We start from the raw sequence: 461373 nt of genomic DNA on the forward strand, positions 1-461373 counted from the left end.
GCCAGGCCAATCGCCTCAAATAGCTGCGCCCCCCGGTAGGAGGTGATGGTGGAGATCCCCATCTTGGACAGGATCTTCAGCAGGCCCTTGTTGACACCCTTGCGATAGTTGTTCTTCGCATCAATGGGGTCCATCATCAGTTCGCCGGTGCGAATCAGGTCGTTAAGCACCTGGTAGGCCAAGTACGGATAGACCGCCGTAGCGCCAAAGCCAAACAACACAGCAAACTGGTGCGGGTCTCGGGCCCAACCGGTTTCAACCAGGATGTTGGAGTCACACCGGAGGCCTTTCTTGACCAGGTGATGGTGAACGGCGCCCGTTGCCATCATGGCATTGACCGGCAGCTCCCCCTCTTTCAGATCCTTGTCGGTCAGGATCAGGATCACCTTGCCGCTGCGGACTGCCTGCTCAGCCTCGTCGCACACGTTACGCACAGCTTGTTCAAGCCCCATTTCCGGGCTGTAGCTCATGTTGATCCGAGCAACTTCGAATCCGGGCCGATCATTGTTGGCGATCTTCAGGTACTTGGCCGGCGAGAGCACCGGTGTTGTCAGGATGATGCGGTTAGCGTGCTCCGGCGTTTCCTCGAACACGTTACGCTCCGCGCCAATACACGTCTCCAGGGACATCACGATGGACTCCCGAAGCGGATCGATGGCCGGGTTGGTCACCTGGGCAAATTTCTGACGGAAGTAGTCAGCCACGTGCCTGACACGGCTCGAGAGCACGGCCATGGGCGTATCGTCCCCCATCGACCCTACTGCTTCCTGGCCGTTCTCAGCCAGAGGGCGCAGAACCTGGTCACGCTCCTCGTAGGAGACCATGAACATTTTCTGGTGTATATGGAGCTCGTCGGACTGCATCAGCTTGAAGTCAGGTGTGTCCTGATTCAGCGTGGTTTCAACCCGCAGGGAGTTCTCCCGCAGCCAGCGCTTGTAGGGCTGGGCCGACTTCAGGCGATTATCCACGTCTTTCGTATGCAGGACTTCGCCGGACTCGGTATCAATAGCAAGCATTTGCCCCGGACCGACACGTCCCTTGGCCACCACGTCTTCGGGCTTATAGTCGTAAGTACCGATCTCGGACGCCAGGGTAATGAAGTCGTCTTTGGTGATTACCCAACGAGCCGGGCGAAGTCCGTTCCGATCCAGCATACAGACGGCGTAGCGACCGTCGGAGAGAACCAGGCCGGCTGGACCATCCCACGGTTCCATATGCATGGAGTTGTACTCATAGAATGCCCGCAACTCGGAATCCATGGTATCCACATTCTGCCAGGCAGGCGGGATCATCATTCTCACGGCACGGAACAGGTCGACACCACCGGCCAGCAGTACTTCCAGCATATTGTCCATGCTGGAGGAATCTGAGCCCGTCAGGTTAACCAGCGGCTGCAGCGTCTGTAGGTCTGGCAGTTCCGGTGCGCTGAATTTGGCGGCACGGGCAATCGCCCAGTTACGGTTGCCGTCAACGGTATTGATCTCGCCATTGTGGGCGAGATAGCGGAACGGCTGCGCCAGCGGCCAACGCGGCATGGTGTTTGTGGAAAAGCGCTGGTGGAAGACACAGATAGCGGTCTGCAGGTCCGGATCGCCCAGATCCTTGTAGAAGTTCGCCAGGTCCGCCGGCATCATCAGGCCCTTGTAGGCCAATGTTCGGTGAGACAGGCTACAGATATAGAATTCGGAGTCATCGGCCATGTCCCGCTCAGCGTGGCGGCGCCCAACAAACAGCGAGATGGCGAATTCCTGCTCGGTTTTACCGGCGGGAACCACAAACACCTGCTCAATCCAGGGCAAACAGTCAAGCGCCATCGGCCCAAGGCAGCTGTCGTCCGTTGGCACCTTCCGCCAACCCATGATTTCCAGGCCCTGCTCTGCGAGGCGCTTTTCCACGGCAGCACGGCCGGCAGCGGCCTTGTTCTCGTCCGGGTTAAGGAATACCTGGCCCACAGCGAACAGCTCTTCAGGCTCCTTGCCAAATTCCGCTTTGGCGGCCTTGCGCAAAAAGGCATCCGGGCTCTGGATCAGGAGGCCACAACCATCGCCGGTCTTTCCGTCTGCAGCGATACCACCACGGTGGGTCATGCAGGTCAGTGACTCGATGGCAGTTTGCAACAACTTGTGGCTGGCCTCGCCCTTCATATGGGCGATCAGACCGAAGCCGCAGTTGTCCCTGAATTCGTCGGGATGATACAAACCTGTCATCATAAGCGTTCTCTCGCGTAGAAATGCTTTTCAATCAAAGGGTTATTTGCATACAGACAATAAACTCACCCTTCGACACTGAAAATGGGGGCTGGCTATTTTACACGCGTAGAAATACGTACTCAAACCAAAGCGTTTTTATTTTAGGGGGCAAGCACGTTCAATACGAATGCTGCGCCAGACAGCGCACACCATAAAACAGAGAGTCAGGTTATTGTTTTTATAGAATAAAACACGAAAAAAGGCAGGCACAGAAAATCAGAAATCGCGTGATTGCCTGATCCAGGGAGACTGGTCCCGCAGGGCCTGGGGAAGACGCTCAACTGCTTTTCGGGCCTCATCACGCGAGGAAAACTCGCCGTAGAAGCCAACAAACCAGTCCTGCCCCTGCCTTTGGGTCTGGGTGTAGAGTATACCGGAAATGGATTCGTACTGATCCATCAGATTCAGCACCGTTTGTTCCTGATTCCCGGCAATTAACTGAACTGTCCAGCCTTCACGCGCCCTTACGCTCTCAAGATCCACAAATGCAGATGGACGGGAGGGAGAGAAACCGGGCTCTGGCTCTGGCTCTGGCTCTGGCTCTGGCTCTGGCTCTGGCTCTGGCTCTGGCTCTGGCTCTGGCTCTGGCTCTGGCTCTGGCTCTGGCTCTGGCTCTGGCTCTGGCTCTGGCTCTGGCTCTGGCTCTGGCTCTGGCTCTGGCTCTGGCTCTGGCTCTGGCTCTGGCTCTGGAACAGCCTGATCAGATTCTTCCACGCTGGGCAACTTGGTCTCGACGACCGGTTCCGACAACTCTACATCGGTCTCAATCGGTTCAATATCCGGGCTGTCAGGGCCGATGGTGATGCTTTTGCGTACGGTTTCCGGCTCAGGTTCTGACTGCTCCCTTGCAACAGAGTCGTCATACTGCTGCGATACAAGCCACCAGGAACCAGCGAGTATGACCAAGGCCAGCGCGGGCCAACGCAGATTAATCGGCATCGAAAACGTCCGCTTGGCGCCACCTCCGGTCGATGCCATATCCAACCATACGGCTGGTGTTACACGCTTGAGACGGGAAAAACTCCCCTGACTCAAACTGTGTAATTGTGACAATTTCCCTGGCGACAGCAACTCCTTGGGCTTACCACCAGCTCGGTGAATTCGGGGCTCGAGATAAGCGGCGACTTCTTCTTTTGTCAGTGGGCGAAGATGAACCTGATGCACGCCGGCACCGTCCCCTGACAACCCAAGCATCTCAATCAACCGCCCGCTGCCACTGAACACAGGAACCGCCGCCGCAGATCGATCTGCGGCTTCAAAAGCAGAAAACAACAATCTCAGTAGCTCGGTGGGTGCACGATCCGCATCATCGATCAGCAGGACCATCCGCTGCCCCTTCCGAGCCCTGATTTCAGACCATCGGAAAAAGCCGTAAATGGCGTCACGCGCACCTTCGCCAGGATTCAACCCTTTGTGCGCAATACCGAGCAGCGCCCGTGACAGCGCCTGAGTACTCGTCAGCGCCGCAGCTGGTACCCGATGAAAATCCAGACGGGAAGACTCACTTCTCACCAGTTCCGCAAGCAACCGACTTTTGCCCGCCCCCACATCACCAGTGAGAAGCAAAGCGAGGTCACCAAAACCACAGAGGTGACGAAGCGTTTCCAGGGCGTGGTGGCGAGAGGCATCCGGAAAGAAGGGTGTTTCCATATCCAACGGATCGGCCCTTAACCCATAACGCTCCTGGAGTCGCGGAAACAAACCACCACCGTCATGACTATTGAGTCCTTCGTTGTTCACCGTCATTCCCTGCTTTATCCCAGATCAATACCTGTTCAGACTTCTCTACAAAAGCCCCGAAGCGTGGCATCCAGTTCTCGCCTATCCACCGCATCCGTCACCACAGCATCCCCGAGCCTGCGAAGGAGGACCAAGCGCAACGAACCATCCACATTCTTCTTGTCGACTGCCATCAATCGCAGAAAATCATCGGGAGACATCCCCGTGGGTGCAAGCGCCGGAAGCTTGGCTCTCTCGATAATGCGCACAACCCTGGCACGATCCTCTTCGGTTATCATGCCCTGGCGCAAGGAAAGATCCGCAGCCATCATCATGCCAGTACCAACAGCCTCGCCGTGCAGCCAGTTGCCGTATCCAGCGAAGGTCTCAATGGCATGACCAAACGTGTGCCCAAGGTTGAGTATTGCCCGTAAACCACCTTCTCTTTCATCTTTTGCTACAACGTCCGCCTTGCAGGCGCATGAGCGATAGATAGCTTCCACCAGGGCTGTTGTTTCCAGATCAATGAGCGACGTAATTTCTTTCTCAAGCCAGGCCAGAAAATCGGTGTCCCGAATCAGGCCATACTTGATAACTTCCGCAAGGCCAGCAGACACCTCCCTTGGAGAAAGGCTCCTCAGACTGTCGGTATCGATCAGTACAACTTCCGGTTGGTGGAAGGCACCGATCATATTCTTGCCCAACGGGTGATTGATACCGGTCTTTCCTCCGACCGAGGAGTCCACCTGCGACAACAATGTCGTCGGGATCTGGATAAAAGAGACACCACGCTGGTAGGAAGCGGCGGCAAACCCGGTCATATCCCCAACCACGCCACCCCCCAAAGCAACCAGCGTGGTTTTGCGGGAGTGACGCTTCCCCAGCAAACCGTCGAAGATACGGTTTAGCGTCTGCCAATCCTTGTATTTTTCACCGTCTGGAAGCACAACCGTATCTACCTGCTTTCCAGGGAAACAGGCTCGGGCTGACTCAAGATACAAGGGCGCAACCGTTTCGTTGGTGACGATCATGACTTGTGAACCAGAGACAAAGGGACTCAGATCATAGCTACCCAGCAGCCCCTGACCGATAACGATTGGGTAACTTCGATCGCCCAGCTCAACCGTCAACTCCCGCAGTGAGTCACGCATGATTTCTGCCTTCCTTACGTATTTGCCTTTTGTGGCGAGGTGTCCTCGGATTAATCCGGTTCACCAATTGCCGTACGACCAGCCTGGGGCTCTTGCGGTCAGTAAACATGACGACATCGGCCAAGAGCGAATAGATAGGGTCCCGCACGGCAAACAGATTTCTAAGGACCGCCTCGGGGTCGTCATTCTGCAACAGGGGACGATTGCGATCCCGCCTCGTTCTTTCAACTTGCTGCTCAATCGAGGTTTTCAGGTACACCACGACGGAATCGCGTTTAAGATGCGCGTGATTCTCTTCTTTCATCACCGCGCCACCGCCCGTCGCCAGCACTGTCTGTGGATATTCCGACAGTTCAGCCAACATGGCCGTTTCACGATGCCGAAAGCCGTCTTCCCCTTCTACGTCGAAGATCCAGGGAATATTGGCGCCGCACCGCTCTTCAATAATTCGATCGGAATCGAGAAAGCGATAGCCCAGCTCTTTGGCCAGCATGCGACCAATTGTGCTTTTTCCCGCACCCATTGGGCCGACCAGGACAACTCGTTTTGGCAAGGACATAACTTCCGCTCATCTACATTCCGGCGCGTGAGAATATCACAGGGTAACGTTTTCCATAAGTTTCAGGAAATGAACCAACAAAAAAACCGCCGTGCGGAACACGGCGGTTTTTTTTTCGGAGGCAACCCGATTACTGAATCAGGTCGCTCTTGATGATCTTCGGTGTGATGAAGATCAACAGTTCGCTACGCTCATCAACATGCTCAGTGCGCTTGAAGAGGCGGCCGAGGTAGGGAATATCACCCAGGAACGGAGTCTTGGTAGTCGTCGTCGTAACCTCTGACTGGAAAATACCGCCCAGAACGACGGTTTCGCCATTTCCAACCAACACCTGAGTGGTTACCTCATTAGTGTTGATGGCAGGAATACCGGCGGTCACTTCACCACGGGAGTCCTGATTAACCACCAGATCCATGATGATTTTGTCATCCGGGGTGATCTGAGGGGTTACTTCAAGAGCCAACGCCGCTTCCTTGAAAGATACTGACGTCGCACCGCTGGAAGAAGCCTCTTGATAAGGGATCTCCTCACCGGACTTAATCTTGGCGGTCTGGCGATCGGCAGTAACAACGCGGGGCTGGGAAACAACTTCCGCCTGTCCGTCACTCTCCAGTGCAGAGAGTTCCAGGTCCACAAGAAAATCATCACTGCCCAAGCCGATGGCAAATGAGGAAGCACCTTGGCCGGTGACACCCAAATCTACCGCCAGAGCGTCCGGGAAGGTGATCGTGTTGTTGGTACCACCAGCGGCTTGACGCGCCTCCTCAACCGCGTTCTGCGAACCACCCACTGAGAAAACGTTATCACCACTGACATCGTAGGCGGCACCACCCCAACGAACACCGAGATTTTCGGCAACGTTGGTTTGCGCTCTTACAATTCGAGCCTCAATGGAAACCTGACGAACAGGAACATCCCAGGTCGAAACCAGGCGGCGAATTTCATCAAGCTTTTCCGAAGTTTCACGAACACTGATCGTGTTGGTACGCGCATCTGAAGAGACGAATCCCCGAGAGGAGATAAGTTCTTCATCCGCCCTAATCAGTTCAACGACATCGGCAGCCTTGGCGTAATTCACCTGAATGATATCCAGGCGAACCGGTGCGAGCTCAGCGATCTGCTTGGACGTCTCCAGCTCAAGCTTTTCACGGGCGGCGATTTCATCGGCCGGAGCAACCAGCAGTACGTTACCAATCTGACGCTTGTCCAATCCCTTGGTCTTAAGGATCAGGTCCAGAGCCTGGTCCCAGGGCACATTCTGCAAACGCAGCGTGATGCTGCCACTGACCGTATCGCTGGCAACAAGGTTCAGACCAGTAAAGTCGGCAATCAACTGCAATACCGAACGAACTTCGATGTCCTGGAAGTTGAGAGAGAGCTTGTCGCCGGTGTACGGGAACTTCTCCTCTCGACGAGACTCAGCTTCCTCTTCTGTCAGCCTTTCCACGCTGACGGTAAACTGCGAACCGGACTGGTAGGCAATGTAGTCGTAGTTGCCTTCCGGACGAATTTCCACAACCGCATTACCATCTTCCGTGTAGGTATCAACCCGGGTTACCGGTGTCGCGAAATCGGTAACATCAAGGCGGCGACGAAGATTGTCCGGCACACTGGTACCGTCCATCGTCAAGCGAATCTTGCCCCCGAGCTCGGACAGATCCACGGATGCATTGGCACTACCCAGATCTACAATCACGCGTCCTTCGCCATTCTGCCCACGCCTAAAATCGACTCCCGCCAGGTCGTTGCCTGCCGATGAGACCGACTGTCCTCCCGATGCAGTAGTCATCGGTGTAGAGGAAGAAGTCGAGCCTGACGCTGCGACACCACTACCCTGACTGCCGATTGTGACGACCAGGCTGTTCTGGGTACGCACCGTCTCATAGGGAGCCAGCTCTGCCAGGTTGAAGATCAGGCGAGTGCGATCCTTGGTTTCGACAACCGTCATGCTCTGGGCGTTACCTCCCCCGAGCGAGATGTTGCGACTGTCGAGACCGCTGGTCGTGTCCCGGAGGTCCACTGCGATTCTGGCAGGTCGCTCGATCGTGTACCCGGTCGGTTCTGGTGGCTGGCCGTCAAACGCCAGCGTCACCTCGACCCGATCCCCGGACAGCGACGAAAACGACACGTCTTCCAGCGTGACCGCATTGGCCAGGCCGGATAACAACCCAAAAGCAATCACGCCGACGTATACATTGAGTTTTCTGAACATCGCTAGCCTCGACCCCAAACTTTTTTGTTCATGCATGTTTCTTTCAATAATCATAATGCCGCTCCCTTAGCCCTCATTCTCATCCAGCGACAGCGAGCGTGGACGCTCGACCCACCCGCCCCGGCCATTGGGAACGATTTCAATCAGTTCAACCCGGGTTTCATTGACGCCAATAATCCGGCCGTAATTCTGCCCTACATAGTTTCCGGTGCGCACCCTATGAATGCCGCCCATACCATCCTTGATCAGGGCAAAAAGGCTCCCGGATGCGTCACTTAAAGTGCCTACCATAGAGAGTTCCTTCAAATCGAAATTTTCGAGAACCTCTCTCGGCCGATCCAGATCCGGCTCGATATCGCTTTCCGGTTCCTGATCAACCATTGTGAGCTGGATATCAATCGGCGGTTCGAAGGGCGCTCTGCGATCCGCTGCAGAATAGCTGAAAGCCTCATACGCCTTGAACTCTGGTAAGGGTTCGACATGCCCCCGAGGCTTAGCTCGAGTGTCCGCCATAAACTTGTCAAGATCGGAAAAACCACTTCCCTGGGAGCACGCAGTCAGGAAAGATACCAGACAAATACTCATCCAGGCTTTTATTGCATGCTGTCTCGCCATGCTCATTCTCCAGCCCGGTAGCGGTAGGTACGTGCAAGAACCTGCATATTCAGCTGCTCTCCATCACCGCCTGTTGGTGTTATCGTTAGGTCGTGCAACGTCACGATGCGAGGCAGACTTGCCACACTGCTCACAAACGTCGCCAATTCATGATAGGAGCCTGTAACCCGAATATTGATCGGTAGCTCTGCATAAAAGTCGCGCCGCTGCTCGCCTTGCAACTTAACCTCTTGAAGCTCAAGACCGCTGCCCAACGCTGTGTTGGTGATATCTTCAAGAAGTCCTGGCACCTCGGTTTCACTCGGCAACTGACGCACCAGTGCCCCGAAGGTCTCTTCCATTTCTTCCATTTGCGCCTTGAACACTTCCAGATTTGCTACTTGGTATGCCTTGTCTTCATAGCGTTTCCGTAACTCCTGCTCCGTCTTTTCGACTCGCTCCAGTTGAGCGTATTGGTCCTTGATGAAGAACCAATAACCACCGCCGAGAATCAGGCCAAAGATGATGATCGCCACGATGGCCTTGACTGGCGCAGGCCAGATGCCGGCATTATTGACATCCAAGTCGTTAATATCGAATTCATTGAGGTTTTTCAGTGAGTCCGCGAGGCTCATTACTTATCCCCCCCTTCGGGCTCTGGTGTTTGCTGCTTTACCGAAAGATTGAACTGACTGTACCCGGCACGTTGGTTATCGGCAGCAGACACATTTGACAGATTGGGATCAGTGAACCAGTCAGATTCCTCAAAACGCCTCATCAGCGCTGAAATCCGACTGTTGGATTCCGACATCCCAACAATCTCAACCCGCTCACTCTTTTTGGTAAGGCTAGTGTAGAAAAGCCCGTCCGGCAGCGTACGAACCAACTCATCAAAGACCCGCACGATAATCGGACGCTTACCCTGGAGATCCTGAATAACCTGCATCCGCGAAAGAAGCTCATCACGCTTGCGTTTAAGGTTTTCAATCTCCTTGATCTGCTTATCCAGCTGTTTGGTCGCGGTCTCGATGTAGGCGTTCCTGGATTCCTGGTAGGCAATACGGTTGTCCATATCGGTTTTCCAGAGAAAGGTCAGACCAGCAGCAATAAAGGCCGCCCCCAGAATCATCACCACAAACTGTTTTTGCTTCTCCGCCCGGAGTTCTTCGCGCCAGGGTCTGAGGTTAATCTTTGCCATCAGTCAAAGCTCCTCATTGCCAGCCCACAGGCAATCATGAGTGAAGGCGCATCATTGCTCAGCGAAGACGCATTCACCCTTGATCCCACTGCCATGTCCGCGAACGGATTTGCAACCAGCGTGGGTGTGCCCGTTTTTTCCTCGACCATTTCTGTCAGCCCCTGGATAGATGCCGTGCCGCCAGCCAGAACTACGTAGTCAACCGCATTGTACTGGCTTGCGCCGAAGAAGAACTGCAGCGCCCTCGCAACCTGCTGAACTACCGCTTCCCGGAAAGGCGTCAGCACTTCGGAGTCGTAGTCATCGGGGAGGCCACCCTGCTTCTTGGCAAGGCCGGCCTCTTCAAGGGACAGACCATAACGACGCTGAATTTCCTCGGTGAGTTGTTTCCCCCCGAAAATCTGCTCGCGAGTGTAAACCGTCTTGCCTTCAGCCAACACGCTCAGTGTGGTCATGGTTGCGCCGATATCGACGATCGCCACAACGAGTTCTTCACCCTGGGAATCAAGCTGAGGCTCGATGAGGGCGTATGCCCGCTCGAGTGCGTATGCTTCGACGTCCACAATCTTGGTGGTCAAGGAAGCAATCTCCAGAGCGTCTTCCCGAATATCGACGTTTTCTTTGCGACACGCAGCCAGAAGTACATCGACCTGATCCGGGTTAGCCTCAGAGGGCCCCTGAACCTCGAAGTCGATTGCCACTTCATCCAACGGATAGGGAATATACTGATCGGCCTCGAGCGTGATCTGGTCTTCCATCTCAAACTCGTTAAGACCACCGTCCATCTGGATCAGCTTGGTAATAACGGCGGAACCGGAGACGGCCACAGCCACCTGCTTGACGCTCGTACGTGATTTGGACGCGACACGTTTGAGCACTTCGCCCACCGCCTCGACATCCGTGATGTTTTTCTCTACCACAGCATTGGCCGGTAGCGGCTCCACTGCGTAGCTCTCGACCTTGTAACGGTCGCCCTGCTTCGATAGTTCCAGTAACTTGACCGAGCTGGAACTGATATCCACGCCCAGCACCGAACTGGATTTTTTTCCTAACAATCCGAACACGCGCTCACCCTATACCTGGTTACATGCACCGGGTTATGAAAACTCCCGACGGAGTTCTTTCATATGTGTTTTTTATTTAAGAGAATTTCTTTAGTTTTCCGTCTACAATGCTCGTTCTTCTTTAATTGAGGAGCATTGCACCCGGGAAGCGGCTAGCCCTTCCTAAAGCAATTTCTCAAATGATAGACCTATATCCAACAGTTGTCAGAAAAAAATGTCTCATTTGTTGCGTACATCTCGCCTGTTTGCATGGCTCTTTCTCACTGGACTCAGTCTCGCCACAATCGTGGCGTCAGGATTTTACCTATATCTCCGCCCCGGATTGCCTCCTGTTGAGCAACTCCTGGACATCAAGTTGCAGACCCCATTGAGGGTCTACAGCGCAGACGACAAATTAATAGCAGAATTCGGTGAAAAGAGAAGGGCACCGGTCACAATAGAACAGATCCCTACAATTCAGTTACATGCCTTTATGGCAGCGGAGGACGCCCGTTTTTACGAACACTTCGGGGTCGACTTTAAAGGCCTGATGCGGGCTGCCATCGAACTGGTCTCCACCGGCGAGATCCAGTCCGGCGGCAGTACCATCACAATGCAGGTTGCAAAAAATTACTTTTTGTCACGCGATCGGACGTTTATTCGCAAGTTCAACGAGATACTTCTGGCTCTTCAGATCGAGCGTGAACTGGACAAAAACCGCATCATGGAGCTCTATCTCAACAAAATTTACCTGGGCAATCGAGCTTACGGCATTGCCGCCGCCGCCCAGGTTTATTACGACAAACCCGTGACCGAGCTTTCTCTGGCAGAAATGGCCATGCTTGCCGGGCTACCAAAAGCTCCCTCAGCCTATAATCCCCTGGCAAACCCCGAACGGGCACAGATCCGTCGTGACTGGATACTCGGTCGCATGCGCGACCTTCAATACATCACCAATGATGCCTATGAACTGGCGACCAACGCTCCGCTGACTGCAAGTTTTAACGCACCGTCCACTGAAGTTGATGCGGACCACGTTGCGGAAATGGCCCGGGCTGAGCTGGTCCGGCGGTTTGGCGATGCCGCCTACACCGACGGCTACGAAGTCAGACTGACTGTCGAGAGCGAGAAACAGCAGGAGGCGACCAGGGCACTCAGGGCCGGACTGGAAGCGTATGACCGGCGTCATGGCTTTCGCGGCCCCATTGGACAGGTGGATGAAGATCAGCTGAAACCGGACAACCTCGGCAACCTGATGGCGAATTACCCCCGCGTAGCCGAACTCGTGCCTGCAGTTGTAACCCGGGTAAGAGACAAAGACAGCGAAGTTGATCTTTACGCCCGCCAGCTTGGCGAGTCCGTAATGGCATTCTCCACAATGACCTGGGCCAAACGATACAAAACCGAAAACCTGACCGGGCCCGAACCAGAAAAGCCATCTGACGTGGTCACTGTGGGTGACATCGTTTATGTAAAGCCCATGGTGGTGATGACCCCAGAGCAGCCAAATGAATCTGACACCCAGGAGCAAAGCGATGAACAGCAAGCCCTGGATATCGCCGAAGTCAGGCGCGTTGCCCTCTCCCAGGTACCCGAGGTGCAGGGCGCACTAATCTCCCTTGACGCAAAAACCGGCGCCATTGAAGCACTCGCCGGCGGATACAGCTTCAGCCAGAACAAATACAATCGCGCCACCCAGGCGAGAAGGCAGCCAGGCTCAACCTTCAAGCCATTCCTGTACCTGAGCGCGCTTGAAAGCGGCATGACACCCGCAACCATCTACAACGATGCACCTATAGTGTTTGACGACTCCGAACTGGAGACCACATGGCGCCCCCAAAACTCATCAGGACAGTTTTACGGCCCTACTCGCCTGAGAGAAGCCCTGTACCGGTCCCGCAACCTGGTGTCAGTACGCTTGCTTCGGGACCTGGGCATCCAGAACACCATAGACTACCTTGAGCAGCTTCAGATCCCCACGGAAGACATGCAAAAAGACCTGTCACTCTCATTGGGCAGCGGACTTCTGACACCAATGGACCTGGCCCGAGGGTTCGCAGTAATCGCCAACGGCGGCTACGATGTCGAGCCCTACCTCATCAGCCAGATTTCGGACATCAACAACGAAACAATCTTCGAAGCACCGGACGTCAAACTCTGCGATGAAAACTGCACAGAGAAACAGGAGAACAACTCCGACGACGAGAAAGAAGTTCGCATTGCCAGGCGTCTGGCCGATGAACGCTCGGTATACATCCTGCATTCCATGATGCGGGATGTAATCAGACGAGGCACCGGCCGACGCGCTCAGGCCCTGGGACGGGATGACATCAGCGGCAAAACCGGCACCACCAATGAACAGAGAGACACCTGGTTCGGCGGCTTCAACCATGACGTAGCCACCACAGTATGGGTTGGCTTTGATCAACCACAACCTCTTGGCCGCCGAGAGTTCGGCGCCAGCACTGCCCTGCCCGTCTGGCTTGATTACATGAAAGTGGCACTAAATGGCGAGCCATCGTCATTGATGGCGAGACCCAATGGCATCGTTAACATCCGCATCGACCCTGAAACAGGCCGGCGTGCAAGACCGGGACAAGAAGGCGCCATGTTCGAAATATTCCGCGAGGAAGATGCCCCGCCACCACTTGACCCACAAGATGATTCATCGGGTGGCAGTAACAATGGCAGCAGCGATGACCTGTCGAGACAGATCTTCTGACACCAGCAAGCTGGACGGGGAATTCCACCGACAAAAAAACCGGCGATTCAACAATCGCCGGTTTTTTTTGTTTCCGAAACTCGATTGGGCTATATCAGATGATATCGTCCATCGATTTCAGTGGATAATGGGCCGGGTAGCCGTTACGAGCAACGCCTGAGTCAACCGCCGCGCGTGCGACTGCCGCCGGAACAACTTCCAGCAGGCGCACGTCCATCGGCTTGGGAATGATGTACTCCCGCCCAAACTCGAAACTTGCAACGTCATAGGCTTCACAGATTTCCTGCGGAACCGGCTCTTTCGCCAACTCGCGAATCGCATGAACCGCCGCCACTTTCATTTCTTCGTTGATCGCGGTCGCCCTCACGTCCAGAGCACCACGGAAAATGAACGGGAAGCCAAGCACGTTGTTCACCTGGTTCGGGTAGTCCGAGCGGCCCGTAGCCATGATCAGGTCATCACGAGTAGCCAATGCCACTTCAGGACTGATCTCAGGATCCGGATTGGAACAGGCGAACACAATCGGATTCGGCGCCATGAGTTTTAGCTGCTCAGCACTCAACAGATCCGGGCCGGACAGACCAAGAAATACATCGGCACCGTCCATAGCGTCATCAAGCGTACGCTTGTCGGTCTCGTTGGCAAACATTGCCTTGTACTGGTTCAGGTCATCGCGACCGGAATGAATCACACCCTTGCGGTCCAGCATGTAGATGTTTTCGGACCGAACGCCACAGCTGATCAGCAGCTTCATGCAAGCGATAGCCGCTGCGCCAGCTCCGAGGCAAACCACTTTGGCTTCATCGATTTTCTTACCCTGCAACTCCAGGGCATTGATCATGCCCGCAGCTGTTACGATCGCGGTGCCATGCTGGTCATCATGGAAGATGGGTACACTGCACTTTTCGATCAGCGCGCGTTCGATTTCAAAGCACTCAGGGGCCTTAATGTCCTCAAGATTGATACCGCCGAAGGTATCAGCAATACGCTCGACCGTTTCAATGAATGCCTGGGGGCTTTCGGAATTGACTTCGATATCGAACACATCAATTCCAGCAAAGCGCTTGAACAGTACGCCTTTGCCTTCCATAACCGGCTTGCTCGCCAGCGGACCGAGGTTACCCAGACCGAGGATTGCAGTGCCGTCTGAAATCACGGCTACCAGGTTACCCTTGGCGGTATATTTGTATGCGTTCTCGGGGTCCTTAGCGATCTCGCGGACCGGCTCGGCAACCCCGGGGCTGTACGCCAGCGAAAGGTCGCGGGAGGTCTTGGTGGGCTTGGTGATTTCCACACTCAGCTTACCAGGCCGCGGCTTGGCGTGGTATTCAAGGGCTGCTTCTTTCAGATCTTGAGACATTGCCACTGTTCCGTTTGTCACGTTTAAGAGGTAATAAGCCACCGGGCCTTGCCCAGCGGAGCGCGACATTATGGCGCGAAGGACTGCATCAGACAAGGCCAGTTTGACCACTCGCTAATCAGTCAATACGGCTTTTTGCGTATACATTCGCATCAGACGCGCCCTTCAGGACGAGCCTGCAGATACAAAAAAAGCGCCTCGCAAGGCGCTTTTTTCGTTATCAACATTCGAATCAGGCTTTCTTGCCACCGATGCGACCACCGAAACGCTTCTGGAAACGGTCGATACGGCCACCGGTATCCATCACTTTCTGCTTGCCTGTGTAGAACGGGTGACACTGGGAGCACACATCCAGAGTCAGGTCCTGAGTGAACGTGGAACGTGTCTTGAGAACATTACCGCAGGAACAGGTAGCGGTAATCTCGGCATACTTGGGGTGAATACCTTCTTTCATGGCGAACCTCTATCGGTCATGCCGCTACCAGATCACGGGACTGCCTGGTTTTCATAGCAATCCGGGTGTCGGGCACCGCATGTTTGAATCAATTGAGAAGACGGGGCACAATCATGCCCTGCCGGAAACAGACCGCGAATCTTACTTGCAAATGCGGTATCAGGCAAGCCCCGGACCGTCATATCATCCCGCCCGACACGGGACACGCCGGTTTTCAGCTCCTTAAAAGGATAGGCAGATACCGTGACACCTTCATCGCCATGGAGCCACATGTGCCCCGAACTGCGCGTATAGCATTGAACCGCCCTATCCGGCGGCTGTTCGATTATCTGGTGCCGGATCACATTGCACTGCAACCAGGCCAGCGTGTAACGGTCCCCTTCGGACGTCAATCGGCTACCGGGCTGGTGGTCGAAACAGACGCAAAACCACCGGAGGGCATCACCCTTAAACCCGTCCGGTCCGCTGCCGAGGCGTGGCCAGCACTGCCCCCGGAAACCTTTCGCCTTCTTAGCTGGGCATCTGATTACTATCAGCACCCACTAGGAGAGTGCCTTTTTACCGCACTACCACCAGCGCTCCGTCGCGGCAGACCTGCCGTGGAGAATGCCGATCCCTACTGGCAAGCCTGCGGCGATCCTGCGCTGCTGCCCGGCAACGCAACACGACAGAGAGAACTGCTGGCGTGGCTAAACCGCCAACCCGGCGGCGCAGGCAGCAAGCAGATTGTGCGGGCCGGTTTCACGCAGTCGCAAATCCGAAGCCTTCAGGAAAAAGAACTGATCCGCGAGATCACGCCACCCACCCCAGATGGCGTAACAGAGGAAACCCGGAATCGTATCCCCGTGCTGTCTCCAGCCCAACAAGAAGCCGCCAACCAACTTCCATCGCCAGACAACGGTTTCGCGACAGCGCTCCTGTTTGGCATTACAGGCAGCGGGAAGACCGAGCTCTACCTTCATTACCTGAAGACTCACCTGGACGACCGACACCAGGCGCTCGTCCTGGTACCAGAGATCAACCTGACGCCGCAGACCGTAGCCCGCTTCCAATACTATTTCGGGTCACGCATCGCGGTATGGCACTCGGCGCTAAAAGACAGCGAACGACTCTCAACCTGGCTAAGGATCCGCAATGGAGAGCCGGTCATCCTGATAGGCACGCGCTCGGCTGTATTACTCCCCTTTACCGACCTGAAAACCATCATCGTGGACGAAGAACACGACAGCTCCTATAAACAGGGGGAAGGGTTCCGCTATTCCGGCAGGGACACCGCGGTCTATCGCGCGCACCTTAATAATTGCCCAGTTATTCTTGGCTCGGCGACGCCCTCCATGGAGTCATACCAAAATGCCTTGTCTGGCAAGTACCGCCTGGTTCGACTCGAAGAGAGAGCGGGTAACGCCAAGCCTCCAACGATCAAACTTCTGGATATCCGCAGTCGTCCTCTGGAAGGCGGTCTTTCCCGTCCAGCCCTGCAAGCCATCGAGAAATGCCTCAGCAATGGGCAACAGGCGTTGGTATTCGTGAATCGGAGAGGATTCGCTCCGGTCATGATGTGTTTCGACTGCGGCCATATGGTGGAGTGCCCTCACTGCGACACACGCCTGACTTACCACCGCCGCGACCGGGCCATGCGCTGCCATCACTGCGATTTTCAGACCGCCGCGACGGACCATTGCCCAAAGTGTGATAGTGAGGCATTCAAACCCGTCGGCCAGGGCACGGAACGCACCGAGGACATTCTAACCTCACAGTTTCCGGATACTCCTGTCGTGCGGGTCGACCGGGACAGCACCCAGCGCAAGGGCAGCATCCAGGGCATCCTCAAAAAAGTGAACAGCGGGCGCCCCTGCATTCTGGTTGGCACGCAAATGCTGGCCAAGGGCCACGACTTCCCGAACGTTACGCTGGTGGTTGTCGTCAATGCCGATGGCGGACTTTTCAGCGTGGACTTCCGGGCTCCGGAACAACTGATCCAGACATTACTGCAAGTGAGCGGCCGGGCCGGCCGTGGGGAGAAACCCGGCGAAGTATTGGTTCAGACCTGTCATAGCGACCACCCCCTGCTGCATTCCCTGGCTGAGGGACACTACCTTCCAGTCGCCGACCAACTGCTCGCAGAACGCGAAACGGGACAGCTTCCCCCCTTTCGAGCGATGGCGATCTTCAGGGCGGAGGCTGAGACGATGGAAAAAAGCCTGCAGTTACTGGACACCATAAAACAACAAGCCCGCTACCAGCAGATAGAGATCTGGGGCCCCCTGCCCGCGCTGATTGCTCGCCGCGCTGATCGCCTTAGAGCTCAACTGGTTCTGCTTTGCAGTAATCGAAAGTACCTCAACCACACGCTCGGCGTTCTGTGTGAAACGCTGGACCAGAGCCGGCTTCCAGCCGGACTAAAATGGGCCATTGACGTAGACCCGCAGGAAACCGGTTAACTTACTCACCTCCCCTTACTGAAGCCACGCATCAAATTACAAAGTTTTTCAAAAATGAATACCGATCAACATTGCATAGACGCATCCTGTGCTATGATTTTCAGCAAATTGACAATGAAATCTATAAATCTACGTAAGCTTGCGTGTCTCATGCAGGGAATGCGCAGCGATTTGGCTTTGCTGTAACGAAAAACTGGAGATCAGAATAATGTCAGGGAAAATCCTTGCGCGTGCGTCAGCTATATCGCTTTCAATACTCCTCGCCGCATGCGGCGGCGACGATAGCTCATCTTCGCTAGCCGGTACTGGCAGCGAAGGGGATGGAGGAAGTGGGGACGGCTCATCGGGAGGCGGTGAACAAACCGTTTCACTGGAACTCGGTACCGGCAGCGGCTCCGGCTTCCAATCAGGACAAATGAATGCATCCGCAACCAACCTGTCTTCCGGTGGGTCAACTAGACTCGAATTTAACGTGGTAAATGCTTCCGCTGGAAACTCAATATACAACTCAGTTGAGACCTCAGTAACCATCTCGTCTTTGTGTCAAAATGCTGTTTTCGATACACCGATCACTACGACTTCGGGCTCATTCAGCACCACGTATGAAGCCGGATGTGCTGGCACGGATACCATAACTGCCAGACTTCCCAACGGTTCAACTGCAACTGCTAACGTTAACGTTGCGGCTCCAGAGATCGGAGAGCTTGAATTTTTAACGGTAACCCCCGACTCGATCGCACTCAGCGGTAGCTCGACCAGCGGCAGGCCGAGTGTTTCAGATGTTACATTCCAGCTAAACGATAAGAATGGCAACCCAATTACCACTGGGGAAGGTATTGCATTCACTCTGTCTACGACTGTCGGTGGAATCTCGCTATCCCAAGCATCAACTGAGACCGACGAGAATGGCGTAGCGTCAACAAGGGTAAATGCCGGGACAGTGGCTACTGTTGTCAGCGTAACCGCGACATACACTCCCGACACAGGCCCTGTCATTCAAACAACTTCTGCGCCTATTTCAATAAGCGCTACGATCCCTGACCAAGATAGTTTTTCACTGTCGGTTGAAGAAAACTTTTTGCCAAACGCCAGAAATTATGACGGCGTATCCGTGCCAATTACGATACGGGCAGCGGATCGAAATAATAATCGCATTAGCGATGCTGTGGTGAACTTTGTTACGAACTCCGGCTCGGTACAAAGTGAGTGCATCCTCCAAGATGGCGCATGCTCAATCGAATGGATCAGCCAGAATCCCCGAGCTGATGACGGTGTGGCCCTAATTCTCGCACGCACAGTCGGTGAAGAAAGCTTTAGAGATCTGAACAGCGATGGCAAATATGTTCAGTCTGAAGATGACTTCAACGTTGCCCAGAACGACCTTGGGGAGGCTTTCTTGGACCGGAACCGAAACGGGAATTTCGACTCAGGTGAGGAGTACTTTGATTACAACAGCAACGGTCAATATGACCCCGCGAACGGCATATACAACGGCACTGCATGCACGGATACGAGTGGAGTAGAGTGCACCACCTCGCTACTGGAGATAACCCGGACTGGTAAACTGTTTCTGGCAAGCGACAATATCCAAATCACTTTTACAACAACCGTACAACCGGGACAAGTCTGCGCAGAAATTGCCGGTGTCTTTACGAATGATAGCGGAGCCACCATCGAGGGCCCTCCACCAGGCGGAACAGATATTGCCTTCTCAACTACTAATGGCTCAGTTGTTGCCCCGAGCAGCTTCAGCTCACCCACATCTTACCGCGAAACGCCTGTAGAGCGGTGCGTAACAGTTGAGGGAGACGGTACGTCTTCAACTGGCACATTCACAGTAGAAGTCACTCCGCCCGCTCCATACAATAGCGATCCATTTGTCGCTCAGGCGGCGATTTCAGACTGATCCTTCCACAACGGAGGCCCCGCGCAGACAACGCGGGGCCTCAAATTTGAGCCACACCCCTCTTTCAGTGATAATATCTGCCTTCCGAATAATTGGGTTCCCGGCCCTTAGCTTCCATTCTCTTATAACCTGAGTCATCCGACAGCATGAAAGAGACCGTATCCGAACTGCTCCAGTCTGCGCTGGCGACCCTGCAATCTGAAGGCACCTTGCCAGCAGATCAGACCTTTACACCACAGGTAGGCAACACCAAGGACAAATCCCACGGTGACTACGCCTGCAACATTGCTCTGGTCGCATCGAAGGCGGCGGGTTGCCCGCCACGAAAGCTGGCAGAGGCATTGGTGGAACGGTTGCCGGACACCAGCGCTGTCGAGAAAGTTGAGATTGCAGGCCCCGGTTTTATCAACTTTTTCATGAGCACAGCCAGTGCCTTTGAGGTGGTTAACACCATTCTCGACAACGCCGGGCAGTACGGTCGTAACAACAATGGCAAGGGCGAGAAGGTCCAGGTGGAGTTTGTCTCCGCCAACCCGACTGGCCCCCTGCACGTGGGCCATGGCCGTGGTGCGGCGATTGGCGACTGCCTGAGTCGTTTGCTGGAAGCCAATGGTTACGAAGTCACCCGCGAGTTTTACTACAACGATGCAGGCGCACAGATCAGCAATCTGGCACTTTCAGTGCAGTCACGGGTGAAAGGGCTGACACCGGAGGACGAAAACTGGCCGGCCGATGGCTACCGCGGTGACTACATCACCGATGTGGCCAATGCCTATCTCGCCGGCGAAACCGTTACCGCGGACGACCGGGAAGTCACCGGTAAAGCCGACCCGGACGATCAACAAGCCATCCAGGAGTTTGCGGTTGCCTATCTGCGTCGTGAGCAGGACCTGGACCTGAAAGCTTTTGGCGTGGAGTTCGACGTGTATTTCCTCGAGTCATCGCTGTACGAAGATGGCAAGGTAGAGGAAACCGTCGAGCGCCTGCAGGAAAACGGCTATACCTACGAACATGACGGCGCCATGTGGCTGAAAACCACCGAATTCGGCGACGACAAAGACCGCGTGATGCGCAAGAAGGATGGCGGCTATACCTATTTCCTGCCGGACGTGGCCTACCACCTGAACAAGTGGCAACGGGGTTTCACCACGGTTATCAATGAGCAGGGTGCCGACCACCACTCCACCGTCACACGGGTTCGTGCCGGCCTGCAAGCGCTGAACGCTGACATCCCCCAGGGTTGGCCGGATTACGTGCTTCACCAGATGGTGATGGTGACCCGGTCCGGGCAGGAAGTGAAGATTTCCAAGCGCGCAGGCAGTTACGTGACGGTCCGCGACCTGATTGACGAAGTAGGCCGCGACGCCACCCGCTTTTTCCTTGCAGCTCGCAGAGTCGACTCCCAGTTGACTTTCGATATCGATCTGGCCCGCTCCCAGACCAATGAAAACCCGGTCTATTACATTCAGTATGCCCATGCACGTATTTGCAGTGTGCTCAGAAAACTGAAAGAGGAAGGGGTTGAGCGCGGCCTGAACGAGTGCGTGGGAGATCTGTCCTTACTGACGCTCGACGAGGAAAAGGATCTCGCTAACCAGTTGGCCAAGTACCCCGAGCTTATAGAAAGTTCAGCCAAATTGCGGGAACCACATCACCTGACGCACTATCTCAGGGATCTTGCCGGGCAGTTCCACACCTACTACAACGCCCACAAAGTTCTGATCGAGGATACTGCTGTCCGGGACGCTCGCGTTTCCCTGTATCTTGCCGTGCGGCAGGTGATTGCCAATGGTCTCGATCTGCTTGGCGTGAGCGCTCCCGACGAAATGTAGCAAGTCAGGCTTCATGATCTGAATATTCAGGCACGCAACAGGAACTAACCCGGCCATGTCCCGAGACTATGCCCGCAAATCAAGAACGGCCAGCAAACCGGCAACGTCAACAAAATCCGCGAGGCCTGCGCGTAAACAAAAGCAGCCCCCAAAACGCCCTGCTGCAGCCAAGTCACAGCGAGGTGGCTTGTCATTGAAGTGGATTCTGTCACTGGCAGCCGTGGGTGGTTTTATCGGCTTTATTGCCTATCTCAACTCACTTCCTACATCCGAGCCTCGCCAGGGTGAAAAAGCAACAACAGCCGAACCGCCTGCGGTAAAGGAGAAGCCTTCGGAAACCGCCGCAAAAGAAAAACCCGGCTTTCGCTTTTACGACATGCTTCCTGACTCGGAGGTGGTTCCTCCCGAGGTCGAGGAATATACCCCTGGGCCAGGACAGCAAACGTTTGATTACCTGGTGCAAACGGGCTCATTCCGACAACAGCAAGATGCAGAGAGGCAGCGGGCCGAAATCGCGTTCCAGGGCCTCCGTGCACAGGTCAAACGCATCGACCTCGACAGCGGAAGCATCTGGTACCGCGTCAATGTAGGCCCCTTCACCTCTCGCAGCCAGATGAATGCGGCTATCGACAAGCTGGTCAATCTCAACATTCAGCCTCTGGTCAGGAAGATTCCCAAGGAGGGCTGAGCTGCCCTCCTGACTCTCTTTCCTCCCGCCCTTGAAAACCGCCCCCTCGCCTCCATAACTGCTGAATACCGTTTTCTATCAGGCAAATGGAGCCAGAATGACTACCATACTCTCTGTCAGGCGTGACGATGAAGTTGCCATGGGTGGCGACGGCCAGGTCTCCCTCGGCAATACCGTAATGAAGGGCAATGCCCGCAAGGTTCGCCGGCTCTATAACGACAAGGTGCTGGCCGGTTTTGCAGGTGGTACCGCCGACGCATTCACCCTGTTCGAGCGTTTTGAAGCCCAACTCGAGAAACACCAGGGCAACCTTACCCGCGCCGCTGTCGAACTGGCCAAAGACTGGCGAACGGACCGAGCTCTCCGCCGGCTGGAGGCCTTGCTGGCCGTTGCCGACAAAACCGCGTCACTGATCATTACCGGCAACGGCGATGTTATCGAACCAGAACAGGGATTGATCGCGATCGGCTCCGGCGGTCCGTTTGCACAGGCGTCCGCAAGAGCCCTGTTGGAAAACACCGACCTGAAAGCCAACGAGATTGTGGAAAAGGGCCTGGATATCGCGGCCGACATCTGCATCTACACCAACCACAATCGCACCCTCGAAGTACTCTCAGCCAACGATTGATCCGGAGCTAGCATGTCTGCAATGACCCCCCGTGAGATTGTCCACGAGCTCAACAAACACATCGTGGGCCAGGAAGAGGCCAAGCGTTCCGTAGCCATCGCCCTGCGCAACCGCTGGCGCAGGATGCAGCTGGACAGTGGTCTGCGCGAAGAGATCACACCAAAAAACATCCTTATGATCGGCCCCACCGGTGTGGGTAAAACTGAAATCGCACGCCGTCTTGCCAAACTGGCCGACGCCCCCTTTCTGAAAGTGGAAGCGACCAAGTTTACCGAAGTGGGCTACGTGGGCCGGGACGTCGAGTCCATTATCCGTGACCTGGCGGACATGGCCATCAAGATGCTGCGCGAGAAGGAAATGAAACGCCACGAGCATCGCGCCATGGACGCCGCCGAGGAACGCATTCTGGATGCCCTGATCCCGCCACCCCGGGACTTCAAGGAAGACAGCCAGAAAACCGAAGACTCTTCCACCCGCCAGCTGTTCCGCAAGAAACTGCGCGAGGGCGAGCTGGACGACAAGGAAATCGAAATCGACCTGCGTAACAGCGGCGCCGGCGTTGAAATCATGGCACCTCCAGGCATGGAGGAGATGACCAGCCAGCTACAGAACATGTTCTCGAGCATGTCCTCTGATAAGCGCAAGACCCGCAAGATGAAGGTCGCTGACGCCATGAAGCACGTTCGCGACGAGGAAGCCGCCAAACTGGTCAATGAAGAGGAAATCAAGCAGAAAGCCATCCAGACCGTCGAGCAGAATGGCATCGTCTTCATCGACGAAATCGACAAGGTGGCCAAGCGCTCCGAGAACACTTCATCGGACGTCTCACGGGAAGGTGTGCAACGGGACCTGCTGCCCCTGATCGAAGGCAGCACCGTCAGCACCAAGTACGGCTCCGTACGAACGGATCACATCCTGTTTATCGCGTCCGGCGCGTTTCACCTGTCGAAGCCGTCTGACCTGATCCCGGAATTACAGGGCCGCCTGCCGATCCGTGTTGAGCTGCAGGCACTGACTCCGGATGACTTCAAACGCATCCTCACGGAGCCAGATGCCTCTCTGGTACAGCAGTACGAGGCCCTGATGGGCACCGAGGGTGTCAAACTGACCTTCACAGAGGACGCCATCGCCCGTATTGCGGAAGTCGCCTACAAGGTCAACGAAACCACGGAAAATATCGGTGCAAGACGCCTACATACGGTGCTGGAACGACTGCTGGAGAGTCTGTCTTACGAGGCAGGTGATCAGGTTACCGACAGCTTCGAGGTTACCGCGGCGTTTGTGGACGAAAAACTGGGTGAGTTGGCAGAAGACGAAGATCTGAGCCGCTATATCCTGTGACCCGCAAGGGCAGAAAGGCCCGAATGTATCCTTTGGGGCGCGCGTTCTTCGCGCCCCCTACAACGCCTTACTGAACAGCTCCGACACATTATCAAAGCCCGTCGCCAACTTTCCTTTCTGAGCCCGTTTCTTGCGGCCTTTTGCCACATAAAGGGGCAGCATCTCACCGTACAGGCTGGTACTGATGGTGCGCTGCTCGTCTTCCAGTCGATCCCGACGCAGACGAATACCATACTTCGCAAGTTTAGGCTCCAGCTCGTCCGCACGGTTCAGCAGATCACGCCGCGTCATCTGGTAGGCATGCTCACACACCATCCGGCGGGACTGGAAACTGAACACATTGGAGAAGAACAGCTTGGCATCATCGCGGGTCGGCTCGAACAGCAGAATATCCTTGTCCGGGTAATCCCGGGTGTACTGCGCAATGCCTGATTGCATTCGGGAGTACACCATGGTGCGGAACATCTGGGACAGCAGGTTTGGCATACCCGACCGGGTCAGATCACCCGGCCCCATGGTACCGGCCCGCACAGCTGAGCTCGCATCAATGGGAACCTGTGGATTGACCGCGAAAACCAGATCCGCACCGTCCTCAAACGCCACGGAGGCATGCAACCCCTTTCTCAGAGTACCGTCCACGTAGTAACGCCCGTCGATAGTGACCGGAACATAGATGCCCGGAGACGAGGTACTCGCCTGAATCGCTTTTGATATGGGCACGTGATCAAAACCGGGGGCACCAAAGCAGACCGCCTCAGTGCTTTCCACATCCGCCGCAACAATATAAAGACTGCGCTTAAGCTGTCGGAAATCGTTGGTGCGACCAAGCATGGTAAAGGCCCGCTGCAGATATTCGTGCAGGCCTTCGTTATCGAAAAGGCCCGCAGGCGCAGCCTGCGCAAGAATCGTCAGCGCTTCCAGCAGGCTCTGGTCATAAGGGTTATTTACGAACCGTCGCACAGCCGTCGTCACCAGGCCCGGAACCGCCAGCAAGCGACTGCCCAGCTCCCGGAACGCCGGGCGATAGAACACTTCCGGATGGAAGGGGTGCACTTCCGCTTCATTGCGCACAAAAATCCGACACAACTGGGCGGTGGTCATCTGGTTGGCCAAATTGGCCGCAACAAAGGAGCCCGCGTTCACGCCGACGTAAACATCAATATTATTGAAATCAAGGCCATCCAGCGCCTCATCGAGCGCGCGCAATGCCCCGATTTCGTAGATACCTCCCAACGGGCCACCGCCGCCGAGGGCCAGGCCGATGCGAGGTTCGGGCTTAATCGCTGTTGTGGTTGCCGTCATTCAATATCCCCATGCGGGTGCGGTTGGCTATTGCTTTCAACACTAGCAGCCAGTTTTAGAGTACACACCCTATATAGGACCAATTGGCTATACGCCTTCACGAAAGGGCCTTTTCGGCATGGGCAATGGCACTGGACTTGCCCGGGCGCAGATAGCGGCCAAATCCGGCATTACGCAGGGCCAGATCCACACAGCTCTTGATAACGTGCGGCGAATCCAGCAACAGCACATCTTCCAGCAGCTGTGCCGACCATTCGCGGCTAACACTGCGAATGACCGACTTGACCTTCGGCAGGCTGGCCGCGTTCATGGAGAGCGAATCGTAACCCATCGCCATCAACAGCAGCGCGCCGCCAGGGTCACCCGCCAGCTCGCCGCAGATACCGACAGGCTTGCCGACCGCATGGGCGTCCTGTGCTACGCGCACCAGCGCCTGCAACACGGCGGGATGATAGGAATGGTACAGCTGCGCGACCCTGGGATTGTTGCGATCCACCGCCAGCAGGTACTGGGTCAGGTCGTTTGAGCCAACAGAGAGGAAATCCACGCGATCCGCCAACTCGCGAATCTGATACACCGCCGCCGGAATCTCCACCATTACCCCGACCTTGGGCATATGGATGTTGTAACCTTCCTCCCTGACCTCATGATAAACCCGGTAAATCAGGTGGAGGGATTCTTCCACTTCTGAGATATTGCTGATCATCGGCAGCATGATCTGCAGATTGTTCAGGCCCTCACTCGCCTTGAGCATCGCCCTTACCTGAACCAGGAATATCTCTGGATGATCCAGGGTTACCCGGATACCGCGCCAGCCCAGAAACGGGTTCTCTTCCTGGATCGGGAAGTACGTCAGCGCCTTATCGCCGCCGATGTCCAGCGTACGCATGGTGACAGGGTTCGGGGCAAAGGCTTCCAGTTGCTCGCGGTAGTATTCACGCTGCTCCTGTTCTGACGGGAACCGGTCCTTGATCATGAACGGCACTTCGGTGCGGTACAGACCGATACCTTCAGCACCGTGGCTCAGAGAGCGCACCACATCGGTCATCAAACCGGTATTCACCAGCAGCGACACGCGGTGGTTGTCGGTGGTTTCGCAAGGCAGGTCCCGCAGGGCTTCCAGCCCTTTGACCAACTCATCTTCCTCGTCACAGATTTCCTGGTAGAAGTTCCTCAGGTCCGTGGAGGGTGACGCAAAAATCTGCCCTTCAAAGCCATCAACAATCAGGTCCTTGCCATCCAGTTGGTTGACCGGAATATCTACCAGACCCATGACCGTGGGCACCCCCATGGCACGTGCCAGGATGGCAACGTGGGAGTTGCTGGACCCCTTGACCGACACCAAACCGACCAGTTGCCCTTTGGGCACTTCCCCGAGCATGGCCGGCGTCAGTTCTTCACTGACCAGGACCGTGTTCTCAGGATAGACCGTGTCCTTCTGCTCACCTTCCTGCAAGTGGGACAACAAACGGCGGCCGAGATCCCGGATGTCGACAGCCCGCTCCTGCAGGTAGTGGTCGTCCATCATTTCAAAGTGACGAACGTACTGCTGAACCACCTGTTTCAGCGCGCCCTGGGCCCAGAAACCTTCCTTGATCCGGTTGCCCACCTCACCTGGCATTGCGTCATCGCCCAGCATACGCAAATAGACATCGAACAGAGCCTGCTCTTCCGGGCGAAGCTGGGAAGCGAGCCGGGCCGCCACCCGCTCAATATCTTCCCGAACCGCAGTTACCGCGCCATCAAACAGCGACAGTTCCAATTCAATATCATCGGTGGGCTTCTCAGGCACTACGTCCAGGTCGGCGGCAGGGTACACCACCACACCCTTGCCAATGGCAACGCCCGGCGCACCAGGCACACCACTGAAACTGACATCGGTCGCTTCTTCACCGGTCAGGGAAAGACCGCTGATGGCGCCCGTTGCCTCGCTGTGGGCAATAACACCGGCCAATTGAGCCGAAACGGTAACCAGGAAGGCTTCTTCACCCTCGTCAAAGCAGCGCGAACTTTCCCGTTGCTGAACAACAAGAACGCCAAGAACCCGGCGATGGTGAATGATGGGAACACCCAGGAACGAGCGGAAACGCTCTTCGCCGGTCTCTGGAAAGTAACGATAGCGGGGGTGGGATGGAGCATCTTCAAGGTTGATAGGCTCCTCCCGGGAGCCAACCAGACCAATCAGGCCCTCGGAATAACCCAGGCTGACCTGCCCTACTGCTTGCTGGTACAAGCCTTCCGTGGCCATTAATATGTAGCGATTTGTGGCTGGATCAAGCAGATAAACCGAGCAAACCTCGGTATCCATGGCTTTCTGCACCCGCGAAACAATGACATCCAGCGCCTCCTGCAAATCGCGGGCACTGTTTACCTCTTGTACAAGACTTCGCAGTATGCTCAGCATGGCGGGTTCAATCCGTCATTTCTGTGTGTCCTTCGCGCGTCGGGAAGGCTCGCTCTGGCGCCACTGTTCCATGTTGTAAAACAGCCGCGGCGCGAGCTCTCGCAGCGCACGTCGATAGACCTCGCGTTTAAACGATACGACCTGCCCAAGCGGGTACCAGTAGCTAACCCACTGCCAGCCGTCGAATTCCGGCGAGTCCGTGCCGTCCACGCGTACCTGCGCATCCGGCGAAAGCATCCTCAGCAGGAACCATTTCTGTTTTTGTCCCACGCAGACCGGGTGCGAATTGTGGCGCACCATCCTGCGAGGGAGGCGGTATCTCAGCCAGCCACGGGTACAGCTGATGATTTCCACATCGCCTGTACCGAGACCAATTTCCTCCGCCAGTTCCCTGTAAAGGGCCTCTTCCGGTGATTCGTCGTGCTTGATACCACCTTGAGGGAACTGCCAGGAGTCCTGCCCTATTCGCCTTGCCCAGAGGACTTCCCCCCTGTGATTGGCCAGAATGATTCCGACGTTGGGTCTGAAACCGTCCGAATCGATCACGGCACAGTCCTCTTAAAAGTCGGTTGGCCGGATTAAAAATTCACCGGCCGGATTTATCCAAGTTGCTCTCATTCTTACAGAATCCCAAGGCTTCGGCAAACGAAGCCGACGGCGGCGCGTCATGCTAGACTGTTGCGCCTGTGACAGTCGTCGTTTTTCCCGGAGGTATCCAAGTTGACGCTCGCGATTTTTGATCTCGATAACACCCTGCTCGCCGGAGACAGTGACCACGCCTGGGGGGAATTCCTGGTGGAAGAGTCGATTGTGGATGCGGAGGAATACCGGCAGGCAAACGACCGCTTCTATGAGGAGTATCTGAATGGAGAGCTGGACATCATGCGCTACCTGAGCTTTGCCCTTCAGCCTCTTGCACGGTATGACACGGAACAGCTTCTGGCCTGGCGCGAACAGTTTATGGCAAAAAAAATCCAGCCTATGATGCTCGAAAAAGCCAAGGCATTGCTGGATAGCCATCGGGCCGATGGCCATACCTTGATGATCATCACTGCAACCAACCGGTTCGTTACCGAGCCAGTGGCTAAGCTGCTGGACATTGATCACCTGATTGCCACTGAGCCAGAAATGGTCAATGGGCGCTATACGGGAGAAGTTGCAGGTATTCCCAGCTTTCAGGACGGCAAAGTAGCCCGCCTGAATGACTGGTTGGAATCAACTGGAGAAAGTCTCGAGGGCGCCTGGTTCTATAGCGACTCCCACAACGATGCGCCTCTACTACGCAAAGTCGAAAATCCGGTAGCGGTAGACCCGGATCCGACGCTTGAAAACATTGCGAAAGAAAATGGCTGGAAGATTATGAGCCTTCGAGGTTAACTGCCATCGTCTGGGCCAGTCAGCGGGGGCGCTACTCCGGGAGCGTCAAAAACATGGATGTTTTTGTCGAGCGTACAGGGACGTATTTACAGCGTATCCCGGAGCAGCGCCCCCGCTGACTGACCTCCCCCAAGCTCAAAGAAACCCAGTCAACGACCGAACAAAACAGCTTTTAATATAATCCGTCTCCGGAATCCCCGGTACTACCGGATGATCCGGCGCTTGATGGCCTTGCTCCAATAATTGAACAAACCGGTCAATCTTGCGGCCGCTGCTGCGGATAATATCCGTCAGCTTCTCTTGGGACAGATGCATAGAGCAGGAAGCCGACACCAGTAGTCCATCCCGATCAAGCAGCCGAAGTCCCAACTGGTTCAGGCGCGCATAAGCCTCTTCCCCAGCCTTCTGGTCACGCCGCCGGGGGATCAGTGCCGGTGGGTCGAGGACAACGATGTCGAACTTTTCCTTCTCATCGCACAGCGCTTTCAGGGCGTCGAAGGCATCACCCTCTATCGTCTCGATGTTATCAAGGCCATTGATCTTCGCATTGTGATGAACAGAGTCGATGGCACCAGAGGAACTGTCCACACAGGTCACCTGCGTAGCCCCGGCACAGGCAGCCTGGATACCCCAGCCACCTACGTAACTGAACACATCCAGCACACGCTTGCCCGGCGCATAGGCCTGCAGCCGCTGCCGGTTCATGCGGTGATCATAGAACCATCCCGTTTTCTGCCCCCCTTCCATGGGCACCTCGAATCGCACGCCATTCTCCTCAACCGGCAGGAGATCAATCTCCGGGCCATGGGCCTGCTCAACGTAAGTATCCAGCCCTTCTACCTTCCTCATCTTGCCGTCGTTCTTGAGGATAATCGCCCGCGGATGCGCCAACCGCTGCACCGCACGAACAACCGACTCCTTCATCTGCTCCATGCCGGCCGTGGAAATCTGAACCACCACCACATCATCAAACCGGTCAATCACCAGCCCGGAAAGCCCGTCACTGTCGCCAAACACCCAGCGATAAAACGGCTTGTCAAACAACCGCTCCCGCAGAGCCAGCGCCGTCTCCACCCGCTCGGTAAGCCTTTGCGGCGTCATGCCATGAGCGGCATTCCGGCTGATCAAACGGCCGCAGATCAGCGCATGCGGATTCACAAACACCGTTCCCATGGGTTTATCGTTGGCCGCGCGCAGTTCAGCCTGGGCTCCGGTTTCAAACTCGGTCAGCGGGGAGCGATGAGTATCCACTTCATTGCTGTAGACCCAAAGATGACCAGCCCGGAGCCTGCGTTCTGCGCCTTTTCGGAGGTATAAAACCGGAAAATTCATAAATAAACGCCTGAAGAAATAATATAAGGAAGGCTTTTCGAGACGAGTCCAGCACACAGGTTCGGAGATTAAGCTGGGCAGGCTTTCCAAAACTGTGCGGAGCCATGGATGGCGGAGCCCAAGCCGCACAAGGACGTCTTGAGGCGTGTTTTGGAAGGCCCTCCCGGCTTGGTCCTAACTCCGAAGCAATCCGCGGGGTCACTCCTCGGCAGCCACATGCTCCGCATAGGCCACAGAATCCATCAGGCCATCCAGCTCACCGGCATCCGCCAACCGCACCCGGAACAACCAGCCATCGCCATAAGGATCCTCATTCACCTTCTCAGGCTCATCCTCAAGGCTCTCATTGACCTCAATCACCTCACCGGTCACCGGACTGAACACATCCGACGCCGACTTCACCGACTCGGCAACGCCCGCCTCTTCAGCACCAGTTACCGTCGAACCCACATCCGGAACACCAATAAAAACGATATCCCCCAGTTGATCCTGGGCAAAATCCGTGATTCCGACGGTTGCGGTGCCGTCGTCGGCCACACGCACCCACTGGTGCGTTTCAATGTATTTCAGATCTGCGGGTGTTTCGCTCATGGTCACATGTCCCCGATGAATAATTTCGCGCATTTTAACCGAAGAACGACGCCCCCGCGAACATCTCAACCAAAGTTGCGACGGATTCCAGCTTCAATCCAGCCCCCAGGTCGTTTCCCGCGCCATCGTCATGAACGACTGAAGATAGGCCACATCCACATCCCGCTCACGGAGGCCCAGGAAAATCTGCTTATCAATACCCTCCCGCCCCAGCCGTACCGGGCTGATCGGCATCTGATGGGCGTACTCTTCCACCAGCCAACGGGGCAGTGCCGATACCCCCCGCCCTGCCGCGACCATTTGCAGCATGATGTCCGTGGTTTCAATGGTCTTATGCCGGGCCGGGCTGCTGTGGGCCGGCACCAGAAACCGGGTATAGATGTCCAGCCGCTCGGCATCCACCGGATAGGTAATCAGAGTCTCACTTTCAAGATCAGATGGCTCCGCCCAAGGCCTGGAGGCCAGCGGGTGATCGCTCGGCACTACGAGAATCTGCTCGTAATCAAAGACCGGCTCGTAAACAAGCCCCTTGCGGTGCAATGGGTCCGGCGTCACCAACACATCGATGTCGTAGCCGAACAAAGCACCGATACCGCCAAATTGGAAGCGCTGCTTCACATCCACATCCACGCCGGGCCATTGCTCAAGATACGGCCCAACCACCTTGAGCAGCCACTGGTAACAAGGATGACATTCCATACCGATTCGCAGGCTGCCCCGCTGCCCTCTGGCAATCTGACCCACCAATTCCTCGGCATGCTCGAACTGCGGCAACAAACGATTCGCGAGTGACAGCAAATACAACCCGGATTGAGTTGGCCGCAGTTTACGGCCTTCACGCACCCACACGGGCGTTCCCAACTGCTGCTCGAGCTTCTTCATGGCATGACTGAGGGCAGACTGAGTGAGGCACAGCGCGTCCGCCGCTGCGGTCAGGGAGCCGCTCCGATCCACTTCACGGACGATCTCCAGATGATTGCGCTCTATCATTGGCCGACCTTAGTTGAAAAAAATTCATGGATTAATGAGATTTTACCATTATTTTTCATGTCAGATCAGCACTAGTCTTGAAGGCCTGAATGACGACAGGAGATTCATCATGGTAACCACCCATAACCTGGGCTTTCCCAGAATTGGCCAACGTCGCGAACTCAAATTTGCCCTTGAGGGCTATTGGAAAGGCGAGTTAAGCGAAGACAACCTACAGCAAACCGCGGCAGGGCTTCGCGCCAGCAACTGGCGGCACCAACGCCCGCTCACGCTGGCGCCGGTCGGCGACTTCTCGCTCTACGACCAGGTACTGGACATGAGCGCCACACTCGGCAACCTGCCCAAGCGTTCAGGCAAGGCCGATGACCACGAACTGGACCGCTACTTCCGCATTGCCCGTGGCCGGTCCCCGGCTGATAACGATTGCTGTGGCATCCATGCCGGTGAAATGACCAAGTGGTTCGACACCAACTACCACTATATTGTCCCGGAATTCGACGCGGACACACGGTTCAGCCTGAATTCCACGCGTTTACTGAAACAACTGGCCGAAGCCAGGGCCGTAGGCGTCAATGCCAAGCCAGTTATCATCGGCCCTGTCACCTACCTCTGGCTTGGCAAATCCAAGGACGATACAGACCGGCTCAGCCTGCTGGATGACTTACTGCCGGTCTATGCGGAGCTGTTACAGCTTCTTGCCGACAATGGCGCAGAGTGGGTGCAGATTGACGAGCCAATCCTGGTCACAGAATTGGAAGGCGACTGGCGGCACGCCCTGAACCTGGCTTACCACAACCTCAAGGCAAGCCCGGTAAAACTGTTGCTGACCACCTATTTCGGCCAACTGCGGGAAAACCTGCAACTGGCCTGTGAACTACCGGTTGCCGGCCTGCACCTGGATGCGACAAAAGCCCGCGACGAAGTGTCCCGCGTGACTGACTGGCTGCCGGGGCACAAGGTTCTCTCACTGGGCGTGATCGACGGTCGCAATATCTGGAAAACCGACCTGGAAGCCACCCTCGACTGGCTGGAACCGGTTTATCAGAAGCTGCGTGAACGACTCTGGATTGCGCCATCCTGCTCACTTCTCCATGTGCCGGTAGACCTGGACAACGAAACCACCATGGACCCGGAGATACGCTCCTGGCTGGCCTTTGCGCGGCAAAAGCTGGAAGAACTGCAGCTGTTGGCCACGGCACTTACCGATGGCCAGGATGCGGTGGCCCGGGAACTGAAGAGCAATGCAGACGCCATACTCAGCCGCAGGAACTCAACCCGCGTGACGGACCCACAGGTTCGCGAGGCGGTCGCGGCGATCACGCCTGAGCTGGGTCAACGCAAGAGCAGCTACCAGCAGCGCTCCGCGATCCAGGCCAGCCACCTGAAGCTGCCGCGCTACCCCACAACCACCATCGGCTCGTTCCCCCAGACCAAGGATATCCGCCAAACACGGCTCAAATTTCGTAGGGGTGAGCTGGCACCCGAGGAATACCAGGAGCGAATCCGCGCGGAAATCCGCCACTGCGTTGAGGAACAGGAACAGTTGGGGCTGGACGTGCTGGTCCATGGCGAGGCGGAACGCAACGACATGGTGGAGTACTTCGGCGAGCAACTGGAGGGCTACGTGTTCAGCCGCTTCGGCTGGGTACAGTCCTACGGTTCCCGCTGCGTGAAACCGCCCATCCTGTTCGGCGATATCTCCCGGCCCAAAGCCATGACCGTGGAATGGATCCGCTACGCCCAGTCGCTGACAGACAAGCCCCTGAAAGGGATGCTCACCGGCCCGGTCACCATCCTGAACTGGTCCTTCGTGCGCGACGACCAGCCCCGGAAAGACACCTGCCTGCAACTGGCACTGGCCATCCGTGAGGAAGTGCTGGACCTGGAACAGGCCGGCGTGAACATCATCCAAATTGACGAAGCCGCCCTTCGCGAAGGCCTGCCCCTGCGCCAGAGCGACTGGCAGACCTATCTGGACTGGGCCATCGAAGCCTTCCGGATTACGTCCAACGACGTGAAGGACGACACTCAGATACACACCCATATGTGTTATTCGGAATTCAACGACATCATCGAAGCCATCGCCCGCATGGACGCCGATGTCATCACCATTGAAACCTCCCGGTCTGACATGGAGCTGCTGGATGCTTTCAAGGGCTTCCAATATCCCAATGATATTGGACCGGGTGTCTACGATATTCACTCGCCCAACGTGCCTGGGACTGAACAGATCGTGTCGCTGATGAACAAGGCCGCGGAAAGAATCCCCGCCGAGCGGCTCTGGATCAACCCGGACTGCGGGTTGAAAACCCGGTCGTGGGAGGAGGTGATTCCGGCGTTGAGGGGAATGGTGGCTGCGGCCCGGGAGTTGCGGGAGGCTTAGGTGTACTGAGGCAGAGGCCCATGCCTCTGCCTTACATCACCGATTCCTTCAGTTCTCCATGGTTACTTGAGGAAGCCATCTTTGCCCTATAGGCCTCCATGGAAATCTTTCCAATCTGAGGTGTCAGCTTGCAGGTGCGTTTATCCCAAGGGTACTCCGCCTGGCGCTTCAGCCATTCGGCCCCTTCACCCTGCTTCCAGGTTTCCAGATCCAGGTCACGCCAGAACCGGGGATTCCGACCGGTGTGCTGGTCATGCTCCGCCGTTACCGGATCTAGGTGGCGGAAGGGCTCCAGCCTCGGCACATCCGGCAGCGGCTGGGATACATCCATATACCTCTGCAGCATATCCCACAGAGCCATGACTTCTTCTTTTGTTGGCTCAATCCGGCTAAAGGACGTCTGGCTGAACTGCTTGCCGGTGTAGCGGTGAACAAACATCAGGCGATAGAAGATGCCGCCATGCTGGACCACGCGCTCCACGTAGGCATCGAACTCCTCGAAGGGCGCGGTCAGTTTCTTACCTCCCGGTAGAGCGAAGCTAACCTCACCCGCCTCACGGTTGAAGGCGCTTTCGCCTGCATCCAGGCCACGATCCAGGAGCTTGCCCAGTAATTTGTCGAATGGTCTCAGTAGCAGGGCGAAACCGCCCACAACCCATGGCATGGTTTTAATAAGGGCATAGAAGGAGGCGGGTATCCAAACAAGAACTGCAAAGAACATTACCAAGAAAAAAACTACAACGTTTGCATCTACCACGAGTACATAAAAACCGTAATAGACCAGCCATCCACCTCCGACTAAAACTACCCCTCCCCAGACATAAGGTATGAGGAGAAGTAAAGCCGAAATCCCAACAAATGCCTTGCCATTGAGAAAGCGAATTCGTTGGTGATCCCACCACCAGTCTCCGAAAGCAAAGGCCTTCGATTCACTCTGATCTTGGTACTGAACTTCACCAGCATCCTCGTACACGCGATTGTAGGGTTCGATGTTGGCGTAGTCACCAATGGGTTGAAGATCCTCACCAAGTCGCTCCCGACCGCTCACAGACTCCGGCAGATTCGGAATCTGGTCAGCTCGAAAACCGACTTCTTGTCTTCTGTTTATTAGGTCACTCTCACTCACACTGCGACCTCTTTAACGATCCAATATGGCACTGGCTCATTTTCGAATGGATTGAACACTTGGCGCTGCTTATCGGGCAGCACGCCGTGACGATTAGCATCAAATGACTCATAAGCATCAAGCACTGGCATCGGAAGCCTAAACGCGCCAACTTCACTCTCGACTCGGGCTTGTAAGACCACTCTCAAATTGACGGTACGCCTTTCACTGTGGCCAAACGCATGGCTTTCGCCACCGGCCAGGTTCCGTTCTATCAGAAAGTGCACGGCGTGGTCTTCCGGTACGGGCACCCAGGTCGTCACCTTTTTCAAAGGCGTGTTTCGAGTCAAGTAATATTCATCGACTTGTCCGGCGGGGGTATCCATTACGCTGCGGGTATACTCCAGTTCCTGAATCCCCAGCCTCAGGTCCGGCTTACTGCTTTTCTCTTTATCTTCCTTTGGCTGGCCAAGTTTGAAACGGCTGATCAGGGGAGAACGCACCGTCACCCTGTAGTCGTCGGGAGATGGGTTATGGTTCGCAAACATCGCCTGCTCCACATCACTCAAGTCACCATAGCGCTTGGCAGATACCCTTACCGGGGAGATCTGGCTCAACAACTGTGGAAAATAGACTGAATCGTCCTCAGGAAGCCCCTCATGATCTGGCCCAAGCCCCAGAGGTCCCTGCTTCAGCACGCGCTCTATCATGCTGTCGGTAGCAATAGCTGCGAACACGCTGCCACCCAGAACAACTCCCAGTCCAAACAATGCCCAGCCCCAACCAGGTACTGCTAGCAACCCGCTTAAAAGCGGCGACGCCAAAAAGACGCTACCTCCAGCCACAGCTAGACCATGCCCGAAGGCAGCATCCAGATCGCCCCGACTAACACTTCTGCGATAGTCCCATGCACTCATGCCCACCATTGCGACACCAGCTGAAAAGTTAACCAATGCCATAAAACGTACGATAGTGCTCGCACCAACCTGCAAAAGCCGTTTTTGGATAATGGGGCCAATCAATGGAACAGACTTCATCTCGAAAAGCGGTCGCAATATTACCGCAGAGACCAGCTTATCATTGGCTACAGCGCTAACGACATAAAGCTTCATTGTTGCTGCGGTCAGGTCTAGGCCAGCTCCCACTAATTTAGTGACTGAATACCCCGCTTCTCCTGATTTTCTTTGCCTCAAAGACCACATCTCCGAAACAAGATTATATGCAGCCAACCCCACCAACACCCTCGACAACCCGGGCCCATCAGCAAACGCCTTGGCCTTTTTCGCCCAATCAATTTTCAAGGCACTGAATTTCCGGGCTTCAGGATGATCGACGGGTAGAACAAACACCCAGGTATGAGCCGCTGCCTTAACAAGAGCTTCTCCACCTTCATCAACCAATCGACTCGGGCTGGTGGACGCCACCCGTTTACCCCCTGCGTCTGTCCTGTCTGCAAACAGGTAATCATTGCGCCTTGTCAGAGCTTCGCTCTGGCGGTCTGCATCGGTTAAGCCAAAAGAAATTCCTTTTCCGTGAACGCCCACAATGCTGTAACGCGTGAGATCAACCTCACCTCGGCGCATTACCTGCAACTCCCCGCCCAGATTGGGGTCGGCGATATCGGCCACTGCTTTGACAGAAGTGAACACGCGGTCCAGTTTGATGGCCGCCAGGTCGTCGCTCTGACGTAAGTTTTCCACCGCTTTTAGAACGGCCGCACTCCAGCCTCCCAATGCTGTTTTAACCATTCCCGCAGCGGTGCCTGGAGCACTGCTGGGAAGGGCCTGCGAGCCATTGCCGCTGTCAGAACCTGAGCCATCTTCCTCCTGCGCCATTTGCTGGGCCAACGCGCTTATGGACGACAGGCCCGCGCCGTTCAAACGCTCCTCCGTCAGCGTGTCCTGGTCACCCGCGAGTTCCTTTAATTGCGCCAGCACAGGAGGAAAGTCGCTGCTTGCGTTTCCACCGTCAGCCAAAGTGTCAATGAGAGGGTTCTTTCCCAGCCCCTGCTTGAGCAGTCTTGACAGGATGCCCGGTGACTCCAGGCCATGGGCATTCAATACGCCCGGGAGTTGTTGGGTCAGATTTAACAGATCAGCCTGGAGCGCAAACGCTTCGCAGGGCCCCAACCCGTTGTGGTTGAGGTAATCATCACAGGCGATTTCGAAGTCACCGCTGTTGACCAGTGATTCCAGGGTTTGCAGGTGGATCGCGATTTCTTCAAGCACCTTTTTGCGCTCGGAATGATCCAGAGTCTTATGAAGCTTCTCTTGGTCCACCGCAGCTCGCAGGGTTTCGACTTGATCGCTGGAGTCTGAAACCTGCGGATCGAACAATGCCTGACGTATCAGTGTGGCGGAGTGAATCAGCGGTCGATCTTTAAGGGACAGGTCAATCGCATCAAGGTAATGCAAGGCCAGGTGCAGTTGTGTCAGGGCATGGCGCAGGCGGAACAGCGGGTCGGGGATGGCCACGCATACGATCGCGCTGTGCTCCCTGGCACCCACCAATGCGTCCCCTGATGCCTCGGCCTGCAAACTTAGATCCGGCAGTTCCCTACCAGGCTGCTCGTCATCGACGGGAATCCGCTTCCATCGCTCGACGACTCGGGAAATCAACTCACCACTGCCCGGCTCCCGGAACTCGGGCGTAAATCCGGCAGGGTCCCTGAGCATCAGTTCAATGCCCAGATCCCTGGGCCGCAACTTGGATACCGATGTGATGGTTGAAGCCGGAAAACCGCTGTCGAAGTTCAGACTATCATCCGTCGAAGCGGCCCAGGCAGGCGCGATGGACAGGGCCCTCTTTTCCAGAACGGCTGGCGCGCTTTCCAGCTTTTCAATATAGGACCATGGCCACTGGATTTCACTATAGGCAATGCGGCAGTCCGTCAGTTCAAATCGATTCTGCAGCAATACTGGCACCAGAAAATCGGTCACTGGTTTGCCCGCCGCCAAACGGGCGGAGGCCTTATCCTGGCGCGCAGTCACGAGATCGACTTCGCTGAGAGTGCCTTCCGGACCAATCTCGAATTCGCGCCAAAGTGTCTGGCCCCGGAATACATAGAGGTAACCCGGGCGCATAAGGGACACCGCGCGGCCACCGAAGATCGTTACGCCACCGGACTCAATGGGGCGTTTGCTGTGAATTTCAGCAACGGGGCAAACACTCATCAAGGTATTGCCCAACTCACCTTCCGGCTTTTCTTCCATGGATTGCCAGTCGTCCAGAACGGGAACCATGAAGGAACCGCCATCTTGAGTGGGGATGGCAAGCGCCATCCCCGCAGGCTCGCCCCTGTCATTTTCCGCCCTCAGGCGGACCGTTTTATCGAGAGGCTCACGTTTGAGGTTCAGGGGTTGATTCATACCGCGCCCTCCTTACCGGGTGCCAATGCGCTTTTCACTGTTTCATCGTCAGTTCCCCGACCACGAACGTCGACCAGCCGGCCAGATTCGTCGACAACAGGGGTTTCCTCTAAGACACCATCGGATTGCGTCGGAGAGGCGCTGAAAGGTGTAGACCCGTTGCTGCCCCCGGACTTAGTCTTGGCTCCAGCAACACTACCTGGCTTTGCATTGATTCGTGTGCCCGTTTCGGCTAACGAATCCTGCGTCACATTGGCACCTGCCACTGGCTCGATGAGGTCGGGCTTTTCAGGCATTTGTGCCCCAACGCCACTTCCACTCCCAGGCCCGCCCCCGGAATTCATCTTCACCATAGGCCCGGACACAGTCACACCACTGGGGTCCACCTTCACAAAGCTGCCACCGGCCTTGAGGGTCACTTCCGCACCCGCTTCGATCACGATTTTCATACCGGCCTTGTGGTGGATTTCGCTGCCGGCTTCGATGAGCTGGTTCTTGCCCTGTTTGCTGTGGTGGCTGCCGTTGACGGTGAGGCTGGCGTCGCCGCCGATGGATTCGCGCTTCTCACCATCCACGGTGGCGTGGTCATTGCCCTTGATGTGGGCCTTGCGGTGGTTGTCCACGGTCAGGTGGCTGTCATTTTTGATGACTTCGGTGCGGTTGTTTTCCGTCAGCAGGTCCAGGTCTTTCTGGGCGTGGACATAGATCTGTTGCTTGTCCGCTTCATCCTCGAATCGAAGTTCGTTGCTGCCCTCGCCCTTGTGGGTCTGGGTTTTGAGGGTGGTGCGGGTTTTGTGCTCCGGCAGCGCGTACGGCGGCGTGTTGGTGGCGTGGTAGGTTCTTCCGGTAATGATCGGCTGGTCCGGGTCGCCGTCCAGGAAGCTGACGATGACTTCGTTGCCGATTCGCGGCAGCGCCATGAAACCATACTGGCCACCGGCCCAGCCCTGGCTGACTCTGAGCCAGGCGCTGCTGTGTTCGTCGTTCTTTGAGTATCGGCCCCACGGGAATCGGACTTTGACGCGCCCGTGTTCGTCGCAGTGGATCTCTTCGCCTTTGGGGCCGGTGACAAGGGCAATCTGGGGGCCGTCCATCAACGGGCGATGCTCGACCTGGGGCCGCCAGGTGCGGTCCGCGGGGATGGCGTTGAAGGCGTTGTGGTAGGTGGTGGCGCCGTTGTTGCCATCCTCTTCCAGGGCCTGGGGTTGTTCTCCGGTATGGGTGATGCTGGTGAACAGCCATTCCCGGTTCAGGCGTGGGTTGTCGTGGTCGGTGAGTTCGACTTTGGCACCTACGGTGAAGTCGGGGCGGTTGCTCTGGCCATCGGCGATGGCGGCGTCGTTCCTGAGGGCATCGAGACGGCTTTCGGTAAAGGGCTGGCCGCTGGCATCCTGCTTGAAACGGCCGGGGTAGTCGTAGTGCTGGTAGTCTTCCCGCTGGCCGTCGAGTTTGTCGGCCTGGTGTTCGTGCATCAGGGCGTAGGCGGGGTTCTTGAAGGTGTAGTCCTTCATGGCCACGGAGGCGGCTTTCACCCGTTCCCGGTAGCGGAACTGGAAGACGGTACTCTGGCGGGTGCTGCCGCCGGCCTTGGCGTTGTATGCCACCGGCTCGAGCCTGGGGGCGTCGCCGTGGTGGTCGGCGATGATGAGGGCGGGTTGGTCGTTGCCCTCCACATCGCCGTGATAATAACGATAGTGCCAGCCTTCTTCGGCGGCCAGCCGTTCGACAAAGGCCAGGTCGCTTTCCCGGTGCTGGACGCAGTATTCCCGTTCTTCGGGGGTGCGTTTCAAATCAAACACGGTATCGATAAGGCCCCGCTCTTCCAGCAGGGTGCGCACGATGGCGTCGGTGGCCTGGGTCTGGAAGATGCGGCTGTTGTGCATCAGGTCGAGGCGCCACAGGGGTGGCTGGACGATGACGTCGTAACGGGTGCGGCGGTGGCCGGAATCACCCCGGACAAATTCGTTGATCACGCCGGTAAAGCGCCGCAGCGGAACGCCATCCTGCCACATCACCAGTTCCACGGGCTGTTCCAGCACGTCTTCGGGGGCAATATCGGGCGAGGTACTGGCCAGTTCCAGCTTGCAATAGCAGAGCCTGGAAAGGTACTCGGTCAGCTCGAAACGGGCGACCACGAACAGGTCTTTGGGGAGTTGGCCAAGGGTGGCCGTGAACTGCAGTCCGGTTGCCTGGGGCATGTCTTCGATCCCTGAAGAAGTGAATGTCTCTTGCTCGTCCTGAGCGAAGCCTGAATTATATACGCAATAAGGTGGCCATTAACAGGCCGCCTACCGATCAGCAACCCGCTAATATCCGGTGCTGTTGCTATCCAGCTCGAACACAAAATCCGTCGCCCGGCTGACTTCGGTAGAAAACTCACCCGACGGCAACAATTCGAACCACCGATAGCCCGGCGCCTTATCCTCCACCGAAAACTCCACGGAGCCGGCTGTAAACTGTATGCAGGTCGACGGCGTCGCCAGCAGGCGCGCACTCTTGCGGGTTTGATCCAGTTCCTGATGAATATGGCCCCAGAGGACGATTTTTACCTGCGGGAAACGATCGATCACCTGCCAGAACGCGTCACGATTGCGAAGCCCGATCGGTGACATCCAGCGGGTATCGATTTCAACCGGATGGTGGTGAAGAGCGACCAGTGCTGGCAGGTCGGAATTCTCACTCAGGGTCTTCTCCAGGAACGCCAGCTCAGGCTCCGAAAGCTCACCGAACACCTTCCCGGGAACCGAGGTATCCAGCAGCACAAACTGCCACCCACCCTGGATAATATGGCGCTGATTGGCTCCTCGCTCGGCGGCGATACGGGATAGCAGTGGCGAATCGTCATGATTGCCGGCCATCCAGGCCGTGTCACACTGAAAGACCTCCAACTTGTCGCCAAACAGGCGGTAGGCTTCTTCGCTTGCATCCTGGGCAATATCACCCGTGGCGAGGATAAGGTCCGGCTGGCCATGGTCCCGGAAAACCTGAGCAATCACGGCATCCAGGCTGTCCCTCGTATTGACACCCAGCAGCCCACCCGCCGGATCGGCCATCAGGTGCGGGTCAGTCAGTTGTAGCACCCGGAGGGCACGCTGGTTGTCGTTCTCTGTCATGGCACTCGTGGTTCTTGCGTTTGCGCAACACACACCGGTGAAGCAGACCTACTGGCAGGTTATTGAGTTTTTCCGCCTGCATCCAGAATATTCATCACATTCTGCTCAGGCTTTCCCAGGCAATTGCCGGTTTTGACAACTCTCGCACAGTCTACGAGCACTCTATGCCATTGGATGCAGAGCAGACATACAACCTTAGTCCACGCCCTCTCCGGCGGACCAGGCGGCATGTTCCATCGGCAAGTGCCCGAAACGCAGGCAGTAATCCAGCCAGTCGGCCAGGAAACTGTTGACCTGAACTTTTTCGTCAGGGTGGTGCATGAAACGGTTCGGGTAGTCGTTCACCGGCGCAATCTGTCGATCGCGGTAACAACTGATAACCTCGGCCATGGTTGCATCGTGATAGACCCGAACCGTCAACTGGGGATTATTCAGCCAGCGCCCGGAGTTGTGCACCTGTTCAAGCAGCAGGGTTTCCGTAAACTTTGTGGTTTGCAGCACTTCGATGCGAACACGGCCCAGGTACTGGTCCTCACGATGAAGCTCGAATTCACAAATGGGGCGGCCCTTGGCTTCAAGCCTCCGCAGGCGGTGAAGCCGCATGTAATTGCCATCACACAGCGCGCCGAAACGTCTTAGATCCGGTACATAACGCCGGGGTTTCATTACCCACTCTGTCATATCAGCTCCAACCTTCCCGCAAACGCGGGCGATTCAACTGCAACCACTGCAGCGCGATGATCGCGGCAGCGTTATTGATACGTCCATCATAAATCATTGCGATGGCTTCGTCGGCGCTGAATACATGAGCACGGATATCTTCGTGTTCATGCTCCATGCCAAACAAACCGCCGGCGGATTTGGTGCTGATGCGACCGCAGTATAGGTGGATCAGCTCTGTGCTCCCGCCGGGAGACACAAGATAGTCGCAGATTTTGTCCAGCGGTTTAAACGTCAGGCCGGCTTCTTCCTGGCCTTCTCGCTGGGCAACATCTTCGGGCGACTCACCCTCCTCGTTCATGCCAGCCACGAGTTCCAGTAACCAGGGAGACTGCTTCCGACCTAAAGCGCCGAGGCGGAATTGTTCGAGAAGAACAACTTCGTCACGATCGGGATCGTAAGGTAATACGCAGGTGGCGTCGCCGCGGATGAAGAGTTCGCGGGTGAATGTTGGCATTTGCCCGCCGTCAAAGCGCGGGTGCGTCAGCCAGAGCTTGTCCATGCGGAAGAAGCCATGGAACACGGTTTCGCGTTTTTCGATTTTTACGTCACGGTCTTTAAACTGGAACGGTTCGGTCATTACTGGTTTCAGATCCGTTTGTGAGAACGATTCTGAACGATAGCCGGATTTACGGGGCTACTGCAAGCTCGGGCCCCAGCCTTAAATCACGGGGAGGCAGCAATTGGGAACCCCTTTTCCAAAACACGCTCAAGCCCGTCCCTGGGGCGCTTGAGCTCCGCCATCCATGGCTCCGCACAGTTTTGGAAAAGGGGTTCCCAATAACTGCTTCGAGCATTTGTGCAATCCTCAAAAAGCGACCAACGAGGCGATGACTGCCAATACCAGATTGAGCCAGGGTGGTGGCCCCGTTCAGAAACGTGCGGAGCCAGGGATGGCGGAGCCCGAGACGCACAGGGACGTCTCGAGTCGTTTTCTGAACGGGGCCACCACCCTGGCTCACACTCCGAACCAAGCAGTCTTACAAAAGGTCAAACCTTGTCATAAAGCTTGGACCCAGCCTCCACAAACTCCCGGGATTTCTCCTTCATGCCGGCATCCACCGCAGACACCTCGTCTAGGCCATTCTCCTTGGCATACTCCCGAACTTCCTGGGAAATCTGCATGGAACAGAACTTCGGGCCGCACATGGAGCAGAAATGGGCCACCTTGGCGGAGTCCTTCGGCAGGGTTTCATCGTGGAAGGCACGAGCGGTGTCCGGGTCGAGGCCGAGGTTGAACTGATCTTCCCAGCGGAACTCGAAGCGGGCTTTGGACAGCGCGTTGTCGCGGATCTGGGCACCGGGGTGGCCTTTTGCCAGATCAGCGGCATGAGCTGCGATTTTGTAGGTAATGATGCCGGTCTTTACATCGTCCTTGTTGGGCAGGCCCAGATGCTCCTTCGGGGTAACGTAGCAAAGCATGGCGCAGCCGTACCAGCCGATCATTGCCGCGCCGATACCGGACGTAATGTGGTCGTAGCCAGGGGCAATGTCCGTGGTCAGTGGCCCGAGTGTGTAAAACGGTGCCTCATCACAGCATTCCAGCTGCTTGTCCATGTTTTCCTTGATCAGCTGCATGGGCACATGGCCCGGCCCTTCGATCATTACCTGAACATCGTGCTTCCAGGCAATCTTGGTGAGCTCACCCAGGGTTTCGAGCTCGCCGAACTGGGCTTCGTCGTTGGCATCGGCAATGGAGCCGGGACGCAGGCCGTCGCCGAGACTGAAGGCCACGTCGTAGGCTTTCATAATTTCGCAGATGTCTTCGAAGTGCTCGTACAGGAAGCTTTCCTTGTGGTGGGCCAAACACCACTTGGCCATGATGGAGCCGCCACGGGACACAATGCCGGTGGTACGCTTGGCCGTCATAGGCACATGATGCAGGCGCACGCCAGCGTGGATGGTGAAGTAGTCGACGCCCTGCTCTGCTTGTTCAATCAGCGTGTCACGGAAAATCTCCCAGGTCAGGTCTTCGGCAGCGCCGCCGACTTTTTCCAATGCCTGATAGATGGGCACGGTGCCGATGGGAACCGGCGAGTTGCGGATAATCCATTCACGGGTTTCATGGATATTCTTGCCGGTAGACAGATCCATGATGGTGTCGGAACCCCAGCGAGTGCCCCAGGTGAGCTTCTCGACCTCTTCCTCGATGGAAGAACTGACCGCCGAGTTGCCGATGTTGCCGTTGATTTTTACCAGGAAGTTGCGACCGATGATCATCGGTTCGGTTTCCGGGTGATTGATATTGTTGGGAATAATCGCCCGGCCGCGGGCAACTTCGTCCCTGACAAATTCCGGCGTAATTTCTTGCGGCAGGGACGCGCCGAAGGACTGGCCCGGGTGCTGATCCTTCAGTAGACCCTGCTCTCGCGCTTCCTGCAGCTTCATGTTCTCGCGGATGGCCACAAATTCCATCTCAGGAGTGATGATCCCCTGGCGGGCATAATGCATCTGGCTGACGTTCTTGCCGGGCTTGGCCCTCAGCGGCTTGCGCTCATCCATAAAACGGAGTGGGTCCAGCAGAGGGTCTTTCATCCGGCGACGCGTGAATTCAGAGGTGTAATCGGATAGCTGCTCTACATCTCCGCGCTCCTCAATCCAGGCGGAACGGATGGGCTTGAGTCCCTTACGCAGATCAATAGTGGCTTCAGGGTCGCTGTACGGACCGGAGGTGTCATAAACGGCGACGGGCGCATTTTTCTCGCCACCCATGTCGGTCGGCGTGTCGCCCACAGTAATTTCCCTCATGGGCACCCGAATATCAGGTCGGCTACCCTGTACGTAGATTTTTCGGGACTGGGGCAGCGGCTTGATGGCTGCAGAATCGACTTTTGCTGAATCGCTAAGATAGGAAGGTATTGTTGTCATAGTGCGTCCCCGGGTTGATTAGGTATACGGGTCGCGCATGACGGGCAGTGATCACAGAACGGTTCTGTGTCGTTGCAGCATATTGTCTCAAATCCCTACGCCGGTATTATCCGGATCAGGTTGCGGGTTCTGCATGGCAATCTCAGCCGGCGGTCAGATGTTCTGACGCCAGCACCCCGTCAAGACGCGAAATCAATGTAATTGACACTTACAATCAGTGCCGACTGCAAGTGTAGAGCTCAGGCCGATTATTGTCCATAATGGCGAGCCTGAAACGCTCAATGGTTATCTGAACATATGTGGCCAGGTATTCCAACACGCCGGGTGATTCACTAACAGGAGACATCATGAAGAAACGACTGCTTTCCGGGCTGATTGGACTGCTCGCAGCCCAGCCTGCACTATCCATGGATCTGGTTGAGACGTACGAGAAAGCACTCTCCTATGATTCCGGCATTGCATCGGCTCAGGCTCAGTTCCAGGCGCAGCAAGCTGCCGTTGACGTCAGTAAAAGCTCCCTGCTGCCGCAAATCACGGCAACAGGGTCAGTAAACCACACAGATTTTGAGCCCCATAACGCATTCAGCGGCTCAGGGAACGATGAGTTGGCGCGACAGTTTTTTTCGGGTGACAGCTACAAGGCTTATCGTTACGGCGTTGAGTTGAGCCAACCTATATTCCAGGCCAGCGACTGGTTTACATACGAAGCCAGCCAATTCCAAACAAAGGCTGCTGAAGCCCAATACAACCTGTCCCAACAACAACTGATTCTCGATGCAGCAACCGCCTATTTCAATGTTTTGCGGGCTCAGGATACAGTTACCACCGCGAGAGCAACTGAAGCTGCCATTCAGCGCCAATATGATCAGGCCCAGGAACGCTTTGAAGTGGGCCTTATCGCCATAACCGAAGTATACGAAGCGCGGGCCAGCTATGACGATGCCAGAAGCCAACGCATCGCTGCTGAAAATCAACTGAACATTGCAAAAGAACAACTGGCGCGACTAACCGGCGATTACCCTACCGCTCTGGAAAACCTTCGGCAGAACTTCCCTCTTAGGCGCCCTGAACCGGCAAACCCAGCATCCTGGGAGTCAAGAGCCCTCAAAAACAACTGGTCTCTTCAAACGACCCTTTTCCAGCTTAACGCAAGTCAGTCCGACCTGAAAGCGGCCAAGTCAGGCCATTTGCCAACGCTTGAGCTTACCGCCTCCTATCGTGAAACTCGTCTCGACAACGCCTTATCAACAACGCAAGAAGGCACTGAGGGCGTCATTGGCCTGTCCCTCAATATTCCTCTATATACAGGAGGAGGAACGAAGGCTAGCGTGCGTCAACAGCGCTCGCTGGTGACGGCTGCCGAACATGACCTGAATACAGCGCGCCGCGATGTACGTGTAAACACGCGCAGCCTGTTCCTGACCATTGACAACAACATTGAGGCCGCCAATGCACTTGAACAGACCATCATTTCCCGCCGCAGTGCATTGGATGCCACCCGTGCCGGTTACGAAGTGGGTACACGGAACATCGTGGAAGTGCTGGATGCGGAACGGAACTATTACGTGGCACTGCGTGACTTCGCCAATGCCCGTTACGACTACGTGATTAACACCCTGAACCTGAAACAGGCAGCTGGCACCCTAAGCCCTCAGGATCTGGTTGACCTGAACAATTGGCTGAGCGCATCAGCGCCGGGGATTGAAGCCATGGCTAACGAACAGGAAACCATCGACAACCCCTCTCAGTAAACTGATGCAAACCAGGCCGGGGCACCATGCCCCGGCCAATAACAAAACGCCGGCATCACACCTTAGACCCGCTTAACAATCCCATCGACCACTTTTTCGAGCGCACCACGGTTGGCATTCACAACCGCCAGCGCGTTGTGCCCCGCCTTTTGAGCAGAAGATTTATCCGAAAAGAGATGAACGACGCACTGGGCAAGAGACTCCGCCGAATCCGTAATAAACAGCCCCTGCCCTGAATCAAGGCGGTCGTAAATGGTTTCGAAATTGAATATGTGCGGCCCGGAAACAACAGGTATTCCCCAAGCGGCTGGCTCCAGCGGGTTGTGGCCGCCGCGCTCAATCAGCGAACCGCCCACAAAGGCCACATCGGAGGCGCCGTACAGCATTAACAATTCACCCATAGTGTCACCAAGATACACCTCGCTCCCCACCTTTCCGCCCCCGTCACTTCCTGACTGGGACCGACGGACAAGAGAGAGCCCCATGGCGTCAATGAGCCTGGCCACATCATCAAAACGCTCTGGATGCCGCGGCACAATCATCAGCAATGCGTTCGGGAAATGCTCGAGGATTTGTTGGTGAGCTTCCAATATCTGGCGATCCTCACCGTCGTGGGTACTGGCTGCGATCCAAACCGGACGGTCAGCGCCCAGCGCCGCCCTCAGCCCCGAAGATTCGGCGCGCACTTCGTCCGAGACCTCAACATCAAACTTGATACTGCCGGTCACCGACACCGACTCCGGCGTGGCCCCAATACGCAGGAACCGGCCAGCGTCTTCCTCTGCTTGCGCGGCTATCCAGCTAATACTGCGGAGCAGCGGGCGAACCAGTGACGCCACCCGCTCATATCCCCGCGCGGAACGGCTGGAAAGGCGCGCATTAATGAGAAAAATGGGCACCTCGCGTTGGCGGCTAAGAGCAATCATATTGGGCCAAAGCTCAGTTTCCATAATCACAAGCGCCCGGGGCCTTACGCGGCCAACAAAACGGCGCACCGCACCGGGTGTGTCATAAGGTGAGAAAGCATAGTGGACCCGGTCACCGAACAAAGCCCTGGCTCGGGCCGAGCCGGTCGGTGTCATCGCGGTCATCAATATGGGGATATCAGGATTACGCCTCAGCAAGGCTTTCACCAGGGGGGCTGCGGCAATGGTTTCACCCACCGATACGGCATGAACCCATATGACCGGCTCATCGAAGGCCTCCACGTACCCCAGGCGCTCCTGCCAGCGCACGAACGCTTCAGGATTGGTACGCCCGATCCACCACAACCGCAGCAACACAAACGGCAGCGCGATGCGGAAAAAAAGGGAGTAGAAAAAATGAAGCATGGTAACTCCGGCCGGGTCGATGCGGCGGTCATTCTACATAAAGCGGTGGCCGGCGTCTGCGACCTGGAATTCATGATTTTCCGCAACTTGCGGATATTGCGGCTTTAGCCGGAGATAATGGCCCTGCTAAACTCCGGTTCTTGCCGTTAAAAATCATCAGGGACTGACACGAGTGAAGACCGCTAAACAGAGAACTCGCGACACCCGCTATACCAGCTACCTTCATCCGCGCTGGTGGCCAACCTGGATCGGGGTCGCCGCCATGTGGCTGGGTGCCCAATTGCCACTGAAGTTACAATGGTGGCTGGGCAAACGGGTTGGTGACATAGCCTATCGCTTTGCCGGCCGTCGCAAGCAAATCACCGATGTGAATATTCGCCTGTGCTTTCCAGAGTTATCCGAAACGGAAAAGCAGGCACTGGTGAAGGCGTCTTTCCGCGCCAACGGCATCGGTGTCATGGAGATTGGGCTGGCCTGGTTCCGCAGTCCCACCAGCTTCATGCCCATTACAGAAGTCCACGGCCTTGAACATGTCGACGCTGCCCTTGCCAGAGGCAAGGGCATCCTGTTGCTGGGCGGTCACTACAGCACCCTTGATTTGGGGGGCGCCCTGGTCACCGAATACATTGAGGCCGACGTGATGCAGCGCGACCATAACAACCCATTGATGAACGCGGTGATGACCCGCGCAAGGGAGCGTCGTTATGGGGTGGCACTGGACAGCCGGAACCTGCGCGGCCTGCTCAAACAGCTCAAAAACAACCGTATCGTCTGGTACGCCACGGATCAGGACTACGGCCGCAAAGGCATCGTTTTTGCCCCATTTTTCGGAGTACCTGCGGGGTCCATCACCGCCACCTCGCGCATAGCCGACCGTAGCGGCTGTGCCGTGGTGCCCTTCAGCCATTTCCGACGGGAACACGCTCCAGGGTACGATATCTACTTCCATCCTCCACTGGAGAACTTTCCTTCCGGAGATGACATGGCGGACGCCACATTGGTGAACAAGACCATCGAAAACGAAATCCGAAAACACCCGGACCAGTACCTCTGGATGCATCGCCGCTTCAAGACCCGTCCTTCCAGGGAAGATCCGAACCTGTACAGCAAGGACGCAAACTGAATGCGCTCCCACACCGGCTCCCCCGCCCCGGTTGTCTGGCTACTGACCGATAATAAGCCTGGCCATCACAACCAGCTGAAAGGGTTGGGCAACCGCCTTCGGGTGCTGGCTGGCGCCAGCGTGAGTGAAATCGATGCGACCGAAGCGCCCCCGCCCTTGTGGCGGGCGCTGCTTGGCGTTGCGCCGGCCATGGATAAAGCCCTGGGAAGACCAAACCTGATTATCGCAGCCGGCAGCGGTACCCACCGCCTGTTGCTATCCCTGCGGCGGCTCCGAAAGGTAAAAACCGTGGTTTTAATGAAACCGGGCTTCCCTCTCAACTGGGTCGATGCGGCCATCATTCCAGAACACGATAAGGTCCCCCCAGCCAGACATGTCCTTGCCACCGAAGGTGTCATAAATGCAATCACGCCCCTGGCCAGAATTACCGACAAACCCGAAGGCCTTGTTCTCGTAGGCGGCCCCTCCCCCCATTTCGACTGGGATGACGACGTTATTCTCGGACAGTTATCCCAGCTAATGGGTCGCTACCCGGAATGGCGCTGGACGATCAGCGGCTCTCGCCGTACGCCCGAAAACCTGTTGATGCGACTGAACGACCTGGCAGGCCCGAAGGTCACGGTCGTGGATCCCAGGCGAACGCACGCCAGCTGGCTTCCCCATCAACTCGCCGCCTCCCGCGCGGTGTGGGTCACACCAGACAGCGCCTCCATGGCCTGCGAAGCTGCCACCTCCGGCGTGCCTACGGGTCTGTTTGAGCTCGCGCCCAAGAATAACAGCCGGGTCGCCCGGGGCATGGCCAGCCTGGTAGAGAAAGGGTACGTCGCGCACTGGAGTGACCATGCCTCGGTTATGGCTGGAAAATTGCGCGGATCGCAGGAGCTTTGGGAGGCTGATAGGGCCGCAAGGTGGCTGATTGAACACTTTTTAAGGGGAGGCAAACGTTGAGGATTCTGCAGGCGTTACCCGCGCTATACAGTGGCGGGGTGGAACGAGGCACCGTGGAGTTCGCCGCCGACCTGGTGAAACGTGGGCACGAGTCCTATGTGGTTTCGAAAGGCGGGCCCATGGCGGAGCAGCTTCGTGGGCAAGGCTCGGAACACATTTTCATGCCAATACACCGGAAGAACCCGGCGTCGTTCGGGCAAATCCTCCCCATGCGCAAGCTGCTGCTGGAGCTGAAACCGGACATCGTGCACGTGCGCTCCCGTATGCCCGCCTGGATCATCTTCCTGGCTCTGAAGACCATTCCAGCCAACCAGCGCCCGGCCGTTGTCTCAACCTTTCACGGCATGTATTCCGTGACCCCCTACAGCGCCATCATGACCCGGGCTGATCACATCATCGCCGTGTCCGGTTGTGTTCGGGATTATGTGCTGAACAAATACCCGGTGCCGGAAGAAAAACTGACCGTCATCCAACGGGGCGTGGACGTGAGTGCTTTTCGACAACGGGAGCTCAGCCCACAATGGCTGGACCGCTGGTTCCGACAGTACCCACAATTGGCCCAGAAAAAGATCATCATGATGCCCGGGCGCATTTCCCGCTGGAAAGGCCAACTGGACTTTCTGGCCATGATGGCGCAGCTGGTGCAAAAACGACCGGACTGCCACGGCATCATTGTCGGCGGCGCTGAACCTGGCAAGGAGCAGTTTCTGGAGGAGCTGGAAAAGGAACGTGCCCGCCTGAACCTGACCGACAAGGTTAGTTTCCTCGGCCAGCGCAACGATATGACCACCCTCTACCTTCTGGCGGACGTGGTCTGCCACATGTCCACGAAACCAGAACCTTTCGGCCGCACCGTTACCGAAGCCCTGGCCTCCGGCACACCGGTGGCCGCCTTTGACCGAGGTGGCGCAGCCGAAACACTGCGCGCCTGTTTCTCCGACGGACTGGTACCGCCAGACAATATAGAAGCGTTTGCCCAGACCGCGCTCGCCCTCCTCGACAATCCCCGACCTGAGATAGAGATACCGTGGCGATTCCAACTGGAAGCACAGACCGAAACCACGCTGAAGGTCTATGAGAACCTTCTTGCGCGGAGGCCTGCGCACCAATGAATGCGCAAGGCCCGCTGACAATCGCGCTGATTATCGCCACGCCCGGCACGGGCTGGGGCGGTATGGAAACGCACACAGCCGACCTCGCGAACGCCCTCTCGACAAGAGGCCACACCGTTCACGTTCTGGCACACAGCCACTACAGCGAACGCTTCGCCTCGCCGGTTTGTTTCCATCCACTGCCCGTTCAGCTCGGCCGACGCAACCCATGGCTGCACTACCGCCTGCGGCGACTGCTTCGCTCCATCCACCCGGACATCGTTCATGCCCAGGGTAACAAGGCCGCAAACCTGATCAGTTCAGCCCGTCATCTGAACAGTGCAACAGTGGGCACGCTTCATGGCACCAAGCGCTCCCATAAGGGGTTTGAGCGGCTGGATGGCGTGATTGGTGTCAGCCGTGATATTACCGACACCATTGCCCACGCCAATGCTCGGCTGATCCACAATGGCTTACCGCCTGTGGACACCTCCGGCGAAGAAAAGACGGAGGCCCCGACCTTCGAAATTCCTGCAGATCGCCCTCTCCTGTTAGCCGCAGGCCGTCTGGAACCAGTCAAACAGTTCGACCGGCTGATTCGCGCCTGGGCCAGGGCCGACTGCGGTGGCAGTCTGGTTATCCTGGGTGATGGTAGCCAGCGTGCTCAACTAGGTACCCTGATTCAGGAGCTGGACGTCTCAGACCACGTACTGCTTCCAGGCCATGAGCTCCATATGAAGCCCTGGCTCCAGGCCGCCACCGCCTGCATCATCAGCTCCAGCCGCGAAGGTTTTCCTTATATCATGGTGGAAGCGCTGATGGCGGGTTGCCCGGTACTGTCAACGCCAGTCAGCGGAGTGGGGGAATTTCTGCCAGAACAGAGTATTGCCGCGTCTGACCGCGTTGAGGATATCGCCACACTGGTTCGCACCAATCTCCGCAGCCCGATGGTTATGAGAGATTCCCAAAACGGCAGTTTCCTGTGGGCCCGGGAGCAACTCAGCCTTGAGGCGATGGTATCGAAGACTGAGGCTTTTTATCGGGACCTGTTGGCCAGTATGTCGACAGCGCGCTGATCACCGTATCCGCCAGGAGTCGATGCCCTGTTTCGGTAAGGTGGGTTCCGTCTGCCATCAGTGACCGGGCTTTCTGCTGCCATAATGGGTGGTAGGCATCGGCAAAAAATGCATTTGGCTCTCGTATGGCTAACTCTCGCAGGCCCTCATTGTAGCGCTCAATGCGCGGGTTCCGGGGCTCGTCGAGGTTCGGCGGCGTGGACACCAACGCGAACAGGGTGTCGGGGGCCGAGCGCAACACACGCTCAATATTGCCCAGATACTCATCCAGCGGCACCTGCTCCACCGCGCCCCAACGATCCTGCAGGTGGAGACGCCGGGCCCATTTCTTCAGCTTTTTGACGAGCTTTCGGGCAAGCTTCCTGCGGGGGCTGTCCGGGTAATAAAGCACATAGGGCGCACCACGAAAGGTGAGCCAGGAATCAACAAGCCCGTACTGAATAAACGCCAATTGATAGTTCCTGGGCGGGAAGGCCTCAGCATACTGAAGCAGCTCACGGGTTGTGCTCATGGTATGACCACAATTGGTGAGCGAAAGACCCAATTGCTTCGCAACGATCTGCGGCCAGACCGGTTCATGATAGTCTTTCAGGCCCTCGGTATTACAATCACCGTAGGCAATACAACCGTTCATAACGTGGCTTCCCGAGGCTTCCGTTGCACAAGGCAATAAAACGAGATTCGGATACGATCCATGATTGACCTGTCAGGCATTGAGCCATTCGCCTCTGGCTACAACCGACACTGCTACCGGCATCCGGATGATCCGGCATTGTGTCTCAAAGTACTGCGGCCTGAAAACATCGAAGTTCGGTTCCAGCGCCAGGCCTGGCCAAAGAAAATGCTCGGCAGAGCGAGGATTGATGACAACCGCCAGGAACTCCGGGCGCATCAACAGCAAGCCATCCGGGCACTGATCAACGATGGCCACGACGAACTGGTCTGGGCACACCTGCCGCAATTTCATGGCGCGGTGGACACCTCGTTCGGCCCGGCAAACATGAGTGAACTCCTCTTCGATGACCACGGCCTACCGGGCGAAACGCTCGAACACTACCTGAAACACCGAGGGTTTGATCAACCGATTCGGGACGCCGCAGGCCGCTTCTGCAACTGGTTACTCGAAACCGGAATCCTCACCCGGAACCTGCTGCCCCACAACCTGGTGATCGCCGACAAGGGCGGACAACCGGAGCTGTTCCTGGTTGACGGGCTCGGCGCCCCCGCCATCCCCGACAAACTGGCCACTCTCCCCGCTTGGCGAGAGCGATACATTGGCCGTCGTATCCGGCGCTTTTACCTGAGGATTGGCTGGGAAACCGGTAATCGCAGCGAGAGTTGGGAGGACTCTCAAAAGCTTTAGGGCAAATGACGAGTCTCAAAGGCCAACGAGCCTTGCCGCACAAGCCGGATGGTGGTAGCTTCCGTTCATTCTTTTTTCAGTTGATTGTCCTCCGATTTATGGCTATGTCCAAAGCATCGTTTTTGATCACTATCCTTGGGCTTGCCGGCAAGCTGCCACTACGTGCGGCCCAGTTGGCCGGCCGCTTTCTGGGCACTATCGCATGGACGTTCAGAACGAATTCTCGGCGTGTCACCGAGATCAATCTCGGCATTGCCTTTCCAGATCTTACGAACGATCAGCATCAGAACATGGCTCGCTCCAGTCTACGTCATACCGGACAGACCATGATGGAAATTCCACTGATGTGGGAATGGCCGGTCGAACGCTGCCTTGGCCTGATTCGGGAAATCGAAGGCGAGGAACTACTGGAAAATGCGAAGAAGGACGGCCGTGGCTTACTGCTGCTGGCCCCACATCTGGGCAACTGGGAACTCACAGGACTTTACTTTTCGTCACGCTACCGTATGGCGGCGCTGTACAGTCCGCCACATATCAAGGAATTTGAGGACTATATGATCCGGGTTCGCGGCCGGCTCGGCTCTGAACTGGTGCGTGGCGACCGTCGTGGCCTGGCACGGCTTATTGCCCTTCTACGTGAAGGCGAGGTAACCGGCATTCTTCCAGACCAGAGCCCACGAGGAAAAGGAAACGCCTACGCGCCCTTTTTTGGCATGGACGTACGTACCATGACACTGGTTTCCAAGCTGCTGCAAAAGTCCGGCGCCAAGCCTTTGATGACCTATTCCGAACGCCTGAAAGACGGACGTGGATTTCGATTGGTTATTCGCGAGTGTGAAGAAGGCATTGCCGACACAGACCCCCTCATTGCCACTACAGCCCTGAACCGCTCAATAGAGAATGTGGTCAGAGAAATCCCGGAACAGTATCAATGGGAATACAAACGCTTTCGCCATCGTGTTCCTGGGGAAATCAATCCCTATAAACCCGATCGTGTATGCTGAATCGATGGTAAAGGCCTGAAACGTGTCGACTACGGATAGCATGAATATAAGTTCGCGCACCAGCCTTCTTGTTGCACTACTGTTGATGATCGGCCTGGGAGGCGCGCTCGTCTCGTCAAGCGTGCTCTCGGCAGCAACACTGATGCTCTCAGTTATCGGCATCATACTTATAGCACGCCAATCACTCCAGAAAACCGGCTGGGAACCCCCAAGGGAGCTGCGTTTAATCCACTTCGCTTTCTGGTTTTACGTCTCCGTCAGCGCATACTCCTGGGCTGTTGAAGGCTTCGACTATGAAGGCGGAAAAACGCTCGGCACACACGCCCGCTTTATATTGTTCTGGCCGCTCGTTATGGCTCTGAGCCATGCTCGCCTGCGTGCGATCACCGGATTCGCTGCCATCGGATTGATTTCCCTGTCCGTTATCGGTGCATTGATTTATGCGCTGCAGCCAGGTGCAGCAACGCCCACCGGCACTTTGAGTTCACGGTTCGGGGGCGGCATCAACCCAATCAGTTTCGGTAACATTGCACTTCTGGGAGGTATGCTCACCCTGGTAGGCGGGTTGTTTTTCCTGCGCAACGGAAACCGATTCCTGGCGATGGCCTTTATCGCGGGAAGCGTCGCGGCCGTGCTCACGTCCCTACTATCTGAAACCCGCAGCAACCTCCTGGCTCTACCATTTTTGCTTCTCATTGTTATTCCACTGCTTGGCCGAAAGCTCCGGCTGGCTGCTGTCTTGCTTATTCCCATCCTGGTCCTCAGTGCCGTTTTCTCAACGGATCGTACGCTGCAATCAATCGACGCCGCTCTGAATGACCATAGTCTCGATTCGGGAATCGAACTGCGCCTGGAGCTTTGGAATCATGCCTGGGAAATGTTTGTCGAAAATCCCTGGACGGGCGCAGGCCTTGGCGGGTTTAGCCATACCATCAGATCTGCCGTTGACAACGGTAGCGCATCGCCAGCGCTTCTGGATTGCTGCGTTGGTCATGCTCACAACGACCTGATCAACAATGCCGCGACGAGTGGCATTCCCGGCGTCCTAAGCTGGGCATTTCTGATCTTTATTCCTTTGGCGATCTTCAGCCAGCACGTTCGTAGCAAGCATTTCCCCACAGCTCACATTGCTGCGGCCGGTACCATGGTCACGGTGGGCTACTTTTTCTTTGGACTAACGGAAGCCACTTTCAATCGAAGCCTGTTTCTGACCTTCTATCTATTGATCATTTCCGTACTGGCGACCACTCTATTCCATGAATTAAAGGCGTCATACGTTCGCAAGCGCGGATGTCGGGTGTCGACAACCGTAATCACCATGAATGAAGAGGACCACATTGCGGACTGCCTGGTGTCGGCCCGGCAGGTCTCCGACGAAATAATTGTGCTGGACAGTGGCAGTTCTGATCGCACTGTAGAAATTGCACGGCAATACGCCGACATTGTTGAAACCACAGACTGGCCTGGGTTCGGAGTACAAAAACAAAGGGCTCTTGAGAGAGCAACAGGTGACTGGGTGTTATCTCTGGATGCCGACGAGCGGATTACCGAGGAACTGGCCCGCGAAATAAATCATCGTTTGGCCGCCCCGGATGCCGACGCTTATAAGCTCCCCTGGGCCGTTACGATCTATGGCAAAAGACTGGACTTCGGTCGCAGCGGACGCGCCCCTCTACGCCTTTTTCGACGTGAAGGCGTATCCTTTTCGGATGCTTTAGTCCATGAGCGAATTCTTATCCCCGAAGGCCGCAGCATAAAAACACTGCGAGGGCGACTCACCCATTACACCCATCGTGACTTTGGGCACTCCCTGGAAAAGAGCGCAAAATACGCGTGGCTGGGATCCAGGGAAAAGCACCGTCGGGGCAAAAGAACTCGCACCATGCTCTACCCTACCCTAAGGGCGGTCATGACGTTCATACAGGTCTACTTTATCCGTTTTGGTTTTCTCGATGGCTCTGTGGGGTATCTAACGGCGGTCACCTATGCACAGGTGACATTTAATAAATACGCCGGCCTCTGGACATTGAGCCGTAACAAACACCCTGTCGAATAGCTATTTCACATAGTAATAAAGGCAGTACTGATCGAACTTGGCGTCGCCGTCAGCGCAGTTGAGAACCGAGCCGTTGGGTACATTCATAATCAAAGGTGAGACCTTGTCATCCAGACTTGAAAGCATTGTGGCTAGTCAACGCTTCAGCCAACTGATGGTGGCCACTATCATCGGCTTCGTTCTGTTCAAACGATTCTACCGGGATATCGGTGACGTCTTCTTTATGATCACCTTTATTGGCACCTTGTTATCCATTTTCTATAATTTCAAGAAGATAAAAAAAGACCCGATATACATTGCGTTTTTCATCTCCATTGCCATTCCCCTGTTGAGCTGGATCAACAGCATCGTAGCCATCCCTGATCTGGCTATGCCAAAACCGTCCCCGTTCTTCTTCTATAGCTTTTTCATCTTTTGGTTTATCGCCTATTGGACGAGAGGAAATACCAACATAATCGCTGGAATCCTGATCGCTTATTGCTTGAGTGCGCTGGGAATCTTTATCAGCAACTCGAGCGATTTTTTCGGGGAAATATACGCCGGAATCTCCGGTTCCCGTATTGATTTTAATGTAGTTAATGCTCAGCACACCTCGTTATTTTCAGGATTTGGCTTAATTGCATCCATTTTTTTGCTCCTTGCCAGAACGACAACGTCAAAGCACCTGAAACTACTGAAGTCATCGCTTGCCATCGCTTTCTTCCTGTTTTTCCTACTGATTACCGTGATCACCCAGTCGCGTCAGGTTTGGCTCTCCTTGCTCTTGTGTTTTCTCGCAGCCCCTTTAACCCTGAAACTTTTGCCACAGTCACGTATCTCAACTAAAGCTGTGGTGCTTTCTTATATCGCATTGTTTTTCGTACTGATGGCGCTGTCAACGTCGCAAATCGTCTCCAAAAGGATCGGTGCTGAAACTGACAACATAAAAAATGCGGCAACGTTGGACATAGAATCTATTCCTAACAGTGGCAGTGTCGGAATACGGATTAACCTGTGGATAGAAGCCTGGCAGTGGTTCAAAATGCGGCCTCTACTCGGCAGCGGCGAGAATGCCAGAGAGTTGGTTATCTCCGAATCAGATAATTTTTCAGACGCCATGAAATCCAGTTTCAGCCACCTTCACAACTCCCACATCGAAAGCTTGGTCAGCTTTGGAATAGTCGGAACTGTGTTCATTTATTTTCTGATCTTTTTCCCCGTGATCACGGTTTCAAAGAGCCCCAAAGGCGTCACTGGCAATACGTGGCGTATATTCGCAACAACGACGGCCATATTCTGGATAACCGTGAACTGTTTTGAGTCATTTTTCTTTTCCTGGAATGGCATATATGTCTTTTCGGTGTTCTACGGCATTATTTATAGCTTCCAATTCAAAAAAAATGACCGTCTCCTTACAGGCCCTCCGTAAAATTCGGATCAATCTACGATCCCCTGCTTAAACACCTTTGACATTTTCTTGATGTTTCTACAAAGCTTTTCTGACAGTCCTTCAACTACCATACCGACCTAAACCTGAACTGTGCTCGCATTACAGCGAGCGCTTCCTGTGAAACAGCACTGGAATCAGACATGGTCAACTCCCAGGTATCCCCGGGTATCCGCCAGCAGGTGCTTGGCTTTGCAGCCGCAGGCGGCATCGCAACCGCCATTCATTGGGCGTCGATGGCTGGCCTTGTACTACTTGGACTCTCGCCTTTATACGCAACCGCTATTGGAAGCCTGTGCGGCGCTGTTGCCAATTATTTGTTTCAACGTCAGTTAGCCTTTCCGAATGCAGATACCCATGCAAAGACCGTCGGACGCTATGCGTTGTCCTGTCTGCTTGCCTGGATAACGAATTTCATTCTGTTTTCTTTCTTCCATCAGGGCCTGTCCCTGCCAGTCACCGCTGCCCAGATCGTCACAACGACATTCGGGGCGCTATTGAACTTTGTTGTTTACCAGAGGTTGGTCTTCCATGAGCAGACATAGTGTTCTCCCTACCCGTATTAGCAGTAAACAAGTTCTTTCCATCGTCGTACCCGTCTTCAACGAACGAGCAATGCTGCCCGTTTTTCTGGAACGGGTGCTGCCTATTCTTGATTCCCTCACGGTAGCGACCCAACTGGTTTTCGTTGATGACGGCAGCGAAGACGGGAGCGCCAACTACATCTCCAGTTTTCTGGCGCGTCGCAGTGGTATTCGATTGGTAAAACTGACCCGTAACTTTGGCAAAGAAGCGGCTCTCACTGCCGGCCTGGAACATGCGACCGGTGATGCTGTCGTGGTGATTGATGCGGATCTTCAGGACCCACCAGAACTTATTCCAACCATGGTCGAAGCGTGGCAGTCCGGTTCCGATGTTGTATTGATGCAGAGGCGGTCCAGGCACGGGGAATCTCTGCCCAAGCGCCTGAGCGCTCATCTGTTTTACCGGCTGCTCAATCGAACAAGCAGGACAAATATCCCCGTCGATACCGGAGATTTTCGACTGATGAGCCGCAGGGCAGTCGATGCGCTGATGTCTCTGGGCGAACGCAATCGCTATATGAAGGGGCTTTTTGCGTGGATAGGCATGCCCACCACGGTACTTCCTTATGACCGGGCGCCACGAGCTGCGGGAGTTTCCAAGTGGGACTATCCCGGGTTGATCGGGCTCGCGCTGGAAGGACTGACCTCGTTTTCAACATCACCACTGCGCTGGGCCACTGGCGTGGGCCTGCTTGCAGCATCAATGGGTGCCCTTTTCGGGCTCTGGATCGTCGTCAAGGCTACGTTACTGGGTGACGTCACCAACGGCTATCCATCGCTGGTGGCCATCATTACGTTTCTGGGAGGGATTCAGCTTCTTAGTATTGGCATCGTAGGCGAGTATGTCGGCAAAACCTATGTCGAGACAAAGCAACGCCCGATTTACCTCACAGAAGATGTCATGGAGAGCGTCCAGGCAGGAGCTCGACCCAACACCCTGAATCCGGAGCCATATCGCCATGCTAGCTCGAATTAGCCCCTGGTTGCTTGTCCTGTCCGCCATTTTAGCAAGTCGCTTCATCGGTATGGCCCTGTTTCCATTCGCCGACACGACAGAACCACGGTACGCTGAAATCGCCCGGCTGATGGTAGAAACCGGTGACTGGATCACCCCCTGGTTTGAACCGGGCGTACCGTTCTGGGGCAAACCGCCACTGTCGTTCTGGGCGCAGGCCGCGTCAATCCAGTTGTTCGGGCTCTCCGAATTCGTCATCAGGCTACCCTCCTGGATCGCAACCGTCGGTATCGTCTATCTAACCTGGCACTTCGCTTTACTGCTCTGGGGGAAAACAGTCGCTCGTTGGTCCGCTCTGGTCTTCTCTTCCATGGCCCTGACTTACATCAGTGCCGGAGCGGTGATGACCGACGCCTTTCTGGCGCTTGGCACCACGCTTGCCCTCGTCAGCCTTGGTCTCACCCTGAATGGGAAGTCCACTGCCTGGGGATTCCTTTTCTTCGTAGGCGTGGCCATTGGACTGCTGGCTAAAGGCCCGCTCACCTTGGTTTTGATTGGCGTTCCGATTGGCACCTGGCTGGTTATGACCCGAACAGCGCCCGCAAAGCTTGGCCGGCTCCCCTGGCTCTGGGGGTGTACCTTCACAGCTCTGGTTGTTCTGCCGTGGTATGTGCTTGCCGAGTGGAAAACCCCTGGATTTATCGACTACTTTATTGTTGGCGAACATGTTCGCCGGTTTCTTGACCCGGGATGGGCGGGGGACCTTTACGGTACTGCCCATCTGCAACCCAAAGGTATGATCTGGGTTTTCTGGATCTGGGCCAGTTTTCCCTGGGGTCTTATCGCCATCAGCTGTCTGGCGGTGTCCTGGTTTCGAGGGAAGGGCAAGGATTCGATGCGCGCACTGCGCGACCCAAGACTGCTTTTCGTTTTTCTGGCGACCATGGGCCCGCTGTTATTCTTTACCCCTGCTGGCAACACACTCTGGACCTACGCACTCCCCTCCTTGCCGTTTACTGCCATACTGATCGCTTACTGGCTCACCAGGCTGGATTTGGCCCGCTTCAGTAAGTTTTATTATCCATTGGCAGGAGCCGTTCCAGTGTTGATGACCGTATTTGTCTTGCTGGGAACGCAAGGCGTCTATACGCTGAAAACCGAAAAGCAGCTGGTTCTGGAGTACGAAAAGCTGGCCGATCACGACAGCAGTCCACTCTTGTACCTCAATGATCTGCCGTTCTCTGCAAGGTATTATTCCAGAGGAGCTGCACAAGAAATAACATCGGAGGAACTGTCAGCAACGAAAGCCAATCCTCACTATGCGACCTATTTCGTTGCCATTCCGAAGCAAATCTCCCAGGAATCAGTGGTCACATGGCTTCGAGAGGCCAACACAGAATTACTGAACCGGCGATATCGATTAGTGTCGTTTAATCCAAATATCCATCGTCAGGAATTGTCAAAGAATGACCAATAGATCCTTTAGTTCAATCGACAGCCGACGACTTGGCATCCTGATTGTGGAAGACCAGAAAGACCTGGCGGAAAACCTGTTCGAGTTTCTCGGCGACGACCGCTACACCCTGGACTATGCCGCCGACGGGTTGACCGCACTGCACCTGCTGGCAACTCAGACATACGATGTCATTGTTCTGGACCTGATGCTTCCCGGGGTAGACGGTTTCGAGATCTGTCGCCGTATCCGGCAAGATCTACAATGCCAGAAACCGGTCATCCTTATGACCGCGTTGAGCTCACTCGCAGATAAAGAGAAGGGGTTTAACTGTGGTGCTGACGATTACCTGGTGAAACCATTTGAACTCAAAGAGCTACAGCTCAGAATTGACGCTCTTCACCGGCGCTACACCCCGGTTTTCAAGGGACTTCAGGCCGGAGAGCTTCAGTTTGATCCCGGCACGCTCAGCGTACATTATCGGGGAAAATCGACAGAACTTACCGGTACGCCCGCCAGGCTCTTTGAACTACTGATTCGCGCCTATCCCAGCTTTCTCAGTCATGATGTCCTTTCGGAATCAATCTGGGGTGATGAAAATACAGAAACCGGAGGGAACACGCTGCGTACCCATATCTATGCATTACGCAAGACCCTGGAGAAGGCGTTTGGCGATAGCCTGATAAAAACCGTTCATGGGCGCGGCTATCGTTTAATACTGCCTGACCCAAAGGCCATGCCACAATGAAGCAGCATTCACTGTCCCGCCGCCTGTCCGCCACACTGTTTGGCATTGTTGTCATAACGACAACAGTTTCGATGGTCGCCGTCGAGCTCTTTGTAAACGATGTGGAAGACACTATTCGGGGCCTGGAACTGAAACTTGATGCCGAGTACTTCAAAGAGCAAATTACGGAGTCGAGCTTTCAGAGCTGGAAAACCGGTCGCATTGAAGCGTACTTTCTACCAAGTGGCGCACCAGAATCACTTTTGCCCCAGCACCTTCATGACCGTCCCGTCGGATACTCAGACGAAATCGAGTTTGATGACTGGACGAAAATACTGAACGTTGAAACAACCATCAAACCTCCTGGACGGCTCTACGTGTCGGAGGACATCACGATTATGGAGAACAGGGAAGCGGTGATTCAGATCGTGCTGCTCGTTCTGGCTGCAGGGCTGATGTTTTTGGGGCTTTTCGTTTCAGGTATTGCCTCATCTTATCTGCTAAAGCCGCTACGGGCACTGACTCACGACGTGCAGTCAACAGAGCCCGGGGTTTCGATGCAAAGACTCTCACGCGACTACAGGGATCGCGAATTCGACCAGATCGCCGATGCCTTTAATCGCTTCCTTTCGGCAATGGAGACCGTGGTTGAGCGGGAAAAGTCCTTTGTAAAGCTTGCCAGCCACGAATTTCGAACCCCCCTGGCGGTCATTATGGGCGCTTTAGATGTACTGGAGCAGCGCAAAACGCTCTCGGAAGCCGATCAGAAAACCCTGGGACGAATTCGCAGATCTACCCGCACCATGCGGGAAGACACAGAAATGCTATTGAGAATTGCCCGCGGGGAACAGGATAGGGACAACCCTACCAACATTGATATCGTAGCAACGACCCGTGAACTGCTTGTCGACCTCAAGGATCTGAACCCTGCATTTAACGGCCGCACAGTACTCCACCCCCAGAAAGATCGCGTTGTCCTACGTTCAGACCCCGCCCTGGTACGGATGATTATCCGCAATCTGGTTCAGAATGCTCTCGGACACACCAACGGCAGCGTCGACATTTTTATAACGGATCACAGGATTCGCATTCAGGACTTTGGCAAAGGTCTTTCAACCTCGGCAATGGAGGCAATATCAACCGTTGTGGCGCCGGAGACCAGAAAACTCCATCAAAGCAGCTTTGGCCTATTGATTGTGCAACTGGCCTGCGAACGCATTCACTGGGGCCTCCAGGTTGAAAAAACAGACTCCGAAGGCACCGTCATTGTCATTGATACGCAGGATCTGCCCCACTGAGTACCTGCAACGCCGTCGCTATGGTTTATTCACGTCAGGGGTATCATACTTTTGCTCACGATAAAGCCATAGTGGCAGTTGGGCAAATGCCAAAGCCCGTTGAAATTCAGCCTGCGACGGCTCGGCATCGGAGTATTCCGTTTTGCCCGACCCGGGGTCGTAGATGCCCTTCAAGGGCGATTGATCCGGCCTGAGAACCAACACCTGATGATCGCCTCCCATCCACGCATAGTTGTCATTGAACTGCATCATAGCGCGCCCGGCTTTTTCCGGGTGCCTGGTGATGTCCCTCCCTACCATCGGATGGTCCGCTTCCATGCCCATCAATGACAGCAATGTCGGCGCCAAATCGATCTGACTGACCATGGTTCTGATACGCTGCGGCGCAATCTTGCCACCGAGAATTAATCCGGGGATGTGGAAGTTTTTGATAGGAACCAGCTCGTCACCCCATACACGAGCATCATGATCTGCCACAATCAAGAAGACGGTATTCTCCCAGTAGTCCTGCTGGCGTGCCGTCGCAATAAATTCGCCCAGGGCATGATCAGCGTACTTTACCGCATTATTGACGGTGTTCTTCTCGCTGTCATAAAGCGAGATCCGCCCATCTGGAAATTCGAAGGGGGTGTGATTGGAAGAGGAGAATACCAATCTGAAAAACGGCTGCCCGGCGGCGTTCAGTTTTCGCAGTTCTTGATCCGCTTTCCGAAACAGATCCTCGTCGCTTACTCCCCAGCTACCTGTGAACGTTGGGCTATCGTAGTCGAGCTGATCGACAATATGCTGAAAGCCATTGCCTGAGAAAAAGCTCCGCATATTGTCGAAATGCGCTTCACCTCCGTAAATAAAACCGGTGTCATAGCCTTTGCGTTCCAAAAGGCCGGCCAGCGTAAAGAAGTTCGACTGCGACAGTGACAGCTTCACCACACTGCGCGATGCGGAGGGTAGAAACCCGGAGATGACGGCCTCAATTCCGCGAACAGAGCGCGTTCCTGTGGCATAAAGGCTCTCAAACCACCACCCGTCATTTTTCAATGCTTCCAATCTGGGCGTAACCGGCCTGCCCCCGAGGGATTCCACAAATGTTGCGCCCAGGCTTTCTTCCAGGACAATCACCAGATTGATGGGCGACGTCCTTTGATAGCTGGGAGTTTGATGATGCAATGTAGGGTAGTTGTCAGACGAAAACTCGTAACCTTCCAGCCAAGGCGCACTTCTAACCTCATCCAACATCACCTCGTCTGTTATTGACCCGTAGGCCTGATTGCTCTCGGTTTCATGCTTTAAGTTGTAGATGGCAAATGCAACAGACCACGTAGAGTTGATGATCAATGAGTTGACCAGCGGATCTGACGTTAGAGCAAACATGGCCGGATTCGCTGGGCGATGGCCGGTTGTCGAACGCACACACATAAATACCGTTACGACCACCAGCGGCCAGATCAACAGTGCTTTTCTATGGCTTGAAGGCCGGGGTGCGCCCAACCACGAGCGTAATGTTCTCCAAAAAACGGCCACACCAGCAACGGTAAGCCCGAGGCTGAGGAATACCGTGGACTTGTAGCCGGTCCACAGCATGGAAAACACTTCCCGGGGATACTTTAAATACTCGATAAAAAGCCGGTTAGGCCGAACATCGTACTGGTTGATAAAGGCAGGAGTGACTAGCTCCATAAAAATGATCAGCGCGATGACCAGAATTGCCCAGGAGAACGTCAGCTTTTTCCACAGAGCCCAGTTAAATCGGTTCCCTAAAATGGGAAGAACCAACAGCATCGGCGCCACAGCCATCCCCGCGAGAATCAAATCAACTCTCAGCCCATGTAAGAATATACTTGGGAACACGCCTGACTCGGACACTCGGTCGAACTGCCATAGAACAAGCAAACAGCGCGATAGACTACCGACAAGCAGAACAGAACAAAAAACAACCAACAAAGGAAAATAAGCACCCGCCCTCGTAACAAAGTGGCATTTGGGCTTGGCACTACCAGAACGTTCTACGGGCATTGGAATGCAATCCTCGTACTTAAAAGGCTGAATTTTTAAGCGGGAGGTTATTGCATTCGGGGTGGAAGCAGTGTCAGGAAAATGTCAAAGAAATATCAAAAAGTAGAGCGACCTGAGACCCGAAGGTTAAGTCAGGATCGACCGCGAAAAAAGTATTTCTGCCAGGTATAAAGTCGCCCCCAAAAACCAAGATGCTTCGATTTCAAAAAAACAAGTCCGGGAGCGCGCCCCCAACTATGCTGAAACCAGTGGATTAAATAGCTGTTGTCTGGAGCGACGAAGTTCATTGGTTCCTGTTGATAGCCATAGAAGTATTCAACGGGATAGAGCTTGCAACGCTCAAGCTCTTGCAGTCCCTTGTCGACCAGTAAGCTGGTCAGTATTTGGGGGCCAATGTACAACGGCGATTCCCATATCGCACTTTCATAAAAATCAATCAGTGCTGCCAGAATTCTGGAATTCTTTTCGGCATATATCGACGCCGTTCCAAGAAAATCCTGATTCTCATAACCAACGGAAAACTGAAGGCCGGAAAAAAGCGGAAACGGATCTTTTCGGATGGTCACGTCGGTATCAAGGTATAGGCCACCATCACGCTGAAGGACCTTCAACCTTAGGTAGTCGGATACGAATGCGTACAGCTTTTTCTGGTAGCACACCTTTGCGAAGGCACAGGAGTCAACCCATTCGTTTATCGCCTGGTCAGACTCTGTCCAAAGCCTGTAGTGGTAGCCCTGCTTTGACCAGTCATCAATACAGGCATGGGCCAATGGTGGCATTCGACTCCCCAACCAAATGGCATGTATTGTTTCATTCATCACCCGAAAGCCCTATTCGAATCCCCATATTACCTTCTATTTCAACCAAAATTTTCTATTGTAAACATACCGTTGAATCCGCTCACCCAGAGTAAACAACTCCCTGAGGATTGTGACAACAATAGCTCTACGCTGCGTTTTTTCCGTGTAACCGATCATCGATTCAAACTGATGATCGTGATAGACAAAGCCCGGCTCAACGCCACAACACAACACCTTATTTGACCAGTATCGGTCCATATAGATATCAACCGACAGAAAAACCGGCCTCAGCGATTCGATAAACTTTTCTGCGGCGCCTGGGGTCAGGTAATACCCCATGGTGCTCATAGGCCCTTTGGTATAGCGAAGCAATCGAAGTCCTTTCAATTGAGCGTACTCAAATGCCTTGTGATTTCGTGTTTTGTTTTCAAACAGCCTGACGCACCCCGCCTCTTGAGGTAATTCAGGAATATTCTTCAAAAAGATCTTGAACAATCCCTCGTCAAATATGACATCGTCTTCCAGAATTACCAGATTCTGATTTTCCTGAAGACACTTTTGCCAAATTCTGTAATGGCTGGCAAAACAGCCAAGCTGTCCCTGACTTAAAGGAGCTCCTTTCACCCTCAGTCTTTTTTTCTCGTCGTAGAACGGCTCAATGGGGTTTGGATCGCGCTGGCCATCTACCCCCCAAAAGAATTCAAAGGGAATTCCGGCACTGTCCAGAAGGGACTTAATGCGGGCTTGCCGGGCTTTTGCCCGTTCCAACGTGAGCACGATGACTTTGGCTGGGCAGATCCCATCCGGCATAGATTCTATCCCTTTGAAGTACAGGTATCAGTACTCGGCCGACTTCCTCAGCTCACGCTTGAGGCGCCGGCGCACTTTGATTTTTCGAAGGATATTCAACGGCTTTCCCCTGAGCTCTCCCTTCTCACCGGTAAGGAACTCATCGACCGCATCGATCACGCGAGCACTGGACTTGCCGTCACGAAAACCATGCAGTTCATCGCACAGGGCCCTTGCCGCAGACATCAGTTCAGGGGGCCGACCCAATGCTGTTTCCAGCGCTTGCTCAACCCGATCAGGCGAGTTGACGTCAATCAGATATGGACCCGGCATTTTTGTGTTGAGCGTCACCACCGGACGGTCCAGAAACATAAACTCGAACATGATGGAGGATGTGTCGCATAACATCACGTCCGCCTCTGGCAGTATCGGCAGCAAGTCTTCATGGCTCTCGACAAAACGCAGGTTTGGCCCTGCAAGCGCCCGGTACTGATCGGTAATTGCCGGATCCATTTTGGGGTGCAATGTGACGATAAACTGCCAGCGATCATTTTGAGACAGATTTGCGATAGTGCTCAACAACTGGGGAGCTGCAGTCACGGAACGACTGAACGTGGATGCAAAAAATACGACGGGCCGCTCGCCCTCATTCCGTAGACGTTCACCGGTATGCCGGTTATCGAACAGGGGGTCCAACTTGGGCCAGCCGGTTTTGGCAACCGAAAAATACTTATACTGCTGTGCCAACTCGCCAAATTTTTTGGTGTCTTTGCTCGCGTGAGTACAGTAGAGGTCAAAAAAGCCACGAATCCGGTAGTGATCACTTTCGTCCTCGCTGCTATGCCCCCTTTTGTTTCGAGCGAGGCCGTGAAATACCTCAACTTTGATTCCGGGAAAGAAATACGGCACCCAGTCACCAGGGGCAAAAGTCGCACAGGCATCGTATTCCATCACGCCCTTCACAGTTGTCAGGCGGTGCTCATCCGGTAACAGCGGCGCCGCAGAGCAGCCTGCTACAAACCAGGCGGCGTCATCGCCCCGTTTGCGTATTTCTTCCTGTAAAGGCCGCAGAATGGAATACGAGTACGGCTGATTAACAAACAAAAGATAACGACGCATTCAGAACCTGCCCGTCAAAGCGTTATAAAGCTCGCCGGTCTGCTGTACAGTTTGCGAGGTATGAAAATCAGCAGCTATCCGCTCTCGGGCTGCAAGCCCCAACTGGCGCAACAAGCTGCCATCTCGATACAGGCGCTCAAGGGCACTCGCGAGGGCCTGAGAGTGATCAGGAGCCACCACCAACCCGCTGGCTCCATCCTCAACAAGTTCAGGCATGCCACCAACACTTGTCACCACCGGCGCAACTCCATAGGCCATCGCTTCAATCACAGCCCGAGGCAGCCCCTCTCGCTCCGTGGAGGGCAATACAAAGACATTGCTGGCTGCCGCAATGGCCGGCGCATCCCTGCGAAAACCAGTAAAGTGAATTCGAGCAGAACGATTAGTGGACTCCGCCTGAGCTCGCAGATCCTTGTTCTCAGCCATATCGCCCACCAGAATCAGGTGCGCTTCAATGTCATCAGGCAACTTGCAGAATGCGTCAATAAGAACGTCGTAGCCCTTGCGAGGGGAGTTACGACCAGTACAACAAACCACAAAGGCGCCCTCGGGTATACCAAACTCCCCCAGATCAGCTGGCTCAGCCTGGTACCACCCGAGGTCATGGCCCTTGTAGATCCGCTGGAGCTTCGAATCTGGAATACGCATCCACAAAAACTTCAGGCTCGACAGGTAATCTTTAATTGCATCGGCGACGCACACAATTTTACTGACCCGGGGATGCAGAAACGTTATCCAGGATTCGGGGTTCAAAAAACTGATGTTCCCGATCACACCTCGATAGGCCACGATCCTTATGTCCGTGCCTTTCGAGGCAGTCAGGCCACAGGCCAGGGCCCGAGGATTGTACGCGTGTATGACCTCGTAATCTTTCTTCTTCAACTGCTCGCGGATAGCCGCGATGCCTACCTTGTCGAAGCGATCTTCCAGCGCCATCGGTTGAGCGACCATGCCCTCATCCACAAGGCGCTGATAATTTTGCCCTTTCGGATTACACATTACATCCACATCATACCCGGCTTTTTTAAGGCCAATGAATAGCTCGGTTTCCGGGCGATCACATGCGTCAGTCAGACAAAGGACAGCTGGTAGCGGCCCGTTTTTTTGCGTATTACTCAAGCCTCTTGACTCCCGTTATAGCCATTCATTAAAAAATACCAGACGCGCTCCTGAGTTTTCGCGCCAGCCAGTTTCCGAAGAGACCGGGCGAAGCGCTCAAGGTTGGCAGATTTCCAACCCGCAGACGCCGGTGACTGGACAATCCGCCCCTTATCAAAATCAATCAAAAAGAACTCATCCCCTCGCACCAGAACGTTAAAACAATTCAGGTCTGCGTGTTTTACTCCAGCATCGTGGAACCGGCGCAAATTCACGCCGAGATTCCTCCATCCGTTATCATCCAGCGATCCTATCAGGTCAGCTAGTGGCGCGGTGTTGTCAATTCGCTCAATAATAATCGATGCTTGATAATGTAACGGCGACATTCTTCGATACCATGCTGCCACCGGTTTGGGTACAGGCAGCTCCAACTCTGTCAACCAGTTGAGCAGGCGAAACTCGGCAAAGGATCGGACATGCTGTTCCCCCAGAAACACATAAGATGACCTAGAGAGCCTTGTCATCAATCCGCCACGCAGGTATTTCCGCAGCACAACCTGATGGCCGTCGGCATCGACAAACCATGCGCCACCACGTCCTCCGCTACTGACTGGACGTGCCAGTTTTCCCCAGTATTCAGGACTGAACCAAGCCTCTGACACCTGGCCGAGATAATCCGGATGGAGAAGGCAGGCTGAGTGGTTGTCCCGGACGCAAATTTCAGACTCAGCCATGCTCACCCTAATACAAACCAATAACCAAAGAGACGAACCGCTGGTCGCCCTGAGACGATAACCAGCGAGTAGGTTAGAATACGCAGCAGTTTATCAATGAATCACGCCAAAGCTCTACATACATGTTTTCTGAACCTGAAACGGACCGTAACTTGATTAACTCCATCTGTATATTGCGCCTGTCCGCCATTGGCGACGTCACCCATGTCATTCCCGTGGTATTGAGCCTTCAGGAACAGGTGCCCGGCATTAAAATCACCTGGGTAATCGGCAAGATTGAAGCAAAGCTGATTGGCGACCTGCCGGGTGTCGAGTTTGTCGTTTTCGACAAGAAAGCCGGTCGAAAAGGTTATGCGGACTTGCATAACACCCTGAAAAACCGAAAATTTGACGCCTTGCTGCATATGCAGGTGGCCTTCAGGGCCAATCTGGCGGCGGCGATGATTCCGGCAAAGGTGAAAGTAGGGTACGACCGTGCCCGTAGCAAGGACCTTCACAGCCTGTTTATAAACCGGAAAATCGCTCCGGCAGCGCAACAGCACGTGCGGGACTGCCTGGCAAGCTTCCTGGAGCCACTTGGCCTGGAACCCGCCGCACCAAAATGGGTCATTCCATTGGCCTCCGAAGATCATGAGTTCGCCAGGCAGCACCTCGCAACGGACCGCAGGAACCTCGTGATCAGCCCCTGTGCCAGCCACACCCTTCGCAACTGGCCTGCCGAGCGCTATGCCCAACTGGCTGATCACGCCATCCGCACTCACGGCATGAAGGTGATTCTGGTGGGCAGTCCCGCCCCCTTTGAAGCGGAGTTTTGCACAGACATCGAAAACGCTATGGCGGAACAAGCGCACAACATCTGTGGCAAGGATACACTGAAACAGCTCACCGCTCTGTTGGAACGCGCCGATCTGGTCGTCGCACCGGATACCGGGCCGGCCCACATTGCCAGTTCAATGGGCACCGATGTGCTGGGTATTTTCGCGGCCAGCAATCCCAATCGTTCCGGCCCTTACAACTCGCTGCAATGGTGCGTGAATCGATATCCGGAAGCGTTGAAGCGGTTTACCGGAAAAACCGTTGAGCAGGCTCGCTGGGGCGCCAAGGCGGAATTCGAGGGGGCGATGGAACTGGTGACGGTGGAGGACGTGACGGAGATGCTGGATCAGTGGGTTGCCCAGCACTGATGCCGAGCCACTGTCTACGGCTCTCTCGGGCCTTCTCTTTAACCCTCTCCCGCGATGGGAGAGGGTATGACAATCCAGGCGAATGAAAGCACCGCTTTACTTGCGGGCGGTGTAATCCTGATAGGACTTTTCTTCCACAAATCGTGAACCCAGGGCCAGGTTAACGTCCTTCTTGATGGCGGCGCGCTTGTCGTTGGTAACATAGACGGCGCGAGCCAACTCAATAAACTTTACGCCGAAATCCTGAGCAGCTTCCTGATCACGAATGTCGTCTTCGATTTCCCAGAGCGCCTCGTTCACTTCTTTAAGCTGCTTGCGCAGATCTGCGATGGCTGCCTGATCCTGAACGGCCTCGTTCCAGGTGGCGCTCAGTTCGTCCAGCTCGAGCCGAACATTTTTGACCTTTTCCGCGTCTGCAATGCGTTCAGACTTGATCTCCAGAATGGTGATCTTGTCCAGCACTTCGCCGAAGGAGACCGGCACTTTGATAACGTCCGCCATTTGCTCTTCCTGCAGGTGTTGTTAGTGGACCACGGCGTTAGCCGTTAACCGCTGTCAGCCAGTGTGAATGCGCAGGACTCTTGCCCTTCACAGCATCGAAATACATACCCTGCAACTTCTCGGTCAGCGGGCCGCGCTTGCCAGCGCCGATCAAACGGCCATCCAGCTCACGGATCGGCAGCACTTCTGCAGCGGTGCCAGTAAAGAAGGCTTCGTCCGCAATATAGACCTCATCCCGGGTGATACGACGCTCTTTCACCGGAATGTTCAGCTCTTTCGCGAAATCCAGGATGGTCTGGCGGGTGATGCCTTCCAGGCAGGACGTCAGTTCCGGTGTATGGAGCACGCCATCACGCATAATGAAGATATTCTCGCCGGAACCTTCAGCCACGTAGCCTTCGTTGTCCAGCAACAGGGCTTCTTCGCAGCCACTGGCAATGGCTTCATTCAGGGCCAGCATGGAGTTGATGTAATTACCGTTGGCCTTGGCCTTACACATGGTGATGTTGACGTGATGCCGCGTGTAGGAGGAGGTCCGGACCTTGATGCCCAACTCCTTCGCTTCCGGTGACATGTAGGATGGCCAACTCCAGGCGGCGACCATGACATGAACCTTGAGGTTGTCTGCGCGCAGCCCCATACCTTCAGAGCCGAGAAACACCATTGGGCGCAGGTAGGCTTCGTCCAGATTGTTTTCACGCACTGCGGCGATTTGGGCCGCATTCAACTCGTCCTTGCTGAACGGCATGGTCATGTTGAGGATATGGGCGGAGCGGAAAAGACGATTGGTGTGATCTTCCAGGCGAAAAATCGCAGCACCCTTTTCAGTGCTGTAGGCGCGAACACCCTCGAAGCAACCCAGGCCGTAGTGTAGGGTGTGGGTCAGCACGTGAGTTTTGGCTTCCCGCCAGGGAACCATTTCACCATCCAGCCAGATCAGGCCATCGCGATCAGCCATCGACATTGTTTCTGCTCCTAAAGCACTCTATTCGGGAAACCGGCATTCTAGCAGGAAAACTCGGGGTTACGAAGGGGCGCAATCACTCCTCCATCACTCCTCCATCACTTCTCAATCACCCCAACATAACCCGATTCCACATACTTTGGATGTAATCACGCTCTTCGGGAAACGCATCACCCGCCACCTGGCTGTTCAGGTTCTGCAGTGCCCGCCGGTGTATGGTGGAGCGCAGGGTGATAAACGTTTCCCTGAGTTTTTCAGTGTCTTCCACCGGCAAAACCTCCACCCGGCCCAGCTCCTCCATCTGGCGAATATTATCGGACCACTGCGTCAATTCCGGATGCTCGGAACAACAGGCCAGCATCAGGTACTGCACCATGAACTCGATATCGATAATGCCGCCATAGTCGTGTTTGATATGGAAAACCTCTGGCACCTTACCTTCGATCTGCGGGGTGCCCAGGGCGGTGCGCATTTTCTCGCGCATGCTGACCACTTCTTCTTTTAGCTTGCCCTGGTCCCTTTGCTGGCACAGGATGTCGGCGCGCAGCTTTTCAAACGCTTCCAACGTTTCCCGGCAGCCTGCCACACCACGAGCACGGGCCAGCGCTTGGTGCTCCCAGGTCCAGGCGTCCTTACGCTGGTACTTCTCAAAAGCAGACAGGGTACTGACCAGCAACCCCGAACTCCCCGATGGTCGCAGGCGCATATCCACTTCGTAGAGTTGGCCAGACGGCGTCTGGGTGTTGAGAATGTGTACGATGCGCTGCCCGAGCCGAGTGTAGAAAACGGCGTTATCGATGGGCTTGTCACCATCCGTTGACTGTTCCGGATCGGCATTGTGGATAAAGACCAGGTCGAGGTCCGAGGTATAGCCAAGTTCGATACCGCCCAGCTTGCCGTAGCCAACGACGGCGAAATCGGTGTCACAGGCAGAACCATCCTTGCGCCGGGGGTAACCATGGCGACTGACCAGATTCGCGAACGCCACGTCGACTACATGGTCCAGCACCACTTCGGCAATCCACGTCAGGTAGTCACTGACCTTCATTAACGGCAGGGTTTCCCGTATTTCCGAGGCGGCCACCCGCAATATGTGAGCCTTTTTGAAGTGTCGCAGAGTTTCCATCTGCTCCTCGAGATCTTCGTAGGGAATCCGCAGCATTTGCTGGCGCAGGTCATCCTGGAGCTCGGTTTTTGCGGGCGGACTGTACAGGCTCTCTGCGTTCAGCAGCTCGTCGAGCAGCAAGGGCGTTTCCGCCAGTTGGCTTGCGATCCAGGGACTCTCACTGCATAGGCGGACCAGTTGGGTCCTGGCTCCCGGATTCTCCAGCAGCAACACCATGTAGGCGGTTCTGCGCAGGATCGCCTCTACCAGTTGGAGAACCCGCGCCAGCGTCTGGGACGGCCCCTCCACGTGAGTAAGCGCTTCCAACAGTACCGGCATGAATTTGTTCAACCGCTGCCGACCTTGAGTCTGCAACGTTTGCAGGGTGCGGGTCCCACGCAGGTCGCTGAGGGCGGAATAGCTGCCTTCGGCGTCCTCAAAACCATGCTCATCGAGCCAGACGGTCGCCGCCTCCTCGTCCATTTCACCCAGCCAAAGTTCCTGCCAGCCGTCATCAAGCGACGCCACCTCGTGCTCTTCATCTTCGATGGCGATGATATCCGCAAAATGCGTGGCCACCCGTCCGCGATGCTTCTCCAGTTCCGCAATGCAGGCCGCCCAATCATCAAACCCCATGATCAGCGCTACACGAGCTCGGGACAGATCGTCTTCCGGCAGCAGTTGGGTTTGCTTGTCTTCCATGCCCTGAAGGGCATGTTCAAGATTGCGAAGGAACACATAGGCCTCCTTCAGCTCCTTCACCACTGCTGACGGCAGCAGCTCCAGCTCTTCCAGCTCTTTCAGGATCACCAGAAGTTCCCGTTGCTGTAATTCCCGCTCCCGGCCGCCCCGGATTAACTGGAAAGCCTGCACCACGAATTCAATCTCACGGATACCTCCGTTGCCGAGCTTGATATTATTTTCCAGCCCCTTACGGCGCACTTCCCGGCTGATCATGGACTTCATGGCACGCAGGGACTCAAACGCACTGAAGTCGATGTATTTGCGATAGACGAAAGGTTTCAAGCTATCCATCAGGACTTGTCCCGCTTGCTGATCACCAGCCACAACCCGCGCCTTTACCATCGCATAGCGCTCCCAGTCCCGCCCCTGGTCCTGGTAATAGGTTTCCAGCGCAGCAAAACTCAACGCCAGCGCCCCACTCTGGCCATAGGGGCGCAGGCGCATATCCACGCGGAACACAAAGCCGTCTGCGGTGATCTGGTCCAGCGCCTGGATCAGCCTCTGGCCCAGGCGGATAAAAAACTGCTGGTTATCAATGGATCGGCGCCCGCCACGGGTTTCGCCCTTCCCCGGGAACGCGAAGATGAGATCAATATCAGAAGAGACGTTAAGCTCGTGCCCCCCCAACTTCCCCATACCCAGAACAATCAAGGGTTGCGGGCCTTCCTTTCCCGTCGCCGGATTTACTCCCCACGGCGTTCCTGATTGCTCGCAGGTGTCTTCGTACAACCAGTCCAGGGCACCCTGGATACAGGTGTCGGCGAAATCACTTGTGGCCGCCATGGTTTCGGCAAGGTCTGCCCAGCGCATCAGGTCCCGCCAGATAATCCGGAACTGTATTTCCGTCCGGAATTGCCGCAACGACGCGTGGAGACTGCCTTCATCAACCACGTCTGACAGGAATTCCTGCCAGCGCTGGCGCAGGTAATCCGCGGTTGTGCGCTCAGTCAGCGGGCGCGAGTGACATAGTGCCGCTACCTGTTCCAGATGGCGCTCAAGGGTGCGCCTGACAAAAGGGCTGCGAGCGACGGCCTGGGCCACATCCTCATCGGATACGCCACCCTGAGTGCCCAGAAAACTGGGCATGCCCTCGGAAAATACCGAAGACCAGGCACCGCCAACCTCATCTGCCAGACTCTTCGGTAAGGAGCGCCACGGCTCGGACATAATGCAAACCCCTGTGTCTCTGTTATATTTCCCGTACTGTATAACGAACTCTCCCCCGACAGAACCGTTGTAAGGACACCGATGCAGAGGAATCGCCGGCCGCTGAACCCGGAACATCAGCTTTCCCACCTGCCTATGTCCGGGATTATCCGGTCACGCATCAAGCGGCTTTTCACCATTCTTGGCGGGCTGCTGGTCACCCAGGTGGTGATCATATGGGCGGCAGAGGACCTCACGCTGTTCGAGTCTGCGTGGATGACCATGACAACGCTGGTTACCGTGGGCTACGGTGATTTTGCGCCGCAGACCATCATCGGACGACTCAGCACCGTTTTGCTGATGTTCATTGCCGCCATCACGCTGTTAACGCTTATCGTCAGTGATTATATTGAATACCGGTTCTACCGCCGGGAACGTATCTTAACCGGACGCTGGATATACGCCATGAAAGACCACATCGTTATCGTCAACACACCGCAGACGGGCGGAGAACAGTATTTTTCTCGCTTTGCCTCCCAAATGCGGGCCGTGCCCGGTTATGAAACCGTTCCCATCATCATATTGACCAGTCAGTTTCCCAACGGGCTTCCGCCCGAACTGGCGGACAATGGCCTGGTTCACTTTCATGGCTCCGGTAGCGACCCGGAAGCTCTCAAGGCAGTGCACGCTGGTGCGGCCCGACATATTATCGTGCTGGCCGCCGACGAATCCGACCCGACCTCCGACAGCCTGACTTTTGATATCGCCCACAGGCTGAGTGAGTCCAACCTTGGCCAGAAAGTCACGGTGGAGTGCGTACGGGATGAAAATCGGGATCGCTTTACTTCTGCGGGTGTCCGTACCGTTATCCGACCGGTTCGAACCTATCCGGAGATCATGGTGCGCTCGGTCATCGCACCGGGGTCAGAGAAAGTCCTTGAGGACTTGTTCAATTATCAACACGACCACCCCCACCGCTACGAAATTGAACTGGACGACCTGAATTGGGCGGATATCGTCAGCGCGCTGATTCGGCATGGCATCGGCACCGCACTCGCCTATATTGACGACAACAACGAAGTCGTTTGCCACCCGCCCACCGATAAGGAAATTGAAGGCAAGGGCCTGATCGTTCTTGTGAAGTCCAGTGAGACCCCGGACGTGGAAGTGGTGAAAGAAGCCCTGTCCCATTATCGCGACTTCATTAACAAATGGCACAACCTTCAAAAACAGGCCACTCAAGAGGACAGCAACGTCTCCAAAGCGGCCGATCAGCCGTAAACTATGCCGCTGCTATGGCCAGTTGCAACTGGCCAAGTTCCTTGCTGCTTGCCATATCGCCAATAGCGTTTCCCTCAGCCAGCGAACGGAACACACGCTGGTAAAGCTCCCCGACGCCGCGCTCGCCGGCCATCCGAGCTATCGCTCGAAAATCGTCTCCATTCACGGGAGCGGACTGCCCCGTAAGCCATGACACGCTGAGGAGAAAGAGGAATTCATTCACGGACAACTCAGCATTTTGCTCTGCTTTCGAAACCGGGTGATAGAGCCCCGCAAGGTAGTACCCCTGCTCCGCCTTGCTGACAAGGTTCAGAAACACCGGCACTTCATCCGCCAGACGTCGCGCCCACGCCAGTAACAACGAGGCATCTCCGGCCTTAAGCTCAAATTCAACTTCACTGAGCGGGCGGGACTGCCCATCTGCCACGATTTCCCCGGAATCAATGGCTACTTCAACCAGGCTCTCCCCTTGCTCGATCATAACCACACGACGCTGAAAGTTGGTCTCAAAGACAGGCTGCAGTCTGGCAAGGTTCACGCTCTGCCCCACAGGGGTGTCCGCGATGAGTCCCATATTGAGCGTGGTACCGATCAGCGGCCACTCCCACTCCTGGCGACGATGAGCACCATCAACGAACTCACCGCGGGTTTTCAGGGTCTGGATGTGCCTGTCACCCAACTTCCGGATTCGCAGGGCAATCTTCTGGCGGTTGAGATCCCCATCGGGCGTGTCGTAGTAGGTGTTCCCCAATTGCAGGGTCCCGGACTCATAAGTGTTTGGCTGCCCCAATAGCCAGTCAACGACTCGATCCAGATCAGGCTGCGCCACGCTGAGTTTGATTTCCAGTTCCTGAGCCATCCGCCCTCCTGCCGTGTGAATTCTGATTTCAGCATAATCGAGTAGGAGGGGGAGTCACCTCCCCCGTCCTCTCACACCACCGTACATACGGTTCCGTATACGGCGGTTCATGGCTGACTCTGAAGCCGGGCCATCGTATCCAGCAAGCTTACCAGAGACAGGCGGTCGAATACCCTTTTTAGGTAAGGCGGCGTTCATGTGCGAAGCGCCGCTATTCCACCAGGGTCCACGCCCATTCGTTGCACTCTGCCAGGCTCTCGGTTCAGTCAGACCCAGCCGCATCAAGTTGCGAGCCCGCGTGCGGGTCCGCTTCCATTGCTGCCACAGAATCAGACGGAGTCGCCGCCTTATCCAACCATCCAGAGCTTCTACCGAGCGCTTTGTGTCGGTCAGGCGGTAATAATTCGCCCAACCTCGCAGCACCGGGTTCAGCTTCCGAATAGTCGTTGTCAACGACTGCCCCCGTGACCGTCTAAGCAGAGGGCGCAGCTTGGCCAGATAAGCCCTCAGGCTCTTGGGGGCGATCCTCAATCGTACCTGCCTTTTGTGCCAGCTCACGCTGTAACCCAGGAAGCTCCGACGCCAAGGGCGATCCACGGCGCTCTTCGCCGTGTTTATCGTCAGGCGCAGGTGCGTTTCCAGATAGTGGGTGATGCTGGCCATGACCCGGTCACCGGCCCGTTGGCTGCGGACGTAAATGTTGCAGTCGTCCGCATAGCGGCAGAACCGGTGTCCCCGCCGCTCCAGCTCCCGATCCAGTTCGGTCAGGAGCACGTTAGAGAGCAAGGGCGACAGGGGGCCGCCTTGCGGCGTGCCTTCCCGTCTCGGGCTGACCAGTCCTCCTTCGAGCATGCCGGCTTGCAGGTAACGCCGGATCAGGGTGAGTATCCGCCGGTCGGCTATGCGACAAGCCAGCAGGCTCATCAGCACATCGTGGTTGACCCGGTCAAAGAACTGGGCCAGATCCAGATCGACCACCCAGCGGTGGCCGTCGTTGATGTGTTGCTGCATCGCCTTGACCGCCTGGTGGGCACTTCGACCGGGGCGGAACCCATAGCTGTGATCCGAGAAGGTCGGTTCCAGCGTCGGGCTCAGCACCTGGTGAAGGGCTTGTTGGATCAGGCGGTCCTGCACCGTTGGGATACCCAGTGTCCGCTCCCCGCCTTGCGGCTTGGGGATACTGACCCGGCGGACCGGTTGAGGATGGTAGTCTCCGGCCAACAGCCGCTCGCGCAGCGTTGGCCAATGCTGTTGCAGGTGGCCCTTCAGGGCCATCACCGGCATCTGATCGACACCGGCGGCACCCTTATTGGATACCACCCGCTGATACGCACGCATCAGGTTCGGGCGCTCAAGCACCTGTTCCATCAGCGTGTTCGGCTCCGCGTTCGTCCACGAGTGAGCCCCCGCGTCTGCCTCGACACGGACTTCAGTCTCTGCCGGATACCGTCCAGCGCCTTCCTGAATGCCCTGCCCCATCCGGGTCGCTTCTGTCTTCATAAGCACACTACGAGAACTCATCGCCTACTAACGGCCAACCATGTTCGGCCCTTCCGTACGCGGTGACGCACCTACTATGGCCTCGGCTGAGTTCTGGCTCCCCATCCCCACCTCTCGCGAAGTGAGTAGCACAGCGGCAGAGAACCAGACTTCCCAGGGTAAGACGCGTGACCTTCACACTTATGCCCGCCGCATTTACGTCCACACCTTCCGTGCAAGTACAGGGCTTTGACGATAGTTGACGCCTTACCCGGTGTGACCGCCTCATATGCGATTTCTGTTCGTCAGGCCAGTGCTTTGCCTGCGGCTTCCTTCAGATTCCATCTCACGATGGACACCCTTGCCGTCCGGCTAGTGGTTCCCCTTGCCGGGTCCACAGGGGACTTGCACCCCCAAGTCATCCGGCCAGCACCACCTGTACCGGAACAGCGCCCGTCAAGGCGCTACGCGCCATGCCTGGCGCACCATAAAAAAACCGGCAGCCCGAAGGCTGCCGGTTTTCGACTACTTGATAGATTAGCTGGTTAGCTGATCAGAAGTAGTAAACACCACCAACGGCCAGCGCAGCACCAGAAAGGACCACCGACCGTTGCAATGCCTCGCAATAGGGCGACACCTCAACCCCGCCCCGGCACACCTCCAACCTCCAGAAGAAACGTGACCGGCCCATCGTTTACCAAGGCCACCTTCATGTCCGCGCCGAACCGCCCCTGGCCAACCCGATCTGCGCCCATCTCCGACCCACACGAGGCCACGAACTCATGAAACAGGGCTTCGGCAGATTCCGGGCCCGCTGCTACCGAAAATCCCGGACGGGATCCGGACCGGGTATCAGCAGCAAGCGTAAACTGGGGAACAACGAGGAGGGAGCCGCCCGTATCGAGCAGGCTACGATTCATCCGTCCCTGGTCGTCGGGAAATACCCGGTAGACGAGTAGTTTTCGACACAGTTCCCGCACCGCGCAGGAGTCATCTGATTTCTCAACTCCGAGCAACAACAACAGCCCCGAACCAATCTCGGAGATGACCTCATTGTCGACGGTGACGCTGGCGTGAGTAACCCGTTGTATCAGCCCTTTCATGAAGCTCCCTGCGCAAGGACTCAAAATTCGGAACGAAGTTTATCCACGCACCAGGCTCGCCGCAACCTTCTTCATGTGACTTTACGTATCCCTACCTTCAAGCTTCGCGGCGACCTCATCGACGCCACGCATCAGGGCATCAATAATGGCGGGCTCGGACGCCGAGTGCCCTGCGTCCCGTATGATCCTCAAGTCAGCTTCCGGCCAGGCCTGGCTCAGAGCCAGAGCATTGTCCAGCGGACACACCATATCGTAACGGCCATGGACAATGATGCCTGGAATATCCTTGAGTAACGCCGCGTCACGTACGATCTGATTATCGTCCAGAAACGCATTATTCATGAAGTAATGGCATTCAATTCGAGCCAGGGCAATAGCCACGTGGGGATGCCCGAAATGCTCAACCACACGTGGGTTCGGATGCAGGGTTGCACAGCGCCCCTCCCAGATGGACCACGCCTTGGCGGCCTGTATCTGCTCCAGTTCGTTGCTGCTCGTCAGGCGACGGTAGTAGGCCGTGACGAGATCGCCACGCTCATCCTCAGGAATGGGTGCCAGGAAATCGCGCCAGTAGTCGGGAAATACGCGGCTCGCGCCCTCCTGGTAGAACCAGTGGATATCCCTGGGCCGGCAAAGAAAAATTCCCCTCAGCACCAGGCCAAGCACCCTGTCCGGGTGCGACTGGGCATACACCAGGCTCAGTGTAGACCCCCAACTACCGCCAAACAGTATCCATCGATCCACCCCAAGAAAGGTCCGCACCGTTTCCATATCGTCCACCAGCTTTTGCGTGGTGTTTCCTGCAAATTCGGCCAGGGGGCTCGAACGGCCAGCGCCCCGCTGATCCATCAGAATAATCCGGTAGCGCTCGGCATCAAAAAAACGGCGATGATAGTCCTCACACCCGCCGCCGGGCCCGCCATGGACAACCAGAACGGGAATACCATCCGGATTGCCGCTTTCTTCAACATACAGCTCATGGGGCGGATCAACCGCAATGCGATGCTGGGCGTTGGGCTTGATATCGGGGAACAGGGTGAGCATGGGGCGCTCCGGAAAAAGGATTTAACCGGAGTTTAGCTGAAGACAACGAAAAAGGGGCGGGCCATCCATGATGGCCCGCCCCTTGATATCACGCACTGAAGATTACTTCTTATGGGCGCGCTTACGCTCATTCTCGGTCAGAAGCTTCTTGCGCAGGCGGATCGACTTGGGCGTCACTTCCACCAATTCATCTTCATCGATGAACTCCAGAGCCTGCTCAAGGGTATGCTTGATCGGCGGCACCAGGCCGATGACCTCGTCCTTGCCGGACGCACGCATATTGTCCAGCTTCTTCCCCTTGGTGGGGTTAATCACCAGATCGTTGTCACGACTGTGAATACCACACAACTGACCTTCGTACACTTCCTGGCCGGGATCCAGGAACAACTTGCCCCGGCTCTGCAGTGTTTCCAGCGAATAAGTCAGCGCGGCACCAGTTGCCATTGACACCAGCACACCGTTCTGACGACTGGTCACATCACCGCTCTTAATAGGGCCGTAATGGCTGAAGGTTGAAGTCAAAATACCCGAACCGGAGGTCATGGTCAGGAAGGCGTTACGGAAACCGATCAGCCCGCGCGCCGGAATCGTATACTCAAGACGCATACGGCCCTTTCCGTCCGGCACCATGTTGGTCATTTCACCCTTGCGGAGCCCCATCTGATCCATAAGCGCACCCTGGTGCTGCTCTTCGATGTCGATGATGACGTTTTCGTACGGCTCCTGTTTAACACCATCGATCTCACGGATAACCACTTCCGGACGACCCACGGCGAGCTCAAAGTTCTCGCGGCGCATGTTTTCGATCAACACTGAGAGGTGCAGCTCGCCACGGCCGGATACCTTGAACTTATCTGCCGACTCACCTTCTTCAACTCGCAGAGCAACGTTGTGCAGCAGCTCTTTTTCCAAACGCTCTTTGATGTTGCGGCTGGTGACAAACTTACCTTCCTTGCCACAAAACGGTGAGTCGTTGACCTGGAACGTCATGGAAACCGTCGGCTCATCCACCGTCAACGGCGGCAAGGCTTCAACATTGGCCTGGTCACACAAGGTGTCAGAGATGTACAGCTCATCCATGCCGCTGACGCAAATAATGTCGCCCGCCTGCGCTTCGTCGACTTCAACACGCTGCAGCCCGGAATGGCCCATGATCTTGAGAATACGGCCCTGGCGCTTTTTGCCGTTGGCACCAATGGCCGTAACCGGAGAGTTGGTTTTAATCTTGCCGCGCATAATGCGGCCGATGCCAATAACGCCCAGGAAGCTGTTGTAGTCCAACTGAGAAATCTGCATCTGGAACGGACCGTCCCGGTCGACGTTGGGCGCAGGTACGTGATCAACGATGGCCTGGAAAACCGCGTCCATGTTGTCGTCCAGCTTTTCGTGATCCATTCCGGCAATGCCGTTCAGGGCACTGGCGTAGACAATCGGAAAGTCCAGCTGCTCATCGCTGGCGCCGAGGTTGTCGAACAAGTCGAACACCTGATCCACTACCCAGTCCGGGCGAGCTCCAGGGCGGTCAATCTTGTTCACGACGACAATCGGGTGCAGGCCCGCATCAAACGCTTTCTGGGTGACAAACCGGGTTTGTGGCATCGGGCCATCAATAGAGTCAACCACGAGCAACACGCAATCGACCATACTCATGACACGCTCGACTTCACCCCCGAAATCGGCGTGACCCGGGGTGTCCACGATATTGATGTCGTAGTCGTGCCACTTCAGCGCCGTGTTCTTGGCCAGAATGGTAATACCACGTTCTTTTTCCTGGTCATTGGAGTCCATGACACGCTCGTTTTCGAGCTCTTTGCGATCCAGAGTGCCGGACTGGCGAAGAAGCTGGTCAACCAGTGTGGTCTTGCCATGGTCAACGTGGGCGATGATGGCGATATTACGAAGTTTATCAATCACAACTATAATCCTGCAGCATGCACTGAATGACCTGAGAGGTCTTCAGTAGGCGCAAAGCCCCTTACATGCCGTCTCAAATCCGTAAAATGAATTTCATTTGTCGGGCCGGGAAGCCCGAATACCCCCTGAAGAAACTCAGCGTCTGTGCTGAATACCTGAGGCAAAAATGAAGTGGCGCGCAGTATATAGCAAACTCACTTGCGTTTATATGAAGAAAAACGCCTATCGAAGCAACAACCCATCTGCATCATTTTGGTGCATTATTTCAGCTATCGCACCGTTTTAACGCACCACGAAAGAGCGATAGGGCCACCCAATCAGCACATATCGCTCCAAAACAGCCCGAACGCCTTGGTATTGCGCACTTGTGGCGCATGCATCAAAAACTGGCAAGGCTATTGCTAAACCTTAAGCAGCCGAATTTGCAGGTAACTCGCAACAGCTTTTGTTAAGCTGCCCTACCTGAAAGAAAGATCGGGAGTCAGCACTGCTGAACGATCCGGCAACAATGTACACAGAAATCGCCCGCACGGCGGGATAACAGACGGAGCATGCACAATGTCCAAGACGATTGATCTGATCAAGGAACACGAAGTCAAATGGATCGACCTGAGATTCACTGACAGCCGTGGCAAAGAACAACACGTAACGCTGCCGGCCACCGAGGTGGACGAGGACTTTTTCAGCGACGGCAAGATGTTCGACGGCTCTTCAATCTCCGGCTGGAAAGGCATCAATGAATCCGACATGATTCTGATGCCGGACGACAGCACCTCCGTGCTGGACCCGTTCACCGAAGAAACCACACTGAACATTACCTGTGACATCGTAGAGCCTTCCACCATGCAGGGCTATGAGCGTGACCCACGCTCCGTTGCCCGCCGTGCGGAAGAGTACCTCAAGTCCACGGGCATCGCTGACGGTGCCCTGTTTGGTCCGGAACCTGAGTTCTTTGTTTTCGATTCTGTTAAATGGAATGTGGATATGCAGGGCGCTTCCTACCACATCCACTCTGAAGAAGCCGCCTGGGTATCCGGCGAAGACTTCGATCGCAACAACATCGGTCACCGCCCGGGTGTTAAAGGTGGTTACTTCCCGGTTCCGCCAGTGGATAGCCTGCACGACCTGCGTGGCGCCATGTGTGCCGCTATGGAATCCATGGGCCTGGAAATTGAGGTTCATCACCACGAAGTCGGCACCGCTGGCCAGTGTGAAATCGGCGTTGGCGCCAACACCCTGACCCGCAAGGCTGACGAAGTGCAGATTCTCAAGTACTGCGTACACAACGTGGCCCACGCCTACGGTAAAACCGCCACCTTCATGCCCAAGCCTGTGGTTGGTGATAACGGCTCCGGCATGCACGTACACATGTCCCTGAGCAAAGACGGCAAGAACCTGTTCGCAGGTGACAGCTATGCCGGCCTGAGCGAAGCAGCGCTTTACTATATCGGTGGTGTCGTCAAGCACGCCAAGGCCATCAACGCCTTTACCAACCCTGCAACCAATAGCTACAAGCGTCTGGTTCCGGGCTACGAAGCACCGGTTATGCTGGCCTACTCCGCCCGTAACCGTTCGGCCTCCATCCGTATTCCATACGTGAACAGCCCGAAAGCACGTCGTATCGAAGTGCGTTTCCCTGACCCGGCGGCCAACCCGTACCTGGCGTTCGCTGCATTGATGATGGCCGGCCTGGATGGTATCCAGAACAAGATCCACCCGGGCGATGCCATGGACAAGGATCTGTACGACCTGCCGAAGGAAGAAGCGCTGAACATTCCGAAGGTTGCTGAAACCCTGTCCGAAGCTCTGGATTGCCTGGCTGAAGATCATGAATTCCTGACCCGCGGCGGCGTGTTCACCGAGGACATGATTGCCGGCTACATCGATCTGAAGCGCGGTGAAGTTGAGAAACTGAACATGACCACGCATCCGGTCGAGTTCCAGCTCTACTACTCCTGCTGATCCGTTCGTAAGGATCAGCAACCCAGAGAAGCCCCGCCTTGCGCGGGGCTTTTTTGTGTACGGCCGCACATTTCGACCAGCCTTAACGGAATGTAACCAAGCTGCCGGGTAATGGCGTTGAAATACTCATGACTGGCGCTGATAATCGGGTAAAACAATCAGACAGGTTGTCTCTATGAACGCACGGCTTGCACTACTCTCTGGCATTGTCGCTCTTGCGGCGCTTCCGGTTTCCGCCGAGGTCTATCGTCAGGTGGATGCTCAGGGCAACGTTACCTATACCGACGAGCCCTCGGAAGGCACCCCTGCTGAGGAGATCAAGGTAAAACCGGTCACCACGGTCACTCTGCCAAAACTCGAAGCGGTTCGGGAGCCAGAGCGGTTGCGGGAAAAAGTGCAACAGGAAGGCTCCGTCTACGACAGCGTCCGCTTCCTCGCGCCGGGTGATGACCAGGCCTTCCACAGTGGCAGCGGCGACGTGGAATTCCGCGTGACCAGTTCACCTGGCCTTCGGGGCAGCCACAAGTACGAAGTGACACTCGACGGCCAACCGGTTGGCCAGAGCGCTTCCGGGACAGTGATGGTGCGCAATGTGTTTCGCGGCACCCACGATGCAGGCGTCAATATCGTCGACAGCAACGGTGTTACCGTCAAGAGCGGCGAAACCATTACCTTCACCATCCACCGGCCCAGCGTCAACAACTGATGCACCCTTCCGGGGCCCCGACCGCTTCGAGCCGGGGCGCCATACAAACGCAGACCTGTAGCGGTTAGCGAACCACCACGCCATTCTTTATTGCACCATTTTAGTGCGACCGCACCATAAAAAAGCCATACTCTGACCATTCCCAGGGCGGATATCCGCGGGCAGGCTTTACGCAATGATATTTCTGCACTACACCACGCCGTGTTCACAGGCCTGTAACCCGCATGCCCGCTAAATGCGCACTGTCATAGCCACGAACAGCCAATGTGGTTCGTTTTTTGCAAAACTGCCTTAGCAACCCGCAAGGCCCATCAAAAGGGACAAACGAATGGCGATACCGACCGGATACAAAAGCATACTGGACAGCCTGACCACAGCCGTACTGGTGCTGAGTGACGGGTTGCGGGTCCAGTACCTGAATCCGGCGGCCGAAAGTCTGTTTGAAACCAGCGTAACCAGAAGTAAGGGAGCCCCGATCAACGACATCCTGATCGACTCTGAAGATGCCCTACAAACACTGTATGCGGCAGCCGAGAATGGCCAGTCGTACACCAGACGCGAAGCGGAGTTCATACTGACAAGCGGATTGCGGCTAACGGTTGATTATTCCGTGTCCCCCATAAGCCTTGAGCCAACGGAACTGTTGATCGAAATCCAGCCCAGGGACCGCTTGCTACGGATCAGCCGGGAAGAAGACATCATCTCCCAGCAGGAAACCACCCGGATACTGGTCCGGGGCATGGCCCATGAAATCAAAAACCCTCTTGGAGGTATTCGCGGGGCCGCCCAGTTGCTGGACCGCGAACTGCACAACGAAGACCAGAAAGAATACACCCAGGTGATCATTGCAGAAGCGGACCGCCTGCGAACCCTGGTGGACCGCATGCTCGGCCCGAACAAAGCCCCAAAAATGGCGTCCACCAATATTCATGAGGTTCTGGAGCGCGTCAAAACCCTTTTGGAAGCTGAGAGCCGCGGCCGCTTGAACTTCCGGAGAGATTACGATCCCAGCCTCCCCGAGTTCCAGGGCGACAAGGAACAGCTGATTCAGGCTTTCCTTAACATCGCCCGCAACGCCATGGAAGCCGCGTTCGAGAACCAGGCGGAGATGACCGGCGACGAACAGCCGACGATCACCTTCCGCACACGCGCATTGCGACAGTTCACCATCGGCCACAAACGCCATCGCCTGGTGTGCCGCGTGGATGTGATTGATAACGGCCCGGGCATACCACCGGATCTGTTGCAAAACGTTTTCTACCCGATGATCAGTGGGCGAGCCAGCGGCACAGGCCTCGGCCTCTCCATCACCCAAAGCATCATCGGGCAACATCACGGGCTTGTTGAATGCGAGAGCGAGCCCGGAAAAACCGACTTCATCATCTTCCTGCCTCTGGAGGAAAACCAATGAGCCAACCGGCAAACGTCTGGATAATTGACGACGATCGCAGTATACGTTGGGTGCTGGAGCGCGCCCTGAACCAGGCCGGTATGCAGCCCCGGGTGTTTGAAAGTGGCGAAAGCATCATGATGAGGCTGGAGCACGAACAGCCCGATGCCATCATCAGCGACATCCGTATGCCCGGCGTCGACGGCATCACCTTGCTCTCACAGATTGTTGACTCACACCCGGATCTGCCGGTGATCATCATGACCGCCCATTCCGACCTGGAAAGCGCGGTGACCAGCTACCAGACGGGCGCCTTCGAGTACCTTCCAAAACCGTTTGACGTGGATGATGCCGTCGCACTGGTGAAGCGGGCCGTTGCTCACAGCCACGAACGCCGGGCCACCTCGGAGCCGCAAGCCGAAAGCGCACAGAGAAATGCCGAAATCATTGGTGAAGCGCCTGCGATGCAGGAGGTGTTCAGGGCCATCGGCCGATTGTCCCACTCCAACATCACCGTACTGATCAATGGCGAAAGTGGTACCGGTAAGGAACTGGTTGCCCAGGCCCTTCACAACCACAGCCCCCGGGCCAGCCACCCTTTTATCGCACTCAACATGGCCGCGATTCCAAAGGACCTGATTGAGTCCGAGCTGTTTGGCCATGAGAAAGGCGCCTTCACCGGAGCGGCTGCCGCCAGGCAGGGTCGCTTCGAGCAATCCAACGGAGGCACCCTGTTCCTCGACGAGATCGGTGATATGCCCGCCGACACCCAGACACGGTTATTGCGGGTGCTTGCGGATGGGGAGTTCTATCGGGTGGGCGGCACCACGCCTATCAAAGTGGACGTCCGCATCATCGCGGCTACACACCAGGACCTGGAAAAGCTCGTCCAGGCGGGCACCTTTCGGGAAGATTTGTTCCATCGCCTGAATGTTATCCGGGTGCACTTGCCAAAACTCGCGGAGCGCCGCGAGGACATCCCGCGGTTAATGGAACATTTCCTCAAGCGGGCTGCCCGGGAACTGGCAGTGGAAACCAAAATACTGCGCCCGGAAGCCGAAGAATACCTCACCACCCTGCCCTGGCCCGGCAACGTCCGCCAGCTTGAGAACACCTGTCGCTGGCTGACGGTGATGGCCAGTGGCCGCGAGGTTCACATCGATGACCTGCCGCCCGAGCTGATGCAGCAGGCCGAAGCGCCGGCCACCGGCCAGACTTGGCAGGAAGGCCTGCGCAACTGGTCGGAACAGGAGCTCAAACGCGGCCACAAAGGCATTCTGGATACCGCCGTGCCGGAGTTTGAGCGCATCATGATCGAGACCGCGTTGAAGCACACCGGCGGGCGCCGGCGTGATGCCTCCATCCTGCTGGGCTGGGGACGGAATACCTTGACCCGCAAGATTAATGAACTCGGGATGGATCACCCGGAGGGGGAGGAGGACTGAGCCCCCTTCCCGCTATTTCTCCTGCCAGTAGATAACGCGGTCGTGGCCACGGTAGACGCCGAAGGTGGCCAGGGCTGAGGGCGCTTCGGCAGTACCATCCTCGTCTGAATCCTCCCGGAGCCATTCGTCAACTGTCCATGTCAGTCGATCTGTACCTTGGGAGCCGGTCGCCTGAAGCCGTAGTGGTCCGGCCTCACCCGCGGTAAACGTGCCCGAATCCGAAACGAGTGTGTGGTGATTGGCAGCGCTCGAAATGGTGGCTGTCGTCCAGCTGGTGCAGTTATCGACCGTATTGGTTACGTACCGCGAGCCATTCCAGTATTCCAGCCTGAAAGGCATCCGTAGCTCTTGCACATTTTCAGGACCATACACGTTGTCCATGGACAACCGGCCAAAACGGATGTCGAAAGTCGCTGCCGGTGAAAATTTATACGGCGCATCGTCGGCACTGACGCCATCAGCGTCGGTGATATCAGTCACACCATAGGTCAGAAGATGATTCGATGGGCCGGGAAGGTCGGGTGGGGAAGGTGGCGGCGTAAGGGGGGCAACCCTCGCTTCAGGGACCTTCAGGTAACGAACGGTATCACCAGCGGCATAGTTGAACTGCAGAAGACCGGACTCGGGCTCGGCCACCAACAGCTCCCCTGCGGATACGTTGGTACTGACGTCAATGCTCTCATTCTCACGGTTCACTGCCGAGCTGTCTTCGACGGGAAAAGTTCGAATCACGTCCTCCTTGACCAGCTTCTGGAATCCGGGCTCGGTGTAGTTCCTGGTCCGAGCTCCATCCATCGACAGGGCTTCAATTGTCAGTGTTGGCGCCAATAACCATGAAATGTCCTGCCCGGTGTAATTGAAAGGCGTTGGTGCACCGCAATGAGCGCCCAGTGCACCTTCGTCAATGGTGACGTTAAAACGATCGGGGTAAAAACGCCCCGTAGGTGCACTGGTGCCCTTAGGCACCGTTTTACCAAGATACCCACCGGTTACCGGCGTCGCTGTAAAACGGAACACGCCAACCTCTGACATCTTTACGCTGACCGTTTCAGTCGCATCCAATGACCGGGAATGGGAATAACTGATGGGTGACACAACTCCATTGACACCATCAGACGGCGCAACCAGTTCCGAGGCAATGGGGACCGTCAACATCCGGAAGTTAGGAGTAACAGGGTTTGCATCACATAGATCGGTGTCAGTGTCGCTCTGCCAGCCAACAGCGGTGATCGACAGATCAAAAGGCTCATCGGCCCTGACGAATACGTCACAAGAAGAATCGCCCGCCGCACACGCTCCTGCGCTACTGACACAAAACCCCGCCGGGGTGCTGACAAAGGCATCTGAGCCTGGCATCGACAAGCCTTCGTCGTTATTCGCAGGTGATCCGTCATATCTGGCACCGAGGTCCAGACGCCCCGCATCCGGGTAGCTGACTTCAATCTCGGCGATACCGTCATCACCAAATGAGAGGTTCAGAGGTGTAGGCGCACTCTCGTCCCCACTGATATCCGTGTTGTTCACCGACAAGGGGCGATCAACAGGACGGCCTCCCGGGCCGGGATCCACATACGTTGACCAGAAATGGACTTCCCGCTCAGCGTTTTCAAACGCTGGAACACACGCTTGGCTTGCATCGTCCTGCCGTACGGCTTGAACCTGCACCGGGCCCGAAGGCTTGTGGGATGTCAGATCGGGAATATCAAAAGCCAGCCCTGACTCAAAAAACTCCAGCTTGCAGTTTTCAGAAGACAGAGGACTGCTGCCGCGCCGACACAGCGTTACGGATTGAGGACGAGTTGATGGCTGCGAGCCCACCACATTGAGGACGACCTCACCGGCGACTGTATTCTGCAATACGAACTCGCCCGTCCCGCCAACAATCGTCACGGGATTGCCTCCCTGCCAGCCTTCAGTAGGCTCAAGCGTTGCCTCAACCGGGTCGGTAAAGAGTTCGTTGTCGTTACACCCTGCAGTGGCACAGGCACGGATGGTGACCGTTTCTGGCTGGCAGGTCAGCGCCACGCCATCATGAAGGATTTCAAAATGATCAACCTGGGCGCCCACCGGGTTCAGCTTGAGGGCGCACAACTGGAAGCCGTCCAGTTCATGGATATTGTTAGAACCGCCGGTGGAGCCCGTCAACGACAACAGGAAATTTTCTGGCACAGCGGGCTGCCCAGGTTCGTTCAGCGCATTAAAACTTTCCACAAGGATCTGGTAATTGTCACCAGTACCGGACACATCACGCTCCACCGATACCAGGGCCTCGCCGGAAACACGTGAATCTACGGTGACCCGGTAACGATGGGCAGACGGATTGTTTCCCGGCTGGTCAATACCCGGAGATACACTGCCGGTTCCCCGCAAATACCGGTACCCACCCTGCTCTGCTCCCCTGACGGCGACTGCATCCCGTCTGAATCCCGCCCCTCCAACACGGCCTTCGTTGGAGTTAGAAAAATTACCAAACTCATCAAGACCTATACCAAGCCACCCGCCGGCAAATCCCGGATCTCCATTACTCCTCTGGGCGTACCCCAGGGACCCGCCATAACTTCCAGGCTGAGGCGTCACCCTCGCATCAGAAAGTACGACTGCCAGACCATCCGCGCCATTTCCCCCATAGGCGTAGTAATCGAATTCAATGATCACCAGATTTTCCGCACCCGGAATCTCGCGCTGAATAGTTGCAGCCGTGGCCTGGTTAGAACGGGCTTCTGTCATACGAAGACGACCGTTCACAATACTTGGCGTGAAATTTCCTCTCGACACGGATGTCACCCAATCGTCTGCAGACAGGCTGCCATCAAGATAATCATCAGTGAAGCAGGTGAGCGCATCGTCGTCGCTCACATCCATAGTGATCGTGTCGCCACCATGCTCCTGCCACCCACCACAAAAGAAGCCTAAAAAACAGTTCCGGTACTCAACCGTTAACAGGACCGCGTACTGTCCTTCCGTATCGAACGTATCTGTCCGGATAAGCGGCGACCTTGAGCAGCTGGATGATCCAGATACAGACTGAGCCACCTGCTGTCCATCGACCAACCATGTTTCACGCCAGTCCTGAGTCGAGAGAGTCGGCACTGGAGGGCAACCTGCCACATCAGCAGAAAACGAAACGCTATCGTCGACGCCTATCGACACTGGGCCCACTGACTCACCGTTGGCCGACAAATCCACGGGCCCCGCTGCTCCTGAATCACACAGCCCTTCCAACAGGTCCGTATTGACGTCAGAGTCAGAAAACTCTACGTCTCTGTTTCCAGTGGAAATCGCCCCTCCGGCGGCTACAGCACCGTCGATGTAGACGTTGTTCCCAATCGACGCCGAGCCAGCTGCGTATATCAGACCATTAATCACAACCCGGTTGTTTGCACTATTCCCGCCACCTGCAATGCTGAGGCTTCCGCGCACAACAATAAGCAGTTGGTCCGGAGAGCCGGATTCGTTCAACCGAGTGCCGCGATCAATTGTCAGGTTGCCGTTGACGAATATGACCTTTTGCGCCCCGGGCTGAAGCACAAGCTCATAGCTAGGTCCTGGCTGAGAGGAGACATATTCCTCACCTCCCAATTGGGGAACTCCTGAGGGAGGCCAGGTTCCGTTGGCCCAGTTCACACCGGTAAGGTCAAGGGTGTTTCCCGATGCCTGCAGGTTGTCATTGACACCATCCGGTTGACTGAACACATCGCTACATTGTGCCGCATACGCCAATGGAGCAATCATCGAACACAGAACAATAACCACGATCCGTGGTAACTCGCGCAGAACAGACATCATCGCACACGCACCTCTACCACCCTGGTTGATTCATCCGGCCCAGCACCGCATTGCCCGGTACTGGTTATGGTAAACACCGTGTTGCCACCGGAACCGCCAATATTGGCTGCTACCGACTCGCAGGTCATGCGGGAACGACAGCTTTGCAGTCCGCCGGCATCATTAAAAACCAGTGGGCTGTTCAGCCCGGCACAGTCGGAGGCCTCGAGCACGTCACGAACCGCGACCTGCGCACCGCTTTCAGCCGCAAAGAATGCCCGCTGTGACTGAATCTGCAGGCTGACTGACTCACCGCTGATCTGCTGCATCTGAGACATGCCCAAAACCAGCAGCGACAGCACGGTGATAACAAAGAGGGCAACGGGCAGGCCTGCACCAGCCTGATGCTGTCGAGATCTGTCAGGGAACATTGCGGATCTGTACCTCCTGACTGATGGCGGTGGACTCTCCGGTTCCAGTATCTTCCAGCACCAGACGGAAGGACACTACCGCACCACGCTGCAAGGTAGGGGGCGTAACCTCAAACAACAGTGATGCCGCCTCAAGGTTTGCTGCCAGGACCTCGCGCCCCGGATACGCGATTGGCAAGCCGGACGCCACCGGCTCGTTGATACCGTAGTTTCTGTATCGGTATAGCCAGCGGCCAGACTGGCAGAGTGCTACCGGGTCACCAACAACATAAAATCGCTTCTCAGGCGATTTAGCGGAAAAACGATGGGGCGAGTCCAGAGTGACCGTCACCGGTGAAGCACCGGCAGGCATAGTCGCCAACGGCGACACCGGGCCGGGATTGGTCACATCGTAGAGATTACTGCCGTATCCATAGACCACAACCCGGCCCCTTGCGGAACCTCCATCCGGAAGCGGCACCGCTTCAAACGAATCAGGACTCGGCCCGCCGGGCAAATTCTCGTAGTTCGACGCAGCAATGATCGGCATCCATTCAATACAGGAACCGCTCGAATTGGTCCGAACCGAAGTCGGCAGGGCTTCCCTCAGCCCCCGGCTGATATGCTCGCTGACAACCACGCCAGTAAGCGCCCGCTGCTGACGAGATCCCACATCAATGGCACCACGGGTGGAGAGTGCTACAAACTGCACCGAAATCGTAGCAACAATAGCGAGCAGAACGATCACGATGACCAGCTCCACAAGGGTAAACCCTGCCACACGCCTCATCAGAAATTTGCCCTGTAGGCCGAAAATGAAAACGATTGCCCTCCCGGAGCAAGAACCGTTAGATCGACCCTTTTGGCCTCAGAACCGGGGAGTCCCACATCAGCACCAGCACAAACCACCGAAACTGAAACAGAAAAGCCCGCATAGCCATCAAGAACTTCACCATCGTTATCGCGTGCGTTTTTCGGCGGGCTATCCGTCAAGTCGTTGTAGTCATCGACGTCATCGTAGGTACCGCGTTCTTCACCAGGTTCTGCTCCTATATTGCAGCCGCCTGAATATTTCGGCATACCTCCCTGAGGCACTGAGTCGTCGTACTTCCGGGTAATGATTTCATCCATGTACAGCTGTGCAAGCTCTACGGCCCGGGTCTGGTTCAAGGGATCAGCGCTACGCCCACTGATAAGGGCGAACGCGCCCACCACTCCGGCAATGGCCACACTGATAATGACAATGGTCATCACCAGCTCCACCAGGGTGGCACCGCGCTGGTCAGACATCACAGCTGACAACTCCCGCGATAGACTGCACCGAGGGAGCTCAGGCAGGATTCAAAGGTGCTGTCGCCAGTAAAGGTAAACTCGATATTGGTCCCGGTCCCTGGTGAACCGTCTGCTCCGAATGTCACCGTCAGTGGCAAGCCACTAGCAACAGACAAAGACGTTTCCGCCCGTGACAGCTCAAACGTCCTCGCCCCGACGGTAAACCGGAAGTGCTCTGCACTCTGTGAAATGGTCAGACTGTTAGAAGAGTTGCCCGCCAGCGCTGCCTGTTGGGCAAGCAGCGTGGCAGAGGCAAGTTGCTGGGTGGCCAACAAAGGAGAGAAGGCGGAGCGGCTGGCAAACAGACCAACACCCAGAGCGGAGAGCACCCCGATCAGGATGATGACCATGACCAACTCGACAAGGGTGAACCCCGATGACATCGGGGCGATCCTTTCTCTCATGCCCCTCTCCCGGATAGCCACGTAGCCCCAAACACAAAACCTCAGGCGGACCCAGGCTTCGCTAGTCCGCCCTACAGTTTAGGCAGTTTTAGCAGTCGCTAGCATCCACCGTAATTACTGGCGCGTCACCCGCAGCTGTTGGAGCGACATAGGACACCTGACAGTTAGCGGCAGCAGTTGCACCGGTCGCCTGAACCAAAAGAGTTCCGGCAGTGCTAGTATCGACCGTGAAGTCATCCGTACTAATCTGAGACGCTGACTGGATACCCGCAGCGGTTGCAGCGGGATAACCGAAAACCATCGCAATGTCGCTACCTTCCAGTTCAGCCGTTTCACCAGTAGCAGCGGATGCATTACAATCTGCGTCCGCCAAACACTTCGAGTGAGCAATAGCTGAGGCAGATTTCACTGCACCGAGTGCGCCCTGTATGGTTGAAGCTCTGGCTTCTCCGCCTAAATCCGCAAACCTCGGCAACGCAAACGCCGCCAAAATCCCGAGAATCACAATCACCATCACCAGTTCAATAAGGGTGAAACCTTTCTCTTTTCTTGCTGCCATCTGGTTCATCATATTCATGGTCTTCTCCTGCTTTTGCTGCTTTAAAATGGATTAATTGATAACCCGAATTACTTCGCCGCTGTCGGCGTCGTATTGAATGTTGTCCGTGCCACCATTGAGGTTGTACTCGTAGGTACAAACGGACCCGCTTGCGGTTACTGTGTAATCCGTTGTGTCGCCGGAGGTTGCCACGGTCGGCGCGTTTGACTGCATCAGGGCCAGCCAGAGGTTTTGGCACTCTGTGGCACTCATGGCCGTCGGGTCAGTGTTGCCACCTACGCCCGTTGGCCAACCGTCAGCACTCACGTCGACGTTTTCCTCGCCAAAGCCGGGCAGATTAGTTTGTGCGCCAGCGGCGCCACGGGCGGTCCACTGGGCACGAACCAGTGCAACAGCAGCGGCGTAGGCGCCCGAAGTGCCCTGGATGCTTGCCCGGTGGGCCTCGTCCGACAGTTCGGCGAACCTTGGCAACGCAAAGGCTGCAAGAATGGCGAGTATGGAGATCACCACCACCAGCTCAATCAGGGTAAACCCCTTTGTCTGGTGCGCTTTTAGTGTCATTGCCCTCATAGCGTGGCCTCCCTGAGGCTTGTTATCAATGTTCGGCACGATCATTCTGCGTCTCCACCGACTGCAACCTCAGCCCGGACTGGAGATCCTGTCCATCGAGGCGTCCGTTGCCGTTCCTGTCCGTGAACTCGACCGCCACAACCCAGGCCATGGGTGTGTCGCCGCTTCCCTGCCTGTCTCCAAGGGTTATCGGCTGGCGTGGTTGAAATATAACCTGTCCCTGCGCGCCTGCCGTGTCTTTTTTGTAGCCTTTATCGCCGGTTTGTAACGGCTTGAAACACCACCTGCCGGGCTCCGGCAGCCCGTCATGACAAATCCCATCATACCGGGCCGGTTCTGATCCAAACCATTCGAAAGGGTTTCCGCCCGACCAGGCCCTGAAGTCGGCCCCTTCCTGCAGGCGAATCTCTGCCCCTTTTACGACCAGCACACTTCTGATCTGGTTGATCATCAGCCGTGTACCTTGTTGTTCCGCCCTGCCGGCTTCCCGCTCTACAACTCCCAGTAATACCCACCAGAGGGTAAAAAGGATGCACAGGGCCACCAGAAACCTCAGGCGATGTGAATTGGTCAGCACCGACATCGCCGAATACTTCTGGCCGGTCATTCACCCACGCCCCATGGCGGCCGCTCCCAGGTCCCATATGGGCAGGAACACGCCCAGTGCAAGAATGAGAACCAGGATACCCATGGCCACGATCAGTATCGGTTCGATGGATTCCGCCAGCCGCTTGAGGCCGTAGTCCACGTCTTCATCGTAAAAGTCCGCCACGTTCACGAGCATGTCGTCCACCGAACCGGTTTCCTCACCCACCGCAATCATCTGCAAGATCAGCGGCGTGAACATATCGCTCTGCCGGGCTGTCCGCAGCAGGCTTTCACCGCGTTCGATACCGATCCGCATCTCCTTGATGTGCTTGGATATCCAGGCGTTATCCGTGGCGTCTGCAACCACGGTCAACGCATGGGTCACGGGCATACCCGCAGACAGCATACTGGCGAAGTTACGGGCAAACCGGCTTAGGGTAATCAACTCCAGCAGCGGTCCGATAATAGGCATTTTCAGTTTGTAGCGGTCCCAGGTCAGGCGTCCCTGGTCGGTGTTTTTCCACTGCCTCACCAAAAGCGCCGTTGCAGCCATACCGAACAACACGATGTACCAGTAGCCCAACAGGAAGTTTGAGGTACCAACAAGTACCTGGGTCAGGAATGGCAGGTCGGCGCCCAGTTTGTTGAAGACCGCCGAAAACTTCGGGATCACCAGAAAGTTCACCACCATCAGCGCCGCAAACAGGGCAATCACCACGAAGGTGGGATAACGCATGGCTTGTTTGAGACGCCGCTTGGTGTCCCGCTCCAGCTCGAGGATCTCAGACAGCCGTTTGAAGGCATCGTCCAGTTGCCCGGTGTTCTCTCCCACGTGGATCATGGCGATAAACAGATCCGGAAACACCTTGGGATGCGCCTGCATGGCGGTAGCCATCGTGGAGCCAGCCTCAAGGCGATCCGTTACGTCGTCCAGCACTTCGCTGAGCGCGGGCGAGCGCGTCGTGTCCGCCAGGCCACGCATGGTTCGTATCAACGGGATGCCCGCCTTGGTCAACGCATGCATCTGACGGCAGAACACGATCAGTTCGTCCAGGGTGATTTTCTTGCGGAACAGCGGCAAGTTGTTCAGCCGGTCGCCGATGGATTCGCCTTGTGCCTGCTCATGGATCGCCAGGGGTGTGATGCCCCGCCGCATGAGTTCGGACGCTGCCGCCTCGGGGCTCGGCGCAGCCAGCGCACCCTGTTGCACGGTTCCTCTGCTGTCCTTACCCCGGTACGTAAACTGCATCAGACACCTCCCTCATTGGGAGCAGGGTTGTCGGCGCCGCTATCACCAGAGGATTGAGAGAGCACCGGCACCTCATCCAGGGACACGTCGCCCTCAGAGGTCGCCGCCACCCGGGCCACTTCTTCCAGAGTGGTCACGCCCTGCAGTGCAAAATCCATGGCACAAAGACCAAGCGGCCGGTAAAGGTGGCTCCTGCGCGCTTCCCGGGTGAAACCGGCGATGTCCTGGCGGCGCAGTGCGTCCAGCATCGCCTCGTTCATTTCCAGCATTTCGTACACACCCAGACGCCCCCGGTAACCACTGTTGCTGCACTGGTAGCAACCGCGACCATGTACAAACCCGGCCTCCAGGTCGAGCGGATCAAGATCGAACTGGTTCAGCCAGACTTTTTCCTGACTGGTGGGCTCGTAGGCCTCGCGACAGTTCTCACAAACCTTGCGCACCAGCCGCTGGGCAACAACGCCAAGCAGGGAACTGGCCACTAGGAAAGGCTCCACGCCCATATCAATCAGTCGCATGGCGCTGCTGATGGAGTCGTTGGTGTGCAGCGTCGAGAGCACCAGATGGCCGGTCATCGCCGCACGCAGGCCAATCTCGGCGGTTTCATGGTCCCGCATCTCGCCCACCAGGATCACGTCCGGGTCCTGGCGCAGCGCGGCGCGTAGTACACTGGCGAATTCCAGGCCGATTTTCGGGTTTACCTGCACCTGGGTAATGCGCGGCAGCCGGTACTCCACCGGGTCTTCTGCGGTGATGATTTTGACTTCCGGACGGTTGAGTTCGGTTAGCGCGCCATAAAGGGTTGTGGTCTTACCGCTACCGGTCGGGCCGGTGACCAGGATCATGCCATGGGGCTTCTTGATCATACGGCGGAAGTTTTCGAGCAGCGTTTCCGGCATGCCGGTGACGTCCAGGTTCAGCATGCCCTGGCTCTGGTCCAGCAAACGCATGACCACCGACTCGCCGTACTGAACCGGCATGGTGGAAACCCGCACATCGATGCTGCGGCCCTTTACGCGGATATTGAAGCGGCCATCCTGGGGAATCCGCTTCTCGGAAATGTTCAGGCCAGCCATCAGTTTAAGGCGTAGCACCAGAGCGGAGTTAACCCGCTTTTCCTTCATCACCTGTTCCTGCAGCACGCCATCCACCCGTTGGCGAATACGTACCACAGTCTCATCAGGTTCAATGTGAATATCGGAGCTGCGGGCCTGCACGGCATCTTCAAACAGCGTCTGCAGAAGCTTTACCACAGGTGCTTCCGCGCTTTCAGACTCGGCGCTGAGGTCCGCCAGGTCAAAGGCGTCGTCGCCCAGTTCGTCTTCCAGTTCTTCCGCCAGCGAGGCAATTTCGTCAGTACGGCGATACACCAGATCGAGGGTATTCAGCAGTTCGCTTTCCCGCACAACGGCCTGCTTGATCGGCTGCTTCAGCACCCGCACCAGTTCGTCGTAGGCGAAGATGTCGAGCGGGTCGGCCATACCTACCAGCAATTCGCCGCTCTGTTCCGCCAAAACGATGCTGCGGAAACGGCGGGCCATGGCTTCCGGCAGCTTCTTGACCAGCTCGTTGTTGAACTGGAAGTGACGCAACTGAACGAATGGCACATCCAGTTGGCGCGACAGGATGTTGAGGAGGTTGTCCTCTTCCACATAGCCCAGATCGATCAGGGTACGGCCCAGCTTGCGTCCGGTATTCTTCTGCTCACGCAAGGCGGTCATCAACTGTTGCTCAGTGATGACGTCGTTCTGGACCAGCAGGTCGCCTATGCGGATTTTTTTCTTTGCTTCAGCCATGGATCATCCTGCCCGCAATGCCTGCAGGCGTTGCTGTACGTAGTCGGCCAACGACCGGGGCAGCCCCGGAAGTTCGGCTGCCTGCTGGTAGGCCCTGGCCGCTCCGGCCAGCTCGCCCTGTGTCTCGAGGGAAATTGCCAGCCCCACCCACCATGGAGCCTGGCTGTCATCCCAGGCAATCAGTGCCGCCCAGTGCCGGGCGGCTTCTGCACTGTCACCTTGTTGTTGCAGCAACGTTGCCAGCGTAACGCGGTATTCGGCATGTCCTTCCACAGGCGGAATGCTCGACGTCAGTGTGTTGAGGGCCGCACCCAGATCATTGTTGGCGTGCAGGGCCCTTGCTCTCAGCAAACGCAAAGCCGGGTTTTGTGCGGTAACCTCCGCGGGCAGCCAGCCAAGAGCCTGATCCTGTTTGCCATCAACCAGCAATGCCCTGACAACCACATAGCGGCTGCGGGGGGCGTCCTGCTCCCGGGTCAGGGCCGCAAGACGGCGCTCTGCGTCGGTAATACGGCCCTGCGCCACCAATTTTTCCAGCTCCCTCGCAGTGCTGCGATCGGTCGCAGCCGGCGTTTCCGGCACCTGTTTCACGTCAGCAATGGCAGTCTTTTCGGGTTCCGTTTCCTTAGCTTCTGTTTCTGCCTCTTTCTCTGGCTCCGTCGATGACGGTTCAACCTTTTCCCTTTTCGCCACCGAGGCAGGGGGCGACTGGGCTGGCTCCTGCTCCGTGGTGTCGGGTTCCATGGGTTCCGGTGACAGCGGTTCCGGTGCCGGGTTTTGTGACGCGGGTGTCTGCGGGGTGGATGCCTGTATTTGAACCGGTTCCGGCTCAGCCATTGCGGGCGACGACACGGCCTTCACCGCTTCTGCTGGTTCTTCGGGCTCCGCTCTCGAAACGTCAGCGGCAACATCGCTTACCTTGGCTTGACTTGGTTCATCTGCCGAGGGCGCAGTATCGGTAGAGGGAACTGACGCGAGTTCTGCTGGGACAGAAGATGAGTCGATCGAGAGCAGCCAGTAGCCGCCAAGGCCAGCGACCACGATCGCCAGAACCACCAACACGCTCACCAACGCACGCTTGCGATTGCCAGCCTGCGCCTGACCACCCGCATAGACTCCGGGCGCCACAGGCCGATCCTGGCGTTGCTCGGCGGCCCGCAGAGCATCATTGAGCAAACTCATAGCCACCTCACCAGAAGGTTGGGCACGCGGGCGCTGTCAGTGTCCCTGACTGCTTGCATCACGTGCCAGCGGCTGACCTGTTGGTCGCCCCGGCCCCACGCTGACAACAGGGACTTATGGGCGATAATATTGACCAACCGCGGGATACCGCCGGATGAGCGGGAAATCAAACGCAGTGCGGAGGGTGCAAACAGGTCACCGCCGTTGTACCCGGCCTGGGACAGGCGGTGCCTGAGGTACTGTGCTACCGACACCTTATCCAATGGTGCCAGGCGATACTGAAAGGTAATCCGCTGCCGTAGCTGCCTCATGCTGTCTCGTTGGAGTATCTGGTCCAGTTCCGGTTGTCCGAACAGCACCACTTGCAATAGCCGGGTACTTTCGGTTTCCAGATTGGTCAACAGACGCAGCGCCTCGATGGTTTCCTCGGGCATGGCCTGGGCTTCATCAATCACCAGCACCACCTGGCGTTGCTCCATGGCCAGCGCAATCAGGCGCTCGTTCAGAGCTTTCAGTATCTGGTGGGTGTTGGCGCAACTCGCAACGTCCACACCCAGCTCCTCCGCCACAGCCTCATAGAGGGTCTCCGGTGTCAGGTGCGGGTTGGGAATGTAGGCCGTATGGGCGTCCTGCTCCAGCTCATTGAGCAACAACCGGCACAGCAGGGTTTTGCCGGTACCAACCTCGCCGGTGATTTTTATAAAGCCTTCCCGTTCACGCAAGGCCACCAACAGCAGTTCCAGCGCATCGCTGTGGCTACGTGCCCGGAGGAAATACCGGGTGTTGGGCGTCAATGCAAACGGTGCTTCCTGCAGTCCGAAATGAGCTTCGTACATGCTAGCGCCTGGCTTTCTCCGGTTGGGGTTTCACAGATTCGGAAGACTCCAGCAGTTCCCGCAGAACCCGCATCCGGTCGCGACTGGCCGATACATCCGCATTCATCTGCTGGCTGCCGGCAACCACGGGGCGCAACAGGATGACCAGCTCGCTCTTGCGAGACTGGAACCGTCGCTGTTTAAACAATTCTCCCAACAAGGGAATTTCACTGAAGAAGGGCACTGCCGAGTTGTTGTCCTCGCTGGTGTTCTGGATCAACCCGCCGATCACTACAATCTGGCCACTTTCGGCACGGATCACACTGTCGGTCTCGCGAACCGTGCTGAGCGCCAAAGGCAGTGTGACGTCCCGGTCGCCCACCGTGATCACCTTCTCCTGATCATTCACCTCGCTCACGGAGGGGTGCACATGCAGGGTAATGGCGCCGTCTTCTGAAATCTGTGGGGTAACGTCGAGCGAAATCCCGGAGAAAAACGGGGTCAGTTCCACTGAGGTGGAGGTCCGGTCAGTGGCTGTCACTGCCGAGTTGTTGTCGTCGAAGTCGATGTCCGTTACGAAAAACTCGTCGGTGCCAACCTTGATCACCGCTTTTTGATTATTGATGGTCGAAATTCGGGGGCTGGAGAGAATCTGCACATTGCCCTGCTCGCCCAAAAGTTCAATAAGCGCCGTGAAGGTTCCTTCCCGGAAGGTCGCCGAAAACAAGCCCCCAATATCGGAGGTCCGTATCGCCTGCCCCGCCAGCGATTGGGCAGTGAACTCGGCCGGCAAGCCATCGCTCGCTGTTACCGAGGAGGCACTCTGAATATCAGACCAGTTAACCCCTTGCTGATAGCCTTCATTCAGACCAATCTCCAGAATCTTGGCTTCCAGCACCACCTGCCGCTGCATAATCAACTGAGTTCGGCGAAGGTACTCTTCCACCTGCGCCAGGGACTTTCCATCGGAGCGCACCATCACCAGCCCCGCGCCGGGATTGATGATCACCTGATTGCCATTCTCCGATCCTACGATCATTTGCAGCGCGCGCTGAATATCGGTCCAGAAATCGGACTCGGTCTCGGTGGAGATGCGAGTGCCAACGAGATTCGCTGTTGAAGTGTTGTCGGAATTGTCCTGCGACGCGCCCGCACCGGTTGAATTGTCACGTGAACTGCTGACCTGCCCTGAACTGACACGGGTTTCGGAGCCGCCACTGCGCTTGAAGTGCAGGTAGTCGATCGGGAACATCCGAGTCTGGACGCTTTCAGCCTTTACCTGAAACAGTCGCCCGTTGCGCTGCATATCCAGGCCATAGAGGTCACTGGCGATATCCATAACTTCGGGAACAGTCACGTCCCGGAGCCTCAGGTCAACAACCGCGTCAACACCGGGGTGAACCACCACGTTATACCGGCTACCCTCCACCAGCGCTTCGAAGAACGGGCCGGCGGCAAGGCCACGGGCATCGACATCGAACCGTTCTTCGTCATTCGTGTCAGCAGACAGCGACGGCATCAGGGCCGCACTGACTTCTTCCGGAACACCTGCCCGTGCGGCCTGTTCCCGCTCGGCACGCTGCCACGCGGATTTGGCTTCGGCCTCCGCCAGCGCGTCATCAATCGACTGGGCAGCGTCCGTCGAGGTGGCCTGGCTGGTGCGCATCAGCGGGTTATTGCTGCAGGCGGCCAGTGACGTTGCCAGCAGCACGGTCAAAAACGTTCGATTCAGTGTCATAGCAGCTCGTTTGTCTGTCATTGCGAACTCCGCACTTGCGGAAGGGGTTCCAGGCGTAGAACGCGCACTCTTCCCTGATCAACCAGCTCAACCCGGTCGGGGTAAATCCGCCGAATGCGAACCCCCTCAAACGCCTGCCCTTCCCTGCGGGCCTCTCCATCGATAACCGCCAACCTGCGATTATTGCCAATAAATATCGACGCCAGTGAAAACTCCCTCGCCGGTTCTGACTGTGGTGCACTGCCTGAAAAGCCGCTCGGCCGGGTTGGATCCTCAAGGGCAAAGGCATACCCTGCAGCCAACATCAATACGATCAGCAACACCCTCATTTCAGACTCCCAACCATGCACGGTCCAGGCTCAGTGTCCTGACCCGAACCCGGATCTCGTTGTGCGGATACTCGCTGACATCATAGTCAAGCAGCACCCAACCGAGGCGGGCGTCCATGGCTTCAAGGGTATCGAGGTAAGACAGCACGTCCATATAGCCTCCACGAATGGCAATTTCCGCATCGTGTGCGAACAGCAGCGGCTCACGGGTTTCATTGTCGTCATTGCTGTTAGTGTCTTCTGGCGTGCCAGGACCGTCCTCAAATACGGGCACAGGCGGCATCAATTCAACACCCAGTAGCTCAAGTTCTTCCTGGGCCGCCAGGATGTCCCGCAATAATCCCACCATGGCCCTCGGCGCGATCAGCCGTCCGGTGGTTTCGGCCAGCTCCTCATCGAGTTGGTCAAGACGCTGCTGGCGCGCCGCGAGCCTGTCCCGAATTTGTTGGGACGGGTCGGAGGACAAGCGTGCGGTTAACACCTGTTGTTGCTCAAGCAACGACGCCTGAGTGTTGGCCAAAGAATCCAGGCGGGACTGGAGCTGGTCGTTGCGGCCCATCACAGGCGCTACACACAATTCCCAGCCAACAAAAAGAATCAGGACCACGGCGGTTACAGTAATCATTGCCCGCTCGCGAACAGGACGATCATCGAACCAGGCTGTGCCTCTATCAAACTGCTGACGAAAAGCCTGATTCATTCAGCACCCTCCCAGTTCCTGTCCGTGGCAACCTGAAACTCTATCCAGCGCCCGTCTTCCTCTCGGTCAAGCCGAAAGCTGCCGAAGGTCTTGCCCACGAAGGCGGGCTCCCCGCTAAGCTTTTCGAGGTATATCGGCACAAGCCGCCCAGACTGCGACCTGCCAGCCAAAGCAACATTCCCCTGATGACCGTCCAGACGGATGTGCGTCAGCCAGAGTCCTTGCGGCACCTGTCGAGCTAATGCCGACAGCTGCGTTGAAAATCCCGCTGCTTCGCTGGCCACCAGGTCCTCCACACGACTCAGCAATCGCTGCCTTCGTGCCAACGTCGCGGTTACACGCTCAAGGGCGGCTTCAACCTCAGGGTCGGGTTGGCGGGCTTCCGCCTCAGTGGTCAATTGTTCCACCGCACGCTGTAGCTGATCATTCTGTGCCTGCCGAGAATCGACCTGCGCCTGCAAGTGCGACGCCTGATATCGGACACCCCCTGCGGAAACCACAATCACAACCAGCGCCAGGGCCAGAATGGACAACGCCATCCGGGCCTGCAGTTTTTCCTTTCGGGGACGCAGTTCATCGGTATAGAGGTTGACCTGCTGGATCATTTTGCCCCCTTACCGGTCGGTACCAGACTTGCGCCCCAGGCAACCAGGCAGCGGCTGTCCAAGGGTTGATCAAGACCGTAAGGCGACCAATCCAGCGTTTCAACGGTGGCGGCCACATAGGAGGCAAGCATGGAGGGCAATGGCATGAGGTTGTCACGCGCCACCAGGCGAATGACGGCAGGGGGAACTTGCCCCAACTGGCTTTCGTAATAATCGAGGGACCGTTGCATCTCAAGGGCCAAAGACTGCACAGCATTTTCCTGCCGCGCTGCATCCCGGAGGTCATCCGAAGTCACGTCCAGCCGTCGCGACAGGTACAGTGTTTCGCCTTTACAGACGATCATCTGCCCGAACCGCTCGCGCATGTGCACCACGGCCGCCCCCCGATGATCGGGATCAATGCGGGGCACCAGGTTACGTAGAGCCAACTCGGCGATATCAATGGAAATCAACGTCAGATCGCATGCCTCGACCAGTGCAACCAGCTCACTAACGAGAGACTTTCTGGCAGCGACCACGTTAACCAGGTCCCCGCGGCCACGGGAAGCATCTTCCGGAAACGGAAATACATCGCAGACTGCATCGGACGGATTGAAATCGAGAATGTCCTTGAGTTTCCACTTCAGGGCATCACCAAGCTCCGAGTCTTCAACGCCCTCAGGGCGCTCCAACTGGAACACTTGGTATTGATCCATCGGTAAAACCAGAGTGGTATCGACACCGGCCCAGGCGCGCTCGCCGACTAATGCACGGAGCACAGACTCCCGCTTTGCCGGCAAGCAATCGGCAAAAGCCGCGCTACCTCCGGATTCCGCCCACGCGATGCCGTCAGGACGAATTTCCAGATAGATCTGCTGCCGTTTATCAGAACGATTCAGAAAGCTTTTAATAAAGCTCAGGGCCACTCGAAAGCCTCGATGCCTAAAAAATGGACGATTCTTATAGTGACTTTAATAGTAGTTGAAAAAGTAAACGTAATTCCATGTTTTATTGTTCTATTTCACTGCTTTTTGCAACTCGTTAACAGAAAAGCCCCCGCTTGGCGGGGGCTTTTTGTAACTAACCCTAGAAGGGTATGTCGTCGTCGAAGTCATCAACCGGTTCCGGCATGCTGCCTTGTGACGGCTGACTGTAGCCCCCGCCTCCGGATTGCTGCCCAGACGGGCCCGCGGCTGCTGGCGCGGCATTGCCCGCTTGCTGCGGACGGCCAGCGGGAGCACCTTGGCTCATGCCGCCGCCTTCGCCACCACGACTGTCGAGCATCTGCATCTGGCCGTTGATGTCCACCACTACCTCGGTGGTGTAGCGATCCTGACCATCCTGCCCCTGCCACTTGCGCGTCTGTAACTTACCCTCGATGTAGACCTTTGAGCCCTTACGCAGGTACTGACCAGCCACCTCGGCAATCTTGCCGAACATCACAATCCGGTGCCACTCGGTTTTCGGCACCAACTGGCCTGTTTGCCTGTCCTTGTAACTTTCATCGGTTGCAAGGTTGAGGTTCACCACCGCATTGCCATTCGGGGTATAGCGGGTTTCCGGGTCCTGCCCCAGATTCCCAATCAGAATAACCTTGTTTACGCCTCGTGCCATGATCTGCTCCTGACTCTGTTTTCAGGGATGGCCTGCCTTCCCTGCAGACCTCCGAATTTCAAGATTGGCTGCCCTGCCGGACAAATGAAAAGCCCGCAAGCGACAGTTCATCAAATGTTTGACGATCCACCTTCAGGTAGGCAGTTTCCGCCTCCTCCAGAATGACAACATCCTGCACCCCGGGGATGCTTCTCAGCGTGTCATCAATCTCATCAAACTGACTGTAAACCACAGGCTGCAACTGTACCACGAAACTGGTGGTATGGCCCGGGGTCGACATCGTCAACGCCACCGCGAGCCATATCAGCAGCGCACCTACCATAAACCAAAGCACGCCCTGAAGACCCAACTGCTCGAGCAGAATACCACCAACCGCCCCACCCAGAAATGCCCCAAAAAATTGCGACGTGGAATAGACCCCCATAGCAGTGCCTTTTGCCGCTGCCGGCGATTCTTTGCTGACCAGAGACGGCAAACTGGCCTCCAGCAGGTTAAACGCCATAAAGAAGAAGAACAGCACCCCCCAGGCCATCGCAAGCCCACCACCAAGCGCGCCAACACAAGCGGTTGATAGGGCAAGCAGCGCGATGGCACCACAAAAAACAGGTTTCATCCGGCGCTTTTTCTCCCCAACGATAATAAACGGCACCATGGCAAAGAAAGAGGCCACCATAACCGTCAGGTAGAACCACCAATGTGACGAAGCGGGAAGCCCCAGCCGATTCTGAAGCAGGGTTGGAAACACCAGGAACATCGCGGTCAACACCAGGTGTAATGCAAAAATTCCGAAATCCAGCCTCAGCAGTCGGCCATCAGACAGGACGGTTTGCAACATTGCCCTGGCCGGATGGGTATCCGCACTGGACTTGTGCTCATGGGGTGTTGGCACCACGCGATTGACGATCATTATTGCCACCAACGCGAGTACGGCAGTGGCATAAAAAATGCCGGACAAACCAGAGACAGACCCCAGCAAGGGCCCCAGAACCAGCGATACAGAAAATGACAGGCCGATGGAGATGCCGACCGTTGCCATAGCCTTGGTCCGCTCCTCCTCCCGCGTCAGATCACTCAATAACGCCATCAAAACACTGGCGATGGCGCCCGCGCCCTGAAGAATCCGACCAGCGATTACAACGTATATGGAGTCTGTGGAGGCTGCCAGCAAACTGCCTGCGGCGAAAAGTACCAGCCCGATGTAGATCATCCGTTTACGGCCAACGCGATCAGACAGCATGCCAAACGGAATCTGCAGCAGCGCCTGGCTCAGACCATAGGCACCGATGGCCAGACCAATCAGCGCCGGTGTTGCGCCGTCAAGATCACTGCCAAGGAGCACGAACACTGGCATCACCATAAAGAGCCCAAGCATCCGCATGGCATACACGGATGCCAGTGCTGCAACAGAGCGTCTTTCCAGTGAATTCATGAGATGCCTGACCTGTTACGGTGTCCGGAAACGAGGGTTCAGAAGGGGCACATGCCCTTCAGGAAATCGCCGCGCATTGTAACAGAAGCCACGCAGGCAGGGCATCGTGCATTTACCTGCTTAAAAGTCCCGGGCACTTGGCCGGCCGGGGGGCAAACACGGTATAATTTTCGTTTTTTCCGACAGCGAGGTGTTATGGACCATATCCAGATCAAAGGGGCACGAACCCACAATCTGAAGAACATTGACCTGGATATGCCGAGGGACAAGCTGATCGTTATCACCGGGCTGTCCGGCTCTGGCAAATCTTCTTTGGCGTTTGACACGCTTTACGCCGAGGGACAGCGTCGGTACGTGGAATCACTGTCCACCTACGCAAGGCAGTTTCTGTCGATGATGGAAAAGCCAGACGTGGATCATATTGAAGGCCTGTCGCCGGCCATTTCGATCGAGCAGAAGAGCACCTCCCACAACCCCCGTTCTACCGTCGGCACCATCACCGAAATCTACGACTACCTTCGCCTGCTGTTTGCCCGCGCTGGAGAGCCCCGCTGCCCGGATCACGATCTGCCACTAGAGGCCCAGACTGTAAGCCAGATGGTGGATCAGGTGTTGGCCATGCCCGATGACAGCAAGCTGATGATCCTCGCTCCGGTCATCCGTGACCGCAAGGGTGAGCACCTGCAGGTCATCGACACGATGCGCAGCCAGGGCTTTATCCGCCTGCGGGTGGACGGTCGTGTTTACGATATCGATGACGTTCCAACACTGGACAAGAAACGGAAGCACCAGATTGACGTGGTGGTCGACCGCTTCAAGGTCAAACCGGGGCTTGAGCAACGGCTTGCCGAGAGTTTTGAAACCGCTCTGGGCCTGGCTGATGGCATCGCGCTCGTTGCCCCCATGGATAATGAGGGAGACGAACATACGTTTTCTGCCCGCTACGCGTGTACCCAGTGCGGATACGCCATCAGCGAGCTGGAACCGAGACTGTTTTCCTTCAACAACCCTGCCGGCGCCTGCCCGACTTGCGATGGCCTGGGCGTCAAGCAATTCTTCGATGCCGAAAAGATCGTCCAGCACCCAGAGGCCACCCTTGCCGAGGGCGCCATCAAGGGCTGGGACCGCAGGGCCGTGTACTATTTCCAGATGCTGACCAGTGTGGCCGAACATTACGACATCAACATGGACACTCCCTGGGAGGACCTGCCGGAGGATTTTCGTCAGGCGCTGCTCTACGGCACGGGAACCGAAGACGTCCCATTCCGCTATGTAAACTCGCGCGGCCACATCATGGAGAAGGCCCATCCTTTTGAGGGCATCCTGCCAAACCTCGAGCGCCGCTACCGGGAAACCGAATCACAGAGCATGCGAGAGGAACTGGCCCGCAACCTCAGCACGCAGCCCTGCAAAGAGTGCGGCGGCTCACGACTGCGACGCAGCGCCCGGCATGTGTTTGTTGAGAAGAACAACATCTCGGACGTCACCCACATGCCTGTCGGCGACGCCCATGACTATTTCGGACAACTTGCCCTTCCTGGCCGCAAGGGCGAAATTGCCGAAAAAATCCTCAAGGAAGTTCGTCAGCGACTGCAATTCCTCGTTAACGTTGGCCTGGAATACCTGACCCTGGAACGCAGCGCCGATACACTCTCCGGCGGCGAAGCCCAGCGCATACGGCTGGCGAGCCAGATCGGTGCCGGCCTTGTGGGCGTCATGTACATTCTCGATGAACCATCCATTGGCCTGCACCAACGGGATAACGATCGCCTACTGGCCACACTGTTCCATCTGCGGGATCTGGGCAATACCGTTATCGTTGTCGAGCACGACGAAGACGCCATCCGGGCTGCGGATCACGTGATCGATATCGGGCCGGGTGCAGGCGTGCACGGTGGCCACATCATTGCCCAAGGCACGCCCGAAGACATCATCGCCTCCAAGGACTCCCTCACCGGGCAGTACTTGTGCGGCGAAAAAGAGATCGCGATCCCTGAACAACGCCATAGCCGGAAGGGTAAACCACTGGTACTGGCAGGCGCGACCGGAAACAACCTGCAAGGTGTCACATTAACCTTACCGCTGGGTGTTATGACGTGTGTCACCGGCGTTTCGGGCTCCGGCAAGTCCACGCTGATCAACAGCACCCTGTATCCGGTGTGTGCTGCAAAGCTCAACAAAGCCACTAGCCTGAGCCACGCGCCCTATGAATCCCTGAAAGGGCTGGACCAGCTCGACAAAGTCATCGACATCGACCAGAGCCCCATAGGCCGGACACCCCGCTCCAACCCGGCGACCTACACCGGACTGTTCACTCCGATACGTGAACTGTTTGCAGGCACCCAGGAAGCCCGTTCCCGCGGATACAAACCGGGCCGTTTCAGCTTCAACGTTAAGGGCGGTCGTTGTGAGGCCTGTCAGGGCGACGGCGTGATCAAGGTAGAAATGCACTTCCTGCCGGACGTGTATGTCCCCTGCGATGTCTGCAAAGGCAAGCGCTACAACCGCGAAACTCTGGAGGTCCGATACAAGGGCAAGAGCATTCACGAAGTGCTGGAGATGACCGTAGAAGAAGCCCGCGAATTTTTCGACCCGGTTCCGTTCCTCGCTCGCAAGCTGCAAACGCTGATGGACGTCGGGCTATCGTATATCCGCCTCGGGCAAAGTGCAGTCACCCTTTCCGGAGGCGAGGCCCAGCGCGTCAAACTGGCCAAGGAACTGTCCAAGCGCGATACCGGCAAGACACTCTACATTCTTGATGAGCCCACTACCGGCCTGCACTTCTACGACATCCAGCAACTACTGACCGTACTGCAGCGACTTCGGGATCATGGCAACACCATCGTAGTGATCGAGCACAACCTGGATGTGATCAAGACGGCGGACTGGATCATTGACCTTGGGCCCGAAGGCGGCTCCGGTGGCGGTCAGATCATTGCGGAAGGGACGCCAGAGCATGTTGCCGCAGAGACGGGGTCACATACCGGGCGGTACCTGAAGGGCGTCTTGGCCCAGAATCGGACATAAACACTACAAGTGATGAGACATAAAAAAACCGGAGGGATTAACCTCCGGTTTTTTTATGGGCTTGGCGAAAAACTTAATCTTCGCTTTCGTCCACTTCTTCTGCTTCGATGTCCAGCGGACGACCAACCAGCTCTACAAATGCCATGGGGGCATTGTCGCCGGCACGGAAGCCACACTTCAGGATACGAAGGTAACCACCCGGACGCTCGTTGTAACGGGGACCAAGCTCATTGAACAGCTTGGCAACCGCCGCATCGTCACGCAGGCGAGAAAACGCCAGACGACGATTCGCGACCGAATCATTCTTTGACAGCGTGATCAAAGGCTCCGCTACCCGGCGAAGTTCTTTCGCTTTCGGGAGCGTAGTTTTGATCAGCTCGTGTTCAACCAGTGACGCAGTCATGTTACGGAACATGGCCTTGCGATGCGCACTGGTCCTGCTGAACTTACGACCACTCTTACGATGACGCATTGCTCTGATTCCTTACCTTAAACTAATCGGCGATTAACCGCCCAGGACCCGATCGTCGCCACGAAGGCTAGCCGGCGGCCAGTTATCAAGACGCATACCCAGTGACAGACCGCGGGACGCGAGCACGTCCTTGATCTCAGTAAGCGACTTTTTACCAAGGTTAGGCGTCTTCAGCAGCTCAACTTCAGTGCGCTGAATCAGATCGCCGATGTAGTAAATATTCTCAGCTTTCAAGCAGTTAGCTGAACGCACTGTCAATTCCAGATCATCAACCGGACGCAGAAGAATCGGATCAATTTCTTCCTCTTCCTCAACACGCTCGGGTTCTTTCTCGTGATCGAAATCAACAAACACGGCCAGTTGTTGCTGGAGGATGGTCGCGGCCCGGCGAATCGCTTCTTCCGGGTCGATCGTACCATTGGTTTCCAAATCAATAACCAGCTTGTCCAGGTCGGTGCGCTGTTCTACCCGTGCACTTTCCACGGCGTAGGCAACACGGCGGACCGGACTGAAAGTTGCGTCCAGTTGCAGGCGTCCAATGGCGCGAGTTTCGTCCTCGTCCAGACCCCGCTGATCAGCAGGCTCATAGCCGCGACCACGGGCAACCTTCAGACGCATGTTCACTTCACCATTGGCACTCAGGTGACAGATCACATGTTCCGGGTTGGTGATCTCGACATCGTGATCCAGCTTGATATCACCGGCAGTGACAACGCCCGGGCCTTTCTTGCTGAGGGTTACCTCGGCATCGTCCCGGCCGCCCATTTTCACGGCCACGCCTTTAAGATTCAGAAGAATCTCAATGACGTCTTCCTGAACACCTTCGATCGCGCTGTACTCGTGCAACACGCCGTCGATCTGTGCCTCGGTAATGGCACAGCCCGGCATTGAGGACAAGAGTATCCGACGCAGTGCGCTACCAAGAGTATGACCGAAGCCCCTTTCCAGAGGCTCCAGGGTCACTTTGGCGCGCATGGCGCTTGATTCTTTCACGTCAATGGTACGAGGTGTCAATAACTCATGTACTGAACGCTGCATAGACGCCCCTAATTGCTCTCGTTGCTAACTGGGCTTTACTTGGAGTAAAGCTCGACGATGAGGTTCTCGTTGATGTCGGCCGGCAATTCAGTGCGCTCGGGCACTGACCTGTAAACGCCGGACATCTTGCTGGCGTCGACCTCTACCCAGCTCACCGGTGCGCGGCTGGAAGACAGATCCAGCGCGCCTTTAACGCGAAGCTGGTTTTTTGCCTTCTCACGCACGCTCACAACATCACCCGGACGGACCTGATAAGACGGGATGTTCACCAGCTTATCGTTGACCAGGATCGCTTTGTGAGAAACGAGCTGACGGGACTCAGCACGGGTAGAACCAAAACCCATGCGATAGACAACGTTATCAAGACGGCCTTCCAGCAGCTGCAACAGGTTCTCACCGGTTGCACCCTTGATGCGGGCGGCCTCTTTGTAATAGTTGCGGAATTGCTTCTCCAGCACGCCGTAGATACGACGGACTTTCTGTTTTTCACGAAGCTGTACGCCATATTCGGACAGACGACCGCGACGCGCGCCGTGCATACCCGGCGGAGTCTCGATGTTGCACTTTGAATCGAGCGCGCGAACACCGCTCTTCAGAAAAAGATCTGTCCCTTCACGACGAGACAGCTTGCACTTCGGGCCTATGTAACGAGCCATAATTCACTGTCTCCTGTGTTAGACGCGGCGCTTTTTGGGCGGACGACAACCGTTATGGGGAATCGGCGTCACATCAGTGATGTTAGTGATCTTGTAGCCGCACGCGTTCAGCGCACGAACCGCAGATTCACGTCCGGGCCCCGGACCTTTAACCTCTACGTCCAGGTTTTTAAGGCCGTATTCAGCAGCCGCATTACCGGCTCTTTCAGCTGCTACCTGCGCAGCAAAAGGTGTACTCTTGCGTGACCCACGGAAACCGGACCCACCAGAAGTGGCCCAGGACAATACGTTGCCCTGACGGTCAGAAATGGTCACGATAGTGTTGTTGAAGGACGCGTGAATGTGCGCGACGCCATCAACAACCGTCTTTTTCACCTTTTTACGGGTACGTGTACCTGGCTTTGCCATGTTTGCCTACCTGTTACTTACGAATAGGTTTGCGAGGACCTTTACGGGTGCGGGCGTTGGTCTTTGTGCGCTGGCCACGGACAGGGAGTCCATGACGGTGGCGCAGACCACGGTGGCAACCGAGATCCTTCAAACGCTTAATGTTCATCTGAACTTCACGACGCAGATCGCCTTCAACGGCCAGCTTGCCTACTTCTGTACGAAGTGATTCAAGCTGCTCGTCGGACAGGTCCTTGACCTTGACGTCCGGCTTAACACCGGTTGCATCGCAAAGCTTCTGGGCTGCTGTCTTACCGACTCCAAAAATGTAAGTCAGAGAGATAACAGCATGTTTGTGATCGGGTATATTGACACCGGCTATACGTGCCATCCAAATTACTCCGCGTTCAAAGCTTTGCTGTGTGAATTTTCCGCCACTATAAAAGGGCGCGAAATAATAGCGCCTGACCCCACCTGAGGTCAAGCGCCATTAATCGTACCCTTTACAATGTCAGTGCTGAATCCGTAAGGATTAACCCTGACGCTGCTTGTGGCGAGGCTCCGAGCAAATGACTCGTACTGAGCCATTGCGACGAATTACTTTGCAGTTACGGCAAATTTTCTTTACCGAAGCGCGTACTTTCATTGTCGACTCCAGTTTTCAAGGGGAACGAAATTATCCGTTCCGACCATAGCCCTTGAGATTGGACTTCTTCATCAACGAATCATATTGATGAGACATCAGGTGCGACTGAACCTGAGCCATGAAATCCATCACCACGACTACAACAATCAGCAGAGACGTGCCGCCCAGATAGAACGGTACATTCCCGGCAACCATCAGAAACTGAGGGAACAGGGACACTGCTGCAATGTACATTGCACCGAACAGAGTCAGGCGGGTCAGCACACCATCAATATACTTGGCAGTCTGATCGCCCGGACGAATGCCCGGAATAAACGCGCCTGAGCGCTTGAGGTTATCCGCAACTTCTTTCGGGTTATACATCAACGCTGTATAGAAGAAGCAGAAGAAAACGACTGCTGCTGCGAACAGAATGATGTATAGCGGCTGGCTAGGTGCCAATGCCTGGGAAATATCACTCAGCCATTCCATGCCCTCGCCCTGACCGAACCACTGCCCCAGCGACGCCGGGAACAGCAGAATGGAGGAAGCGAAGATCGGCGGAATAACGCCTGCCATATTCACTTTTAAAGGCAAATGGCTGGACTGCTGAGCAAATACCCGCCGGCCTTGCTGGCGCTTCGCGTAATTGATGGTCAGTCGACGCTGACCACGCTCCATAAACACCACGAAGCCAATTACAGCAACCGCCAGGATACCAATACCCAGAACCACCAACAGACTCATCTCGCCGTTACGCGCTTGCTCCAGGGTCTGCCCTATGGCACCTGGAAGGCCAGCAACAATACCGGCAAAAATCAGCAGGGAAATCCCGTTGCCGACGCCGCGCTCGGTGATCTGCTCACCCAACCACATCATGAACACGGCACCACTGACAAAGGATACCACAGCCACAAAGTGGAAGCTGAAGCTGTCGTTGAAGGTCACACCCTGGGATGCCAGCCCGACAGAAATACCAAAGCCCTGAACCAGGGCCAGGATAACCGTACCATACCGCGTGTACTGGCTTATCTTGCGACGGCCAGCTTCACCCTCCTTCTTCAGTTGCTCCAGCGTCGGACTGACCGCTGTCATCAACTGCATAATAATAGAGGCTGAAATATACGGCATGATACCAAGTGCGAAGATACTCATCCGCTCAAGCGCACCACCGGAAAACATGTTGAACATGCTCAGGATTGTGCCCTGGTTCTGTTCAAACAGTGCCGCCAGACGGTCGGGGTTAATACCCGGCACCGGGATGTGGGCACCGATCCGGTACACCAGCAATGCCAGGAAGACGAACCAGAGCCGCGATCGCAGCTCTGCCAGTCCTTTACCCGCGCCCGCAGGCAATGATGCGTTCTTGGCCATTTAGTCCTCGACTCGCCTTAGTCTTCGACTTTACCGCCCGCGGCAGTGATCGCCTCGCGTGCGCCTTTGGTCACCTTCAGACCCTTGACAGTCACTGCGCGGCTCAGTTCGCCGGACAGAATAACCTTCGCTTCACGAATTTCTTCGCGAACGATGTCAGCCTTCTTCAGGGCCTCGAGATCAGCTACGTCACCGTCGACTTTCGCCAGTTCGTTCAGACGAATTTCAGCCACATAGCGCTGCTGGCGCGAGGTGAAACCGAATTTCGGCAGACGACGGGCCAACGGCTGCTGGCCGCCCTCGAAACCAGGCGCGACACTGCCGCCGGAACGGGCCTTAAGACCCTTGTGACCACGACCACCGGTCTTGCCGAGGCCGCTACCGATACCGCGACCCACGCGCTTGGCGGCAGGACGTGAACCAGGCTCCGGACTAAGTTCGTTCAGACGCATCTTAGTTCTCCTCTACCTGCACCAGGTAGTTAACCCGGTTGATCATCCCGCGGATGGAAGGGGTATCTTCCACTTCCACGGTGTGACCGATTTTACGGAGACCCAGGCCCTTGACGCACAGCTTGTGCTTGGGCTGACAGCCGATTGGGCTGCGGGTCAGTGTTACTTTGATCGTTTTTGCGTTCGCCATGACTTCAACCCAGAATCTCTTCCACGGATTTACCGCGCTTGGCTGCAATATCTTCAGGCGCTTGAGTTGCCTGGAGACCCTTGATGGTGGAACGTACCACGTTCACCGGGTTGGTGGACCCGTAACACTTGGACAGTACGTTCTGCACACCCGCTACTTCCAGTACGGCACGCATAGCGCCGCCGGCGATGATACCGGTACCTTCTGATGCAGGCTGCATGTAAACCTTGGAACCACCATGCTGCGCTTTAACCGCGTACTGCAGGGTATTTCCGTCAAGCGGGATGTCGACCATGTTCTTGCGTGCAGCTTCCATCGCTTTCTGGATCGCAACCGGCACTTCACGCGCCTTGCCACGACCGAAACCAACGCGTCCTTTACCATCACCCACTACAGTCAGTGCAGTGAAGGCAAAAATACGACCGCCCTTAACAACCTTGGCGACGCGATTGACCTGAACCAGCTTCTCCTGGAGCTCAGGCGCCTTCTGTTCGTTAACGCTCATCTTCTCCACCTCTTAGAATTGCAAGCCAGCTTCACGGGCTGCGTCGGCCAGAGCCTGGACGCGACCATGATAACGGTAACCGGAGCGGTCAAAAGCGACCTGCTCTACACCTGCTGCCTTGGCACGCTCAGCAATCAACTGACCGACCTTTTTGGCAGCGTCCACGTTACCGGTTGCACCCTGGCGCAGGTCCTTATCCAACGTGGAGGCAGCCGCCAGCACCTTGCTGCCGTCTGCAGTGGTAACCTGGGCGTACATGTGCCGGGGTGTACGATGTACACACAGGCGGTTGGTGCCCAGCTTACGGATCTTCATGCGCACTTTGCGTGCGCGACGCAATCTTTCGTTATTCGCGCTCATAGTCCCGCCTTATTTCTTCTTGGCTTCTTTGCGTCTGACCTGCTCATCCGCATAACGCACACCCTTGCCTTTGTAAGGCTCTGGCGGACGGAATGCGCGGACTTCTGCAGCGACCTGGCCAACCTGTTGCTTGTCGATTCCGCGAATCACAACTTCCGTATTGGACGGAGTTTCAGCGGTAATCCCCTCGGGCAGCTCATACTCAACCGGGTGTGAAAAACCCAGCGTCAGATTGAGCTTCTTACCTTGCGCCTGGGCACGGTAGCCTACGCCCGTCAGCGCGAGCTTGCGCTCAAAGCCTGTAGACACACCGGTCACCATATTGTTGACCAATGCGCGGGTAGTACCAGCAAGAGCGCGGGACTGTTTGGCTCCATCACGGGGTGCGAAGCGCAGAACGTTTTCTTCCTGCGTGACCTCTACCACATGGTGGATGGTGAATTGAAGCGATCCTTTGGACCCCTTCACATTAATTTCCTGTCCGTTCAGCTTAACCTCAACACCGGAAGGCAGCACGACAGGATTATTGGCAACCCTGGACATGTGTATCTCCTAAAATACGGTGCAGATGACTTCGCCACCCACGCCGGCAGCACGTGCAGCGCGGTCTGTCATTACGCCCTTGGACGTAGAGACAATCGCGACTCCCAGACCACCGGATACCTTCGGCAGCTCCCCAGCGCCCTTGTACTGGCGCAGACTCGGACGGCTGACCCGCTTGATTTCCTCAATAACCGGCTTGCCACCGAAGTATTTGAGGTTAATGGTCAGCTCGGGTTTCGCGTCAGCTGAGACGGAAAAATCGGCTACGTAACCTTCGTCCTTAAGGACCTGGGCTACGGAGATCTTCATCTTTGAAGACGGCATGGCCACATCGGCCTTCTGTGCCATCTGTGCATTACGGATACGGGTAAACATATCCGCAAGCGTATCTTGCATACTCATTGGTATGAGACTCCTGATCTTTTTAGTTGTGCAGCGGCGCGCCGCACCGCTTACCAACGGGCACCTGACCTGCGGTCAGTGTACCTGCCTTACCAGCTTGCTTTGGTCAGGCCCGGGACGTCGCCGCGCATGCCAGCTTCACGCAACTTAATACGTGACAGCTTGAACTTGCGCAGAACGCCGTGGGGACGACCTGTAACCTGGCAACGATTACGAAGACGCGAGGGAGACGCATCACGAGGAAGCTGTTGCAGCTTCATCTGTGCATCCCAACGGTCATCATCGCTGGTATTCGGGTTCTTGATAATCGCCTTGAGTTCGGCGCGCTTCGCTGCGTACTTCGCAACGGTTTTTTCGCGCTTGAACTCGCGGTTCTTCATGGAAACCTTAGCCATTACACTCGTTCCTTATTTCTTGAACGGAAAGCCGAAGGCTTTCAACAGTTCGCGACCTTCATCGTCGGTACCGGCAGTGGTGGTAATGGTGATATCAAGTCCACGGATCTTGTCGACTCTGTCGTACTCGATCTCGGGGAAAATGATCTGCTCACGCACACCCATGCTGTAGTTACCGCGACCATCGAAGGACTTGGGATTCAGACCGCGGAAGTCACGAATGCGGGGTACCGCAATGTGAACCAGACGATCAAAGAAATCCCACATACGCTCACCGCGCAGGGTAACTTTACAACCGATCGGCCAACCTTCACGGATTTTAAAGCCCGCTACGGATTTACGTGCCAAAGTGACAACGGCTTTTTGACCTGCCAGGCGCTCAAGATCCGCCACGGCATTTTCAATCAGCTTCTTGTCACCGACCGCTTCGCCGACACCCATATTCAGGGTGATCTTTTCGATACGCGGCACCTGCATGATGTTCTTGTAGCTGAACTCTTTCTGCAGGGCGGGTACCACTTCCTTACTGTACTGCTCTTTCATGTTAAGCATCGTAACCACCACCGCTTACTGGTTATCGACGACTTCTTTCGTGGACTTAAAGATCCGCACTTTAGCGCCGTCTTCCTTGATCTGGAAGCCTACGCGATCGGCTTTGCCGGTCTGCGGATTAAAAATAGCCACGTTGGAAGCCTGGATAGGTGCTTCTTTTTCGACGATGCCACCTGGGGTGCCGAGCATCGGGTTTGGCTTGGTGTGCTTCTTGATCATATTGATCCCAGAAACAACAACCCGGCCATCGTCCTGAACCTTCAGGACTTTACCACGTTTGCCTTGGTCTTTCCCCGTAGTGACGATTACTTCGTCATCTCGTTTGATCTTTTTCATAACCGGCCTCTGGTCCTTAAAGTACTTCGGGTGCCAGTGAAATAATTTTCATGAACTTCTCATTTCGCAGTTCACGGGTAACCGGTCCGAAGATACGGGTACCAATGGGTGCGTCCTGATTGTTCAGAAGTACTGCCGCGTTTCCGTCGAAACGAATAAGCGACCCGTCGGGACGACGCACACCTTTACGGGTACGTACAACGACAGCTTTCAGGACCTGGCCTTTTTTCACTTTACCGCGGGGGATGGCTTCCTTAACGGTTACCTTGATGATATCCCCAACGCTGGCATAACGCCGATGTGAACCGCCCAGGACCTTGATGCACATCACCTGACGTGCACCACTGTTGTCCGCGACTTCAAGCATTGTTTGAGTCTGAATCATGGTTATTCTCCAGCAGAAACCACTTTGCCGTTACGACAAGACTCACCGTCCGGGCGAGTTACACCTTCGATGCGCGTTCGGTGACTTCCACCAGAGCCCAGCTTTTGGTCTTGGAGACCGGGCGGGTTTCCTGGATTGTAACGGTGTCACCGATGTTGCACTGATTGCTCTCGTCGTGAGCATGAATTTTGGATGAACGCTTCATGTACTTACCGTACAGAGGATGCTTAACCTGGCGCTCAACCAGAACCACAATGGATTTCTCCATTTTGTTGCTCACGACCTTGCCGCTCAGGGTTCTGGCAGTTTGGGTAGCTTCAGTCATGTTACTGTCCTGCCTTTTCATTCATAACTGTTTTCACGCGAGCAATGTCACGCTTCACCTTCGGAAGAAGATGAGACTGATTCAGCTGACCTGTCGCCTTACGCATGCGCAGGTTGAACTGCTCCTTCAGGAGGTCGATCAGCTCTTTGTTCAGCTCCTCGACTGACTTGTCACGCAGCTCTGTTGCTTTCATCACATCACCGTCCTCGTTACAAAGGTGGTCTGTACGGGCAGCTTGGCCGCAGCAAGAGTGAACGCGTCACGAGCGATTTCCTCGGAAACACCTTCCATCTCATACAGCATCCGGCCTGGCTGAATTTCAGCCACCCAGTACTCGACAGAACCCTTACCTTTACCCATTCGTACTTCGAGCGGCTTGCTGGAGATCGGCTTGTCCGGGAAAATCCGGATCCAGATCTTACCGCCCCGCTTGATGCGGCGAGTCATGGTACGACGCGCTGCCTCAATCTGGCGCGCAGTTATACGTCCACGGCTTGTCGCCTTCAATCCGTATTCACCGAAGCTCACCTTGTTAGCACGGTGCGCAAGACCGGTGTTACGGCCTTTCATTACCTTGCGAAATTTGGTGCGTTTTGGTTGCAGCATTTGAGTGCCCCTTTACTTAGAACCTTTCTTCCCAGAGGCTTTCTTGTCAGCACGGACCTGCTCCATACCACCAAGAATCTCACCTTTGAAGATCCATACCTTGACGCCGATAATGCCGTAAGTGGTTTTCGCTTCGTAGGTCGAGTAATCAATGTCTGCACGCAGTGTGTGCAGCGGTACACGACCTTCGCGATACCACTCGGAACGGGCAATTTCAGCACCCCCGAGACGACCGCCTACCTGAATCTTGATGCCTTTCGCACCCTGGCGCATGGCGTTCTGTACCGCACGCTTCATAGCGCGACGGAACATCACACGACGCTCCAGCTGACCGGCAACGTTCTGCGCGACCAGGCGGGCATCCAGGTCCGGCTTGCGGACTTCTTCGATGTTGATGTGCACGGGCACACCCATCATGTCGCTGACTTCGCGACGCAGACGGTCAACATCTTCACCCTTCTTACCGATAACAATACCGGGACGGGCTGTATGGATCGTGATACGGGCGTTCTGAGCAGGGCGCTCGATCACAATCTTGCTGACAGACGCCTTTACCAGACGCTTGTCCAGGAATTCGCGAACCTGAATATCATTCAACAGGTTGTTCGCGTATTCCGCCTTTTCGGCGTACCACACTGAGTTGTGCTCTTTGATCACACCCAGACGCATGCCGGTTGGATTTACTTTATGACCCATCTGAGCATCTCCTACTTGTCGGCGACCTTGACGGTGATATGACAGGTGCGCTTGAAAATCCGGTCAGCGCGCCCCTTGGCTCGAGCTTTGATTCGCTTGAGCGTCGGACCCTCATCCACCATAACGGTGGAAACCCGCAAATCATCTACGTCCAGACCTTCGTTGTGCTCAGCGTTAGCGATGGCAGACTCAAGGGCTTTCTTGAGAATGACCGCCGCCTTCTTCGGGCTGAAAGTCAGAATGTTCAGGGCGTCCTCAACAGCCTTGCCGCGTACTTGGTCAGCGACAAGACGCGCTTTCTGAGCTGAGAGGCGAGCGCCCTTGTACTTGGCTGCTACTTCCATTTCTATTACCTCACAATCAGCGTTTAGCTTTCTTGTCGGCCGCATGACCACGATAAGTACGCGTCGCCGCGAACTCACCCAGCTTATGCCCGACCATATCTTCGGTGACATAAACCGGCACGTGCTGCTTGCCGTTGTGGACTGCAATGGTCAGGCCTACCATCTCCGGAAACACTGTCGACCGGCGGGACCAGGTTTTGATCGGCCGCTTGTCGTTAGCTTCCAGAGCTGCCTCGACCTTCTTCAACAGATGCAGGTCTATAAAAGGACCTTTCTTCAAAGAACGTGGCACAGCATTTACCTCTATGTAGTCGTTTACTTGGCTGAACGACGACGTACTATCATCTTATCAGTACGTTTGTTCTTACGAGTCTTATGCCCTTTGGTCGGAACACCCCACGGAGTAACCGGGTGACGCCCGCCAGAGGTACGCCCTTCACCACCACCATGTGGGTGGTCAACTGGGTTCATAGCAACACCACGTACTGTTGGACGTTTACCGCGCCAACGTGATGCACCCGCTTTACCAAGCTGCTTGAGGCTGTGTTCGCTGTTGGACACTTCGCCCAACGTTGCGCGACAGTCAACAAGCACCTTACGCATTTCACCTGAGCGCAGGCGGATGGTGGCATAAGCCCCTTCCCGAGCAACCAGCTGTACGGATGCGCCCGCAGAGCGAGCCAGCTGAGCACCTTTGCCAGGCTTGATTTCGACGCAGTGAATCACAGAACCGACCGGAATATTCCGGAGCGGAAGTGTGCTTCCTACTTTAATCGGCGCGTCGATGCCGGAGCGCACAGGGTCACCAATCTGCATACCTTTGGGAGCGATAATGTAGCGACGCTCGCCATCGGCGTACTTGATCAGCGCAATGTGCGCAGAGCGGTTAGGATCGTATTCCAGGCGCTCGATAGTCGCCGGGATACCATCTTTGGTCCGCTTAAAGTCAATGACACGGTAGTGTTTTTTATGTCCACCACCAATGTGACGGGTAGTGATGCGACCAAAATGGTTGCGACCACCCGATTTACTAAGAGTTTCTACCAACGGCTCGTAAGGGCGCCCCTTGTGAAGATCAGGGTTAAAGAGCTTAACAACGTGACGGCGGCCGGCAGATGTTGGCTTGGTTTTGACGATCGGCATTTTACGACCCCTTTACCTTATTCCACATCCAGAAAATCAATGTCCTGACCGTCCGCAAGCTTAACGTAAGCCTTACGAATGTCAGCACGCTTGCCGAAGCCGCGAACGGTACGCTTGAGCTTACCCTTACGGTTCAGAACCTGAACACCTTCGACGGTGACGTTGAACAGCTGCTCAACGGCTTTCTTGATCTCGGGCTTGGTTGCGTCAGGGGCTACACGGAATACCACCTGACCACTTTCCGCGACCAGAGAGGCTTTCTCTGATACGTGAGGCCCAAGAAGAACCTTGTAAATACGTTCCTGATTCATCCCAGCATCTCCTCGATTTTCTTCAGAGCGGGAACAGTCACAACCACTTTGTCGAAGGCGACAAGGCTAACCGGGTCAAGGCCGGCGACATCACGCACATCAACGTGCGGGATATTGCGCGAGGCCAGGTGCAGATTCTGCTCGACGTTGTCGGACAGAATCAGCGCGTTACTGACACCGATATCGCTCAGCTTGGCAGTGAAGGCCTTGGTCTTGGGCGTTTCGACATTCATGTCGTCGACCACAACCAGGCGCTCCTGACGGACCAGCTCGGAAAAAATGGAGCGCATCGCTGCGCGGTACATTTTGCGGTTTACCTTCTGCTCAAAACTCTGAGGCTTGGCAGCGAAGGTAACACCACCGGACCGCCACAGCGGACTGCGGATGGTACCGGCACGGGCACGACCCGTACCCTTCTGACGCCAGGGCTTCTTACCACCACCAGCGACTTCCGAACGTGTTTTCTGAGCACGGGTACCCTGGCGCGCACCGGACATATACGCGGTGACAACCTGGTGAACCAGTGACTCATTAAAATCTTTGGCGAATGCAGCGTCGGAAACCGAGATTCCCTTGCCGCTACCTGTAATAGTCAATTCCATCGCACCGCTCCTCAGGCTTTAACTGCAGGCTTGATGACAACATTTCCGCCGGTCGCGCCCGGAACGGCACCACGAATCAGCAGAAGGTTGCGCTCGGCGTCGACACGGACGACTTGCAGGTTCTGCACGGTCACCTGCGCATTGCCCATCTGGCCCGCCATCTTTTTGCCCTTGAATACCTTGCCCGGAGTCTGGTTCTGACCAATAGAACCCGGAGCACGATGAGAAAGGGAGTTACCGTGTGTGGCGTCCTGCATGGAGAAGTTCCAGCGCTTTACGCCGCCCTGGAAACCTTTACCCTTGGACTGACCAACAGCATCAACGACCTGGCCATCTTCAAAGATGGAAGCGGTAATCTCTCCGCCTGCAGCCAGCTCTTCGCCTTCGCCATCAGCGAGACGGAATTCCCACAGACCACGACCAGCCTCTACTCCGGCTTTGGCGTAATGGCCCGCTTCGCTTTTAGTCACACGAGAGGAACGACGCTTACCAACGGTTACCTGAACCGCGCGATAGCCATCGCTTTCAAGAGTTTTCAGCTGGGTAATGCGGTTGGGCTCAACCTCAATTACCGTTACGGACACTGCTTGCCCGTCTTCCGTAAAAATACGGGTCATACCGGCCTTGCGACCGACAATTCCAATTGCCATGTTTCACCTCTTAAGTGTACGGGGCTCTCACCCTCTATGGCCTTATGACAGTTACACAGACTAACGCTTGGCGTTAGCCGAGGCTGATCTGAACGTCTACACCTGCTGCCAGATCCAGCTTCATCAAAGCATCTACTGTCTTTTCCGTCGGCTCGACGATATCCAGCAAACGCTTGTGTGTACGAATCTCGTACTGATCGCGCGCGTCTTTGTTGACGTGCGGTGAAATCAGAACGGTGTACTTTTCCTTCCGCGTCGGCAGAGGGATTGGTCCACGCACTTGAGCGCCGGTCCGCTTCGCGGTATCGACAATCTCCTGCGTTGACTGGTCGATCAGGCGATAATCAAACGCCTTCAACCGGATTCGAATTTTTTGGCTTTGCATGATGCACCAAACTCCACTCGTAGCAGCTACTAGTTAGCCGACCTTCAAAAAAAGGAGCCGCATTGTATGCATAATACCCAGCAGTGTCAACTGCGATGAGCAGCGACTCTACCAGGTCAGATTGTGCGGCTGAAACAGAAAAAGGGGCTGACTTTCAGCCCCTTTTTCCTTAGATCATTCGAATAATTTATTCGATGATCTTTGAGACTACGCCGGCACCAACGGTACGGCCACCTTCACGAATCGCGAAGCGCAGGCCATCTTCCATGGCGATCGGAGCAATCAGGGTAACACTCATCTTCACGTTGTCACCCGGCATAACCATTTCCACACCTTCCGGCAGCTCACAGGAACCTGTGACGTCGGTGGTACGGAAGTAAAACTGCGGACGGTAACCCTTAAAGAACGGGGTATGACGACCACCTTCTTCTTTGCTCAGCACGTACACTTCGCACTCGAACTTGGTGTGCGGCTTGATGGAGCCCGGCACACACAGAACCTGACCACGCTCAACGTCGTCACGCTTGGTACCACGCAGCAGAACCCCAACGTTCTCACCAGCACGACCTTCGTCCAGCAGCTTGCGGAACATCTCAACACCGGTACAAACGGTCTTCACGGTATCTTTGATACCGACGATTTCCACTTCGTCACCAACCTTGATGATGCCGCGCTCTACACGACCGGTTACAACCGTACCGCGACCAGAGATGGAGAACACGTCCTCGATCGGCATCAGGAACGGCTGATCAATCGCACGCTCCGGATCCGGGATGTACTCGTCCAGGGCTTCTACCAGCTTCTTGACAGCGGTAGTACCCATTTCGTTGTCATCCTTACCTTCCAGCGCCATCAGCGCGGAACCGGTAACGATCGGCGTGTCGTCGCCCGGGAAGTCGTACTGGCTCAGCAGTTCGCGAACTTCCATCTCGACCAGCTCCAGCAGCTCCTCGTCATCGACCATGTCCGCCTTGTTCAGGAACACAACGATGAAAGGAACGCCAACCTGGCGGGACAGCAGGATGTGCTCGCGAGTCTGCGGCATGGGGCCGTCAGCTGCGGAACAAACCAGGATCGCGCCGTCCATCTGCGCCGCACCCGTGATCATGTTCTTCACGTAGTCAGCGTGACCCGGGCAGTCAACGTGCGCATAGTGACGCGCCGGCGAATCGTACTCAACGTGAGACGTCGCGATGGTGATACCACGCGCCTTCTCTTCCGGTGCGTTATCGATCTGGTCGAATGCGCTTGCACTACCAGTACCCCACACTTCGTGACACACACGAGTCAGCGCGGCTGTCAGCGTGGTCTTGCCATGGTCTACGTGACCAATGGTGCCCACGTTTACGTGCGGCTTATTACGCTCAAATTTTGCTTTAGACACGGTTACACCTCTTCCTGTTTCTTAAGTCCTGGGGATCAACCCTTTTTAATGATCGCTTCGGCAATGTTCGAGGGAGCTTCCATATAGCGGGAGAACTCCATCGCATAAGACGCCCGACCCTGCGTTGCAGAACGCAGATCGGTGGCGTAACCGAACATCTCCGACAACGGAACCTCGGCACGGATTGTCTTGCCCGACGGGCCGTCTTCCATACCCTGAACCAGACCACGACGGCGGTTCAGATCACCAACGACGTCACCCATATACTCTTCAGGGGTAACGCACTCGACCTTCATGAGCGGCTCAAGAAGGGCCGGACTAGCCTCCAACGCGCCTTTCTTCATCGCCATGGATCCGGCGACCTTGAACGCCATCTCGTTGGAGTCAACGTCATGGTAGGAACCATCGTACAGCGTGGCCTTGATCCGCAGCAGAGGATAACCGGCCAGACAGCCGTTCTTCATCTGCTCTTCAATGCCCTGCTGAACAGCGGGAATGTATTCCTTGGGAACCACACCACCAACGATTTCGTTTACGAAGATGAAGTTCTCGCCATCCTCCTCGTCGAGAGGCAGCGGCTCAAGCTTGAGCTTGACATGACCATACTGACCACGACCGCCAGACTGACGCACGAACTTACCTTCCACATCCACGTTCTTACGGATGCATTCACGATAAGCCACCTGCGGCTTACCAATGTTCGCTTCAACCTTGAACTCGCGACGCATTCGGTCAACGATGATGTCCAGGTGAAGCTCACCCATACCGGAGATGATGGTCTGGCCAGATTCTTCATCAGTACGAACCTGGAAAGACGGATCTTCCTGAGCAAGCTTGCCCAGAGCAACACCCATTTTCTCCTGGTCAGCCTTGGACTTCGGCTCAACGGCTACAGAAATAACCGGCTCAGGGAACTCCATGCGTTCCAGGATAATTTTATGATTCTCATCACAAAGGGTATCACCGGTGGTGACACTCTTCAGGCCGATTGCCGCAGCAATATCACCCGCGAGAACTTCCTTGATCTCCTGACGCTCTTTGGAGTGCATCTGAACCATACGGCCGACGCGTTCCTTCTTGCTCTTTACGGAGTTGTAGACTGCATTACCCGATTCGAGCTTACCGGAGTAAACCCGGAAGAAGGTTAGCGTGCCAACAAACGGATCGGTGGCGATTTTGAACGCGAGAGCCGAGAAAGGCGCGTCGTCGTCAGCCTGACGGGTTTCTTCAGTACCGTCTTCATCGACCTCACCACGGATGGCTTTGACTTCGTCCGGAGCCGGCAGGAATTCGATCACCGAATCCAGCACCGCCTGAACACCCTTGTTCTTAAAGGCAGAACCACATGTCGCGACAACAATCTCGTTGGCGAGCGTACGGATACGCAGACCTTTCTTGATGTCTTCAATGCTGAGCTCGCCCTCTTCAAGGTAGCGCTCCATCAGCTCTTCATTAGCTTCAGCAGCCGCTTCCATCATTTCTTCGCGGTACTTCGCTACTTCGTCAGCCATTTCGGCAGGAACGTCGCGCTGGTCATAGGTAGCACCGGCATCATCTTCGTTCCAGTAAATCGCCTTGTTACGAATCAGGTCAACCAGACCAGCGAACTCGTCTTCGGCACCGATCGGCAACTGAATGGGAACGGCAGTCGCACCCAGACGGTTCTTAATCTGATTCACAACGCGCAGGAAGTTGGCACCGGCACGGTCCATCTTGTTGACGAACACCATGCGGGGCACTTCGTACTTGTTGGCCTGACGCCAAACAGTCTCGGACTGCGGCTCAACACCAGAGGAGCCACAGAACACCACAACTGCACCGTCGAGCACACGCAGGGAACGCTCTACCTCGATGGTAAAGTCAACGTGCCCCGGGGTGTCGATGATGTTGATGCGGTGCTCAGGATACTGCTTATCCATGCCCTGCCAGAAACAGGTGGTTGCAGCAGACGTGATGGTAATACCACGCTCCTGCTCCTGCTCCATCCAGTCCATGGTCGCCGCGCCATCATGAACCTCACCGATTTTGTGGGAAATGCCTGTGTAGAACAGAACCCGCTCGGTGGTTGTGGTCTTGCCCGCATCAACATGCGCACAAATACCAATGTTTCTGTATCTCTTGATCGGAGTCTTGCGTGCCACTGTATGAACCTCGGCTGATTAGAAACGGAAGTGAGAGAACGCCTTGTTGGCTTCTGCCATGCGATGAACGTCTTCGCGCTTCTTAACAGCGGAGCCCTTGCTATCAGCGGCATCCAGGATTTCACCTGCCAGACGCTGCGCCATGGACTTTTCACCACGCTTCCGTGAAAATTCTACGAGCCAGCGCATGGCCAGCGCGTTCTGACGGGAAGGCCGTACTTCGACAGGCACCTGGTAGGTAGCACCACCCACACGACGGGATTTAACTTCAACCATCGGCTGGATGTTTTCCAGGGCCTTCTCGAACATGTCGATCGGCTCTTCCTTGGACTTGTCGGCAACGATATCGAGCGCGCCATAAACAATGCGCTCAGCAACAGCTTTTTTGCCGCTTTCCATCACATGGTTGATGAACTTGGCCAGCCGTGCACTGCCGAATTTGGGATCCGGGATAATTTCCCGTTTTGCTGCAACTCTTCTTCTAGGCATCGATAAGCCCTTATCTATTAAAAGGTCTTCAGGAACCCCTGAGATAGCATCAGCTACTCAGCCTTACTCTTACCGTTCTACGTAGCAACGATAAAAGACACCCGTGTGGGACATCAGGACTTGGGTCGTTTTGCACCGTACTTGGAGCGGCCCTGCTTACGGTTCTGCACACCCTGGGTGTCCAGTGTTCCGCGAACAGTGTGATAGCGCACACCCGGAAGGTCTTTTACTCGACCGCCACGGATCAGCACAACACTGTGCTCCTGAAGGTTGTGACCTTCACCACCAATGTATGAGGAAACCTCGTAGCCGTTGGTCAGGCGAACACGGCACACTTTACGCAGTGCTGAGTTCGGCTTCTTCGGCGTTGTGGTGTACACACGAGTACAAACACCACGGCGCTGCGGGCAAGCCTGCAGAGCAGGAACGTCGCTCTTGGCCGCTTTGCGTTTACGAGGCTTACGCACCAACTGATTAATCGTTGCCATGTAAGCAAACTCCAAAAAACCGTATCAATGAAACTTACCCCCGACAGGCGGGGGTAAAATTTGAGGGTCGCAAGTTTAAGCCTGCGACCCTGAACAGTCAAGACGACTGATCTCTTTTTGACCACCCGCCAGGTAAGTAACTACCGGCGGGTGGCGTTACCGGTCAACTCAGCTTTCGCGGTTGAGTTCGGCACTCAGAGCTTCTTCGACATCCGCTGCCGTTACGCCCTGCTCTTCCAGATCACGCTTGCGACGACGCTCTGCGTGGTATGCCAGACCGGTACCAGCCGGAATCAGGCGACCAACGACAACGTTCTCTTTCAGCCCGCGGAGGTAATCCCGCTTGCCGGTGACGGCGCCTTCGGTCAGAACCCGCGTGGTTTCCTGGAACGATGCCGCTGAAATGAACGACTCCGTCGCCAGAGATGCCTTGGTAATACCCAGCAACAAGCGCTCACAACGTGCGGTTTCCTTGTCTGCCGCTTCCGCTTTTTCGTTCTCTTCCATGAACTGGGTAATTTCTACCTGATCGCCAGCCAGCAGGCTGGTATCACCGGCATCAGTGATCTCCACCTTACGCAGCATCTGTCGAACGATAACCTCAATATGCTTATCGTTGATGACAACACCCTGCAGACGGTAAACGTCCTGGATTTCGTTGGTGATGTACTTGGCCAACGCAACCACACCCAGAAGACGAAGGATGTCGTGCGGATTGGACGGGCCATCAGAGATAACCTCACCCTTCTCGACCGTTTCACCCTCGAACACGTTCATCTGGCGATGCTTGGGAATCAGAACCTCATACGGATCCGCATCCTTCGGCGTAATCACCAGGCGTTTCTTGCCCTTGGTTTCCTTGCCGAAGGACACCACACCACTGACTTCAGCCAGGATGGACGATTCTTTCGGACGACGGGCCTCGAACAGGTCGGCAACACGCGGCAGACCACCGGTGATATCCCGGGTCTTCGAGCTTTCCTGCGGAATACGGGCAACCACGTCACCCAACTCGATCTTGGCGCCATTGGCCATGGTCACCAGCGCGTTGGCCGGCAGGAAGAAGATCGCGGTACCACCACCTGGCAACTCAACATCGTTACCCTTGTCGTCGATCAGCTGAATGGCAGGACGAATGTCCTTACCAGCCGCCGGACGCTCTTTCGGGTCGATAACCTCCATCGTGGAAAGACCCGTCAGCTCATCAGTCTGGGTACGGACGGTAATGCCCTGATCCATGTTGACGAACTTGGCGGTACCTTCCGCTTCAGCGATGATTGGGTGCGTGTGCGGATCCCACTTGGCAACCGCAACCCCTGCTTCCACGGCGTCGCCGTGCTTGACAGACAGCACCGCACCATAGGGCAGCTTGTACCACTCGCGCTCACGACCCTGCTCATCGGCAATGGCCAGCGCTGAGGAACGGGACACAACAACCAGACTGCCGTCGCTCTTCTCGATCGATTTCAGGTTGTGCAGACGAACGGTGCCGCCGTGCTTGACCTGGATATTGTCAACCGCTGATGCCCGGCTTGCCGCACCACCGATGTGGAAGGTACGCATGGTCAGCTGGGTACCCGGCTCACCGATGGACTGTGCAGCGATAACACCGACAGCCTCGCCCACATTGACCTCATGGCCACGGGCAAGATCACGGCCATAACACTTGGAGCAGATACCGTGGCGAGTCTCACAGGTGATCGCAGAGCGAACCCAGACTTCGTCCACACCGGCACGCTCAAGGGATTCAACCGCTTTCTCGTCCAGCAGGACGCCGGCCTCGACAACGGCATTGTCCTTGTCCGTTGGCGTAAAGGCTGCACGGGCCGTAACACGACCAAGCACACGATCACCCAGCGGTACAACAACGTCGCCACCCTCGATGTGCGGCGTCATCAACAGACCTTCTTCGGTACCACAGTCGGTTTCGGTAACGACCAGATCCTGGGAAACGTCTACCAGACGGCGAGTCAGGTAACCTGAGTTCGCGGTCTTCAGTGCCGTATCCGCCAGACCCTTACGGGCACCGTGGGTGGATATGAAGTACTGGAGTACGTTCAGACCCTCACGGAAGTTCGCAGTGATCGGCGTCTCGATGATGGAGCCGTCCGGCTTCGCCATCAGGCCCCGCATACCAGCCAGCTGGCGAATCTGAGCCGCGGAACCCCGGGCGCCCGAATCAGCCATCATGTAAACCGAGTTGAACGACTCCTGCATCAAGTCTTCGCCGTCCTCACCTTTAACTGGCTTGCCGTCTGGCCCGATAACCTGCTCCTTCGAGAGCCGATCCATCATCGCCTTCGACACTTTGTCGTTGGCACGGGACCAGATATCGATAACCTTGTTGTACTTCTCACCCTGGGTCAGCAGACCGGATGCGTACTGGGTCTCGATGTCCTTGACTTCCTCGGAGGCAGCATCCACCAACTCGTATTTCTCGGGAGGAATCTCGAAGTCGTTGAAGCCGATCGAGATACCGGAAACCGTCGCATAGTGGTAGCCCATGTACATGAGCTGGTCAGCAAAGATAACGGTATCCTTGAGGCCGGCATCACGGTAACAGGTGTTGATCAGATTCGAGATCGACTTCTTGACCATCGGCTTGTTGACCAGCTCATAGGACAGGCCGTCAGGAACGATATCGAACAACAGCGCACGACCGACCGTGGTGTCAACGATCTTGTACTCTTCGGTACGCTCGCCGTCTTCCTGGATCGTGACTTCCTTGACCCGGACCTTGACGATCGCCTGAAGGTCAACCTTGCCAGCACCATAGGCACGGTGCGCTTCTTTAACATCGGCAAACACCATGCCTTCACCGACGGCACTCTTGCGCTCGCGGGTCATGTAGTAAAGACCCAGCACCACGTCCTGGGACGGCACGATGATCGGCTCGCCGTTGGCCGGCGACAGCACGTTGTTGGTGGACATCATCAACGCACGGGCTTCGAGCTGAGCTTCCAGGGTCAGCGGTACGTGTACCGCCATCTGGTCACCGTCGAAGTCGGCGTTGTAGGCCGCACACACCAGCGGATGCAGCTGAATGGCCTTGCCTTCGATCAGTACCGGCTCGAACGCCTGGATACCCAGACGGTGAAGAGTCGGTGCCCGGTTCAGCATGATCGGATGCTCACGGATGACCTCGTCCAGGATATCCCAGACCACGCCTTCCTCACGCTCGACCATCTTCTTGGCGGCCTTGATGGTGGTCGCCAAGCCACGGTGCTCAAGCTTTGAGAAGATGAACGGCTTGAACAGCTCCAACGCCATCTTCTTGGGCAGACCACACTGATGCAAACGCAGGTACGGACCAACCACGATCACGGAACGACCGGAGTAGTCCACACGCTTACCGAGCAGGTTCTGACGGAAGCGACCTTGCTTACCCTTGATCATGTCGGCCAGGGACTTCAGCGGACGCTTGTTGGTACCAGTGATGGCGCGACCACGACGGCCGTTATCCAACAGCGCATCAACCGCTTCCTGTAGCATCCGCTTCTCGTTGCGCACAATAATGTCCGGAGCATTCAGCTCCAACAGGCGCTTGAGGCGGTTGTTACGGTTGATCACCCGGCGATACAGGTCGTTCAGGTCAGAGGTGGCAAAACGGCCACCATCCAGCGGCACCAGCGGACGAAGATCCGGCGGCAGAACCGGCAGAACGGTCATGACCATGTCGCCCGGCTTATTGCCGGAATACAGGAAAGCCTCAAGAATCTTCAGGCGCTTGCTGAACTTCTTGATCTTGGTCTCGGAGTTGGTCTGGGGAATCTCTTCCCGCAAGGCCTCAACCTCGGCCTGCAGATCAATACCTTCCAGCAGCTCCTGGACGGCTTCGGCACCCATGCGGGCATCGAATTCGTCACCGAACTCTTCAAGGGCTTCGTAATACTGCTCGTCGTTCAGCAATTGACCGCGCTCAAGCGTCGTCATGCCCGGCTCGATCACGATGAACGACTCAAAATACAGGACCCGCTCGATATCGCGCAGGGTCATGTCCAGCATCAGGCCGATGCGGGACGGCAGTGATTTCAGGAACCAGATGTGGGCGACCGGGCTGGCGAGCTCGATGTGACCCATGCGCTCACGACGCACACTGGCCAGTGCCACTTCAACACCGCACTTCTCGCAGATGACACCACGGTGCTTGAGCCGCTTGTACTTGCCGCACAGGCACTCGTAATCCTTGATCGGGCCGAAGATCTTGGCACAGAAAAGACCGTCACGCTCAGGCTTGAACGTACGGTAGTTGATGGTCTCAGGCTTTTTGACCTCACCAAAAGACCATGAACGGATCATGTCAGGCGACGCCAGGCCAATACGGATGGCGTCAAATTCCTGCTTCTGGTTCTGGTTTTTGAGAAGATTCAGCAAATCTTTCATCAGTAACAGCTCCGGATGGCGTTATTCTCGGGCGGGTACCGACCGGTACCCGCTCACGCTGCCAAAAACAATTCGGCTCAGTCGGATTCCAGCTCGATGTCGATACCCAGCGAGCGGATTTCCTTGACCAGAACATTGAAGGACTCGGGCATGCCCGGCTCCATACGATGATCGCCATCGACAATGTTCTTGTACATCTTGGTCCGACCATTCACATCATCAGACTTCACGGTAAGCATTTCCTGCAGCGTATACGCCGCACCGTAGGCCTCGAGTGCCCACACTTCCATCTCACCGAAGCGCTGACCACCGAACTGCGCCTTACCACCCAGCGGCTGCTGGGTAACCAGGCTGTACGAACCGGTGGAACGAGCGTGCATCTTGTCGTCGATCAAGTGGTTCAGCTTGAGGATGTACATGTAGCCAACCGTTACCGGGCGGTCAAATTCATCACCCGTACGGCCGTCATACAACACAGTCTGGCCAGTCGTACTCAGACCTGCCAGCTCAAGCATACGCTTGACCTCTGCTTCCTTGGCACCGTCGAAGACCGGCGTTGCCATGGGGACACCTGCGCGCAGATTGTTAGCCAGGGCCAGGATCTCTTTGTCACTCAGCGAATCCAGGTCCACCTTGGTGACCTCGTCCGAGTGGTTATAGATCTCGTCCAGCAAATTGCGGAGCTCAGCGATCTTACGCTGCTCATCCAGCATCTGGCTGATGCGCTCACCCAGCCCTTTGGCTGCTGCACCCAGGTGCGTTTCAAGAACCTGACCGACGTTCATCCGCGACGGAACACCCAAGGGGTTGAGAACCACGTCAACTGTGTTGCCATGTTCATCATAAGGCATGTCCTCAATCGGCATGACCGATGAAATAACACCCTTGTTACCATGACGTCCGGCCATCTTGTCGCCCGGCTGAATCCGACGCTTGATCGCGAGGTACACCTTGACGATCTTGAGAACACCCGGGGCAAGGTCATCACCCTGCTGAAGCTTGCCTTTCTTATCGTCAAAGCGCGCTTCGTGCTCTTTTTTGCGATCTTCAAGACCCTGCTCGGATTTTTCAAGCAGCTCATTCAGCGCCTCATCTTTCATCCGTAGCTTGAACCAGTCGTCGCGCGGCAACTCTGCCAGGTACGATTCGTCCAATTTGGCGCCTTTCTTGAGACCAGGACCACTGATGACTTCCTGCCCCTTGAGGGCATTGGTCAAACGCTCGAAGGTGGCACCTTCTACAATGCGATACTCGTCCTTCAGGTCCTTGCGATACTCGTCCAACTGCTCTTTTTCGATGGACTGGGCACGCGTGTCCTTTTCGATGCCGTCACGGGTAAAGACCTGAACGTCGATAACCGTGCCACGGGTGCCAGTGGGCACACGTGAGGACGTGTCCTTCACGTCCGAAGCCTTCTCGCCGAAGATGGCCCTCAGCAGCTTCTCCTCCGGGGTCAACTGGGTTTCACCTTTCGGTGTTACCTTGCCAACCAGGATATCGCCAGGACCTACTTCCGCACCGATATACACGATGCCGGACTCATCCAACTTGGACAGCGCACTTTCACCAACGTTCGGAATATCCGCGGTGATTTCCTCGCTACCCAGCTTGGTATCCCGAGCCACACAGGTCAGTTCCTGAATGTGGATGGTAGTCAGGCGGTCTTCCTGAACCACTTTCTCGGAAATGAGGATCGAGTCCTCAAAGTTGTAACCGTTCCAGGGCATGAACGCGATACGCATGTTCTGCCCCAGAGCCAGCTCACCCAGATCCACGGACGGGCCGTCAGCCAGCACGTCACCACGGGCAATTTCATCGCCCTGGTTAACAATGGAGCGCTGGTTGATACAGGTGTTCTGGTTCGAACGGGTGTACTTGGTGAGGTTGTAGATATCCACACCAGCATCACCGGCTTCAGTCTCATCGTCGTTGACACGTACCACGATACGGGCCGCATCGACGCTCTCGATCACACCACCGCGACGAGCGGTTACGCAAACGCCAGAGTCCTGGGCCACGGTACGCTCAACACCAGTACCTACCAAGGGCACCTGCGAACGCAACGTCGGAACCGCCTGGCGCTGCATGTTGGAGCCCATCAGTGCACGGTTGGCGTCGTCGTGTTCCAGGAACGGAATCAGCGAGGCTGCTACCGACACTACCTGGCGCGGTGAAACGTCCATGAAGTTGACGTTTTCCGGCGGCGTTACCGTGAACTCGTTCTGATGACGAACCGTTACCAGCTCATCAGACAGACGCTTGTTCTCGTCCATTGCCGCACTGGCCTGGGCGATGATGTAGTTGCTCTCTTCAATGGCCGACAGATAAACCACTTCATCGGTCACCTCGCCGTCAACCACCTTCCGGTACGGACTCTCAAGGAAACCGTAAGAGTTGGAGCGGGCGTAGGTTGCCAGCGAGTTGATCAGACCGATGTTCGGGCCTTCCGGCGTCTCGATCGGACACACACGACCATAGTGAGTCGGATGTACGTCACGAACCTCAAAGCCGGCACGCTCACGGGTGAGACCACCTGGACCGAGAGCGGAGATACGACGCTTGTGAGTCACTTCCGACAGCGGGTTGTTCTGGTCCATGAACTGGGACAGCTGGCTGGAGCCAAAGAATTCCTTCACCGCAGCCGCTACCGGCTTGGCGTTGATCAGATCCTGAGGCATCAGGCCTTCGCTTTCCGCCAGACTCAAACGCTCGCGCACAGCACGCTCAACACGCACCAGGCCAACGCGGAACTGGTTCTCCGCCATCTCACCGACACAACGAACTCGACGGTTGCCCAGGTTATCAATGTCGTCGACATTGCCCTGACCGTTACGAATATCGATCAGCGTCTTGAGGACGTCGATGATGTCGTCATGGGTCAACGTGCCTTCGCCGGTGCTTTCTTCGCGACGCAGGCGACGGTTCAGCTTCATGCGGCCAACGGAGGACAGGTCATACCGCTCTTCAGAGAAGAACAGGTTGTTGAACAGGTTCTCGGCCGACTCTTTGGTGGGCGGCTCACCCGGGCGCATCATGCGATAGATCTCAACCAGCGCCTCGAGGGGCGTGCGGGTTGGGTCGATGCGCAGCGTATCCGACATGAACGGACCACAATCCAAGTCGTTGGTGTACAGAGTTTCAATTTCTGTAACGCCAGCGTCGAGAATCTTGGTGACAACTTCTTCGGTCAGCTCGGTATTACACTCAACCAGAACCTCTCCGGACTTGGTGTCCACCATGTCTTTCGAGAGTACACGGCCGTAAAGGTATTCCGTCGGCACTTCCAGCTCGGTCAAGCCCGCTTTTTCAAGCTGCTTGATATGACGAGCGGTGATCCGGCGACCCTCTTCAACGATGACGGAGCCCTTCTTGTCCTTGATGTCGAACGTGGCAATGTCCCCGCGCAGGCGACTTGGAACCAGCTCGAGCTTGCACACCTCAGGACCGATACTGAACTTACTGGTATCAAAGAACATCTCCAGCATCTGCTCTGAGTTATAACCCAGGGCACGCAGGAGAATAGACGCGGGCAGCTTGCGGCGACGGTCGATACGGACAAAGACCGAGTCCTTGGCGTCGAACTCGAAGTCCAGCCAGGAACCACGGTAAGGAATCACCCGCGCCGAATACAACAGCTTACCTGACGAGTGGGTCTTACCCTTGTCATGATCGAAGAACACACCGGGTGAACGGTGGAGCTGGGAAACGATAACACGCTCGGTACCGTTGATAACGAAGGTACCGTTCTCGGTCATCAGGGGCATTTCGCCCATGTAGACTTCCTGCTCTTTAATATCCTTGATCGCCTTGTTGGACGATTCCTTATCATAAATGATAAGTCTTACTTTCACCCGCAGCGGTGCTGCGTAGGTGACGCCCCTAAGCTGGCATTCCTTGACGTCAAATACCGGCTCGCCGATGCGGTAACTCACGTATTCGAGTGCGGCGTTGCCAGAATAACTGACAATCGGGAATACGGATTTGAATGCTGCGTGGAGACCGGTTTCCCGACGATTTTCGGGCGCGGCTTCACTTTGGAGGAAGTCCCGGAACGAATCCAGCTGTATAGACAGCAAATAGGGAACATCCATCACGGACGGCAATTTACTAAAATCTTTGCGAATCCGCTTTTTCTCAGTATAGGAGTAAGTCATCTGCATTCCCCAGCTTTAGACCTGATACCTGGTATCAAGAAGCAACCATTTTCATGCTTCGGGGCCGAATTGCTCGGCTTACTGCGCCGTCTTGAACAAGACTCTCGCTGTAGGTTATAGATTCTGACAGCACCACTGAATCGGCGTTCAGAGTCTATAGCATATACAACAGAAAAAGGCCGGTGGCACATGGCCACCAGCCTGTCCATGCTTAACGCACGGTTTCGATCAAAAGCCAACTCTTACTTGAGCTCAACAGAAGCGCCTGCTTCCTCAAGCTTCTTCTTGGCTTCTTCAGCGTCGTCTTTGCTCGCTGCTTCCTTGATAACGGAAGGAGCGCTGTCGACCATTTCTTTCGCTTCTTTCAGACCCAGGCCAGTCAGTTCACGAACGGCCTTGATGACGTTAACTTTCTTCTCACCAGGACCGGTAAGAACAACGTCAAATTCAGTCTGCTCTTCAGCAGCAGCGGCTTCGCCACCGGCGGCAGCCGGAGCAGCAGCTACAGCAGCAGCGGCGGATACGCCGAATTTTTCTTCCATTGCTTCAACCAGCGCAACAACGTCCATTACGCTCATTTCGGCAATTGCGTTCAAAATGTCTTCGTTAGACAGAGCCATGACTTTCTCCCAAAAATATAAAAATGGTGTTCAACAGAATCAAGCAGCTTCTTGCTTCTGGTCTCGAACTGCCGCAACAGCACGGGTCACTTTCGTTGGAACTTCGTTCAGTGTCCGCGCAAGCTTGGTGATCGGTGCCTGTGTTACAGCGGCCAGCATCGTCAACGCCTCGTGGCGTGTCGGTAGCTTGGCAAGGCGATCAATCTGGTCTGCGCCCATCAGCTCACCGCCGACAGCCAGGCCCTTGATCTCGAATGCCTCTTTCTCTTTGGCAAAATCCTTCAGCAGGCGCGCAGCCGCACCCGGATCTTCCATAGAGAACGCCAGAATTGTCGGGCCGACCAGCGCCGCATCAATACACTCGAACTCAGTACCGCGGATTGCGATCTTCGCCAGGTTGTTACGAACAACCTTTAGATGAACGCTCTCAGCACGGGCCTTCGCTCGCAGCGCCGTCATATCACCTGAGGTGATACCACGGTAGTCAGCCAGAACAACAGACAGAGCACCACCGGCAGTCTCGTTGACTTCAGCGACGATCGCTTTCTTGTCTTCGAGTCTAATTGCCACTGGATTTCTCCTCGATTTCGCCGGGCATATTCCCGGCAAACCCACATATACCCCTCGCGGGGCTCCCAACGGTGTTTGGGTTCAGAGAGAACGTCTTCACACCGTCTGCGCAGGCGTTGCTTTAACCCTTCCAGCATCTCTTCTATAAAAAGAGCGCTTCAGGGGCCTGCGGTCTTTGACAGCCTTGGCTTCCGCCCAGACTACAAAGTAACTACCGAACAAAACCTCAGATGCTCAGAGCGCTCTGATCGATAGTCAGGCCAGGACCCATCGTCGACGACAGGGTTACCTTCTTGAGGTAAACACCTTTCGAAGAAGACGGCTTGGCCTTTTTCAGGTCCGCGATCAGAGCTTCAAGGTTTTCCTTGATGTTCTGCGCAGAGAATTCCACATTACCCATCGGCGCATGGATGATACCGTTCTTATCAGTACGGTAACGCACCTGACCTGCCTTGGCGTTCTTTACAGCAGTCTCAACATCCGGGGTAACAGTGCCGACTTTCGGGTTCGGCATCAGGCCGCGGGGACCAAGGATCTGGCCCAGCTGACCAACAACACGCATGGCGTCCGGAGTGGCGATAACCACATCGAAATCCATGTTGCCTTTTTTGACTTCTTCCGCCAGGTCATCCATACCAACAATATCAGCACCGGCAGCGGTGGCTTTCTCGGCGTTGGCGCCCTGGGTGAATACCGCCACACGAACGGTCTTGCCAGTACCGTGAGGCAGAACAGTGCTGCTGCGCACAACCTGGTCTGATTTACGCGCATCGACGCCCAAATTGACGGCAACGTCCACGGACTCCTTGAACTTGACGTTACCGCCCAGCTCAACCAGCAACGCTACCGCTTCGTCAACGGAATATGCGCGGGTGGAATCGACTTTTTCACGAATCAGCTTCTGACGCTTGCTAAGCTTTGCCATGTTACAGGCCCTCCACGTTCAGGCCCATGCTACGGGCAGTTCCGGCAATGGTACGAACCGCAGCATCCATGTCGGCTGCAGTCAGGTCCGGCTCTTTGGTCTTGGCAATTTCTTCCAACTGGTCACGAGTTACCGTGCCAACTTTGTCGGTATTGGGACGACCAGAGCCGCTCTTGATGCCGGCTGCCTTCTTCAGCAGCACCGGTGCGGGCGGAGTCTTGGTGATAAAGGTAAAGCTGCGATCACTGTAAACGGTGATAACAGTAGGAATCGGCAGGCCCGGTTCCATATCCTGGGTCTGTGCGTTGAACGCCTTACAGAACTCCATGATATTTACGCCACGCTGACCCAGCGCGGGACCAACGGGAGGACTCGGGTTGGCCTTGCCGGCAGCAACCTGAAGCTTGATGTACGCTTCAATCTTCTTAGCCATGATATTTCTCCTGTGGGTTCGAACGCCTCTCGGCTCCCCTGTATTTACAACTGCCAGTAGCAGACACAAAAAGCCCGCGTCGCCATAGCGCGCGAGCTCTCAGCATGTAAGGCTGCCGCTCAGTCTTTTTCGACTTGCCCAAACTCCAGCTCTACCGGAGTTGAACGACCGAAAATCAACACAGCAACCTTGACTCGACTCTTGTCGTAGTCAACTTCTTCAACCACGCCATTGAAGTCCGCAAACGGCCCTTCAGTGACGCGAACAATTTCGCCTGGCTCGAACAGAGTCTTCGGCTTGGGCTTGTCAGCACCGCTCTCAACACGGCGAAGAATGGCCTCTGCCTCACGCTCTGTAATTGGGGCCGGCTTATCCTTGGTACCACCAATGAAACCAAGAACCCTGGGCGTATTCTTGACCAGATGCCAGGTGCCGTCATCCATTTCCATCTGCACCAGAACGTAGCCGGGATAGAACTTGCGCTCACTCTTGCGCTTCTTCCCGTCACGCATCTCAACGACTTCTTCAGTCGGCACAAGGATTTCGCCGAACTTCTCTTCCAAGTCATTGAGAGCAACACGCTCCCTGAGAGTGCGCATTACGTGCTTTTCAAAGCCAGAATACGCATGAACGACGTACCAGCGCTTAGCCATTGCCCACTCCTGTTACCCGATAACTCCGGAGACCAGCCAACTGATCAACGAATCCATACCCCACAGCATCAACGCCACAACCAATACAAACACAACGACGATGGCTGTGGTCTGGATCAGCTCCGGCCTGGTGGGCCATACGACCTTCCGGATTTCAACCCTGGCTTCCTTGAGCAGAGTCGCAAAACGCCGACCACGCTCGGTTTGGAGCGCCACAAAAGCAGCGACCAGAGCAAGAGCTACGAGAGCCAGCACCCGATACAGCAGTGACTCGGCATTAAAATACTGATTGCCAACGACGCCCGCTGCAATCAGAACAAATACGACCAGCCACTTTACTGCATCGAAGCTACTGGTCGAACGATCGGCTTTTGACTCCATAGGAATCAGCTTATGTATCCGGATGTTAAAAAATGGCAGGCCAGGAGGGAATCGAACCCCCAACCTGCGGTTTTGGAGACCGCTGCTCTGCCAATTGAGCTACTGGCCTGCACCGAAACAACTCAGCGCACTTACTTCAAGTTCTTACTCAAAAAGAGCAATTACTCGATGATCTTTGAGACTACGCCGGCACCAACGGTACGACCACCTTCACGAATCGCGAAGCGCAGGCCATCTTCCATGGCGATCGGAGCAATCAGGGTAACACTCATCTTCACGTTGTCACCCGGCATAACCATTTCCACACCTTCCGGCAGCTCACAGGAACCTGTGACGTCGGTGGTACGGAAGTAAAACTGCGGACGGTAACCCTTAAAGAACGGGGTATGACGACCACCTTCTTCTTTGCTCAGCACGTACACTTCGCACTCGAACTTGGTGTGCGGCTTGATGGAGCCCGGCACACACAGAACCTGACCACGCTCAACGTCGTCACGCTTGGTACCACGCAGCAGAACACCAACGTTCTCACCAGCACGACCTTCGTCCAGCAGCTTGCGGAACATCTCAACACCGGTACAAACGGTCTTCACGGTATCTTTGATACCGACGATTTCCACTTCGTCACCAACCTTGATGATGCCACGCTCTACACGACCGGTTACAACCGTACCGCGACCAGAGATGGAGAACACGTCCTCGATCGGCATCAGGAACGGCTGATCAATCGCACGCTCCGGATCCGGGATGTACTCGTCCAGGGCTTCTACCAGCTTCTTAACAGCGGTAGTACCCATTTCGTTATCATCCTTACCTTCCAGCGCCATCAGCGCGGAACCGGTAACGATCGGCGTGTCGTCGCCCGGGAAGTCGTACTGGCTCAGCAGTTCGCGAACTTCCATCTCGACCAGCTCCAGCAGCTCCTCGTCATCAACCATGTCCGCCTTGTTCAGGAACACAACGATGAAAGGAACGCCAACCTGGCGGGACAGCAGGATGTGCTCGCGAGTCTGCGGCATGGGGCCGTCAGCTGCGGAACAAACAAGGATCGCGCCGTCCATCTGCGCCGCACCCGTGATCATGTTCTTCACGTAGTCAGCGTGGCCCGGGCAGTCAACGTGCGCATAGTGACGCGCCGGCGAATCGTACTCAACGTGAGAGGTCGCGATGGTGATACCACGCGCCTTCTCTTCCGGTGCGTTATCGATCTGGTCGAATGCGCTTGCACTACCAGTACCCCACACTTCGTGACACACACGAGTCAGCGCGGCTGTCAGCGTGGTCTTGCCATGGTCTACGTGACCAATGGTGCCCACGTTTACGTGCGGCTTATTACGCTCAAATTTTGCTTTAGACATTCGACCTATCTCCCTAATCAACTGGACCGTAACGTTGACCGGACAAATAATGGAGCTCATGACCGGAATTGAACCGGTGACCTCATCCTTACCAAGGATGTGCTCTACCGACTGAGCTACATGAGCGCTTTCAACACTACAAATTGGAGCGGGCAGCGGGAATCGAACCCGCGTCATCAGCTTGGAAGGCTGAGGTAATAGCCACTATACGATGCCCGCGAGCAATAAGTGGTGGAGGGGGCAGGATTCGAACCTGCGAAGCTTTCGCGTCAGATTTACAGTCTGATCCCTTTGGCCACTCGGGAACCCCTCCGAGTCAGGTATGCCAACGGCAAACCTGCCTAAACTTAAAGTGGAGCTGGCGGACGGAATCGAACCCCCGACCTGCTGATTACAAGTCAGCTGCTCTACCAACTGAGCTACGCCAGCTCACATTCGCCTCTTCAGCGAGGGCGGTATACTACGGATTTTCAGAACGCGTTGCAACACCTTCACAACGCCTGATTTCGACCATGTCGAAATTCTCTCTGTAATCCGTTTCCGCCGCCCCAACCGCACCGGAATCCGGCACCAGTTGGTCTTCAAAAACGAGCGCGTAGCTTAGCTGATTTCGGGGGAAGTTGGCCAGTATTGCATTGAGATTCTGGCGTTTTTTTTCAGCCAGGACATTTTCGGCGGCCTGTCGGGACTCGAACAGCCCAAGAGAAATGGCATTTTTATTCTCGCCCCGGGTTACCAGGTAGGAGTCGATCCCCCTCTGCTGGAGATCGCGAAACAGATCCAGCGCCCGATCTTCCGGTTGAGGAGGTATGATCACCCAATGCAGTGGTGCCAGTTCCCGCTCCTCCTCAGCAACGTCGTAGTCGGTTCCAGGCCGCCCCAGGGAACGATAAGCCTGCCGCGCACTCTGCTCCGAGTCGAACCACCCCAACCGAACGCAGAAATTCAGGGGAACCGCTTCCCTCTCTGGCGAAGCCTCAACATCAACGGCTGACTGAGTGGCTTCGCCCTCGGCCAGCGTCACATCCTCCTGGGCGGCTTCGGGTTCAACCTCTGGCGACAGCGGTTTCAGATCAGCCACCCGCGGCAATGCCTGGCGTTCGGTTACAACGGCAACGGGCTTTGGTCCGAGCTTGTCCCCGTATAACCAAAGCGCCCCATTGATCAGAATCAGGGCAACAGCAAACCACCTCATTCGCGTTCACTCTCCCCATCAACAGCCGCAAGCCCCTTGAGCACCAATGAAGGCTCGTGGTGGGCCGAAAGCCCGGCATCAAGCAGGCCTTCGGCGTCGCCTCCCGTCACCAGGACGCGACCAAGACCAAGACGACGGCAATCCGCCTCAATCCGTGCAGCCATTGATGCCCAGAGCCAGACCAGTCCATGCTGGACGCATTCGGTTGTCGACGCTCCAGGCTCCGCAGCCTGCACATCACTGACATCAAAACCAATTCTCGCAGCGTCCTGCCTCAAGGACCTGAGCATCATCTGCTTACCCGGGAGAATATAGCCGCCCAGGTGCGCCCCCGAGTCGGCAACATAATCAATCGTAATAGCACTGCCGGCATCAACAACGGCAAAACCACCCTCATCGGCCTGCCATGCAGCGTACATGGCGTGCCAGCGATCGGCCCCCATCCTGTCGGTTTCGGTGTAGGCATTCACCAAACCACCTCGATGGGGTTCAGCCCAATGAAACACAATCGGAGCACGACAGAACGCTTCCAACTGCATCTGCAAATGTTGGCGCCTTTCTTCCGAGATCACAGTGGATACTGCAACTCGCCTGATATGGGCGGACTGACAACGGATGTCGCAGAATGGGTCGTCGGCGTCCAGAATGGCGGAACCGGTGCCAGCCAAATGACCATCGCCGACCAGCAGCCACTTCAGCCGGGTATTCCCGGCATCCACCAATAGCTTCATGGGCGGGCTCGCAGGCTTATCTCGCCGGCACGAACCCTGACCAGCTCTTTGCCGTCGTCGATCAGGTAATTACCGGTATCATCGATTCCACGCCCGTTCCCGGCGAGTCCACCCTGGCTGGCAACCAGAGACTTACCGGAAAAAATATCTCGACCCTGCCAACGTGAACGGAACCCGGTAAACCCCAGACTGGCGAACTCGTCCACGGAGTCAAGGACGGAATTAACGAGTGACGCCGCAAGCTCGCTACGATTCCAGCGACGTTCAGGCACGGCTATGTCAAGACTGCTCCAGGATTGATCCACCTCCGCAGACTCTTTCATATGCACGTTCAGACCAATACCTGCAACAACCTGCACCACCCCCTCTTCAAGTTCGCCCTGAAGCTCAACCAGAATACCAGCCAGCTTGCTACCGCCGAGAAAAATATCGTTGGGCCACTTCAGCCCCACATCTGCAACACCATGCTGCTCCAGGGCTTCGGCGACCGCCACACCCAGAACCAGGCTTAAACCATCCAGCATGGCGAAGCTGCCTCGAAACGTCAGCCCCAGGCTCAGGTACAGGTTCTGTCCCCGTGGGCTTTGCCAGGGCCGGCCGCGCCTGCCACGGCCGGCGGTCTGACAGTCGGAGATGCACACGGGAATGCGACCGGAATCGGATCCCGCACGGCGTCGTACAATTTCAGCATTGGTCGAATCTACCTCATCCATTACGATCAGTTCGACCCTGGTGCGACAATCCGGCGCCAGACTCTGCGTTATCCGTTCCGCATCAAGCAAGTCCATGTCGCTCAACAGGCGATAGCCCTTGCCACGAATGGTTTCTATACGGACACCCTCCTCCGCTGCACGACGAACCTGCTTCCAAATTGCCGTGCGACTGATGCCAAGACTGCTGGCAAGGGACTCACCGGAATGAAACTGGCCGTCTGCCAGGAGGCCAAGAAGTGCTTTGGATTTCATCAAGGAACGCCCGCGTATTTGAATGGGATCAGGGCGGGATTAAACAACACGTCGAACCAAAAGACAAAGGACGACGCCGCGGCACGTCCAAAATTTGCCGCCTGAGACCTCAGGGTATGGGCGTTGCAGTCAGATTGGCCTCAATATTGAAGTTCTGCATTTTCACGCCATAGACTGCTGTTTGTGGACCACCGGAGGGATGGACCAGATCAATGTTGTTGATGGAGAGCTCCTTGAACTGGCTCCTCGCCCGAACGGCGAACCCCAGCGGGCGATTATCCAGGTCAGCCGCAGTGGGCGATGATACATAGCGGTACCCCGCCCCTGCGGCCGGGTCCATTATTTTTTCGTCGCCCCTTGCGCCGACCACTCCCAAAGCATCTGCGCCATCTGTCTTCTTGACCACCTTGGTCTGGTAGACATCGACAGACAGGTCCGTGCGTATCCCAAAGGTATTGTCGTCTACACCGTCACCGTCGAAGTCACCGCCATCGCTGGTATGAATATCGTCAAGTACGAGCCTGGAGCCTGTGTTGTTGATCGGCTTGCCACTGGAATCCACCTGACGATTGGTTTCCCAGGTAAATGCATTCTTGCGCGCCTCACTGACTTCCCTTGCGAGTATCTGTTTGAGCTGGATCGTGATTCCCTCATCACCACGAGCCTCCCATATTCCGCCCGATGCAGCACAGGCCGACTCAGAGTCCCCCGAACCGCCGGCGCAGACATTGCCAGCCCCACCCGGGACAATGATCATGCTACTTCCGGTTTCGTATTTCTGAACCACAAATCGGCCAAAGCTTGATCCCACCGCCTTATCGCCAACCCGCAGGTTGCCAACATCCATAAGGCTCCAGGCCTCCCCCTTGATGAGGGCCAGCCCGTCTTCGGTCACATCCAGGGTCATATCCCGAACATGGGCATCGTAGCTGAGATCGCTGATCCACAAACCCTTTTGAGAAATCTCCCCCGAACCTTCATCGTAAGGCGCGGCGATGATAGCAGCCCGGCCATTCCGTATACGGATATCCGAGTTGATGGTTAGACCCTCACCACTGGCACCGCCCGCTCCAAGCGTCACCTGGCCATCCATATCGAATTCGTAAGCCGGGTAGAAGCCAAGCGCCAGAAGCAGCTCCGTACCACCCTGAAGCGGGGCATCCTCGCTGCCTACTCGTAAGCCATTAATCCTGTAGCCGGCCGACACATCCTCAAAGCCAATCCGGAGCCCGTCATAAAAACGCGTTCCATTAAGCTCACCATCCCGCGTAACGTTAACTGTGACATCCCCCTGCCCCCAGGACTGCAGTCCGCTGAAGATAACGCGGTTGCCATCCTCGGTATAGCTCAGGTCGGCCAACTGCAAACTCCACTCAGTGGACAACCTGAGCCCTTGAGAGCCGGCATCTGGGTGCCCCCCACCTTGCAGGTAAACCGCGTTGGTGTAGCTGCGCCCGTTGTAGACGTGGTCCTGCAGCATGAAGCTGACATTCACTTCGCCAATACTTTGCCCGCTGGCGCCCATTTCAATGCGACCAATGTTAAATTCCCCGCTCAGCGACCCCAGCGTGAACCCCAGGGCGTCGCGTCCGTATCGGTCCGCTGTCACGTCCACCCGGAGATCATTCAGCCGGTATTGTCCTGTAATCTCGCGGAACGCAAGCGCGTGGTCGTCGTCATGATAGATAAAGGATGCACTGTTAATCGTGGTTTCGTTATCCAACCGAAAACCCTCCCCTTCGCGCCCACCGGCTGTAATGCCGGTTTTCGACGAGAGGTCGAAGGAACCGCTGAGCCCGCCGTAACTGGACAGGGCCTGGCCACTTGCGACGTCGTAGGTGTTGCCATGATTGGCAGGGTTATTACTGTATCGGATTGCTCCCACATCGTAGGAACCGGATACGCGGGGGGCGTTCAGCTCCAGAGTACTGCCAACTACATCCAGGGTGACACCCAGGGCCTCTACACTGAGGGTGATATCATCCAGGAAGACTTCATTACCGTTGGTTCGATAGCCCAGGCGGCCGCCGGTCATGGTGTAGGCAGTGTCGAATGTGTAACCCGATGAGCCAAACGCACCTCCCGGGCTGATGCGCAGGTTTCCCTGCAGGCTGTGATCAAAGAAAATGCCACCCATGCCAATCCCCGGGGCGCCAGCCAACCGTATATCGCCGAACTCAATCCGCCGATCCTCAACCAGGTAGTCCAGATTCAACGACGCCTCATCGGTGATATCGACCCTTATGACATGAGCAGCCGACTCACCTGGCTGGCTTGCTGAACCAACCCGGAAATCCTCAAGGTAGATACCGCGATCATCATCGAAATACGTTAAACGGTCCGCGGTCATACCCAGCTCCATTTCCAGGGTAATACCGCTTTGGCCACTTATATCCGCCATATCTTCGTCGCCCAGAAGCTGCATATCCGCCATCGCGGGTGCCGACAACGCCAACACTACGCCCCTCACAGACTGTGTGACCACGATGTGCTTTCTGATCCCGGCCATACCCGCTCCCTATGGATTTCCCGTAGGGAAAACCAATAGGTTTCCCTCCATGATGACGTCACCCTGCATTTCCACCGCAAAGATGTCTGTTTGCTGGAATCCCGGGTCTGTTGGTCTGGGTGTGTTGCTCCCGGCGATTTTGAACCGCACATCGTTGTAGCGAACGGTATCCGGCAGACCAATCTCTACAACGTCACCGTTGAACGCCTCGCCGTCACCGGCAAATCCGGAATCAATCGAACGAACACGGAGGGTCAGTCCTTCGAAGGCAAAGTTCCCCCTGATCTCATCCAGCACCATCCAGCCGCCATCCTCTTTCAATCGGTAGGCCAGCCTGGCACCGCACTTCTTACCGGCATCATCACAACGGCCGAAATAGCCGTTCTCAATAGGCCCGCCCATTTCATTAATGCTGATATCCCCTGATAAATATATGCCGCCCTGACCGGATACCTCAGAGAGTGCCTCATCGTTCAGACGATCGAGTTCACCCACCGCATGTTTTGAGCTGGACAATGCGAGGGCCAATAACAGGGCATGCGCGTACCGTCTATTCATGGCGCCAGATCCTTGGTTCGGATATCAAGGTGCTGAATCAGCATGCCCTCGACCCGTGCCGACCCGAAATCCCGGTCACCCACGGAAAAATTTCCGATGTGCAGGTTACTGCGATAATCGGGATTGGTGTAATAGTCCTCATAGAAATCCCAGGTTTGCGCGTCACTGCTACCTCGCAGCCCATCAGCGCCAATTGATCCCGGAGCTGGCGGCTCGATGGCCGCGACTTCCACCACAAAATTGCCAGTGCCATCAACGTCGAAAAATACCGGCTGCAACTGGTTGCCAATCGCCAGCTCCAGCGCAAAGTTGGTCATGGTGATTCTTGAACCGCAGGATTGGCCATCCTGAGAACAGGCATTGATCGACAATTCCGGTGTTTGGAAATTGAGCTTGAACTGCCCCACCATCTGTCGACGATCGTCATCGCCCCAAAGGCGAAGATAGCTACCATCAATAACTGCGCTTTTCGCATGAATGTTGATATTGGCCGAACGGTCTTCTCCCACAGCCACATTCATCTGCAGCCCGATATCAGGGCGCTCACCTACAAAATCCGCCGTCGCCGGCCGACTGGAGCAAACGCCACTACCCGCAATAGCACCCGAGCTCATACAGTCGTACCCTTGGGCAGCGTCCACCAAAGCTGGCGCCGCGAACTCGAGAACGGCCTTGTCCCGGATGCCGATACTATTGCCGTCGACCACGTCAATCCGATAGGGATTCACCAGCCGACCAATATTTACCGGGCTTAGGTTCTGCCCGTAGTTGCTGCCGGTTCCGGAGATGTACAAGTGATTCACCACGATCTCGACATCGCGGCCGTCCGTACTCTTAAGGCCGCCAATCTTGAAAATCCGGGCCTGGTTACCATTGGCATCGGGCGTGTCCGTGCCATGGGAAAACGTGAAGTCTTCCAACACGACTCCAATGCCAGCGCCATCGATCTCCGACAGTTCCTGCTCTGACAGGTCCTGAAGTTCCGCGTTTGCTGTGCACGTTCCGAGTAACAGTCCCAGGACAGCGCAAACTCGCGTGGGGCAGAACGACCAGACAGTGGGGGTTAGAAGGCGCCTTCTGGATAACATCAAAACAACCCCCTGCCCCGATCGATGTATTCCGTTCGGTAACGGTCGGTGCCGTAAAGGGCCTCGTTAAGATTGACCTCGGTTGCACCGTTCGGAATATTGAAGAAGGCCCCGGAAGTCGCCCGAATGAAATCCTCCGGCGTCGGGTTGGTGTTCTTGACGTCTTCCAGCCAGTCAAGGTCTTTGGTCTGGAATGAAATAAACGCTCCGTCGGCCGGTCCTGTAATCCTCCGCTGATTACCAACTTCTTCCACCGTGCCGATTGGAAAGCTGTTGTAAATATCGAGGTCAAAACAGGAATCGATACCCAGGACCAGGCAGTCCTGGGCGTAGACATAAATATCTCCGCTGCCACAACTGAAGAAAGAGCAATCAGGCACGTCAATACGGGAACTGGAGCCCCAACCAATAAGGTTCTTTACGGACCAGCGAGTGAACCCGCCCGCATCCTCGAGCACGAAGCGTTCTCCATTAGGGATGCCAATATGTTCCGCCCGAATGGGATCAAGCTCACCGATATCAGGATGCCCTTCTTCGCCGTACACCAGTTGCGCCTTGGTCTGGAGCGGACTGCCACCTTCAAGCAACGGGGTAAGCAGAACGATGACCTGATCGAAGAAGTTGCCGCCGGAGCTCGCCTGACTCAAACCTTCACCGCGATCAATGATGTCTACATTGACGTTGCCGGTGAGAGTTTCAATCTTGCCAGAGAGGATGCCCATGGACTCTCCGAAGCCCAGCCGAAAACCAACGATCTCCTGAGCGCCCTCGTCGAACGCAAATTCCAGATAGGGGCTCTCGATGTTAAACGGGACGATTTCGCCTTCTCCATAGGCCGAGCCATCCGGCTTGAGCTGGCGGGGCGCCTTGGAGTTGCGCTCGAAGTACGCTTGGTTATTGATATATCCGAGCGCAAAGTCCTCTATATAGACATCGGACGTTTCGGCTTTTTCACCATCCCGCTCGTAGCGCCCCAACTCGAGTACGTCAACATTGGTCTGGATATCAATGTCCATTCCCAGGTTAACGCGTGTATAAGAGGTATTGTCGGTCTCGTCGGGGTGATATTGGCGATCAACCGAAATGAATGCTTGACCAGTTACTTCCGACATATCGCTATCGGAGATTGGCTGCAGGTCCGCAAACGCAGGAGGGGTCACTGACAGCACCGCTAACAAATGCCAAACGACACGATTCATAGACAGATCTCACCATTAACCGCATTCTGAAAAGCGGTTTATTGTTATTTTCGATGAGTGTCTCTGAACACTAATGCTGCTTTCGCTGGCAATTTTTATTTTGGCCAGTTCTTGTACAGATCCTAACCTCGTTTACAGTTTGTCACTGTGAGCAAGGTCATAGATTTGAAAAATGAGTCGACGCTGAAGGTACTTTTTTACAGGCAATAAAAAACCCCCGTCGGCGAAGCCGCGGGGGTTTTTGGTATTAGGAGCCTGACGATGACCTACATTGCTCAGGCCTGTCGGCCTTCGGCCCTTCGGGCCCGCCGTCGCTGCGCTCTGGCGTCCTGCACCTGCCGTTGGCAGGTTTGTCACATGGGGCCGTTGTAGTGCACAGCAGGGCCTCGATCCAAACATAAAAAAGGTTCATCGCACTTTACCGGGAAACGCTGCTTTTATCTTAAGGAAGAAGTAGTCGTTGTCCCGGTAGCCATAGGCCATCCGTTTGATGACCTTAATCTTGTTGTTCATCCCTTCCAGGACGCTGGTATTCATCCGGTAGACAGCACTGGCGATAATACCTTCGACATAGCCTTTGAGGCGTCTGGCAAATTGCTGAACTGGTGCCAGCCCACTGCTCATTGCCAGATTCAACCAGTCCTGCCAGCGTTGCTTGGCTTCGTCCTCTGAAGGGGCGTACCAGAGCTCTTTGAGCTGGTCTTTCAGCACATACACTGTCATCAGAGGCTGGTTAGCCTGCAGCAACTCTTCGAGCTTCAGAGCTTGATCATCTTTGAGGTTGGTCCGATTTCTGAGCAATAGCCAGCGACTTCGCTTCACTACCTTTCGAGCGGGCTTGTCGTGTCGAAGCTGATTGGCCTGGTCGACCCGAACCCGATCAATCACTTCCCGTCCGAACTTGGCGACAACATGGAACAGGTCGTAAACCACGCGAGCGTTAGGGCAATGATGCTGAACTTCCAGATCCATGGCGGTATTCATGTCCATCGCCACAGCTTCGATCCGCGTGCACGCCTCAGCTCCTAACCATTCAAAGAAGGGACGCACAGCGGCTCGGCTACGCCCCTCTCCAACCCAGAGCACTTGCTGCGTGTCTGCATCAATCGCCACGGTGGCGTACCGGTGCCCCTTGAACAAGGCGAACTCATCCATGATCAATCGGCGAATTCGATGCCTGTCAGGCTCAGTCACTTCCCGCTTGAGACGTTGATGGTCGACGGCTTTGACCGTATGCCAGTGCAACCCCAACAGGGTTGCTACATGCTGAACTGGCATCAGGCGCACCAAGGACTCAATCCAATTGATCATGCCCGCTGTCAGGCGCTGTCGCCCTGGTAACCAGCGAATCTGTTCAAGTCTGGGACCACAGGATACACAGCGAACTCGACGGACAGGCACATCCAGCCAAACTCGATAATGAAACAGGTCGCGCTCTCGAACTCGTCGGGTACTAGTGTCGTGGATGGCAAGCGTGTGCTGGTTACAACCACTGCAGCAGGGTAGATGATCAGCGGCAGGTTGCAGTCGGATGAGCACGGAGTGGGCGTCAATCTGGACGTAGGATTCCATCGTGAATCCTTCCCAGAACAGATCAAGAAGATTAGCATTCATAGAGGCGGCGGTGGATTGGCTAATTTTGTTGTTTTGGCGAACTCAAAACTAACCGGTTTTACCGCCGTCTCCTACTTTTTCACGCTAACCCGCGATGAACCATAAAAAAGCCCCGGCAGCATACGCTGTCGGGGCTGTTTTATATTAGGAGCCTGACGATGACCTACTCTCACATGGGCAGAAGCCACACTACCATCGGCGCTGGTCTGTTTCACGGCTGAGTTCGGGATGGGATCAGGTGGTTCCAGACCGCTATGGTCGTCAGGCAAAACGGTTGATCACTGGGTGGACGAGGTAGAACGATGTGATGTTGATTTCGATTGAGCACAATGGCTCTTGCGTTATCCGCAATTGTCTTGGGTGTTATATAGTCAAGCCTCACGAGCAATTAGTATCGGTTAGCTCAACGCCTCGCAGCGCTTACACACCCGACCTATCAACGTCCTGGTCTTGAACGGCTCTTCAGGGACCTCGAGGGTCCAGGGAGATCTCATCTTGGAAGGGGCTTCCCGCTTAGATGCTTTCAGCGGTTATCCTATCCGAACATAGCTACCGGGCAATGCGTCTGGCGACACAACCCGAACACCAGCGGTTCGTCCACTCCGGTCCTCTCGTACTAGGAGCAGCTTTCCTCAAATCTCCAACGTCCACGGCAGATAGGGACCGAACTGTCTCACGACGTTCTAAACCCAGCTCGCGTACCACTTTAAATGGCGAACAGCCATACCCTTGGGACCGGCTTCAGCCCCAGGATGTGATGAGCCGACATCGAGGTGCCAAACACCGCCGTCGATGTGAACTCTTGGGCGGTATCAGCCTGTTATCCCCGGAGTACCTTTTATCCGTTGAGCGATGGCCCTTCCATACAGAACCACCGGATCACTATGACCTACTTTCGTACCTGCTCGACGTGTCTGTCTCGCAGTTAAGCGGGCTTGTGCCATTACACTAACCGCATGATGTCCGACCATGCTTAGCCCACCTTTGTGCTCCTCCGTTACGCTTTGGGAGGAGACCGCCCCAGTCAAACTACCCACCACACAGTGTCCTTAACCCCGATAAGGGGTCGAAGTTAGAACCTCAAACAGGTCAGGCTGGTATTTCAAGGTTGGCTCCACCAGAACTGGCGTCCTGGTTTCAAAGCCTCCCAGCTATCCTACACAAACATGCTCAAAGTTCACTGTGAAGCTATAGTAAAGGTTCACGGGGTCTTTCCGTCTAGCCGCGGATACACCGCATCTTCACGGCGATTTCAATTTCACTGAGTCTCGGGTAGAGACAGCGCCCCCATCGTTACGCCATTCGTGCAGGTCGGAACTTACCCGACAAGGAATTTCGCTACCTTAGGACCGTTATAGTTACGGCCGCCGTTTACCGGGGCTTCGATCAAGAGCTTCGCGCAAGCGCTAACCCCATCAATTAACCTTCCGGCACCGGGCAGGCGTCACACCGTATACGTCCACTTTCGTGTTTGCACAGTGCTGTGTTTTTAATAAACAGTCGCAGGGGCCTGGTATCTTCGACCGGCTTCTGCTCAACCCGCGAAGGGCGTCACATACCACCGGCGTGCCTTCTCCCGAAGTTACGGCACCATTTTGCCTAGTTCCTTTACCCGAGTTCTCTCAAGCGCCTTGGTATTCTCTACCTGACCACCTGTGTCGGTTTGGGGTACGGTCTCGAATAGCCTGAAGCTTAGAAGATTTTCCTGGAAGCAGGGCATCAATGACTTCCCGCCCTAAAAGGGCAGTCGTCGTCGCGTCTCGGCATTGTGGGACCGGATTTGCCTAATCCCACTGCCTACATGCTTAAACCGGGACAACCGTCGCCCGGCTCACCTAGCCTTCTCCGTCTCTCCATCGCAGCTATCCAAGGTACGGAAATATTAATCCGTTTCCCATCGACTACACCTTTCGGTCTCGCCTTAGGGGCCGACTCACCCTGCGCCGATTAGCGTTGCGCAGGAACCCTTGGTCTTCCGGCGTGGGGGTTTTTCACCCCCATTGTCGTTACTCATGTCAGCATTCGCACTTCTGATACCTCCAGCATGCCTCTCGACACACCTTCGCAGGCTTACAGAACGCTCCCCTACCCCGTGCACTTGCGTGCACAGCCGCAGCTTCGGTAACCAGTTTGAGCCCCGTTACATCTTCCGCGCAGGCCGACTCGACTAGTGAGCTATTACGCTTTCTTTAAAGGATGGCTGCTTCTAAGCCAACCTCCTAGCTGTCTGAGCCTTCCCACATCGTTTCCCACTTAACTGGTATTTGGGGACCTTAGCTGGCGGTCTGGGTTGTTTCCCTCTTCACGATGGACGTTAGCACCCACCGTGTGTCTCCCGGATAGTACTCACAGGTATTCGGAGTTTGCATCGGGTTGGTAAGTCGGGATGACCCCCTAGCCGAAACAGTGCTCTACCCCCTGTGGTATTCGTCCGAGGCGCTACCTAAATAGCTTTCGGGGAGAACCAGCTATCTCCGGGCTTGATTAGCCTTTCACTCCGATCCACAAGTCATCCCCTGGCTTTTCAACGACAGTGGGTTCGGTCCTCCAGTTGATGTTACTCAACCTTCAACCTGCTCATGGATAGATCGCCCGGTTTCGGGTCTATGCCCAGCGACTAAATCGCCCTATTCAGACTCGGTTTCCCTACGGCTCCCCTAAACGGTTAACCTCGCCACTGAACATAAGTCGCTGACCCATTATACAAAAGGTACGCCGTCACGGAACAAGTCCGCTCCGACTGCTTGTACGCATACGGTTTCAGGATCTATTTCACTCCCCTCACAGGGGTTCTTTTCGCCTTTCCCTCACGGTACTGGTTCACTATCGGTCAGTCAGGAGTATTTAGCCTTGGAGGATGGTCCCCCCATGTTCAGACAGGATGTCTCGTGTCCCGTCCTACTCGATTTCACTGGACTCAGGTTTCGGATACGGGGCTATCACCCACTATGGCGGCTCTTTCCAGGGCCTTCTCCTACCAGTTGTCCAGCTTAAGGGCTGGTCCCCGTTCGCTCGCCGCTACTGAGGGAATCTCGGTTGATTTCTTTTCCTTCGGGTACTTAGATGTTTCAGTTCCCCGAGTTCGCCCCGTACAGCTATGTATTCACCGTACGGTACCGGTCCGAAGACCGGTGGGTTTCCCCATTCAGAGATGCCCGGATCACAGCTTGTTTGCCAGCTCCCCGAGCCTTATCGCAGGCTTCCACGTCTTTCATCGCCTCTGACTGCCAAGGCATCCACCGTATGCGCTTAGTTGCTTGACTATATAACCCCAAGACAACTGATCCGTTTCTCACACCCAACCAGAACATCGCACCCACCGAAGTGAACACAACCTTCTCATTCAGAGATGAGATTCAGAGACAGTCACTCGAAGTCATATACAACCACTTCAACGACAACACCGGATAACGCTTGAAATCGCTATCACATTGAACACTTTCTCTCGGAGATAATGAGAAAAAGTATTCGTGTTCTATCTCGTCCAATTTGTTAAAGAGCAAATCTGACCCAGTGATCAGAAAGAAGAACTTCCGCTTAACAACTCTTGTCATTAAACCGAAACGCTTGTTTCTGCACACTGACCGAAGCCAGGCATTCATCGATCTGTCCAGGTATTGGTGGAGCTGAGCGGGATCGAACCGCTGACCTCCTGCGTGCAAGGCAGGCGCTCTCCCAACTGAGCTACAGCCCCTAAAAGCTATTTACAAGAATTGTGTAGATCTAGGCGTGTTCGGGCGCCGCATAGCCTGCTATGCAAGTCCGGACACAACGACGAGCTACGCAATTCTGGTGGGTCTGGGTGGACTTGAACCACCGACCTCACCCTTATCAGGGGTGCGCTCTAACCACCTGAGCTACAGACCCGGTTTTGCTTGTCCTGAAACAAGCCAAGTCGGGCCTGCATAGACCCTTTGCTCTCTTCTTAAGCTAACCAAGTAATTCGTGTGGACTCTGACCGAAGCATTCGGCTTCGTTTAAGGAGGTGATCCAGCCGCAGGTTCCCCTACGGCTACCTTGTTACGACTTCACCCCAGTCATGAACCACACCGTGGTGATCGTCCTCCCGAAGGTTAGACTAACCACTTCTGGTGCAATCCACTCCCATGGTGTGACGGGCGGTGTGTACAAGGCCCGGGAACGTATTCACCGCGACATTCTGATTCGCGATTACTAGCGATTCCGACTTCACGGAGTCGAGTTGCAGACTCCGATCCGGACTACGATGCGTTTTGTGAGATTAGCTCCCCCTCGCGGGTTTGCAGCCCTCTGTACGCACCATTGTAGCACGTGTGTAGCCCTGGCCGTAAGGGCCATGATGACCTGACGTCATCCCCACCTTCCTCCGGTTTGTCACCGGCAGTCTCCCTAGAGTTCTCAGCCGAACTGCTAGCAACTAGGGATAGGGGTTGCGCTCGTTACGGGACTTAACCCAACATCTCACGACACGAGCTGACGACGGCCATGCAGCACCTGTGTCAGAGTTCCCGAAGGCACCAATCCATCTCTGGAAAGTTCTCTGCATGTCAAGGCCAGGTAAGGTTCTTCGCGTTGCGTCGAATTAAACCACATGCTCCACCGCTTGTGCGGGCCCCCGTCAATTCATTTGAGTTTTAACCTTGCGGCCGTACTCCCCAGGCGGTCAACTTAGTGCGTTAGCTGCGCCACTAAGACTTCAAGAGTCCCAACGGCTAGTTGACATCGTTTACAGCGTGGACTACCAGGGTATCTAATCCTGTTTGCTCCCCACGCTTTCGCACCTCAGTGTCAGTATTGGTCCAGAGTGCCGCCTTCGCCACTGGTGTTCCTTCCTATATCTACGCATTTCACCGCTACACAGGAAATTCCACACTCCTCTACCATACTCTAGCCTGACAGTTCGAAATGCCGTTCCCAGGTTGAGCCCGGGGCTTTCACATCTCGCTTATCAAACCACCTACGCGCGCTTTACGCCCAGTAATTCCGATTAACGCTTGCACCCTCCGTATTACCGCGGCTGCTGGCACGGAGTTAGCCGGTGCTTCTTCTGTGAGTAACGTCAAGCCTCACGAGTATTAGTCGTAAGGTTTTCCTCCTCACTGAAAGTGCTTTACAACCCGAAAGCCTTCTTCACACACGCGGCATGGCTGGATCAGGGTTGCCCCCATTGTCCAATATTCCCCACTGCTGCCTCCCGTAGGAGTTCGGGCCGTGTCTCAGTCCCGATGTGGCTGATCATCCTCTCAGACCAGCTACGGATCGTCGCCTTGGTAGGCTCTTACCCCACCAACTAGCTAATCCGACATAGGCACATCCAATAGCGCAAGGTCCGAAGATCCCCTGCTTTCCCCCAAAGGGCGTATGCGGTATTAATCCGGGTTTCCCCGGGCTATCCCCCACTACTGGGCAGTTTCCTATGCATTACTCACCCGTCCGCCGCTCGTCAGCGGGGAGCAAGCTCCCCCTGTTACCGCTCGACTTGCATGTGTTAAGCCTGCCGCCAGCGTTCAATCTGAGCCATGATCAAACTCTTCAGTTTAAATCATACAAGAATCCGAAGATTCTCTATTCTTGCTCAAGACAAAACTCAATTTCGACGAGTCACTGTCCTGATATTTCGTATCCGAAATACCTCGGCCAGCGCCCACACGAATTACTTGGTTAACTTTTTAAAGAGCGTTCGGGGCTTGCCCGATCAAGGTGGCGTATTCTACATCGAATCGCTGCCTTGTCAACCGCTTTCTGAAGAATTTTGAAACTCGAAATCTTCAATTAATTCAAACGGTTGTCTTTCAATTTCCGGCCCGCCTCAGTGGCGTGCCCCTCGAAAGAGATGCGTATTCTACAGAGCTCACTCCGACTGTCAACGCGGTTTTCAATATTTTCTCAAAAACCTTACTTTTCGATCAATCCGTGATCACTACGCGAGCAATTTTCTTCTTACCCGCCTGCACAACGCAGTCGTCGCCCAGATTAAAGAAGCGATCACCCTCGTGCTTTTCACCATCAATAAAGACAGCGCCACGCCCAAGTACGTCTCTGGCAGCGGCCCCATTCTTCACCAACCCTGCGAGGCGAAGCACTGTAGCAACGGGCAACTGCTCCTGCCCGGAGAGGGAAACCTCGATAGTCGGCACGTTCTCGGGTATTTCACCCAGGCCCACCCGGTTACCCGCGGACTTGTGCGCTGTCGCCGCCGCTTCAGCGTTATGGAAGCGAGTGATAATTTCTTCTGCCAGCAGCTTTTTGTAGTCCTGCGGATTTGCACCCCCGGACACTGCAGCACGAAACTCATCCACTTCCGCCAACGGCCGGAAGCTCAGCAATTCAAAATAACGCCACAGGAGGTCATCCGGCATGGACAACAGCTTGGTGTACATTTCACCGGGCGAATCATTAACGCCGACATAGTTGCCCAACGACTTTGACATCTTCTGGACACCATCCAGCCCTTCCAGCAACGGCATGGTCAATACAGCCTGCGGCTTCTGACCATAGTGCTTCTGGAGAATCCGCCCCATCAAGAGGTTGAACTTCTGATCTGTCCCGCCCAGCTCCACATCAGCCTCAAGGGCGACCGAGTCATACCCCTGAACCAGTGGATACAGGAACTCATGAATGGCGATGGGCTGCTCGGCACGGTAGCGCTTGGTGAAATCATCGCGCTCGAGCATACGGGCAACCGTATACTGCCCCGCCAGACGAATCATGTCAGCCGCAGAAAGCTTGCTCATCCAGTCGGAGTTAAACACCACACGTGTCTTTTCCTTATCCAGGATCTTGAACACCTGCTCTTTATAGGTAATGGCGTTGGCAGCAACCTGCGCTTCCGTCAGAGGCGGGCGAGTTGCACTCTTGCCGGTGGGATCACCGATCATTCCGGTGAAATCCCCTATAAGGAAGATCACTTCATGCCCCAGGTCCTGGAACTGTCGCAGCTTGTTGATCAGAACCGTATGGCCCAAGTGAAGATCTGGGGCCGTAGGATCGAATCCGGCCTTTATCCTGAGAGGGCGCCCCTCCCGGAGCTTCTCAATCAACCCTTCCTCGGGGATCAACTCATCCATGCCGCGTTTGATAACGGCCAGCGCCTCTTCAATAGATGCCATGTACCACACACCCTCAATTCTGATCATTTGGGCCGGACGACAGTTACAGAGATCTACAAAAGAAATCTGTGCGTTACCAGCACCCCTGTTAAAGTGTACCTGCTCAGTTTTTGAACAAAGTCGCGTATTTAAGGCCGGGTATTATAACAATCCCGGCCTCAGAAATCCGGCCAGTATGCCAGTAACGGTAATGTTTGATGCTGTCCTGAGCGCATTTTATACGGTAATCTGTTGGACTATACTTGAACAACAGCTTTAATTAGGTAGTACAACCTACCGGAATACCGATTAAAACGGATGCGACACGTGCTGAAAATGTTTCCGAAAACCCATATCACCATTGCCGCTGCGACCAGTGTTGTCGTTGCAGCCGCTATTCTGATGAGCCCCAGCGCCGATGTAGAAGCCAATAGAATGGCTTACTCGCTGGATCTCGACGAAGGCACCGTCAAGTCGTCAGGCAAGCCGACTCCCCGCATGAACGAACAGCCCGCTGCCGACAAGATGCCAGAAGAAGACGCAACAGTAGCACCTGAACTGGCATCCATCAGCGACGAGCCTCAGCTACCCGAAGCACTGGACACCGCTGCGGCCATGGCTGAGGTCAGCGAGCCAGAGCTGCAATGGCAGGAATACAAGATCAAGTCCGGCGACACACTTTCATCCCTGTTCGGCAAGGCCGGCTTCAACGACGGCATCATGCTGTCTGTGATCCACGGCTCTGGCGAAGCCGATAAGCTTCAGCGGCTCTATGCTGGCGAAACCATCGCGTTTGCAACCAATGACGCCGGCGAACTCGCTGCCATAGACCTCCAGCGCAACCTGCTGGAAACCCTTCACGTTGAAAAAACCGAAGAAGGTTTTACCGGCGAAACCGTGGTCCGCGAGCCTGACGTTAAACCGGCATTTGCGTCAGGCGTTATTGACGGCTCCCTCTATGTGGCGGCGCGCGAAGCCGGCATGAGCGACAGACTGGCCATGGAAATGGCGGGCATCTTCGGGTGGAACATCGACTTCGTATACGACGTTCGCAAGGGTGACCGGTTCGAAGTGGTGTATGAGGAACTGTATCTGGACGGCGAGAAATTCGACACTGGCAACATTCTGTCTGCTCGCTTTATCAATCGGGGCAAAGAGGTTATTGCCCTGCAGTACACTGACAGCAACGGTGATACTGACTATTACAGCCCGGACGGCAGCAGCATGCGCAAGGCGTTCCTGCGCACACCCATCAACGCCCGCGTCTCTTCTTCCTTCAACCTTCAGCGTCGTCACCCGGTACTGGACGTCGTTCGCCCGCATGAGGGCACTGACTACGCCGCGCCTCCAGGCACTCCCATTAAGGCGGCTGGACATGGCAGGGTACAGTTTGCCGGATGGAAAGGCGGCTATGGCCGCACGGTCATTCTCAAGCACGGCGACAACATTACCACTCTCTATGCCCACATGAGCCGTCTCGGCAAAGGCATCAAGACCGGCACCAAGGTCAAGCAGGGCGACACCGTTGGCCATGTTGGCTCTTCCGGCATGGTGACCGGGCCCCACCTGCATTATGAATTCCGGGTCAACGGCTCTCCGAGAAACTCGCGAACGGTCAAGCTCCCTGATGCGAAACCGGTACCCAAGTCAGAAATGGCTCGCTTCAAGGGATTTGCGGAACAGCAAGTTGCCAAGTTCGAACTGTTCCGCCAAAACTACCAGCATCTAGCCCTGGCCGCTGACGAGTGAACTGAATGAAAGCCTGGATTGGATTGATGTCAGGCACCAGCATGGACGGCATTGACGCCATACTGGTGTCGTTCAACGGTCAAACAATCCAGGTGCATGCCACCCACACCACCGCCTACCCGGACGACATACGCAGACGGCTGGTCAATCTCGGCCAGAACCGGGGAACGCCGGATGATGTCGGCGAGCTTGATCACGCCGTCGGCTCACTGTTCGCCCTCGCGGCGGAAACTGTGATCGGGAAGTCCGGTTTCCCGGCCTCATCCATCAACGCCATCGGCAGTCACGGCCAGACCCTACGTCACCACCCTGATAGTTCAGCACCTTTTTCCCTGCAGATTGGCGATCCCACTGTTATCACTGAACGAACCGGCATCACGACCGTGGCAGACTTCAGGCGGCGCGACCTGGCAGCAGGCGGTCAAGGAGCGCCACTGGTGCCGGCATTCCACAAAGCCTTCTTTAGCGCTGAAGGCGAGAGCCGGTGCATCCTTAATCTTGGCGGCATCGCCAATATCACCCACCTTCCAGCGGGCGCCAATGAGCCGATCACCGGTTTTGATACAGGCCCTGCGAACGCGCTGATGGATGCCTGGTGCATGGATCAGACTGGCCGGGCGTTTGACGAGGATGGCGCATGGGCCGAGGAAGGGGAGATCAATCAGGCACTGCTAAGCGACCTGCTTTCGGATGCCTACTTTTCGCGACAGCCACCCAAGAGCACGGGTACCGAAAAGTTCAATATTGAGTGGATCAGGACTCAATTACGTCGTCACCCGGACCTTTCCGGCGCCGACGTACAACGCACCCTGCTCGAATTAACTGCAGTATCCGTCGCGCAGCAGTTGCCGCAATCGCCGGGAATGACAATATTTGCGTGTGGGGGCGGTGCTAAAAACAGGATTCTGATGCGGGCTCTGCAGCGAACCTGTAGCCCGGCCCGCCTCGCGTCAACAGATGACCTGGGCCTGGACCCGCAATGGGTAGAACCGGCGGCCTTTGCCTGGCTCGCAAGCCAGACACTCGCCGGCAAGCCCGGCAATGTTCCGGAAGTTACAGGCGCAGAGGGGAAAAGAATACTTGGGGCGGTGTACTACGCCTGAACACGCACGTCAGATCGAGAAGGAGCTACCACAGCCACAGGTGGAGCTGGCATTGGGGTTCTGAACGACAAATTGCGACCCCTGCAACCCTTCCTGATAATCCACGGTTGCCCCGACCAGATACTGGTAACTCATAGGATCCACAAGCAACATCACGCCATCCCTTTCGATGACCGTGTCTTCCTCATCCTGCGCTTCATCGAATGAGAAACCATACTGGAAACCGGAACAGCCGCCACCGGTCACAAACACGCGAAGCTTGAGGTCGGAGTTGCCCTCCTCATCCACCAGCTCCCGTACTTTGGATACCGCGCTGTCACTGAAAAACAGCGGTGTGATTGCCTGTTGCTGAACTACACTCAAGTCCGCCTCCGGTTACAGAAAAATCTGACCTGATTATCATATTCCTGACTAAAACAATCAACTATTCCTTGCCAGGTACCTCTACCGACTCTTCCTCCGCCTGCTTCTCTTCAGGAATGACTCTGCCGGCAGCATCAGATTGCTTGTCCCTGCTCAACAAACCCGCGGGCTCGTTCTGGTGAACCAGGCTCCCGTTAACGGACGCGCCCATAGCCATCTCGATCAGATTGTAATAGACATTGCCATGGATGGAGGCTTTTTCGGCCAGTTCAAGGTGCGTTGACGCGTACACATCGCCGTGAACCGTGCCGTTTACGATCACATGAGGGGCGACAATGTCACCCTCCACGGAACCCACCTCAGACACCCTTAACACCGCGTCGCCGCCTTCTTCGGCAACGACCCGGCCGCGGATAGTGCCATCCACATGCAGTCCGCCGGAGAAATGCACATCCCCCTTAACCGTCGTGCGGGACGAAACCAGGGTATCGAAGTGCCCAGCGGGGCGCCTAGGTTTCTGTTTCTTTTTGCCAAGCATTTTAGTTCTCCGTCAATTCATCCCAATCAAAAGTTCGTTCGGCCTGGGACGATTTACTGCCTTCTGCACGGGCGACCACCTGCAGCTCAACCGGCTCGAAACCGTCCGGCACTCGTAAAAGCCCCTCTATATCCTGAAAATACCGGAAGCGGAACTTGACGCCCAGATCGTCGATATCGTCCGACAGGTCCCTCAGCGCGATCACTTCTTTCTCTTCATTTCGCATACCAATGACGTTCACCGCGACCACGCCCGATATATAACTCTTGTTGTCACCGATCTGCGTGAGCACCAGCTTAAAACCATAGGTGTCGTCCTGGCGCCCCTGCTGCATCGTGAACCGATCCACCTGCAGCCCTTTGCTGGTTTCCGAAGGTGCCATGATGTTTTTATAGAAAGTCAGATCCGCTTTCAGTGACGCGATCCGGGTTTCCAGATCAACAATGCTCCTTCTCGCCTGATTCAGGGCTTGTGCATCTATGGTTCGCCCCCGCTCCAGGTTGACCAGTTGCTGGCTGGCCTCGCGGTTTTGCTCTCGAAGGTCTTCAACCTGCTCTTCCAGCAGGTCGCGGGACTCTTCGGCAGTTGAAAAACGGAATCCACCCTGCGCCATACCGGTCACATACCCCAGCACCGCAGCGAGGATGGAAAACGTCAGCAATATCAAGCTTCGGCGCAGCCGGTACCCCGGGCGATGCCGGATGACAACGTATTCTTCAGCGGGTTTTCTGTGTTCGCTCACCGGTCAGACCTATGGTAGCAGCGCGGGCGCTTCCAGCCCGAGGGTTTCCTTGAGGTCAAACATGATGTTCATGTTCTGGACCGCCTGCCCTGCCGCACCTTTTACCAGGTTATCAATGACCGATGAAACGATCACAAGATTGCTCTGCTCCTGCCGGTGAAGAGCCATACGGCAGTTGTTGGCACCACGGACACTGCGGGTTTCCGGATGACTGCCAAATGGCATCACGTCCACAAAAGGCTCATCCCGGAAGCGGTCTTCGAACAGCGACTGGAGACGGTCAAAATCAGCAGGGTTCCGAAGCTCTGCGTATAGCGTTGCCTCGATCCCCCGGACCATCGGAATCAGGTGTGGCACGAAGGTAACACCGACATCACCACCCGCCGCCTGGGACAGGCCCTGACGAATTTCCGGGAGATGGCGATGGCCAGATGCGCCATAGGCCTTGAAGCTCTCGCCCACCTCACCGTGCAGCATACCGATCTTGCCCTGACGTCCGGCACCGCTGGCGCCCGACTTGGCGTCCGCGATCAGTCGTGACGGATCGACCAGCCCGCTCTCCAGCAATGGCAGAAAGCCCAACTGGACAGCTGTGGGATAACAGCCCGGGTTAGCCACCAGTTGTGCTGTACGGATCTTGTTCCGCACCACTTCCGGCAGGCCATAAACCGCTTTCTCCGCCCATTCGGGACTTTCATGAGGCATGCCGTACCACTCGGCCCAGACATCCAGATCCCGGAGGCGGAAGTCCGCTGATAGATCCACAACACGGGTTCCGGCAGCCATCAGTTCCGGCATCATCCGCATGGCCACACCGTGGGGCGTGGCGAAAAAGACCAGATCACAGGCTGCCAGCGTTTTTACGTCCGGCTCGGAAAAGGCAAGGTCGTAGTGGCCGCGAAGGTTCGGATACATATCTGCGACCGGCATGCCGGCCTCGGAACGCGAGGTAATGCAACTCACCGTCACGTCCGGATGAACCGCAAGAATCCTCAGAAGCTCAACACCGGTATAACCGGTTCCACCTACAATGCCTACTTTTATCACCTGTTTCTCCAGCTGAAATCGGGTTCATAACACACCCATAGTCTAACATGATAAACCAATGACTTATTGCAGCCCGAGCGGCGCTGGTTACAATATCGTCAAGAAACCACTCGTCCCTGGAAAACCGGCGTTCATGCGTAAACTGAGAAACAAGATCACTGGAAACTTGATCCCGGTTTTCCGGCGCCGGCTGTCCGGTGTCGACGCATTGCCACAACTGGCGGTTCTCGGATTGCTATCCGGCCTGTTTACCGGTGGCGTGATTCTGGTTTTTCGCCTGGCCATCGAATGGCCACTCGAGTACTTCCTGCCTGGCGACGGCTCCGAGTCGTTTGAAGAGCTGGACATTCTTACCCGCGCCATCCTGCCGTTGGCCGGCGCCATTGCGCTGGGCCTGCTGATGCACAACCTGGCAACCCACGACCGCAAGGTTGGCATCGTGCACGTCATGGAACGCCTGAACTACCATCAGGGCTATATTTCCGTTCGCAGCGCCCTCGTCCAGTTCGCCACCGGTGTCAGCACCGTTGTTACCGGCCAATCCGCCGGCCGGGAAGGCCCCGCCGTACATCTTGGGGCGGCCATCTCCAGCTTGATGGGGCAATGGATGCGGCTACCCAACAACAGCATCCGGACATTGGTTGCCTGCGGCTGCGCGGCCGCTATTTCCGCGTCGTTCAACACCCCGATTTCCGGCGTTATTTTTGCCATGGAAGTGGTGATGATGGAATACACCATCGCCGGTTTCACCCCCATCATCCTGGCATCCGTGACCGCGGCGGTGGTTACCCAGGCCGCGTACGGCTCGGAGCCAGCGTTCAGTGTGCCGCCGCTGACCATGAACTCCCTGCTGGAAATCCCTTGGATCATCGCCATTGCAATCATTATCGGGGTCGCGGCGGCGGCCTTTATACAACTGATCGACACCACCGGCCGCCACCACCATCGCCCGGTATTACTGCGACTCACCATCGCCGGACTTCTCATGGTGCCCTTTGCCATCGTTGTACCGGAAGTGATGGGGATCGGGTACGACACGGTGCAGTTCACGATCGACAACCAACTGCCCTTCTGGCTATTGCTGGGCGCCGGCATCGCCAAGTTGTTGATCACTTCGGTCACCCTCGGCCTTGGCATGCCCAGCGGCGTGATTGGCCCCACCCTGTTCATGGGAGCCACACTGGGAGGAGCCATGGGATTGATTGGCGCCCAGATACTGCCGGATATGGCATCGTCCGTGGGCTTTTACGCCATGCTGGGCATGGGCGCCATGATGGGGGCCGTGCTGCAGGCGCCACTGGCAGCGCTCATGGCGCTGATGGAACTTACCAGGAATCCCCACATTATTCTGCCAGGCATGCTGATCATTACGACCTCGAGCCTGGTAACCAGCGAAGCCTTTGGCAAGAAATCTTTGTTCCTGACCATACTCAAGAGCCAGGGCCTGAGTTACCAGAACTCGCCGGTTATCCAGGCTTTACGGCGCGTGTCCGTTGGCGCCATCATGGACAGGAACATCCTGCGCACCGAACGCTTCCTGTCGCGTGAAGAAGCCAGAAAAATCCTCAAATCCGAACCAAAATGGCTGGTGGTGGAAGGCAGTAGCGGCCCCACTGGCCTGCTGCCGGCGGTGGATCTTGCTCGCTACATGGAAGACACCAAAGCGCCGGCAACGGACAGCGAAGAAGACACAACACCAGAGCAGATTGACCTGATGGACATTCCCGCCAATCGCCGGGACATCGCACCGGTGCAGTACCAGGCGACCCTGGAAGAAGCACTGAACGAATTTGACCAGACCAGCGTAGAAGCCCTCTACGTGCAGCGTCATGTTGCCCCGATGATCCAGCGCGTCTATGGCGTTGTGCTGAAATCGGATATCGAGAGCTACTACCAATACCGACGGAGTTGATGAATGTTGTGGGTCAAAGCCCTGCATATTGTGTCCATGGTGTGCTGGTTCGCCGGCCTTTTCTACCTGCCAAGACTGTTCGTCTATCACGCCGCCTGTGAGGACGAACCTGGCCGCCAGCGCTTCAAGATCATGGAGCGCAAGCTCTATCGGGGAATCACCACACCGTCTATGGTAGCAACGGTTGTTTTTGGTCTCTGGCTCATCGGTTACAATATCGAAGGTTATATGAGCCAGGGCTGGATTCACGCCAAACTGTTGTTGGTGGTCCTGCTGATCGGCTACCACTTCTACTGCGGACATCTGGTGAAGGTGTTCCGCGATGACCAGAACACCCGTAGCCACGTGTTCTACCGCTGGTTTAACGAGATGCCCGTTCTGGCACTGGTCGCCATCGTCATTCTCGCTGTCGTCAAACCCTTCTGAGGAGCCCGACTATCAACCTTAACAGCCGTCCTCACGTTCTGATTATTTCTGGCCTGGATCCCTCCGGCGGCGCCGGCATCCAGGCTGATATCCAGGCAGTGACCGCCCTGGGCTGTCACCCGCTGCCTGTGTTGTCCTGCCTGACCGTGCAAGACACCCGGAACGTCTACAACGCCACCGCAACGGACCCGGACATCGTCCGCCAACAACTGGAATGCCTGGCCGGGGACACCCCCATTCATGCCATCAAAACCGGAGCCCTCGGCAACGCCGATGTGGTGGATGTACTGGTGGATTTTCTCGCCAACCACCCGGACATCCCTCTGATTACCGATCCGGTGATCAAGGCCGCCGGTGGCGGCGACCTCGCCGACGAAGCGCTGATTGCACGCATGAAGGAACGCCTGTTCCGACACGCAGAGATGATTACGCCCAACAGCATTGAATTGGCCCTGCTGGGCGAGAACGAAGATCCGGCGCAAGCGGCCCGCAAGCTGCTAAACGCTGGTTGCCAGTCCGTACTGGCCACGGGGGGGCATGGCGAAGGCGAGGACATCATCAACACTCTCTACCACCAGTCTGAAGAACCGTCCCATTTTTACGTTGAGCGGGTTGGTGGTGAGTATCACGGCACCGGGTGCACCCTGGCGGCCTCGATCGCCGCTGGCAGGGCATCAGGCCTCTCAGCCGGGGCAGCGATTGACCAGGCGCAGGACTATGTCCTCCGTGCGATCCGGCACGCACTGCGAGTCGGCAAAGGGCAACCGGTACCCGACCGGGGCATTCCATGGCAGAGCTAACGCCTTCCGGCACTTTCAGTGCCCAGGCCATCGCCAAGGGCCTGAAGCCAGGCCTCTACGCCATTACCGACAGCCAACTGTTACCGGAAGACCGACTGCTGGTCGCGGTTGAGGCGGCCCTTCGAGGCGGGGCCGTGTTGGTACAGTACCGTGAAAAAAAGGCGCCGGAGCCAGAACGGCTGAAACAGGCGCAGGACCTGGCGGCCCTTTGCCACAATGCCCGCGTGCCGCTGATCATCAACGATGATCCTGAACTGGCCCGTCGCTGCGGAGCCGCCGGTGTGCACTTGGGTCAGTCCGATGGCTCCCTGGCCCTGGCCAGACGGCAGCTTGGTGACCATGCCATCGTCGGTGCAACCTGCCATGCCGACCTGGCACTGGCGTCCCGGGCGGATGCGGACGGCGCCGACTACCTGGCCTTCGGCCGCTTCTTTAACTCAACCACCAAGCCTGACGCCCCCGTTGCCGAGCCTTCAGTTCTGACCAAGTCACGGCAGTTTGGCAAACCCGTAACCGCCATTGGGGGCATTACTATAGATAACGGCGAAGGCCTGATCCGCGCCGGCGCCGACCTGCTGGCCGTGGTCGGCGGCCTGTTCGATGGTGACGTTGCCACCATTGAAGAGCGCGCACGCCGATTTAGCCAGCTGTTTGCGCAACATCACCCACTTTTTTCATCGTCCGTATCTCAGGAGTCCTGAACCATGACCCAGTCCGAAACCCTATTCGAACAGGCTCAGAAATACATCCCTGGAGGCGTCAACTCTCCAGTCCGGGCCTTCCGGGGAGTCGGCGGTACCCCGCTGTTTTTCAAACACGCCGACGGCGCCTACCTGTACGACGAAGACGATCGCCGCTACATCGATTACATCGGTTCCTGGGGGCCCATGATCCTTGGCCACGGCAACCAGATCATCAAGGATGCGCTCCATGCCCAGGTCGATCAGGGCATCGGTTACGGAGCACCGACAGCGATCGAAACCGAAATGGCCAAGAAGGTCTGCGAACTGGTCCCTTCCATTGACCTGGTGCGCATGGTTAATTCCGGCACCGAGGCCACCATGAGCACGGTTCGACTCGCCCGCGGCTATACCGGCCGAGACAAGATCGTGAAGTTCGAAGGCTGCTATCACGGCCACGTGGATTCACTGCTGGTGAAAGCCGGCTCCGGCGCGCTGACCCTGGGCGTCCCCAACTCACCGGGCATTCCCGCCAGCCTCGCGGAACATACGTTGACCCTGGCGTTCAACGATATTGAAAGTGTTCGGGAAACCTTCGCAAAAATGGGCGATGAAATCGCAGCCATCATCGTTGAGCCAGTGGCGGGCAACATGAACTGCATACCGCCTGTCCCCGGTTTCCTTGAAGCGTTGCGGGAGGTATGCGACGAGCACGGCACGGTATTGATTTTCGATGAGGTCATGACCGGCTTCCGTGTCTCCCTCGGTGGCGCTCAGGAACTCTACAGTGTCACACCGGACCTGACCGCCCTGGGCAAAGTGATTGGCGGCGGCCTGCCTGTTGGCGCGTTTGGCGGCAAGCGGGAGATCATGGAACACATTTCGCCACTGGGACCGGTCTACCAGGCCGGAACTCTGAGTGGCAACCCGCTGGCCATGTGTGCCGGGCTGGCTACATTGAACGCCATTTCAGAGCCGGGCTTCCATGACCGGTTGACGGAAAAGACCAATGCCGTGCGCGATGGGTTAAAGGAGGCTGCGGACAGCACCGGCGTCCCATTGGCAGTGCAAAGTGCTGGCGCCATGTTCGGCTTCTTCTTTACCGACGCCCCCAGGATCACACGCTTCGACCAGGTCATGGCCTGCGACGTAGAGCGGTTCAAAAAATTCTTCCAGGGGATGCTCAAGGAAGGTGTTTACCTGGCGCCTTCAGCCTTTGAGGCCGGCTTTACCAGCGCAGCCCTGACCGATGACGACATCCGACAGACAACGGAAGCGGCACGCCGTGTCATGAAAACGCTCTGAACGCGACCGATTGATCCCTGACCCCGAAAGCCTGTCAGCAACAGGGACATGTCTTTCGGGGCCCCAGGGGTGACCCGCATCACACTTCTGACCGCCCAAACCGCCCCGGCCCCTCCTGCCGTTGACTTCACTCACCCTATGATCAAATTATGGTCAGATCTCGGACAAGAGATGCACTGACTGCGACCATCTAACAATCACAAGACAGAAGTCAGCGCATGGACGCCACGCAGTACTGCCTTGGACTGCCCCAAAATGCAGTAGTCGGCACAACCTGTTAGGTCGAGCCGCAGTTTGACAATAAATACAACAGCAAACTGTAGGTGCAACAATGAAACAATGGATCAAGGTATTCGCCATGCTGGTGGCACTGGCATGGTCGGCGCCATCAATGGCCTGGTGGTGGAATTCCACGCCATCCAACTACACCGACACCCGCTATCCGGTGGTGTTGGTTCACGGTATGTTCGGATTCGATTCAATTGCGGGGGTAGACTACTGGTATGGCATTGCCGAAGACCTGCGCAAGTACGGTGCCGATGTCTACACCACCCAGGTACCCGCTCTGGACAGCACCATCGCCAGGGGTGAGGCACTGCTACCACAGATCGCCTCAATCGCAGCGGTTCATGGCAAGGTAAACCTGATTGGCCACAGCCATGGCGGGCCCACCGCTCGATACGTCGCACGGGTAAGGCCGGATCTGGTGGCCTCGGTAACCTCCGTGGGCTCCCCCCACAAAGGCTCACCGGTTGCAGACCTGATCCACGGATCTCCGGCGGACGGTCTTGCGGCATCACTGGGTAACGCACTGGGCAGCCTGATCGACCTGCTCTCCGGTGGCGGCTACAATCAGGACCTCCAGTCCAGCCTCTACTCACTCACCACCGAAGGCAGCGCCGAGTTCAACAACTTCGCCCCCGCCGGCGTTCCGGCCAGTGCCTGTGGTGAAGGTGCCTATTCCAGCAACGGCGTGCGCTTTTATTCATGGGGTGGCACTGGCGTACTGACCAACGTGCTGGACCCATCCGACGTACTTTTGGGCACCACCAGCCTGGCGTTTACGTTCAGCCCCAACGATGGATTGGTAGGCCGCTGCAGCAGCCATTTTGGCAAAGTGATTCGTGATAACTATTTCATGAACCACCTGGATGAGGTGAATCAGGCTCTTGGACTGCATAGCCTGTTCGAGACTGATCCAAAAACCGTCTTTCAGCAGCAGGCCAACCGACTCCGGAACGCCGGCCTCTGATTCAGGCCAATTCCCGGCCGGGAACACTCCCGCCCGGGAAATCAGAAGCCCATTTCAACGCCGACCATCACCTCGCGACGACTGTAATCATAACGTTCGATGGAGCTGCGATTGTTCATCATGCTCCACTCCGCAAGCATCAGCCATTGGCTCGTAACACGGTACTCTGCCAGCAAAATACCTCGCAGACGGTTATCTGTACGACGCTCGGAAGCCACACCAGAGCCTGATAGCAGCCGATGTTTATCCATGTATCGGGAATGGCGGATGTCCCCTCTGCCTCCCACGGAAAACCGGTCCGAGATTCTATAACGCGCCTCGGCCGACACCAGATTTCGTAGTGGCGACACACTGAAAAACTCCTGCTGGGTTTCCAGGTCCTGCCGGTCGTTGACCTCAAGCTGATACCGGCCACTGACAACCCAGCGCCCAATGCCTTTTTCAGCGCTTGCCCCGATCCGTAACATTTCCCCGTCATAGGCGCTAAAGCCGCTCCCGCCCTTAGTGGTGGTAACCGACCCGCTCAGGGCGCAATCAAACCCGGTTCCCCCGACACCGACAACGCAATAGCCGGGTTGATAAGCTGTTTCCAGCTGGACCTGCCGTTCCAGAGCATCGCCACCAAACCAGGAGTTCGCCAGGCTAAGAGTGGAAGTTAACTCCCCCGCGCCCACACCCTGCAACCAGGATATGCCAGTACTGAGGTAACTGTTGTCAAATTCAGAATTCTGGAAGTACTCACGGGTATAGGCGACGCCATGCAGGCTGAAATCACTGGCCCCCAGGTTAACGCTTCCCGCTGCAAGCAGATCCGCGAAGCCGCCGGCCTGGTTGCTTGAAGCGTCATCCGGGGTTCCAGCGATGTTGTCGTCATAACCACCGGCAGCGGCAAGGTAGCCACTGCCATTCAAACCTTCGACCTGAACGGACTGTTCCGATTCATCAAGTTGACGACGAGCCAAGACTCGGACTTTCTCCGGCGAATCCGGCCCCGCGGCCAGCTCAAACCATTTCTGTGCAGCCCGTTGTTGACCCGATGCCAACTTGACCAACCCCAGGTTATACCGGGCCAGAGCCGCATGGGGTGTGTCCAGCAGTTCCTGGAAAACGGCTTCAGCCAGCTCATGCCGTCCGAGCCGGAAATACACAACGCCCATATTATAAAGGAGAGGGGGAGTATTCATGCCAACGGCCCTGGCCTGCTCGAAAAGCGCCAGGGCCTTCGTCAACTCACCCTCGCTGAATGCGTCCACGCCGGCTTCGAAATCAGAACGTCCGGCTGGCTCTGTCTTTGCCATCAAACCACTGGTAGCAACTACCAGTAGCGTGAAGAACGTGATCAATATTGAACGTCGCAAACGTCACTCCGGGAATACGGTTTTGTGTACGATGCCCACACCTGAAAAACGTCAGGCGAGGTTTCGGCAAAGTCCGGAGTATAACAAGGGACGAAGGGATCCGTCGTTGCGGGGGAGCATTACAATCTGTTGAGACCCGAGTCAGGGAAAATCGGGGCGTTCAGGGCGATTTGGCGGCTCCGGCCGTTCGGGTTTCTCGGGGCGCCCACGCTGCCTGTTCTGTTCGCGGACTTCCCGGGCACGCTCGGCCGCAGACCGGGCTGCCCCGCGCGCTTTTTCACGTGCCTCACGGGCACGGCTAGCACCTGGCGCCTCCTCAAGCCCATCGTTGGGCTTAGCCGTCTCGTTCTTGCGACGCTCAAGGGCTACCGGCTCGCTGAGCTCTATCTCGCGGACAACCGATTCGGTCAGCTCTTCGTTATCGAGAACCATTCGCATGGTTACATCAAGGTCGTCGGATGCCATGACAGTTACGGGATTTGCCAGCAACAACCCCAGGCAACTGCCAATAGCAACTCTCTGCCAGAAGCTCGGCTTCATGACGAAGGCTCCTGAGCAGCTTTACCCTCAGCACGGTCAAGACTGGTGCGGAACGTCTTCGTTCGCCGACCGTCGTCAAGATGGGCAACCAGATCACCCTCGCCTGAAAACAGAATATTGAGCGGCAGGTTCACTACATTTTCGCCTTTATCCAAATCCACTTTCCAACTGAGTTTCTGATGCCCGGGGTAACTGGCAACCTCCACGTGCGGAGGCAATTCCACCGTAAGGGTAACGCCATCCAAAGCTTCCCTGGAGCTGAAAGCAAGCCGAACATTACGCGCCACAGGCTCCGCGACCAGACTCTTCTCACCGCCCGTTTGCGGGACACTGGAAGCCACGTCGGTCTCAGGCTCTCGGTCCGAATTCCAACCAAAACCCAATGCGATGCCAACAACCAAAGCCGCCGCGATGGCGCCACCGGCTGCAGACGTACTCCAGCGACGGGACAAAGCCTCCGTTCGTGATTGTCCACCCTGCCCTGTGGCGGCTGCCAACATCCGCTCCTCAAAACCATTCGAGGGCGCCGGCACCGACTGGCTGGCCCGCAAAGAGTCCAGGATTACTTTTTCATTATGTGCGGCGATGGAACAGCTTTTACACACGGCAATGTGCTGCTCAACACGGCTGGCCTGCGCCGCGGATAGTTCGCTCCTGAGCCAGGAACGCAGATTGTTTTTGCACTCAATACACAACATTTCCATCACCTCATTGCTCCACACGCCCGGCCTGCTGGAAAAGTTCCGGCCTTTCAAGCAATTTTTTCTTCAGCGATGCCCGGCAACGGTGAACCCTGGATTTCACGGTACCCACGGGTATTTCCAGTACGCAAGCGATTTCTTCCTGACTCCAGCCATCCACATCGTGCAACAACATGAGTGTGCGCAGCTCCGGTGAGAGCTCCTGAATGACAGAGTCCATGACGGGTTTCAGGCGTTCAGCGCTGATCTGTTCGGACAGTTCCGGCACATCCGAGGCGTAGGAGTCAAGGAAGCTGGCCTGTTGATCCGGTTCGACCACGTCACTCACGGGCCTATCCGCACGGCGGCCCTTGCGGCGCACCTGGTCAATAAAGTGACGGTACAGGACCCGATTAAGCCACGGACGAAGCTGCTCAATGCCCTCTAACTCTTCAAGGCGGGGATAAAGTTTGACCACCACATCCTGCACCAGGTCCTCAGCATCATGCTGCTGGCCCGACAACCGGAAAGCAAAACGGTACATCGCCTCCAGGTTGGGCTGGACCAGCTGCTCAAAGCGTGCGGGCTTTGCAGCCCTCCTGAAAGGTATTAACGCCAAAATACTAACCCTTGGACATCCATTTAAATCGGCTTTTAACGGAGCGAGCTGAGCTCACCTGCTGATGCGAAACGTCAATATGTACACTCTGTAATACGCCAACCCGGAACTTTTGGCGGAACCCGAGCGTTGTACCCCCACGCATCGGGTTCCGCAAGAGGGTAACGGAAGCCGGCTATCATACCAACAAAGTTGGGCAACGAGCTCACCGAAAAAGTACCGGAGATAACTTATGAACCATGCATTGATCAAAGGTTTTGGCATTACCGCACTGGCTGCAGCCATTGCTGCCTGTGGAGGAAGCGGTAGCGACAGCAGTGACGGTGAGGCAACCGGCACTGCCTCGTTTGGCGTAACAGATGCCCCAACCGCGCAGTTCTCAGAAGTCATTATTACTTTCACAGGACTTTCCGTGAAACCGGCCGATGGTGAAGCCTTGGTGTTTACCTTTGATGAGCCCAAGACACTGGACCTTCTGACCCTCCAGGGCGGTAACCAGGCGCCGCTACTGGAAGATGAGGAGCTCCCCGCAGGTGACTACGAGTGGATCCGATTGGCCCTGGATGTCGACAACTCCTATGTCTCAGAAGAGGGTGGCGGTCGCAAAACACTGTTCATCCCCTCCGGAGCTCAGACCGGCCTGAAGCTCGTCAGCGGATTTGGTATCGCCCAAGGTGGCGACCACAACTTTACCGTGGACTTCGACGTTCGTAAGTCAATCGTAGACCCTCAGGGTGGGCAGGCTGATTACTACCTCAAACCGGCGCTGCGTCTGATTGACAATCTGGAAGTGGGCTCCATCAGCGGCCAGGTGGATTACGCTCTCATCAACTCCACCCGCCTGAACGACGAGACGCTCGCAGACTGCGCCTATGAAGGTTCTGCGTACATATACGAAGGCGCGGATGTAACACCAACCGACCTAAACGTGAACGAAGAAGGTGGACCGCTAATGGTCGTGCCGGTGACGGCTAACGAGAATGACGGCCTGTACAGTTACACCGCTGCGTTCCTGACCGCGGGGAACTACACCGTCAGTTACTCCTGCCAGTTGGATGACAACGAGATGTCCGATGCGCTGGAGTTCGACGGCACACAGAACGTAACCGTGGAAGCCAGTACGGAGGCGCAAGCGGAAACCATCCCACTAGCCCCGTAAGCAACGCTGATTGGCAACCCAAAGCCCCACCGGACTTCCGCTGGGGCTTTTCTCGCTTACAGGCTTGCCGCCCGGGCTTCCGCCTGATCCGCCCCAGCCACATTCCCCCTGGCACGCCGGATATCCGCCAGCAGCAGCCATCCCGAGCGCTGCAATGACGAATTGCTGCCGGCCAAAGACAACCCTTTCAACGTGAACTGCTCCGCCGAACCCAGTTGATCCAGTGCCACGTAGGCTTGTGAGAGCTTGAAGTACACCTGCGCCGAGCGTGGGGCGATTCGCTGTGCCCGCTCCAGTTGCGCCACGGCGGCCTGGGTCTCGCCGGACGCCATCAGGCTGTCCGCCCGCTGGATAAGGCTTCGTGCTGCCGGCGACAGTGCGTCACCCTCATCCTGGTAGCTGGGGGCCGTGCGCTCTGGCTGCCGCACAGGTTGATCAGGCTGCTCGCTTTTACGCTCAACCCGCGGTTCGTCACGAGGCTCACCGGTTTGTGGCGGCTGGGGCGCCTCGTCAGGGGATGACCGATCACCGGCTGGCACATAAATGGAGCCACCGCCCGGGCCAGAGGCGCAACCGGCCACCGTCAGCGACAGAGCCAATAAACCAGCGCATGTAAACGTGTTCGATTTCATTGGAAAAGTCCTTCAAACCAGCCCCGTATCCGCCGCTCGATATTACCTCCGCAGGAAACCTTCACATCAGGCTCACTGCCGGTGATGAACGGTACGAGGCGTGCATTGTCACAATGTTCTTCTGTCAGGGCGACTTCGTCGGGATTGACCCAGAGGTACTCTACCCCATCCGGCACCACCGGCGAGAAGCCGTGCTGCGGTACCTGGCTCATAAACCGGGACCACACCGGTAAGGCGCCGGTGGCGCCTGTCAGAGACGTTGGGCCGTTGTCGTCCCTGCCAACCCAGGTCACCGCCAGCAGGTCGCCGCTGAAACCGGCGAACCAGGAATCGCGGCCATCATCGGTGGTTCCGGTCTTACCTGCAAGCGTGAGCTCTCGTGGCACGGTCCGGTACGCGGAACGCCCGGTACCTTCCTGCATGGTTTCCTGCATAACATACTGGACAAGATGTACCGCGGCGGGATCCGCTACCTGGTCCACTTTCAGGCTATAGCGAGACAGGGCCTCGCCTTCGGCATCGGTGACCTGCCGAATGGTTCTCAGGGGCGTATTGAAACCGGACGTAGCCAGCCCCTGATAGATCTGGGCGACCGTTACCGGCGTCATGGAGACTGAGCCCAACAACATTGATGGGTAGTCCGAAATACCCCCGGGAACGCCAAATCCCTGCAAGGTAGACTTCACAGCGCCGATACCCACATCCAGCCCTACACGCACAGTAGGTAGGTTATACGAGTGGGAGAGCGCCTTGTGCAGGGGCACCTCGCCGCGCTGTTCCTTATCGTAGTTTTCAGGCTCCCAGCGGCGTCCGTCGTCGAACACCAGGGAGAAGCCCTTGTCCTCGACAGGTGTGATCAGGGTATACCGATCCGGGTTCTGCAACGCCGTCAGGTATACGAACGGCTTGACCAGGGAACCGATAGGACGGCTCGCATCCACGGCGCGATTGAAACCGGCGTATTTCGGGTCACGCCCACCAACCAGGGCCAACACCTCTCCACTGTCCCGCGAGGTCACCACCATGGCGGACTCCAGCGTGGTATCGGAGCTCCCCTCCATTCGCCCGAGCATATCCTTGACGGCAAATTCCGCCGCATACTGGATCGCGGGGTTCAGGGTGGTGAAGATGCGAAGCCCCTCACTCTGCAGGTCTTCCTGCTTGTAATCCCGGGCCAGGTGACGACGAACCAGATCGATGTAGGCCGGGTACCGGTTTTCAGAGTATGAAGCCTGGTTCGTAACACCCAGCGGCTGGGCACGGGCCCTGGCGGCATCCTCTTCGCTGATAAGATCGGTTTCAGCCATCACATCAATGACCAGGTTGCGACGGGACAGGGCACGGTCCGGATGGCGTCGGGGATTATAGTAGCTCGGCCCCTTCACCAGGCCGACCAACAAGGCAATCTGATGGGCTTGAAGATCACGAATCGACTCGCCGAAGTAGAACTGGCTGGCCAGCCCGAACCCATGAATGGCCCGTGTGCCGGCCTGCCCCACGTAAACCTCGTTGACGTAGGTTTCCAGTATGTCGTTTTTCTCGTAATGGAGCTCCAGCAGCAGCGACATCAGGGCTTCGTTGCCCTTGCGCAACAAGGTTTGATCCCGGGTCAGGAAGAAGTTTTTCACCAACTGCTGGGTCAGCGTGCTGCCCCCCTGCACGATCTGCCCGGCACGGATATTGGCCAGCATTGCCCGGCCAATCGATAGCGGGGCGATCCCGACATGGTCATGGAAATTGCGGTCCTCAACGGCCAATAGCGTATCGGTGAAAAGTTCAGGTACATCCGCCAGCTGCACCAACACCCGGTCTTCCTTGTGGGCGGGATAGATACCGCCGATCTGGGCCGGTTCCAGGCGCACAATCGGCGAAGGGTCGCCCGACAGTACCCGGAAATCCTGCACCTGGTCGCTGTATATGTTGAGCGACAGGCGTCTACGAGGTTCCAGCCCGTCGGTAAACAGAAAACCCCGAGTGCTGATAATAAAGTGGCCGCCATTGCGACGATAGGTACCTGCCCGGCTGCCATCCCCGGCACGGTAGCCGGACAGCTCAAGCTCCCGCTGCAGAGCCCCCGAACTGACGCTCGCGCCGTCATACAGCTCCAGTGGTCTCGCGTAGACTCGAGAGGGCACTTCAAATCGACGGCCTTCAAAGCGGGAGGTGACCACTGCATCCAGGTAAACCATCCAACCGGCGAGCAGCACCACGCCGATAAAAAAGACGCGCAGAAACAGGCGCCAGAACCAGGGCCGGCGGGCAGACTTTCCCTTGCGGGTGTTTTTCTTGGGCGATTTCCGGGGGGAAGCAGATTTTTTCATGGCGGGATTATAACGAATCCGGGCGTCGGTACGGCAGGTCATCCGTGTGTTATTTCTGTAATCTGCCCGTTTTGCTCGTTATGATGGGGGCGATAAAAATCAACGAGTTCAAGGAACCCAAGGAGAGAGCCGTGAGCGACGCACCTTCCGACAACCTGATTCTGGCACTGCAGAATCCGGCGCTGTATGACCACCCGGTGAAAGACTTTCAGGTTATCGAAACGCACATCTCATGGGTCATCCTGACCGGCGACTATGCCTACAAAATCAAGAAGCCGATGGACTTCGGCTTTCTCGACTTCTCGACCCTGGCGCGGCGCAAGCATTTTTGCGAAGAGGAATTGCGGCTGAATCGGCGTCTCGCCAACAATCTATACCTCGACGTAGTGCCCATCACCGGCTCGACCGAGGCTCCGGCGCTCGGTGGCCAGGAGGACGCGTTCGAGTATGCCATTCGCATGCGCCAGTTCGACCAGAACGAACTGTTTGACGTGCGACAGGAAAACAGCAAACTCACGCCTGAGCTGCTCACCAGCCTCGCGCGGCAGGCCGCGGACTTCCACGACAGCCAACGACCGGTTGAATCCGGCAAACCACTGGGAACGCCGGAAGCAGTCTTCGCTGCGATGCAGGAAAACTTCGACCAGATCCGCCCGATGATTGACGATGACGTGCTCCTGCTTCAGCTCGACAACCTGGAGCAATGGACCCGCAGCACCTTTGAGCGCCAATCGGCCCTGATTTCCGAGCGCTACGAGGGCGGATTTGTACGGGAGTGCCATGGCGACCTGCACCTGGCAAATATCACGATCTATGACGGCGACGTGACAGTATTCGATTGCATCGAGTTCAGTGAGCCCTTCCGCTGGATAGACGTGATCAATGACCTGGCGTTCCTGCTGATGGACCTGGAGTCCCGCCGTGAGCCCGAGCTGGCGAACCTGGTATTGAATACCTACCTGGAGTACCGGGGTGACTTCGAGGCCCTGTCGCTGCTACCCCTCTACAAGGCCTACCGCGCCATGGTCCGCGCCAAGATTGCCCTATTCACTCTCGGCAACCCATCGCTGACCGACTCCGAGCGGGAAGGCCTGATGCAGCGCTACCGTGATTACGCCCAACTGGCGGAAGACTACAGCGCCATACCCAACCCTTATCTACTGGCCACCACCGGGCTCTCCGCCAGTGGCAAATCCTGCGTCAGTGGCTCCATGGCGGCGGAATTGGGGCTGATCCGGCTGCGCTCGGACGTGGAGCGCAAGCGACTCTTTGGCCTGGGCCCGCTGGACCAGAGCAAATCCCCGACCGGTGAGAAGCTGTACACCGAAGAAGCCAACCAGCGCACCTATGAGCGCCTGGCCGAACTGGCCGGCGCCTTGCTGACCAGCGGCCTGCCGGTCATCGTAGACTCTGCCTGCCTGAAACAGTCCGAGCGGGAGATGATGGCGGACGTGGCGGAGAGCCGGGGCATGCCGTTCGCTCTCCTGCACTGCGAAGCGCCCCTGGAAAGCCGTAAGGAATGGGCTCGCAACCGCTCAGGTGATGCCTCCGAAGCCACCGAGGAATTCCTGGAAGAACAGGAAGCCTGGCTTGAGCCTCTTACCACCGAGGAAAAAACCCACACCATTCACCTGTATACCGACCAGGAACATGTGGGGGAGGCGGTCGCAGACCGAATCCGCCAACATTTTGGCCTTCCCGGGATGTAAAGCGCCTGAAGTAACCAACTCAGGCGTCCAGAATAACCGGCACGGCCTCACCTAGCGAGATATCGCCATCCGGCCCTTGCGGGCCGGAAAGCTCCGCCCTATATGCCAGCAGCTCAACGCCGGCCGCCTTTGCCTCACGAAGCAGCACACCGTAGGCGCTGTCGATATGGTCGGCGGGCCGCACGCTGTCGATGCCGGTGTGATTGACCACAAAAAACAGCACCGCACGCTCGCCTGCCCTAGCCTGCGCCATCAGTTCCCGCAGGTGTTTCTGGCCACGGGAGGTTACGGCATCGGGGAAAAAGCCCTGCCCGTCCTCACATAGGGTCACATTTTTTACCTCAACCCAGGCATCCGGATGATGCTCGTGACCTGACAGGTGTAGATCGATCCGACTTTTCTCTGTGCCGTAACGCACTTCTGCCCTGCAGGTCTGGTAGGCGGCAAGCTCCGGAACGCCCCCATTTTCAATGGCTTCACGGGCCTGCGCGTTCGGTCGCGCCGTGTTGATGCAGGCCACCTCGCCCGGAGTAGTTTCAACCAGCTCCCAGGTATACTTCAGCTTGCGCTTGGGATTGTCACTGGTACTCAGCCATACCCGGGCATCCTGGGGCTGACACCCCAGCATGGAGCCCGTGTTGGGACAATGAGCAATGACCTCACTGCCATCCGGCAACCGGACATCAGCCAGGAACCGCTTGTAGCGCCGTATTAGCCGGCCTTCGATCAATGGTGCGGGCAACTTCATTTTGGTCTCCGTGCAAAAGTAGGCATCACAAGGCTGGCACCCCTGTGACTAATCTGCTATTTTCCGCAAATTCCCGTTTCAGGACGAATGCTTTTTCCAGGGTACAACCGGCCAGTATTCGCTGGTCGCCGGAAATATAGCGTTCTTGCGAAGTACAAACATGAGGCCGGGTTCAATGGCAAATACTGCAGAACAACCACGCGAACGTTTTACCAACTTCACCCCTTATGAAATGAAGAAGGGTGAAGACTACATGAGTGCGGAAATGCTGGAGCACTTCAAGAATCTGTTGCTGCAATGGAAGCAGGAACTGATGGAAGAAGTGGACCGCACGATGCACCATATGCAGGAAGACGCGGCAAATTACGCGGATCCCAGTGACCGTGCAACCCAGGAAGAGGAATTCAGCCTGGAGTTGAGAACACGTGATCGCGAACGCAAACTGATCAAGAAGATTGACCAGACCATCGACCGCATCGACAAGGACGACTACGGCTTCTGCGACCAGTGCGGCGTTGAGATCGGTATCCGTCGCCTCGAGGCACGGCCAACCGCGACATTGTGCATCGACTGCAAGACCCTCGCTGAAATTCGCGAGCGCCAGACTGGCATCTGATCCCAGGCCTTTGAGTATGCCGGCTCCCGAACCCGGGGCCGGTATTCGCCAGCCATGACTGATTCCCATTATCGCGGCCGATTTGCGCCGTCTCCAACCGGGCCTCTGCATTTTGGCTCCCTGGTCACCGCGGTTGCCAGCTACCTGGAGGCTCGTAGTCACAATGGCGCCTGGCTGGTGCGGATCGAAGACCTTGACCCTCTACGGGAATCCCCCGAAGCCACCCAGCGTATATTGGAGAGCCTGGACGCCCACGGCCTGCACTCTGACGAACCAGTGCGCTTTCAGTCAGAGCGCCACGCCCACTACCGCACATTGATCGACCAGTTACTCCATCAAGGGCTGGCCTATCGCTGTGCCTGTTCACGAAAGCAACTGCGGGAAAATGATGGGCGCCATCCGGAGCACTGTCGTGAAGGGAAGGCCGAACCGGGAGAACGTCCGTTCGCTGTCCGCTTTGCCCTTCACGAAGAGCGCAGCGAGTGGCACGACCAATTACTGGGCCCGCAACTGCAGAAGATACACGCCGAACTGGACGATCCGGTTATCCTGCGAAAGGAAGGCTTCTACGCCTACCAACTGGCGGTGGTTGCCGACGACATCGACCAGGAAATCAGCCACGTCGTCAGGGGCTCCGACCTGTTGGACATGACCGCACAGCAACAGCAGATCTATCGTTCACTGAGCACTCCACCACCTCACTGGATGCACATTCCGGTTATTCTCAACGCCGATGGTCAGAAGCTTAGCAAGCAAAACCACGCACCAGCCCTGGATGACCGGAAAGCGAAAGACAACCTGAAACAGGCCCTCGCCGCATTAGGACAGGATCAACGTTTGTTGGCAGGGGCATCAGACATCGGTACCCTGCTTGCCCGGGCCGCAGCCAACTGGGCGCCGGAGCGGATTCACCTGACAGCCCGGTGAACGACGTGTTATAAACCTTTTCACAAGCGACAGTGCGGATATCATGCCTGATGTATATCTACCGTCTGGTCTTCCTTCTGGTTCTGGCCATCTACATATTCTCTCCCAACATTCTTGACTGGTGGACGTCACCTGGGAATGCCTGGTACAGCCCCTACGTAATCTGGGCCGGCCTGATTGCCATCGGCTTCTGGCTGGAATGGCGACGGGATCCCAATGAGTTTTAGCGCACCCAGCCTATTACTGGCCAGCCTGTTATACCTGGTCCTGCTCTTCGGTATTGCGTGGGTGACCGAAAAAGGCGCGCTGCCCCGCAGCTGGATCAGACACCCCCTTGTCTACACGCTTAGTCTTGGCGTCTACGCCGGCATCTGGGCCGTATACGCCGCGGTAGGCATGGCCGCTGAATCTGGGTTTGGCTTCCTGGCCTACTACCTGGGCATCAGCGGTGCCTTTCTGCTGGCGCCGGTTCTGCTCAACCCGGTGATGCGGATTGGCCGCGCCTATCAGCTCACTTCTCTTGCCGACCTGTTCGCCTACCGGTATCGAAGCCAGTGGGCGGGCACGCTGGTGACCATCTGTTCCGGCACCGCCATACTGGCCCTGCTGAGCATGCAGATCCAGGCGGTATCCACGTCTGCCAGCCTGTTAGCGCCGGACACGTCGCCCCAACTCATCAGTGTGCTTTTCAGCATTATCGTGGTTTTGTTTGCCATGCTGTTCGGCACCCGTCGCAGTCAGGGTTCCGAGAATCACCAGGGCCTGGTTTTAGCCATTGCCTTTGACTCCCTGGTGAAACTCTTTTCCCTGCTGACCCTTGGTGGAGTCATCCTGTTTGGCGTATTCGATGGCATGTCGGGGCTGGAAACCTGGTTGGCGGACCAGAGCACCCCGGTGAGCACTATGACCATGAGCATTGACGACGGCAGTTGGCGTGCCTTGATGCTGATGTCTTTCGCCGGCGCCCTGGTGCTTCCCCACATGTACCACATGACGTTCAGTGAGAATCCGTCGCCCAAGGCCCTTGCAAAGGCGAGCTGGGGATTGCCCCTTTACCTGCTGCTGCTCGGCCTGCCGATCCCTCTGATTCTCTGGGGGGGCCAGGCGCTGGCCGCCACCACGGGACCGAACTTCTACGCCATCGGCACCGCCCAGGCCCTCGGCAGTCCAGCGCTGACATTGATGATGTACATTGCCGGCCTGTCCGCCGCCAGCGGCCTGATGATCGTCAGCACCCTGGCACTGGCGGGCATGGTACTGAACCACGCGGTGCTTCCATTACGGACCCCCAAGGACCACGGTGACATCTACCACTGGCTGAAGTGGGTCAAGCGCCTGCTCATCGCCGCCATCATCTTCACCGCGCTGCTGTTCCATGAAACCCTGGGTAAGAACCTGGACCTGTCGATCCTTGGTGCCATTTCACTATCAGGCATGCTTCAGTTGCTTCCCGGTGCCCTCGGTGTGATCTATTGGCCCGAAGGCAATCGCCGTGGCCTGATCGCCGGACTGATCTCCGGCCTGGTCATTTGGGTGGTTACCCTGGTGTTGCCGTTCTCCCATACCGCCAACCTGCTGGATTTCATCGGGGCTCCCCTAGTGCCGGACTACAGCAACTGGCACATCTTCACCTTCGTTAGCCTGACGGTGAATGTCACCATATTCACCCTGATTTCAGTACTGAGCACCAGTTCCGCCGAAGAAACCGGAGCTGCCCAGGCTTGCTCCCTGGGCGCACTTTCCCGCCCCCAGCGCAGGGAGTTGCTGGCAACCTCATCCGCGGACTTCACCCGCCAGCTCGCGGTTCCGTTGGGGCTGGGAGTTGCAAGACGGGAAGTCGAAAAAGCCCTTACCCAGCTCAAACTACCCAACGTTGAATATCGGCCTTATCAACTTCGGCGCTTGCGCGACCGCGTGGAAGTAAACCTTTCAGGATTGCTGGGCCCCGCCGTCGCCCGTGATCTGGTCAAACGGCACCTGGGCTACAAACCCATGGCCAGCGGCGGCACCGCACAGGATATACGCTATGTCGAACGAGCCCTGGGGGATTACCAGAACCGCCTGACCGGGCTGGCTGGGGAACTCGACAACCTGCGGCGCCATTACCGTCAAACCCTTCAGAACCTCCCCATTCCCGCCTGCTCTGTGGGTGACGACGGCGAGATACTCATGTGGAACAACGCCATGGAAGCCCTCACCGGCATCACGGCTGACGACGTGGTCGGTGCCCGACTGATGGCCCTGCCCGAGCACTGGCATCTGCTGCTGGACGACTTCAACAGCGGTGAGGACCTGCACCGGTACAAACACCGCCTGGACCTGAAAGGCCGCCCCCACTGGCTCAATCTGCACAAGGCAGCCTTGAGTGGCCCCGATCACACCGAAGGTGGCAGCATCATCCTGGTGGAAGACCAGACGGAAACCCGCCTGCTGGAAGACGAACTGATGCACAGCGAGCGGCTGGCCTCCGTAGGCCGACTGGCCGCCGGTGTCGCCCACGAAATCGGTAACCCGGTCACTGGCATCTCCTCCCTGGCCCAGAACCTGAAGCTGGAAACCGACGACCCGGACATTCTGTCCACGGCGGATCAGATACAGCAGCAAACCCGGAGGATTTCCACCATCCTGCAGTCGCTGATGAACTTTGCCCGTACCGGAAACCATGCTCACGCCAACCGCTACGAGCCGGTGGATATACAGCGCTGCGTAAACGAATCCATCAACCTGCTCTCCCTCAGTGACAAGGGCATGGGCATTCATTACCGTAATGAATGCCCGGATGAGCTGACCATCCTGGGGGATGAACAACGGCTGGTGCAGGTGTTTATCAACCTGCTGGCGAACGCCCGGGACGCCTCGCCCATTGGTGGAGAAGTGCGTATCAGTGGAAACCGCGACGGCTACTCCGCTATTATCGAGGTCACCGACGAAGGGTCCGGCATACCGAAAGATCAGTTGGACCATATCTTCGAGCCTTTTTACACCACCAAGGCCCCCAATAAGGGAACAGGCCTGGGCCTGTCACTGGTGTACAGCATCATCGAAGAACACTACGGCAACATTCAAGTGGACAGCCCAGCTGGCGATAACTCCAGCCGGGGAACCTGTGTGCGCATGAGGTTGCCGGCCTACGAGCCGGACACCGGAATCACCACCAGCCAGAACGAAGGGTCGTAAACGCGTTATGCCTCGCATTCTGATTGTAGAAGACGAAGAGATTATCCGTTCAGCGGTTCGCAAGCTGCTCCAGCACGCCGGTTATGAGGTTGCCGACGCCGGCTCCGTGGAAGAAGCCGAAGACAACCACGACCCCAGCGATTTCGACCTGATCATCTCCGATCTTCGGCTGCCCGGCGCAGCCGGGACGGAGCTGATACGGCGCGCACCGGACACCCCGGTATTGATCATGACCAGCTACGCCAGTCTCCGCTCTGCCGTGGATTCAATGAAGATGGGTGCCGTGGAGTACATTGCCAAACCCTTCGACCACGATGAAATGCTGGAAGCCGTAGAGGGCATTCTCGCCAGAAAACCCCAGACTTCACCCTCTGCTCAGCCATCATCGGAGCAGGCAGATGCGGGTGCACCGGACAGCGACCCGGCCAGCATTATGTTCGGTCACTGCGATGCCATGCAGAAGGTGTTCACCCTGATACGCAAGGTGGCACCGACGGAAACCACGGTGCTGATCCAGGGCGAATCCGGGACTGGCAAAGAACTGGCTGCTCGTGCGCTTCACCTGATGAGCCCCCGGGCCGCCAGACCGCTTATTTCCGTAAACTGCGCCGCCATCCCGGAAAGTCTGATCGAGTCAGAGCTGTTCGGTCATGAAAAGGGGTCATTTACCGGGGCGGTATCGGCCCGGACCGGCCTGATCGAAGCGGCCGACGGCGGCAGCCTGTTCCTGGACGAAATCGGCGAATTGCCCGCCGAGGCCCAGGCCCGTCTGCTACGAGTGTTGCAGGAAGGCGAGATTCGCAAGGTGGGCTCCACCCAGAGCCGCCAGGTGGATGTGCGAATGATTGCTGCCACTCACCGTAACCTGAAGGCTATGACACGGACGGGTGGGTTCCGCGAAGACCTGTTTTACCGACTGAACGTCATGCAGGTTCGCATACCGCCGCTGCGGGAGAGACAGTCGGATATTCTTGGCCTGGCCCAGCGATTCCTGCAACGCCAGGGCGAGAAAATGAACAAACCCGGCCTGAACCTGACACCAGAGGCCATGCGCGCGCTGGAACGACACCGCTGGCCCGGCAACGTCAGGGAGCTGGAAAATGCCATCGAGCGCGCCACCATCCTCTGCGACAACGACCTGATCACCCCGTCACTGCTGGATCTGGACGGTGAAGGTGGCGATGTCAGCATTCCCGAAACCCTGGTGGACGGCAACAACGAGCAGGCGCCCTCCCGGGAAGCCGAGGCCACCAGTGATCTCTCCCTTGAGGATTATTTCCAACACTTTGTGCTGGAAAACCAGGATCGCATGAGTGAAACCGAGCTGGCCCAAAAGCTGGGGATCAGCCGTAAATCTCTGTGGGAGAGGCGGCAACGCCTGGGCATCCCACGAAAGAAAAGTTCGGGGAACTGATACTTTTCCGGTACCCCTCAACAAGCATTGTTACCGGGAAAGTGTGAACCTGAGCTCAGTTGTTACCCAGTGTTCCTGACGGTAACACCCCAGATCTAAAAAACGCGACCTCAGTAACACTTAAGTCTTACGATCCACCTTCTCAAATAGACCGATAATACTAACCTACTGTTAATAAACAGTTTTCAAAAACTGGCACACGGACTGCAGTCTATAGGGCGCACAACAACAAAAACAACAGTGACAACGCAGCGCCAACAACAAGAACAAAAAGCTGTAGAAGACGTTCGGTAACAAAAACAAAAACAGAACGTGAGCGAACTGAGTGTTTTGGGTACTTTGCTTTTTAGTGGTCCCACGGCACGTGCGAGTTGTAGATGTAGAGAAGAATCGTCTTCCAGGCGGCACTGCATTTACCCAATGACTTGCCCGATGTCTCTGACTGCTCTGTGTATTCAAAGCTTTCCGTTTGCACTCCTGGAATCCCTGAACTTGGGGATTGACAGTGGGGTAGAAAAACGAAGAAAAATCCCGGTAAAAACAAAAACAATGCAGATCGTCAACGCTTTCAGGGCGGGTTCGTGTAAACGAATCCGCCTTTTGATTATCTGGCCCAACCATTTTTCAAACCGACCATTTACGCCCTTCCTTTGGTTGTTTTCACCAGCTTGTGTCGCCAAACGTGTGCAAATCCCGTCCAAACCGTTAAACTCTCGCTTTTGCTCAGCGCAATAACGGAATTCAATGCTTAAACGACTATTGTCATACGTGTCAGGAAACGGGAAGAAAAAAGCCCGAACCTATCAACGTCAGGATATACCCCGGGACCAGCATAACGTCTCCCGCTCATTCATCAGCGAGCCCGCCAAGAAAGTGCTCAGCCGGCTGAACAATGCCGGTTACGAAGCGTATCTGGTGGGCGGTGGTGTTCGCGACATACTGCTTGGCGGCAAACCCAAGGATTTTGATATCGCCACCAACGCCACGCCGGAAGAGGTGCATGACCTGTTCCGCAACTCCAGGCTGATTGGCCGGCGCTTCCGCATTGTTCACGTCCTGTTCGGCCGGGAAGTCATTGAGGTCACCACCTTTCGCGGAAATGCGGCAGAAGCGCAGGAAGATGACGACGACGATGACCGCAGAACCAGCGAGCATGGCCTGCTGCTGCGGGATAACGTCTACGGCAATCTGGAAGAAGACGCCTTGCGCAGGGACTTCACCGTGAATGCCCTCTATTACTGCATCCGCGACTTCACCGTGGTGGATTTCGCAAACGGCATTGAAGACCTGGAAAACCGTCAGATGCGCCTGATTGGTGACCCGGAAACCCGCTACCGGGAAGACCCGGTACGTATGCTCCGCGCCGTACGCTTCGCCGCCAAGCTGGGCTTCGATATCGAACCCGACACCGAAGCCCCGATCCGGGAACTGGCACCACTGCTCACGCACATTCCGCCAGCTCGCCTGTTCGAAGAAGTGCTTAAGCTGTTCTCCGCAGGTTTCGGTGAAGCCACTTACGACCTGCTCAGCGAATACAACCTGCTGGCGCCTTTGTTCCCGGAGACGGTGCAGGCCATCAACAACGGCGAGCCGGATGAACTGATCCGCAAGGCCCTGCGAAATACCGATGCCCGCATCGCTCAGGGCAAGTCAGTAACGCCCTACTTCCTGTTTGCGGCCATGCTCTGGCCAGCCCTGCAGGCGGAATGGCGGAAACGCCAGGATAATGGGGAGCCGGTACAACCGGCATTGCACATGGCCATCGCCAAGGTGATCGGCCGACAGGTTCAGGCCACCTCGATCCCCAAGCGCTTCTCCGGCCCGATGAAGGAGATCTGGGAACTGCAGATGCGCCTGCCACGTCGCCAGGGTAAGCGCGCATTCGCCACCATGTCCCACCCCCGCTTCCGGGCCGCCTATGACTTCCTGCTGGTAAGGGAAGCCTCGGGCGAAATCGAACCCGGACTGGGCCAGTGGTGGACGGAATTCCAGGAAACGGACGAGCGCGGCCAGGAACGTATGTTGACACAACTGGGCAGTGACGGCCCCAAGAAACGCCGCCGCAAGAAGCCCGCAAAAAAGGCCTGACCAATGACGGCCACGGATGTTTTTATCGGGCTCGGCAGCAATCAGGCTGACCCTTCCGCGCAACTGGCCGGTGCCGTGGCCCGGCTGGCTGCGCTGTCGGAAACTGAACTGGTGGCCCAGTCCCCTTTTTATCGCAGTAAGCCGGTGGGCCCGCAGGACCAGCCCGATTTCGTAAACGGCGCAGCCTGGTTACGCACGGAACTTTCCGCCCTGGAACTGCTCGACCAGCTACAGGCCATTGAACAGGCTCATGGCCGCGAACGCATACAGCACTGGGGGCCGAGAACCCTGGATCTGGACCTGCTCCTCTATGGCAATGAAACCATCGCCAGCGAACGCCTGACCGTACCCCACGCCGAACTCGCCAACCGCGACTTTGTCTTGCAGCCGTTACTGGACCTGGAGCCCGGACTGGCACTGCCAGACGGCCGCACCATCGCGCAACTGCGACAACAATGCCCTGACAACAACCTGCAAAAACTCAATCCGGTGGAACGGGCACCTTTCCCGCCCGGCTGAGACCAACGGCTTGGCGTGCGGCTATTGCCACAAACACACCCCCGGATTACCCTAAAGGCCTGGATGCCGGCATACACCCGGCCCGGTCTGGCCCATCCACCCACAAGGCAAGGATTCTATGGCTGTTACCATCAATACTCTGCGCGATTACAAGCAGAAGGGCGAAGCTTTCTCCGTTCTGACATCCTACGATGCCACCTTTGCTCAAATCGTCAGTGAGGCCGGCGTTGATGTTATCCTGATTGGCGACTCTCTTGGCATGGTGCTTCAGGGGCACGACAGCACACTCCCCGTGACCATGGATCAGATGGTGTACCACGTGTCGTCCGTAGCCAAAGGCAACCGGGGCTCGCTGATCATGGCCGACATGCCGTTCATGACCTACGGTACCACCGAGGCCGCCCTGGAGAACGCCGCCGAGCTGATGCGCGCCGGTGCTCACATGGTCAAGCTGGAAGGCACCGACTGGATGAAAGACACCATCCACGCCCTGAGCGAACGCGGCGTGCCGGTATGCGCCCATCTGGGCCTGACCCCGCAATTCGTCAACAAGTTTGGCGGCTACAAGGTCCAGGGTCGGGACGAAAAGCACGCCGAACTGATGATTGAACACGCCTGTGAACTGGTGGCCGCCGGGGCCGATGTCATCCTGCTGGAATGCGTACCTGCGCCGCTGGCGGCCAGGATCACCCAGGCCGTACAAGCGCCGGTGATCGGCATTGGTGCTGGCGCAGACACCGACGGCCAGGTACTGGTTGTCCACGATATGCTGGGCATGGTCACCGGCCGAAAAGCGCGCTTCGTAAAGGATTTCCTGGCGGAGTCCGGTTCTGTCAAAGGCGCCATCGAAGCCTATGTGGCCGCTGTTCGCGACCGCTCATTCCCCGCCGAGGAGCATACGTTCAAGGCATGAGAACCGTACATACGCTTAAAGAACTCCGTGCCATGCTGCGCAGCTATCGCCAGCAAGGGAAACGTATTGGACTGGTTCCCACCATGGGCAACCTGCATGACGGGCATATTTCATTGGTCAGAAAAGCCCGTGAAGCAGCCGACATTGTCGTGACCAGTATTTTCGTGAACCCGATGCAGTTCGGCGCCACGGAAGACCTGGACACCTATCCCCGCACACTGATTGAAGATCAGGAACGGCTTGAGGCTGCAGGCAGCACCCTGGTGTTCGCCCCTTCCAATGAAGAGATCTATCCCGAGGGACTGGCCCGGCACACCCGCATTGTTGTTCCGGAAGTCAGTGAGGGCCATTGCGGCGCCAGTCGTCCCGGACATTTCGAGGGCGTAGCCACGGTGGTTACCATGCTGTTCAACATGGTGCAGCCGGATATCGCGGTATTTGGCGAGAAGGATTACCAACAGTTGGCCGTGATTCGCAAACTGACTCAGGACCTGATGATACCGGTGGAAGTCATCGGCGGCCCGACCATTCGCGAAGAGGACGGCCTGGCGAAGAGCTCTCGCAATGGATTTCTCACGGAGGATGAACGCGCCTCTGCGCCGGCCGTCTATCAGACGCTGAAAAATACCGCAGAACAAATTCATAAAGGTCGGACCGATTTTACAATGCTGTCCCAGGAGGCCAATGATGCCCTCAGTAAAGCGGGGCTACGGCCAGATTACTTCAACATCGCCAACAGCCAGACCCTGAAACCGGCCAGCGCCGACGACACCGAACTGACTCTACTGGTGGCAGCGTTTCTGGGCACCACACGGCTGATCGACAATCTGTCGATTACCCGCTGATCCGACACCCACTGACAGAAAGGATTCCACAATGTCCCAGGGCTCTGTACCACTCACCAGCCGGCCCGAGTGGCAGGCGCTGAAGACACATCAGGCGGAACTGGAAAGCACCCATATGAGGGAGCTTTTCAGCGGCGACCCGGACCGGGCCAGCCGTTTTTTCATTCGCGGCGGCGGCCTGTCGCTGGATTACTCCCGCAACCGCATGACCGATGACACCCTGGCAAAGCTGATGGCATTGGCCAGGGTATGTGGTGTACCGGAGCGAATCGAAGCCATGTTTCGTGGCGACCACATCAATGTCACTGAAAAGCGCCCGGCACTGCACATCGCCCTGCGGGACACCAGCGGCGCTTCCATCCACGTTGACGGCACCGACATCGCACCGGAAGTGGAACGCACGCTGAATCGCATGGCGCAGTTCGTAGACGACGTGCTTAGCAAGCGCTGGCAGGGACATACCGGCAAGGCCTTTACGGATGTGGTCAGTATTGGCATTGGCGGCTCCTTCCTCGGCCCCAAACTGGTATCAGAAGCCCTTCGCCCCTACTGGCACGGCCAGCTGAAGAGCCACTACGTCGCCAACATCGACGGCACCCAGATGGCCGAGGTACTGCGCCGGGTCAACCCGGAAACCACCCTGTTCCTGATCCAGTCCAAATCCTTCCGTACCCAGGAAACTCTGGAGAACAGCAAGGTGGCCCGGGACTGGTTCCTGGACAACGGCGGTAGCGAAGACCAGATCGCGAAGCACTTCGTTGCGGTTACCGCCAATACGCCGGAAGCCGTTAACTTCGGCATCTCCGAAGACAACATCTTCCCGATGTGGGACTGGGTGGGCGGACGCTACTCACTGTGGTCTGCCATCGGCCTGCCCGTGGCACTGACCATCGGCATGGAGAATTTCCGTGCCCTGCTCTCCGGCGCCAATGCCATGGACCAACATTTCCATACTGCGCCACTGGAGCAGAACCTGCCTGTGGTCATAGCCATGCTGGGGGTCTGGTACAACAACTTCTGGGGCGCGGAAACCTACACCATCCTGCCCTACGACCATTACCTCCGCAGCCTGCCCGCGCACCTGCAACAACTGGACATGGAAAGTAACGGCAAGAGCGTGACCCAGGGCGGTGAGCCGCTAACTTACCAAAGCGGCCCGGTGATCTGGGGCGGCGTGGGAGCCAACGGCCAACACGCCTTCCACCAACTACTGCATCAAGGCACACGCCTGATTCCGGCGGACTTCATTATTCCTCTGGAGACCCACAACCCGGTCGCCAGTCACCACGTTACGCTGTTTGCCAACTGCCTGAGCCAGTCACGAGCTCTGATGTCCGGCAAGACCCTGGACGAAGCCAAAGCGGAACTGAAAGCCGAAGGCATGAGCTCTGGAGAGATCGACAAACTGGCGCCTCACAAGGTGATTCCCGGCAACAAACCCAGCAATACCCTGCTGATGGAGAAATCGACGCCGGAAACCGTCGGCGCGCTGATCGCTCTCTATGAACACCGTACCTTTGTGCAGGGCATTATCTGGGATGTGGATTCGTTCGATCAGTGGGGCGTGGAACTGGGGAAACAGATGGGCAAGGGCATACTGGACCGCCTGACCGGCGATACTGCCGAAGGCGACGAGGCCATCGACAGCTCAACGGCCAGCCTGATCCAGATATACCGCTCACATCACGGGGCGTAAAGTCCCTTTATCGGGCAGCGGCCTGCGAGATGCGCCGGCCCCGCCAGGTAAAGTCCACCGGCCACAATTTCTGGTCACGGTCATAGGCCTGCCACAGCGCCTGGTAACGCTCGCCGCAGACCGGATGAACGGCGGTCGGCGCAATTTCCGCCAGTGGCAACAGCACGAAGGCGTTTTTCAGGATCTCGCCCCGGGGCAGCTCGACACCATCGACCCGGCCCACCTCGTGATCGTAGGTGAGAATATCCAGGTCCAGTGTTCGGGGACTGAACTTTGGCACATCCCGCCGTCGACCATTGTCCGCCTCAAGTTGCTTGAAGCGGGCCGACAGCTCGGCCACGCTCAGGTCGGTATCGACGCCCACCACCAGATTGTAGAAGGGCGAGCCATCAAAACCGACCGACTCGCTCTCGTAGACAGATGAGATAAGCGGTTCGTCAAACCAGCCAGCCAGTGCATCCAGCGCCGCAGTGATATAGCGCTCGCGGTCAATGTTACTACCGATACTGATATACACCCGCGCCATCAGAGGCTCCCCCGTTCAATCCTTACACCCACGGCTGCTGCAGCCGGAACGGCGCCTGGCTTACGAAGGGTCAACTTGACCCAGCGCACGTTGAATTCACTCTGTAGCAAACCGGCAATGCCTTCCGCAGCGGTTTCCAGCAATTGGGGGCGAGCCTCGACAAGGTAGTCTGAGACCCGCTCACTGACCAAAGCGTAGTTCAGAGCATCACTGACATCATCCGACGCCGCCGGTGCCCTGTTATCCCAGGCCATCTCCAGGTCTACCAACAGTCGCTGACTGACTTCCCGCTCCCAGTCGTACACGCCGATGATTGCCTCAACGGCCAGACCTTCGATCAGTACACTATCTGTCAACGGAGGCACTCCCGGGCTTACACTCTTTGCTGATTGAATAACGCGCAGGCAGCGGATACTGTGTAAAATCTGACCTGCTTCGTCGCGGGGCCGGCATTTTCTCACAAATGACCAGTACGCGTCTTTGCGTCTTTTTCACTTTGCCAATGATCGCCACCGATGAGCTATCTGAGTGACCCGGTACTGACCGTTCTACTGTGCGCCCTGGCCTACCTGGCGGGCTCGATGCTGTTTGCACTGCCGGTCTGTCGCGCCTGGCATCTTCCAGACCCACGCGCCCAGGGCTCCGGGAACCCCGGCGCCACCAATGTCTACCGTACCGGCGGATGGCCGCCAGCGGCACTGACGTTATTCCTGGATGCCGCCAAGGGCTGGCTTCCGGTGTGGTTTGCCCACCAGGCAGACCTGACCATCCTTTCCCAGGCCATTGTGGCGCTGTGCGCGGTGACCGGGCACATGATTCCGTTGTTCTATCGATTCAAGGGTGGAAAAGGCGTGGCGACGGCACTGGGCGCCGGGCTTGCGCTGGCTCCAGCGACCACGCTTCTACTCGCCGCCATCTGGGCCCTGGTGATGTGGCGCTGGAAAATTTCGGCGCTGGCTTCGATTGTGGCCATTGTCAGCGGCCCCATCATCAGTGCCCTGATCGAACCCGACACCCTGCCACTGTTCGGCCTGCTGGCCATCCTGATTGTGGTACGTCACCGCAACAATCTAATCCGTATGGCCCAGGGCCGGGAACCGGGCTTCTAGTCCACCAGCCCATTCGTCCGTGGTTCGCCAACCGGTGGCAGTGTATTCATCGGCCAGCGCGGCACTGCCACAATTCGATCGCCATCCTGCTGGCCTGAGTTCATACGCTGACAACCCGCGTAAGCAATCATGGCGCCATTATCCGTACAGAACTCAGGGCGTGCGTAGAACACGGCGGCACGAAGTTTCTCAGTCATTTTCTCAAGCCCGGCACGCAACCGCTTATTGGCGCTAACGCCGCCGGCAATCACCAAGCGCTTGCAACCGGTCTGCTCCAGGGCACGGCGACATTTGATGGTCAGTGTATCCACCACCGCTGCCTCGAAGGCCAGGGCAATATCGGCTCGGGTCTCGTCATCCAGCCCCCCAGCACGTTCTGCCGCAGTTACCGTATTGAGGGTAAACGTCTTCAAGCCACTAAAACTGAAATCCAGCCCCGGCCGGTCTGTCATCGGGCGCGGGAACCGATACCGGCCAGACGTGCCCTTTTCAGCCAGCGCCGCCACCCTGGGCCCGCCGGGATAATCCAGCCCCAGCATCTTGGCGGTTTTATCGAAGGCCTCGCCGGCGGCATCGTCCACAGACTCACCCAGCATTTCATACTCGCCAATGCCCTTAACCAGCACTAACTGGGTATGGCCGCCGGAAACCAGCAGGGCAACAAAAGGAAACGCCGGGGGATTGTCTTCCAGCATTGGCGCCAACAGATGACCCTCCATGTGATGGACACCCAGCACCGGCACACCCAGAGCAAATCCCAGGGCATGGGCCACAGAACCACCTACCATCAGCGCTCCCACCAGACCGGGACCGGCGGTGTAGGCAATGCCTTCGATATCAGCGCGAACCCTGCCGGCATCGGCAAGCACCTGATCACACAGCGGCAGCAGTTTGCGGACATGGTCGCGGGAGGCCAGCTCCGGCACCACACCGCCGTAATCCGCGTGCATATCAATCTGGCTGAACAACGCATGCGCCAGCAGCCCGCGTTCGCTGTCATAGAGGGCAACGCCGGTTTCATCACAGGAGGTTTCAATACCGAGAATCAGCATAAATAAGGGCCACAACTCCGGACTGGTGAACATCAGCGGAGCATTTTAGCAGAAACCCGAAACCCTCCGTCAGTTTCATCGAACAAACATTGACCTCGGCCATGGGCAGGCGCTATCATTGCCGGCCTTAAATACGCACTGGTCGAGTTTTAGCCAATCTGACCAGGTATCGAGTCGATCTGACAGACCGGTCGATCAGACAAAACAGAAACCGAATCAATCAGGTAGGTGATTTTCGAATGCCAGCTGTTAAAGTGAAAGAGAATGAACCGTTTGACGTAGCCCTTCGTCGCTTCAAGCGCTCCTGCGAGAAAGCAGGCGTTCTGTCGGAAGTACGTCGCCGTGAGCACTACGAGAAGCCGACAGCCGTGCGCAAGCGCAAGGCAGCCGCAGCCGTCAAGCGTCATCTCAAGAAGCTTCAGCGGGAACAGCGCAAGTTCGAGCGTCTGTACTAAGCTTTACCGGACGCCGCTTGACTGCAAGCCTATAATCGCCTGTATAGCCGCAGGTTGCACAGAGCGATACCAAAATGCCGCCGAGGCCTGGCTTCGGCGGCATTTTTGGCTGTACTTCCAGGCCCGGCACTTTCCGCGCGACCGGAGACATCATGAGTGGACTGATCCCGCAACGCTTTGTTGAAGACCTGCTCGACCGGATAGACCTGGCGGAGCTGATCGGATCACGTATCACCCTGAAAAAGGCCGGCGGCAACTACAAGGCCCGCTGCCCCTTCCATGATGAGAAAACGCCGTCTTTCAACGTTCGGCCGGACAAGGGCTTTTACCACTGTTTTGGCTGTGGCGCCCACGGCGATGCCATCAGCTTTGTCCGCGAGTTCGATGGCCTGGGCTTTACCGACGCGGTAGAGGAACTGGCCCGCCGAGCCGGCATGGAAGTGCCCTACGACCAGAGCGCGCGCCAGGAAATGCAGCAGGCGCGAACACTGACGGACGCCCTGGATTACGCCAGCCGCTTCTATCAGTCCGCCCTGAAGGGCCAACAAGGTGAATTCGCCCGGGACTACCTCAAACAGAGAGGCCTGGACGACAGCATTATTGAACAGTACCAGCTGGGCTACGCCCCTGGCACCGGCACCGCCCTGTTCGATAGCGCCAGCAAGGACCTGCAGGGGCCATTGGTTGAAACCGGCACGGTCTCCGACAAGTATGGCCGGCCACGGGATCTGTTCCGCAACCGGGTGATGTTTCCGATCCGCAACAGTCGCGGTCGGACCATTGCGTTCGGCGGGCGCACACTGGGTGATGACAAGGCCAAGTACATCAACTCTCCGGAGTCTGATGTGTTCCATAAAAGCCGCGAAATCTACGGCCTTTATGAAGCCAAACAGTCGATCCGCCAACTCGACAGGCTGCTGGTGGTGGAAGGCTACATGGATGTCATTGCGCTCGCGCAGAACGGCATCCACTTTGCCGTGGCCACGCTGGGCACAGCCACGAACCAGGACAGCCTGTCGGCACTGCTGAAGCAGGTACGGCATCTGGTGTTCTGTTTTGACGGCGACCAGGCCGGTTACCGGGCGGCCGACAAGGCCCTGGAGAATGCTCTGGAATTGCTGACCGACGGCCTTCATCTGCAGTTCCTGATGATGCCGGACGGTGAAGACCCGGACACACTGGTGCGCAAGGAGGGCCCCGACGCGTTCCAGGAACGCATCAACGGCGCCACGCCCCTGTCTCGCTACCTGTTCAACCGGCAAAGCGAAGGGCTGGACCTGACGCTGCCGGAAGACCGGGGTGAGCTGAAGGCACGGGTAGAACCGCTGCTGAAGAAAATGCCCAGGAGCACCCTCAGGGATGCCATGTGGCATGAAATGCTGCGGCTGTGCGGCAACAACCGGGGCGACTGGCAGAACCGCCGCCAGCCAAACGGCAAGGGCGGATACGGCGAACGCCGGGTGCAGGAACAACGGATTGACGTAAAACTCAGCAAGGATACCCAGCTTTGTCTGGCCCTGCTTGAAGCGCCGGACATGGCCAGCGAAATTGCTGAACTTTGCCGCAGCAGCCGCCAATACCGGCAGGCAGGCCAGTTCGCCGGCTGGATCCTGGAGCACGCCATCAAAGACCGGCGCTCCCTGGTCCGCGAACTGGCAACGGATAACCGCGCCAGAGAACAGTTTTACAGCCTGTTCGATGGCATTGAACACATCCCCGCACGGGAACAGACCCTGGCTGGCGCCAGGGAAATGCTTAACCCGAACCGGGAAGTGGCGCGCAAGCAGCGGTTGGCGTCTCTGCTATCGGAAAAGCGTAGCCTGGCAGACCTTAGCGCTGAAGAGCGGCAGGAGCTGAAGGCACTGACCGGACAGAATGACGACTGACCAGCGCCAGGAAACAGAGCCGGCGGGCCAAAAAACGCAATAACTGCCGCCGGAAACGGCACTGCACTTGAAACTTGCAGTATTGATCACCATCTAACCATCCGGTGGCAGAGCAACCGCGCGACAGCTATAATGGCTGTTTCACTTTTTTCCTTTTACCAGCGAGTTCACAGGGTGTCTATGTCAGGCAATTCGCAGAAATCACGTCTTAAAGACCTCATTGCACGAGGCAAGGAACAAGGTTACCTGACTTACGCCGAGGTAAACGACCACCTCCCGGAAGACATTGCTGACCCGGACCAGGTCGAAGACATCATTCGCATGATCAACGACATGGGCATCCAGGTGTCTGAAGTGGCACCGGACGCAGACACGCTGCTGATGACCGACGGCGACTCCACCGCTGACGAAGCAGCGGCCGCTGAAGCCGCTGCGGCACTCGCAGCCGTGGAATCCGACGCTGGCCGCACCACGGACCCGGTCCGCATGTACATGCGCGAAATGGGCACCGTGGAGCTGCTGACCCGCGAAGGCGAAATTGTCATTGCCAAGCGCATCGAGGAAGGTATCCGCGATGTCATGGCCGCCGTGGCCCACTTTCCCGGCATCACCGGTACCGTTATCCAGGCCTACGACCGCATCATCGAGAACGAAGGCCGCCTCAGCGACATCGTCTCCGGCTTCCTCGACCCCGACGGCGCCGAGCCGTTCATGGAGGAAGACACTACCCCGGACACGTCCAGCACCTCGGACGATTCATCCGACGACGATAATGACGATGACGACAGCGAAGAAGAAACCGAAAGCGGTCCGGATCCGGAAGAAACCCGTCTACGTTTTGAGCTGCTGAAAGAAAAGCTCGATGCCGCCGACGCAAGCCTGGCCAAACACGGCCGCGGCCACAAGAAAACCCAGGAAGCCCTGAACGAACTGGGCCAGGTATTTGCCCCGTTCAAGCTGGGCAACAAGGCGTTTGACGAACTGGTGAACGTCGTTCGCTCCACCAACGATCTGGTGCGGGAGAACGAGCGGGCGATCATGAAAATCTGCGTACGCGAGTGCAAGATGCCGCGTAAGGATTTCATCAAGTCGTTCCCCGGTAACGAAACCAGCCTGGACTGGGCCGAGAAGATGTCCAAGGGCAAAAAGCCCTATGCACCGCTGATTGCTGAGCGCATCGACGAAATTGTCCGCCTGCAGAAGCGCATTGCCAATATCCAGACCGAAGTGGACCTGGACGTTTCCGACATCAAGGAAATCAACCGCCGCGTTTCCATCGGCGAAGCCAAGGCCCGCCGTGCCAAGAAGGAAATGGTGGAAGCCAACCTGCGTCTGGTTATCTCCATTGCCAAGAAGTACACCAACCGCGGCCTGCAGTTCCTCGATCTGATTCAGGAAGGCAACATCGGCCTGATGAAGGCGGTCGACAAATTCGAGTATCGCCGTGGCTACAAGTTCTCCACCTACGCCACCTGGTGGATTCGTCAGGCCATCACCCGCTCCATCGCGGACCAGGCACGCACCATCCGCATTCCGGTGCACATGATCGAAACCATCAACAAGCTCAACCGCATCTCCCGTCAGATGCTGCAGGAGATGGGCCGCGAGCCCACGCCGGAAGAGCTGGGCGAGCGCATGGAAATGCCCGAGGACAAGATCCGCAAGGTACTGAAGATCGCCAAGGAACCGATCTCCATGGAAACCCCGATCGGTGATGACGAAGACAGCCACCTGGGCGACTTCATTGAAGATATCCAGGCCCTGTCACCTGTTGACTCCGCTACCGCTGAAGGCCTGCGCGAAGCTACCCGCTCCGTGCTCTCCGGCCTGACCGCGCGCGAGTCCAAGGTGCTGCGCATGCGCTTCGGTATCGAAATGAACACCGACCACACCCTGGAAGAAGTGGGCAAGCAGTTTGACGTAACCCGCGAGCGAATCCGCCAGATCGAAGCCAAGGCCCTGCGCAAACTGCGCCATCCTTCCCGCTCCGATCACCTGCGCGGCTTCATTGACGATCAGGGCAACGGATAACACCACAACAGTAGCGGGCGCCATCCCTCACCGGTATAATGGCGCCCGCTTTGTTGCTCCCGCCCGGAAGCGACACCCCAAAAAGCAAACCTTTAAGCAGCATCCGCTGAAAAAGGGCCTATAGCTCAGTTGGTTAGAGCAGAGGACTCATAATCCTTTGGTCCCTGGTTCGAGTCCAGGTGGGCCCACCATTCCCCCAGTTTTACCTTCAGATAAGCCTCTGCCCATTACTCACCTTGTGATCCGTGCTTACCAGGGTTATCGCCCCCTCATCATTCTTGATCCCAGTCACCAGGCACTCGGACATAAATTTGCCAATCTGTTTTGGCGGGAAGTTTGTCACGGCGAGCACCTGTTTACCCAATAACGTCTCAGGATCGTACAGGTCGGTAATCTGCGCACTGGATTTTCGGATGCCCACTTCCGGGCCGAAATCGACTTTCAACTTGTACGCCGGCCTGCGGGCTTCCGGAAATTCGTTTACCTCGATGATGGTGCCGATGCGCAGCTCTACGTTCTCAAAGTCTTCCCAACTGATCATGCCTGGTGAGTCCTCTGTCTGTTAAAGAAAGTGGCTATTGTCTGTGGTCCGCGAGCAAGGTGCCGACGGTGAACGCGATGTCCTCGTGTTCGGTGTCTCGCCACGGTTCCGCGAGGGATTCGGCTTCCCACTGCTGCATACTGCCTAACGCCAGAACCCTCTCAACGTAGGCAGCGGCGCCTTCGCTCAGGTCCAGCCCGTAGGTGCGTACCCGATAGACGACAGGGGCAAAGAAGGCATCCACAGCGCTAAAGCGGTCACCGGCGAGGAACGGGCCACCGAACTGCTGCAGGCCATGGGACCACAGGCTGTCGATGCGGTCGACATCCTTTTGCAGGCCCTCACTGACCGTGTTCATGCGGATACGCAGGCCCACGTTCATGCTGCAGATATCCCGTAGCGACTGGAACCCGGAATGCATTTCAGCAGCAGCACAGCGAGCCCAGGCGCGGGCCTTTACGTTTTTGGGCCAGACGCCCTCGTGACGCTCGGCCAGATACTCAATGATGGCCAGCGAGTCCCATACGGTTGTGCTTTCATCCGTGAGGCAGGGTACCTTGCCGCTGGGGCTCAGGCGCCTGTAAGCCTGCCAGGTGGGCTCATCACCAAACACAATGAGCTGCTCATTAAACTCAATGCCCAGCTCCTTCATCAGGACCCAAGGGCGTAACGACCATGACGAGTAGTTCTTGTTCGCAATATGAAGGGTGTACATCCCTGTCTCCATCCAGGTGGGGTGGTTTATCCGGAAATCAGTTTTGCCGAATACCGTGGCTTCGTATACAACTACACTAAGACCATTAAAAATAACACAAGGAACGCACCATGCCTTTCTCTTCCGACCACATTGATGAACTCAACCTGCTGGCGATGTTCGATCTGTCTTCCGCGCAGGAGGGCATCAAGGTTCACCAGCATTCAGCTGCACCGGAGATGGTGACCGCGGCTGAACGCCTACACCAGAAGGGGCTGATCACTCAGAAGGATGGCGGTTACCTGACAAGTCTGGGCAGTGAAATGGCGGAGCATGCGCAGAAGGTGCTATCGGTGCTGACCAGTTGACACTGGCATCGTGACTCCGGGAATGTCAGCTTTTCTTACACTATCAAACCGAGTCGGAAACTGCGCTTTGCCTATGTATCGGTAACAACGATGATTTTGGACTGTGGCACCTTTAATGCTGTGATTCTCCCGTAGTAAGGAATATCACCGGGAGTAGCAAAAATGAACACGAGAACTAAGTTTTGGCCACTGGTGGCTGGAACGCTGACATCCGCATTACTGATGTCAGGTTATGCTGTCGCGGCACCCATCAAATGTGATGATGCCTATAACTATATGCAGATGGACGATTCGCAGGCCACAGCATGCCTGGCGTCCGGCAAGAACAACCCGAGCTTTACCGGCAACCCTGCCAATGACATTTTTCTTAACAACGCCGCAGGAACGGGTTATCAGTTTGTGGAGAAATCTGAAAACGCAGGGAACCCCACAGCACTTTACAATCTGGAGTACGGACAGACCGACAGCACCGGCACCTGGGAATTCGATAGCAGCCTTTGGGACTCATACAGCACTATTGCAATCGGCTTCAAATTTGGTGGCGGAAACAAGGCTGACAACTGGTTCGTTTATGAACTTAACTCCCTCGTCTCCTCTGGAGACTGGGCGTACTTCGGCAAGGGTAATGGCCTGTCTCACGTGAGCCTTTACGGCAAGGGCTCTGTTACCGTGCCCGAACCTGGCTCACTGGCGCTGCTGGGCATTGGCATCATCGGCCTGACACTGGTTGGTCGAAAACGCCGCGCGAACTGAAACGTCGAGTTTCAATACACATTAGCGCAGTATTCAAAGGCTCCCGGAAGGGAGCCTTTTTTATGCCCGCAGAAAACCTGAAACAGTTCACAACTCTTCGTTACAGAAATAAACACCTTCCGGCCTGATAAGGCTCTGTATTTCCTTCATTTTTAAACCATCTTTAACTAGAGGGTGGTCGTTTCGACACCAAAAGCTGTCAAAGAAGCCAACGTCCCGATAAGACAAGAGCACTACACTGCTTTTCGAACAAATGTACCAACAATAATTGCCAGCCCTGTTACCCGACTCCGGGGGCACGGCAAAGGTCCATAACAAAGACAAACAAATGGAGTGTGTTTCATGGTTTCAACCTCCCGCTTTTCCCTGCGTGCGATGACATTCGCCGTTGCAGCCGCCTCGGCCGGTTTTTCATTGAATGCCTCTGCCAGTATGGGCAATATCGGTACAACCTATGGCGTGATGCCCGTGGACGTGGCTACCGCACAGTCCCTGTCGATGTTCAACGAGCAGGTGTCAGCCACCTATTACAATCCGTCCTATCTGACCAGTGACGAGCGTGGCGAGCTGACCGGCGGCATCCTTCACGCGGAGCAGGAATTGCGCTCCAGCCGTTCCGATGCAGACGGCGATATCATTTCGGATTCGCCGAGCCAGCACGTCCTGATCGGCATGAAAACCAACCTGGCGTCCCTGACCCGCTTCGATCACCCGATTTACCTGGGCTTCATCGCAGGCGTTGAGAAGTATGGTAAGGAAATGCTGGCATTCTCCTCGGAAACCTCCGAAACCGGGCAATACCTGCAATATGGCAAGGAACCCCTGTTCCTGAACATTGGTGGTGCCACCCCCCTCTGGCGGGGCATCTCAGGCGGTTTTTCGGTGCGTGTCACTCTGGAAGCAGCCGCTCAACTGGATGCCGTTTCAACACTTGGCGGTGAAACCAGCCGCGAGCGACTGGCGGTTAACGCCGAGCCCTCGCTGAAGTCCATCCTTGGCACCACCATCAAGTGGGGCGATACTTTCTGTCCGGACAGTGACTGTTTCCTCGACGGCTGGGAAAGCGCGATCACCTATCGCACCAAGTCATCCGCTTCGACGTCTGTAGACTCCAACATTATCGTTACACAGACCATCCCCGACCCGGGCCTGAGCCTTGCGGTGGCTACTATCGATTCCTTCCAACCGGAAACCTTTGCCATCGGCACCCAGTACAAGGGTGACGGCTGGCGCATCGGCGGCAGCATTGAGCAGCAGAACTGGTCTGAACTGGAAGACGAGTTCGCCGGCGACACAATCAAGGATCAGGAGAATGTCAGCGCAGCCAATCGCATCCGTTTTGATGACATCCTGGTGCCTCGCATCGGCGCTGAATACCAGCTCAGCCGTCACTTTGCCGTCCGGGGCGGGCTGGCGTATGAGGAGTCTCCCCTCAAAACCACCCGCAACCCGGAGCTGAACTATCTGGACACCGACAAGATCGTGGCCGGGCTAGGCATCAGTGCAACCTATGAACGCACCCGTGTGCTGGCCTACCCGGTACGGCTGGATATCGGTTACCAATATCAGCAGCTGCAGGACCGGGATTTCACCATCGTCGACTATGACGGTAACGAACAGCAGGCAACCGCCGACGGTGACGTTCACGTTATCAGCGGCTCCATCACCCTGAAGTTCTGAGGAGAGGTTTGCCATGAAACACAACAATACATTGGCACTGATTCCCGCGATGTTCCTGGCAGCATGCGGCGGGGGTGATGAACAGACCATCGACGAGCCGACAACTCCGGGAGAGGTGGTTTACTCCTACCCGGCGGATGGCCAGAGCAACGTTAGCCCCAAGGCCGACATGGTGCTGCGCTTCTCCCATGCGCTGTCTGACAACGATGTTGCCAGCAAAATCCGCATCACCGATGGTAGCACCGACCTGAGCTTCACGGCCGAAAGCGTGGATGGTGGGCGCAGTCTGACATTGTCGCCACAGGGCGAACTCAGCCCGGGCGCCGACTACACCATTGAGTTTACCGAGGCATTGCAGGCGGAAGGCGGCCGTACGATTCCGACCCCCAATGCTTTTGGCCCGGAGGGCGTGCAGTTTTCAACACGGGGTGCATTCAGCGGCATCGCCGGGCTGGACAACCTGAGCCCCGAGTTCACAGTTGCGGAAATGATTCCCTCCGGGGGCAATGTATTCCAGCCCATGAACTTCTCAACGTTCCGACTGCAAATGACCCAGACCGTACACCCGGACTGGAAGGCACTCGGTGGTGTCATTGAAATCACTGACAGCAACGCGAACGTGGTGCCGGCCACCGTTCTTGTGAAAGGCCGGGACATCACCATCGACCCCTGCCTTGCAGACTCGAAAGAGCGCTGTGGCCGCGAGGAGGACATACTCACCTCGGGCAAGACCTACACCGTGTCAGTCCGCAACCTGCCGAGTCTCCATGGCGGCACGCTGGACGACTTCAGCGAAACTATCACCCCACGCGACACCGGCCCAACCGTTGTTCTGTCCCAGCAAGTGGTGGATTCCGGTCTGAACGCCGGCGAGAGTGCTGAGAACACCCGCAAGTCTCGGCTAAACGGGCAAATCATCAACGGAATTACTCTGAACTCCGTACTGCAGGGCAATGCCGGGCCGTCCCAGCAAACCGGCGATCTGTTTGCAGAGCTCGCTTACGCACCGGCATTTACGGCGGATGAGCCCCTGCCACTGCGAGTTCCGAAAGGCAGCGTGCTGACCAGCAGCAGCCTGGATGTCCGTGTCAACGGTGAGGTACCGGTTATAGATCCGGCAACCGGAAACATCCAGAAAACCGGTGACATCAAGGTGACCATGTTGTCGGACGCCACCGGTTACCTGATGCCAAACCCCTACACGGATAACATGAACGCGCCGCGCCACGTCAAACTGTTCATGGATGTTGCCATGAACACGGAAGAGGCGCAGCCCAATGCTTCGTTATCCCAGGACCTGCTTGGGGTGGAGCTGACCGGCATCGCGATCGTGGAAGACGGCGTTCTGACCATCGACGCCATCGGCATGGTGGAACCCAACCTGCTGGGCCAGGAATTCACCGATGCCACCATTGCGTTTCGCATCGAAGCCGCGACGGATTCCGAGTCCGCACTGGATGCCGCCGAACAACGGGACGAAGAACTGGCGGACAACACCGGCCCACAGTTAGTGAGCTGGATGCCAGGACCGGACGATGCCTTCCCGGGTGATCGTGATCAGATGCAGCGCCCTGGCGACCCGATCGTACTGAATTTTGACGAACCGCTGGACGCCGATACCATCGCCGATGGCATTGTGCTGGACGCGGCAGGCACACCGCTGACGGTTGGCGACAACACACTGGACGCCAAACTCGACGGAACCGCCCTGGTACTGAACCCGGTCGGAGGCCTGGAGCATGGTGTTGATTACACCGTGCAGATTGGCAACGCGTTGACCGACCTTGCAGGCAATGGTGTCACACCGCAGAACCTCAGCTTCGCCCTCCCTGACATTGGCGGCGGTTCAGTCCCACAGAGGTCACCTCTGGCGCTGACAACCTATCCCGGTTACCCATGCGTCACCACCGGGGTCAACCTAAGCCAAGATAGCCATGGGCAGTGTGTGGATAACGCACCTAATGGTCCTCGCGGGGACGAGTTGCCGGTAACTACCATGCCTACGGACCGCCCCATCGTGGTCGTGTTCTCCCAGTCCATGGATCTGGACTCCATCCGCAGCGGCGAGACGTTTGTGGTTGAGAGAGTGGACGAGAGCGGCGCTGCAATTGAAGCGGTATCCGGCCGGCTGGAGAAGAACAATCAACGGATTCGGTTTTACCCGGACGAGCCCTGGGAAATCGATAGCCTGTATCGTTATCGCATGAAATCCACTTCCGGAGGCCAATGCCAGACCGGAACCGAGGATTTCATCTGCGGTGCCAACGGCCTTGCCCTGCAAACCGATCTCCTGGTAAACCCTGAAGATGTTGGCGGGCCAAATATGGACATTTACTTCCGAGGTGGTGAAGCGCTAGATACAGTATTCACTCCCTTACGGAACCTGCCGATTCGGGATACAAACTCGAACTATGTGGTTGACTGCGACGCGCTGGGTTCCCAGGACTGCCTGGAGCCATTCGATCATGAAGTGGATCCAAACGATGCCAGCGAGTTCCTGCCGTCCGCCAATGCCGCAAAACTGAAATCAGCAGGCAACGCAACAATACTGCTAATGTCCACTCCGGCAAGAGTCGGGTGCCCGACCAACGGTGATGAATGCCCAGAGAATAAATTCATCTATCAGACCTATGGACTGAATACAGAGGTTATCGGCCCCTACATCGATCCGGACTCAGGAGAGCAGACCGGTGTAAGGGTACTCTTATACCCAACCATGCTCGCGACAACCTCTACCTCGGTTTACCTGCGGATTATCGGCTTAATCACGCTGGAAGAACCGACAGGCCCACAGATCCTTCGGATGCGATACAACACGGAAACTTCCGAGGACAATCCACAAGGCTTGGTGGAAGGCGTTATTGTCGAGAATGATGATGGCCAGACCGAGTTCAGAACCGAAGCCCGCCTTCAGCTCGACGCCCCGCTGCTGGAACCCCCCATTGGCGGACCACACGACCTGTACAGCAAACCGTTCACTCTTGAACTGAAAGGCGACATCAATTTCTTTGATGATGGCAGGATGCAAATAGAGCAAAGAAACACCAATCGTGTGCCGCTGACAGTCAACATAGAAAGCTTGGGGAACATTCCTCTGGAAATTCCAGCTGGCGGCGTTTACCTGAACTTCCTGTCCAACCCCATCAAGGAAATTCCAGCAGAGTACTAACTTCAGGCTCCGCTACTTATGGCCAGCCCTCGGGCTGGCCTTTTTTGTGGCCGGAAAGGCCATAAACCGGTTTTCCACTCTCCTGCGTTTCCTGCTAATCTGGTTGCCTGTTGAAACCAACTCCGAAGTCCGGGGCCAAGCGGGGACGGTGTTCCGAAACCGTGCGGAGCCATGGATGGCGGAGCCCGAGCGTTACAGGGACGTATTCAAAGCGTGTTTCGGAATACCGTCCCTGCTTGGCCATGCTCAGAACAATAACAACCAGTTTGGAGAGACCCCATGGAAAACGGCACCCACTACCGTACCTGCCATCTGTGTGAAGCCATGTGCGGCGTGGCCATCGAGGTCAGGGATGGCCACGTCGCCTCCATCAAGGGCGACGAGGACGATCCGCTGAGCCATGGCCACATCTGCCCCAAGGCCGTCGCCCTCCAGGACCTCCACGAAGACCCGGAGCGCCTGCGCAAACCGGTACGGCGCACCACCGACGGCTGGCAGGAAATGGAGTGGGACGAAGCCTTTGACCTGGTGGCCAGCCGACTGCACCGGGTACGCAAAGAGCACGGCCGCAACAGTATTGGCGCTTACCTCGGCAACCCCAACGTACACAATCACGGCTCGCTGGTGGCTACCATGCCATTCCTCCGGGCCCTGGGTACCCAGAACCGGTTCTCCGCCACCTCCAACGACCAATTGCCCCACATGCTGGCCAGCCTGGAAATGTTCGGGCACCAGATTCTCTTCCCGATACCGGACATCGACCGCACCGACCTGTTCATCTGCATTGGCGCCAATCCGATGGCCTCCAACGGCAGCCTGATGACCGTGCCGGACTTCCGTGGGCGACTCAAGGCACTCAAGGGCCGTGGCGGCAGGATGGTGGTCGTGGACCCACGCCGCACAGAGACCGGCAAACTGGCCGACGAGTTCCACTTCATTCGCCCTGGCACCGATGCCCTGCTGTTAATGGCCATGGTGCACACCCTGTTTGAAGAAGACCTGGTGAACCTCGGCCATGCAGAACAATGGACGAAAGACGTAGACTTGGTCCGGCTGGCCGCAATGGGCTTCACCCCCGAAGCCGTCAGCGAACAGACGGGCATGCCGGCTGCTGATATCCGCAACCTCGCGCGGCAACTGGCCACAACACCGAGGGCTGCGCTGTACACTCGCATGGGCACCAGTACCCAGGCCTTTGGCGGCGTTGCGACCTGGCTTGCCTACGTGCTCAATATCCTGACCGGGAAGCTGGACAGCACTGGCGGCATGATGTTCACGCAACCCGCGATTGATCTGATCGCACTCGGTGGCATGTCCGGCCAGAAGGGCCATTTCGGCAAGCGGTTCAGCCGGGTGAAAAAACTGCCTGAGTTTGCCGGCGAATACCCTTCAAGCACCATTGCCGATGAGATTCTCACGCCGGGCGAGGGCCAGATACGGGCATTCGTGACGGTGGCGGGCAACCCGGTGCTTTCAAGCCCCAACGGTGGACGGCTCGACGAGGCCTTCGGCGGCCTCGATTTCATGGTGTCGGTGGATTACTACCTCAATGAAACCACCCGTCATGCGGACGTCATACTGCCTCCCACCGCCGGGCTTGAACGCAGCCACTACGACCTGATCTTCAACATGTTTGCCGTTCGCAACACCGCCAAATACAGCCCTGCCCTGTTCGATGCGGGCAAAGACGCCCGCCACGACTGGCAGATACTGCTGGAACTGGCCCACCGTCTGGAGAAGAAGCGAAAAGGTGGCCGCCTGCCCCTGCGTTCCGAGATGGGTTGGCGTGCGTTCAAACAGATCGGGCCGGACCCGATCCTTGATCTTATGTTGCGGGCCGGGCCCTACGGAACCGACATCGGTCCTGCACGCGGCCTGGTCCAGCCCGCCATCGACCTGGTGATGGATATACTTCCGGAGCGCCATCCCCTGCGGGGTCTGGCAAAAATGAGCCCACTGAACCGCCACTGGCAGGACCTGCCCAAGGGGCTGTCCATCAGCGCCCTTAAGGAACTACCCAACGGTGTGGATCTCGGGCCACTTCGCCCATGCATGCCCGGCAGGTTGTTTACCCGCGACGGCAAGGTAAACCTCGCCCCACGCCGCTACTTACAGGATCTGGGGCGGCTCCATACCTTACTCACGGCACCGGCCTCCGACGGTCTGCTACTGATCGGGCGCCGGCACGTTCGCAGCAATAATTCCTGGATGCACAACAGCCAGCGGTTGGTGAAAGGCAAAGACCGCTGTACCCTGATGATCCATCCGAAAGATGCTGCTCGCTGTGGCCTTCAGGCTGGTGATTCCGCCGAGATTGGCTCCACCTCCGGGCAGATCGTATTGCCGGTGGAGATCACCGAGGATGTGATGGCGGGCGTGGTTTCAGTACCCCATGGCTGGGGCCACCATCGGAAGGGTACCGGGCAGAGTGTGGCGGTTGCCCACGCTGGCGCCAGCATAAACGACGTGTTGAGCGATCAGGAGATTGATCCGCTTGTTGGCACGTCCGTACTTAATGGGCAGACCGTGTCTGTAAAAGTCTGGCGTGCGGACCGCCAGCGTAAACAGGCCTGACATTCTCAAGGGAGACTTCTATGCCGCCGTGGCTTCAATGGACACTGATTATTGCCGGCCTGCTGGCCATCGCGCTGCTTGTCGCGTTTATCGGCCGCCAGTCCCGTGCCCTGCAGGACAGCAGGAGGCGGCAGGAGAAAGCAGAGTCTTTCCAGAAGGAACGCCGCGACAGCATGATTGAAAGTATCCGGGTATTGGCCATGGCGGTGGAAGAGAATCAGGTTGAATACTCCGAAGCCTGTCTGCGAATCAAGGGCCTATTGGACCACGTGGCACCGGAGTTGCTGGACCAGTCTCCTTTCCGGGTGTTCCAGGAAGTGCATGAGCAGATCCAGCACATGCCGACCCATCGCGCCCGCCAGGAAACAGATGCCCGCTTCGTGGAAAAGATGGACCGCGAGCGCCTGGCAGTCGAAAAGGAGCACGCCGACGCCATTCGCCGCGCCGCAACGGCCATTCGACACCATCCGTTCCAGGCCTGACCCTTACCAATATGAGTCTGACGCTCCAGTATTTTGTAACAGTTTGTAATCGAATTTCATCACTGAAGGTTTGATTAGCTTTACAAATCAATCTCTTCAGATGTCACGAAATTATGACGCCCGGCTCATTCACCAAACACCAACGTAGCCAGCTTTTATTTCACTCCATATTGGCTAAGTTTAAAAAAGCACGTTGCCACTACCGACCCTGCAACTGCTCACGTTGTTTTCTCCTGAACACGTTTGGTTTGATCTGCAACAAGCGGGTGAGCTTGCCGGCCTTCGGGCCGGCTTTTTTGCGGGGCTAAACTAGAGAGGTTTGGCGGTAGAGAGGACCTACTGATTCATCATCCCCGCCATCGCCATAATGCTGTCCTTGTTTCCTACCAGTTCATCAAACTGCGCTTCCACCTTTTCCCTGTTCAGACCGAGCGATTCGTAGAACGCGTCCGACACCTCTTCCCCCGCACCCAACGCAACACCGCGCTTGGTCAGCAGTTGCCGACTCAGCCAGAGCAGTTTGCTGTATACCGCGTGAGGGCCGTCGTAACCAGGATTCTTCTGGTTTCGGATTGCCAGACAGACCTCGTCGGGCATACCCCAGTTCTGCATCAGTTCCGCCGCAATCTGCTCCCGGGTCACGCCCAGCAGATAATGCTCAATCATTGAGGAGTCGAGATGGGGGTTGGCTTCCAGCGACCGGCACACCAACTTGAAATGGGGAGGAAACACCTGTGCCAGCACCAGGTAGCCAAAGTTGTGCAACAACCCCCCCAGGTACGCAAGACCAAAGATAGGACGTTCGCCACGAGGCATCATGCTGGCCAGGATACCGGCCGACTGAGCCTGCCATATCGCCTGTTGCCAGTAATCCACATAGCCTTCCGGATGATCCTGGGGCTGCTTCAGGGCACGCCCCAGAGACAGGCCCATGGCTAGGTTCATCACCAGGTCGAAGCCCAGAATCCGAGAGACCGCGTCGTGCACAGAACGCACCTGCCCCGCCGCCGCATAAAAGGACGAGGACGCCCAACTGACCACCTGAGCCGCCAGGCTGGGGTCACTTTCCACGACATCCACCAGATCCCCCATCACAGCATTGGGGTTCACCCGCAGGTGAATAATGCGCTGGGCGGTCTCGGGTAGAGGAGGCAACTCAAGAGTGTCTTCCAGGCGCTGCTGAATGCGCAGCGAGGTAAACCGTCGAATGGCGGAATGCAGCTGGTCCCGGTCTTTTTCCGGGCTGTTGAGATTCACGGCAATGGTATCCCGCGCCACCGAAAACGAATGGCGGTCGGCCGCGACGGTGATTCCCCGGAACTCGTCGCCGGGCATGACCATACAAAGATTCTGCTCGCCCAGGACCAATGCCACGGACGCCAACTCATCCACCCGCGCGTCCACAATCGTGGGCCAGCCGGTCAGAGACGGTAAGGCGGGCAGCTCGGTCAGGCCAGAGCGCTCACGAACCCGGACCTGCTCCCGTCGCTTCATCACCCGCAGATCTCGCCCCAATTGTTTGTTCAGGGCACTGATATCGAGCAGGTCACCCTCGCGGCAAATGGCCTGGAGATTCCCCTCCTCATCCGTGAGCAACACCATTCGCAACAGTTCGTCGTCCCGGGCCTGGCTCACATCCCTAAGGGAAACGCCGGCAGCAGACTCACCCAACGCCTGCCTGACTACGACAGGTAGCTCCATAAGTTTCTCCCAAAATGTAGACGGTGCCCCGTTGGACACATTGGTTTCACTCAGTATAGGGCACAAACAGCGACCCAACTTTGACATCAGGTGGGTTTTCACACGATTTTTTCTACCGGCGCGGCGCAGTTACACGTCGCCGTAACGAATTCGTTCCCCCAACCAACGGCGAATCAAACCGTTCACCAACGCCGGCTGCTGCATCAGCGGCGGCGCCATTTCACGGATTGGCTCGATCCAGCCCTTGTCCCGTTCAAAGTCTGCCAGCCGGAACTGCATCATACCGGTCTGGCGGGTGCCTAACACTTCTCCTGGCCCGCGTATTTCCAGGTCTTTCTCGGCAATCACAAAACCGTCCTGACTGTCGCGCAGGGCCTGCAAACGCGCCTTGCCATTCAGCGATAATGGTGGATGGTACATCAACACGCAAAAACTGGCCTCTTCGCCCCGGCCAACCCTGCCCCGCAACTGGTGCAACTGCGCCAGGCCCAGGCGCTCCGGATTCTCGATGATAATCAGCGAGGCATTGGGCACATCCACCCCCACTTCAATTACGGTGGTCGCGACCAGAAGGTCGAGCTCGCCGTTCTTGAACTGTTCCATGACCGCTGCTTTTTCGGCCGCCTTGAGGCGACCATGAACAAGCCCCACCTTCAGATCTGGCAGACGTTCCGCCAGCTCCTGCGCAGTCACTTCCGCCGCCTGGCACTGCAGCGCTTCTGACTCCTCAATCAGCGTGCACACCCAGTATGCCTGCCGGCCTTCCTTGCAGGCCTTTCGTACCCTATCGGTCACATCGTCACGCCGGCTGTCGGGAATGGCGATGGTTTCGATAGGCTTGCGGCCGGGGGGCAGCTCATCAATCACCGACGTATCCAGGTCCGCATAGGCGCTCATGGCCAGCGTACGCGGAATCGGGGTCGCTGTCATAATCAACTGGTGTGGCGCCATGGTGCCGCCGACGCCCTTCTCCCGCAGGGCCAGCCGCTGATGCACGCCAAAACGGTGTTGTTCGTCCACAATCACCAGTGCCAGGCGACTGAACGCAACATCTTCCTGGAACAGGGCATGGGTACCTATCACCACGGTGGCTTCGCCACTGCCAACGGCCTCCAGAGTTTCCTTTCGTGCCTTGCCCTTAATCTTTCCCGACAGCCACGCCAACTGGATGCCAAGCGGCTCCAGCCAGCCGCGGAAATTCTGGTAGTGCTGTTCCGCCAGTATTTCCGTGGGCGCCATCAGCGCCACCTGGGCGCCAGCACCAATGGTCTGCAGTGCTGCCAGCGCCGCCACCACGGTTTTACCAGACCCCACGTCTCCCTGCACCAACCGCAACATGGGTACCGGCTGGCTGAGATCCTGGCGGATCTCGGTCATAACCTGTCGCTGTGCCCCGGTAAGGCTGAACGGAAGCAGATCAAGAAAACGTTCCGGCAGATCACCGGTTGGCAGTAACGGCAGCGCTTCCCGGGCCTGAACCTGTTGCCGTACCTGCAAAAGGCTTAGCTGGTGGGCCAGCAGCTCTTCCATAACCAGTCGCTGTTGGGCCGGGTGCCGCCCCTCCATCAACAGATGAACCGGCGCATTGGCCGGCGGCGAATGCACCAGCTCGACCGCTTCGGTGATACCCGGCAACTGGTAACTGGCGAGCAGTTCTTCCGGCAACCAGTCACGGATCGGGTAACGTTTGAGGTAGCCCAGCGCCTGCTGGCACAGAGCGCGCACTCGCGGCTGCTGAATGCCTTCTGTCAGGGGATAAACGGGCGTTAGCGTGGCCTCACCCTGCGCGGGCATCGGCGGCGGATTGACCTGGTATTCAGGGTGGTAGAATTCGTAACCGGCCCGCCCCGGCCGAACTTCGCCGAAACAACGCACCCTCGCGCCTTCCGTGAGTTGGTTCTTCTGGGCGGCATTGAAATGGAAGAAACGCATGACCACGAAGCCACTGTGATCCTTCAGGGTCACCTGCAGGCTTCGGCGCCGGCCCATCACCAGATCGGTTTTCATCACCTCGCCTTCCACCACCCCGACGTCGCCAATGCGCAGGTTGCCCATGGAGACAATGCGTGTGCGATCCTCGTATCGATGGGGAAGATGGAACAGCAAATCCTGCAGCGAACGGATGCCCAGCTTCGACAGCTTGTCGGCCAGGGCATTACCGACGCCCTTCAGGGTGGTAACGGCAATGTCGTCCAGTGACATCATGGCCTGGCTCAGGCGGTTGCGGCCGCAGCCGGGGTTTCAATCTTCGCTTTCTCAATTACCCGACACTGGCTGGCCGCCAGCGACAGCACATCAATCGCCTTTGGTCGTGGGAAAGTGACCCGCCAGGCCAACGCCACCGTGCGATAGGGTACTGGCGCCGCAAAAGGCCTGACCGCAAGTATGCTCTCGTCATACTGCATCGCCGTTGCAGCGGACAAAGGCAAAACGGTGATACCCAAACCAGAGGCGACCATGTGACGTATGGTCTCCAGAGAGCTGCCTTCAGTCACCAGTGACGGCGCCGCAGCACTCGGATTACGGGTGACCGCATCCACCAACGGCGGGCAGGATTCCAGCACCTGGTCACGGAAACAGTGGCCGGGGCCAAGCAGCAGCAACTGTTCCTTCGCCAACTCCTCGGCGGTCAGGCTGTCACGCTTGGTCAGTGGATGACCTCCCGGCAGCAGCACCACGAAAGGCTCGTCGTAGAGCGGCAGGGTAACGACCTCCGGCTCTTCAAACGGCAGTGCGATGATGATGGCGTCCAGTTCTGACTGGCGCAGTTTCTGCCGCAGTGTGGCGGTGTAGTTTTCCTCAATGTAGAGCGGCATGTCAGGCGCCGCGCGGCGCAGCTCCGGCAGCAGGTGTGGGAACAGGTAGGGGCCGATGGTGTAGATGGCACCCACCTTAAGGGGGGCATTGAGCTGGTTCTTGCCATCCTGAGCCATGTCACGGATAACACCCACCTGATCCAGGACCCGTTGGGCCTGGTCGATGATACGCTTGCCCGTTTCGGTGACCCGGATACTGTTTTTGCTACGCTCAAACAAGGGTATACCGAGTTCGTCCTCCAGTTTCTTGACGGCCACACTCAAGGTCGGCTGACTGACATGACAGCGCTCGGCGGCACGGCCAAAATGCCTTTCCCGGGCAAGGGTAACAACGTATCTTAACTCGGTCAGAGTCATGGCGGGCTCCGGTCAGAATTCGTCCAGGTCAGGGATCGTACAAACGTTCCGTTAATTTATTAGCCAAAGCATAAGGATTGATATTGTCTATGGCAATCACTGAGCACCAACAAACGCCAAGAATACTGGTTGCGGGCTGTGGCAAGCTCGGTGGCGCCATTGCCTCTCAGCTTACCGGAACGGCGCAGGTATACGGCCTACGGCGCAGTCCGGACAAGGTCCCGGAGGGCATCCAGGCGCTGGGGGCGGACCTCATGGTGCCGGAGCAGGTGCGTTCAGTACTGCCGGACAACCTCGACATTGTGGTTTATTGCCTCACGCCAGCAAGCTACGACAACGAGGGCTATCACAATGCCTACGTAAAGGGCCTGCGGAACCTGATCGACGCACTGGACGGGCGCCAGCTCACGCGGCTGGTGTTTATCGGTAGCAGCAGTGTCTACGCTCAGGACGACGATTCCTGGGTGGATGAGACCAGCCCAACCGACCCCACCCGATACAGTGGCCAGGCGATACTCGCGGGTGAGAGGGTCGCCCTGGAGAGCGGTAGTCCGGCAACCGTAATCCGTTTCAGTGGCATCTACGGCCCGTCGCGGGCGCGCTTCCTCGATGCCGTGATGAACGGCAACATGAACCCGACCTCTCCCGGCCCCTACAGCAATCGTATCCACGAAGCGGATGCGGCCGCGGCCACCTGCCATATCGTGGAGCGGGCACTCGCCGGCCAACCACTTGAAGACTGCTACCTTGCCAGTGATTGCGAGCCTGTGCGACTGGATGAGGTGGTGGCGTGGGTGCGTGAACAACTACCCTGTGCCAAGCCTGGCCCCGACGCCCGCCAGGGTGGTCGCGCAGGGAGCAAACGCTGCAACAACCAGCGGCTGCTGGACTCTGGTTTCCATTTCCGCTATCCGGACTTCCGGGTGGGCTACCAGGAGATGATTGCCGAAAAAACCCGGTAGGCCTGGCGAGCCCCCTACCATCGAGTAGGAGGGGGAGTTATCTCCCCCGTCCTCTCACACCACCGGGCATACGGTTCCGTACCACGGCGGTTCATGGTCGGCTCTGAAGCCGAGTCATCGTATCCAGCAAGCTTACCAGAGACAGACGGTCGAATACCCTCTTAGGCAGGGCCGCGTTCATATGAGACGCACCGCTGTTCCACCAGGGTCCACGACCATTGGTCGCGCTCCTCCAAGCCCTTATCTCAGTCAAGCCTAGCCGTACCAGGTTGCGGGCCCGCGTGCGGGTCCGCTTCCACTGCTGCCACAGGATCAGGCGAAGCCGCCGTCTTATCCAGCCATCCAGGGCTTCGACCGAACGCTTCGAGGCGGTCAGGCGATAGTAATTTGCCCAGCCTCTCAGCACCGGGTTCAGGTTCCGGATGGTGGTCGTCAACGACTGTCCCCGTGACCGTTTCAGCAGGGGGCGAAGCTTGGCCATGAAGGCCTTCAGGCTTTTGGGCGCGACTCTCAACCGGACCTGACGTTTATGCCAGCTCACGCTGTAACCCAGAAAGCTCCGACGCCAGGGGCGGTCCACGGCGCTTTTCACCGTATTCACCTTCAGGCGCAAGCGCGTTTCCAGGAAGTGGGTAATACTGGCCATCACCCGTTCGCCGGATCTTTTGCTGCTGACGTAAATGTTGCAGTCGTCCGCATAGCGGCAGAACCGGTGTCCCCGCCGCTCCAGCTCCCGATCCAGTTCGGTCAGGAGCACGTTAGAGAGCAAGGGCGACAGGGGGCCGCCTTGCGGCGTGCCTTCCCGTCTCGGGCTGACCAGTCCTCCTTCGAGCATGCCGGCTTGCAGGTAACGCCGGATCAGGGTGAGTATCCGCCGGTCGGCTATGCGACAAGCCAGCAGGCTCATCAGCACATCGTGGTTGACCCGGTCAAAGAACTGGGCCAGATCCAGATCGACCACCCAGCGGTGGCCGTCGTTGATGTGTTGCTGCATCGCCTTGACCGCCTGGTGGGCACTTCGACCGGGGCGGAACCCATAGCTGTGATCCGAGAAGGTCGGTTCCAGCGTCGGGCTCAGCACCTGGTGAAGGGCTTGTTGGATCAGGCGGTCCTGCACCGTTGGGATACCCAGTGTCCGCTCCCCGCCTTGCGGCTTGGGGATACTGACCCGGCGGACCGGTTGAGGATGGTAGTCTCCGGCCAACAGCCGCTCGCGCAGCGTTGGCCAATGCTGTTGCAGGTGGCCCTTCAGGGCCATCACCGGCATCTGATCGACACCGGCGGCACCCTTATTGGATACCACCCGCTGATACGCACGCATCAGGTTCGGGCGCTCAAGCACCTGTTCCATCAGCGTGTTCGGCTCCGCGTTCGTCCACGAGTGAGCCCCCGCGTCTGCCTCGACACGGACTTCAGTCTCTGCCGGATACCGTCCAGCGCCTTCCTGAATGCCCTGCCCCATCCGGGTCGCTTCTGTCTTCATAAGCACACTACGAGAACTCATCGCCTACTAACGGCCAACCATGTTCGGCCCTTCCGTACGCGGTGACGCACCTACTATGGCCTCGGCTGAGTTCTGGCTCCCCATCCCCACCTCTCGCGAAGTGAGTAGCACAGCGGCAGAGAACCAGACTTCCCAGGGTAAGACGCGTGACCTTCACACTTATGCCCGCCGCATTTACGTCCACACCTTCCGTGCAAGTACAGGGCTTTGACGATAGTTGACGCCTTACCCGGTGTGACCGCCTCATATGCGATTTCTGTTCGTCAGGCCAGTGCTTTGCCTGCGGCTTCCTTCAGATTCCATCTCACGATGGACACCCTTGCCGTCCGGCTAGTGGTTCCCCTTGCCGGGTCCACAGGGGACTTGCACCCCCAAGTCATCCGGCCAGCACCACCTGTACCGGAACAGCGCCCGTCAAGGCGCTACGCGCCATGCCTGGCGCACAACGAAAAAGGCGGCCCATGGGCCGCCTTCGGTGTTTGCTTGAACGAGTATCAGCTCAGCACCATCACCGCTTCCATCTCAACCGGGACACCCTTGGGCAACGCCGCGACACCCACGGCGGCACGCGCCGGGTACGGCTCCTGAAAATAGGTGGCCATGATTTCGTTCACCGTCGCAAAGTTGCTCAGATCCGTCATGTAGATGTTGAGCTTAACGATGTCCTTGAGCTCGCCGCCACTGGCCTCGCAGACGGCTTTAAGGTTTTCGAACACCTGGCGGGTCTTGGCGGCGAAATCACCCGCGACCACTTCCATGGTTTCCGGCACCAGCGGAATCTGCCCCGACAGGTACACGGTGTCCCCGGCTTTCACTGCCTGGGAGTATGTGCCGATGGCCTGTGGCGCGTTATCAGTCTGTATTACGGATTTGTTGGTCATGACCTTGGGGTCCTCTTTATCAAAACGCCAATCCTCACCTCTGGGTGGCAGGCGTGTCAACAGGCCAAACGTCGCGGCTCTGGCCCATTGCACCACGGTTGCGTCAGTGCCTTACCCGGTTGATATGGGTGACAGCGCGAATATTCCTGATCCGCCGCATCACCCTGGCAAGATGCCGGCGACCGTTCACATGCACCACAAGGCTGACAATGCCCAGCTTGGCGTTCTGCTCTTCCACGTTGATGCGCTCGATATTGCCATCCGCCATGGCAACCGCGTTGGCAAGCTCTGCAATGACCCCACGCTGGCGTTCAAGCTCCACTCGAAGTTCAACGGAGAACTCGTTGGCAATGTCCTTGGCCCACTTCAAATGAGTGAGGCGCGCCCTGCCTTCATCGTCCTCTGGCAACCGTGAGCAGGTATCCGAGTGGATCACCATGCCATTGCCAGAGTCCATGGCACCGACCACCGGGTCACCTGGAATCGGCTTGCAACAGCTGGCAAACCGAACCAGCAAGCCTTCGGTGCCACGAATGGTAACCGGGCTGTTATCGGCCTTGTCCATGATTGTCGCGGATGCCACGTCCGATGCCTCATCGTCTGTACTGCCGCTGACCAACTGGCGCGCCACGAGATAAGCCATGCGATTGCCCAGACCAATATCGCTGACCAGATCCTCGAAACTGTCCACCTGGTTGTGGCGGACCACCGCCTGGATCTGATGCTCGTTGATCTCGGACAGGCTGGTACCAAACCCTTTGAGGGATTTCTTCAACAGGGTTTTGCCCAGGTCCAGGGATTCGGCACGCTTCTGGTTCTTGAGCACATGACGAATACTGCTGCGAGCCTTACCGGTTACCACGAAACTGAGCCAGGCGGGATTAGGCCGTGCTCCGGGTGCGGTAATGATTTCAACGGTCTGGCCACTTTGCAGCGGCTGGCTCAGGGATCCGAGGTTGCGGTTGATACGGCAGGCCACGCAGGCATTACCGATGTCCGTATGGATGGCGTAAGCAAAGTCGACGGGGGTCGCTCCGCTGGGCAATTCCATGATTTTGCCCTTGGGCGTGAACACGTAGATCTCGTCCGGGAACAGGTCGACTTTCACGTGTTCGATGAATTCCAGGGAATCGTCCGCGCGCTCACGCATCTCCATCAGGCCCTTCACCCAACGGTCCACCCGTGTCTGGTTGACGCTGGTCACACTGGAGGGCTCGTTCTTGTACATCCAGTGGGCCGCAATACCGTTGTTGGCGATGTGCTCCATTTCCTCGGTGCGGATCTGGATTTCAATATTCACATGCATGCCGAACAGAGTGGTGTGCAGGGACTGATAGCCATTGGCCTTGGGCATGGCAATGTAGTCCTTGAAACGGCCCGGCAGCGGCTTGTAGAGGCTGTGTACGGCGCCGAGGATGCGATAGCAGTCGTCCTCGGTGTCGGTGATGATGCGGAACGCGTACACATCCATGATTTCGTGGAAGGATTTCTGCTTGAACTTCATCTTGTTGTAGATGCTGTTCAAATGCTTTTCCCGGCCCAGGATGCGGCCGGGCAGGCTTCGCTCTTCCAGTTTCTCCTGCAATTTGCCACGGATATCGTCAATGATTTCCCGGTGGCTGCCCCGAAGCTTTGCGACCGCCTTGGAAATGTACTTTGACCGCATCGGGTACAGTGAAGAGAACCCCAGATCTTCCAGTTCGGTGCAAATGGAGTGCATACCCAGGCGATTGGCAATCGGGGCGTAGATATCCAGGGTTTCGTTGGCGATGCGCTGGCGCTTCTCATAAGGCATCGGGCCCAGGGTGCGCATGTTGTGCAGGCGGTCCGCCAGTTTGACCAGGATCACGCGGATATCCCGTGCCATGGCAAGCGTCATTTTCTGGAAGTTTTCGGCCTGGGCCTCGGCGCGGGAACGGAACTCAATCTGAGTGAGCTTGCTGACGCCGTCTACGAGTTCAGCCACATCCTCGCCAAACTGCTCCGACAGCGCATCCTTGGGGATGCCGGTATCTTCGATGACATCGTGGAGCATGGCCGCCATCAGGCTCTGGTGATCCAGTTTCAGGCCAGCAAGGATTCGAGCAACCGCCAGGGGATGGGTAATATAGCGATCGCCGCTTTTGCGCATCTGCCCTTCGTGGGCCTGTTCGGCATAATAGTAGGCTCTTCGCACCTGATTGATGCGATTGGTGTCAAGATACGTGCTGAGTTCATTGGCCAGCACATCAACCGTTGCCTCTGCCGACACCGCGCCTCCGTGGGGATCATAAATGCCAGGGATAAAAAAACCCGAATGCAAGCATTCGGGTCCTTCCGACGTTCTTCCAGTCATGCCTATAGATACACTATAAAACCGCAAGAACAGATTTCAATGCTTTGGACGGGTAACCAGAAAATATTCCCGTCTTCGGCCACATTCAACCTTATTCGTCGTCATCCTCAGTGAGGAGATCGCGGGAGATCTTGCCTTCCGCGATTTCACGCAGGGCGATAACGGTAGGCTTGTCGTTCTCTTCGGCGACCAGCGGCTCGAAACCTTTGGTTGCGATCTGGCGGGCACGCTTGGTGGCCAGCATAACCAGCTGGAAGCGGTTATCAACGTGTTCAAGGCAATCTTCAACGGTAACTCGTGCCATAACTTCCCCGACAATAGCAAAATGACTGATTTCAGCAGACCGCGTAGTTTACTGCGGCCGGTTCAATTTGTATACAGGCAATGTGCGCCGATCAATGGCGCTCGGACAGTCTGACCAATAGCCCGGAATGCCTGACCTGCTGGGCCTGCATGCGCAGACGATGGCAACGAACAATCGCCAGCAGGTCGTCCAGCGCAGTGTCGAAATCATCGTTAACCACCAGATAATCGAATTCCACCGCGTGGCTGCATTCATCCGCCGCCTCATTGAGGCGACGCGCCACCACCTCCGGTGCGTCTGTGCCCCGGCCAGTCAGGCGGTCTTTCAAGGCCTCCGGAGACGGTGGCACGATGAAGATGCTGACACAGTCTGGCATCAGGTGGCGGACCTGCTCCGCACCCTGCCAATCAATTTCCAGGATTACATCCTGACCCGTGGCCAGTGTTTGCTTCACCCAGACCTGGGAGGTGCCGTAGTAGTTCCCGAAGACATCCGCATGCTCCAGGAAGTCGCCCCGGCTGATCATCGCCTCGAAGGCCTCCCGGGTGACAAAGTGGTAGTTGACGCCATCCTGCTCCCCCTTCCGCATAGGCCGGGTTGTATGGGACACGGAAACACCCAGCTTTTCGTCCTGCTTCAGCATTTGAGCCACCAGGCTGGTCTTACCGGCTCCCGAGGGGGCGGAAATCACATACAGCGTGCCTTGTTCTGATTCCTGGCTCATGGGACTAACAACTCCGGGCATTGACGGGCTTTCAGTTGGCGCGGAACAACCCCGGCGCCACCACAATAACGAGGGCGGAATTATACGGCGTTTGCGCCGCCCCCGCATCCAAGTGAGGTTACTCCAGGTTCTGGACCTGCTCCCGCATTTGCTCTATCAACACTTTCAGGTCAACCGCTGCCCTTGTCACCCGGGCATCGATGCTTTTGCTGCTGAGCGTATTGGCCTCGCGGTTGAGCTCCTGCATCAGGAAATCCAAACGGCGACCGATGGCATCGTCGGACTGCAGAGTGTCCGACACCTCGGTGATATGGGCTTCCAAGCGATCCAGCTCTTCGGCGACATCGCTTTTCTGGGCCAGCATCACCATTTCCTGGGCCACGCGATCCGGGTCAAGCTCCACCTTCGCCTGCTCAAAGCGGTTTTTCAGATGCTCTTCCTGGGCACGAATCAGTTCCGGCATTCGCTCCCGAACCTCAGTCACCCGCTCACCCATGGTGGTGAGCCTGTCTTCAAACAGCGGCCGCAGGCGTTCACCTTCCCGCTCCCTGACCGTCACCAATTCACTCACAGTACGCTCGAATAGTTCGCCAGCCGCTTTCCTGGCGGGGCCAAAATCCTGTTCAGTGGAGGCCAGCACTCCCGGCCAACGGAGTATATCCAGTGCGCTAATGTGGGCCGGGTTGTCCAGCATCCTGTTGATGTGGTTGGCCGCCTCATTGACAGCGTTTGCCACATCTTCGTCGATCTCGAAGCCCTGGGTTGCCGATTCATTGGCCTGAAGACGAATGGCCACGTCTACCTTGCCGCGCCGCAATTGCTTGCGCAGTTGCTCACGGAAACTGTTCTCCAGCTCCCGGAGCGCTTCGGGCAAGCGAAAGGACGGCTCCAGGTACCGGTGGTTAACCGTGCGAATTTCACAGGTGAGCGTTCCCCAGTCTTCCTGGGTATCCTGGCGGGCGAAGGCCGTCATACTTCTGATCATGGTGACTCCACGTTTGCGAAGAAGCAGGTTTCAAGTTTAGCAGGCTGGCCGCCCCAACATCGAACAGACGCCGCAGACTGCGTGTTATACTCCGCAATCTTTCGACTTTGCAATCGACCGGGGATTCTCCCCGGACACTCACCACTGATACCAGGAACGATTATGAGACCGAGCGGAAGAACGCCGGAACAATCACGAGACATTCGCATCACCCGTCAATACACCCGCCACGCCGAGGGTTCCGTGCTGGTGGAATTTGGCGACACCAAGGTGATCTGCACCGCCTCTGTTGAAAACAAGGTCCCCCCTTTCCTGCGGGGCGAAGGCAAAGGCTGGATTACGGCCGAGTATGGCATGCTACCCCGTTCCACCGGCAGCCGCATGGGGCGGGAAGCTGCCCGCGGCAAGCAGGGCGGCCGCACCGTGGAAATCCAGCGCCTGATCGGCCGTTCCCTGCGCGCAGCGGTTGACCTGAGCGCCTTGGGCGAGCATTCCATCACCATCGACTGCGATGTCATCCAGGCCGACGGTGGCACCCGCACCGCTGCGATTACCGGTGGCTGCGTGGCGCTTGTGGATGCGCTGAACCATCTGGTGAAAGAAGGCCGGCTGAAAAAATCGCCGCTGAAGCAGATGATTGCAGCGTTTTCTGTGGGCGTTTACAAAGGCACACCGGTATTGGACCTGGATTACCCGGAGGATTCCGAGGCCGAAACCGACATGAACGTGATCATGACGGATCAGGGTGGTTTCATTGAAATTCAGGGGACGGCCGAGGGCGCGCCGTTTGAACAGGAAGAGCTGGACGGCATGTTGAAGCTGGCCAAGCTGGGTATTGGACAGCTGTTTGAGGCACAGAAAGCGGCTTTGGCTCAGTAGCCGTTAACTCCGAGGTTCGGCGGGCTTGGGAAGATGGGCCTTCCCGGACCGTCTCCGGCCAGGGACGGCCGGAGTCGAGCGCACAGGGATGTGCTTGTAGCGTGTCCGGGAAGGCCCATCTTCCCGAGACCGCTTACTCCAATCCTAGAAACCGATTCCGATGTCGTAATCCATGATCACCGGCGCGTGATCGGAGAAACGGGTACTGTCGTCAATCCAGCCATCCTGAATGGTCTTGCGGATACCCGGCGTCAGTAGCTGATAGTCCACCCGGATACCTGCGCTCTTGCGGGACCCTTCAGCCTGCTCTGGCCACCAGGTATACTGGTTGCTCTGCTTGTTGATATCGCGGAATGCATCAACACAGCCCATTTCATCAAACAAACGGTCCAGCCATGCCCGCTCATGGGGCAGGAAGCCGGAAAAATCCAGTTTGTGGTACAGCGGGCTGGCGTCAGTTACGTGATGGGCGGTTTGCAGGTTGGCGCAGAAAATAAACTGACGGCGCTTGCGCAGGGTTTTCTGCATATGGAGGCCAAAGGCTTCCATGAAGTCGTCCTTGTGATCCAGAACCGTCAGGTCGTCCTCGCCAATCAATTCTTCTTCGCGGCCAAGTGCGCAGGGAGAGAGAACGCAGGCGACAGATACCTTGTCAAAATCCGCCTGAATGAAACGGCCTTCGCGATCTGCCTGCTCATTGGCGAAACCGTACATAATGGCCTTCGGGAAATGGCGGGTATAGATACCAACGCCCCCATCCTCGTTACGCTCGCCATCAATAAAGTAGGCCTCATAGCCGTCCGGGATCAGGTTGAAATCCTCGACCTCGTAAGCCCGCATGCGGTGGTCCTGAACGCAAACCACGTCAGCGTCCTGCCTGGCCAGCCATTCAAAGAAGCCTTTTTCAACAGCCTGGGCCAGACCGTTGACGCTGATTGTTACTACCCGCATACGTGTTCCCTGATTCGGTTTGTGTGTATGATACCGGTTTTACGCGTTAATTAAAGATCCAAACCCGCCAGAAGCCTTGTCATGCACGACTATCAGCAACAGTTCATTGAGTTCGCCATCCGCCGCAACGTGCTCCGTTTCGGAGAGTTTACGCTTAAATCCGGCCGCACCAGCCCCTATTTCTTCAATGCGGGGCTGTTCAATACCGGGGAGGATCTGCTTGAGTTAAGCAAGGCCTATGCCGCAGCACTCCAGCGTAGTGGGCTGGATTATGACATTATTTTCGGGCCTGCCTATAAGGGCATACCGTTGGCGACGGTCACCGCCATGGCCCTGGCCGCCGAGGGTAACAACAAACCATTCGCCTTCAACCGAAAAGAAAAGAAGGATCACGGCGAGGGTGGCAATATCGTGGGCGCCCCCCTGGAAGGCAAGGTTCTGATTGTTGATGACGTTATTACCGCTGGCACGGCTATCCGGGAATCCATGGAGCTGATCCGCACCTCAGGGGCGGAGCCCGCAGGCGTACTCATTGCCCTGGATCGCCAGGAGCGAGGCGCTGGCGAACTCTCCGCCATCCAGGAAGTCAAAGAGGAGTTCGGCATTCCTGTGGTCAGTATTATCAAGCTTGAGCAGGTGCTTGCCTACCTGCAAAGCAGGCCCGGCTTTTCAGAACATGCTGACAAAGTCGCCGCATATCGGGACGAGTACGGAGTCTGAATCCGGGCATGGTTTATCGTTCAGCTTTTGGTATGCTTCCTGACATACATTGTTTCAAGCGGAGCGCCAGTCTCTCACCATGAATCGTCTGACCAGGTTTTCAATCGCTGTATCTGCTGCGGCTGCGCTGATGTCTGCCTCTATCGTAGAGGCAAGGATGTATCGTTATACCGATGAAAACGGTCAGATTGTCATCAGCAGTACCATCCCCCAGGAAGCATCCAGACGGGGCTACGACATTCTCAGCAAGAACGGTCGGGTAATTGAAACGATCGATCCGGAACCCACCGAAGAGGAAATTGCCGCCAGGGAAGCCGAGGAAAAACGCCAGGCCGAAGCGGAACGACAGCGGGAGCTCGATCGCAAGCTTCTGGAGCGCTACAGCCACCCAGACGAAGCCGTGCGCGCCATGCACCGCAAGATACGTGAGCTGCAGGGGCTGAATCAGCTCAAGCGAGGCAACATTTCGGTGATCGTCAGCCAACTGGACAGCGAACAGAGCCGGGCTGCAGACCTGGAGCGATCCGGTCGCGACATCCCCGAAGCGACACTGGAAAAAATACGGCGACTGGAAGCCCAGATTCGTGACATCGAACGGGAAATCAACTCGCAGAACGCCAATATAAAAGCCCTGCGGGAACGTTTCGAAGCCGATATCGAACGGCTGGAAGAGATTACAGGCGAGGAAAGAACGCTTCCGCTGGACCCGGACGACCTGGAAGAATAATAAACCACACGACTCGAACAATCAGGCACAAAAAAGGTCACCTCACGGTGACCTCAGATTGCTGACAAACCCTCGCCATTTTGGCGGGGGTTTGCTGTAATTGGGGTATCGACTTTTCAGAGGCTGCCCCATGCTCAAAGAGCCGTCCCCGCAACAACACGAACTCGAGATGGTCAGTCTCGAATCGTTGGTCCCCGACAACCACCTTCTTCGCAACATTGATCAGTACATCGATTTCGAATTTATCCGTGACCGGGTTCGACACCTGTACTGCTCCAATAACGGTCGTCCGGCACTGGATCCGGTGGTGCTGTTCAAGATGCTGTTTCTCGGCTATCTGTTCGGCATTCGCAGTGAGCGGCAGCTGGTGCGGGAGATACAGGTCAACGTGGCCTATCGCTGGTTCTTACGCTTCAACCTGACAGACAAGATTCCGGATGCTTCCACCCTGAGCCAGAACCGCCGGCGGCGGTTCCAGGACAGCCGCATCTATCAGGAGATTTTCGATGAGATCGTGCTCCAGGCGATGGGCTATGACCTGGTGGGTGGCGAAGTGCTTTACACTGATAGCACGCACCTCAAGGCCAATGCCAACAAGAACAAGTACGACCTGAAACAGGCAGAGGAGAAGGTGGCGGCCTACCTGGACAGCCTAGAAGATGCCATTGAGGGCGATCGCAAAGCTCAGGGTAAAAAGCCTTTGAAATCGAAGCTGTCCGAGCAGCCACCGAAGACCAAAGACACCAAGATCAGCCGTACCGATCCGGACAGTGGCTATATGGTTCGGGAAGGTAAGCCCAAGGGGTTCTTCTACCTGGACCACCGAACCGTTGATGGTCGCAACGCCATCATCACGGACAGTTACGCCACGCCAGCCAACCTGCATGACAGCCGCCCTTATCTGGACAGACTGGATCGCCAATGTGAGCGCTTTGGCTTCGATGTCTGGGGCGTGGGGTTGGATGCGGGCTACTACACCGCCGGCATCTGTAAGGGGCTGGAAGACCGGGGCCTTTACGGGGTGATGGGCTACCGGCGGCCGAACAAGCCCAAGGGCTACCTTCCAAAACGGGCCTTCACTTACGACCCCGAGACCAACAGCTATCGCTGTCCGCAAGGCCAGCAACTGATCTACGCCACCACCAATCGCCTTGGCTACCGGGAGTACAAATCCAACCCCACGAACTGCAAAGACTGCCCGCTGCTGAGTCAATGCACGCGCAGCGCCAACCACGTCAAAGTACTGACCCGGCATGTCTGGCAGGACAGCAAGGACCGAACGGACAGCTACCGGTTAACCCCGTGGGGCAAGGCACTCTACAAACGACGACAGGAAACCGTGGAGCGGTCGTTCGCCGATGCCAAGCAGTTGCATGGTCACCGTTACGCTCGCTTGCGAGGGCTCTCGAAGGTGCGTGAGCAATGCCTGTTGGCCGCTGCTGCCCAGAATATGAAGAAGATCGCGCAGATCCTGGCGCGTCTTTTATGGCTCAAATCCTTTGGGATGCCGGACTTGCAGGGCCAAATTCGGAAATGGGCCCGGAAAATGGCTTGTCTGGCGTATTGGCAATCCGATCGGGAATATTGGGCTCAATCCATCGCCAATTGAATTTAAAACACCCAAATGCAACGAACCCCGGAAAACCGGGGTTCGTCAGCAATCTGAGGTCACCTCACGGTGACCTTCACCTCACGGTGACCTTTTTTTATGCTTCAAAGAACTCCGGTTGCCGTTCAGGCAGTAGCGGGGCTCTTCTTGGCAGTGCTGGTGCTTTTGCGAGCTGTGGTTTTGCGTGCAGCCGGCTTCTTGGCCTGCGCAGTAGCCTTGGTTGACTGGGCGACGCTGGTCACTTCGTCCGCTGCGTCGGCAACGGTATCTGCACCTTCAGCCGCTTCTTTTTCCAGCTTGGCAACCAGGTCAGCCGCAAAGCTGCCGAAACGGGTGTTCAGGCTGCGCAGTTGCTCGAACAGGTTTTCACTGTAGCCATAGTAACGAGTGCGCAGGGTCTTTACGCTGTACTCGCGGGCTTCGGTTTCCAGCTTTTCAGCGTACTCGAACGGCTTGGAAGCCAGCTTCTTCTGCTGCTCTTCAGCTGCGTTGATGCCCTTCTCTACGATGTCCTGAAGCTGTTCCTGATAGGTCTTGAGTTTACCCATGATGAATCTCCTAAGATTGTGGATGCGTGGTTTGAAAATCTGCATCGTTATCGCCGGCAAACCGATGCCGACTTCTGATCACATGTCGAAGGTTACGGTCAAAAATTAGAATGTTCATACTAAAACCACCCCCTATTCGCCATCTGTCAACGGGGGAACAGGATCGTCTCGGAATTTACGGATAGTTCACTTGATGATTTTTTAAAGATTCGGCATGCTCTGCGCCTTGAAATGAGAAAGCCCGTCTCCCCGTTTTATTCAGGCCTCGCTTCTGACGTATCCCATTACAGTAACAACAGCACCAATAACACGCTGACAAACGGATTGCGAGAAACACCATGCCAGGTATAAGACTCAGCCAGAACGCTGCGGGCCATCGGCAGCTTTGGAAAATGGTCGTTGCCGGAATGGCGCTGGCCATCATGGCCGGATGCCAGGAAGACTCCGGGGCATCAAGGGCCGCTTCAAGCCAAGCCAACGAAGCATCTGAACAAAGGCTGGGAGATGCCGTTTCGTCCATTCGGGACACCCTCGGGCAGCCTGAACCGGTACAGGAAGAGACATCCAACACTGGAGTTCCGGCCGACGAGGAGTCGATCACCCCTCCCACACTACGCTGGGACGCTCCGCTCACCCGGGAAGACGGCTCACGCCTCTATGCCAGCGACATCAGCGGCTATCGCATTTATTATCGCCTGCGGCACAGAGACAGTTTCGAGGTCATATCACTTTCCGGTGACGAAGACACTCGCTACCAGCTTGAGGATTTTCCGCCGGGTGCCTATGAGTTCAGCGTTACCGCCCTCGACGACAGCGGGCTGGAAAGCAAGCGCTCCGACGCAGTTACCGTCGACCTGATCTGAGTAGCATCCGAGAAATTTACCACCTGAAGATGACCCAACTGGGCACCAGCATGTCGGTCTCGCTCTCACGAATCCAGCCACCACCATCTGCTGGCACGAGGTAGTATTCGGGACCGACTTCCGGCACTACTTTGATTTCCACCAATTGACCATTCACCCGGTATTCGTAGAACACCTCGTTCTCACCCGGGCGAATCACGATCTGCGCCCCGTCAGCGGATGGCTGATAATCAGACACCACCAGGGGCTCCCTGGGTGTCTGTACAACATCGACATCCTCCTGGGCCATTGAAGGCCCGCAGAGCACACCCAACACAAGACCCGAGCAAGCGATACGTTTCATTTTCATGGTACTCTTCGGTTCTGTTTAGAGACGTGCATAATCACGCTGACACACGGGAAATGCACCCCGTTTATGTCAGAGTTGCACAAGCCTATCAACGCTTCAATCAGAATCCGGATCCGTTTTGATATGACACAGCAGCAGACTCCGCCGGTAGTTCTTGTAGATGGCTCTTCCTACCTCTTCCGCGCCTATCATGCCCTGCCGCCACTGATGACCAGCAAGAGCCACCCCACGGGCGCCATAAAGGGCGTTATCAGCATGATCCGGAAGCTGGAACAGGATTTTCCAGGCTCAAAAATGGTGGTGGTGTTCGACGCCAAGGGTAAGACCTTTCGCAACGACCTGTACGAAGACTACAAGGCCACCCGCCCGCCTATGCCGGATGACCTGGCTATGCAGATCCAGCCAATCCACGACATGGTTCGGGCCATGGGTCTGCCCTTGTTGATCGTCAGTGGCGTGGAAGCCGACGATGTCATCGGCACCCTGGCCCATGAAGCCACCAGCAAGGGCATTGATGTGGTGGTGTCGACCGGCGACAAGGACATGGCGCAGCTGGTGAGCGATCACGTCACCCTGATTAACACCATGACGGATACCCGCATGGACCGCGATGGCGTGGTCGAGAAATTCGGCATTGGCCCGGAGCAGATCGTGGACTACCTGGCGCTGGTGGGCGACAAGGTGGACAACATTCCCGGAGTCAACAAGTGCGGCCCGAAAACCGCCGTTAAATGGCTACAGGCGTGGGACAACCTGGATGACATCATTGAGCATGCGGACGAGGTCAAAGGCAAAATTGGCGAATACCTTCGGGAAGCCACCGAAACCCTGCCGCTCAGTCGCCAACTGGCCACCATCAAAACCGACGTGGATCTTGAGTTCGGGCTGGAAGACCTCAAGCTGAGGACCCAGGACGACGGTCAGTTGCTGGAACTGTTCCGGGAATATGAGCTTCGATCCTGGATTGCCGAGCTCGAAAACAGCGACTCAGCCGATGAAAAAAGCGCGGACGATGCCGTCGACAACAGCGCCAATCCGGCCAGCAAAGAGAAAACATACACAATAGTGACCGATCAGGCAGAGCTGGATACCTGGATTGATCGCCTCAACAAGGCACCGCTGTTCGCCTTTGATACCGAGACCACCAGCCTGCGTTATATGGACGCCGATGTCGTTGGTGTGTCCTTTGCCATTGAGCCCGGCGAGGCTGCCTACGTGCCATTTGGCCACGATTATATGGGCGCCCCGGAACAACTGGACCGGGAAACAGTGCTGGACCAGTTGAAACCTTTGCTGGAAGACCCGAAGAAAGCCAAGCTCGGCCAGAACCTCAAATACGACAAGAACGTGCTGGCCAACCACGGCATCCACCTGGAAGGCATTGCGGAAGACACCATGCTGGAGTCCTACGTACTCAATTCCGTAGGGTCTCGTCACGACATGGACTCGCTGGCCAGGCAATACCTGGGCGAGCAGACCATCACTTTCGAATCCATCGCCGGCAAAGGCGCCAAGCAACTGACCTTCAACCAGATTGATCTGGAGCAGGCTGGCCCCTACGCGGCAGAAGACGCCGATATCACCCTTCGACTGCACCAGGCGCTGCGACCGCAACTGGAGAAAACCGGCCGGCTGCGGGACGTCTATGAAAACATCGACCTGCCACTGGTGCCCGTACTGTCCCGTATGGAGCAACGAGGTGCGATGATCAGCGCCAGCACGCTGCGCAAGCACAGCCAGGAATTGGCAGAGCGTATGGCGGAGCTTGAGAAGGAAGCCCACGAGGAAGCCGGCGAAAGCTTCAATCTGGGCTCTCCCAAGCAACTACAGGCCATTTTCTACGACAAGATGGGGCTGCCGGTGGTAAAGAAAACCCCGAAAGGCGCGCCCTCCACGGCGGAACCGGTGCTGCAGGAACTGGCCCACGAGCATACCCTGCCCCGTTTGATCCTTGAGCACCGCAGCCTGAGCAAGCTGAAGTCCACCTACACCGACACCTTGCCGGAATTGATTCACCATCGCACTGGCCGGATTCACACCTCCTATCACCAGGCGGTAACGGCCACCGGCCGACTGTCGTCCTCGGAGCCGAACCTGCAGAACATTCCCATCCGCAGCGAACAGGGCCGGCGCATTCGCCAGGCTTTCGTGGCCCCGGAGGGCTACAAGCTGATGGCGGCGGACTACTCCCAGATTGAGCTGCGCATCATGGCGCACCTGTCGGGCGACAAGGGACTGCTCAAGGCGTTCGAAAAGGGCGAGGACATTCACCGGGCGACGGCTGCCGAAGTCTTTGGCGTGGCCGTCGACGACGTCTCCGGCGACCAGCGCCGCAGCGCCAAGGCCATCAACTTCGGACTCATTTATGGCATGTCCGCCTTTGGCCTTGGCCGCCAGTTGGATGTGGGCCGCAACCAAGCACAGGAGTATATTGACCGCTATTTCGAGCGCTATCCCGGCGTGCTGAAATACATGGACAGTATTCGCAAACAGGCCCACGACGACGGATACGTGGAAACGCTCTACGGCCGTCGCCTGTACCTGCCGGAAATCAACGCCCGCAACAAGCAGCTGCAACAGGCCGCCGAGCGTACGGCCATCAATGCCCCCATGCAGGGGACTGCCGCGGACATTATCAAGCGGGCCATGGTCAGCGTTGAGGACTGGCTACAGGAACATCACCAGGACGATGCCCGAATGATCCTGCAGGTTCACGACGAACTGATTCTGGAAGTGCGTGAATCCGCCGTGGACAAGATTCGCGAAGGCCTTGAGAAGCGGATGTCTGCTGCGGCATCGCTGGATGTACCCTTACTGGTGGAGGCCGGCGTCGGTAATAACTGGGACGAAGCCCACTGAACCCTCTCGCCCAGGTTCCGTTTTGGGGCGAACAAGGTGGTTTCGCCCCAAAACACACCATTCTTTTTGCAGTCTCACCAGTATGCTCCCAGCAACGACGGCGCTGGGCTCGACAGCCGAAAACGGCACGAAATTCGCAAGCCTTGTGAGGGTCGGCTCCGCATTCGCATGAGTGAATACCGGGGCCATGTTGTGACACTTTTCTACCCGAGGCACTCACCATGACTTTTCTGGCTTCCGAGCGCAGTTGGCTTATGAACCCTGGCTTACTGAAACTGGTTCACCAGTGTCGCCGCTTAATTCAGTCTGAGTTCGGGGTAAAGCTGCACCTCACGGAAGAGCACCTGGAACGGCATCTAGCGGACTATGCCAGCAAAACCCGCTCAGCCCACCTCATCCACACCTGGGAAATACTCAGACCCCAGATCCCTCACCTGGACCTGCACGACGAGACCGACAATGCGAAGCGAATGTATCGCGGACAGGAAATTGCCGAGGAAACGTCTAGGGGCGACAGTAGTGCTTCCGAAACGGAAGCAGAAAGGACGAGAAAGAAGAAGGTTATCTATCGTGGGCAGGTTATTGGTTGAGGGGCGCCGTACGCCCCTCAAGGTATCACTTAAAACTGCTTGCTGACCTGTACCCCCGCACTCCAGGCATCAAGCTCATAGGTACCACGGTAGCGAGCCGCCCCGGGCGTAGGCTCGTCGTTGACGTCATAGTTCTGTTCGTTCACCTCTTCGTCGTCGAACAGCAACACCCCGGCGGCCACGTCTACCGTCCAGCCTGAACGGGCGTCGGCGTACTGTGCGCCCAGCGTGACCCAATCGCGATCCCCTGACGGGATTCGAGCCGTACGGAAATCGTCGTTCACCGGCGACTCATCCCAGGCATAGCCAGCCTTGAATGCCCACTCCGGGGTCGCCTGCCAGATGGCGCCGACATTGGCCTGCCAGGTGTCTTTCCAGTTTTCCGAAACGTGCGTCACCAGGCGCTCATCACCAAGACCGGGCCCTGCCTGAGAAGAAATTGGGCCATTGTCCTCACGGCTGACCACATCCAATGCCTCAAACCGGCTCCACTTGGCCCAGGTCGCACCTGCCAGCAGTGTTACGGTATCGGTCAATTGGTGACGGGCACCGAAGGTAATGCTCTCGGGAATATCCAGCGGGACAGTCACCCGTTCAGTGACCGTGGACTGGCTGAACGTCAGGCCACCACCGCTAAGGCTACCCTGCGGATAGTTACGAACTTCCGCGTCGCCATCCAGCTCCAGTTCTGTTCCGGTCTGGGCGGAGATACCAAACTGTGTTCGCTCCGACATTTCCCAAAGCAAGCCAAAGGCAAAGGTGAGCGCCACGTCACTGCCTTCGATATCCGCGTAACCGTCTTCCAGGGTCCCCGGGGGCAACCCGAAGCGGGCTTCCGTACCACTGTAGTCCTGGAATTTGGTCAGCCGGCCTTCGGCGTAGATCACATTGACGCCAGCACCCATGGAGAATCCATTACCGTCGTTAACGGCAATGGACGGGCTGAATGCAATGGCGGTCAACTCGGTCTTGTCCGCGAAAAAGCGCCCCTTGAAGTCATCCTCGTAATCCGCCGCAAGGCCATAGGGAGCGTGCAGACCGAAGCCCACGTCCAACCAGTCGTTGATTTCGTGGGTCATGTAAAAATTGGGAAGGACGGCCGGGTCGGCGATATCACCACCGTTTCCACCGGCGACGGGACGGCCGTCATCGCGAACGGCACTGCCGGTGCCTTCCTTGAGCTCGGCATCAATATCCAGAACGGCGGCACCAAACGACATATTGGTGCCGGAAAGCTGGCTCATGCCGGCCGGATTGAAGAAAACCGTGGTGGCATTTTCCGGATTGGCTGCGGTGCCGGCGTTAGCAACGCCCATGGCACTGGCACTTTGCTCATTGAGTGAAAAACCGCCGGCCAGCGCTGCGGCGGGTGCCACCAACGCCGATACCGTCGCGATTCGGATAACAGAGCCGGGCAATACTTTGTTTTTGCGCATAAATCCCCCTGGATGATCGTCGGGGCGGAGTATACGCATCACGGGCCAATGGCCTCAAATGCCATCACTACTGATTCAGAATCCTAACCGTTTACTACTTTAGTCTAATCCTCGATCAATCGTCCTGGATCGACAACTTGTCGACACTGGAAGCCAGCTTGTCAGCGCCCTGGGAATCGGCACCCAGCTTGATCATCAGGCGCAGGTCGTTGGCTGAATCCGCGTGCGCGAGGGCATCCTCATAAGTGATGGAGCCTTCGGCATAGAGCTCATAAAGCGCCTGATCAAAGGTGCGCATGCCGCTCTCGTTGGACTTGGACATCAGTTCCTTAAGTCGGTGCACTTCGCCTTTTCGAATCAGGTCCGCGACCAACGGTGTGTTGATCAACACTTCAATGACGGCTTTGCGGCCCTGCCCGTCCGGCGTCGGGATCAACTGTTGAGCGACGATGGCCTTGAGGTTCAGGGACAGGTCCATCCAGATCTGGTTGTGCTGTTCCGGCGGGAAGAACTGGATAATCCGGTCCAGCGCCTGGTTGGCGTTGTTGGCGTGCAGGGTAGCGAGGCACAGGTGGCCGGTTTCAGCAAACTGCACAGAGTATTCCATGGTCTGGCGGGTACGCACCTCACCGATGAGGATCACGTCCGGTGCCTGGCGCAGGGTGTTCTTCAGAGCCACTTCAAAGCTATCGGTATCGATGCCCACCTCTCGCTGAGTCACGATACAGCCCTGGTGCTGGTGCACGAATTCGATGGGGTCTTCGATGGAGATAATGTGGCCCCGGCTGTTGCGGTTACGATGCCCGAGCATAGCCGCCAGCGAGGTGGACTTACCGGTACCGGTGGCACCCACGAACATGATCAGGCCACGCTTGGTCATGGCCAGATCCTTGATGATTTCCGGCAGTGCCAGGTCATCAATCTGCGGGATTTTCACCTCGATCCGCCGCAGGACCATGCCGCAGAGGTTGCGCTGGAAGAAGGCGCTGACACGGAAGCGACCGATGCCTCGGGCACTGATGGCGAAGTTACACTCGTGGCTTTCTTCGAATTCGACCCGCTGCTTGTCGTTCATGGCGCCATAGACGAACTCCCTCGTCTGCTCCGGCGTCAATGCATTCTTGGTGACAGGCAGGACCTTGCCGTTGACCTTCATGGAGGGTGGCACACCGGCAGTAATGAAAAGGTCGGAGCCGCCTTTGTCCACCATCAAACGGAGCAGTTTTTCGAATTCCATGATCTTTTTACCTGTGTTTCTGGCTTTCGGTGATTTGGGTGTCGGCCAGCGCCTGTTCCAGGGCACGCCGTGAACACGTCCATGTGCGCTCGACAAAAACATCCATGTTTTTGACGTCCCTGGAACAGGCACTGCCCGACACCCTCCGAACTTTTGCCGAACCTTCTACAAAGTTTAGAAATTATCCGGCATTTTTGCTTTCATTCTCGCGGCTTCGCGGGAAATCAGGCCTTTCTTCAAGAGTTTTTCCAAGCACTGATCCAGAGTTGTCATGCCCAGGGAACCGCCGGTCTGGATCGCCGAGTACATCTGCGCGATCTTGTCTTCACGAATCAGGTTTCGGATCGCCGAGGTGCCAATCATGATTTCGTGTGCCGCAATCCGGCCGCCGCCCATTTTCTTCATCAGGGTCTGGGAGATAACCGCCTGCAATGATTCCGACAACATGGACCGAACCATGGACTTCTCTTCCGCCGGGAACACGTCCACCACGCGGTCGATGGTTTTGGCCGCCGAGGTGGTGTGCAGGGTGCCGAACACCAGGTGACCGGTTTCCGCCGCCGTCAGGGCCAGGCGGATGGTTTCCAGGTCCCGCAGCTCGCCGACCAGGATAATGTCCGGGTCTTCCCGCAGTGCGGAGCGCAGGGCTTCGTTGAAGCCCAGGGTGTCACGATGCACTTCCCGCTGGTTCAGCAGGCACTTCTTGGATTCGTGTACGAATTCGATGGGGTCCTCGATGGTGAGGATGTGCTCATAGCGGCTGTCGTTGATGTAGTCGATCATCGCCGCCAGGGTGGTGGACTTACCGGAGCCTGTTGGGCCCGTAACCAGCACCAGACCTCGTGGCACAGAGGCGATGTCCTTGAACACCTGCCCCATACCGAGGTCTTCCATCGTCAGTACCTTTGACGGGATGGTCCGGAAGACAGCACCGGAGCCACGGTTCTGGTTAAACGCGTTAACACGGAAGCGGGCGACACCAGGCACCTCGAAGGAGAAGTCGGTCTCCAGGAACTCTTCGTAGTCCTTGCGCTGCTTGTCGTTCATGATGTCGTAGATCAGCCCATGGACTTCTTTATGCTCCATTGGCGGAAGGTTGATGCGGCGGACATCGCCATCAACACGGATCATCGGGGGAAGGCCGGCAGACAGGTGCAAGTCTGATGCGCCCTGTTTGGCCGAAAAGGCAAGCAGTTCAGTAATATCCATAGGGGTCCTCGGAAGGCTTTTTTCTTTTATCCCGGTATGCGCCGGCTCCGGTCATTGGCACTGAACGGCTTCACTTGGCATTTCAGTAACCTGCGGGTAACGTGTCAGCGTATCAGAGACTGACCGGAATCGGCGGATTCGCACTATGAGCAGCATAGCAGACAACATCGGGAGCGTAACCCGACGCATACAAAAAGCAACATTGAAGGCCGGCCGCAGCGCGGGTTCCGTGCATCTGCTGGCGGTCAGTAAGACGCGCCCGGCCGACGAGCTTCGCACGGCTTACAGCGCCGGCCAACGGGCATTTGGTGAAAACTACGTTCAGGAAGCTCTGGACAAAATGGAGGAGCTGAAGGAACTGGACGCCATCGAATGGCACTTTATAGGCCCCATTCAATCCAACAAGACCCGCCAGATTGCCGGGGCATTTGCCTGGGCACACAGCGTTGACCGACTCAAGATTGCTCAGCGCCTGAACGATCAGCGCCCTTCCACTCTCCCGCCGTTGAATATCTGCCTTCAGGTGAACATCAACAATGAGGAGAGCAAGTCCGGTTGTACCCTGAAGGATCTCACCAACATGGCAGACGCCATCGAAGAGATGCCAAATCTCTCGCTCAGGGGGCTGATGGCGATTCCGGACCCGGATCAGCCCGAGGCGGAGTTACGCTCAAGTTTTCGCAAGTTGGCCAATGCGCTGAAGCACATGCGCCAGGAGGCTCCCGGCTGCGGTCCGCTGGACACCCTCTCCATGGGCATGTCCGGCGACCTTGAGATGGCCATTGAGGAGGGCGCAACCTGGGTAAGAGTCGGTACCGCCCTGTTCGGGCCTCGGTAACCGGAAGCTGACAGGCCCAGATCCTGTTATCATCAGCGGCAGACTGACAATTGACCACTACTGATCCAAACGTGGAGTGAACCTTGAGCACATCACCAACGATTTCGTTTATCGGTGCCGGCAACATGGCCAGCGCCATCATCGGTGGCATGCTGGACAGCGGCTTCAAGGCCGCCAACATCTGGGTCAGCGCCCCCGATGACAACCATCTTCAATCCATCCGCAAACAATTTGGTGTCAGCGTCACCACCGACAATCGTTACTGCGCCGAGCAGGCGGACATGGTGGTTCTGGCGGTGAAGCCACAGGTTATGGCAAGTGTTTGCTCAGACATCGCCCCGGTGGTGCAGAACACCCGCCCGCTAATGGTGTCGATCGCGGCCGGGCTGGAAGCTTCCACCCTGGACGAGTGGCTCGGTGGCGGACTGCCGCTGGTGCGCGTGATGCCCAACACGCCATCGCTGGTTGGTAAAGGGGCTGCCGGGCTCTATGCCAATGATCAGGTCAAGGAAAAGCAGAAGACCATGGTGGAGTCGGTCTTTAACAGCATTGGCTCGGCGCTCTGGGTGGAGGACGAATCCCTCCTGCATGCAGTGACTGCACTTTCTGGCAGCGGCCCCGCCTATTTCTTCCTGATGCTGGAAGCACTGGAAGAGGCGGCCACCGATGCCGGCATTGCCGGCGAGACCGCACGCGCACTGGCAATCCAGACCATGGCCGGCGCCGCCGAAATGGCAGGACGCAGTGAACACGACCCCGGCCAGCTCAAACGCAATGTCATGTCTCCCGGTGGCACCACAGAACAGGCCATCCAGACCTTTGAAGAAGGTGGCATGAGAGATCTGGTCAAGAAGGCCTACTCAGCCGCTTACAAGCGCTCCGGGGAAATGGCCAAAGAACTCGCCAATAAACAGTAACCAATAACGGGAGACACGGCTTCATGCTGGCTGACATTCTGATCACCATTCTGCTCATTGCCTCGACGTTCTACCTGACGATCGTGCTGCTGCGCTTTTTGCTGCAACTGGCCAGGGCGGATTTCTACAATCCGATCTCGCAGTTTGTTGTGAAAGCCACCAACCCGCTGCTGCGTCCGCTTCGCCGCTTTATTCCCGGTTGGGGCGGTATCGACGGCGCAGCCCTGGTGCTGGCGGTCATCATCCAGGCGATCACCTTTTTCCTCATTCTTGTGGCCCTGAACAGCAGCATACCGGCGATCAACCCGCTCACCCTGCTCAGCTGGGCTATCCTTAACGTTCTTGATCTGATCGTTAAGATCTACTTCTGGTCCGTCATTGCAGTCGTGGTCGTCAGCTGGATTGCGCCACAAAGCGGCCACCCTGCTATCCAACTGGTTGCGCAGATCACCGAACCCGTGATGCGCCCCGTACGCAATGTGATGCCATCCATGGGCGGCCTGGATCTGTCCCCGATTATCGTGTTCCTGATCCTCAATGTGGTTTCGGTGGTGATCGACCACATGAAGGTAGCCGCCGGCATGGGCTCCATCGTCGGAATGTAGACCACCTCTCAAAAACACATTCCGTTACATATCAGGACAATAAACTACTCTCACCTGCAGCTGGTTCATCTATCTGAATCAGCTGCACTTTTTTCCTTCTACACGTCGCCCTGCTATACAGACCCGTGATCGCCGCCGCAGATTTGCCGCGCCAATGCGGTAACATTAGCTATATTTTTGGCACAACTTTAACCAACCAAGATCCAACGCAGTCGCCCGGAAGTCGCGCAGAAGGATGGTCCGATGAACAAGCAAGGAACCCTGTCGCAGCAGGTAGAGGCCTACCACGGCTGGAAAAAAGAACTGATCAGGCAGATCGGTCGCTACCGTCTGTGGCTGCAGGACAACAACCTGTTTTCAGACGATGTCAGCAACCGCATTCGTCACGGCCTTGAGCTGCTGATCGAAGACGAACTCACCATTGCTTTCGTGGGTGAGTATTCCCGCGGCAAGACGGAACTGATCAACGCCCTCTTCTTTTCAGAATACGGCCAGCGCATGCTGCCATCCCAGGCGGGCCGCACCACCATGTGCCCGACCGAGCTGTTCTTTGACCGCACGTCAAACAGCAACTACCTGTTGCTGCTCCCGATCGAAACCAGGACCGGCGAGCTCTCCCTGCAGCAACTGCGCAAGCAGCCCGAACGCTGGGTCAAACACGACCTGGACGAGCGCGACCCGGAAATCATGCGGGAAGTTCTGGCGGAAGTGGCTCGCGTAAAGAGCGTCACTCCGCAGGAAGCCCGCAAACTGGGCTTCGACGAGGACATGCTGGAGCATGACCGCAACAAGCCGGGTAATGTCGTGGTGCCGGCCTGGCGCAACGCCCAGATCAGCATTCGCCATCCGTTGTTCGAACGCGGCCTGCGCATACTGGACACCCCGGGGCTCAACGCTCTCGGCTCAGAGCCAGAACTGACCATCAGTATGTTGCCTCGCGCCCACGCCATTATCTTCCTGTTGAGCGCGGATACCGGCGTCACTGCCAGCGACATGACGATCTGGAAGGATCACATCGACACCGAGCACGCCGACCACCGCGCTGGCCGATTCGCAGTGCTCAACAAGATCGACGTGCTCTGGGATGATCTCCAGGGCGAGAAGCATACCCAGGAAGCCATTGACCGGGTGCGTAGCTACACCGCCGACCACCTCGGCATGCGCCAGAACGACGTGATACCGCTGTCCGCCAAGCAAGGCCTGCTGGCCCGGGTCAAAGGCAACGAAGAACTGCTTGAACGTTCGAACCTCGCCCAACTGGAACAGTTGATCATCCAGCGCATCCTGATGCACAAGGAACAGCTGATTACACAGAGCCTGATCAACGACCTGTTGGGCATGCTGCAGAACAGTCAGGCCGCCATGCAAAACCGGCTGGACGCACTGGAAGAAGAGCTGCAGGCCTGTTCTGGCGTCACCATGGACACTGACGCACTGCGGCGCCTGGCCGACCGCGCCCAGCGGGACTATGACTTCTACTACAAGAAGCTGATTACGCTCCGGTCCAGCCGCCGGCTGATGGATTCCCAGGGCGAGATGCTCAAGGGGCTGGTTAGCGAGGATCGGTTTGAGTCCCATGCCGAGAAAGTCCGCCAGAAGATGTCGAAGAGCTGGACCACTGCCGGCATGAACCACAGCATGGATCATTTCTTCGAGCTGCTGGAAAATGATCTGAGCAACCTTCTCAGCGAAGGGCGGCTGGCCGAAAAAATGGTGGGCGCCATCTACCGCCGCTACAACGAAGACACCCGGGCCCGTCACCTGGAGCCAATTCCATTACGGGCAGGTCGTCACGTTATTGCCATCCGCGAACTGCGCAAGAAGGCAAAACGCTTCCGCATCAGCCCCAAAAATCTGTTGACGGAGCAGTCGCTGCTGGTCAGGCGCTTCTTCAACGTGATGGTGGGCGAAGCCCGAACACTGCATCTGCGCGTGCGGGCCGATGTCGAACGCTGGCCATCGGAAGCACTACTACCAATCATGCAGTACTCCATGGAACAGAAGCAGTTGCTGGAGCACCAGATCCGCCGCCTCCGGGACATGGTTCGCAGCGACCGCGACAGCCGGGCCGAACGCGAACGACTGCAGAACACCATCAGCGATCTGACACGCCAGCTTGAACTGGCTGACGCCATGCAGCGGCAAATCCGTAAACCAGCACCCACTCTGATCCAACAGAAGGTGGTCAACATTTCCGGCGCGGTCTGACCGGCGCCGGAAATGGCGGTTGCAGCCATGCAGGCCGGCCTTTAAACTGCTTGGCTGGCAATCGCCTGGCCATATCAGTTAGGCCTGCACTTACATGCAGGTTTCCGCCCGGCCATTGCCTGAAACGTCTTCCAGATAATACGGACTGAATCAGGAACCTGTCGCGCCAATGCCCGATCCCTTGCCAACGGATTCTGTCGGGATAGTCACCCCACAGACACTGCACTTCGATACACCGATCACTCTCGCCTGCGGTCAGACGCTGGAGAGTTACGATCTGGTGATTGAGACTTACGGCAAGCTGAATGCGGATGCCACCAACGCGGTATTGATCTGTCACGCCCTCAGCGGCCACCACCATGCCGCCGGTTATCACAGCAAGGAAGACCGCAAGCCGGGATGGTGGGACAGCTGCATTGGCCCCGGCAAGCCCATCGATACCAACCGGTTTTTCGTTGTCAGCCTGAACAATCTGGGTGGCTGCCATGGCAGCACCGGACCCGGCAGCGTCAATCCGAAGACCGGCCAGCCCTACGGCCCTGATTTCCCGGTGATCACGGTACGCGACTGGGTCCACAGCCAGGCGCTGCTGGCCGACCGGCTCGGCATTGAATGTTGGGCCGCCGTGGTGGGAGGTTCCCTTGGTGGTATGCAGGCACTTCAGTGGAGCCTGGACTACCCGGATCGTTTGCGTCACGCCGTGACCATTGCCTCTACCCCACGCCTGAGCGCCCAGAACATTGCCTTCAATGAGGTGGCGCGACAGGCGATTACGTCCGACCGTGAGTTCCATGACGGCCGCTACTATGAGCACGACACGTTACCGCGCCGGGGCCTGATGCTGGCACGCATGGTGGGCCACATTACCTACCTGTCCGATGCTTCCATGGGCGAAAAATTTGGCCGTGAACTGCGGGACCAGGCCTACAAGTTCGGCTATGACGCAGAGTTCCAGGTGGAGAGTTACCTGCGTTACCAGGGTGAGCGCTTCTCGGAGTCATTCGACGCCAATACCTACCTGCTGATGACCAAGGCTCTGGATTACTTTGACCCGGCCTACGAGCACGACAATGACCTGGCAAAGGCGCTGCTCCGTGCGCGCTGCGAATTCCTTGTCGTGTCGTTCAGCACCGACTGGCGGTTTACCCCGGCACGGTCCGAGGAATTGGTGAATGCCATGATCGCGGCCCGCTGCAAGGTCAGCTATGCCGAAATCGACGCACCCTGGGGGCATGACGCCTTCCTGATTCCCACACCACGTTACACCGCCATCTTCCATTCCTACATGGACCGGGTCGCACGGGAGGTAGGTGCATGAGAACAGACCTGAAAATCATCGAGCAATGGATCAGCGCCGGCAGCCATGTACTGGATCTGGGCTGCGGCGACGGCACCCTGCTGGACTACCTGCAGCGGGAAAAAAGTGCAACAGGGTTTGGCCTGGAAATCAATCCGGACCATATCACCACCTGCATGGGTCGCGGGGTGTCCGTCATTGAGCAGAACCTGGACACCCAGGGCCTGGGGAACTTCGAAGATCACTCCTTCGACACCGTGCTGATGACACAAGCCTTGCAGGCGGTCCGGCGCCCGGACATGGTCCTCGATGAGATGCTTCGCGTGGGCCGCGAGGGCATCGTGACCTTCCCCAACTTCGCTTACTGGCGATTGCGCTGGTACCTGATGCGCCGGGGTCGTATGCCTGAATCCGAAACGCTACCGTATAAATGGTACAACACCCCTAACATTCACCTGTGCACCTTCAAGGATTTTGAAGCCCTTTGCTTCCGCAAGGACGTCCGGATACTGAACCGCACGGTGGTGGATGGCGAGCACCAGGATCGCTGGCTCAGCCGTCTTTGGCCCAATATGTTGGGGCAGATCGCCATTTACCGGATAACCCGGGAGGAATCATGACCACACATAGTCACAATCGCTGGCAGGCGTTGTTGTCACTCGCATGCCTGGTTCTGCTGTTTACCAGCCAGAGCCATGCCGACTCAAAGGATTTTGGTGAATTCGAAGTACACTGGAGCGTTTTCCCAAGCACCTTCCTGGCCCCTGAAATTGCCCGCGAGAACAACCTTAATCGCAGCCGCGGCATCGGTATCGTCAACATATCCATCATGAGGGAAACCGAGGATGGCGGCCTGGAGCCGGTATCAGGCCAGGTGGAAGGCAAGGTCATGAACGATATCCAGCAGGCCCGGTTCCTGGCGTTTCGACGCATCCAGGAAGGCAACGCTGTCTATTTCATCGCCGAATACCAATACAGCAACGCCGAGTTGATGACCTTCCAGATCACCACCCGCCCCACGGGCGCCAGACAGGATCTGCCCATCCGTTTCACCCACACACTGTTTAACGACTGATGACTAACGCCACCAACAGACTGGTCATTGCCAGCAACAACAAGGGCAAGATCGCCGAACTCACAGACCTGCTCGGCCCACTCGGGCTGACGCCCGTAGCCCAGGGTGAATTGGGGGTTGGCGAGGCGGAGGAGCCAGCGGTCACCTTCGTGGAGAACGCCATCCTCAAGGCACGCCATGCCGCCCGGATCACCGGGTTGCCGGCCCTTGCGGATGACTCTGGCCTGGCGGTTGATGCCCTCGGCGGGGCACCCGGCGTCCGTTCGGCCCGTTACGCCGGTGACACAGCCAGCGACGCAGACAACGTCCGGGCACTGCTCGACGCGCTGAAAGACGTTCCCGAGGGCCAACGCACGGCCCAGTTCCACTGCGTACTGGTCTACCTGCGCCATGCCGATGACCCCACACCGGTGATCTGTCATGGCCGCTGGCCAGGAAGCATCCTGCCAGAGCCCCGGGGTGAGGGTGGTTTCGGGTACGATCCGGTGTTCCTGGTACCGGAAACCGGCACCAGTGCCGCTGAACTGCACCGCGCCGAAAAAGGCCGTATCAGCCACCGTGGGCGGGCACTGGCGCTGCTTCTGGATCAGTTGGGGAAAGAGCCGGGGTGACCATGACCCCGACGCACGACACAGCGGTGAGCACCCTGCCCCCGCTAAGCCTGTATATTCACGTACCCTGGTGCGTGAAAAAGTGCCCTTACTGCGACTTCAACTCCCACGCACTGACCGGCGACATTCCCGAGAACGACTATCTTGATGCAATCATGGAGGACCTTGCCGGTGACCTCGCATTAATTCAGGGGCGCCCGATCGAAACCGTCTTCATCGGCGGCGGCACACCTTCGTTAATGTCGCCGGACTTCTACAACATACTGTTCGACCGGCTGCGCACTCACCTGTCGTTTACTGACGATGCCGAGATTACACTGGAGGCCAACCCGGGCACAGTGGAACAGACTCGCTTTAACGGCTTCCGTGGCGCCGGCATAAACCGGCTTTCACTGGGCATCCAGAGTTTCAACCCCATGCGATTGAAGGCACTGGGGCGCATCCACGATGACAAGGCAGCCCACAGGGCTATCGAGGCAGCCCGCAATGCCGGCTTTGACAACTTCAACCTGGACCTGATGCATGGCTTGCCGGGCCAGACACCGGCAGACGCCCTGGATGACCTGCGGGCGGCCATGTCGTGGCAACCCCCGCACCTGTCCTGGTACCAGCTGACCCTGGAGCCCAACACCGAGTTCTACAGCCGCCCACCCCAACTGCCCGACGACGACCACCTCTGGGAAATCCATTGCCAGGGTGCCGACTACCTGCATCAGCAGGGGTTCACAGACTATGAGGTGTCGGCCTGGAGCCGACCCGACATGGAGTCCCGTCACAACCTGAATTACTGGATGTTCGGGGATTACCTGGCGCTGGGCGCCGGCGCCCACGGCAAGGTTACCTTTCAAAATGGCGAGATCCGGCGTTTCTGGAAAACCCGTCAACCCGAAGCCTACATGAACCGCATCGGCAGCCGTACCGCGGGGAGCCAAATGGTCGAACTGGAAGAAAGGCCACTGGAGTTTCTGATGAATGCCTTGAGGCTGACGTCCGGTGTGCCGGAAAACCTGTTCACAGAGCGTACAGGTTTACCGTTGAGCAGAGTTGCGGTAAAACTTGAGGCGCTAAGAAAAGAAAACATGCTGGAACCGGGACGGATACAGACCACGGAACTCGGACAGCGTTACCTGAACAGTCTGCTGGAGCGCTTCCTCTGATGTCACTGCCGCGCCTTATGACCCTGTTGCCCAAACGGCTCAACCTGAGCCTGGCGGCCACCGCCGTCCTGTTGCTGGTCCTGGTTGTGGTCAATCAGCCCCTGCAGACCGGTTCGGCTCCCCAGGGCATCGTCAGCCTTCAGATGGCCGCCACGGCGGACCAGTCCATGGCCATACTGCGCAGCTGGCGACAGGACGGCATGCTATGGGCACAGATATCCCTTTGGCTGGACTTCCTGTTTGTACCCGCTTACCTGGCCACGCTGATTTTCCTGACCAATCACCTGATGCGGGACCGGCCGGGCGTTCGGGAACGTAACGTGGCACGCTGGGTGAAGGCCCTGTTTGTGACCGCGGGGGCCGGCGATCTAACGGAAAACATATTGCTACTCAATAACATGGACCCGCCCACGGATATGGTCAGCCTGTCCGCCACGCTCTGCGCATTGGTGAAATTCACCGGCCTGATGCTGGGCTGCGCCGGATTGGTGATCATTCGTGCCGCCCGGCGCCATCCGCTGGCCCACGAGTAGCAACTTCCGTCAGCGTACCGACAGCCTAGTTGGTGCGGTAAAACACCAGATCCCAGACGCCGTGCCCCAACGTCTCGCCCCGTTTCTCAAACTTGGTGATCGGGCGGTCTTCCCGGCGCGGTGAATATTCGCCGATATCCTGTGAGTTCGCAAAACCCTCGGACTCTCCCATGATCTCCATCATGTGTTCCGCGTAGTTTTCCCAATCGGTGGCCAGATGCAGGATCCCGCCCACGCGCAGTTTATGGCGCAGGCGCTGGACGAATTCGTGCTGGATCAGCCGGCGTTTGTGGTGACGTTTCTTGTGCCACGGGTCCGGGAAAAACACCATCACCCGGTCCAGCGCTGCATCGGGCAGGCACCGGTCGATCACATCGTTGGCATCAATGGCGTAGACACGAACATTCTCCAGCCCCCGGTCTTCAATCTCTTTCAGCAGTGCACCAACCCCGGGCAGGTGCACTTCCACGCCGATGAAGTCCTGCTCCGGTGCCGCTTCCGCCATGTCTGCCAGGGACTTGCCCATACCAAACCCGATCTCCAGGTTAAGCATGTTGTCCCGTCCAAAGATCTGGCGTGGGTCAATCATGCCCTGTTCACGGGTCAGGCCGTATTTGGGCCAACTGCGGTCGTAGGCCTTTTTCTGGCCTTCGGTCATCCGCCCCTGGCGCAGCACGAAACTGCGTACGCCACGGCGGGTCGTCACGGGTGAATCGCCGGAAACATCGTTGTGATCAGTCATCTGACGTCCTCAACCGCCCTGTGCGGTTTTCCTTCAATGGGTTATGGCGACAGTTTACCAGAGGCCGCCCAGCGGACTATACCGAAACCTGCGCATTCCGGGTCTGCTGCCGGTCCAGCTTGCGGTAACCCAACGCCTCAACCAGATGGCCATTGCCAATGTGGTCGAGGCCGTCCAGGTCCGCCAGGGTCCGTGCCACCCGCAGGATGCGATGCAATGCCCTGGCAGAGAGCCCCAGCCGCTCCATGGCGGCGGATAACATGGCCTCGCCTGCTGCATCCACGCGGCAGTGCGTCTGCAGCTCACCGCCACTTAACGCGGCGTTTCCGGATCCTCGCTGCATTTGCCGCTCGCGGGCCTGATACACCCGATCCCGCACAACCGTGCTGGACTCACCCCCACCGTCACGCTTCATCAGCACTTCCCCGCTCTGAACCGGCACTTCCACATGCAAATCGAACCGGTCCAGCAGTGGCCCTGATATCTTTGCCCGATAACGGAGCACCTGCGGGGGCGTACACTGGCACTCAATCGTCGGATGCCCCAGATAGCCACACGGGCACGGGTTCATGGCCGCCACGACCTGGAAGCAGGCCGGAAAAGTCACCTGCCTTGCTGCGCGACTGATGGCAATCTCGCCGGACTCCATGGGTTCCCGCAGCACTTCCAGCACCCGGCGCTCGAACTCTGGCAGTTCGTCGAGAAACAACACGCCGCGGTGCGCCAGGGAGATTTCTCCGGGGCGCGGACTGCTACCGCCACCCACCATGGCAACCGACGAGGCAGTATGATGGGGCGCGCGGTAAGGCGGCCGGCACCACTCTCCGTCCCGTACGGGAAGACCGGCCACAGAGTGGATGCTTGCTACCTCAAGCGCAGATTCGGTGGTTAACGGTGGCAAAATACCCGGCAGACGGCTGGCGAGCATGCTTTTACCAGTGCCCGGTGGACCAAACATCAGCAGGTTATGCCCGCCGGCGGCGGCGATTTCCAACGCCCGCCGCGGCACGCTCTGACCATGCACGTCCGCAAGGTCCGGACCGGCGTTCACGCCCGTTTCCGGCACCGCTGGCGGTACCGGGGAAATCCTTGCCCGATCACACAGGTGTTCGCAGACCGTCAGTAAATGGCCGGCTGGCAACACATCGTCCTGGCTGGCCAGTGCGGCTTCCGCGGCATTGGCCTGGGGGATCAGCAACCGACGCCCCTCGTTGCGAGCTGCCAGTATCGCCGGGAGCACACCTTTCAACGGTCTCAGCGCACCATCCAGGGAAAGCTCTCCCACGCATTCATACTGTGCGAGGCTTTCCGCCGGAATCTGTCCGGAAGCGGCAAGAATGCCCAGGGCAATGGGGAGATCGAAGCGGCCGCCCTCCTTGGGCAGGTCCGCAGGAGCCAGATTGATGGTGATTCGGCGGGCGGGGAATTCAAAGCCGGCGTTCATCAGCGCACTGCGAACACGCTCCCGGCTTTCGCGAACACCCGTTTCGGGGAGCCCGACGATGGACAGCGCCGGCAGGCCGCCTGACAGGTGGACTTCAACGGTAACGGAGGGTGCTGAAACGCCAATGCTGGCGCGGGTATGGACAACGGCAAACATGACAACCTTCCATGGTTATAGGTGATAGCGGCCTAGCCGCCTGACGGGCGTCCTGCCGGTCAGTTATTCGGGAACTGCTTTTCCAGGTCAGCCACGCGCTTTTCCAGCGCTTCGACCTTTTCGCGGGTTTTCATCAGTACAGCTTGCTGGGCATCGAATTCTTCTCGGGTGACCAACTCAAGGCGCGACAGAACCGTCATCACCGTGGCGCGGGCCTGAGCTTCAAAGTCCTCACGGGCGGCACGGGCCATATCGGGAACGAACTGGCCGAACTGTCCCTGAAGCTGGGAAAAGAAATCCTGTGGACCTTTCACGAATCACCTCTCAAAATCACCGGTCAAAATCGCTGCGCTGGACTATACCTCGTCCTCGGCGGGCTTTTCGTCGTGCCTGAACGACGGTTCGGAGTGTAACACTAATGCCTCCCCTGCCATACTGTGGCCGTCGACAGTATAATGTGGCTCAGGCACCCCTAATGCTTGCACCGAGTTCGTGCATCATTATGGTTCGCCCAAGACAGACAAGCCCCGAAATGGTGCGACCTGACGATCCATTCTGGATCAACAGACAGCCAACTGTCTGATAGTTATATTATTTTTTGCGTTGGCACACCCGATGCTAAAAGCCTTGTACGCAATCCGCACAATTGGTGTGCGAGGTGGCAGCATCCCGACCTCAACAACGGGCCGAAGAGTTCCAGATGTTGAGACGGCTTTACCAAGGAGAAAGCAATGAAACTTGTGACAGCGATCATCAAGCCTTTCAAGTTGGATGATGTCCGTGAGGCACTATCCGAGATTGGCGTACAAGGCGTAACGGTCACTGAAGTCAAAGGCTTCGGTCGCCAGAAGGGTCATACCGAACTCTACCGAGGCGCAGAATACGTGGTGGACTTCCTGCCCAAGGTCAAGGTTGAAGTTGCTATCGGCGACAACCTGCTGGATCAGGTCATCGAATCCATCACCAAGGCAGCCAACACCGGAAAGATCGGTGACGGCAAAATTTTCGTGACCGAACTGGAACAGGCGATCCGAATCCGAACCGGGGAAACCGGCGAAGAAGCGGTCTGATCGAAGACTGATCAACCAGACAGCCAACGCAAAAAATTTATAACTTGAAAAGCCTCGTGCGGAGGGCTTCACATGGAAAGCAATCTTAATCATATTTTTGAACTCCAGTATGCACTGGATACCTTCTACTTCCTTGTCTGCGGTGCTCTGGTCATGTGGATGGCCGCGGGCTTCTCAATGCTTGAAGCAGGCCTGGTGCGTGCCAAGAATACCACCGAGATCCTGACCAAGAACGTTTCCCTGTTTGCTGTAGCCTGTACCATGTACCTGATCTGCGGTTACGACATCATGTACGGTGGCGGGCTCTTCCTCAGCGGCGTTACCACGGTCGCTCAAATGGACGACGCGGCGATCGCCGGAGTCCTTGCCGCTTCCAACGAAGCCGGTTTTGGTGAGATGGGGGAATACGCCGGGGCTTCTGATTTCTTCTTCCAGGTTGTCTTCGTTGCAACCGCCATGTCCATCGTTTCCGGTGCCGTGGCCGAGCGCATGAAGCTCTGGGCCTTCCTGGCTTTCGCCGTTGTCATGTGTGGTTTCATCTACCCGATGCAGGGCTCCTGGACCTGGAACGGCGATGCCGTATTCGGTATCTATGAACTGAGCTACAGCGACTACGCTGGTTCCGGCATCGTACACATGGCGGGTGCCGCTGCGGCTCTGGCCGGTGTCCTGCTGCTGGGCGCCCGTAAAGGCAAGTACGGCGCGGATGGCCAGATCAAGGCCTTCCCGGGTGCCAACCTGCCGCTGGCGACTCTGGGTACCTTCATCCTGTGGATGGGCTGGTTTGGCTTCAACGGCGGTTCTACCCTCAAACTGGGTGGCATCGGCGTTGCCAATGAAGTGGCCAACGTGTTCCTGAACACCAACGCGGCCGCTGCCGGCGGCCTGATCGGCGCTCTGATAGTAGCCCGCATCATGTTCGGCAAGGCTGACCTGACCATGGCCCTGAACGGTGCATTGGCTGGCCTGGTTGCGATTACCGCTGAACCTGCCGATCCCTCGCCTCTGCTGGCAACCATTATCGGTGCCATCGGCGGCATCATCGTGGTGTTCTCAATCGTAACACTCGACAAGATGCGTATTGATGACCCGGTCGGTGCCATCTCCGTACACGGCGTGGTTGGTATCTGGGGTATCTTCGCGGTACTGCTGTCCGACGCGGACGCGACCTTCATGGGGCAGCTCGTGGGCATGCTCACCATCTTCATCTGGGTCTTCGTCACCAGCCTGATTGTATGGGGCATCCTCAAGGCGGTCATGGGTATTCGGGTGACCGAAGAGGAAGAGTACGAAGGTGTGGATCTGTCCGAGTGTGGTATGGAAGCCTATCCGGAGTTTGTCAGTTCCAAGTAAACCGGCCTGAAGGCCCGAAAGCAAGGGCGCCCATTGGGCGCCCTTGCTATTTCTCCTGAAAACCGTAGAATTTTGTGGCCTCAAACCGCATTGCAAAACAGCGAATCCTCGACCCGGCGCAAGTACCGTAGCAGTTCCATTTCAGCCTCCTAACTGCTTTCAAAAGGCCCCTTTAGCGCCCCTTCGCGAGTCTGGAAGTACCATGCGCCATTGATCAATTCAAATCTTTCGAATCGGAACCAGTTGCGCTCTGCTTCCCTTGTCGAACCGTCATCAGTGACCTCCTTCTCCATGCGCTTCGCAATCGGGCAACCGTTGCCCGATACCGGCAAGTGTAGTCAGAGGTATCGCGTTGTCTAATTTTCGACCTATTCTCCAACGGTAACCAATACCAACGCCACCACCGGCCAGCAGCCCTCACTTACGGTTTTAACAAACATGGGAGTCTGAAGAGGTGAATTACCAGCCTTCTTTTGGTACACCGTGTTTTTCGATGTAGTCGCTGTGTTCTTCAAGGTAGTTACGGGTGCCGACTTCGTAATTTGAAGCGTCCCCCTCCACCTCGTTAGCTTGCATTCGGCCTACTTCAATTTCATTGCCAATCTGGTTATTAATCCAAAGAACCATCTGCCCCCCGGGCGCCAAACCGATAGTCAGCATATCCCGTGGCCTGCTGAAGGTTCCCAGGCTGGTAGTATAAGTTGCGTGCTCGCGCATTTTTTCTTCCAGTCCCTCTGGCAGTGAAAACACGCGTTCGTAAAACTTTTGTTCAGCAAACGAGAACCAGCGTATACCGATATAGTCCGGGAAAGGCTGCGCTGTTCCTCCTTTGCCCCTAGGGCCACTGGGCCCTTTCCAGCAACACGCAACACTTCCCACCGGCATACGCCAGTGTCTTATGCCGGAGGCTTCAAGTTCCAGGTGCTCAACCCAGACTTCATAGTGCTTGGGTGCCCCTACACCCACATATGCCTTAAAAAGGCTATCAGGCCCAGAGGCACACCCCGATAGCATCAAACCAATGAGGAGGGCAAGCATGAATGTTATACGGCGCATATTACGTCTCCGGCTGATTGTTATAGACGATACGTTTCCGTTCAGGCGCAGGCCGGAATGGCGAGAGGAACCTGGCGTTCGAAAATGGGAGTTCGGAGCTCACGATGGTGTCCCCAATCAAAAACTCAAGCAGGTTGTAATGATCCGAATGATGCACATACCGCTGTTTTACCAGCTCCTTTTGCAGCGGCGGCAGTTCAGGCAGGTTCTTGCCCAGCGAGATATGCTCCCATAGTATCCGGTACGCTAGGTCGAGTTCTTTCGGAACTTCTGCGGCATTCTTGGCAGTACGAATGTCCTTCAATGGAACGCCTGCTCTTTTCGCCAAGTGATACATGCAGTGAAGATAAACCCGCGATAGCTCGCCGCGCACCTGCCGGTGCAGTTTCAGGTCGAGGCCCACTTCGCCATCCGGAACGGGGTGCTCGCGCACTGTTTTATGAATCCCGAGGCTGGCTGGCTCGCCCGTTGTCAGGGGTAGGCTGCGAGTCCCGATCCAGCCCTCGGCTTCGGTCACCCCTTTGAGGGTTGCGAGGTTGTCCCACTGCGGTGTCTGCTCCGGCCAGGCCGTAGCGCTGCCGCCAATGGTCAGTTTAGGCGAAAGCATCAGTTCCTCGGTCTGGCTATCATGGTAGCCGCCACCAATATCGGAGTGCGCGCCGGGCACCATGATTTCTCGGAAGTTGCGGGGAAGTGAACCATCCGGATTGCAGAGGCTGTTAAGCGCAAAATTTTCTCGACACTCGTCAACGGCCGTGAACTGTACAGCGGTGGAGACGGTGGCCGGGTCCAGGTACAGGTTCACCGGCGTGTTACGAGCATTGCTTGGAGAGAGATCGCCACCCGTGATATTTACGATGCCGGCGACGGTATCAAACAACCCCACAAAACGAATGGTAACTCGTTCCGGCCATTGAATACCCATGGCGGCCAAAGACTGTCCCAATTCGCCATCAGAGCCCTTGGCAATTTCATTCGCGGCATGGCGGGCGGCTGCGCCTCCCCTGCTAAAACCAAACAGATCAACTGTTAGCTTTGCGATAGGCCTTTCGTTAACCAGTATGGCTATGCGCTCTGCGACCTCAGTGAAACCATTTTTTACTTGCTCGGTGACACCCGTTTCACCAAGACCGGTTGTCATACCTTCCAGAGAATCCGGAGCTCCGGTTTTCGATCCTGCTCCCGGCGCATACACCGAAAAACTCTGGTTGATCATTGTTTCCGCCTCATTTTCGACCTCGGGATATAGATCCCGCAACTTGGCGACATTGCTGATCTCATTGGCGTAACTACCCCCCAGCAACAAAGCCAGCCGCCGTTCACACTCGGCATCGTCAATCTCGCCATTGCTGTGCGGCACGAGGCATGTCTCTTCCACCTGCTGCCGGTAAATCTCAATATTACCGGCATTGTTCAACGTGCCATCGGTGAAAATGCCCACTTCAAGATGAACCGGCTTTCTCTGTTCTTCTTTCTTTGCCTGACCGTTCTCGGGTGTTTGGGCTAGCGAGGCAGCGGGCACAAGGGGCGCAACCAACGCTGCTGTACCCAGCGGCAGGGTGGAGCGTCGGTCGGCTTCCTGTTTCGCCAGGTAACGCTCGTCGGCGCGGCGGTTGGTCATGGTGCAGTCAAAACCGCAGACGTTCATATGGCCGACACCGCCCGCCCCTACGTGGCTGATGATTTCAGGGGTGACTTCCCACTTGTTGAGAGACTCAATCTGGTTGCGAAGGCCCGGCCCGCCACCATCTCTCTTTAGGCGCCAGAACCCGCCGTTGGGGTGATCACTGTCCGTTTCCCAGACAACTATAGGCGATAAGGGCTTGCCTCCAATCAGAAACAGATGACCGTCCCTGAGCTCACGCTCCAGTGCTTTGACGCTCATTTCCTTTCCACTACGGTTTCGGGGCACGTCGGAGACAGGATGGTCAATCAGTTCGGCTGCATATGAGGCAGCGAAGAAAGGGCTTTCAATATAGGGCAGGTCCCGGAGTTCAAGCTCCAGGCGGGATTTTACTTTCATTGGCAGCGTTCCTTTGCGGCCGGTGTATTAGGCCCGCAAAGGTACTGACTAAAGCAGGCGCTCTCCTTGAGGGGCGGGCATGACCGCCACAAAGCCAAACTCTAATCAAAAACCGGGCGGCGAACAACGGCGCCCGTACCACCTTCAGAAATTCCTTGCCCCTGATGGCCTCCTAGCCCTCGCTCGACATCACCTCATCTTCCAATACATCCACCATGAACTGCGGCATCGCCAATGCCCCACGGTGGATGTCGGCGTTGTAATAGCGGGTCACAAACGGCCGCTGATCCGCGTCTTCCTCACGGAAGTACACCACCGGCTTTTCCTTACCCGCCATAGTGCAGCTCCACCAGCCGGTGGGATACACCGGTTGCGGGAACGGCAGGGTGCGGACGTGGTCGAAACCGGCCTTTTTCATGTCGTCGTGAATGGTTTTGATGATGGTGTTGGTGTGCAGCAGCGGTGACTCGCTTTGCTGGACGAGGATGCCACCGTCGCGCAGGGCGATCATGCAGTCGCGGTAGAAGTCGAGGGCGAACAGGCCTTCGGCGGGGCCGACCGGGTCGGTGCTGTCGATGATAATGACGTCGAGACTTCCGGGCACCGCATCGCGTATCCACTGGATGCCATCACCAAAGAAGAAGTTGGCGCGGGGGTCGGTGTTGGACTCGCAGAGTTCGGGGAAATACTGTTCCGAGAGACGAGTGACACGTTCGTCGATTTCCACCTGCCAGGCCTCTTCCACACCGGGGTGCTTGAGGACTTCTTTCAGGGTTCCACAATCACCACCACCAACGATGACCACTTTCTTCGGGTCTTTATGGGTGAACAGGGCCGGATGAGTCATCATCTCATGATAGAGGAAGTTGTCTCTGGTGGTCAGCATCACGCAGCCATCGAGCACCATCAGGTTACCGAAGGTTTCGGTTTCCCAGATTTCCAGTTTCTGGAACTCGGTTTGTTCTTCGTGCAGCTTTTTCTTTACCTGCAGGGAAAAGGCGGTTCCCTGGTCCTGGAATACTTCGGTAAACCAGCCATCGTTCAGTGCAGTCATGTCGTGTCTCCGGATGTGCGCGTTGAGCCTGTTCGTATTGAGGGTATTGTAGGTGCGTAACCACCACACCTAAAGGACTATCATTACCCTTGGGCCGTGTTTTTCGGGTGTTGTTCTTTTAGCGGGGCGGTGGAATCCATACAATGAGCGCCATAAGCCGGCCCGTTGCCGGCTGCGGATTCAGCACAGGAAAGCCCCATGAGCGAACCAACCCTCAGCGCCGCCCACAAGGTGTACAACATCGCCCACTGGAGCGATGGCTATATTGATGTGAATACCCGTGGCGAGGTACTGATAAGACCCGACCGGGGGCACAGCGGCGAGGACATCAACCTGCCTGACCTTGCCCGCTCCCTGGTCAGTGAGGGGGTTCAGCTTCCGGTGTTAATCCGATTTACCGATATTCTCCATGATCGGGTCAACAAACTGTGTGGCGCGTTTAACAAGGTCGCTCGCGAACACGGCTACCAGGGAGGCTACACCGCCGTCTACCCGATCAAGGTCAACCAGCAGCGCCGGGTGGTTGAGGAACTGCTCTGCGCCGAACCGGCCGCCAGCGACAACCAGATTGGCCTCGAAGCCGGCAGTAAGCCGGAGTTAATGGCGGTTCTGGCACTGTCGCGCCAGCAGGAGTCGGTGATTGTCTGCAATGGCTACAAGGACCGCGAATATATCCGGCTGGCGCTGATCGGGCAGAAACTGGGGCACCGGGTGTTCATTGTGGTGGAAAAACAGTCCGAGTTGCCGCTCATCCTCGAGGAAGCGCGCCGTCTGGGAGTGACTCCGCTGATTGGTGTGCGCGCACGGCTGGCCACCATCGGCAAAGGCAACTGGCAGAACACCGGCGGTGAGAAGTCGAAATTCGGCCTGTCCGCCAGCCAGGTGCTGGATGTGGTTGAGACCCTGCGCCGTGCCGGGGCCCTGGAATCCCTTCAGTTGCTGCATTTTCACCTGGGGTCGCAGATTGCCAACATCCGTGACATCCAGACCGGACTGCGGGAGTGTGCCCGTTTCTACAGTGAATTGCGCCACATGGGGGCACCGGTAGGCACGGTCGATATTGGCGGTGGGCTCGGCGTGGACTACGAGGGCACCCGCTCACGCAGCAGTTGTTCGATGAATTACAGCGTACACGAATACGCTTACAACGTGATTCATATCCTGCAATCGGAGTGCGATCGGGCGGGTATCCCCCATCCCAACCTGATCAGTGAATCCGGCCGTGCGCTGACGGCTCACCACTCGGTACTTGTGACCAATGTGATTGACCGGGAGATACCCGACAAGCGTCCGCCTGAACAACCGGTCAGTGATGCCCCGGCACCGCTGCAGGATTTGTGGCGCGACCTGGAGAGCCTGCGGGATGAGGCATCGCGCCGTTCCCTGGCTGAGATCTACCACGACGTGCTCCACGCCATGGCGGATGTCCACACCCAGTTTGCCCACGGCCTGTTGTCACTGGCGGACCGCGCACGGGCGGAAACGCTCTACACCACCTGCTGCCGGGCTCTGAGAAAACAGCTGAACTCCGCGAATCGCGCGCACCGGGAGATCATTGACGAGCTCAATGAAAAACTGGCGGAGAAGCTCTTCGTGAACTTTTCGCTGTTCCAGTCACTGCCGGACGTGTGGGGTATTGATCAGATCTTCCCGATCATGCCTGTGAACGGACTGAATCGCCCCCTCACCCGTCGTGCGGTCATCCAGGATATTACCTGTGACTCCGACGGGCGAATTGACCGGTACGTGGACGGCCAGGGCATCGAAACCACCTTCCCGCTGCCTGAAGAGGCGCCGGAAGAACCCATGCTGATGGGCTTTTTCATGACCGGTGCCTACCAGGAAATCCTCGGTGACATGCACAACCTGTTCGGCGACACCCACTCGGTGGATGTACGACGCAACCCCGGCGGCGGCCATACCGTCAGTGAGCCGATCCATGGCGACACCGTGGCCAAGGTGCTGCAGTATGTGAACTTCGAACCCACTGCCCTGCTTCGGGCCTATCAGCAGAAATTTGCCGCCAGCGGATTGCCGGAAGACATACAGACGAGCCTGCTGGAAGAACTGGAGAATGGCCTGGGCGGCTATACCTACCTGGAAGAGTAACCCGGATCAGGCCCTGCTTGCGCGCCAGGCTGAGGGTGACAGCCCCTCCCACTTGCGGAAGGCACGGCCGAAATTGGACGGGTCGCTATACCCCAGGCGATAGGCAATGTCATCGATCCCGAGGTCGGTGCGCCGAAGCAGCTCCAGTGAACGCCGGTGGCGGATGTCATCAAGGATGCCCTGAAATTTCAGGCCTTCGGCACTGAGCTGACGGCGCAGCGTCCTGGGTGACACACCCAGTTGCGCTGCCACGGAATCAATACCCGGAAGCCGGCCATCCCGTACCGATTCCAGCAACCGCCCCACGCGCTCGGGAATCGATGTGGTCGCCTCCAGCGATCGCATTTCCTCCTCGCATTGCGCTTCTGCTACCCGACGCGCCACAGGATTGGACAGGGAAATTGGCAGTTCCAGAAATTCCTTGCGAAAACGGAGCTGATTGGCGCCGGCGTCAAACCGGATACGATTGCCGAACAGCGACTCATAGGCCGGGGCATACTCCGGTGGCGGATAATTCAGTCGACAACTTCCACCATCAAGCAGGCGGCGTCCGAACAGGAGCAGGTTCACATCCATAAGCGAGGCCAGCACCACTTCTGCGTTGAACCAATGCAGATCATCCAGGGCGTGCACGATATCGAGTTGCAGCACAGCGTCGCTGCCCTCGGTAAAGAAACTCAGATTCATATACACGAACCGGATACGGAAATACTTGATCAACACCGTAAGAGCCTGGCCAATGTTGTCACAGCTGATGGCGGCCTGTGACAGGGAACCGTGGGTAGTGAACTTCAGGCGCTTGCCATATTCCAGCCCCAGGGCCGGGTCGTGACTCAATGCCAATGCCGAGCGACAAAGACGACTGAACTGCTCCACGGTGATGAAGTTGTCGGGGTGCCCCAACATGGCCGGACGAATATCGGCCGAGCGCAGCAACTCGGGACGCGCAGCACCCTTCTCTTCCGCCAACTGGCAAAGGATATCGGCGTAGTGGGCGCGAATAACGGGCAGATTGCCGGTCTTTCCGGGAGCATTCATGTTGGCCAAGCGTTCCTGAATAAATACCTGCAAAAGATTAGCCGTGATGATAGCGGTCGGCAATCTCCCTGCAGACGACACCGAGCGGCGGAGAAGCCAGCCAGTACAAGTGGGAAAAAATACCGCCCAACAGATCCGCCTGCCCATCGCCCCCGTAAATATCGTGACTGACAAACCCGGGGCGAGTGCATAGAATGATGAACACAACAATGCCAAATCATGCGACTGTCAAGGAGCGTCCGGTGTCCACACTGGATCAGAAGCCAGCACGAGCCGAGGGCCGCAAGGACCCCTGGAGCCAATTGCTGGAGAAAGTGGGAAAGAACCAGGATCGGCAGGCCTACCACGCTTTGTTCGAGCACTTTGGTCCTCAGATCAAGTATTACGCCATGGCCAATGGCATGGCGAGTCACGCCGAGGAGCTGGTACAGGAGGTTTTCGTATCGATCTGGCGGCGCTCCTGCTTGTACGACTGGAGGAAGGCAGCCGCGTCGACCTGGATTTTCACCATCGCCCGTAACCAACGCATTGACATGCTGCGCAAGATGAAACGCACGAGTGCGGAGATGCCGGTTGAAACGGAAGATCTGTGGCAGATTCCCGGCGAAAACGAAGACGAGCCGGTTACGTCGCTGCACCGCCTGATGTCTGAACGTCGCGTGCGAGAGTCCCTCAGCCACCTGCCGGAAGAACAGATTACAGTAATCGCCAAGGTCTACATGGAAAGCAAGTCACACCAGATGGTGGCGGACGAGCTCAACATACCGCTAGGTACCGTAAAAAGCCGGGTACGCCTGGCACTGAACAAACTGAAAGTGATTTTGCAGGACCAGAACGTATGACACGGCACCATCCAGACACACTTACCCTGATGGAATTCAGTGCAGGCAACCTCAGTGAGCCCCACGCACTGTGCATTCGTCTCCATCTGGACCAGTGCCCCCATTGTCGCAGCCGTGTGGATACGCTCGACAGCCTGGGTGCCGTCATGATGGAAAGTCAGCCCCAGGTCGGTGTTTCATCGGACATGTTTGACGCTATCCTGTCACGCATAGACAGCGAGCCTGACATGACGGAGACCTACATCAGTACACAAGCCAAGCGCATGAGCCCTCTTCAAAAGTTGTTGGGCGACGATCTCAACTCGCTGCCCTGGAAACGTCAGCTCGGCGATGTCAGTGTGCTGGATATCAGCGAACGGTTTCCCGGCCAGAGCGAGCAGGTGGTGCTTCAGAAACTGGCCGCCGGTGGGAAGGCACCCGCGCATACCCACAGAGGGAGTGAAACCACGATAGTTCTTCAGGGTGCATTCTCAGACCAGAAAGGTGTGTTCAACCAGTGGGACTTCGTGGTACTCAATCAGGAAGACGAGCACAAACCTGTGGCGGTTGGCTGCGAAGACTGCATCACCCTGTCGGTGCTCAGCGCACCGGTTAAATTAACCGGCACGTTCACTCGCTTATTGAACCCCTTTATACGCTGAGGCGGATGGACCGGAAACTGTACCGGCCTGGCCGAAGCCTTGGCCGAAAATGACCGGCCTTTGTCAGTTTGTGACCTTCCGGACGACACGTTGATAAACGATACTGATTACGTTGATTAGTGTCTCTGAACTAGTCCGGCCCACCCCCCGTCGGGTTGGGCACTTGCTTACAGGCCACGCTCTTGCGTGGCCTTTTTTATGCCTGCTCACTTCACCCCATGAATACGATATCCGACGACTGATTAGAGACAGCCGGCAGGGCTGGGTTACAATCGTGACTTTTCTCCGGAGATGCAGCATGACGGGTGACGACTTCCATTTCCGCTTCGGCGGTATCGAACGACTCTATGGCCGCCGGGCACTGGAGCACTTCCGTCACGCTCACATTGCCATCGTTGGATTGGGTGGCGTGGGCTCCTGGGCGGCTGAAGCCCTTGCCCGCTCCGGCGTCGGCACCTTGACGTTGATCGACATGGACGATATCTGCGTGTCCAATACCAATCGCCAGCTCCACGCGCTTAGCGGGCAATACGGGCGCACCAAGACGGACGCCATGGCAGACCGTTTGCGGTCGATCAACCCGGAGGGTGACATTCGGGTCCATTTCGGGTTCCTGAACACGAAAAACGTCGATGAACTGATTACCCCGGAGATGTCAGGGGTGGTCGATGCCATCGACAGCGTCAAAGCCAAGGCCGGGCTGATTGCACACTGTCAGCGTCGCAAGATTCCATTGGTGTGTGCTGGCGGCGCCGGCGGTCAGATGGACCCGACCCAGATCCGCGTCAGTGACCTGAGCAAAACCACACAGGATCCATTGTTGGCCAAGGTGCGTAATACACTCCGTCGGGAGTACGGGTTCTCACGCAATCCCAAACGGCGTTTCGGAATTGAAGCCGTGTACTCCCTGGAACAGCTCACGTATCCTGCAGGGGACGGTGAGGTTTGCCTACAGAAGCCTGCCACCGAAGGCCCGGTCCGTCTGGATTGCGCCTCCGGGTTTGGTGCTGCCAGCCCCGTCACCGCCAGTTTTGGTTTCTTCGCGGCGGCGCGGTTGCTGGCTCGCCTGGCACGCAAGGCCAATTCCGACAAGACGGCAGACTTTCCTGCAGGACTACAGAATTAAACCCATACTTCAACGGAACTGACCCCATTATGACCGTCAGCACTGTCTTTCTCCTTGCCTGTATCGGTGTGCTCTCCCTGTTTTGCCAGTGGCTCGCCTGGCGGGTTCGCATGCCGGCCATCCTGTTCCTGCTGGCCGGCGGCATTGCCGCAGGGCCGCTGCTGGGATTTCTGGACCCCGAAGTCGTGTTTGGAGACCTGCTGTTCCCGGTCATCTCCCTGGCCGTTGCCATTATCCTGTTTGAAGGCAGCCTGACGCTCCGCTACGACGAAATACGTGGCCATGGCAAGATGGTTCGCAATCTGATTCCCGTCGGCTCCATTGTCACCTGCATCATTGGTACCCTGGCCGCCCGCTGGATCCTTGATGTGTCATGGGAGGTGGCCCTCCTGTTTGGCGCCATATCCATCGTCACCGGCCCTACCGTCATCGCCCCTCTGCTCCGATCTGTGCGACCGGACGCAAAACTGGCCAACATTCTGCGCTGGGAGGGCATCATCATCGACCCAGTGGGCGCCCTGCTGGCGGTGCTGGTCTTCGAGGGCATTGTGTCCTGGGGCCAGGGCAACGTGTTCAGCCACTCGCTGTATATTTTTGGCAAGACCCTTGCAGTGGGTTTCCTGATTGGCGCTGTCGCGGGCTGGCTGAACGGCATTGCGTTGCGCAAGCACCTGCTGCCGCAATACCTGCACAACGCCGGCACCCTGACGTTCATGCTCGGGGTCTATGCCCTGTCGAATGAAATGGCCCACGAGTCCGGCCTGCTGACGGTCACTGTGATGGGCATCTGGATGGCCAACATGAAGCAGGTCCCCATCGACAGCATCCTGGAGTTCAAGGAATCCCTGAGCGTGCTGCTGATTTCCGCTCTCTTCATTATCCTGGCAGCACGGGTGGAGTTCGAAGCCATCGCTCAACTGGGCTGGGGGCTGGTGGCCGTGTTGGCGTTGCTGATGCTGGTTGCACGCCCGGCAAGCATCTTCCTGTCGGCCATTGGCACCAGTCTCAACTGGCGCGACAAACTGTTCCTGAGCTGGATCGCCCCCCGAGGCATTGTAGCCGCTGCCGTATCCGCCCTGTTTGCGTTTCAGTTGCAGAAACTGGGCTACGAAAGCGCCGGAGCCCTGGTGCCACTGATATTCATGCTGATCATCGCCACCGTCACCCTGCAGAGTCTTACCGCGAGGCCTCTGGCGAGGCTTCTGAAGGTCGCCGAGCCGGCGGAATACGGCTTCCTGATTCTCGGTGCCAACCCGGTGGCCCGAAAAATCGGCCTGGCACTGAAAAAGCTGGAGGTCCCCGTTACCCTGGCGGACACCAACTGGGAGAACGTCAAACAGGCGCGCATGGAAAACCTCCAGGTGTATTTCGGCAACCCCGTGTCGGAGCATGCGTCGACCCACCTGGATCTCACCGGCATTGGCAACCTGCTGGTTATTTCCCCTTACAAGCACATGAATTCCCTGGCCACCTACCACTTCCTGGACTGGTTCGGAAAAGACTCAGTGCTAACCCTGGCCGAAGGGGATCAGGACCAGAAGGCCCGGCACCAGACCGCCGAGAAAATACAGCTTACGAGAGGACTCTTCGACGGAGTGAGCTACGCCAAGCTGGCCAGTTTGGCCAGCCAAGGGTATACGGTGAAGACCACCCAGCTCAGTGACGAATTTACGTTCGAGGATTTCCTGGACAAGTACGACCGTCAGGCCATGGTGCTGTTCGTGGTGAACACGCGCGAACACATCACGCCGGTCAAGAGCATGGAGGCCATCAAGCCCGAGAAAGACTGGACATTGGTAAGCCTGGTGCCACCCCAGGCGAGGAAGGAACGCAAGGAGCGGGATACCGGGGAGTCGCCGGAACAGCCACCGGAACCCGCTCCAACCTGAGCGTATCAGCGGGCCCCGCAGTCCAGGACCAGTTTACCCCGAACGTGCCCACCCTCCAGCAAGCGGTGGGCATCAGCGACCTGATCCAGCGGGAAGGCCTTGTCGATATGGACACGCACCTCGCCGTCCTCGATCAGTTCGGCGATCTCATCGAGATGAAACACATCGGGGCGGACGGTCATGCCATGGGCTCTCAACCCAAGGGACTCAGCCGCGGTTATGATCTCATCTGCCGTCACGGTGGGAATCGTGACCAGTACGCCGTGCTCACTCAGGGTGTGCAGGGAACGCTTGCCCGCTTCGCCGCCGACCAGATCCAGCACCACGTCCAGACCATAGCACTCGTCTACAACGTCGGTGGTGTGGTAATCAATCACCTCATGGACGCCAAAAGCCGCCAGGAAATCGCGATTACTGGATGAAGCAGTGGCGATCACATGGGCGCCCCGTTCAAGCGCAAACTGCACGGCGAAATGCCCGACTCCGCCAGCACCGGCGTGAATCAGCACTTTCTGACCAGCCTCCAGTTCCGCCACTTCGAACAATGCCTGCCAGGCGGTCAACGCGGCCAGCGGCAAAGCGCCGGCAGTCATCAGGTCCAGTTCCTCGGGCACAATGGCCAACTCGTCGGCGCGAGCCACTGCGTATTGGGAATAACCTCCTCCGCCAGCCGGGAAGCCCACCATGCCCATCACCCGATCGCCTGGCGCCAACGTCGTCACGTCAGCACCAACCGCAATCACTTCGCCCGAAACATCGTAGCCGGGCGTCCATGGCAGGTGGTCTTCAATCTGACGGGCGGCAAATCCCAGGCCTTTCCGCGTCTTCCAGTCGATGGGGTTCAACCCCGCGCCCGCCACCCTGAGCAAAACTTCCTCGGCGCCCGGCTCGGGGATGGTGGAACTTTCGATCCGCAGTACGTCAGTATCGCCAAAGTGGTCATAGACCACGTGACGCATGGCATGACCAGAATTCGGATCAACGGTGTTTTCCATGGGGCTCTCCAGACAGCTTCAGGGACAGGATCATTTGTTCAGACTAGCAGAATCCTCAAGGTGTGGTATCAAAGCCGCGACCACCGGGCACCATCGCTCCACCGAGGATGTCGGCGTATTCCGCAGGCATCCGCGAGGGCCTCTGGCTCTTCATGTTGACACAGGCATGGGTGGATACCGCGCGCACCAGGGTCTTGCCATCGGATTCACGCACCAGTTGGAATTGCCGCGCCGAGCGAAAGCGCCCATCGAACCCAGTCAGCCAGGTGCCCAGCACCAGCCGGTCGCCGGCATTGGCGGACGCCAGGTAATCGATTTCAGTACGGGTAATGGCCATGGCTTTGCCGGTTTTTTCATGCAGCTCCCAGGTCATGCCGAGGCTGTCGATGTGCTGCCAGCTGATATCTTCAAGCCAGCGCACGTACACCACGTTATTGGCGTGCCCGAGCCTGTCAGTGTCCGCGTCCCGGACGTCGATGGTCATGGTGAATGGTTCGGGAAGATCCCAGTTCACCGGATCAAACTCACTCATTGTCGCTGTCTCCCAACCCCGGAATAGCCGACAAGGCTAGCCGGCCGATGCGGTCGTTGTGAAGTGAACCAAAGTAGAGGTGACCGTCATGGGGGTTGACCGACGTGATCTCCCGCAGATGGGTACCCTTGGTGTCGTGAAGACTGGTAATCACGCTGCCGTCCGCGTCCATGGCCACTACCAGCCCGTATTCCTGGGGCTTCGGCTTGAAGTAATCTGGCAGTTTGGCCAGCAGGTCTTTCAGCCATGGCTGCCGATGCAGGGCATCCACCTGGGCATTCCGGAGCGTGGGAAACGCAACCCAGTAGCGGCCCTCGTGGTCGACCGCCAGGTTGTCGGGGAACCCGGGCAGGTTGTCGGCAAACACTTCCGCCTGTCCGGGATAGCGGCCACCGATCCAGTACTTGAGGATTCGATACTTCCAGGTTTCATTCACCAACAGGTACTCGCCGTCCGGCGACACCGCCACACCATTGGCAAAATGCAGGTTGCTGAGCAACACCTCGGTTTTACCGGTGGCCGGATCATAACGAAGCAGGCGACCGTGAGGGCGCATCTCAAGCAAATCCAGCTGATACTCAGGCTGACGGAATCGCGAACTGGCATCCGTAAAGTAGATGCGGCCGTCCGGGGCAATATCCACATCGTCGGTGAAACGGAATGGCAAGCCTTCTGCCTCTCGGGTCAGTACGGTGACGGTCTTGTCCGGCGCTATGGAGAGAAGCCCCTTCCAGGCATCCGCCACGATGAGATTGCCGTGGCGATCAAACACCATCCCCAACGGCCGGCCTCCGGTTTCCAGCCACTTCTCCGTCTGGCCATCCGGTTTGACCCGGACGATCCAGCCATCCTGCGTGCCAGTGTAGAGAATACCGTCGTCATCCACCGTGGTGTCTTCAGGGCCGTACACCTCTCCCCTGGCCAGCAGGTCTGCCAGTCTCAGGCGTTCGTTGGGCGCCAGCTTACCGGTCAATGGCTGCGGCGAAGGGGCGTTCCAGGCCTGGCTGTTAATGGGAGATGGCGACAACAGGAAGCCCCCCAGCACCAAAAAACCAATCAGCAATGCGCCCAGAAGCCACTTCATAGAGGATGCCTGTTCCTGTCAGATACGATTCCGTAACCTTATCAGACACCCGCCAGCGGCTAAACTGGCAGGTACCCGCCGCTACCAGGCGCTAATCCGTGAGGAAACGACGACACAGTGCCGCAAAGCTGTCGGGTTTCTCTGCGTGCAACCAGTGCCCTGTGCCGTTGATGATTCGCAAATCCGCTGCGGGAAAGCGCTGACGGATGTCGTCGCGGTGTTTCTCCTGGATATAGGCCGAATCGGCCCCCTTGATAAACAATACCGGACCTTCAAACGGCCCGCTCCCCTCCGGTGCCTGCGCAAGGCGGGGATAACATTGCTCTATCACCGGCAGGTTCAGCCGCCAGCGGTACGGTCCGGGATGCTGGCCTTGTTCTTCATCCCCCACCCGCACCAGGTTCTTCAGCAGGAACTGCCTGACACCAAGCTCCTCTACATGGTCTGCCAGCACCCTGTCGGCATCCTGTCGCGTGCGGATAGAGCCCAGATCCACTGAGGTCAGCCCCTCCAGCACCACATCATGACGGGGTTTATAGGTCACCGGTGAGATATCCGCCACGATAATTCGCTCAACCCGGCCCGGAGCTTTCAATGCCACCTGCATCGCGGTCTTTCCGCCCATGGAGTGACCCAGAATAGACGCCTTTTCCAGCCCCTGAGCGTCCATGTACGCCAACACGTCGTCGGCCATAGCCGGGTAATCCATGGTGTCGGTATGGGGGGAAGCGCCGTGATTGCGCTGATCCAGAGCATGAATCTGCCACTGGTCCTGCAGGCGACGGGTGATACCTCCCAGATTTTCCAGCGAGCCAAACAGGCCATGGAGAAGGATCAATGGCGGGCCTTCGCCGGTAATGCGGTAATTGAGTTCAACACTCATGGTCATGACCTCCTAGAGTCGCCGGACAGGTTCGTGTGAGAACGGGCTGCTATCGTTAAACCGACTACATTACCATCGAATGTTATTGGAACAAGGGCAAGCCGCAGGCTTACCCGACAACCGGCCAGATATTTCAGGCAAAAAAAAGCCGGGGTCTCCCCCGGCTCAGGTCATAAACGTTTGCTGAAACTGATTAGCAGTAGTACATGCTGTTCAGGTACTCAGCCAAAGCGGCAATGTTGGAGCGCTCCAGCTCGTTATGGGGCACAAAAATTTCCAGTTCCATGAAAACACCTCCAATCCAGATGTGCGAGTGAGAATCCTCGATGACTTAATGCTATCGTTGTTAGGACAATAAACCGTTGACAGGCTGTCCCACAGGTTTGACATTTTGTATCAGTACCGATGAATTCCTGTTAACCCTCAATCATAGGTGACCGTGAACTCACCCCAGGCAAAAGCCACCACATCGCCACTGGTTGCAGCCTCGAGCACGCTGGCCCTGGTTCATTACCTGGACCGCCAGGGCGTGCTGGACATCCCCACCGTTGAGCGGATCGCCGGGTTCAACAAAAACGAGCTGGCAGACCCGGACCTGCGCATTCCGGCCGAGCGCCATTACCGCCTGTGGGAACACGCTGAAAAGGTCACCGGAGACCCTGCCGTTGGCCTCCATGCCGGCCAGGTGGTCGATCCTGACCGAATGGGCCTGGTCGGGCACGTGTTTTTCAATTGCGACACTCTCGGCGAGGCCGTTACCCAGTATGTTCGCCTGCACCGGTTGATTAACGAATCGGTGATCCTGAGTTTTGAACAAACCGGCGAGCAGGCCATCCTGACCTGGCAGGCGGACACCCCCGGGCACTACTGTCGCCAGGATATGGACCGGACGCTGGCGGCGGCTCTATGCCGCACCCGGCATTTCATCCACCCTTCCATCGTTGCCGAGTGGGCCGAGATCGCCCACCGGAAACCAGGCTATGCCGATGAATACCAGCGATTACTGGGTGGCCCGGTGTTTTTTGGCTGTAGTGCAACTCGCCTGGCCTTCAGTAGCCACCACCTGAGCCATCCGATTCCCCATCGCAACCCCTACGTTTATTCCGCCGTGCTGAAGCAGGTCAACGCAGTGCTGGCCCGGCTGCAAAGCAGGCGCACCTTCGGCCGCAAGATCCGGCGGCTGATTTCACGCCAGATGTCCACCGATCGCATCGACGCCGACACACTGGCGAAACAGTGCCATATGAGCCGGCAAACCCTGTATCGACGGTTAAAGAAAGAAGGGCTTGGATTTCACGAGCTGGTGGAGGAAGTCCGCAAGGACAAAGCCTTGCGCTACGTGGCGTCGGACCACTACGCATTGGGCGAAATCGCTTTCCTGCTGGGTTTTTCCGAGCTCAGCGCCTTCAGCCGCGCGTTCAAGCGCTGGACCGGGATGGCACCGGCCCAGTACCGCGCCCGCCACCTGAACATCGACAATGGAGACGCGCCGGAATGAGTATCGCTGACGTGCCCTGGCTGCCCCTCGCACTGGCCCTGATCTACCTGGCCGCGGCTGCCTGCATCTATCGGATACTGATGACCTACCGCGTGGCACAGGGAGCCATCGCCTGGATTCTGGCACTGATCGGCCTGCCCTATGTCGCCGTTCCCATGTTCCTGTTGTTCGGACGCAACCGGTTCGGCGGCTATATCAGGGCCAGACGCACCGGCGACGCCGCGCTGACGGAACTGCTCAACCATTTCGAACAGCAGACGGCAGCGGTCAGCAAACGCGACGACGAACATGTTCCGGACGAACTCCAGGTCCTCTGCAAGCTGGGCCGGCAGCCGTTTACCACCGGGAATCGATGCGACCTCCTCAAGAATGGAGAAGCCACCTTTGAGGCGCTGTTCGATGCCATGGAAAACGCCCGACACTACATTCTCCTGGAGTTCTACATTGTTCGCTCCGACAAGGTCGGCCAACGCATCAAGTCGATCCTGAAACGCAAGCTGGCCCAGGGCGTTCAGGTCTGGTTCCTCTATGACGACATTGGCAGTGTCTGGCTACCGCGGAAGTACCTCCGGGAACTGGCCGCCGCCGGTGCAAAGGTTGCCTCGTTCGGAGACGGCAATTTTCGTCGCATGCGCCTGCAGGTCAACTTCCGCAATCATCGGAAACTGCTGGTCTGTGATGGTGAGGTCGGATTTGTCGGAGGCATCAACCTCGGCGACGAGTATCTGGGCACTGCCATGGACGAGGAGCCCTGGCGTGACAGCCACTGCCGCATCACCGGCCCGGCGGTGACCGGGCTGCAACTGGCCTGGCTCGAGGACTGGAACTGGGCCAGTGAGGACTTCCCGACGCTCAACTGGACGCCTTCCCAACCGACGCCTGGCGATCAGGAAGTCCTGATTCTGCCCACCGGCCCGGCGGATACCTACGAAACCTGCACGCTGTTTTTCCTCAATTGCATCAACAATGCCCGTACGCGGATCTGGATCGCCTCACCGTATTTCGTGCCCGACGTTCAGATCATGAACGCCCTGCAACTGGCGGCCCTGCGGGGTGTGGACGTGCGAATCATTATCCCCGAGAAATCTGACAGCCGGCTGATCCGACTGGCTGCGTACTCATACCTGGTACAGGCATGCCGCGCCGGCATCGGCATCTATCGCTATCAGCCGGGCTTCATGCATCAGAAAGTCGTATTGGTGGATGACCGCTACGCGGCCATCGGCACCGCCAACCTGGACAACCGCTCGATGCGACTGAACTTCGAGATAACCGCCATCAGTACCGCCGTTGAGTTTGTGAGCGGCATTGAACATCTGCTGGAACAGGATCTCACCACCAGTCGACTGATGACGGAACGGGATTACCGGGACCGTTCTGTGGCCTTCCGGTTGACGTGCCGCACCATACGGTTGCTTGGCCCCCTGCTCTGAAACCGCCCACCAGGGCCTGGCCCGTTTTGGTGTGCCCATTTTCCATACGCAAAGAATGTGAGAGTATTCCAGAACCATTGAGCCAGCATGCTGTAACGAAGCAGGACCATGACCACATTCAAGCCCCGCGAAACCCTGACCGAACAGGTCGCCCGTCACATCGAAAACCTCATCGCATTCGGCCAGCTTCGCTCCGGCGAACGCATCTATGAAAGCGCCATGGCAAAGCAAATGGACGTGAGCCATGGGTCGATCCGCGAAGGCTTGCTTCTGCTTGAAAAACGCCACCTGGTACAGAACGTGCCCCGCAAGGGCGCATTCGTTACGCCGCTGGACGACTATTTTGTACGCAGCCTGTACGAAGTGCTGCAACTGTACCTGACCCATACCGGGCGCAAGCTGGTGCGGCAGTGGCAGGCAACCGACATCGACAAGCTCGAATCCCTCTACCAGCGCATGAAAGGCTGCCACGACAATAACGACCTGCTGGCGTTTCTGGAGCTAGGCATAGAGTACACTCAGGCGTCGCTGGCCTATGCCGACAACTATTTCATCATTTCCGCCATTGAGGATCTGTGGCCATCGGCGAAACGTTGCGCCTTTGTGGCGTTCCAGCGCGGTGGCAACCGGGTGCTGGAAGACAATCTGGCCCATGTGCGGGAGTCGATAGGTGCCATCAAGGAACGGGACGAGGAACGTCTTGCAGCTATTCTGGCCGGGTACGCAGAACAACAGTGTCAGCAGGTGCTTGACGCTATCCACAGCGCATCGGCTACGGCTTGAGCAACGGGCAGCTCATTCGAACAGGCGGGTAAACGAAAAGCCGACGTTGAGATAGGCACTCCAGTCATCCCGGTTGTTGTAGGCCGTGGCAATCTGTACCGGCCCCAGAAAGGTTTCAATGCCGGCAAACAGACTCCCAGAGCGCAACAGGTTGTTCCAGCGAGCTTCCCCCAGCGAGGACCAGGCGTTACCAGTCTCGAACCCGGCTCCGGCAAACCAGGGCACAAACGGCCCGCCAAATTCCTGGCGGACGAAGACGCCCGCCAGGGCCGCATCCTCTCCCGCCACTTCGCCCTGACTGTATGCCGATAGCCGGTGAAAGCCGCCCAACAATACTGAATTCTCGATGCCGGCAACGCCCTTGGTGACCGCATTGGCATACAACAAGCCGGTGATACTGGCCCGTCTCCAGCTTGCGGTGCCCAGGGCCATGACGGTGACCGAATCAAAATGACGGTCGGACCCAAGGCCCGGGCGCTCGAACCGGCCACGGATGCCGGCGAACCCGCCGGATTCCGGCAGGAAGGTATCGTCGAGGGAATCGTGAACGAGCTGGAGCCGGAGACTGCCACTCTGGATCGAACCAGAGGGCCCCATAGGCTCGCCAATCTGCTCGTCGACAGTGGCGTAGCCCCGCACATATTCAAGACGCACCTCTCCGTTTACACCCAGTTCGGTACCCAGGGCCAGATCCACCTGGCGATTGGTGATATCCACTTCGGTTATGCGCTCGCCTTCGCCATCGAACGCACTCAGGCTTTCACGGGAATAGGCACCGCCCAGCGTGAGGAATCTTTCGAAACCATAGTCCAGTGGCTGGAACCATTCGGTTCGAACCCGGGGCTGGGTGCCCAACTGAAGCCCGGTCGTCCACTCACCGCCCAGGGCATTCAGCCCCGTCATCCGCAACGACGTGGCGACATTAAACCGAGTATCGTTCTCGAAATTGTCTTCGTAGTTCAGGCCAAAGGACAGGTAGTTCGGCCCCCAGCTTTTCTCGCGAACCCGGATAACCAGGTCCGTGCCGGGGCCGTCGGTCGGCACCAGCGAATAGGAAACGGTTTCATAGTAACCGAGGCCGTAGATACGCTTGAGATCCTCCTCCAACGCCTGCACGTCCAGAGGCTCCCCCGTCTGCTGCCGTATACGCTCGCGAAGGAAATCTCCCGCCAGGCGTGAACGGTCATCAATGCGAATGTCGCTGATAACACCCGGGCTGAACGAGTGTGCCTTTAACCGGTTGCGAAATCGGTCCCACTCATCGTCACTGACACTCAGGTGACGAAGCTCACCGGCGTGACCACGCGCACTGCTGGCGCCCAGTTCGAACAGCGCCGGGGCCTCGTAGAAATCCGCCGAGGACAGCCCCTTCAGATCCGGCCGAACCAGGATGTCCTGATCATCCAGCAACTTGAGCTGTCGCTCGGTATTTTGCCGCGTCATCATGGTGGTCAACTGGCCAACCACAGAAAACGCCTCGCGTATATCCTCCCGCTCCAAAAGGGGATCAGTGATATCTACGGCAATGACAATATCGGCTCCAAGCTCATGAGCCACACTGATCGGCAGGTTGTTGGCCACGCCTCCGTCCACCAGCAAACGCCCATCGAGCGTGACGGGTGCATAGACGCCGGGAATGCTCATGCTGGCGCGGATGGCTTCCGACAGGTTGCCACTGCCGATGACAATTTCCTCACCGGTTTCCAGATCCGTGGCGATTGCCCTGAATGGAATGGCCAGTTCATCAAAATCCTCAACGAGGGCGGCATCGCGGGTGAGCTCATTGAGAATAAAACCCAGGTTCTGGCCGGCTATGATACCGCCACCCAAATGCAGGCCGTCCAGGCGCACACCGATACCGGGGGATACGGGATAGCGCCAGCCCTGGCGCTTGCGCCTGACGGGCTTGTAGGCACGTCCCGGGTCGTCACGGAAACTGGATACCCAGTCCATCTCAATAAAGCGCTCTTCAATCTCCTGGACTTCCATACCGGAGGCATAGAGTGCCCCAACGGCAGAGCCGGCACTGGTACCCACCACAATATCCACTGGCACCTTCAGCTCTTCCAGCACTCGCAGCACACCCACATGGGCCATGCCCTTGGCTCCACCGCCGCTTAGCACCAGGCCCACTTTCGGCCGCCCAACATCAGCTATGAGGGGCATGGCTGCGAGCATCGCGAGCAGGAGGCCAATCAATCGAGCTGGTAACATCATCCCGTCCAACTGTCAGGCATCGTCTGCGGGATCCTCGTCCGCCAGCGACAGGTGGGAGACATCTGGCACAACCGGTGGTGGAACCTCACGCTTCACACCCAGGTCGCTGCCCGGAGGCGCCAGCGACCAGTCGTCCAGGTGCTGGAACATGGGAGCGGGAGCCTCCCGGTGCTCCTCCAGCGTGACGCCAACGGGGTCAAGTGTCAGTCCGGACCCGGAAAGAATGCTGTCGACCTTGTCGCCCGCCACCGGCAAGCGGTCGCCCGGCTCAACGGCAACGGCGCTTCCTGATCTGGTATCATTGCGCGCCGGCTCCGCCGGAGGCGCTGAAGGTACTGGTTTTGGCTCTGACGGTGATTGAGCGGCGGGTGCCGTACGCGCGGCAGAGGTGACAGCGCCCTCCATGGGCTGCACATAAGCCACCATGCCGTGCTTTTGCAGCACCGAGCGGTACTTTTCCGCCTGGACTTCCTCCAGCTTGTTGCGGATAACAACTGGCTGACCGCTGAACATACGCTCAATCTGGTCCACCGTTGCCTTGAACAGGGTTCTGGCATTACTGCGAGCGGTTGCCGGGTCGGTCCCCGGTGTGCATTCACCTTTAAAGACGAGTTGGAACATCATCCTGCCTCTATGCGCTTCTGTTTTTATCCATAGTAGTTGATCCTGGCAGGCTCCGGAAATCCACACCCAGCCGACGGATCTTCTGAACATTGCAAACAATTGAAAAATGCGCGCAAAAAATGCGCAAACTCGTTCGCACTCTGCGATAATCAACAGTAACTAAACGTTACATATGTTTACACTGATCGACGAACCGATTCCAAAGGAGTGGCTCTCATGGCCATCAAACGCATCACCGGCGCTCTCAGCCTGTTACTGGCACTGGCCTCGCAACCGGTCATGGCAGGCAACCTGGACGTGTTGCTAAGTGGAATCTTCCCCGATAAACAAGCTACTTACATTGGCTATGAAAGCATTGAGCGTGAAGACATTCCCGCCACATCGGCCGTCGAGCGTAAATACCTGATCGTCGATTTCAGATTCGAGTCCGAGCCCCCTCAGGAACAGCTTCAGGCCAACGTACACCGGGTCTGCATGGCTCTGCTGAAAGATCGCGAGCTGATTCGTTCGCTGTCCGACTCGGGCTACGACATGGTCGCCGTCGCCTTTGACCGCAAGTCGCAGTTCGACTGCCTCTGACACGTTCCAGTCACTGATCCCGTCCCAGAAGGCGCGGAAAGGATTCGAGAGCACTGTTCACGGAATCCAGATTAAACGCCTCCACGTCCGCCAGCAGTTTCTCTCCATATCGTGTAACCGAGGGCGAACGGAACCGCTTACCCCATACCAGCACCCGGTTGGCAAAATCCTTCATCTGTTCCGGATCGCCGCTTTCCCGCACCGTCTCCCACTCGTCGCCAAAATCTCGTGCAAGCTGTTCCTGCAGCCATCCGCGTTCCTGCATACTGAGTGTCTGGGCCAGCAGACGCTCCGATTCCTCGGGTGTGCCATCGTCTTCGGCCTGGGCGCCCGTTGCCTCAACCCGAGGAAGCTTGACCGTAAAGGTGGAGCCCGACCCGGGCTCACTTTCAACCTGTAGTTCACCACCCATCATCCGCACCAGCTTGCGGCTGATGGCCAGGCCCAGCCCCGTACCCCCATAACGCCGCGTGTTCTGCCCTTCCTGCTGTTCAAAGGCGTCAAAGATCTGCTCCTGCTGGTCAGGAGGAATACCGATGCCGGTATCAGACACTGTCACAACCAAACGGTAAAAGCAGCGACGATCAGCCTCACTGTCCGCCTCCTCGACCGGCTTCTCCGATGACTTTCGCGGTGTGGCCGTGGCACGGACTGTCACACCACCTTCATGGGTAAACTTGATGGCATTGCCAACAAGATTGAAAAGCACCTGCCTCAGTCGCGTTTCATCCAGCATCATTGCCGCCGGCATCTTGGAATCAACGCTGACTTCCAACGAGATACCCTGCTCGGTGGCGCGCAGGTCGAATATGTGGCGTACGTCACTGAGCAGCCGTCGCACCGATACCGCCGAATACTCCAGCCGCATTTTTCCTGCTTCGATGCGGGACAGATCCAGGATGTCGTTGATCAGCATCAACAGGCTGCGGCTGCCCGCGCGAATGGCATCCAGGTAATTGCGTTGCTGGGGATCCTTGACGGTATTACTGAGCAAGTCGCTGTAGCCAATCACCGCGTTCATCGGCGTGCGGATCTCATGGGACATATTGGCGAGGAATTCGCTTTTCGTCAGGCTGGCCGCCTCAGCTTCCCGCGCCAGGCGCTCCGCCTCCAGTTTGGCCGCCCGAAGCTCGTCTTCGCTGCGGCGTAGTGCGTTTTCAGATCGGATTCGCTCGTCTACCTCCCGCGACAGTTTACGGTTCCAGTACAGGAAGATCAGTACCACCACGAGGGCGATAAGCACAATACGACGCACCACGGTGTAGTCCGTTTCCTGTTCGATATCCAGGTGGATCCAGCGATTGTAGATCGACTCGGTCTCGGTGGCATCCAGACTGCCCAGCGCTTTATTGAGGATGCGCTGTAATTCAGGCCGCTCCTTACTGACGGCGAACCTTAGCTCATACTGGTAAGGCGTGATGCTTGTTATCCGAAGGTTGGACAACCCCAGGCGGGCAACGGTATAGCTGACTGCCGGAATATGAGTCACCATGACGTCGAGGTCGCCGTTGGACAGGGCCAGCAGCCCTTCCTCGATGGACGTCATCGGATACAGATCGAGATTGGGGTGGTTGATCAATAGGTAGTCATGCCCCGCCTGGCGGTTAACCACACCCACCTTTTCGTCTCTCAGCTCCCTCAATTCGCCGATAAAGCGACCGTCGTCACGGATGGCAAGGGCAATGGGAACGGTCAAATAGGCACGGCTGAACAGGAAAGATTCCTCGACCCTTGGGGTTCGGGACATTGCGGGCAGTATATCCACCTCCCCCGAACGCAAAGCGTTTTCCTCATCGGCGCTGTTGTCCATCACCTGACGGCTGAAGCGAATGTTCAGTTGTTCTTCCAGGCGTTTGACCAGATCCGGCACGAGCCCGGCAGACTGACCATTCTGGGTATACTCGAACGGCGGCCAATCCGGCCGGAAGGCCACTCGAAGATTCGGGTTTTGATTGAGAAATGCCCTCTCGTCAACCGACAGGGAAATGGCGGAGGGATCCAGTTCCGGCAACTCGGTCTGCAACCACGACTGGCGGATCGACCGGTGCTCACCGTGGTCAATCGCCAGAACTGCCTGGTTGAGCACCCGATACAACTGGTCGCGCTCCTGGTCATTCTCCTGGTGACTCTCCGCTGCCATTTCCAGCACCACGTCGACCGATTGCTGGTTCAGCAGCGTGGCCACCCCAACCCCATTGACCATGGCAGACTGCAGATAGTCCGACACCACCGGAACCGGGCCCAGAAACGCATCCGCCTGTCCTGACAACACCCTGCCAACGGCTTCGCTGATACTGGAAACCGGCACGGGTGAAAAGCTATCGACAGGGTCAAGCAATGCGAACTGGTTGGGATCGTTGGTGATCAGGGCAATGTTCGCGTCCTCAAGGTCCGAGAGCGTGCGAATGCCTGCATCATCGGCACCAACGAATATGCCATAGGTCAAACTCATCAGCGGCGAGGAAAGCACTACATTGGAAGGAGGGGAACGATGGGCCAGATGGGTACTCAACCGGGCATCCAGGGTCCCATCCTGCAACCATTCACCGAGTTGTTCTTCCGGAGCCGACACCGGCTCAATAGGCACACCAAGCTTCTCTGACAGCCGATTGAGGTAATCAATGAAGATGCCCGCCAGCTCCCCCTCGCCGGTATCAAACACCAGCGGCACCTGACCACTTCGCACCCCGACCCGGAACGATTCTCTCTCCGCCAGCCAGCGCAGATCCTCGCTACCCAGCACCGGCGCCGGAGAGGGTTGCGGCGGCTCAGCAGCGGGCACGCCGGGCACCAGAATAGCGGTCAGCAACAGCACAAAATGAAAAACGGACCTCACTGGATATCCTCACCGGTTCGGCTACAGTTCAGGGAACCATACCCGTAAATTCTTCCGATTGCATTCAGCGGGTTACCCGATCTACTCTGATCGTGCCCACAGCGTTTTAAAGCACCGGCTACCTTGGGGAGAACCATAACCATGGATACCAGCAAACACGATTTCAGCACGCTTTTTGAACAACTCGGTATGCCATCCGACAGCGTCAGCATTGAGAGTTTTATCGCCCAGCACTCGCCACTGCCCCCGGAAATTGCGTTGCAGGATGCCCCTTTCTGGTCGGAAAGCCAGTCACATTTCCTCGAAGAGGGCCTCGAGGACGACTCTGACTGGGCGGAAATTATCGATGAGCTCGATGCCCTGATGCGGCACTGAGTCAGACATCACGTCCTGCAATAAGCACCTGGTCGCGGCCGGAGTCCTTGGCGAGGTACAGAGCCTTGTCGGCCCGGTCGAACACATCGTCCTCGTCATCGTCCCCATCAAATTCCGCCAGCCCTGCCGAAAACGTCACCGACACCGGTTCTCCCCGGAAATGGAACGGCAGCTCCGCGATATGCCCGCGCATGCTATCCAATACCGACCGGGCGTTGTCCACATTGGTTTCCGGCAACAGGATCACGAACTCTTCCCCGCCAAAACGGGCGATGAAGTCGGTTGCCCTCAGCCGCTCACGGAGGGCACGGGCAACCAGTTGCAACACGCGATCACCCGCCTTGTGGCCATAGGAATCGTTCACACGCTTGAAAAAATCAATATCAAGCACACAGACCGACAGTGAATGACGATAACGCTGCCAGCGCTGATACTCGAACGACAGTCGCTCCTGCCAGGCTTCCCGGTTGGGTAATTGGGTCAGGACATCGGTAAGGGCTTTTTCGCGTTCCTCCCGGAGTTTTTCCCGGACCTGTTCCGACTGGGCCTCCATCGTCACCAGTTTTTCCTGCATGAGCTCCAGTTGCAGCGACAGGTTGCGCTCGCGCTCGGACTCCTGCTCCCGAAACCGCTCGACGGCCCCACTGATCGTCTCGAGGTGCTGGCTCACTGAGTCTTTCAGCCCGTCGAAGTCAACGCTGCTTTCCACTTGCTGGCCGAACGACCATAGCTCCTGGCGGATATCGCGATCCAATTCCTGCGAGGCATCCAGTCGCCCGGCCTGGGCATTCGCCTGCTCAGTAAAACACTGGCGCAACGCGTCCAGCCGTTCATCGAGACGCCGAAGGAAGGCCTCAAACTCCCTTTGCCCCCGGGTAACCGCGGCGATTACCAGTTCCGCCACGCTGCTCAGCCCCTCCCGCAGCTCATCCCAGTTATCGCTGCTCAACAGCGATTCCTGTAGCCGTCGGGCTCTTGCCTCCGACGCAGCCTCCAGTGTCACCTGATCCAGCATATGCCCCAGCAGTTCACCAACCCGCCGTGCAATCTTCAGGCGTTCGCTGTCTTCTGTGCCAGGCATCGCCAGTTCAACGGCAGGCGAAGCCAGCGTGTTCTCGGCGGCTTCCGCCAACATCGGCTGGTCGGACGGCTCCTGGCTTCCCCGGCCACCAAACAGCCGGCCAAACCGACTTCGTTTGCGATCCTGCCCGTCACCGCTGCCCAGCCCAGTTTCCAACACCAATGCCAGATCGACCAACCATCCGGTCGCATCGAGCTGAAGGGTTTCCGGTTTCCGGAGTCGCTTCTCCAGGTCTCGAATACGGTCCTTGCCGGATTTGAACATAGGATGGGAGCGCAGTTCCGACAGCAACTGCTCGAATGTGGTTCTCAGCCGGTCCGTGGATTCAGACTTGCGGTCGTCCAGGGCCGCCACCTGACGGTCAATTCTCTCCTGCAAATCCCGCCAGCTGTCTGCGTTGAGAGGGGGCTTTCGTAACTCGTCACGAACCCGTTCCAGCAAACGGTCCAGCTCCGCAGTCTGTCCTTCGGACGCCAGACTGGTACGCACCAGCATACGCTGAAGCAGGTTTCTTTCAGCTTCCCAATGCGATTCACGCTGTTCTGAAGATTCAAGTGCCTGGAGGTACTTATCCTTCCAGGATGGGTCCGATGACATTTAGCGCTCCTGGCCCTTTTACTGGACGCCTGTTCCGTGACTGATGCCTCAACGATGCTCCGTTTCCTGCCTGTTACCGCGACGGCGAGCCCTGGGATGGCTCTGATCGTAGACCTTTGCCAGATGCTGGAAATCCAGATGAGTATAGACCTGGGTCGTCACGATGTCCGCATGGCCCAGCAACTCCTGCACCGCTCGCAGGTCACCACTGGACTCCAGCATATGGCTGGCGAAGGAATGCCGAAGCAGGTGGGGATGCAGTCTTTGGTCCGCCCCTTTCGACATTCCCCACCGGCTGAGGCGGGACTGGATACTGCGAGTACTGAGCCGATCACCTCGCCGGCTCACATACAGGGCATTCTCTCCGTCTGGCGCCATCGCTCCGCGCACGTCAAGCCACCGAGCCAGCGCCTCCAACGCCCTTCGACCAACCGGCAGGAGGCGTTCCTTGCGCCCCTTACCCAGCACCCGGACCTCCCCACCTCGGACGTCTACGGATTGGAGATCCAGCCCCGCCAGTTCCGACAACCGCAGCCCTGAGGAATACATCAGCTCGAACATGCTCAGGTCGCGAATTTCCAGCGGATCATCGGGCGTTGCGTCCAAGAGGTGATTGAGCTGGTCCACATCCGCCACCTTCGGTAGACGCCTACCGGACTTCGGAGCCCGGATGTCCAACGCCGGATTGTCGACAGCCAGGTGTTCCCGTAACAGGTATTCGTAGAACCGGCGGATGGCAGACAGGTGACGAGCGATACTCCGACCGCCCAAACCTTCACGGCTGAGCTGGGCAACGTATCGTCGCAAGTCGTGGCTGGTGACCGACCGCCAGGCCGGTGACGGTAGATGCTCAACCCACGCAGCAAAGCGGTTCAGGTCATCGCGATAACTGCCGCAGGTGCGTGGTGAGTGTCGCTTCTCCGACGCCAGATAACGCAGGAACGCGGCCACAGGCTCTGCCAGTGTGGCAGCCGGGCCGGTTTCCTCGTCAGCCAGCGACATGGTCAGCGGGACTCCGCGACCACATCGGTGACAGGCAACGTGGCGGCATGCCTTTGCAGGATAGGCGGCAACAGACGGCTCAGGGTGTCGCTGATGTAGGTCAGGAAGAGTGATCCCATACTCTGGTCGAAGTACCCGGGTTCGCAACTACCCACGGCAAACACCCCGACCAATTCGTTGTTACGCAGTGGCACTAACGCCACGGAGGCAATGGGTTCCTCCCGGTCCGGGAACAGGAAACTGCGCTCGCTCTCACGGAACTGGCCACAAACGGCGCGATCCCCTTCCAGCAAGCCACCCAGGCGCGCTTTCGCCTCATCCGGCGACACCACGTGTAGGGCGCCTTGCGCCGCTGCCGGCAACTCGCTGTCGGTGAAGAGAATCACCGAGGCCGCGTCCAGACCGAAATCACCACGGATACTGTCATCAATCGCGGCGGCCATATCATTCAGGTTGCGGGCCTCGATCACCTGCATCAGCAGGCGCTTGCTCTTTTCGAACAGACGGTCGTTGTGGCGTGCAATGGACACCAGCTCTACCAACTCGCGACGCAAGGTGTCGCGCTGTTCGCGAAACAGGTGCACCTGGCGCTCTACCAGCGAGATCGCCCGGCCGCTGTCGTGGGGCAGGGTCAGGCTGCGCAGGAGCTCGTCCTGATCAATAAAGAAATCGGGGTTATTCCGCAGATAATCTGCGACGGCTTCCCGGGTGAGCCCTTCGGCCTTCTTGTGGGCCGTTTGTTCTGTCATGCTGCTCTCCTGATGGTCAGGGCCTTGATGTGGCCGGCTGGCGATGGCGATTGTTCTGTCGGTTGGTACCTGATTTTGCATCGCTGTGCCGCGTGCTCTTACGTCGTTTCGGGGGCTGGTCTGCCGGCAGGCGAAGCTGACCCTCGAAAACGCTGGCCGTCGGGCCTTCCATCATAACAGGGGCCCCCTCACCCTGCCATTCGATGACCAGGCGCCCGCCTTTCAGCTCGACGTCCACCCGGCTGTCCAGCAGCCCTCGCAGGCAGCCGGCGACCACCGCCGCACAGGCGCCACTGCCGCAGGCCATGGTTTCGCCGGAACCACGCTCGAACACCCTCAGGCGAACGCGGGTCCGGTCAATAATCTGCAGGAACCCGATGTTGGCCCGCGCCGGGAACCGCGGATGGCTCTCAAGCCTGGGGCCAAACTCGCCTACCGGGGCGGTATCCACGTCATCCACCAATAGCACCCCATGGGGATTGCCCATGGAGACGGCACTGAGTTCCACGGTATCACCGCCGAGTTCCACCGTGTACACGTCCTTGCGGCGGTCGGCAGCGAACGGGATGGCCGGAGGATTGAGTTCAGGAACCCCCATATCGACGGTGACCATGCCTGCACGTCCGACTCTCAATTCGATAACGCCCTTGGCGGTCTGAACCCGGATCACCTTCTTGTTGGTCAGGCGCTGGTCGCGGACAAAACGGGCAAAACAGCGGGCCCCGTTGCCGCACTGCTCGACTTCCGAGCCATCGCTGTTGAATATCCGGTAGCGGAAGTCCACATCGGGAAGCCCCGGGGGTTCAACCACCAGCAGCTGATCAAAGCCAATGCCGAAATTCCGGTCGGCCAGTTCGCGGATCATCTCCGGGCGCAGGCGAAAGGGCTGGCTGATGGCGTCCACCACCATGAAGTCGTTCCCAAGACCGTGCATCTTGGTGAAGTTAAGCATTGGGCCCTGATTGCGCCGGGACTGACTCATCTCCGCCTCTCCACTCATTCCGGCAAACAGCTTTCTGGGCCAAGCTGTTCTTCCAGGGTTTCCCGCCGACGCACAATGTGCACCTGTTCACCATCAACCATCAGTTCCGGTGGACGGTTACGGGTGTTGTAGTTGGAGCTCATCACAAAACCATAGGCCCCGGCGGACCGAACCGCCAGCAAATCGCCCGCCTGGAGTCTCAGCTTGCGATCCTTGCCGAGGAAATCACCGGTCTCACACACCGGCCCAACCAGGTCCCACGCTTTCTCGTCACCGTCGTTGCGGGGCGTTACCGGGACAATGGATTGCCACGCGCTGTAGAGCGCGGGACGAATCAGGTCGTTCATTGCCGCATCTATGATGGCGAAGTTGCGATGTTCAGTGCACTTGAGGAATTCCACCCGCGTCAGCAAGATGCCGGCGTTGGCGGCAATGGACCGCCCCGGCTCCATGATCAGCTCCAGCGACCGATCGCCCAGGCGTTCCGCCAGCGCGGTCACATAATCCGACGGTTGCGGCGGCTGCTCCTGATCGTAGGTGACCCCCAGGCCACCGCCCATGTCCAGATGCCGGATATTAATATTCTTTTGCGCCAGGGCATCGATCAGTTCCAACACACGGTCCAGCGCATCGAGGAAAGGTGACACCGACGTGAGCTGCGAGCCGATGTGACAATCCACACCTTGTATGTCCAGGTTTGGCATGGCAGCGGCACGCTCATAGACGGCCGGAGCTTCCGCAATGTCGATGCCGAACTTGTTCTCTTTCAGCCCCGTGGAAATATAGGGGTGGGTACCGGCGTCCACGTCCGGATTCACACGCAGGGAAACCGGCGCCCTGACACCGAGCTCACCCGCCACTTCGTTCAGGCGATCCAGTTCGGTGTCGGACTCCACATTGAAACAGCGAACACCGGCCTCGAGGGCGCGGCGCATTTCCCAGCGCTGTTTGCCGACCCCGGAAAAGACGGTTTTCGCAGGATCCCCGCCAGCACGGATCACCCGCTCCAGTTCTCCGGCAGACACAATATCAAAACCGGCGCCGAGCCTTGCCAACACGTTCAGCACGGCGATATTACTGTTGGCCTTGACGGCGTAGCACACCAGGTGTGGCCGACCGGCAAGCGCATCATCATAGGCGCGGTAATGGCGCTCGAGGGTGGCGCGGGAATAGACATAGGCTGGCGTACCAAAACGCCGGGCAATGTCCTCAACCGCCACGTTCTCAGCGAACAATTCACCGCTGCGGTAATTGAAGTGATCCATGGATTTCCTGAGCCTGTTATCGGGGCAGCCTGCCGAACCTAGTGGTCTTCAGCCGGTTCGCTGCTGTCGTGTTCGCTGGATTTCTGACTGGGTGCGGCCTGCTCGGTTGCGGCATCGTCACTGGCAGGTGCCTGACGATACAACGGCCCCTTCTGGCCACACCCAACCAGAAACACGACCATCACCAGCAGGAACGTAAGTGTCTGTCCTGGCTTCATGGGTAGCTGCCCCCGTTGTCTGTATGCACGCAGTATACCTGAGTGAGGCCGCGCCCGGCGAGATGCTACCACCCACGATTCCGGATACTACAGATGCCGGTTCAGCAAATCTTCCAACTCGGTACGGTAGTAGAGATACTGGATGGTCTGGATATGCTGCTGGTATATCTGTGGATCCAGGTCATGGGGTAGGTGAACATCCGTCAGGTAGACCGGGTAGCGCTCGTCACTTTGGCGGAGCGAACGAATATAGTGGGCCACCGCGGGTATCAGCTGGTCTCCATACTCCTGGACGGTAAATTCCTGGTCGCCACAGAAAATATCGAAACGCACCTGAGAGTCACCCTCCTGAATACCGATGGCCTGTACATCCAGCCCGGGCAGGCGCACGTTGCTGTCGGCGTCCGGCCGCCTCTCCGCACGCCACTGACTGTCGCGAAGCACCATCTCATAGCACTGGACACCTGCAACATCGGTCACGGCGTCCAGTTGTCGCAACTGCCGGCGTTCAATCAGGTTCTCCAGGAATCGCAGCAAGGGCACCAGCAGGAAGCGACGATTGGTGTAACCCTGCTGCCAGCAGAACACCGATCCCAGTTCATCCACGACCCACACCTTCGCGGTCTCTCCTGTGACCCGGTAGAACACCTGAATGTTATCCGGCTCGCTGGCATGGCACACGGCGCGTAATGGCAGGTCATCCAGCAAGGCGTATTGGTCAAACACCACTGGCACGTAGGATTCCTGCGGTTTGGACAGATACGCCATCAGTGCTTCGTTGCTGTCCAGGGCCACGAATCCGGGCTCAGCGCCACTGAATTGAAGCAGGAAGTATCGCCGATCCATCTCGATGACGTAACGCAGGGGATGAGGGCCAACACCGCCGGCGAAGAAATAACGCATCACGTCCATGAACAGCTCGCGTACGCGCCGGGCTATGGCGGCTCCGTGGCCTGTGCTGTGGCTATGAACCATGATATCCGGCAACCGGTCCGGAGCGTTGGCGACTGATGCCAGCACGTTTTTGAGGCACTGCACCAGCGTGTCTCCGGCAGCGTAGTGCTGCAAACTCACCTCGTGCCAGCTATTGAAGGTGACCTGGTCAATGGTATTCACCAGGTTTTCCCGTCCACCGCTGAAGCCCAGTGAATCGTGACGGGCGCTAAGCTTGTGCAAGCCCCGCTCGGTCAGATAGGCCTGAGGGTCGACCCCGACATTGACAAACAGCAGGTTGCGCAGCGGGTGCACACCCCGGGAAAGCGCCTCCCGGCCAGCCGGCTCCACCGGGAATGGCAGGAACGCACCAAGTGCATCCAGCATTTCCCGCAGTTCTGCCACCGAGGCAATGCTGCTGCCGGCTCGCACATTCAACCGTGTGGCCCGGGTCAGCAAGCCGTTGTAATAGCCCCACACCAACAGTTCACTGAGATTGCCCGAACGGCGTATGACCGGTTGCCAGAGCGCATCTGACGGGTCCTCAAGATCACGGTATAGCAACCAGCCGTCGTGACCAGCCGAACCACCCTGTTCCGACTGGTGATGGAACGCAAGATTCTCTTCTGCCAGGGAGGGGGCTAGCCCGGGGTTGATCTGCTCTACCTTCCCGGCCTTACGCTGAAACGCCGCATACAACTTACGCCCCAGCAGGTTCATGTCATTGCTGGTGATGGCCGCACGGGTGCCATGATCCCGAGCCAGCCGAGACAACAGCCGGTAGCTGTGGGTCAACTCGGCCACCACGGCCCGCCGAAGGGTGACCACGTCCTCTGCGCGCCAGCGGATCCGGTTGTCCAGGTTTTTCAACTCAGCAGCCGACCAGCCCCAGGAGTCCACCAGGGCCTGCAACAGCCTGGCTCTCCAGCCTGAGAGGGTCTGTGCCGAACGGGTAAGCGGCAGGCCTGCCTTGAGATAAAGGCTCTGACGCACCAGGACCAGGCGTTGGGGGGCATCTTCTTCAAGCAGCCACTGCTCAAGGCGTTCGTAAAGCAGTACGTAGGGATCGAGCCGGTCAGGGTTGGTTTCACCGGAATACACCGCCGCCTTGAAGACCCGGGACAGCAGTGGTTTCTCATCGCTCTCTTGGCCCTCATTACTACGGGCATAACACTCGATCAGCAGCAGCTTGAGGATCGACTTCCAGGGCATGTCGATGCCTTTGTACAACTGCCAGACTCCAGCCCCCAGAAACTCTTCCTGCGGTATCGAGAACACGGGGCCGAAATCAATGTACTCATCACCCCGGATAAAACGGCAGTCAATCAGCTGCCGGGCGCACTCGTCATAGCGTCGCTCATCCTCCACGGGGACCAGCCACCACAATGGATAACGGCCGCCAAGATGAATGCTCGTGCGGTAGAATTCGTCCAGCAGCAAATAATGCTGTGAACTGCCGCAGTTTTCCCCGGTCACTTCCGCTCGCTGCCTTCCGGCACGCCAGTCAGCGGCGGAAAACACAAACACATGAAGCTCAACCCCCAGGCTTTCGGCCCAGATGGACAGACTTTGAGCCTTACGTTCCAGGCAACGCACGCCCCGCTCCGAGAGATCCGGGCGATGACACAGCCAGATATCCAGATCACTGGCCACCGAATGGCCCAGGGTCCCGGGGCTGCCCATCAGGAAGAGGGCTTCCAGGTCTGGTTTTCTGCGCCCCTCGTCCTTGAGTGAAAAGGTTCTTGCCAGGCGCCGGGCAGCGTTCAGCGTGGACTCAGGGGGCCGATAGTGGCTCAGTCCGTAAGGGCAGTCGCTGTCGAGATAGCCGGGCAAAGCCGGGTGATTAAGATGGAACACCAGTGGCAACACTTCCAGAACAGCCTGTTGCCGATAGGTCAGGGCCGAATGGGCACGATCCCAGCGCTCCCGGTTGACAGCCATGAACCGGTCCCGCAGCCGGCGCAGCGTTTTTCGGTCTATACCCTCATCAAAGTCCAGGGCAATAGGAGCGGTTTGGATGGTCAAGGCGACTCCGCGGGAGAGGTTCTTTCCGATACCATTATCAGTATGATGACCGAATCGTGGCAAAATCGGCAAAAAAATAAAAGCGGGAGAACATTAGCACGCTCCTGCCACAACTTGGCTGAGGCTTTTCCGTCGTGAAAGAATTCTTTATCCGTCGAGACCGTTCCGACACCCCCCAGGGTGCCGAACGTCGAACCCTGATCCGCATCAACGACGACGGCGTCATCCTGTTCGCTGATCATCACGCCGAGGCAGTGCTGGGCTACGACGCCAGCGAACTGGAGGGTCGCAAGGTTCAGTGCATCCTGGCCGCACGCCAGGACGATCCCTTTGCACCGGCCCATCGCCACCGAATTGAAAATGGCGAGTCGATACTGATCACCTTCCGCCACAAGGAAGGCTTTTTCTTCACAGCGGGTCTCAGCCTGCGCATGGACATTCGCGATTCCGACCAGGCCGCCAGCGCATTTATAAGCCAGCGGGATCATTCCCCCATCGACCACCGCCTGATTCGGCTGACTGAAACTTCCGCCGGCGTTGGTATCTGGGAGCTGGACCTCCACAGCAATGAGTTGATCTGGACGGACGGCATGTATCATTTGCTGGAATTAAGACCCGGCAGCGAAATCACGCCCGAACAGGCACTTTTCTACTGCCAGTCCAGCCAGGGCAGGATACGCGCCCTGTTCCGTCGCTGCATCCGCACCGGGCAGCCCTTCTCCCTGACGCTGGATCTGATAACCGCGCGACAGAACGTTCGCCAAGTGACGTTGACTGGCCGGGCCCTGAAAGCCGGCGAACGGATACAGCGACTGGGAGGAACGCTGGTTGACCACACGCCTGAGCGCAATCATACCCTCGCCCGCCAGCAGGCGGAGCAAATGCTGGGCGCCACGATCAACGCCACCAACGACCTGGTGGTCGCCGTTGATCGCCAGCTAAACCTGTTGCATTTCAACCGTGCCTTCAGTCGCCAGTTCGAGATTACCTTCGGCCTCCGGCCGGAATCCGGAAGCAACCTGAGCGCCGCATTGCAGGGCTTCCCCAACGAACGACGGCTTATCGAGCGACTCTGGCACCGCGCCTTCGAACGCGACAGTTTCGTGGTGGAAATGCCCATGGCGCAGCAACACCGGGAGCTGCCCCTGTACGAGATCCACTATCAACGCCTGACCAATGACCAGGGCGACGTGATTGGCGCCGTTCATGTGGCCCGGGACATCAGCGACCGCCTGCAGAACTCCTCCAGCAGCGAATACCGCGTCCAGCATGATCCGGTCACCGGCCTGATGAACCGCAAAGCCTTCCTGGGCCGCCTGCAACGAACACTGGAGCAGAAGCCACGGCGGGAGAGCAGTGACAGCCTGCTCTATCTCGACCTGGATGGGTTTGACCACTTCAACGACATCGCCGGCAGCGGCACCTGCGACCGTTACCTGCGTGAGCTGGCCGGCAATCTCGGGGTCAAGATCCGACAGCGGGATGCGCTGGCACGACTGGCCGGCGACACCTTCGCCCTGCTGATCGAAAACTGCCCCGAAGCGCGCGCCCGCAAGATTGCCGACAGCATTCTCGAGCTGATCGGCGGCTTCGTGTTCCACTGGCAGGACAAGCAGTTACAGACAACGGCCAGTGGCGGCCTGCTGTTTCTGGACGACGACGCGCCCACCGATTCCGAACAACTGCTGACCCAGGCGGCTGACCTGTGCCACACCGCAAAAACGTCCGGTCGCAACCGGATTCATGCCGCCCGGGCCATGTCCCTGTCGCTGGACGAGGGCACGGCCAACGAGGTGCTGGCACAAATCCAGCAGGCACTCGACAGTGGCCACCTGAAGCTTGAATACCAATCGCTGCGCCCCGTGGCCAGCGTTACCTGGGGCGACCACATCGAAATACTGACCCGGATTCCCGGTGAGACGCCTGACAGCCCTCCCCTGACCCCGGACGCTTTCCTGCCCGTTGCCGAACGATTTGACCTGGCCAAGCGCCTGGATCGCCAGGTGATCCGTCAGACCCTGGCCTGGCTCGAACAGCACCGTCTGCTGGAGCCGCGCCTCAAGTACTGCGGTTTCAACCTGTCCCTGGCCAGCGTACTGGATGACTCGTTTGCGGACTTTATGGAAGCCGCACTGAAAGGATCACCCTTTGCCCCGGAATGCTTCTGCCTGGAGATAAGGGAAGCCCACGCCACCCAGTATCCGGACGATGTCGCGGTGCTGTGCGACAGCCTGCACCGCATTGGCTGCCGGGTAGCGCTGGATGGTGCGGGAGCGTCGGTGGAAAGTTACGGCCTGGCGGCGAAACTGCCGGTGGACATCATCAAGCTGGACCACAAGATCATGCAGCACCTGAACGACGATCCGGTGCAGCAGGTAATGGTAGAGGCGCTTCATAAAATAGCGGAAGCCTCGGGCAAGGTGACGGTCGCCACCTTCATTGAGAACGACGACACCCTCCGAAAGGTACGAACCCTTGGCATTCACTACGGCCAGGGCTTCCGCCTCTACCGGCCACGCCCACTGGAGGAGCTGAAACCGGTGGAGGTTACCCTGACCACGGGGAAGATTGGCGGCTAGCTAGAGTGCCTGGCGCGCGCGTGCGACTGCAGCGCGCACCTGCTTCGGCGCAGTGCCGCCAAGGTGATCACGCGCCTGCACGGAGCCTTCCAGCGTCAGCACATCGAACACGTCTTCGCCGATGACGTCGGAGAAGCGGGTGAGTTCTTCCGTGGTCATCTCGGAGAGGTCACGCCCTTCGGCAACGCCAAACGCAACCGCTTTGCCCACAATTTCATGGGCATCGCGGAAAGCCACGCCCTTCTTGACCAGATAGTCCGCCAGATCAGTTGCGGTGGAGAATCCCCGCTTGGCCGCCACGCGCATGTTGTCGGCCCGCGCTTCGATGGCCGGGATCATATCCGCGTAAGCCTTGAGGCAGCCTTTCACGGTGTCCACGGTATCGAACAACGGCTCCTTGTCCTCCTGATTGTCCTTGTTATAGGCCAGCGGCTGGCTCTTCATCAGGGTCAGCAAACTGATCAGGTGGCCGTTCACCCGGCCGGTCTTGCCACGTACCAGTTCGGGCACGTCCGGATTTTTCTTCTGGGGCATGATCGACGACCCGGTGCAGAAACGGTCCGGCAGGTCGATGAAATCAAACTGGGCAGAGGTCCACAACACCAGTTCTTCGCTGAAGCGCGACAGGTGGGTCATCAACAGGGCGGCAAAGCTGCAGAATTCGATGGCAAAATCCCGGTCACTCACGGAATCCAGGGAATTCTCACTGGCCCGATCAAAGCCCAGCAGTTTTGCAGTGATACCGCGATCAATCGGATAGGTTGTACCCGCCAGCGCCGCAGCACCCAAGGGCATCACATTCACACGCTTGCGGCAGTCCTGCAGGCGCTCGGCATCCCGCACCAGCATTTCGTACCAGGCCAACAGGTGATGACCGAAGGTAACCGGCTGAGCGGTCTGCAGGTGGGTGAATCCCGGCATGATAGTCTCGGCCTCGCGCTCGGCCAGATCCAGCAGGCCGGCTTGCAGGCGCCGAAGCTCTTCGGCGATGACATCGATTTCGTCGCGCAGGTAGAGGCGAATATCCGTGGCCACCTGATCGTTGCGGCTGCGACCGGTGTGCAACTTCTTGCCCGTGATGCCAATCCGATCCGTCAGTCGCGCTTCAATGTTCATGTGCACGTCTTCCAGACTGACCGACCACTCAAAGGTGCCGGCCTCAATGTCCGCCTTGACGGCTTTCAGGCCGTCAATAATAGTGTCACGCTCTTCCACAGTCAGCACACCCACTTCCGCCAGCATGGTGGCATGGGCAATGGACCCGGTAATATCGTGATGGTATAGGCGCTGATCAAAGCCCACGGAAGCGGTGAAACGCTCCACAAAGGCATCGGTGGGTTCGGTGAAACGACCGCCCCAGGGTTTCTCGGCGCTCTTGTTCTGATCCGTCATGGTCTATCTTTCCTGCTGACAGCCCGGCATCATTCTGCGGGAATGGGTAAATGGAATATCGCAGGATTATAGCATTCCGCGGCGCCCAGTTGCCCTCCCCCAAATCAGGAACAGGAATCAGGAACAGGTTCAATGGCCGCAAGACACAACAGGGAACGCCCAGCCCAGGCACTCGCGGAAAGCGACGCCGATTTCTATGTGCCGGACCTGTGCCGGGTCAGGGCCGTTTTCCTGCTGGTGGTCACCAGTGAACTGCTGGTGCTGGTGCTGTCCATCGTTCAGGCCGAAAGCCACTGGATTGACTGGAACTACTTCGGCCTGCTGTCCCTGTTCGTGCAATGGACGGTGCTGACCAGCGCCGCCCTGATCTGCCCCATGCGGCGCTGGCTCTCACGGCTGACAGTTACCCGTGCCACCACAGTGATTGTTACCATCGTGATGCTGGATGTGCTGGCCTTCAGCCTCTTCGCAGACAGCGTGCTACACCCGCAACCCGGCCTCGAAGCCTGGCAGGGCGTGGCCAAGAAACTGCTGCTGGCGCTGTTGATCACACTGATGGTGCTGCGATACTTCTACCTGCAGTTCCAGTGGCAACAACAGCGGGAGTCAGAAATGCAGGCCCGGCTGACCGCCCTGCAGGCACGAATCCATCCACACTTCCTGTTCAACAGCATGAACACCATTGCCAGCCTGATTGTCGTTAACCCGGAACGGGCCGAAGACGCCGTGCTGGATCTGTCCGAACTGTTCCGCGCCAGCCTGCGCACCGGTGACCGCCTGATTCCTCTGAGCGCCGAACTGGACCTGTGCAAACGCTACCTGGCCATTGAAAAGCTGCGTCTGGAAGACCGGCTGACACTGGAATGGCATATCGAAGATGGACTGGAACAACAGGCCATCCCTCCCCTGACCCTCCAGCCACTGGTCGAAAACGCCATTTATCATGGCATTCAGCCTCGTCCGAACGGAGGTACCGTAAAGGTTGAGGCCTACCGCAAGGGCCCCTCGGTCTACCTGATGGTGCAGAACCCGCGCCCGGATTCTGACCAGGGTAGCCACGAAGGCAACCGAATGGCGCTGGCCAACATTCAGTCCCGCCTGCACGCCCTGTTCGGTGAGCCCGCCGTGCTGAAACACAGCCACCAGAATGATATCTATACTGTCACTCTCCGGCTGCCATGGCAGACAGCGAGTGGCAACGGAAAACCGGCAACAGGGAGCAAGTAGGCAAGCATGGGCGACAACAATCACCGCAGCGTACTGATTGCCGACGACGAACCTCTGGCCAGGGAGCGCATACGCCGACTGGTGGAGGCGTTGCCTGGCTACAATGTCTGTGACGAGGCTGGCGACGGCGACGAAGCACTGGAGAAAACCGCGCGCCTGGCGCCGGACATCCTGCTGCTCGATATCCGCATGCCGGGTACCGATGGCATGGAAGCCGCCCGACGGATGGCTTCGTTGGAGGCCCCTCCGGCCATCATCTTCTGCACCGCTTATGATCATTACGCCATCCAGGCGTTCGATGTACACGCGGTGGCCTACCTGCTCAAACCGGTACGTCGTGAAGCGCTGACCGACGCCCTCAATCGGGCTGGCCGAGTCAACCGGGTGCAATTGCAGGCGCTGACTGAAAAGCAATCGGGTACGGACGAACAGCTGGCCATCCGCACCCACCGCGGGACTGAACTGATCGACATCCAGGGCATTCTGTACTGCGAAGCCGATCAGAAATACGTCACCATCCATCACCTGCGCGGCGAAACCGTCACCGATTACACCCTGAAAGAACTGGAAAGCACCTACTCGCAATACCTGCTGCGGATTCACCGACACACCCTGGTAGGCGTGCGCTATATCCGAGCGCTGCTGAAACAACGGGATGGCCAGAACCTGATTGATCTGACAGACCAGCACGGGCAACTGCCCGTAAGCCGGAGACACGCCGCCTCTTTACGGCAATGGCTAAAGGAGCATCGCCCCGGGTAGCCTGGGCGCTCAACATTCGGCTCCACAATTTGCCTCACAAAGAGTACCCTTGGCGTACCATTTTTCAGATCCGGCAACGTACACCATGTCAAAACGAACCCTTCGCATTGCAACCCGCAGCAGCGCACTGGCGTTGTGGCAGGCGGAATTTATCAAGTCTGAACTGGAGCGGCTCCACGACAACGTGACCGTGGAACTGGTCAAGATCAAAACCCAGGGCGACAAGATCCTGGATGTGCCGCTGGCCAAGATTGGCGGCAAGGGTCTGTTCGTCAAGGAACTGGAAGAGGCCATGCTGGCAGGCAGTGCCGACCTGGCGGTGCACTCCATGAAAGATGTGCCGATGGAGTTTCCGGAAGGGCTGGGGCTGGTGGCCATCTGTGAGCGGGAAGACCCCACCGATGCGTTCGTCAGCAATGACTACGATAACGTGGACGCCCTGCCCCACGGCGCCGTAGTCGGCACTGCCAGCCTGCGCCGGGAAGCCCAGTTGCGTGCCTACCGGCCCGACCTGGAAATCCGCACCTTGCGTGGCAACGTCAATACCCGCCTGGCAAAGCTGGATGCCGGCGATTACCAGGCCATCGTCCTGGCCAGCTCCGGGCTCAAACGCCTCGGTTTCCATGACCGTATCCGCTACTGCCTGCCAGACAGTATATCCCTGCCTGCCGTGGGCCAGGGTGCGCTTGGCATCGAATGCCGCCTCGATGATGCCGAACTGATCGCCATGCTGGAGCCCCTGGATCATCGCGACAGCTCGGACCGAGTGAAAGCGGAACGGGCCCTGAACCGGCGATTGCAGGGCGGCTGCCAGGTACCCATCGCGGCCTACGCGTTGCTGGAAGACGATGACATGCTCTGGCTTCGGGGACTCGTGGGCGCCGTCGACGGCACCCAGGTATTCCGCGTTGAAGGCCGCGCGCCCCGCAGCGAAGGCGAGCGCCTTGGACGCGAACTGGCGGAAGACCTACTCGCACTGGGTGCAGACAAGGTACTGGCTGACATCTATGGCCACACCCCAACCTGATTCGCTACCCCTTGAGGGCCGGCGGATACTCATCTGCCGGCCACAACCGGAAGCCGACCGGCTGGCCTCGCGCTTTTGCGATGCCGGCGCCGATGCGCGGGTCATGCCGCTTATCGCCCGCGAGCCGCTCCCGGAAGACCCCGCAACCCGCACGCTGATCCTCAACTTGGACGAGTTCGCCCACGTCATTGCCGTCAGCCCCTATGCCGCCGCCTTGCTGCTCGACTGGCTGGACGAGTGGTGGCCCCAGACACCCACCGACATCCACTGGTACGGCGTCGGGGCAGGAACCGCCACGGTGCTGAGCAACTATGGCCTGGAAACGCGGCAACCGGAAACCGGCCACACCAGCGAAGATTTGCTACAGTTGCCGGAGCTGGCCACACTGGAGCACGAAAAGGTTCTGGTGGTGCGCGGACAGGAAGGCCGGGAACTGATCCCGCAAACCCTGGAACGCAGAGGCGCGCGAGTCACCGTGCTGCCCCTTTATCGTCGCTTCTGTCCCGACTATGATAAAGCGACGCTGAACGCGATGCTGAACGACTTTTCCCCCGAGGCCATCGTCACACTGTCGGGAGAAACATTGAACAATCTCATCGCACTCAGTGACAATACCGGCCATAATCTTGAAAACACTTTACTGGTTGTCCCCGTTGAGCGGATTGCCGAACAAGCACGTCTGGCCGGCCTCCGGCGAACGTGTATACCAGGAAGCCTTGCCGATAGCTCGATTGTGGCTGCAGTTGCAGAACAACTTGCCAGCCTGGACGGAGGCTCCGGAAACACCAAGTAAGGATGCCCGTGACAGAATCAAACGCACAACTGCCTGCCCCGATCGAAAAGCATCAGCAAACACGGCAAAAACTGTGGCCCCTCTGGATCATTACACTACTGGCGCTCGCCCTGGCCGTTGCCCTGTCTCTTTGGAGCTGGCAGCAATGGAACAACTACCAGGCACTGCAACAGTCCATCACCGATCTGGAGAGTGACACCGAGCAACTGGACCGGATGTACGGCCAGACCGGCAGTGAGCAGAGCCGTCGCCTGCAGGCGCTGGAAGACAAGCTGTCTGAACAGCGTGAACTGATCGCGACCCAGCAACGGCAGATCGACCACAACGCCCGTGAACTGCTGGAGGCCGGAAACCGCACTCGTACTGACTGGCTGCTGGCCGAGGCGGAATATCTGCTGAGGGTGGCCAACCAGAGGCTCATGATCGAAAAGGACATTCGCGGGGCCTTGGCGGCACTGGAATCCGGTGATGAAGTTCTGGCGGAATCAGACGATATCGGCGTTTACCCGGTTCGCCAGCAACTGGCCAAGGAAATCCTGGCGCTCAAGGGCATTGTCGATGTCGACCGCACCGGGCTCTACCTGAAACTGGAAGCGGCTATCGACAGCATCCACCAACTGACAGACAGTGCACTGATTCATGATCGCGCCCCAGGATTTGTCAGTAGCGGCGAGAACCCGGAAGCCGATGCTTCCGGGCAGGGCCTGGTTGCCGAGGGATGGCACAAGGTCAAGCAAACCCTGTCTCAGGTGGTTGTGGTCCGCAGGCTCGATGAGCCGGTCAAACCCCTGCTGTCTCCGGAGCAAAGCGCCTATGCACGGCTCAATCTGCAGTTGATGCTGGAAGAAGCCGAGCTGGCCGTACTTCGCGGTCATCAACAGCTCTACTCACGCTCCCTGACCAAAGCCAGCAATGCCATCAATAATTGGTACGACAGCAGCAACACCCGCATCATCGCGCTCTCGCAGACCCTGGAGGAACTCTCACAAAAGAACGTTGATCCGGAACTGCCAGACATCAGCCGCTCACTGGAACTGCTCAAGGCACGACTGGCCGGTCGACTGGACAACGGAGAGGCCGAAAAGAATGGCAGCAACGGTGAACAGGGAGACGCATCATGATCCGCATTTTGCTGATCATCCTGGTCGCCTTACTGCTGGGCACCGGGCTTGCGCTGGGGTTGCAGTACGACCTTGGCTACATCCGCATCAGCCTGGGCAACTATCTGATTGAAACCAATTTCTGGATTGGTCTGGCGTTGCTGGTACTGCTGGTGGCAGCGTCCGTGCTAACCATCAATCTGTTCCGTCGACTGCGCCATGGCACCGGCATGGTCGCCGGCTGGCTGGCCCGCAGCAATGAACGCCGAGCCCGGCGCAGAACCACTCAGGGGCTGCTGGCCCTGGCGGAGGGTAACTGGCCACGTGCCCGCAAGCTGCTCACTTCTTCAGCAGAGCACGCGGACACGCCACTGATCAACTACCTGGCAGCGGCCCAGGCCTCGTTTGAATCCGGCGATCACGAGGCCGTTGACGAACTGTTGCGCAAGGCCTTTGAAAGCACCCCGGGCTCCGACATGGCCGTGGGCATTACTCAGGCCCAACTGCAACTGGCGGGCAACCGACTGGAGCAGGCCCTGGCAACCCTGGTGCGGCTGCGCAAGCAGGCGCCCCACCATCCGTTTGTACTCAAGTTGCTGAAAAACACCTATGTGCGCCTGGAAGACTGGCGTGAGCTGTCCCGCCTGTTGCCGGAAATCCGCAAGCGCAACCTGATGGAGAGTGAAGAACAAGGCGACCTGGAACGCCTGGTTTGGCAAAACCTTCTGCAGCGTGCCGCAGAGGAGTGCCGCCGCCACTCGGGTGAGCCTTCAGCGTCCCTTGAGCCTCTCACCAAACTTTGGGATGAGCTGCCAGGGTTTCTCCGCCGTGACGAACACACCATTCGGGAGTATGCCCGGCTGCTTGCCGATCTGGGCGACGAAGCCCAGGCTGAAACCCTGCTGAGGAAAGTCCTGCGCAATCACTGGGGTGATGAACTGGTCAATCTGTATGGCCGCGTAAAAGGCCTGAAGCCGGATGAGCAGTTGCTGGTAGCGGAGCAGTGGCTGAAGGATCGTCCCAACAATGCAGAGCTGCTGTTGGCACTCGGCCGTCTGAGCCTGCGCAACGAGCTCTGGGGCAAGGCGCGGGAGTATTTCGAAACCAGCCTTCGGCTACGCCGCAGCCGTGAAACCATGGCCGAGCTGAGCCGCCTGAATGCTCACATGGGCGAGGGTGAGAACAGTGTGAAGCTGTTGATGCAGGGATTGGTTAACGATAGTGGGTTGCCGGATTTGCCGATGCCCAAGGCCTGAGGGGCTGGCCCCGGGTCTCAACCTCTCGGGGCGTATTCCAGTACATCGGAGAGAAATGCTTCCTGCGGCAACCCCACCTCAAGTAACGCATCCATCAAGGTATAGACCATCGTCGGCGAGCCGCTGGCGTGAACTTCCACGTTGCTCCAGTCCATGCCCGACGCCAGCACGGTTCGCACCAACTGGTCGTGGTGGCCACTCCACTCGTTGTCTTCGTCATCCCCTACCACGGGCAGGAAGGTAAAGGGCGGCCATTCTTCCTGCCACTGCTGGGCCAGGGATCGCAGGTACATATCCTCGTGGCGGCGAACGCCCCAGTAGAACTTCACAGGCTTGTCGTAAGACGTGTTCTGCAGGTAGTCCACCAGGCTCTTCATTTGGGCAAACCCCGTTCCGGCGGCGACCAGCAACAGCGGTTTGTCCGGCGCGGACGCCAGGCACGCGCGGCCGTGGGGTAATTCAACGGTCACCTCTCCGCCAGAGGTCAATGCATCAATCACTTTCTGTGCAGACACCCACTCCGGTGTCGCCTGAATGTGCAGCTCAATCAATTCTTCAGACGGACTGCTGGCGATGGAAAAATAACAGGGGTCTGTATCCGGCAGATTCACGGACAGGTACTGGCCGGCGTGAAACGACAGTTCCCGGCGACGGGGCAGTTGCAGTTCCACACGGTAAACATCGTGGCTGATGGAACGAACGTCCACCACCTTTGCCTGGAACTTGCGAGGCTGGTTGTCTCCGGCTGCCATAACGGCGTCTATCTCCAGTTCAAGGTCACTGAGCGCCAGGGTGCGACACATCATCAGTCGCCCGGTGACCGGAATTGTGTGTTGATTGCGGGTATTCAGGGCCTCGCCACTGACCAGGCGAGCCTCACAGAGCTCGCACACGCCATTGCGACAGGCGGCGGGAACCGCGATCCCCGCCCTGCCGGCTGCCGCAAGCAGCGTCTCGTCGGCGGCTGCGGTAAAGGACAATACCGCCGGCACGAGTTGAATACGACATTCACGGCTGGCCATATCAATCGGGGCGATCGGATGAAACTTCAATCCCCAGGCTGTCCCAGATGTCGTCCACACGCCTTTTGACGTCGTCGGACATGGTGATGGGCGTGCCCCACTCCCGATCGGTTTCGCCCGGCCACTTGCTGGTGGCATCCATCCCCATTTTCGAGCCCAGCCCGGACACCGGCGAAGCGAAGTCCAGGTAGTCGATGGGAGTGCTCTCAACCAGCGTGGTATCCCTGGATGGGTCCATGCGGGTGGTCATGGCCCAGATCACGTCTTTCCAGTCCCGTGCGTTTACGTCGTCGTCGGTAACGATCACAAACTTGGTGTACATGAACTGCCGCAGGAATGACCATACTCCCATCATCACCCGTTTGGCATGGCCGGGGTACTGTTTCTTCATGGTCACCACTGCAAGACGGTAGGAGCACCCCTCGGGAGGCAGGTAAAAATCCACAATCTCGGGGAACTGCTTCTGCAGGATGGGAATGAAGACTTCGTTCAGTGCCACACCCAGAATGGCGGGCTCATCGGGTGGGCGGCCAGTGTAGGTACTGTGGTAAATCGGGTCCTTGCGGTGCGTCACCCGCTCCACGGTGAACACCGGGAATTCATCCACTTCGTTGTAATAACCGGTATGGTCCCCGAACGGGCCTTCCGGCGCTACGTCGTCCGGATAGATGAACCCTTCCAGCACAATCTCGGCACTGGCCGGCACCTGCAGATCGCTGAGACCACACTGCACCAATTCGGTTCTTCCGCCGCGGAGCAGGCCAGCAAAGGCGTATTCCGATAACGAATCCGGCACCGGCGTCACCGCACCCAGGATGGTCGCCGGGTCCGCCCCAAGGGCAACGGCCACAGGGTAGGGTTTACCCGGGTTGGCTTTCTGGAACTCCTGAAAATCCAGCGCACCTCCACGATGGCTCAGCCAGCGCATGATCAGCCGGTTACGGCCAATGACCTGTTGCCGGTAAATACCAAGATTCTGGCGTTCTTTATGGGGCCCACGGGTTATCACCAACGGCCAGGTCACCAAAGGCCCTGCGTCCCCGGGCCAGCAGTGCTGAACCGGTATCTGGTACAGATCCACCTGGTCCTTTTCGATCACCACGTCCTGGCAGGGCGCCGAGCGAAGCACTTTGGGGCTCATACGCATCACTTGCCTGAACAGCGGCAGTTTCTCGATGGCGTCTTTGAAGCCCTTGGGAGGATCGGGCTCTTTCAGGAAGGCGAGCAGCTTGCCGATGTCCCGCAGCGCGGTCACGCTGTCTTGCCCCATGCCCATGGCCACGCGTTTCGGCGTACCAAACAGGTTGGCCAGCACGGGCATGTCGTAGCCTTTGGGGTTCTCGAACAACAACGCGGGGCCACCTGCCCGCAGCGTGCGGTCGCAGATCTCGGTCATTTCCAGGTGGGGATCGACTTCCACTGAAATACGCTTCAGCTCTCCCAACTTTTCAAGCTGGCCTATGAAGTCTCTCAGGTCGTTGTATTTCATCGGCTACTCCGGTTGATTCCGGCATTGTACGCGAATTCTGGTTATTTGGTTCGGCTCTGGCCTAGGTTTCAGCTTTGGTGCAGGAACAGGAGATGGGGAGACGTGCGCGCGAGAAGTCTGGTCGGTAACGCCGGGGATCGTCTCCCCCGGACCGTGCATTGCCAAGGATGGCAATGCCGAGCCCCCATGGATGGGTTCACGGCGTGTCCGGGGAGACGATCCCCGGCGTTACCAGCCCCCAAGCTCAGTGCGCAAAGAGGGCCCGAACCGAAACCAAAACTTAACGACGCTTCATCGACTGGAAGAATTCGTCGTTGGTCTTGGTTTCACGCAGCTTGTCCAGCAGGAACTCAATGGCACCAGTATCGTCGTCCATGGAGTGCAGCAGCTTGCGCAGAATCCAGATGCGCTGGATATCCGCCTCGCTCATCAGCAGGTCCTCACGGCGGGTGCCAGAGCTGCGAATATTGATGGCGGGATAGGTGCGCTTCTCGGCAATCTTGCGATCCAGATGGATCTCCATGTTACCGGTTCCCTTGAACTCCTCATAGATGACTTCATCCATCTTGGAGCCAGTGTTGACCAGCGCGGTGGCAAGAATGGTCAGGCTGCCGCCCTCTTCCACGTTACGGGCCGCACCAAAGAAACGCTTGGGCTTCTCAAGGGCGTGGGCGTCCACACCACCGGTCAGTACCTTGCCGGAGGACGGAATCACCGTGTTGTAGGCACGGGCCAGACGGGTGATGGAATCCAGCAGAATCACCACGTCTTTCTTGTGCTCGACCAAACGCTTGGCCTTTTCGATGACCATCTCGGCCACCTGCACATGACGGGCCGGGGGCTCATCGAAGGTGGAGGCGATCACTTCACCACGCACGGTGCGCTGCATCTCGGTTACTTCTTCCGGACGCTCGTCAATCAGCAGCACCATCACATGGCACTCTGGATTGTTACGGGTGATGGACTGGGCGATGCTTTGCATCAGCAGCGTCTTACCGGCTTTGGGCGGAGACACGATCAGGCCGCGCTGGCCCTTGCCGATGGGCGCAACCAGATCCAGAACCCGTGAGGACAGATCCTCGGTGCTGCCATTACCGGCTTCAAGCATCAGGCGCTCGTCCGGGAACAGCGGTGTCAGGTTCTCGAACAGGATCTTGTTTCGGGCGTTGTCCGGCTTGTCGAAGTTAATCTCGTTAACTTTCAGCAGGGCAAAGTAACGCTCGCCGTCTTTCGGCGGGCGTATCTTGCCGGCAACGGTGTCACCGGTCCGCAGGTTAAAACGGCGAATCTGGCTTGGCGACACGTAGATGTCGTCAGGACCGGCAAGGTATGAGGCGTCGGCGGAACGGAGGAAGCCGAAACCGTCCTGCAGAATTTCCAGTACGCCGTCACCATAAATGTCTTCGCCGCTTTTAGCATGCTTCTTCAGGATCGTGAAGATGACATCCTGCTTGCGCGAGCGAGCCAGGTTATCGAGGCCCATCTCTTGCGCAATATCGAGCAATTCGGGCATGGAGTTCTGCTTGAGTTCAGTAAGGTTCATAGGTTGTTAGATAGTCAGGAATGGAAGTAAACGAATATTGAAATGAAAGGGGTGCCCCTAAACGGATTGATCGGATATACGTTGAACTTGGTGCTGGCCAGATGGAGCAACCGGTGTAGATGGAGTCCGGAAAGGTACTGAAGCCAGAGACAGGAAGAACAACCGTTCGCCGGGCAAGAGCGATCATCAGCCACCTTGCGTACCAATGTCAAGTAATGTCGCGCATTTTTGAACCAATTTCTCCTTAAGGGGTCGCCCACAGCCTCCGCAAATGCCCCGTATCCCTCTGATGAATGTCTCCCCTTCCATTCATCATTCCCAATAGAGATACTGTTAGACAGACCTATAAAAACTTTGGAGAGCATCCATGAGTATCGACGCCACCGTCGAACTGAAACCCCTGAGTATCGCCCTGCTGACGGTGTCCGACAGCCGGGGTGAAGCGGAAGACTCATCAGGAAAGTTCCTGGAGAACAGCATCATTGAAGCGGGCCACCGACTGGTTGCCCGACGCATCCTGCCGGACGATGTCTATCTCATACGGGCGCTGATGTCCGGCTGGATCGCCGACCCGGAGATCAACGTGGTGATCATCACCGGCGGCACCGGCTTCCATGAGCGCGATAGTACGCCAGAAGCGGTCTCCCCATTGCTGGACAAGGCCATCGACGGCTTCGGTGAGGAGTTCCGCCGGCTTTCCGCCAGCGAGATTGGCTCTTCCACGATTCAGTCCCGAGCCTTTGGCGGATTGGCCAATCACACGGTGATTTTCTGCCTGCCCGGTTCAACAAGTGCCTGCCGCACCGGCTGGAACGGCATTCTCGTCAGTCAGTTGGACAGTCGCCACGGCCCCTGCAACTTCTCAGACCTGGCCCTCGGCAAACCGGACAAGCCTCTCAGCCGGATCGACCAGGTTATTGGCGAGCGCTCGGAGCGATAATCCATGGCAAGCTCTGACCTGACTCCCGTTGAAGAAGCCATTGACCATCTGGTTGCCCGGGCGCGCCCGATCACGCGCTCGCAAACCGTGGCACTGACAAACAGTCTGGACCGGGTTCTGGCCCGGGACTACACAGTTCCGGCGGATGTACCACCAGCGGATAACAGCGCCGTCGACGGTTACGCCGTGCGTGCCGGGGATCTTGCTGGCGGGGAACCACTACCGGTGTCCGGGCGCACAGCTGCTGGTGAAGAACGCCTGACCCTCAAGCCTGGAACGGCCGTGCGTCTTTTCACCGGTTCGGAAATCCCCTCAGGCGCGGACGCGGTCATCATGCAGGAACGGGTCAGCGTTTGCGGCGACGGTATCACCGTCAATGGGCCTGTCAGCGAAGGCCAGAATATCCGTCGCCGTGGCCAGGATCTGGCTCAGGGCGAGCTGGCATTGGCGGCGGGCACCAGGATCCGCCCCCAGGAAATGGGCCTGCTGGGCTCCATTGGTACGGCAGACGTTGCCGTGTACGCAAAACTGAAAGTCGCCGTTCTCACAACCGGTGACGAGTTGGTGGATCCCGGACAACCACTGGGGCCTGGACAGATCTATAACAGCAATCGCTACACCCTGCTGGGATTGCTGGCGAAAGCAGGCTGCGAGGTGGTGCTCTGTGAGGCCCTGAAGGACGCTCGGGACGCGACCCGCAAGACTCTTGAGCGGGCCGCAGCCGAGGCCGACCTGATCATCACCAGCGGCGGCGTGTCGGTGGGCGAGGAAGACCATGTTCGGGCGGTGCTGGAGGAATCAGGCAACCTGTCCCTGTGGCGGCTTGCCAGCAAACCTGGCAAACCAATGGCCTTCGGTACGATTGGCGACACGCCGGTGCTGGGCCTGCCCGGCAACCCGGTGGCCGTGCTGGTCAGCTTTATGGTGATGGGCATGCCGTTTATTCGCGCCTGCCAGAGCCGAACGGGGGTTACTGGTGGCGGAGAACAGATCCCGGCCGGATTTTCGACGGAGAAGCCCTCAATTCGTCGACAATACGTCCGTGCCCGCAAGAGCATTGGCGATGACGGCCTTATGATCACGGCCTATCCCAACCAGAGCTCCGGCGTCCTGAGCTCTGCCTGCTGGGCTGAGGGATTGGCTGTGGTACCTGAGAACACGACCATTAACCTCGGTGACCCTGTTACCTATTACTCGTTTGCGGAGCTGCTGGAATGACCATGGCTACGGATAATTCTATTACGGTGAAGTTCTTTGCCCGCCTGAGGGAGGAACTGGATACAAGCACGCTGACGGTTGAGGCCCAACCCGGGCTGACTGCCGGTCAACTGCTGCACAGCCTTGCTTCTAAAGGGGGGAACTGGGCCCAGCTGGACGGCGCGCAACCGGTGATGATTGCGGTCAATCAGGTAATGACCAAGCCTGACAGGGCGCTACAGCCCGGTGATGAAGTGGCCTTTTTTCCGCCAGTGACAGGAGGTTGATGTGATCCGCGTCCAGCAACAGGATTTTGACCCGGCTGAAGAGTACCGTGCCCTTCGAAACAGCGGTTCCGGCACCGGGGCCATCGCGACGTTTACCGGACTCGTTCGGGACAGTGGTGACCTGAGCGGTGTGACGGGGCTGTTTCTGGAGCACTATCCGGGGATGACGGAGCAGGTTATCGAGGGACTGGTTCATGAAGCCTCACAACGCTGGGATGTGCGGGACGCGCGGATTATTCATCGGGTGGGATCGCTGGCATTGTCTGATCAGATTGTGTTTGTGGGGGTGTGCAGTGCCCATCGTGGTGATGCATTTGCGGCCTGTGAGTTCATCATGGATGCACTAAAGACGTCGGCGCCGTTCTGGAAGAAGGAGATCACGGGCGACACGGAGCACTGGGTTGAGCAGAAGGCTGCTGATCTGGACCGGACTCAGAGTTGGGATTAACTCCGAGACTTTGTGGCCAGACGGCGAGCAATTCCGAACACCCCTTCCGAAAAACGCTTTGAATACGTCCGTGTACGCTTGGGCTCCGCCATCCTTGGCTCCGCACATTTTCGGAAGGGGTGTTCGGAACTACTCGCCTGACTGGTTGTTTGCCTGGCAATAAAAAACCGCCCGTGAGCGTTTGCTCAGGGGCGGCTTTTGGCCAACTCGCAGCAATCAGAGGTTGCTGTCGAGGAACGCAGCCAGCTGTGACTTGGACAGTGCGCCTACTTTGGTGGCGTCCACGTTGCCGTTCTTGAACAGCATCAGGGTGGGGATGCCGCGGATGTTGAATTTGGGCGGGGTCTGCTCGTTTTCGTCGATGTTCAGTTTGCAGACTTTCAGCTTGCCTTCGTACTCTTCAGCCATCTCTTCCAGGACTGGCGCGATCATCTTGCATGGGCCGCACCATTCTGCCCAGTAGTCGACCAGTACCGGTACGTCTGACTGCAGTACATCCTGCTCAAAAGAGGCATCTGTAACGTTTACAATATTTCCGCTCATTTCAGTTTCCCGATTCGTGCACCCACCAGCGGCTCTGGCCGCCTGAATGATGCTGTTGACTGTTCTGACAGTTGCCGCAAAAGGCTTGGGGCAACCGATTTCCTAAATTATTGTAAGCCTTACTTTACGCGATTGGTCAGGCGTATGTGAAGCGCTTCGTTCCACCCCGGCACTTCGGATTACCCTCATCCTGAGCAATACCGCCCCATTGCGTTACACCGCATATCGCTTATAGTAATCCCCAGGCATGGTGGTTAACGTCCGCCTTCGCCCTGACAACAATGGTTACATGAACGCTGCCGTGTTTCCGGCATGCATTCTTTCAAGCTCCCTTCCCTCTATCTAGGGCCTGGCAGAAGGAATTCAATACACGTGACGGCCAACTCTTCCGCCACCCCGCCAGAACTGCTCGCTGCAATCGATATGGGCTCCAACAGCTTCCACATGGTGGTCGCCCGCCTGGTTCATGGTGAAATCCGCACCCTGGAGAAGATGGGGGAAAAGGTACAGCTCGGTGCCGGGCTGGACAGTCATAACCGCCTGACCGAAGACGCCCAGGAACGTGCCCTGGCCTGCCTTAGCCGTTTTGCCCAGAGGCTCCAGGGAATGCCACCAGCGGCGGTCCAGGTGGTGGGCACCAACGCATTGCGGGTGGCGCGCAACGCCCATGAATTCATGACCAGGGCGGAAGAGGTGCTGGGATACCCAGTGGAAATCATCGCCGGCCGGGAGGAGGCCCGTCTGATTTACCTGGGCGTGTCACACACCCTGTCGGATGACAGTGGCCGGCGACTGGTGATTGACATCGGGGGCGGTAGTACCGAGTTTATCATCGGGGAACGCTTCGAACCCCAGGAGCTCGAAAGTCTGCACATGGGCTGCGTGTCGTTCCGCAACCGATACTTTCCTGACGGCAAGATCACCCGCAAGCAAATGGACAAGGCCGTTACCCACGCCGAACAGGAACTGCTCAATATCCGTCAGCACTTCCGCAGCAAGGGCTGGCAAAGTGCGGTGGGGTCATCCGGCTCGATCAAGGCAATTGCCAGCGTGTTGACCAGCCTCAGGATCACTGACGGCACCATCACCCTGGACGCGATGATGGAACTCAGGACCCGACTGGTCGATATGGGCAAGGCTGAGAAACTCGGTGACCTGGGCGTCCGCGCCGATCGCCAAAGCATCTTCCCGGCGGGGTTTGCGATTTTGATGGGCGCATTCCAGTCGCTGCAGATAACGGAAATGACGTTCGCCGACGGCGCGCTGAGGGAAGGCCTGCTGTACGACATTGCCGGCCGGATTCAGCACGAGGATGTAAGGGTACGAACGATTCAGGCCCTGCAGGAACGCTATCACGTCGACCAGGAACACGGCAGCGCCGTGGAGCATACCGCCATCGCGGCCTGGAGGCAGGTGGCGAGCACCTGGGAGCTGAACACAGCAACTGATGAAGAAGTGCTGCGCTGGGCCTGCCGGCTGCATGAAATCGGCCTGACCATTTCACACAGCCAGTATCACAAGCACGGCGCCTACCTGTTGCGGTATTCCGACCTTCCCGGCTTCAGTCAACAGTTTCAGCGCGATCTGGCAACGCTGGTTCGCGGGCACCGGCGCAAGTTCTCTTCCGCCATTTTCGAAGGACTGAACCCCGAAGACGTTCCCCGCCTACGTTACCTGTGCGTACTGGTTCGACTGGCAGTGCTATTGCAGCATCCGCGGAATCATGAGCAGCCCCCCGAATTCCGCCTGCATCCATCCAACAATGGCCTGGCCCTGGAATTCACTGCAGGATGGCTGGATGAACGCCCGCTGACCCTGGCCGATCTTGAAAACGAACGGGATTACCTGGCCAAACAGAATTTCACCCTGGAGGTGAAATTCTAGGGCGTTAGTTCTGCCTCGAGGCTCTCGACCGTTTCGCTGATTTCAAGCCATTCGGCTTCTACCTCTGCCAGACGACTCTTTGCGGTGGCTTGTTGCCCTAACAGATCCTTTAGCTTCTGTTTGCCCTGATCGGCATAGAGCTCCGGCTCTGAAAGGCTCTGCTCCAGTGTCACCAGCGTGGACTGGAGCTGATCCATTTCTTTCTCCAGTGCCCCCTGTTGCTTGCGGTAGGGGCTAAGTTTCTGACGAATGGCCGCCTCTGCCCTCTTTCGGGCCTTACGATCTTCGGCGTTCTCACCAACACCACTATCCGCAGCCAATGCGTTACTGCCTGCGGCCTGGGCCTCACCACTTTCACGGCGTGGAGCTTCGGTTTCATCCTTGCGACGGTCCGCCAGCCAGCGCTCATAGTCTTCCAGGTCGCCTTCGTATTCCGTAACCCGCCCCTCATTCACCAGCCAGAAGTCATCAACCGTGTTACGCAGCAGGTGACGATCATGGGAAACCACCACAATCGCCCCCTCAAAGTTTTGCAGCGCCATGGTCAGGGCCTGACGCATTTCCAGGTCCAGATGGTTGGTGGGCTCGTCCAGCAGCAACAGGTTGGGCTTTTGCCAGGCAATCACCGCCAGCGCCACACGGGCCTTTTCACCACCGGAGAATGAGCGAATAGCACACAAGGCCTCGTCGCCGTGGAAGTCAAAGCCGCCCAAAAAATTACGGACACTTTGCTCGGAGGCTTTCGGGGCCAGCCGCTGCAGGTGCAGGAACGGGCTTGCGTCCAGGTCCAGCGACTCCAACTGATGCTGGGCAAAATAACCGATCGCCACATGTTCTCCCGTGGTCCGCTCACCCCGCAACAGGGTGCTTTGCCCCCGCAGGGCATCCATCAACGTGGACTTGCCCGCACCATTGGGGCCCAAGAGACCAATACGACTGCCCGGCAGCAGTGACAAGTTGATACCTTCGAGTACAACGGCGTCGCCATAACCCGCCGCGCCGTTACGAATCGACATCAGCGGATTGGATACTTTATCGGCTACCGGAAACTCGAAACTGAACGGGGAATCCACATGGGCCGGAGCAATCTTTTCCATGCGCTCCAGCGCTTTGACCCGGCTCTGGGCCTGGCGGGCTTTGGTGGCTTTTGCTTTAAAACGATCGATGAAACGCTGGATCTCGGCAATTCTTGCCTGCTGGCGCTCATACCCGGCCTGCTGCTGGGCAATGCGCTCACTGCGCTGGGTCTCAAATGATGAGTAATTACCCGTATACAGGTCCAGCCGCCGCTGGTCGAAATGCACCAGGTGAGTCGCCACACGGTCCATGAAGTCCCGGTCGTGGGAAATGAACAGCAGGGTGCCCTCGTACCGCCGCAGCCAGTTCTCAAGCCAAAGACAGGCGTCCAGGTCCAGGTGGTTGGTGGGCTCGTCCAACAACAACAGGTCGGACGGGCGCATCAACGCCTGGGCCAGGTTGAGGCGTATCCGCCAGCCGCCGGAAAACGAAGACACTGGCCGATCAGCGTCGGCATCCGAAAACCCCAAACCTCTCAGCAACGCTTCCGCGCGGCGAGGCGCAGACCAGGCTTCATGGATGTCGAGCTCGCCATGAATACGGGCAATGCGGTGATCGTCATCCCGCTCTTCGGCGTCAGCCAACTCTGACTCCATGCGTCGCAGATCATAGTCGCCATCCAGCACAAAATCCCGAGCCGTGCGGGACGAGGCGGCCACTTCCTGAGCCATGTGAGCGATTCGGCACCCTCCGGGCAAAGACGCACTGCCCTGCTCCGGCGCCAGCTGCCCCAGCAATAACTGGAACAAACTGGACTTGCCAGCGCCATTGGCACCCACTATCGCTACCCGTTGGCCGGGCTGGATGGTCAGGTTGACGGCTTCTAGCAACCAGACGCCACCTCGTTGTAAACTGAGATCGGTTATCGTAAGCATAACGTAATGGTATCAAGGAACGTTTGATAAGGAACCGGCCTGGCCCCTATGGCGTGTAGCGGTAGCAAGATACCTGAGGATGCAGATCCGGAAAACCCATTGTGGCGGTTTGCCTGCCGTTTCTGGGAGTCCTCTGCAGCACGGGATGCGTGCCTCGGCCTGCAGGACCGAGGCTGGAGCGTTACCCGGATTCTCTGCGCAGCGTGGCTGACCACCTCAGGCAACGTGCTTCCGGGCACTGAGAGCGCGCAGGTAACCGCATGGCGGCGCCAAGTCACGGAGCCGCTTCGATCAGCGAAGAAAACCATTACGAAGAATGACCCCGGCACTGCTATTGTAAGAGAGTGCATCGCCCGTAGCGAACTTGAAGCGGAACGGGTCGAGTTGGCCTTGGCCTATCAGGCTCTGGTTTCAAACAAACATACAGGCAGCGGTGAGGCAACAATGGCCAATCTGGCCCTCAGCAACTTGCTCGCCGCAGCACCAGAGAAGACAATGGATAACGAGACCGGCAGCTTGCTGGACATTTTGACCAGAGAACTGTCGACCCTCGTTGAAGGAGATAACAAGCCATGTTGATGAAATGGCTAATCCGGCTGGCGTTTCCCGCTCTCGGCGTCCTGGTGGCACTGATGTTTTTCGGCCTGAATGACCCCGCCGAAACCACCAGCAAACCCGCAAAGGCCGAAACCAATGCCGAAATTCCCGCGTTTGAGGGCCTGGTTCCCTCACCGGTTCCAACTGAAGGGCCCGACATCGTCTTCAAGTGGAAGGATAGCGACGGCAGCTGGCACTACGCTGACAAGCCACCTGCGCAAGGGCCCTGGAACGCGCTGGCAATAGAGCGATCTGAAAGCAAGAGCGTACGCCCGCCCGTGTCCGACTCGGAAACCGATTGGCAATCGCCCTACCGCGCACCTTTTTCGCTCGGCCCTGACACTGCCAATAACGGTAGTTGAGATTACTCCCTTCCTTAACACATGTTCAGTGGCATCTGGCGACAGAACCCGTTACCTTTTGTGCGTTCCCGATCATTCAACGCAAGCTTAACTAAGGACGATGTAATGAGAAAAACCCTGATCGCACTGTCTGTGGCCGGTGTCATGGCAGGCTGTTCTTCTTCCCAGGAAGCGGTTCCGGAAGATCCGGCGCTGGAATCCACGGATGAGAAAGTCAGCTACGGCATGGGCCTGGTCATGGGCCAGAGAATGAGCAACGACCTGCCGAACCTTAAGATGGAGCAATTCCTCCAAGGCATTCAGCACGGCCACGACGGCGACGAAGAACAGACGCGAATGAGCCGTGAGGAAATCCAGGAAGCCCTGATGGCCTACCAGACTCAGCTCCAGGAGCAGGAGTCGGCCCAGGCGGAAGAACTGGCGAAGAAAAATCAGGAAGCCGGGGAACAGTTCCTCGCGGAGAATGCCAAACGCGACGGCGTCAAAACCACGGAATCCGGCCTGCAATATGAAATCCTGGAAGAAGGCGATGGTGAAAAGCCGACGGCCGAAGACCGCGTGCAGGTGCACTACACCGGCGAGTTAATCTCAGGCGAAGTGTTCGACAGCTCCCGCGAGCGCGGCGAGCCGGTCACCTTTGGACTGAACCAGGTCATACCGGGCTGGACCGAAGGACTGCAACTGATGTCTGAAGGCAGCAGGGCGAAACTCTACATTCCTTCGGAACTGGCTTATGGGCCTGGAGGAAACCAGCGGATCGGGCCCAACGAGACCCTGGTCTTCGACGTGGAACTTCTGGAAATCAATCCGGAATAAATAAGCCGCTTGGCAACAACGGCCACTCCCCCCATTTCCTTTTGGAATCGGGGGGAGGTTTCAAGCCTTCACCTCAAGCCGACGACATTACCTTGTCAGCATGGGCATTGTGCAGATGCTCAATCAGGAAATCTTCCATCTCAAACCGGCTTTCCAGAGTTTCACCGAGCTCTGATAGCTGCTGGAACAAATCGCGAACTTCGCTCTCCGTCAGCGACTGCCCGTTAAGGCGATCGTTGAAATTGAGTGCCGTTTCCGTGGTCTGCTCAATTTTCGGGTACAGCTTTACCGCCAGCTCCAGTCCACCGTCGTTAAATTCACGGGCTTCCTGAACCAATTGCTCGTATATTTCGAAGTGCCCTGCCGACACGTAATCCACCAGCACCTCACACAGCTTGATGAATTTCGTGCGCAGCGCCTCTGTCTGGGAATAGTCCGTCGTACCGGACAAATCGCAGTAGTGTACCAGCAGTTCCTGCCTTTCTTTCAGCCAGCGATCAATCAGCTCGCTGACGCCACCCCAACGCTCCCTGGCATTACGGCAATTATCCAACATGACGCCTATCTCCGGTTACCGCGTTCTGGTTTGATTTCTGTTGTATCGAAACTCAAGTGTATCGAAACTCAAGTTACCCCATGCCAGCGGTCGGTCGCAACCGTTTCATCCCTGTATCCATTCCGGCTTTCTTGGGGGCCGGAACAGCATCACCAGGCCGACAATCACCAGCAACAAGAAAAAGATGGCCGTCCAGCCAGGAATACTGAGCCCCAGGAAACGCCAGGTCACTTCGGCGCAATCGCCCGTGCCTTTCAGCGCCGTGGTCAACACCTCCATCCAGGGCAACACATCCAGCATGTAATCCACCGATGGCCCGCAGGCCGGCACCTGATCCGCCGGCAGGCTTTGAAGCCACAGTTGTCGGCCCGCCATCGCCAGGCCAGCACCGGCGCTGACAGACAACAATAACCCATAGACCCTTGCACCGAACCCATGGGGGCCATGGAGCGCTGCCAGGAGGCTGACGATGCCAGCGGCCATAAAACCGAATCGCTGCAGCCAACACAGAGGACAGGGCTCCAACCCCATAACGTGCTCCATGTAGAAGGCCACGCCAAGCAGCCCGGCGCATAGCAGGAATATCAGAAAGAAAACGGCTCTGGAGTTCAAAGGGGTACCTCGGGTTAACGTTCAGGTCAGTCTGTCGCCCGCCTTGGGCGGTAAAGCATCGGATGCTGCAACCGCGCATCGAGCCTGCTATTCTCCCAGCATCAGGTGGCGGCTGCGTGCGCCCAGCCACTTAACCTTAAACCAATACGAACTTCAAGCCTATGACACTTAAGCCAAAGTACCTTCTGCTGGCCCTGTTTTTTGCCTTTCCCCTGGCTCCAACCGCCTTTGCCCAAGAGGAAGAAGGGGGAGACGAGACACAGGAAGAGCAGGAAAAGGAACCAGCCATCACGGACTACATCGAAATGGATCCGCCCTTTGTCACCCACGTGGGGGACCCGGGCGCCAAACTGACCTATCTCAAGGCAGCGGTTACCATCAGGGCGTCGAAGGAAACCACCCGTCCGGCGGTGGAGGCACACATGCCCAGGCTACGTCATGAGCTGGTGATGCTGTTCGGGGAGCAGACTGACGCGGAACAGCTGTCCTCGACAGAGGGACAGCAGTCGCTGCGTGAAGAGGCCACGAAGAGAATAAACACGGCCCTGGAAGAGCAACAGACCGGTGAGAGCATTACCGGTGTGCTGTTTACGGAGTTCGTTGTACAGAAGTAATACAACGGCCGGGTGAGCAGGCGGCAAGCACAGGTATCAGGCGATGCGGGAGAACAGGTCGTCGACCGGCCGCGCCTCATTGGTAACCTGTTCAGCGTCTTCCCATCCTGCTTCCCAGGCGGCAACAACAACTTCTCCGCGATAGGGACAGCGGCTGCGTTCCATGCCCATAGAGGCGGCCATATAGCCCTGGCGATAGGCTTTATTCAGGGACTCAACATCCCACCCTAACTTGATGTCTCTGGCCATACCGGTTCTCCCTTTACCTGTAGCCACCATCAGATGCTGTCACTCTGCTTACAGAAATTAACAGCGCTAACCGAAGCTGACAAACGTTAATTACGTTTCTGTGCGACAGGTCCGGGGAGAGTGTGACGCCCGACCGGGAGGGGCACTCCCGGTTCAGGATTGCAGGTATTGCTCCAGGAATTCTCCGAATGGCTGGTTTTCGGCTTGCTCCATTTCATCCTGCTCGGAAAGCGAATCAGCGGTCATTTTGTCAAACGCCGCCATCACATCCGGCGACAGCCCTTCCCCTCGCAGCGTTTGCTGGTGCTGCCTGGACATTTCCAGCCCCCATTCCCGGTGACCCATGCCGGAAGCCTCCATGGCTTCAAGCACCTTCGCTGAAGGTAACTCACGCGGATCGTCGAGCTTGGCACGCTGGTCATCCAGCGCTCGCCGATAGGTGGAATCTCCGTTCAAGCTGTCCAACTGTTCTGCAAGAGGGGCAAGACGGTCCATCAGGGCAATGGCAGCGTCACCGACCCGGCCGCGTTCACCGGAGCGACAGATCGTCAGGTCCGGATTCCGGCCCCTAGCCACCACATCCTGGTAATTGTCATCAAGGCGATCGCATTCGTCATCGTCAATTCGGGGGCTGTCTGACAGCAGGCAATCCAGCAGGAACAGGTCAAGAAAATCGATCTGGCTTTCGTTAACGCCAACCGGGGAGAACGGATCCAGGTCCAGGCAACGCACCTCAATGTACTCCACGCCCCGTGACTCCAGGGCCTGTATCGGCTTTTCCCCACGCTCGGTGGTGCGCTTTGGCCGCACGGCGCTGTAGTACTCGTTCTCAATCTGCAGCACGCTGGTGTTGATCTGGATGAATTCGCCGTCGCGCCGGGTTCCCATCTTTTCGTAAGCTGGCCACGGGGTATGAATCGCCCTGAACAGAGTGTCGGTATAGGTCTTCAGTTCATTGAAACAGATATTCAGCGATGCCTGAGCGTTGTTGTGATAGCCCAGATCGCCCATGCGCAGCGATGTGGCCTCGCGGCCATACCAGGTATCATCGCTGAACCTGCTCAGGTCATGACGTACACCCGCCACAAAGCTGGCATCCAGCGCCGGAGAAGCGCCGAACAGCAGCATCAGCATCCAGCTGCGACGACGGAAATTGCGGATCAGCCAGAAATACTGGTCCGACTTGAAGTCCTGCAGGCTTTGTTGGTTACCAAGGGCGTCCTGCCAAAGCCTCCAGAAACTGTCAGGCAGCGACAGGTTGTAGTGGGCGCCAGCAATGCTTTGCATCATGCGACCGTAACGCACGGCCAGCCCCTGGCGATACACATGCTTCAGGCGACCGATATTGGCAGTGCCATACTCGGCAATGGGAATGCTCGCGTCGCCGTCCAGCTCACACGGCATACTCGCGGCCCAGAACACCTCATCCCCAAGATTGCACTGAACGAAGCGATGGGTATCCCGGAGCGAATCGAGCATCCCTCGCGTGGTATCAAACACCGGGGTAATCAGCTCCAACAAAGCTTCGGAGTAATCCGTGGTGATACGGGGATGAGTCAGTGTGGAACCCAGCGAGCGGGGGTGCGGAGTCTGTGCGATAAAGCCGTTGCGATCGACCCGCAGGCCTTCTTTCTCAACGCCTTTTCGAAATCCGGCCCATTGGTTGGCCGTGAACTGCTGAAAAAGCTGATGGCGGGATTCACCCATGAATGACTCCTGCTTGAATGGCCGCCGGGAACACCGGCGGCCATTACGGTAGTGTGTAGCGGCGCGGGTTAACGGCCGTCTTTGCGGGCCGACGCCAGAGCCTGTGCCAGCGCTCCGGCCATGGCACCCTTTTGCCCGCTGTCTGCGCCCTTGTGGCGGTCATTTCTTGCGGAAGGTTTGCCACCTTTACTGCTGGAGCCGGCGCGGTTGTCGGATTTCTCCCCGGGCTGGTCATCCATACGCATGGAAAGCGCAATCCGCTTTCTCGGGATATCCACGTCCATCACTTTCACCTTGACGATATCCCCTGCCTTGACCACTTCCCTCGGATCTTTCACGAAGGTATTCGACAACGCAGAGATATGCACAAGGCCATCCTGATGGACGCCGATGTCCACGAACGCGCCGAAGTTGGTCACGTTGGTGACCGACCCTTCCAGCACCATACCCGGCTTCAGGTCATTGAGGGTTTCCACTCCCTCCTCGAAGCTGGCAAAGCGGAACTCCGGCCGGGGGTCACGGCCCGGCTTTTCCAATTCCGTAATAATATCCTTTATGGTCGGCAGACCAAACTGTTCGGTGACATAGTCCTGCGGGTTCAACGAGCGCAGGAAATCGGCGTCGCCGACGATACCTTCAATCTTGCGATTGTTCTGGCGGGCAATAGCCTCAACCACACCATAGGCTTCCGGGTGCACCGACGAGCGGTCCAGCGGATTGTCGCCCCCCGCAATGCGAAGGAAACCGGCCGACTGCTCAAAGGTACGATCACCAAGGCGGGACACTTTAAGCAACTGCCTGCGATCACGGAACACGCCATTCTGGTTACGAAAATCGACGATGTTCTGGGCAATACTCTGGTTCAGGCCGGACACCCGTGCCAGCAGGGGGATGGATGCGGTGTTTAGATCCACACCAACACCGTTAACACAGTCCTCCACCACGGCATCCAGGCTGCGGGCCAACTGCACCTGAGACACGTCGTGCTGGTACTGCCCCACACCGATGGACTTGGGTTCGATCTTCACCATTTCCGCCAATGGGTCCTGCAACCGGCGGGCGATGGAGACCGCCCCGCGAATGGTCACGTCCAGGTCCGGCAGTTCGCGGGAGGCGAATTCAGAGGCGGAATAGATCGAAGCACCGGATTCGCTGACCACAATCCGCGCCAGCTTCAGCTCCGGGTAACGCTTGCTCAGGTCCGCGACCAGCTTTTCGGTTTCGCGGGAGGCCGTACCGTTACCAATGGCCACCAGTTCAATGCGGTACTGCCGACACCAGCTCGCCAACTGTTCAATGGACTGATCCCACTGGTTGCGGGGCGCGTGCGGGAAAATACCACCGTGCCCCACCACCTGGCCGGTGCCGTCGATGATGGCCACCTTCACACCGGTGCGCAGGCCGGGGTCCAGCCCCAGTGTGGCGCGGGGGCCCGCCGGCGCCAGTAACAGCAGATCCTTGAGGTTGGCGGCAAACACATTGATGGCCTCGGTTTCTGCCGCTTCCCGCACCTGGGCCATAAGGTCGGTTTCGATCTGGGTGGACAGCTTTACGCGCCAGGTCCAGCGCACCACTTCCGACAACCAGCGGTCGGCCGCACGGCCGTTGTCACGGATATGCCAGCGCGCGGCGATACGCTGTTCCGCCGGATGGGGCTGGCGACGGTCGTCTTCCGCATCGCCAACCACAATGGAGTAGGTAAGCACGCCTTCATTGCGCCCCCGGAGGATGGCAAGCGCACGATGGGATGGCACCTTTTTCAGTGGCTCGACATGGTCGAAGTAGTCGCGGAACTTGGCACCTTCATTTTCCTTGCCGTCCACCACGGTGACCTTGAGCTGCCCCTGCTGCCAGATAAAGTCACGCAGCTCACCCAGGAGTTCCGCATCCTCGGCAAAGCGTTCCATCAGAATGTAGCGGGCACCATCAAGCGCGGCCTTGGTGTCGGTAACACCGGCCTCATCATTGATATAGCCTTCCGCTGTGCTCTCTGGCTCCAGCGTGGGGTCGTCATACAGGGCATCGGCCAGGGGCTCCAGACCGGCTTCACGGGCAATCTGCGCTTTGGTTCGGCGCTTGGGCTTATACGGCAGGTAGAGGTCTTCGAGGCGGTTCTTGGTGTCCGCCGAATCGATGCTGGCACGCAGCTCATCGGTCAGCTTGCCCTGCTCCTCAATGCTGTTGAGGATCGTGGAACGACGGTCTTCCAGCTCACGCAGATAACGCAGGCGGTCTTCCAGGGACCGTAACTGGCTGTCATCGAGCGAACCGGTGACTTCCTTGCGATAACGGGCAATAAAAGGAACGGTGGCGCCACCGTCCAGCATTTCAACGGTGGCATTCACCTGCTGTTCACGAACACCCAGTTCGTCAGCAATGCGCCTGATGATACTGTTCATGCAACCTCATCTGATGCTTACGAGTCAAAGCGCAAAGGTACAGCGGCTTATTGCTGCAGGCAAGCAGCGCGGCTACGGTTGTCCAGGAATTGCACAAGATCTGCCCATGGCATGGGGCGCGCGTAGTAGTAACCCTGAATTTCATCACAGTGTTGCTGGCGCAGGAATTCCAGTTGTCCTTCCGTCTCCACCCCTTCCGCCACCACGCTGATTTGCAGGCTGTGAGCCAGGCTGATAATGGCACGGATGATATGTTCGGCGTCGGCAGACTGCCCCAACTCCTGAACGAAAGACTTGTCGATCTTTACGAGGGATATAGGCAGGTGCTGAAGATTGCTGAGTGAGGAGAACCCGGTTCCGAAGTCATCCAGGGCAAAACTGATACCCAGTTGATTGAGCTCCCGCAGACATCGCTGGGCATATTCCGGGTCATGCATCATGGCGCTTTCTGTAAGCTCCAACTCCAACAGACTGGTGTCGATATTGGCATTGAAGATAATGCGGAAAATGGTTTCGGTCATCTTGCGATCATGGAACTGACGGAACGAAAGGTTCACGGCAAACACCAGCCCCGGGTGCCCGAGATCTGAACACTCCTGCAGACGCTTGCAGGCCTGTTCGATCACCCAGTAGCCGATAGGAACGATCAACCCGCTGCGCTCTGCCACTGGAATGAATTCGTCCGGCCCCACCAACCCCCTTTCCGGATGATTCCACCGGAGCAGGCACTCCACCCCCCGAACTTCTTCCGACGCGAGGTCGATGCGCGGCTGATAATACACTTCCAGCTCATTGCCCCGCAGAGCGTTACGGAGATCCGCCTCCAGGCGCAGTTGGTATCCGGCCGTTATGTGCAACTGACGATCGTAAAACCGGTAACTGGTACCTGGGTCGCGCTTGGCTTCAAACATGGCTCGGTTGGCACGTCGCAGAAGGTTTTCCGGGCTGTCACCCGCTTCCGGGTAGGTGGCCACGCCGAGGCTGGCGCTGACGACGACATTCTGGCCGTCAAGGCTGAATGGTTCACCCATCGCAGTCACGAGCTTGCGGATGATCTGGGTAATATCCAGGGAGTCTTCCACTTTCTCGACAATGATCGCAAACTCGTCGCCGCCAATGCGCATCAGCGAATCCACTCGCCGCAAATTCTGTCGCAGCCGTTCCGCCAGCTTCAGCATGATCTGGTCACTCTTCTGGTAACCGAAGGATTCATTGAAGCTGCGGAAATCATCCAGGTTGATGTGCAACAACGCCAGCCGCTGGCTGGCACGCTCGGCCCTCAGCAATGCCTGTTGCAGGCGATCGAAGAACAGGTCACGGTTGATAAAACCACTGGCCACTTCCCGGCCCAACTGGCCGTGAGCGGACTCCGAAAGCTGCTGCCGATACCAAAGACAGCGTACCGCGCGGCGCAGCCCCCACTCTTCCAATGACTGGCGACTCAGGTAGTCCGAGGCGCCATTGGCAAGCAGGTCAACAGCACGCTCGGAGGCTGGCTCGGCACTCAGTGCCAACACCGGTTTTTCGTTGCTGGACACGGACAGGTACTGCAGGAAAGCGTCTTCGGAACCGCCATGAAACACACAGTCCCAGAGGATAACGTCAAAATGGGTATTGCGAATCAGATCATCGCAGTCGATAAGATCCGGGCACCAGGTCAGGTCCGGTTCCATTTCACAATCACGTGACAGGAGCGCACCCAGCCAGAGAAAATCCGCATACTCCGGCGTCAGCACCAGCAGCCGTACATGGCTGGGATTGGGTTGTTTTACTGCCAGGGTCATTAAGAAGCGTCCCGTTCCTCGTGATCAAACATCTCCGTTCCCTCAAGAATAGCTGATAGATCGTCAAGGTACAGCATGTCTGCCTAGTGTAGAATGTTTGCTTCCCAGGTTATCTCGGAATTTCCCGGATTGGCGCAATTATTGTGAACAAGCTCAACCCCCGACAGAGTGAAGCCGTCCGCTATGCGGAGGGTCCTATGCTGGTACTGGCTGGTGCCGGCAGTGGTAAGACCAGCGTGATCACCCGCAAAGTGGCTTATCTGATCGAACACCTTGGCATTCCAGGGCGTCATATCGCCGCCGTGACCTTCACCAACAAGGCCGCGCGCGAAATGAAAGAACGTGTCGGACGCCTGGTGGATCGCAAACTGACCCGGGGATTGATTGTTTCCACCTTCCATAACCTCGGGCTGAACATGATCCGCGAGGAGCACGAGCACCTGGGCTATCACCCCGGTTTTTCGATCTTCGATGCGGAAGATGCCAAGGCCCTGCTGCAGGACCTGATGATGCGCGAGGCCAGCGCGGATGCCGGCGATGAACTGTCTGAAGTGCAGATGACCATCTCGTCCTGGAAGAATGCCATGCGCAGCCCCCAGGACGCCTGGAGCCGGGCCGCTGATGAGCGGGAGCAGCGTATTGCCATCATTTACCGCCACTACAACGAATACCTGAAGGCCTATAACGCGGTGGATTTCGATGATCTGATCCTGCTGCCGGTACAGCTGTTCCGCGACAACCCCGAGGTGTTGCAGAAATGGCGTCGAAAGATCCGCTACATGCTGGTGGATGAGTATCAGGACACCAACCTGTGCCAGTATGAGCTGGTCAAACTGCTGGTGGCAGAACGGGCCGCCTTTACCGTCGTTGGTGATGACGACCAGTCGATCTACGCCTGGCGCGGCGCCCGGCCTGAAAACCTTGCTCAGCTCAAGGAAGACTTCCCTAGCCTCAAAATCGTCAAACTGGAGCAGAACTACCGTTCCACGGTTCGCATCCTTCGTTGCGCCAACACGGTCATTGCCAATAATCCCCACGTGTTCGAGAAAGCCCTGTGGAGTGATCATACGGTCGGGGACGAGCTAAGAATCGTCCGCTGCCGCAGCGAAGACGCGGAAGCCGAACGGGTGGCCACGGAAATTCTCGACCAGAAACTCAAGAAAGGCCTGGCTTTCCGGGACTTCGCCGTTCTCTATCGGGGCAACCACCAGGCACGGCTGCTGGAAATGAAACTGCAGGCTTACCAGATCCCCTATCACATCTCCGGTGGCCAGTCGTTTTTCTCCAAGAACGAGATCAAGGACGCCATGTCCTATCTGCGTCTGTTGGTGAACCCGGATGACGACGCGGCATTCCTGCGCGTCGTGAACGTGCCCCGCCGGGAGATCGGCCCCCGCACGCTGGAACAGCTCAGCCATTACGCCCGCTCCCGCAACGTCAGCCTGTTTCGTGCCCTGGGCGATATGGGTGCCGAAACCCACGTTACCGAGAAGGGGCTGGACCGTCTGCGGCGCTTCGCTCACTGGGTGGACAACACCTGCGAGCGCCTGCACAGCGAAGATCCGATTCCGGTGATCAAGCAGTTGTTCACCGATATCGAATACGAGGAATGGCTGCACCTGCATTCCGGCTCGCCAAAACAGGCGGAACGGCGAATGGAGAACATCTGGTATCTGGTGGAATCCATCCAGCGCATGCTGGACGACGGCAAGGGTACGGCCGACGAAATGGGCATTGAAGACGCCATCAGCCGGCTAATCCTGCGCGACATGATGGAGCAGCGCGAAGAAGAGGACGACAGCGACAAGGTCCAGCTACTGACCCTCCACGCCTCAAAAGGCCTGGAATTCCCCCACGTGTTCATCATGGGTCTGGAAGAGGAAATACTGCCCCACCGCTCCAGCATTGAGGAAGGCAATGTCGAGGAAGAACGGCGACTGATGTACGTGGGTATCACCCGAGCCCGGGAAACCCTGACCCTTACGTTTGCCGCCCAGCGAAAACAGTACGGCGAAAAGCTGGAAACTATTCCAAGCCGGTTTCTTGATGAGCTGCCCGAGGACGACCTGAGATGGGAAGGCACCGGCGACCTGGACGTGGAAGCCAACCAGCAAAAAGGTAAGGCCACCCTCAGTGCATTACTCGGCGACCTCGGAAGCTGAATTTCACGTTTTTTCACAATCTCTGCAACCTTATGACCTCCTGATCCGTAACAGCCTAGGGAGCTTTGCTTCCGGCAAACACAAAAACAAGATCAGGAGAACACCATGTCCCGTCGATTCAATCGATTATCAAGCGTCACCGGTTCGCTGATTCTGCTCATCGCAGGATCAGGCACCGCCAACGCGGGCCTTCTCGGCAGCCTGCTGGGCGGCTCATCCGAGGACTCAACGACCCAGACTGAGGAACCGGCAGCTCCTGACAGTTACAACAGCAAGGGCACGTTCAGTGAGCCCTTTGCGGAACCCACCATTATTGTGGATGGTGAAGCTGTCGAAACGGACGAAAAATGCATTACCCGCGCTGACGGCATGGATGAGTGCAAACCCGCGGCCGGCACCATGGCACTTCTCAAAGACGGTCGCCTGCTTTACCTGAACGCCCTGGAAGGCACTGAGAACGTTGAGTTATCCATTGTTGCGGAATTTGGCGAAGTGTCCGTCAACGATCAGACCCGCGTTCTGTCGCTGGATGAAAACGACAATCCATCCTGGATCAAACCCTCTCCCCTGGACGCCGGCGCCAACCCGGATGGCAACGACAGTGAAACACTGCTGAATGGCACCGAGCTGGATGGCCTGCTCGATACCGCCGACAACACCAGCGCCAACGACGGCGCCCTGTTCTGCTCCGACGTCATCGGCCTGGCCAACGGTGATGTGATGGCCGTTGGCGGCACCGACTACTATTCCGAGCCAGGCATTGATGGCCTGCCTCTTGGGGTGGCGGAACTGGAAGGTATCAAGAATTCGAGAATATTCGACGAGGAGACCAACACCTGGCGCCAAAGTGGCGATATGACCTACGGGCGCTGGTATCCATCACTCGTAACCATGGGCAACGGCAACGTCTTCGTCGCCAGTGGTGTCACCAAGCTGCTAAAGCCAGTGTACCCGGATGAGCCACTGAACAGCGGACGCAACGTGGTGCAAACGGAGACCTACGACCCCTGCGCCGGCGCCTGGACGCAGAATCCGTCCACCGCTGATCGCTCCTTACCGCTCTATCCACGCATGCATCTGCTGCCGAATGGACACATCTTCTACAACGCTGGTGGCCAGGCCTTCAACCCATTCGGCCAGGGTTACGACCAGGCATTGTGGAACATTGTCGCCAGTTTCAACCCGGATACCCAGCGCTGGAACGACATTGGCTATGCCGGCCTCCCACTAAGGCTGGATGAAGCCGGGCTGGGTCAGTTGAGCAGCACCCTGAACATCACCAACCTGTCGCTTGATCAGGTCGGCTCACTGCTTGGCGATGTTCTCGACTCGCCCACGGATTTGCTGACCAGCGCAGCCGATCTTGGGGTATCTGAAGAAGATCTGCGCATGGCGATCGCCGGTGGTATGCGGGGCTCCACGTCGTCCACCATGTTGCCGCTGAAACCAGACGCCAGCGGTAACTACAATGAAGTGGAACTGCTGACCGCGGGCGGCGTACCCAGTTATGCAGTACTGACGAACCCCGGCGGCTACCTGCCCACCGACCAGACCCGCATCGATACTGTCACCACCAACGGCGACGAAATCGGCTACGAGTCGCGTTTGGCCGGCCCACTGAATCAGCCTCGCTGGTACGGCACAAACGTTGTGATGCCCGACGGCACCGTGATGGTGTTCAGTGGCGGCAATCGCGACGGTGTGGTAGCGCCCGGCCTGGAAGGCCCGATCCGCACCGCCGAGCAGTTCAACCCGGAAACCGGAGAATGGACGGAAATGGCTACCGGCCACCGCGCCCGCACTTATCACAACACTGCGGTACTGATGGAGGACGGCCGCGTTATGGTTGCCGGCCACTCACCAATCAACACCGCTTACCTGACGTTCGTGGATCTTCAGGATTTCGGACTCGCACCCTATGACGGCCGCGATCCGAGTTTCGAAATCTACACTCCGCCCTACGCCATGCGGGACGACCGCCCCAAAATCAGAAGTGCACCCAGCAATCTGACCATTGGCGACCGATTCAACATCAAGGTCGACCAGGTGGATCAGATCGACAAGGCCCTGCTGATTCGCCGTACAGTCATGACCCACGTCATTGACGGTGACCAGCGTGCCATTGAACTGGTCATGGAGCGGGGCCCTGGCAACAAGCTGACTCTGACCATGCCCGACAACCACAACGTGGTGCCCGCCGGCGAATACATGCTGTTCGTCAGCAAGGACACCCCAGATGGCCGCGTACCCTCGGTGTCCGCGCCGATCACTGTGGTGAATGAGAATCTCGCCTGCATGGCGCCCACGCAGGTGGCCAGCGATACCACCACCAGCGGTGGCATCATTGAGTCAACCCTCGAGCTGCTGTGACCGTCAGGAGGATTGTTATGAAACACATCGAACAGATCGGAGCTCGCCTGGCGGCCCCGGTGTTGTTCGGCCTGGTGTCCCTGTCAGCCTCCGGGCTGGCAGGGGCCCACGGTGCACTGGAGACAGAGGACGTTCCGGACGGCATCGTAAAGGCTCGAATAGCCCATCAACCCGACATTCCCGGACTCAGTGCAATCATTCTGGATGCACCGCGCCCGGGCATATTGCTTCGATATCAAGGTGAAGAACCTCTGACCGTATTGGGCACGGACGGGGAGGCGTTTATACGATTTACCCGAACCGAAGTCACCGTTAATACGGAGAGCCCCAGCTGGAAAGCGCTACCAAACCAGTCGGCGGAAACGAGCCAGACGTCCTGGGTGACAATGTCTCAATCCGGCGCTTTTGGCTGGCTGGACTCCCGGCTCAATGTTCTGCATGACAGCAACAGCGCAGATGGACCCAAAACCTGGTCAATTGCAGTGACAACGCCCAAAAACGGCACTGAGCGAATCGAAGGGCAACTGACCTATATGCCCATTCACTAACGGGCGACCATTCCGCTAACCAATAAAAAGCCCCCGTAATATCGGGGGCTTTTTGATCTACCGTGGGCCGGAATACAGTTGCTACTGGCTGGCCTCAACCATGTGCTCGACGGCGCTCTCGATTTCCTCATCAGAGCACCCGGAACAACCGCCCTTGGCCGGCATGGCATTGAAGCCGTTGATTGCGTGATTGACCAGTGTGTCCAGTCCTTTTTCAATACGGGGTGACCATGCGGCTGTGTCGCCCTTCTTGGGAGCGCCTGCCGCGCCAGTGCTGTGGCAAGCGGTACAGGCTGCATCGTAAACGTCACTTCCAGAACGAGGGCCCGAGCTTGCGCTTGCAGATGGAGCAGCTGCCTGCCCACAGTCTTCACCCTGGACGCACACTTCGCCAACCGGGGCAATGCGAGCACGAATTTCATCTTCAACATTGGCCATTACGGCACCTGCGGTCAGGCCGAAACCAAGCAATACGGCAGCCAGGACTCTCTTCATCATCACAATGCACCTCACAATTGGGCGTTATAATCGTTAGTGCACGCATTATAGCGACTGCGGCAGGCCAAAAAAACCAAACTGCAAAATGAACCCCCGATTTCAATCAATTTTCGTTGCCATTTCGTAAGTCAGAGCGCTCCGGAAGCACTTTCCGGGTACCATGCACCAAACAGATACCGAAGGTTCGAATGTATGCCTGATACCAACCAGCCACACCCCTGGCGAAAGCCATTACTGATCACCGAGTTTACCGCGGTAGCCATACTGCTGGCGTCCATGGGCTGGTTTTCCAGCCGCGCGGCAGAGGGTGCCGCACTGAGCCCTGTGTGGTTATTGATTCCCGCCGCCGCAAGTCTTGCGGTATTCATCAGTTTTATCGGGCTGATGTACCTGCGCTGGGTGGTTGCAGCAGCTGCTGAACGCAAACCCCGGCATAAAATCGTATTTTCCCTGCTGGTGATGACGCTGCTCGGAGTATGGGCTTACGGCGTCGCCAACACCTGGATCAGTGTTTCCAACGCATAAGGACTGGACCATGCCCATCGTTCGCCGCCCTGAACTTTTGAGGTTTACTGGCTTGCTATTGTCTCTGAACCTGTTCCTTCCCGGAACGGCCACCGCGCAGGACGAGCCCCCCGGGAACCGGAATTTTGAGGGAGTGAAGCCGGAAGACTGTGCCCTGATCAAGGATGGCGTTCAGCGTCTCGCATGTTACGACGCCATCAATGACCCGGCCAGCGCTCGCAATGGTGCCTCTGATGAGAGCCTGGACGCCATCGACAAGTCGACGGAGGCGCTGCAGTACGAAGAGGCAGCGAATGCGGAAAACGGCGATGCAACACTGGGGCCCGCGGAAGAAAGCACGACAGGAGAGGACGGAGAAGATACCGGTGTGATGTCGGCGATCCTGAACCGTTATGTCGCCGCAGAGAAGGCTATTTTCTCGTTTTCCGGCAGTTTTGTTGGCCATCGGCCGATGTATATCCTGCCGTTCAGCTATATGAAGAATGCCAATCGTGAACCCACAAATCCGAGACTGGGCGCAACCGATTACGACTATGGCATCGACAACCAGGAAGCCAAGTACCAGATCAGTTTCAAGGTACCCTTGTTGACTGGCTGGCTGGATGACCGCACGACGCTCTGGTTCGGCTACACCCAGAAATCGTTTTGGCAGGTGTATAACACGGATGATTCAGCGCCATTCCGGGAAACCAATTATGAGCCGGAAGTCTTTGTACGCTATGAGACGAATTATGACCTGGGCCCTGGCAGACTGAATGGTGTCACGCTGGGCTTTAATCATGAGTCCAATGGCCAGTCGGAACCCCGTTCCCGCAGTTGGAACCGGATCGTGGGGTCGGCAGCCTACAGCTATGATCGCTGGCTGTTCATCCTTCAGCCCTGGTATCGACTGCCGGAGGATGACAGCGAGGACGACAATGAGGATATTGAGCGCTATCTGGGCTATGCGAACTACATGGCGATCTACAAGTGGAGTGAGGATCGGACGCTGTCGATGAAGCTGATGAACAACTTGCGGTCAGACAACAAGACGTCGATTGAGTTGGGTTATAGCTTTCCGATGGGGGATACGATCAAGGGGTATGTCCATTATTACAATGGCTATGGTGAGAGCCTGATTGACTACAATGAGCGGATTCAGCGGATTGGCATCGGGATTATGTTGAACGACTGGCTTTGAGTTATTTCTGGCTTTTGGTGCAAGACCGCTCGGGGCGATACCGATGTCAGAAACACGCTCAAGCACATCCATGTGGCGCTTGAGCTCCGCCATCCATGGCTCCGCACAGTTTCTGACATCGGTATCGCCCCGACCGGCCCCAGAACAGTGAGTTAACCTTCCTCGTTGAGCCTTTGCATTTCCGCCAGCAGCTCTGCCGTTTTTTCCTTCATCAAGGCAATATCACCACGGGATTCCACGTTCAGGCGAACCACCGGTTCGGTGTTGGACATTCGCAGGTTGAACCGCCAGTCGTCGAATTCGATGCTGGCACCGTCGACGTGGCTGACACTTTTGGCGCCCGGGCTGTACTTGGCCTCGATGGCGGCAATGACCTTGGGGGGATCATCGATCGTGCGGTTGATTTCGCCGCTGGCCGGATAGGCCTCGATTCTGGCGTCTATCAGGGAGGACAGCGTCTGGCCGGACTGGCACAGGCGTTCGGCGACGAGCAACCAGGGGATCATGCCGCTGTCGCAGTAGGCGAAGTCGCGGAAGTAGTGGTGGGCGCTCATTTCGCCGCCGTAGACTGCATCTTCGTCGCGCATGCGTTGTTTGATGAAGGCGTGGCCGGTTTTGCTTTCGATGGCTTCGCCGCCAACGGCGTTGACGAGGTCGATGGTGTTCCAGGTCAGTCTTGGGTCGTGGATGACTTTACCGCCGCCGGTTTTGCGGAGGAACTGGTCTGCCAGCAGGCCGACAATGTAATAGCCCTCGATGAAGCGGCCGTTTTCGTCGAAGAAGAAGCAGCGATCGTAGTCGCCGTCCCAGGCAATGCCCATGGCAGCGCCATACTCCACAACCGCATCCGCGGTGGCGGCGCGGTTTTCTTCCAGAATGGGGTTGGGAACACCGTTCGGGAAATGACCATCGGCCTGGTGGTGCACTTTGACGAAATCGAACGGCAGGTGTTGTTCCAGCTCGTCGACAATCAACCCCGCCCCGCCGTTACCAGCATTGACCACGATGGTTTTGGGCTTGAGCGATCCTGCCGCTATATAACCCAACAGGTGATCGATATAGGCGGTAACCACTTCCAGCGGCTCATATCGTCCCTGTTCCGGCGCATCACCGAAGGGCTCAGGCACCCGGTCACGGATGTCATTCAGGCCGTTGTCGGAACTGATAGGGCGCGAGTCCGGCCCCACCATCTTCATGCCATTGTGATCACGCGGGTTGTGGCTGGCGGTGACCATGATGCCGCCGTCCATTTTGTAATGGCTGGTGGCGAAGTAGACCAGCTCGGTACCACACAGGCCGATGTCGAAAACGTCGGCACCGGCGGCCATAAGGCCGGAGCAGAGGGCATCGGCGATTTCACGGCTGGACAGCCGGATGTCGTAGCCGACGATGACTCTTTTCGCCCCCGTCACTTCCACATAGGCGCGACCGATGCGTTCGGCCAGCTCTGGGTTAAGCTGGTCCGGCACTCGGCCACGAAGGTCATAGGCTTTAAAACAGGACAGATCCATTGTCACTGATGTTTACTCCGCGGCGGACGACTGAAGCTGGATGTAGTTCTGGATACCCATCTTGCCGATCATGTCGAGCTGGGTTTCGAGCCAATCAATGTGCTCTTCTTCGCTGTCGAGGATGCCACGGAACAGTTCACGACTGGTGTAGTCCTTCACCTGCTCACAATGAACAACCGCATCTTTCAGGTCCTGATGGGCGATCATTTCCAGTTTGAGGTCACAGGACAGCATTTCCTCGACGTTTTCACCGATCAGCAGCTTGTTTAGGTCCTGGAGGTTAGGTAGCCCTTCCAGAAACAGGATGCGTTCGATCAGCAGATCCGCATGCTTCATTTCGTCGATGGACTCTTCGTATTCCTTGTCCGCCAGTTTGGTGATACCCCAATCCTTGTACATGCGGGAATGGAGGAAGTACTGGTTGATGGCGGTCAGCTCGTTGGCGAGTACTTTATTCAGGAACTGGATGACTTTCTTGTCGCCTTTCATGACGGATCTCCTTTCGTGAGTGTGCGATCCTTACAAGGATAGTCTTTCACGCGGGGAGAAAAAATCACATTTAGGAATCAGGTGCAGGCAAGAACGGATTCCGCACTCTCCCTATCACTACCCTATCCGTCAGGCGGGCTGGGCTAGCATGTCAGCCATGGCCAGGTAATCGGGGGTGCGGCTTTCGCGGAGAATCTCCCGTGCTGTACAGGCACAACGACCGCATTGCGTGCCAACACCGAGCTCCTTGCCAAGCTGGCGCATGGAACTGACGCCATTGTCGGCGGCTTCACGGATTTCTCGGTCTGTTACACCATGGCAGAGGCATACATACATAGGAGCATCTCACTAACGATAACAAAGCTAGTGATAATTATTGTCATTTGCATGCAGCTTTGCAAGCCCAAAGAGCGATTTTTGTGCAAATTCTTTTTAACCGCCCGCCTCACGGGTCAGGTTTCTGGCGCCATCGTGTGTAACGACCACATTATCCTCAATGCGAATACCGCCGCACCCTCGTAATTCATCGATCACTGAACGGTTAAAGTTCTTCCCCAGTGGCCCATCCAATACCGGGTCCAGCAATGAAGGAATGATATAAAGCCCCGGCTCTATGGTGACGACCATGCCTGCCTCCAGGGTCCGGGTCAGGCGTAGGAATGGGGCGTCTGACGGCGGCGGTTCTTTCTTGCCAGAGACGTCATGCACCTGAACTCCCAGGAAATGACCAATACCGTGCGGAAAGAACGCCCTGGTAACGCCCTGCTCCACCAGGGTTTCGTCATCCACCCCCTGAACCACTCCGGCGGCATTCAACAGTGCCGCAATGCCTTGGTGGGTCTTGCGATGGATCGCCACATACTCCACGCCGGGTGCAACCATCCCGCACAGCCGTTGCTGCAATTGTTCCAGCCCCTGAATCAACGCGGAAAAACGTCTTTCCCCTGCCCCGGGCGTGGTGCGGGTAATGTCGGAACAGTAACCGCGAAAACGGACACCGGCGTCGATCAGAAGGCTGCGGGGAGGCGCAGGGGCTTCGGTATCATAGTATTGGTAATGCAGGGTGCCGGCGTGTTCATTCACGCCGATAATACTGTGGTACGGCGCTTGGGCTTCACGCTGCCCGGTCGCCTGCTGGTAGGCCAGGTTTATTTCAAACTCACTGCCTCCGTCCAGAAACGTCTTTCGGGCCGCCTGGTGGCCCTGCATGGCAACGTGGTTGGCACGAGCCAGGCAGGCTATTTCATACGGGGTCTTATGCACCCGGGTTTCGTCCAGAGCAGACAACAGGCCCTCCGGATTATGTTCCCCATCAACCCCGGACAACTGGGACGGGTCGCCCACAACGGCAAGCCTGCCATTGACGTTCATTACCGGCGCTTCCCGACGATCACTGGAACGCACCTCCATCGACTGCAGCCAGGGCTCGTCCGGCAATTCCGGAGTGGCATGCCAGAAGTCCACGGGGTGATAAAGACTGAGCAGCGGTTTATGCCCGGGCCGGATAAGTAACCAGCTGTGTTCCTGCCCGGTCAGCCCGGTCCAGTGCAGGAAGGGGCCATAGCCCTGAAAATGCCATGCCTGGTCGTCACCATAACGCACGGGTGCGGCGCCGGAACTGATCAGCAGACCGTCATAACCCTGCTCGGCGATGGCGTGCTCGTAACGCTGCTGAAGCGTGCGAATATGGTCCGTCTGCAGTGACAGTAACTCGGTGTCAGACATGCTTGTTTTCCAGTGTTTTCCAGAGGGTTAGCAGATCGTCGGAACGGGGCTCACGCAGGCGAATCAAGCGGATCTCCAATGGCACGTCGCAACGCTTGTCCCCGGCCCGGGTGAGGCTGCCAAAACGCTCGCTCTTTTCCGTCATTCGTTGTGGCAGCCACCCCATGCCGAAGCCCTGTTTTACCAGCGCCTTGATACCGGCCGATTGGGTATTTTCATTCAGTGGCAACAGGTTGGCTGGCAGCTTGCACCTGTTCAGGTGCCCCTCAATGGCAGACTGCAGGAACCCCCGGGAGTGATAGGCAATCAGCGGGACGGGCTGCTCCGGCGTGCCCGGCAGCGCAAATCGTGGTTGCCCGTTTTCATCGGCCACACTTACAGGCACCAGAAATTCCCTCGCCAGCGTCACCCATTCGTAGCGGTCCTCGCTCAGATGATCTTTCCAGGGCAGATCCTCATGCCAGTAGCACAGCACCAGGTCACATTCGCCGCTATCCAGCGCATCCAGAAATTGCTCCCCCACCCAGTTGGTGGCTTTCAGGTTCAGTTGTAGCCGCTCGGCCAAGCCCTCCTGCCGGGCCCACCCCTGATAAAAGTGGGAAAACAGCCCCTGGGTTGATCCCACACTGATCCGGGCAGACGCCTCGGACTCCATGTCGCTGATCCGGTCTTTGGTTTCACGAACGTCCCGCGTTACGCGCTCGCACAGCTCAACGAAAACCTCCCCCGCCGGTGTCAGCGACAATGGCAGGGTCTGGCGGTTGATCAGTGTTGCCCCCATGGCTTCCTCGAGAAGCTTGATGCGGCGGCTGAACGTCGGCTGGCTCACATGCTGCAGTTCAGCGGCACGTGAGAAATGACGCGTTCGGGCCAGCGCCATGAAGTCTTCAAGCCAGCGTATTTCCATGGTGTTACCAGCGTCGGGAATGGTTGTCAGGCATCATAGCCCATCGTGGGGAACTGGCTATAGCCGCCCTTCCTCCACCGCATGACACGCAACCTGGGCGCCGCCATCCGTCGCTATCAACTGAGGTATTTCCTGCCGGCATCGGTCGTCGGCATACGGGCAGCGACCATGGAAGACGCAACCTGACGGCAACTGCACTGGTGTCGGAACCTCGCCCTGTAACCGGATATGGTTGGGCCGGTCGTCCTCCAGCTTTGGAATGGCCGACAGCAACGCCTGGGTATATGGATGCCTCGGGGTATTGAACAGCGTTCTGGTATCTGCCAACTCGCATACCCGGCCAAGGTACATGACCGCGACCCGGGTACCAAAATGCTCTACCACGGCCAGATCATGAGTAATAAAAAGATAGGTCAGGTTGCGGCTTTCCTGAGCTTCCATCAGCAGGTTGAGCACCTGCGCCTGAATAGAGACGTCCAGCGCCGAAATCGGTTCGTCCGCAACGATGAACTCGGGGTCCACCGCCAGCGCCCGGGCAATGGCAATGCGCTGGCGCTGACCGCCGGAAAATTCATGACCAAAACGGCTACCCCAGTCCGGGTCGATCCCCACCGACTCCATAACATCCTGCACCTTGTCACGGATCTGGGACTCCGAGGCATCCGGCTGATGAAAGCGAATTGGCTCTTCCAGGGTTTGCTGGATGGTCATCCTCGGGTTCAGCGAGGCGTAGGGGTTCTGGAATATCATCTGCATCTTGCGGCGGTACGGCAGCACCTCTTTACCGTCAAGATTGTCGATACGCTGGCCGTCGTAGTGGATCTCACCAGCGCTGGGAGACAACAACCCCATGACGGTACGGGCCACGGTCGATTTACCACAGCCGGACTCGCCCACAACACACAGCGCTTCGCCTTTCTGGACCTGCAGATCAACGCCATTGATCGCGTGCACGGCTTCCTGTTTGCGGTGGAAACGACCGCCTTTGAATGAGATCTGCTCCAGCAGGCCACCGGAAAGATCAAACTTCTTCTCCAGGCCGCGTATATCGACCAGCGTGGATGACGGGGAGGTCACGATTCCACCTCCTGCATGCGTTTCTCCTGCTCAATAAGGTTGCTGACTTCGTAACAGGCCACATCCACATTACCCGACCGAACATACTCCGGCATCCGACGCTTGCACTGATCAGTGGCGAAGGAACAGCGTGGGTGGAAGGGGCAGCCTGTGGGCACATTCTTCAGGGACGGCATGGAACCCGGGATCTGGAACAGCCGCTCGCCGGGCTCACCCATCTGGGGCAGCGCGTTGATCAGCCCCTGGGTATAGGGATGCTGGGCATCATTGATGATTTCGCGGGTGGGCCCTTGCTCAATGATTCGGCCGGAATACATCACCAGCATGCGCTGAGTGACCTGAGACACCACACCGAGATCGTGAGTGATCAGCATCAGCGCCACGTTGTCCTGCTCGCACAGCTCCAACAGCAACGCCATGATCTCAGCCTGAATCGTCACATCCAGGGCCGTCGTCGGCTCATCCGCGATGATGATCTCCGGGTCCAGCAGCAATGCGATGGCGATGATAACGCGTTGGCGCATGCCGCCAGACAGTTCATGGGGGTATTGATCCAGGCGCTTGTCCGGCGACGGAATCTGTACCTTCCGCAGCTTGTTCAGGGCGATATCCCGGGCCGCCCTGGTGCTGATCCGGCGATGCGCCTTGAGCGCTTCCACCATCTGGGTGCCAATGGTCAGCACCGGGTTCAGGGTCATCATCGGGTCCTGGAAAATCATGGCGATGCGGTTGCCGCGAATCTTGCGCAGTTCCCGCTCGCTCATGGCTGCCAGGTCCTTACCCTCGAACAGGATCTGGCCAGCGGCAATGTAACCGGGCCGGGCGATCAGGTTGAGAATGGAGAAAGCCGCTACGGATTTACCCGCGCCAGATTCCCCCACCAGCCCCAGGCGCTCGCCCTTGTCGAGACTGAAACTGATGCCACGCAGAGCGGTAAGGTCCCCGCCACGGACAGCGAAGCGGGCCTCAAGATCTTTTACTTCCAGCAATGGCATGGCGTTACCCCTTGTACAGCCGTGGGTTCATGACATCCCGCAACCAGTCACCCAGCAGGTTGATGACCAATACGAGTACCACCAGCACCAGACCGGGGATCAGGGTGATCCACCAGGAACCACTCTGGATGTAGTCAAAACCGGATTTGATCAGCGAGCCCAGCGACGGCTGTGTTTCCGGCATGCCCAGGCCCAGGAACGACAACGCGGCCTCGGAAATGATGGCGTTGGCGATCTGTACCGTGGCAATGACGAAAATCGGTGACAGGGTATTGGGCAGGATGTGGCGGAACATGATCCGACGGGTGCGAAACCCCATCACCTTCGCCGCATCCACGTATTCCTTTTTCTTCTCCGCCAATACCGAGGCCCTCACTGTACGGGCAATCTGAGGCCACTCTGCCACACCAATGATGAAGATCAGCATGTAGATAGCGACTTCGCCGAACATCAGATTGCCAAAGCTGGCCTTGAACACGGCACCCACAATGATCGCGACCATCAGAGTAGAGAACGACAGCTGCACATCGGCAATCCGCATCAGGATGGAGTCGACCCGACCGCCCAGATAGCCCGCCAGCAGGCCAAACAGGATGCCCAGCGCCGCTTGCAGGACAACCGCGCCAAACCCGATCAACAACGACACCCGGGTGCCGTACAGAATGGTGGAGAGCAAATCCCTGCCCTGGGCGTCGGTGCCCAGCGGGAAGGCCGGATCGGAGCCATCCAGGCCGACCGGTGGCAGCTCGGAGTTCATGATGTTGATCTGGGCCAGGTCGTAGGGGTCGGCCGGCGCCAGCAAAGGCGCAAAGACGGCCGCCAGCACCATGGACAACAGCACGATAAAGCTGGCAATCGCCACCTTGTCGCGCTTGAAGCTGTACCAGAGGAAGGACTCGCGAAAGCGATCCCAGCGTGAAAGAGTCGCCGTCGTCATGCTTTCTTACCTGTCAGTTTTACGGTGGGATTCACCAGACCGTAGATCAGATCCACCACGGTATTGGTAATCACGAATATCAGGCCTACCACCATCAGGTACGCCACGATCAGGGGAATGTCGCTGCGGGTGATGGCCTCCAGGAACATCAGCCCGACACCGGGCCACTGGAACACGGTTTCCGTAAGAATGGTGTAGGCCACCATGATGCCGATCTGCACACCGCCCACGGTAATCACCGGCAGCATGGTGTTCTTGAGCGCGTGCAGGAAATAGACCCGGGAAGAGCTCAGGCCCTTGGCGCGGGCGTACCGGATGTAGTCACTCTGCAGCACTTCCATCATCTCTGCACGGATCAGGCGGATGAACAGCGGCAGCATGATGGACGCCAGCGATACCGACGGCAGGATCAGGTGCAGGAGGCCGCCCTGGGAGAAAAAGCCGGATTCCCAGGTGCCGAACAGCGGCGTCAGGTCATCACCCCGACCGTAGGACGGCAATCCGCCTTCAGTGGATAGTGCGGCGTTCAGCCACTGCCCCCAGCCAGCATCCTGCGGGAACCAGTCGACGGTGATACCGATCGAGAAAATCTGAATCAGTACGATGGCGGTCAGGAACACCGGAATGGAAATCCCGACGGTACTGACCCCCATGAAGAATTTGGACAGCCATGCCTGAGGGCGAATCGCGGCGAACACCCCGATGGGCACCGAGAACACAATAATAATCAGGCTGGCGCCGATCACCAGCTCGAGGGTGGCCGGCAGGTGCTCAAGGATTACGTCCATGGTGGGCTTTCCGTAAAAATAGGAAATACCCAGGTCACCCTGCAGGGCGTTACCGGCAAACCGGACGTATTGCACAACCAATGGGGCATTCAGTCCCATTTCCTCACGGATCGCTTCCCGCTCATCCTGCGAGACGGACATGCCCACCATCTGTTGAAGCGGGTCGCCCAGGCCATCCTGAATGGCGAAAGCAATCACACTGATCACGAACATGACCAGTACGGCCTGGGAAATTCGCTGAACCAAAAACGCTAACATGAAAAATTCCGGGTCAAGCTGCAAACAAAAGGCCGGCTCCAGGCTGATCCGAAGCCGGCCCGCCCATAAAGGCTGTTACTCCACGACCAGGTCGCCCAGGTACGGGAAGTTCATCACGTTGAGGATCGGTTCGATCTTCACGTTCTTCTTGCTGGCCCAGGCCAGGTCCTGCCAGTGCAGGGGAACGAACGCTGCGTCGTCATACAGGCGCTGCTCCACCTCTTTCAGCATGGCCGTGCGCTTGTCCAGATCCGTCTCGACGTTGGCCTTGTTGACCAGCTCATCGATCTCCGGGTTGCAGTAGTTACCGGCGTTGTACTGGCCCGAACCGCTGTCCGCATCCGGGCAGAAGGTCAGGAACTCGTAGAAGTTGGCGGAGTCCTCGGTGTCTGCGTGCCAGCCTATCATCATCATGTCGGCGGCGCGGGCGTCATACTCCGGCCAGTATTGGGCTTTCGGCAGCGTTTTCAGATCCACCTTGATGTTGATACGCGCCAGCATGGCGGCAACCGCCTGGGCGATCTTGTCGTCATTCACGTAACGGTTATTGGGCGCCATCATGGAGATGGTGAAACCGTCTTCATAACCGGCTTCTTTCATCAACTGCTGGGCTTTTTCGACGTCAAACCGCGTTGCCAGGGATTCGTTGTGGCCCTGGTAACCTTCCGGCGACATCTGAGCGGCCGGGGTAGCGAAGCCCTTCATGATCTTGGCGGCAATGCCTTCCTGGTTGATGGCATAGGCAATGGCCTCGCGCACTTTCGGGTTCTTGAACGCTTCAACCCGGTCCTGGTTCATGTGGAACAGGATGATGCGGGTACCGCTCATGGTCACCAGATCGGCGTTCTTGTCACGGCGAATACGCTCCAGATCGGTCGGCGGCACCGGTGCAATGAAATCCACACCGCCAGACAGCAGCGCGGAGACACGGGTGTTGTTTTCCTTGATCGGAGTCAGCACGATCTTGCCGACGTTACCCGGTGACTCGGTATCCCAGTAATCGTCGAAGCGCTCAAACTCGACACGCACGCCCTGCTGACGACCGGTAATGACATAAGGGCCTGTGCCGGACAGATTCTCGGAAGCAAAAGAATTGCCGTGCTTGGTGATGGCGCTCTTGTCTTTCCCGCTTTCGGTCTTACCGGTGTAAAACTCGCTGTCCAGCGGGAAGATGTAAGTCGCGGTGTTCAGCAGCAGCGGGTATGGCTCGTTGGTCACCAGCTCAAAGGTGTAGTCATCAATCACCTTGAGTTCGCTGAACGGTTTGAAGATGGCTTTATAGTCCTGGCTCTGCTTCAGGCGATTAAAGGTGAACTTGACGTCTTTGGCGGTCAGCTCGTTGCCAGAGTGAAAATTCACACCTTCACGCAACTCGAAGCGCATGGTGTTCTCGTCAATACGCTCCCAGCTTTTTGCCAGACGCGGCTCGAAGCCGAGATCCTTGGTCCAGCGGATCAGGGGATCAAAGGTCATGTGGCTTAGCTGCAACATGCCGCCGGAGAGCTGTTCGTGAATGTCCAGGCTTACAGGGTCGGCGTCGTACGCCATTTTCAGTTCCTTGTTCGCCTCGGCAGACATCGCCATCGGGGCTGTTGCCAGGGCCATGAAACCAACAAAAGCAGTCAGTAGTGTTTTCATCGCGTTTTCCGTCGCTGTTTTAAGAATTTTTGCGGCACATCGGCGCAACTTCACGCCAGATGTCTGCGCTAAAAACTAGTCGTGGAAAACCCGAACAGCAATCGAAATTGCGACTTGGCGTTATTCGTGAAGTGAATGCCCCTGTTTGGGGCGCTTACCAAAGGCGAAACGCCAGCGGCAGAATCAATGCGGTGAACACCCCTGTAAGCCCCATTCCCAGGGAGGCAAAGGCACCGGCTGTGCGACTGATCTCGAACGCTCGCGCCGTTCCCACCGCATGGCCGTTCAGCCCGAGCGCAAAACCCAGAATGCGGTCGTCGGTGATCGACAGCGCCCTGGAAAGCAGGTCGACAAAGAGCGTTGCGACAACACCGGTCACCAGAAGCCCGCCCATCATCAGCGGCACCGAACCGCCCAGTTGTTCGGTAATACCAATGGCAATGGGCGCGGTCACCGACTTCGGCGCCAGGGACGCCAGCACCAGAGGTGTCGCCCCGAGAGCCCAGGCGATCACGACCGCATACACGGCCGCCAGGGAGGCTGCTATTGGCAGGGTGCACAGAATCGGACGCCACAACGCCCGCACGTGGTGCATCTGCTGGTACAACGGTATACCGAGCGCGACGGTGGCTGGCCCGAGCAACAGCATCAGCCACTGGGCTCCCTGCTGATAACGGGTGTAATCCAGTGACAGTAGCGCGATGGTGGCCGACAACAGGAAGGCCGAAAGCACCACCGGTGGCAACCAAAGCGGTCGCCCCATCCTCCGGAAAAGCCAGTTGCCCGCGAAGAACGCGCCCAGGGTTAACCCAATCGCCAGTATCGGGCTCGCAGACAGGGTATTGGGAAGTGCGAGAAAACGCTCCAGGAGATCAGTCATCCGACGCTCTCCGCTGCCCTGCCTTGACCAGAGACGCCATCAGCAGCAGCGTGGTCAGCACACTCAAAAAGGTGCCCACCAAGAGCGCCCCCGCCACCGCCAGCCACTGGCCGCTGAACTGATCAGCAGAGAAGAACACACCCACCACGCCCGGCATGATCAGCAGCACCAGCACCGAAATCAGTCCCTGGCTCGCCGTGGCCAAGTCATCACTGACACTGCCCTTAAGCATCAGCGTGATTGTCATCAGAATCATGCCCAGCACACCGCTGCTGACCGGAATCAGGAAAACCAGTCGCAAGGCTTCGCCAAGCATGAAACATAAAACCAGAGTCAGGAAACCCCGCAACATCGACATATTGTCATGCTCATCAAGTAACGAATTGCTCTACACTAGCCCATACCCAAAGTTTGACACCAGTTCGGATACCCCATGGCGCTCAAGGCAACCATCTTTAAAGCAACACTGAACATCGCGGATATGGACCGGCACTATTACGGTGACCACCACCTCACCATCGCCCGCCACCCGTCAGAGACCGACGAGCGCATGATGATACGCCTGCTGGCTTTCATACTGAACGCCAGCGAGAGCCTGGAATTCACCAAAGGGATCAGCACGGACGACGAGCCGGATCTGTGGCAAAAAAGCCTGAGCGACGAGATCGAACTGTGGATCGAGCTCGGCCTGCCCGACGAGAGCCGCCTGCGCAAGGCCTGCAACCGGGCGGGTCAGGTTATCCTGTACACCTACGGTGGCCGCGCCGTGCCACTTTGGTGGGAGAAACACCAGGGCAAACTGACTCGCTTCGACAACCTCACCATCATCGACCTGCCGACAGACGACACCGAGTCTCTGGCTGCCCTGGCTGAGCGCGGCATGAACCTGCAATGCACCGTCCAGGACGGCACCGTCAATATTGGCAATGACGACACGCTCGTCAGTGTGACACCCCTGCCGCTCTACCCTGAGTAAAAAATCCCCCGCCGGGGTCTACCAGAACGATCCAGTTTACGTTAAGGTAAACTTTAGCCGATATTGACCCGGGCCGCACCAGGTTCCGTCAGTTTGGCTATACTCAAAGCAAGCATCGACACCCTCACAAGGGGTGTTTTGTTCCTCAGGCCACTACCCCAGGAAGAGGATTATGACAACAACAAAATCCAAAGTTGTTTATAACCCGGTTTTCACCGACGGTGCGGAGTTCCGAATTCCCACCTTCAAGTTACTCAAGCAGGACGGCTCGCTCTACAAAGGCGCCAAGGCTCCTGAGCTCGACAAAGACAAAGCCCTGCGCATCTACCGGGCGATGGTCACCACCCGGATTCTCGACGAACGCATGCTCGCGGCCCAACGGCAGGGGCGCCTGAGCTTTTACATGCAGTGCACCGGCGAGGAAGCCGCGGTTATTGGCAGTACCGCCGCACTGGATGACGCCGACATGATCATGGCTCAGTACCGTGAACAGGGCTCTCTGACCTATCGCGGTTTTTCTATTGATGAGTTCATGAACCAACTGTTCGGCAACGAACTGGACTACGGCAAAGGCCGACAGATGCCGGTTCATTACGGTTCCCGCAAGCTGAACTACATGACCATTTCCTCGCCACTGGCCACGCAAATCCCCCAGGCCACGGGCTACGCCTACGGTCAGAAACTGGCGGGCGAAGGCCACTGCACCATCACCTACTTTGGCGAAGGCGCCGCTTCGGAAGGAGACTTCCACGCTGCCCTGAACATGGCCGCCGTCCACCGCGTTCCGGTTATTTTCCTGTGCCGGAACAACGGCTACGCCATTTCCACCCCCGCCGCCGAGCAGTTCGCCGCTGACGGCGTGGCACCCAGGGCGTATGGCTACAAGATGGACGTGATCCGTGTCGACGGCAACGACATCCTGGCCGTGCACGAGGCCACCAAGGCTGCCCGCAAGCTGGCGGTGGAACACAACCGGCCGGTGCTAATTGAAACCATGACCTACCGCCTGGCGGCACACTCTTCTTCTGACGACCCCTCCGGCTATCGCAGCAAGGACGAGGAAGCGGTATGGCGCGAGAAAGACCCTATCCTGCGCATGCGTCTCTGGCTCGAACGCAAGAAGTGGTGGAGTGAGGACGATGAGAAACAGCTGCAGGAAAACATGCGCCGGGAAGTGCTCGAAACCATGAAACGGGCACAGAAGCGGCCGCCACCCGCGCTCGACACCCTGGTGAGCGACGTCTACGACGAGGTACCGCCGGGGCTGGCCGAGCAATTCGACAAACTCAAGGCGCACATCCGCCGGCATCCGGACGAATATCCGAAAACCGCAGAACAAGCAAAGGGAGGTGCGTGAGATGACCCAGATGAATATGCTCCAGGCCATCAACAACGCCCTCGACACTGCCATGGCCGCCAACGAGCGGGTGCTGTGTTTCGGTGAAGACGTGGGCATTTTCGGTGGTGTATTCCGCGCCACCAGCAACCTGCAACAGAAATACGGCAAGGACCGCTGTTTCAACACGCCGCTGGTCGAGCAGGGTATCGTCGGTTTTGCCAACGGCCTGGCCGCACAGGGTTCCGTGCCCGTGGCCGAGATTCAGTTTGCCGATTACATTTTCCCGGCCTTCGACCAGATCGTGAACGAGTCGGCCAAGTTCCGTTATCGCTCGGGCAGTCTGTTCGACGTGGGCGGGCTAACGATTCGTGCGCCCTACGGCGGCGGCATCGCCGGCGGGCTTTACCACTCACAGTCGCCGGAAGCCTACTTTGCCCACACACCGGGCCTGAAAATCGTGGTGCCCCGCAACCCGCATCAGGCCAAAGGTCTGCTACTGGGCGCCATCCACGACCCCAACCCAACCCTGTTCTTTGAACCCAAGCGTCTCTATCGCGCCTCCGTCGGGGAAGTGCCCGACGAAGACTACCGGCTACCGCTGGGCGAAGCCGAAGTGATCAAGGAAGGCACCGATATCACCGTATTGGGCTGGGGTGCGCAGATGGAAGTGATTGAGCACGCCGTCGAACGGGCGGAGAAAGAAGGCATTTCCTGTGAAGTCATCGACCTGAGAACCATCCTGCCCTGGGATGTGGAAACCGTGGCCAAGTCGGTACTCAAGACCGGGCGCCTGGTGGTCACCCACGAAGCGCCACTGACCGGTGGTTTTGCCGGTGAAATCGCGGCGACCATACAGGAGCGCTGCTTCCTGTACCTGGAATCCCCGATCGCTCGCGTGACCGGGATGGACACCCCCTTCCCACTGGTGCTGGAAAAAGAGCACCTGCCCAATCACCTGAAGGTCTACGAGGCCATCAGGTCGAGCGTGGATTTCTAGGTTGATATCAGGACAGGAGAGCAATCATGAGTGATTTTATACTGCCCGATATCGGCGAAGGTATCGTGGAGTGCGAACTGGTCAAGTGGCTGGTCAGCGAAGGCGACATCATCGAAGAAGACCAGCCGGTGGCCGAAGTCATGACCGACAAGGCGCTGGTGGAGATCCCGGCGCCCTATAAAGGCAAGGTGACGCGCCTCTATCACAAGGAAGGGGACATCGCGAAAGTGCACGCCCCGTTGTTTGAACTGGTGGAGGAAGGCGGCGACAGCCAGCAAGATTCAACGCCTGAGCCCAAAGCCCCGGAAACGGCCAGCGAAACGCCGGCAACCCAGGCACAAGCAAGCTCCGGCGAAGCCGATGGCGACGACCCAACGGAGGACTTCATCCTTCCCGACATCGGCGAAGGCATTGTCGAATGCGAAGTGGTGGAATGGCGCGTGGCCGAGGGCGACGAGATCGAAGAAGACCAGCCGGTGGTGGACGTCATGACCGACAAGGCCATGGTCGAGATCACCGCCCCCAAGGCCGGCCGTGTCACGAAGCTTTACCATAAGCAGCAGGAAATGGCGCGGGTACATTCACCGCTGTTTGAGTTCGTTCCCCGTGAGCGTGACGAGCCGGCCCAGGCCAGGAAAACGTCACAAGCAGCCGCGGAAGCAGAATCGAAACCAACGCCAACCACCGCGCAACCCGTCGTATCCCGCAACCAACCGCGGACACCGGCCAGCCCGGCTGTACGCCGCATTGTTCGCGAACAAGACCTGGACCTGGCGGACATCACAGGTTCCGGCAAGGATGGCCGGGTGTTGAAGGCCGATGTGCTGGCTCACCTCGACAAACCCGCCACAACCTCACCGGCACAGGACAGCTCCGGCGAATCGCAACCGGCAAGCTCAGGCGGTGAGCGCCGCCGGCCATCCCGGGAACAGGAAGTGCGCGTTGAGCCCATCCGCGGCATGAAAGCCGCCATGGCTCGCAGCATGGTTACCTCGGCGACCACCATTCCCCACTTCATCTACAGTGAGGACATCGATGTCACCGACCTGCTCAAACTACGGGAACAGCTGAAACCAGAAGCCGAAGCCAGCGGATCAAGGCTGACTCTGATGCCCTTCTTCATGAAGTCCATGGCCCTGGCGGTGCAGGAATACCCGGTACTCAACAGCCGCCTCAACGACGACGTCACCGAGATCCACTACCAGCCGCAGTGCAATATCGGCATGGCCGTGGACGGCAAAGCCGGGCTGATGGTTCCCAACATCAAGGGTGTGGAAGACCTGACTCTGCTGGGCATTGCCGACGAGGTAGCTCGCCTGACCGAGGCTGCCCGCTCGGGCCGTGTCAGCCAGGAGGATCTCAAGGGTGGCACCATCACCATTTCCAATATTGGCGCTTTGGGTGGCACCTACGCCGCCCCGATCATCAACCCACCGGAAGTGGCGATTGTGGCCCTTGGCCGTACCCAGAAACTGCCGCGCTTTGACAGCAATGGCCAAGTGGTCGAGCGGTCCATCATGACCGTGAGCTGGGCAGGCGACCATCGCATTATTGATGGCGGCACCATTGCACGCTTCTGCAATCGCTGGAAAGGCTACCTGGAATCGCCGCAGTCGATGCTGCTGCATCTGGGCTGACGGAGTATCATGGCGCAGAAGACGCAACTGCAGCAGTTCTACATCCCAGAAGAGCAGTCGATCTATCTGCTCAGCCATGACGATGCCAAGAAGCTCAAGGACTGGGTGGCGCTCTGCGCCGCCCAGCTTCGCCAACTGGGTTACCAGGACATCGAACTGATCGGCAAAGGCGCCTACGGCTTTGTATTCGCGGGCCGCCTGCCACACCAGGACAGCGCCGGCCCCGAACACGTCTTCAAATTCACCCGCATCAACCTTCCCCAACACCTGCAGGACCGCCTGGAAGATGAAGCTTATATCCTCGAGCAGGTCCGGCATCCGAGGGTGCCTCGCCTGGTTGCCTATCAACGAGCCCACAACCAACCCATCCTGGTGATGGAACGCGCGGCAGGCCTGAACCTGGAAGAGGTGTCCCTGCGGGAGGGCCGGCTGAAACCCAGACTGGTCATGCGGATTGCCGACCAGATTGCGGATATCCTGCGCAACCTGCGCCGCGAGAATGGCCCCTCGGGGCGCCCCATCGTGCACGGTGACATCAAACCCTCGAACCTGGTGTTTGACGCCAGCACCGAAAACATTGCCCTGATCGACTGGGGCTCGTCGGTGTTCGCCCAGCTGGACGCCAACCAGCAGTTCCTCACCACCAACGTGATGGAATTGATGTCCGATAACCTGCAACAGACCAACGCCCGGCTGGGGGATGTCTACTTCATCGGTGAGGAACAACTGAACGGTGGGCTGTCTTCCCCTCGCTTTGATGAACAGGGCGCTGCGGGCACACTGTATGCGCTGGCATCCGGCCAGTCTTGCCGGTTCGGGCACCAGGCCATTCCCGCCGCGTCCCTCGGGCTGCCGATGGAGTTCGCCCGCATGCTCGACGGAATGCTGTCCCCGGACCCACAGACCCGGCGAAAAGCCGGTGACTACTACCTGAACGAAATGTCGCGAATGGCACGCACGGTGATGATCGATCTCACGGAACCACCGCTGGCCCCCATGGTGCCGGTGTGGACCCGCGCCTCCGATCATGAAATCGACACGGTCGTTTACAGCTCCCGGAAGTCTTTCCTCCGCCAGGAAGGCGCCCCGGAAACCCTCAATGATGTGAACGATGTGCAGCTGGACCGCTACTATAAAAATTTCATGCAAGGCATGGGAGAAACCGAAAAAGCCTTCCTGGCCGCCGTCAGCCGACTGGGGCGGTATCCCGTCGAAGGAGGACTCGCCGTGCGCTGGGAAACCGATGGCGTTTATATCGACACGTCCCTGAACCTGCACGACCCGACACTGAAAACCGCGTTTATCCGCGCCGTCAACAACATGGTGTACCTGGCCCAGGCCATCTACCGCCAGGGGATTTTCAAGAGTTGCCTGTTCAACGCCCGCAACACCCTGCACATCGACCGCGCCGAACCCGACCAGCCTTTCGTGCCCGAGCCCGGCATGCAATTGAAATACGAAGTCAGTGCCGCGCCGGAGGTGGAAGACGAGTCACGGGTTCATTCCTACTTCGAAGACGGCCCCGACCCGGAGGAATTCCTGGTGCTGCCGCAAACCATCATCACCGCGCTGGAATCCCTCAACGACATCCACCACACCGGCATGATCATCTTCGAGGCCCTGCCCCGACACCTCAAGATCCACAGCCATTACCGCCTGCTGGACCCGGACCGGGAAAGTGAATTCAGCCGCCTGCTGGATGAGATACTGTCCGCGGTCGGCCAGATCACTGGTCTGGGCGTTTCCGGCTTTATGAAAATGCCCTACAAGGACACCCGCTTCTTCCCTCATATCGAACGGCTGCCGGAGCGTTACTACCCCAAAAACCCCCGGACAACGAATGGTTGATTCAAGGCCCTTGACTGAACTCTTTGATACCAACAGGGCTGGACAGAGAACACCATCACACGTAAGATTGCGCACTCGAAATTGACGCCAAAGCGTTAGATTTCATCCGCCCGTAGCTTTTATGCTGGGAGCGAAGCGAGACAGTACAGCTGAGTCATGCGCAGCATGACCTCTAGACTTCTCGAACAAAGTGTTAATCCGCCCGTAGCTCAGCTGGATAGAGCGTTGCCCTCCGGAGGCAAAGGTCTCAGGTTCGAATCCTGACGGGCGGGCCATTATCATGAAGGACTTGCGTGCAAACGCAGGTCCTTTTTTGTTGTCTGTACCTAAATGGTGCTCTGCCAGTGCCAATATTTCTGAATTGCTTGTCATCAGCGGCCGGACTGATTCGTCGTCTTGCCAGTTATTGTAAGCTCCACTCTTGCCTTTATTTTAATTGTTGCTATGGTTGGGATTCAGGACACATTGAGAGCAGCCATGTTTTCACGAAAGTATCTCTTGACCACCTTCCATTAGTAAGCGAGCACGGCACGCTCTGTGCTCGCAACCATTAAAGTTACTGAAAAATAACATAAACGATCTCCTCCGTTGGACTAGCGCTATTAGGTACATCGCCTGAAAGCATAGTAGTAACTAATACTGAGGGGGATTCAGGCCAAAGTTGCACAAGGCATTTTTCGGAACAACAACAATAAAAATAGATTAGGGAGGCTCCGCGACTGAGCCTCCCATTTTCTGCTCGTTTTCGAAAAATGCTCACCAAATAATTATTTGGAGGCTTTGATCTTCATGAACGTAATAGTTTTTTTGTTTCGAAAATATTTTTTTGGATTAATAAAAAAACAGCAGGCTACTGACGCGTTACGTTTTTTTATTGACTCTAACTACTGGAACATCAACGAACCGCTGCCCCACCCACATGAGCTTTCAGAACTCTTGGATTTTAACGAAGACATAACAATGCATGGACTCTGCCGCCTGATCGGCGCTGGCGTTATTTTTGAGGGCGAAGACGGACGACTGTACATCAGGACGAGCACCGAAGACACACACTGATATTTTCTTAGTATTTCTATGTCTGCAACCGGAACCACTAGAACCTTATGAGCACACGTCACCTTCACTTGATTAAATAAATAAAGAAGGTAGCCTATTGGCAAACCCGAAACATACTAAAGGTGATCAGATTGCATGAATAAAATGCCGACCAGTTTTTTTATAAAGCGCATATCGGCAGCGCTATTTATAACTGAGAGCATGGAAATGAGTAAGGAAAAACCGAAGAAACAGGCAAAAAAAACATTGAAAGAGAAAAGAAAAGATAAAAAACAAAAAAACGCCTGATTAGCAATAGGGGAAAGGATCAACCTTTCCCCTTCAATAACGGTTTTCCCGATCATATCATCTGCGTTTACTTATCGAACTCTCACACCTTATATAAATTTATCATTTTTCTGATCAGAGGTTTTATGAACATTGATGCTGGTTTTCTTGTGTCTTTAGATACTTTGGGAATCATGAGAAGAAAGTGTCGTCGCCTGATAAAAGCGATTATTCTTGGGGAGAATGAAATGGCAATGATTGGAAGCTGGGTCACGATTTTAGATTGTGCAGATTCCCAGCCTCATGAATTCCGTTTAGTGGAAGCTATTGGGCCAAGGGACGCTCATCCAAAAGACCTACCGATAGACTCATCTCTTGGACTCGCGCTGTTTGGTAGCAGGTCTGGCGACTACATAAAACTGAGCGTCGGCGGCGAGGAAAGCGGCATTGTTATTTTATCCATTAACAATGAAAAGTTGGAAGCGAACGCAACAATAGCGGCATTTGACAAATTTTAGCGTTCTAATGATTCCAGATCGCTTCGATTCAAATAACACCGAATGCCAACATCGCATCAGCCACCCGACAGAACCCTGTGGTGTTGGCACCAAACACATAATCTCCGGGCCTGCCATACTCCTCGGCCGTCTCGAAACAGGCTTGGTGGATTTCAATCATAATGTCTTTCAAGCGCTGTTCGCTGTAATCGAAGCTCCAGGAATCCCGGGAGGCGTTCTGCTGCATCTCCAGAGCGCTGGTTGCGACACCACCTGCATTGGCGGCTTTTGCCGGACCAAACAAGGTGCCAGCCTCACGGAACAACTTCACCGCTTCTGGGGTGCACGGCATATTGGCACCTTCGGCGACAGCCATGACGCCATTGCGAATCAACGCCATCGCGTCTGAGCTGGTCAGTTCGTTCTGAGTTGCGCACGGGAGGGCAACCTGACAGGGCAACGACCAAATAGACGCTCCCGCCACAAAATCACTGCCGTTCTGACGACGAGTTGCATAGTCGCTAATCCGACCACGTTCCGCTTCCTTGATCTGGCGAACCAAACCGACATCAATTCCGGCAGGGTCGTAGACGTAGCCCTCCGAGTCGGAGCAGGCGATAACCTTGCCACCGAACTGCCGGACCTTTTCCATCGCATAAATTGCGACGTTCCCGGAACCAGAGACCACCACCTCTTTGCCCTCCAGTTCCATTCCCTGAGCAGCCAGCATTTCCCGGACAAAATAAACGGTTCCGTATCCTGTCGCCTCCTTACGAACACGGGCTCCGCCCCAGCCCAACCCCTTCCCGGTCAACACACCGGATTCGTAGCGGTTGGTCAGGCGTTTGTATTGGCCGAACAGGAAGCCAATCTCTCTGGCTCCAACGCCTATATCGCCTGCTGGTACGTCGGTGTACTCACCAATATGTCGGTACAACTCGGTCATAAAGGACTGGCAAAACCGCATAATCTCATTGTCAGATCGTCCCTTGGGATCGAAATCCGAACCACCCTTACCCCCTCCGATTGGCATCCCGCTCAGAGAGTTTTTGAAGATCTGCTCGAAACCCAGGAATTTAACCACGCCCAGATTGACGGAGGGATGAAACCGCAAACCACCCTTAAACGGCCCAAGGGCCGAGTTGAACTCAACCCGAAAACCACGATTGATTTGCACCGTTCCTGAGTCATCCACCCAGGGAACCCGGAAAATGATCTGCCGCTCTGGTTCACAAATTCGCTCCAGCAGCTTTGCTTCCTTGTACTCCGGGTGCTTGGCGATTACCGGCGACAAAGACTCCAGAACTTCCAGAACAGCCTGGTGAAACTCTGGCTCCGCAGGGTTTCTCAGGACCACCTGCTCGTAAAGCGCTTCAAGGGTGTCTTTTTGATGCATGGGCCTTCCTTGTTTAGTTTACGTGAGTCACATGGATGATTTTCAGACTGAGCGTTTTCTTGCCAGCCAAGGGCCAATCAATACGATCACCTACTCGAAGCCCCAACAGGGCCGCACCTGCCGGAGCCAAGACGGATACATGCTCTTCATCTTCATCTGCCTCTGGCTGTCTCGGATAAACGAGCCTGAGCTTATACTCGGCGTCGTTCCCCTCATTTTTAAAATGGACCAAAGAATTCATGGTCACGGTGCCAGCAGGAAGGTTTTCGGTCTCAACCAGAGTGGCCCTATCAAGCTCCTGCAAGAGCGCTTCAGCTGTCGCGTTGCCATTTGGCTGTTTTTCCAACATGGCAGATAAGCGATCAAAATCATGGTCTAAGACATAAATAGCTGGACGTTCGGACATACCGACTCCTCTAAGCCTGGAATGCAATATTCAATTGGTGTGCTTGTTCAGGGGGGCTCGCCGAACTCGGCGATTAGTACGACGAATTCAGCGGAAATAGTGAAAAGCGGCAAGACACAACGCCCCCTCGGACAACATAGTCCGATGAAATTTAAGGGGTGCAGTGTTGGGAAAATTCATAGGTTTCTTACCCAGGAAAATGTCTTTCTCAGTCCCACAATAACCCAAACCCAAAATTAAGCAAACGGGTCCACTTCACTCTTCAATTTCACCAGCGATCCCAAGCGGCTCGCCAGTTCGCTTTTTGAAATGGACAGCAACATCTTTTAACGCCGCAAAGACTGTCTTGCTGTGAAGTCACGATCAATGGCCAACCTTAGCAACAGCGTGTGGGCTGGGGGAGGGACAGTCCTTCGGGACCAACAGGCTGATCGTAATGTACGTTCGTATGAACGGCGCCATCGAGCAGCACGGCAGATAGCGGATAAGGAGGTCGTGCGTTCTGGCGCTCGGCTTCGGAGAAGTTTATCTGATCCATGGCGACAACGAATTCTATGCGGTTGGCGATGGCCCTTTTGTCGCGGATGTTGAGACTTATTCAGAGTCTCCTTAGCATTGTTATTTAGCCCCCAAGTTTATAGACCAGAATTCGATCCGGTTGCCTTCCGGATCATGAATATGAATGACTCTTGCTCCCCAAGAATGATCTTTTATAGGTGGAGGGGAAAGGCCCGCCTCATTCAAGTATATATGTACAGTTTCGATATCACCTACTTCGAGTGCAATGGTTACTCCTTTACCCTCATTGCTATCAATTGAGGCTCTTGATTCATCTGCAATGCTTAAACGACACGCCTCATTTAATTTGAACTCAACAAACCAATTAAGAGACATCCTTACCTCAAACCCGATTTTATTTTTATAAAAGTCGACACATTCCTTCCACTTTCTACAATAAAAGATCGTGTTGGCTGTTTTTATATGCATTTTGCATCCTGATCTTCGGTGTAACCATAGCGATTTTGCTTAGCGACGCCCTGACAAGGACGTCAGATGAAGATCGCGGGCTAGGCCGGAGCGACCGACTGGCCACCACTTCACTCTAATCAATAAAAACTGAGTAAGTATTGAAGCTCCACAGCAGATAATTACCTTCACTTACCAGTATTCCATTAAACGGAAGATCGTAACTTAACTCGATAAAATCTTGCCGGATTATTTCACGTATCGAATATGAGTCCACCCCAAGAGAATTCGCTCCGAGAGAACCCGATCCATACAGATCGTGTGTGAATCTATATAATCCTTTCATATAAAATAAAATGGGGATCGCAACAGATAACCTTATGCCATTCACAGCCGGCTTAATTTCGCCTAACATACTGTCGAAAATGGCCTGCCTTGACCACTTTTCTGCCTCCTCTTTCGTGGCCAAAAACCATGCAGCATCATTCACCATCAACCTTTCTGAAAAGAGCCCCCCATTCCAAAGAGTAAGCCCGCTTACTGAACCTATTACGCAGTTTTCCATGAATGAAAAATTTGCAATATACATATTAACTTCCACCTATGCTTCGATAATTTTAAAGCGCAGGCATTACAGGTTATTGGATCTATTATTCTGCGCTACGCGAGTTTTTGGCGAGCATATTCAATCTCCGCTCCATATTTCTCAGGGCATTTAATCTCAACACATAGAACAGTTTAACGCCGGCCGCCCATAGCGGTATCGAAATATGAGCGATGATCTGACCCATTATCGAAAACCTCGATGCCCAAGGATAGGCCATGAGCACTGAAGCAAAAACTCCTAAAACAGAAATACTTAAACCCCAGCTCGATACAATTAGAAGACGTTTCACTCTTACCTCCTCAACAATAAATCAGATTCAACCCATTATATTTAAAAAACAAGGAGCAGAAAGGTTTGTTCTCCACAGGAGATGATCTAGGTACATTCCGGATAACTTTTGGGAATAACATTGTGTATTTTTTAGGTTGGCGCCACTGATTTGGTTCTCTCTCGAAACACCAGTGGTGGTTGCCCGCGATGAGGATTTTGTGCGTATGATTTTCTGACGGCCAAACCAGGCATCAAGCTGCTCCAGTTCCTCCAAAGTGCCGCGTCCCATCGTATCTCCGGCGTGTATCACGCACCTCCCCATCAGGATAGACTTCGCCAGTAATAGTTTGTTAATGAATTTCCTTTCGCTTGGTGTCCACGTGCCCTTTCGATGAATGCGCGTTGGACAACTACAAACTGCATTTAGATCGTCAATTGAGCCGGAATGGGACAATCACTAACTGGGAGGACGGATAAAATCAGCAAGGAGCTCGACAACGGAATCCGCCATATGGGCGCAACGGGCGCCATCAAATGGATAGACTGTTTCAAACCCACCCTGGATACGCGACTCCAGTAACAACTTAAGATGTCGTCTTGCGCGGAACAGGCGTGTTTTGACGGTCATAACGGTAATGCCGAGGTCCAGCGCAATGTCGGCCAACGCCATCCCTTCTGCCTCTCTGAGAACAAACACAACCCGAAGATGACTCGGCAGTTCGGATACTGCTGCCTCTAACCATTCCCGGAACTGTGCAACGCCGTGCTCGTTTTCGGGGGAACGTTGTCTGCTGCCTGGAAACGCTATGACTGATGCTTCCTGATGAAATTCTTCCGAGACCGAGTCGTATTCTTCGGTAGGCTGACGTTTTCTCAATCGCATTCGGGCAACATTTAACGCGATTTTAGTGGCCCAGGTTGAAAGCTTGGCATCCCCACGAAACTCTGCAATGCGGGAAAAGGCAATGAGGTAGGTTTCCTGGACGATCTCCTCGGCTTCGGCATCGTTATCCATAATGCCTCGGGCGATACGAAACAGACGCGGATTAAGCCTTCTGATCACCTCCCTTACAGCCGTTTCATGCCCCTGTTTTGCCAGTCTTACAAGCTCGTCTTCAGAGGTTTGCAAGCCAATGGTGGGCTTGGGCGATAGGGAGTCGACAGAAGTTTTCATAACGAGACCTTGTCAGCTTTCATTAACAATATCGCGGATCGAAGGGAATTGAGTCGCTACATGTCCACTCACTCCGCCCGCACGCAGAGCGGAACTATCCCAATCCACCATTTCAGGCGTTCCAACGACGATCCGCCCAACCATAGCCGCCATTTCATGCGGCACGCAGTAATAGTCATAAACACCAGGAATCGTCAGCGTCAGACTGAATTTCTGGTTCGGAAGCAAATGGCCACTACCGAACGGTTTGGCAGCCTTTGGCATCCGCCGCACCCGATCAAAATACTCAGGGTGATACGCCGTCACCGTGTGAGAATTCCCAGGATCCTGATTGACGAAGGTAATTGTTGTGCCCGGATCTACCGCAATCCCCTTCGGATCAAACCAAACCCTTTCACCTCTGGGTGTACCTTGCATCTTGATAACAACCTGGCTTTCGCCAGCAGCCTCAGTCACACCACTACTCAGAAGTAATAGCGAGCCCGACAACTTCAGTAATCTACGCCTTGAACAGTTCATAGCCAGATACCCGGCGGGCAGTCCAATCGGTATTTGAGAAACGTCTTACTGATCAGATGCTCTTATTTCAAAAAGGTTACGCGACAAACGTACAAATATTTTGAATTCCTATGGTCATCAACGGCCTCTATTCGCAAAACAAGGGGCGTAAGTTTCAGCACCCAGGCTGAGCCAGGGTTGGTCTTGCATGCTTTTCCCGTTTTATTCAAACCCAAGTAAGCGTTCTGCCTGCGATCCCAACCCAGTTCAGCCGTGTTATGCCATAGGCCCTCCTTGTGCTCTCAGATAACCAAAAGGGAGACAACTCGTCGCCTATTTGGCCAACCGATCTTTGGCGCCCTTGTCGTGGAATAGCACGACGTGAGCATGCGGACTTTCCACGCCGGGATGCCCTGCGTTGTAGTAGATGTCAACAGCCGTCACTTCATGAGATCCGATCGCTAGGTCATCGTAAGCGACACCGTTCTTCAATTCCTCAAGGGGCGTCATGTAGACGGTAGCCGACAACTTTCCATCGTGGTCATAGCTCAAGAATGGACCAGCGGGCAAAGTGTCCGGATCAACAAAAAGTGTCCCCAGGCCCGGCAGAAATGCAGGCAGCGGCAACACCTCGCTCACCTGCACATACGGTCCCTCCGGCGGCATCTGGGCAACCTTGTCTTCGTCATGGGCCAACGCGCCTGCTGCCAGACTCATACCCAACAAACCGATCAGTAACTTTTTCATAGCCATTCCTCGTTTGTGATTAATTAATGTGGCAATGAACCAGATGCAGCTCTGACGAAAAGGTTTCAGGCTTTTTTGTCGGTAGTGTCATCACGGCAATGCATTAAAGTGCCACCCACCGTCCGAAAACTTTCGGTAACCTTTTCCAATTTCCCGCATCTGTCGCTTTAGCCAGCCCTGAATAATCGGGGTTTGGGTGTATTTACGTGCGCCGTTACCGGCCTAACGAAGGAAACGGGATATGAACAGCAATAAGAAACACCTACAGACAGTAGGCGCCCTGGTGGGGGCAATTTGCATCGCAACATTGGTTGGGTGCAGTGACGGAAGTTCGCCTCCTTTCGCTGTGCAAAGCGTCAGCCCGGCAGCCGAGGGTGAACTGATTCCAGTTAATACCCAGGTTGCGATCACCTTTAACCGCTCACTTGATAGCACTACTTTTTCGGCCGCCGAGGTTCGCCTTGAATGTGACGAATCCGAGGTAACGTTTGCCGATGTCAGCTTCCAGAACAACGCGAGGACCGTTTTTTTGACCCCGGATACTCTCCTTCCCGAGAACAAGGACTGCGAAGTACAGATCGCTGCGGAAGTAAAGGATGTGTCCAATAACACGCTTGGAAAGGTCTTTGGATGGACGTTTGGGACAACGGCACGCCCGGAAACTCTTGCGCTCGGAAAAGAGATATTCCGCTATGACACATTTGGAGATGAACGTTTCTGGACGGACGTGCTGGAAATGCACGATGTTATTCAGTCAGCCGTTGATCCGGTCACAGCCCTTTCTGTGGGACTAAAAGTAGATGCGGAAGCACTTCCTGAAGCTGTAGTTAATGGAATCGCACAGGGAACCATTAATCTGGAGTCACCTGCGACCACCGTTGCATTACTCAAGCTGGATGCGGTAGTCGGTGTCAAAGGCACCGTGGAGGAGGTAAACGGCGTGGATACGCTCACCAGTGTCGGTGTGACCTGCGCGTTGTGCCATTCGACCGTGGACAATTCCTTTGCCCCGGGCATTGGCAAACGACTTGACGGATGGGCCAACCGTGACCTGAACCCGGGTGCCATTATCGCCTTGTCGCCTGCACTTACTCCCGCACAAAAAGACATCTACAACTCCTGGGGGCCAGGGATGTACGACGCCAGGTTCAATCAGGACGGTATCAGCAGTCCGCATGTCATCACGCCTGCGTTTGGTCTGAACGGTATCGAAAAGACAACATCAACCGGAGACGGCAACGATATCGCCTATTGGAACCGATACGTCGCTGTCACCCAGATGGGTGGGGAAGGTTCCTTTTACGAACCCAGAACCGGGGTTGATGTAACCAACGGCACAGAAGATCTTGTAACGGATAAGCTCCCGGCGCTACAGGCTTATCAACTGTCGCTGCTCTCGCCAGAACCTCCCGAAGGTTCATTTGATCCTACAGCAGCAGCCCGTGGAGAAGAGCTGTTCAATGGCCAGGCACAGTGCTCTTCCTGCCATAGCGGGCCCAAGTTCACAGACGCGAATAGTCGTTTGCATGATCCATCGGATGTTGTGAGTGAACCGGAGCCTGACGGAGCTCCGGGGTACGCATCTCGAAGTGCAACCAAGATGTACCGCACAGCTCCGCTGGAAGGCATCTGGCAACACCCGCCCTATTTCCATAACGGAATGGCTGCAACGCTTGCGGATGTCGTCACGCTCTACAACGACCGAAAAGCCCTTGGTCTCGATGAGGATCAACAGAGTGACCTCGTCGAATATTTGAAGTCGTTGTAATGACCTGAAAGCTGCTAGGCGGTTGGCTCTCTATAACCACAATGAATGGAGAACTGGGACAGTGTCTTGATCACTGCCCAGGCCTCACATCTCAATTTGGTGCCCCCCCCCCAAAAAAAACGTGACGCCAACGATGAAAGTACCCAATGATCAGATCACTAGCGGGCTTATTACATCTGTTTCTCCAAGACCAACTGAGCTTTATCGGTTTGTCGCACGCGGCACTAGCCGTCGGACCACTCTTGATTGTTCAGGCCCTAACCGGTCTCGCCATGATGTTGTCTACCCTCATTTCGGGCGTAAACGGCGAGCTCATTCTTGAGAACGCTGGGGGTTTCGGGGTTTTGTTGCCGATTTTCGACTGCTACCTCTGGTGACCTCGCGGAAGGGGGGGCTCTCCAGCTTTGTACCGAGGGAAGTCCAGCAAACGGGTGCAGCTTTGAACTATTCAGTTTCACCAGCGACACCAGACGGCTCGCCAGTTAGCTTTTTGAAATGGATAACAACATCTTTTACTACCGATAATGTGAACATCCCGGTTTTAGTTGCCCAACGATTTTTTCTCGCAAATTCTCGGTCGACCCCCTCTCCGCCAATCTCTATCAACTCCTGGCCCGCGCTGCATCGCCAGCGTCACGCCTTGCTGATGTAACAGTGCCCGCTGCCGCCCTTCGACGCGATATCTCTAGCGGGCTATAAATCCAATATCAGCGTACGTAATTCCACGCAGCCAACTGGCTTGCAAAGCTCTGGTCATCGATCTATATTTAAAATGTATTTTTAATATATGTTTATGAGGTGATGCATGGACAAGGTACTTGGGTTTGCCAATACGGCATTGCTGGTAGCCGTCCTGGCGCTGATTGTGACGGTGCTAGTTTCTTATCCGTTCGCGGACCATCTGAGCCTGCAGGCTCAAATCGCGGCTCATATCGGCACGCTGATTTTCGCTACGCTGGTGAAGCTGTCCTATATTCTGCGGCTGATTTCCCTGAAAGCGTTGGGAAGACCCGTACACTAGCGACCGCTAGCCAGCGGGCTGGGGTATCCTGTACGCCTCTGACGCTACGATGTGGCTTTTGGCGGGATGGGGTATATTCTTCTGCGGTCCGCTCTTTTTCCTCCTTACCCGACCGCCTTGCTAGTCGTTACCCATCAGGAGTAGTTACATGCACATCACTCGGTACACCGATTATTCGCTGCGGGTATTGATCTACCTCGCCCTTCAGCAGGAGCGGCTGGTCACCATCCAGCAAATCGCCGACAGTTACGACATCTCCAAGAACCATCTGATGAAAGTGGTGCACCAACTGACACTGAAGGGCTATATCGAGAGCGTTCGTGGCAAGAATGGTGGTCTGCGTCTGCACCGCAGACCGGAGGACATCAATATCGGCGTGTTGGTGCGTGAAACCGAGCAGGACATGAACCTGGTGGAGTGCTTTTCCAGCGACAACCAGTGCTGTATCACTCCGGTGTGTGGGCTGAAGAACATCCTGGCAGAGGCTCTGCGAGCATTCCTTAACACCCTGGATCAGTATACCCTGGCGGATATCCTAACCGAACGGCAAAAACCACAGTTGTTACGTTTATTGCAGATTGCTTGAATTAATCTCAACCTTCGCGCCCGTCGAATCTGGGCTTCATCAAAATACCGGTATAGCGAACCAGAAACAGCGTAAACGCCAGCACCCACAATGCTCCGCTCATGCGTACACCAAGCACCCAGTCGATACCGCCAAACGCCGTCGTCACGCGAACCAAGGCTGCCAGCTGTATCGCAATAAAGGCCGTCACCATTCCCGGCGGTAAAGCCAACGGCCGACCTGTATGCCCGAGCGCTACGCGGGCAACAACACCCAATACCAAGCTGCCGACAACACCCAGTCCCGCCGCATGCCCCCATGCGCTGGCCGGCCAACCCAGCAAGTGATAGCCGGCCAGCAACACTAGTGATACCGGTATCCAAAGCAGCGATACATGGAGAATCCATAGCAGTGGGTTACGGGCGACAAGCCAACCTCGCCAGCCCACCAGTCGAGCCAGCATGAACACAGCTGCAGCAATGGAGGCAGCGCCAGTGGCAACATTAAGCTCCGCCAGCTTGAACGCCAGCACCGCTATCATGCTCAGAACCGCGAGCAGGTCGAGCCTCGGGATAACCCGGATCACTGAAGGGTCGCGACCCTGCTGACGCAACCACCCTGTGGAAAATGCCGGCGTGATACGACCACCAATGATGCCGGATAATGCCATGGCCATAATCAGCCCTCCGGCGATAAATTTAGTGCTCAGAGTCACCACAAAGGCGATCTGCATACTCCAGAGCAGACCCAATATCATCAAAATCACGAGTTGGCGCCGCTGACGGGCCTGCCAGATCCGCCAGCCGGCATCGAGCATAACCAAAGGCAGGAAGGCCAGATTAACGACCTGCAGCAGAAGATCAGGTAGACCGCCCCCCAGCAACAGCAGTAGTCGCCCGGCAAGCCAGACCAACCAGAGTCCCAGCAACCGGGCTCCATGTGTACGCTCGGTATTCGTCCAGACACAGACCGCCGTGAGCAGAAAACCCGCGATCGCGGCGGAAAGGAAGCCAAACAACATCTCGTGCTGGTGCCAGAGTATACCCGGCATCGCCAAGGGGGGCTGAACCACACCCGTGGCCACTAAAATCCACAGCGGCACGAACACGATGGCGATCAGCGTCAGCGAAAGGAAAAATATCCTGAACGGGTAGCTGAATAGTTGCCTTACGGAAGGCTTGGCAGGATTGGCCGCAATGGTCTGCATAGCACTCAAACTCCTAGAAACAGTTTGATTGAACGACCAGGGAAGTTTATCTTTTATAAAATGTATTTTATATAAATCTTTATAGGTAAATCCATTAGCAGTTAGCTTAAAATTGACCGGAATTTTTAGCGGAGCGCCACGAACAGGCATCATCATGACGTTCGCGCCCGCAGATTGAGCGCAAACAGGAGACGCTTAGTGCACTGGTATACCTTGCTGAAAACTCTTCACGTGACGACAGCTTGCCTGACCGCAGCGTTATTCACTCTTCGCCTGGCTCTCGATGCCTCTGGACGGCCAGGCTGGCGTACCACGCCACTGAAGTGGCTTCCCCACCTCAACGATACCGTGTTACTGGCTGCAGCCTTGGGCCTGCTAGTCGTTACCGGCTGGATGCCGTTCGTTCACCACTGGCTTACGGGCAAAATCTTGCTGCTACTGGGCTATATCATCGCCGGTCGGTTTGCCATGAGACCCCAGTACCGTTTTTCAACTCGACTGATCGCGAGCATCCTTGCCCTCGCTCAATTGGCGCTCATATTCTGGCTGGCGCTGAATAAGCCGATGTTTTAACTCAATCGAGCACAATGCCTTCATCGAAGCCCCCTCCTCTGGTGTACCAGGGCACTTTTCAACGGACAGCGCCGCCTATATCTCCATGTAAGTCGCCGATTTTCCGATCATTTTATATTATTAAACGGGCTTTCCCTGTGTCGTTGATAACCTGATCACGGTTGGCTATCCGGCGGAGCACCCTCCTCACATTTTCTGCAGTCAAGCTCAAGCCCCAGCCTCGACTTTCTACCTTCCACTGAAGTGACCCAAGGGCGGTTCACCCACGGCGGCGAATGACGCACATGCTGATTGTGGCCGCACGCCAACTGTGCAACCCAGTGGTTTTCCTTGTCTTTATGATAGCCAGTGATGGGTTGTTTCATAAGCTCCAATCACGCAAGAGACCGGGCTGGCCGAACCGCTTCCGCAACCATCCCCGCCAGAAGCCCGAAAAAGGGATCGGCCCAGACGGTCACCAGTGCGGTTATCGCAATGACCGGCCAACATGACGGCTTGGCTGCCCAGAGACGCCTGGACATGGCAAGCTCAACGGCGGCTACCAACAACAAGGCACCTAGACCCGCCACCGGAATGGCGGCAATAAATGAAAAGCCGCCCGGCAGAAAAGCAACCATGAGCAAAGCGGTTCCCAGCAGAACGGGGGCCATGCCGGTCCGGGCACCGAAACGATGGTGCGCGGCCACGCCTCCGGCGCCATGACACATGGGCAAGGCCCCGAGCGGAACGAGAAAAAGGTTGGCCAACCCCGTTGTCACAGACAGGCGGCCTGGCGACACACGGTGCGATTGCTCGCCGAAGTAATCCCCAACCACCAGGGCCGTCAGTACGACGGCGTTGGTGATAGTAAGCGCCAACTGAGGTAACACCAGCACGGACATCGCCTGCTGCCAATCGTTTATGCCTGGCAGTTGAGGTAGTGCAAATGGAACCGAACCTGCTGCGGGCAGCGTCAGTCCCGGCGCGCCCAGTACCGCGCCGATCACTAACGCCACACCAAGTCCTATCAGGGCTGCTGGCCAGTTCGGCAACACCTTGAGGGTGATACCTAACACCGCCAAGGTAATCACACCCAACGACAAGGACGTGGCCATCAACCCCAGGCTCATGTTGGCCAGCAGCAACCCCAGCCCCAGTTGAAGGCCGCTCAATACCGAGCCGGGCACAAGACGTGCCACACGGTTAATCCATCCGGTTGCGCCCAGGAGTAGTAGTACTGCTCCGATCAGCACGCCACTTGCCACCAGGCTTTGGGAAGTCACCTCGGTGGTCAGCAACAACGCAGCAACCGCTTTCATCGGTTGCACCGGTATCGGCAGCCGATAGTACAGCCCGGTTGCAATGTAGAACACAGCAAACCCCAGCAGTACAGGTACCGGTGCCAGCCCTGCCACGCCGATCGCCCCAAGACTCAGTGGCAGCAGGGTACCGATGTCACCCAGCGCCCCGCTGACCTCCTTCACTGGATCTTTCGGGTTTAAGGGCATGCGAACTCCTGGTTCATTGGCCTGTTTTTTAAAGTTATTATTGGCAACGCTCACGCGTTATAGACGACATGTCCCAGCTCCGTGATGTCGTAACCGCCCAACGCCTCGGCGCGCTGTACAAATCGCTCGCTACCGGCAAACGCCAGCAACCTCTGCATGGCCGGATCAAAGTAGTGGCGCCGGCGCATGGCCAGATCAAAATGCTCCTGTTGCAGCGGAATAAACGCCAATCCCTGGCGCCGGGCCGCCGCTTCGATTCCCACGCCAACATCCGCTTCGCCCTGGCGAATGGCCAAGGCGAGATCGTCTTCGCTGAGCGACGGATGCGTTGCCCACGTGAGGTGTCTGGCATCGAGGCGGTGGCGTGCCAGCAAGCTCTGCAACAAATGGCTGACGCCGGCATCGGGCTGGCGATGCGCCAGACGTATGCCGGGGCGGGCGATATCCTCCAAGCGGGCAAGTCGGTGAGGGTTATCGGCGGCTAAGAGGAGCCCCTGCTGGCGCTTCGCCCAGCGAATCAGCACCAGGTCGCGCATGCCGCTCAGCCCCAATGTGACAGGATCATTGTAGCCCCGGCTTTCAGCGTGCCAGATATGCATCCCGGCGAGCATTGCGCGCCCGGCGATCAATCGCTGTACGCCATCGCCACTCCCCTGACACAGCAGCGCCAGCTCTGCACCGCTCTCCTTCACCGCCCACTCCAACAGTGGATCCTGGCTGCCCGCCAGGACCGGCGGGGTTGGCGAACTGACGGCGTCGTCACCCTCCAGATGGTTCATCAACCACAGATCAATACGCTGGCGTGGGAACAACAGCTTTCCCGTCACCCGCACACAGGGAATCACGCCCTGGCTGACCAGATCATAGACTTTGCGCTCTTTCAGACGCAGATACTCGGCAGCTTCGGCCGTGGTGAGGTATGCGGGAAGCGTCATCAATCTCTCCTGCTGCCTGGAAAAGCACTAAACTGTTTTTAGCTGCATATTTTTCAACAGGCTGTGCAAAGCGTAGTCAGAAACTCCACGATGCTCAATAACAAGGAGACGCAGCTGTGGAAAATAATGCGTTCTGCGTGGCGCTGTCGCTACTGCTAAACCTAGACGCTTCGCTCTTTCAGATCGTGGCGCTTTCGCTGCAGGTGTCGCTTATGGCGGTACTGATCGCGGCCGTTCTGGGGTTCCCCCTCGGTGCGGCGGTGGCACTGTGGCGATTCCCCGGGCGCGGCGTCATGATTGTCGTCCTCAACGCCTTGATGGGGCTGCCTCCGGTGGTGGCCGGGCTCGCCGTCTACTTGCTGCTCTCGCGAGCCGGCCCTCTGGGTGAGTGGGGGTTCCTGTTTACACCAGGAGCCATGGTCATTGCCCAGGTGGTCCTGGTATTGCCAATTCTTGCCGCGCTCTCGCGTCAGAAGGTGGAAGAGCTTCTGGGTGAGTACCGCGAGCAATTCATGTCACTGGGTATGTCGCGCTCACGCATGATGCCCACTCTGCTGTGGGATGCCCGTTTTGCGCTATTGACCGTTCTGCTTGCCGGTTTTGGCCGCGCCAGCGCCGAAGTGGGCGCGGTGATGATGGTCGGCGGCAATATTGATGGGGTCACGCGGGTCATGACCACCGCCATTGTGCTGGAAACCGGCAAAGGCAACCTGCCACTGGCACTGGGACTGGGGATTGTGCTGCTGACGCTGGTCATGCTGATTAACGCAGGCGCCTATTTGGTGGGCGAACTGACAAGGAGACGGATAGGATGACGTCATTCAACGTTCCGCTCCTTGCCTCGGCCGCCCTCCTCCCGCCACCAACGCTGCGTTTTGATGGCGTCGCCTTCAACCAGCAGGGCAAGGCGCTACTGGGACCCTGCTCATTCACCCTTGACGGCACCGGCCCTACCCTGGTGATGGGACCCAACGGGGCGGGCAAGAGTCTTCTGTTACGGCTGGCGCACGGTTTGCTCTCACCCACTCAGGGACAGGTGGCCTGGTCACGTGGGGGGCGCCCCCGCCAGGCAATGGTGTTCCAGCAACCGGTACTGTTGCGTCGCTCGGCCCTGGCCAATCTCGTTCACGCGTTGGCGGTGAACAATATCCCCCGCAAGACACGTACACAGATCGCCTGCGAAGCGCTTGAGCATTTTGGGCTTACCTCCTGCACAAACACGCCCGCGCGCGTGCTATCCGGCGGCGAACAGCAGCGCCTGGCACTGGCTCGCGCCTGGGTTCTTTCTCCTCAGGTGCTGTTTCTGGATGAACCCACCTCCGCACTCGACCCGGCGGCTATTAAAGGCGTGGAGGCGGCGGTACGCGAGTTTCATCAGCGGGGAACGCGCATCGTAATGACCACTCACGATCTGCATCAGGCCAGGCGCCTTGCCGGAGATGTATTGTTTCTTTCTGGCGGAAAAGTGTGCGAACACACCCCCGCCGACGTCTTTTTCAACAGGCCCGTCTCGCGGGAGGCACAAGCGTTTATTGCCGGAGAACTGGTGGGATAGTTTTACTCTGACGGTTTACCGGCTGGCTACTCAATGGAAGTTCCACACGCGCGAAAGGAGAAAACAAGATGAACAAAGGCTTAACCCTTGTACTCGCAGGTGTAACCAGCATGGGCCTGGCATTCAGCGCGTTCGCTGATAATTACATCACCCTGGCCTCAACGACGTCCACCCAGAACTCGGGGCTGTTCAACGCCATTTTACCGCAGTTCGAAGACACCACCGGCATCGACGTACGGGTGGTGGCAGTGGGCACCGGGCAGGCCTTTGAAATCGCCCGTCGCGGCGACGCCGACAGCCTTCTGGTGCACGACACCGCCGGAGAAAAGCGCTTTGTCGAGAACGGCTTCGCCACCGAGCGCGCCGATGTCATGTACAACGATTTCGTATTGATTGGCCCCGCAGACGATCCGGCGAATATTGGTGAGGCGCAAAGTGCCGCCGAAGCCTTCGCGGCGATTGCCAATGCCAAGGCACCCTTCACCTCACGCGGCGATGACAGCGGCACCAATCGCGCCGAGTTACGCCTCTGGGAGAACGCCGGCGTGGACCCCGACGGCGACTGGTACCGCGAACTCGGCAGTGGCATGGGGCCAACCCTCAACACCGCCGCAGCCATGGACGCGTACGTGATGTCGGACCGCGCCACCTGGGTGGCGTTTGGCAACCGCCAGAACCTGAGGCTGCTTTTTGCCGGCGACGAAGTATTGTTCAACCAGTACGGTAGCCTGCTGATCTCCGAAGAGAAGCATCCGCATCTCAAGCACGATCTCGCTGAACAGTGGCACAACTGGCTGATTTCCGAGGATGGCCAGCAAGCGATTGCAGGCTTCAAGGTAGACGGACAACAGCTGTTTTTCCCGAATGCCAAATAGGCTAATCTCTGGGGACGTGCATCGAGATTCAAGTCCGTGGCGTTCCTGGAAGAGCTATAACAACAATGACGATTAATCCGATACTGCCCGATCCCAAAGACCCTCGTTTGTCCCGCGCCGTCGAGGGCGTTGATGAAAACTGTCAATCAAAGTCCATCAGCGTGATCGAGGAGCGCCCCCTGACGATCTATCTGAACAGCCAGGAGATCGTCACCGCCATGACCATTGGCGATCACCCGGAGTATCTGGCCCTCGGTTTTCTCCTGAATCAGGGTATGCTGAAGGAAACCGATCAGGTCACCGGAATTGACTTCGACGAAGAGCTGGAAGTCGCCGTGGTGCGTACCGCAGGTGTTACCGATGTCGAAGACAAACTGGAAAAGAAAACCCGGACGTCCGGCTGCGCCGTGGGTACGGTGTTCGGTGACATGATGGCGGGGCTTGAAGGCCTGTCGCTACCAGACACGCCGGTGCACACCAGCACGTTCTACGATCTTTCCTACCAGATCAACCACACCCCCAGCCTGTACATGGAAACCGGCGCCATTCACGGCACGGTTCTGTGTCAGGATCGCCAGATTCTGGCGTACATGGAGGATGTCGGGCGCCACAACGCGGTGGACAAGATCGCAGGATGGATGTACCTGAACGGCATCACCGCCGCCGACAAAGTCCTCTACACCACGGGCCGCCTGACCTCCGAAATGGTCATCAAAACGTCCCTGATGGGAATCCCGACCCTGATCAGCCGGTCGGGCTTTACCGCCTGGGGCGTCGATATTGCCCGGCAGGTCGGATTGACCCTGATCGGTCGGATGCGCGGTAAAAAGTTCACGTGCCTCAGTGGGCAACACCGCCTGGTGTTCGATCAGGACTTGTCACAGGTTCCTGACGAGGACAAAAAGCACCGTCGAAAGGGGGCCGAGCATGACTGATTGCGCGGTCATTCTGGCGGGCGGCCAGGCCAACCGGATGGGCGGCGGCGACAAGGGACGATTGATGCTGGGTGATCAGTCGTTGATCCAGCGGGTCATCGACCGGATCACACCGCAGGTGGACGCCGTGGTGTTGAACGCCAACGGCGATCTGAGTCGGTTTGATGATCTGGGTCTGCCAGTGGTGGCTGATTCAATCGCTGATTTTCCAGGCCCGCTGGCAGGTGTTCTGGCGGGCATGGATTGGGCGGCCGAACAAGGGCATGAATGGCTGATCAGCGTCGCTGCGGACACCCCCTCGTTCCCCCGGGACCTCGCTGCACGGTTGGCCGGGCATGACACGCCCGTGGTGCTCGCAGCGACACCGGATCCGGAACGTGGTCGCCTGCCCCAGCCAACGTTTGGCCGCTGGCGGGTCGCGTTGCGGGATGATCTTCGAGCCGCCCTGAACGACGGCGTGCGCAAGATCCGCCAGTGGACACAAGCCCAGGGTGAAACCCTGGTGGTGTTCGGCGAGGACGACTTTTTCAACATCAACACACCGGAAGACCTGGCCTGGGCGGAGAAGCACCTGAAGTGAATGTCATCGGCATTGTGGGCTGGAAGAACAGCGGAAAAACCACGCTGGCAGCAGCCTTGATTCGCGAGCTGTCCAGCAGGGGGTTAACGGTTAACTCGATCAAGCACGCCCATCACGGGGTGGATGTCGACCAACCCGGTACCGACAGCTACAAGCACCGCGATGCCGGCGCTCGCGAGGTTATCCTGGCGGGCGGGCGACGCTTTGCCATCATGCACGAACTGCGCGGCGCTGAAGAGCCAACGCTGGATGAATTGCTGGCGCGGCTGGGCCCCTGCGACTGGGTGGTGGTCGAGGGCTTTAAAACCCACCTGCATCCCAAGATTGAAGTGCACAGGCAGGAAAGCACCCGTGCGCCCCTCTACCCGGAGGACGACAGTATCATTGCCCTGGTGGCGGACTATGTAGCGGACTACGCTGCGGATTTTCCGGGCCCCGTTTTCGATGTAAACAATGTACCCGCCATCGCTGACTTTATTCTGAGCCCAGGGACATCATGAACAGGAAAACAACGACTCCACTTCGTAACGATTGTTTCGCCCTGCCCCCCGGGGTGAACTGGACGCCGGTGGAAGAGGCACTGGAGCGGCTGCGCTCACGCCTACATCCGGTAGTGGAGGTGGAACACGCCGTTTCGCTGTCGCAGATCAATGGGCGAATCCTGGCAAGCGACGTCCATGCGCCTCGCGCTCATCCCCCAAGCAACAATTCCGCAGTCGATGGCTATGCCTTCGCAGGACCTTTGACAGACGTGCCCTGCAGCCTGCCCCTGATTGATGGCCGCAGCGCCGCCGGTGAACCGTATATGGGGAACGTGCCTGCGGGCCACGCCATCCGGATTCTGACCGGCGCGGTGATTCCGGCCGGCACGGATACCGTGGTCCTCGAGGAAGACTGCGAAGTCCGAGATGGCCAACTGCAGTTGAACGGCACGTTAAAAGCCGGCGCCAACGCGCGCAAAGCCGGCGAGGACATCAAGGCACAGGATCGAATCCTCACGGCAGGCACCCGCCTGACGCCAACCCAGATTTCAGTACTTGCCAGCGTAGGCATCGAATCGGTCGACGTCTATCACCGCCTGCGCGTCGGCGTTTTATCCACGGGGGATGAAGTAAAGCCCGTCGGCTCAGCCGTCACCGACTGGCAGATCTATGACGCCAACCGGCCAATGCTGAATGCCCTGGTGGCACAACTGGGCTATGAGCTGGTGGACCTTGGTCATGTGCTCGACCGGGCCGAAGAAGTCAAAGCGGCGCTGGAGCGAGGCTCGGAACAATGCGACCTGATCCTCACCAGCGGCGGCGTGTCTGCCGGCGACGAGGATCACGTATCGAAAATGCTGAAAGCACACGGTGACATCAGTAACTGGCGCATTGCGATCAAACCGGGCCGCCCGCTGGCGCTGGCCATGTTTCTGGGAACGCCCGTGGTGGGTTTGCCGGGAAACCCGGTCGCCGCCTGGGTCTGCGCACTGCGTTTTGGCGCGCCGGCGATGGCGTTGCTGGCAGGAGGGAACTGGTTCGAACCCCAGGGTTATCTCGTGCCCGCTGGCTTTTCCAAGAATAAGAAACCGGGGCGCAGCGAGATGTTGCGGGCCCGCGTTCGGGATGGGCAGGTTGAGGTATTTGGCTCTGAGGGCTCTGGACGTGTAACCGGCCTGGCCTGGTCCGAGGGTTTGGTGGAGCTGGACGAAAGCGCCCAGCAGATAGAACCGGGCACCCTGGTGCGGTTTATTCCCTATGGCAGTTTCGGACTGTAATCAGTCAACGCTGCCATGTACGGCAAAGGCCTCCAGCGATGCATCCTGCGGGCCCCGGGAGCGGTAGGTTTCCTCAACACCCAGTTCGGTGAGCGTGCGGCTGACCATCAACAGCGTGTTGTCCTCGAAGTCCTCACACATGCTGCGCATCTGGTCGATTTCCTCACAGGCGACCGGATAGGCCGCATCGATATCCGGAGCGCCGTAACACTCAACAAACGTCTGCGCCAAGGTCTGGCGTAAATGTTCCAACTCCGCTTCGGTGATATCGCACACGCCCACAAAACTGGCACGACCGCCTGACTCGATGCTGTACCAACCGTTGCTGAAGGCCTGCCGGGCCTTTCCCTTCAGGTCTGCTTCGATCCAGTTGGAAAACTCAAACCCGCCGGATATCGCCCATTCACCGCTGGGAGCCGGCAGGTCAAATACATTGTCATCGGATACATCCAGTCGCAGGGTTCGGGCCAGTTTCATACGTGCTCCGCAAATTCGATCAAACTCACTGTTTCGGTCATGACATCCTGGCGCAACAGCATTCGGCCCTTTTCATCCAGGCCCACAAAGAGCCCGGGCTTTGGCAGGTCGATCATTTTGCCCAGGGTGTCACAGCGTGGCCGCCACTCATTGTGTATACGCTCAAAGCCACTGTCCATGAAGTAAGTCAGCCACAACAATGTGTGCTTGGACCAGCTTTCCAGAAGCGCCATGGGCGTGATCTCAACACAGCCTTCCTCGTGCAGACAGGTCTGGTTCGGCGTCTCGCCCGGCTCGCCGCCCACCGGCAAAAAAGGCACATCGATGCCGACCACCAGCCAGTTTGGATGAGCGCTGGGATCTGACACATCCGCAGCAAAACGGACACCGCCGCACACCGCGCCATTGACCTTGATACGATCGGGCCATTGGAAGAACACCGGCACTTCGGGCGGGGCCAGCGCGCCCAGACTTTCAGCCAGGCCTATCTGGGCCACGTAGACCACCTGGACAGCCTCTTCCAATGAGGTTTCCGGCGCCAGCACCAGGGCCGCGCGCAAAACGTCCACCGCGTCGGAATAGAAGATCGTGCCGGAATCAACTCCGGCAATGGCACGGCTGACGGCCTTATCAAACGGATCCGTCTGGTTTGGCACCCGTTCGCCTGTAAACAGCGGTGGTAAGCTCGGCGACACGCTCATCGCATGGCCTCGGCGTACACTTCGGAGGCGATCAGTTCATCGGCGATGCGCTGAAAAGCCCTCGACTGAGGGCTATCCGGCTTCGATACCACAATCGGGACACCGCCATCCGAACCAACGCGGATGTCCAGATCCAGCGGAATCTCGCCCAGGAATGGCGAGCCCAATTTTTCAGCCTCCGCCCTGGCACCGCCGTGCCCAAACGGATGGTGCTCTTTGCCGCAACCATCGCAGATAAAAGAGGCCATGTTTTCAATCAGGCCGAACAGGGGCACATCCATCCGTTTGAACATATCGATGCCTTTGCGCGCGTCCATTAACGCGATGTCCTGGGGGGTTGAGACCACAACCGCCCCTGCGACAAAGAATTTCTGGCTCAGGGTCATCTGGACATCACCGGTGCCCGGGGGTAAGTCCACCAGCAAGACATCCAGCCGGCCCCAGTCCACCTGGTTCATCATCTGTTGCAGGGCGCCCATCAACATGGGCCCACGCCAGACAATGGCTTCATCATCAGAGGCCATCAGGCCCAGGGACATCAGGGTCACCCCGTGATTGCGCAGCGGCAGTATGGTATTTCCGTCAGGGCTGGACGGCCGACCTGAAACACCCATCATTCGGGGCTGGCTGGGACCGTACACGTCGGCATCCAACAGGCCCACTTTCAGACCTTTCGAAGCCAGTGCAACCGCCAGGTTGGAGGCCACGGTCGACTTTCCGACTCCCCCTTTGCCGGAGGCGATGGCAATGATGCGGTCAACGCCTTTCGGGTTCTTGTCCTGAGGCCGGGGAGCGTCGGTACCAATCAGGTTCGGTTTTCCTACTTCGGTGTATTCAACCATGTCGCGTCCTGTTTTTATTCTAGCTGTCCAGGTAGTCGTCTCTGGTGCGAACCCTTGGGCGCTCTCCTCCTGCCAGAGGCGCGTTTTCCCCGTGGAACTGAGATTTCACCCGACAGTCGTCACACATCTTTATAAGCTGGACGTTATCGGCGTTTTTGTACATCCAGTGCTGATTCTCCAGTTTTTCAACGATCCGGTTGATGGTGCTGGCAACACCGAAGGGCTTTCCACACTTGATGCATTCGAAAGGCTCCTCGCCGTGCAGTGCCCGGGCGCTTAGCGCCCCCTTGGACAGATCCAGTTGCGGCTTCAGGTTAATGGCTGTCTCGGGGCAGGTGCTGTCGCAGACGCCACACTGAACACAGGCATTTTCCGTGAACTGAACCTCCGGCCGGTCCGGATGGTCGCCAAGGGCGCCAGTCGGACACAGAGACACGCAGGCCAGACAGAGCGTGCATTTATCGGAATCGATTTCGATAGCACCATAGGGCGCGCCCTGTGGCAGGGGGATCGGCGCTTCAACACCGTCCGCCATCGCACTGACGGTAACCCGTGTGATGTCACGGCGGCCGCCAACCAGTAACACGGGCTCACTGACGCGGCCCGCATTGTCCCCTTCTGCACTGAGCTCGTCAGTCGCAACCACCCGGATCCGGGTGGGCGAATGGTGGGCACCGCTCACCATGGCCTGAGCCAGTTCCACTTCCGCGGCAACGGCCTGGCGGTCAGTCTCGTTGTCCGCCAGCAGCAGGACTTCCGCATAGCCGGCGCCCAGTGCGGCCAGGATCTCGGCATGGCCGATACGATCGATATGCTCAAGCCCCATCGGAATCAGGTCGTCCGCCAGCCCATCGCCGTACCGTGCCAGGTGCGCCATGGCCTCACCACCGGCGTCCAGGGTATGGAACACCAGGCGAGGGGATTCTTCGGTATGTTCACGATACACCCTGGCCATCACGTCCACGGCTTTGGTCAGGGCTTCGAACGGGCTTTCGTTCATGGTGATGGCTGAGGTCGGGCAAACAGCCGCGCAGGAGCCACAACCGGCACAGATATCCGAATCAATCTGCACGTGGTCACCGAACGAAAAAATGGCCTCGGTAGGGCAGACATCCAGGCAGCGGGTACAGCCGGTTTTGTTGGCCCGGGAGTGGGCGCACAGGGACTCTTCCAACCTGAAGTAGACGGTTTTCTCGAACTCACCAACCCGCTCCCGGGCTGTCAGGGCAATGCGCTCCAATTCCCCGGTTTTGGCGGGGTCGGCCCAGAAATAACCGTTGCGCTTCTGATGGCTGGGAAAGGCCGGAGCGCCACCACGGAGGTCGATAAACACATCACATTCGCTACTAGCGGTGGCCTGCACCTCGCCATAACCCAGTGCACCACGGCCGGCGGGATTCAGGGTTTGCAACTGGGCAAACTCCATTCTGAAATTGCCCAGTGCGCCATAGGCTGACGTCAGTCGGCCCCTGGCCACGTCGTAGGCGGCAGAGGGAAGCTGTATGGGGCCGGCATCGTTGACGATACAGGTAACCCCCAGCTCGTCCTGTACCAGCTCGGCCATTCTTACGGCCTGTTCGGTGGGGCCAACGATACAGCACACCCCGCTGGAGCGGATCGTTTTCGCAGGCGCAATCGGAGCTGGCAGCTGGGCCGCGGCAACCAGGGCCGCTTGCTTGGCATGCTGACGTTTGGGGTTTGCACTCGCGCTCCCCCAACCAGCCCGGTCCCGGATGTCGATGGTGCCCAGCGGCGCGGAGTGCCCGATTTCAGCTTGCACATCCTCGCCCAGACGCTCAAACAGGGCAGCCTGCTGGCCACAGGCGATGAGTACGTCTGCATCACCACCCAGGTGCTCAGCGGCCATCTTCATGTCGTGGCCGCACAATTGATCCACCGCGATTACCTGTTCAGCGGCTGCGGCCTTGCGCAGCGCCTCAGGATCAAAGGACTGTGTTTTATCGCAGCTGCATAGCAGTAAGGTCTTGTGTGCCGTCATCAGGAACTCGACTCTTTTCATTGTTGTTATACGTATACGAAACACTATAGCTCTTCGAGCATGCCACAGCCGTTTGTTTTTGGACAATTGGAAAGTTGGATATTTTTTGACCTCCTGCTAGCTTGAAGGAATAACAAAAGAGAGCAGCCATGAGCAGTCGCACAGATCATTGGAAACGCGCGTTACAAGTCGGTGCCGTCGTTCGCCAGTCCCCTGGCATAACCCAGTGGGCGCGGTATATCTGGAAGCCGGTGGCGGTCATACCGGGCGCCCCCGAGGCGTTCTGGAAAGAACTGATCCGTGAAGGCGATGACGTGGATTACCACGCAGGCACGGTGACCATGGAGCTCTTTCGCGCCGACGTGGAGGGCTACCTTGTATCCCTGAACATGGCCGTTCCCTCCGTCTGGATTGTCATGGATAAGGACCAGACCGGTCGCTCTCCCTCAGGGTGGGCCGTCAGTTCCATTACCGCCAGTGCCCATGAGGCATTGGATGCACAGGACAGTGGCGAAAGTATCGTCGAGCCTGTGCCCATTCCCGAGTCTCTGGCGGCCTGGATCAAAGAGTTTGTCGATATGCACTACATCGAAGAGCCCTTCAAGAAACGGCGTCGTGACAGTGTCCAAGTCGATGGCATCGAAGACGCCAAAGGCGATCCGCGTATCCGGCAGGAGAGCGACGTCTTTCGCGCACCCGCCAACATCAAAAAACCGAGGATTCAGTGATGGCTGAGTCACGCCTGCAACGTTGGTCGCGCAAGAAAGCAGAAACCGGTAATAAAACTGAGCCGGCGGCGCCCTCGGTCGAGTCCGAGCCGTCACCGGAAGAACAGGAACTCGCCATCAATCAGACCTTGCCCGAGCACGATGTATTGGAGAAGTACGGCTTACCAGATCCTGATGCCATTGAGCTGGGTACCGATATTACCGGGTTCATGCGCAAAGAAATCCCCGAGCTGCTACGCCGCAGGGCCCTGCGATCACTTTGGAAATCCAACCCCGTACTTGCCGTGCTGGACGGGCTCAATGACTACGATGAGGATTTCACCAGCGCGGCTAGCGCGACCGGGGCCGTAAAGACCCTCTACAAGGTGGGACAAGGACTGATCGACCGAACTAAAAAGGCGGGGGAGCAGGCTGATAAAGAACGCGGGGACTCCATCACAGAGCACACGGAGCAGGCCGAAACTGCGGTAACGATGGCGCCTCCGGAACCTGCAGAAGCCATCGAGGAATCCGAGTCCGACTTCGAAGAAGTTCCGTCAGATACTGCTGGTCATACCCTACCAGTGGTCACCAAAACCGGGGAAGAATCGACACCGCGCTACCGCCCACGAATGCGTTTTGGCGATTCGTGACTCGTTAGCAACTGTAGTTGCGCCCGACACAAATCGGAGCTATATACAGTAGATCGGTGATTAAAAATTAGACAACAATAAACAAGAGACAAGAAGAGAGAGACGTCTTGGCCAACACTGCAGAAGTTCAGTGCCCTCGCTCGATCAGCGACGAAGATCGAGCCCGTGCCCAAATGTATCAGTTGCTGGGTGTCTTGCTGGGCGGCCCACCTTCAAGTGAGTTGCTGCGGGGACTGGCGACCTTAAAGGGCGACGACACTCCGATAGGAACCGCCTCCAGAAACCTCGCTGCCCTTGCCCAACGCACCACGCCCAAGGATGCCGAGCGGGAGTTCAACAACCTTTTCGTTGGCATTGGTCGTGGGGAGTTACTGCCCTACACCAGTTATTACCTGACCGGCTTTCTCAACGAGAAGCCCCTTGCGGATCTGCGCAGCGACCTGATGGCCAGGGGCATCAAGGCAAGAGACAACGTTAAAGAACCGGAAGATCACATGGGCACGCTGTGCGAAATCATGGCCGGCATTATTGCGGGCGAGTTCCTGTGTGACAGTGACCAGCCTTCTCAAAAAGCCTTTTTCGACGCACACCTGGCGAAGTGGGCGGCACTGTTCTTTACCGATCTGGAAGAAGCGCAAAGCGCGGTTTTCTACGCGCCTGTGGGCTCGCTGGGCCGGGCTTTCATGGCCGTTGAGGCTGATGCTTTTGCCATTCAATAACTGGGACCTGCCTGGTCCCTTAACTCAGGTGGAGGTGTCCAATGGACAACCCGAAACGTGAAAACAGCCGCCGCCGTTTCTTGAAGGTGGCAGCAGCTGCAGCGCCTGCGGCTGTTGCGCTGGCAGTCTCCCCCAACGCCGCAGCCGAGGTGGTGAAAGAAGCCCCGAAAAGCAGCGGTCTGCGTGACACTGAACACACACGTAAGTACTTCGAATCGGCTCGCTTTTAAGGAAGCGTGTGTCATTCAAGGTTGCGAAAGGCTCTTGAATGGCCACACCTCCGTAAAACGAGAATAAAAAGAGAGAGGTAATTGACATGTTAAGAAAGAAAACCAACGGGGTAGCGAAAGGCCCCCGTGCTGGTTCTTTACTTTCATCCCTCGCTGCCAAAACCATGGATCGCCGTGGTTTCCTGGCCGCCTCCGGTGTCACAGTGGGTGGTCTGGCAGCTCTGTCACTAACATCCGGCCGCGTTGAGGCCGCTACCCCATCGACGGAAGGTGGGAAAATTGTTCGCAAAAAGTCCGTGTGTACCCACTGCTCGGTTGGCTGCACGGTCGAGGCTGAAGTCCAGAATGGCACCTGGATCGGGCAGGAGCCTGGTTGGGACAGCCCCTTCAACCTGGGTGCGCACTGTGCAAAAGGCGCCTCAGTACGTGAACACGCTCACGGCGAACGCCGTCTCAAGTACCCGATGAAAATGGTCGGCGGACAGTGGCAGAAAATCTCCTGGGACGAAGCGATCAACGAGATCGGCGACAAGATGCTACAGATCCGGGAGGAAAGCGGTCCAGATTCAGTCTACTGGCTGGGAAGCGCAAAGTTCAACAATGAGCAATCCTACCTTTTCCGCAAATTCGCTGCCTACTGGGGTACCAACAACGTTGATCACCAGGCCCGGATCTGCCATTCGACCACGGTTGCCGGCGTAGCCAACACCTGGGGCTACGGTGCGATGACCAATTCGTACAACGATATCCACAACTCGAAAGCGATCTTCCTGATCGGTGGTAACCCTGCGGAAGCGCACCCGGTGTCGCTGCTGCATCTTCTCAAAGCCAAGGAAGAGAACAACGCGCCGCTGATTGTCTGCGACCCTCGCTTCACCCGCACCGCCGCGCACGCGGACGAGTATGTACGGTTTCGTCCGGGCTCAGACGTCGCGCTGGTCTGGGGCCTGTTGTGGCACATCTTTGAGAACAGCTGGGAAGACAAGGAGTTCATCCGCACCCGCGTGTACGGCATGGACGACATCCGGCAGGAAGTAAAGAAATGGAACCCTGAGGAAGTCGAGCGTGTAACCGGTGTGCCTGGAGCACAGCTTGAGCGCGTCGCTCGTACCCTGGCGAATAACCGCCCTGGCACGGTCATCTGGTGCATGGGTGGTACCCAGCACACCAACGGCAACAACAACACCCGCGCCTACTGTGTGCTGCAACTGGCACTGGGCAACATGGGCGCTGCTGGCGGCGGCACCAACATCTTCCGTGGCCACGACAACGTTCAGGGCGCCACTGACCTGGGTGTATTGGCCGATACCCTGCCCGGCTACTATGGGCTGGCCGCTGGCTCCTGGGCTCATTGGGCCCGCGTCTGGGAAGAGGACCTGGATTGGCTCAAGGGGCGTTTTGCCGTGTGGGACAAGGACGGGAAATCCAGAGCCATGATGAACGAGAAAGGCATACCCGTATCGCGCTGGATTGACGGCGTTCTGGAAGCCAAGGAAAACCTGGAGCAGCCCGACAACACCCGGGCTATGGTGCTGTGGGGCCACGCGCCGAACTCCCAGACCCGGATGCTGGAAATGAAGGAAGCCATGGAGAAACTCGACCTGCTGGTCGTGGTGGACCCCTTCCCCACCGTGTCTGCAGTGCTGCACGACCGTAAGGAGGGCGCTTACCTGTTGCCGGCGACCACACAGTTCGAGACATCGGGCTCGGTCACCGCTTCCAACCGATCGCTCCAGTGGCGTGAAAAGGTCGTTGAGCCGCTGTTCGACTCCAAGGTCGACCACGAAATCATGAAGCTGTTTGCGGACAAGTTCGGTTTCACCGATCGCATGTTCCGCAATATCGCCATTGAAGGCAATGAACCGGTCGTCGAGGACATCACCCGTGAATTCAACCGTGGCATGTGGACCATCGGCTACACCGGTCAGTCGCCAGAGCGGCTGAAAAAGCACATGGCCAACCAGCACCACTTCGACAAGACCACACTGCGTGCGGTGGGTGGCCCCTGCGATGGTGATATCTACGGCCTGCCATGGCCATCCTGGGGCACACCGGAAATGAACCATCCGGGCACACACGTGCTCTATGACATGTCTTTGCCGGTGTCCAAAGGTGGCCTTACCTTCCGTGCCCGCTTTGGCGTTGAACGCAACGGCGAAAACCTGCTGGCGGACGGCGTTTACTCGAAAAACTCCGAGATCAAGGACGGGTATCCGGAATTCACCATGCAGATGCTGATGGACCTGGGCTGGGATGGCGACCTGACGGCCGAAGAGCGGGCCAGCATTGATGCCGTTGCCGGCCCCGAAACCAACTGGAAAACCGACCTGTCTGGCGGCATCCAGCGTGTTGCGATCAAACACGAGTGCGCGCCCTTTGGTAACGCCAAGGCCCGCGCCATCGTCTGGAACTTCCCGGACCCCGTGCCGCTTCATCGCGAACCCCTCTATACCAACCGCCGAGACCTGGTGGAGGACTATCCGACCTACGAGGACAAAACCTTCTGGCGTGTCCCGACCCTGTACGAGTCCATCCAGAAGAAGGACTTCAGCAAGGACTTCCCCATCATTCTGACCTCAGGCCGACTGGTTGAGTATGAAGGTGGTGGTGACGAGACCCGGTCCAACCCGTGGCTGGCGGAATTGCAGCAAGACATGTTCATTGAAGTGAATCCGCGTGATGCGAACAACATGAACATTCGTGACGGTAAGGATGTCTGGGTGTCTGGCCCGGAAGGCGCACGCATCAAAGTCAAGGCCATGGTGACCGAACGGGTCGGCGAGGGCGTAGCCTTCATGCCGTTCCACTTCGGCGGACACCTGGAGGGCAAGGATCTGAGGGACAAGTATCCGAAAGGCTCCGACCCCTACGTATTGGGTGAATCCACCAACACAGTTCAAACATACGGGTATGACTCGGTCACACAGATGCAAGAGACCAAGTGCACCCTGTGTTCGATTATGCCGGCATAACAAGAGGTGTAGATCATGGCCATTGAAGGACAAGCAAGAGCGAAATTCCTTTGCGATGCCGAACGCTGCATCGAGTGTAATGCCTGCGTAACGGCCTGCAAGAATGAGCATGAAGTCCCCTGGGGCATCAACCGTCGACGCGTGGTGACCATTGAAGATGGCAAGCCCGGTGAGCGTTCGATCTCGGTAGCCTGCATGCACTGTTCAGACGCGCCCTGTATGGCCGTCTGCCCCGTGGATTGCTTCTACCAGACCGAAGACGGTGTGGTTTTGCACTCCAAGGATCTGTGCATTGGTTGTGGGTATTGTTTCTACGCTTGCCCATTCGGCGCCCCTCAGTTCCCGCAAGCGGGCAACTTTGGCAGCCGTGGCAAGATGGACAAATGCACGTTCTGTGCGGGCGGTCCGGAAGAAGACAACTCCACAGCGGAGTTCTCCAAGTACGGGCGCAACCGTATTGCGGAGGGCAAGCTGCCGATCTGTGCGGAAATGTGCTCCACCAAAGCCTTGTTGGCCGGTGACGGCAACGAGGTAGCGGACATCTACCGCCAGCGTGTGGTGAACCGTGGTTTTGGTTCAGGCGCCTGGGGATGGGGCACAGCCTACGAGAAGAAGGGCGCGTAAGCCCATTGGATGTTTCCGGGGCCCTGGGGCCCCGGCATTCGTTAAGGCAACGGATTCTTTTTGTTCATTCCGCTGGAGTGCTTTCATGAACTGTAAACTATTCGGTGCCGCCGTTTTTGTGCTGGCGACATTGGTCTTCAACCCTGTGTGGGCGCAGGACGTTCCCGAGTCTGACCAGATGTCTACCGGGGGCGGCCAAACCCTCGAAGACATCATGGCCCGGCAGGAAAGACTGAAAGCTGACGGGGAATCCCGTTCCAAAGAAACAGGTAATCCCGCCAACGCGGCACCGATCAACGAGCCACTGGGCACCCGTGGCGGGCGTTCCGATGCTGATGCCTGGCGCGGCATTCGCTACGACAACATCGACATTGAAACCCAGGTTCGCAACCCGGCGGCCGATGTTCTGATCCAGGACGGCGGCATGCGCTGGTACCAGTTGCGTGAAGGGCCGGTCATCACCTACGGCGGCGGTGCCATTCTGGGCTTCATCGCATTGCTGGTGGTGTTCTATCTCATTCGCGGCAGGATCAAAATCGAAGGCGGCCCTGCGGGCACTACAATTGAACGGTTCAAAGCCGTCGAGCGGTTCGGCCATTGGCTGCTGGCAGGCTCGTTTATCGCCCTGGGCCTGACCGGGCTGGTCACCCTGATGGGGCGAAGCTTCCTGATCCCGGTCATGGGGGCCGACGCCTTTGCCACCCTGGCTGCCGGCTCCAAGTGGGTCCACAATAACGTTGCATGGGCGTTCATGCTGGGGCTGGTGATGACGTTTGTCATGTGGGTGGCCCACAACATTCCCAACAAGCTGGACTGGCAATGGCTCAAGGCCGGCGGCGGTATCTTTACCAAGAGCCATCCGTCCGCGAAGAAATTCAACGCCGGCCAGAAGATCATTTTCTGGACCGTGATGGTGCTGGGCGTCTCAGTGTCCCTTTCCGGGCTGTCGCTGCTGTTCCCGTTTCAGATCCCCATGTTTGCCGATACCTTCGGCATCATGAACAGTGTTCTGGGTACCAGCTTCCCGACCGATCTGGCGCCCCACGAAGAGATGCAATACGCCAACCTCTGGCACTCGATTGTCGCATTCGTGATGATGCTGGCCATCATTGCCCACATTTATATTGGCTCGGTTGGCATGGAAGGCGCCTTCGATGCCATGGGTAACGGCCAGGTTGATGTGGAGTGGGCGCGCCAGCACCACGATCTGTGGGTGGCCGAGGTTGAAGCCAAACAGGGTAAAGGAGGGTCATCGTGAAAGTCATGATTTCAGCGTTTGTCGCGGCGCTGGTGATTGCCTTTGCCGCCCCGCCCGTTCTTGACCAGTTCGGGTGGTCCTCCGCCACGCAAACCAGCAGTGAGAATGTGCGGCTTGACTGAACAGTCCCAGATGCATGAAACAGAGGTTTACCAGATCGATGCCATCGGTTTGGTATGCCCACTGCCCGTTCTGCGTTTTAAGAAGCGCACCCAGGGCCTTCCCAGCGGCACGCAGGTTGACTTCCTGGCCGATGATCCCAGCGGTCGTCGGGATTTACAGGTGCTGTGCGAGCTGACCGGGCACCGGATTGAATGGGTCCGTGAGGAGGATGCCGGGGTGCTTCGGTACCGCATCTGCCTGGCTTAGCGATCGCACCGGAACAGGCCGGCTGCGGTCCTCGCATGCCAACTCAAACCATCCGGCGGAAAATACCATCCCCACGGAGCATATGACGAAAGGCCGCCGCGATATGGCCTGCGACCAGCACCCCCAACGTTATGGCGAGCCACCCATGTATCGCAAACAGGCTCCCAGCCAATTCCTTGTCCTCCGGCACAAAAGGCATGGCGGGCAGTCTGACATCGCCCACGATGCCCAAAGCCGGATACGCCGTCACACCGGCCCAGCCAAACAAAGGCGTAACCACCAACATGACGTAGATCAGGTGGTGCATGCTCTTGGCTGCAATCTGCAATGTGCGGGGCATGCTCTCGGGATAGGGTGGGCTTTTTACCCGTATCTTGACGACGATCCGCAGGATCATCAGTAGGAGCACGGTAAAACCTATGGCTTTGTGCCCACTGTACAAGGTATTCGTCAGCGCCCCCCAGATATCAGCTTCCGCACGCGACGCCATCCAGAGCCCGACGGGTATCAACGTCAGGACCATCAGCGCCATTACCCAATGCAGTACCCGCCAGCCCGCGGGGTATTTCTGGATCTGTTGCATACGCCTTCTCCATCAGCGAATTTATTCGTGCACTCTCCAGAGGCCAGCAGAGGCCAGAGGCGGTGCCATGCAGCCTAATGACAGCATAGATCATTGAGTCGAATTCTACTTTCTCTATCCCGATGCTGGTAATGTGCTATACGGTTATCAAAGCCCCTTAAATGGAGAGCCGGACCGGATACGTGCGTTACACCGACACGTTGCCAATTGGAATTGTTATGCGGGCATCCTCAAGTAAACTGATCGTCAGGCTCTTCCCCTTCCTGACATGGGCCAGACCCACGAGACGGCAGAACCGGGCGGACGCCATTGCCGGCATCACGGTCGGGTTGGTACTGATCCCCCAGGCCCTGGCATACGCCCAACTCGCGGGGATGCCGCCCGTTACCGGTCTCTACGCGGCACTGCTGCCGGGCATTGTTGGGGCATTGTTCGGTTCATCGTCACTGCTTGCGGTCGGGCCTGTGGCATTAACCAGCCTGCTGACCTTCGCGGCGCTGCAACCGTTGGCCGAAGCGGGGTCCCCGGAATGGGTGGTGATGGCCATATGGCTCGCCCTCTATTCCGGGCTCATGCAGTTTCTTATGGGCGCGTTCCGCATGGGCATTCTTGCCAACCTGATCTCGAACGCTGTCGTTCAGGGATTCGTGAATGCGGCTGCCGTCATCATTATCGTTTCACAGATCCCTGCCCTACTGGGCTTCGATACAGGCGCCGGCGGAAACTGGCTATCCACTCTCTGGCAGGAATGGCAACACGCCCCCTGGCGGCTGGTCGCAACCGCCGGGTTCGGCCTCGGTGGCGTGGCAGCGTTGCTGCTACTCGGAAAATTGACCGCGCGCCTGCCTGCGGTGATGGTCGTTACACTGATTGGCATCGCCGGCAGTTATCTGCTGGGATTTGGAGAGCTTGGCGGCTCGGTCATCGGTCCGGTCGGAAGCGGACTTCCCCAGCCTTCATTGCCTCTGACACTCTCCGTTGACCAGCACCTGGCGCTTCTGCTGCCCGCTGCGATCATTGCACTGATCAGCTTTACCGAAGCGATGTCCAGTTGCCGCACCATGTCGCGAATAACAGGAGAACCGTGGGACCGGAATCAGGAGTTAATCGGTCAGGGTCTGGCCAAAATGGCCAGCGGCTTCAGCGGTGCCTTTCCTGTCAGCGGTTCGTTCTCCCGCACGGCGCTGAACGCCTACAGTGGAGCGAAGACCGCGAGGGCGTCCCTGATCGCCTCACTGCTCGTGCTGATCTCTCTTTTCGGGTTTACCGAGCTCCTGTATCACCTGCCGACCGCGATCCTCGCCGCCATCATCATCGTGCCCGTCACCCGGCTGATTGATGTCCGCTCGCTTACCCGATTGAGCCGTGAAAACCCCAAGGATGGCATGGTAGCTCTCGTCACCCTGGTGGTGACACTGGTCACCGTGCCAAACCTGTACTGGGGAATTCTGGCGGGCATAGCGGCGTCTTTGCTCGCCTTCCTTCATCATCATGCCGTGCCGCGAATCATTGAGCTGGGGGTTCATGAGTCAGGTGGGTTTCGTGACCGACATCTTTACCAACTGCCGCCCATTGCCGAGGGGGTTCTCGGGGTGCGTATGGACGCCTCACTCACTTACCTGACGGCACCGGTTCTGGAGCGCTCCATCCGCAAGCGAGTGGATGCCGCCCCGGATTTGAGAACCGTGCTGATTTCTGCATCCTCCCTGAATCAGGTCGACTCTACTGGCCTGGATACCCTGCAGGACATCTGGTCCTTTCTGGATGCAAGAGGCATTACCCTCTACCTGTCCGGCCCAAAACTTCCGTTGAGGGAGGCCCTTTCAAGGACAGGGCTGGCCCAACTGATCAAAGAGGAGAATATTTTCGCGACCGACGCGAAAGCGATTGAGGCATTGACGTAGAAGCCGGGGCCATCTCAGACGCAGCGTTCAGTGCGACTTCTCGACGAAAAAGGTCCATAACGGTGCCGGGCGCCCAAAGAAGTACCCCTGTAAATACACCCCCGGATGGTGGGTTTTCAGGAAATCAGCATGTTCTTGCGTTTCCACTCCCTCCGCCACAACTCGAACATTCATGGATTCACCTATACGTTTCACCATATCGACGATATCGGCGGACGTGGAATCGTTCAACGCCGAAAGCACAAACGACCGGTCAATCTTGATTTCCGATATGGGCAATCGGCGCAATTGGGAAAGCGAGGAATAACCTGTTCCGAAATCGTCCAGCGAGAACGTGCAGCCGAGGTTCCGTATCTTCTCCATCTTTTCGACAACGGCGTCCACATCTTTCACCATCACGCTTTCCGTCAGCTCGAACGTAATCAGCGCGGGCGGGTAACCCGAGTCTGCAACCAAACCGAGGATCGCCTCAGCAAAATCCTCTTCCGCCATGTGCTTGGCGGAAATATTGATTGAGCAGCGGAGCTTTCGCGAATCTGCTCTCATCTGAGCCAACATTCCCAGGCACACGCGAACGATATGGCGCTCCAGGGCGACAATCTGCCGGGTTCGCTCGGCAAAAGGAATAAATTCGCCGGGCCCCAACAACCCTCTTTCCGGATGATCCCAGCGAACCAGAAGTTCGATGCCCGCCAGTTTCCGGTCCGGGCTATGCTGAGATTGAGCATACATTGCAATTTCGTTCTCGGTAATCGCTCGGGCCAGTTCCGACTCCACCGCCATCTGCCGCCGGATATTCTCGCTCATGGAATCTTCAAACACCGCAACAGCCCGGTTCGAGTCCTTGGCATTTCGGTGCGCCGTTTCGGCATGGCGTAAAGCCAGGGAAGGCATGTCGGAGCTTTCTGTTGGGTACAGCGCAATGCCACCGGTTGCCTCTATCGTCAACACCCCTTCCGAGCGATAAGGCACGGGTTCCCGTAGAGACTCCTGAATACGCTCGAACACCTGCAGGGCTATCCGATAGGCTTCATCCAACGTCCACTGCTTTGGTGCCAGCACGATTCCAAACTCATCGCCCGACAGACGAGCGATGGAGTCGTCTTCATGGCAGGCATTCCTGAGCCTCTCGGCAAATGTCTGAATGACAATATCACCGCAGTCGAAACCAAAGGTCTCGTTTACATATCGGAAGTTGTTGATATCAACAACGATCACCGCAGTGGCCATGCCACCGTGATGACACAACTTCAGCACGGTACTCAGCTGGTCCAGGAAAAGCGCCCGGTTGGGGAACCCGGTAACGGGGTCACGCCAGGTCAGCTCTTCCAATCGCTGCTCGGTTTCTTTCAGGTTGGTGATATCGTTGAAGACCGTCACGTAGTGGGTCACCTGGCCGTCCTCGGCCCTTATGGTGCTGATCGTTCTCAGCTCCGGATAAACCTCGCCATTCCTTCTGCGGTTGTAGATCTCCCCCGACCAGTGATTATGTACCCCCAGATAGTCCAGGATACTGGTGCTGTTATGGCGCTTATCCACGCGCACATCAAGAACGTCATGATAACGACCTAACGCTTCGTCTTCGGAGTAACCGGTAATGCGGCTGTAGGAGGGGTTCACTGCGGTGATTTTGCCCTCGTGATCAAGCACCGCGATACCTTCCGAGGTCGACATGAAGGCCTGCTCATAGAGGTTCGTTGAGTCAGCGGCACGGCCCCGTTTCTGCTCCTGCATCAAGCGCCAGTTCAACTGGTCCGACTGATGCAATCTTTCGTTTAACGTTTGATTGAGCTCGACCATATGATCGAGCATGCCTTTCAGGGAAATGTGCGTGCGCACTCTTGCCCGCACGGAGGGGATGCTGATTGGCTTACGAATAAAATCCACAGCCCCCACCTCAAATCCCTTTTCCTCACTGTCTGTGTCAATGAGCGCCGTGATGAAGATAACCGGAATGTGCTGAAGTTCCTGACGCATCTTCAGCCGTCGACACATTTCCAGACCATCCATGTCTGGCATCATGATATCCAGTAGCAATAAATGAGGACGTTCTCCCCTATCGAGAAGCCCCAACGCCTGTTTCGCACTGGTGGCCACGATAATGTCATGATCGTTTTTCAGTGCATCCGACAACACGCGTATATTGGTGGGTTCGTCATCCACGACCATGATCTTGGGTTTCACCTGAAAGAGGCGCGTTCCTATCGAGTCGTCTCGGTCCAGCTTAGATAGCAGGTCTGACACAGCTACGCCCCCCTTCCCTCTTTGCTTCATAAAGATACTGATCCGCTGCTTCCTTCAACTCTGAAGCATTCGTCCCTTTGTGAGGAACGACAGCGTAGCAACCGACTGACACTGAAAAGCCAGGGCAATCCTGCCCACTGCGGCGACACTTTTCGTGTTCGTTTGCCAGAACCTCCTTCAGACGTTTGGCCGCCCGAACCGTACTGTTGAGCGTGGCACCGGGCAGCATTGCTACAAACTCATCGCCGCCGAGTCTTGCCACCAGATCGCCCGCACGGCCGAACGCCTTTTCCATGGACGTCGCCAGCAGTTGCAGGCAAACATCACCCTGGGCGTGCCCATGTTGATCATTAATACTTTTGAAATGGTCCATATCCACCAGAGCAAGGCCGAGGGAAAGTTCCTGTCGAAGCGCCCTCCGCCACTCCAGGTCCAACTGCTGCTCAAACATCCGTCGGTTGCCGATCCCGGTCAGTGTATCCCGCAACGCCTGGGCGGCCAGCAAATTCGTCTTTCGCTTAAAATCAACAAAGGTTGAAACCTTGGCACTCAGAATGATCTTGTTGAAAGGTTTGAGGACATAATCAATAGCGCCTTCCCTGAACGCCTCTTCAATGTCGCTGCTCTGGTCGGAAGCGGACATACAGATCACCGGCAGTTCCTGGTAGAGCGGGTCCGACTTCAAGCGTTTAAGAAACTCAATACCGTTGCCATCGGGCAGGTAGAGGTCAAGAAGTACAAGGTCCATGTCCGGCGAAAGGCATCGCTCTGCCTCTGCCAGCGTCTTGGCAACAACGAGTTCGCAGGCCGCCCCCAGTATCCCCACAAGACTGGCGATACCAGTGGGATTATCTTCCACAACAAGTACAACTGGCTGTTCTTCATTACTCATTGTCTGGCCTATCCCTCCAGTGGAACATCGTCCAATAGTGTGAGTGCGAGCGGGAAGTCATAGACCTCCAACGCTTGCCTCAGTTGGTTCGCCAGTTTCATCTCGCCGCTGGCAATGAGGTGATTCAAGATCACCCTCAAATCTTCATCTTCAGCGATACGATTGCCACACAGTTTCGTCTTTACACGAGAAAGCACGGTTTGTAACTCAGCGTCGGTTTTAGCGGTATTACCACCAGAGTCGTTCAAGTCGAAGTGTTGTTCCAAGCGACGGCTATGGTCAGAAAGCAGGTTGAGCAGTCGGGGCAACATAGACAGCGACAAACGATCCTCCTGGGCGTTCTCAACCTGACCAGCCACTCCAGCAAGCTCTGTATCGGCAATACTGGCGGCGGCCCCCTTGATCTTGTGCGCCATGTGACGGGCATCTTCCACCAGCGTTGCCTTCCGGACATCAGCAACCATCTCCGCGGAACTGGCAATAAAGCTTCTGACACACCGAGTGAACAACGCTTGATCATCACTGAAAAGACGATCGTAAGCCTGACGTGAAATAAAGTCCGGCATGTCCGTTACCGCCACCTCCGTGTCGTTGAATACCTCACTCTCGTCGGACACCTCGGGCGTGTAAACCACTGACCGACGATCTTCAAAGTAGGTTTCCAGCAGTAACTGGATATCCTTGGGAACCACCGGTTTGGTGAGATAGTCCTGCATTCCCGCCGCCTTGGCCGTCATGCGGTCGTGATCGGAAATAGAGGCCGAGAGCGCAACGATGATCGAGTCATTTGCGTTGGCACAGCCATGGATCCGCTCGGTCACCTCCTGGCCGGTTTCACCGTCCAGGTGAAGATCCATCAGTATAAGGTCGAAGCCCCTCTGCCCCAAGCGCTCAACGGCCTGGTCCCCTGTCTGGACAGACTGCACATTGACACCAAACGATCTCAGGTAACTCTCAACAATTTCGCAGTTCAAGGGCACATCGTCGACCACCAGCGCGGATAATCCGTCAAACTGGGGCTTGCCCCCTCCCCGCGAATCCGGCTTATTCCCATGTCTTTGGGAAAAGTGCTCGAAGAGCTTTGATGGCGTCAGGGGCTCAAAGGCCATGTGCCCGCCGGAACGCTCGAAGTCCGCCACCCAGTCCCGCCAATAGCCGGCAGAGGCAATGATCAGTATGGCCCAGAGCGGGTACCTGCCGGGATCGGTCAGGAGCTCGGTCACGAAACCGTCCAGCAGGCTCGGTTCCGTGCCTTCCATGTCAATCAGGAAGAACCTGTCTTCGACGTCTTCAACCTTCGCAATACTCTCAAGGATAGCGGGCCATTGAGTCATATCATCGACGGTTTCAAGTGTCAGGCGCCAATGCTCCCGATAATCCTCGAGCAAGGCCAGATTGGCACGGAAACCGTAATGGAAGACGTGAATCGGCCTTCCCGTCCTCGAGGAACTTACTGTGCCATCATCCTGTGAGACACCGACAGGCACTAAAAGCCGAAAAGTCGAGCCCTTGCCAATGTCGCTCTCCAGGGTCAGTTCCGCTTTCATCAATAGTGCCAGTCTTTGGCTAATGGCAAGGCCTAACCCGGTCCCACCGAAATTCCGGCTCGTGGATTCGTCCGCTTGCCGGAAGTTCTCAAAAATTCGCCCCTGATCCTCGGGTTTGATACCCACACCGGTATCCACAACTTCAATTTGCAGATAGCCGCTTGCCTGACTCTCAGTCCGATAATCAATCCGGACATCGATACCGCCCTTGCGGGTGAATTTGACGGCATTACCGACAAGATTGGTGCATATCTGGGAGATGCGTAGCAGATCGCCCGACACACGATTGGGTGTCGCGGGATCAATAGACACCCTGAGTTTCAGGCCTTTTTCTTCCGCAACAATGGCAAACAGGTCAACGCTACGGTGAACCAGTGCATCGATATCAAATGGATGGATATCAAGCTCAATGTGATCCGCTTCGATCTTGGACAGATCAAGAATGTCATTCAGAAGTTGCAGGAGTGCCTCAGACGCCGAGAAGGCTTTCTTAACGAGCCGCCGTGGGTGATCCTCCAACCCGGCTTCCTGCAACAACACCAGAACACCGATAATCGCGTTCATGGGTGTGCGGATCTCGTGGCTCATATTGGCAAGGAAGGCCGTTTTGACGGTCACCGCCGATTCCGCCTCCTGCTTCTGTTCCTCGAGTTCCGCGTTCAGAACTTCCAGCTCCTTTTCACGCTGCACGATATCGGTTACGTCAATCGTGGTCGCCATGAAACACCGCTCACCCTGCAAAGTCACCGGGTGATAACTGACCACAACATCGCGGATCTCACCCTTGCGGTTTTCAAGCGAAGCACTGGCCTGAACGCTCTTCCCTTCCAGCGCCTGCTGATAATGTTTGCTGCGCTCTTTGACGAGGTCTGGGCCAAGCATCTGCTCCAGATTCTGGCCAATGGCTGCTTCTTTACTGAACGGGAACCAGTGTTCTCCGTAGGCGTTCATAAAACGACACGTGAGTCGGGAGTCCCAGACAGACACGGTTAATGGAAGGTGGTCAGTCAGCGTGTTGATGAAATTCAGGCTTTCCTGCAGCTCAGCTGTTTTCTCAACAACCTTACTTTCGGCGCGGCGGCGAGCGTTGGCCATGAGCGCAAAGACCAGAAAAATCAGGGCATTGATAACAAGGCCGCTGACCAGAATGATAATGGGCTGCTTACCGGCATTGAACGTTTCAAAACGCCGGGTAGTCTGGACATCGAAATGCCACTGACGACCATACATATCGATCACGTAAGACGTCTCGAACATGGGAGTAGGGTCGTAATTGTCGCCACGGGTTTCATCGAGTTCGCTGTACAGGCGGGATTCACCGTCCGTAACCCGAAAGTGAACAAGCCGGTTGACGTTGGCGAGCGTGCCTTCCATCAGTTTCGACATGATGAAGGGTGCGTAAACCAGCCCGCTGAACAATGACTCACGTTGATCGGCCGGTGGCACCTCTGCGGATTGGTAGAATGGCCGAAAGAAAAGGAACCCTGGTGTTCTTTTTTCATCCTGTACCAATACGATAGGGCCCGTGATCTGGGTTTGGCCGGTTCGCATTGCTTTGAGCGCGGCCTGGTATCGATTCGATTCATGAGCCATGTCGAGCCCGACGGCCGCGTTATTAGACGCCTCCGGCTCAATGTAGACAATGGGCCAGAAGTCATCGCCACCATGGGAAGGATGCACCCGGAAGTAGGAACGCTCCAGTTGTTTTTCCGCGATATAGTCGCCCAGATTTTCCGCGGAGACACGCTCAATAACGCCGATACCATTAATACCCGGCAAACGCTCCTGAAGCGCCAGCACTTCGCTGAAGCGCTTCCACATTTCCAGGTTCACGCCGCCCTCTGAGGCACGGATAGCACCGGCACCGGACATCAATGCAAATTCGTACTTCTGCATCCGGTCCCGCAGCAGTTCATTGAGCTGTTTCACCTGATGGTCAAACTGCTCCCCGGCCTTCTCCTCTGCAATTCGGGACGAAACCTGCCAGGCGGTGAGGGTAAGCAGTAACGAGAGGGAAATCGCCACCCAATGAAGTAAGGACAGTGACTGAAAGGACTTCCATGCGTTGAACATATCTCGGCCCACATCCTGTTAGGAACAACACGATAAAGTGTAGTTCAGTTTCGGAGTGAGCACGAAAGGATCTACGTCTCAAAAGACTAATAAATCTATACTTTGAACCAGATGCACAAAAGGTTCGGGGCCCCGCCCACTACATGGCTTGCAGGCGGAATAAGGCAATTTTATTGATCTCGCTCAGGGCACGCTGAAATTCCTGTTCGGGAGAGTTGTGAATGCGCTCTTCGAACGACGCCAGTATCTGGTGTCGATTACTACCTCGCACCGCCATCACAAAAATAAACCCAAACTTGGCTTTGTACGCCTCATTCAGCCTGACAAAGCGCTCAAACTCTTCCGGGCTGCAATCCTGAATGCCGGCACCGGCCTGCTCGGACGTACTGGAGGCTGTTAGCTCTCCACGCATAGCGGCTTTGCCTGCGAGATCAGGGTGGGCGTTGATCAAGGCCAACTGGGTGTCGCGATCCGCACTGAGAAGGATGTTGGCCATCCGCTCATGCAGGCTTTCGACCTCATCACATGTCTCATCGATGCCCATCTCATAGGCTTTATCCGCTACCCACGGTGAATGCTCATAGATGTCCGCAAATGCGGCTACGAAGTCCTCGCGCCCAAGGCTGGACGGAGTCAGGGTTCGAAAACGGCTCATTGTTTACTCCTGATACCTCAATGAATGCGATTGGCGCCCACGCTTCAGAGCGAAACACCAGAATATCGTATACAATTAACATAGACGCCAATGTGAGGCAATTCTTTTTGCAGGCCGGCAATATCTCTGGCTTCAGCATGGCGATCACTCACCACCACCAAGCCACAAAAGATACACAAAAGACGGCATTCATTAATTTATGGGATACAATATTTCTATATTATGTATTCACTTATGATTGAATTATGTTACTCTTTGATCAGGTCATCGTGGCCACGGCGGGGAGGTGTTGTGACATCCGATCTGCGAACCTTACCCGCCCTCCTGCAACACACTCGACTTGCCTCAGTGTGTTTTTACCCGCCTCCCGGCGGGTTTTTTTTGCCCCTTCCCCAACCCCAGCGATGGCCTGGAGCTCCAAAAGGTGGCACGTGAGCGGATCAGGCTCGGCTAAACGGGGTCATTTCTCGTATACTATCCCACTACCGGATTTCGTACTTCCACCACCTCATTCGCGAGACATTATGAGCAAACAAGCGCAGCCCACCAAAAGCCCGAACCGAGCCGAGAAGAAACGGACGGGGGCGACAAGCGACACCATATACGCCCACATGTTCGACGCTATTCTTGAGCATCGCCTGGCCCCGGGAACGAAATTGAGCGAAGAGGCGTTGGGAGAAATTTTTGGAGTCAGCCGCACGATTATCCGGCGGGAGCTGTCACAGCTGGCACATGAGGGTGTCGTTTCCATTCGCCCCAACCGGGGCGCAATGGTGGCCAGCCCAAGCGTGGAGGAAGCCCGCCAGATTCTCTACGCAAGGCGTTTGGTCGAACGTGCCATCACAGAGCTTGCCGTTCAGCACGCCACTGAAGAACAGATCGATGAGCTGCGGGAGATGGTGACAGAGGAGCATGATTGCTTCGCCCGCGGGGATCGGGGCGCCGGTATTCGCCTGTCTGGCGAGTTTCACCTGAAACTGGCCGAGGCGGCGAACAACGCCCCCTTCGTTGGCTTCCAGCGCAGCCTGGTTTCGCAGACCTCACTGATCATCGCCCAATACGAAAAAGGAACCCGTTCGCACTGTTCCTATGATGAGCACAACCAGCTACTGGATGCGATATCCGCCCGTGACACCGACAAAGCCGTTTCGTTGATGATGCACCACATGGATCATATCGATGCGAAACTGAACTTTGATAACGAAAGCACAACCGATGACCTGCATGCGGTGTTTTCACACATTGGCTTTGCCCGCAAAAAAGCCGGCACCAAACAATAAGGTCCTGCCAGGGTATCCGCGTACAGGACCGATGTTAGTGCTCGGTGCTTTACTCACATGGACTTCGGGGCTCACATGGACTTCGGAAGCACCAGAATGGCGCGGAAATCATTAACATTGGTGCGAGTCGGACCCGTGATGATCAAGCCATCGAGTGCTTCAAAAAAGCTGTAGGCGTCGTTGCGGGCGAGATAGGTTGCAGGGTCAAGCTTCAGGGCCTGGACCCGCGACCAGTCATTGGGGCCGAAAATAGCCCCGGCGTTATCCTCGGAGCCATCAATACCGTCCGTGTCGATGGCCAAAGCGTGAATATTGGACGCTCCCTGAAGGACCGAGATGGCGCCCAGGAGGTATTCGACGTTGCGGCCTCCTCGCCCTTCACCGGACACCGTAACGCTGGTCTCGCCGCCTGAAAGGATCAACAGAGGTTCTTTGAGGTCTTTTTGCAGCGTCAACGCCATTGTCGCGTGCTCACCTCCGAGCTCCCTCGCCTCTCCTTCAAGATCGTCACCCAATACACGAACGTCTACACCGGCCAGGTTGGCGGACGCTTCGGCGGCTCGAAGTGCATCACAGGCCCTGGCCTGAACGATCGTGCGGTCAAGCCCAAATTCGGGTGAATGCGGCTTGGGGGCGGTATCGTCGCTGACCAGGTGGCTACGCACAGCCTCTGGAATATCAATGGAGTACCGCTCCAGTATTTCCAGGGCATCCAGTGGCGTTGTCGCGTCTGGAATGGTTGGTCCTGAGGCGATGAGCGCAGGATCGTCGCCGGGCACATCGGAAATCAGGTAGGTAATCACCCTCGCCGGATGGGCAGCGACAGCCAGGCGCCCACCCTTGATGCGCGAAAGGTGGCGCCGCACCGTGTTGATCTCCCGGATCGGGGCCCCGCAACGCAACAGCGTCTTGTTGATGGCCTGCTTTTGCTGCAGTGTCAGCCCTGGCGCCGGCAGCGTCATGAGTGCGGAACCGCCACCGGAAATCAAAGCGACAACAAGATCATTCCCGGTCAGCCCGGCCATCGACTCGAGCATACGCTGGGCAGCCTTCTCGCCCAATTCGTCCGGCATGGGATGAGAAGCTTCCAATACCTCGACGTGACGACACTCCGCGCCATGTCCATAACGGGTAACAACAAGCCCGGAAAGGTCGGCGTCCTCGTAGGTATCAGCCCACGTGCGCTCGAAGGCCGCAGCCATCGCCGCCGCCGCTTTGCCAGCCCCAATCACAACGGTACGTCCGGGCGGGCGCGGCGGTAGCTGACCAGCCGAAAGCAGCGTATCGGGATGGACGGCGGAGACCGCCGTTGCGGCAAGCTGCCTGAGCCAGACATTCACTTCTGTCGGATGATCAAAGGACAGCGAATTGGACAGGGCGTGCATCTGCGGCTCCTCGCAACGGATAGAAACTAAAAAAATGACGTGGTACGCCAGCGCGCCCCCAATCGCGCCCTAATGGCCGGTGCCGAATCGACACCGGCCATTGGGTTTGAGTGCAGCGCCGGTTGCTTAACTAGGCACCAATCTCGTGGTCTGCCAGTTTTTCCAGGGCCTTCACAATGCCTGCGTGATCCCAATCCGCGCCGTTGTTCGCGGCGCAGGCCTGGAACAGTTGCTGGGCATTGGCGGTACCGGGCAGTGACAAATTCAGGCTGCGTGCACTTTCCAGAGCCAGGTTGAGGTCCTTCTGGTGCAGGCGAATGCGGAAGCCTGGGTCAAAGGTACGCTTGATCATGCGCTCTCCGTGCACGTCGAGGATCTTCGACTGGGCCAGACCACCCAGCAGGGCCTCACGCACTTTCGTCACATCCGCTCCGGCTTTCGACGCGAAAAGCAGGCCCTCAGCCGCGGCCTGGATGGTCAGCGCTACGACAATCTGGTTGGCGACTTTGCAGATCTGACCGGCGCCGTGCTCGCCAATATGGGTGATGGTCTTGCCCATTACCTCAAGGACGGGCAGGGCCCGGTTAAAGCCTTCATTGGTACCACCCACCATAATGGTCAGCGTTGCGTTAACAGCGCCACCCTCGCCACCAGACACCGGGGCGTCGACGTATTCACCGCCAGCCTCGGTAATGCGCTTGGCAAATGCCTGAGTGGGAATCGGCGCAATGGAGCTCATGTCAATGACCAGCGTACCGGGCTGGAGGCCTTCAACAATGCCGGCCTCGCCAAGCAGCACTTCCTCAACATCGGGGGTGTCCGGCACCATGGTGATGATGATCTCGGCCTGTTCCGCAACCGCCTTGGGGCTATCGACTTCTTTCGTACCCTTGGCCGCCAGGCCTTCGTCCAGGGTGCCGTGCTTAACGTAGGTCACCAGCTCGTGACCCGCTTCCAGCAGATGGCCGGCCATGGGCCGACCCATAATCCCGAGACCAATAAATCCGATCTTGCTCATAATCCTCTCCTTACTAACTTTCTTGTTGAATGACCTTATCGTGCGTTGTCCAGCCAGCCGAGCCCTTCAAGCGTCGTCGCTGCAGGCTTGTACTCGCAGCCGATCCACCCCTGGTAGCCCAGGCGATCAAGATGGCCGAACAGGAACGGGTAATTGATCTCCCCCGTGCCGGGTTCGTGGCGCCCTGGATTGTCCGCCAGCTGCACATGGCCGATTTTCGAAAGGTGCTTTTCGATGGTCGGGGCCAGGTCGCCCTCCATGATCTGCATGTGATAGATGTCGTATTGCAGTTGCAGGTTGTCGCTGCCCACTTCCTCAAACAGAGCCAGGGCCTGCTCCGTCCGGTTGAGGAAGAAGCCGGGTATGTCCCGGGTATTGATGGGCTCGGCGAGCAACAGGATGCCTGCCGCTTTCAGTTTTTCGGCGGCGAAGCGCAGGTTGTCGATCAGGGTTCGACGGGCCTGTTCTTCGCTTACCGTGTTTGGTCGGATACCTGCCAGACAATTCAGTTGCTTGCACCCGAGCACAGTGGCGTAGTCAATGGCCATATCCACGCCTTCACGAAACTCGTCGACCCGATCCGGGCGGCAGGCAATACCGCGCTCACCAGCCGCCCAGTCCCCTGCGGGAAGGTTGTGCAACACTTGGGTAAGCCCATGGGCATCCAGCTGCTTTTTGATGTCTGCCGCGGGGTAATCGTAGGGGAAGAGGTACTCTACGCCCTGGAAGCCTGCCGACGCGGCGGCCTGGAAGCGGTCGAGAAAATCCTCCTCGGTGAACAGCATGCTTAGATTCGCTGCAAACTTAGGCATTTTGGGGTCTCCTACTCGTCCATTTTTGGGTCTTCGCCCCCCTCTACCTGTTGATTTCCCACAGGCCGGGGGCGATTGATTGCGTTGCTTAGGTCAGGCTGGCGATTGAGGTCGGCGCATCGGTGACGTTCTCTACCAGTGCTTCGAACTCGTTAACACCGTCAAGGTCGGTCCCCATGGCAATGTTGGTCACGCGCTCAAGGATGATCTCGACCACAACCGGTACCCGGTGCTCGTGCATCAGCTGCCGTGCCTGGACAAACGCCGGGCCAATGTCATCAGGCTTGGTGACCCGCAACGCCTTGCAACCAAGGCCCTCGACAACCGAGACGTGATCAACGCCATAGTCGTTTATCTCGGGGCAGTTAACGTTCTCGAATGACAGCTGCACGCAGTAGTCCATTTCGAAACCACGTTGCGCCTGACGGATCAGCCCCAGATACGAGTTGTTCACGAGGACATGGATGTAGGGCAGCTTGAACTGCGCCCCGGCAGCCAACTCCTCAACCATGAACTGGAAGTCGTAGTCCCCGGAGAGAGCGACGACCTCGGCCTCGGGATCGGCACGGCATACACCCAGGGCAGCTGGAATGGTCCAGCCCAACGGCCCGGCCTGACCGCAGTTGATCCAGTGCCGCGGCTTGTACACGTGCAGGAACTGCGCTCCGGCGATCTGGGACAGACCAATGGCGGTCACGTACCGGACATTCTTGCCGAACACCTTGTTCATCTCTTCGTAGACGCGCTGCGGCTTGACCGGCACGTCGTCGAAGTGAGTCTTGCGCAGCAGTGTCTGCTTGCGCTCCTGGCATTTCTGGGCCCAGGCTCCGCGATCCTTGAGTTTGCCTTCGGCGCGCCACTCCTTGGCCACGGTAATGAAGAGTTCCAGCGCCGCCTTGGCATCAGAGACAATCCCATAATCCGGCCCGAAGATACGGCCGATCTGGGTGGGCTCGATGTCAACATGAACAAACTTCCGGTCCTTGGTATAGGCCTCGATGTTACCGGTGTGCCGGTTCGCCCAGCGGTTACCAATACCCATCACGAAGTCGGACGCAAGCATGGTGGCGTTGCCATAGCGATGGGACGTCTGGAGCCCCACCATGCCGGCCATCAATGGATGGTCATCGGGAATCGTCCCCCAGCCCATCAAGGTCGGAACCACGGGAACACCCGTAAGCTCTGCAAACTCAACCAGAAGGTCGCTCGCATCACTGTTGATAACGCCGCCACCGGCAACCAGCAGGGGCTTGTCAGCCTCGTTCAGCAAGGTCAGCGCTTTCTCGATCTGCGCCCGTGAAGCCGACGGCTTGTAGGCAGGCAACGATTCGTAGGTGTCCGGATCAAATTCGATCTCGCTCATCTGTACATCGATGGGCAGGTCAATCAGAACGGGACCAGGACGGGAGCTGCGCATCAACTGGAACGCCTGCTGGAACGCCCGCGGCACCTGGGCCGGCTCAAGGACGGTAACCGCCCATTTGGTCACCGGGCCGGCGATGGCCTGGATGTTAACCGCCTGGAAGTCTTCCTTGTGCAGCTTGCTGCGCGGCGCCTGCCCAGTGATGCAGAGAATGGGTATGGAGTCGCCCGTGGCAGAGTACAGCCCGGTGATCATGTCGGTGCCGGCAGGCCCTGACGTTCCGATGCAGACACCGATGTTGCCTGCTTTTGTGCGGGTGTAACCCTCTGCCATATGAGAGGCCCCCTCCACGTGGCGCGCAAGGACATGGTCAACTCCTCCAACCTTGCGCATGGCGGAATAGAACGGGTTAATCGCCGCTCCGGGCACTCCAAAGGCAATGTCGATACCTTCTTTCTTCAAAACGTGAACAGCGGCTTCTGCTGCGGTCATGCGAGTCATGGTGTTTCCTCCGAAGTAAGATTGTTCTTGTATTCGAGGCGAAGCTCGTCCCGGCGCTTGAAACTTAGGAGCACCGTCGGTAAAGGTTGAATGGAAATTCAGCCGGTAGATCAGTCAGATAGGTCGAGGAGCACACGCACCTCCATTCCGTACTCGTCGCAGTTGTTCCCCGAGCCGCCGCGATCGATAACCAGGAATTCGCCTTCCCGATCCAACACCGACTGCACGGCGTGCCAGGTACCCGCGCGGTAATTCACTCCCTGGAAACCATCGGTGACAAAGGCGCGAACTTCATCAGGGTTGATCGTGTCGCCTGGGGGTGCGACAACAACCAGGAATCGCTCCTCGTGCAGGGGCATAAAAGCCTGGCTGCCTTGCGGGTGGCGCTCCAGGAACGACAGCTCCAGCGGTAACGTCACCGGCTGGCTGACAAAAATACTCACCAGAATCCGTGCCTCATCACCGAGCAGCTCCACTTTCGCCAGATCATGGTGGCGCTGGGTGCGCCCCGCATTGATGGGAAAGGAGTCAGCCGTGCGCCGGTCAATAACATCCCCGAACTCGGCGAATGCCTCCTGGCTCAGCGGTTGTGCTTTGAGTTCCAGCATAAAAATGTCCTCGTCTCAGCTCAGCGCGAACCGAATCCGCTGAGTTTCATGTGCCGGTTCACATCCTTGTAAAGCAGGTATCGGAAAGGTCCCGGCCCACCGGCATAGCATGCTTGCGGGCAGAAGGCGCGAAGCCACATGTAGTCACCCGCCTCCACTTCAACCCAATCCTGGTTGAGGTGATAAACCGCCTTCCCTTCCAGCACGTAAAGGCCATGTTCCATCACGTGGGTCTCGGCAAATGGAATGACTCCGCCGGGCTGGAAATTGACAATGTTGACGTGCATGTCATGGCGAATGTCCTGCGGATCAACAAAACGTGTTGTCGTCCAGCGACCCTCAGTTCCCGGCATCTCGGTGGGCGTTATGTCCGTCTCGTTGGTGACAAAGGCCTCAGGCACATCAATACCGTCGACATGCTCGTAGGCTTTTCGCACCCAGTGAAAACGCAGCGGCGCATCGCTCTCGTTGAACAACTGCCAGGACGCACCCGGCGGGATAAAGGCATAGCCGCCCTCTTGCATCCGGTGTTGTTGGCCGGCAATGGTCAGGGTCATCTCGCCTTCAACCACAAACAGAACCCCTTCCGCGCAAGCGTCCAGCTCTGGTCGCGAGCTGCCGCCCCCAGGGGACACTTCCATGATGTACTGGGAGAACGTTTCGGCGAATCCAGACAGCGGGCGTGAAAGCACCCAAAGCCGGGTTTTTTCCCAATGCGGCAAGGCACTGGCGACGATATCCCGCATCACGCCCCTGGGAATGATGGCGTAGGCTTCGGTAAAAACCGCACGATCAGACAACAACTGGGTCTGAGGTGGATGCCCGCCAGCGGGAGCGTAATACGTAGGTTTGTTCACAGATCGATTGCTCATTGCTGCTCCTTGGATGAGAGCGGGTGGTGGTGCTCGGCCCAATGGCGAGCAATATCCACACGTCTCGTAACCCAGACACGATCATGGGCTTCTATGTGATCGAGGAACCGTTGCAGGGCCCGAAAGCGCCCCGGCCGGCCAACCAGCCGACAGTGGAGACCAACAGACAGCATTTTTGGCGCGTCCTCACCCTCGGCATAAAGCACGTCGAAGGCATCCCGTAAATACTGGTAAAAGTCCTCTCCGGTGCCGAAGCCTTGCGCTGAAGCGAAGCGCATGTCATTGGTGTCCAGGGCATAAGGCACTACCAGGTGGTTGTGCATTTCGCCCTCACTGTCGTACTGACGGGTCCAGAACGGCAGATCGTCCCCGTAGTAATCGCTGTCGTAGAGAAAGCTGCCTTCGTCCAGCACCAGACGGCGCGTGTTCTCGCTGTCGCGACCGGTATACCACCCTGCCGGTTTCTCGCCGTATAAAGCCTCGAAGATCTCGATGGCCCGGCGCATGTGCGCGCGCTCTATACCTTCCGGAATATTCTGGTAGTGAATCCAGCGCCAACCGTGACAGGCAACCTCGTGCCCCAGCTCTTTAAACGCATGGGCAAGCTCGGGGTGCCGCTCAAGGGCCATCGCCACGCCAAATACCGTCAGCGGCATGCCGCGGCGCTGAAACTCCTTCAGTACCCGCCATACCCCTGCCCGCGAGCCGTACTCATAGATTGACTCCATGCTCATGTGCCGGCTTGGGTAGGCCTCAGCCCCGGCGATTTCGGACAAGAACTGCTCCGAATGCGTATCGCCATGCAGGACGCAGTTCTCCGCACCTTCCTCGTAATTGAGAACGAACTGCACGGCAATACGTGCCCGGCCAGGCCAATTTGCATGGGGAGGCTCAGAACCGTAACCAATCAGGTCTCGGGGGTAATGGTCTGGATTAGCCGGATTCATCAAGCAACTTCCTTCTTCCAATCCGTTTGGCAGGCCGTTGGTACCAGCTCGCCTTCAATATGCATTGTATACTTAAGTATACTATATTGTATCCAACTTGAACGCAACACTCATTCACCCCAGTTCTTGATGATTTCGCGTTCTTCTTCGGTCATGTTCGTGGCGTTGCCCAACGGCATGTATCCGTTCGCCACAACCTCCTGGATCTTGGCCTGATGGCTGAGGATCTGATCGACCGCATCAAACGCAAATCCCGCCGGCGGAGCCGAAAACGCCGGGTTCTCAGGTTGCTTCGAATGGCATCCCGCACAGTGTTGCTCAATGGTCGCGCCCACGTTGGCAGCAAGGGGGGATTCACTTGTCTCATGCGTCGTCGTATTGGGCTCGGCGTTTGCCTGAGCCGTTGCCACCTGGGACTCTCCCGTGGGAGCGGCCACCCAGAACGTCAGCAGGATCAGCACACCACCGGCCAGAAGGTAGGAAGGCTGGGTTTTGCCCGCGTGCATCAGTACAAAGAACTGGCGGATAACGGCGCCGGCAAATATGAGCAGCGACATGACCAACCATGCCTGAGCCTCTGTATAGGCGAAGGCGTAGTGATTACTGATCATCAACAGAACGACGGGAAGCGTGAAGTAGGTATTGTGGACAGAGCGTTGTTTACCGCGCTTGCCATCAATCGGATTGGGCTCCTCGCCCGCCTTCATGGCATCGACCATGCGGCGCTGGCCCGGAATGATCCAGAAGAAAACGTTCGCGGACATGGCTGTCGCCATGACAGCACCGGTCAGAAGGAACGCAGCACGGCCAGCAAACAACTGAGTGCTTACATAGGCAACTATGACAAGCAGCACCCCAACCGCAATACTCAGGATGCCGTCCCGCTCCATGTTCGGGCTTATGCGCTTGCACAGCTCATTGTATACAACCCACCCGAATACCAGGAAAAGCACCGCCGCAACGTTGGCCTGCCATCCACTTAACTCAGCAGCCCACTGCCAACTGCTATTGGTGTTCACCAGGTAGAAGCCTGGGTTGACCATGTAGAGAATAACGAACAGCGCGAAACCCGACAGCCAGGTGGTGTACGATTTCCAGAACGACCAATGCAGGTCGGCAGGCAAGGTACCCGGACTGGTGGCGTACTTTTGGTTGTGATAGAAACCGCCCCCATGCACAGCCCACATCTCACCAAAAACCCCCTTCTTTTTGCAGTTTTCGGCCTGTGGCGGCTTGAGGCTGTTATCCAGCATCACGAAGTAGATTGACTCACCAATCCACGCAATCGCCGCAATCACATGCAGCCACCGCAACATGAAATTCACAAAATCCAGAATGTAAGCTTCCATTAACCTGTTCTCTTGTTCGCACTATTGTATTGATGACTGACCATCTCGACTCAGCTACCGCGGTAGGTGGAGTAGCTGTAGGGAGAAAGCAGGAGGGGCACATGAAAGTGCTGGGAGGCGTCAGCCACGCCGAAACGCAATGGGATAACATCGAGAAAGCGCGGTTCGTCAGCCTCTACGCCCTGGCGCCGGAGGTAGTCTCCAGCGTGAAAGACCAGCTCGAACTGGCCCTCGGTAAAGGCCTCACCTTCAAGTATCGGGGCATCGCAACGGCCATCATCATTAGTGGTGACTTCTTTCAGCAAGGTGCGCGATTCACCCTCCAGTCGGTAAACCTCGATACGAATACCCTGTCCGGGGCGTCCCAGCGAAGTATCCAGTACGTGTGTGGTAAGGCGTCCCATAAAGTTCTCCTGTCATGTGATGGCAGCTGGACCGCTGAAACCAGCGGCCCAATGGATCCGATGATGATAGCGCGGGTCAGAAGTGGAACTTGACCAGTGCGCTAACAGCGTTCTCCGTATCTATGTTTGGGCTACCGAATTTATTACGCCAGTACGAGTACTCTATACCGGCATACAACACGCCAGCCTCTCCCGTGAAATGACCAAGGTCGAGTTTGAACTGCGGGTTGATGTGCAAGTCCGCACTCTGAGCACCGCTTACCCCCGATGAATAGTCGATAAAACCGTCAAAGAGAAACGCCGCGCTGCCCAGTTCGAACGGCACCCCCCATGTTACGGTCAGCTGCCAGTCGTCCGGCGTGTCGAGCGCGGTGTTGTTTTCAACATAGTAGGCATTGGTGTTGAAGTATTGGAATCCAGGGATGTCCCAGCCCAATCCAAGACCGTACATGTGGTTGTTCGCCTCTACCCCACCATCGAACTCATACTGGGTTGCCAGGTAGACGTCATTAACCGGCCCGAAGCCCAGATCCTGGCCGCTTAGCCAACTCAGGCTCAACCGGGGCGCGAACTCCCCATAGGTGGAGTCAGCGTTACCGGAATCCCCCTGAACCTGATAGCGGTCAATGAAGAAGAACGTATCCCCCCAGTTGTGGGCGGTCACGTTTTCAAAGGTAAACACGGTCGCGGACTCTTTTTGAGAGCCAAAGATTTCATAGTCATCGCTATAAAGCAGCGACACACTGGAACTGCCGAAGAACTTTTCAGCGTGAACAACCGGAACAAACGCGGTGAAAACGCACGCCGCCAGCAGGATTTTTTGCAACAGTTTCATTTTTACTACCTCTCGTTTTGTTGTTTTGGGGTAAAACCTCGGGTTCGGGTCAACCGTGTGCCTTGATCACAGGAAGGCGAACTTGGCGATGAAGATGACACAGAGAACATACAGGCTGACGGATACTTTCTTCCTCTGCCCGGTAAGCAGCTTCAACGTGGCATAGGTAACGAAGCCCAGCGCAATGCCATTGGCGATGGAGAAGGTCAGCGGCATCATCACCACAGTAATGATGGCCGGAATGGTGTCGGTGATGTCCTTCCAGTCGATGTGGGCCATTCCACTCATCATCAGCATAGCGACGTATATCAGTGCGCCTGAGGTCGCGTAGGCCGGGATCATTCCCGCAAGAGGTGCAAAGAAGGTTGCTAGCAGGAATAGCACGCCGACAGTGACGGCCGTCAGACCAGTGCGACCACCCGCGGCTACGCCTGAAGCGCTTTCAACGTAGCTGGTTACCGGCGGGCAACCCACAAATGAGCCCAGGACACTGGATGTACTGTCCGCTTTAAGGGATTTGGAAAGGTTTTCTATCTTGCCGTTCTCGTCAACCAGGTTTGCACGATGAGCCACCCCCATCAGTGTTCCCGCGGTGTCGAACATGTTCACGAAGAGAAACGCGAGCACAACGCTGATCATTCCCACATTCAACGCGCCCGCTATGTCCATCGCCAGCCAGGTTGGCGCCAGGCTGGGAGGGAGCGACACAACCCCGCCATACTCCACAAGCCCCATGCTCCAACCGATCCCCGTTACCACGAGCATGCTCAGCAGGATGGCGCCGAACACGTTGCGGTGGCTAAGCACCGCGATCAGCAAAAAGCAGATGGCGGCCAGCAGTGTAGAAGGCTCACCAAAAGACCCCATCGTCACCAGCGTCGCGGGGCTGTCGACGACAATGCCCGCCGTCTTCAGGCCAATGAGCCCGAGAAACAGACCAACCCCTGCCCCCATGGCAAAACGCAGGCTCATCGGAATGCTGTTCAGTAGCCATTCCCGGATTCGCGAGAGGCTCATAATCATAAACAGGATGCCGGAGAGGAAGACCGCGCCGAGGGCAACCTGCCAGGTATAGCCCATTTCGCCAACGACGGTGTAGGTAAAAAACGCGTTGAGCCCCATGCCCGGCGCCAGTCCCACCGGCCAGTTGGCGTAAAACCCCATGAGCAGGCAGCCAAGTGCCGCCCCCAGACAGGTGGCGACGAACGCAGCACCATGATCAAGGCCGGCCGCAGCCATAACATTGGGATTAACGAAGATAATGTAGGCCATTGTGACGAACGTGGTCAGACCTGCCATCAGCTCAATTTTGACTGAGCTTCCATGTTGGCGGAGCTTGAAAATGCGCTCGAGCCAGTCCGTTCTCGCTGACGCTCCGAGCGAGCGCTTCTGCTGATCGATGTTTTCCACAAGGTATTCCTCATCATTGTTGTTTTCTATCACCCAGAGCAGAGCCCTTGAGGCAGGTGATGGCTGATTTGCCCATATCGATATTTCCTGACTTGTCGGTCAAGAATAACAATTCCGATTATGCTTTTGTATACAACAATTGCAACAAAATTCTTATAACGATTGTGCACAAGAAAAAAGAAGGACCCGAAGAGGTAGGGCAGAAAGGTTCTGGACCGAGGGTGGGCATGCCCATTCGTGGTAACGGGCAGCCCGCCAGTGGCACGCTATCGGCGGTGAACGGACAGGCCTGCGCTGAAGGTTTCCTTCACCACGCGATCATCGCCAAGAATCATGAGGGCAAACAGCGTTTCCTCCAGGCTTTTGGAATGCTTCAGGCGGTAACTGATCAGCGGCGTGGCCTCATAATCCAGCACAACAAAGTCCGCCTCTTTCCCGGCCTTCAGGCTGCCAATCCTGTCATCAAGGTAGAGGGACCGGGCTCCGCCCAGCGTCGCGAGGTAAAAGGCTTTAAAAGGATCCAGTTTCTGCCCCTGCAGTTGCAGCACCTTGTACGCCTCGTTAAGGCTTTGAAGCTGGGAAAAACTGGTACCCGCCCCTACATCCGTGCCCAGGCCAACGCGCACTCCATGCGACTCCAGGCGCGCCAGGTCGAGCAAACCACTGCCAAGGAAAAGGTTCGACGTCGGGCAAAAGGCAACCGCTGAGCCAGTATCGCCCAGACGCCTGCACTCGTCGTCATGCAGGTGAACACCGTGAGCAAACACTGACCGTTCACCAATCAGGCCATGGTGGTCGTATACATCAAGGTAACCATCCCGCTCAGGAAACAGCTCTTTGACCCACTCAATCTCCTGTCGGTTCTCGGAAATGTGGGTGTGCATGTACAAGCCCGGGAATTCCTTGAAGAGCTTACCTGCCAGCTCGAGTTGCTCATCGGAGCTCGTCGGCGCAAATCGGGGCGTCACCGCATAGGACAAACGGCCCTTTCCATGCCAACGCTCAATTAGCTCCTTGCTGTCTGCATAGCCGGATTCCGCTGTATCCACCAAATAGTCAGGCGCGCAACGGTCCATCAGCACCTTGCCCGCAATCATCCGCAGGTTCAGCTTGGAGGCATGCTCGAAAAAGGCATCCACCGACTGCTTATGGACGGTTCCGAAGACCAGGGCCGTCGTTGTCCCGTTTCTCAACAGTTCACGGAGGAAGATATCGGCCTGGGCATGAGCGTGCCGGGAATCATCAAACTGTCCCTCGCAGGGAAAGGTGTAGGTTTCCAGCCAGTCCAGCAACTGGGCGCCATAGGAGCCGATGATTCCCACCTGCGGATAATGGATATGAGTATCGACGAAGCCCGGGGTTATCAGGGCATTCTCATAGTGGACGACCTCGACCTCAGGAGACAGTGACGGCAACAGGCTCTCCGCCATGCCTATCTCGACGACCATGCCGTCCTCGACCATTAACAGGCCATCTTCAAAATACTCGTAGGAACGTTCCGCACCCACCACGCCCGGGTCGGCGATGCAGTGGAAAACAGAGGCACGGTAGGCTTTGCGTTGGGACATGGTCACTCTCGTCAGTCTTGTTGTCGCATTGGTATTGTTGGCGACGATTGGATTGCGTGTCTCAGGGAAATTTAAACAGGATTGGTAGCCTGGTCAATAAAAAACTGACCAATAAGTCAGGAAATTTTCAAGACCGAACCCCATCGAAGGCATACGACGGGCGGTATGCCAGGCATTCCGGAGTCAGGCTTTAAGGCTCGGCGAGGCCACAACCGCGCAGGATGACAGACGTCAGGAAATCCGCAGCGTGCTGAAAGTCACTTTCGGTGTATTCGCTCTTGTCCTCAATCGCGAGGATCTGGACCTGGAAGTCAGCGTAGTGTTGCGTGGATGACCAGATCAGGAGGATGAGTTGCACCGGATCAACGGGCGCCATTCGCCCCGCGTCGATCCACTGCTGAATCACACCCGCTCGCGCCTGCACCCACTCCCGCATGGTCGTAGACAGATGGTCCTTGAGGACCGGCGCCCCCTGAATAATTTCCAGCGCAAACAGGCGCGATGCCAGGGGGTGGGTCCTGGATAGCTCTACCTTGGCGTGAATAAAACTGGCCAGGGTCGTGGCGGGGTCATCTTCTGGCTGTATCTTCGAGAACATCTCATTCCACCGCCCCATGATGTCATCCATCAACGCGTAGTAGATGCGTTTTTTATTGCTGAAATAGTAAAGCACGTTGGATTTCGGCAGCCCCGCCCTGTCCGCAATCTTCTGAACGGTGGTTGCCCCGAAGCCGTTCTGGGAAAACTCCTTTTCCGCGGCCATCAGAATACGCTCACGATTGCGCTCACGGATTCGGCCCGGACGCACTTTCTTGCGCTTGCTGCCTGATGACGTTGTTCGCTTCGTTTCGGGGGAGTCTGGTTCGATTTGACGGGTCATGGTGTCGAGTAGCTTCAGGTTGGAACGTCGAGGCTCCGACGATAGCCGATCTCTGTGCGGCAATCAAAGGAATAGTCTTTACACAAAAAACTGGACTATTTGGTCAGGAAATTGTAAAAAGAATAACGGGCCCATGTGACTTTTGGCATCCGTGATGCGGCATCGCCTGTGCAACTACTGAAATCAATCAAGGGCTTACGCCAATGACTCTGATGCTCAGTCTTAAACAAAGAGAAAAGCAGAAAGAGACAGGCGCAAGTGCAGAAGAGCGGGAAAATTTGTGATCAGATTCTACTTGAACGGCCAACTACAAAAACTCAACCAAGTCGACCCGAATCTAAGCATCCTCGACTGGCTGCGCACCAGGAAGCGACTGACAGGCACCAAGGAAGGCTGCGCATCGGGTGACTGCGGGGCTTGCACCGTGGTGATCGGATCGCCCGACCCTGAGCAGTCCGGGCAACTCCGCTACGACAGCGTGAACAGCTGCATCGCGCTCGTCGGAAGCCTGCATGGCAAACATCTGGTGACCGTCGACGCGCTAACCCAGGAGCCAGCTCACCCGGTACAGAAGGAGATGGTGGAGTGTCACGGAGCCCAGTGCGGCTTCTGCACACCAGGCATCATCATGTCGCTGTTTGCCCTGCATACAGAAAGCGCAGCGAACGGTTCCGTACCCGACGACGACGCCTTATTGGAGGCGCTGTCCGGCAACCTTTGCCGCTGCACGGGTTACCGGCCAATCATCGAGGCCGGGCGTCGGGCTTGCGTGCAAACGTGGGAACCCGGCACCGGTAACGCGGTTCTGAGCCGAAGCAGTGCGCTCAGCGGCCCGGATGGCGCGGCTCCGAACAACCCCGCGCCGGGCCTTAGCGGCATAGCCTGGCTGCAGAACCCCGAAATGATCGCCGACCTGTTAAGCGTACAGAATACGGCGGGCGAACTCACCGACGATCACGGCTACCGATACGATGCGCCAGCCACTCTGGACGCGCTTCGTGGACTATGCCGTCAGTTTCCCAAGGCAAGGTTGATTGCCGGCGGCACCGACCTGTCCCTTGAAATCACCCAGCAGCTCAAAGACCTTGATCACCTGATCGGTCTGAGTGGCATCAAGGAGCTACAGGAGATCCACGAGGACGAAGACGGGATCTATCTCGGAGCCGGAGTGACCTACCGCGCCATGTTCCATAAGCTCGAGGAGCGTTGGCCACACTTCGGGCCGATGCTGGAGCGCCTGGGTTCGCGCCAGATCCGCAACCGCGGGACTGTTGGGGGCAATATCGGGAACGCTTCGCCAATCGGCGACATGCCGCCCGCACTGATTGCACTGGGCGCAGAGCTCGACCTGGACAGCGTTGATGGCACCCGGCGCCTGCGCCTTGAGGACTTCTTCCACGGCTACAAGCAGACCGACCTCCAGCCTCACGAATTCATTCGGGGCACCTGGATCCCCAACCCGGCACCTGATGAAAAGCTGTTCATCTACAAAGTCTCCAAGCGCATTGATGACGACATTTCGGCAGTGCTGGGTGCCTTTTGGCTCAAGCGCGACGGCGACACCATCAAGGACTGCCGACTGGCCTTTGGCGGGATGGCGGCAACGCCAAAGCGGGCCAGTGGTGCTGAAGCGGCGCTTCGAGGCCAGCCCTGGAATGCAGACACGGTTGCGGCCGCCATTGCCGCACTGGAACTCGAATTTGAACCCATGACAGACGTGCGGGGGTCCGCAGCCTATCGCTTGCAAGTAGCCGGCAACCTGCTGCGCCGCGCGTTTTTGGAGAGCACTCAAGACACCACAACAACAAACCAGCCCCTCATGGTGACTGACTATGCGTAAACTACCTCCCAATATTCCGCGGCCCACCACAACGGCGAAAGGGCTGACAGGCACCCAGGCATTTCATGACAGTGCCTGGAAGCACGTTCGTGGACAGGCCCGCTATATAGACGACCTCCCCGAGCCCGCAGAACTCCTGCACGCGGCCGTCGGCCAGAGTACGCACGCCCACGCCCGTATCACCGCCATGGATCTCAGCGAGGTTTGGGCCTACCCCGGCGTGGTTTCGGTCATGACCGTCGAGGACGTGCCCGGCCATACCGACATCGGGCCGGTCTTTCCTGGCGATCCGGTTCTGGCCGGAGATGTGGTCGAACATGTGGGCCAGCCGCTGTTTGCCGTTGCGGCAACGAGTCATCGCGCGGCCCGCCAGGCGGCCCGACTTGCGAAAGTCAGCTATGAGCCCCTTCCTGCCGCGTTGACCGCGGAGGCCGCGCTTGATCAGCAGTTGTTCGTGCGCCCCAGTCATACCCAGCTGAGGGGCGACCCGGATAAAGCGCTTGCCGAAGCGCCGAATCGCCTACAGGCCCAGATGCATGTTGGCGGACAGGAGCATTTCTACCTGGAAGGACAGGCGTGCCTGGTAGAGCCTACCGAAGACGCGGGCGTGTTTGTTCATACCTCCAGCCAGCACCCCTCCGAGGTGCAAAAGCTGGTGGCCGAAGTCCTTGACCTCCCCATTCATGAAGTCCAGGTGGAAGTACGGCGCATGGGTGGCGGCTTCGGCGGCAAGGAAACCCAGGCCGCACCGCTGGCCTGTATCTCGGCCCTGCTTGCCCGACGCACCGGGCGGCCCGTTAAATACCGGATGGCGCGCTACGACGACATGGTACAAACGGGCAAGCGACACGACTTTTTCAACACCTATGACATTGGGTTCGACAACGAGGGTGTGCTGCGGGGGGCCGACATCATGGTGGCTGGACGCTGTGGCTTTTCGCCCGACCTGTCCGATGCCATCGTCGACCGCGCCATGTTTCATTCCGACAACGCCTATAGCCTGGGGCAGGCGCGTGTTGTTGGCCACCGCTGCAAAACCCATACGGTTTCCAATACCGCCTTCCGAGGCTTCGGTGGCCCCCAGGGCATGATGATCATTGAGCGGGCAATGGACGATATCGCCCGCCATCTCGGCATGGACCCGCTGGATGTGCGCAAGCGCAACCTGTACGGACCTGGCCGCGATGTAACCCACTATGGTCAAATCGTCGAGCAGCACGTTTTACCGGACCTGATCGACACGCTCGAGGCCAGCTCGGACTACCGTCAGCGTCGTACCGAGATTTCCAGGTTCAACAAAGAAAACTCAATCCTGAAACGGGGTTTGGCCCTGACACCGGTGAAGTTCGGCATTTCATTCACGGCCAAACACCTCAACCAGGCCGGTGCACTGGTGCACGTTTACACCGATGGCAGCATTCACCTCAATCACGGCGGCACCGAAATGGGCCAGGGGCTTTACATCAAGGTAGCCCAGGTCGTAGCCGCAGCCTTCCAGGTAGACCTGGACCGGGTAAAAGTGTCCGCGACCCGGACCGACAAGGTACCCAACACCTCACCAACGGCTGCCTCCTCGGGCACTGACCTGAACGGCATGGCTGCCCTGGATGCCTGCGAGAAAATCAAGCAGCGCCTGGTCGAGTTTGCCGCCGAAACCTACGGCGTGAGCGCGGACTCGGTACGGTTTGAAAACAACCAGGTCAATGTCGGTGAGCAGCAGTTCGGCTGGGCGGAATTCGTGCAGCAGGCTTACATGGCGCGGGTTTCGCTGTCTTCCAACGGGTTCTACAGTACACCCAAGATTCACTATGACCGAGAAACCGGTCAAGGCCGGCCCTTCCTGTATTACGCCAACGGGGCTGCCTGCGCAGAGGTGGTGGTTGATACCCTCACCGGAGAGTACAAGACCATGCGGGTGGACATCCTTCACGACGTGGGGCAGTCGCTGAATCCGGCCGTGGACATTGGCCAGATTGAAGGCGGCTTTGTTCAGGGCATGGGCTGGCTCACCACCGAAGAGTTGGTATACAGCGACGAAGGCCGACTGTTGTCCAACGGCCCGGCGACCTACAAAATCCCGGCTGTGTCAGACGCGCCACCGGATTTCCGGGTGGCCCTGCTGCCTCACAGCCCCAACCGGGAAGCCACCGTATTCCGCTCAAAGGCTGTGGGCGAACCGCCACTCATGCTGGGCATGGCAGTATGGTCTGCCCTGCGTGACGCTGTTTCGAGCGTGGCGGACTATCGCTACAGCCCGCCCCTGGACACGCCTGCGACACCAGAGCGGGTGCTCCAGGCTGTCACAGCAACCGAGCGCTGGGTAGCAGCGCAGGGGGAACCGTCATGCAAGAACGCCTGACCTGGATCCAAGCCGTTGCTGACTGCGAACGTCGCGGTCAGCCCTATGTTTTGGTCACGGTACTGGGCGTAACAGGCTCGGTACCACGGGAGCCGGCCAGTAAGATGGTCGTCACCCGGGAACACAGCTACGACACCATCGGCGGCGGCCACCTGGAATACCGGGTGATCGCCCGCGCCCGCGAGCGCCTGGCAAACCACGAATACAGCTACGAGCTGGCGCACTTCCCTCTGGGTGCCAGCCTTGGACAATGCTGTGGTGGTAGCGTGGCGGTCCTGCTGGAGGCCCAGTCCGGCGGCGATGCCCGCCTTGTGGTCTTTGGTGCGGGTCACGTCAGCCATGCCCTGATGCGTATCGTGGGTGATTTGCCCTGGCAGATCACCTGGGTCGACTCCCGGCAGGAATGTTTTCCGGACAGGACGCCCGACAACACCACGGTTCATTGCACCGACGACCCGGTTGGGGACGTTCCCGAACTGTGCAGCAACGCCCATGTACTGATTCTGACCCACAACCACGCACTGGATTATGACCTCTGCCAGGCGCTGCTGAAACGGGATGATGTGCGCACGATTGGCCTGATCGGTTCGCAAACCAAGGCGGAGCGTTTTCGCCAACGCCTTGCTCACCGCGGGTATACCGAAGCCGATATCGACCGCATCCGGTGCCCCGTCGGGCGCAGTGACATCCCGGGTAAGCGGCCCATGGAAGTCGCGGTGTCCATTTCCGCCGAGCTTCTTAGCCTGGTCGCTTCCGACACGGCCGAGAAACCATCAAAACGAGGCCTCTCCTGGGGGGCTCTCAAAGCGCTTACGAAAGAAGTTAAGCCTAACGAGGTTGAAGTCGCGGGCCAGAAAACGTAACCCAGCAGACAACCTGACATCGCTGCTAATCCCCGGGCCGGCGCCCGTTTGAGCGCTGGCCCGGTAAATACCCTGTCATTAAAAGTTCAATTTGCTCACAATTTTTCTTGACAAGTAATACATATTTGTACGAAGTTGTCGGTCATAATGTATACAACAAAGAGCTGTAGGAATGACCGAAACAGACCACAGATTATGGATTCGCAATCCGCTTGCCTGTTCTGACCCAGGCGCAGCCGGCGGTATTGTCGTCACGGGAACAAGAATTGTGGAAAAAGTGGCCGGGGGGCAGCAACCTCACCAGCCCGTTAACGAGACCTTCGATGCTTCCGGGCATGTCCTGTTACCCGGCTTGGTAAATACCCACCATCACTTCTACCAAACCCTGACCCGAGCCTATTCCCCCGCGCTCAATAAAGAGTTATTTCCCTGGCTGACCACGCTTTACGATGTCTGGGCCAATCTCAACGACAGCCAGATGGCCCTGGCCAGCGAGTTGGCGATGGTCGAGCTGCTGATGTCGGGATGCACCACCGTAGCGGACCATCATTACGTCTTTTCCGGTGCCTTGGTAAACGCGATTGACTGCCAGGTCGAAACCGCCCAGCGCCTCGGCGTTCGAGCGGCACTGACTCGCGGGTCCATGAGCGTCGGGCGCGACGATGGCGGTCTGCCGCCACAGACCGTGGTGCAGGACGAGCAAACCATTGTCGATGACAGCCAGCGTCTTATCGACCGTTACCACCAGCGTGCTGAAGGGGCCATGACCACCATCGCCCTGGCGCCTTGTTCACCGTTTTCAGTCAGCCGGGCATTAATGCGCGAGAGCGCGCGGCTTGCAGAGAACAACGACGTTCGCCTCCACACCCATCTTGCCGAAACCGAAGATGAGACCGCTTACTGCCAGAAGCTGTTTGGCATGCGCCCGCTGGATTATCTCGAGGACAGTGGCTGGCTCACCGATCGCACGTGGCTGGCCCATGGCATTCATTTCAATGACGACGAGATTCAGCGCCTTGGCCGTGCAGGCACGGGCATCGCTCACTGTCCCTCGTCAAACATGGTTCTGGGCTCAGGGCTGTGCCGGACCCTGGAACTCGAAGCGGCGGGCTCACCGGTCGGATTGGCGGTCGATGGATCAGCGTCGAGCGACCACTCGAACCTTGCCTCGGAAATGCGTCAGGCACTGCTTCTGGGCCGCCTGCGTTACTCGCCAAGCCAGGTAACACACGAAGCCGTCATCCGCTGGGCAACGCAAGGCTCGGCCCGTTGTCTGGGACGAACCGATATCGGCGGACTGGAGCCAGGCCAGCAGGCTGACCTGGCACTGTTCAAACTTGATGAGCCGCGTTTCTCAGGCGCGGAGAATCCACTGGCGGCGTTGCTGCTGTGTGGTGCACAACGCGCTGACCGGGTCATGGTCGCCGGGCGCTGGAGAGTGACCGGCGGCCTGCCCTGCGACGTCGATCTTGACGCGTTGATGGCACGCCATGATGAAGCAGCCCGCCAACTAAGGAGAGCTATTTAGAAAATCTTTGTAGAGCTATTGGTAGTCAACAGTCAGGCATTCCTACAAAAACAACACCTAGGAGAGACTCATGACAACAAGTACATCCGAACGGCCAGATACCGGTCCAGGTGACCGTTATAGCACCCGCGACGTTAATTCCATGCCGCCCTTGCGCCGCGCGATACCGCTGGGCATTCAACATGTTCTGGCGATGTTCGTTAGCAACGTGACCGTGCCAATCATCATCGCCGGGGCGGCGGACCTGCCTCCCGATCAGACGGCTTTTATGGTTCAGGCCGCGATGTTTGTCGCTGGCATCGCTACTCTGTTGCAGTCCCTGGGCCTGGGGCCCATCGGTGCTCGCCTTCCTATTGTTATGGGGACCAGCTTCGGATTCGTACCGGTTCTGATTCCCATAGCCATCGGCATGGGGTTGCCCGCCGCCCTTGGGGCAGCGTTGTGCGGTGGCGTCGCGATGGCGCTAATGGGGTTGTTTCTTCCCTGGTTCCGGTTTTTGTTCCCGCCAGTGGTGACTGGAACCTTTGTCGTGATGCTGGGCATTCTGTTGATGCCCGTTGGTCTTGCCTACGCCGGTGGTGGTTTCGGCGTGTCGGATTTCGGCGCCCCCCATCACATCGGACTGGCCTCGCTTGTTCTCGTCGTCACCGTGGGGCTTCACCAGTTCGGCCGAGGTATCTGGAGTGAAGTTGCCCCACTGGCCGGTTTGCTGGTTGGCTTCGTTGCTGCCGCGGCTTTTGGCTATGTCGATTTCTCCAAGGTGGGCGATGCCGACTGGGTGACGTTCCCCACCCCGCTGGGCATTGGTATTGAGTTCCATATGGCCGCCATCATCCCCGTGGTGGTGCTGTCTCTGGTCACCGTGGCCGAATCCATCGGCGATATAGTGGGCACCACCGCAGGCGGGCTGAACCGTGAACCCACCAAGAAGGAACTCTCCGGCGGCGTTATGGCCGATGGCATCGCGAGCGTATTTGCTGCTGTTTTCAATGCGTTCCCCCAGATCAGTTTCAGCCAGAACGTAGGCATGGTTGCATTGACAGGCGTCGTTAGCCGCTATGTGGTGGCGATTGGCGGCGGATTCTTGGTGTTGGCCGGCCTGCTGCCAAAGCTCGGTGGTCTCGTTTCCAGTATTCCCAACGCGGTGCTCGGCGGTGCGGTACTGCTGATGTTCGGTATGATCGCCAGTGCCGGCATTAAGATGCTCAGCCAGGTGCCGTTCGACAAGCGCAACATGCTGATCATTGGCACCTCTCTGACCATCGCGGTGGGTTTGCCGGCACAAGAAGGGCTCTATGCCAACCTGTCCGAAAACCTGCAAGCGATGATCGAATCCGGTTTGATCCCCGGGGCCATTACCGCCATCGCGTTGAACCTTATTCTTCCCAAAATCCCAAACCCGGTGCCCGATAGCTCTGAATGCCCTGAAAGCTCCAAGAGCACGGCAATGAGGCCGGACTCACTTCGAATATCTGGGTGATTGAGGGCCGAACGGCCATGTTTCCCAGCGATAAACCAAGGATAACTCGATGAAAACAAAACCAGTGCTAGGCTTAACAGACGTCAATCTGATTCTCGACGCGGCTCAGAAAGAGGCCGACGCCAACGGCTGGCCGGTGACCATCGCGGTAGCGGACGATGGCGGCCATGTCCTGGGGCTGCGTCGGCTGGACGCAACGGCGCCATTCACCGCGCATGTCGCCATGGAAAAGGCCCGTAGCGCCGCCATGGGTCGAAAAGAGACACAGATTTTCGAAGACATGATCAACAATGGGCGACATGCTTTTCTTTCAGCACCGCTCCAGGGGCTTCTCGCCGGCGGCGTGCCGGTGATCCTGGACGATCAGGTGGCCGGAAGCGTGGGAGTCTCCGGCGTCAAACCCGATCAGGATGTGCGGATAGCCAAGGCTGGCATTGAGGCGATCACCTCATCCGTGAATCGCCTTTGAAAAGTGGATTGCCCCATTAACCACTGAAGCCATCGCACTGGAGTATCCATGAGCATTCGCCTAAAGCTAATCATCGGAATGGGGGCAGCACTGCTTGCCAGCACGTTGCTGTTGGTTTCCCTTAATATCGTCCAGATGCGCGGGCTTCTTGATCGATACCTGCTCAACTCCGCCCTGCCATCCAGCCTGGAGGCCATAGCAAATTCCGTTGAGCGTGACCTCCAGGCGCCTATCACAGCGTCACGGCTGATTGCGGGGAACAGCTACCTCAAAGAGTGGATCGGTGACAACGAACCACAGCAGGGGCTCGCCCCCGCCACCCGGTATCTCGAGGGGGTCAGGCGCAGCCAGGAGGCCGCCTCCGCACACTTCGTGTCGGTAAACACGGGCAACTACTACACCCATCAGGGCATCGACAGGGTGGTGACTCCCCAGGCGGACCGCTGGTTCTATAATTTCCTGGAAAGCGGCGAGACCATGGATCTGTCGCTGGACGTGGACAAAGCAACGGGTAAACCCACCCTCTTCATCAATGCCCGCATGGAGGATGGCGGCGAGGCTATCGCAGTAACCGGCGTTGGAATCGGGCTTGATCAGATGGCGGAGCGAATCAGGGAATTCCGCTTTGGTGAAACCGGTATCGTTTACCTGGTGTCTGAAACCGGCCAGGTCAACATTCATCCTGACCTGCAGCAAACAGATCAGCCCCTATCGAAGGTTATTTCTCCAACGGCGGCCGCCGAACTGTTGAAAGACCCGACATACCACCTGACCGAGTTTGATCGAGATGGCCGTCGCTTCATCGCCGCCAGCCTGCCTCTGTCGATCACGGACTGGCGTGTCGTTGTAGAGGTTCCGTCTACCGAGATTTACGGCGAAGCCAGCCGGGCCAACCAGACCTCCTTGCTCGTCGGCGTCCTCGTGGCTCTTGTTTTCCTCGGCATCATAGCTTTGGTCGCCACTCGCATGACGAAGCCACTGACGAAAATCACTCGGGCGTTGACCGAAATTGCCAAGGGTGGCGGCGATCTCACCCAGGAACTGGCGGTTGAACGCAAAGACGAGCTGGGCCAATTGGCGACCGGGTTTAACCAGTTTGTCGGGGCACAACGAGAGATGGTTCGGGGGCTTCTGGAGACGGCAATCCGGCTCAAGGCATTTGTCGAGCAAACCTCCACCGTGATGACGGCCAACACCGACCGAGCCAAGGAACAAAGCAGCCTGACGGATTCCGTCGCCACGGCGGTGTGCGAGATGGAAGCCACGGTTCAGGAGATTGCCAAAAGCGCTACGGAAACGGCAAACCAGCTGGAGCAGGTCGGCAACAGCGCCAGTGACATTCGTGAAGGCATGTCGCGTTCCATCGCCCAAGTCGAGGGAATGGCGAGTAACATCCGCGAATCGGCCTCGGCGATCCAGCAGTTGGCTACCGAAGCGCGGGATATTGGCCAGGTGATCGAAGTGATCAATGCCATATCCGATCAGACCAATCTACTGGCCTTGAACGCAGCCATAGAAGCAGCCCGGGCCGGTGAACATGGGCGTGGATTCTCGGTGGTCGCTGACGAAGTTCGCAGCCTTGCACAGAAGACACAATCATCGACCAAGCAAATTCGAACCATTATCGAGCGTTTGCAGGAGGGCTCCGAGCGTGCGGTCGAGACGATGGCCACAAGCGAGAAAGCCACCGAAGAAACCGTCAGTACCTCCGCCAGCATGGGCAAAGCTCTGGATGGAATCGGCGAAAACGTGGACCGGATTGTAGAGATGAGCCACCAGGTGGCTGCAGCAACCGAAGAACAGAGCTCCGTCACCGAGGAAATCAGCTCAAACGTTCAGGACATCTCTCATCTCAGTGCACGTTCGAGTGAGGACATGACGGCAGCCAGCCGTGAAATTGAAGAATTACGTGCGATGGCGGAAAAGCTTGAAGCTCAAATGAAAGCGTTCCGGCTCGACCGTGAAGACTGACTTAATGAAGAAAAGATTCGGGCGCTATACAGCTCATCCAACAACGACTAACTAGAGGGAGCCATCAGTGAAACAGATATTCGCCGCCTGCCTGCTGTTTGCCTTGACCGCCCAGGCAACTGCGCAGACATACGTGGTTGGAGTGGAACAGGGAAACTTCCTGCCCCATTACGGGGTTGACGAACAAGGCCAATACAGCGGCTTCGCCCGTGAACTACTGGACCTTTTCGCCGAACATGCCGGCGTAACCTTCATCTACAAACCCTTGCCGGTCGATGAATTGATGCCGGCCCTCGTTGAAGGCGAGGTGGACTTCAAATACCCGGATCATCCCGACTGGGCCCGTGCGGCAAAAACCGAGGACAGGATCAGCTACAGCCGCCCCATCGTGGAGTATGTTGACGGCGTTCTGGTGTCTCCGCGGCGACTCGGCCTGGACGGGGACCACCTCAAACGCATCGGCCTTGTCGATGGCTGGACGGCCCGGGGATACGAGGAAAAGATCGAGGCCTCACAGATACTCCCCGTACCCAGCGACAGCCTGCCCGAAATGATTCACCAGGCGTTGCTGAAGAACAGCGATGGCGCTTACTACAATGTGGTGGTCGCCCTGCACCATATCAACAATGTTCGGGTAAGGCCGGGCGTTCTCGTGTTCGACCCCAATCTCCCGCATACCCGAAGCGCCTACCGGCTTTCAACGATCAGGCATGGGGATTTGCTGCCACGCTTCGACAGTTTTCTTGAGGAGCGCCACGAACAGGTCGCGGCGATCAAGGCCAAGCATCGGGTAGAGGCCAACATTGGCACCGAATACTTTGGCATGGAGCAATGGAAAGTGGACTTTCTCAAGCGGCAAAAGGCGAAAAACGCTCAGTGACACTGTCCCTCTCGCCGTGTTATTGCCCGAACTGATCAAGGCTATTGAGGGCACAGCTCCGTTTCCAGCCAACGGCGCACTTCATGCCGGTGACGCCTGCGGTTGAGCTGTTCACTGTGGATATCGCGGGGGAAAACTTCCGATGCACCGTCATGTCTTAGCCAGAAACGCCGGCGTACGCCCACGGCATAGCGGCTGGGGCCATGAACCACTGCAGCCCGTATTTCAACAGCAGTAACATCCTCGAACAGGTAGTCGCTGTCACTGTCGCTATCGTCACTTCGGCGGCCCAGGATAATATTTCGGAACGACCCCAGCACCAGGTAGCCACCGGGCTGCAGCGGCCCCTGCCGCAGAACCTGGTGCACATTACTATCGTCCGCCCCAACCCGGCGATATTCGGTAACGGTCAGCGTTCTCTCCTCACCGCTACGGGTTTGCAACACCACCTGCACACACTGCACATGGATGGTTTCCTTACCCATATTCACCAGCAGACACAGGGCGTCCGGGTTCTCGTTCTGGGCGTGGTGAATGACCATATAGGGGCGGTTATTACGCTGGTACTGAATCAGGAACAACTGAAAATAAACGATCCAGATAACCGCCATGATCGCGCTGCTGATGGGGCTTATATAGTCCATTTGCTCTCCTGCTTCAGCCGACATATGCGCTTACACGTTCTGTCGATCCACCAGGATTTCAACCCCATCTCAGAAACAGATCACCCCTCGCTACTCAACCGCGCCACCACAGCCGCCAGATCCGTCATTCCCTTTTCCACCTGCTGAATACCGGTAGCAATGCCGGAAATTTCATCCGAACTGCGACGTGACAGCGTCGATACTCCGTCCATGTTCGCGCGCAGGGACTCGATCAAGTGACTGTTTTTGCCGACCACCGTGGAGATTTCTTCCAGGGATTGGGCGGTCTTTGCGGCCAGTTTACGCACCTCGTCGGCCACCACCGCGAACCCCCGCCCCATTTCGCCGGCACGGGCGGCTTCGATCGCAGCGTTCAGGGCCAACAGGTTGGTCTGCTCTGCCACAGTGCGAATGGTGCTGACAATACTGCCAATCTGCTCGGCTTGAATTTCCAGATCCCGACTGACTTCAGTGGCGCTAGCCACCTCTGCCAGTGCCGAATCCGAGGTGTCTACCGCAAGGTTGAGAGCTCGCGTTGCTTCAGCCGCAATCTGTGACGTCTCCTCGGAAGTAGCGGCGGCAACGTCGGCCGCCTCACGGGCATTGTTCACCCGCGCGGTAATGTCCGAGGCAAACTTGATCACCTTGTATACCTGCCCGCCAGCATCCAGCACAGGGCTGTAGGTGGCTTCCAGCCAGATACTTTTGCCGTTCTTGTCCCTGCGCTCAAACTGCCCTGAAAAACTCTCACCACGAGCCAACCGCTTCCAGAAGTCCGGATTATCGCGATAGAAATCATCAAAGCAGAACATCTTGTGGTGCTGATGGAGGATCTCGTCTTTGGCATACCCGGTGGTGGCCAGGAAGTTCTCGTTGGCTTCCAGTATCTTGCCGTCGGGCGTGAACTTGATGACGGCCATGTACCGGTCGATGGCATCAAGCATGGCGGTATCATCCGCCACTTTGTCCTGGGTGGCGGTCGCGTCTGTTGCCAGCTTGATGACCTTGAAGACTTTCCCCTCGTCATTGGTGACGGGGAAGTAGGTGGCCTCCAGCCAGACACGTCGACCATCCTTGGCAAAGCGGGGGAAGGTGCCTTGTTTCTTGATGCCGCGCCCGAGGTCGTCCCAGAAGTGCTGGTATTCCAACGACGCCGTATAGCTTGAGTCACACAGCGCCCGGTGGTGCTTGCCAATGACCTCCTGGCGCTCGTACCCGACAATGGATAGCAGGATATCATTGGCAGACTCTACAATTCCCGAAGGGCTGAACTCGATATACCCGATCTGGGAGGCAATGGCATTCAGGGTTTGCTGAATCCTCTCCTGTTCGCCCCTGGAGACCGTTAACTGATCCGTCAATTCCGCAATACGATGGCGCCCAAACATGACATTCTCTCCCTGATGGATGAAGCAGCACATTGCTCAATATATGCTCAACCCATCGGGGAAATAAGTAGCTTAAGGTACAGTTAAGGCAACGAACTGTAAGAAACAATTACATTACATGTTTAGCGATATGACCATCTTGAGACCAAGAGATCTCCGGAGATCACCTCCAATCCAGAAACGCATCCTTCACATGCCCCGCCAGCGCATCGTTGACCGGATTGCTGCCACTTCGCACGAGTGCGATCTGATACTCCGCCAGCGCCGGCAGCCCTTCCCGGTCGAGTTTTCGTAGCGGCGGGCGCACCAGGCTGACGGGGAACGGTGCAACCGCCAGGTCCGACAACATCGCCGCTTCCTGGCCGAAGCAATTATCGCAGGTGTAGGCAACCCGATAGGAAATATGGGCGTCATCCAGGGCCGTCAGCGCGGCCCGGCGCCATACGCAACCATGGCTGGCAAGCGCCACCGGCAGGGGTGACCGGTTGGCAGCGACACCCCCTTCGCGGCCGGCCCACACCAACGGTTCGGTGTGTACAACTTCACCGCGTCGCTCCTGCCCCTCATTGCCAATGGTGACCAGCACCATATCCAGCTCTCCCGCATCGAGCCGGTCCAGGTTCTGCTGACTGGAGCCAACCACCACATCCACCTGAACCGCCGGATACGAGCGCGCGAACTGCGCCAGTACGCCCGGCAGGATACGGCTCCCCACATCGTCTGAAGTGCCCAAACTGACCCGGCCTTCCAAAACGGGAGAGAGGAACTGCCGGATAGCCTCCTCGTTCAATCGCAGCAGTCGCCGGCCATACCCCAGTAGCACTTCTCCCTCGGGCGTCAGCCGGACGCGACGGGCTTCGCGCACAAAAAGGACATGACCGAGAATTTCCTCAAGCCGTTTGATCTGCATGCTCAGGGCCGAAGGGGTGCGAAAAACCTGCTTCGCGGCCCGGGTAAAGCTTCCGCTCTCGGCAATGGCCACGAAGGTTCTCAATACGTCGGTATCCAGTAGCGGGCCAACCTCGCGGTTAGGCGCAAGTTCGGTACTGTTCATAAGCCACCTTTCAATTTTTCTTAACTCAGATGTTAAATCTTTTCGTTTGTTTGATCAAAGGTGACGTTGCATGCTGATAACCATGCCCCCGCAAACACGCGAGGGCACCCATACTGATGACTGAACTGGAGATTGAAACGATGAGCCATTATCAGGATTTTCGCCGCCCCCAGCTTCGTCCAGACGCCCCCGCCAAGCCCCCGGAGCTGGAGCTTTACATGCCGGCCACCCCGCCACTGGCGTTCATGGCAACGGTTGAGTTCTGGGTCAGAATCTTCCGGCGCAGGCACCATTTTCGTCGCCTGTTCCTGCCTTTGCTGAAGGAAGATGACGAGATGCTGGCGGACATCGGCTTCGAGAGGACGGATATTCAGTGGGCGCTCAATCTCCCACTGAAGGTCGATGCCCTCAAGGCGCTGGAGGCATGTCGCAGAGCGCGGGTTTGTTCAAACGTAAAGTGACTCGATCACATCCGTATACTTCTCATAGATGTTGCTTCTGCGCACCTTCATGGTGGCTGTCACTTCATCGTCGTCATGGTCGAGCTCTTTGGTGAGCAGGTGGAAACGCTTGATCTGTGCCACTTGGGGTAACTGATCATTACCCCTGCTCACCTCGGCCTGGATCAGTTCATTCACCTGCGCCTGTTCTGTCAGGCTGCGGAAGGTGGTATAGGCAATCCGTTGCTGTTCGGCCCACTTGGCCACCGTGTCAAAATCGATCTGTATCAGGGCGGAAACGTATTTCCGGGCCTCACCGATCACAATGCATTCCTTGATATAGGGGCTGGCCTTGATGGTGTTCTCAATCTCCGTCGGCGACAGGTTCTTGCCGCCGGCGGTGATCATGATGTCTTTCAGCCGGTCGACAATCTTGAGCTGGCCATTCCGCCACTCGCCTACGTCGCCGGTATGCAGCCAGCCGTCTTTCAGGGTAGAAGCAGTCGCCGCGTCGCTCTTGTAGTAGCCCTTGAACATGCTGCCACCGCGCATAATGATCTCGTTCTGATCACCGAGTTTGACCTCAACGCCGGCGATCGCGACACCCACGGTTCCCAGCTTCACGTCATCCACCGGCTGTGCGGTTGCCACGCCGGTACTTTCCGTCTGGCCATAGACTTCCAGCAGCGGAACACCAATAGTCCGGAAGAATTCCAGAATCCCGGTGGAAATGGGGGCCGCTCCGGTCATCGCAATGGTACATCGGCGCAGGCCAATGAAATTCTGCAGGGCCCGGAACACCAGCCAGTAACTGAGGCTGTACAGGCCTTTTTCTTTCAGGCTCCACTGCGCCCGGGATTTGGTCGCCATAGGCGAACACGCGCGGATGGCCCAATCGAACAATGCCCGGCGGAAACGCCCGGTTTCCTGGACCTTGATATAGATGGCGGAGTGCAGCTTCTCCCAGATTCTGGGCACGCCCAGGAAAAAGGTCGGCGCAATTTCCCGCAAATCCTCCTGAACGGTCCGCAGGCTCTCGCCAAAGCTGACGGAGCTGCCTGCGTAAACCGGCGCAATGTTGGTTACCGCCTGCTCCGCCACATGGCACAGAGGCAGGTAGGAAAGGCTGGAACCGCGATCGTCCGCCTGCAGCAATTCAATAAGACCGGGAGCGGCAGCGTGAAGATTGCCCCAACTGATCATCGCGCCCTTCGGCCGTCCGGTGGAACCGGAGGTGTAGATCATCAGGGCGGTGTCATCCATCCGCTGGCCATCCAGCAATTCATCCACCAGTCCGGGATGGTCTTTTTCATACTCCCGGCCTCTGGCCTCAATGTCCTCGAACGCCGCCGGGGGCTCTGGATAGTAGCGAAGGCCTTTCATATCAATGGCAATGGTGTGCTTCAATTGGGGCAGTTGGGGCCAGGCTTCCAGCACCTTGTCGGTCTGCTCCTGATCCTCACACACCACAATGCTTGCATCGCTGTGTTCGAGAACGTAGGCCACTTCATTCCAGGGACTGGTCGGGTACACCCCAACACAGATGCCCCGAACCATGCCAATACCCATCTGGGCAATCACCCACTCCACCCGATTTTCCGAGATGATGGCCACATGGCCGCCCTCCTCCAACCCCATGGCGCGGAGGCCAAGACCAAAATGCCGGGCGCGGTTGTAGTAGTCCCGCCAGGAATAGGCTTGCCAGATGCCAAAGTCTTTCTGACGCAGGGCCAGGGCATCCGGCCGTTCTTGCGCATGGGCCCGCAGCATCTGGGTCAGGGTCAGATCAGGCAGGGAAGGTGTTGTCATGACAGCCACCGTTTACGGCGTTTATAGTGCTTGATATCGCGGTAACTACGGGCTTCACCTTCCTTGCCGCCCACACCCAGATAGAACTCCTGAACGTCCTCGTTCGCCGTAAGCTTATCCGCCGGGCCGTCGATCACGATCTTGCCGTTCTCCATGATGTAACCGTATGAGGCAATCGCCAGAGACACGGCCGCATTCTGCTCCACCAGAAGAATCGCGGTGCCCTGTTCACGGTTGATCCGCGCCACGATGGTAAAAATCTCTTCCACCAGCAGCGGTGCCAGGCCCAGGGACGGCTCATCAAGCATGATCAGGTCCGGCTGGGCAATCAGCGCCCGGCCCAGAGCCAGCATCTGCTGTTCGCCACCGGAGAGGTAACCCGCCAACTGCTTGCGACGTTCCCTGAGGCGCGGGAAATAGTCATAGACCAGTTCGTAGCTGTCGCTCAGGGAGGGCTTGCTGCCACTGAGGGCGTAGGTGGCGGCAACCAGGTTCTCCTCCACCGTGAGGTCTTCAAACACACGGCGGCCTTCCATGACATGGAAGAGTCCGTTACGCACCAGTTTTTCGGGAGGCGTACCTTTTACATCCCTGCCCCGGAAACGTACTTCCCCGGCGGTCACCTCCCCGTCTTCCAGGGTCAGCAGGCCGGAGACACTCTTCAGCGTGGTGGATTTGCCAGCACCGTTGGAACCGAGGAGCGCCACAATGGCGCCCTCCGGCACCCGCAGCGACAGGCCCCGAAGAACCTGTACCGACTTGTTGTAGACCACCTCGATATTATCGATTTCCAGTAAGGCTTCCATACAGCCCCTCAGTCGAGGTGAATCCAGTCCGATACCGGCTCATAACGGCCTTCTTTAGCATTCACCCGCCAGATACGGCCGACCGGGAAGGACATGTTTCGCACGGTGACCGGAATGCCGATAATGCCGCCAGTATCCCAGTCCTCAATCGAGGCAAGAGATTCCGCCATGTTGTCTCCGGTCAGTTCTTTCCCCGCATCGAGCGTGCGCTTGACCACTTCTGTCCAGACCATGGCATTGAACCACCCCTGCATGTAGCCGGTGGGACGGTAGCCCGCTTCCGGATCGCTCTTCTCCGCCTGGGCACGGAGGGCTTCAAGCATGGGCCCGCTTTCCTCGCTGTCGTAATAGTTGTAGGGCATTACGCCCATGTAGCCATCGGCATCCGCTCCCATCTTGTCGATGATCAGTTTGTCCGAGGACCAGAAGGTGCCCATGAACTGGGTATCGAGGCCCATCTGGCGCATCTGCACCATGAACTCGTTGATCGGCGACAGTACGTAGCCATGAAACACCACAAAGTCCGGTCGCACCCGGCGAAGCTTCAAAACCTCGGCGGACACATCCACACTGCCGGGCTTGGTCACAATTTCCTCGACAACCTCGATGCCCAGCTCGCCCGCGCGGGCTTTGCCGTTTTCGATGGGGTCCTTACCAAATTCGGTATCACTGTAAACAAAGGCCACGGTAGGCATATCACCGCCTTCACCCTGGGTGGCGATGTACTCCAGAATGATGCCGAACATCTGGCTATAGTTCGGGCCGGGAATGAACTGGTAAGGGTATTGCTCGTTATCCGTCAGCGCGGTCGCGAACGACGCCCCGCTCATCAGAGTATTGCCCTGGCTATTGAGCTCAGAGGCGATGGCTTTCATGAAACCGGTGCTGTCGCCGTAATAGGTAGCCGGGGAACTGCTACCGGAAATTTTCTTGAAGGCCGCCACCGAACGATCCACCTCATAGGCGGTGTCTTCCATCACATACTCGACCGGGTGGCCATTGATGCCCCCCTGGCTGTTGATCCAGTTGGTGTAGTCGGTCAGACCGGCGTGGATGTGAATACCGGCAAACGCAAACACGCCGGAGAGCGGTATGGAGCCGCCAAACACGACGGGCTCCTTGTCCTGTGACATCACCGGCGCGGCGACTGTCAGCGCAGCAACCAGGCTACCAAGCCCGGCAAGCCGGCGACCTTTTTTGAGGATGTTTCTGAACATGTTCATTCTCCTTGCGGCTTCTTGTTGTTGGTGTTGCACGGGTTCCCGTGAGAGAACCATTAATTCCGGAACGGCCAGAGGCGGAAAAAGCGACGGATACGGTGCCAGATTTCCGCAAGCCCATGAGGTTCAAAAATCAGGAAGCCCACGATCAGGGCGCCAAAGATGATTTCCAGCATCGGCGACATGAACACGGGCGCGTTGGGGTAGAACGGAGTCAGGGCCGCTGTCAGCAGTTTCAGCGCTTCCGGCACCAGGGTCATGAAAGCAGCACCGAGGATGCCCCCCAACAGATTGCCCATGCCCCCCACGATCACCGCCGCCAGATAGAAAATGGACATGGAAAGCGGAAAGCTCTCCGGGGTAACCACACGGTAGAAATAGGCAAACAGGCCACCGGCCACGCCGGCGTAGAACGAGCTGAGCGCGAACGACATCAGTTTGTAGCGCAGAAGGTTAATGCCGAGAATCTCGGCGGAAATATCCCGGTCTCGAATGGCAATAAAGGCCCTGCCGATTCGTGTCCGGAACACATTCCGGGCCGCCAGCACCATCAGCACCGCCAGCGGCACGATGATGAAATACATCATGAAGTCACTCTGGAACGTCAGCCCGAACAGGTGCGCTGGCTCCAGGCTCAGGCCACCCATGCCACCGGTTACCGATTCCCACTCGGCGAAAATGAAGTGCAGGAATACGCTCGCAGCCAGGGTGGCGATGGCCAGATACAGGCCTTTGACCCGCAGTGAGGGCAGGCCCACCAGAATCCCGACGGCAGCAGCCATAAGCCCGGCCAGCACCAGAGTGACCGGAAACGGCAGGCCGGTGTTGATGGACAGCCAGGCCACCGTGTAGGCGCCAACACCCATGAACCCGGCCTGCCCCAGGGAAATCAGCCCGGTAAAGCCGGTCAGGATGTTCAGGCCGGTGGTGCTGATTACGGCAATACCAACCAGGCAGCCCAGGTACAGCAGGTAAGAGTCGACGGCAAACGGGAACACCACAAGAATCAGCAGGAAAAGACCCAGCCACAGCTTTTGGGTCTGGCTGGTCCAGATTGCCTCATCGGCCTCGTAACTCTGTTTCGCGTCACCGATGCGCATCTTACACTCGCTCTATTTCGTGGGTGCCAAAAAGGCCATAGGGGCGGATAACCAGGATCACCGCCAGCACCAGGAATGTTGCCGGCATACGGTACTCGCCTCCGAGATAAGCACCCGCAACCGTTTCCAGCCAGCCGATGAACACGCCAGCCACCAGGGCACCGAGAATGCTGTCCAGGCCGCCAACGATCACCACCACCAGCACACTCAGACCAATGATCCCGAACTGCGGACTGAGTCCGCCGGTGGCGGCCACCAACACACCGGCCAACGATGCCGCAAGAGAGCCAAACACCCAGGCCATGTTGAATACCCGGCGCACGTTAATGCCCATGGAATAGGCCGCCGCCTGATCCGAGGCCGTTGCCCTCAGGGCCACGCCACCCCGGGAGAAGCGGAAATAAAGCAGATAAATAATGAGCAGGGCCGAACCGATCAGAAAGCCGTAGGCAATTTTTGGAGCGAGGTAGAGTGGGCCGATAAACACCGGCTCCCGTGGCAGAAAACGGGGCAACAACTGCGGGTCGGCGGTCCAGATGAACTCCACCAGGCCCACCAGGATACTGCCAATGCCGATGGTGACCATCACCACCGAGATGGGGGACTCACCCAGCATGGGCCGGATCATGGTCTTCTCGATCACACCGCCCAGAATACTGCCACCGATCACCGCCAGCGGCAGGGCAATCCATGGTGACAACTCCATGCCACCAGCAAAGGCCAGGAACAGATAGGCGGCAAACATCATGATCTCGCCAATGGCAAAATTGATCACCCGGGTGGCCTTGTAGATGATCACAAACCCCAGCGCGATAAGGGCGTAAAGCCCGCCCATGGCCAAACCGGCGAGGCTGATTTCACCAAAGAACAACCAATCCATCAGGCAACCTCCCCTTCTGGATTGAGCTTTCTTCGCAAACTGTCGATGTCACTGTTGCCCAGATAAGCCTTGATCACCTCGGGGTTGTTCTGAACATCCGCCGGCACGCCTTCGGTAATAACCTGGCCGAAATTCAGCACCGCGATATGGTCGGATATGTCCATCACCATGCCCATGTCGTGCTCTACCATCAGCACGGTAATGCCCCACTCTTCCCGGATATCCAGAATAAATCGGGCCATGTCCTCTTTCTCTTCCCGATTCATGCCGGCCACCGGTTCGTCCAGCATCAGCACCTTTGGTTGCATGGCTAGGGCCCGGGCAAGCTCAACCCGTTTTTGAAGCCCGTATGAGAGGCTGGCCACCGGCTGGCGTCGTATATGATCGATTTCCAGGAAGTCGATAATCCGCTCTTCCACTTCCCTGCGAACAGCCATTTCCTCCCGGCGGGCCGGCCCGAAATAAACCAGCGCACTGAGCAGTCCGCTCTTCATGTGCACATGGGCGCCAAGCTTGATGTTGTCGAGTACGGTCATACCCCGGAACAGGGCTATATTCTGGAAGGTTCGGGCAAGGCCAAGGGCGGCTCGCTTCGGCGGCTTGATACTGCCCGGCAACTCTTGGCCATGGTAGCGAATGGTGCCCTGCTGCGGTTTGTAAAAGCCGGAGATGCAGTTAAAAAGCGAGGTCTTGCCCGCACCGTTCGGGCCGATAATGGTCGTGACGGTGTTTTCAGGCACATGGAAACTGACATCCTGCAGCGCCTTGACGCCACCAAATGAGAGAGACAGGTTACTGATCTCAAGGATGCTCACATTACCTCCCGGCACCCCTGGCGCCGGGCAGACAGGCTCGCGAACACGCCCTGCTGGTACCCATCTCACGCCCGAAGATGATTGTCGTTGTTGTTTTTTCTTGTCATCGGGAGATCCCCGATCCAGATTAAAAGTAGTCCATTCAGGCAACATTGGGCAAACCCTTCTACCCTGTTACCTGTCAGACACCGAAGGGCGCTGAACAAATAATGAAGCCATAGGCCCACCACGATGAGAGAAACATCCACCATGTCAGACTCATTGGTAACCACCGAATTCGACGCCGATACGGGCATTGCAACGATGACTTTCAACCGGCCAGCAGCCCTGAACGCAATCAGTGTGCCCATGGCAGAAGCCTTTCTCGCGGAGGCTCAGGCACTGAAAGACCGGTCAGGCCTTCGATGCATCGTTCTGACCGGCTCCGGGCGCGCTTTTATGGCGGGCGGGGATATCGCCAGTATGACCGGCTCTCCCGAACAGGCGGGCAAAGCCGTCAGCGCCATCCTGGGTGCGGTCAACCCGGCCATCCTCCTGTTGCGCAGCATGGACGCCCCGGTGATCGCGGTGGTCAAGGGGGTTGCGGCTGGTGCCGGGCTGAGCCTGGCACTGATGGCGGACCTTGTCATTGCTCAGGAAGACACCAAGTTTTTGCTGGCCTACAACGGCATTGGCGCCATTCCTGACTGTGGTGGTAGCTGGTTCCTGGCCCACAAGATCGGCGCTGGGCGGGCAGCCGAGTTAATGCTGCTGGGCCGAACCCTGAGTGCGACCGAAGCCAGGGACTGGGGCATGATCACTGAGTCTGTTCCGGAAGCCGACTTTGAAAAACGAGTGACTGAGATAACGAGAAACGTCGCGAATGGCCCCACCCGAGCCTTCGGTGCCTTTCGACGGCTTACGGACGGAGCCTGTGGCGATCAGTTGGCTGCCCAACTGGAAGCCGAAAAGGAAGCGTTCCTGGAACTGACCCGGACCGGGGATTTCGCAGAAGGCGTCGCCGCGTTCCTGGCCAAGCGCCCCCCTGAGTTCCACGGATCCTGACTGTCAGGATGCTACATCCTGGGCAGCCAACGCCTTGATGTCCGGGTACTCGTGTACCCGAACCTCCGATTGCGCGGGCGCCTGCTGAGCAAGCGCCGACACCTCGTTAACCATTGCCCTGGCCACGGTGACCGCCTCAATACCGCGAAACTTTTCCAGTGGGCCGATCAACGCCCGGTTGATGAGGGGCATGGCTTTTATGCCCAGTGCTTCGGCGGTGCGCTGCTCGTTGCGTTCGCCCAGCAGCAGACTGGGTTGGTAGATGGACAGGCAGGGATAGCCCAGCGACTTTATGCCGTCTTCCAGTTCACCCTTCACCCGATTGTAGAAAACGGTGGAAGACGATGAGGAGGCAATGGCAGACATCAGCACGAATACCTGTGCACCGTTTGCCCGGCCAAGCTCCGCCGCTTTCATCGGGTAACCGTAGTCCACTTTACGGAACTGCTCGCGAGAGCCGGCCTTCTTGATGGTGGTGCCCAGGCAACAGACGATGGCATCCACCGCGAACAGATCACTGTGTTCATCCAGGCGGTCGAAATCCACTTCCTGCTGATGCAGTTTTTCATGGTTCAGCGGCAACGCTCGACGCACGGGCGCGACGACCGATGACACGTCTTCCCGCGCCAGCAGACCTTCTAGCACCTGGCCACCGGTCAGGCCAGTGGCACCCAATAGCATCACTTTCATAGAATCTCCCTCAACCACGAAACAACACCCGAACACCCACTAGTATCCAGCACAAACTCCTGCCCCCGCGAGGCACTTTTCAGAGTGCAGTATTCCCCGTCCCGGGACCAGCGGGCGAGGTTACCGTGAAAACTCATCGCGGTGTCCGCCGAATCCGGATAGAAACACCCGGGTAATCGCCATTGCGTGGTCGAAGCGGCATCCGGTGCCGTCAGGCGTTGCCGCTCCTCCAGGCGTCCAAACACCCCGGCACCCGGAAGGCCGGTTGATCGCCCCTCAAGCTGCAGGGCATCGGAGGCCACATGGAGCGTATTGCCACCATCTGGCTGACCATGGAAGTGCGGATGGTAGCGGGCCCACCGCAGGTCACTATCCGACAACTCATCAATGCGGTAAACATCGCCAATCTGGAGCCAGCCCCACAGCCCGTGAAACGGGCGGGCCTGTTTTACAAACTGCCAGCGCCTGCCCTGTTTTTCCACGTTCCGAAACAGACCGAAAAACAGGAACAGATCCCCCACCCCCACCTGCTGTTTACGGAGGTGCCCCTGTGCAGCGCCGGTTTGCCCCAGGCAGGGCCGCCAGCCGGTTTCCCGGGGATAGGCGTCAGCGATCAGGTCCGGGTCGAGGTGAGCCCTTCGGGCGCCACCACGCCGGTTGCCGGTCAGGTCGGCCACCAGCTTGCCAACATTCAGACCATCGTGATGGATATCATGGTAGGTGATCCGGGAACGCGAGTCGGGGATCGGCAGGGTATAGAAAGACCTGTCAGGGAACACCGGGCTGGGACAGCCGCCTGCGGAGGAATCAAAGCCTTTACGGCTGAGGATCAGTTTCATAAACGCATTTTGGAGCAAGGAACGAAGCGCAACCATATCACGCCATTGAAAAGCAGTTTAAACTGACGACAACAACAGACTGGCCCACCCGCTGATTCAATGCCGATCGCCCATGACTGATTTTGAAACCCTGAACACGCTGAAGGCAGGCCTTGAAGCCTGGTGGCACCCGGGCGTTACCGTCCTGCTCTCAATGGCTATCACCTTTCTTGTGTACAAGGGTGTGCTGGCAACGGTTCAACGCTTAACCCGCAGCAAAACAGTTCCCCGCCTGTTTCTGGATGCCTCATCAACCGCTCTGGGCATTGCCATTACCCTGGTGGTGCTCAACGCCATCTTGGAAGCGGCGTCCCAGGACCTGCCTCTGATCAACCACTTCCGCCACGCCGCCACGCTGCTGCTGATTGTGGCCGTCACCTGGGCGCTGGTGCGCTGCACGTCAGCCATCGGCGACGTCATCGTCTCTCTGAATCCAGTCCTGGAAGGCCAGTGGAAACGCGCCCGCAAAGTGGAAACACAAACGCGCTTCCTGGTGAGGGTGCTGAACATTCTCATCGTCATTGTGGGCCTGGGCGCCGCGCTGGTCACGTTCGAGCCGGTTCGTCATCTTGGCAGCAGCCTGCTGGCATCTGCGGGCATTGGCGGCATTATTCTCGGCTTCGCCGCCAAACCGGTGTTGGGCAACCTGTTAGCGGGCATGCAGATCGCCCTCACCCAACCGTTCCGCATCGATGACGTACTGCATGTACAGGGCGAATGGTGCTGGGTGGAGGAAGTCACCGCCACCTACGTGGTGCTGAGGGTCTGGGATTTGCGGCGGCTGGTAGTGCCGCTGCAATGGTTTATCGAAAACCCGTTCCAGAACTGGTCGAGAAACGACACCGAAATGATGGGAACGGTGTTCATCACCGTCGATTATTCCATGCCTATCGAACCACTACGAACCGAGTTTGAGAGGCTGCTGGAACAGGCGCCGGACTGGGACGGGAAGACCAAGATCGTGCAGGTGACCGAAGCCGGCGAGGCCAATATCGAGGTGCGCTTCCTGCTCAGTGCCAGGGACTCAAGCTCACTCTGGAATCTCCGCTGCGCCATCCGCGAGGGGTTGATCACCTTTATACAGGCGCAGTTTCCGGCGCATCTACCAAGGGTTCGTGCCAGGCTGGTGGAAACGCCCGACCAGTAACCCTCACCCCTGTTCTGCCCCGCGCAGCATGGCGTGCAGCAGCTCTTCGGCATCGAATTTGGTCAATGCCTCGTCTGCCCCCACCTGTTTGGCGTAACTCACGCTCATTTCACTGTTCAGGGAGGTATGCAGAATGATGTACGGCTGCTTCAGGGCGTTGCCGCTGTCCCTCACATTGAAGGTCAGCTCGTAGCCGTCCAGGCCGGGCATTTCGATGTCGCTCACCAGGATGTTGATGGGTTTTCCATCGCGGTTGGCGTTCAGCATCAGGTCCAGTGCATCCTGCCCGTTGGTGGTGACAAAATAGCTCACATCCTTGCTGTCCAGGGCGTCCGAGAGCTGTTTGCGAGCCACCTGGGAGTCGTCCACCAGCAGGATATTCAGGCCTTTCAGAGTTTCCCGTTGAACGTCTGTCAGCGTGACTTCCCGGGGGTTTACGGACTCCGGGTACACCCGTGCCAGCAACAGCTCCACGTCCAGCAACTGCACGATCTGATCATCGATATTCACCAGGCCGGTAATGAAGGCACGGTCGCCAAGACTCTTCGGCGGGGGCATAACCTTCTTCCACTCGGTTTCCACGATTTTCCGCACACTGCGCACAAGGAACCCGATTTCCTGGCGCTGAACATCGGTCACGATGATCGAAGCGGTCTTGCGTTCTTCCGCCGTCAACGGCTGGTAACCCACGGCAGCAGCCATGTCGATCACCGGCACGGCGGAGCCGCGAAAGCTCATGGTACCGATCACCGCCGAATGGCTGTGTGGTAGCTTGGTCAGCGGAACAAAGGGCATGATTTCCCGGATTTTCAGGGTGCCCAGGCCGAATGGCCTCTGATTGGTCAGATAAAACAACAGCAGTTTCTGGGGGTGTTTGGTACCCTCGGCCATAACCTCAAACCTGTCAGGAGCTTTGGAAAAAGTATAACAGGCGAAAGATAACATGCCGCCCAAACCGACATTGTAAGATTTTGCAGCCCTTCGGAGGTCGCATCGGCTGCCAGTGAATCCAGCGCTTCCTCTCCCGCGTATCACCTATACTGTTGTCATCGGGAGGCTATTCGATGAAACGCGCCTTTGCACTAATATCGGTATTCCTGTTCTTCGCCGTCATGGCCGTGGGTGGTCATGCCGACGACGACAATATCGATGACGCCATCCAGAACACGATCCTGTCGCAGATTGAAGCCTTCGCCAATGACGACAGGCAAGCTGCCTGGGACCATGCCTCGGAAGGCATCAAGCAGCAATCCGGCTCGATAGAGTCGTTCTACGATATGGTGAAGCTATCCTATGCGCCCGTCCACCGGGCCTCGTCCATTGAGTTCATGGAGCGCATACCCCACCCCGGTTTCCAGATTCAGGTGGTACGGTTGTTGGGGCCGGAGGGCAAACGCTGGATCGCCCACTACCATATGGTCAAGAATGGTGATGACTGGAAAATCGGCGGCGTCGGGCTCAAAGAGGGTCCAAGCTCTATATAATCGCTGACCGGCTAATGGTTTCTGACGCCTATGTCTTTCAGCTCTGTCCGTCCGTAAGATACAGTCCATGAACCTGATTGCCGGCAGAGCCTGAACACCACCTATGAAGAACCTGACCTTCTCCTCTCATTACGCCAGGGCCGTTCTTTATGGCCTGGAGAAGGCCGGTGGCTATTCCGACGAACTGCTTCGCAATAATGGCATCGACCCGGAGTTCATCCACTCGCCACGGGCACGGGTGCCCACGGAACAGTTTATCCGCCTGTTCCGGCTGGTGTGGGGCAAACTGGATGACGAGTTCATGGGCCGTACCACACAGCCCTGCCGCGTGGGGCACTTTCACCTGATGGGATCGTTGGTGGTACACAGCAGCAACCTGGAAGAGGTGATCCGCCAGAGCATTCGCTGCTACCGGCTGTTCTCCGATGACATGGTGATTGAGCTGGACACCCGCGGCGATGAAGTGGAGCTGAGCATCACCCACCGCCATCCGGAACTGGACCCGGACAACTTCCTGGTGGAATGGCTACTGATGGTGTGGCACCGATTAATCGGCTGGCTGATCGGACGCAAGATCGTACTCAGCCACGCCACCTTCCAGCATGATTTGCCCGGACACTTTGACGAGTACCGGTTTGTTTTCCCCTGCCAGTGTTTCTTTAACCGCGACCGCAACAGCCTGTTTTTCAGCCACAATTATCTGGACATGCCGGTGACGCGAACGCCGGAGGAACTGGATGGTTTTATTGAGAAGTCGCCGCGCAACCTGCTGATCTGGACCGATGAGGACGACAGCCTGACAACCCAGGTTCGGCAGATTCTGGAAAACGTGGACGATGATCGCCTGCCCACGCTGGAACAGATCGCCGGGCAGCTGCATATGACCGCCTACACCCTGTCGCGCAAACTGAAGGCGGAGGGCAGTTCCTACCAGAAGATCAAGGACAACCTGCGGCGGGACCAGGCGGTGATTATGCTCACGCGGCAGAACCTGACGGTGTCGGAGATCTCATCACAGCTGGGATTTACCGAGCCCGGCGCTTTTTCCCGTGCCTTCAAGCACTGGACCGGGCTCAGCCCACTGGCCTACCGCAAGCAGGACCAGTAGTTCTTCTTTCTCCGCTTACAGCAGTTCGATCGCGACAGCGGTACCTTCCCCGCCCCCGATACACAGGGACGCCACGCCACGCTTGAGACCACGCTGCTTCAGGGCGTTGATCAGGGTGACCATGATCCGCGACCCTGAGGAGCCGATGGGGTGACCCAGGGCACAGGCGCCGCCATGAACGTTGACCTTGTCGGCATCGAGCCCAAGCTCATTGATGGCGGCCAGGGTAACCACGGCAAACGCTTCGTTGATTTCGAACAGGTCGACGTCGTCGCGGCTCCAGCCGGCTTTCTTCAGTACCTTTTCGATGGCACCGATGGGCGCAAGGGTGAACTCGGCTGGCAGGCGGGCATGTGTCGCGTGGGCGACGATACGGGCCTGGGGAGTGAGGCCGCGCTTTTCGGCTTCTTCGCGGGTGGCCAGTACCATCGCGGAGGCGCCGTCGCTGATGGAGCTGGCGTTGGCGGCGGTGACAGAGCCGTCTTTGGCAAAGGCCGGTTTGAGGTGGGGAATTTTCTCGGGCTTGGCTTTGCCTGGCTGTTCGTCGGTATCCACCACGGTGTCGCCACCACGGCCGGAGACGGTCACGGGGGTGATTTCGTCGGAGAATCCGCCGTTCTTGATGGCCGACAGGGAGCGTTCGAGGGAGGCGATGGCGAAGTTGTCCATGGCCTCGCGGCTGATGTCGTATTTGTCGGCGGTGCGCTGGGCAAAGACGCCCATGAGGCCGCCTTCGTAGGCGTCTTCAAGGCCGTCGAGGAACATGGAATCCATGACCTGCCCGTGGCCCATGCGCATTCCGGCGCGGGCTTTTGGCAGCAGGTAAGGTGCCTGGCTCATATTTTCCATGCCGCCGGCGATCATGATGCTGTTGGTGCCGGCTTTGATCTGGTCGTGGGCCATGATGACGGCTTGCATGCCGGAGCCGCACATTTTGTTGACGGTGGTGCAGCCGCTGGAGTCGGGGATGCCGGAGGCGCGGGAGGCCTGGCGTGCGGGTGCCTGGCCGAGGCCACCGGGCAGTACGCAGCCCATGATGACTTCCTGGATGTCGGCGGGCTGCAGGCCGCTTCTTTCGATGGCGGCCTTGATGGAGATGGCGCCGAGATCCGGGGAGCGCACGGAGCTGAGATCGCCCATCATGCCGCCCATGGGAGTTCTTGCTGATCCTGCGATGACTACATCGTTGCTATTCATGTCTTCAATCCTCTGATTAAGCCTTACCTAAAACCGACCGTGCGATGATTTCTTTCATCACTTCCGAAGTGCCGCCGTAAATTCTCTGCACTCTGGCGTCGATAAACGCTCTCGAAATCGGATACTCGCTGGTGTAACCGTAACCGCCGAACAACTGCAAACAACCGTCGGCTACCCGGCACTGCATTTCCGTGGCGCTGTACTTGGCCATGGAAGCTGTGGGCGCGTCGAGTTCGCCTTTTTCGTAAAGCGCGATGCATTCGTCGACGAAGGCGCGGTTGACGCGGCAGTCGGTTTCCATGCGGGCGATTTCAAAACGGGTGTTTTGCAGTTGGGCCAGTTTCTGGCCGAACAGTTCCCGTTCCTGGGCGTAGTTGATGGTCAGGTCCAGGGCGCCGCGTGCGGCGGCAACGCCGAGAGCACCGATGACGAGGCGCTCGCGGGGGAGTTCGCGCATCAGGTACATGAAGCCCTGGCCTTCTTCACCCAGCAGCGCGGAGGCGGGGATGCGCATGTCGGAGAAGAAGAGTTCCGAGGTGTCGCCGGAGTGCTGGCCGATTTTGTCGAGGTTGCGGCCTTTGCTGTAACCGGGCAACGAGGTGTCGACCAGGAACAGGCTGATGCCACGGGCACCGGCTTTGGGGTCGGTTTTGGCAGCGACGATGACCATGTCGGCGTGTTGGCCGTTGGTGATGAAGGTTTTGGAGCCGTTGAGGATGTAGTCGTCCCCGTCTTTCACCGCGCTGGTGCGGATGGCCTGGAGATCGCTGCCGGCGCCGGGTTCGGTCATGGCGATGGCACCCACCGCTTCGCCGGAGACCATTTTCGGCAACCAGTACTGGCGCTGTTCTTCGTTGCCGATATGGCTGAGGTACGGGGCGACGATGTCGGAGTGCACCATGACGTTGGTGGACAGAGCGCCGAAGCCCATGCGGGCCATTTCTTCGCCCACGACAACGGAGTACAGGAAGGGCGCACCGCAGCCGCCCCAGTCTTCGGGTACGTCGACGCACAGCATGCCGGCGTTGCCCAGGGTGTTCCAGAGTTCCCGGGGCACGATGCCGGAGTGTTCCCATTCTTCATAGTGGGGCGTTACTTCGGTTTCCAGGGCCTTGATGACGGACTCCCGGAACATGTCGAGTTCTTCTTTATCAACAGCGCTGGTCATGGGTGTCTCCCGTCGGTGATTAGTGTGGCCTTGATTGGATAACGGTCAGTCTGTCGCAGTCACGGTCTGAGCGCCATGACATAACCGGGCAGGAAATTTGATAAAAAATAGCACCCCGGGGCCGCATCGCTGGCAGCCCCGGGGTTTATAACGCGCGGTCAGAGGTTTTTGGCGTCGTCCCGCAGCACGAACTTCTGGATCTTGCCGGTGGAGGTTTTCGGCAGTTCGCTGAACACAATGGTCTTGGGCACTTTGAACTTCGCCAGTCGCTCCCGGCAGAAGGCGATGATGTCGTCTTCGCTGACGTCCCCTGCTTCGGGCTTGAGGGTGACGAAGGCGCAGGGTGTTTCGCCCCACTTTTCGTCCGGCCTTGCCACCACGGCGGCCTCGAGGATGTCGGGATGACGGTAGAGTATGTCCTCCACCTCAATGGTGGAGATGTTCTCGCCGCCGGAAATGATGATGTCTTTCAGGCGGTCCTTGATCTCCGCGTAGCCATCCTCATGCCAGACGGCCAGGTCCCCGGTGTGGAACCAGCCGCCGCGGAATGCCTCTTCGGTGGCTTTGGGGTTTTTCAGGTAACCCTTCATTACTGTGTTGCCGCGCAGGAAGATCTCGCCGATGGTGTTGCCGTCTTTCGGCACTGCTTCCATGGTTTCCGGGTCACCCACCATCATGCCGGCCAGGGTATGGTAGCGAACGCCCTGCCGTGCCTTGATTCTGGCCCGGTCTTCCACCGGCAGGTCATCCCATTCGGATTTCCAGGCGCATACCGTGACCGGTCCGTACACCTCGGTAAGCCCGTAAACGTGGGTCACGCGAAAGCCCATGTTTTCGATGGCTTCGATGACCTTTGCCGGAGGTGCCGCACCTGCGGTCATTGCCTGAACGGTATGGCTGAAGCTGGATTTTGCAGCGTCCGAAGCGCCCAGCAAGGTGTTCAGTACAATAGGCGCACCACACATGTGGCTGACTTTGTGTTCGCTGATCAGCTGCAGGATTTTCTCTGGCTCTACCTTACGCAGGCACACATGGGTGCCTGCAAAGGCAGTGATGGTCCAAGGGAAACACCAGCCATTGCAGTGGAACATCGGCAGTGTCCACAGGTACACCGGATGCATACCCATGGACCACACCGCCTGGTTGCCCATGGCGTTCTCATAGGCACCGCGATGGTGATACACCACGCCTTTCGGGTTACCAGTGGTGCCGGAGGTATAGCACAGCGAAATCGCATCCCATTCATTTTCCGGCATTTGCCAGTCAAAGGCCGGGTCGCCGCTGGCCACGAAAGCGTCGTAATCCAGATCGCTCACCTGGGTTCCGGCACCACTGAATTCGGGGTCGTTGACGTCAATCACCTGTGGCGGGTTGTCGAGCATGCCGACGGCTTCGTTGATGACGTCGCCAAACTCCCGGTCGGCAATCAGCACTTTCGCCTCGCCGTGCTCCAGCATGAAGGCGATGGCTTTGGCATCCAGGCGGGTGTTCAGGGCATTGAGTACTGCCCCCAACATGGGGATGCCAAAATGACACTCCAGCATGGGCGGAATGTTTGGCAGCATGGCAGCAACGGTGTCGCCCTTGCCGACACCTTTGTCAGCCAGCGCGGACGCCAGGCGGCGACAACGCTCGTAGGTCTGCTGCCAGTTGCGGCGTGTGGCACCATGAATCACCGCCGGGTATTCCGGGTACACGCTGGCCGTGCGGGCCAGGAAATCCAGCGGTGTCAGTGTGGCGTTATTGGCGTCGGTTGGCTCTAATCCCTTGTCGAAGATGGAGTTCATACTGGTCTCCTGGTGTTGTTATCCAACACCTGACTATAGGGCACAGCCGACGTTTCAGCGAGCCCCCGTAGCCGTTCGACGGGTATCCGGCTGATCCAGCCGCGCCATTTCCGCCAGCAGCTCAAAGGTCTTTTCCTTCATCAGGGCAATGTCCCCCCGGGACTCCACATTCAGCCGCACCAGCGGCTCCGTGTTCGACATCCGGAGATTGAACCGCCAGCGTTCAAACTCAACACTCAGGCCATCAACGTGTCCCACCGATACAGCATCGGCACCATAGATCTCCTCGATCACCGCGAGCAACCGGGCCGGATCATCCACCGTACGGTTAATCTCACCACTGGCGGGGAAAGCGTCAATGCGGGCGTCGATCAGTGACGATAGCGGCTGCCCGGTCTGGCACAGACGTTCGGCAACCAGAAGCCACGGAATCATGCCGCTGTCGCAGTAGGCGAAGTCCCGGAAGTAGTGGTGGGCGCTCATTTCACCCCCATACAGGGCATCTTCCTCGCGCATGCGCTGTTTGATGAACGCGTGTCCGGTTTTGCTTTCGATGGGCGTTCCGCCAGCCTTTCGGACCAACTCCTGGGTGTTCCAGGTCAGCCGCGGGTCGTGAATGATCTTGCCGCCATCCACCTTCTGCAGGAACTGGTCCGCCAACAGGCCCACGATGTAATAACCTTCGATAAATCGGCCGTTTTCGTCGAAGAAGAAACAACGGTCGTAGTCACCGTCCCAGGCGATCCCCATATCCGCCCCTTCGCGCAGAACCGCCTCGGCGGTGACCGCTCGGTTTTCCTCAAGCAGGGGATTGGGAACTCCGTTCGGAAAGTGCCCGTCCGGTTCGTGATGCAGCCGCACGAAATCAAAGGGCAACCATCGCGACAACGCGTCGATGACCGGGCCCGCACCGCCATTGCCCGCGTTAACCACCACCTTCAGAGGGGTAATCGTGGTGCCATCGATGTATCCCAGCAAATGATGGATATAGTCGGCCTCCACTGAAAGGCTCTCTGAGCGTCCGGGAACGGCGGCATCCATAAACGGCTGGGACACCCTGTCGCGGATGGTATTCAAGCCGTTATCCGAGCTGATGGGGCGCGATTCAAGACCGACCAGCTTCATGCCATTGTGGTCCTTTGGATTGTGACTGGCCGTCACCATGATGCCGCCATCCATGCTGTAATGACTGGTGGCAAAGTAGATCTGCTCGGTACCGCAAAGACCGATGTCATAGACATCCGCCCCGGCCGCCTTGAGCCCGGCAGTCAATGCCGCCGAGATTTCCGGGCTCGATAGCCGGATGTCGTAACCCACCACAACCCGGCGGGCGCTTGTCAGCTCCACATACGCACGTCCGATTCGCTCCGCCAGCTCAGGATTCAACTGCTCGGGAACCTGCCCACGCAGGTCATAGGCTTTAAAACAGGACACGTCCATAACTGTTTCTCCGTCTAACCTTCGATCAATAACGCGGCCCGCTGTGCAGCCACTAACAACTCTGCAAAGCGGGCCGCGTTGGCCCTAGACTTTTTCCGACATCACCGGAATCTGATCTTCCTCCACATCCGGGGTGGGCGCCGCGCGACCGTACCGGTCGTCCAGACGTTCAATGTCATCCTCGCCCAGGTAGGCGCCGGACTGGACTTCAATCAGTTCGAGAGGAATGCATCCGGGGTTAAACAACCGGTGTACCGCTCCGATGGGGATATAGGTCGATTCGTTTTCTGAGAGCAGGAACGTTTCCTCGTCACGGGTCACTTCGGCAGTGCCCTTGACGATGATCCAGTGCTCGGCCCGGTGATGGTGCTTCTGCAACGACAGCTTCTCGCCCGGTTTGACGCTTATGCGCTTCACCTGAAAACGGTTGCCCATATCGATGCTGTCGTAGCTGCCCCAGGGGCGATACACCTGTCGATGTGTGCGGGTTTCCGAGCGTTGGTCACCGTTCAGCCGCTTCACCAGTTTCTTGACGTCCTGCACCTTGTCCTTGTGGGCAACCATCAATGCATCCTTGGTATCGACCACCACCAGGTCTTTCACGCCCAACATGGCCACCAGCTTGTCCGAGGTGTGCACCAGGCAGTTGTCACTGTCTTCCAGGCAGGCGTCGCCCAGAATGGCATTGGCGTTCTCGTCCTTGTCGGTCACATCCCAGATCGTGGACCAGGAGCCAACGTCGCTCCAGCCGGCATCCATGGGCACCAACAAGGCTTTCGATGTTTTCTCCATCACCGCGTAGTCAATGGAATCGTCCGGGCAATGCTCGAATATCTCCGACGGAATACGGGTGAAGTCCATGTCCCGCTCCAGGCTTCGGGCGGCCAGAAGACAGGTGTCGTAAATGTCCGGGCTGTGTTTTTTCAGTTCCGCCAGGTAGCTGTCGGCTCGGAACGTGAACATGCCGCTATTCCAGTAGTAACCACCGGCAGACAGCAGCGCGGCGGCTTTTTCGGCGTCCGGCTTCTCGATGAAGCGGGACACCGGCCGGGCAGCACCGGGGGCTTCCCCGGACTGGCCGGCAGCGATATAGCCGTAGCCGGTTTCCGGCCGGGTTGGCGTAATGCCAAACAGCACCAACCCTCCGGACCTGGCGGCTTCCTGCCCCTGGGCAACAGCCCGCTGGAACGCCTCGACATTTTCAATGGCATGATCCGCGGGCAACACCAGCATGATGGCTTTGGGATCTTTTCGCGCCACTTCGATAGCGGCCATCGCGACCGCCGGGGCGGTGTTGCGGCCAAACGGCTCCAGCAGTATCGACAACGGTTGACGGCCTATGGCCTCCAACTGCTCTTTGACAATAAAGCGGTGCTCATCGTTGGCCACCACAACCGGCGACTCGGCGTCGTCGACCGGCAGCCGGCACAGAGTTTCCTGCAACATACTTTGTTCCCCCACCAATGGGAGGAACTGCTTGGGATAGGCCTGGCGCGAGAGGGGCCAAAGCCGTGAACCGTTACCACCTGAGAGTATGACTGGAATCATCGTTCTGCTCCTTTGCTCTACAAAGACGTACCACAGGGACGTCCGTTGGCGTATTAATCTGGACCCTTGAACCAGGGCCCGTTAGAACCGTTTACTTAGGGTGATGTTGCTGGGTGGATCCGGCTGCGCGCCCTCGGGCCACAGCGGGTTAATGCCGTACAGATAGGAAATATCGCCACCCAGACGGGTGGATTTCATCGGCCGAAGTTCATCCAGAAAGGCGGGCATTCCCTCAACAGGTCCCCAGGCGGCCTGCCAGGGTTCCATCCAGGCCAGGGACCAGGCCTTATAAAGCCCGTCGACAATCTGCTCGTCTCCGGTGATGTCTTCAATTCGTTCCGGATCATCCAGCCCCGCGACGACATTTCCGGCCATTTTCGTAAACTGATCCTGGTAACGCTCATAAACAGAGTTGCCATTGACCTCGGCAAACAGCGCGATCATGGTCAGGGGCTGCATGGCGTAGTTCATGTATTCCAAGGCCCGGGTTTCCCGGCTGAGTTCCTTGGGCAGGTAACCGTCCTCATTGATCTGCCCCATGGCTTCATCGAACTTGGCCAGCGACCAGTTCCAGTCGTCGCAGTCCTGGGTTGCCACCGATGCCGACATCACGGCCCAGGCGGCCCAGTAATCATGGTTGTTGACCTTCTTGGCTTCTCGGTCCGTATAGTAATCGCGGACCCCGTCGCTCAGGCGCAGGAACCAGTCTTCAATTCGGCGCGCCCGCTCCAGGTCCATGGCGGCCTCCGGCGCCGACGTCCACATCCTGAGATAGGCGTTCGCAGCGGCTGCCAGTGCCCATTTGCGTACCGCCTGACCGACGTGATTGATGTCATCCGTCAACAGGGCATCCGATGATGCCCACGCGTCGAGGTTGTCCAATACGCAATCCAGCGCTTCGGGGCCATCACCATCAACCTGGTAGTCATCGGCGGCAGCGATAACAGCCTTCTCGAAATCACGCACGTTGCTGGTGGCCTTCTTGTACTCTTCATAGGCCTGCTTGTTCAGATTGTTGCGAGCGCTGTCACTGCCCTTGTACTTACTGGTCAGCGACAGCGAGCCGACGTGCGGCTCCACCCGCTCGCAGTCGTAGTCACCGCCATCCTTGTCTTCCGGCGTCTGGTAATAGCCCACCGGAGCACGCAGTTGTCCGTTCAGGCACTGCCCGGCGTGAACGCTACTCACACCAAAGACGGCGGTTATCGCCGCAGACAGCAGCACCCGGCCCCATTGTCGATGTTCAGAGCGTTGTTGGATTCGCATAACCATCCTCTCTATGCGTTGGATGAATGTGCGTCAGATGTCCTGACGGCGACAGATTTTCGTGGTTACCGTTAAGCCTTCCGAGACCTGCTCCGGTTTCAGCGCGAGGTCCAGCGACATGAACATTTCATCGTTCCAGTTCGGCCCTTCCGGGAGCTCGAAGACAAACCGGCCAGGGGTTTCAACCCGATCGCCGTACTCCATATCCACGCGGTCCTTGCGCCCGAACACGTACCAGATGAAGGCATCAACCTCTTTCACCCCCGGGTCACTGAACTGCAGGTCGACGACGTATTCGTTGCTCGGCATTTCGATGAACTGTCCACCGCCGTTGTAGAGCACTTCGGTGGTCCCGGCCTTGACCGGCGTGGTTTTCTGCAACACCGGCTCCTGGCTCTCACAGGCACCACTGATCATCGGTGTGACCTGCCGATAGAACTCCGCACTGTCGAGGTTGTGGTAACCGGGCACCTCCCAGATCATGATCTTGGGTGGCGACTCCCGGAAGTTGTCGGAAAGCAGGTACTCGTACATGGATCCGTCGTAGCTGCCGCCTGCAACGGCAACGTTGAGCACTTCCACACCCAGGAACTCCTGCAGCGCACCGACGAAGTTGTAGTCCTGAGCGCCCTTGCTGTTACTGGTGCCGACCAGCGTTATCGATGGCAACTCCTGGTCGCCAAACAGGGCGCTGGCTTCAGCGGACTGGCCGGTGCCGGAGGATTCCGTGCGAAATTCGTCCACGTACTGCGAGCCGTATTCGAAGCCGCATATCCGTTTAACCGCGTCCTGAAGCGACCCGTCTTTTCGGATCAACCCGGACCGACGAGTCACGAATTCATGCTGCGACAGCGACTGATAGGCCGGCATGTCCTTGATTCGCTCCGCCACGACCTCCGCGGTCCGTCGCGCACCATACGGAGTCCAGTGGTGATCCCGTTTAAAGAAGAAGGCGTCTTCACGTGTTTCTTCGTCCAGAAGCGGCGTCAAATCCGGAACCACCAGCCCTGCCTGACGAAAACGCATCAACGCGTCAGCGTAGTTTTTACGAGCCACGTTCCAACTGAACGGTACCGGCGATGTCGCGGGCAGATGATTGGGATGGACCAGGCCTTTTGTAGGCTGGAACACCATCACCAATTCGGTACCGGTGGTTTCTTTCAGGTGCCTGGCAAAGCGCTTCAGGTGTTTCAGGCCTTCCAGATTCGGCCCGAACTGCTCCACCAGCTCCGCTTCCGAACGGAACAGCCAGCCGTCTTTGCCCTGGACCAGCATCTTGAAATTCTTCAGATAACCGGTGTCGTAGCTGGATGGGTATGCCGTGAGTGGGCACAAGTCACAACAGCGCTCAATATTGTACTCCGGCAGCTCGGCGGCGCTGGCCTTTACGCCCGCGACACTGAGCAGCCCGAGCGCAACCAGCGCCCATAACCCACGGCCTCTGAACACCTGCTTCATACCGACGTATCCACTCGGTTTTCAGCGACAACCAGCCTGGGTTCGCCACCCACATCAATCGCAAACACGCTGAATACCTTGCCGCGCTGTAGGTTCACCTCACTCGTGGTGGCCAGCGCTTTGTCACTCTGAAAAGCGCCCAGCGCAATGCTGACGGCATTGATCTCGCGATTAGCCACATCAAGGGAGCCCACTGCATCAATCACGGCTACTTTGCCGTCGGACGTTTTCAAAGTGACCCCGCCATTGCTGGTCAGGTTATAGAATGAAAGCAGCGCCTTGCGAGGGTTGTCGAAGGCGACATCCTTCATCACTTTCATCTCACCGGAATCCAGTACAACCACGGTGTAGAACTCGTTCTTTTTCATGTTGACGGACGTCTTCTGACCGGCAACGTCCACCTGATAGTTACCCTCAGAAAGGTAGATGTAGGGGCTCGCCTCCAATGGCGACACTTCCTTGATCACCTTGTCGCCCACCGAAGCGCGGGCGATGGCGCCGCTGGCATCCGCGTTCACCACGCGAATGAAAGCCGCCCCGTCCGGTGCCTCCGCGGCATAAAGCGCGTCCTCGCCGGCCTGGGCCATGTTCATGGAGACCAGCAAACTGCTGATCAGGGCAAAAAAAGCGGTATGCATCAGTGCTCTCATTTTCATCATCCTCAGGGGTTGGTTTCAGAACGGCTAGCCGCGTGTGCGGTCAGCGTCTTGTCGGCCTGGCGGAACCACGCCTGAGCCTGTTCAGACTCCAGTGGCTGCGCCAGGTAACGCTCGGGAAATTCCCAGATCACCAGTTGTGGCGGCTGATCCCGGAAATCGGAAGAATTCAGGTAATCGATCATCGGTACGATAGGCCCGTCGCCTTCTTCGGCCACGTTGATCAGGTCCTGACCAAGATGCTTTCGCAAGGCACCGGGAAAATCCCACTGCTCATTGGCGCTGTAACTTGTACCGACCAGCACGGTGTTGGTGGCGCCATCGTCAAACAGGGCGCTGGCGTTCGCCTGGCCGTCGTTTTGAGCGCGCGTTGTTCTTGGTTCCAGCTGGTCAGGCGCAGGGCCGAAGTCGGTAAATGCCGGTTCCACCGGAATGTAATTGAGCAAGTCACCCCGGTGCTGGACCGGTTGGGCAATCGATGTCATAAAGCTCTGTTCACCCCAGGACAAACCATTGAAGCGGTCGCGGATAAATTCGGCAGCGCCCTCCGCGTATAGGTTTGCGCCAGTCGGCGACCAGTGGGTGTCGGTTCTCAGGAACACCGGTTCACCACGGTGCTGTGCCTGCTCCAACAGCGGTTTGAGTTCCGGCGCGGGAATGCCCGCCGTTGCCAGCGACTGCTGGAACCGGTTGTACAGTGACATCATCATCGGTTCCGGCTTTGTACTGCCCAGCTTGTCCGAATGGATTCGGGCCTTGGCGGGCACCACCAGCACAACCAGTGGAACGCCCTCGGCCAACAGATAGTCGGCGACGCGCTGAACACGACCCAGGTTGCGGTCGACCACCTCGCCGTCACGGCTGGCCGGGTAGATTTCCTCGTCGGTGAACAGCCACTCATCCTGCCCCACGACAACGCCTTTCCGGCCCTCGTCAAAGAGCGTGTAGTTGATCGCGGCCCAGAGATTGGTTCCCAGATCCTTCGCCGGGAACTGATCGTCGTAATGGCTCTCCAGGTTTCGGGCCAATTCACCGTTGACCGGGCTCAGCCCTGTTTCGGCCTGGTAACCCAGCAAGGGCCGCAAGGACAGCACACCCAGAACCAGGACCAGCGCGATGAAGAGAAAAGCCGTGATTCGTGCAGACGTTTTAGTCATCAGATCCACCCTCAGAACTGGAAATACAGGAACGGTGAGAAACTCTCAGCGGACAGCTTCAACACGGCGAGCGCAAACACCGGTACCAGCAACGGCGCGGCGGCAGACCGCCAGCCGGACAGGACAGGGCCAACGTCACGATGCCCGAGCCGATCCTTCAGCCCCATCATCGCGATCACTCCGAAAGCCACTACCAGGATCGCCAGATTCAGGTCCCGAATGCCCTGGACAAAGACATCACTCAGGCCGGCACCGTCGAAACTGAACATCGCACCGTAGAAGCCGAAGGCCTCGGTGAGCGTGCTGGCCCTGAAGGTGACCCAGCCCAGCATCACGAACAGGAAGGTCAGCGCCCACCGGAAAAACCGGAACCCGGACGGGCTGCCCGACACACCCAGCGCCCTTTCCACTGACAGCAACAGACCGTGCCAGGCACCCCACAACAGGAACGTCCAGTTGGCGCCGTGCCAGAGGCCACCGAGCAACATGGTGAGCAGCAGGTTGCGATAGGTTTTGACAGTACTGTTGCGGTTGCCGCCCAGGGGGATGTACAGGTAATCCCGCAGCCAGGTGGACAGGCTGATATGCCAACGACGCCAGAACTCGGTAATGCTCTGGCTGATGTAGGGCTGGTTGAAGTTCTCGTTAAACCGGAAGCCCATCATCAGACCCAGGCCGATGGCCATATCAGAGTAGCCGGAAAAGTCGAAATACAGCTGCGCGGTGTACGCCAGAATGCCCAGCCAGGCATCCGCCGTACTGGGATCAGACAGCGCAAAGGCGCTGTCCGCCAGCGGTGCTATCGAGTCGGCGATAAAGACTTTCTTGATGAAGCCCTGCATGAACCTGAACGCACCCTCACCGAATTTTTCCATGGTATGGGTGCGGTAGGTGAATTGGTCCGCCAGGTCCTTGTAACGTAGAACCGGCCCGGCAATCAGCTGGGGGAACAACGCAATGAAGGCCGCGAAATCAATAAACCGCCGGGTCGGTTCCGTATCCCCTCGATAGACATCCACCACGTAGGAAATGGCCTGGAAGATGTAGAAGGAAATGCCGATGGGCAGGATGATATTCGCCAGTTCCAGCGGCTGACTGCCGGCGCTGACCAGCAGGTTGTTCAAGCTGTCGACACCAAAGTTGGCGTACTTGAAGTAGCCGAGCGTCGCCAGGTCACCACCAACACCAATGGCAACCCACTTGCGGGCATTCGCGGTGCCAATGCCGGCGCGGTGTATTGCCAGACCGATGAAATAGTTCCAGAAGGTCACGGCCACGAACAGCAACAGGAAATCCACCCGCCACCAGGCATAGAAGGCGTAGCTGCCGATCAGGATAACCAGTGAGCGGTGCCTGAACGGTGTCAGGTAATACAACCCCAGAAAGGCGGGCAGGAACAGAAACAGGAAGATATTGGATGAAAAAACCATGTCAGTTCTCCGCCTGCGTAACCTGGCCCGACACCACAGCCTTGGGCTCTATGAATACTGCACGCCCCTGGTTCCGTAGTGCGTCAAAAATCTGCATCTGGTATTTGCCAAGCACACCCTCGAAGTGGATCCCCACGTCTGACCTGGGGAATCGCATTCCAACGTCATAAATTGCGATGTAAGCAGGGTTGTCGGTCGACAGGGGACCGCTGGCGTTGGAGGCTAGTTCGCCGCCCACCACGTTCATCGACACCTCGTAGGAGTAGAAGTCTTCTTTGAAATTACGGTCGGTGGCGGACAGGTCTTTCAACTGGCCATAAATACCCCAGGTACCGTTGAGCACCGCAACGTTGTGGTAGACATTCACATTGCTGCTGTTTCTGACCCGGATGCCATTGCGCAGATTGTTCATCAACCGGTTGCCCCAGAGCAGGTTGTCCGGCGACTCGTAGAGCCCGATTCCGTCACCCTGGTTGTCATAGGAAACGTTATTGGCCACCACGTTGTTGCTGCTCTGGCGGTCCAGCACGATGCCGGATAGCCCGTTGTCATAGCTACGGTTGCCAACAATCCAGCTGTTATTTACCTCGCGGGAGATGATGATGCCGTGCTTCTCACGGGTGCCATAAACCTCGTTGTTGGCAATCAGCAGTCGGCTGGAGTAGTCATGAGGGTCGATGCCGTAAACAACGTTATTGCGATAGACGTTATCGACGATGGCAACGTCTTCCGCCTCATAGCAGTAGAACCCGTAGTAGAGATCCTCGAAGGTGGATTCCACCAGCCAGGCATGGGGCGCGCTGCGCTGCAGGCGGGCGTTGTCGTACTCGGAATACTGGGCCACCGTGAAGCCGTAGGATTTACTCTGGAGATAACCCAGATTTGCCATGGTGGTGCCGAGAATAAAGTTCTCGCTACCGCCCCAGCCCACATAGAACGGGCGGAAGTTGCCTTTCTTCTGGAACGTGGCCGGGCCATTGGCCTCCTCGCGCCACCCAATAATCTTGCTGTCAATGGCAAACAGCCAGCCGTCGTTGGCAATAAACGAACCACGCTCCTCCGACAGCCGCAGGGTCTCATCGCGCAGAACCAGGGTGGCCTCTTGTTTGACCGCCAGCGGCAAACGAATGATGTAAGTACCATCGCCGACCTGTTCCATGTAGCGACGATCATTCACCTGCCGATAGACATCCTCCAGCGTCACCTTCCCGCTGTTAACCATAATCGCCTGAGGATGTGAAAACTGACGGATCACCCACTCGCGCGCCCGCCCTTCGTCCACGAAATCCCCCAGTGCACTGACCCCGCCCATACGTTCCACCGTTACATTCGGCGCGGAATCCTGCCGACCGGCAAGCTTTGCCTCGATGGCGTCACGGCTATAAGCCGACACATCGGGCAGTTCCGGCTCCGGCAAGTACAGTTCCTCACCGGGCTTTATCTCGATGTCGTAGTCTTCCATCAGGGGCGCAATCGCCGGCGGTGGGGTCGCCGTTCTGCCAGCGCCAGCATTGCCTGCGGCGACACCCTGCACAGGCAGTGTCAGTGTGGTGATCAGCAGGCTCAGGACCCACATGCTTTCTCGGGCTATCATGAGCTCTCCTCAGAACCGCTTCGAAACATCCACAACCACCCGATGCCTGGCATCAGCATCGTCACCATAGGCATCACCCGGCATGAAAACGCCGCCACGGAAACGCACATCAAACGCCGCCCAGGACGTTGAAGCACTGTCGCCGTAGTAGCCCAGCACCAAGTCCACCGACTGCCCGAGATCGTCACTGCTGCCGGTAAAACCGGGCTCGACCAGGTCGGAGCGCACGGTGCCGTTTTCATCACTCAGCCAGTAACGGTGATACAGCAGGTTGGCGTCCCAGGTGTCGCGGTCAGATAGCGCAGTATAGAGCGTGAACACCTTTAAGTTGGTCCATTCGGGCTGAATGGCCTCGCCAAAACGCTGAACCTGGGAACGGGTGCCGGTAAACCGTGAGCGGTTGCTTTCCAGGCTGGTTTGCCGGAAGGCGTCACTTTCGCCCGGCCCACCGCCACCGGACGCAACGGCACCGTGAGCACCGACAACCCAGCGGGGCGTATCCAGCAGTTGGGCACGCGCGCCCAGGTCCGCCGCCCAACCGGAGACATCGCGTTCACGATCACTGAAGCCACTGGGCGCACTGGGGTCTGTACCGATCACAGTGTCCGTACCATTCACTGCCGCAACCGATGCGAAATACTGAAACGCATCGTGGGAGTGCCAATCGAAATAACTTCGGTCCGCCTGGATGGCCGTCCAGGTCAGCGAATCGGTAAAGCTGTCATCCAGGGTCTGCCCTCGCGCCGCATACTCGTCAGCCTGACTGCCATAACCCTGCCCATGCGTGGCCAGAAAACCCAGATAGTGCCCTTTCCGCCATTGCCAGCGCGTGTGGACAAACATGCGAGCGATGTCTTGCTCATAACCCTGAAGTTCGTTGGTGTCGGTTCGCAACTCAGCGAACTTCTGGGCAACACCCACCGTGGCGTCAAGCAGCGATGTATTGAAGATCCAGCGTGTGAGGGTAATGTCGTCGTCCCACCATATACCGCTGTTTTCCTTAAGCCGCTCACGGCCAAAGCGAATCGACTCGCCGGGATAGTCACTCAGGCCGTTGTAATCCAGCCAGGCCTCACGGAGCGCAAAAAAGCCATCGGTCGTGGTGCCGCCGATTTCGTCGCTGACGTCTACCTGACCGGTTGCGCCAAACGCCTGCAGGCGCAGTTTTGAGCGCCAGTGCGGAGACAACTGCCAGACCCACTCGGGTTTGATATCAAGCCCGGCCTCATTGGACTTGGTCTCACCATTGGGGCCCAGCCCAAGACGGCGATCACCTTCGCTGATAAAGCTCAGCTTGGATTTCACGTTCTGCTCAACCAGCCGTGGGTAACTCTGGTTGGCTTCAGCTTCTGCCATTGACTGCGCCACAGCGGGCGCCGCACCCAGTGAAACCAGGCAACTGACAGAGAGCGCCAGGAGAGTTAATCGATCATTCTTTATAAGCTGCATTGAGCTTATCCTCCTTGTTTCGTGGTCTTTGCGGGGCCCGAAGCACCCTCGGCCATCATCTGGCGACGTGCAGCACGTTCCTGCTGGTACAGAGCTTCAGCTCTTTCTTCGGTGTGCTTTGGCAGGGTCAACACCATGTCCACCATCAGTTCCTTCGCGCGTTCAACACCGCCTTCCACGGCCAGCAACGCGAAACTCCAGGCGTAAACCCGGTTGACCTCGATCCCCTTTGCCTCCCAGAACAACTCCGCGAGGGCGTAATCCGCTTTTGGAAACCCCCTGCGCGCAGCGGCCAGAAGGTGATGTTTGGCCTTCTCCGGATCTGGCTCCCCGAGATAGCCACGCTTGTAGATGCGCCCGAGCAGGTATTCCGCCGAGGGGTATTTTTCACGCGCTTCCATGGCGTACTCGATCGCCTTCTTCGGATCGGTCGGCACAATGCGGCCTCGCTCATAGGCCCGGGCCAGTGACAGCGACGCCTTCAGGTCACCATTGGCTCGCGCCTCCCGAAGCATCTCGATAACGACCTTCGGTTCAGCGAGGTAGTTGTTCTCCATGATCAACTTGGCGCGCGCCGTCAGGGCGGGCACGTAGTCGGGCGTCAACATCTGGTAGAGTTCGTTGGTGGCAGCCACCTGTTTTTGCGGGGTTTCGTCGTCCGACAACCACCGCGCGAACAGGTACAGATCGCGATCTTCAATACTGCCCTGCTCCCAGGCCTGCTTGGCCCGGTCAACAAGTGCCTTCAGATCCTCACTCCGGCCGTCAACCAGATACACTCTGGCGAGCAGTTGGAAGCATTCGGGCTGGGCCTCGGCAATGGGCGCGCACAGCCCTTCAATTTCATCCGTGTGGCTTTCGAACTGGTCCGTCAGCAGGTAGTAGCGAGCCAGAGCCACGTCACCTTTGGGATCGCCGGCTTCCCGCGCCTGCTGAATCAGCTCAAGCGGTTTGCCGTTGGGGAACTCCCGGGGGAAATGGATGTACAGGTTGATCAACGGGATCAACGCCGTCTTATCACCTTCCGCAAGCGCTTTGCGCAGGTAACGGGCGCCATTGGCCCGCTGCTCCGGGGTTTCCCCTTCCCGCGCATTCATCTTGCCTATCCTGATAGCAGCTCGTTCACTACCCTGCTCCGCGGCCTTCCTGTACCAATCCAGCGCCTTCTGGCGTGCTTCCGGTGTGTCCTGCGCACCATAAAGATCCCCCAGCTCCACCTGGGCGTCCGCCAGGCCAAACTTCGCCAGCTTTTCCAACTGCGCCCGGGCCTCCTGAACGTCACCTTCGGCAGCAGCCTTCTCAGCCCGCTGAATGTCGGGCAGGTTGCCGCAACCAGACAGCACCAGAGTGAACAGACCGGCAATGCACGCTACTCGCTTCATGCTCCGCAACTCCCTCAACCTTCCGAAAACCGTTCAACAACCTTCTGCAGGCTCGGCATCCGGAACTGGTCGACCGTGACACCAATGGGGCGTCCGATTGCTTCAATCGGCAGCGGTTCGGCGGATTCGATAGACGCACTGATAACGTCAACCAGCCCGCCCTGAGCCTGGGAGTTCACATACAGCGACGTAATGTGCCCGGTCTGTTCCTTGCCGTTGGGGAGCCGCAATATCACCTGCTGCCCTTCTTCGAGCTTTTCACCCTGGTTAAACGGGAAGTTGGCAACAACGTGGGCGGACGAGTCCATCGGCGCCATAACCGCAAGCTGCTCACCCTTGCTCATGTACTGGTCTTCCGCCGGCCTCATGTTCACCACCTTGCAGTCACAGGGGCTGGTGATCGTTCCCCGAACCCGCTGGTCCAACAGCTCTTCGATCTGGCCGACGCTGTAGTTGCCCTCTCCAACCAGGTCATTCACATAAGACATCATGGGCGCGTCAAAAGTAGCGATAGCCTCGCCCGCCTTAACCTCCTGCCCAGGCTTGACCAGCGTTGTGACCTTGGCGTCTTTGGGAATCCGCAGGGGAATCTGCTCCGACGCCACCATGGCGGACTCCGCCTTGGTTACGAAGTAGATGTCCCACAGCTCGGAGACCACAAAGCTGATCGCAAACAGACCTATCAACATCACGATCAGGCTTCCGACCATGGCGCGAAGCTTGCCGAAGAATCCAAGGTCATTGCTGCCCTTGCCTTTGCGGGCCTTGGTGAAGTTTTCGCGGGACAGCGTGTTGAGCACATCGCCGGCGGAAACCACTTCACCGCTGAGGAATGCGGTAATGAGGTATCTCAGGGCGGAAACCTCCCGGGCTCCCAGATCCTGAAACTCACACCCACAGCGATCATTCATCGAATCGAAACTGCGCGGGACAAAGTTCACGTCAATGGCAAGATCAAAGCCGTCAACCTTGAACACCAGGCGACCCTTGTAGACCCGGCCCTGACGAAACGACTCCAGGCCCGTGTTGACACTGAACCCACCGGCCGAAAGATCGGCCACTGGAAAGTTGTGGGTTGAGCCACCAAGGTTTACAAACAGCTTGGCCGGAATTCTTACCCGGGCATACTGTCGCTGTGCCTCGGATTCATGGACAAACTGCGGTTCAATATCTGCCCTACTTGCTGCCATATTCATTGCTTTGATCCTTGTGTGTTGTCCCAACGATGATTGGTGTACATAAGAAAAACTCCCCTTGCGCTATACCAGCTTCATCACCACCGCCAGAAAGACACTGCCTGCGGATATCGTCATCACTCTTGATGACCAACGGTTCATGCGTTGTTGGAAAGACGCGTTGTTCGCGCTGAACCGGGTTTTCTGGCGTGTCCACGACTGTCGGTCGAGCCGGAAAAAGACATAGATTTTCACCAGCGAGCCGAAGATCTGGTTGAAATAGAGAATGCACGGATAGGCTGGCCCGACCGAGTGTCCGGTAGTGATAAGCAGCAACGTCAGCACCAAACGGGTAAGCCCAATCCAAAGCAGGTAGGCCACCAGCACAATACCGGAGTACTTGATGGACGCGACGATAGCCGCAGTCAGCCCCAGGATGCTGGTCCACATTGAAATGCGCTGGTCATAAAGCACGTACCAGGTAAACCATCCAAGGCGCCGGGGGCCAAGCTTGGTAGCCCGTGAATTCTGCCGCAGGGAGTTGCCATACCAGCGAAACATCAGCTGACGGGCAGAACGGATAAAGCTGGGATCAGGTGGATGCTCCACTGTGCGAATCGTGGCGTCCGGCACATAGAAGGTGTCGTACCCCAGGCGCATCATGCTGAACCAGCTGGACTTGTCATCGCCGGTCAGAAAGCGGAATTCGCCCAGCCGCCAGTGCTTCAGGGAGTCATACTCCACGTCGCTGATGAACTCCGGGCGCGTAACCACGCTGGCCCGGAATACCGACATGCGACCGGTGAGCGTCAAAACCCGATACGACAGCCCCATCGAGCACATATTCATGTGGCGCTGGGCGAACCTCAGCTTGTGCCATTCAGACATCAGATAGCTGCCGCGCACCTCGCAAAACTCGTTGGTAGTCAGCGCGCCGATGTTCGGCATCAACCGGAAGTAAGGGGCGGTTTTACGTACCACTCCGGGTTCCAGCACGGTATCGCCGTCCACCACGGCCACCACGGCATTCTCGTCAGGCAGATCCCGTGAAATGGCACGAAAGCCGTACGCCAGACCATCCCGCTTACCGGTCCCCGGAATGCGCACAATCTTGAGCCTGATGTGGCTGGGTGGGTCAAGCTTCCGCCACATTGCCCGCATGAGCATTTCATCGGAAAGCTCCACCACCGATGCCACCACCGTTGTCGGCCAACCACACTCAACCGCTTCGCGGATAATAGAGTTGTAAACCATGGCCGTGGTGTCGGCATCGATACGGAAACTGGTCACCATCAGATAGACATGGGACGGAGCGGCGTCTTCGCCCAACGCCTTTGCCCGGCGCCGAATCTTGGGGAATGCCCATTTAAGGAAATACATCGCACGCAAAAAGTGGATAAACCCAACGGAGTACCGCCAGATACCAATCACCCCGATGACCAGGAGGAAGTGGGCGCCGCCCCTCACCGTGTAGGTAGTGGGCAAAGAGATCGCCAACGCCCCGAGTACGGAGAGAAAAAGCAGCCAACCGCCTGTTCTGGACACTATGTTGTCTGAGATATAAGACATGCCGTCCGTTCCTGAAATAACATTCCGTGCGTTTTCTGAGCGTGACGCCCCGCCCCACCAGGGCACCAGGACGTCACGCATGGGGGTGAAGACCTACCAGCAGATGCCTTCCAGCACCTCGGTACTTGTGGTCTTCATGAAGCCCACAAGGTCAATCACCCGCTTGCCCTCAGGCACTTCCGAAATCACCGTTTCGAACAGCTCGTCGTTATTGCCGACCACGATCACGTCCGCGTGATCAATCACGCCACGCAGGTCGCTGTGCATCAGGTTCGAGAGGTGCGGAATCTTCTGGTTGATGTATTCGCGGTTGGCGCCGTGGGTGCGGGCGTAATCCACGTTGCGGTCGAAGATCTGCAGGTCATACCCCTTGCCAATCAGCATCTCGGCCAGCTCCACCAGCGGGCTTTCCCGCAGATCGTCGGTGTTGGACTTGAAGCTCAGGCCGAGCATGCTCACCTTGCGGCAGCCATAGCTGGTGAGGATCTTGAAGGCGTGGGCAACCTGCTCATTGTTGCTGCTCATGATGGAACTCAGCAGCGGGTGCTTCACGTCCATCTGATTGGCCCGATAGGTCAGTGCCCGCACGTCTTTGGGCAGGCAGGAACCGCCGAAGGCGAAGCCCGGACGCATGTAATAGCGTGAAATGTTCAGCTTCTTGTCCTGGCAGACAACGTCCATGACGTCCCGGCCGTCCACGCCCATCGACTTGGCAATATTGCCGATCTCGTTGGCGAAGCTGACTTTGGTCGCGTGCCAGATGTTGCAGGTGTACTTGATCATCTCAGCCACTTCGATGGGCTTACGGATGATGGGGGCATCAAGGTCCTGGTATATCCGCGCCAGGAACTCGCCGGAGCGTTCGTCGAGCTCACCAATGACCGTCATCGGAGGGTGGTCATAATCCTTGATCGCCGTGCTTTCCCGCAGGAACTCCGGGTTCACACACACACCAAAATCAACGCCGGCGCGTTTCCCGGACGCTTTCTCCAAAGCCGGGATGACCACCTCACGAACCGTTCCGGGCAGCACCGTGCTACGCACCGCTACCAGGTGCCAGTCGCCCTTGTCCTTCAGGGCATTACCGATATCGCCGCACACTTTCTCGACAAACTGCAGATCAAGATCGCCATTCGGCTTGCTGGGCGTGCCCACGCAGATCATCGACAGCTCACTCTCCTGAACCGCGATGTGCCCGTCGGTAACACCATTGATGAATCCGTTCTCGCGCCCGCTCCGGAGCAGCTCCTCCAGCCCCGGCTCCACAATGGGAGACCTGCCGCTGTTGATCAGATCAATTTTGATGGGCGACACATCCACACCGACCACGTGATGCCCCCGCTGGGCCAGACTGGCGGTACACACCGCCCCGACATAACCCAAACCAAAAATACTGACTCGCATATCCTTTACTCCCCTGACTGTCATCCAGCGACTCCCACCCGGGAGCCGCCATGAATCCAACGACTGACTACTGGTTGACTGATGACACTCAAAAGGCTCGGTACAGCGACCCCGAAATCGGAAAAGAGGTTCTTTTTTGAACTTTTCCCCGCGACCGGTGTCTGATTACGAACAGGCACGCTCAACAGAAAACGTTGCCCTGATGCGCCTTTTGAGTATCCAGTTTGAGTTGGGGGAACACGAAGACGGACAAATCACCGGCAAGCGATCTACGTCGTCCACAGCGTTCCAACAGCCAGAAAACTATCGTAACGAAACGTTAAATGCCTGTTACGAAAAGATAATTTCAACTATAGGCAAGAGATACATGTCTTGATTTTCAGTGTGCACAATTGGAATACAGGAAAGATCTAGTCGCCTGACAACGCAGAAGAAATGAAAAAGGAAATCATCAGAGCATGCACCGATAAGGTACATATGAGAGAAAGGAGTGCGCTTTTCTATTTCGTAATCGCAAAAAAATAAAAATCGATATTATAAAATCGAATCAAACGCGATTTTTTCGTATGGAACCCATTTGAATCTTTCGTCGTTATACAGGGTCGTATCGAGAAAAATACCGCTCAAAGACAGTGAAACTCAGCCGATCACCGACTGAGCTCCACCACTGAACCTCACCAAAGAGACGAGATTCGTGTTAACGCGCTGCTGCTTTATTTAGGCGCCATGCGCAGTGCACAGTCCAGGCGGATAACCTCACCGTTGAGGATCGGGTTGCGCACCATTTGATCCACCAACATGCCAAACTCTTCAGCCTTGCCCAATCGCTTGGGGAAAGGCAGCGTGGCCGCGAGACTGTCCTGCACTTCCTGTGGCATGCCCGCCATCATTGGCGTCATAAAGATTCCCGGAGCAATGGTGTTGACCCGAATACCTTCCCGGGCAAGCTCGCGGGCGGCCTGAAGTGTCAGCGATACCACGCCACCCTTTGACGCACTGTAGGCTGCCTGGCCAATCTGGCCCTCGTAAGCCGCCACAGACGCCGTGTTGATAATGACCCCTCGTTCACCATCCGCGTTGGGCTCCCGCTGGGCCATATCGGCCGCGGCGAGACGCAGAATGTTAAAGGACCCAATCAGGTTGACCTGAACCACCTTGCTGAATGCCTCAAGCGGCATCACACCATCCCGGCCCAGGATCTTTGCGGCCGGAGCAATACCCGCGCAGCTGACCGCCACGCCGCAGGGCCCATGCGCCTTACGGGCTTCGCTGAACGCAGCTTCCGCACTCTCAGAAGACGTCACGTCGCAGTAAATAAAGACGCCCCCAATGTCTTCCGCCACTTTTCTACCCTGCTCATCCTGAACATCCAGAATCGCCACACGGCACCCAGCTGCCGCCAGGGCACGCGCTGAGCCCTCGCCCAAGCCGGATGCACCGCCTGTTACAATCGCTGCCACATTTTTGAATTCCATCATTCACTCCTGTTTCACATATCTGTTGGTTGAAATCGGGCCTTAAAAATACTTTACGTTTACGTAAACTTTATCTAACCTAAGTCTAAAAAGGAAATCTCTATGGACATCAAGAAAACTTACAGCATCAGCGAGCTGGCCAAAGAGTTCGACGTGACGACACGAAGCGTACGCTTCTACGAAGATCAGGGTCTACTGCACCCCACCCGGCGCGGCCAGACCCGGATCTTCAGCTCGAAGGACCGGGTGCGGCTGAAGCTGATCCTCCGGGGCAAACGCATGGGCTTTTCCCTGTCGGAAACCAAGGAGCTTTTTGACCTGTGGGACGAAACCCTCAGCGGCAACGAAAAACAGCTCCTGCTGATGCTGGACACCCTGGCCCGCAAACGGGCGCAACTGGAGCAACAGAAAAACGACATTGCCCAGGCAGAAATGGAAATGGACACCGCAGAAGCAAGATGCCGCGAGGCGCTTGCTGACCTGCAACAACGAAAGCGTAAACAGACAAAGGCCACCACCAAAGAGCCTGAGTCCACCGAGCAGAAATAACAGCAAGATCAAAAGGTAGCCAACCATGAAATCACAATACTCAGAGTTCAACTTCGGCCTCGGCGAGACCCTGGACATGCTGCGCGAGCAGATCAACGGCTTTGCCGCCAGTGAAATCGCCCCCCGCGCCGAAGCCATCGACCATGACAACCTGTTCCCCAACGACCTGTGGAAAAAGTTCGGTGACATGGGTCTGCTGGGTATTACCGTTGACGAAGCCTACGGCGGCTCCGGCATGGGCTACCTCGCACACGTCATCGCCATGGAGGAAATCAGCCGTGCCTCTGCATCCGTGGGACTCTCTTACGGCGCGCACTCCAACCTGTGCGTTAACCAGATCAACCGCAACGGCTCCGACGAGCAGAAAGAAAAGTACCTGCCCAAGCTCATCAGCGGTGAACACATCGGCGCCCTGGCCATGTCCGAACCCAACGCCGGTTCCGACGTCGTCTCCATGAAACTCAGCGCCAAAGACGCCGGCGACCACTATGTGCTCAACGGCAGCAAAATGTGGATCACCAACGGCCCCGACGCCCACGTCTATGTGATCTACGCCAAAACCGATCCGTCTGCCGGCCCGCGCGGCATCACCGCCTTCATTGTGGAACGCGACACCCCGGGATTCAGCCAGGCCCAGAAGCTCGACAAACTCGGCATGCGCGGCTCCAACACCTGTGAGCTGGTGTTCGAAGACGCCAAAGTGCCCAAGGAAAACGTCATGGGCGGCGAAGGCAACGGCGCCAAAGTCCTGATGAGCGGCCTCGACTACGAACGCCTCGTGCTCTCCGGCGGCCCGCTGGGCATCATGCAGGCCGCCATGGACGTAGTCGTACCCTACATCCGCGAGCGCAAACAGTTCGGCCAGGCCATCGGTGAATTCGAGCTGGTGCAGGGCAAAGTGGCTGACATGTACACCTGGATGAATACCGCCAAGTCCTACGTCTACATGGTCGCCATGTCCGCCGACCGCGGCAACACCACCCGCAAAGACGCCGCCGGCGCGATCCTCTACTCCGCCGAAATGGCCACCAAGCTGGCCCTCGACGCCATCCAGTTGCTGGGCGGTAACGGCTACATCAACGAGTACCCGACAGGCCGTTTGCTGCGGGACGCCAAGCTGTATGAAATCGGCGCTGGCACGTCCGAAATCCGCCGGATGCTGATCGGTCGCGAGCTGTACCTGAACAACTGATAAAGCAGCTCAAAGCCACTGGTCCTTACAGCTTTAAAGAGGCCAGCACCCAAAGTATGACGAGGGACTGGCGGGGTGTCTTTCCGGGAATGTCTCCGGCCATGGATGGCCGGAGTCAAGCGCACATGGACGTGCTCGTAGCGTGTCCCGGAAAGACACCCTGTCAGTCCCGAAGCCCCGTAACTCGAGGCCAGGAAAATGACGATACTGCAAAGCAAAGTGAACCCAAGGTCCGAAGAATTCCAGGCCAACCAGGAATCCATGGCCAAGGCCGTGGCCGATCTGCGGGACAAAGTAACCACCATCCAGCAAGGCGGCGGCCCCTCCTACCAGGAACGCCACATCGCCCGCGGCAAACTGCTCCCAAGGGAACGCATCAACCGCCTGCTGGACGACGGCTCCCCCTTCCTGGAAGTGGGCCAGTTCGCCGCCTACAACGTCTATGACGAAGAAGTCCCGGCCGCAGGCGTCGTCGCCGGCGTCGGCCGCGTCTCCGGCACCGAATGCATGATCATCGCCAACGACGCCACCGTTAAAGGCGGCAGCTACTACCCGTTGACGGTCAAGAAACACCTGCGCGCCCAGGAAATCGCCCTGCAGAACCGCCTGCCCTGCATCTACCTGGTCGACTCCGGCGGCGCCAACCTGCCACGGCAGGACGACGTCTTCCCCGACCGCGACCACTTCGGCCGCATCTTCTACAACCAGGCCCGCATGTCCGCCGACGACATTCCCCAGATCGCCGTCGTCATGGGCCTGTGCACCGCCGGCGGTGCCTACGTACCCGCCATGGCCGACGAATCCATCATCGTGCGCAACCAGGGCACCATCTTCCTGGCCGGCCCGCCGCTGGTAAAAGCCGCCACCGGTGAAGTCGTCAGCGCCGAAGACCTGGGCGGTGCCGACGTGCACTGCAAAGTCTCCGGGGTGGCCGATCATTACGCCGAGAACGACGCCCACGCCCTGGAAATCGCCCGTCGCTGCATCTCCAATCTCAACCGCCGCAAACCGGCCGACGTGGAGATCCGCAAACCCAAGGCACCGCTGTACAACGCCGAAGAAATCTACGGCATTGTCGGCACCGACCTGCGTAAACAGTTCGACGTGCGCGACGTCATTGCCCGCATCGTCGACGGCTCCGAATTCGACGAATTCAAACGCTACTACGGCCAGACCCTGGTGACCGGTTTTGCCCATATCCACGGCTACCCGGTGGGCATCATCGCCAACAACGGTATCCTGTTCAGCGAGTCCGCCCAGAAAGGCGCGCACTTCATTGAACTGTGCTGCCAGCGCAACATCCCGCTGCTGTTCCTGCAGAACATCACCGGCTTCATGGTGGGCCAGAAGCACGAATCCGAAGGCATCGCCAAGCACGGCGCCAAGATGGTCATGGCCGTGGCCTGCGCCGAGGTGCCCAAGATCACCGTATTGATCGGCGGCAGCTTTGGCGCCGGCAACTACGGCATGTGCGGCCGCGCCTATAGCCCCGACTTCCTGTGGATGTGGCCCAACGCCCGCATCTCCGTGATGGGCGGCGAACAGGCCGCCGGCGTACTCGCCACCGTCAAACGCGAAGGCATGGAGCGCAAAGGCCAGGAGTGGAGTGCCGATGAAGAGGCCGAGTTCAAGAAGCCCATCGTCGACTCCTACGAACATCAGGGCCACCCCTACTACGCCAGCGCCCGCCTGTGGGACGACGGCGTGATCGACCCGGCCCAGACCCGGGAAGTGGTCGCCCTGAGCCTGTCCGCCACCCTGAACCGCCCGGCCAAGCCAACACGCTTCGGCGTGTTCCGCATGTGACGGAGGAGAACACCATGACCGAACAGGAAACCGCGGTTCTACTCAATCGCCGCAGCGGCGGCGTCACCGAGGTGGTGCTGAACCGCCCGGACAAACGCAACGCCTTTGACGACGTCATCATCCAGCAACTGATCAACGCGCTGGAAGCCGTAAACACCGATGACAGCACCAGCGTTGTCATCCTGCGCTCCGAGGGCAAGCACTTCTCCGCTGGCGCGGACCTGGGCTGGATGCGCCGCATGGCGGACAACAGCCGCCAGGAAAACCTGGACGACTCGCGGGAACTGGCGCGGCTGATGAACGTGCTTAACCACCTGTCCAAGCCGGTGATCGGCCTGGTGCAGGGTGCTGCCTTCGGTGGAGCCGTCGGCCTGGCCGCCTGCTGCGACATCGTGCTCGCCACCGAGAAAGCCAGCTTCTGCCTGAGCGAAGTGAAACTCGGCCTGATCCCCGCTGTGATCAGCCCCTACGTGGTACGCGCCATTGGCGAGCGCCAGGCCCGCCGTTACTTCCTGTCCGCCGAAGTGTTTTCCGCAACGCAGGCGCAGGAATACGGCCTGGTGCACATCGTCTGTGACGATGTTGAAGCCATGAACGCACGCTGTAACGAGATGCTGCAGCAACTGGCCATCAACGGCCCAGAAGCCATGAAAGCGGCGAAAGACCTGGTGTTTGCCGTCAGCCACAAGCCGATCAGCGCCGATGTGATCGACGATACCGCACAACGCATTGCCGACATCCGGGTGGGTGCCGAAGGGCAGGAGGGACTTGGTGCCTTCCTGAACAAACGCAAGGCCAACTGGGTTCCGGAGGAAGAATAACCATGTTCAGCAAAATCCTGATCGCCAACCGGGGCGAAATCGCCTGCCGGATCATACAGACCGCCCACCGCATGGGCATTCGCGTTGTCGCTGTCTACTCGGACGCCGACGCCGACGCGCGCCATGTCGCCATGGCTGACGAAGCCTTCAACATCGGCCCTGCAGCCAGCTCCGAGAGCTACCTCAAAGCCGACAAGATCATCGAGGTGGCGAAAGAAAGCGGCGCCCAGGCCGTTCACCCGGGCTACGGGTTCCTCTCCGAGAACACCCAGTTCGCCGAAGCCTGCGAAGCCAACAACATCGTGTTCATCGGCCCGCCCTCCTCCGCCATCGCGGCCATGGGTTCCAAGTCCGCCGCCAAGGCCATTATGGAAAAAGCCGGCGTGCCCCTGGTGCCGGGTTACCACGGTGACGACCAGACTCCGGACACCCTGCGCAAGGAAGCCGAGAAGTGCGGCTTCCCACTGCTGCTGAAAGCCGTCGCCGGCGGTGGTGGCAAAGGCATGCGCGTGGTCGAGCGAATGGAAGACTTCGACGATGCCCTGGCCGCCGCCAAGCGGGAATCGAAGAACGCCTTCGGCAACCCGGACATGCTCATCGAACGCTACCTGACCCAGCCACGCCACGTGGAGATTCAGGTGTTCTGTGACAAGAGCGGCAAAGGCGTCTACTTGGCCGAGCGCGACTGTTCGGTTCAGCGCCGCCACCAGAAAGTGCTGGAAGAAGCCCCCGCCCCGGGCCTGAGCGAAGACACCCGCAAAGCCATGGGCGAAGCGGCCGTCAAAGCCGCCCAGGCCATCAACTACGTCGGCGCCGGCACCGTGGAATTCCTCTACGACGTGGACGGCTCCTTCTTCTTTATGGAAATGAACACCCGCCTGCAGGTAGAGCACCCGGTCACCGAAATGGTCACCGGCCAGGACCTGGTGGAATGGCAGTTGAAAGTCGCCTGGGGCGATGCGCTGCCGCTGGAACAGTCCCAAGTGAAAACCCGGGGCCACGCCCTGGAAGCACGTATTTACGCCGAAGACCCGGACCAGGATTTCCTGCCCGCCACCGGCAACCTGCGCTACCTGAGCACGCCCGATGAAAGCGCCCACGTGCGGGTGGATACTGGCGTCACCGAAGGCGACGACATCAGCATCCACTACGACCCGATGATCGCCAAGCTCATCGTGTGGGACGAAACCCGGGACCAGGCCATCAACCGTATGGTGCAGGCTCTGGAGCACTACCGCATCGCCGGCGTGAAAACTAACATCCGTTTCCTCCACGCCCTGGCCGACGCCCAGCCGTTCCGGGAAGCGGATCTGACCACCGGCTTTATCGAGGACCATCGCGAACTGCTGTTCCCGAAATCCCGGCTCGACACCCACAAGGCCCTGGTGCTGGCCGCCGGCTTCGTGCTGGAACAGCGCAAGTCCCGGGAAGTGATCAGCACCGACCCCTGGTCGCCTTTTGGCCGCCAGAACAGCTGGCGCATGAACTCTGAATACGCCCAGCCCCTGCAACTGCAGGTGGGTGAGGACATCCACGAACTGAAAGTGCTGGAACGGGACGACCGCTATCAGGTGTTTGTGGGTGACAGTGTCTACAACCTGACGGCGAAGCTGGACGACGACTACCTGCAGGCGGTCATCAACGGCCACCGCATCAGCGTTCACGGCAACCTGCACAACGATCAGCTGGTGCTCTTCTACGAAGGCGACACCTTCCAGTGCATCCTCTACCGGGAAACCTACGGCTTCGAGGAAATGGCCGGTGAAGGCAGCCTGGCCGCGCCCATGAACGGCGCCATCGTGGCGGTACAGACCAAGGTAGGCGACACCGTGACCGCCGGCCAGAGCCTGGTAATCATGGAAGCCATGAAAATGGAGCATGCCATCAAGGCCCCGGCCGACGGTGTGGTGACCGACATCTTCTTCGCCGAAGGCGATCAGGTGTCCGAAGGCGCCGAACTGATCGCCATCGAAGTCACCGACGACGAGGAGGCAGGCTAATGGCCTTTCCGACGCAGGTAAGACTGGTTGAAATGAGCCCCCGGGACGGCCTTCAGAACGAACCCGGCCCGGTGATCGACACCGCCATCAAGACCGGCCTGATCGACCGGCTGGCCGACTGTGGCCTCAACCACATCGAATCCGCCAGCTTCGTGTCGCCAAAATGGGTGCCCCAGATGGGCGACGCCGCCGAGGTGATGGCCGGCATCAAGCGTAAAGCCGGTGTGCGCTACTCCGTGCTCACCCCCAACCTCAGGGGCTTCGAAAACGCCCTGGCGGCCGGGGTGGACGAAGTCGCCGTGTTCGGCGCTGCGTCGGAATCGTTCAGCCAGAAAAACATCAACTGCTCCATCGCCGAAAGCCTCGAGCGCTTCCTGCCGGTGATGGAAGCGGCCAAACAACACCACATCCCGGTACGCGGCTACGTCTCCACCGTGCTCGGCTGCCCCTACGAGGGCGACATCGCCCCCGAACAGGTGGCCAAAGTCGCCAAGGCCCTGGCCGAACTCGGCTGCTACGAAATCTCCCTGGGCGACACCATCGGCGTGGGCACCCCGCTGAAAGCCAAACGCATGCTCGAAGCCGTGGCCGCCGAAGTGCCGATTGAGAAGCTCGCTGCCCACTTCCACGACACCTACGGCCAGGCCCTGGCCAATCTTTACGCGGTGCTGGAAGAAGGCATCTCGGTGATTGATGCGTCTGTTGCCGGCCTCGGCGGCTGCCCTTACGCCAAGGGCGCCTCCGGCAACGTCGCCACGGAAGACGTGCTATACCTTCTGAACGGATTGGGCATCAAGACCGGCGTCGATCTGGACAAACTGGTCACCACCGGCGAGTGGATCAGTGGACAACTCAAACGCCATAACGGCTCAAAAGTCGGCCAAGCTCTCGGAGGAAACTGCTCATGAGCCATCACAACAACGTCGTCGCCCTGGATCTCCCGATCCCCGAGATCAAGGACATGCCGGAAGACACCCAGAAGTACTTCCAGATCTGCCAGGAAAAACTCGGCATGATCCCCAATGTTCTGACCGCGTACAGCCAGAACCTGAAGCAGCTTGAGGGCTTTACCCGGCTCTACAACGAACTGATGCTCGGCGAAGGCGAACTCAGCAAACTGGAACGCGAGATGGTCGCTGTCGTGGTGTCCTCCGAAAACAAGTGCTTCTACTGCCTGGTGGCCCACGGTGCTGCCGTGCGGGTGCTGAGTGGCGACCCCGTGCTGGGCGAACACATGGTGATGAACTACCGCAGCGCCAAACTCGACAAGCGCCAGCGCGCCATGCTCGATTTCACATCGCACCTCACCCGCTCCCCGGCGACCGTTACCGAAGAACACACCCAGGCCCTGCGGGACGCTGGCCTCAGCGACAGTGCTATCTGGGACCTGAGCAACCTGATTGGCTTCTACAACATGTCCAATCGGGTGGCCATCGCCAGCGATATGCAACCGAATCCTGAATATCACAACCAGAGCCGCTAGCAGGCTGATTCAAACCTGCAGCTTGCCCTCGACGACAAAAACAATGGAGGCAGACACCATGAGCATGACTCTTCCCAGCTACACCAGCGGTACCTCCGAAGTACCCCTGCTGGGCATGACCATCGGCGCAATGCTCGACCGCACCGCCGAAAAATACCCGGACACCGAAGCCCTGGTCGCCCTGCACCAGGACATCCGCTGGACCTATAAAGAGTTCGTGGCAAAGGTCAACGAAGCCGCCCGCGCCTTCATGGCCATCGGCGTCAAACGCGGCGACCGCGTAGGCATCTGGTCCCCCAACCGCTACGAGTGGACCGTCACCCAGTTCGCCACCGCCAAGGTGGGCGCCATCCTGGTCAACATCAACCCGGCCTACGGCTTGCACGAACTGGATTACGCCATGAACCTGGCCGGTATCTCCGTGCTGGTCACCGCAGACAGTTTCAAAGCCTCTGACTACCGCAAGATGGTCTACGACCTGGCCCCCGAACTGAAAGCCGCCACCCCCGGCAAGCTCAAAGCCCAGAAAGTGCCCGAGCTGCGCGCCGTGATCAACCTGGACAAAGACAAGCACGACGGCATGTGGACCTGGGCCGAGTTTGTCGGCTTCGCCAGCGACGTCAGCCAGGAAGAACTGGACAAGGTACAGGGCCAACTGCAGTTCGATGACCCCATCAACATCCAGTTCACCTCCGGCACCACCGGTAACCCCAAGGGCGCCACCCTCACCCACCACAACATCCTCAACAACGGATACTTTGTGGCGGAGAGCCAACTGCTCACCGAGAAAGACCGCCTGGTCATTCCCGTGCCCCTGTACCACTGCTTCGGCATGGTGATGGGCAACCTGGGCTGCATCACCCATGGCGCCACCATGATCTACCCGGGTGAAGGCTTCGAGCCCAAATCCGTACTGCAGGCCGTGCACCAGGAAAAAGCCACCGCCCTGTACGGCGTGCCCACCATGTTCATCGCCGAACTGGCCGAGCCGGACTTCGAAACCTACGACCTTTCCACCCTGCGCACCGGCATCATGGCTGGTTCCATCTGCCCGGCAGAGGTGATGAAAAAGGTCAACGGCAAGATGAACATGAAAGAAGTGCAGATTGCCTACGGCATGACCGAAACCAGCCCCGTGTCCACCCAGACCAGCTCCCTGGACCCGTTCGAGAAACAGGTCACCACCGTGGGCCGCACCCAGCCCCACCTGGAAACCAAAATCGTCGACCCCGGCAACGGCAACGTGGTCCCACGCGGCGAAATCGGCGAGCTGTGCACCCGTGGCTACAGCGTGATGCTGAAGTACTGGAACAACGACGAGAAAACCCGCGAAGCCATCGATAGCGCCGGCTGGATGCACACCGGTGACCTGGCCACCATGGACGAAGACGGTTACATCCAGATCGTCGGCCGCATCAAGGACATGGTCATCCGCGGCGGCGAGAACATCTACCCGAAAGAAATCGAGGAATTCCTCTACACCCACCCTGCCATCGAGGAAGTGCAGGTGACCGGCATCCCCGACGACAAATACGGCGAAGAACTCATTGCCTGGGTGAAACTACGCCCCGACGCCGACCCCGTCACCGGCGACGAGCTGCGGGAATTCTGCAAAGGCAAAATCGCCCACTTCAAGATCCCCAGGAACTACAAGTTCGTGGATGAATTCCCGATGACCGTCACCGGGAAGATCCAGAAGTTCAAGATGCGGGAGATTTCTATCGAGGAGATGGGGCTTAAACCATAAACCCCAGTTCGTTAAAAAGCCTCCAGCCCTAGCTGGAGGCTTTTTAACTGATCCATGTAACCCATTCTGTTCGCTGAACTAGATCTTAGCCAGCAAGCCTTTACAAAAGATTCAACAGTGAGCTATTTCACCCCAACGGTGAATTGTCCCTGGTCAGGGGTCACTCCGAGCAAATCAATTAGACTTCCGCCCCTACTGATATAGTTCAAAGTTTGCGAACCACCGTCGGACTCAGACATCAAAACCCCACCTCCAGGTCCTACAGCCCAAGTACCTGAGGGCGGTTCCATTCCAAATGCCGCCATCCGATC

At 57.3% G+C, this 461373-nt stretch carries 412 protein-coding genes, 9 tRNA genes, 3 rRNA genes, 2 pseudogenes and 1 riboswitch (2 of these 427 running past the window's edge); of the genes and pseudogenes, 166 read left to right on the forward strand and 260 right to left on the reverse strand.

The window, feature by feature from the left end; all coding sequences use genetic code 11:
- The 9 genes from gltB to SIC19_RS05935 form a co-directional block, all read right to left on the reverse strand.
- Window positions 1–2210, reverse strand: partial view of a glutamate synthase large subunit gene (gene gltB, locus SIC19_RS05895; protein ID WP_036203599.1) — the 5' end (the start) only. 2239 nt of this gene lie to the left of the window's left edge; only the first 2210 of its 4449 coding nucleotides appear in the window; the start codon lies at window positions 2208–2210; the stop codon falls past the left edge of the window.
- A 255-nt stretch (window positions 2211–2465) separates the two neighbouring features.
- The gene (locus SIC19_RS05900) at window positions 2466–3995 is read right to left on the reverse strand and encodes an AAA family ATPase (RefSeq protein WP_412535589.1); all 1530 of its coding nucleotides are present in this window, start codon (window positions 3993–3995) and stop codon (window positions 2466–2468) included.
- Between the two features lie 29 nt (window positions 3996–4024).
- Entirely contained in the window at window positions 4025–5119 is a 1095-nt protein-coding gene (gene aroB, locus SIC19_RS05905) for a 3-dehydroquinate synthase (protein ID WP_075195818.1), read from the reverse strand.
- A complete protein-coding gene (aroK, locus tag SIC19_RS05910) occupies window positions 5112–5678 on the reverse strand; it encodes a shikimate kinase AroK (RefSeq protein WP_036203590.1) in 567 nt (188 codons plus the stop codon). Before aroK ends, aroB begins: the two co-directional genes overlap by 8 nt.
- A gap of 130 nt (window positions 5679–5808) precedes the next feature.
- Window positions 5809–7890 carry a type IV pilus secretin PilQ gene (gene pilQ / locus SIC19_RS05915; protein ID WP_177190642.1) on the reverse strand — a complete coding sequence of 694 codons (2082 nt, stop codon included), beginning with the start codon at window positions 7888–7890 and terminating at the stop codon, window positions 5809–5811.
- 66 nt (window positions 7891–7956) lie between these two features.
- On the reverse strand, window positions 7957–8505 hold the full coding sequence (locus SIC19_RS05920) for a pilus assembly protein PilP (protein WP_036203584.1): 549 nt from the start codon (window positions 8503–8505) through the stop codon (window positions 7957–7959).
- 2 nt (window positions 8506–8507) lie between these two features.
- Complete coding sequence (locus tag SIC19_RS05925) at window positions 8508–9119, reverse strand: type 4a pilus biogenesis protein PilO (RefSeq protein WP_041335800.1); 612 nt, start codon at window positions 9117–9119, stop codon at window positions 8508–8510.
- Complete coding sequence (locus SIC19_RS05930) at window positions 9119–9682, reverse strand: PilN domain-containing protein (protein WP_041335802.1); 564 nt, start codon at window positions 9680–9682, stop codon at window positions 9119–9121. The genes SIC19_RS05925 and SIC19_RS05930 overlap by 1 nt, the downstream gene beginning before the upstream one ends.
- Window positions 9682–10746: a pilus assembly protein PilM gene (locus SIC19_RS05935; protein WP_036203576.1), complete on the reverse strand. Its 1065-nt coding sequence runs from the start codon at window positions 10744–10746 to the stop codon at window positions 9682–9684. Before SIC19_RS05935 ends, SIC19_RS05930 begins: the two co-directional genes overlap by 1 nt.
- 214 nt (window positions 10747–10960) lie before the next feature.
- Between SIC19_RS05935 and SIC19_RS05940 the strand changes: the two genes are divergently transcribed.
- The gene (locus tag SIC19_RS05940) at window positions 10961–13447 is read left to right on the forward strand and encodes a penicillin-binding protein 1A (RefSeq protein ID WP_075195819.1); all 2487 of its coding nucleotides are present in this window, start codon (window positions 10961–10963) and stop codon (window positions 13445–13447) included.
- Window positions 13448–13541: 94 nt separating this feature from the next.
- Here SIC19_RS05940 and SIC19_RS05945 read toward each other — a convergent pair whose 3' ends face one another.
- On the reverse strand, window positions 13542–14807 hold the full coding sequence (locus tag SIC19_RS05945; protein ID WP_036203569.1) for a malic enzyme-like NAD(P)-binding protein: 1266 nt from the start codon (window positions 14805–14807) through the stop codon (window positions 13542–13544).
- A 232-nt stretch (window positions 14808–15039) separates the two neighbouring features.
- The gene (gene rpmE, locus SIC19_RS05950; protein WP_007154619.1) at window positions 15040–15261 is read right to left on the reverse strand and encodes a 50S ribosomal protein L31; all 222 of its coding nucleotides are present in this window, start codon (window positions 15259–15261) and stop codon (window positions 15040–15042) included.
- A gap of 260 nt (window positions 15262–15521) precedes the next feature.
- On the opposite strand from rpmE, the gene SIC19_RS05955 reads away from it, so the two are divergent.
- From SIC19_RS05955 to hslU, 6 genes are all read left to right on the forward strand, one after another.
- Window positions 15522–17702 carry a primosomal protein N' gene (locus tag SIC19_RS05955; protein ID WP_075195820.1) on the forward strand — a complete coding sequence of 727 codons (2181 nt, stop codon included), beginning with the start codon at window positions 15522–15524 and terminating at the stop codon, window positions 17700–17702.
- A gap of 208 nt (window positions 17703–17910) precedes the next feature.
- Window positions 17911–19608, forward strand: a complete 1698-nt coding sequence (locus SIC19_RS05960; RefSeq protein ID WP_127402076.1) for an Ig-like domain-containing protein — start codon at window positions 17911–17913, stop codon at window positions 19606–19608.
- Window positions 19609–19754: 146 nt separating this feature from the next.
- Window positions 19755–21440 (forward strand): arginine--tRNA ligase, encoded by a 1686-nt coding sequence (gene argS / locus SIC19_RS05965; protein WP_075195822.1) that lies wholly within the window; start codon window positions 19755–19757, stop codon window positions 21438–21440.
- A gap of 55 nt (window positions 21441–21495) precedes the next feature.
- On the forward strand, window positions 21496–22128 hold the full coding sequence (locus tag SIC19_RS05970; RefSeq protein ID WP_075195823.1) for an SPOR domain-containing protein: 633 nt from the start codon (window positions 21496–21498) through the stop codon (window positions 22126–22128).
- A gap of 97 nt (window positions 22129–22225) precedes the next feature.
- Complete coding sequence (gene hslV / locus SIC19_RS05975; protein ID WP_007154624.1) at window positions 22226–22756, forward strand: ATP-dependent protease subunit HslV; 531 nt, start codon at window positions 22226–22228, stop codon at window positions 22754–22756.
- Between the two features lie 12 nt (window positions 22757–22768).
- A complete protein-coding gene (gene hslU / locus SIC19_RS05980) occupies window positions 22769–24097 on the forward strand; it encodes an ATP-dependent protease ATPase subunit HslU (RefSeq protein WP_036203558.1) in 1329 nt (442 codons plus the stop codon).
- Window positions 24098–24154: 57 nt separating this feature from the next.
- On the opposite strand, the gene SIC19_RS05985 is transcribed toward hslU, so the two are convergent.
- The 3 genes from SIC19_RS05985 to SIC19_RS05995 all read right to left on the reverse strand — a co-directional run bounded on the left by SIC19_RS05985 (window position 24155) and on the right by SIC19_RS05995 (window position 28349).
- On the reverse strand, window positions 24155–25399 hold the full coding sequence (locus tag SIC19_RS05985) for a patatin-like phospholipase family protein (protein WP_036203555.1): 1245 nt from the start codon (window positions 25397–25399) through the stop codon (window positions 24155–24157).
- A 97-nt stretch (window positions 25400–25496) separates the two neighbouring features.
- Window positions 25497–27803 carry a phosphoenolpyruvate--protein phosphotransferase gene (gene ptsP / locus SIC19_RS05990; protein ID WP_075195824.1) on the reverse strand — a complete coding sequence of 769 codons (2307 nt, stop codon included), beginning with the start codon at window positions 27801–27803 and terminating at the stop codon, window positions 25497–25499.
- 15 nt (window positions 27804–27818) lie between these two features.
- The gene (locus SIC19_RS05995) at window positions 27819–28349 is read right to left on the reverse strand and encodes an RNA pyrophosphohydrolase (protein WP_036203550.1); all 531 of its coding nucleotides are present in this window, start codon (window positions 28347–28349) and stop codon (window positions 27819–27821) included.
- 174 nt (window positions 28350–28523) lie between these two features.
- Here SIC19_RS05995 and SIC19_RS06000 point away from each other — a divergent pair, with 174 nt between their 5' ends.
- A complete protein-coding gene (locus tag SIC19_RS06000) occupies window positions 28524–29180 on the forward strand; it encodes an HAD family hydrolase (protein ID WP_075195825.1) in 657 nt (218 codons plus the stop codon).
- A gap of 135 nt (window positions 29181–29315) precedes the next feature.
- Here SIC19_RS06000 and SIC19_RS06005 read toward each other — a convergent pair whose 3' ends face one another.
- From SIC19_RS06005 to SIC19_RS06015, 3 genes are all read right to left on the reverse strand, one after another.
- Window positions 29316–30512, reverse strand: coding sequence for a class I SAM-dependent rRNA methyltransferase (locus SIC19_RS06005; protein ID WP_075195826.1), 1197 nt, complete (start codon window positions 30510–30512; stop codon window positions 29316–29318).
- Window positions 30513–30710: 198 nt separating this feature from the next.
- Window positions 30711–31103, reverse strand: a complete 393-nt coding sequence (gcvH, locus tag SIC19_RS06010) for a glycine cleavage system protein GcvH (protein WP_036203540.1) — start codon at window positions 31101–31103, stop codon at window positions 30711–30713.
- A 93-nt stretch (window positions 31104–31196) separates the two neighbouring features.
- Window positions 31197–32093, reverse strand: a complete 897-nt coding sequence (locus SIC19_RS06015) for a LysR family transcriptional regulator (RefSeq protein ID WP_075195827.1) — start codon at window positions 32091–32093, stop codon at window positions 31197–31199.
- 109 nt (window positions 32094–32202) lie between these two features.
- On the opposite strand from SIC19_RS06015, the gene metE reads away from it, so the two are divergent.
- Window positions 32203–34476 carry a 5-methyltetrahydropteroyltriglutamate--homocysteine S-methyltransferase gene (metE, locus tag SIC19_RS06020; RefSeq protein ID WP_127402077.1) on the forward strand — a complete coding sequence of 758 codons (2274 nt, stop codon included), beginning with the start codon at window positions 32203–32205 and terminating at the stop codon, window positions 34474–34476.
- A 31-nt stretch (window positions 34477–34507) separates the two neighbouring features.
- Here the strand turns inward: metE and SIC19_RS06025 are convergent, their stop codons facing one another.
- From SIC19_RS06025 to thiC, 7 genes are all read right to left on the reverse strand, one after another.
- On the reverse strand, window positions 34508–35602 hold the full coding sequence (locus SIC19_RS06025; RefSeq protein ID WP_127402078.1) for a hypothetical protein: 1095 nt from the start codon (window positions 35600–35602) through the stop codon (window positions 34508–34510).
- On the reverse strand, window positions 35599–38862 hold the full coding sequence (locus SIC19_RS06030; protein WP_151981429.1) for a toxin VasX: 3264 nt from the start codon (window positions 38860–38862) through the stop codon (window positions 35599–35601). Before SIC19_RS06030 ends, SIC19_RS06025 begins: the two co-directional genes overlap by 4 nt.
- Before the next feature lie 83 nt (window positions 38863–38945).
- A complete protein-coding gene (locus SIC19_RS06035) occupies window positions 38946–41147 on the reverse strand; it encodes a type VI secretion system Vgr family protein (RefSeq protein ID WP_226909875.1) in 2202 nt (733 codons plus the stop codon).
- A gap of 108 nt (window positions 41148–41255) precedes the next feature.
- On the reverse strand, window positions 41256–42062 hold the full coding sequence (cpdA, locus tag SIC19_RS06040; RefSeq protein ID WP_075195815.1) for a 3',5'-cyclic-AMP phosphodiesterase: 807 nt from the start codon (window positions 42060–42062) through the stop codon (window positions 41256–41258).
- A gap of 195 nt (window positions 42063–42257) precedes the next feature.
- Window positions 42258–42743, reverse strand: a complete 486-nt coding sequence (locus tag SIC19_RS06045; RefSeq protein ID WP_036203520.1) for a DUF1249 domain-containing protein — start codon at window positions 42741–42743, stop codon at window positions 42258–42260.
- Window position 42744: 1 nt separating this feature from the next.
- Entirely contained in the window at window positions 42745–43362 is a 618-nt protein-coding gene (locus SIC19_RS06050) for an NUDIX domain-containing protein (RefSeq protein ID WP_036203517.1), read from the reverse strand.
- Window positions 43363–43772: 410 nt separating this feature from the next.
- Window positions 43773–45650 (reverse strand): phosphomethylpyrimidine synthase ThiC, encoded by a 1878-nt coding sequence (thiC, locus tag SIC19_RS06055; protein WP_041336140.1) that lies wholly within the window; start codon window positions 45648–45650, stop codon window positions 43773–43775.
- 74 nt (window positions 45651–45724) lie between these two features.
- Window positions 45725–45839: riboswitch (TPP riboswitch) on the reverse strand.
- Window positions 45840–45997: 158 nt separating this feature from the next.
- Between thiC and SIC19_RS06060 the strand changes: the two genes are divergently transcribed.
- Window positions 45998–47401, forward strand: coding sequence for a TolC family outer membrane protein (locus SIC19_RS06060; protein WP_036203512.1), 1404 nt, complete (start codon window positions 45998–46000; stop codon window positions 47399–47401).
- A gap of 62 nt (window positions 47402–47463) precedes the next feature.
- Here SIC19_RS06060 and waaA read toward each other — a convergent pair whose 3' ends face one another.
- Window positions 47464–48732 carry a lipid IV(A) 3-deoxy-D-manno-octulosonic acid transferase gene (gene waaA, locus SIC19_RS06065; RefSeq protein WP_041336137.1) on the reverse strand — a complete coding sequence of 423 codons (1269 nt, stop codon included), beginning with the start codon at window positions 48730–48732 and terminating at the stop codon, window positions 47464–47466.
- A 172-nt stretch (window positions 48733–48904) separates the two neighbouring features.
- Here waaA and lpxL point away from each other — a divergent pair, with 172 nt between their 5' ends.
- The 4 genes from lpxL to SIC19_RS06085 are packed head-to-tail and all read left to right on the forward strand — an operon-like array spanning window position 48905 to window position 52970.
- Window positions 48905–49855: an LpxL/LpxP family Kdo(2)-lipid IV(A) lauroyl/palmitoleoyl acyltransferase gene (gene lpxL / locus SIC19_RS06070; protein WP_075195814.1), complete on the forward strand. Its 951-nt coding sequence runs from the start codon at window positions 48905–48907 to the stop codon at window positions 49853–49855.
- Entirely contained in the window at window positions 49856–50803 is a 948-nt protein-coding gene (locus tag SIC19_RS06075; RefSeq protein ID WP_036203502.1) for a mitochondrial fission ELM1 family protein, read from the forward strand.
- On the forward strand, window positions 50800–51915 hold the full coding sequence (locus SIC19_RS06080; RefSeq protein WP_075195813.1) for a glycosyltransferase family 4 protein: 1116 nt from the start codon (window positions 50800–50802) through the stop codon (window positions 51913–51915). Before SIC19_RS06075 ends, SIC19_RS06080 begins: the two co-directional genes overlap by 4 nt.
- Window positions 51912–52970 carry a glycosyltransferase gene (locus tag SIC19_RS06085; RefSeq protein WP_041336132.1) on the forward strand — a complete coding sequence of 353 codons (1059 nt, stop codon included), beginning with the start codon at window positions 51912–51914 and terminating at the stop codon, window positions 52968–52970. Before SIC19_RS06080 ends, SIC19_RS06085 begins: the two co-directional genes overlap by 4 nt.
- Here the strand turns inward: SIC19_RS06085 and SIC19_RS06090 are convergent.
- Entirely contained in the window at window positions 52894–53604 is a 711-nt protein-coding gene (locus SIC19_RS06090; protein WP_036203494.1) for an SGNH/GDSL hydrolase family protein, read from the reverse strand. The two genes, SIC19_RS06085 and SIC19_RS06090, sit on opposite strands and share 77 nt — an antisense overlap.
- 60 nt (window positions 53605–53664) lie before the next feature.
- Between SIC19_RS06090 and SIC19_RS06095 the strand changes: the two genes are divergently transcribed.
- The 9 genes from SIC19_RS06095 (at window position 53665) to SIC19_RS06135 (ending at window position 63836) form a co-directional block, all read left to right on the forward strand.
- Window positions 53665–54333 carry a YrbL family protein gene (locus SIC19_RS06095; RefSeq protein ID WP_036203490.1) on the forward strand — a complete coding sequence of 223 codons (669 nt, stop codon included), beginning with the start codon at window positions 53665–53667 and terminating at the stop codon, window positions 54331–54333.
- 98 nt (window positions 54334–54431) lie between these two features.
- Entirely contained in the window at window positions 54432–55337 is a 906-nt protein-coding gene (locus SIC19_RS06100; protein ID WP_371915664.1) for a lysophospholipid acyltransferase family protein, read from the forward strand.
- Window positions 55338–55422: 85 nt separating this feature from the next.
- Window positions 55423–57393 carry an O-antigen ligase family protein gene (locus tag SIC19_RS06105; RefSeq protein WP_273065740.1) on the forward strand — a complete coding sequence of 657 codons (1971 nt, stop codon included), beginning with the start codon at window positions 55423–55425 and terminating at the stop codon, window positions 57391–57393.
- A gap of 103 nt (window positions 57394–57496) precedes the next feature.
- Window positions 57497–58801 carry an O-antigen ligase family protein gene (locus tag SIC19_RS06110; RefSeq protein WP_127402079.1) on the forward strand — a complete coding sequence of 435 codons (1305 nt, stop codon included), beginning with the start codon at window positions 57497–57499 and terminating at the stop codon, window positions 58799–58801.
- 161 nt (window positions 58802–58962) lie between these two features.
- Window positions 58963–59364 carry a GtrA family protein gene (locus tag SIC19_RS06115; RefSeq protein ID WP_041336067.1) on the forward strand — a complete coding sequence of 134 codons (402 nt, stop codon included), beginning with the start codon at window positions 58963–58965 and terminating at the stop codon, window positions 59362–59364.
- 70 nt (window positions 59365–59434) lie between these two features.
- Window positions 59435–60379, forward strand: a complete 945-nt coding sequence (locus SIC19_RS06120) for a glycosyltransferase family 2 protein (RefSeq protein ID WP_412535591.1) — start codon at window positions 59435–59437, stop codon at window positions 60377–60379.
- A 49-nt stretch (window positions 60380–60428) separates the two neighbouring features.
- Complete coding sequence (locus tag SIC19_RS06125; protein WP_273065663.1) at window positions 60429–61835, forward strand: ArnT family glycosyltransferase; 1407 nt, start codon at window positions 60429–60431, stop codon at window positions 61833–61835.
- The gene (locus SIC19_RS06130; RefSeq protein ID WP_036203478.1) at window positions 61825–62559 is read left to right on the forward strand and encodes a response regulator transcription factor; all 735 of its coding nucleotides are present in this window, start codon (window positions 61825–61827) and stop codon (window positions 62557–62559) included. The genes SIC19_RS06125 and SIC19_RS06130 overlap by 11 nt, the downstream gene beginning before the upstream one ends.
- Window positions 62556–63836 carry a sensor histidine kinase gene (locus SIC19_RS06135; RefSeq protein ID WP_075195808.1) on the forward strand — a complete coding sequence of 427 codons (1281 nt, stop codon included), beginning with the start codon at window positions 62556–62558 and terminating at the stop codon, window positions 63834–63836. Before SIC19_RS06130 ends, SIC19_RS06135 begins: the two co-directional genes overlap by 4 nt.
- A gap of 18 nt (window positions 63837–63854) precedes the next feature.
- Here the strand turns inward: SIC19_RS06135 and SIC19_RS06140 are convergent, their stop codons facing one another.
- The 6 genes from SIC19_RS06140 to SIC19_RS06165 all read right to left on the reverse strand — a co-directional run bounded on the left by SIC19_RS06140 (window position 63855) and on the right by SIC19_RS06165 (window position 70389).
- Window positions 63855–65849 carry an LTA synthase family protein gene (locus SIC19_RS06140; protein WP_041336062.1) on the reverse strand — a complete coding sequence of 665 codons (1995 nt, stop codon included), beginning with the start codon at window positions 65847–65849 and terminating at the stop codon, window positions 63855–63857.
- A gap of 131 nt (window positions 65850–65980) precedes the next feature.
- Window positions 65981–66628 (reverse strand): glycosyltransferase family 32 protein, encoded by a 648-nt coding sequence (locus SIC19_RS06145; protein WP_197061279.1) that lies wholly within the window; start codon window positions 66626–66628, stop codon window positions 65981–65983.
- Between the two features lie 75 nt (window positions 66629–66703).
- Complete coding sequence (locus SIC19_RS06150; protein WP_036203468.1) at window positions 66704–67459, reverse strand: glycosyltransferase family 25 protein; 756 nt, start codon at window positions 67457–67459, stop codon at window positions 66704–66706.
- A 27-nt stretch (window positions 67460–67486) separates the two neighbouring features.
- On the reverse strand, window positions 67487–68557 hold the full coding sequence (locus tag SIC19_RS06155) for a CDP-glycerol--glycerophosphate glycerophosphotransferase (protein WP_036203465.1): 1071 nt from the start codon (window positions 68555–68557) through the stop codon (window positions 67487–67489).
- Window positions 68558–69556: a glycosyltransferase family 4 protein gene (locus SIC19_RS06160; RefSeq protein ID WP_412535593.1), complete on the reverse strand. Its 999-nt coding sequence runs from the start codon at window positions 69554–69556 to the stop codon at window positions 68558–68560. It abuts the gene before it with no gap.
- A 116-nt stretch (window positions 69557–69672) separates the two neighbouring features.
- Window positions 69673–70389 (reverse strand): 3-deoxy-D-manno-octulosonic acid kinase, encoded by a 717-nt coding sequence (locus SIC19_RS06165; protein WP_041336056.1) that lies wholly within the window; start codon window positions 70387–70389, stop codon window positions 69673–69675.
- Window positions 70390–70544: 155 nt separating this feature from the next.
- On the opposite strand from SIC19_RS06165, the gene SIC19_RS06170 reads away from it, so the two are divergent.
- Window positions 70545–71573 (forward strand): glycosyltransferase family 9 protein, encoded by a 1029-nt coding sequence (locus tag SIC19_RS06170; protein ID WP_075195816.1) that lies wholly within the window; start codon window positions 70545–70547, stop codon window positions 71571–71573.
- 96 nt (window positions 71574–71669) lie between these two features.
- On the opposite strand, the gene SIC19_RS06175 is transcribed toward SIC19_RS06170, so the two are convergent.
- The 3 genes from SIC19_RS06175 to glnE all read right to left on the reverse strand — a co-directional run bounded on the left by SIC19_RS06175 (window position 71670) and on the right by glnE (window position 76054).
- On the reverse strand, window positions 71670–72074 hold the full coding sequence (locus SIC19_RS06175) for a DUF6165 family protein (protein WP_075195807.1): 405 nt from the start codon (window positions 72072–72074) through the stop codon (window positions 71670–71672).
- A 37-nt stretch (window positions 72075–72111) separates the two neighbouring features.
- Window positions 72112–73038 (reverse strand): branched-chain amino acid transaminase, encoded by a 927-nt coding sequence (locus SIC19_RS06180; protein WP_036203452.1) that lies wholly within the window; start codon window positions 73036–73038, stop codon window positions 72112–72114.
- Window positions 73039–73147: 109 nt separating this feature from the next.
- A complete protein-coding gene (gene glnE, locus SIC19_RS06185) occupies window positions 73148–76054 on the reverse strand; it encodes a bifunctional [glutamate--ammonia ligase]-adenylyl-L-tyrosine phosphorylase/[glutamate--ammonia-ligase] adenylyltransferase (RefSeq protein WP_075195806.1) in 2907 nt (968 codons plus the stop codon).
- 81 nt (window positions 76055–76135) lie between these two features.
- Here glnE and SIC19_RS06190 point away from each other — a divergent pair, with 81 nt between their 5' ends.
- Window positions 76136–77314, forward strand: a complete 1179-nt coding sequence (locus SIC19_RS06190; RefSeq protein ID WP_075195805.1) for a potassium channel family protein — start codon at window positions 76136–76138, stop codon at window positions 77312–77314.
- Between the two features lies 1 nt (window position 77315).
- On the opposite strand, the gene SIC19_RS06195 is transcribed toward SIC19_RS06190, so the two are convergent.
- The 5 genes and pseudogenes from SIC19_RS06195 to typA all read right to left on the reverse strand — a co-directional run bounded on the left by SIC19_RS06195 (window position 77316) and on the right by typA (window position 83713).
- A complete protein-coding gene (locus tag SIC19_RS06195) occupies window positions 77316–78173 on the reverse strand; it encodes a CYTH domain-containing protein (RefSeq protein WP_041336050.1) in 858 nt (285 codons plus the stop codon).
- A 107-nt stretch (window positions 78174–78280) separates the two neighbouring features.
- Window positions 78281–79652: pseudogene (gene ltrA / locus SIC19_RS06200) on the reverse strand (group II intron reverse transcriptase/maturase).
- A gap of 638 nt (window positions 79653–80290) precedes the next feature.
- Window positions 80291–80755, reverse strand: coding sequence for a D-aminoacyl-tRNA deacylase (gene dtd / locus SIC19_RS06205; protein WP_075195669.1), 465 nt, complete (start codon window positions 80753–80755; stop codon window positions 80291–80293).
- Window positions 80756–80836: 81 nt separating this feature from the next.
- Window positions 80837–81799, reverse strand: coding sequence for a prolyl aminopeptidase (pip, locus tag SIC19_RS06210; RefSeq protein ID WP_041335670.1), 963 nt, complete (start codon window positions 81797–81799; stop codon window positions 80837–80839).
- Window positions 81800–81901: 102 nt separating this feature from the next.
- Window positions 81902–83713, reverse strand: coding sequence for a translational GTPase TypA (typA, locus tag SIC19_RS06215; RefSeq protein WP_036203432.1), 1812 nt, complete (start codon window positions 83711–83713; stop codon window positions 81902–81904).
- A gap of 558 nt (window positions 83714–84271) precedes the next feature.
- Here typA and glnA point away from each other — a divergent pair.
- From glnA to ntrC, 4 genes are all read left to right on the forward strand, one after another.
- On the forward strand, window positions 84272–85675 hold the full coding sequence (glnA, locus tag SIC19_RS06220) for a glutamate--ammonia ligase (protein WP_036203429.1): 1404 nt from the start codon (window positions 84272–84274) through the stop codon (window positions 85673–85675).
- A 175-nt stretch (window positions 85676–85850) separates the two neighbouring features.
- The gene (locus SIC19_RS06225; protein WP_075195668.1) at window positions 85851–86381 is read left to right on the forward strand and encodes a DUF4124 domain-containing protein; all 531 of its coding nucleotides are present in this window, start codon (window positions 85851–85853) and stop codon (window positions 86379–86381) included.
- Between the two features lie 328 nt (window positions 86382–86709).
- The gene (glnL, locus tag SIC19_RS06230) at window positions 86710–87792 is read left to right on the forward strand and encodes a nitrogen regulation protein NR(II) (protein WP_127402080.1); all 1083 of its coding nucleotides are present in this window, start codon (window positions 86710–86712) and stop codon (window positions 87790–87792) included.
- Window positions 87789–89216 carry a nitrogen regulation protein NR(I) gene (gene ntrC / locus SIC19_RS06235; RefSeq protein WP_041335667.1) on the forward strand — a complete coding sequence of 476 codons (1428 nt, stop codon included), beginning with the start codon at window positions 87789–87791 and terminating at the stop codon, window positions 89214–89216. Before glnL ends, ntrC begins: the two co-directional genes overlap by 4 nt.
- Window positions 89217–89228: 12 nt before the next feature.
- On the opposite strand, the gene SIC19_RS06240 is transcribed toward ntrC, so the two are convergent.
- The 19 genes from SIC19_RS06240 to SIC19_RS06330 form a co-directional block, all read right to left on the reverse strand.
- Window positions 89229–93002: a DUF6701 domain-containing protein gene (locus SIC19_RS06240; protein ID WP_127402081.1), complete on the reverse strand. Its 3774-nt coding sequence runs from the start codon at window positions 93000–93002 to the stop codon at window positions 89229–89231.
- Entirely contained in the window at window positions 92999–93412 is a 414-nt protein-coding gene (locus tag SIC19_RS06245; protein WP_085681639.1) for a hypothetical protein, read from the reverse strand. Before SIC19_RS06245 ends, SIC19_RS06240 begins: the two co-directional genes overlap by 4 nt.
- Window positions 93402–94181 carry a type II secretion system protein J gene (locus SIC19_RS06250; protein WP_127402082.1) on the reverse strand — a complete coding sequence of 260 codons (780 nt, stop codon included), beginning with the start codon at window positions 94179–94181 and terminating at the stop codon, window positions 93402–93404. Before SIC19_RS06250 ends, SIC19_RS06245 begins: the two co-directional genes overlap by 11 nt.
- Window positions 94181–94681 (reverse strand): type II secretion system protein, encoded by a 501-nt coding sequence (locus SIC19_RS06255; protein ID WP_085681641.1) that lies wholly within the window; start codon window positions 94679–94681, stop codon window positions 94181–94183. The genes SIC19_RS06250 and SIC19_RS06255 overlap by 1 nt, the downstream gene beginning before the upstream one ends.
- Window positions 94681–95127, reverse strand: a complete 447-nt coding sequence (locus SIC19_RS06260) for a type II secretion system protein (protein WP_226909877.1) — start codon at window positions 95125–95127, stop codon at window positions 94681–94683. Before SIC19_RS06260 ends, SIC19_RS06255 begins: the two co-directional genes overlap by 1 nt.
- A gap of 88 nt (window positions 95128–95215) precedes the next feature.
- Window positions 95216–95704, reverse strand: coding sequence for a type II secretion system protein (locus SIC19_RS06265; RefSeq protein ID WP_127402083.1), 489 nt, complete (start codon window positions 95702–95704; stop codon window positions 95216–95218).
- Between the two features lie 33 nt (window positions 95705–95737).
- The gene (locus tag SIC19_RS06270; protein ID WP_379866675.1) at window positions 95738–96247 is read right to left on the reverse strand and encodes a Tfp pilus assembly protein FimT/FimU; all 510 of its coding nucleotides are present in this window, start codon (window positions 96245–96247) and stop codon (window positions 95738–95740) included.
- Between the two features lie 34 nt (window positions 96248–96281).
- The gene (locus SIC19_RS06275) at window positions 96282–96863 is read right to left on the reverse strand and encodes a hypothetical protein (protein WP_127402084.1); all 582 of its coding nucleotides are present in this window, start codon (window positions 96861–96863) and stop codon (window positions 96282–96284) included.
- Window positions 96864–98093 (reverse strand): type II secretion system F family protein, encoded by a 1230-nt coding sequence (locus tag SIC19_RS06280; RefSeq protein ID WP_127402085.1) that lies wholly within the window; start codon window positions 98091–98093, stop codon window positions 96864–96866. It lies immediately after the preceding gene.
- Window positions 98093–99889, reverse strand: coding sequence for a GspE/PulE family protein (locus SIC19_RS06285; protein WP_036203396.1), 1797 nt, complete (start codon window positions 99887–99889; stop codon window positions 98093–98095). Before SIC19_RS06285 ends, SIC19_RS06280 begins: the two co-directional genes overlap by 1 nt.
- 3 nt (window positions 99890–99892) lie before the next feature.
- Window positions 99893–101071 (reverse strand): tetratricopeptide repeat protein, encoded by a 1179-nt coding sequence (locus tag SIC19_RS06290; RefSeq protein ID WP_127402086.1) that lies wholly within the window; start codon window positions 101069–101071, stop codon window positions 99893–99895.
- A complete protein-coding gene (locus SIC19_RS06295) occupies window positions 101068–101907 on the reverse strand; it encodes an ExeA family protein (RefSeq protein WP_036203392.1) in 840 nt (279 codons plus the stop codon). The genes SIC19_RS06290 and SIC19_RS06295 overlap by 4 nt, the downstream gene beginning before the upstream one ends.
- Before the next feature lies 1 nt (window position 101908).
- Complete coding sequence (mshL, locus tag SIC19_RS06300; RefSeq protein ID WP_127402087.1) at window positions 101909–103645, reverse strand: pilus (MSHA type) biogenesis protein MshL; 1737 nt, start codon at window positions 103643–103645, stop codon at window positions 101909–101911.
- Window positions 103642–103953: a hypothetical protein gene (locus tag SIC19_RS06305; protein WP_127402088.1), complete on the reverse strand. Its 312-nt coding sequence runs from the start codon at window positions 103951–103953 to the stop codon at window positions 103642–103644. The genes mshL and SIC19_RS06305 overlap by 4 nt, the downstream gene beginning before the upstream one ends.
- A 1-nt stretch (window position 103954) precedes the next feature.
- The gene (gene gspM, locus SIC19_RS06310) at window positions 103955–104653 is read right to left on the reverse strand and encodes a type II secretion system protein GspM (protein ID WP_127402089.1); all 699 of its coding nucleotides are present in this window, start codon (window positions 104651–104653) and stop codon (window positions 103955–103957) included.
- Entirely contained in the window at window positions 104650–105258 is a 609-nt protein-coding gene (locus SIC19_RS06315; protein ID WP_127402090.1) for a PilN domain-containing protein, read from the reverse strand. Before SIC19_RS06315 ends, gspM begins: the two co-directional genes overlap by 4 nt.
- A complete protein-coding gene (locus SIC19_RS06320; RefSeq protein ID WP_127402091.1) occupies window positions 105255–106163 on the reverse strand; it encodes a biogenesis protein MshI in 909 nt (302 codons plus the stop codon). The genes SIC19_RS06315 and SIC19_RS06320 overlap by 4 nt, the downstream gene beginning before the upstream one ends.
- A gap of 160 nt (window positions 106164–106323) precedes the next feature.
- Complete coding sequence (ssb, locus tag SIC19_RS06325) at window positions 106324–106851, reverse strand: single-stranded DNA-binding protein (RefSeq protein WP_075195655.1); 528 nt, start codon at window positions 106849–106851, stop codon at window positions 106324–106326.
- A gap of 58 nt (window positions 106852–106909) precedes the next feature.
- Window positions 106910–108280, reverse strand: coding sequence for an MFS transporter (locus SIC19_RS06330; protein ID WP_036203361.1), 1371 nt, complete (start codon window positions 108278–108280; stop codon window positions 106910–106912).
- A gap of 195 nt (window positions 108281–108475) precedes the next feature.
- Here SIC19_RS06330 and uvrA point away from each other — a divergent pair, with 195 nt between their 5' ends.
- Window positions 108476–111307 (forward strand): excinuclease ABC subunit UvrA, encoded by a 2832-nt coding sequence (uvrA, locus tag SIC19_RS06335; protein ID WP_041335643.1) that lies wholly within the window; start codon window positions 108476–108478, stop codon window positions 111305–111307.
- A gap of 73 nt (window positions 111308–111380) precedes the next feature.
- Here the strand turns inward: uvrA and rplQ are convergent, their stop codons facing one another.
- From rplQ to SIC19_RS06605, 54 genes are all read right to left on the reverse strand, one after another.
- Window positions 111381–111779 carry a 50S ribosomal protein L17 gene (gene rplQ, locus SIC19_RS06340; protein ID WP_007153989.1) on the reverse strand — a complete coding sequence of 133 codons (399 nt, stop codon included), beginning with the start codon at window positions 111777–111779 and terminating at the stop codon, window positions 111381–111383.
- A gap of 33 nt (window positions 111780–111812) precedes the next feature.
- On the reverse strand, window positions 111813–112817 hold the full coding sequence (locus tag SIC19_RS06345) for a DNA-directed RNA polymerase subunit alpha (RefSeq protein WP_036203352.1): 1005 nt from the start codon (window positions 112815–112817) through the stop codon (window positions 111813–111815).
- A gap of 35 nt (window positions 112818–112852) precedes the next feature.
- On the reverse strand, window positions 112853–113473 hold the full coding sequence (gene rpsD, locus SIC19_RS06350; protein ID WP_007153991.1) for a 30S ribosomal protein S4: 621 nt from the start codon (window positions 113471–113473) through the stop codon (window positions 112853–112855).
- A gap of 18 nt (window positions 113474–113491) precedes the next feature.
- Entirely contained in the window at window positions 113492–113881 is a 390-nt protein-coding gene (gene rpsK / locus SIC19_RS06355; RefSeq protein WP_007153992.1) for a 30S ribosomal protein S11, read from the reverse strand.
- Window positions 113882–113894: 13 nt separating this feature from the next.
- Complete coding sequence (gene rpsM, locus SIC19_RS06360; protein WP_007153993.1) at window positions 113895–114251, reverse strand: 30S ribosomal protein S13; 357 nt, start codon at window positions 114249–114251, stop codon at window positions 113895–113897.
- 141 nt (window positions 114252–114392) lie between these two features.
- Window positions 114393–114506 (reverse strand): 50S ribosomal protein L36, encoded by a 114-nt coding sequence (rpmJ, locus tag SIC19_RS06365; RefSeq protein WP_008174902.1) that lies wholly within the window; start codon window positions 114504–114506, stop codon window positions 114393–114395.
- Window positions 114507–114536: 30 nt separating this feature from the next.
- Window positions 114537–115859, reverse strand: a complete 1323-nt coding sequence (gene secY / locus SIC19_RS06370; RefSeq protein WP_007153995.1) for a preprotein translocase subunit SecY — start codon at window positions 115857–115859, stop codon at window positions 114537–114539.
- A 17-nt stretch (window positions 115860–115876) separates the two neighbouring features.
- The gene (rplO, locus tag SIC19_RS06375; RefSeq protein ID WP_007153996.1) at window positions 115877–116311 is read right to left on the reverse strand and encodes a 50S ribosomal protein L15; all 435 of its coding nucleotides are present in this window, start codon (window positions 116309–116311) and stop codon (window positions 115877–115879) included.
- 1 nt (window position 116312) lies between these two features.
- Entirely contained in the window at window positions 116313–116501 is a 189-nt protein-coding gene (gene rpmD / locus SIC19_RS06380) for a 50S ribosomal protein L30 (RefSeq protein ID WP_007153997.1), read from the reverse strand.
- A gap of 4 nt (window positions 116502–116505) precedes the next feature.
- On the reverse strand, window positions 116506–117006 hold the full coding sequence (gene rpsE, locus SIC19_RS06385; RefSeq protein WP_007153998.1) for a 30S ribosomal protein S5: 501 nt from the start codon (window positions 117004–117006) through the stop codon (window positions 116506–116508).
- 12 nt (window positions 117007–117018) lie between these two features.
- Complete coding sequence (rplR, locus tag SIC19_RS06390) at window positions 117019–117366, reverse strand: 50S ribosomal protein L18 (protein WP_007153999.1); 348 nt, start codon at window positions 117364–117366, stop codon at window positions 117019–117021.
- 9 nt (window positions 117367–117375) lie between these two features.
- On the reverse strand, window positions 117376–117909 hold the full coding sequence (gene rplF, locus SIC19_RS06395; RefSeq protein WP_036203349.1) for a 50S ribosomal protein L6: 534 nt from the start codon (window positions 117907–117909) through the stop codon (window positions 117376–117378).
- A 9-nt stretch (window positions 117910–117918) separates the two neighbouring features.
- Window positions 117919–118311: a 30S ribosomal protein S8 gene (gene rpsH / locus SIC19_RS06400; RefSeq protein ID WP_007154001.1), complete on the reverse strand. Its 393-nt coding sequence runs from the start codon at window positions 118309–118311 to the stop codon at window positions 117919–117921.
- A gap of 89 nt (window positions 118312–118400) precedes the next feature.
- On the reverse strand, window positions 118401–118706 hold the full coding sequence (gene rpsN / locus SIC19_RS06405; protein WP_007154002.1) for a 30S ribosomal protein S14: 306 nt from the start codon (window positions 118704–118706) through the stop codon (window positions 118401–118403).
- A gap of 12 nt (window positions 118707–118718) precedes the next feature.
- Complete coding sequence (rplE, locus tag SIC19_RS06410; RefSeq protein ID WP_036203346.1) at window positions 118719–119258, reverse strand: 50S ribosomal protein L5; 540 nt, start codon at window positions 119256–119258, stop codon at window positions 118719–118721.
- A gap of 15 nt (window positions 119259–119273) precedes the next feature.
- Window positions 119274–119594, reverse strand: a complete 321-nt coding sequence (gene rplX, locus SIC19_RS06415) for a 50S ribosomal protein L24 (protein ID WP_007154004.1) — start codon at window positions 119592–119594, stop codon at window positions 119274–119276.
- 16 nt (window positions 119595–119610) lie between these two features.
- On the reverse strand, window positions 119611–119979 hold the full coding sequence (rplN, locus tag SIC19_RS06420) for a 50S ribosomal protein L14 (RefSeq protein WP_007154005.1): 369 nt from the start codon (window positions 119977–119979) through the stop codon (window positions 119611–119613).
- A 58-nt stretch (window positions 119980–120037) separates the two neighbouring features.
- Complete coding sequence (rpsQ, locus tag SIC19_RS06425; RefSeq protein ID WP_007154006.1) at window positions 120038–120304, reverse strand: 30S ribosomal protein S17; 267 nt, start codon at window positions 120302–120304, stop codon at window positions 120038–120040.
- Window position 120305: 1 nt separating this feature from the next.
- A complete protein-coding gene (gene rpmC / locus SIC19_RS06430; RefSeq protein WP_007154007.1) occupies window positions 120306–120497 on the reverse strand; it encodes a 50S ribosomal protein L29 in 192 nt (63 codons plus the stop codon).
- Window positions 120497–120910 (reverse strand): 50S ribosomal protein L16, encoded by a 414-nt coding sequence (rplP, locus tag SIC19_RS06435; RefSeq protein WP_007154008.1) that lies wholly within the window; start codon window positions 120908–120910, stop codon window positions 120497–120499. The genes rpmC and rplP overlap by 1 nt, the downstream gene beginning before the upstream one ends.
- A gap of 12 nt (window positions 120911–120922) precedes the next feature.
- On the reverse strand, window positions 120923–121606 hold the full coding sequence (gene rpsC / locus SIC19_RS06440; protein WP_007154009.1) for a 30S ribosomal protein S3: 684 nt from the start codon (window positions 121604–121606) through the stop codon (window positions 120923–120925).
- Between the two features lie 11 nt (window positions 121607–121617).
- Window positions 121618–121950 (reverse strand): 50S ribosomal protein L22, encoded by a 333-nt coding sequence (gene rplV, locus SIC19_RS06445; RefSeq protein ID WP_007154010.1) that lies wholly within the window; start codon window positions 121948–121950, stop codon window positions 121618–121620.
- Between the two features lie 16 nt (window positions 121951–121966).
- Window positions 121967–122242 (reverse strand): 30S ribosomal protein S19, encoded by a 276-nt coding sequence (gene rpsS, locus SIC19_RS06450; protein WP_007154011.1) that lies wholly within the window; start codon window positions 122240–122242, stop codon window positions 121967–121969.
- A gap of 23 nt (window positions 122243–122265) precedes the next feature.
- Window positions 122266–123093, reverse strand: a complete 828-nt coding sequence (gene rplB, locus SIC19_RS06455) for a 50S ribosomal protein L2 (protein ID WP_007154012.1) — start codon at window positions 123091–123093, stop codon at window positions 122266–122268.
- Window positions 123094–123110: 17 nt separating this feature from the next.
- Window positions 123111–123404 (reverse strand): 50S ribosomal protein L23, encoded by a 294-nt coding sequence (rplW, locus tag SIC19_RS06460; protein ID WP_007154014.1) that lies wholly within the window; start codon window positions 123402–123404, stop codon window positions 123111–123113.
- Window positions 123401–124006: a 50S ribosomal protein L4 gene (gene rplD, locus SIC19_RS06465; protein ID WP_007154015.1), complete on the reverse strand. Its 606-nt coding sequence runs from the start codon at window positions 124004–124006 to the stop codon at window positions 123401–123403. Before rplD ends, rplW begins: the two co-directional genes overlap by 4 nt.
- Before the next feature lie 11 nt (window positions 124007–124017).
- Complete coding sequence (gene rplC / locus SIC19_RS06470) at window positions 124018–124656, reverse strand: 50S ribosomal protein L3 (RefSeq protein ID WP_007154017.1); 639 nt, start codon at window positions 124654–124656, stop codon at window positions 124018–124020.
- Between the two features lie 73 nt (window positions 124657–124729).
- On the reverse strand, window positions 124730–125041 hold the full coding sequence (gene rpsJ / locus SIC19_RS06475) for a 30S ribosomal protein S10 (RefSeq protein ID WP_004580743.1): 312 nt from the start codon (window positions 125039–125041) through the stop codon (window positions 124730–124732).
- Window positions 125042–125228: 187 nt separating this feature from the next.
- Entirely contained in the window at window positions 125229–126425 is a 1197-nt protein-coding gene (tuf, locus tag SIC19_RS06480; protein WP_007154018.1) for an elongation factor Tu, read from the reverse strand.
- 35 nt (window positions 126426–126460) lie between these two features.
- Entirely contained in the window at window positions 126461–128566 is a 2106-nt protein-coding gene (fusA, locus tag SIC19_RS06485; RefSeq protein ID WP_036203343.1) for an elongation factor G, read from the reverse strand.
- Window positions 128567–128584: 18 nt separating this feature from the next.
- Complete coding sequence (gene rpsG, locus SIC19_RS06490) at window positions 128585–129055, reverse strand: 30S ribosomal protein S7 (protein WP_036203340.1); 471 nt, start codon at window positions 129053–129055, stop codon at window positions 128585–128587.
- 113 nt (window positions 129056–129168) lie between these two features.
- Window positions 129169–129543, reverse strand: coding sequence for a 30S ribosomal protein S12 (gene rpsL / locus SIC19_RS06495; RefSeq protein WP_007154021.1), 375 nt, complete (start codon window positions 129541–129543; stop codon window positions 129169–129171).
- A 168-nt stretch (window positions 129544–129711) separates the two neighbouring features.
- Window positions 129712–133926, reverse strand: a complete 4215-nt coding sequence (gene rpoC / locus SIC19_RS06500; RefSeq protein ID WP_036203337.1) for a DNA-directed RNA polymerase subunit beta' — start codon at window positions 133924–133926, stop codon at window positions 129712–129714.
- Between the two features lie 77 nt (window positions 133927–134003).
- On the reverse strand, window positions 134004–138080 hold the full coding sequence (rpoB, locus tag SIC19_RS06505; protein ID WP_036205627.1) for a DNA-directed RNA polymerase subunit beta: 4077 nt from the start codon (window positions 138078–138080) through the stop codon (window positions 134004–134006).
- 242 nt (window positions 138081–138322) lie between these two features.
- Window positions 138323–138700 carry a 50S ribosomal protein L7/L12 gene (gene rplL, locus SIC19_RS06510; protein WP_007154024.1) on the reverse strand — a complete coding sequence of 126 codons (378 nt, stop codon included), beginning with the start codon at window positions 138698–138700 and terminating at the stop codon, window positions 138323–138325.
- 39 nt (window positions 138701–138739) lie between these two features.
- Window positions 138740–139270, reverse strand: a complete 531-nt coding sequence (rplJ, locus tag SIC19_RS06515; RefSeq protein WP_007154025.1) for a 50S ribosomal protein L10 — start codon at window positions 139268–139270, stop codon at window positions 138740–138742.
- 226 nt (window positions 139271–139496) lie between these two features.
- Window positions 139497–140195: a 50S ribosomal protein L1 gene (gene rplA / locus SIC19_RS06520; RefSeq protein WP_036203334.1), complete on the reverse strand. Its 699-nt coding sequence runs from the start codon at window positions 140193–140195 to the stop codon at window positions 139497–139499.
- Between the two features lies 1 nt (window position 140196).
- Window positions 140197–140628 (reverse strand): 50S ribosomal protein L11, encoded by a 432-nt coding sequence (rplK, locus tag SIC19_RS06525; RefSeq protein WP_007154027.1) that lies wholly within the window; start codon window positions 140626–140628, stop codon window positions 140197–140199.
- Window positions 140629–140747: 119 nt separating this feature from the next.
- Complete coding sequence (gene nusG / locus SIC19_RS06530; protein WP_036203331.1) at window positions 140748–141281, reverse strand: transcription termination/antitermination protein NusG; 534 nt, start codon at window positions 141279–141281, stop codon at window positions 140748–140750.
- A 12-nt stretch (window positions 141282–141293) separates the two neighbouring features.
- Entirely contained in the window at window positions 141294–141662 is a 369-nt protein-coding gene (gene secE, locus SIC19_RS06535) for a preprotein translocase subunit SecE (RefSeq protein WP_007154029.1), read from the reverse strand.
- Window positions 141663–141695: 33 nt separating this feature from the next.
- Window positions 141696–141771, reverse strand: a tRNA-Trp gene (locus tag SIC19_RS06540).
- Window positions 141772–141823: 52 nt separating this feature from the next.
- Entirely contained in the window at window positions 141824–143020 is a 1197-nt protein-coding gene (gene tuf / locus SIC19_RS06545) for an elongation factor Tu (RefSeq protein ID WP_007154018.1), read from the reverse strand.
- Window positions 143021–143070: 50 nt separating this feature from the next.
- Window positions 143071–143146, reverse strand: a tRNA-Thr gene (locus SIC19_RS06550).
- An 18-nt stretch (window positions 143147–143164) separates the two neighbouring features.
- Window positions 143165–143239 (reverse strand) — tRNA-Gly (locus SIC19_RS06555).
- A 10-nt stretch (window positions 143240–143249) separates the two neighbouring features.
- Window positions 143250–143333: transfer RNA gene (locus SIC19_RS06560), tRNA-Tyr, on the reverse strand.
- Between the two features lie 40 nt (window positions 143334–143373).
- Window positions 143374–143449, reverse strand: a tRNA-Thr gene (locus SIC19_RS06565).
- Window positions 143450–143480: 31 nt separating this feature from the next.
- Complete coding sequence (locus SIC19_RS06570) at window positions 143481–144215, reverse strand: hypothetical protein (protein WP_228712275.1); 735 nt, start codon at window positions 144213–144215, stop codon at window positions 143481–143483.
- The gene (locus SIC19_RS06575; RefSeq protein ID WP_075195654.1) at window positions 144212–144946 is read right to left on the reverse strand and encodes a type III pantothenate kinase; all 735 of its coding nucleotides are present in this window, start codon (window positions 144944–144946) and stop codon (window positions 144212–144214) included. The genes SIC19_RS06570 and SIC19_RS06575 overlap by 4 nt, the downstream gene beginning before the upstream one ends.
- Window positions 144943–145911, reverse strand: a complete 969-nt coding sequence (locus SIC19_RS06580) for a biotin--[acetyl-CoA-carboxylase] ligase (RefSeq protein WP_075195653.1) — start codon at window positions 145909–145911, stop codon at window positions 144943–144945. Before SIC19_RS06580 ends, SIC19_RS06575 begins: the two co-directional genes overlap by 4 nt.
- Before the next feature lie 109 nt (window positions 145912–146020).
- Window positions 146021–148420, reverse strand: a complete 2400-nt coding sequence (locus tag SIC19_RS06585; RefSeq protein ID WP_127402092.1) for a DUF6160 family protein — start codon at window positions 148418–148420, stop codon at window positions 146021–146023.
- A 9-nt stretch (window positions 148421–148429) separates the two neighbouring features.
- Complete coding sequence (locus SIC19_RS06590; protein ID WP_007154034.1) at window positions 148430–148978, reverse strand: hypothetical protein; 549 nt, start codon at window positions 148976–148978, stop codon at window positions 148430–148432.
- Window positions 148975–150066 carry a hypothetical protein gene (locus SIC19_RS06595; RefSeq protein ID WP_091644650.1) on the reverse strand — a complete coding sequence of 364 codons (1092 nt, stop codon included), beginning with the start codon at window positions 150064–150066 and terminating at the stop codon, window positions 148975–148977. The genes SIC19_RS06590 and SIC19_RS06595 overlap by 4 nt, the downstream gene beginning before the upstream one ends.
- Window positions 150066–151265: a hypothetical protein gene (locus tag SIC19_RS06600; RefSeq protein WP_127402093.1), complete on the reverse strand. Its 1200-nt coding sequence runs from the start codon at window positions 151263–151265 to the stop codon at window positions 150066–150068. Before SIC19_RS06600 ends, SIC19_RS06595 begins: the two co-directional genes overlap by 1 nt.
- 408 nt (window positions 151266–151673) lie before the next feature.
- Window positions 151674–152837: an ISL3 family transposase gene (locus SIC19_RS06605; protein WP_127400823.1), complete on the reverse strand. Its 1164-nt coding sequence runs from the start codon at window positions 152835–152837 to the stop codon at window positions 151674–151676.
- On the opposite strand from SIC19_RS06605, the gene SIC19_RS06610 reads away from it, so the two are divergent.
- The gene (locus SIC19_RS06610; RefSeq protein ID WP_185906501.1) at window positions 152772–152984 is read left to right on the forward strand and encodes a hypothetical protein; all 213 of its coding nucleotides are present in this window, start codon (window positions 152772–152774) and stop codon (window positions 152982–152984) included. The genes SIC19_RS06605 and SIC19_RS06610 overlap by 66 nt on opposite strands.
- A gap of 45 nt (window positions 152985–153029) precedes the next feature.
- Here the strand turns inward: SIC19_RS06610 and rrf are convergent.
- The 6 genes from rrf to tyrS form a co-directional block, all read right to left on the reverse strand.
- Window positions 153030–153145: ribosomal RNA gene (rrf, locus tag SIC19_RS06615) — 5S ribosomal RNA — on the reverse strand.
- A gap of 101 nt (window positions 153146–153246) precedes the next feature.
- Window positions 153247–156142, reverse strand: a 23S ribosomal RNA gene (locus tag SIC19_RS06620).
- 355 nt (window positions 156143–156497) lie between these two features.
- Window positions 156498–156573: transfer RNA gene (locus SIC19_RS06625), tRNA-Ala, on the reverse strand.
- Between the two features lie 96 nt (window positions 156574–156669).
- Window positions 156670–156746: transfer RNA gene (locus SIC19_RS06630), tRNA-Ile, on the reverse strand.
- Between the two features lie 111 nt (window positions 156747–156857).
- Window positions 156858–158397: ribosomal RNA gene (locus tag SIC19_RS06635) — 16S ribosomal RNA — on the reverse strand.
- Together the 16S, 23S and 5S rRNA genes with 2 tRNA genes alongside form the textbook arrangement of a ribosomal RNA operon.
- Window positions 158398–158764: 367 nt before the next feature.
- On the reverse strand, window positions 158765–159967 hold the full coding sequence (tyrS, locus tag SIC19_RS06640) for a tyrosine--tRNA ligase (protein ID WP_075195697.1): 1203 nt from the start codon (window positions 159965–159967) through the stop codon (window positions 158765–158767).
- Window positions 159968–160273: 306 nt separating this feature from the next.
- Between tyrS and SIC19_RS06645 the strand changes: the two genes are divergently transcribed.
- Together SIC19_RS06645 and SIC19_RS06650 are read left to right on the forward strand one after the other, a co-directional pair.
- Window positions 160274–161695, forward strand: coding sequence for a peptidoglycan DD-metalloendopeptidase family protein (locus SIC19_RS06645; RefSeq protein ID WP_075195723.1), 1422 nt, complete (start codon window positions 160274–160276; stop codon window positions 161693–161695).
- Window positions 161696–161700: 5 nt separating this feature from the next.
- Window positions 161701–162798: an anhydro-N-acetylmuramic acid kinase gene (locus tag SIC19_RS06650; protein WP_036203304.1), complete on the forward strand. Its 1098-nt coding sequence runs from the start codon at window positions 161701–161703 to the stop codon at window positions 162796–162798.
- A 9-nt stretch (window positions 162799–162807) separates the two neighbouring features.
- Here the strand turns inward: SIC19_RS06650 and erpA are convergent, their stop codons facing one another.
- The 4 genes from erpA to argC form a co-directional block, all read right to left on the reverse strand.
- Window positions 162808–163161, reverse strand: a complete 354-nt coding sequence (erpA, locus tag SIC19_RS06655; RefSeq protein ID WP_036203301.1) for an iron-sulfur cluster insertion protein ErpA — start codon at window positions 163159–163161, stop codon at window positions 162808–162810.
- A gap of 61 nt (window positions 163162–163222) precedes the next feature.
- Window positions 163223–163699, reverse strand: coding sequence for a bactofilin family protein (locus tag SIC19_RS06660; protein ID WP_036203298.1), 477 nt, complete (start codon window positions 163697–163699; stop codon window positions 163223–163225).
- A 1-nt stretch (window position 163700) separates the two neighbouring features.
- Window positions 163701–164441, reverse strand: a complete 741-nt coding sequence (locus SIC19_RS06665; RefSeq protein ID WP_036203295.1) for a DUF6776 family protein — start codon at window positions 164439–164441, stop codon at window positions 163701–163703.
- A gap of 9 nt (window positions 164442–164450) precedes the next feature.
- A complete protein-coding gene (argC, locus tag SIC19_RS06670) occupies window positions 164451–165488 on the reverse strand; it encodes an N-acetyl-gamma-glutamyl-phosphate reductase (RefSeq protein ID WP_127402094.1) in 1038 nt (345 codons plus the stop codon).
- 133 nt (window positions 165489–165621) lie between these two features.
- On the opposite strand from argC, the gene SIC19_RS06675 reads away from it, so the two are divergent.
- The 6 genes from SIC19_RS06675 (at window position 165622) to SIC19_RS06700 (ending at window position 171863) form a co-directional block, all read left to right on the forward strand.
- Window positions 165622–167400 carry a chloride channel protein gene (locus SIC19_RS06675; RefSeq protein ID WP_075195698.1) on the forward strand — a complete coding sequence of 593 codons (1779 nt, stop codon included), beginning with the start codon at window positions 165622–165624 and terminating at the stop codon, window positions 167398–167400.
- 3 nt (window positions 167401–167403) lie between these two features.
- Window positions 167404–167826 carry a protoporphyrinogen oxidase HemJ gene (hemJ, locus tag SIC19_RS06680; RefSeq protein ID WP_075195699.1) on the forward strand — a complete coding sequence of 141 codons (423 nt, stop codon included), beginning with the start codon at window positions 167404–167406 and terminating at the stop codon, window positions 167824–167826.
- Between the two features lie 98 nt (window positions 167827–167924).
- Window positions 167925–168626: a bifunctional hydroxymethylpyrimidine kinase/phosphomethylpyrimidine kinase gene (thiD, locus tag SIC19_RS06685; protein WP_144402153.1), complete on the forward strand. Its 702-nt coding sequence runs from the start codon at window positions 167925–167927 to the stop codon at window positions 168624–168626.
- Window positions 168614–169327, forward strand: coding sequence for a thiamine phosphate synthase (gene thiE / locus SIC19_RS06690; protein WP_178380786.1), 714 nt, complete (start codon window positions 168614–168616; stop codon window positions 169325–169327). The genes thiD and thiE overlap by 13 nt, the downstream gene beginning before the upstream one ends.
- 3 nt (window positions 169328–169330) lie before the next feature.
- Window positions 169331–170611, forward strand: coding sequence for a glutamate-1-semialdehyde 2,1-aminomutase (gene hemL / locus SIC19_RS06695; RefSeq protein WP_075195701.1), 1281 nt, complete (start codon window positions 169331–169333; stop codon window positions 170609–170611).
- A 331-nt stretch (window positions 170612–170942) separates the two neighbouring features.
- Window positions 170943–171863 (forward strand): lipase family alpha/beta hydrolase, encoded by a 921-nt coding sequence (locus tag SIC19_RS06700; protein ID WP_127402095.1) that lies wholly within the window; start codon window positions 170943–170945, stop codon window positions 171861–171863.
- A gap of 41 nt (window positions 171864–171904) precedes the next feature.
- Here the strand turns inward: SIC19_RS06700 and SIC19_RS06705 are convergent, their stop codons facing one another.
- The 4 genes from SIC19_RS06705 to SIC19_RS06720 all read right to left on the reverse strand — a co-directional run bounded on the left by SIC19_RS06705 (window position 171905) and on the right by SIC19_RS06720 (window position 174985).
- On the reverse strand, window positions 171905–173221 hold the full coding sequence (locus tag SIC19_RS06705) for a tetratricopeptide repeat protein (protein WP_127402096.1): 1317 nt from the start codon (window positions 173219–173221) through the stop codon (window positions 171905–171907).
- A 141-nt stretch (window positions 173222–173362) separates the two neighbouring features.
- A complete protein-coding gene (locus SIC19_RS06710) occupies window positions 173363–173761 on the reverse strand; it encodes a hypothetical protein (RefSeq protein WP_127402097.1) in 399 nt (132 codons plus the stop codon).
- On the reverse strand, window positions 173758–174459 hold the full coding sequence (locus SIC19_RS06715; RefSeq protein ID WP_127402098.1) for a zf-HC2 domain-containing protein: 702 nt from the start codon (window positions 174457–174459) through the stop codon (window positions 173758–173760). The genes SIC19_RS06710 and SIC19_RS06715 overlap by 4 nt, the downstream gene beginning before the upstream one ends.
- A gap of 10 nt (window positions 174460–174469) precedes the next feature.
- Entirely contained in the window at window positions 174470–174985 is a 516-nt protein-coding gene (locus SIC19_RS06720) for an RNA polymerase sigma factor (protein ID WP_036203271.1), read from the reverse strand.
- A gap of 307 nt (window positions 174986–175292) precedes the next feature.
- Here SIC19_RS06720 and SIC19_RS06725 point away from each other — a divergent pair, with 307 nt between their 5' ends.
- Window positions 175293–176219, forward strand: a complete 927-nt coding sequence (locus tag SIC19_RS06725) for a DUF4382 domain-containing protein (protein ID WP_036203268.1) — start codon at window positions 175293–175295, stop codon at window positions 176217–176219.
- Window positions 176220–176275: 56 nt separating this feature from the next.
- On the opposite strand, the gene SIC19_RS06730 is transcribed toward SIC19_RS06725, so the two are convergent.
- The gene (locus SIC19_RS06730; protein ID WP_127402099.1) at window positions 176276–176851 is read right to left on the reverse strand and encodes a tetratricopeptide repeat protein; all 576 of its coding nucleotides are present in this window, start codon (window positions 176849–176851) and stop codon (window positions 176276–176278) included.
- Complete coding sequence (gene mrcB / locus SIC19_RS06735; protein ID WP_289601067.1) at window positions 176848–179172, reverse strand: penicillin-binding protein 1B; 2325 nt, start codon at window positions 179170–179172, stop codon at window positions 176848–176850. Before mrcB ends, SIC19_RS06730 begins: the two co-directional genes overlap by 4 nt.
- 80 nt (window positions 179173–179252) lie before the next feature.
- Between mrcB and SIC19_RS06740 the strand changes: the two genes are divergently transcribed.
- Entirely contained in the window at window positions 179253–180881 is a 1629-nt protein-coding gene (locus SIC19_RS06740) for an AAA family ATPase (protein ID WP_228712276.1), read from the forward strand.
- Window positions 180882–180900: 19 nt separating this feature from the next.
- On the opposite strand, the gene sfsA is transcribed toward SIC19_RS06740, so the two are convergent.
- Window positions 180901–181629, reverse strand: a complete 729-nt coding sequence (gene sfsA / locus SIC19_RS06745) for a DNA/RNA nuclease SfsA (protein ID WP_075195706.1) — start codon at window positions 181627–181629, stop codon at window positions 180901–180903.
- Between the two features lie 175 nt (window positions 181630–181804).
- On the opposite strand from sfsA, the gene dksA reads away from it, so the two are divergent.
- From dksA to pgi, 10 genes are all read left to right on the forward strand, one after another.
- Complete coding sequence (gene dksA / locus SIC19_RS06750; protein WP_075195707.1) at window positions 181805–182245, forward strand: RNA polymerase-binding protein DksA; 441 nt, start codon at window positions 181805–181807, stop codon at window positions 182243–182245.
- A gap of 54 nt (window positions 182246–182299) precedes the next feature.
- A complete protein-coding gene (gene gluQRS / locus SIC19_RS06755; RefSeq protein WP_075195708.1) occupies window positions 182300–183172 on the forward strand; it encodes a tRNA glutamyl-Q(34) synthetase GluQRS in 873 nt (290 codons plus the stop codon).
- A 50-nt stretch (window positions 183173–183222) separates the two neighbouring features.
- Entirely contained in the window at window positions 183223–183399 is a 177-nt protein-coding gene (locus SIC19_RS06760; protein WP_007153470.1) for a hypothetical protein, read from the forward strand.
- Entirely contained in the window at window positions 183389–186349 is a 2961-nt protein-coding gene (locus SIC19_RS06765) for an ATP-binding protein (RefSeq protein ID WP_075195709.1), read from the forward strand. The genes SIC19_RS06760 and SIC19_RS06765 overlap by 11 nt, the downstream gene beginning before the upstream one ends.
- Window positions 186350–186356: 7 nt before the next feature.
- Window positions 186357–187763, forward strand: a complete 1407-nt coding sequence (locus tag SIC19_RS06770) for a sigma-54-dependent transcriptional regulator (RefSeq protein ID WP_075195710.1) — start codon at window positions 186357–186359, stop codon at window positions 187761–187763.
- A gap of 744 nt (window positions 187764–188507) precedes the next feature.
- The gene (gene pcnB / locus SIC19_RS06775) at window positions 188508–189851 is read left to right on the forward strand and encodes a polynucleotide adenylyltransferase PcnB (protein WP_041332651.1); all 1344 of its coding nucleotides are present in this window, start codon (window positions 188508–188510) and stop codon (window positions 189849–189851) included.
- A 3-nt stretch (window positions 189852–189854) separates the two neighbouring features.
- Window positions 189855–190370: a 2-amino-4-hydroxy-6-hydroxymethyldihydropteridine diphosphokinase gene (gene folK, locus SIC19_RS06780; RefSeq protein ID WP_036203230.1), complete on the forward strand. Its 516-nt coding sequence runs from the start codon at window positions 189855–189857 to the stop codon at window positions 190368–190370.
- Between the two features lie 118 nt (window positions 190371–190488).
- Window positions 190489–191283: a 3-methyl-2-oxobutanoate hydroxymethyltransferase gene (gene panB, locus SIC19_RS06785; RefSeq protein WP_289601041.1), complete on the forward strand. Its 795-nt coding sequence runs from the start codon at window positions 190489–190491 to the stop codon at window positions 191281–191283.
- Complete coding sequence (panC, locus tag SIC19_RS06790; protein ID WP_289601040.1) at window positions 191280–192128, forward strand: pantoate--beta-alanine ligase; 849 nt, start codon at window positions 191280–191282, stop codon at window positions 192126–192128. The genes panB and panC overlap by 4 nt, the downstream gene beginning before the upstream one ends.
- Window positions 192129–192159: 31 nt before the next feature.
- On the forward strand, window positions 192160–193824 hold the full coding sequence (gene pgi / locus SIC19_RS06795; RefSeq protein WP_289601039.1) for a glucose-6-phosphate isomerase: 1665 nt from the start codon (window positions 192160–192162) through the stop codon (window positions 193822–193824).
- A 7-nt stretch (window positions 193825–193831) separates the two neighbouring features.
- Here the strand turns inward: pgi and folK (SIC19_RS06800) are convergent, their stop codons facing one another.
- Together folK (SIC19_RS06800) and folB are read right to left on the reverse strand one after the other, a co-directional pair.
- Window positions 193832–194350 (reverse strand): 2-amino-4-hydroxy-6-hydroxymethyldihydropteridine diphosphokinase, encoded by a 519-nt coding sequence (folK, locus tag SIC19_RS06800; protein WP_075195712.1) that lies wholly within the window; start codon window positions 194348–194350, stop codon window positions 193832–193834.
- Window positions 194350–194706, reverse strand: a complete 357-nt coding sequence (gene folB / locus SIC19_RS06805) for a dihydroneopterin aldolase (RefSeq protein ID WP_075195713.1) — start codon at window positions 194704–194706, stop codon at window positions 194350–194352. The genes folK (SIC19_RS06800) and folB overlap by 1 nt, the downstream gene beginning before the upstream one ends.
- A 159-nt stretch (window positions 194707–194865) precedes the next feature.
- On the opposite strand from folB, the gene plsY reads away from it, so the two are divergent.
- Window positions 194866–195459, forward strand: a complete 594-nt coding sequence (gene plsY / locus SIC19_RS06810) for a glycerol-3-phosphate 1-O-acyltransferase PlsY (protein WP_075195714.1) — start codon at window positions 194866–194868, stop codon at window positions 195457–195459.
- Here plsY and tsaD read toward each other — a convergent pair.
- Window positions 195456–196511 (reverse strand): tRNA (adenosine(37)-N6)-threonylcarbamoyltransferase complex transferase subunit TsaD, encoded by a 1056-nt coding sequence (gene tsaD / locus SIC19_RS06815; RefSeq protein ID WP_075195728.1) that lies wholly within the window; start codon window positions 196509–196511, stop codon window positions 195456–195458. The genes plsY and tsaD overlap by 4 nt on opposite strands.
- A gap of 239 nt (window positions 196512–196750) precedes the next feature.
- Here tsaD and rpsU point away from each other — a divergent pair, with 239 nt between their 5' ends.
- From rpsU to SIC19_RS06835, 4 genes are all read left to right on the forward strand, one after another.
- Window positions 196751–196966 carry a 30S ribosomal protein S21 gene (gene rpsU, locus SIC19_RS06820; RefSeq protein WP_007153483.1) on the forward strand — a complete coding sequence of 72 codons (216 nt, stop codon included), beginning with the start codon at window positions 196751–196753 and terminating at the stop codon, window positions 196964–196966.
- 152 nt (window positions 196967–197118) lie between these two features.
- A complete protein-coding gene (gene dnaG, locus SIC19_RS06825) occupies window positions 197119–198852 on the forward strand; it encodes a DNA primase (protein ID WP_036203211.1) in 1734 nt (577 codons plus the stop codon).
- 180 nt (window positions 198853–199032) lie between these two features.
- Window positions 199033–200883 (forward strand): RNA polymerase sigma factor RpoD, encoded by a 1851-nt coding sequence (gene rpoD / locus SIC19_RS06830; protein ID WP_075195716.1) that lies wholly within the window; start codon window positions 199033–199035, stop codon window positions 200881–200883.
- 114 nt (window positions 200884–200997) lie between these two features.
- Window positions 200998–201074 (forward strand) — tRNA-Ile (locus SIC19_RS06835).
- Between the two features lie 17 nt (window positions 201075–201091).
- On the opposite strand, the gene SIC19_RS06840 is transcribed toward SIC19_RS06835, so the two are convergent.
- Together SIC19_RS06840 and SIC19_RS06845 are read right to left on the reverse strand one after the other, a co-directional pair.
- Window positions 201092–201424 carry a tRNA-binding protein gene (locus SIC19_RS06840; protein WP_036203207.1) on the reverse strand — a complete coding sequence of 111 codons (333 nt, stop codon included), beginning with the start codon at window positions 201422–201424 and terminating at the stop codon, window positions 201092–201094.
- Between the two features lie 34 nt (window positions 201425–201458).
- Entirely contained in the window at window positions 201459–202139 is a 681-nt protein-coding gene (locus SIC19_RS06845; protein WP_075195717.1) for a glutathione S-transferase family protein, read from the reverse strand.
- Between the two features lie 110 nt (window positions 202140–202249).
- On the opposite strand from SIC19_RS06845, the gene SIC19_RS06850 reads away from it, so the two are divergent.
- From SIC19_RS06850 to SIC19_RS06875, 6 genes are all read left to right on the forward strand, one after another.
- The gene (locus tag SIC19_RS06850) at window positions 202250–202486 is read left to right on the forward strand and encodes a TIGR02647 family protein (protein WP_036203201.1); all 237 of its coding nucleotides are present in this window, start codon (window positions 202250–202252) and stop codon (window positions 202484–202486) included.
- 162 nt (window positions 202487–202648) lie between these two features.
- Window positions 202649–203239, forward strand: coding sequence for a PEP-CTERM sorting domain-containing protein (locus tag SIC19_RS06855; RefSeq protein WP_036203196.1), 591 nt, complete (start codon window positions 202649–202651; stop codon window positions 203237–203239).
- A 342-nt stretch (window positions 203240–203581) separates the two neighbouring features.
- On the forward strand, window positions 203582–204919 hold the full coding sequence (aupA, locus tag SIC19_RS06860) for an alkane uptake protein AupA (RefSeq protein WP_269400246.1): 1338 nt from the start codon (window positions 203582–203584) through the stop codon (window positions 204917–204919).
- A 13-nt stretch (window positions 204920–204932) separates the two neighbouring features.
- Window positions 204933–208088 carry an Ig-like domain-containing protein gene (locus tag SIC19_RS06865; RefSeq protein ID WP_151982875.1) on the forward strand — a complete coding sequence of 1052 codons (3156 nt, stop codon included), beginning with the start codon at window positions 204933–204935 and terminating at the stop codon, window positions 208086–208088.
- Window positions 208089–208367: 279 nt separating this feature from the next.
- Complete coding sequence (locus tag SIC19_RS06870; protein ID WP_075195720.1) at window positions 208368–210662, forward strand: molybdopterin-dependent oxidoreductase; 2295 nt, start codon at window positions 208368–208370, stop codon at window positions 210660–210662.
- 20 nt (window positions 210663–210682) lie between these two features.
- A complete protein-coding gene (locus tag SIC19_RS06875; RefSeq protein WP_036203189.1) occupies window positions 210683–211144 on the forward strand; it encodes a DUF2489 domain-containing protein in 462 nt (153 codons plus the stop codon).
- 336 nt (window positions 211145–211480) lie between these two features.
- Here SIC19_RS06875 and SIC19_RS06880 read toward each other — a convergent pair whose 3' ends face one another.
- From SIC19_RS06880 to SIC19_RS06890, 3 genes are all read right to left on the reverse strand, one after another.
- Window positions 211481–212845 (reverse strand): HDOD domain-containing protein, encoded by a 1365-nt coding sequence (locus SIC19_RS06880; protein ID WP_036203187.1) that lies wholly within the window; start codon window positions 212843–212845, stop codon window positions 211481–211483.
- Window positions 212846–212974: 129 nt separating this feature from the next.
- Complete coding sequence (gene recG, locus SIC19_RS06885; RefSeq protein ID WP_075195721.1) at window positions 212975–215050, reverse strand: ATP-dependent DNA helicase RecG; 2076 nt, start codon at window positions 215048–215050, stop codon at window positions 212975–212977.
- A gap of 8 nt (window positions 215051–215058) precedes the next feature.
- Entirely contained in the window at window positions 215059–216018 is a 960-nt protein-coding gene (locus SIC19_RS06890; RefSeq protein ID WP_041332640.1) for a hydrogen peroxide-inducible genes activator, read from the reverse strand.
- Window positions 216019–216107: 89 nt separating this feature from the next.
- Here SIC19_RS06890 and SIC19_RS06895 point away from each other — a divergent pair, with 89 nt between their 5' ends.
- Complete coding sequence (locus tag SIC19_RS06895; RefSeq protein ID WP_075195722.1) at window positions 216108–216980, forward strand: NAD-dependent epimerase/dehydratase family protein; 873 nt, start codon at window positions 216108–216110, stop codon at window positions 216978–216980.
- A 91-nt stretch (window positions 216981–217071) separates the two neighbouring features.
- Here the strand turns inward: SIC19_RS06895 and ltrA (SIC19_RS06900) are convergent, their stop codons facing one another.
- From ltrA (SIC19_RS06900) to SIC19_RS06925, 6 genes are all read right to left on the reverse strand, one after another.
- Complete coding sequence (gene ltrA / locus SIC19_RS06900) at window positions 217072–218463, reverse strand: group II intron reverse transcriptase/maturase (protein ID WP_412535594.1); 1392 nt, start codon at window positions 218461–218463, stop codon at window positions 217072–217074.
- Between the two features lie 515 nt (window positions 218464–218978).
- On the reverse strand, window positions 218979–219365 hold the full coding sequence (locus SIC19_RS06905; RefSeq protein WP_036205609.1) for a RidA family protein: 387 nt from the start codon (window positions 219363–219365) through the stop codon (window positions 218979–218981).
- Between the two features lie 103 nt (window positions 219366–219468).
- On the reverse strand, window positions 219469–221616 hold the full coding sequence (locus tag SIC19_RS06910) for a RelA/SpoT family protein (RefSeq protein ID WP_091642245.1): 2148 nt from the start codon (window positions 221614–221616) through the stop codon (window positions 219469–219471).
- A 175-nt stretch (window positions 221617–221791) separates the two neighbouring features.
- Complete coding sequence (rpoZ, locus tag SIC19_RS06915) at window positions 221792–222004, reverse strand: DNA-directed RNA polymerase subunit omega (protein ID WP_036203173.1); 213 nt, start codon at window positions 222002–222004, stop codon at window positions 221792–221794.
- 91 nt (window positions 222005–222095) lie between these two features.
- Window positions 222096–222728, reverse strand: a complete 633-nt coding sequence (gmk, locus tag SIC19_RS06920) for a guanylate kinase (RefSeq protein ID WP_036203170.1) — start codon at window positions 222726–222728, stop codon at window positions 222096–222098.
- Between the two features lie 118 nt (window positions 222729–222846).
- Window positions 222847–223713: a YicC/YloC family endoribonuclease gene (locus SIC19_RS06925; protein WP_036203167.1), complete on the reverse strand. Its 867-nt coding sequence runs from the start codon at window positions 223711–223713 to the stop codon at window positions 222847–222849.
- Between the two features lie 162 nt (window positions 223714–223875).
- Between SIC19_RS06925 and rph the strand changes: the two genes are divergently transcribed.
- Complete coding sequence (gene rph / locus SIC19_RS06930) at window positions 223876–224592, forward strand: ribonuclease PH (protein WP_127402121.1); 717 nt, start codon at window positions 223876–223878, stop codon at window positions 224590–224592.
- Window positions 224593–224736: 144 nt separating this feature from the next.
- Here the strand turns inward: rph and SIC19_RS06935 are convergent, their stop codons facing one another.
- Window positions 224737–225543, reverse strand: coding sequence for an exodeoxyribonuclease III (locus tag SIC19_RS06935; protein ID WP_036203162.1), 807 nt, complete (start codon window positions 225541–225543; stop codon window positions 224737–224739).
- Between the two features lie 81 nt (window positions 225544–225624).
- Between SIC19_RS06935 and pyrE the strand changes: the two genes are divergently transcribed.
- The 3 genes from pyrE to SIC19_RS06950 all read left to right on the forward strand — a co-directional run bounded on the left by pyrE (window position 225625) and on the right by SIC19_RS06950 (window position 228599).
- The gene (pyrE, locus tag SIC19_RS06940; protein WP_075195032.1) at window positions 225625–226263 is read left to right on the forward strand and encodes an orotate phosphoribosyltransferase; all 639 of its coding nucleotides are present in this window, start codon (window positions 225625–225627) and stop codon (window positions 226261–226263) included.
- Between the two features lie 79 nt (window positions 226264–226342).
- Window positions 226343–226990 (forward strand): DUF4124 domain-containing protein, encoded by a 648-nt coding sequence (locus SIC19_RS06945; RefSeq protein WP_036203157.1) that lies wholly within the window; start codon window positions 226343–226345, stop codon window positions 226988–226990.
- 130 nt (window positions 226991–227120) lie between these two features.
- Window positions 227121–228599: an IS1182 family transposase gene (locus tag SIC19_RS06950; protein ID WP_091644695.1), complete on the forward strand. Its 1479-nt coding sequence runs from the start codon at window positions 227121–227123 to the stop codon at window positions 228597–228599.
- A 125-nt stretch (window positions 228600–228724) separates the two neighbouring features.
- Here SIC19_RS06950 and SIC19_RS06955 read toward each other — a convergent pair whose 3' ends face one another.
- On the reverse strand, window positions 228725–229147 hold the full coding sequence (locus SIC19_RS06955) for a hypothetical protein (protein ID WP_075195031.1): 423 nt from the start codon (window positions 229145–229147) through the stop codon (window positions 228725–228727).
- Window positions 229148–229485: 338 nt separating this feature from the next.
- Between SIC19_RS06955 and SIC19_RS06960 the strand changes: the two genes are divergently transcribed.
- Window positions 229486–230010, forward strand: a complete 525-nt coding sequence (locus SIC19_RS06960) for a fibronectin type III domain-containing protein (protein ID WP_127402122.1) — start codon at window positions 229486–229488, stop codon at window positions 230008–230010.
- Between the two features lie 16 nt (window positions 230011–230026).
- Here SIC19_RS06960 and SIC19_RS06965 read toward each other — a convergent pair whose 3' ends face one another.
- Window positions 230027–230353 (reverse strand): DUF2782 domain-containing protein, encoded by a 327-nt coding sequence (locus SIC19_RS06965; protein WP_036205605.1) that lies wholly within the window; start codon window positions 230351–230353, stop codon window positions 230027–230029.
- A 129-nt stretch (window positions 230354–230482) separates the two neighbouring features.
- On the opposite strand from SIC19_RS06965, the gene polA reads away from it, so the two are divergent.
- Both polA and SIC19_RS06975 read left to right on the forward strand, forming a co-directional pair.
- A complete protein-coding gene (polA, locus tag SIC19_RS06970) occupies window positions 230483–233218 on the forward strand; it encodes a DNA polymerase I (RefSeq protein WP_126810648.1) in 2736 nt (911 codons plus the stop codon).
- Between the two features lie 221 nt (window positions 233219–233439).
- On the forward strand, window positions 233440–233808 hold the full coding sequence (locus SIC19_RS06975; protein WP_041332636.1) for a hypothetical protein: 369 nt from the start codon (window positions 233440–233442) through the stop codon (window positions 233806–233808).
- A 29-nt stretch (window positions 233809–233837) separates the two neighbouring features.
- Here SIC19_RS06975 and SIC19_RS06980 read toward each other — a convergent pair whose 3' ends face one another.
- The 3 genes from SIC19_RS06980 to SIC19_RS06990 all read right to left on the reverse strand — a co-directional run bounded on the left by SIC19_RS06980 (window position 233838) and on the right by SIC19_RS06990 (window position 237690).
- Window positions 233838–235244, reverse strand: coding sequence for an OmpP1/FadL family transporter (locus tag SIC19_RS06980; protein WP_185906464.1), 1407 nt, complete (start codon window positions 235242–235244; stop codon window positions 233838–233840).
- Between the two features lie 115 nt (window positions 235245–235359).
- Complete coding sequence (locus SIC19_RS06985) at window positions 235360–236481, reverse strand: PilT/PilU family type 4a pilus ATPase (protein ID WP_041332635.1); 1122 nt, start codon at window positions 236479–236481, stop codon at window positions 235360–235362.
- A gap of 174 nt (window positions 236482–236655) precedes the next feature.
- On the reverse strand, window positions 236656–237690 hold the full coding sequence (locus SIC19_RS06990; protein ID WP_027830795.1) for a type IV pilus twitching motility protein PilT: 1035 nt from the start codon (window positions 237688–237690) through the stop codon (window positions 236656–236658).
- Window positions 237691–237835: 145 nt separating this feature from the next.
- Between SIC19_RS06990 and SIC19_RS06995 the strand changes: the two genes are divergently transcribed.
- The 10 genes and pseudogenes from SIC19_RS06995 (at window position 237836) to SIC19_RS07040 (ending at window position 246931) form a co-directional block, all read left to right on the forward strand.
- Window positions 237836–238528, forward strand: coding sequence for a YggS family pyridoxal phosphate-dependent enzyme (locus SIC19_RS06995; protein ID WP_041332633.1), 693 nt, complete (start codon window positions 237836–237838; stop codon window positions 238526–238528).
- A gap of 83 nt (window positions 238529–238611) precedes the next feature.
- The gene (gene proC / locus SIC19_RS07000; protein ID WP_036203143.1) at window positions 238612–239445 is read left to right on the forward strand and encodes a pyrroline-5-carboxylate reductase; all 834 of its coding nucleotides are present in this window, start codon (window positions 238612–238614) and stop codon (window positions 239443–239445) included.
- A gap of 23 nt (window positions 239446–239468) precedes the next feature.
- Window positions 239469–240050 (forward strand): YggT family protein, encoded by a 582-nt coding sequence (locus tag SIC19_RS07005; protein WP_036203140.1) that lies wholly within the window; start codon window positions 239469–239471, stop codon window positions 240048–240050.
- Between the two features lie 243 nt (window positions 240051–240293).
- Window positions 240294–241055: pseudogene (locus tag SIC19_RS07010) on the forward strand (dynamin family protein); the annotation flags it as partial.
- A gap of 1372 nt (window positions 241056–242427) precedes the next feature.
- Entirely contained in the window at window positions 242428–243576 is a 1149-nt protein-coding gene (gene metX / locus SIC19_RS07015; protein ID WP_036203135.1) for a homoserine O-succinyltransferase MetX, read from the forward strand.
- Window positions 243573–244175, forward strand: coding sequence for a methionine biosynthesis protein MetW (metW, locus tag SIC19_RS07020; RefSeq protein WP_075195028.1), 603 nt, complete (start codon window positions 243573–243575; stop codon window positions 244173–244175). The genes metX and metW overlap by 4 nt, the downstream gene beginning before the upstream one ends.
- Window positions 244172–244630: a DUF4426 domain-containing protein gene (locus tag SIC19_RS07025; RefSeq protein WP_075195027.1), complete on the forward strand. Its 459-nt coding sequence runs from the start codon at window positions 244172–244174 to the stop codon at window positions 244628–244630. Before metW ends, SIC19_RS07025 begins: the two co-directional genes overlap by 4 nt.
- The gene (gene rdgB / locus SIC19_RS07030; RefSeq protein ID WP_075195026.1) at window positions 244630–245241 is read left to right on the forward strand and encodes an RdgB/HAM1 family non-canonical purine NTP pyrophosphatase; all 612 of its coding nucleotides are present in this window, start codon (window positions 244630–244632) and stop codon (window positions 245239–245241) included. Before SIC19_RS07025 ends, rdgB begins: the two co-directional genes overlap by 1 nt.
- Window positions 245242–245243: 2 nt before the next feature.
- On the forward strand, window positions 245244–246398 hold the full coding sequence (gene hemW, locus SIC19_RS07035) for a radical SAM family heme chaperone HemW (RefSeq protein WP_091642238.1): 1155 nt from the start codon (window positions 245244–245246) through the stop codon (window positions 246396–246398).
- Window positions 246398–246931 (forward strand): hypothetical protein, encoded by a 534-nt coding sequence (locus tag SIC19_RS07040; protein WP_041332628.1) that lies wholly within the window; start codon window positions 246398–246400, stop codon window positions 246929–246931. The genes hemW and SIC19_RS07040 overlap by 1 nt, the downstream gene beginning before the upstream one ends.
- Before the next feature lie 25 nt (window positions 246932–246956).
- Here the strand turns inward: SIC19_RS07040 and trmB are convergent, their stop codons facing one another.
- From trmB to SIC19_RS07055, 3 genes are all read right to left on the reverse strand, one after another.
- The gene (gene trmB / locus SIC19_RS07045) at window positions 246957–247673 is read right to left on the reverse strand and encodes a tRNA (guanosine(46)-N7)-methyltransferase TrmB (protein ID WP_075195024.1); all 717 of its coding nucleotides are present in this window, start codon (window positions 247671–247673) and stop codon (window positions 246957–246959) included.
- 76 nt (window positions 247674–247749) lie between these two features.
- Window positions 247750–249273 carry a YifB family Mg chelatase-like AAA ATPase gene (locus tag SIC19_RS07050; protein WP_075195023.1) on the reverse strand — a complete coding sequence of 508 codons (1524 nt, stop codon included), beginning with the start codon at window positions 249271–249273 and terminating at the stop codon, window positions 247750–247752.
- A 59-nt stretch (window positions 249274–249332) separates the two neighbouring features.
- Window positions 249333–249587 carry an accessory factor UbiK family protein gene (locus tag SIC19_RS07055; RefSeq protein WP_075195022.1) on the reverse strand — a complete coding sequence of 85 codons (255 nt, stop codon included), beginning with the start codon at window positions 249585–249587 and terminating at the stop codon, window positions 249333–249335.
- 417 nt (window positions 249588–250004) lie between these two features.
- On the opposite strand from SIC19_RS07055, the gene glnK reads away from it, so the two are divergent.
- Window positions 250005–250343 carry a P-II family nitrogen regulator gene (gene glnK, locus SIC19_RS07060; RefSeq protein ID WP_004578958.1) on the forward strand — a complete coding sequence of 113 codons (339 nt, stop codon included), beginning with the start codon at window positions 250005–250007 and terminating at the stop codon, window positions 250341–250343.
- Window positions 250344–250415: 72 nt separating this feature from the next.
- Entirely contained in the window at window positions 250416–251696 is a 1281-nt protein-coding gene (locus SIC19_RS07065; protein ID WP_075195021.1) for an ammonium transporter, read from the forward strand.
- Between the two features lie 149 nt (window positions 251697–251845).
- Here the strand turns inward: SIC19_RS07065 and SIC19_RS07070 are convergent, their stop codons facing one another.
- From SIC19_RS07070 to speE, 4 genes are all read right to left on the reverse strand, one after another.
- Window positions 251846–251989: a DUF6316 family protein gene (locus SIC19_RS07070; protein ID WP_221886060.1), complete on the reverse strand. Its 144-nt coding sequence runs from the start codon at window positions 251987–251989 to the stop codon at window positions 251846–251848.
- Between the two features lie 166 nt (window positions 251990–252155).
- Window positions 252156–252752: a DUF2931 family protein gene (locus SIC19_RS07075; protein WP_075195020.1), complete on the reverse strand. Its 597-nt coding sequence runs from the start codon at window positions 252750–252752 to the stop codon at window positions 252156–252158.
- A gap of 1 nt (window position 252753) precedes the next feature.
- Entirely contained in the window at window positions 252754–254775 is a 2022-nt protein-coding gene (locus tag SIC19_RS07080) for a T6SS phospholipase effector Tle1-like catalytic domain-containing protein (protein WP_075195019.1), read from the reverse strand.
- Window positions 254776–254947: 172 nt separating this feature from the next.
- Entirely contained in the window at window positions 254948–255829 is an 882-nt protein-coding gene (gene speE / locus SIC19_RS07085; RefSeq protein ID WP_075195018.1) for a polyamine aminopropyltransferase, read from the reverse strand.
- Between the two features lie 198 nt (window positions 255830–256027).
- Here speE and speA point away from each other — a divergent pair, with 198 nt between their 5' ends.
- Window positions 256028–257938, forward strand: a complete 1911-nt coding sequence (gene speA, locus SIC19_RS07090; protein WP_075195017.1) for a biosynthetic arginine decarboxylase — start codon at window positions 256028–256030, stop codon at window positions 257936–257938.
- 6 nt (window positions 257939–257944) lie between these two features.
- On the opposite strand, the gene SIC19_RS07095 is transcribed toward speA, so the two are convergent.
- Window positions 257945–258976: an AraC family transcriptional regulator gene (locus tag SIC19_RS07095; RefSeq protein ID WP_075195038.1), complete on the reverse strand. Its 1032-nt coding sequence runs from the start codon at window positions 258974–258976 to the stop codon at window positions 257945–257947.
- A gap of 242 nt (window positions 258977–259218) precedes the next feature.
- On the opposite strand from SIC19_RS07095, the gene SIC19_RS07100 reads away from it, so the two are divergent.
- The 4 genes from SIC19_RS07100 to SIC19_RS07115 all read left to right on the forward strand — a co-directional run bounded on the left by SIC19_RS07100 (window position 259219) and on the right by SIC19_RS07115 (window position 263474).
- Window positions 259219–259818: a sigma-70 family RNA polymerase sigma factor gene (locus tag SIC19_RS07100; RefSeq protein WP_036203098.1), complete on the forward strand. Its 600-nt coding sequence runs from the start codon at window positions 259219–259221 to the stop codon at window positions 259816–259818.
- Window positions 259815–260459 (forward strand): ChrR family anti-sigma-E factor, encoded by a 645-nt coding sequence (locus SIC19_RS07105; RefSeq protein WP_041332624.1) that lies wholly within the window; start codon window positions 259815–259817, stop codon window positions 260457–260459. The genes SIC19_RS07100 and SIC19_RS07105 overlap by 4 nt, the downstream gene beginning before the upstream one ends.
- A 298-nt stretch (window positions 260460–260757) precedes the next feature.
- Window positions 260758–261585 carry a tRNA cyclic N6-threonylcarbamoyladenosine(37) synthase TcdA gene (gene tcdA / locus SIC19_RS07110; RefSeq protein WP_041332623.1) on the forward strand — a complete coding sequence of 276 codons (828 nt, stop codon included), beginning with the start codon at window positions 260758–260760 and terminating at the stop codon, window positions 261583–261585.
- A gap of 29 nt (window positions 261586–261614) precedes the next feature.
- Window positions 261615–263474, forward strand: a complete 1860-nt coding sequence (locus tag SIC19_RS07115; protein WP_075195016.1) for a cation:proton antiporter — start codon at window positions 261615–261617, stop codon at window positions 263472–263474.
- Window positions 263475–263479: 5 nt separating this feature from the next.
- On the opposite strand, the gene SIC19_RS07120 is transcribed toward SIC19_RS07115, so the two are convergent.
- From SIC19_RS07120 to SIC19_RS07135, 4 genes are all read right to left on the reverse strand, one after another.
- Window positions 263480–264469: an NADP-dependent oxidoreductase gene (locus tag SIC19_RS07120; protein WP_127402123.1), complete on the reverse strand. Its 990-nt coding sequence runs from the start codon at window positions 264467–264469 to the stop codon at window positions 263480–263482.
- A 55-nt stretch (window positions 264470–264524) separates the two neighbouring features.
- Window positions 264525–265001, reverse strand: coding sequence for an acyl-CoA thioesterase (locus SIC19_RS07125; RefSeq protein ID WP_036203084.1), 477 nt, complete (start codon window positions 264999–265001; stop codon window positions 264525–264527).
- Window positions 264994–266085, reverse strand: a complete 1092-nt coding sequence (locus SIC19_RS07130; RefSeq protein ID WP_075195015.1) for an SMP-30/gluconolactonase/LRE family protein — start codon at window positions 266083–266085, stop codon at window positions 264994–264996. Before SIC19_RS07130 ends, SIC19_RS07125 begins: the two co-directional genes overlap by 8 nt.
- Window positions 266086–266176: 91 nt before the next feature.
- Window positions 266177–266968, reverse strand: a complete 792-nt coding sequence (locus SIC19_RS07135) for an alpha/beta fold hydrolase (protein ID WP_041336437.1) — start codon at window positions 266966–266968, stop codon at window positions 266177–266179.
- 433 nt (window positions 266969–267401) lie between these two features.
- Between SIC19_RS07135 and SIC19_RS07140 the strand changes: the two genes are divergently transcribed.
- The 3 genes from SIC19_RS07140 (at window position 267402) to SIC19_RS07150 (ending at window position 270682) form a co-directional block, all read left to right on the forward strand.
- On the forward strand, window positions 267402–268466 hold the full coding sequence (locus tag SIC19_RS07140) for an AraC family transcriptional regulator (protein WP_091642229.1): 1065 nt from the start codon (window positions 267402–267404) through the stop codon (window positions 268464–268466).
- Window positions 268463–269899 carry a cardiolipin synthase gene (cls, locus tag SIC19_RS07145; RefSeq protein WP_127402124.1) on the forward strand — a complete coding sequence of 479 codons (1437 nt, stop codon included), beginning with the start codon at window positions 268463–268465 and terminating at the stop codon, window positions 269897–269899. Before SIC19_RS07140 ends, cls begins: the two co-directional genes overlap by 4 nt.
- A 108-nt stretch (window positions 269900–270007) precedes the next feature.
- Entirely contained in the window at window positions 270008–270682 is a 675-nt protein-coding gene (locus SIC19_RS07150) for a GntR family transcriptional regulator (RefSeq protein WP_075195014.1), read from the forward strand.
- A 12-nt stretch (window positions 270683–270694) separates the two neighbouring features.
- Here the strand turns inward: SIC19_RS07150 and SIC19_RS07155 are convergent, their stop codons facing one another.
- Both SIC19_RS07155 and SIC19_RS07160 read right to left on the reverse strand, forming a co-directional pair.
- A complete protein-coding gene (locus tag SIC19_RS07155; RefSeq protein ID WP_228712278.1) occupies window positions 270695–272848 on the reverse strand; it encodes a patatin-like phospholipase family protein in 2154 nt (717 codons plus the stop codon).
- 63 nt (window positions 272849–272911) lie between these two features.
- A complete protein-coding gene (locus SIC19_RS07160) occupies window positions 272912–273520 on the reverse strand; it encodes a hypothetical protein (RefSeq protein WP_075195035.1) in 609 nt (202 codons plus the stop codon).
- A gap of 219 nt (window positions 273521–273739) precedes the next feature.
- On the opposite strand from SIC19_RS07160, the gene SIC19_RS07165 reads away from it, so the two are divergent.
- Window positions 273740–274102, forward strand: a complete 363-nt coding sequence (locus SIC19_RS07165) for a hypothetical protein (protein WP_036203070.1) — start codon at window positions 273740–273742, stop codon at window positions 274100–274102.
- A gap of 10 nt (window positions 274103–274112) precedes the next feature.
- Here SIC19_RS07165 and SIC19_RS07170 read toward each other — a convergent pair whose 3' ends face one another.
- Window positions 274113–276938, reverse strand: a complete 2826-nt coding sequence (locus tag SIC19_RS07170) for a transporter substrate-binding domain-containing protein (protein ID WP_085681686.1) — start codon at window positions 276936–276938, stop codon at window positions 274113–274115.
- 141 nt (window positions 276939–277079) lie between these two features.
- Here SIC19_RS07170 and SIC19_RS07175 point away from each other — a divergent pair, with 141 nt between their 5' ends.
- Window positions 277080–277313 carry a DUF2789 domain-containing protein gene (locus SIC19_RS07175; protein WP_036203064.1) on the forward strand — a complete coding sequence of 78 codons (234 nt, stop codon included), beginning with the start codon at window positions 277080–277082 and terminating at the stop codon, window positions 277311–277313.
- 1 nt (window position 277314) lies between these two features.
- On the opposite strand, the gene SIC19_RS07180 is transcribed toward SIC19_RS07175, so the two are convergent.
- From SIC19_RS07180 to SIC19_RS07210, 7 genes are all read right to left on the reverse strand, one after another.
- The gene (locus tag SIC19_RS07180) at window positions 277315–278991 is read right to left on the reverse strand and encodes a GGDEF domain-containing protein (protein WP_041332620.1); all 1677 of its coding nucleotides are present in this window, start codon (window positions 278989–278991) and stop codon (window positions 277315–277317) included.
- 48 nt (window positions 278992–279039) lie between these two features.
- Entirely contained in the window at window positions 279040–279993 is a 954-nt protein-coding gene (xerC, locus tag SIC19_RS07185; protein WP_052479374.1) for a tyrosine recombinase XerC, read from the reverse strand.
- A gap of 2 nt (window positions 279994–279995) precedes the next feature.
- The gene (locus SIC19_RS07190; protein WP_036203058.1) at window positions 279996–280742 is read right to left on the reverse strand and encodes a DUF484 family protein; all 747 of its coding nucleotides are present in this window, start codon (window positions 280740–280742) and stop codon (window positions 279996–279998) included.
- A 16-nt stretch (window positions 280743–280758) separates the two neighbouring features.
- Window positions 280759–281724: a diaminopimelate epimerase gene (gene dapF, locus SIC19_RS07195; protein ID WP_052479657.1), complete on the reverse strand. Its 966-nt coding sequence runs from the start codon at window positions 281722–281724 to the stop codon at window positions 280759–280761.
- Between the two features lie 14 nt (window positions 281725–281738).
- Complete coding sequence (lysA, locus tag SIC19_RS07200) at window positions 281739–282989, reverse strand: diaminopimelate decarboxylase (RefSeq protein WP_036203055.1); 1251 nt, start codon at window positions 282987–282989, stop codon at window positions 281739–281741.
- A gap of 38 nt (window positions 282990–283027) precedes the next feature.
- The gene (lptM, locus tag SIC19_RS07205; protein WP_041332617.1) at window positions 283028–283207 is read right to left on the reverse strand and encodes an LPS translocon maturation chaperone LptM; all 180 of its coding nucleotides are present in this window, start codon (window positions 283205–283207) and stop codon (window positions 283028–283030) included.
- 87 nt (window positions 283208–283294) lie between these two features.
- On the reverse strand, window positions 283295–286165 hold the full coding sequence (locus tag SIC19_RS07210) for a class I adenylate cyclase (protein WP_075195008.1): 2871 nt from the start codon (window positions 286163–286165) through the stop codon (window positions 283295–283297).
- A gap of 134 nt (window positions 286166–286299) precedes the next feature.
- On the opposite strand from SIC19_RS07210, the gene SIC19_RS07215 reads away from it, so the two are divergent.
- Window positions 286300–288744: an EAL domain-containing protein gene (locus tag SIC19_RS07215; RefSeq protein ID WP_041332615.1), complete on the forward strand. Its 2445-nt coding sequence runs from the start codon at window positions 286300–286302 to the stop codon at window positions 288742–288744.
- On the opposite strand, the gene argH is transcribed toward SIC19_RS07215, so the two are convergent.
- Complete coding sequence (argH, locus tag SIC19_RS07220) at window positions 288745–290136, reverse strand: argininosuccinate lyase (protein WP_036203046.1); 1392 nt, start codon at window positions 290134–290136, stop codon at window positions 288745–288747.
- 132 nt (window positions 290137–290268) lie between these two features.
- Between argH and SIC19_RS07225 the strand changes: the two genes are divergently transcribed.
- The 6 genes from SIC19_RS07225 (at window position 290269) to SIC19_RS07250 (ending at window position 296301) form a co-directional block, all read left to right on the forward strand.
- Window positions 290269–291363, forward strand: a complete 1095-nt coding sequence (locus SIC19_RS07225) for a sensor histidine kinase (protein WP_075195007.1) — start codon at window positions 290269–290271, stop codon at window positions 291361–291363.
- Window positions 291364–291369: 6 nt separating this feature from the next.
- On the forward strand, window positions 291370–292125 hold the full coding sequence (locus SIC19_RS07230) for a LytR/AlgR family response regulator transcription factor (protein ID WP_075195006.1): 756 nt from the start codon (window positions 291370–291372) through the stop codon (window positions 292123–292125).
- Window positions 292126–292210: 85 nt separating this feature from the next.
- Window positions 292211–293152, forward strand: a complete 942-nt coding sequence (gene hemC / locus SIC19_RS07235) for a hydroxymethylbilane synthase (protein WP_036203041.1) — start codon at window positions 292211–292213, stop codon at window positions 293150–293152.
- Window positions 293133–293945, forward strand: a complete 813-nt coding sequence (locus SIC19_RS07240; RefSeq protein WP_075195005.1) for a uroporphyrinogen-III synthase — start codon at window positions 293133–293135, stop codon at window positions 293943–293945. Before hemC ends, SIC19_RS07240 begins: the two co-directional genes overlap by 20 nt.
- A 2-nt stretch (window positions 293946–293947) precedes the next feature.
- Window positions 293948–295066, forward strand: coding sequence for a uroporphyrinogen-III C-methyltransferase (locus SIC19_RS07245; RefSeq protein ID WP_075195004.1), 1119 nt, complete (start codon window positions 293948–293950; stop codon window positions 295064–295066).
- Window positions 295063–296301 carry a heme biosynthesis HemY N-terminal domain-containing protein gene (locus tag SIC19_RS07250; protein WP_036203032.1) on the forward strand — a complete coding sequence of 413 codons (1239 nt, stop codon included), beginning with the start codon at window positions 295063–295065 and terminating at the stop codon, window positions 296299–296301. Before SIC19_RS07245 ends, SIC19_RS07250 begins: the two co-directional genes overlap by 4 nt.
- A gap of 17 nt (window positions 296302–296318) precedes the next feature.
- On the opposite strand, the gene SIC19_RS07255 is transcribed toward SIC19_RS07250, so the two are convergent.
- From SIC19_RS07255 to rho, 3 genes are all read right to left on the reverse strand, one after another.
- Window positions 296319–297323: a 2Fe-2S iron-sulfur cluster-binding protein gene (locus tag SIC19_RS07255; RefSeq protein WP_075195003.1), complete on the reverse strand. Its 1005-nt coding sequence runs from the start codon at window positions 297321–297323 to the stop codon at window positions 296319–296321.
- A gap of 1 nt (window position 297324) precedes the next feature.
- Complete coding sequence (gene ubiD, locus SIC19_RS07260; RefSeq protein ID WP_036203027.1) at window positions 297325–298812, reverse strand: 4-hydroxy-3-polyprenylbenzoate decarboxylase; 1488 nt, start codon at window positions 298810–298812, stop codon at window positions 297325–297327.
- A 280-nt stretch (window positions 298813–299092) separates the two neighbouring features.
- Window positions 299093–300355 (reverse strand): transcription termination factor Rho, encoded by a 1263-nt coding sequence (gene rho, locus SIC19_RS07265; protein ID WP_036203025.1) that lies wholly within the window; start codon window positions 300353–300355, stop codon window positions 299093–299095.
- 367 nt (window positions 300356–300722) lie between these two features.
- On the opposite strand from rho, the gene moaB reads away from it, so the two are divergent.
- From moaB to SIC19_RS07285, 4 genes are read left to right on the forward strand one after another with little or no spacing between them, the layout of a single operon-like run.
- A complete protein-coding gene (gene moaB / locus SIC19_RS07270; RefSeq protein ID WP_036203020.1) occupies window positions 300723–301295 on the forward strand; it encodes a molybdenum cofactor biosynthesis protein B in 573 nt (190 codons plus the stop codon).
- A gap of 3 nt (window positions 301296–301298) precedes the next feature.
- Complete coding sequence (glp, locus tag SIC19_RS07275; protein ID WP_075195002.1) at window positions 301299–302513, forward strand: gephyrin-like molybdotransferase Glp; 1215 nt, start codon at window positions 301299–301301, stop codon at window positions 302511–302513.
- The gene (gene moaD, locus SIC19_RS07280) at window positions 302510–302779 is read left to right on the forward strand and encodes a molybdopterin converting factor subunit 1 (protein ID WP_051946533.1); all 270 of its coding nucleotides are present in this window, start codon (window positions 302510–302512) and stop codon (window positions 302777–302779) included. Before glp ends, moaD begins: the two co-directional genes overlap by 4 nt.
- 1 nt (window position 302780) lies before the next feature.
- On the forward strand, window positions 302781–303227 hold the full coding sequence (locus SIC19_RS07285; protein ID WP_036203014.1) for a molybdenum cofactor biosynthesis protein MoaE: 447 nt from the start codon (window positions 302781–302783) through the stop codon (window positions 303225–303227).
- 216 nt (window positions 303228–303443) lie between these two features.
- Here SIC19_RS07285 and trxA read toward each other — a convergent pair whose 3' ends face one another.
- Complete coding sequence (gene trxA, locus SIC19_RS07290) at window positions 303444–303770, reverse strand: thioredoxin TrxA (RefSeq protein WP_007153552.1); 327 nt, start codon at window positions 303768–303770, stop codon at window positions 303444–303446.
- Window positions 303771–304193: 423 nt separating this feature from the next.
- Between trxA and ppx the strand changes: the two genes are divergently transcribed.
- Window positions 304194–305654: an exopolyphosphatase gene (ppx, locus tag SIC19_RS07295; protein WP_228712300.1), complete on the forward strand. Its 1461-nt coding sequence runs from the start codon at window positions 304194–304196 to the stop codon at window positions 305652–305654.
- Here the strand turns inward: ppx and SIC19_RS07300 are convergent.
- Window positions 305651–307606 (reverse strand): ATP-binding cassette domain-containing protein, encoded by a 1956-nt coding sequence (locus tag SIC19_RS07300; RefSeq protein WP_127402126.1) that lies wholly within the window; start codon window positions 307604–307606, stop codon window positions 305651–305653. The two genes, ppx and SIC19_RS07300, sit on opposite strands and share 4 nt — an antisense overlap.
- Before the next feature lie 99 nt (window positions 307607–307705).
- On the opposite strand from SIC19_RS07300, the gene SIC19_RS07305 reads away from it, so the two are divergent.
- From SIC19_RS07305 to SIC19_RS07315, 3 genes are all read left to right on the forward strand, one after another.
- A complete protein-coding gene (locus tag SIC19_RS07305; RefSeq protein ID WP_185906465.1) occupies window positions 307706–308185 on the forward strand; it encodes a DUF2390 domain-containing protein in 480 nt (159 codons plus the stop codon).
- Entirely contained in the window at window positions 308179–308565 is a 387-nt protein-coding gene (locus SIC19_RS07310) for a hypothetical protein (protein WP_036203003.1), read from the forward strand. Before SIC19_RS07305 ends, SIC19_RS07310 begins: the two co-directional genes overlap by 7 nt.
- Window positions 308566–308670: 105 nt before the next feature.
- Window positions 308671–309381: an FKBP-type peptidyl-prolyl cis-trans isomerase gene (locus SIC19_RS07315; RefSeq protein ID WP_036203000.1), complete on the forward strand. Its 711-nt coding sequence runs from the start codon at window positions 308671–308673 to the stop codon at window positions 309379–309381.
- 73 nt (window positions 309382–309454) lie between these two features.
- Here the strand turns inward: SIC19_RS07315 and SIC19_RS07320 are convergent, their stop codons facing one another.
- Both SIC19_RS07320 and SIC19_RS07325 read right to left on the reverse strand, forming a co-directional pair.
- Window positions 309455–309937: an Rsd/AlgQ family anti-sigma factor gene (locus SIC19_RS07320; protein WP_075194997.1), complete on the reverse strand. Its 483-nt coding sequence runs from the start codon at window positions 309935–309937 to the stop codon at window positions 309455–309457.
- 105 nt (window positions 309938–310042) lie between these two features.
- Window positions 310043–310549: a disulfide bond formation protein B gene (locus SIC19_RS07325; protein ID WP_036202995.1), complete on the reverse strand. Its 507-nt coding sequence runs from the start codon at window positions 310547–310549 to the stop codon at window positions 310043–310045.
- A 161-nt stretch (window positions 310550–310710) separates the two neighbouring features.
- On the opposite strand from SIC19_RS07325, the gene fliL reads away from it, so the two are divergent.
- A complete protein-coding gene (fliL, locus tag SIC19_RS07330) occupies window positions 310711–311163 on the forward strand; it encodes a flagellar basal body-associated protein FliL (protein ID WP_075194996.1) in 453 nt (150 codons plus the stop codon).
- Window positions 311164–311199: 36 nt separating this feature from the next.
- Here fliL and rmf read toward each other — a convergent pair whose 3' ends face one another.
- From rmf to SIC19_RS07350, 4 genes are all read right to left on the reverse strand, one after another.
- Window positions 311200–311412, reverse strand: coding sequence for a ribosome modulation factor (rmf, locus tag SIC19_RS07335; RefSeq protein ID WP_036202988.1), 213 nt, complete (start codon window positions 311410–311412; stop codon window positions 311200–311202).
- A 153-nt stretch (window positions 311413–311565) separates the two neighbouring features.
- Window positions 311566–313119: a glutamate--cysteine ligase gene (gshA, locus tag SIC19_RS07340; protein ID WP_075194995.1), complete on the reverse strand. Its 1554-nt coding sequence runs from the start codon at window positions 313117–313119 to the stop codon at window positions 311566–311568.
- A gap of 68 nt (window positions 313120–313187) precedes the next feature.
- On the reverse strand, window positions 313188–315518 hold the full coding sequence (locus SIC19_RS07345; RefSeq protein ID WP_036202982.1) for a Tex family protein: 2331 nt from the start codon (window positions 315516–315518) through the stop codon (window positions 313188–313190).
- A 47-nt stretch (window positions 315519–315565) separates the two neighbouring features.
- A complete protein-coding gene (locus SIC19_RS07350; RefSeq protein ID WP_075194994.1) occupies window positions 315566–317302 on the reverse strand; it encodes a GGDEF domain-containing response regulator in 1737 nt (578 codons plus the stop codon).
- A gap of 143 nt (window positions 317303–317445) precedes the next feature.
- On the opposite strand from SIC19_RS07350, the gene rep reads away from it, so the two are divergent.
- The 3 genes from rep to SIC19_RS07365 all read left to right on the forward strand — a co-directional run bounded on the left by rep (window position 317446) and on the right by SIC19_RS07365 (window position 322382).
- Complete coding sequence (gene rep, locus SIC19_RS07355; protein ID WP_127402127.1) at window positions 317446–319464, forward strand: DNA helicase Rep; 2019 nt, start codon at window positions 317446–317448, stop codon at window positions 319462–319464.
- A 105-nt stretch (window positions 319465–319569) separates the two neighbouring features.
- Complete coding sequence (locus tag SIC19_RS07360) at window positions 319570–321834, forward strand: galactose oxidase-like domain-containing protein (RefSeq protein ID WP_075194992.1); 2265 nt, start codon at window positions 319570–319572, stop codon at window positions 321832–321834.
- Between the two features lie 17 nt (window positions 321835–321851).
- Window positions 321852–322382 (forward strand): hypothetical protein, encoded by a 531-nt coding sequence (locus SIC19_RS07365; protein WP_036202972.1) that lies wholly within the window; start codon window positions 321852–321854, stop codon window positions 322380–322382.
- A gap of 81 nt (window positions 322383–322463) precedes the next feature.
- Here the strand turns inward: SIC19_RS07365 and SIC19_RS07370 are convergent, their stop codons facing one another.
- Complete coding sequence (locus SIC19_RS07370; protein ID WP_036205573.1) at window positions 322464–322877, reverse strand: c-type cytochrome; 414 nt, start codon at window positions 322875–322877, stop codon at window positions 322464–322466.
- Window positions 322878–323072: 195 nt separating this feature from the next.
- Here SIC19_RS07370 and SIC19_RS07375 point away from each other — a divergent pair, with 195 nt between their 5' ends.
- Together SIC19_RS07375 and SIC19_RS07380 are read left to right on the forward strand one after the other, a co-directional pair.
- Entirely contained in the window at window positions 323073–323405 is a 333-nt protein-coding gene (locus SIC19_RS07375) for a hypothetical protein (protein ID WP_036202970.1), read from the forward strand.
- 10 nt (window positions 323406–323415) lie between these two features.
- Window positions 323416–324585, forward strand: coding sequence for a phospholipase A (locus tag SIC19_RS07380; RefSeq protein WP_036202968.1), 1170 nt, complete (start codon window positions 323416–323418; stop codon window positions 324583–324585).
- 152 nt (window positions 324586–324737) lie between these two features.
- On the opposite strand, the gene SIC19_RS07385 is transcribed toward SIC19_RS07380, so the two are convergent.
- The 12 genes from SIC19_RS07385 to SIC19_RS07440 all read right to left on the reverse strand — a co-directional run bounded on the left by SIC19_RS07385 (window position 324738) and on the right by SIC19_RS07440 (window position 336148).
- Entirely contained in the window at window positions 324738–326096 is a 1359-nt protein-coding gene (locus SIC19_RS07385; protein WP_075194991.1) for a phosphomannomutase, read from the reverse strand.
- Between the two features lie 12 nt (window positions 326097–326108).
- Window positions 326109–326585, reverse strand: coding sequence for a bacterioferritin (gene bfr, locus SIC19_RS07390; RefSeq protein WP_007153572.1), 477 nt, complete (start codon window positions 326583–326585; stop codon window positions 326109–326111).
- 129 nt (window positions 326586–326714) lie between these two features.
- Window positions 326715–326921 (reverse strand): bacterioferritin-associated ferredoxin, encoded by a 207-nt coding sequence (locus SIC19_RS07395; RefSeq protein WP_007153573.1) that lies wholly within the window; start codon window positions 326919–326921, stop codon window positions 326715–326717.
- A gap of 96 nt (window positions 326922–327017) precedes the next feature.
- Entirely contained in the window at window positions 327018–328310 is a 1293-nt protein-coding gene (gene pepQ, locus SIC19_RS07400) for a Xaa-Pro dipeptidase (RefSeq protein ID WP_075194990.1), read from the reverse strand.
- The gene (locus tag SIC19_RS07405; RefSeq protein WP_075194989.1) at window positions 328303–329217 is read right to left on the reverse strand and encodes a LysR family transcriptional regulator; all 915 of its coding nucleotides are present in this window, start codon (window positions 329215–329217) and stop codon (window positions 328303–328305) included. Before SIC19_RS07405 ends, pepQ begins: the two co-directional genes overlap by 8 nt.
- Before the next feature lie 57 nt (window positions 329218–329274).
- Window positions 329275–330294 (reverse strand): ABC transporter ATP-binding protein, encoded by a 1020-nt coding sequence (locus SIC19_RS07410; RefSeq protein WP_036202954.1) that lies wholly within the window; start codon window positions 330292–330294, stop codon window positions 329275–329277.
- A complete protein-coding gene (locus SIC19_RS07415; protein WP_085681715.1) occupies window positions 330291–331289 on the reverse strand; it encodes an ABC transporter ATP-binding protein in 999 nt (332 codons plus the stop codon). The genes SIC19_RS07410 and SIC19_RS07415 overlap by 4 nt, the downstream gene beginning before the upstream one ends.
- A gap of 4 nt (window positions 331290–331293) precedes the next feature.
- Window positions 331294–332226: an ABC transporter permease gene (locus tag SIC19_RS07420; protein ID WP_036202948.1), complete on the reverse strand. Its 933-nt coding sequence runs from the start codon at window positions 332224–332226 to the stop codon at window positions 331294–331296.
- Entirely contained in the window at window positions 332223–333272 is a 1050-nt protein-coding gene (locus SIC19_RS07425; RefSeq protein ID WP_127402128.1) for an ABC transporter permease, read from the reverse strand. Before SIC19_RS07425 ends, SIC19_RS07420 begins: the two co-directional genes overlap by 4 nt.
- Window positions 333273–333347: 75 nt before the next feature.
- Window positions 333348–334910, reverse strand: a complete 1563-nt coding sequence (locus SIC19_RS07430; protein WP_091642201.1) for an ABC transporter substrate-binding protein — start codon at window positions 334908–334910, stop codon at window positions 333348–333350.
- Between the two features lie 154 nt (window positions 334911–335064).
- Entirely contained in the window at window positions 335065–335790 is a 726-nt protein-coding gene (locus tag SIC19_RS07435; protein WP_091642199.1) for an LrgB family protein, read from the reverse strand.
- The gene (locus tag SIC19_RS07440; RefSeq protein WP_127402129.1) at window positions 335783–336148 is read right to left on the reverse strand and encodes a CidA/LrgA family protein; all 366 of its coding nucleotides are present in this window, start codon (window positions 336146–336148) and stop codon (window positions 335783–335785) included. The genes SIC19_RS07435 and SIC19_RS07440 overlap by 8 nt, the downstream gene beginning before the upstream one ends.
- Before the next feature lie 75 nt (window positions 336149–336223).
- Between SIC19_RS07440 and SIC19_RS07445 the strand changes: the two genes are divergently transcribed.
- The 9 genes from SIC19_RS07445 (at window position 336224) to SIC19_RS07485 (ending at window position 344428) form a co-directional block, all read left to right on the forward strand.
- Window positions 336224–336766, forward strand: a complete 543-nt coding sequence (locus tag SIC19_RS07445) for a YaeQ family protein (protein WP_127402130.1) — start codon at window positions 336224–336226, stop codon at window positions 336764–336766.
- A gap of 172 nt (window positions 336767–336938) precedes the next feature.
- Window positions 336939–338123, forward strand: coding sequence for a thiamine pyrophosphate-dependent dehydrogenase E1 component subunit alpha (locus SIC19_RS07450; protein ID WP_085681719.1), 1185 nt, complete (start codon window positions 336939–336941; stop codon window positions 338121–338123).
- A gap of 1 nt (window position 338124) precedes the next feature.
- Window positions 338125–339102, forward strand: a complete 978-nt coding sequence (locus SIC19_RS07455; protein ID WP_036202919.1) for an alpha-ketoacid dehydrogenase subunit beta — start codon at window positions 338125–338127, stop codon at window positions 339100–339102.
- 26 nt (window positions 339103–339128) lie between these two features.
- A complete protein-coding gene (locus tag SIC19_RS07460) occupies window positions 339129–340739 on the forward strand; it encodes a dihydrolipoyllysine-residue acetyltransferase (RefSeq protein ID WP_127402131.1) in 1611 nt (536 codons plus the stop codon).
- Window positions 340740–340748: 9 nt separating this feature from the next.
- Window positions 340749–342587, forward strand: coding sequence for a protein kinase domain-containing protein (locus tag SIC19_RS07465; RefSeq protein WP_036202912.1), 1839 nt, complete (start codon window positions 340749–340751; stop codon window positions 342585–342587).
- A 198-nt stretch (window positions 342588–342785) separates the two neighbouring features.
- Window positions 342786–342862: transfer RNA gene (locus SIC19_RS07470), tRNA-Arg, on the forward strand.
- 514 nt (window positions 342863–343376) lie between these two features.
- Window positions 343377–343643 (forward strand): hypothetical protein, encoded by a 267-nt coding sequence (locus SIC19_RS07475; RefSeq protein ID WP_127402251.1) that lies wholly within the window; start codon window positions 343377–343379, stop codon window positions 343641–343643.
- A gap of 135 nt (window positions 343644–343778) precedes the next feature.
- The gene (locus SIC19_RS07480; protein WP_156105452.1) at window positions 343779–343931 is read left to right on the forward strand and encodes a hypothetical protein; all 153 of its coding nucleotides are present in this window, start codon (window positions 343779–343781) and stop codon (window positions 343929–343931) included.
- A gap of 125 nt (window positions 343932–344056) precedes the next feature.
- The gene (locus tag SIC19_RS07485) at window positions 344057–344428 is read left to right on the forward strand and encodes a GreA/GreB family elongation factor (protein WP_127402252.1); all 372 of its coding nucleotides are present in this window, start codon (window positions 344057–344059) and stop codon (window positions 344426–344428) included.
- A gap of 28 nt (window positions 344429–344456) precedes the next feature.
- On the opposite strand, the gene gdhA is transcribed toward SIC19_RS07485, so the two are convergent.
- From gdhA to SIC19_RS07505, 4 genes are all read right to left on the reverse strand, one after another.
- Entirely contained in the window at window positions 344457–345803 is a 1347-nt protein-coding gene (gene gdhA, locus SIC19_RS07490; protein ID WP_289601069.1) for an NADP-specific glutamate dehydrogenase, read from the reverse strand.
- 13 nt (window positions 345804–345816) lie between these two features.
- The gene (gene rnk / locus SIC19_RS07495; protein WP_127402254.1) at window positions 345817–346209 is read right to left on the reverse strand and encodes a nucleoside diphosphate kinase regulator; all 393 of its coding nucleotides are present in this window, start codon (window positions 346207–346209) and stop codon (window positions 345817–345819) included.
- Window positions 346210–346827: 618 nt separating this feature from the next.
- Complete coding sequence (locus tag SIC19_RS07500) at window positions 346828–347196, reverse strand: VOC family protein (RefSeq protein ID WP_075196083.1); 369 nt, start codon at window positions 347194–347196, stop codon at window positions 346828–346830.
- A 115-nt stretch (window positions 347197–347311) separates the two neighbouring features.
- Window positions 347312–347764 carry a hypothetical protein gene (locus SIC19_RS07505; protein WP_075196084.1) on the reverse strand — a complete coding sequence of 151 codons (453 nt, stop codon included), beginning with the start codon at window positions 347762–347764 and terminating at the stop codon, window positions 347312–347314.
- Window positions 347765–347997: 233 nt separating this feature from the next.
- Here SIC19_RS07505 and SIC19_RS07510 point away from each other — a divergent pair, with 233 nt between their 5' ends.
- Complete coding sequence (locus SIC19_RS07510; RefSeq protein WP_164732082.1) at window positions 347998–348156, forward strand: hypothetical protein; 159 nt, start codon at window positions 347998–348000, stop codon at window positions 348154–348156.
- A gap of 353 nt (window positions 348157–348509) precedes the next feature.
- Here the strand turns inward: SIC19_RS07510 and SIC19_RS07515 are convergent, their stop codons facing one another.
- The 3 genes from SIC19_RS07515 to SIC19_RS07525 all read right to left on the reverse strand — a co-directional run bounded on the left by SIC19_RS07515 (window position 348510) and on the right by SIC19_RS07525 (window position 350471).
- Window positions 348510–349226: an RNA polymerase sigma factor gene (locus SIC19_RS07515; protein WP_075196086.1), complete on the reverse strand. Its 717-nt coding sequence runs from the start codon at window positions 349224–349226 to the stop codon at window positions 348510–348512.
- A 12-nt stretch (window positions 349227–349238) separates the two neighbouring features.
- Window positions 349239–349682, reverse strand: coding sequence for a plastocyanin/azurin family copper-binding protein (locus SIC19_RS07520; RefSeq protein WP_206512136.1), 444 nt, complete (start codon window positions 349680–349682; stop codon window positions 349239–349241).
- Window positions 349683–350057: 375 nt separating this feature from the next.
- The gene (locus SIC19_RS07525; RefSeq protein ID WP_075196088.1) at window positions 350058–350471 is read right to left on the reverse strand and encodes a hypothetical protein; all 414 of its coding nucleotides are present in this window, start codon (window positions 350469–350471) and stop codon (window positions 350058–350060) included.
- 241 nt (window positions 350472–350712) lie between these two features.
- Here SIC19_RS07525 and SIC19_RS07530 point away from each other — a divergent pair, with 241 nt between their 5' ends.
- The 3 genes from SIC19_RS07530 to SIC19_RS07540 all read left to right on the forward strand — a co-directional run bounded on the left by SIC19_RS07530 (window position 350713) and on the right by SIC19_RS07540 (window position 353846).
- Window positions 350713–352239, forward strand: a complete 1527-nt coding sequence (locus SIC19_RS07530; RefSeq protein WP_127402257.1) for an Ig-like domain-containing protein — start codon at window positions 350713–350715, stop codon at window positions 352237–352239.
- Window positions 352240–353044: 805 nt separating this feature from the next.
- Entirely contained in the window at window positions 353045–353260 is a 216-nt protein-coding gene (locus tag SIC19_RS07535; protein WP_036202898.1) for a hypothetical protein, read from the forward strand.
- A 148-nt stretch (window positions 353261–353408) separates the two neighbouring features.
- Window positions 353409–353846 carry an RrF2 family transcriptional regulator gene (locus SIC19_RS07540; RefSeq protein WP_075195307.1) on the forward strand — a complete coding sequence of 146 codons (438 nt, stop codon included), beginning with the start codon at window positions 353409–353411 and terminating at the stop codon, window positions 353844–353846.
- 7 nt (window positions 353847–353853) lie between these two features.
- Here SIC19_RS07540 and SIC19_RS07545 read toward each other — a convergent pair whose 3' ends face one another.
- Window positions 353854–355032: an NnrS family protein gene (locus SIC19_RS07545; protein WP_126813037.1), complete on the reverse strand. Its 1179-nt coding sequence runs from the start codon at window positions 355030–355032 to the stop codon at window positions 353854–353856.
- Window positions 355033–355230: 198 nt separating this feature from the next.
- Here SIC19_RS07545 and SIC19_RS07550 point away from each other — a divergent pair, with 198 nt between their 5' ends.
- The gene (locus SIC19_RS07550) at window positions 355231–355605 is read left to right on the forward strand and encodes a SirB2 family protein (RefSeq protein ID WP_075195309.1); all 375 of its coding nucleotides are present in this window, start codon (window positions 355231–355233) and stop codon (window positions 355603–355605) included.
- A 155-nt stretch (window positions 355606–355760) separates the two neighbouring features.
- Here the strand turns inward: SIC19_RS07550 and SIC19_RS07555 are convergent, their stop codons facing one another.
- From SIC19_RS07555 to SIC19_RS07565, 3 genes are read right to left on the reverse strand one after another with little or no spacing between them, the layout of a single operon-like run.
- Window positions 355761–355970, reverse strand: a complete 210-nt coding sequence (locus SIC19_RS07555) for a DUF3565 domain-containing protein (protein ID WP_075195551.1) — start codon at window positions 355968–355970, stop codon at window positions 355761–355763.
- A 9-nt stretch (window positions 355971–355979) separates the two neighbouring features.
- Entirely contained in the window at window positions 355980–357092 is a 1113-nt protein-coding gene (locus tag SIC19_RS07560) for a putative sulfate/molybdate transporter (RefSeq protein ID WP_075195310.1), read from the reverse strand.
- Window positions 357093–357142: 50 nt separating this feature from the next.
- Entirely contained in the window at window positions 357143–358027 is an 885-nt protein-coding gene (locus SIC19_RS07565; protein WP_075195311.1) for a helix-turn-helix transcriptional regulator, read from the reverse strand.
- Between the two features lie 116 nt (window positions 358028–358143).
- On the opposite strand from SIC19_RS07565, the gene SIC19_RS07570 reads away from it, so the two are divergent.
- The 7 genes from SIC19_RS07570 (at window position 358144) to SIC19_RS07600 (ending at window position 363731) form a co-directional block, all read left to right on the forward strand.
- Complete coding sequence (locus SIC19_RS07570; RefSeq protein ID WP_036202883.1) at window positions 358144–358842, forward strand: ABC transporter permease; 699 nt, start codon at window positions 358144–358146, stop codon at window positions 358840–358842.
- A complete protein-coding gene (locus SIC19_RS07575; protein WP_075195312.1) occupies window positions 358839–359582 on the forward strand; it encodes an ATP-binding cassette domain-containing protein in 744 nt (247 codons plus the stop codon). Before SIC19_RS07570 ends, SIC19_RS07575 begins: the two co-directional genes overlap by 4 nt.
- A gap of 68 nt (window positions 359583–359650) precedes the next feature.
- Window positions 359651–360457 carry a substrate-binding domain-containing protein gene (locus SIC19_RS07580; protein ID WP_075195313.1) on the forward strand — a complete coding sequence of 269 codons (807 nt, stop codon included), beginning with the start codon at window positions 359651–359653 and terminating at the stop codon, window positions 360455–360457.
- 65 nt (window positions 360458–360522) lie between these two features.
- Window positions 360523–361392, forward strand: a complete 870-nt coding sequence (locus SIC19_RS07585; protein ID WP_075195314.1) for a formate dehydrogenase accessory sulfurtransferase FdhD — start codon at window positions 360523–360525, stop codon at window positions 361390–361392.
- Complete coding sequence (gene mobA, locus SIC19_RS07590) at window positions 361385–361972, forward strand: molybdenum cofactor guanylyltransferase MobA (protein WP_036202872.1); 588 nt, start codon at window positions 361385–361387, stop codon at window positions 361970–361972. The genes SIC19_RS07585 and mobA overlap by 8 nt, the downstream gene beginning before the upstream one ends.
- Window positions 361969–362472, forward strand: a complete 504-nt coding sequence (gene mobB / locus SIC19_RS07595) for a molybdopterin-guanine dinucleotide biosynthesis protein B (protein WP_075195315.1) — start codon at window positions 361969–361971, stop codon at window positions 362470–362472. The genes mobA and mobB overlap by 4 nt, the downstream gene beginning before the upstream one ends.
- Entirely contained in the window at window positions 362469–363731 is a 1263-nt protein-coding gene (locus SIC19_RS07600; protein ID WP_075195316.1) for a molybdopterin-binding protein, read from the forward strand. Before mobB ends, SIC19_RS07600 begins: the two co-directional genes overlap by 4 nt.
- Here SIC19_RS07600 and SIC19_RS07605 read toward each other — a convergent pair whose 3' ends face one another.
- Genes SIC19_RS07605 through SIC19_RS07620 form a run of 4 tightly spaced genes read right to left on the reverse strand, consistent with a single transcriptional unit; the run spans window position 363732 to window position 367750 of the window.
- Complete coding sequence (locus SIC19_RS07605) at window positions 363732–364208, reverse strand: DUF6505 family protein (RefSeq protein ID WP_075195317.1); 477 nt, start codon at window positions 364206–364208, stop codon at window positions 363732–363734.
- Window positions 364205–364864, reverse strand: coding sequence for a biotin/lipoate--protein ligase family protein (locus SIC19_RS07610; RefSeq protein ID WP_252971548.1), 660 nt, complete (start codon window positions 364862–364864; stop codon window positions 364205–364207). The genes SIC19_RS07605 and SIC19_RS07610 overlap by 4 nt, the downstream gene beginning before the upstream one ends.
- Before the next feature lie 41 nt (window positions 364865–364905).
- Window positions 364906–365751: an Mrp/NBP35 family ATP-binding protein gene (locus SIC19_RS07615; RefSeq protein ID WP_075195319.1), complete on the reverse strand. Its 846-nt coding sequence runs from the start codon at window positions 365749–365751 to the stop codon at window positions 364906–364908.
- A 19-nt stretch (window positions 365752–365770) separates the two neighbouring features.
- Window positions 365771–367750 carry a 4Fe-4S binding protein gene (locus SIC19_RS07620; protein ID WP_075195320.1) on the reverse strand — a complete coding sequence of 660 codons (1980 nt, stop codon included), beginning with the start codon at window positions 367748–367750 and terminating at the stop codon, window positions 365771–365773.
- Between the two features lie 149 nt (window positions 367751–367899).
- Here SIC19_RS07620 and SIC19_RS07625 point away from each other — a divergent pair, with 149 nt between their 5' ends.
- The 9 genes from SIC19_RS07625 (at window position 367900) to SIC19_RS07665 (ending at window position 375282) form a co-directional block, all read left to right on the forward strand.
- The gene (locus tag SIC19_RS07625; protein WP_075195321.1) at window positions 367900–368478 is read left to right on the forward strand and encodes a DUF3305 domain-containing protein; all 579 of its coding nucleotides are present in this window, start codon (window positions 367900–367902) and stop codon (window positions 368476–368478) included.
- Complete coding sequence (locus SIC19_RS07630; RefSeq protein ID WP_075195322.1) at window positions 368478–369110, forward strand: DUF3306 domain-containing protein; 633 nt, start codon at window positions 368478–368480, stop codon at window positions 369108–369110. The genes SIC19_RS07625 and SIC19_RS07630 overlap by 1 nt, the downstream gene beginning before the upstream one ends.
- A gap of 107 nt (window positions 369111–369217) precedes the next feature.
- Window positions 369218–369829 (forward strand): molecular chaperone, encoded by a 612-nt coding sequence (locus SIC19_RS07635; RefSeq protein ID WP_036202853.1) that lies wholly within the window; start codon window positions 369218–369220, stop codon window positions 369827–369829.
- A 41-nt stretch (window positions 369830–369870) separates the two neighbouring features.
- Window positions 369871–370059: a twin-arginine translocation signal domain-containing protein gene (locus SIC19_RS07640; protein WP_075195323.1), complete on the forward strand. Its 189-nt coding sequence runs from the start codon at window positions 369871–369873 to the stop codon at window positions 370057–370059.
- A gap of 86 nt (window positions 370060–370145) precedes the next feature.
- Window positions 370146–373031: a formate dehydrogenase subunit alpha gene (locus SIC19_RS07645; protein WP_075195324.1), complete on the forward strand. Its 2886-nt coding sequence runs from the start codon at window positions 370146–370148 to the stop codon at window positions 373029–373031.
- A 15-nt stretch (window positions 373032–373046) separates the two neighbouring features.
- Complete coding sequence (gene fdh3B, locus SIC19_RS07650; RefSeq protein WP_007153241.1) at window positions 373047–373655, forward strand: formate dehydrogenase FDH3 subunit beta; 609 nt, start codon at window positions 373047–373049, stop codon at window positions 373653–373655.
- A gap of 85 nt (window positions 373656–373740) precedes the next feature.
- The gene (locus SIC19_RS07655; protein ID WP_075195325.1) at window positions 373741–374913 is read left to right on the forward strand and encodes a formate dehydrogenase subunit gamma; all 1173 of its coding nucleotides are present in this window, start codon (window positions 373741–373743) and stop codon (window positions 374911–374913) included.
- Window positions 374910–375035 carry a hypothetical protein gene (locus tag SIC19_RS07660; RefSeq protein WP_036202841.1) on the forward strand — a complete coding sequence of 42 codons (126 nt, stop codon included), beginning with the start codon at window positions 374910–374912 and terminating at the stop codon, window positions 375033–375035. Before SIC19_RS07655 ends, SIC19_RS07660 begins: the two co-directional genes overlap by 4 nt.
- Complete coding sequence (locus SIC19_RS07665) at window positions 375028–375282, forward strand: sulfurtransferase TusA family protein (RefSeq protein ID WP_051946750.1); 255 nt, start codon at window positions 375028–375030, stop codon at window positions 375280–375282. Before SIC19_RS07660 ends, SIC19_RS07665 begins: the two co-directional genes overlap by 8 nt.
- Window positions 375283–375325: 43 nt before the next feature.
- Here SIC19_RS07665 and SIC19_RS07670 read toward each other — a convergent pair whose 3' ends face one another.
- Window positions 375326–375865 carry a cytochrome b gene (locus tag SIC19_RS07670; RefSeq protein ID WP_036202834.1) on the reverse strand — a complete coding sequence of 180 codons (540 nt, stop codon included), beginning with the start codon at window positions 375863–375865 and terminating at the stop codon, window positions 375326–375328.
- Window positions 375866–376083: 218 nt separating this feature from the next.
- Here SIC19_RS07670 and SIC19_RS07675 point away from each other — a divergent pair, with 218 nt between their 5' ends.
- The gene (locus SIC19_RS07675; RefSeq protein ID WP_041336686.1) at window positions 376084–377769 is read left to right on the forward strand and encodes a SulP family inorganic anion transporter; all 1686 of its coding nucleotides are present in this window, start codon (window positions 376084–376086) and stop codon (window positions 377767–377769) included.
- A 27-nt stretch (window positions 377770–377796) separates the two neighbouring features.
- Here SIC19_RS07675 and SIC19_RS07680 read toward each other — a convergent pair whose 3' ends face one another.
- The 4 genes from SIC19_RS07680 to uraD all read right to left on the reverse strand — a co-directional run bounded on the left by SIC19_RS07680 (window position 377797) and on the right by uraD (window position 385180).
- The gene (locus SIC19_RS07680) at window positions 377797–379953 is read right to left on the reverse strand and encodes an EAL domain-containing protein (protein ID WP_178380778.1); all 2157 of its coding nucleotides are present in this window, start codon (window positions 379951–379953) and stop codon (window positions 377797–377799) included.
- Window positions 379954–379993: 40 nt separating this feature from the next.
- The gene (locus SIC19_RS07685) at window positions 379994–380905 is read right to left on the reverse strand and encodes a diguanylate cyclase (RefSeq protein WP_075195327.1); all 912 of its coding nucleotides are present in this window, start codon (window positions 380903–380905) and stop codon (window positions 379994–379996) included.
- An 8-nt stretch (window positions 380906–380913) separates the two neighbouring features.
- Complete coding sequence (locus SIC19_RS07690; protein ID WP_075195328.1) at window positions 380914–384525, reverse strand: CHASE domain-containing protein; 3612 nt, start codon at window positions 384523–384525, stop codon at window positions 380914–380916.
- Between the two features lie 139 nt (window positions 384526–384664).
- On the reverse strand, window positions 384665–385180 hold the full coding sequence (gene uraD / locus SIC19_RS07695; protein WP_041334489.1) for a 2-oxo-4-hydroxy-4-carboxy-5-ureidoimidazoline decarboxylase: 516 nt from the start codon (window positions 385178–385180) through the stop codon (window positions 384665–384667).
- 524 nt (window positions 385181–385704) lie between these two features.
- Between uraD and SIC19_RS07700 the strand changes: the two genes are divergently transcribed.
- The gene (locus tag SIC19_RS07700) at window positions 385705–386460 is read left to right on the forward strand and encodes a GntR family transcriptional regulator (RefSeq protein WP_041334486.1); all 756 of its coding nucleotides are present in this window, start codon (window positions 385705–385707) and stop codon (window positions 386458–386460) included.
- Between the two features lie 71 nt (window positions 386461–386531).
- Here SIC19_RS07700 and SIC19_RS07705 read toward each other — a convergent pair whose 3' ends face one another.
- The 13 genes from SIC19_RS07705 to SIC19_RS07765 all read right to left on the reverse strand — a co-directional run bounded on the left by SIC19_RS07705 (window position 386532) and on the right by SIC19_RS07765 (window position 400412).
- Window positions 386532–387845, reverse strand: a complete 1314-nt coding sequence (locus SIC19_RS07705) for a glycerate kinase (protein ID WP_075195330.1) — start codon at window positions 387843–387845, stop codon at window positions 386532–386534.
- Window positions 387846–387975: 130 nt separating this feature from the next.
- Complete coding sequence (locus SIC19_RS07710; RefSeq protein WP_075195331.1) at window positions 387976–388863, reverse strand: 2-hydroxy-3-oxopropionate reductase; 888 nt, start codon at window positions 388861–388863, stop codon at window positions 387976–387978.
- A gap of 35 nt (window positions 388864–388898) precedes the next feature.
- A complete protein-coding gene (gene hyi / locus SIC19_RS07715) occupies window positions 388899–389675 on the reverse strand; it encodes a hydroxypyruvate isomerase (RefSeq protein ID WP_075195332.1) in 777 nt (258 codons plus the stop codon).
- An 88-nt stretch (window positions 389676–389763) separates the two neighbouring features.
- Window positions 389764–391539 (reverse strand): glyoxylate carboligase, encoded by a 1776-nt coding sequence (gcl, locus tag SIC19_RS07720; RefSeq protein WP_075195333.1) that lies wholly within the window; start codon window positions 391537–391539, stop codon window positions 389764–389766.
- Between the two features lie 110 nt (window positions 391540–391649).
- A complete protein-coding gene (locus tag SIC19_RS07725; protein WP_412535596.1) occupies window positions 391650–392147 on the reverse strand; it encodes an ureidoglycolate lyase in 498 nt (165 codons plus the stop codon).
- Window positions 392148–392167: 20 nt separating this feature from the next.
- A complete protein-coding gene (locus SIC19_RS07730) occupies window positions 392168–393004 on the reverse strand; it encodes a bifunctional allantoicase/(S)-ureidoglycine aminohydrolase (protein ID WP_227662380.1) in 837 nt (278 codons plus the stop codon).
- Between the two features lie 11 nt (window positions 393005–393015).
- On the reverse strand, window positions 393016–393966 hold the full coding sequence (gene puuE / locus SIC19_RS07735; protein WP_041334473.1) for an allantoinase PuuE: 951 nt from the start codon (window positions 393964–393966) through the stop codon (window positions 393016–393018).
- Window positions 393967–394076: 110 nt separating this feature from the next.
- The gene (locus SIC19_RS07740; protein WP_075195335.1) at window positions 394077–395315 is read right to left on the reverse strand and encodes a urate hydroxylase PuuD; all 1239 of its coding nucleotides are present in this window, start codon (window positions 395313–395315) and stop codon (window positions 394077–394079) included.
- A gap of 50 nt (window positions 395316–395365) precedes the next feature.
- Entirely contained in the window at window positions 395366–395719 is a 354-nt protein-coding gene (uraH, locus tag SIC19_RS07745) for a hydroxyisourate hydrolase (RefSeq protein WP_075195336.1), read from the reverse strand.
- A 76-nt stretch (window positions 395720–395795) separates the two neighbouring features.
- The gene (locus tag SIC19_RS07750) at window positions 395796–396554 is read right to left on the reverse strand and encodes an outer membrane protein OmpK (RefSeq protein ID WP_075195337.1); all 759 of its coding nucleotides are present in this window, start codon (window positions 396552–396554) and stop codon (window positions 395796–395798) included.
- A gap of 66 nt (window positions 396555–396620) precedes the next feature.
- Window positions 396621–397997, reverse strand: coding sequence for an NCS2 family permease (locus SIC19_RS07755; protein ID WP_228712282.1), 1377 nt, complete (start codon window positions 397995–397997; stop codon window positions 396621–396623).
- Window positions 397998–398230: 233 nt separating this feature from the next.
- A complete protein-coding gene (guaD, locus tag SIC19_RS07760; RefSeq protein WP_075195339.1) occupies window positions 398231–399532 on the reverse strand; it encodes a guanine deaminase in 1302 nt (433 codons plus the stop codon).
- A gap of 190 nt (window positions 399533–399722) precedes the next feature.
- The gene (locus SIC19_RS07765) at window positions 399723–400412 is read right to left on the reverse strand and encodes a TetR/AcrR family transcriptional regulator (protein WP_075195340.1); all 690 of its coding nucleotides are present in this window, start codon (window positions 400410–400412) and stop codon (window positions 399723–399725) included.
- Between the two features lie 280 nt (window positions 400413–400692).
- Between SIC19_RS07765 and xdhA the strand changes: the two genes are divergently transcribed.
- The 8 genes from xdhA (at window position 400693) to SIC19_RS07805 (ending at window position 411802) form a co-directional block, all read left to right on the forward strand.
- Entirely contained in the window at window positions 400693–402252 is a 1560-nt protein-coding gene (gene xdhA, locus SIC19_RS07770; protein WP_075195341.1) for a xanthine dehydrogenase small subunit, read from the forward strand.
- Entirely contained in the window at window positions 402245–404611 is a 2367-nt protein-coding gene (gene xdhB, locus SIC19_RS07775; RefSeq protein ID WP_075195342.1) for a xanthine dehydrogenase molybdopterin binding subunit, read from the forward strand. The genes xdhA and xdhB overlap by 8 nt, the downstream gene beginning before the upstream one ends.
- Entirely contained in the window at window positions 404596–405474 is an 879-nt protein-coding gene (gene xdhC, locus SIC19_RS07780) for a xanthine dehydrogenase accessory protein XdhC (RefSeq protein ID WP_075195343.1), read from the forward strand. Before xdhB ends, xdhC begins: the two co-directional genes overlap by 16 nt.
- Before the next feature lie 172 nt (window positions 405475–405646).
- Window positions 405647–407002, forward strand: coding sequence for an 8-oxoguanine deaminase (locus tag SIC19_RS07785; RefSeq protein WP_075195344.1), 1356 nt, complete (start codon window positions 405647–405649; stop codon window positions 407000–407002).
- 70 nt (window positions 407003–407072) lie between these two features.
- Window positions 407073–408482 (forward strand): uracil-xanthine permease family protein, encoded by a 1410-nt coding sequence (locus SIC19_RS07790; RefSeq protein ID WP_127402259.1) that lies wholly within the window; start codon window positions 407073–407075, stop codon window positions 408480–408482.
- A gap of 49 nt (window positions 408483–408531) precedes the next feature.
- Entirely contained in the window at window positions 408532–408951 is a 420-nt protein-coding gene (locus SIC19_RS07795) for a GlcG/HbpS family heme-binding protein (RefSeq protein ID WP_075195345.1), read from the forward strand.
- Between the two features lie 48 nt (window positions 408952–408999).
- Window positions 409000–410922 carry a methyl-accepting chemotaxis protein gene (locus SIC19_RS07800; protein WP_075195346.1) on the forward strand — a complete coding sequence of 641 codons (1923 nt, stop codon included), beginning with the start codon at window positions 409000–409002 and terminating at the stop codon, window positions 410920–410922.
- A 67-nt stretch (window positions 410923–410989) separates the two neighbouring features.
- Complete coding sequence (locus SIC19_RS07805) at window positions 410990–411802, forward strand: substrate-binding periplasmic protein (protein ID WP_127402260.1); 813 nt, start codon at window positions 410990–410992, stop codon at window positions 411800–411802.
- A gap of 41 nt (window positions 411803–411843) precedes the next feature.
- On the opposite strand, the gene SIC19_RS07810 is transcribed toward SIC19_RS07805, so the two are convergent.
- The 3 genes from SIC19_RS07810 to SIC19_RS07820 form a co-directional block, all read right to left on the reverse strand.
- Window positions 411844–412446 (reverse strand): hypothetical protein, encoded by a 603-nt coding sequence (locus SIC19_RS07810; RefSeq protein WP_127402261.1) that lies wholly within the window; start codon window positions 412444–412446, stop codon window positions 411844–411846.
- Between the two features lie 80 nt (window positions 412447–412526).
- On the reverse strand, window positions 412527–413834 hold the full coding sequence (locus SIC19_RS07815) for a methyl-accepting chemotaxis protein (protein WP_127402262.1): 1308 nt from the start codon (window positions 413832–413834) through the stop codon (window positions 412527–412529).
- A 163-nt stretch (window positions 413835–413997) separates the two neighbouring features.
- On the reverse strand, window positions 413998–414888 hold the full coding sequence (locus SIC19_RS07820) for a LysR family transcriptional regulator (RefSeq protein ID WP_075195350.1): 891 nt from the start codon (window positions 414886–414888) through the stop codon (window positions 413998–414000).
- A 116-nt stretch (window positions 414889–415004) separates the two neighbouring features.
- Between SIC19_RS07820 and SIC19_RS07825 the strand changes: the two genes are divergently transcribed.
- Window positions 415005–415349 carry a DUF1127 domain-containing protein gene (locus SIC19_RS07825; protein WP_051946521.1) on the forward strand — a complete coding sequence of 115 codons (345 nt, stop codon included), beginning with the start codon at window positions 415005–415007 and terminating at the stop codon, window positions 415347–415349.
- Here the strand turns inward: SIC19_RS07825 and SIC19_RS07830 are convergent.
- Genes SIC19_RS07830 through SIC19_RS07855 form a run of 6 tightly spaced genes read right to left on the reverse strand, consistent with a single transcriptional unit; the run spans window position 415335 to window position 421958 of the window.
- Complete coding sequence (locus SIC19_RS07830) at window positions 415335–417137, reverse strand: AMP-dependent synthetase/ligase (RefSeq protein ID WP_036202736.1); 1803 nt, start codon at window positions 417135–417137, stop codon at window positions 415335–415337. The genes SIC19_RS07825 and SIC19_RS07830 overlap by 15 nt on opposite strands.
- Entirely contained in the window at window positions 417134–417943 is an 810-nt protein-coding gene (locus SIC19_RS07835; RefSeq protein ID WP_036202733.1) for an ABC transporter ATP-binding protein, read from the reverse strand. Before SIC19_RS07835 ends, SIC19_RS07830 begins: the two co-directional genes overlap by 4 nt.
- Window positions 417944–417951: 8 nt before the next feature.
- Window positions 417952–419160 carry an ABC transporter substrate-binding protein gene (locus SIC19_RS07840; RefSeq protein ID WP_127402263.1) on the reverse strand — a complete coding sequence of 403 codons (1209 nt, stop codon included), beginning with the start codon at window positions 419158–419160 and terminating at the stop codon, window positions 417952–417954.
- 59 nt (window positions 419161–419219) lie between these two features.
- On the reverse strand, window positions 419220–420263 hold the full coding sequence (locus tag SIC19_RS07845) for a branched-chain amino acid ABC transporter permease (protein WP_041334440.1): 1044 nt from the start codon (window positions 420261–420263) through the stop codon (window positions 419220–419222).
- Between the two features lies 1 nt (window position 420264).
- Window positions 420265–421143, reverse strand: coding sequence for a branched-chain amino acid ABC transporter permease (locus SIC19_RS07850; RefSeq protein ID WP_036202727.1), 879 nt, complete (start codon window positions 421141–421143; stop codon window positions 420265–420267).
- Window positions 421143–421958 (reverse strand): ABC transporter ATP-binding protein, encoded by an 816-nt coding sequence (locus SIC19_RS07855; protein WP_127402264.1) that lies wholly within the window; start codon window positions 421956–421958, stop codon window positions 421143–421145. Before SIC19_RS07855 ends, SIC19_RS07850 begins: the two co-directional genes overlap by 1 nt.
- Window positions 421959–422189: 231 nt before the next feature.
- Between SIC19_RS07855 and SIC19_RS07860 the strand changes: the two genes are divergently transcribed.
- Complete coding sequence (locus SIC19_RS07860; protein ID WP_269399811.1) at window positions 422190–423002, forward strand: enoyl-CoA hydratase/isomerase family protein; 813 nt, start codon at window positions 422190–422192, stop codon at window positions 423000–423002.
- Window positions 423003–423005: 3 nt separating this feature from the next.
- Here SIC19_RS07860 and SIC19_RS07865 read toward each other — a convergent pair whose 3' ends face one another.
- Window positions 423006–423692 (reverse strand): NAD-dependent epimerase/dehydratase family protein, encoded by a 687-nt coding sequence (locus SIC19_RS07865; RefSeq protein WP_075195353.1) that lies wholly within the window; start codon window positions 423690–423692, stop codon window positions 423006–423008.
- Window positions 423689–424531, reverse strand: a complete 843-nt coding sequence (locus SIC19_RS07870) for a hypothetical protein (protein ID WP_228712283.1) — start codon at window positions 424529–424531, stop codon at window positions 423689–423691. The genes SIC19_RS07865 and SIC19_RS07870 overlap by 4 nt, the downstream gene beginning before the upstream one ends.
- Before the next feature lie 112 nt (window positions 424532–424643).
- Between SIC19_RS07870 and SIC19_RS07875 the strand changes: the two genes are divergently transcribed.
- Window positions 424644–425717, forward strand: coding sequence for a mechanosensitive ion channel family protein (locus SIC19_RS07875; protein WP_126810712.1), 1074 nt, complete (start codon window positions 424644–424646; stop codon window positions 425715–425717).
- 3 nt (window positions 425718–425720) lie between these two features.
- On the opposite strand, the gene SIC19_RS07880 is transcribed toward SIC19_RS07875, so the two are convergent.
- Window positions 425721–426608: a chemotaxis protein gene (locus SIC19_RS07880; RefSeq protein WP_091643333.1), complete on the reverse strand. Its 888-nt coding sequence runs from the start codon at window positions 426606–426608 to the stop codon at window positions 425721–425723.
- Between the two features lie 173 nt (window positions 426609–426781).
- Between SIC19_RS07880 and SIC19_RS07885 the strand changes: the two genes are divergently transcribed.
- Window positions 426782–427201 carry a DUF4864 domain-containing protein gene (locus SIC19_RS07885; protein ID WP_127402266.1) on the forward strand — a complete coding sequence of 140 codons (420 nt, stop codon included), beginning with the start codon at window positions 426782–426784 and terminating at the stop codon, window positions 427199–427201.
- A gap of 103 nt (window positions 427202–427304) precedes the next feature.
- A complete protein-coding gene (locus tag SIC19_RS07890) occupies window positions 427305–428309 on the forward strand; it encodes an AraC family transcriptional regulator (protein ID WP_041334426.1) in 1005 nt (334 codons plus the stop codon).
- Window positions 428310–428324: 15 nt separating this feature from the next.
- Here SIC19_RS07890 and SIC19_RS07895 read toward each other — a convergent pair whose 3' ends face one another.
- The 17 genes from SIC19_RS07895 to SIC19_RS07975 form a co-directional block, all read right to left on the reverse strand.
- Window positions 428325–429506 (reverse strand): thiolase family protein, encoded by a 1182-nt coding sequence (locus SIC19_RS07895; RefSeq protein ID WP_127402267.1) that lies wholly within the window; start codon window positions 429504–429506, stop codon window positions 428325–428327.
- A 16-nt stretch (window positions 429507–429522) separates the two neighbouring features.
- Entirely contained in the window at window positions 429523–430674 is a 1152-nt protein-coding gene (locus tag SIC19_RS07900) for an acyl-CoA dehydrogenase family protein (protein WP_036202699.1), read from the reverse strand.
- Between the two features lie 158 nt (window positions 430675–430832).
- Complete coding sequence (locus tag SIC19_RS07905) at window positions 430833–432461, reverse strand: acyl-CoA synthetase (protein ID WP_126810713.1); 1629 nt, start codon at window positions 432459–432461, stop codon at window positions 430833–430835.
- A gap of 54 nt (window positions 432462–432515) precedes the next feature.
- Complete coding sequence (locus tag SIC19_RS07910) at window positions 432516–433901, reverse strand: phosphomannomutase (RefSeq protein WP_127402268.1); 1386 nt, start codon at window positions 433899–433901, stop codon at window positions 432516–432518.
- A gap of 84 nt (window positions 433902–433985) precedes the next feature.
- Entirely contained in the window at window positions 433986–435449 is a 1464-nt protein-coding gene (locus SIC19_RS07915; RefSeq protein ID WP_127402269.1) for a mannose-1-phosphate guanylyltransferase/mannose-6-phosphate isomerase, read from the reverse strand.
- A gap of 81 nt (window positions 435450–435530) precedes the next feature.
- Window positions 435531–436715 (reverse strand): alginate lyase family protein, encoded by a 1185-nt coding sequence (locus tag SIC19_RS07920; RefSeq protein WP_185906479.1) that lies wholly within the window; start codon window positions 436713–436715, stop codon window positions 435531–435533.
- A 33-nt stretch (window positions 436716–436748) separates the two neighbouring features.
- Entirely contained in the window at window positions 436749–438173 is a 1425-nt protein-coding gene (locus tag SIC19_RS07925; protein ID WP_127402271.1) for an alginate O-acetyltransferase AlgX-related protein, read from the reverse strand.
- Window positions 438170–438823, reverse strand: coding sequence for an alginate O-acetyltransferase AlgF (locus SIC19_RS07930; RefSeq protein WP_185906480.1), 654 nt, complete (start codon window positions 438821–438823; stop codon window positions 438170–438172). Before SIC19_RS07930 ends, SIC19_RS07925 begins: the two co-directional genes overlap by 4 nt.
- A gap of 11 nt (window positions 438824–438834) precedes the next feature.
- A complete protein-coding gene (locus SIC19_RS07935; protein ID WP_127402273.1) occupies window positions 438835–439986 on the reverse strand; it encodes an alginate O-acetyltransferase in 1152 nt (383 codons plus the stop codon).
- 11 nt (window positions 439987–439997) lie between these two features.
- On the reverse strand, window positions 439998–441416 hold the full coding sequence (locus SIC19_RS07940; RefSeq protein ID WP_127402274.1) for an MBOAT family O-acyltransferase: 1419 nt from the start codon (window positions 441414–441416) through the stop codon (window positions 439998–440000).
- Window position 441417: 1 nt separating this feature from the next.
- Complete coding sequence (locus SIC19_RS07945; RefSeq protein WP_127402275.1) at window positions 441418–443010, reverse strand: right-handed parallel beta-helix repeat-containing protein; 1593 nt, start codon at window positions 443008–443010, stop codon at window positions 441418–441420.
- Between the two features lie 9 nt (window positions 443011–443019).
- Window positions 443020–444459, reverse strand: a complete 1440-nt coding sequence (locus tag SIC19_RS07950; protein WP_127402276.1) for an alginate export family protein — start codon at window positions 444457–444459, stop codon at window positions 443020–443022.
- A gap of 5 nt (window positions 444460–444464) precedes the next feature.
- Window positions 444465–445841, reverse strand: coding sequence for a tetratricopeptide repeat protein (locus SIC19_RS07955; RefSeq protein ID WP_127402277.1), 1377 nt, complete (start codon window positions 445839–445841; stop codon window positions 444465–444467).
- A gap of 14 nt (window positions 445842–445855) precedes the next feature.
- Complete coding sequence (locus SIC19_RS07960; RefSeq protein ID WP_051946516.1) at window positions 445856–447037, reverse strand: PilZ domain-containing protein; 1182 nt, start codon at window positions 447035–447037, stop codon at window positions 445856–445858.
- Between the two features lie 63 nt (window positions 447038–447100).
- Complete coding sequence (locus SIC19_RS07965; protein WP_041334401.1) at window positions 447101–448585, reverse strand: glycosyltransferase family 2 protein; 1485 nt, start codon at window positions 448583–448585, stop codon at window positions 447101–447103.
- Window positions 448586–448678: 93 nt separating this feature from the next.
- Window positions 448679–449989 (reverse strand): nucleotide sugar dehydrogenase, encoded by a 1311-nt coding sequence (locus SIC19_RS07970; protein WP_007153314.1) that lies wholly within the window; start codon window positions 449987–449989, stop codon window positions 448679–448681.
- 713 nt (window positions 449990–450702) lie between these two features.
- Window positions 450703–451464: an SDR family NAD(P)-dependent oxidoreductase gene (locus SIC19_RS07975; protein ID WP_127402278.1), complete on the reverse strand. Its 762-nt coding sequence runs from the start codon at window positions 451462–451464 to the stop codon at window positions 450703–450705.
- Between the two features lie 102 nt (window positions 451465–451566).
- Here SIC19_RS07975 and SIC19_RS07980 point away from each other — a divergent pair, with 102 nt between their 5' ends.
- The 8 genes from SIC19_RS07980 (at window position 451567) to SIC19_RS08015 (ending at window position 461062) form a co-directional block, all read left to right on the forward strand.
- Window positions 451567–452013 (forward strand): MerR family transcriptional regulator, encoded by a 447-nt coding sequence (locus tag SIC19_RS07980; RefSeq protein WP_127402279.1) that lies wholly within the window; start codon window positions 451567–451569, stop codon window positions 452011–452013.
- 25 nt (window positions 452014–452038) lie between these two features.
- Entirely contained in the window at window positions 452039–453205 is a 1167-nt protein-coding gene (locus SIC19_RS07985; protein ID WP_075195364.1) for an isovaleryl-CoA dehydrogenase, read from the forward strand.
- Window positions 453206–453403: 198 nt separating this feature from the next.
- Complete coding sequence (locus tag SIC19_RS07990; protein ID WP_075195365.1) at window positions 453404–455011, forward strand: carboxyl transferase domain-containing protein; 1608 nt, start codon at window positions 453404–453406, stop codon at window positions 455009–455011.
- Between the two features lie 14 nt (window positions 455012–455025).
- A complete protein-coding gene (locus SIC19_RS07995; RefSeq protein ID WP_075195366.1) occupies window positions 455026–455832 on the forward strand; it encodes an enoyl-CoA hydratase-related protein in 807 nt (268 codons plus the stop codon).
- A 2-nt stretch (window positions 455833–455834) separates the two neighbouring features.
- A complete protein-coding gene (locus SIC19_RS08000) occupies window positions 455835–457832 on the forward strand; it encodes an acetyl/propionyl/methylcrotonyl-CoA carboxylase subunit alpha (RefSeq protein ID WP_075195367.1) in 1998 nt (665 codons plus the stop codon).
- On the forward strand, window positions 457832–458740 hold the full coding sequence (locus tag SIC19_RS08005; protein ID WP_075195368.1) for a hydroxymethylglutaryl-CoA lyase: 909 nt from the start codon (window positions 457832–457834) through the stop codon (window positions 458738–458740). Before SIC19_RS08000 ends, SIC19_RS08005 begins: the two co-directional genes overlap by 1 nt.
- Entirely contained in the window at window positions 458737–459315 is a 579-nt protein-coding gene (locus SIC19_RS08010) for a peroxidase-related enzyme (protein WP_075195369.1), read from the forward strand. The genes SIC19_RS08005 and SIC19_RS08010 overlap by 4 nt, the downstream gene beginning before the upstream one ends.
- Before the next feature lie 64 nt (window positions 459316–459379).
- Window positions 459380–461062, forward strand: coding sequence for an AMP-binding protein (locus SIC19_RS08015; RefSeq protein ID WP_227662381.1), 1683 nt, complete (start codon window positions 459380–459382; stop codon window positions 461060–461062).
- A gap of 122 nt (window positions 461063–461184) precedes the next feature.
- Here the strand turns inward: SIC19_RS08015 and SIC19_RS08020 are convergent, their stop codons facing one another.
- Window positions 461185–461373, reverse strand: the 3' end of a protein-coding gene (locus SIC19_RS08020) for a hypothetical protein (RefSeq protein ID WP_127402280.1). The gene runs 3963 nt beyond the window's last position; only the last 189 of its 4152 coding nucleotides appear in the window; its start codon lies beyond the right edge, outside the window; it ends in the stop codon at window positions 461185–461187.

It is taken from the genome of Marinobacter sp. MIT930201 (assembly GCF_047122665.1).
Classification (GTDB): Bacteria; Pseudomonadota; Gammaproteobacteria; order Pseudomonadales; family Oleiphilaceae; genus Marinobacter; species Marinobacter salarius.

Bases quoted from the DNA above. Each gene is read 5' to 3' on its own strand.
- SIC19_RS05900 (WP_412535589.1), bottom strand. From the start codon at position 3,995: ATGACGGTGAACAACGAAGGACTCAATAGTCATGACGGTGGTGGTTTG.
- aroB (WP_075195818.1), bottom strand. From the start codon at position 5,119: ATGCGTGACTCACTGCGGGAGTTGACGGTTGAGCTGGGCGATCGAAGT.
- aroK (WP_036203590.1), bottom strand. From the start codon at position 5,678: ATGTCCTTGCCAAAACGAGTTGTCCTGGTCGGCCCAATGGGTGCGGGA.
- pilQ (WP_177190642.1), bottom strand. From the start codon at position 7,890: ATGTTCAGAAAACTCAATGTATACGTCGGCGTGATTGCTTTTGGGTTG.
- SIC19_RS05920 (WP_036203584.1), bottom strand. From the start codon at position 8,505: ATGGCGAGACAGCATGCAATAAAAGCCTGGATGAGTATTTGTCTGGTA.
- SIC19_RS05925 (WP_041335800.1), bottom strand. From the start codon at position 9,119: ATGAGCCTCGCGGACTCACTGAAAAACCTCAATGAATTCGATATTAAC.
- SIC19_RS05930 (WP_041335802.1), bottom strand. From the start codon at position 9,682: ATGGCAAAGATTAACCTCAGACCCTGGCGCGAAGAACTCCGGGCGGAG.
- SIC19_RS05940 (WP_075195819.1), top strand. From the start codon at position 10,961: ATGTCTCATTTGTTGCGTACATCTCGCCTGTTTGCATGGCTCTTTCTC.
- SIC19_RS05945 (WP_036203569.1), bottom strand. From the start codon at position 14,807: ATGTCTCAAGATCTGAAAGAAGCAGCCCTTGAATACCACGCCAAGCCG.
- rpmE (WP_007154619.1), bottom strand. From the start codon at position 15,261: ATGAAAGAAGGTATTCACCCCAAGTATGCCGAGATTACCGCTACCTGT.
- SIC19_RS05955 (WP_075195820.1), top strand. From the start codon at position 15,522: ATGGAGCCACATGTGCCCCGAACTGCGCGTATAGCATTGAACCGCCCT.
- SIC19_RS05960 (WP_127402076.1), top strand. From the start codon at position 17,911: ATGTCAGGGAAAATCCTTGCGCGTGCGTCAGCTATATCGCTTTCAATA.
- argS (WP_075195822.1), top strand. From the start codon at position 19,755: ATGAAAGAGACCGTATCCGAACTGCTCCAGTCTGCGCTGGCGACCCTG.
- SIC19_RS05970 (WP_075195823.1), top strand. From the start codon at position 21,496: ATGTCCCGAGACTATGCCCGCAAATCAAGAACGGCCAGCAAACCGGCA.
- hslV (WP_007154624.1), top strand. From the start codon at position 22,226: ATGACTACCATACTCTCTGTCAGGCGTGACGATGAAGTTGCCATGGGT.
- hslU (WP_036203558.1), top strand. From the start codon at position 22,769: ATGTCTGCAATGACCCCCCGTGAGATTGTCCACGAGCTCAACAAACAC.
- SIC19_RS05985 (WP_036203555.1), bottom strand. From the start codon at position 25,399: ATGACGGCAACCACAACAGCGATTAAGCCCGAACCTCGCATCGGCCTG.
- ptsP (WP_075195824.1), bottom strand. From the start codon at position 27,803: ATGCTGAGCATACTGCGAAGTCTTGTACAAGAGGTAAACAGTGCCCGC.
- SIC19_RS06005 (WP_075195826.1), bottom strand. From the start codon at position 30,512: ATGAATTTTCCGGTTTTATACCTCCGAAAAGGCGCAGAACGCAGGCTC.
- gcvH (WP_036203540.1), bottom strand. From the start codon at position 31,103: ATGAGCGAAACACCCGCAGATCTGAAATACATTGAAACGCACCAGTGG.
- SIC19_RS06015 (WP_075195827.1), bottom strand. From the start codon at position 32,093: ATGATAGAGCGCAATCATCTGGAGATCGTCCGTGAAGTGGATCGGAGC.
- metE (WP_127402077.1), top strand. From the start codon at position 32,203: ATGGTAACCACCCATAACCTGGGCTTTCCCAGAATTGGCCAACGTCGC.
- SIC19_RS06030 (WP_151981429.1), bottom strand. From the start codon at position 38,862: ATGGCGCTTGCCATCCCCACTCAAGATGGCGGTTCCTTCATGGTTCCC.
- SIC19_RS06035 (WP_226909875.1), bottom strand. From the start codon at position 41,147: ATGCCCCAGGCAACCGGACTGCAGTTCACGGCCACCCTTGGCCAACTC.
- cpdA (WP_075195815.1), bottom strand. From the start codon at position 42,062: ATGACAGAGAACGACAACCAGCGTGCCCTCCGGGTGCTACAACTGACT.
- SIC19_RS06045 (WP_036203520.1), bottom strand. From the start codon at position 42,743: ATGACAGAGTGGGTAATGAAACCCCGGCGTTATGTACCGGATCTAAGA.
- SIC19_RS06050 (WP_036203517.1), bottom strand. From the start codon at position 43,362: ATGACCGAACCGTTCCAGTTTAAAGACCGTGACGTAAAAATCGAAAAA.
- thiC (WP_041336140.1), bottom strand. From the start codon at position 45,650: ATGACAACAATACCTTCCTATCTTAGCGATTCAGCAAAAGTCGATTCT.
- SIC19_RS06060 (WP_036203512.1), top strand. From the start codon at position 45,998: ATGAAGAAACGACTGCTTTCCGGGCTGATTGGACTGCTCGCAGCCCAG.
- waaA (WP_041336137.1), bottom strand. From the start codon at position 48,732: ATGCTTCATTTTTTCTACTCCCTTTTTTTCCGCATCGCGCTGCCGTTT.
- SIC19_RS06075 (WP_036203502.1), top strand. From the start codon at position 49,856: ATGCGCTCCCACACCGGCTCCCCCGCCCCGGTTGTCTGGCTACTGACC.
- SIC19_RS06085 (WP_041336132.1), top strand. From the start codon at position 51,912: ATGAATGCGCAAGGCCCGCTGACAATCGCGCTGATTATCGCCACGCCC.
- SIC19_RS06090 (WP_036203494.1), bottom strand. From the start codon at position 53,604: ATGAACGGTTGTATTGCCTACGGTGATTGTAATACCGAGGGCCTGAAA.
- SIC19_RS06095 (WP_036203490.1), top strand. From the start codon at position 53,665: ATGATTGACCTGTCAGGCATTGAGCCATTCGCCTCTGGCTACAACCGA.
- SIC19_RS06100 (WP_371915664.1), top strand. From the start codon at position 54,432: ATGGCTATGTCCAAAGCATCGTTTTTGATCACTATCCTTGGGCTTGCC.
- SIC19_RS06105 (WP_273065740.1), top strand. From the start codon at position 55,423: ATGATCGGCCTGGGAGGCGCGCTCGTCTCGTCAAGCGTGCTCTCGGCA.
- SIC19_RS06115 (WP_041336067.1), top strand. From the start codon at position 58,963: ATGGTCAACTCCCAGGTATCCCCGGGTATCCGCCAGCAGGTGCTTGGC.
- SIC19_RS06120 (WP_412535591.1), top strand. From the start codon at position 59,435: ATGCTGCCCGTTTTTCTGGAACGGGTGCTGCCTATTCTTGATTCCCTC.
- SIC19_RS06125 (WP_273065663.1), top strand. From the start codon at position 60,429: ATGGCCCTGTTTCCATTCGCCGACACGACAGAACCACGGTACGCTGAA.
- SIC19_RS06130 (WP_036203478.1), top strand. From the start codon at position 61,825: ATGACCAATAGATCCTTTAGTTCAATCGACAGCCGACGACTTGGCATC.
- SIC19_RS06135 (WP_075195808.1), top strand. From the start codon at position 62,556: ATGAAGCAGCATTCACTGTCCCGCCGCCTGTCCGCCACACTGTTTGGC.
- SIC19_RS06140 (WP_041336062.1), bottom strand. From the start codon at position 65,849: ATGCCCGTAGAACGTTCTGGTAGTGCCAAGCCCAAATGCCACTTTGTT.
- SIC19_RS06145 (WP_197061279.1), bottom strand. From the start codon at position 66,628: ATGCCACCATTGGCCCATGCCTGTATTGATGACTGGTCAAAGCAGGGC.
- SIC19_RS06150 (WP_036203468.1), bottom strand. From the start codon at position 67,459: ATGCCGGATGGGATCTGCCCAGCCAAAGTCATCGTGCTCACGTTGGAA.
- SIC19_RS06155 (WP_036203465.1), bottom strand. From the start codon at position 68,557: ATGCGTCGTTATCTTTTGTTTGTTAATCAGCCGTACTCGTATTCCATT.
- SIC19_RS06160 (WP_412535593.1), bottom strand. From the start codon at position 69,556: ATGTGTAATCCGAAAGGGCAAAATTATCAGCGCCTTGTGGATGAGGGC.
- SIC19_RS06165 (WP_041336056.1), bottom strand. From the start codon at position 70,389: ATGGCTGAGTCTGAAATTTGCGTCCGGGACAACCACTCAGCCTGCCTT.
- SIC19_RS06175 (WP_075195807.1), bottom strand. From the start codon at position 72,074: ATGGCGGACGTTATCAAAGTGCCGGTCTCCTTCGGCGAAGTGCTGGAC.
- SIC19_RS06180 (WP_036203452.1), bottom strand. From the start codon at position 73,038: ATGTCGATGGCTGATCGCGATGGCCTGATCTGGCTGGATGGTGAAATG.
- glnE (WP_075195806.1), bottom strand. From the start codon at position 76,054: ATGTCCGAGCCGTGGCGCTCCTTACCGAAGAGTCTGGCAGATGAGGTT.
- SIC19_RS06190 (WP_075195805.1), top strand. From the start codon at position 76,136: ATGCAGAGGAATCGCCGGCCGCTGAACCCGGAACATCAGCTTTCCCAC.
- SIC19_RS06195 (WP_041336050.1), bottom strand. From the start codon at position 78,173: ATGGCTCAGGAACTGGAAATCAAACTCAGCGTGGCGCAGCCTGATCTG.
- dtd (WP_075195669.1), bottom strand. From the start codon at position 80,755: ATGAAAGGGCTGATACAACGGGTTACTCACGCCAGCGTCACCGTCGAC.
- pip (WP_041335670.1), bottom strand. From the start codon at position 81,799: ATGCTCACCCTGTTCCCCGATATCAAGCCCAACGCCCAGCATCGCATT.
- glnA (WP_036203429.1), top strand. From the start codon at position 84,272: ATGTCCAAGACGATTGATCTGATCAAGGAACACGAAGTCAAATGGATC.
- SIC19_RS06225 (WP_075195668.1), top strand. From the start codon at position 85,851: ATGAACGCACGGCTTGCACTACTCTCTGGCATTGTCGCTCTTGCGGCG.
- glnL (WP_127402080.1), top strand. From the start codon at position 86,710: ATGGCGATACCGACCGGATACAAAAGCATACTGGACAGCCTGACCACA.
- ntrC (WP_041335667.1), top strand. From the start codon at position 87,789: ATGAGCCAACCGGCAAACGTCTGGATAATTGACGACGATCGCAGTATA.
- SIC19_RS06240 (WP_127402081.1), bottom strand. From the start codon at position 93,002: ATGATGTCTGTTCTGCGCGAGTTACCACGGATCGTGGTTATTGTTCTG.
- SIC19_RS06245 (WP_085681639.1), bottom strand. From the start codon at position 93,412: ATGTTCCCTGACAGATCTCGACAGCATCAGGCTGGTGCAGGCCTGCCC.
- SIC19_RS06250 (WP_127402082.1), bottom strand. From the start codon at position 94,181: ATGAGGCGTGTGGCAGGGTTTACCCTTGTGGAGCTGGTCATCGTGATC.
- SIC19_RS06255 (WP_085681641.1), bottom strand. From the start codon at position 94,681: ATGTCTGACCAGCGCGGTGCCACCCTGGTGGAGCTGGTGATGACCATT.
- SIC19_RS06260 (WP_226909877.1), bottom strand. From the start codon at position 95,127: ATGAGAGAAAGGATCGCCCCGATGTCATCGGGGTTCACCCTTGTCGAG.
- SIC19_RS06265 (WP_127402083.1), bottom strand. From the start codon at position 95,704: ATGAATATGATGAACCAGATGGCAGCAAGAAAAGAGAAAGGTTTCACC.
- SIC19_RS06270 (WP_379866675.1), bottom strand. From the start codon at position 96,247: ATGACACTAAAAGCGCACCAGACAAAGGGGTTTACCCTGATTGAGCTG.
- SIC19_RS06275 (WP_127402084.1), bottom strand. From the start codon at position 96,863: ATGACCGGCCAGAAGTATTCGGCGATGTCGGTGCTGACCAATTCACAT.
- SIC19_RS06280 (WP_127402085.1), bottom strand. From the start codon at position 98,093: ATGCAGTTTACGTACCGGGGTAAGGACAGCAGAGGAACCGTGCAACAG.
- SIC19_RS06285 (WP_036203396.1), bottom strand. From the start codon at position 99,889: ATGGCTGAAGCAAAGAAAAAAATCCGCATAGGCGACCTGCTGGTCCAG.
- SIC19_RS06290 (WP_127402086.1), bottom strand. From the start codon at position 101,071: ATGAGTTTGCTCAATGATGCTCTGCGGGCCGCCGAGCAACGCCAGGAT.
- SIC19_RS06295 (WP_036203392.1), bottom strand. From the start codon at position 101,907: ATGTACGAAGCTCATTTCGGACTGCAGGAAGCACCGTTTGCATTGACG.
- mshL (WP_127402087.1), bottom strand. From the start codon at position 103,645: ATGACAGACAAACGAGCTGCTATGACACTGAATCGAACGTTTTTGACC.
- SIC19_RS06305 (WP_127402088.1), bottom strand. From the start codon at position 103,953: ATGAGGGTGTTGCTGATCGTATTGATGTTGGCTGCAGGGTATGCCTTT.
- gspM (WP_127402089.1), bottom strand. From the start codon at position 104,653: ATGAATCAGGCTTTTCGTCAGCAGTTTGATAGAGGCACAGCCTGGTTC.
- SIC19_RS06315 (WP_127402090.1), bottom strand. From the start codon at position 105,258: ATGATCCAGCAGGTCAACCTCTATACCGATGAACTGCGTCCCCGAAAG.
- ssb (WP_075195655.1), bottom strand. From the start codon at position 106,851: ATGGCACGAGGCGTAAACAAGGTTATTCTGATTGGGAATCTGGGGCAG.
- SIC19_RS06330 (WP_036203361.1), bottom strand. From the start codon at position 108,280: ATGAATTCACTGGAAAGACGCTCTGTTGCAGCACTGGCATCCGTGTAT.
- uvrA (WP_041335643.1), top strand. From the start codon at position 108,476: ATGGACCATATCCAGATCAAAGGGGCACGAACCCACAATCTGAAGAAC.
- rplQ (WP_007153989.1), bottom strand. From the start codon at position 111,779: ATGCGTCATCGTAAGAGTGGTCGTAAGTTCAGCAGGACCAGTGCGCAT.
- SIC19_RS06345 (WP_036203352.1), bottom strand. From the start codon at position 112,817: ATGCAGCGTTCAGTACATGAGTTATTGACACCTCGTACCATTGACGTG.
- rpsD (WP_007153991.1), bottom strand. From the start codon at position 113,473: ATGGCTCGTTACATAGGCCCGAAGTGCAAGCTGTCTCGTCGTGAAGGG.
- rpsK (WP_007153992.1), bottom strand. From the start codon at position 113,881: ATGGCAAAGCCAGGTACACGTACCCGTAAAAAGGTGAAAAAGACGGTT.
- rpsM (WP_007153993.1), bottom strand. From the start codon at position 114,251: ATGGCACGTATAGCCGGTGTCAATATACCCGATCACAAACATGCTGTT.
- rpmJ (WP_008174902.1), bottom strand. From the start codon at position 114,506: ATGAAAGTACGCGCTTCGGTAAAGAAAATTTGCCGTAACTGCAAAGTA.
- secY (WP_007153995.1), bottom strand. From the start codon at position 115,859: ATGGCCAAGAACGCATCATTGCCTGCGGGCGCGGGTAAAGGACTGGCA.
- rplO (WP_007153996.1), bottom strand. From the start codon at position 116,311: ATGCGTCTGAACGAACTTAGTCCGGAGCCTGGTTCACGTCCTGCCGCC.
- rpmD (WP_007153997.1), bottom strand. From the start codon at position 116,501: ATGGCGAACGCAAAAACGATCAAAGTAACACTGACCCGCAGCCCAATC.
- rpsE (WP_007153998.1), bottom strand. From the start codon at position 117,006: ATGAGCGTTAACGAACAGAAGGCGCCTGAGCTCCAGGAGAAGCTGGTT.
- rplR (WP_007153999.1), bottom strand. From the start codon at position 117,366: ATGAGCGCGAATAACGAAAGATTGCGTCGCGCACGCAAAGTGCGCATG.
- rplF (WP_036203349.1), bottom strand. From the start codon at position 117,909: ATGTCCAGGGTTGCCAATAATCCTGTCGTGCTGCCTTCCGGTGTTGAG.
- rpsH (WP_007154001.1), bottom strand. From the start codon at position 118,311: ATGAGTATGCAAGATACGCTTGCGGATATGTTTACCCGTATCCGTAAT.
- rpsN (WP_007154002.1), bottom strand. From the start codon at position 118,706: ATGGCTAAGGTTTCCATGAAGAACCGCGAGTTCAAGCGCGAAAAAACC.
- rplE (WP_036203346.1), bottom strand. From the start codon at position 119,258: ATGCTTAACATGAAAGAGCAGTACAGTAAGGAAGTGGTACCCGCCCTG.
- rplX (WP_007154004.1), bottom strand. From the start codon at position 119,594: ATGAAAAAGATCAAACGAGATGACGAAGTAATCGTCACTACGGGGAAA.
- rplN (WP_007154005.1), bottom strand. From the start codon at position 119,979: ATGATTCAGACTCAAACAATGCTTGAAGTCGCGGACAACAGTGGTGCA.
- rpsQ (WP_007154006.1), bottom strand. From the start codon at position 120,304: ATGACTGAAGCTACCCAAACTGCCAGAACCCTGAGCGGCAAGGTCGTG.
- rpmC (WP_007154007.1), bottom strand. From the start codon at position 120,497: ATGAAAGCAACAGAGCTGCGTGACAAGTCAGTCGAGGAGCTGAACAAA.
- rplP (WP_007154008.1), bottom strand. From the start codon at position 120,910: ATGCTGCAACCAAAACGCACCAAATTTCGCAAGGTAATGAAAGGCCGT.
- rpsC (WP_007154009.1), bottom strand. From the start codon at position 121,606: ATGGGTCATAAAGTAAATCCAACCGGCATGCGTCTGGGTGTGATCAAA.
- rplV (WP_007154010.1), bottom strand. From the start codon at position 121,950: ATGGAAGTAGCAGCCAAGTACAAGGGCGCTCGCCTCTCAGCTCAGAAA.
- rplB (WP_007154012.1), bottom strand. From the start codon at position 123,093: ATGCCGATCGTCAAAACCAAGCCAACATCTGCCGGCCGCCGTCACGTT.
- rplW (WP_007154014.1), bottom strand. From the start codon at position 123,404: ATGAATCAGGAACGTATTTACAAGGTTCTTCTTGGGCCTCACGTATCA.
- rplD (WP_007154015.1), bottom strand. From the start codon at position 124,006: ATGGAATTGACTATTACAGGTAGCGGCAAGGGAATCTCGGTTTCCGAC.
- rplC (WP_007154017.1), bottom strand. From the start codon at position 124,656: ATGGCAATTGGAATTGTCGGTCGCAAGGCCGGTATGACCCGTATTTTT.
- rpsJ (WP_004580743.1), bottom strand. From the start codon at position 125,041: ATGCAAAGCCAAAAAATTCGAATCCGGTTGAAGGCGTTTGATTATCGC.
- rpsG (WP_036203340.1), bottom strand. From the start codon at position 129,055: ATGCCTAGAAGAAGAGTTGCAGCAAAACGGGAAATTATCCCGGATCCC.
- rpsL (WP_007154021.1), bottom strand. From the start codon at position 129,543: ATGGCAACGATTAATCAGTTGGTGCGTAAGCCTCGTAAACGCAAAGCG.
- rpoC (WP_036203337.1), bottom strand. From the start codon at position 133,926: ATGAAAGATTTGCTGAATCTTCTCAAAAACCAGAACCAGAAGCAGGAA.
- rpoB (WP_036205627.1), bottom strand. From the start codon at position 138,080: ATGACTTACTCCTATACTGAGAAAAAGCGGATTCGCAAAGATTTTAGT.
- rplL (WP_007154024.1), bottom strand. From the start codon at position 138,700: ATGGCTCTGTCTAACGAAGACATTTTGAACGCAATTGCCGAAATGAGC.
- rplA (WP_036203334.1), bottom strand. From the start codon at position 140,195: ATGGCAAAGCTTAGCAAGCGTCAGAAGCTGATTCGTGAAAAAGTCGAT.
- rplK (WP_007154027.1), bottom strand. From the start codon at position 140,628: ATGGCTAAGAAGATTGAAGCGTACATCAAGCTTCAGGTTGCTGCCGGC.
- nusG (WP_036203331.1), bottom strand. From the start codon at position 141,281: ATGGCTAAGCGCTGGTACGTCGTTCATGCGTATTCTGGCTTTGAAAAG.
- secE (WP_007154029.1), bottom strand. From the start codon at position 141,662: ATGGAGTCAAAAGCCGATCGTTCGACCAGTAGCTTCGATGCAGTAAAG.
- tuf (WP_007154018.1), bottom strand. From the start codon at position 143,020: ATGTCTAAAGCAAAATTTGAGCGTAATAAGCCGCACGTAAACGTGGGC.
- SIC19_RS06570 (WP_228712275.1), bottom strand. From the start codon at position 144,215: ATGAGGTGGTTTGCTGTTGCCCTGATTCTGATCAATGGGGCGCTTTGG.
- SIC19_RS06575 (WP_075195654.1), bottom strand. From the start codon at position 144,946: ATGAAGCTATTGGTGGATGCCGGGAATACCCGGCTGAAGTGGCTGCTG.
- SIC19_RS06580 (WP_075195653.1), bottom strand. From the start codon at position 145,911: ATGAAATCCAAAGCACTTCTTGGCCTCCTGGCAGACGGCCAGTTTCAT.
- SIC19_RS06585 (WP_127402092.1), bottom strand. From the start codon at position 148,420: ATGGCCGGGATCAGAAAGCACATCGTGGTCACACAGTCTGTGAGGGGC.
- SIC19_RS06590 (WP_007154034.1), bottom strand. From the start codon at position 148,978: ATGAATAGACGGTACGCGCATGCCCTGTTATTGGCCCTCGCATTGTCC.
- SIC19_RS06595 (WP_091644650.1), bottom strand. From the start codon at position 150,066: ATGTTATCCAGAAGGCGCCTTCTAACCCCCACTGTCTGGTCGTTCTGC.
- SIC19_RS06600 (WP_127402093.1), bottom strand. From the start codon at position 151,265: ATGAATCGTGTCGTTTGGCATTTGTTAGCGGTGCTGTCAGTGACCCCT.
- SIC19_RS06610 (WP_185906501.1), top strand. From the start codon at position 152,772: ATGATCAGCGGCAGGTTGCAGTCGGATGAGCACGGAGTGGGCGTCAAT.
- SIC19_RS06605 (WP_127400823.1), bottom strand. From the start codon at position 152,837: ATGGAATCCTACGTCCAGATTGACGCCCACTCCGTGCTCATCCGACTG.
- tyrS (WP_075195697.1), bottom strand. From the start codon at position 159,967: ATGGCATCTATTGAAGAGGCGCTGGCCGTTATCAAACGCGGCATGGAT.
- SIC19_RS06650 (WP_036203304.1), top strand. From the start codon at position 161,701: ATGAAAGCCTGGATTGGATTGATGTCAGGCACCAGCATGGACGGCATT.
- SIC19_RS06660 (WP_036203298.1), bottom strand. From the start codon at position 163,699: ATGCTTGGCAAAAAGAAACAGAAACCTAGGCGCCCCGCTGGGCACTTC.
- SIC19_RS06675 (WP_075195698.1), top strand. From the start codon at position 165,622: ATGCGTAAACTGAGAAACAAGATCACTGGAAACTTGATCCCGGTTTTC.
- hemJ (WP_075195699.1), top strand. From the start codon at position 167,404: ATGTTGTGGGTCAAAGCCCTGCATATTGTGTCCATGGTGTGCTGGTTC.
- thiE (WP_178380786.1), top strand. From the start codon at position 168,614: ATGGCAGAGCTAACGCCTTCCGGCACTTTCAGTGCCCAGGCCATCGCC.
- hemL (WP_075195701.1), top strand. From the start codon at position 169,331: ATGACCCAGTCCGAAACCCTATTCGAACAGGCTCAGAAATACATCCCT.
- SIC19_RS06700 (WP_127402095.1), top strand. From the start codon at position 170,943: ATGAAACAATGGATCAAGGTATTCGCCATGCTGGTGGCACTGGCATGG.
- SIC19_RS06710 (WP_127402097.1), bottom strand. From the start codon at position 173,761: ATGAAGCCGAGCTTCTGGCAGAGAGTTGCTATTGGCAGTTGCCTGGGG.
- SIC19_RS06715 (WP_127402098.1), bottom strand. From the start codon at position 174,459: ATGTTGTGTATTGAGTGCAAAAACAATCTGCGTTCCTGGCTCAGGAGC.
- SIC19_RS06720 (WP_036203271.1), bottom strand. From the start codon at position 174,985: ATGTACCGTTTTGCTTTCCGGTTGTCGGGCCAGCAGCATGATGCTGAG.
- SIC19_RS06725 (WP_036203268.1), top strand. From the start codon at position 175,293: ATGAACCATGCATTGATCAAAGGTTTTGGCATTACCGCACTGGCTGCA.
- SIC19_RS06730 (WP_127402099.1), bottom strand. From the start codon at position 176,851: ATGAAATCGAACACGTTTACATGCGCTGGTTTATTGGCTCTGTCGCTG.
- mrcB (WP_289601067.1), bottom strand. From the start codon at position 179,172: ATGAAAAAATCTGCTTCCCCCCGGAAATCGCCCAAGAAAAACACCCGC.
- SIC19_RS06740 (WP_228712276.1), top strand. From the start codon at position 179,253: ATGATGGGGGCGATAAAAATCAACGAGTTCAAGGAACCCAAGGAGAGA.
- sfsA (WP_075195706.1), bottom strand. From the start codon at position 181,629: ATGAAGTTGCCCGCACCATTGATCGAAGGCCGGCTAATACGGCGCTAC.
- dksA (WP_075195707.1), top strand. From the start codon at position 181,805: ATGGCAAATACTGCAGAACAACCACGCGAACGTTTTACCAACTTCACC.
- gluQRS (WP_075195708.1), top strand. From the start codon at position 182,300: ATGACTGATTCCCATTATCGCGGCCGATTTGCGCCGTCTCCAACCGGG.
- SIC19_RS06760 (WP_007153470.1), top strand. From the start codon at position 183,223: ATGTATATCTACCGTCTGGTCTTCCTTCTGGTTCTGGCCATCTACATA.
- SIC19_RS06765 (WP_075195709.1), top strand. From the start codon at position 183,389: ATGAGTTTTAGCGCACCCAGCCTATTACTGGCCAGCCTGTTATACCTG.
- SIC19_RS06770 (WP_075195710.1), top strand. From the start codon at position 186,357: ATGCCTCGCATTCTGATTGTAGAAGACGAAGAGATTATCCGTTCAGCG.
- pcnB (WP_041332651.1), top strand. From the start codon at position 188,508: ATGCTTAAACGACTATTGTCATACGTGTCAGGAAACGGGAAGAAAAAA.
- folK (WP_036203230.1), top strand. From the start codon at position 189,855: ATGACGGCCACGGATGTTTTTATCGGGCTCGGCAGCAATCAGGCTGAC.
- panB (WP_289601041.1), top strand. From the start codon at position 190,489: ATGGCTGTTACCATCAATACTCTGCGCGATTACAAGCAGAAGGGCGAA.
- panC (WP_289601040.1), top strand. From the start codon at position 191,280: ATGAGAACCGTACATACGCTTAAAGAACTCCGTGCCATGCTGCGCAGC.
- pgi (WP_289601039.1), top strand. From the start codon at position 192,160: ATGTCCCAGGGCTCTGTACCACTCACCAGCCGGCCCGAGTGGCAGGCG.
- folK (WP_075195712.1), bottom strand. From the start codon at position 194,350: ATGGCGCGGGTGTATATCAGTATCGGTAGTAACATTGACCGCGAGCGC.
- plsY (WP_075195714.1), top strand. From the start codon at position 194,866: ATGAGCTATCTGAGTGACCCGGTACTGACCGTTCTACTGTGCGCCCTG.
- tsaD (WP_075195728.1), bottom strand. From the start codon at position 196,511: ATGCTGATTCTCGGTATTGAAACCTCCTGTGATGAAACCGGCGTTGCC.
- rpsU (WP_007153483.1), top strand. From the start codon at position 196,751: ATGCCAGCTGTTAAAGTGAAAGAGAATGAACCGTTTGACGTAGCCCTT.
- dnaG (WP_036203211.1), top strand. From the start codon at position 197,119: ATGAGTGGACTGATCCCGCAACGCTTTGTTGAAGACCTGCTCGACCGG.
- rpoD (WP_075195716.1), top strand. From the start codon at position 199,033: ATGTCAGGCAATTCGCAGAAATCACGTCTTAAAGACCTCATTGCACGA.
- SIC19_RS06840 (WP_036203207.1), bottom strand. From the start codon at position 201,424: ATGATCAGTTGGGAAGACTTTGAGAACGTAGAGCTGCGCATCGGCACC.
- SIC19_RS06845 (WP_075195717.1), bottom strand. From the start codon at position 202,139: ATGTACACCCTTCATATTGCGAACAAGAACTACTCGTCATGGTCGTTA.
- SIC19_RS06850 (WP_036203201.1), top strand. From the start codon at position 202,250: ATGCCTTTCTCTTCCGACCACATTGATGAACTCAACCTGCTGGCGATG.
- SIC19_RS06855 (WP_036203196.1), top strand. From the start codon at position 202,649: ATGAACACGAGAACTAAGTTTTGGCCACTGGTGGCTGGAACGCTGACA.
- aupA (WP_269400246.1), top strand. From the start codon at position 203,582: ATGGTTTCAACCTCCCGCTTTTCCCTGCGTGCGATGACATTCGCCGTT.
- SIC19_RS06865 (WP_151982875.1), top strand. From the start codon at position 204,933: ATGAAACACAACAATACATTGGCACTGATTCCCGCGATGTTCCTGGCA.
- SIC19_RS06870 (WP_075195720.1), top strand. From the start codon at position 208,368: ATGGAAAACGGCACCCACTACCGTACCTGCCATCTGTGTGAAGCCATG.
- SIC19_RS06875 (WP_036203189.1), top strand. From the start codon at position 210,683: ATGCCGCCGTGGCTTCAATGGACACTGATTATTGCCGGCCTGCTGGCC.
- SIC19_RS06880 (WP_036203187.1), bottom strand. From the start codon at position 212,845: ATGGAGCTACCTGTCGTAGTCAGGCAGGCGTTGGGTGAGTCTGCTGCC.
- recG (WP_075195721.1), bottom strand. From the start codon at position 215,050: ATGATGTCACTGGACGACATTGCCGTTACCACCCTGAAGGGCGTCGGT.
- SIC19_RS06890 (WP_041332640.1), bottom strand. From the start codon at position 216,018: ATGACTCTGACCGAGTTAAGATACGTTGTTACCCTTGCCCGGGAAAGG.
- SIC19_RS06895 (WP_075195722.1), top strand. From the start codon at position 216,108: ATGGCAATCACTGAGCACCAACAAACGCCAAGAATACTGGTTGCGGGC.
- ltrA (WP_412535594.1), bottom strand. From the start codon at position 218,463: ATGAAGACAGAAGCGACCCGGATGGGGCAGGGCATTCAGGAAGGCGCT.
- SIC19_RS06905 (WP_036205609.1), bottom strand. From the start codon at position 219,365: ATGACCAACAAATCCGTAATACAGACTGATAACGCGCCACAGGCCATC.
- rpoZ (WP_036203173.1), bottom strand. From the start codon at position 222,004: ATGGCACGAGTTACCGTTGAAGATTGCCTTGAACACGTTGATAACCGC.
- gmk (WP_036203170.1), bottom strand. From the start codon at position 222,728: ATGAGCCAGGAATCAGAACAAGGCACGCTGTATGTGATTTCCGCCCCC.
- SIC19_RS06925 (WP_036203167.1), bottom strand. From the start codon at position 223,713: ATGATCAGAAGTATGACGGCCTTCGCCCGCCAGGATACCCAGGAAGAC.
- rph (WP_127402121.1), top strand. From the start codon at position 223,876: ATGAGACCGAGCGGAAGAACGCCGGAACAATCACGAGACATTCGCATC.
- SIC19_RS06935 (WP_036203162.1), bottom strand. From the start codon at position 225,543: ATGCGGGTAGTAACAATCAGCGTCAACGGTCTGGCCCAGGCTGTTGAA.
- pyrE (WP_075195032.1), top strand. From the start codon at position 225,625: ATGCACGACTATCAGCAACAGTTCATTGAGTTCGCCATCCGCCGCAAC.
- SIC19_RS06945 (WP_036203157.1), top strand. From the start codon at position 226,343: ATGAATCGTCTGACCAGGTTTTCAATCGCTGTATCTGCTGCGGCTGCG.
- SIC19_RS06950 (WP_091644695.1), top strand. From the start codon at position 227,121: ATGCTCAAAGAGCCGTCCCCGCAACAACACGAACTCGAGATGGTCAGT.
- SIC19_RS06955 (WP_075195031.1), bottom strand. From the start codon at position 229,147: ATGGGTAAACTCAAGACCTATCAGGAACAGCTTCAGGACATCGTAGAG.
- SIC19_RS06960 (WP_127402122.1), top strand. From the start codon at position 229,486: ATGCCAGGTATAAGACTCAGCCAGAACGCTGCGGGCCATCGGCAGCTT.
- SIC19_RS06965 (WP_036205605.1), bottom strand. From the start codon at position 230,353: ATGAAACGTATCGCTTGCTCGGGTCTTGTGTTGGGTGTGCTCTGCGGG.
- polA (WP_126810648.1), top strand. From the start codon at position 230,483: ATGACACAGCAGCAGACTCCGCCGGTAGTTCTTGTAGATGGCTCTTCC.
- SIC19_RS06975 (WP_041332636.1), top strand. From the start codon at position 233,440: ATGACTTTTCTGGCTTCCGAGCGCAGTTGGCTTATGAACCCTGGCTTA.
- SIC19_RS06980 (WP_185906464.1), bottom strand. From the start codon at position 235,244: ATGCGCAAAAACAAAGTATTGCCCGGCTCTGTTATCCGAATCGCGACG.
- SIC19_RS06985 (WP_041332635.1), bottom strand. From the start codon at position 236,481: ATGGAATTCGAAAAACTGCTCCGTTTGATGGTGGACAAAGGCGGCTCC.
- SIC19_RS06990 (WP_027830795.1), bottom strand. From the start codon at position 237,690: ATGGATATTACTGAACTGCTTGCCTTTTCGGCCAAACAGGGCGCATCA.
- SIC19_RS06995 (WP_041332633.1), top strand. From the start codon at position 237,836: ATGAGCAGCATAGCAGACAACATCGGGAGCGTAACCCGACGCATACAA.
- SIC19_RS07005 (WP_036203140.1), top strand. From the start codon at position 239,469: ATGCTGGCTGACATTCTGATCACCATTCTGCTCATTGCCTCGACGTTC.
- metX (WP_036203135.1), top strand. From the start codon at position 242,428: ATGCCCGATCCCTTGCCAACGGATTCTGTCGGGATAGTCACCCCACAG.
- metW (WP_075195028.1), top strand. From the start codon at position 243,573: ATGAGAACAGACCTGAAAATCATCGAGCAATGGATCAGCGCCGGCAGC.
- SIC19_RS07025 (WP_075195027.1), top strand. From the start codon at position 244,172: ATGACCACACATAGTCACAATCGCTGGCAGGCGTTGTTGTCACTCGCA.
- rdgB (WP_075195026.1), top strand. From the start codon at position 244,630: ATGACTAACGCCACCAACAGACTGGTCATTGCCAGCAACAACAAGGGC.
- hemW (WP_091642238.1), top strand. From the start codon at position 245,244: ATGACCCCGACGCACGACACAGCGGTGAGCACCCTGCCCCCGCTAAGC.
- SIC19_RS07040 (WP_041332628.1), top strand. From the start codon at position 246,398: ATGTCACTGCCGCGCCTTATGACCCTGTTGCCCAAACGGCTCAACCTG.
- trmB (WP_075195024.1), bottom strand. From the start codon at position 247,673: ATGACTGATCACAACGATGTTTCCGGCGATTCACCCGTGACGACCCGC.
- SIC19_RS07050 (WP_075195023.1), bottom strand. From the start codon at position 249,273: ATGTTTGCCGTTGTCCATACCCGCGCCAGCATTGGCGTTTCAGCACCC.
- glnK (WP_004578958.1), top strand. From the start codon at position 250,005: ATGAAACTTGTGACAGCGATCATCAAGCCTTTCAAGTTGGATGATGTC.
- SIC19_RS07065 (WP_075195021.1), top strand. From the start codon at position 250,416: ATGGAAAGCAATCTTAATCATATTTTTGAACTCCAGTATGCACTGGAT.
- SIC19_RS07070 (WP_221886060.1), bottom strand. From the start codon at position 251,989: ATGGAGAAGGAGGTCACTGATGACGGTTCGACAAGGGAAGCAGAGCGC.
- SIC19_RS07075 (WP_075195020.1), bottom strand. From the start codon at position 252,752: ATGCGCCGTATAACATTCATGCTTGCCCTCCTCATTGGTTTGATGCTA.
- SIC19_RS07080 (WP_075195019.1), bottom strand. From the start codon at position 254,775: ATGAAAGTAAAATCCCGCCTGGAGCTTGAACTCCGGGACCTGCCCTAT.
- speE (WP_075195018.1), bottom strand. From the start codon at position 255,829: ATGACTGCACTGAACGATGGCTGGTTTACCGAAGTATTCCAGGACCAG.
- speA (WP_075195017.1), top strand. From the start codon at position 256,028: ATGAGCGAACCAACCCTCAGCGCCGCCCACAAGGTGTACAACATCGCC.
- SIC19_RS07095 (WP_075195038.1), bottom strand. From the start codon at position 258,976: ATGAATGCTCCCGGAAAGACCGGCAATCTGCCCGTTATTCGCGCCCAC.
- SIC19_RS07105 (WP_041332624.1), top strand. From the start codon at position 259,815: ATGACACGGCACCATCCAGACACACTTACCCTGATGGAATTCAGTGCA.
- tcdA (WP_041332623.1), top strand. From the start codon at position 260,758: ATGACGGGTGACGACTTCCATTTCCGCTTCGGCGGTATCGAACGACTC.
- SIC19_RS07115 (WP_075195016.1), top strand. From the start codon at position 261,615: ATGACCGTCAGCACTGTCTTTCTCCTTGCCTGTATCGGTGTGCTCTCC.
- SIC19_RS07120 (WP_127402123.1), bottom strand. From the start codon at position 264,469: ATGGAAAACACCGTTGATCCGAATTCTGGTCATGCCATGCGTCACGTG.
- SIC19_RS07125 (WP_036203084.1), bottom strand. From the start codon at position 265,001: ATGAGTGAGTTTGATCCGGTGAACTGGGATCTTCCCGAACCATTCACC.
- SIC19_RS07130 (WP_075195015.1), bottom strand. From the start codon at position 266,085: ATGAAGTGGCTTCTGGGCGCATTGCTGATTGGTTTTTTGGTGCTGGGG.
- SIC19_RS07135 (WP_041336437.1), bottom strand. From the start codon at position 266,968: ATGAGTGTTGAACTCAATTACCGCATTACCGGCGAAGGCCCGCCATTG.
- cls (WP_127402124.1), top strand. From the start codon at position 268,463: ATGAGTATCGCTGACGTGCCCTGGCTGCCCCTCGCACTGGCCCTGATC.
- SIC19_RS07150 (WP_075195014.1), top strand. From the start codon at position 270,008: ATGACCACATTCAAGCCCCGCGAAACCCTGACCGAACAGGTCGCCCGT.
- SIC19_RS07155 (WP_228712278.1), bottom strand. From the start codon at position 272,848: ATGCCCCTCATAGCTGATGTTGGGCGGCCGAAAGTGGGCCTGGTGCTA.
- SIC19_RS07160 (WP_075195035.1), bottom strand. From the start codon at position 273,520: ATGTTCCAACTCGTCTTTAAAGGTGAATGCACACCGGGGACCGACCCG.
- SIC19_RS07165 (WP_036203070.1), top strand. From the start codon at position 273,740: ATGGCCATCAAACGCATCACCGGCGCTCTCAGCCTGTTACTGGCACTG.
- SIC19_RS07175 (WP_036203064.1), top strand. From the start codon at position 277,080: ATGGATACCAGCAAACACGATTTCAGCACGCTTTTTGAACAACTCGGT.
- SIC19_RS07180 (WP_041332620.1), bottom strand. From the start codon at position 278,991: ATGTCATCGGACCCATCCTGGAAGGATAAGTACCTCCAGGCACTTGAA.
- xerC (WP_052479374.1), bottom strand. From the start codon at position 279,993: ATGTCGCTGGCTGACGAGGAAACCGGCCCGGCTGCCACACTGGCAGAG.
- SIC19_RS07190 (WP_036203058.1), bottom strand. From the start codon at position 280,742: ATGACAGAACAAACGGCCCACAAGAAGGCCGAAGGGCTCACCCGGGAA.
- dapF (WP_052479657.1), bottom strand. From the start codon at position 281,724: ATGAGTCAGTCCCGGCGCAATCAGGGCCCAATGCTTAACTTCACCAAG.
- lysA (WP_036203055.1), bottom strand. From the start codon at position 282,989: ATGGATCACTTCAATTACCGCAGCGGTGAATTGTTCGCTGAGAACGTG.
- lptM (WP_041332617.1), bottom strand. From the start codon at position 283,207: ATGAAGCCAGGACAGACACTTACGTTCCTGCTGGTGATGGTCGTGTTT.
- argH (WP_036203046.1), bottom strand. From the start codon at position 290,136: ATGACGGATCAGAACAAGAGCGCCGAGAAACCCTGGGGCGGTCGTTTC.
- SIC19_RS07225 (WP_075195007.1), top strand. From the start codon at position 290,269: ATGGCCGCAAGACACAACAGGGAACGCCCAGCCCAGGCACTCGCGGAA.
- SIC19_RS07230 (WP_075195006.1), top strand. From the start codon at position 291,370: ATGGGCGACAACAATCACCGCAGCGTACTGATTGCCGACGACGAACCT.
- hemC (WP_036203041.1), top strand. From the start codon at position 292,211: ATGTCAAAACGAACCCTTCGCATTGCAACCCGCAGCAGCGCACTGGCG.
- SIC19_RS07240 (WP_075195005.1), top strand. From the start codon at position 293,133: ATGGCCACACCCCAACCTGATTCGCTACCCCTTGAGGGCCGGCGGATA.
- SIC19_RS07245 (WP_075195004.1), top strand. From the start codon at position 293,948: ATGCCCGTGACAGAATCAAACGCACAACTGCCTGCCCCGATCGAAAAG.
- SIC19_RS07250 (WP_036203032.1), top strand. From the start codon at position 295,063: ATGATCCGCATTTTGCTGATCATCCTGGTCGCCTTACTGCTGGGCACC.
- SIC19_RS07255 (WP_075195003.1), bottom strand. From the start codon at position 297,323: ATGGCCAGCCGTGAATGTCGTATTCAACTCGTGCCGGCGGTATTGTCC.
- ubiD (WP_036203027.1), bottom strand. From the start codon at position 298,812: ATGAAATACAACGACCTGAGAGACTTCATAGGCCAGCTTGAAAAGTTG.
- rho (WP_036203025.1), bottom strand. From the start codon at position 300,355: ATGAACCTTACTGAACTCAAGCAGAACTCCATGCCCGAATTGCTCGAT.
- moaB (WP_036203020.1), top strand. From the start codon at position 300,723: ATGAGTATCGACGCCACCGTCGAACTGAAACCCCTGAGTATCGCCCTG.
- glp (WP_075195002.1), top strand. From the start codon at position 301,299: ATGGCAAGCTCTGACCTGACTCCCGTTGAAGAAGCCATTGACCATCTG.
- moaD (WP_051946533.1), top strand. From the start codon at position 302,510: ATGACCATGGCTACGGATAATTCTATTACGGTGAAGTTCTTTGCCCGC.
- trxA (WP_007153552.1), bottom strand. From the start codon at position 303,770: ATGAGCGGAAATATTGTAAACGTTACAGATGCCTCTTTTGAGCAGGAT.
- ppx (WP_228712300.1), top strand. From the start codon at position 304,194: ATGGGCTCCAACAGCTTCCACATGGTGGTCGCCCGCCTGGTTCATGGT.
- SIC19_RS07300 (WP_127402126.1), bottom strand. From the start codon at position 307,606: ATGCTTACGATAACCGATCTCAGTTTACAACGAGGTGGCGTCTGGTTG.
- SIC19_RS07310 (WP_036203003.1), top strand. From the start codon at position 308,179: ATGTTGATGAAATGGCTAATCCGGCTGGCGTTTCCCGCTCTCGGCGTC.
- SIC19_RS07315 (WP_036203000.1), top strand. From the start codon at position 308,671: ATGAGAAAAACCCTGATCGCACTGTCTGTGGCCGGTGTCATGGCAGGC.
- SIC19_RS07320 (WP_075194997.1), bottom strand. From the start codon at position 309,937: ATGTTGGATAATTGCCGTAATGCCAGGGAGCGTTGGGGTGGCGTCAGC.
- fliL (WP_075194996.1), top strand. From the start codon at position 310,711: ATGACACTTAAGCCAAAGTACCTTCTGCTGGCCCTGTTTTTTGCCTTT.
- rmf (WP_036202988.1), bottom strand. From the start codon at position 311,412: ATGGCCAGAGACATCAAGTTAGGGTGGGATGTTGAGTCCCTGAATAAA.
- gshA (WP_075194995.1), bottom strand. From the start codon at position 313,119: ATGGGTGAATCCCGCCATCAGCTTTTTCAGCAGTTCACGGCCAACCAA.
- SIC19_RS07345 (WP_036202982.1), bottom strand. From the start codon at position 315,518: ATGAACAGTATCATCAGGCGCATTGCTGACGAACTGGGTGTTCGTGAA.
- SIC19_RS07350 (WP_075194994.1), bottom strand. From the start codon at position 317,302: ATGACCCTGGCAGTAAAACAACCCAATCCCAGCCATGTACGGCTGCTG.
- SIC19_RS07360 (WP_075194992.1), top strand. From the start codon at position 319,570: ATGTCCCGTCGATTCAATCGATTATCAAGCGTCACCGGTTCGCTGATT.
- SIC19_RS07365 (WP_036202972.1), top strand. From the start codon at position 321,852: ATGAAACACATCGAACAGATCGGAGCTCGCCTGGCGGCCCCGGTGTTG.
- SIC19_RS07370 (WP_036205573.1), bottom strand. From the start codon at position 322,877: ATGAAGAGAGTCCTGGCTGCCGTATTGCTTGGTTTCGGCCTGACCGCA.
- SIC19_RS07375 (WP_036202970.1), top strand. From the start codon at position 323,073: ATGCCTGATACCAACCAGCCACACCCCTGGCGAAAGCCATTACTGATC.
- SIC19_RS07380 (WP_036202968.1), top strand. From the start codon at position 323,416: ATGCCCATCGTTCGCCGCCCTGAACTTTTGAGGTTTACTGGCTTGCTA.
- SIC19_RS07385 (WP_075194991.1), bottom strand. From the start codon at position 326,096: ATGGATCTGTCCTGTTTTAAAGCCTATGACCTTCGTGGCCGAGTGCCG.
- bfr (WP_007153572.1), bottom strand. From the start codon at position 326,585: ATGAAAGGCGACAAGAAAGTCATCCAGTTCCTGAATAAAGTACTCGCC.
- SIC19_RS07395 (WP_007153573.1), bottom strand. From the start codon at position 326,921: ATGTATGTATGCCTCTGCCATGGTGTAACAGACCGAGAAATCCGTGAA.
- pepQ (WP_075194990.1), bottom strand. From the start codon at position 328,310: ATGTCTGACACCGAGTTACTGTCACTGCAGACGGACCATATTCGCACG.
- SIC19_RS07405 (WP_075194989.1), bottom strand. From the start codon at position 329,217: ATGGAAATACGCTGGCTTGAAGACTTCATGGCGCTGGCCCGAACGCGT.
- SIC19_RS07415 (WP_085681715.1), bottom strand. From the start codon at position 331,289: ATGCCATTGCTGGAAGTAAAAGATCTTGAGGCCCGCTTCGCTGTCCGT.
- SIC19_RS07420 (WP_036202948.1), bottom strand. From the start codon at position 332,226: ATGACGACGGCGACTCTTTCACGCTGGGATCGCTTTCGCGAGTCCTTC.
- SIC19_RS07425 (WP_127402128.1), bottom strand. From the start codon at position 333,272: ATGTTAGCGTTTTTGGTTCAGCGAATTTCCCAGGCCGTACTGGTCATG.
- SIC19_RS07430 (WP_091642201.1), bottom strand. From the start codon at position 334,910: ATGAAAACACTACTGACTGCTTTTGTTGGTTTCATGGCCCTGGCAACA.
- SIC19_RS07435 (WP_091642199.1), bottom strand. From the start codon at position 335,790: ATGACTGATCTCCTGGAGCGTTTTCTCGCACTTCCCAATACCCTGTCT.
- SIC19_RS07440 (WP_127402129.1), bottom strand. From the start codon at position 336,148: ATGTCGATGTTGCGGGGTTTCCTGACTCTGGTTTTATGTTTCATGCTT.
- SIC19_RS07445 (WP_127402130.1), top strand. From the start codon at position 336,224: ATGGCGCTCAAGGCAACCATCTTTAAAGCAACACTGAACATCGCGGAT.
- SIC19_RS07450 (WP_085681719.1), top strand. From the start codon at position 336,939: ATGACAACAACAAAATCCAAAGTTGTTTATAACCCGGTTTTCACCGAC.
- SIC19_RS07455 (WP_036202919.1), top strand. From the start codon at position 338,125: ATGACCCAGATGAATATGCTCCAGGCCATCAACAACGCCCTCGACACT.
- SIC19_RS07460 (WP_127402131.1), top strand. From the start codon at position 339,129: ATGAGTGATTTTATACTGCCCGATATCGGCGAAGGTATCGTGGAGTGC.
- SIC19_RS07465 (WP_036202912.1), top strand. From the start codon at position 340,749: ATGGCGCAGAAGACGCAACTGCAGCAGTTCTACATCCCAGAAGAGCAG.
- SIC19_RS07475 (WP_127402251.1), top strand. From the start codon at position 343,377: ATGAACGTAATAGTTTTTTTGTTTCGAAAATATTTTTTTGGATTAATA.
- SIC19_RS07480 (WP_156105452.1), top strand. From the start codon at position 343,779: ATGAATAAAATGCCGACCAGTTTTTTTATAAAGCGCATATCGGCAGCG.
- SIC19_RS07485 (WP_127402252.1), top strand. From the start codon at position 344,057: ATGAACATTGATGCTGGTTTTCTTGTGTCTTTAGATACTTTGGGAATC.
- gdhA (WP_289601069.1), bottom strand. From the start codon at position 345,803: ATGCATCAAAAAGACACCCTTGAAGCGCTTTACGAGCAGGTGGTCCTG.
- rnk (WP_127402254.1), bottom strand. From the start codon at position 346,209: ATGTCCGAACGTCCAGCTATTTATGTCTTAGACCATGATTTTGATCGC.
- SIC19_RS07500 (WP_075196083.1), bottom strand. From the start codon at position 347,196: ATGCATATAAAAACAGCCAACACGATCTTTTATTGTAGAAAGTGGAAG.
- SIC19_RS07505 (WP_075196084.1), bottom strand. From the start codon at position 347,764: ATGTATATTGCAAATTTTTCATTCATGGAAAACTGCGTAATAGGTTCA.
- SIC19_RS07510 (WP_164732082.1), top strand. From the start codon at position 347,998: ATGAGCACTGAAGCAAAAACTCCTAAAACAGAAATACTTAAACCCCAG.
- SIC19_RS07515 (WP_075196086.1), bottom strand. From the start codon at position 349,226: ATGAAAACTTCTGTCGACTCCCTATCGCCCAAGCCCACCATTGGCTTG.
- SIC19_RS07525 (WP_075196088.1), bottom strand. From the start codon at position 350,471: ATGAAAAAGTTACTGATCGGTTTGTTGGGTATGAGTCTGGCAGCAGGC.
- SIC19_RS07530 (WP_127402257.1), top strand. From the start codon at position 350,713: ATGAACAGCAATAAGAAACACCTACAGACAGTAGGCGCCCTGGTGGGG.
- SIC19_RS07535 (WP_036202898.1), top strand. From the start codon at position 353,045: ATGGACAAGGTACTTGGGTTTGCCAATACGGCATTGCTGGTAGCCGTC.
- SIC19_RS07540 (WP_075195307.1), top strand. From the start codon at position 353,409: ATGCACATCACTCGGTACACCGATTATTCGCTGCGGGTATTGATCTAC.
- SIC19_RS07545 (WP_126813037.1), bottom strand. From the start codon at position 355,032: ATGCAGACCATTGCGGCCAATCCTGCCAAGCCTTCCGTAAGGCAACTA.
- SIC19_RS07555 (WP_075195551.1), bottom strand. From the start codon at position 355,970: ATGAAACAACCCATCACTGGCTATCATAAAGACAAGGAAAACCACTGG.
- SIC19_RS07560 (WP_075195310.1), bottom strand. From the start codon at position 357,092: ATGCCCTTAAACCCGAAAGATCCAGTGAAGGAGGTCAGCGGGGCGCTG.
- SIC19_RS07565 (WP_075195311.1), bottom strand. From the start codon at position 358,027: ATGACGCTTCCCGCATACCTCACCACGGCCGAAGCTGCCGAGTATCTG.
- SIC19_RS07575 (WP_075195312.1), top strand. From the start codon at position 358,839: ATGACGTCATTCAACGTTCCGCTCCTTGCCTCGGCCGCCCTCCTCCCG.
- SIC19_RS07580 (WP_075195313.1), top strand. From the start codon at position 359,651: ATGAACAAAGGCTTAACCCTTGTACTCGCAGGTGTAACCAGCATGGGC.
- SIC19_RS07585 (WP_075195314.1), top strand. From the start codon at position 360,523: ATGACGATTAATCCGATACTGCCCGATCCCAAAGACCCTCGTTTGTCC.
- mobA (WP_036202872.1), top strand. From the start codon at position 361,385: ATGACTGATTGCGCGGTCATTCTGGCGGGCGGCCAGGCCAACCGGATG.
- SIC19_RS07600 (WP_075195316.1), top strand. From the start codon at position 362,469: ATGAACAGGAAAACAACGACTCCACTTCGTAACGATTGTTTCGCCCTG.
- SIC19_RS07605 (WP_075195317.1), bottom strand. From the start codon at position 364,208: ATGAAACTGGCCCGAACCCTGCGACTGGATGTATCCGATGACAATGTA.
- SIC19_RS07615 (WP_075195319.1), bottom strand. From the start codon at position 365,751: ATGGTTGAATACACCGAAGTAGGAAAACCGAACCTGATTGGTACCGAC.
- SIC19_RS07620 (WP_075195320.1), bottom strand. From the start codon at position 367,750: ATGACGGCACACAAGACCTTACTGCTATGCAGCTGCGATAAAACACAG.
- SIC19_RS07625 (WP_075195321.1), top strand. From the start codon at position 367,900: ATGAGCAGTCGCACAGATCATTGGAAACGCGCGTTACAAGTCGGTGCC.
- SIC19_RS07630 (WP_075195322.1), top strand. From the start codon at position 368,478: ATGGCTGAGTCACGCCTGCAACGTTGGTCGCGCAAGAAAGCAGAAACC.
- SIC19_RS07640 (WP_075195323.1), top strand. From the start codon at position 369,871: ATGGACAACCCGAAACGTGAAAACAGCCGCCGCCGTTTCTTGAAGGTG.
- SIC19_RS07645 (WP_075195324.1), top strand. From the start codon at position 370,146: ATGTTAAGAAAGAAAACCAACGGGGTAGCGAAAGGCCCCCGTGCTGGT.
- fdh3B (WP_007153241.1), top strand. From the start codon at position 373,047: ATGGCCATTGAAGGACAAGCAAGAGCGAAATTCCTTTGCGATGCCGAA.
- SIC19_RS07655 (WP_075195325.1), top strand. From the start codon at position 373,741: ATGAACTGTAAACTATTCGGTGCCGCCGTTTTTGTGCTGGCGACATTG.
- SIC19_RS07670 (WP_036202834.1), bottom strand. From the start codon at position 375,865: ATGCAACAGATCCAGAAATACCCCGCGGGCTGGCGGGTACTGCATTGG.
- SIC19_RS07675 (WP_041336686.1), top strand. From the start codon at position 376,084: ATGCGGGCATCCTCAAGTAAACTGATCGTCAGGCTCTTCCCCTTCCTG.
- SIC19_RS07685 (WP_075195327.1), bottom strand. From the start codon at position 380,905: ATGAGTAATGAAGAACAGCCAGTTGTACTTGTTGTGGAAGATAATCCC.
- SIC19_RS07690 (WP_075195328.1), bottom strand. From the start codon at position 384,525: ATGTTCAACGCATGGAAGTCCTTTCAGTCACTGTCCTTACTTCATTGG.
- uraD (WP_041334489.1), bottom strand. From the start codon at position 385,180: ATGAGCCGTTTTCGAACCCTGACTCCGTCCAGCCTTGGGCGCGAGGAC.
- SIC19_RS07700 (WP_041334486.1), top strand. From the start codon at position 385,705: ATGAGCAAACAAGCGCAGCCCACCAAAAGCCCGAACCGAGCCGAGAAG.
- SIC19_RS07705 (WP_075195330.1), bottom strand. From the start codon at position 387,845: ATGCACGCCCTGTCCAATTCGCTGTCCTTTGATCATCCGACAGAAGTG.
- SIC19_RS07710 (WP_075195331.1), bottom strand. From the start codon at position 388,863: ATGAGCAAGATCGGATTTATTGGTCTCGGGATTATGGGTCGGCCCATG.
- hyi (WP_075195332.1), bottom strand. From the start codon at position 389,675: ATGCCTAAGTTTGCAGCGAATCTAAGCATGCTGTTCACCGAGGAGGAT.
- gcl (WP_075195333.1), bottom strand. From the start codon at position 391,539: ATGACTCGCATGACCGCAGCAGAAGCCGCTGTTCACGTTTTGAAGAAA.
- SIC19_RS07725 (WP_412535596.1), bottom strand. From the start codon at position 392,147: ATGCTGGAACTCAAAGCACAACCGCTGAGCCAGGAGGCATTCGCCGAG.
- puuE (WP_041334473.1), bottom strand. From the start codon at position 393,966: ATGAATCCGGCTAATCCAGACCATTACCCCCGAGACCTGATTGGTTAC.
- SIC19_RS07740 (WP_075195335.1), bottom strand. From the start codon at position 395,315: ATGGAAGCTTACATTCTGGATTTTGTGAATTTCATGTTGCGGTGGCTG.
- uraH (WP_075195336.1), bottom strand. From the start codon at position 395,719: ATGGGACGCCTTACCACACACGTACTGGATACTTCGCTGGGACGCCCC.
- SIC19_RS07750 (WP_075195337.1), bottom strand. From the start codon at position 396,554: ATGAAACTGTTGCAAAAAATCCTGCTGGCGGCGTGCGTTTTCACCGCG.
- guaD (WP_075195339.1), bottom strand. From the start codon at position 399,532: ATGTCCCAACGCAAAGCCTACCGTGCCTCTGTTTTCCACTGCATCGCC.
- SIC19_RS07765 (WP_075195340.1), bottom strand. From the start codon at position 400,412: ATGACCCGTCAAATCGAACCAGACTCCCCCGAAACGAAGCGAACAACG.
- xdhB (WP_075195342.1), top strand. From the start codon at position 402,245: ATGCGTAAACTACCTCCCAATATTCCGCGGCCCACCACAACGGCGAAA.
- xdhC (WP_075195343.1), top strand. From the start codon at position 404,596: ATGCAAGAACGCCTGACCTGGATCCAAGCCGTTGCTGACTGCGAACGT.
- SIC19_RS07785 (WP_075195344.1), top strand. From the start codon at position 405,647: ATGACCGAAACAGACCACAGATTATGGATTCGCAATCCGCTTGCCTGT.
- SIC19_RS07790 (WP_127402259.1), top strand. From the start codon at position 407,073: ATGACAACAAGTACATCCGAACGGCCAGATACCGGTCCAGGTGACCGT.
- SIC19_RS07795 (WP_075195345.1), top strand. From the start codon at position 408,532: ATGAAAACAAAACCAGTGCTAGGCTTAACAGACGTCAATCTGATTCTC.
- SIC19_RS07800 (WP_075195346.1), top strand. From the start codon at position 409,000: ATGAGCATTCGCCTAAAGCTAATCATCGGAATGGGGGCAGCACTGCTT.
- SIC19_RS07810 (WP_127402261.1), bottom strand. From the start codon at position 412,446: ATGGACTATATAAGCCCCATCAGCAGCGCGATCATGGCGGTTATCTGG.
- SIC19_RS07815 (WP_127402262.1), bottom strand. From the start codon at position 413,834: ATGTTTGGGCGCCATCGTATTGCGGAATTGACGGATCAGTTAACGGTC.
- SIC19_RS07820 (WP_075195350.1), bottom strand. From the start codon at position 414,888: ATGAACAGTACCGAACTTGCGCCTAACCGCGAGGTTGGCCCGCTACTG.
- SIC19_RS07825 (WP_051946521.1), top strand. From the start codon at position 415,005: ATGACTGAACTGGAGATTGAAACGATGAGCCATTATCAGGATTTTCGC.
- SIC19_RS07830 (WP_036202736.1), bottom strand. From the start codon at position 417,137: ATGACAACACCTTCCCTGCCTGATCTGACCCTGACCCAGATGCTGCGG.
- SIC19_RS07835 (WP_036202733.1), bottom strand. From the start codon at position 417,943: ATGGAAGCCTTACTGGAAATCGATAATATCGAGGTGGTCTACAACAAG.
- SIC19_RS07840 (WP_127402263.1), bottom strand. From the start codon at position 419,160: ATGTTCAGAAACATCCTCAAAAAAGGTCGCCGGCTTGCCGGGCTTGGT.
- SIC19_RS07845 (WP_041334440.1), bottom strand. From the start codon at position 420,263: ATGCGCATCGGTGACGCGAAACAGAGTTACGAGGCCGATGAGGCAATC.
- SIC19_RS07850 (WP_036202727.1), bottom strand. From the start codon at position 421,143: ATGGATTGGTTGTTCTTTGGTGAAATCAGCCTCGCCGGTTTGGCCATG.
- SIC19_RS07860 (WP_269399811.1), top strand. From the start codon at position 422,190: ATGAGAGAAACATCCACCATGTCAGACTCATTGGTAACCACCGAATTC.
- SIC19_RS07865 (WP_075195353.1), bottom strand. From the start codon at position 423,692: ATGAAAGTGATGCTATTGGGTGCCACTGGCCTGACCGGTGGCCAGGTG.
- SIC19_RS07870 (WP_228712283.1), bottom strand. From the start codon at position 424,531: ATGAAACTGATCCTCAGCCGTAAAGGCTTTGATTCCTCCGCAGGCGGC.
- SIC19_RS07875 (WP_126810712.1), top strand. From the start codon at position 424,644: ATGACTGATTTTGAAACCCTGAACACGCTGAAGGCAGGCCTTGAAGCC.
- SIC19_RS07880 (WP_091643333.1), bottom strand. From the start codon at position 426,608: ATGGCCGAGGGTACCAAACACCCCCAGAAACTGCTGTTGTTTTATCTG.
- SIC19_RS07885 (WP_127402266.1), top strand. From the start codon at position 426,782: ATGAAACGCGCCTTTGCACTAATATCGGTATTCCTGTTCTTCGCCGTC.
- SIC19_RS07890 (WP_041334426.1), top strand. From the start codon at position 427,305: ATGAAGAACCTGACCTTCTCCTCTCATTACGCCAGGGCCGTTCTTTAT.
- SIC19_RS07895 (WP_127402267.1), bottom strand. From the start codon at position 429,506: ATGAATAGCAACGATGTAGTCATCGCAGGATCAGCAAGAACTCCCATG.
- SIC19_RS07900 (WP_036202699.1), bottom strand. From the start codon at position 430,674: ATGACCAGCGCTGTTGATAAAGAAGAACTCGACATGTTCCGGGAGTCC.
- SIC19_RS07905 (WP_126810713.1), bottom strand. From the start codon at position 432,461: ATGAACTCCATCTTCGACAAGGGATTAGAGCCAACCGACGCCAATAAC.
- SIC19_RS07910 (WP_127402268.1), bottom strand. From the start codon at position 433,901: ATGGACGTGTCCTGTTTTAAAGCCTATGACCTGCGTGGGCAGGTTCCC.
- SIC19_RS07915 (WP_127402269.1), bottom strand. From the start codon at position 435,449: ATGATTCCAGTCATACTCTCAGGTGGTAACGGTTCACGGCTTTGGCCC.
- SIC19_RS07920 (WP_185906479.1), bottom strand. From the start codon at position 436,715: ATGCGAATCCAACAACGCTCTGAACATCGACAATGGGGCCGGGTGCTG.
- SIC19_RS07925 (WP_127402271.1), bottom strand. From the start codon at position 438,173: ATGAAGCAGGTGTTCAGAGGCCGTGGGTTATGGGCGCTGGTTGCGCTC.
- SIC19_RS07930 (WP_185906480.1), bottom strand. From the start codon at position 438,823: ATGAGAGCACTGATGCATACCGCTTTTTTTGCCCTGATCAGCAGTTTG.
- SIC19_RS07935 (WP_127402273.1), bottom strand. From the start codon at position 439,986: ATGACTAAAACGTCTGCACGAATCACGGCTTTTCTCTTCATCGCGCTG.
- SIC19_RS07940 (WP_127402274.1), bottom strand. From the start codon at position 441,416: ATGGTTTTTTCATCCAATATCTTCCTGTTTCTGTTCCTGCCCGCCTTT.
- SIC19_RS07945 (WP_127402275.1), bottom strand. From the start codon at position 443,010: ATGATAGCCCGAGAAAGCATGTGGGTCCTGAGCCTGCTGATCACCACA.
- SIC19_RS07950 (WP_127402276.1), bottom strand. From the start codon at position 444,459: ATGCAGCTTATAAAGAATGATCGATTAACTCTCCTGGCGCTCTCTGTC.
- SIC19_RS07955 (WP_127402277.1), bottom strand. From the start codon at position 445,841: ATGAAGCGAGTAGCGTGCATTGCCGGTCTGTTCACTCTGGTGCTGTCT.
- SIC19_RS07960 (WP_051946516.1), bottom strand. From the start codon at position 447,037: ATGAATATGGCAGCAAGTAGGGCAGATATTGAACCGCAGTTTGTCCAT.
- SIC19_RS07965 (WP_041334401.1), bottom strand. From the start codon at position 448,585: ATGTCTTATATCTCAGACAACATAGTGTCCAGAACAGGCGGTTGGCTG.
- SIC19_RS07970 (WP_007153314.1), bottom strand. From the start codon at position 449,989: ATGCGAGTCAGTATTTTTGGTTTGGGTTATGTCGGGGCGGTGTGTACC.
- SIC19_RS07975 (WP_127402278.1), bottom strand. From the start codon at position 451,464: ATGGAATTCAAAAATGTGGCAGCGATTGTAACAGGCGGTGCATCCGGC.
- SIC19_RS07980 (WP_127402279.1), top strand. From the start codon at position 451,567: ATGGACATCAAGAAAACTTACAGCATCAGCGAGCTGGCCAAAGAGTTC.
- SIC19_RS07985 (WP_075195364.1), top strand. From the start codon at position 452,039: ATGAAATCACAATACTCAGAGTTCAACTTCGGCCTCGGCGAGACCCTG.
- SIC19_RS07990 (WP_075195365.1), top strand. From the start codon at position 453,404: ATGACGATACTGCAAAGCAAAGTGAACCCAAGGTCCGAAGAATTCCAG.
- SIC19_RS07995 (WP_075195366.1), top strand. From the start codon at position 455,026: ATGACCGAACAGGAAACCGCGGTTCTACTCAATCGCCGCAGCGGCGGC.
- SIC19_RS08000 (WP_075195367.1), top strand. From the start codon at position 455,835: ATGTTCAGCAAAATCCTGATCGCCAACCGGGGCGAAATCGCCTGCCGG.
- SIC19_RS08005 (WP_075195368.1), top strand. From the start codon at position 457,832: ATGGCCTTTCCGACGCAGGTAAGACTGGTTGAAATGAGCCCCCGGGAC.
- SIC19_RS08010 (WP_075195369.1), top strand. From the start codon at position 458,737: ATGAGCCATCACAACAACGTCGTCGCCCTGGATCTCCCGATCCCCGAG.
- SIC19_RS08015 (WP_227662381.1), top strand. From the start codon at position 459,380: ATGACTCTTCCCAGCTACACCAGCGGTACCTCCGAAGTACCCCTGCTG.